This is a genomic window from Variovorax sp. Soil_C_17 (assembly GCF_057657265.1).
On sequence record NZ_JBDGIT010000003.1, the window covers coordinates 498,477 to 937,470 of the forward strand.

420 protein-coding genes, 6 tRNA genes, 1 other RNA gene, 4 pseudogenes and 1 riboswitch are annotated in these 438,994 nt (G+C 68.4%); of the genes and pseudogenes, 184 read left to right on the forward strand and 247 right to left on the reverse strand.

All coding sequences use genetic code 11. The features are described 5' to 3' along the window. Positions 1–259 precede the first annotated feature (259 nt). From AC3A6Y_RS17475 to AC3A6Y_RS17485, 3 genes are read left to right on the forward strand one after another with little or no spacing between them, the layout of a single operon-like run. Positions 260–1,291 carry a chorismate transformation FkbO/Hyg5 family protein gene (locus tag AC3A6Y_RS17475; protein WP_487869490.1) on the forward strand — a complete coding sequence of 344 codons (1,032 nt, stop codon included), beginning with the start codon at positions 260–262 and terminating at the stop codon, positions 1,289–1,291. A gap of 15 nt (positions 1,292–1,306) precedes the next feature. Beyond that, positions 1,307–2,104 carry a lysophospholipid acyltransferase family protein gene (locus tag AC3A6Y_RS17480; RefSeq protein WP_487869491.1) on the forward strand — a complete coding sequence of 266 codons (798 nt, stop codon included), beginning with the start codon at positions 1,307–1,309 and terminating at the stop codon, positions 2,102–2,104. Beyond that, positions 2,071–2,847: a glycosyltransferase family 2 protein gene (locus AC3A6Y_RS17485; protein ID WP_487869492.1), complete on the forward strand. Its 777-nt coding sequence runs from the start codon at positions 2,071–2,073 to the stop codon at positions 2,845–2,847. The genes AC3A6Y_RS17480 and AC3A6Y_RS17485 overlap by 34 nt, the downstream gene beginning before the upstream one ends. Positions 2,848–2,910: 63 nt before the next feature. Here the strand turns inward: AC3A6Y_RS17485 and fabG are convergent, their stop codons facing one another. From fabG to AC3A6Y_RS17540, 11 genes are all read right to left on the reverse strand, one after another. Continuing rightward, positions 2,911–3,642, reverse strand: coding sequence for a 3-oxoacyl-ACP reductase FabG (fabG, locus tag AC3A6Y_RS17490; RefSeq protein WP_487869493.1), 732 nt, complete (start codon positions 3,640–3,642; stop codon positions 2,911–2,913). Positions 3,643–3,647: 5 nt separating this feature from the next. Beyond that, positions 3,648–4,109, reverse strand: a complete 462-nt coding sequence (locus AC3A6Y_RS17495; protein ID WP_487869494.1) for a hotdog family protein — start codon at positions 4,107–4,109, stop codon at positions 3,648–3,650. A gap of 62 nt (positions 4,110–4,171) precedes the next feature. Further along, the gene (locus AC3A6Y_RS17500) at positions 4,172–4,933 is read right to left on the reverse strand and encodes a class I SAM-dependent methyltransferase (protein ID WP_487869495.1); all 762 of its coding nucleotides are present in this window, start codon (positions 4,931–4,933) and stop codon (positions 4,172–4,174) included. Beyond that, complete coding sequence (locus AC3A6Y_RS17505) at positions 4,930–5,775, reverse strand: polysaccharide deacetylase family protein (RefSeq protein ID WP_487869958.1); 846 nt, start codon at positions 5,773–5,775, stop codon at positions 4,930–4,932. Before AC3A6Y_RS17505 ends, AC3A6Y_RS17500 begins: the two co-directional genes overlap by 4 nt. Positions 5,776–5,932: 157 nt before the next feature. Continuing rightward, a complete protein-coding gene (locus AC3A6Y_RS17510; RefSeq protein ID WP_487869496.1) occupies positions 5,933–7,468 on the reverse strand; it encodes an RNA/DNA-binding domain-containing protein in 1,536 nt (511 codons plus the stop codon). Next, entirely contained in the window at positions 7,465–9,891 is a 2,427-nt protein-coding gene (locus tag AC3A6Y_RS17515) for an MMPL family transporter (protein ID WP_487869497.1), read from the reverse strand. Before AC3A6Y_RS17515 ends, AC3A6Y_RS17510 begins: the two co-directional genes overlap by 4 nt. After that, positions 9,888–10,484, reverse strand: a complete 597-nt coding sequence (locus AC3A6Y_RS17520) for a LolA-related protein (protein ID WP_487869498.1) — start codon at positions 10,482–10,484, stop codon at positions 9,888–9,890. The genes AC3A6Y_RS17515 and AC3A6Y_RS17520 overlap by 4 nt, the downstream gene beginning before the upstream one ends. Next, positions 10,456–11,439 (reverse strand): lysophospholipid acyltransferase family protein, encoded by a 984-nt coding sequence (locus AC3A6Y_RS17525; protein ID WP_487869499.1) that lies wholly within the window; start codon positions 11,437–11,439, stop codon positions 10,456–10,458. Before AC3A6Y_RS17525 ends, AC3A6Y_RS17520 begins: the two co-directional genes overlap by 29 nt. Continuing rightward, positions 11,436–13,130: an ApeI family dehydratase gene (locus AC3A6Y_RS17530; protein WP_487869500.1), complete on the reverse strand. Its 1,695-nt coding sequence runs from the start codon at positions 13,128–13,130 to the stop codon at positions 11,436–11,438. The genes AC3A6Y_RS17525 and AC3A6Y_RS17530 overlap by 4 nt, the downstream gene beginning before the upstream one ends. Positions 13,131–13,143: 13 nt before the next feature. Further along, entirely contained in the window at positions 13,144–13,782 is a 639-nt protein-coding gene (locus AC3A6Y_RS17535) for a COG4648 family protein (RefSeq protein WP_487869501.1), read from the reverse strand. Positions 13,783–13,937: 155 nt separating this feature from the next. Continuing rightward, entirely contained in the window at positions 13,938–14,255 is a 318-nt protein-coding gene (locus AC3A6Y_RS17540; RefSeq protein ID WP_309961784.1) for a phosphopantetheine-binding protein, read from the reverse strand. Between the two features lie 112 nt (positions 14,256–14,367). On the opposite strand from AC3A6Y_RS17540, the gene AC3A6Y_RS17545 reads away from it, so the two are divergent. Further along, entirely contained in the window at positions 14,368–15,885 is a 1,518-nt protein-coding gene (locus tag AC3A6Y_RS17545) for a helicase HerA-like domain-containing protein (protein WP_487869502.1), read from the forward strand. Between the two features lie 124 nt (positions 15,886–16,009). Here AC3A6Y_RS17545 and AC3A6Y_RS17550 read toward each other — a convergent pair whose 3' ends face one another. Both AC3A6Y_RS17550 and AC3A6Y_RS17555 read right to left on the reverse strand, forming a co-directional pair. Further along, complete coding sequence (locus AC3A6Y_RS17550) at positions 16,010–16,651, reverse strand: NrsF family protein (RefSeq protein WP_487869503.1); 642 nt, start codon at positions 16,649–16,651, stop codon at positions 16,010–16,012. Then, positions 16,648–17,220, reverse strand: a complete 573-nt coding sequence (locus AC3A6Y_RS17555) for a sigma-70 family RNA polymerase sigma factor (RefSeq protein WP_487869504.1) — start codon at positions 17,218–17,220, stop codon at positions 16,648–16,650. The genes AC3A6Y_RS17550 and AC3A6Y_RS17555 overlap by 4 nt, the downstream gene beginning before the upstream one ends. 156 nt (positions 17,221–17,376) lie before the next feature. On the opposite strand from AC3A6Y_RS17555, the gene AC3A6Y_RS17560 reads away from it, so the two are divergent. The 12 genes from AC3A6Y_RS17560 (at position 17,377) to AC3A6Y_RS17615 (ending at position 29,263) form a co-directional block, all read left to right on the forward strand. Continuing rightward, positions 17,377–17,667 (forward strand): BufA1 family periplasmic bufferin-type metallophore, encoded by a 291-nt coding sequence (locus tag AC3A6Y_RS17560; protein WP_487869505.1) that lies wholly within the window; start codon positions 17,377–17,379, stop codon positions 17,665–17,667. Between the two features lie 26 nt (positions 17,668–17,693). Further along, positions 17,694–18,545 carry an MNIO family bufferin maturase gene (gene bufB / locus AC3A6Y_RS17565; RefSeq protein ID WP_487869506.1) on the forward strand — a complete coding sequence of 284 codons (852 nt, stop codon included), beginning with the start codon at positions 17,694–17,696 and terminating at the stop codon, positions 18,543–18,545. Continuing rightward, entirely contained in the window at positions 18,542–19,318 is a 777-nt protein-coding gene (locus AC3A6Y_RS17570; protein WP_487869507.1) for an HvfC/BufC family peptide modification chaperone, read from the forward strand. The genes bufB and AC3A6Y_RS17570 overlap by 4 nt, the downstream gene beginning before the upstream one ends. After that, entirely contained in the window at positions 19,315–19,800 is a 486-nt protein-coding gene (locus AC3A6Y_RS17575) for a DoxX family protein (RefSeq protein ID WP_487869508.1), read from the forward strand. The genes AC3A6Y_RS17570 and AC3A6Y_RS17575 overlap by 4 nt, the downstream gene beginning before the upstream one ends. 67 nt (positions 19,801–19,867) lie before the next feature. Then, positions 19,868–21,220, forward strand: coding sequence for a GTP cyclohydrolase II (locus AC3A6Y_RS17580; protein WP_487869509.1), 1,353 nt, complete (start codon positions 19,868–19,870; stop codon positions 21,218–21,220). After that, complete coding sequence (locus tag AC3A6Y_RS17585) at positions 21,217–22,626, forward strand: URC4/urg3 family protein (protein ID WP_487869510.1); 1,410 nt, start codon at positions 21,217–21,219, stop codon at positions 22,624–22,626. The genes AC3A6Y_RS17580 and AC3A6Y_RS17585 overlap by 4 nt, the downstream gene beginning before the upstream one ends. 39 nt (positions 22,627–22,665) lie before the next feature. Then, the gene (gene upp / locus AC3A6Y_RS17590; RefSeq protein ID WP_487869511.1) at positions 22,666–23,295 is read left to right on the forward strand and encodes a uracil phosphoribosyltransferase; all 630 of its coding nucleotides are present in this window, start codon (positions 22,666–22,668) and stop codon (positions 23,293–23,295) included. A gap of 49 nt (positions 23,296–23,344) precedes the next feature. Beyond that, positions 23,345–24,346, forward strand: coding sequence for a BMP family protein (locus AC3A6Y_RS17595; protein WP_487869512.1), 1,002 nt, complete (start codon positions 23,345–23,347; stop codon positions 24,344–24,346). Positions 24,347–24,351: 5 nt separating this feature from the next. Continuing rightward, entirely contained in the window at positions 24,352–25,917 is a 1,566-nt protein-coding gene (locus tag AC3A6Y_RS17600; RefSeq protein ID WP_487869513.1) for an ABC transporter ATP-binding protein, read from the forward strand. 88 nt (positions 25,918–26,005) lie between these two features. Then, a complete protein-coding gene (locus AC3A6Y_RS17605) occupies positions 26,006–27,067 on the forward strand; it encodes an ABC transporter permease (RefSeq protein WP_487869514.1) in 1,062 nt (353 codons plus the stop codon). After that, positions 27,058–27,978 carry an ABC transporter permease gene (locus AC3A6Y_RS17610; RefSeq protein ID WP_487869515.1) on the forward strand — a complete coding sequence of 307 codons (921 nt, stop codon included), beginning with the start codon at positions 27,058–27,060 and terminating at the stop codon, positions 27,976–27,978. The genes AC3A6Y_RS17605 and AC3A6Y_RS17610 overlap by 10 nt, the downstream gene beginning before the upstream one ends. Positions 27,979–27,982: 4 nt before the next feature. Further along, positions 27,983–29,263: an amidohydrolase family protein gene (locus AC3A6Y_RS17615; protein WP_487869516.1), complete on the forward strand. Its 1,281-nt coding sequence runs from the start codon at positions 27,983–27,985 to the stop codon at positions 29,261–29,263. A gap of 14 nt (positions 29,264–29,277) precedes the next feature. Here the strand turns inward: AC3A6Y_RS17615 and AC3A6Y_RS17620 are convergent, their stop codons facing one another. From AC3A6Y_RS17620 to icd, 6 genes are all read right to left on the reverse strand, one after another. Then, a complete protein-coding gene (locus AC3A6Y_RS17620; protein ID WP_487869517.1) occupies positions 29,278–29,796 on the reverse strand; it encodes an N-acetyltransferase family protein in 519 nt (172 codons plus the stop codon). Positions 29,797–29,863: 67 nt separating this feature from the next. Next, positions 29,864–31,306: an exodeoxyribonuclease I gene (gene sbcB, locus AC3A6Y_RS17625; protein WP_487869518.1), complete on the reverse strand. Its 1,443-nt coding sequence runs from the start codon at positions 31,304–31,306 to the stop codon at positions 29,864–29,866. Positions 31,307–31,378: 72 nt separating this feature from the next. Next, positions 31,379–32,836 carry a cardiolipin synthase gene (gene cls, locus AC3A6Y_RS17630; protein WP_487869519.1) on the reverse strand — a complete coding sequence of 486 codons (1,458 nt, stop codon included), beginning with the start codon at positions 32,834–32,836 and terminating at the stop codon, positions 31,379–31,381. An 83-nt stretch (positions 32,837–32,919) separates the two neighbouring features. Continuing rightward, on the reverse strand, positions 32,920–35,238 hold the full coding sequence (gene clpA, locus AC3A6Y_RS17635; RefSeq protein ID WP_487869520.1) for an ATP-dependent Clp protease ATP-binding subunit ClpA: 2,319 nt from the start codon (positions 35,236–35,238) through the stop codon (positions 32,920–32,922). 54 nt (positions 35,239–35,292) lie between these two features. Next, positions 35,293–35,652: an ATP-dependent Clp protease adapter ClpS gene (gene clpS, locus AC3A6Y_RS17640; protein WP_487869521.1), complete on the reverse strand. Its 360-nt coding sequence runs from the start codon at positions 35,650–35,652 to the stop codon at positions 35,293–35,295. 229 nt (positions 35,653–35,881) lie between these two features. Continuing rightward, positions 35,882–37,141, reverse strand: coding sequence for an NADP-dependent isocitrate dehydrogenase (gene icd / locus AC3A6Y_RS17645; protein ID WP_487869522.1), 1,260 nt, complete (start codon positions 37,139–37,141; stop codon positions 35,882–35,884). A 132-nt stretch (positions 37,142–37,273) separates the two neighbouring features. On the opposite strand from icd, the gene AC3A6Y_RS17650 reads away from it, so the two are divergent. The 3 genes from AC3A6Y_RS17650 (at position 37,274) to AC3A6Y_RS17660 (ending at position 38,526) form a co-directional block, all read left to right on the forward strand. After that, the gene (locus tag AC3A6Y_RS17650; RefSeq protein WP_487869523.1) at positions 37,274–37,651 is read left to right on the forward strand and encodes a cell envelope biogenesis protein TolA; all 378 of its coding nucleotides are present in this window, start codon (positions 37,274–37,276) and stop codon (positions 37,649–37,651) included. 157 nt (positions 37,652–37,808) lie between these two features. Further along, on the forward strand, positions 37,809–37,994 hold the full coding sequence (locus AC3A6Y_RS17655; RefSeq protein ID WP_487869524.1) for a hypothetical protein: 186 nt from the start codon (positions 37,809–37,811) through the stop codon (positions 37,992–37,994). Positions 37,995–38,073: 79 nt separating this feature from the next. Beyond that, the gene (locus AC3A6Y_RS17660) at positions 38,074–38,526 is read left to right on the forward strand and encodes a DUF192 domain-containing protein (RefSeq protein WP_487869959.1); all 453 of its coding nucleotides are present in this window, start codon (positions 38,074–38,076) and stop codon (positions 38,524–38,526) included. Between the two features lie 68 nt (positions 38,527–38,594). On the opposite strand, the gene AC3A6Y_RS17665 is transcribed toward AC3A6Y_RS17660, so the two are convergent. Together AC3A6Y_RS17665 and xseA are read right to left on the reverse strand one after the other, a co-directional pair. Continuing rightward, positions 38,595–39,176, reverse strand: a complete 582-nt coding sequence (locus AC3A6Y_RS17665) for a superoxide dismutase (protein WP_487869525.1) — start codon at positions 39,174–39,176, stop codon at positions 38,595–38,597. Between the two features lie 47 nt (positions 39,177–39,223). Further along, complete coding sequence (xseA, locus tag AC3A6Y_RS17670; protein WP_487869526.1) at positions 39,224–40,537, reverse strand: exodeoxyribonuclease VII large subunit; 1,314 nt, start codon at positions 40,535–40,537, stop codon at positions 39,224–39,226. A 315-nt stretch (positions 40,538–40,852) separates the two neighbouring features. Between xseA and AC3A6Y_RS17675 the strand changes: the two genes are divergently transcribed. The 6 genes from AC3A6Y_RS17675 (at position 40,853) to adk (ending at position 44,698) form a co-directional block, all read left to right on the forward strand. Beyond that, positions 40,853–41,485, forward strand: a complete 633-nt coding sequence (locus tag AC3A6Y_RS17675; RefSeq protein ID WP_487869960.1) for a MotA/TolQ/ExbB proton channel family protein — start codon at positions 40,853–40,855, stop codon at positions 41,483–41,485. Between the two features lie 94 nt (positions 41,486–41,579). Then, positions 41,580–42,005 (forward strand): ExbD/TolR family protein, encoded by a 426-nt coding sequence (locus AC3A6Y_RS17680; protein WP_487869527.1) that lies wholly within the window; start codon positions 41,580–41,582, stop codon positions 42,003–42,005. A gap of 2 nt (positions 42,006–42,007) precedes the next feature. Next, positions 42,008–42,988, forward strand: coding sequence for a tetraacyldisaccharide 4'-kinase (lpxK, locus tag AC3A6Y_RS17685; protein ID WP_487869528.1), 981 nt, complete (start codon positions 42,008–42,010; stop codon positions 42,986–42,988). Continuing rightward, a complete protein-coding gene (locus tag AC3A6Y_RS17690; protein ID WP_487869529.1) occupies positions 42,969–43,151 on the forward strand; it encodes a Trm112 family protein in 183 nt (60 codons plus the stop codon). Before lpxK ends, AC3A6Y_RS17690 begins: the two co-directional genes overlap by 20 nt. Before the next feature lie 2 nt (positions 43,152–43,153). Further along, entirely contained in the window at positions 43,154–43,918 is a 765-nt protein-coding gene (kdsB, locus tag AC3A6Y_RS17695; RefSeq protein ID WP_487869530.1) for a 3-deoxy-manno-octulosonate cytidylyltransferase, read from the forward strand. Positions 43,919–44,041: 123 nt separating this feature from the next. Continuing rightward, positions 44,042–44,698 carry an adenylate kinase gene (gene adk, locus AC3A6Y_RS17700; protein WP_487869531.1) on the forward strand — a complete coding sequence of 219 codons (657 nt, stop codon included), beginning with the start codon at positions 44,042–44,044 and terminating at the stop codon, positions 44,696–44,698. A gap of 7 nt (positions 44,699–44,705) precedes the next feature. Here the strand turns inward: adk and AC3A6Y_RS17705 are convergent, their stop codons facing one another. From AC3A6Y_RS17705 to AC3A6Y_RS17715, 3 genes are read right to left on the reverse strand one after another with little or no spacing between them, the layout of a single operon-like run. Continuing rightward, positions 44,706–45,179, reverse strand: a complete 474-nt coding sequence (locus AC3A6Y_RS17705) for a DUF6152 family protein (RefSeq protein WP_487869532.1) — start codon at positions 45,177–45,179, stop codon at positions 44,706–44,708. A gap of 16 nt (positions 45,180–45,195) precedes the next feature. Next, entirely contained in the window at positions 45,196–45,612 is a 417-nt protein-coding gene (locus AC3A6Y_RS17710) for a hypothetical protein (protein WP_487869533.1), read from the reverse strand. Positions 45,613–45,616: 4 nt separating this feature from the next. Further along, on the reverse strand, positions 45,617–46,609 hold the full coding sequence (locus tag AC3A6Y_RS17715) for an asparaginase (protein WP_487869534.1): 993 nt from the start codon (positions 46,607–46,609) through the stop codon (positions 45,617–45,619). Between the two features lie 74 nt (positions 46,610–46,683). On the opposite strand from AC3A6Y_RS17715, the gene lexA reads away from it, so the two are divergent. The 4 genes from lexA (at position 46,684) to AC3A6Y_RS17735 (ending at position 50,235) form a co-directional block, all read left to right on the forward strand. Further along, the gene (lexA, locus tag AC3A6Y_RS17720) at positions 46,684–47,358 is read left to right on the forward strand and encodes a transcriptional repressor LexA (protein ID WP_068679551.1); all 675 of its coding nucleotides are present in this window, start codon (positions 46,684–46,686) and stop codon (positions 47,356–47,358) included. A gap of 148 nt (positions 47,359–47,506) precedes the next feature. Continuing rightward, positions 47,507–47,857 carry a hypothetical protein gene (locus AC3A6Y_RS17725; RefSeq protein WP_487869535.1) on the forward strand — a complete coding sequence of 117 codons (351 nt, stop codon included), beginning with the start codon at positions 47,507–47,509 and terminating at the stop codon, positions 47,855–47,857. A gap of 201 nt (positions 47,858–48,058) precedes the next feature. Further along, positions 48,059–49,066 carry a D-2-hydroxyacid dehydrogenase family protein gene (locus AC3A6Y_RS17730; protein ID WP_106559527.1) on the forward strand — a complete coding sequence of 336 codons (1,008 nt, stop codon included), beginning with the start codon at positions 48,059–48,061 and terminating at the stop codon, positions 49,064–49,066. Further along, on the forward strand, positions 49,063–50,235 hold the full coding sequence (locus tag AC3A6Y_RS17735) for an MFS transporter (protein ID WP_487869536.1): 1,173 nt from the start codon (positions 49,063–49,065) through the stop codon (positions 50,233–50,235). The genes AC3A6Y_RS17730 and AC3A6Y_RS17735 overlap by 4 nt, the downstream gene beginning before the upstream one ends. On the opposite strand, the gene AC3A6Y_RS17740 is transcribed toward AC3A6Y_RS17735, so the two are convergent. Then, complete coding sequence (locus AC3A6Y_RS17740; RefSeq protein WP_487869537.1) at positions 50,225–52,369, reverse strand: hypothetical protein; 2,145 nt, start codon at positions 52,367–52,369, stop codon at positions 50,225–50,227. The two genes, AC3A6Y_RS17735 and AC3A6Y_RS17740, sit on opposite strands and share 11 nt — an antisense overlap. A gap of 151 nt (positions 52,370–52,520) precedes the next feature. Between AC3A6Y_RS17740 and AC3A6Y_RS17745 the strand changes: the two genes are divergently transcribed. The 5 genes from AC3A6Y_RS17745 to AC3A6Y_RS17765 are packed head-to-tail and all read left to right on the forward strand — an operon-like array spanning position 52,521 to position 58,018. Next, the gene (locus AC3A6Y_RS17745) at positions 52,521–54,041 is read left to right on the forward strand and encodes a 3-hydroxyacyl-CoA dehydrogenase (protein ID WP_487869538.1); all 1,521 of its coding nucleotides are present in this window, start codon (positions 52,521–52,523) and stop codon (positions 54,039–54,041) included. A gap of 12 nt (positions 54,042–54,053) precedes the next feature. Continuing rightward, the gene (locus AC3A6Y_RS17750) at positions 54,054–54,833 is read left to right on the forward strand and encodes an oxepin-CoA hydrolase, alternative type (RefSeq protein ID WP_487869539.1); all 780 of its coding nucleotides are present in this window, start codon (positions 54,054–54,056) and stop codon (positions 54,831–54,833) included. Positions 54,834–54,886: 53 nt separating this feature from the next. After that, positions 54,887–55,609, forward strand: coding sequence for a Crp/Fnr family transcriptional regulator (locus tag AC3A6Y_RS17755; RefSeq protein WP_487869540.1), 723 nt, complete (start codon positions 54,887–54,889; stop codon positions 55,607–55,609). 17 nt (positions 55,610–55,626) lie between these two features. Further along, positions 55,627–56,715 carry a phosphotransferase gene (locus AC3A6Y_RS17760; RefSeq protein WP_487869541.1) on the forward strand — a complete coding sequence of 363 codons (1,089 nt, stop codon included), beginning with the start codon at positions 55,627–55,629 and terminating at the stop codon, positions 56,713–56,715. Positions 56,716–56,746: 31 nt separating this feature from the next. Continuing rightward, positions 56,747–58,018, forward strand: a complete 1,272-nt coding sequence (locus tag AC3A6Y_RS17765; RefSeq protein WP_487869542.1) for an acyl-CoA dehydrogenase family protein — start codon at positions 56,747–56,749, stop codon at positions 58,016–58,018. A gap of 103 nt (positions 58,019–58,121) precedes the next feature. On the opposite strand, the gene AC3A6Y_RS17770 is transcribed toward AC3A6Y_RS17765, so the two are convergent. From AC3A6Y_RS17770 to AC3A6Y_RS17790, 5 genes are all read right to left on the reverse strand, one after another. Beyond that, complete coding sequence (locus tag AC3A6Y_RS17770) at positions 58,122–58,601, reverse strand: GNAT family N-acetyltransferase (RefSeq protein WP_487869543.1); 480 nt, start codon at positions 58,599–58,601, stop codon at positions 58,122–58,124. Then, on the reverse strand, positions 58,598–59,941 hold the full coding sequence (glmM, locus tag AC3A6Y_RS17775; RefSeq protein ID WP_487869544.1) for a phosphoglucosamine mutase: 1,344 nt from the start codon (positions 59,939–59,941) through the stop codon (positions 58,598–58,600). The genes AC3A6Y_RS17770 and glmM overlap by 4 nt, the downstream gene beginning before the upstream one ends. Further along, entirely contained in the window at positions 59,938–60,798 is an 861-nt protein-coding gene (gene folP, locus AC3A6Y_RS17780) for a dihydropteroate synthase (protein ID WP_487869545.1), read from the reverse strand. Before folP ends, glmM begins: the two co-directional genes overlap by 4 nt. Positions 60,799–60,859: 61 nt before the next feature. Further along, complete coding sequence (gene ftsH / locus AC3A6Y_RS17785) at positions 60,860–62,776, reverse strand: ATP-dependent zinc metalloprotease FtsH (protein ID WP_487869546.1); 1,917 nt, start codon at positions 62,774–62,776, stop codon at positions 60,860–60,862. Positions 62,777–62,942: 166 nt separating this feature from the next. Continuing rightward, a complete protein-coding gene (locus tag AC3A6Y_RS17790; protein ID WP_487869547.1) occupies positions 62,943–63,611 on the reverse strand; it encodes an RlmE family RNA methyltransferase in 669 nt (222 codons plus the stop codon). 20 nt (positions 63,612–63,631) lie between these two features. On the opposite strand from AC3A6Y_RS17790, the gene AC3A6Y_RS17795 reads away from it, so the two are divergent. Beyond that, the gene (locus tag AC3A6Y_RS17795) at positions 63,632–64,111 is read left to right on the forward strand and encodes a YhbY family RNA-binding protein (protein ID WP_487869548.1); all 480 of its coding nucleotides are present in this window, start codon (positions 63,632–63,634) and stop codon (positions 64,109–64,111) included. A 3-nt stretch (positions 64,112–64,114) separates the two neighbouring features. After that, positions 64,115–64,882, forward strand: a complete 768-nt coding sequence (locus tag AC3A6Y_RS17800; RefSeq protein ID WP_487869549.1) for a glycosyltransferase — start codon at positions 64,115–64,117, stop codon at positions 64,880–64,882. Here AC3A6Y_RS17800 and AC3A6Y_RS17805 read toward each other — a convergent pair whose 3' ends face one another. From AC3A6Y_RS17805 to rpsB, 21 genes are all read right to left on the reverse strand, one after another. Further along, entirely contained in the window at positions 64,883–65,296 is a 414-nt protein-coding gene (locus tag AC3A6Y_RS17805; RefSeq protein WP_487869550.1) for a DUF4149 domain-containing protein, read from the reverse strand. An 8-nt stretch (positions 65,297–65,304) separates the two neighbouring features. Continuing rightward, positions 65,305–65,787, reverse strand: coding sequence for a transcription elongation factor GreA (gene greA / locus AC3A6Y_RS17810; RefSeq protein ID WP_487869551.1), 483 nt, complete (start codon positions 65,785–65,787; stop codon positions 65,305–65,307). A gap of 67 nt (positions 65,788–65,854) precedes the next feature. Then, a complete protein-coding gene (gene kdoO / locus AC3A6Y_RS17815) occupies positions 65,855–66,724 on the reverse strand; it encodes a Kdo hydroxylase KdoO (protein ID WP_487869552.1) in 870 nt (289 codons plus the stop codon). Between the two features lie 13 nt (positions 66,725–66,737). Continuing rightward, positions 66,738–69,965, reverse strand: coding sequence for a carbamoyl-phosphate synthase large subunit (gene carB, locus AC3A6Y_RS17820; protein WP_487869553.1), 3,228 nt, complete (start codon positions 69,963–69,965; stop codon positions 66,738–66,740). Further along, positions 69,958–71,157, reverse strand: coding sequence for a glutamine-hydrolyzing carbamoyl-phosphate synthase small subunit (gene carA, locus AC3A6Y_RS17825; RefSeq protein WP_487869554.1), 1,200 nt, complete (start codon positions 71,155–71,157; stop codon positions 69,958–69,960). Before carA ends, carB begins: the two co-directional genes overlap by 8 nt. A gap of 136 nt (positions 71,158–71,293) precedes the next feature. Further along, positions 71,294–72,073 carry a TrmH family RNA methyltransferase gene (locus AC3A6Y_RS17830; protein WP_487869555.1) on the reverse strand — a complete coding sequence of 260 codons (780 nt, stop codon included), beginning with the start codon at positions 72,071–72,073 and terminating at the stop codon, positions 71,294–71,296. Further along, a complete protein-coding gene (rnhB, locus tag AC3A6Y_RS17835; protein ID WP_487869556.1) occupies positions 72,070–72,804 on the reverse strand; it encodes a ribonuclease HII in 735 nt (244 codons plus the stop codon). Before rnhB ends, AC3A6Y_RS17830 begins: the two co-directional genes overlap by 4 nt. Then, positions 72,776–73,927: a lipid-A-disaccharide synthase gene (gene lpxB / locus AC3A6Y_RS17840; RefSeq protein ID WP_487869557.1), complete on the reverse strand. Its 1,152-nt coding sequence runs from the start codon at positions 73,925–73,927 to the stop codon at positions 72,776–72,778. Before lpxB ends, rnhB begins: the two co-directional genes overlap by 29 nt. 8 nt (positions 73,928–73,935) lie before the next feature. Continuing rightward, positions 73,936–74,724 (reverse strand): acyl-ACP--UDP-N-acetylglucosamine O-acyltransferase, encoded by a 789-nt coding sequence (gene lpxA, locus AC3A6Y_RS17845; protein WP_487869558.1) that lies wholly within the window; start codon positions 74,722–74,724, stop codon positions 73,936–73,938. A gap of 16 nt (positions 74,725–74,740) precedes the next feature. Next, a complete protein-coding gene (fabZ, locus tag AC3A6Y_RS17850; RefSeq protein WP_487869559.1) occupies positions 74,741–75,184 on the reverse strand; it encodes a 3-hydroxyacyl-ACP dehydratase FabZ in 444 nt (147 codons plus the stop codon). Then, the gene (gene lpxD, locus AC3A6Y_RS17855) at positions 75,181–76,167 is read right to left on the reverse strand and encodes a UDP-3-O-(3-hydroxymyristoyl)glucosamine N-acyltransferase (RefSeq protein ID WP_487869560.1); all 987 of its coding nucleotides are present in this window, start codon (positions 76,165–76,167) and stop codon (positions 75,181–75,183) included. Before lpxD ends, fabZ begins: the two co-directional genes overlap by 4 nt. Positions 76,168–76,182: 15 nt before the next feature. Further along, positions 76,183–76,710 carry an OmpH/Skp family outer membrane protein gene (locus tag AC3A6Y_RS17860; protein ID WP_487869561.1) on the reverse strand — a complete coding sequence of 176 codons (528 nt, stop codon included), beginning with the start codon at positions 76,708–76,710 and terminating at the stop codon, positions 76,183–76,185. Beyond that, on the reverse strand, positions 76,710–79,127 hold the full coding sequence (bamA, locus tag AC3A6Y_RS17865; protein ID WP_487869562.1) for an outer membrane protein assembly factor BamA: 2,418 nt from the start codon (positions 79,125–79,127) through the stop codon (positions 76,710–76,712). Before bamA ends, AC3A6Y_RS17860 begins: the two co-directional genes overlap by 1 nt. Positions 79,128–79,165: 38 nt before the next feature. Continuing rightward, positions 79,166–80,536: an RIP metalloprotease RseP gene (gene rseP / locus AC3A6Y_RS17870; protein ID WP_487869563.1), complete on the reverse strand. Its 1,371-nt coding sequence runs from the start codon at positions 80,534–80,536 to the stop codon at positions 79,166–79,168. Positions 80,537–80,562: 26 nt separating this feature from the next. Further along, entirely contained in the window at positions 80,563–81,744 is a 1,182-nt protein-coding gene (gene ispC, locus AC3A6Y_RS17875) for a 1-deoxy-D-xylulose-5-phosphate reductoisomerase (protein ID WP_487869564.1), read from the reverse strand. Positions 81,745–81,749: 5 nt separating this feature from the next. After that, positions 81,750–82,595 (reverse strand): phosphatidate cytidylyltransferase, encoded by an 846-nt coding sequence (locus AC3A6Y_RS17880; RefSeq protein ID WP_487869565.1) that lies wholly within the window; start codon positions 82,593–82,595, stop codon positions 81,750–81,752. Between the two features lie 5 nt (positions 82,596–82,600). Next, positions 82,601–83,338, reverse strand: a complete 738-nt coding sequence (gene uppS / locus AC3A6Y_RS17885; protein WP_487869566.1) for a polyprenyl diphosphate synthase — start codon at positions 83,336–83,338, stop codon at positions 82,601–82,603. Position 83,339: 1 nt separating this feature from the next. Further along, a complete protein-coding gene (gene frr / locus AC3A6Y_RS17890; RefSeq protein ID WP_487869567.1) occupies positions 83,340–83,900 on the reverse strand; it encodes a ribosome recycling factor in 561 nt (186 codons plus the stop codon). Between the two features lie 12 nt (positions 83,901–83,912). Then, positions 83,913–84,635: a UMP kinase gene (gene pyrH / locus AC3A6Y_RS17895; protein WP_487869568.1), complete on the reverse strand. Its 723-nt coding sequence runs from the start codon at positions 84,633–84,635 to the stop codon at positions 83,913–83,915. Positions 84,636–84,730: 95 nt separating this feature from the next. Continuing rightward, positions 84,731–85,657, reverse strand: coding sequence for a translation elongation factor Ts (tsf, locus tag AC3A6Y_RS17900; RefSeq protein ID WP_309961658.1), 927 nt, complete (start codon positions 85,655–85,657; stop codon positions 84,731–84,733). Between the two features lie 112 nt (positions 85,658–85,769). After that, the gene (rpsB, locus tag AC3A6Y_RS17905) at positions 85,770–86,525 is read right to left on the reverse strand and encodes a 30S ribosomal protein S2 (RefSeq protein ID WP_487869569.1); all 756 of its coding nucleotides are present in this window, start codon (positions 86,523–86,525) and stop codon (positions 85,770–85,772) included. Between the two features lie 179 nt (positions 86,526–86,704). Between rpsB and AC3A6Y_RS17910 the strand changes: the two genes are divergently transcribed. The 3 genes from AC3A6Y_RS17910 to AC3A6Y_RS17920 are packed head-to-tail and all read left to right on the forward strand — an operon-like array spanning position 86,705 to position 90,832. Then, positions 86,705–88,036, forward strand: a complete 1,332-nt coding sequence (locus AC3A6Y_RS17910; RefSeq protein WP_487869570.1) for an amidase — start codon at positions 86,705–86,707, stop codon at positions 88,034–88,036. 44 nt (positions 88,037–88,080) lie between these two features. After that, on the forward strand, positions 88,081–89,337 hold the full coding sequence (locus AC3A6Y_RS17915; protein ID WP_487869571.1) for a D-amino acid dehydrogenase: 1,257 nt from the start codon (positions 88,081–88,083) through the stop codon (positions 89,335–89,337). A 34-nt stretch (positions 89,338–89,371) separates the two neighbouring features. Then, positions 89,372–90,832, forward strand: a complete 1,461-nt coding sequence (locus AC3A6Y_RS17920) for an NAD(P)H-hydrate dehydratase (protein ID WP_487869572.1) — start codon at positions 89,372–89,374, stop codon at positions 90,830–90,832. 12 nt (positions 90,833–90,844) lie between these two features. Here AC3A6Y_RS17920 and AC3A6Y_RS17925 read toward each other — a convergent pair whose 3' ends face one another. Both AC3A6Y_RS17925 and rnr read right to left on the reverse strand, forming a co-directional pair. After that, complete coding sequence (locus tag AC3A6Y_RS17925; RefSeq protein ID WP_487869573.1) at positions 90,845–91,606, reverse strand: SDR family oxidoreductase; 762 nt, start codon at positions 91,604–91,606, stop codon at positions 90,845–90,847. A gap of 13 nt (positions 91,607–91,619) precedes the next feature. Continuing rightward, positions 91,620–93,893: a ribonuclease R gene (gene rnr / locus AC3A6Y_RS17930; protein WP_487869574.1), complete on the reverse strand. Its 2,274-nt coding sequence runs from the start codon at positions 93,891–93,893 to the stop codon at positions 91,620–91,622. Positions 93,894–93,969: 76 nt separating this feature from the next. Between rnr and AC3A6Y_RS17935 the strand changes: the two genes are divergently transcribed. Continuing rightward, positions 93,970–94,054 (forward strand) — tRNA-Leu (locus AC3A6Y_RS17935). Between the two features lie 87 nt (positions 94,055–94,141). Here the strand turns inward: AC3A6Y_RS17935 and rimO are convergent. From rimO to AC3A6Y_RS17960, 5 genes are all read right to left on the reverse strand, one after another. Continuing rightward, positions 94,142–95,548, reverse strand: a complete 1,407-nt coding sequence (gene rimO / locus AC3A6Y_RS17940; RefSeq protein WP_487869575.1) for a 30S ribosomal protein S12 methylthiotransferase RimO — start codon at positions 95,546–95,548, stop codon at positions 94,142–94,144. 18 nt (positions 95,549–95,566) lie between these two features. Further along, positions 95,567–96,124, reverse strand: a complete 558-nt coding sequence (gene phaR, locus AC3A6Y_RS17945) for a polyhydroxyalkanoate synthesis repressor PhaR (protein ID WP_487869576.1) — start codon at positions 96,122–96,124, stop codon at positions 95,567–95,569. Between the two features lie 96 nt (positions 96,125–96,220). After that, positions 96,221–96,589: a hypothetical protein gene (locus tag AC3A6Y_RS17950; RefSeq protein ID WP_487869577.1), complete on the reverse strand. Its 369-nt coding sequence runs from the start codon at positions 96,587–96,589 to the stop codon at positions 96,221–96,223. A gap of 197 nt (positions 96,590–96,786) precedes the next feature. After that, positions 96,787–96,863: transfer RNA gene (locus AC3A6Y_RS17955), tRNA-Val, on the reverse strand. A gap of 59 nt (positions 96,864–96,922) precedes the next feature. After that, positions 96,923–99,127, reverse strand: coding sequence for a RelA/SpoT family protein (locus tag AC3A6Y_RS17960; RefSeq protein WP_487869961.1), 2,205 nt, complete (start codon positions 99,125–99,127; stop codon positions 96,923–96,925). Between the two features lie 141 nt (positions 99,128–99,268). On the opposite strand from AC3A6Y_RS17960, the gene AC3A6Y_RS17965 reads away from it, so the two are divergent. Then, complete coding sequence (locus AC3A6Y_RS17965; RefSeq protein WP_487869578.1) at positions 99,269–100,039, forward strand: 3-hydroxybutyrate dehydrogenase; 771 nt, start codon at positions 99,269–99,271, stop codon at positions 100,037–100,039. Positions 100,040–100,052: 13 nt separating this feature from the next. On the opposite strand, the gene AC3A6Y_RS17970 is transcribed toward AC3A6Y_RS17965, so the two are convergent. Next, positions 100,053–100,760, reverse strand: a complete 708-nt coding sequence (locus AC3A6Y_RS17970) for an SIMPL domain-containing protein (RefSeq protein ID WP_487869579.1) — start codon at positions 100,758–100,760, stop codon at positions 100,053–100,055. Between the two features lie 50 nt (positions 100,761–100,810). Next, a complete protein-coding gene (locus AC3A6Y_RS17975) occupies positions 100,811–101,191 on the reverse strand; it encodes a hypothetical protein (RefSeq protein WP_487869580.1) in 381 nt (126 codons plus the stop codon). Positions 101,192–101,361: 170 nt separating this feature from the next. Here AC3A6Y_RS17975 and ompR point away from each other — a divergent pair, with 170 nt between their 5' ends. Together ompR and AC3A6Y_RS17985 are read left to right on the forward strand one after the other, a co-directional pair. Then, complete coding sequence (gene ompR / locus AC3A6Y_RS17980) at positions 101,362–102,093, forward strand: osmolarity response regulator transcription factor OmpR (protein WP_028250078.1); 732 nt, start codon at positions 101,362–101,364, stop codon at positions 102,091–102,093. Positions 102,094–102,176: 83 nt separating this feature from the next. Then, on the forward strand, positions 102,177–103,598 hold the full coding sequence (locus AC3A6Y_RS17985) for a sensor histidine kinase (protein ID WP_487869962.1): 1,422 nt from the start codon (positions 102,177–102,179) through the stop codon (positions 103,596–103,598). A gap of 6 nt (positions 103,599–103,604) precedes the next feature. On the opposite strand, the gene ispF is transcribed toward AC3A6Y_RS17985, so the two are convergent. Together ispF and ispD are read right to left on the reverse strand one after the other, a co-directional pair. Beyond that, positions 103,605–104,090, reverse strand: coding sequence for a 2-C-methyl-D-erythritol 2,4-cyclodiphosphate synthase (gene ispF, locus AC3A6Y_RS17990; RefSeq protein WP_487869581.1), 486 nt, complete (start codon positions 104,088–104,090; stop codon positions 103,605–103,607). Further along, positions 104,087–104,803: a 2-C-methyl-D-erythritol 4-phosphate cytidylyltransferase gene (gene ispD, locus AC3A6Y_RS17995; protein WP_487869582.1), complete on the reverse strand. Its 717-nt coding sequence runs from the start codon at positions 104,801–104,803 to the stop codon at positions 104,087–104,089. The genes ispF and ispD overlap by 4 nt, the downstream gene beginning before the upstream one ends. Before the next feature lie 105 nt (positions 104,804–104,908). Between ispD and mfd the strand changes: the two genes are divergently transcribed. The 8 genes from mfd (at position 104,909) to AC3A6Y_RS18035 (ending at position 114,020) form a co-directional block, all read left to right on the forward strand. Further along, positions 104,909–108,448 carry a transcription-repair coupling factor gene (gene mfd, locus AC3A6Y_RS18000; protein ID WP_487869583.1) on the forward strand — a complete coding sequence of 1,180 codons (3,540 nt, stop codon included), beginning with the start codon at positions 104,909–104,911 and terminating at the stop codon, positions 108,446–108,448. A gap of 49 nt (positions 108,449–108,497) precedes the next feature. Beyond that, positions 108,498–108,746, forward strand: coding sequence for a hypothetical protein (locus AC3A6Y_RS18005; RefSeq protein WP_487869584.1), 249 nt, complete (start codon positions 108,498–108,500; stop codon positions 108,744–108,746). Beyond that, positions 108,746–109,144, forward strand: a complete 399-nt coding sequence (locus AC3A6Y_RS18010; RefSeq protein WP_487869585.1) for a PIN domain-containing protein — start codon at positions 108,746–108,748, stop codon at positions 109,142–109,144. Before AC3A6Y_RS18005 ends, AC3A6Y_RS18010 begins: the two co-directional genes overlap by 1 nt. Then, positions 109,141–109,854: a phosphoserine phosphatase SerB gene (gene serB / locus AC3A6Y_RS18015; RefSeq protein ID WP_487869586.1), complete on the forward strand. Its 714-nt coding sequence runs from the start codon at positions 109,141–109,143 to the stop codon at positions 109,852–109,854. The genes AC3A6Y_RS18010 and serB overlap by 4 nt, the downstream gene beginning before the upstream one ends. A 124-nt stretch (positions 109,855–109,978) precedes the next feature. After that, positions 109,979–110,950, forward strand: coding sequence for a tripartite tricarboxylate transporter substrate binding protein (locus AC3A6Y_RS18020; protein ID WP_487869587.1), 972 nt, complete (start codon positions 109,979–109,981; stop codon positions 110,948–110,950). Positions 110,951–110,969: 19 nt separating this feature from the next. Next, positions 110,970–111,437, forward strand: a complete 468-nt coding sequence (locus tag AC3A6Y_RS18025) for a tripartite tricarboxylate transporter TctB family protein (RefSeq protein WP_487869588.1) — start codon at positions 110,970–110,972, stop codon at positions 111,435–111,437. 10 nt (positions 111,438–111,447) lie between these two features. Beyond that, a complete protein-coding gene (locus AC3A6Y_RS18030) occupies positions 111,448–112,950 on the forward strand; it encodes a tripartite tricarboxylate transporter permease (RefSeq protein WP_487869589.1) in 1,503 nt (500 codons plus the stop codon). Positions 112,951–112,955: 5 nt separating this feature from the next. Beyond that, the gene (locus AC3A6Y_RS18035) at positions 112,956–114,020 is read left to right on the forward strand and encodes an Ldh family oxidoreductase (protein WP_487869590.1); all 1,065 of its coding nucleotides are present in this window, start codon (positions 112,956–112,958) and stop codon (positions 114,018–114,020) included. Positions 114,021–114,033: 13 nt separating this feature from the next. Here the strand turns inward: AC3A6Y_RS18035 and AC3A6Y_RS18040 are convergent, their stop codons facing one another. Further along, the gene (locus AC3A6Y_RS18040) at positions 114,034–115,221 is read right to left on the reverse strand and encodes an aminotransferase-like domain-containing protein (RefSeq protein ID WP_487869591.1); all 1,188 of its coding nucleotides are present in this window, start codon (positions 115,219–115,221) and stop codon (positions 114,034–114,036) included. A gap of 153 nt (positions 115,222–115,374) precedes the next feature. Between AC3A6Y_RS18040 and nth the strand changes: the two genes are divergently transcribed. Both nth and AC3A6Y_RS18050 read left to right on the forward strand, forming a co-directional pair. Beyond that, positions 115,375–116,013: an endonuclease III gene (gene nth, locus AC3A6Y_RS18045; RefSeq protein ID WP_487869592.1), complete on the forward strand. Its 639-nt coding sequence runs from the start codon at positions 115,375–115,377 to the stop codon at positions 116,011–116,013. Between the two features lie 102 nt (positions 116,014–116,115). Continuing rightward, complete coding sequence (locus AC3A6Y_RS18050) at positions 116,116–116,940, forward strand: Ivy family c-type lysozyme inhibitor (RefSeq protein ID WP_487869963.1); 825 nt, start codon at positions 116,116–116,118, stop codon at positions 116,938–116,940. A 27-nt stretch (positions 116,941–116,967) separates the two neighbouring features. Here the strand turns inward: AC3A6Y_RS18050 and AC3A6Y_RS18055 are convergent, their stop codons facing one another. Further along, positions 116,968–119,010 carry an FAD-dependent oxidoreductase gene (locus tag AC3A6Y_RS18055; protein ID WP_487869593.1) on the reverse strand — a complete coding sequence of 681 codons (2,043 nt, stop codon included), beginning with the start codon at positions 119,008–119,010 and terminating at the stop codon, positions 116,968–116,970. Positions 119,011–119,151: 141 nt separating this feature from the next. Here AC3A6Y_RS18055 and AC3A6Y_RS18060 point away from each other — a divergent pair, with 141 nt between their 5' ends. Next, positions 119,152–120,045, forward strand: a complete 894-nt coding sequence (locus AC3A6Y_RS18060; RefSeq protein ID WP_487869594.1) for a LysR substrate-binding domain-containing protein — start codon at positions 119,152–119,154, stop codon at positions 120,043–120,045. Between the two features lie 58 nt (positions 120,046–120,103). Here the strand turns inward: AC3A6Y_RS18060 and AC3A6Y_RS18065 are convergent, their stop codons facing one another. From AC3A6Y_RS18065 to AC3A6Y_RS18110, 10 genes are all read right to left on the reverse strand, one after another. After that, positions 120,104–120,652: a histidine phosphatase family protein gene (locus AC3A6Y_RS18065; RefSeq protein WP_487869595.1), complete on the reverse strand. Its 549-nt coding sequence runs from the start codon at positions 120,650–120,652 to the stop codon at positions 120,104–120,106. Further along, complete coding sequence (locus AC3A6Y_RS18070) at positions 120,649–121,446, reverse strand: adenosylcobinamide-GDP ribazoletransferase (RefSeq protein WP_487869964.1); 798 nt, start codon at positions 121,444–121,446, stop codon at positions 120,649–120,651. The genes AC3A6Y_RS18065 and AC3A6Y_RS18070 overlap by 4 nt, the downstream gene beginning before the upstream one ends. 22 nt (positions 121,447–121,468) lie before the next feature. Then, positions 121,469–121,624, reverse strand: a complete 156-nt coding sequence (locus AC3A6Y_RS18075) for a HepT-like ribonuclease domain-containing protein (RefSeq protein WP_487869596.1) — start codon at positions 121,622–121,624, stop codon at positions 121,469–121,471. 78 nt (positions 121,625–121,702) lie between these two features. After that, a complete protein-coding gene (locus AC3A6Y_RS18080; protein WP_487869597.1) occupies positions 121,703–121,993 on the reverse strand; it encodes a nucleotidyltransferase family protein in 291 nt (96 codons plus the stop codon). A 55-nt stretch (positions 121,994–122,048) separates the two neighbouring features. Continuing rightward, positions 122,049–123,161: a nicotinate-nucleotide--dimethylbenzimidazole phosphoribosyltransferase gene (cobT, locus tag AC3A6Y_RS18085; RefSeq protein WP_487869598.1), complete on the reverse strand. Its 1,113-nt coding sequence runs from the start codon at positions 123,159–123,161 to the stop codon at positions 122,049–122,051. Then, positions 123,158–124,627 (reverse strand): cobyric acid synthase, encoded by a 1,470-nt coding sequence (locus AC3A6Y_RS18090; RefSeq protein WP_487869599.1) that lies wholly within the window; start codon positions 124,625–124,627, stop codon positions 123,158–123,160. The genes cobT and AC3A6Y_RS18090 overlap by 4 nt, the downstream gene beginning before the upstream one ends. 54 nt (positions 124,628–124,681) lie before the next feature. Continuing rightward, on the reverse strand, positions 124,682–126,172 hold the full coding sequence (locus AC3A6Y_RS18095; RefSeq protein WP_487869600.1) for an efflux transporter outer membrane subunit: 1,491 nt from the start codon (positions 126,170–126,172) through the stop codon (positions 124,682–124,684). Between the two features lie 31 nt (positions 126,173–126,203). Continuing rightward, the gene (locus AC3A6Y_RS18100) at positions 126,204–129,494 is read right to left on the reverse strand and encodes an efflux RND transporter permease subunit (RefSeq protein ID WP_487869601.1); all 3,291 of its coding nucleotides are present in this window, start codon (positions 129,492–129,494) and stop codon (positions 126,204–126,206) included. Between the two features lie 40 nt (positions 129,495–129,534). After that, positions 129,535–130,782 carry an efflux RND transporter periplasmic adaptor subunit gene (locus tag AC3A6Y_RS18105; protein ID WP_487869602.1) on the reverse strand — a complete coding sequence of 416 codons (1,248 nt, stop codon included), beginning with the start codon at positions 130,780–130,782 and terminating at the stop codon, positions 129,535–129,537. Positions 130,783–130,928: 146 nt separating this feature from the next. Then, complete coding sequence (locus tag AC3A6Y_RS18110; RefSeq protein WP_487869603.1) at positions 130,929–131,801, reverse strand: alpha/beta hydrolase; 873 nt, start codon at positions 131,799–131,801, stop codon at positions 130,929–130,931. Positions 131,802–131,970: 169 nt separating this feature from the next. Between AC3A6Y_RS18110 and AC3A6Y_RS18115 the strand changes: the two genes are divergently transcribed. After that, positions 131,971–132,885: a LysR family transcriptional regulator gene (locus AC3A6Y_RS18115; protein ID WP_487869604.1), complete on the forward strand. Its 915-nt coding sequence runs from the start codon at positions 131,971–131,973 to the stop codon at positions 132,883–132,885. Positions 132,886–132,890: 5 nt separating this feature from the next. Here the strand turns inward: AC3A6Y_RS18115 and AC3A6Y_RS18120 are convergent, their stop codons facing one another. From AC3A6Y_RS18120 to AC3A6Y_RS18155, 8 genes are read right to left on the reverse strand one after another with little or no spacing between them, the layout of a single operon-like run. Beyond that, positions 132,891–133,907, reverse strand: coding sequence for an aminotransferase class I/II-fold pyridoxal phosphate-dependent enzyme (locus AC3A6Y_RS18120; protein WP_487869605.1), 1,017 nt, complete (start codon positions 133,905–133,907; stop codon positions 132,891–132,893). Then, positions 133,904–134,932, reverse strand: a complete 1,029-nt coding sequence (gene cbiB / locus AC3A6Y_RS18125) for an adenosylcobinamide-phosphate synthase CbiB (protein WP_487869606.1) — start codon at positions 134,930–134,932, stop codon at positions 133,904–133,906. The genes AC3A6Y_RS18120 and cbiB overlap by 4 nt, the downstream gene beginning before the upstream one ends. Positions 134,933–134,937: 5 nt before the next feature. Beyond that, complete coding sequence (cobO, locus tag AC3A6Y_RS18130; RefSeq protein WP_487869607.1) at positions 134,938–135,507, reverse strand: cob(I)yrinic acid a,c-diamide adenosyltransferase; 570 nt, start codon at positions 135,505–135,507, stop codon at positions 134,938–134,940. Between the two features lie 20 nt (positions 135,508–135,527). Beyond that, complete coding sequence (locus AC3A6Y_RS18135; RefSeq protein ID WP_487869608.1) at positions 135,528–136,301, reverse strand: ABC transporter ATP-binding protein; 774 nt, start codon at positions 136,299–136,301, stop codon at positions 135,528–135,530. Next, a complete protein-coding gene (locus AC3A6Y_RS18140) occupies positions 136,301–137,305 on the reverse strand; it encodes a FecCD family ABC transporter permease (RefSeq protein WP_487869609.1) in 1,005 nt (334 codons plus the stop codon). Before AC3A6Y_RS18140 ends, AC3A6Y_RS18135 begins: the two co-directional genes overlap by 1 nt. Next, a complete protein-coding gene (locus tag AC3A6Y_RS18145; RefSeq protein WP_487869610.1) occupies positions 137,302–138,180 on the reverse strand; it encodes an ABC transporter substrate-binding protein in 879 nt (292 codons plus the stop codon). The genes AC3A6Y_RS18140 and AC3A6Y_RS18145 overlap by 4 nt, the downstream gene beginning before the upstream one ends. Next, the gene (cobU, locus tag AC3A6Y_RS18150) at positions 138,177–138,761 is read right to left on the reverse strand and encodes a bifunctional adenosylcobinamide kinase/adenosylcobinamide-phosphate guanylyltransferase (protein ID WP_487869611.1); all 585 of its coding nucleotides are present in this window, start codon (positions 138,759–138,761) and stop codon (positions 138,177–138,179) included. The genes AC3A6Y_RS18145 and cobU overlap by 4 nt, the downstream gene beginning before the upstream one ends. After that, a complete protein-coding gene (locus AC3A6Y_RS18155; protein ID WP_487869612.1) occupies positions 138,743–140,563 on the reverse strand; it encodes a TonB-dependent receptor domain-containing protein in 1,821 nt (606 codons plus the stop codon). Before AC3A6Y_RS18155 ends, cobU begins: the two co-directional genes overlap by 19 nt. 155 nt (positions 140,564–140,718) lie before the next feature. Further along, positions 140,719–140,958, reverse strand: a riboswitch (cobalamin riboswitch). Between the two features lie 40 nt (positions 140,959–140,998). Between AC3A6Y_RS18155 and AC3A6Y_RS18160 the strand changes: the two genes are divergently transcribed. The 4 genes from AC3A6Y_RS18160 to AC3A6Y_RS18175 all read left to right on the forward strand — a co-directional run bounded on the left by AC3A6Y_RS18160 (position 140,999) and on the right by AC3A6Y_RS18175 (position 143,194). Next, positions 140,999–141,226, forward strand: a complete 228-nt coding sequence (locus AC3A6Y_RS18160) for a DUF904 domain-containing protein (RefSeq protein ID WP_487869613.1) — start codon at positions 140,999–141,001, stop codon at positions 141,224–141,226. Then, entirely contained in the window at positions 141,223–141,570 is a 348-nt protein-coding gene (locus tag AC3A6Y_RS18165; protein ID WP_487869614.1) for a cell division protein ZapA, read from the forward strand. Before AC3A6Y_RS18160 ends, AC3A6Y_RS18165 begins: the two co-directional genes overlap by 4 nt. 280 nt (positions 141,571–141,850) lie before the next feature. Beyond that, positions 141,851–142,666, forward strand: coding sequence for a sulfite exporter TauE/SafE family protein (locus AC3A6Y_RS18170; protein WP_487869615.1), 816 nt, complete (start codon positions 141,851–141,853; stop codon positions 142,664–142,666). 102 nt (positions 142,667–142,768) lie between these two features. Then, positions 142,769–143,194, forward strand: coding sequence for a universal stress protein (locus AC3A6Y_RS18175; protein WP_487869616.1), 426 nt, complete (start codon positions 142,769–142,771; stop codon positions 143,192–143,194). Between the two features lie 18 nt (positions 143,195–143,212). Here the strand turns inward: AC3A6Y_RS18175 and AC3A6Y_RS18180 are convergent, their stop codons facing one another. Further along, a complete protein-coding gene (locus tag AC3A6Y_RS18180; RefSeq protein WP_487869617.1) occupies positions 143,213–144,169 on the reverse strand; it encodes an AraC-like ligand-binding domain-containing protein in 957 nt (318 codons plus the stop codon). Positions 144,170–144,338: 169 nt separating this feature from the next. Between AC3A6Y_RS18180 and AC3A6Y_RS18185 the strand changes: the two genes are divergently transcribed. Both AC3A6Y_RS18185 and AC3A6Y_RS18190 read left to right on the forward strand, forming a co-directional pair. Continuing rightward, the gene (locus tag AC3A6Y_RS18185) at positions 144,339–145,388 is read left to right on the forward strand and encodes a carbon-nitrogen hydrolase family protein (RefSeq protein WP_487869618.1); all 1,050 of its coding nucleotides are present in this window, start codon (positions 144,339–144,341) and stop codon (positions 145,386–145,388) included. A gap of 16 nt (positions 145,389–145,404) precedes the next feature. Then, complete coding sequence (locus AC3A6Y_RS18190; protein ID WP_487869619.1) at positions 145,405–146,460, forward strand: phenylacetaldoxime dehydratase family protein; 1,056 nt, start codon at positions 145,405–145,407, stop codon at positions 146,458–146,460. Between the two features lie 160 nt (positions 146,461–146,620). Here the strand turns inward: AC3A6Y_RS18190 and AC3A6Y_RS18195 are convergent, their stop codons facing one another. From AC3A6Y_RS18195 to AC3A6Y_RS18215, 5 genes are all read right to left on the reverse strand, one after another. After that, entirely contained in the window at positions 146,621–148,171 is a 1,551-nt protein-coding gene (locus tag AC3A6Y_RS18195; protein ID WP_487869620.1) for a malonate--CoA ligase, read from the reverse strand. Between the two features lie 15 nt (positions 148,172–148,186). Further along, the gene (locus tag AC3A6Y_RS18200) at positions 148,187–148,945 is read right to left on the reverse strand and encodes an enoyl-CoA hydratase/isomerase family protein (protein ID WP_487869621.1); all 759 of its coding nucleotides are present in this window, start codon (positions 148,943–148,945) and stop codon (positions 148,187–148,189) included. Continuing rightward, positions 148,942–149,934, reverse strand: coding sequence for a Bug family tripartite tricarboxylate transporter substrate binding protein (locus tag AC3A6Y_RS18205; protein WP_487869622.1), 993 nt, complete (start codon positions 149,932–149,934; stop codon positions 148,942–148,944). Before AC3A6Y_RS18205 ends, AC3A6Y_RS18200 begins: the two co-directional genes overlap by 4 nt. Positions 149,935–150,009: 75 nt before the next feature. Next, positions 150,010–151,482, reverse strand: a complete 1,473-nt coding sequence (locus AC3A6Y_RS18210; RefSeq protein ID WP_487869623.1) for a malonyl-CoA decarboxylase — start codon at positions 151,480–151,482, stop codon at positions 150,010–150,012. After that, positions 151,479–152,147, reverse strand: coding sequence for a GntR family transcriptional regulator (locus tag AC3A6Y_RS18215; RefSeq protein ID WP_487869624.1), 669 nt, complete (start codon positions 152,145–152,147; stop codon positions 151,479–151,481). Before AC3A6Y_RS18215 ends, AC3A6Y_RS18210 begins: the two co-directional genes overlap by 4 nt. 186 nt (positions 152,148–152,333) lie before the next feature. Between AC3A6Y_RS18215 and AC3A6Y_RS18220 the strand changes: the two genes are divergently transcribed. Then, the gene (locus AC3A6Y_RS18220; protein ID WP_487869625.1) at positions 152,334–153,887 is read left to right on the forward strand and encodes a leucine-rich repeat domain-containing protein; all 1,554 of its coding nucleotides are present in this window, start codon (positions 152,334–152,336) and stop codon (positions 153,885–153,887) included. A gap of 24 nt (positions 153,888–153,911) precedes the next feature. On the opposite strand, the gene lgt is transcribed toward AC3A6Y_RS18220, so the two are convergent. Continuing rightward, positions 153,912–154,763: a prolipoprotein diacylglyceryl transferase gene (lgt, locus tag AC3A6Y_RS18225; protein ID WP_487869626.1), complete on the reverse strand. Its 852-nt coding sequence runs from the start codon at positions 154,761–154,763 to the stop codon at positions 153,912–153,914. 60 nt (positions 154,764–154,823) lie between these two features. Continuing rightward, the gene (locus tag AC3A6Y_RS18230; protein ID WP_487869627.1) at positions 154,824–155,765 is read right to left on the reverse strand and encodes a LysR family transcriptional regulator; all 942 of its coding nucleotides are present in this window, start codon (positions 155,763–155,765) and stop codon (positions 154,824–154,826) included. A gap of 97 nt (positions 155,766–155,862) precedes the next feature. Here AC3A6Y_RS18230 and ilvD point away from each other — a divergent pair, with 97 nt between their 5' ends. Next, positions 155,863–157,557 carry a dihydroxy-acid dehydratase gene (gene ilvD / locus AC3A6Y_RS18235; protein ID WP_487869628.1) on the forward strand — a complete coding sequence of 565 codons (1,695 nt, stop codon included), beginning with the start codon at positions 155,863–155,865 and terminating at the stop codon, positions 157,555–157,557. 249 nt (positions 157,558–157,806) lie between these two features. Then, positions 157,807–159,126 (forward strand): purine-cytosine permease family protein, encoded by a 1,320-nt coding sequence (locus AC3A6Y_RS18240; RefSeq protein WP_487869629.1) that lies wholly within the window; start codon positions 157,807–157,809, stop codon positions 159,124–159,126. On the opposite strand, the gene thiD is transcribed toward AC3A6Y_RS18240, so the two are convergent. Further along, positions 159,071–159,916, reverse strand: a complete 846-nt coding sequence (gene thiD, locus AC3A6Y_RS18245; RefSeq protein ID WP_487869630.1) for a bifunctional hydroxymethylpyrimidine kinase/phosphomethylpyrimidine kinase — start codon at positions 159,914–159,916, stop codon at positions 159,071–159,073. The genes AC3A6Y_RS18240 and thiD overlap by 56 nt on opposite strands. 50 nt (positions 159,917–159,966) lie before the next feature. Here thiD and AC3A6Y_RS18250 point away from each other — a divergent pair, with 50 nt between their 5' ends. The 8 genes from AC3A6Y_RS18250 to AC3A6Y_RS18285 all read left to right on the forward strand — a co-directional run bounded on the left by AC3A6Y_RS18250 (position 159,967) and on the right by AC3A6Y_RS18285 (position 168,758). Then, positions 159,967–161,073: an FAD-dependent oxidoreductase gene (locus AC3A6Y_RS18250; protein WP_487869631.1), complete on the forward strand. Its 1,107-nt coding sequence runs from the start codon at positions 159,967–159,969 to the stop codon at positions 161,071–161,073. Beyond that, on the forward strand, positions 161,070–161,267 hold the full coding sequence (gene thiS / locus AC3A6Y_RS18255) for a sulfur carrier protein ThiS (RefSeq protein ID WP_487869632.1): 198 nt from the start codon (positions 161,070–161,072) through the stop codon (positions 161,265–161,267). The genes AC3A6Y_RS18250 and thiS overlap by 4 nt, the downstream gene beginning before the upstream one ends. 18 nt (positions 161,268–161,285) lie before the next feature. Beyond that, complete coding sequence (locus tag AC3A6Y_RS18260) at positions 161,286–162,104, forward strand: thiazole synthase (protein ID WP_487869633.1); 819 nt, start codon at positions 161,286–161,288, stop codon at positions 162,102–162,104. Then, the gene (locus AC3A6Y_RS18265; protein WP_487869634.1) at positions 162,101–163,018 is read left to right on the forward strand and encodes a thiamine phosphate synthase; all 918 of its coding nucleotides are present in this window, start codon (positions 162,101–162,103) and stop codon (positions 163,016–163,018) included. The genes AC3A6Y_RS18260 and AC3A6Y_RS18265 overlap by 4 nt, the downstream gene beginning before the upstream one ends. Before the next feature lie 79 nt (positions 163,019–163,097). Beyond that, positions 163,098–163,173 (forward strand) — tRNA-Asn (locus tag AC3A6Y_RS18270). Positions 163,174–163,813: 640 nt separating this feature from the next. Beyond that, positions 163,814–165,121, forward strand: coding sequence for an ESPR-type extended signal peptide-containing protein (locus tag AC3A6Y_RS18275; protein ID WP_487869635.1), 1,308 nt, complete (start codon positions 163,814–163,816; stop codon positions 165,119–165,121). Between the two features lie 18 nt (positions 165,122–165,139). After that, on the forward strand, positions 165,140–168,271 hold the full coding sequence (locus AC3A6Y_RS18280) for a YadA-like family protein (RefSeq protein WP_487869636.1): 3,132 nt from the start codon (positions 165,140–165,142) through the stop codon (positions 168,269–168,271). Positions 168,272–168,305: 34 nt separating this feature from the next. Beyond that, complete coding sequence (locus AC3A6Y_RS18285; RefSeq protein ID WP_487869637.1) at positions 168,306–168,758, forward strand: outer membrane protein assembly factor BamE; 453 nt, start codon at positions 168,306–168,308, stop codon at positions 168,756–168,758. On the opposite strand, the gene AC3A6Y_RS18290 is transcribed toward AC3A6Y_RS18285, so the two are convergent. The 3 genes from AC3A6Y_RS18290 to AC3A6Y_RS18300 are packed head-to-tail and all read right to left on the reverse strand — an operon-like array spanning position 168,741 to position 169,826. Then, entirely contained in the window at positions 168,741–169,379 is a 639-nt protein-coding gene (locus AC3A6Y_RS18290) for an ATP-dependent DNA ligase (RefSeq protein WP_487869638.1), read from the reverse strand. The genes AC3A6Y_RS18285 and AC3A6Y_RS18290 overlap by 18 nt on opposite strands. A gap of 26 nt (positions 169,380–169,405) precedes the next feature. Continuing rightward, positions 169,406–169,603, reverse strand: coding sequence for an aminoglycoside phosphotransferase (locus AC3A6Y_RS18295; protein ID WP_487869639.1), 198 nt, complete (start codon positions 169,601–169,603; stop codon positions 169,406–169,408). A 16-nt stretch (positions 169,604–169,619) separates the two neighbouring features. Then, entirely contained in the window at positions 169,620–169,826 is a 207-nt protein-coding gene (locus AC3A6Y_RS18300) for a hypothetical protein (RefSeq protein ID WP_487869640.1), read from the reverse strand. Positions 169,827–170,108: 282 nt separating this feature from the next. Between AC3A6Y_RS18300 and AC3A6Y_RS18305 the strand changes: the two genes are divergently transcribed. The 13 genes from AC3A6Y_RS18305 (at position 170,109) to AC3A6Y_RS18365 (ending at position 181,516) form a co-directional block, all read left to right on the forward strand. Continuing rightward, positions 170,109–170,459: a PRC-barrel domain-containing protein gene (locus AC3A6Y_RS18305; RefSeq protein ID WP_487869641.1), complete on the forward strand. Its 351-nt coding sequence runs from the start codon at positions 170,109–170,111 to the stop codon at positions 170,457–170,459. Positions 170,460–170,648: 189 nt separating this feature from the next. Further along, positions 170,649–170,825 (forward strand): DUF3606 domain-containing protein, encoded by a 177-nt coding sequence (locus tag AC3A6Y_RS18310; RefSeq protein ID WP_106554007.1) that lies wholly within the window; start codon positions 170,649–170,651, stop codon positions 170,823–170,825. A 31-nt stretch (positions 170,826–170,856) separates the two neighbouring features. Next, on the forward strand, positions 170,857–171,093 hold the full coding sequence (locus AC3A6Y_RS18315; protein WP_487869642.1) for a hypothetical protein: 237 nt from the start codon (positions 170,857–170,859) through the stop codon (positions 171,091–171,093). A gap of 118 nt (positions 171,094–171,211) precedes the next feature. After that, complete coding sequence (locus AC3A6Y_RS18320) at positions 171,212–171,490, forward strand: hypothetical protein (RefSeq protein WP_487869643.1); 279 nt, start codon at positions 171,212–171,214, stop codon at positions 171,488–171,490. 127 nt (positions 171,491–171,617) lie between these two features. Then, entirely contained in the window at positions 171,618–172,928 is a 1,311-nt protein-coding gene (locus AC3A6Y_RS18325; RefSeq protein ID WP_487869644.1) for an ABC transporter substrate-binding protein, read from the forward strand. A 134-nt stretch (positions 172,929–173,062) separates the two neighbouring features. After that, complete coding sequence (locus AC3A6Y_RS18330; protein ID WP_487841101.1) at positions 173,063–173,893, forward strand: carbohydrate ABC transporter permease; 831 nt, start codon at positions 173,063–173,065, stop codon at positions 173,891–173,893. A 159-nt stretch (positions 173,894–174,052) separates the two neighbouring features. Beyond that, on the forward strand, positions 174,053–174,877 hold the full coding sequence (locus tag AC3A6Y_RS18335) for a carbohydrate ABC transporter permease (RefSeq protein WP_487869645.1): 825 nt from the start codon (positions 174,053–174,055) through the stop codon (positions 174,875–174,877). A 10-nt stretch (positions 174,878–174,887) separates the two neighbouring features. Further along, positions 174,888–175,919 carry an ABC transporter ATP-binding protein gene (locus tag AC3A6Y_RS18340; RefSeq protein WP_487869646.1) on the forward strand — a complete coding sequence of 344 codons (1,032 nt, stop codon included), beginning with the start codon at positions 174,888–174,890 and terminating at the stop codon, positions 175,917–175,919. A gap of 13 nt (positions 175,920–175,932) precedes the next feature. Continuing rightward, positions 175,933–177,354, forward strand: a complete 1,422-nt coding sequence (gene dalD, locus AC3A6Y_RS18345; protein WP_487869647.1) for a D-arabinitol 4-dehydrogenase — start codon at positions 175,933–175,935, stop codon at positions 177,352–177,354. Continuing rightward, positions 177,351–178,139, forward strand: coding sequence for an L-iditol 2-dehydrogenase (locus tag AC3A6Y_RS18350; protein WP_487869648.1), 789 nt, complete (start codon positions 177,351–177,353; stop codon positions 178,137–178,139). The genes dalD and AC3A6Y_RS18350 overlap by 4 nt, the downstream gene beginning before the upstream one ends. A 21-nt stretch (positions 178,140–178,160) precedes the next feature. Beyond that, positions 178,161–179,099: an AraC family transcriptional regulator gene (locus AC3A6Y_RS18355; RefSeq protein WP_487869649.1), complete on the forward strand. Its 939-nt coding sequence runs from the start codon at positions 178,161–178,163 to the stop codon at positions 179,097–179,099. 16 nt (positions 179,100–179,115) lie between these two features. Beyond that, complete coding sequence (xylB, locus tag AC3A6Y_RS18360) at positions 179,116–180,582, forward strand: xylulokinase (protein WP_487869650.1); 1,467 nt, start codon at positions 179,116–179,118, stop codon at positions 180,580–180,582. A gap of 1 nt (position 180,583) precedes the next feature. Continuing rightward, positions 180,584–181,516, forward strand: coding sequence for a carbohydrate kinase family protein (locus tag AC3A6Y_RS18365; RefSeq protein ID WP_487869651.1), 933 nt, complete (start codon positions 180,584–180,586; stop codon positions 181,514–181,516). A gap of 21 nt (positions 181,517–181,537) precedes the next feature. Here AC3A6Y_RS18365 and AC3A6Y_RS18370 read toward each other — a convergent pair whose 3' ends face one another. The 5 genes from AC3A6Y_RS18370 to AC3A6Y_RS18390 all read right to left on the reverse strand — a co-directional run bounded on the left by AC3A6Y_RS18370 (position 181,538) and on the right by AC3A6Y_RS18390 (position 186,343). Then, the gene (locus tag AC3A6Y_RS18370) at positions 181,538–181,882 is read right to left on the reverse strand and encodes a hypothetical protein (RefSeq protein WP_487869652.1); all 345 of its coding nucleotides are present in this window, start codon (positions 181,880–181,882) and stop codon (positions 181,538–181,540) included. A gap of 142 nt (positions 181,883–182,024) precedes the next feature. Continuing rightward, positions 182,025–183,482: a DegQ family serine endoprotease gene (locus AC3A6Y_RS18375; protein ID WP_487869653.1), complete on the reverse strand. Its 1,458-nt coding sequence runs from the start codon at positions 183,480–183,482 to the stop codon at positions 182,025–182,027. A 70-nt stretch (positions 183,483–183,552) separates the two neighbouring features. Continuing rightward, positions 183,553–184,866, reverse strand: a complete 1,314-nt coding sequence (locus AC3A6Y_RS18380) for an ATP-binding protein (protein ID WP_487869654.1) — start codon at positions 184,864–184,866, stop codon at positions 183,553–183,555. Next, entirely contained in the window at positions 184,863–185,522 is a 660-nt protein-coding gene (locus tag AC3A6Y_RS18385; protein WP_487869655.1) for a response regulator, read from the reverse strand. Before AC3A6Y_RS18385 ends, AC3A6Y_RS18380 begins: the two co-directional genes overlap by 4 nt. 50 nt (positions 185,523–185,572) lie before the next feature. Beyond that, positions 185,573–186,343, reverse strand: coding sequence for an IclR family transcriptional regulator domain-containing protein (locus AC3A6Y_RS18390; protein WP_487869965.1), 771 nt, complete (start codon positions 186,341–186,343; stop codon positions 185,573–185,575). A gap of 133 nt (positions 186,344–186,476) precedes the next feature. Here AC3A6Y_RS18390 and pobA point away from each other — a divergent pair, with 133 nt between their 5' ends. Continuing rightward, on the forward strand, positions 186,477–187,658 hold the full coding sequence (gene pobA, locus AC3A6Y_RS18395; protein WP_487869656.1) for a 4-hydroxybenzoate 3-monooxygenase: 1,182 nt from the start codon (positions 186,477–186,479) through the stop codon (positions 187,656–187,658). Positions 187,659–187,727: 69 nt separating this feature from the next. Here the strand turns inward: pobA and AC3A6Y_RS18400 are convergent, their stop codons facing one another. Continuing rightward, a complete protein-coding gene (locus tag AC3A6Y_RS18400) occupies positions 187,728–190,061 on the reverse strand; it encodes a xanthine dehydrogenase family protein molybdopterin-binding subunit (RefSeq protein WP_487869657.1) in 2,334 nt (777 codons plus the stop codon). Positions 190,062–190,186: 125 nt separating this feature from the next. On the opposite strand from AC3A6Y_RS18400, the gene aat reads away from it, so the two are divergent. Genes aat through AC3A6Y_RS18415 form a run of 3 tightly spaced genes read left to right on the forward strand, consistent with a single transcriptional unit; the run spans position 190,187 to position 192,515 of the window. After that, complete coding sequence (aat, locus tag AC3A6Y_RS18405; protein ID WP_487869658.1) at positions 190,187–190,939, forward strand: leucyl/phenylalanyl-tRNA--protein transferase; 753 nt, start codon at positions 190,187–190,189, stop codon at positions 190,937–190,939. Next, a complete protein-coding gene (locus AC3A6Y_RS18410; protein ID WP_487869659.1) occupies positions 190,936–191,685 on the forward strand; it encodes an arginyltransferase in 750 nt (249 codons plus the stop codon). The genes aat and AC3A6Y_RS18410 overlap by 4 nt, the downstream gene beginning before the upstream one ends. Before the next feature lie 32 nt (positions 191,686–191,717). After that, complete coding sequence (locus AC3A6Y_RS18415) at positions 191,718–192,515, forward strand: IclR family transcriptional regulator (protein ID WP_106553990.1); 798 nt, start codon at positions 191,718–191,720, stop codon at positions 192,513–192,515. A gap of 46 nt (positions 192,516–192,561) precedes the next feature. Here the strand turns inward: AC3A6Y_RS18415 and AC3A6Y_RS18420 are convergent, their stop codons facing one another. From AC3A6Y_RS18420 to AC3A6Y_RS18450, 7 genes are all read right to left on the reverse strand, one after another. Beyond that, positions 192,562–193,728, reverse strand: a complete 1,167-nt coding sequence (locus AC3A6Y_RS18420; RefSeq protein ID WP_487869660.1) for a serine hydrolase — start codon at positions 193,726–193,728, stop codon at positions 192,562–192,564. Between the two features lie 114 nt (positions 193,729–193,842). After that, complete coding sequence (locus tag AC3A6Y_RS18425) at positions 193,843–195,381, reverse strand: 2-isopropylmalate synthase (RefSeq protein ID WP_487869661.1); 1,539 nt, start codon at positions 195,379–195,381, stop codon at positions 193,843–193,845. A 23-nt stretch (positions 195,382–195,404) separates the two neighbouring features. Then, complete coding sequence (leuA, locus tag AC3A6Y_RS18430) at positions 195,405–197,108, reverse strand: 2-isopropylmalate synthase (RefSeq protein ID WP_487869662.1); 1,704 nt, start codon at positions 197,106–197,108, stop codon at positions 195,405–195,407. Positions 197,109–197,289: 181 nt separating this feature from the next. Beyond that, a complete protein-coding gene (gene pssA / locus AC3A6Y_RS18435; protein ID WP_487869663.1) occupies positions 197,290–198,114 on the reverse strand; it encodes a CDP-diacylglycerol--serine O-phosphatidyltransferase in 825 nt (274 codons plus the stop codon). Between the two features lie 88 nt (positions 198,115–198,202). Then, positions 198,203–199,219, reverse strand: a complete 1,017-nt coding sequence (ilvC, locus tag AC3A6Y_RS18440) for a ketol-acid reductoisomerase (protein ID WP_487869664.1) — start codon at positions 199,217–199,219, stop codon at positions 198,203–198,205. 45 nt (positions 199,220–199,264) lie between these two features. Further along, positions 199,265–199,756 (reverse strand): acetolactate synthase small subunit, encoded by a 492-nt coding sequence (gene ilvN / locus AC3A6Y_RS18445; protein WP_068683703.1) that lies wholly within the window; start codon positions 199,754–199,756, stop codon positions 199,265–199,267. Positions 199,757–199,886: 130 nt separating this feature from the next. Beyond that, positions 199,887–201,662: an acetolactate synthase 3 catalytic subunit gene (locus tag AC3A6Y_RS18450; RefSeq protein ID WP_487869665.1), complete on the reverse strand. Its 1,776-nt coding sequence runs from the start codon at positions 201,660–201,662 to the stop codon at positions 199,887–199,889. Positions 201,663–201,946: 284 nt separating this feature from the next. Between AC3A6Y_RS18450 and AC3A6Y_RS18455 the strand changes: the two genes are divergently transcribed. From AC3A6Y_RS18455 to AC3A6Y_RS18480, 6 genes are read left to right on the forward strand one after another with little or no spacing between them, the layout of a single operon-like run. After that, complete coding sequence (locus AC3A6Y_RS18455; protein WP_487869666.1) at positions 201,947–202,513, forward strand: RNA polymerase sigma factor; 567 nt, start codon at positions 201,947–201,949, stop codon at positions 202,511–202,513. Then, positions 202,510–202,935 (forward strand): DUF3619 family protein, encoded by a 426-nt coding sequence (locus AC3A6Y_RS18460; protein WP_487869667.1) that lies wholly within the window; start codon positions 202,510–202,512, stop codon positions 202,933–202,935. Before AC3A6Y_RS18455 ends, AC3A6Y_RS18460 begins: the two co-directional genes overlap by 4 nt. A 24-nt stretch (positions 202,936–202,959) precedes the next feature. Further along, positions 202,960–203,763 (forward strand): DUF3106 domain-containing protein, encoded by an 804-nt coding sequence (locus tag AC3A6Y_RS18465; protein ID WP_487869668.1) that lies wholly within the window; start codon positions 202,960–202,962, stop codon positions 203,761–203,763. A 12-nt stretch (positions 203,764–203,775) separates the two neighbouring features. Continuing rightward, positions 203,776–204,405 carry an RDD family protein gene (locus AC3A6Y_RS18470; RefSeq protein WP_487869669.1) on the forward strand — a complete coding sequence of 210 codons (630 nt, stop codon included), beginning with the start codon at positions 203,776–203,778 and terminating at the stop codon, positions 204,403–204,405. After that, positions 204,402–204,797: a diacylglycerol kinase gene (locus AC3A6Y_RS18475; RefSeq protein ID WP_487869670.1), complete on the forward strand. Its 396-nt coding sequence runs from the start codon at positions 204,402–204,404 to the stop codon at positions 204,795–204,797. Before AC3A6Y_RS18470 ends, AC3A6Y_RS18475 begins: the two co-directional genes overlap by 4 nt. Positions 204,798–204,855: 58 nt before the next feature. Beyond that, positions 204,856–205,449, forward strand: coding sequence for an LOG family protein (locus AC3A6Y_RS18480; protein WP_487869671.1), 594 nt, complete (start codon positions 204,856–204,858; stop codon positions 205,447–205,449). A 4-nt stretch (positions 205,450–205,453) separates the two neighbouring features. Here AC3A6Y_RS18480 and AC3A6Y_RS18485 read toward each other — a convergent pair whose 3' ends face one another. After that, complete coding sequence (locus AC3A6Y_RS18485) at positions 205,454–205,792, reverse strand: P-II family nitrogen regulator (RefSeq protein ID WP_487869672.1); 339 nt, start codon at positions 205,790–205,792, stop codon at positions 205,454–205,456. Positions 205,793–206,012: 220 nt separating this feature from the next. Between AC3A6Y_RS18485 and AC3A6Y_RS18490 the strand changes: the two genes are divergently transcribed. The 6 genes from AC3A6Y_RS18490 to AC3A6Y_RS18515 all read left to right on the forward strand — a co-directional run bounded on the left by AC3A6Y_RS18490 (position 206,013) and on the right by AC3A6Y_RS18515 (position 214,308). Next, entirely contained in the window at positions 206,013–206,951 is a 939-nt protein-coding gene (locus AC3A6Y_RS18490; RefSeq protein WP_487869673.1) for a DMT family transporter, read from the forward strand. 14 nt (positions 206,952–206,965) lie between these two features. Further along, positions 206,966–208,114, forward strand: coding sequence for a GNAT family N-acetyltransferase (locus tag AC3A6Y_RS18495; protein ID WP_487869674.1), 1,149 nt, complete (start codon positions 206,966–206,968; stop codon positions 208,112–208,114). Positions 208,115–208,139: 25 nt separating this feature from the next. After that, on the forward strand, positions 208,140–208,493 hold the full coding sequence (gene czcI, locus AC3A6Y_RS18500) for a cation efflux protein, CzcI family (protein WP_487869675.1): 354 nt from the start codon (positions 208,140–208,142) through the stop codon (positions 208,491–208,493). Between the two features lie 71 nt (positions 208,494–208,564). Then, complete coding sequence (locus AC3A6Y_RS18505) at positions 208,565–209,842, forward strand: TolC family protein (protein WP_487869676.1); 1,278 nt, start codon at positions 208,565–208,567, stop codon at positions 209,840–209,842. Then, on the forward strand, positions 209,839–211,119 hold the full coding sequence (locus AC3A6Y_RS18510; protein ID WP_487869677.1) for an efflux RND transporter periplasmic adaptor subunit: 1,281 nt from the start codon (positions 209,839–209,841) through the stop codon (positions 211,117–211,119). Before AC3A6Y_RS18505 ends, AC3A6Y_RS18510 begins: the two co-directional genes overlap by 4 nt. A gap of 12 nt (positions 211,120–211,131) precedes the next feature. After that, positions 211,132–214,308, forward strand: a complete 3,177-nt coding sequence (locus AC3A6Y_RS18515; RefSeq protein ID WP_487869678.1) for a CusA/CzcA family heavy metal efflux RND transporter — start codon at positions 211,132–211,134, stop codon at positions 214,306–214,308. A gap of 15 nt (positions 214,309–214,323) precedes the next feature. On the opposite strand, the gene AC3A6Y_RS18520 is transcribed toward AC3A6Y_RS18515, so the two are convergent. After that, positions 214,324–215,265 carry a LysR family transcriptional regulator gene (locus AC3A6Y_RS18520; protein WP_487869679.1) on the reverse strand — a complete coding sequence of 314 codons (942 nt, stop codon included), beginning with the start codon at positions 215,263–215,265 and terminating at the stop codon, positions 214,324–214,326. A gap of 115 nt (positions 215,266–215,380) precedes the next feature. Between AC3A6Y_RS18520 and AC3A6Y_RS18525 the strand changes: the two genes are divergently transcribed. Together AC3A6Y_RS18525 and AC3A6Y_RS18530 are read left to right on the forward strand one after the other, a co-directional pair. Then, positions 215,381–216,811: a M20 family metallopeptidase gene (locus AC3A6Y_RS18525; protein ID WP_487869680.1), complete on the forward strand. Its 1,431-nt coding sequence runs from the start codon at positions 215,381–215,383 to the stop codon at positions 216,809–216,811. Positions 216,812–216,825: 14 nt separating this feature from the next. Continuing rightward, positions 216,826–217,797, forward strand: coding sequence for a Bug family tripartite tricarboxylate transporter substrate binding protein (locus AC3A6Y_RS18530; RefSeq protein ID WP_487869681.1), 972 nt, complete (start codon positions 216,826–216,828; stop codon positions 217,795–217,797). Between the two features lie 804 nt (positions 217,798–218,601). Here the strand turns inward: AC3A6Y_RS18530 and AC3A6Y_RS18535 are convergent. From AC3A6Y_RS18535 to nac, 12 genes are all read right to left on the reverse strand, one after another. Beyond that, on the reverse strand, positions 218,602–219,444 hold the full coding sequence (locus AC3A6Y_RS18535; protein WP_487869682.1) for an ABC transporter substrate-binding protein: 843 nt from the start codon (positions 219,442–219,444) through the stop codon (positions 218,602–218,604). Between the two features lie 44 nt (positions 219,445–219,488). Further along, positions 219,489–220,223 (reverse strand): amino acid ABC transporter ATP-binding protein, encoded by a 735-nt coding sequence (locus AC3A6Y_RS18540; protein WP_487869966.1) that lies wholly within the window; start codon positions 220,221–220,223, stop codon positions 219,489–219,491. An 81-nt stretch (positions 220,224–220,304) separates the two neighbouring features. Further along, positions 220,305–221,063 (reverse strand): amino acid ABC transporter permease, encoded by a 759-nt coding sequence (locus AC3A6Y_RS18545; protein WP_487869683.1) that lies wholly within the window; start codon positions 221,061–221,063, stop codon positions 220,305–220,307. Positions 221,064–221,068: 5 nt separating this feature from the next. Beyond that, complete coding sequence (locus AC3A6Y_RS18550) at positions 221,069–221,770, reverse strand: amino acid ABC transporter permease (protein WP_487869684.1); 702 nt, start codon at positions 221,768–221,770, stop codon at positions 221,069–221,071. Between the two features lie 35 nt (positions 221,771–221,805). Continuing rightward, positions 221,806–222,558, reverse strand: coding sequence for an SDR family oxidoreductase (locus AC3A6Y_RS18555; RefSeq protein ID WP_487869685.1), 753 nt, complete (start codon positions 222,556–222,558; stop codon positions 221,806–221,808). 112 nt (positions 222,559–222,670) lie between these two features. Then, entirely contained in the window at positions 222,671–223,438 is a 768-nt protein-coding gene (locus AC3A6Y_RS18560) for a LamB/YcsF family protein (RefSeq protein ID WP_487869686.1), read from the reverse strand. Between the two features lie 13 nt (positions 223,439–223,451). Then, positions 223,452–223,862, reverse strand: a complete 411-nt coding sequence (locus tag AC3A6Y_RS18565) for an acetyl-CoA carboxylase biotin carboxyl carrier protein (protein ID WP_487869687.1) — start codon at positions 223,860–223,862, stop codon at positions 223,452–223,454. Position 223,863: 1 nt separating this feature from the next. Further along, positions 223,864–224,850: a 5-oxoprolinase subunit C family protein gene (locus tag AC3A6Y_RS18570; RefSeq protein WP_487869688.1), complete on the reverse strand. Its 987-nt coding sequence runs from the start codon at positions 224,848–224,850 to the stop codon at positions 223,864–223,866. Beyond that, the gene (gene pxpB, locus AC3A6Y_RS18575) at positions 224,847–225,578 is read right to left on the reverse strand and encodes a 5-oxoprolinase subunit PxpB (protein WP_487869689.1); all 732 of its coding nucleotides are present in this window, start codon (positions 225,576–225,578) and stop codon (positions 224,847–224,849) included. The genes AC3A6Y_RS18570 and pxpB overlap by 4 nt, the downstream gene beginning before the upstream one ends. After that, entirely contained in the window at positions 225,575–226,927 is a 1,353-nt protein-coding gene (gene accC, locus AC3A6Y_RS18580; protein WP_487869690.1) for an acetyl-CoA carboxylase biotin carboxylase subunit, read from the reverse strand. The genes pxpB and accC overlap by 4 nt, the downstream gene beginning before the upstream one ends. A 9-nt stretch (positions 226,928–226,936) precedes the next feature. Then, a complete protein-coding gene (locus AC3A6Y_RS18585) occupies positions 226,937–227,392 on the reverse strand; it encodes an acetyl-CoA carboxylase biotin carboxyl carrier protein (protein ID WP_487869691.1) in 456 nt (151 codons plus the stop codon). Positions 227,393–227,463: 71 nt separating this feature from the next. Continuing rightward, complete coding sequence (gene nac / locus AC3A6Y_RS18590; protein WP_487869692.1) at positions 227,464–228,402, reverse strand: nitrogen assimilation transcriptional regulator NAC; 939 nt, start codon at positions 228,400–228,402, stop codon at positions 227,464–227,466. A 166-nt stretch (positions 228,403–228,568) separates the two neighbouring features. Here nac and AC3A6Y_RS18595 point away from each other — a divergent pair, with 166 nt between their 5' ends. From AC3A6Y_RS18595 to AC3A6Y_RS18610, 4 genes are all read left to right on the forward strand, one after another. Continuing rightward, positions 228,569–229,777 (forward strand): aspartate transaminase, encoded by a 1,209-nt coding sequence (locus AC3A6Y_RS18595; protein WP_487869693.1) that lies wholly within the window; start codon positions 228,569–228,571, stop codon positions 229,775–229,777. Between the two features lie 38 nt (positions 229,778–229,815). Beyond that, positions 229,816–230,487, forward strand: coding sequence for an RraA family protein (locus AC3A6Y_RS18600; RefSeq protein ID WP_487869694.1), 672 nt, complete (start codon positions 229,816–229,818; stop codon positions 230,485–230,487). Between the two features lie 197 nt (positions 230,488–230,684). After that, complete coding sequence (locus AC3A6Y_RS18605) at positions 230,685–231,491, forward strand: glucose 1-dehydrogenase (RefSeq protein WP_487869695.1); 807 nt, start codon at positions 230,685–230,687, stop codon at positions 231,489–231,491. Between the two features lie 22 nt (positions 231,492–231,513). Further along, a complete protein-coding gene (locus AC3A6Y_RS18610) occupies positions 231,514–232,548 on the forward strand; it encodes an L-idonate 5-dehydrogenase (protein ID WP_487869696.1) in 1,035 nt (344 codons plus the stop codon). 27 nt (positions 232,549–232,575) lie between these two features. Here AC3A6Y_RS18610 and ppa read toward each other — a convergent pair whose 3' ends face one another. Then, positions 232,576–233,106, reverse strand: coding sequence for an inorganic diphosphatase (gene ppa, locus AC3A6Y_RS18615; protein ID WP_487869697.1), 531 nt, complete (start codon positions 233,104–233,106; stop codon positions 232,576–232,578). Between the two features lie 252 nt (positions 233,107–233,358). Here ppa and AC3A6Y_RS18620 point away from each other — a divergent pair, with 252 nt between their 5' ends. Continuing rightward, positions 233,359–235,863 carry a sodium-translocating pyrophosphatase gene (locus tag AC3A6Y_RS18620; RefSeq protein ID WP_487869698.1) on the forward strand — a complete coding sequence of 835 codons (2,505 nt, stop codon included), beginning with the start codon at positions 233,359–233,361 and terminating at the stop codon, positions 235,861–235,863. 37 nt (positions 235,864–235,900) lie between these two features. Here the strand turns inward: AC3A6Y_RS18620 and AC3A6Y_RS18625 are convergent, their stop codons facing one another. The 6 genes from AC3A6Y_RS18625 to AC3A6Y_RS18650 all read right to left on the reverse strand — a co-directional run bounded on the left by AC3A6Y_RS18625 (position 235,901) and on the right by AC3A6Y_RS18650 (position 242,423). Then, complete coding sequence (locus tag AC3A6Y_RS18625; RefSeq protein WP_487869699.1) at positions 235,901–236,470, reverse strand: hypothetical protein; 570 nt, start codon at positions 236,468–236,470, stop codon at positions 235,901–235,903. Positions 236,471–236,725: 255 nt separating this feature from the next. Continuing rightward, on the reverse strand, positions 236,726–236,974 hold the full coding sequence (locus tag AC3A6Y_RS18630; protein ID WP_487869700.1) for a hypothetical protein: 249 nt from the start codon (positions 236,972–236,974) through the stop codon (positions 236,726–236,728). A gap of 98 nt (positions 236,975–237,072) precedes the next feature. Beyond that, positions 237,073–237,966 (reverse strand): DUF6999 family protein, encoded by an 894-nt coding sequence (locus AC3A6Y_RS18635; RefSeq protein ID WP_487869701.1) that lies wholly within the window; start codon positions 237,964–237,966, stop codon positions 237,073–237,075. Then, positions 237,963–239,909 (reverse strand): 3-oxoacyl-[acyl-carrier-protein] synthase III C-terminal domain-containing protein, encoded by a 1,947-nt coding sequence (locus AC3A6Y_RS18640; RefSeq protein ID WP_487869702.1) that lies wholly within the window; start codon positions 239,907–239,909, stop codon positions 237,963–237,965. The genes AC3A6Y_RS18635 and AC3A6Y_RS18640 overlap by 4 nt, the downstream gene beginning before the upstream one ends. A gap of 3 nt (positions 239,910–239,912) precedes the next feature. Next, positions 239,913–240,830 carry a fatty acid desaturase gene (locus AC3A6Y_RS18645; protein WP_487869703.1) on the reverse strand — a complete coding sequence of 306 codons (918 nt, stop codon included), beginning with the start codon at positions 240,828–240,830 and terminating at the stop codon, positions 239,913–239,915. 18 nt (positions 240,831–240,848) lie between these two features. Next, positions 240,849–242,423: a phospholipase D-like domain-containing protein gene (locus AC3A6Y_RS18650; protein WP_487869704.1), complete on the reverse strand. Its 1,575-nt coding sequence runs from the start codon at positions 242,421–242,423 to the stop codon at positions 240,849–240,851. 118 nt (positions 242,424–242,541) lie between these two features. Between AC3A6Y_RS18650 and AC3A6Y_RS18655 the strand changes: the two genes are divergently transcribed. Then, a complete protein-coding gene (locus AC3A6Y_RS18655) occupies positions 242,542–243,096 on the forward strand; it encodes a peroxiredoxin (protein WP_487869705.1) in 555 nt (184 codons plus the stop codon). A 21-nt stretch (positions 243,097–243,117) separates the two neighbouring features. On the opposite strand, the gene AC3A6Y_RS18660 is transcribed toward AC3A6Y_RS18655, so the two are convergent. From AC3A6Y_RS18660 to AC3A6Y_RS18670, 3 genes are read right to left on the reverse strand one after another with little or no spacing between them, the layout of a single operon-like run. Next, on the reverse strand, positions 243,118–244,545 hold the full coding sequence (locus AC3A6Y_RS18660; RefSeq protein ID WP_487869706.1) for an HlyD family type I secretion periplasmic adaptor subunit: 1,428 nt from the start codon (positions 244,543–244,545) through the stop codon (positions 243,118–243,120). Then, positions 244,542–246,881, reverse strand: coding sequence for a peptidase domain-containing ABC transporter (locus tag AC3A6Y_RS18665; protein ID WP_487869707.1), 2,340 nt, complete (start codon positions 246,879–246,881; stop codon positions 244,542–244,544). The genes AC3A6Y_RS18660 and AC3A6Y_RS18665 overlap by 4 nt, the downstream gene beginning before the upstream one ends. Positions 246,882–246,935: 54 nt before the next feature. Beyond that, the gene (locus AC3A6Y_RS18670) at positions 246,936–248,510 is read right to left on the reverse strand and encodes a DUF4214 domain-containing protein (protein ID WP_487869708.1); all 1,575 of its coding nucleotides are present in this window, start codon (positions 248,508–248,510) and stop codon (positions 246,936–246,938) included. 199 nt (positions 248,511–248,709) lie between these two features. On the opposite strand from AC3A6Y_RS18670, the gene AC3A6Y_RS18675 reads away from it, so the two are divergent. Then, positions 248,710–250,143 carry an aldehyde dehydrogenase family protein gene (locus AC3A6Y_RS18675; RefSeq protein ID WP_487869709.1) on the forward strand — a complete coding sequence of 478 codons (1,434 nt, stop codon included), beginning with the start codon at positions 248,710–248,712 and terminating at the stop codon, positions 250,141–250,143. A 3-nt stretch (positions 250,144–250,146) separates the two neighbouring features. Here AC3A6Y_RS18675 and AC3A6Y_RS18680 read toward each other — a convergent pair whose 3' ends face one another. Next, positions 250,147–251,052 carry a ZIP family metal transporter gene (locus AC3A6Y_RS18680; RefSeq protein ID WP_487869710.1) on the reverse strand — a complete coding sequence of 302 codons (906 nt, stop codon included), beginning with the start codon at positions 251,050–251,052 and terminating at the stop codon, positions 250,147–250,149. Positions 251,053–251,134: 82 nt separating this feature from the next. Then, positions 251,135–251,743 (reverse strand): exopolysaccharide biosynthesis protein, encoded by a 609-nt coding sequence (locus AC3A6Y_RS18685; RefSeq protein ID WP_487869711.1) that lies wholly within the window; start codon positions 251,741–251,743, stop codon positions 251,135–251,137. 149 nt (positions 251,744–251,892) lie between these two features. On the opposite strand from AC3A6Y_RS18685, the gene AC3A6Y_RS18690 reads away from it, so the two are divergent. The 5 genes from AC3A6Y_RS18690 (at position 251,893) to AC3A6Y_RS18710 (ending at position 256,464) form a co-directional block, all read left to right on the forward strand. Further along, on the forward strand, positions 251,893–252,654 hold the full coding sequence (locus AC3A6Y_RS18690; protein ID WP_487869712.1) for an SDR family oxidoreductase: 762 nt from the start codon (positions 251,893–251,895) through the stop codon (positions 252,652–252,654). Positions 252,655–252,823: 169 nt separating this feature from the next. Continuing rightward, positions 252,824–253,954, forward strand: coding sequence for a GTP 3',8-cyclase MoaA (gene moaA, locus AC3A6Y_RS18695; protein WP_487869967.1), 1,131 nt, complete (start codon positions 252,824–252,826; stop codon positions 253,952–253,954). Beyond that, positions 253,951–254,601 carry a molybdenum cofactor guanylyltransferase MobA gene (mobA, locus tag AC3A6Y_RS18700; RefSeq protein ID WP_487869713.1) on the forward strand — a complete coding sequence of 217 codons (651 nt, stop codon included), beginning with the start codon at positions 253,951–253,953 and terminating at the stop codon, positions 254,599–254,601. The genes moaA and mobA overlap by 4 nt, the downstream gene beginning before the upstream one ends. 13 nt (positions 254,602–254,614) lie before the next feature. Continuing rightward, positions 254,615–255,928, forward strand: a complete 1,314-nt coding sequence (gene moeA / locus AC3A6Y_RS18705) for a molybdopterin molybdotransferase MoeA (RefSeq protein WP_487869714.1) — start codon at positions 254,615–254,617, stop codon at positions 255,926–255,928. A 32-nt stretch (positions 255,929–255,960) separates the two neighbouring features. After that, positions 255,961–256,464: a Crp/Fnr family transcriptional regulator gene (locus tag AC3A6Y_RS18710; RefSeq protein WP_487869715.1), complete on the forward strand. Its 504-nt coding sequence runs from the start codon at positions 255,961–255,963 to the stop codon at positions 256,462–256,464. Between the two features lie 47 nt (positions 256,465–256,511). On the opposite strand, the gene rnhA is transcribed toward AC3A6Y_RS18710, so the two are convergent. After that, positions 256,512–256,961, reverse strand: coding sequence for a ribonuclease HI (rnhA, locus tag AC3A6Y_RS18715; RefSeq protein ID WP_487869716.1), 450 nt, complete (start codon positions 256,959–256,961; stop codon positions 256,512–256,514). Further along, positions 256,958–257,734 (reverse strand): class I SAM-dependent methyltransferase, encoded by a 777-nt coding sequence (locus AC3A6Y_RS18720; protein WP_487869968.1) that lies wholly within the window; start codon positions 257,732–257,734, stop codon positions 256,958–256,960. The genes rnhA and AC3A6Y_RS18720 overlap by 4 nt, the downstream gene beginning before the upstream one ends. A gap of 19 nt (positions 257,735–257,753) precedes the next feature. On the opposite strand from AC3A6Y_RS18720, the pseudogene AC3A6Y_RS18725 reads away from it, so the two are divergent. Further along, a pseudogene (locus AC3A6Y_RS18725) lies at positions 257,754–257,933 on the forward strand (hydroxyacylglutathione hydrolase); the annotation flags it as partial. Between the two features lie 35 nt (positions 257,934–257,968). Then, positions 257,969–259,573, forward strand: coding sequence for a transglycosylase SLT domain-containing protein (locus tag AC3A6Y_RS18730; RefSeq protein WP_487869717.1), 1,605 nt, complete (start codon positions 257,969–257,971; stop codon positions 259,571–259,573). 45 nt (positions 259,574–259,618) lie between these two features. On the opposite strand, the gene AC3A6Y_RS18735 is transcribed toward AC3A6Y_RS18730, so the two are convergent. The 9 genes from AC3A6Y_RS18735 to dnaX form a co-directional block, all read right to left on the reverse strand. Then, a complete protein-coding gene (locus AC3A6Y_RS18735) occupies positions 259,619–259,855 on the reverse strand; it encodes a BrnA antitoxin family protein (protein ID WP_487869718.1) in 237 nt (78 codons plus the stop codon). A 10-nt stretch (positions 259,856–259,865) separates the two neighbouring features. After that, complete coding sequence (locus AC3A6Y_RS18740) at positions 259,866–260,147, reverse strand: BrnT family toxin (RefSeq protein WP_487869719.1); 282 nt, start codon at positions 260,145–260,147, stop codon at positions 259,866–259,868. 88 nt (positions 260,148–260,235) lie between these two features. After that, positions 260,236–261,069, reverse strand: coding sequence for an ABC transporter permease (locus AC3A6Y_RS18745; RefSeq protein ID WP_487869720.1), 834 nt, complete (start codon positions 261,067–261,069; stop codon positions 260,236–260,238). Next, positions 261,069–261,953: an ABC transporter ATP-binding protein gene (locus AC3A6Y_RS18750; RefSeq protein WP_487869721.1), complete on the reverse strand. Its 885-nt coding sequence runs from the start codon at positions 261,951–261,953 to the stop codon at positions 261,069–261,071. The genes AC3A6Y_RS18745 and AC3A6Y_RS18750 overlap by 1 nt, the downstream gene beginning before the upstream one ends. Before the next feature lie 50 nt (positions 261,954–262,003). Next, positions 262,004–263,044: an ABC transporter substrate-binding protein gene (locus AC3A6Y_RS18755; protein ID WP_487869722.1), complete on the reverse strand. Its 1,041-nt coding sequence runs from the start codon at positions 263,042–263,044 to the stop codon at positions 262,004–262,006. Between the two features lie 116 nt (positions 263,045–263,160). Continuing rightward, positions 263,161–263,553, reverse strand: a complete 393-nt coding sequence (locus AC3A6Y_RS18760; protein ID WP_487869723.1) for an MAPEG family protein — start codon at positions 263,551–263,553, stop codon at positions 263,161–263,163. 1 nt (position 263,554) lies between these two features. Then, complete coding sequence (gene recR / locus AC3A6Y_RS18765; protein ID WP_487869724.1) at positions 263,555–264,145, reverse strand: recombination mediator RecR; 591 nt, start codon at positions 264,143–264,145, stop codon at positions 263,555–263,557. An 8-nt stretch (positions 264,146–264,153) separates the two neighbouring features. Next, on the reverse strand, positions 264,154–264,486 hold the full coding sequence (locus AC3A6Y_RS18770; protein ID WP_012747441.1) for a YbaB/EbfC family nucleoid-associated protein: 333 nt from the start codon (positions 264,484–264,486) through the stop codon (positions 264,154–264,156). Positions 264,487–264,532: 46 nt separating this feature from the next. After that, positions 264,533–266,350 carry a DNA polymerase III subunit gamma/tau gene (dnaX, locus tag AC3A6Y_RS18775; protein ID WP_487869725.1) on the reverse strand — a complete coding sequence of 606 codons (1,818 nt, stop codon included), beginning with the start codon at positions 266,348–266,350 and terminating at the stop codon, positions 264,533–264,535. A 125-nt stretch (positions 266,351–266,475) separates the two neighbouring features. Between dnaX and AC3A6Y_RS18780 the strand changes: the two genes are divergently transcribed. Both AC3A6Y_RS18780 and ffs read left to right on the forward strand, forming a co-directional pair. Continuing rightward, positions 266,476–267,597 (forward strand): M12 family metallopeptidase, encoded by a 1,122-nt coding sequence (locus AC3A6Y_RS18780; protein WP_487869726.1) that lies wholly within the window; start codon positions 266,476–266,478, stop codon positions 267,595–267,597. Between the two features lie 37 nt (positions 267,598–267,634). After that, an RNA gene (ffs, locus tag AC3A6Y_RS18785) (signal recognition particle sRNA small type) lies at positions 267,635–267,731 on the forward strand. A gap of 63 nt (positions 267,732–267,794) precedes the next feature. On the opposite strand, the gene AC3A6Y_RS18790 is transcribed toward ffs, so the two are convergent. From AC3A6Y_RS18790 to AC3A6Y_RS18805, 4 genes and pseudogenes are all read right to left on the reverse strand, one after another. Then, positions 267,795–268,076: a hypothetical protein gene (locus AC3A6Y_RS18790; RefSeq protein WP_487869727.1), complete on the reverse strand. Its 282-nt coding sequence runs from the start codon at positions 268,074–268,076 to the stop codon at positions 267,795–267,797. Positions 268,077–268,153: 77 nt separating this feature from the next. Further along, positions 268,154–269,404 carry a TIGR03862 family flavoprotein gene (locus AC3A6Y_RS18795; protein WP_487869728.1) on the reverse strand — a complete coding sequence of 417 codons (1,251 nt, stop codon included), beginning with the start codon at positions 269,402–269,404 and terminating at the stop codon, positions 268,154–268,156. A gap of 62 nt (positions 269,405–269,466) precedes the next feature. Then, complete coding sequence (locus AC3A6Y_RS18800; protein WP_487869969.1) at positions 269,467–272,733, reverse strand: UvrD-helicase domain-containing protein; 3,267 nt, start codon at positions 272,731–272,733, stop codon at positions 269,467–269,469. 96 nt (positions 272,734–272,829) lie between these two features. Beyond that, positions 272,830–275,376: pseudogene (locus AC3A6Y_RS18805) on the reverse strand (PD-(D/E)XK nuclease family protein); the annotation flags it as partial. 91 nt (positions 275,377–275,467) lie between these two features. On the opposite strand from AC3A6Y_RS18805, the gene trxA reads away from it, so the two are divergent. Both trxA and rho read left to right on the forward strand, forming a co-directional pair. Then, complete coding sequence (trxA, locus tag AC3A6Y_RS18810) at positions 275,468–275,800, forward strand: thioredoxin TrxA (RefSeq protein WP_068686060.1); 333 nt, start codon at positions 275,468–275,470, stop codon at positions 275,798–275,800. A 193-nt stretch (positions 275,801–275,993) separates the two neighbouring features. Beyond that, positions 275,994–277,259, forward strand: a complete 1,266-nt coding sequence (gene rho / locus AC3A6Y_RS18815) for a transcription termination factor Rho (protein ID WP_487869729.1) — start codon at positions 275,994–275,996, stop codon at positions 277,257–277,259. A gap of 6 nt (positions 277,260–277,265) precedes the next feature. On the opposite strand, the gene AC3A6Y_RS18820 is transcribed toward rho, so the two are convergent. Beyond that, complete coding sequence (locus AC3A6Y_RS18820) at positions 277,266–278,327, reverse strand: oxidoreductase (RefSeq protein WP_487869730.1); 1,062 nt, start codon at positions 278,325–278,327, stop codon at positions 277,266–277,268. A 160-nt stretch (positions 278,328–278,487) separates the two neighbouring features. Between AC3A6Y_RS18820 and AC3A6Y_RS18825 the strand changes: the two genes are divergently transcribed. The 3 genes from AC3A6Y_RS18825 to AC3A6Y_RS18835 all read left to right on the forward strand — a co-directional run bounded on the left by AC3A6Y_RS18825 (position 278,488) and on the right by AC3A6Y_RS18835 (position 281,906). Next, on the forward strand, positions 278,488–278,754 hold the full coding sequence (locus AC3A6Y_RS18825) for a type B 50S ribosomal protein L31 (RefSeq protein ID WP_309961271.1): 267 nt from the start codon (positions 278,488–278,490) through the stop codon (positions 278,752–278,754). 84 nt (positions 278,755–278,838) lie between these two features. Then, positions 278,839–280,569 (forward strand): hypothetical protein, encoded by a 1,731-nt coding sequence (locus tag AC3A6Y_RS18830; RefSeq protein WP_487869731.1) that lies wholly within the window; start codon positions 278,839–278,841, stop codon positions 280,567–280,569. Beyond that, positions 280,566–281,906, forward strand: a complete 1,341-nt coding sequence (locus tag AC3A6Y_RS18835; RefSeq protein ID WP_487869732.1) for an MATE family efflux transporter — start codon at positions 280,566–280,568, stop codon at positions 281,904–281,906. The genes AC3A6Y_RS18830 and AC3A6Y_RS18835 overlap by 4 nt, the downstream gene beginning before the upstream one ends. Positions 281,907–281,936: 30 nt before the next feature. On the opposite strand, the gene phoR is transcribed toward AC3A6Y_RS18835, so the two are convergent. The 7 genes from phoR to pstS are packed head-to-tail and all read right to left on the reverse strand — an operon-like array spanning position 281,937 to position 288,592. Continuing rightward, the gene (gene phoR, locus AC3A6Y_RS18840; RefSeq protein WP_487869733.1) at positions 281,937–283,277 is read right to left on the reverse strand and encodes a phosphate regulon sensor histidine kinase PhoR; all 1,341 of its coding nucleotides are present in this window, start codon (positions 283,275–283,277) and stop codon (positions 281,937–281,939) included. Between the two features lie 40 nt (positions 283,278–283,317). Beyond that, positions 283,318–284,010 (reverse strand): phosphate regulon transcriptional regulator PhoB, encoded by a 693-nt coding sequence (phoB, locus tag AC3A6Y_RS18845; RefSeq protein ID WP_487869734.1) that lies wholly within the window; start codon positions 284,008–284,010, stop codon positions 283,318–283,320. Between the two features lie 14 nt (positions 284,011–284,024). Further along, a complete protein-coding gene (gene phoU / locus AC3A6Y_RS18850) occupies positions 284,025–284,726 on the reverse strand; it encodes a phosphate signaling complex protein PhoU (RefSeq protein WP_487869735.1) in 702 nt (233 codons plus the stop codon). 10 nt (positions 284,727–284,736) lie between these two features. After that, positions 284,737–285,519: a phosphate ABC transporter ATP-binding protein PstB gene (pstB, locus tag AC3A6Y_RS18855; RefSeq protein WP_487869736.1), complete on the reverse strand. Its 783-nt coding sequence runs from the start codon at positions 285,517–285,519 to the stop codon at positions 284,737–284,739. 5 nt (positions 285,520–285,524) lie between these two features. Continuing rightward, positions 285,525–286,409 carry a phosphate ABC transporter permease PstA gene (gene pstA, locus AC3A6Y_RS18860; protein ID WP_487869737.1) on the reverse strand — a complete coding sequence of 295 codons (885 nt, stop codon included), beginning with the start codon at positions 286,407–286,409 and terminating at the stop codon, positions 285,525–285,527. A gap of 55 nt (positions 286,410–286,464) precedes the next feature. Next, the gene (gene pstC / locus AC3A6Y_RS18865) at positions 286,465–287,538 is read right to left on the reverse strand and encodes a phosphate ABC transporter permease subunit PstC (RefSeq protein ID WP_487869738.1); all 1,074 of its coding nucleotides are present in this window, start codon (positions 287,536–287,538) and stop codon (positions 286,465–286,467) included. Between the two features lie 16 nt (positions 287,539–287,554). After that, positions 287,555–288,592, reverse strand: a complete 1,038-nt coding sequence (gene pstS / locus AC3A6Y_RS18870) for a phosphate ABC transporter substrate-binding protein PstS (protein ID WP_487869739.1) — start codon at positions 288,590–288,592, stop codon at positions 287,555–287,557. 247 nt (positions 288,593–288,839) lie between these two features. On the opposite strand from pstS, the gene AC3A6Y_RS18875 reads away from it, so the two are divergent. Next, positions 288,840–290,357 (forward strand): Ppx/GppA phosphatase family protein, encoded by a 1,518-nt coding sequence (locus tag AC3A6Y_RS18875; RefSeq protein WP_487869740.1) that lies wholly within the window; start codon positions 288,840–288,842, stop codon positions 290,355–290,357. A 31-nt stretch (positions 290,358–290,388) separates the two neighbouring features. Here AC3A6Y_RS18875 and AC3A6Y_RS18880 read toward each other — a convergent pair whose 3' ends face one another. The 3 genes from AC3A6Y_RS18880 to AC3A6Y_RS18890 form a co-directional block, all read right to left on the reverse strand. Further along, positions 290,389–290,850 carry a SixA phosphatase family protein gene (locus tag AC3A6Y_RS18880; RefSeq protein ID WP_487869741.1) on the reverse strand — a complete coding sequence of 154 codons (462 nt, stop codon included), beginning with the start codon at positions 290,848–290,850 and terminating at the stop codon, positions 290,389–290,391. Between the two features lie 7 nt (positions 290,851–290,857). After that, the gene (ppk1, locus tag AC3A6Y_RS18885) at positions 290,858–293,047 is read right to left on the reverse strand and encodes a polyphosphate kinase 1 (protein WP_487869742.1); all 2,190 of its coding nucleotides are present in this window, start codon (positions 293,045–293,047) and stop codon (positions 290,858–290,860) included. A gap of 61 nt (positions 293,048–293,108) precedes the next feature. Beyond that, positions 293,109–293,978, reverse strand: coding sequence for a GNAT family N-acetyltransferase (locus tag AC3A6Y_RS18890; RefSeq protein ID WP_487869743.1), 870 nt, complete (start codon positions 293,976–293,978; stop codon positions 293,109–293,111). 152 nt (positions 293,979–294,130) lie between these two features. Here AC3A6Y_RS18890 and AC3A6Y_RS18895 point away from each other — a divergent pair, with 152 nt between their 5' ends. The 3 genes from AC3A6Y_RS18895 (at position 294,131) to AC3A6Y_RS18905 (ending at position 296,746) form a co-directional block, all read left to right on the forward strand. Beyond that, a complete protein-coding gene (locus tag AC3A6Y_RS18895; protein ID WP_487869744.1) occupies positions 294,131–295,825 on the forward strand; it encodes an FAD-dependent oxidoreductase in 1,695 nt (564 codons plus the stop codon). A 99-nt stretch (positions 295,826–295,924) separates the two neighbouring features. After that, positions 295,925–296,629: a glutathione binding-like protein gene (locus AC3A6Y_RS18900; protein WP_487869745.1), complete on the forward strand. Its 705-nt coding sequence runs from the start codon at positions 295,925–295,927 to the stop codon at positions 296,627–296,629. Positions 296,630–296,669: 40 nt separating this feature from the next. After that, a tRNA-Pro gene (locus tag AC3A6Y_RS18905) sits at positions 296,670–296,746 on the forward strand. A gap of 68 nt (positions 296,747–296,814) precedes the next feature. Here AC3A6Y_RS18905 and AC3A6Y_RS18910 read toward each other — a convergent pair. After that, complete coding sequence (locus AC3A6Y_RS18910; RefSeq protein WP_487869746.1) at positions 296,815–297,015, reverse strand: hypothetical protein; 201 nt, start codon at positions 297,013–297,015, stop codon at positions 296,815–296,817. Between the two features lie 43 nt (positions 297,016–297,058). Continuing rightward, on the reverse strand, positions 297,059–297,247 hold the full coding sequence (locus tag AC3A6Y_RS18915; RefSeq protein WP_487869747.1) for a hypothetical protein: 189 nt from the start codon (positions 297,245–297,247) through the stop codon (positions 297,059–297,061). A gap of 127 nt (positions 297,248–297,374) precedes the next feature. Here AC3A6Y_RS18915 and AC3A6Y_RS18920 point away from each other — a divergent pair. Then, a tRNA-Arg gene (locus AC3A6Y_RS18920) sits at positions 297,375–297,451 on the forward strand. Positions 297,452–297,462: 11 nt separating this feature from the next. Here AC3A6Y_RS18920 and AC3A6Y_RS18925 read toward each other — a convergent pair. Next, a complete protein-coding gene (locus AC3A6Y_RS18925; RefSeq protein WP_487869748.1) occupies positions 297,463–297,891 on the reverse strand; it encodes a hypothetical protein in 429 nt (142 codons plus the stop codon). 231 nt (positions 297,892–298,122) lie between these two features. Between AC3A6Y_RS18925 and AC3A6Y_RS18930 the strand changes: the two genes are divergently transcribed. After that, the gene (locus AC3A6Y_RS18930; RefSeq protein ID WP_487869749.1) at positions 298,123–299,487 is read left to right on the forward strand and encodes a class II 3-deoxy-7-phosphoheptulonate synthase; all 1,365 of its coding nucleotides are present in this window, start codon (positions 298,123–298,125) and stop codon (positions 299,485–299,487) included. Between the two features lie 101 nt (positions 299,488–299,588). Continuing rightward, a complete protein-coding gene (locus AC3A6Y_RS18935; protein WP_487869750.1) occupies positions 299,589–300,194 on the forward strand; it encodes a glutathione S-transferase family protein in 606 nt (201 codons plus the stop codon). 57 nt (positions 300,195–300,251) lie between these two features. Here the strand turns inward: AC3A6Y_RS18935 and AC3A6Y_RS18940 are convergent, their stop codons facing one another. Together AC3A6Y_RS18940 and AC3A6Y_RS18945 are read right to left on the reverse strand one after the other, a co-directional pair. After that, complete coding sequence (locus AC3A6Y_RS18940; protein WP_487869751.1) at positions 300,252–301,202, reverse strand: ring-cleaving dioxygenase; 951 nt, start codon at positions 301,200–301,202, stop codon at positions 300,252–300,254. Between the two features lie 44 nt (positions 301,203–301,246). Further along, positions 301,247–301,924 carry a nitroreductase gene (locus AC3A6Y_RS18945; protein ID WP_487869752.1) on the reverse strand — a complete coding sequence of 226 codons (678 nt, stop codon included), beginning with the start codon at positions 301,922–301,924 and terminating at the stop codon, positions 301,247–301,249. A gap of 195 nt (positions 301,925–302,119) precedes the next feature. Between AC3A6Y_RS18945 and AC3A6Y_RS18950 the strand changes: the two genes are divergently transcribed. The 5 genes from AC3A6Y_RS18950 to AC3A6Y_RS18970 all read left to right on the forward strand — a co-directional run bounded on the left by AC3A6Y_RS18950 (position 302,120) and on the right by AC3A6Y_RS18970 (position 307,690). Beyond that, positions 302,120–303,031, forward strand: coding sequence for a LysR substrate-binding domain-containing protein (locus tag AC3A6Y_RS18950; RefSeq protein WP_487869753.1), 912 nt, complete (start codon positions 302,120–302,122; stop codon positions 303,029–303,031). Positions 303,032–303,142: 111 nt separating this feature from the next. Beyond that, positions 303,143–304,255 (forward strand): iron-containing alcohol dehydrogenase, encoded by a 1,113-nt coding sequence (locus AC3A6Y_RS18955; RefSeq protein ID WP_487869754.1) that lies wholly within the window; start codon positions 303,143–303,145, stop codon positions 304,253–304,255. Further along, entirely contained in the window at positions 304,249–305,679 is a 1,431-nt protein-coding gene (locus AC3A6Y_RS18960) for an amidase (RefSeq protein WP_487869755.1), read from the forward strand. The genes AC3A6Y_RS18955 and AC3A6Y_RS18960 overlap by 7 nt, the downstream gene beginning before the upstream one ends. Positions 305,680–305,721: 42 nt before the next feature. Then, positions 305,722–306,771, forward strand: coding sequence for a glutathione S-transferase family protein (locus tag AC3A6Y_RS18965; protein WP_487869756.1), 1,050 nt, complete (start codon positions 305,722–305,724; stop codon positions 306,769–306,771). A gap of 28 nt (positions 306,772–306,799) precedes the next feature. Continuing rightward, complete coding sequence (locus tag AC3A6Y_RS18970) at positions 306,800–307,690, forward strand: tryptophan 2,3-dioxygenase (RefSeq protein WP_487869757.1); 891 nt, start codon at positions 306,800–306,802, stop codon at positions 307,688–307,690. Positions 307,691–307,725: 35 nt separating this feature from the next. Here the strand turns inward: AC3A6Y_RS18970 and AC3A6Y_RS18975 are convergent, their stop codons facing one another. Beyond that, on the reverse strand, positions 307,726–309,102 hold the full coding sequence (locus tag AC3A6Y_RS18975; RefSeq protein WP_487869758.1) for an MFS transporter: 1,377 nt from the start codon (positions 309,100–309,102) through the stop codon (positions 307,726–307,728). 275 nt (positions 309,103–309,377) lie between these two features. On the opposite strand from AC3A6Y_RS18975, the gene AC3A6Y_RS18980 reads away from it, so the two are divergent. Next, a complete protein-coding gene (locus AC3A6Y_RS18980; protein ID WP_487869759.1) occupies positions 309,378–310,361 on the forward strand; it encodes an amidohydrolase family protein in 984 nt (327 codons plus the stop codon). On the opposite strand, the gene AC3A6Y_RS18985 is transcribed toward AC3A6Y_RS18980, so the two are convergent. Together AC3A6Y_RS18985 and AC3A6Y_RS18990 are read right to left on the reverse strand one after the other, a co-directional pair. Next, on the reverse strand, positions 310,342–311,328 hold the full coding sequence (locus AC3A6Y_RS18985) for a LysR family transcriptional regulator (RefSeq protein WP_487869760.1): 987 nt from the start codon (positions 311,326–311,328) through the stop codon (positions 310,342–310,344). The genes AC3A6Y_RS18980 and AC3A6Y_RS18985 overlap by 20 nt on opposite strands. A gap of 57 nt (positions 311,329–311,385) precedes the next feature. Beyond that, positions 311,386–311,793: a MarR family winged helix-turn-helix transcriptional regulator gene (locus AC3A6Y_RS18990; protein WP_487869761.1), complete on the reverse strand. Its 408-nt coding sequence runs from the start codon at positions 311,791–311,793 to the stop codon at positions 311,386–311,388. 253 nt (positions 311,794–312,046) lie between these two features. On the opposite strand from AC3A6Y_RS18990, the gene AC3A6Y_RS18995 reads away from it, so the two are divergent. The 3 genes from AC3A6Y_RS18995 (at position 312,047) to AC3A6Y_RS19005 (ending at position 314,536) form a co-directional block, all read left to right on the forward strand. Beyond that, the gene (locus AC3A6Y_RS18995) at positions 312,047–313,312 is read left to right on the forward strand and encodes an acyl-CoA dehydrogenase family protein (RefSeq protein WP_487869762.1); all 1,266 of its coding nucleotides are present in this window, start codon (positions 312,047–312,049) and stop codon (positions 313,310–313,312) included. A 14-nt stretch (positions 313,313–313,326) separates the two neighbouring features. Next, positions 313,327–313,872 carry a flavin reductase family protein gene (locus AC3A6Y_RS19000; protein WP_487869763.1) on the forward strand — a complete coding sequence of 182 codons (546 nt, stop codon included), beginning with the start codon at positions 313,327–313,329 and terminating at the stop codon, positions 313,870–313,872. A gap of 115 nt (positions 313,873–313,987) precedes the next feature. Further along, positions 313,988–314,536 carry a DUF421 domain-containing protein gene (locus AC3A6Y_RS19005; protein ID WP_487869764.1) on the forward strand — a complete coding sequence of 183 codons (549 nt, stop codon included), beginning with the start codon at positions 313,988–313,990 and terminating at the stop codon, positions 314,534–314,536. Between the two features lie 6 nt (positions 314,537–314,542). Here AC3A6Y_RS19005 and AC3A6Y_RS19010 read toward each other — a convergent pair whose 3' ends face one another. Together AC3A6Y_RS19010 and AC3A6Y_RS19015 are read right to left on the reverse strand one after the other, a co-directional pair. After that, positions 314,543–314,791 carry a hypothetical protein gene (locus AC3A6Y_RS19010; RefSeq protein ID WP_487869765.1) on the reverse strand — a complete coding sequence of 83 codons (249 nt, stop codon included), beginning with the start codon at positions 314,789–314,791 and terminating at the stop codon, positions 314,543–314,545. Positions 314,792–314,846: 55 nt separating this feature from the next. Further along, positions 314,847–315,671: a crotonase/enoyl-CoA hydratase family protein gene (locus tag AC3A6Y_RS19015; protein WP_487869766.1), complete on the reverse strand. Its 825-nt coding sequence runs from the start codon at positions 315,669–315,671 to the stop codon at positions 314,847–314,849. Between the two features lie 113 nt (positions 315,672–315,784). Here AC3A6Y_RS19015 and AC3A6Y_RS19020 point away from each other — a divergent pair, with 113 nt between their 5' ends. Beyond that, positions 315,785–316,174 carry a DUF488 domain-containing protein gene (locus tag AC3A6Y_RS19020; RefSeq protein WP_487869767.1) on the forward strand — a complete coding sequence of 130 codons (390 nt, stop codon included), beginning with the start codon at positions 315,785–315,787 and terminating at the stop codon, positions 316,172–316,174. Between the two features lie 13 nt (positions 316,175–316,187). On the opposite strand, the gene AC3A6Y_RS19025 is transcribed toward AC3A6Y_RS19020, so the two are convergent. After that, complete coding sequence (locus AC3A6Y_RS19025) at positions 316,188–317,252, reverse strand: glycosyltransferase family 4 protein (protein WP_487869768.1); 1,065 nt, start codon at positions 317,250–317,252, stop codon at positions 316,188–316,190. 502 nt (positions 317,253–317,754) lie between these two features. Between AC3A6Y_RS19025 and AC3A6Y_RS19030 the strand changes: the two genes are divergently transcribed. The 4 genes and pseudogenes from AC3A6Y_RS19030 to AC3A6Y_RS19045 all read left to right on the forward strand — a co-directional run bounded on the left by AC3A6Y_RS19030 (position 317,755) and on the right by AC3A6Y_RS19045 (position 320,963). Then, complete coding sequence (locus AC3A6Y_RS19030; RefSeq protein ID WP_487869769.1) at positions 317,755–318,885, forward strand: sensor histidine kinase; 1,131 nt, start codon at positions 317,755–317,757, stop codon at positions 318,883–318,885. 93 nt (positions 318,886–318,978) lie between these two features. Next, positions 318,979–319,284, forward strand: coding sequence for a hypothetical protein (locus tag AC3A6Y_RS19035; RefSeq protein ID WP_487869770.1), 306 nt, complete (start codon positions 318,979–318,981; stop codon positions 319,282–319,284). A gap of 145 nt (positions 319,285–319,429) precedes the next feature. Further along, positions 319,430–320,148: pseudogene (locus AC3A6Y_RS19040) on the forward strand (Crp/Fnr family transcriptional regulator). A gap of 143 nt (positions 320,149–320,291) precedes the next feature. Continuing rightward, entirely contained in the window at positions 320,292–320,963 is a 672-nt protein-coding gene (locus AC3A6Y_RS19045; protein WP_487869771.1) for a Crp/Fnr family transcriptional regulator, read from the forward strand. Positions 320,964–321,050: 87 nt separating this feature from the next. On the opposite strand, the gene AC3A6Y_RS19050 is transcribed toward AC3A6Y_RS19045, so the two are convergent. Then, positions 321,051–321,953, reverse strand: a complete 903-nt coding sequence (locus tag AC3A6Y_RS19050) for an SDR family oxidoreductase (protein WP_487869772.1) — start codon at positions 321,951–321,953, stop codon at positions 321,051–321,053. Positions 321,954–322,058: 105 nt separating this feature from the next. Here AC3A6Y_RS19050 and AC3A6Y_RS19055 point away from each other — a divergent pair, with 105 nt between their 5' ends. Beyond that, positions 322,059–322,934 (forward strand): CoA transferase, encoded by an 876-nt coding sequence (locus AC3A6Y_RS19055; protein ID WP_487869773.1) that lies wholly within the window; start codon positions 322,059–322,061, stop codon positions 322,932–322,934. A 6-nt stretch (positions 322,935–322,940) separates the two neighbouring features. On the opposite strand, the gene AC3A6Y_RS19060 is transcribed toward AC3A6Y_RS19055, so the two are convergent. After that, positions 322,941–323,918: a Bug family tripartite tricarboxylate transporter substrate binding protein gene (locus AC3A6Y_RS19060; RefSeq protein WP_487869774.1), complete on the reverse strand. Its 978-nt coding sequence runs from the start codon at positions 323,916–323,918 to the stop codon at positions 322,941–322,943. A gap of 414 nt (positions 323,919–324,332) precedes the next feature. Between AC3A6Y_RS19060 and AC3A6Y_RS19065 the strand changes: the two genes are divergently transcribed. After that, positions 324,333–324,806 (forward strand): nucleoside deaminase, encoded by a 474-nt coding sequence (locus tag AC3A6Y_RS19065; protein ID WP_487869775.1) that lies wholly within the window; start codon positions 324,333–324,335, stop codon positions 324,804–324,806. Between the two features lie 97 nt (positions 324,807–324,903). After that, positions 324,904–325,350, forward strand: coding sequence for a universal stress protein (locus tag AC3A6Y_RS19070; RefSeq protein WP_487840351.1), 447 nt, complete (start codon positions 324,904–324,906; stop codon positions 325,348–325,350). A gap of 14 nt (positions 325,351–325,364) precedes the next feature. On the opposite strand, the gene AC3A6Y_RS19075 is transcribed toward AC3A6Y_RS19070, so the two are convergent. Together AC3A6Y_RS19075 and AC3A6Y_RS19080 are read right to left on the reverse strand one after the other, a co-directional pair. Further along, positions 325,365–326,276: a hypothetical protein gene (locus tag AC3A6Y_RS19075; RefSeq protein ID WP_487869776.1), complete on the reverse strand. Its 912-nt coding sequence runs from the start codon at positions 326,274–326,276 to the stop codon at positions 325,365–325,367. 118 nt (positions 326,277–326,394) lie between these two features. Continuing rightward, the gene (locus AC3A6Y_RS19080; protein ID WP_487869777.1) at positions 326,395–328,806 is read right to left on the reverse strand and encodes a YgiQ family radical SAM protein; all 2,412 of its coding nucleotides are present in this window, start codon (positions 328,804–328,806) and stop codon (positions 326,395–326,397) included. A gap of 158 nt (positions 328,807–328,964) precedes the next feature. Between AC3A6Y_RS19080 and AC3A6Y_RS19085 the strand changes: the two genes are divergently transcribed. Continuing rightward, the gene (locus AC3A6Y_RS19085) at positions 328,965–329,912 is read left to right on the forward strand and encodes a bifunctional helix-turn-helix transcriptional regulator/GNAT family N-acetyltransferase (protein WP_487869778.1); all 948 of its coding nucleotides are present in this window, start codon (positions 328,965–328,967) and stop codon (positions 329,910–329,912) included. 53 nt (positions 329,913–329,965) lie between these two features. Here the strand turns inward: AC3A6Y_RS19085 and AC3A6Y_RS19090 are convergent, their stop codons facing one another. After that, on the reverse strand, positions 329,966–331,186 hold the full coding sequence (locus AC3A6Y_RS19090; protein ID WP_487869779.1) for a patatin-like phospholipase family protein: 1,221 nt from the start codon (positions 331,184–331,186) through the stop codon (positions 329,966–329,968). A 48-nt stretch (positions 331,187–331,234) separates the two neighbouring features. Next, positions 331,235–331,684: a CHRD domain-containing protein gene (locus AC3A6Y_RS19095; protein ID WP_487869780.1), complete on the reverse strand. Its 450-nt coding sequence runs from the start codon at positions 331,682–331,684 to the stop codon at positions 331,235–331,237. A 108-nt stretch (positions 331,685–331,792) separates the two neighbouring features. Between AC3A6Y_RS19095 and AC3A6Y_RS19100 the strand changes: the two genes are divergently transcribed. After that, positions 331,793–332,344 (forward strand): DUF924 family protein, encoded by a 552-nt coding sequence (locus AC3A6Y_RS19100; protein WP_487869781.1) that lies wholly within the window; start codon positions 331,793–331,795, stop codon positions 332,342–332,344. Positions 332,345–332,354: 10 nt separating this feature from the next. Here the strand turns inward: AC3A6Y_RS19100 and AC3A6Y_RS19105 are convergent, their stop codons facing one another. Continuing rightward, on the reverse strand, positions 332,355–333,242 hold the full coding sequence (locus AC3A6Y_RS19105) for a YihY/virulence factor BrkB family protein (protein ID WP_487869782.1): 888 nt from the start codon (positions 333,240–333,242) through the stop codon (positions 332,355–332,357). Between the two features lie 89 nt (positions 333,243–333,331). Here AC3A6Y_RS19105 and AC3A6Y_RS19110 point away from each other — a divergent pair, with 89 nt between their 5' ends. The 5 genes from AC3A6Y_RS19110 to AC3A6Y_RS19130 all read left to right on the forward strand — a co-directional run bounded on the left by AC3A6Y_RS19110 (position 333,332) and on the right by AC3A6Y_RS19130 (position 336,294). Then, positions 333,332–333,919 carry a chromate transporter gene (locus tag AC3A6Y_RS19110; RefSeq protein WP_487869783.1) on the forward strand — a complete coding sequence of 196 codons (588 nt, stop codon included), beginning with the start codon at positions 333,332–333,334 and terminating at the stop codon, positions 333,917–333,919. Positions 333,920–333,998: 79 nt separating this feature from the next. Beyond that, positions 333,999–334,598: a chromate transporter gene (locus AC3A6Y_RS19115; protein ID WP_487869784.1), complete on the forward strand. Its 600-nt coding sequence runs from the start codon at positions 333,999–334,001 to the stop codon at positions 334,596–334,598. A 20-nt stretch (positions 334,599–334,618) separates the two neighbouring features. After that, the gene (locus AC3A6Y_RS19120) at positions 334,619–335,587 is read left to right on the forward strand and encodes an aldo/keto reductase (RefSeq protein WP_487869785.1); all 969 of its coding nucleotides are present in this window, start codon (positions 334,619–334,621) and stop codon (positions 335,585–335,587) included. Positions 335,588–335,679: 92 nt separating this feature from the next. Continuing rightward, positions 335,680–335,850, forward strand: a complete 171-nt coding sequence (locus tag AC3A6Y_RS19125) for a hypothetical protein (RefSeq protein WP_487869786.1) — start codon at positions 335,680–335,682, stop codon at positions 335,848–335,850. 258 nt (positions 335,851–336,108) lie between these two features. Then, positions 336,109–336,294, forward strand: coding sequence for a CsbD family protein (locus tag AC3A6Y_RS19130; RefSeq protein WP_487869787.1), 186 nt, complete (start codon positions 336,109–336,111; stop codon positions 336,292–336,294). Positions 336,295–336,348: 54 nt separating this feature from the next. On the opposite strand, the gene AC3A6Y_RS19135 is transcribed toward AC3A6Y_RS19130, so the two are convergent. Both AC3A6Y_RS19135 and AC3A6Y_RS19140 read right to left on the reverse strand, forming a co-directional pair. Beyond that, positions 336,349–336,741 carry a response regulator gene (locus AC3A6Y_RS19135; protein ID WP_487869788.1) on the reverse strand — a complete coding sequence of 131 codons (393 nt, stop codon included), beginning with the start codon at positions 336,739–336,741 and terminating at the stop codon, positions 336,349–336,351. Between the two features lie 166 nt (positions 336,742–336,907). Then, positions 336,908–337,993, reverse strand: coding sequence for an ATP-dependent DNA ligase (locus tag AC3A6Y_RS19140; RefSeq protein ID WP_487869789.1), 1,086 nt, complete (start codon positions 337,991–337,993; stop codon positions 336,908–336,910). 87 nt (positions 337,994–338,080) lie between these two features. On the opposite strand from AC3A6Y_RS19140, the gene AC3A6Y_RS19145 reads away from it, so the two are divergent. From AC3A6Y_RS19145 to AC3A6Y_RS19160, 4 genes are all read left to right on the forward strand, one after another. Next, on the forward strand, positions 338,081–338,878 hold the full coding sequence (locus AC3A6Y_RS19145; RefSeq protein ID WP_487869790.1) for an exodeoxyribonuclease III: 798 nt from the start codon (positions 338,081–338,083) through the stop codon (positions 338,876–338,878). 170 nt (positions 338,879–339,048) lie between these two features. After that, the gene (locus AC3A6Y_RS19150) at positions 339,049–339,489 is read left to right on the forward strand and encodes an Hsp20/alpha crystallin family protein (protein WP_487869791.1); all 441 of its coding nucleotides are present in this window, start codon (positions 339,049–339,051) and stop codon (positions 339,487–339,489) included. 13 nt (positions 339,490–339,502) lie between these two features. After that, a complete protein-coding gene (locus AC3A6Y_RS19155; RefSeq protein WP_487869792.1) occupies positions 339,503–339,907 on the forward strand; it encodes an Hsp20/alpha crystallin family protein in 405 nt (134 codons plus the stop codon). A 118-nt stretch (positions 339,908–340,025) separates the two neighbouring features. Then, a complete protein-coding gene (locus tag AC3A6Y_RS19160) occupies positions 340,026–340,292 on the forward strand; it encodes a hypothetical protein (RefSeq protein ID WP_487869793.1) in 267 nt (88 codons plus the stop codon). Here the strand turns inward: AC3A6Y_RS19160 and rlmB are convergent. Beyond that, positions 340,289–341,041: a 23S rRNA (guanosine(2251)-2'-O)-methyltransferase RlmB gene (rlmB, locus tag AC3A6Y_RS19165; RefSeq protein ID WP_487869794.1), complete on the reverse strand. Its 753-nt coding sequence runs from the start codon at positions 341,039–341,041 to the stop codon at positions 340,289–340,291. The two genes, AC3A6Y_RS19160 and rlmB, sit on opposite strands and share 4 nt — an antisense overlap. Positions 341,042–341,078: 37 nt before the next feature. Next, positions 341,079–341,777: an ABC transporter ATP-binding protein gene (locus AC3A6Y_RS19170; protein WP_309960970.1), complete on the reverse strand. Its 699-nt coding sequence runs from the start codon at positions 341,775–341,777 to the stop codon at positions 341,079–341,081. A gap of 18 nt (positions 341,778–341,795) precedes the next feature. Here AC3A6Y_RS19170 and AC3A6Y_RS19175 point away from each other — a divergent pair, with 18 nt between their 5' ends. Beyond that, positions 341,796–342,455: an arylesterase gene (locus tag AC3A6Y_RS19175; protein WP_487869795.1), complete on the forward strand. Its 660-nt coding sequence runs from the start codon at positions 341,796–341,798 to the stop codon at positions 342,453–342,455. Positions 342,456–342,545: 90 nt separating this feature from the next. Here AC3A6Y_RS19175 and AC3A6Y_RS19180 read toward each other — a convergent pair whose 3' ends face one another. Next, positions 342,546–342,749 (reverse strand): hypothetical protein, encoded by a 204-nt coding sequence (locus AC3A6Y_RS19180; RefSeq protein ID WP_106558249.1) that lies wholly within the window; start codon positions 342,747–342,749, stop codon positions 342,546–342,548. A 69-nt stretch (positions 342,750–342,818) separates the two neighbouring features. Continuing rightward, the gene (locus tag AC3A6Y_RS19185) at positions 342,819–344,012 is read right to left on the reverse strand and encodes a cystathionine beta-lyase (RefSeq protein ID WP_487869796.1); all 1,194 of its coding nucleotides are present in this window, start codon (positions 344,010–344,012) and stop codon (positions 342,819–342,821) included. Positions 344,013–344,059: 47 nt separating this feature from the next. Between AC3A6Y_RS19185 and AC3A6Y_RS19190 the strand changes: the two genes are divergently transcribed. After that, the gene (locus AC3A6Y_RS19190) at positions 344,060–344,974 is read left to right on the forward strand and encodes a helix-turn-helix domain-containing protein (RefSeq protein WP_487869797.1); all 915 of its coding nucleotides are present in this window, start codon (positions 344,060–344,062) and stop codon (positions 344,972–344,974) included. Next, the gene (locus AC3A6Y_RS19195) at positions 344,961–345,404 is read left to right on the forward strand and encodes a VOC family protein (protein WP_487869798.1); all 444 of its coding nucleotides are present in this window, start codon (positions 344,961–344,963) and stop codon (positions 345,402–345,404) included. The genes AC3A6Y_RS19190 and AC3A6Y_RS19195 overlap by 14 nt, the downstream gene beginning before the upstream one ends. 21 nt (positions 345,405–345,425) lie before the next feature. On the opposite strand, the gene AC3A6Y_RS19200 is transcribed toward AC3A6Y_RS19195, so the two are convergent. From AC3A6Y_RS19200 to AC3A6Y_RS19295, 20 genes are all read right to left on the reverse strand, one after another. Continuing rightward, positions 345,426–345,950, reverse strand: coding sequence for a phosphoribosyltransferase (locus AC3A6Y_RS19200; protein ID WP_487869799.1), 525 nt, complete (start codon positions 345,948–345,950; stop codon positions 345,426–345,428). A 36-nt stretch (positions 345,951–345,986) separates the two neighbouring features. Next, positions 345,987–347,318 carry an adenylosuccinate synthase gene (locus AC3A6Y_RS19205; protein WP_487869800.1) on the reverse strand — a complete coding sequence of 444 codons (1,332 nt, stop codon included), beginning with the start codon at positions 347,316–347,318 and terminating at the stop codon, positions 345,987–345,989. A gap of 20 nt (positions 347,319–347,338) precedes the next feature. Next, the gene (locus tag AC3A6Y_RS19210; RefSeq protein ID WP_487869801.1) at positions 347,339–348,490 is read right to left on the reverse strand and encodes an ATP phosphoribosyltransferase regulatory subunit; all 1,152 of its coding nucleotides are present in this window, start codon (positions 348,488–348,490) and stop codon (positions 347,339–347,341) included. An 81-nt stretch (positions 348,491–348,571) separates the two neighbouring features. After that, positions 348,572–348,760 carry a DUF2065 domain-containing protein gene (locus tag AC3A6Y_RS19215; protein ID WP_487869802.1) on the reverse strand — a complete coding sequence of 63 codons (189 nt, stop codon included), beginning with the start codon at positions 348,758–348,760 and terminating at the stop codon, positions 348,572–348,574. 15 nt (positions 348,761–348,775) lie between these two features. Then, positions 348,776–349,675, reverse strand: a complete 900-nt coding sequence (hflC, locus tag AC3A6Y_RS19220) for a protease modulator HflC (protein WP_487840372.1) — start codon at positions 349,673–349,675, stop codon at positions 348,776–348,778. 14 nt (positions 349,676–349,689) lie between these two features. Continuing rightward, positions 349,690–351,012 (reverse strand): FtsH protease activity modulator HflK, encoded by a 1,323-nt coding sequence (hflK, locus tag AC3A6Y_RS19225; RefSeq protein WP_487869803.1) that lies wholly within the window; start codon positions 351,010–351,012, stop codon positions 349,690–349,692. Between the two features lie 52 nt (positions 351,013–351,064). Beyond that, positions 351,065–352,255 (reverse strand): GTPase HflX, encoded by a 1,191-nt coding sequence (gene hflX / locus AC3A6Y_RS19230; RefSeq protein ID WP_487869804.1) that lies wholly within the window; start codon positions 352,253–352,255, stop codon positions 351,065–351,067. A gap of 50 nt (positions 352,256–352,305) precedes the next feature. Next, positions 352,306–352,551, reverse strand: a complete 246-nt coding sequence (gene hfq, locus AC3A6Y_RS19235) for an RNA chaperone Hfq (protein ID WP_093378535.1) — start codon at positions 352,549–352,551, stop codon at positions 352,306–352,308. Between the two features lie 180 nt (positions 352,552–352,731). After that, positions 352,732–354,078, reverse strand: coding sequence for a ribosome biogenesis GTPase Der (gene der / locus AC3A6Y_RS19240; protein ID WP_487869805.1), 1,347 nt, complete (start codon positions 354,076–354,078; stop codon positions 352,732–352,734). Positions 354,079–354,096: 18 nt separating this feature from the next. Beyond that, positions 354,097–355,242, reverse strand: a complete 1,146-nt coding sequence (gene bamB / locus AC3A6Y_RS19245) for an outer membrane protein assembly factor BamB (protein ID WP_487869806.1) — start codon at positions 355,240–355,242, stop codon at positions 354,097–354,099. Continuing rightward, positions 355,239–355,928 (reverse strand): YfgM family protein, encoded by a 690-nt coding sequence (locus tag AC3A6Y_RS19250; RefSeq protein WP_487869807.1) that lies wholly within the window; start codon positions 355,926–355,928, stop codon positions 355,239–355,241. Before AC3A6Y_RS19250 ends, bamB begins: the two co-directional genes overlap by 4 nt. 6 nt (positions 355,929–355,934) lie before the next feature. Next, complete coding sequence (gene hisS / locus AC3A6Y_RS19255; protein ID WP_487869808.1) at positions 355,935–357,245, reverse strand: histidine--tRNA ligase; 1,311 nt, start codon at positions 357,243–357,245, stop codon at positions 355,935–355,937. A 12-nt stretch (positions 357,246–357,257) separates the two neighbouring features. Continuing rightward, the gene (ispG, locus tag AC3A6Y_RS19260) at positions 357,258–358,553 is read right to left on the reverse strand and encodes a flavodoxin-dependent (E)-4-hydroxy-3-methylbut-2-enyl-diphosphate synthase (protein ID WP_487869809.1); all 1,296 of its coding nucleotides are present in this window, start codon (positions 358,551–358,553) and stop codon (positions 357,258–357,260) included. After that, positions 358,550–359,431: a helix-turn-helix domain-containing protein gene (locus tag AC3A6Y_RS19265; RefSeq protein WP_487869810.1), complete on the reverse strand. Its 882-nt coding sequence runs from the start codon at positions 359,429–359,431 to the stop codon at positions 358,550–358,552. Before AC3A6Y_RS19265 ends, ispG begins: the two co-directional genes overlap by 4 nt. A 40-nt stretch (positions 359,432–359,471) precedes the next feature. Next, complete coding sequence (gene pilW / locus AC3A6Y_RS19270; protein WP_487869811.1) at positions 359,472–360,302, reverse strand: type IV pilus biogenesis/stability protein PilW; 831 nt, start codon at positions 360,300–360,302, stop codon at positions 359,472–359,474. Between the two features lie 4 nt (positions 360,303–360,306). Continuing rightward, entirely contained in the window at positions 360,307–361,446 is a 1,140-nt protein-coding gene (gene rlmN / locus AC3A6Y_RS19275) for a dual-specificity RNA methyltransferase RlmN (protein ID WP_487869812.1), read from the reverse strand. Positions 361,447–361,466: 20 nt separating this feature from the next. Next, positions 361,467–361,886 carry a nucleoside-diphosphate kinase gene (gene ndk / locus AC3A6Y_RS19280; RefSeq protein WP_487869813.1) on the reverse strand — a complete coding sequence of 140 codons (420 nt, stop codon included), beginning with the start codon at positions 361,884–361,886 and terminating at the stop codon, positions 361,467–361,469. A gap of 149 nt (positions 361,887–362,035) precedes the next feature. Beyond that, positions 362,036–363,793 carry a pseudouridine synthase gene (locus AC3A6Y_RS19285; protein ID WP_487869814.1) on the reverse strand — a complete coding sequence of 586 codons (1,758 nt, stop codon included), beginning with the start codon at positions 363,791–363,793 and terminating at the stop codon, positions 362,036–362,038. After that, positions 363,790–364,668: an SMC-Scp complex subunit ScpB gene (gene scpB / locus AC3A6Y_RS19290; RefSeq protein WP_487869815.1), complete on the reverse strand. Its 879-nt coding sequence runs from the start codon at positions 364,666–364,668 to the stop codon at positions 363,790–363,792. The genes AC3A6Y_RS19285 and scpB overlap by 4 nt, the downstream gene beginning before the upstream one ends. A gap of 130 nt (positions 364,669–364,798) precedes the next feature. Further along, complete coding sequence (locus AC3A6Y_RS19295; protein WP_487869816.1) at positions 364,799–365,824, reverse strand: RluA family pseudouridine synthase; 1,026 nt, start codon at positions 365,822–365,824, stop codon at positions 364,799–364,801. A 14-nt stretch (positions 365,825–365,838) separates the two neighbouring features. Here AC3A6Y_RS19295 and AC3A6Y_RS19300 point away from each other — a divergent pair, with 14 nt between their 5' ends. Then, the gene (locus AC3A6Y_RS19300; protein WP_487869817.1) at positions 365,839–366,648 is read left to right on the forward strand and encodes an outer membrane protein assembly factor BamD; all 810 of its coding nucleotides are present in this window, start codon (positions 365,839–365,841) and stop codon (positions 366,646–366,648) included. A gap of 36 nt (positions 366,649–366,684) precedes the next feature. Here the strand turns inward: AC3A6Y_RS19300 and yoaA are convergent, their stop codons facing one another. Further along, positions 366,685–368,763, reverse strand: coding sequence for a DNA repair helicase YoaA (yoaA, locus tag AC3A6Y_RS19305; protein WP_487869818.1), 2,079 nt, complete (start codon positions 368,761–368,763; stop codon positions 366,685–366,687). Beyond that, entirely contained in the window at positions 368,763–368,969 is a 207-nt protein-coding gene (locus AC3A6Y_RS19310) for a DUF465 domain-containing protein (RefSeq protein WP_106558201.1), read from the reverse strand. Before AC3A6Y_RS19310 ends, yoaA begins: the two co-directional genes overlap by 1 nt. A gap of 88 nt (positions 368,970–369,057) precedes the next feature. Here AC3A6Y_RS19310 and AC3A6Y_RS19315 point away from each other — a divergent pair, with 88 nt between their 5' ends. Next, complete coding sequence (locus AC3A6Y_RS19315; RefSeq protein ID WP_487869819.1) at positions 369,058–369,864, forward strand: PP2C family protein-serine/threonine phosphatase; 807 nt, start codon at positions 369,058–369,060, stop codon at positions 369,862–369,864. Between the two features lie 31 nt (positions 369,865–369,895). Here the strand turns inward: AC3A6Y_RS19315 and AC3A6Y_RS19320 are convergent, their stop codons facing one another. The 6 genes from AC3A6Y_RS19320 to AC3A6Y_RS19345 form a co-directional block, all read right to left on the reverse strand. Beyond that, positions 369,896–370,540 (reverse strand): hypothetical protein, encoded by a 645-nt coding sequence (locus AC3A6Y_RS19320; RefSeq protein WP_487869820.1) that lies wholly within the window; start codon positions 370,538–370,540, stop codon positions 369,896–369,898. Then, the gene (gene zapE / locus AC3A6Y_RS19325) at positions 370,537–371,634 is read right to left on the reverse strand and encodes a cell division protein ZapE (protein WP_487869821.1); all 1,098 of its coding nucleotides are present in this window, start codon (positions 371,632–371,634) and stop codon (positions 370,537–370,539) included. Before zapE ends, AC3A6Y_RS19320 begins: the two co-directional genes overlap by 4 nt. A gap of 4 nt (positions 371,635–371,638) precedes the next feature. Continuing rightward, positions 371,639–373,069 carry a dihydrolipoyl dehydrogenase gene (gene lpdA / locus AC3A6Y_RS19330; RefSeq protein ID WP_487869822.1) on the reverse strand — a complete coding sequence of 477 codons (1,431 nt, stop codon included), beginning with the start codon at positions 373,067–373,069 and terminating at the stop codon, positions 371,639–371,641. A gap of 166 nt (positions 373,070–373,235) precedes the next feature. Next, positions 373,236–374,507, reverse strand: a complete 1,272-nt coding sequence (odhB, locus tag AC3A6Y_RS19335; protein WP_487869823.1) for a 2-oxoglutarate dehydrogenase complex dihydrolipoyllysine-residue succinyltransferase — start codon at positions 374,505–374,507, stop codon at positions 373,236–373,238. 36 nt (positions 374,508–374,543) lie between these two features. Continuing rightward, positions 374,544–377,423, reverse strand: coding sequence for a 2-oxoglutarate dehydrogenase E1 component (locus AC3A6Y_RS19340; RefSeq protein WP_487869824.1), 2,880 nt, complete (start codon positions 377,421–377,423; stop codon positions 374,544–374,546). 185 nt (positions 377,424–377,608) lie between these two features. Next, positions 377,609–379,522: a propionate--CoA ligase gene (locus tag AC3A6Y_RS19345; protein ID WP_487869825.1), complete on the reverse strand. Its 1,914-nt coding sequence runs from the start codon at positions 379,520–379,522 to the stop codon at positions 377,609–377,611. Between the two features lie 457 nt (positions 379,523–379,979). Between AC3A6Y_RS19345 and AC3A6Y_RS19350 the strand changes: the two genes are divergently transcribed. After that, the gene (locus AC3A6Y_RS19350) at positions 379,980–380,735 is read left to right on the forward strand and encodes an SDR family oxidoreductase (protein WP_487869826.1); all 756 of its coding nucleotides are present in this window, start codon (positions 379,980–379,982) and stop codon (positions 380,733–380,735) included. A 75-nt stretch (positions 380,736–380,810) separates the two neighbouring features. Here the strand turns inward: AC3A6Y_RS19350 and AC3A6Y_RS19355 are convergent, their stop codons facing one another. From AC3A6Y_RS19355 to AC3A6Y_RS19380, 6 genes are all read right to left on the reverse strand, one after another. Next, entirely contained in the window at positions 380,811–380,993 is a 183-nt protein-coding gene (locus AC3A6Y_RS19355; protein WP_487869827.1) for a DUF3606 domain-containing protein, read from the reverse strand. 107 nt (positions 380,994–381,100) lie between these two features. Beyond that, entirely contained in the window at positions 381,101–381,745 is a 645-nt protein-coding gene (locus AC3A6Y_RS19360) for a DUF2894 domain-containing protein (protein WP_487869828.1), read from the reverse strand. Between the two features lie 28 nt (positions 381,746–381,773). Beyond that, entirely contained in the window at positions 381,774–382,424 is a 651-nt protein-coding gene (locus AC3A6Y_RS19365) for an OmpA family protein (protein WP_487869829.1), read from the reverse strand. Continuing rightward, entirely contained in the window at positions 382,424–384,514 is a 2,091-nt protein-coding gene (locus AC3A6Y_RS19370) for a DUF802 domain-containing protein (RefSeq protein WP_487869830.1), read from the reverse strand. The genes AC3A6Y_RS19365 and AC3A6Y_RS19370 overlap by 1 nt, the downstream gene beginning before the upstream one ends. Further along, positions 384,511–385,209 carry a DUF3348 domain-containing protein gene (locus AC3A6Y_RS19375; protein WP_487869831.1) on the reverse strand — a complete coding sequence of 233 codons (699 nt, stop codon included), beginning with the start codon at positions 385,207–385,209 and terminating at the stop codon, positions 384,511–384,513. The genes AC3A6Y_RS19370 and AC3A6Y_RS19375 overlap by 4 nt, the downstream gene beginning before the upstream one ends. Positions 385,210–385,233: 24 nt before the next feature. Then, a complete protein-coding gene (locus tag AC3A6Y_RS19380) occupies positions 385,234–385,503 on the reverse strand; it encodes a hypothetical protein (RefSeq protein ID WP_487869832.1) in 270 nt (89 codons plus the stop codon). Between the two features lie 106 nt (positions 385,504–385,609). On the opposite strand from AC3A6Y_RS19380, the gene AC3A6Y_RS19385 reads away from it, so the two are divergent. Continuing rightward, positions 385,610–386,221 (forward strand): aspartyl protease family protein, encoded by a 612-nt coding sequence (locus AC3A6Y_RS19385; protein WP_487869833.1) that lies wholly within the window; start codon positions 385,610–385,612, stop codon positions 386,219–386,221. Positions 386,222–386,242: 21 nt separating this feature from the next. On the opposite strand, the gene AC3A6Y_RS19390 is transcribed toward AC3A6Y_RS19385, so the two are convergent. Further along, complete coding sequence (locus AC3A6Y_RS19390) at positions 386,243–387,274, reverse strand: isocitrate/isopropylmalate dehydrogenase family protein (protein ID WP_487869834.1); 1,032 nt, start codon at positions 387,272–387,274, stop codon at positions 386,243–386,245. A 109-nt stretch (positions 387,275–387,383) separates the two neighbouring features. Between AC3A6Y_RS19390 and AC3A6Y_RS19395 the strand changes: the two genes are divergently transcribed. Continuing rightward, positions 387,384–388,499, forward strand: a complete 1,116-nt coding sequence (locus tag AC3A6Y_RS19395) for a 3-deoxy-7-phosphoheptulonate synthase (RefSeq protein WP_487869835.1) — start codon at positions 387,384–387,386, stop codon at positions 388,497–388,499. A gap of 16 nt (positions 388,500–388,515) precedes the next feature. Here AC3A6Y_RS19395 and AC3A6Y_RS19400 read toward each other — a convergent pair whose 3' ends face one another. Continuing rightward, positions 388,516–389,118 carry an isochorismatase family protein gene (locus AC3A6Y_RS19400; RefSeq protein WP_487869836.1) on the reverse strand — a complete coding sequence of 201 codons (603 nt, stop codon included), beginning with the start codon at positions 389,116–389,118 and terminating at the stop codon, positions 388,516–388,518. A gap of 82 nt (positions 389,119–389,200) precedes the next feature. After that, complete coding sequence (locus AC3A6Y_RS19405) at positions 389,201–390,316, reverse strand: PQQ-dependent sugar dehydrogenase (protein ID WP_487869837.1); 1,116 nt, start codon at positions 390,314–390,316, stop codon at positions 389,201–389,203. Positions 390,317–390,541: 225 nt separating this feature from the next. Between AC3A6Y_RS19405 and AC3A6Y_RS19410 the strand changes: the two genes are divergently transcribed. After that, on the forward strand, positions 390,542–391,099 hold the full coding sequence (locus tag AC3A6Y_RS19410) for a C40 family peptidase (RefSeq protein ID WP_487869838.1): 558 nt from the start codon (positions 390,542–390,544) through the stop codon (positions 391,097–391,099). A 65-nt stretch (positions 391,100–391,164) separates the two neighbouring features. On the opposite strand, the gene lpdA (AC3A6Y_RS19415) is transcribed toward AC3A6Y_RS19410, so the two are convergent. From lpdA (AC3A6Y_RS19415) to aceE, 3 genes are read right to left on the reverse strand one after another with little or no spacing between them, the layout of a single operon-like run. Beyond that, positions 391,165–393,003 (reverse strand): dihydrolipoyl dehydrogenase, encoded by a 1,839-nt coding sequence (gene lpdA, locus AC3A6Y_RS19415; protein WP_487869839.1) that lies wholly within the window; start codon positions 393,001–393,003, stop codon positions 391,165–391,167. Positions 393,004–393,013: 10 nt separating this feature from the next. Beyond that, positions 393,014–394,708, reverse strand: a complete 1,695-nt coding sequence (gene aceF, locus AC3A6Y_RS19420; RefSeq protein WP_487869840.1) for a dihydrolipoyllysine-residue acetyltransferase — start codon at positions 394,706–394,708, stop codon at positions 393,014–393,016. Positions 394,709–394,760: 52 nt separating this feature from the next. Then, positions 394,761–397,487: a pyruvate dehydrogenase (acetyl-transferring), homodimeric type gene (gene aceE / locus AC3A6Y_RS19425; protein WP_487869841.1), complete on the reverse strand. Its 2,727-nt coding sequence runs from the start codon at positions 397,485–397,487 to the stop codon at positions 394,761–394,763. A gap of 227 nt (positions 397,488–397,714) precedes the next feature. Between aceE and AC3A6Y_RS19430 the strand changes: the two genes are divergently transcribed. The 5 genes from AC3A6Y_RS19430 (at position 397,715) to AC3A6Y_RS19450 (ending at position 404,597) form a co-directional block, all read left to right on the forward strand. Beyond that, the gene (locus tag AC3A6Y_RS19430; protein ID WP_487869842.1) at positions 397,715–400,258 is read left to right on the forward strand and encodes a PAS domain-containing sensor histidine kinase; all 2,544 of its coding nucleotides are present in this window, start codon (positions 397,715–397,717) and stop codon (positions 400,256–400,258) included. Further along, entirely contained in the window at positions 400,255–400,884 is a 630-nt protein-coding gene (locus tag AC3A6Y_RS19435; protein ID WP_028253580.1) for a response regulator transcription factor, read from the forward strand. The genes AC3A6Y_RS19430 and AC3A6Y_RS19435 overlap by 4 nt, the downstream gene beginning before the upstream one ends. A gap of 76 nt (positions 400,885–400,960) precedes the next feature. Next, positions 400,961–401,806: a bifunctional methylenetetrahydrofolate dehydrogenase/methenyltetrahydrofolate cyclohydrolase FolD gene (folD, locus tag AC3A6Y_RS19440; protein WP_487869843.1), complete on the forward strand. Its 846-nt coding sequence runs from the start codon at positions 400,961–400,963 to the stop codon at positions 401,804–401,806. 34 nt (positions 401,807–401,840) lie between these two features. Next, a complete protein-coding gene (locus AC3A6Y_RS19445) occupies positions 401,841–403,901 on the forward strand; it encodes a M3 family metallopeptidase (protein ID WP_487869844.1) in 2,061 nt (686 codons plus the stop codon). 60 nt (positions 403,902–403,961) lie between these two features. After that, a complete protein-coding gene (locus AC3A6Y_RS19450; RefSeq protein ID WP_487869845.1) occupies positions 403,962–404,597 on the forward strand; it encodes a glutaredoxin family protein in 636 nt (211 codons plus the stop codon). 36 nt (positions 404,598–404,633) lie between these two features. Here AC3A6Y_RS19450 and rpiA read toward each other — a convergent pair whose 3' ends face one another. Continuing rightward, positions 404,634–405,335 carry a ribose-5-phosphate isomerase RpiA gene (gene rpiA / locus AC3A6Y_RS19455; protein WP_487869846.1) on the reverse strand — a complete coding sequence of 234 codons (702 nt, stop codon included), beginning with the start codon at positions 405,333–405,335 and terminating at the stop codon, positions 404,634–404,636. Positions 405,336–405,372: 37 nt separating this feature from the next. On the opposite strand from rpiA, the gene AC3A6Y_RS19460 reads away from it, so the two are divergent. Beyond that, the gene (locus AC3A6Y_RS19460) at positions 405,373–406,440 is read left to right on the forward strand and encodes a quinone-dependent dihydroorotate dehydrogenase (protein WP_487869847.1); all 1,068 of its coding nucleotides are present in this window, start codon (positions 405,373–405,375) and stop codon (positions 406,438–406,440) included. Between the two features lie 16 nt (positions 406,441–406,456). Here the strand turns inward: AC3A6Y_RS19460 and AC3A6Y_RS19465 are convergent, their stop codons facing one another. From AC3A6Y_RS19465 to uvrB, 14 genes are all read right to left on the reverse strand, one after another. Continuing rightward, positions 406,457–407,149 (reverse strand): phage holin family protein, encoded by a 693-nt coding sequence (locus AC3A6Y_RS19465; protein WP_487869848.1) that lies wholly within the window; start codon positions 407,147–407,149, stop codon positions 406,457–406,459. Positions 407,150–407,185: 36 nt separating this feature from the next. Then, a complete protein-coding gene (locus AC3A6Y_RS19470; protein ID WP_487869849.1) occupies positions 407,186–407,497 on the reverse strand; it encodes a glycine zipper domain-containing protein in 312 nt (103 codons plus the stop codon). Between the two features lie 93 nt (positions 407,498–407,590). After that, entirely contained in the window at positions 407,591–408,688 is a 1,098-nt protein-coding gene (locus tag AC3A6Y_RS19475) for an NAD(P)/FAD-dependent oxidoreductase (protein WP_487869850.1), read from the reverse strand. A gap of 26 nt (positions 408,689–408,714) precedes the next feature. Then, the gene (locus tag AC3A6Y_RS19480) at positions 408,715–408,858 is read right to left on the reverse strand and encodes a stereocilin (RefSeq protein WP_106557788.1); all 144 of its coding nucleotides are present in this window, start codon (positions 408,856–408,858) and stop codon (positions 408,715–408,717) included. 116 nt (positions 408,859–408,974) lie between these two features. Continuing rightward, positions 408,975–409,049, reverse strand: a tRNA-Val gene (locus tag AC3A6Y_RS19485). 76 nt (positions 409,050–409,125) lie between these two features. Continuing rightward, on the reverse strand, positions 409,126–409,848 hold the full coding sequence (gene dnaQ, locus AC3A6Y_RS19490) for a DNA polymerase III subunit epsilon (protein ID WP_487869851.1): 723 nt from the start codon (positions 409,846–409,848) through the stop codon (positions 409,126–409,128). Further along, entirely contained in the window at positions 409,848–410,186 is a 339-nt protein-coding gene (fdx, locus tag AC3A6Y_RS19495) for an ISC system 2Fe-2S type ferredoxin (RefSeq protein ID WP_106557790.1), read from the reverse strand. Before fdx ends, dnaQ begins: the two co-directional genes overlap by 1 nt. Positions 410,187–410,194: 8 nt before the next feature. Continuing rightward, on the reverse strand, positions 410,195–412,051 hold the full coding sequence (gene hscA / locus AC3A6Y_RS19500; RefSeq protein ID WP_487869852.1) for a Fe-S protein assembly chaperone HscA: 1,857 nt from the start codon (positions 412,049–412,051) through the stop codon (positions 410,195–410,197). Between the two features lie 93 nt (positions 412,052–412,144). After that, on the reverse strand, positions 412,145–412,663 hold the full coding sequence (gene hscB / locus AC3A6Y_RS19505; protein ID WP_487869853.1) for a Fe-S protein assembly co-chaperone HscB: 519 nt from the start codon (positions 412,661–412,663) through the stop codon (positions 412,145–412,147). A gap of 64 nt (positions 412,664–412,727) precedes the next feature. Beyond that, a complete protein-coding gene (gene iscA, locus AC3A6Y_RS19510) occupies positions 412,728–413,051 on the reverse strand; it encodes an iron-sulfur cluster assembly protein IscA (protein WP_086923481.1) in 324 nt (107 codons plus the stop codon). Between the two features lie 84 nt (positions 413,052–413,135). Further along, positions 413,136–413,549, reverse strand: coding sequence for a Fe-S cluster assembly scaffold IscU (iscU, locus tag AC3A6Y_RS19515; RefSeq protein ID WP_487869854.1), 414 nt, complete (start codon positions 413,547–413,549; stop codon positions 413,136–413,138). A 21-nt stretch (positions 413,550–413,570) separates the two neighbouring features. Then, positions 413,571–414,791, reverse strand: a complete 1,221-nt coding sequence (locus AC3A6Y_RS19520) for an IscS subfamily cysteine desulfurase (protein ID WP_487869855.1) — start codon at positions 414,789–414,791, stop codon at positions 413,571–413,573. Positions 414,792–414,863: 72 nt separating this feature from the next. Next, positions 414,864–415,400 carry a Fe-S cluster assembly transcriptional regulator IscR gene (gene iscR, locus AC3A6Y_RS19525; RefSeq protein WP_086923478.1) on the reverse strand — a complete coding sequence of 179 codons (537 nt, stop codon included), beginning with the start codon at positions 415,398–415,400 and terminating at the stop codon, positions 414,864–414,866. Positions 415,401–415,640: 240 nt separating this feature from the next. Further along, the gene (uvrB, locus tag AC3A6Y_RS19530; RefSeq protein WP_487869856.1) at positions 415,641–417,752 is read right to left on the reverse strand and encodes an excinuclease ABC subunit UvrB; all 2,112 of its coding nucleotides are present in this window, start codon (positions 417,750–417,752) and stop codon (positions 415,641–415,643) included. Between the two features lie 131 nt (positions 417,753–417,883). Here uvrB and AC3A6Y_RS19535 point away from each other — a divergent pair, with 131 nt between their 5' ends. From AC3A6Y_RS19535 to AC3A6Y_RS19550, 4 genes are all read left to right on the forward strand, one after another. Next, entirely contained in the window at positions 417,884–419,080 is a 1,197-nt protein-coding gene (locus AC3A6Y_RS19535) for an amino acid aminotransferase (RefSeq protein WP_487869857.1), read from the forward strand. A 107-nt stretch (positions 419,081–419,187) separates the two neighbouring features. Beyond that, on the forward strand, positions 419,188–420,576 hold the full coding sequence (locus AC3A6Y_RS19540) for a polyhydroxyalkanoate depolymerase (protein ID WP_487869858.1): 1,389 nt from the start codon (positions 419,188–419,190) through the stop codon (positions 420,574–420,576). 15 nt (positions 420,577–420,591) lie between these two features. Then, positions 420,592–421,215, forward strand: coding sequence for an RnfABCDGE type electron transport complex subunit B (locus tag AC3A6Y_RS19545; RefSeq protein ID WP_487869859.1), 624 nt, complete (start codon positions 420,592–420,594; stop codon positions 421,213–421,215). After that, on the forward strand, positions 421,212–421,847 hold the full coding sequence (locus tag AC3A6Y_RS19550; RefSeq protein ID WP_487869860.1) for a LysE family translocator: 636 nt from the start codon (positions 421,212–421,214) through the stop codon (positions 421,845–421,847). The genes AC3A6Y_RS19545 and AC3A6Y_RS19550 overlap by 4 nt, the downstream gene beginning before the upstream one ends. Before the next feature lie 6 nt (positions 421,848–421,853). Here the strand turns inward: AC3A6Y_RS19550 and AC3A6Y_RS19555 are convergent, their stop codons facing one another. From AC3A6Y_RS19555 to meaB, 4 genes are all read right to left on the reverse strand, one after another. Beyond that, a complete protein-coding gene (locus AC3A6Y_RS19555; RefSeq protein WP_487869861.1) occupies positions 421,854–422,342 on the reverse strand; it encodes a VOC family protein in 489 nt (162 codons plus the stop codon). A 13-nt stretch (positions 422,343–422,355) separates the two neighbouring features. Then, entirely contained in the window at positions 422,356–424,404 is a 2,049-nt protein-coding gene (locus AC3A6Y_RS19560) for an acetyl-CoA carboxylase biotin carboxylase subunit (RefSeq protein WP_487869862.1), read from the reverse strand. A 135-nt stretch (positions 424,405–424,539) separates the two neighbouring features. Continuing rightward, entirely contained in the window at positions 424,540–426,072 is a 1,533-nt protein-coding gene (locus tag AC3A6Y_RS19565) for an acyl-CoA carboxylase subunit beta (protein WP_487869863.1), read from the reverse strand. Between the two features lie 40 nt (positions 426,073–426,112). Next, on the reverse strand, positions 426,113–427,081 hold the full coding sequence (gene meaB, locus AC3A6Y_RS19570; protein WP_487869970.1) for a methylmalonyl Co-A mutase-associated GTPase MeaB: 969 nt from the start codon (positions 427,079–427,081) through the stop codon (positions 426,113–426,115). Between meaB and AC3A6Y_RS19575 the strand changes: the two genes are divergently transcribed. Further along, positions 426,986–427,300, forward strand: a complete 315-nt coding sequence (locus AC3A6Y_RS19575; protein WP_487869974.1) for a hypothetical protein — start codon at positions 426,986–426,988, stop codon at positions 427,298–427,300. The genes meaB and AC3A6Y_RS19575 overlap by 96 nt on opposite strands. A 342-nt stretch (positions 427,301–427,642) precedes the next feature. On the opposite strand, the pseudogene AC3A6Y_RS19580 reads toward AC3A6Y_RS19575, so the two are convergent. Both AC3A6Y_RS19580 and scpA read right to left on the reverse strand, forming a co-directional pair. Next, positions 427,643–427,735 (reverse strand): annotated as a pseudogene (locus AC3A6Y_RS19580) (hypothetical protein); the annotation flags it as partial. A gap of 136 nt (positions 427,736–427,871) precedes the next feature. Beyond that, positions 427,872–430,034 carry a methylmalonyl-CoA mutase gene (scpA, locus tag AC3A6Y_RS19585; protein ID WP_487869864.1) on the reverse strand — a complete coding sequence of 721 codons (2,163 nt, stop codon included), beginning with the start codon at positions 430,032–430,034 and terminating at the stop codon, positions 427,872–427,874. Between the two features lie 116 nt (positions 430,035–430,150). Here scpA and AC3A6Y_RS19590 point away from each other — a divergent pair, with 116 nt between their 5' ends. Then, positions 430,151–430,798 (forward strand): GntR family transcriptional regulator, encoded by a 648-nt coding sequence (locus AC3A6Y_RS19590; RefSeq protein WP_487869865.1) that lies wholly within the window; start codon positions 430,151–430,153, stop codon positions 430,796–430,798. Positions 430,799–430,906: 108 nt separating this feature from the next. On the opposite strand, the gene dusA is transcribed toward AC3A6Y_RS19590, so the two are convergent. Then, on the reverse strand, positions 430,907–431,890 hold the full coding sequence (gene dusA / locus AC3A6Y_RS19595; protein WP_487869866.1) for a tRNA dihydrouridine(20/20a) synthase DusA: 984 nt from the start codon (positions 431,888–431,890) through the stop codon (positions 430,907–430,909). A gap of 375 nt (positions 431,891–432,265) precedes the next feature. Between dusA and AC3A6Y_RS19600 the strand changes: the two genes are divergently transcribed. Both AC3A6Y_RS19600 and AC3A6Y_RS19605 read left to right on the forward strand, forming a co-directional pair. Continuing rightward, positions 432,266–436,615, forward strand: a complete 4,350-nt coding sequence (locus tag AC3A6Y_RS19600; RefSeq protein WP_487869867.1) for a DEAD/DEAH box helicase — start codon at positions 432,266–432,268, stop codon at positions 436,613–436,615. A 132-nt stretch (positions 436,616–436,747) separates the two neighbouring features. Next, positions 436,748–437,209 (forward strand): response regulator transcription factor, encoded by a 462-nt coding sequence (locus AC3A6Y_RS19605; RefSeq protein WP_487869868.1) that lies wholly within the window; start codon positions 436,748–436,750, stop codon positions 437,207–437,209. Here the strand turns inward: AC3A6Y_RS19605 and AC3A6Y_RS19610 are convergent. Further along, a complete protein-coding gene (locus AC3A6Y_RS19610; protein WP_487869869.1) occupies positions 437,185–437,550 on the reverse strand; it encodes a hypothetical protein in 366 nt (121 codons plus the stop codon). The two genes, AC3A6Y_RS19605 and AC3A6Y_RS19610, sit on opposite strands and share 25 nt — an antisense overlap. Further along, complete coding sequence (locus AC3A6Y_RS19615) at positions 437,547–437,726, reverse strand: hypothetical protein (protein ID WP_487869870.1); 180 nt, start codon at positions 437,724–437,726, stop codon at positions 437,547–437,549. Before AC3A6Y_RS19615 ends, AC3A6Y_RS19610 begins: the two co-directional genes overlap by 4 nt. Positions 437,727–438,107: 381 nt before the next feature. Here AC3A6Y_RS19615 and AC3A6Y_RS19620 point away from each other — a divergent pair, with 381 nt between their 5' ends. Then, on the forward strand, positions 438,108–438,311 hold the full coding sequence (locus AC3A6Y_RS19620) for a hypothetical protein (protein ID WP_487869871.1): 204 nt from the start codon (positions 438,108–438,110) through the stop codon (positions 438,309–438,311). Positions 438,312–438,602: 291 nt separating this feature from the next. Next, a complete protein-coding gene (locus AC3A6Y_RS19625; RefSeq protein ID WP_487869872.1) occupies positions 438,603–438,980 on the forward strand; it encodes a helicase SNF2 in 378 nt (125 codons plus the stop codon). The last annotated feature ends 14 nt before the right edge of the window (positions 438,981–438,994 follow it).

The following is a 438,994-nucleotide window of genomic DNA, read 5'->3' on the forward strand; positions in this document are numbered from 1 at the left end:
AGGTGAGCGCCGCCCGGCCGCCCGAAGGCGCGAAGGCCCCCTCGGGGGGCAGCGCAGTACACGAAGTGACAAGCGTGGGGGCACTATCGAGCGCCGCCCGGCCGCCCGAAGGCGCGAAGGCCCCCTTGGGGGGCAGCGCAGTACACGAAGTGACAAGCGTGGGGGCACTATTGAGCGCCGCCCGGCCGCCCGAAGGCGCGAAGGCCCCCTCGGGGGGCAGCGCAGTACACGAAGTGACAAGCGTGGGGGAGGTTGTCTTATGAGCGCGCGCGACTTCAACGGCGTACCGCCCTTGCGCGTCGAGCGGCTGTCGCTGTCCCAAAGCCTGGAGCTGTCCTCCGGGGGCCAGGCGCCCTTCGGCGCGCTGGGCTACGGCACCCCCGCACACCTGTCCTGGATGCCCACCGTCGACGCGCGCGTGCTGTCCGATGCCGGCGCCATGGCCGATGTGTGGCACGCCAGCGAGCACATCGAGTCCGGCACCACCGGCGTGGTGCGCTGGCGCTGCGACGGCCACTGGATGCTGGGCGCCATCGATCTCGACGAGGCGAGCGAAGGGGCCGACCTCGCCGCGCCGGCCCACCGCGCCTACCGCGATCTCTTCGAGTCGCTCGCGCAGACCGGATGCGCCCACCTGCTGCGCGTCTGGAACTACCTGCCGCGCATCAACGCCGACGGCGGCGGACTCGAGCGCTACCGCCAGTTCAACCTGGGCCGCCAGCAGGCCTTCGTCGAGGCCGGCCAAGCCGCTTTCGAGGGCGCACCGGCCGCCTGCGCCCTGGGCATCCACCGGGGCGCCCTGAGCATCCGCTTCCTGGCCGGGCGCGTCGCACCGCTGCCGGTGGAGAACCCGCGGCAGGTTTCGGCCTACCACTACCCGCCGGCCTACGGTCCACGCTCGCCCACCTTCTCGCGCGCGGCGCTGGCCGAGATCGGCGGCGGCGACGTGGCGCTGTTCATCTCGGGCACGGCCAGCATCGTCGGACACGAGACGGTGCACCTCGGCGATGTGCGGGCCCAGACCGGGGAGACGCTGCGCAACCTCGAGGCCGTGATCGCCGCCGCCAACGAGCGCACGTCCGCGCGTTTCGGCCTGGCGTCGATCGATGCCGTGGTCTACGTGCGCCATGTTGCCGACACGCCCATCGTGCGCCAGGTGCTCGAACAGCGGCTCGGCGCCCACTCCCACATGCTGCGCCACGCGGTCTACCTGGAGGCGGACATCTGCCGCCAGGACCTGCTGGTGGAGATCGAAGCCCATGCCGTCGCCGCCGGCTCGCTGGGCGACTGACGGTACGGGCTCGCCATGAAGCGCCTCTTGCGCTGGATCGTCTCCATCCCGCTCGCCCTGCTGCTCTACGCCCTGCTGGCGCTGCTGGGCGGCATTTCGCTGGCCTGGAACCTGGTCGCGATGCTGCTCTACCCCATGCTGCCGGCGCGCACCGGCCGTGCGCTCGGTCGCCGCGTGATCGCGCTGGCCTATCGCGCCTTCTGGGCCACTGCCTCGGCCGTCGGCATGATGCGCATCGATGCCGGCTGCCTGGACGCGCTGCGCGACGAGCGCAGCGTGATCTTCGTCGCCAACCACCCGACCATGCTCGACGCCCTGCTGCTCGTGGCGCGCCTGCCGCGCAGCGCCTGCATCATGAAGGCCGACCTGATGCGCAACATCTTTCTCGGCGCGGGCGCGCGGATGGCGCGCTACATCCGCAACGACTCGGCGCGCACCATGGTGAAGCTCGCGGTCGAGGACCTCAAGGCCGGCGGCCAGCTGGTGATCTTTCCCGAGGGCACGCGCACCGTGACGCCGCCGCTCAACGCCTTCCGGCCGGGCGTCACGCTCATCGCCAAGCTGGCGCAGGCGCCGATCCAGACCGTGTTCATCGACACCGCCTCGCCCTATCTCGCCAAGGGCTGGCCGCTGTGGCGGGTGCCGCCGCTGCCCATCGTCTTCACGCTGCGGCTGGGCCGGCGCTTCGCACCCCAGCCGGACAGCAACGCGCTGCTGCACGAGATCGAACAATATTTCCGACACCCCATGGAACAGCGCGCCACCGACGCGCAGCCCGCATGCCAGCAGTCTCGCGCACCCACCTTGTCCTGATCCCCAGCTACAACACGGGCGAGCGCCTGTTCTCCACCGTCAGCGCGGCGCGCGCGCAATGGAATCCGGTGTGGGTCGTGGTCGACGGCAGCACCGACGGCACCGGCGAGCGGCTGCAGCAGATGGCCGCCGCCGATCCCGGCCTGCGCGTCTGGCTGCTGCCGCACAACCAGGGCAAGGGCGCGGCCGTGCTGCACGGCCTGCGCGCAGCGCAGGAGGCCGGCTACACGCATGCGCTCACCATGGATTCGGACGGCCAGCATCCGGCCGACCTGATCCCCGCCTTCATGCAGGCCTCGCAGGCCCGACCCGAAACCATGGTGCTGGGGCGCCCGGTTTTCGATGCCTCGGCACCGCTCTTGCGGGTGCGCGGCCGCAAGGTCTCCAATGGCTGGACCCAGCTCGAAACGCTGTTCGCCGGCGTCGGCGACTCGCTCTACGGCTTCCGCGTCTACCCGGTGGCGCCGCTCATCGCGACCATGGAACGCCAGCCGTGGATGCGCCGCTTCGACTTCGACACCGAGGCCGTCGTGCGCCTGGCGTGGCGCGGCGTCAAGCCGGTCAACATCGACGCGCCGGTCAAGTACCTCACGGCCGAGGAAGGCGGGGTCTCGCACTTCAACTACCTGCGCGACAACGCCTTGCTGACGTGGATGCACACGCGGCTGATGGTCGAGTTCGTGCTGCGCTTGCCGAGTCTGCTGCTGCGCCGGGTGCGGCGGGCGCCGCCGTTCCAGCGCTGACACCCTCGCCCCGGCCCCTCTCCCACCAGCCGGAGACGAAAGAGAGCCGGGGCCTGTTGACCACTAGATCATCCCGCCGTTGATCGAGATGATCTGCCCCGTGATGTAGGCCGCCTCTTCGCTCGCCAGGAAGCCCGCCAGCGCCGCGACCTCCTCCGGCCTGCCGGCCCGCTTCGCCGGCACCAGCTGGTCGATCATCGCCTTGTCGAAGGCGCCGTCGGCCATGGGCGACGCGATGATGCCCGGGGCGATCGCGTTGACCGTCACGCCGCGCGCCGCGACTTCGAGCGACAGCGCCTTGGTCGCGCTGTTGAGCGCGCCCTTCGCCGCCGCGTAGTTGACCTGGCCGCGGTTGCCGGTGAGGGAGGCCACGGACGACATGTTGATGATCCGCCCCCAGCGCGTGCGCAGCATGGGCAGCAGCAAGGGCTGCGTGACGCGGAAGAAGCCGTTGAGCGAGACGTCGATCACCTTGTGCCACTGCGCTGCGCTCATGCCGGGCAGCACTGCGTCGTCGTGCACGCCGGCGTTGTTGACCACGATCTGCACCGGCCCGCCGGCCAGCATGCGCTCGCAGGCAGCGCGCGAGGCTTCGTCGCCGGCGAGGTCGAAGACATGGCACTCGGCCTGGCCGCCGGCAGCCGTGATGGCGGCGGCGAGCGCTTCGACGGCCTGCGGCCTGGAGTTGGCGTGCAACAGCACCGTGGCGCCGTCGCGTGCCAGGCGCTGGGCGACGGCCGCGCCGAGGGCGCCGCTGGCGCCGGTGATCAGTGCGCGTTTTCCGTTGAGGCTCATGAGGATCAGGCTTCCAGGGCGAGCGGCGTGTTGAGCACGACCACCGCGCGGCCTTCGGCCAGCGCGCGCCCTGCTTCGTCCTTCACCGCGAATTCGTAGAGGATCTGGCTCGCATCGCCCGAGACGCGCTGCGCATGCACATGCAGCACGCCCTCGATGTCGTCGAGCCGCGGGACGGCCATCCGCACATTGCGTGCACTGGCCAGGAAGCCGGCCGAGGGCTCGCTGCCCTCCGGTGCGATCAGGCCGCCGTGCAGCGCCATCGCCTGCGCCGCGTACTCGATCGCATTGGGGGCCAGCAGGCCGCCGGCCGTGCGCAGCGGGTTGTCCGCGCGTCGGTGCGTGCCGGTCGTGCAATGGATGGCGTGTGCATTCCAGGACTCCAGCCGCTCCAGCAGGCACATGTTGCCGCTGTGGGGAATCAGGCGTGCGATGCCGGCCTGGTCGAGCTGTTGCGTGGCGTTCATCGGAGTACCTTCGCCTTCGCCTTCGGCTGGGGCGCGAGCGCCTTCGGGCGGCCGGGCGGCGCTCATGGTGTCGAAAGCTCCTGGCCGCGATCGGCCACCAGCAGCACGTTGGCGAAGGGCGTGCCCGCGCTCATCGGAATGCTCTCCACCCTGGAAAAGCCCAGGCGCTGCAGCAGCGAGGTCCATTCGGACAGCGTGCGTCCCCAGGTCGGCGAGACGCGGTGCCCGCGGATGCGCGTGACGGTGCGGTCCACCCACTGGCTGATCGCGAAGCCGCGCCGGCTGGCCGCGTCGCCCACGCGCAGCAGCAGACGGCCGCCCGGCTGCAGCGCGCCATGCACGCGGCGCAGCACGCCTTCCTGCGCGGCGTGGTCCACGTAGTGCAGCACGTCGAGGATCACGACCAGGTCGCAGGCCGGCATCGCGGCCTGGCACATGTCTTCGCAGACGAAGCGCGGCGCCGGCTTCAGGTGGCCGATGGAGGCCTCGGCGCGCGCCACGTCCTTGGGCATCAGCTCGATGCCGGTGTACTCGGCCGCGGCCGGCGTGGCAGCCCAGGCAGCGGGCCAGCGCCCGGGCTGCGCCTGCATGCCGGCCATGGCCGCGAGCAGGCTGGCGAACAGGCCTTGTCCGCAGCCGATGTCCACCACGCGGCGGCGGCTCTCGCCGATCAGGCCGCGCTCGATCAGGCCACGGAACACCGGGTCGCGCCCCAGCTTGCCGCGCGCGAAACGCCAGGCGAAGTTGCCGGCCTTCTGGTAGGGCCGGGTGGCGGCTTCATGCAATTGACGCCAGGCGGCGTCGATGGAGGGACGTTCGTTCATGCAGGAGTGGTCAGGGCTTGCGGCAGCGTGACTGCGTGCAGGCCGTCGGTGCGAAGGCGTTCCAGCAAAGGCGGCAGGACCTCGAGCAGCACCGGGCGGCCTGCCGCCGTGCGCGCGGCATGCCCGTCGTGCAGCAGCAGGATGTCGCCGGCCTTCAGGTTCTTGGTGAGGCGCGCCAGCACGACTGCCGCATCGCGCTCGCGCGTGTCGAAGCCGCGGCGCGTCCAGCTCACCAGCACCAGGCCCAGGCGATGCAGCACCGGCGCGAGAAAAGGGTTGCGCAGCCCGGCCGGCGCGCGAAAGCAGCTGGCACGCTGGCCCGTCACTTCCTGCAGCAGCTGCTGTGCGCGCTCGATTTCGGCATGGAAGCCGCGCGGCCCGAGCAAGGAGAAGTTGTGGCGATGCCGTGCCGTGTGGTTCTGGATGCTGTGGCCGCGCGCGACGATTTCGCGGGCCAGGGCCGGATGCTCGCGCACGCGCTCCGCGATGCAGAAGAAGGTGGCCCGCTGGCCATGCGCGTCGAGCAGGTCCAGCACCTGCGGCGTGACCTCGGGGTCGGGCCCGTCGTCGATGGTGATCGCGACCTCGCCGCGCGCCGCCGAGGCCGCCGGCAGCCGGGTGACGTTCGGCCCCAGCAGGCTGCTGCGCGGCGTCAGGCCGGCGGCGGTGATCAGCACATGGTTCAGCACCACCGCCCCGATGGCCCAGGGCAGCGCCCCCGGCACGAAGAGCGCCGCAGCCAGCGCCAGCAGATGCCAGCCGACGCTGGCGCGCACGACGGGCGGCCAGGGCCACGATCCGGGGGAAGGCAGGGCTTGGGACATCGGCGCCGATTCTCCCATCATCCTCTCAGAGGCTGTGACTGAATCCAGCGGGTCGGAGCAGACCGGCCAGGCGATGCCCATCAAGGCGCAAAGCGCAGCCGTAGCCTGGGCTTCGGCGAGCATTTGCAACGCAGTGTGGCGCTGCCTGCGGGATGAGCGGGCCTGGCGGATTTATTCACAGCCTCTTAGAACCGCCGCTTGAATGTGCATCGAGCCACCGCTGCCCAGTCGCGGTCAACCGGTAGCGCTGGAGGCGACTGCGAGGCTTATCGGGCAAAGTCATCTCGATCAGGCCAGCGGCGATAGCCGCCTGTTGGTACCGGACTCGGAAGTGCTTCTCGTCCCTGAGTCTGAGCAGAGCCATGATCTGCTCCCGGCTCATCTCGCCTTGCAGCACCGCCAGCAGTCGCTTGACTTCGGGGGTGACTTCGGGGGTGACTTCGGGGGCGACTTCGGGGGCGACGGTGCGTGGTCGTGCAATCACGACCTTGAACTGATTCCCCTCCACGTCGTCTTCGAACCGGATGTTCGACCATTCGCCCAAGGCGCGGGGAATGCCAGAGCCCAAGCCGCGATAGGGCAGGATGTGCGTGGCATGTTCGGTGAGAGTCGGGTTGCGCCGGTTGGTGATGCCGTGGCGGATGGCCTCGATGTTCAGACTGTCGGGCAAGTGGCCGGGGCTCATCATCTCGATTCGGTCGGCGAACACCATGATGCGGATGGATGCGCTGGTGAAGTAGTCGCGGTGAATGAAGGCGTTGACCAGTAATTCCACGATGGCTGCTTCCGGCACTTCCAACTGGCCGAGGGTATTGAAGTCCCGCCCAGCCTGAACGTGATGCAGGTTGCGTTTGATGAAGGCGAGGCTGCGCTGATACTGCTCCAGCAACGTACCGTCGATGTCCTCGCTGTCGAGGTAGCGGGTGTCGTGCAGCACGGTGCCGGGAAAAGCGACGGCTTTCACCATGAACGCAGGCCGGAAACGCTGCGGGCGTCTGCCGAATAGAAGCAGCCCCGCGAGGTTCAACTCCAGGCCGTCGGCCAAGCCGATGTTCTGCAAGACCTGCGACAAGGGCTGCCCAGAGGATTGGGGCAGTTTGCCGTAGCGTCGATTGAAATAGTCGTCGAACGCCTTCTCGTCGATGTCTGCGGCGGAGGTTCGCTCCACAGGGATGACGTCGGCGTAGATCAAGCCGGAACGCTGGAACAACCGCTGGATTTCCTCGCGCGCCGTGACATGTCGCTTGTCTGAACCTACCTTGACCCAGATGCGGCCCTGGTTGTCCAAGTAGGGCTTGCTCAACCCGTCGGGTACGGTGACAACGATCACCATACCGTTCGCCGCCTGCACGTTCTCGGTGGTCGGATGAATGGGCGGACGGATGTTCTGTGAGGCGGCATTGGAAATCAACTGGTTCAAGCGCCGCACACTGGCCGCATCCAGTCCAGCCACGCGGCCCTTGTCCTCGACGCCAAGAAGAAGCATGCCGCCGCCGGTGTTGGCAAACGCGGCCAGTTCCGCTGCGATGCTGTCGGCATTGGTTTCATCGCGCTTGAACTGGTGGCGGCTGTCTTCGCCGCGCGCGAGGATTTGCAGGAGTTTGGCCTTGTTCATATTCCAAATTTCCTCGCCTTGAGGGTAGTGCGTCGGCGATGGGCTCACATCAAAGCGACAGCTGTCGCCGTGGCTCGCACCAATGACTGTCGTCATCTCGCCTCATCCGATGGCCGTGTAGCTCCTATGTCGGTCTTTTCTTTCAGGACACCTGGCCCGCGCGCGAAGGCCGCCGAGAGCAGCAATGCCAGCAGCGCACCCGGCGCGACCACCCGGCCGATGGCCGACAGCGCCGGGATGTCGGAGATCGCGATCAGCGTGAAGGACACGACCGTCGTCAGGTTGGCCAGCATCAGCGAGGCCAGCGTGTCCTCGTCGGCACGGCCGGTCTCGCGCAGCTGGTCGAAGAAGAGTGCGTAGTTCGATCCCACCGCCACCACCAGCAGCAACCCCACCAGGTGCAGGATGCCCAGCGGCACCTGCAGCAAGGCGAGCCCGCCCAGCGTCAGCAGCACGGCCACCAGGAGCGGCTCGCACACCGCCAGCAGCCGGCGTCCCGAGCGCAGCCAGGCGCCCAGCAGCAGGACCACGGCGAGCGCACCCAGCATCACCTGCACGAAAGCCTCGTGCAGGTAGCGCCGGTAGAGGCTGCGCAGCTCGTCGCCCACGTTGACCACCTGCACCTCGGGCACATCGGCCAGCGCGGCTTCCAGCCGCTTCGCATCGAAGCGCTCGCCGGGATGCAGCGCGATCAGGGTCGACCAGCCGCCGCCCGGGCGCTCGAACATCAGCGCGCTGACCACGGCGCCCAGCGGCCCGCCGGCCAGGTCCAAGCGGCGGACCATGGCCTGTGAGCGCGCCGTCTCCACATCGGCCAGGAAGGGGCCGAGCCGGCTGGCCGGCAAGGGCAGGCCCTGGGTGGCTTCGGCGAGGCGCGTCTTCAGGGTCGCGGCATCGGGCAGGCTGGCGATGCGCGCGGCCTGCGCGGCCTCGCTGGGCAGCACGCGGGTCACGCTCTCGAAGCCGGCGAGATCGCCCTGGTCGATCAGTGCCTCGAGCTTCGCCCCGGCGGCTTCGGTGTTGCGCAAGGCCGCCTGCTCGTCGGCGCCGTGCACCACCACCAGGGTGCCGCCGTCGCTCGCGCCGATGTCGGCGCGCAATTCCTCGTCGAGCTGCTGTGCCGACTTGGGCACCGGGCTCATCGCACTCAGGTCGGCGCGCCACAGATGGCCGCCCTGCCAGAGCACCAGCGCCAGCGCGGCAATGCCGAGGCCGGCGAAGCCCAGGCGCAGCCGCGGCAGCGCCCGCACGACCAGGCCCGCGATGTGCGCCATCTGCCGCCGCATGCCCATGCCGGTCGCGCCGTCGGGCGCCAGCACCGGCAGGACGAAGCGCGCGACCAGCGCGGCGGCGATCAGCCCGGCCAGCGAGAACACGCCCAGCTGCGCCAGCCCGGGGAAGCCCGAGAACACCAGCGCCGCGAAGCCGCAGACGGAAGTCAGCAGGCCCAGGCGCACCGTCGGCCAATGGATCTCGCGCCAGCGCATCCAGCCCGTGCCGGGCACGGCGGCGCCGCGCGCCTGGATCAGGTAGTAGATGGCGTAGTCCACGGTCTCGCCGATCAGCGTGCTGCCGAAGCCCATCGTGAGCCCGTGTACCTCGCCGAAGGCCAGGCTCACCGCCGCGGTGCCGCCGACCACGCCGGTCGCGACCGGCAGCAGCGCCACCACCAGCGCGCGCGGCGAGGCGAAGGCCAGCAGCAGCAAGACGCCCATCACGATGCCGCCGACGGTGGCGAGCTGGATGGCCTCGTGCTTGATGCGATCGCGGCTCTCGACCGAGAACACCGGCGCGCCGGTCAGCTGCAGCCGCGGGCCGGCGCCCTTCATATCGCGCGTGGCGGCGCCGAAGGCCTGGTGGATGCGCGCGATCGCCTGCGCCTGCGCGTCCAGGTCGCTGCCGGCCGCATGGGTGGTGGCGAGGATCAGCGCCCGCGGTGCGCTGCGCGAGACCCACACGCCCTGCTCGCTGCGCGGCGAGCTCGCGGGGATCAGGCTCTCGGCGATGCGCTGGGTCTCGCCGGTGGGATCGCGCTCCAGCAGCGGCCTGGTGATGTTGCCGGCCGGCGTGCCCAGCTGCGAGAGCGTGTCGCCCAGGGCGTCGCGCAGGCCCGCGGCGGTGAAGCGCTCCGGGCCGACGTCGGGCGACAGCTGGTAGCGGTGCTCGAAGAGCCAGGTGCCGGCCTCCTTCCAGTCGCCGGTCTCGCCGTTCTGCACCTGGTCGAAGCGCTTGCTCTCGCGCATCGATGCCGCCATCGCGCGCGACACCGCCGCGCGCTGCCCGGCATCCTTGCCGCCCTCGATACCGATGAAGAGCGTGCGCGAGGCAATGCCGCTTTGCAGCTGCTCGATCAGCACGCGCTGCCGCTCGTCGGGGCTCGCGGGCAGAAAGGCCGAGAGGTCGGCGCTGAAATGCGTGCGCGCGATGAGCGCGATGCCGGCCGCGAGCGCCAGCAGCCAGACGACGATGGCCAGCGCGTGGCGTCCCCGGCCTGGCGCTGCTGCCTCGGGCCGGCTCACGATGCGCCGCGCACCGGCGTGATGACCATGACCGAGCGGTCGCCGCCGATGAATTCCATCTCGATGCCGAGCACTTCGCCGGCCTTGCCCGTCAACCGCAGCGAGCGCACCTGGGCGGCGAGCTTCTCGTCGATGGGCGCCAGGTCCAGCGTCCACTTGTCGGGCGTGCCGGTGAGCGTGCTGCGGAAGTAGCGCTGCAGGGTCTGCACGTTGCCGTTGAGGGTGCTGCGCATGGCTTCGACCATGCCCAGCAGCTCGGGCATGCTGTCCAGCGTCAGCGTGCGGGTGCGGCCGCCGCGCGAAAGGGTCAGGGTGTTGCCGTCGACCGCCATGGTCTCGGGCCGCGGCGCGAGCGTGCGCCGCGTCAGCCGGTCGGGCGCCTGGAAGCTCAACGTGCCGCTCGCGTCCAGCGGGCCTTCGATGCCGCGCACGTAGCGCTGCTCGGTGAAGCGCGCCTCGCCGTTCTTCTGCCGGGCGAGCAGGCCCATCAGCTCGGGCAGGTCGAAGGCCCAGGCGGAGGATGCAGTGAAAGCCAGCGCGGCCACCAGCCAGCGGCACCAGCGCTCAATCCGAATCTTCGAGCCAGAAGTCATGGAAGTTGAACCAGTTGTAGGGGTAGGCGCGGCACAGGGCTTCGAGCCGCTCGACATAGCTTTCGAGCGCCGCGCGGATGCGGCGTTCGCGCTCGGCCGGGTCGGACACGCGTTCGCTGAAGTCGGCCAGCGGCTCGAAATGGACATCGTAGCGCGCGCCCCCCACATAGAGGCCGGCCATGAAGAACACCTTGCGGCGCAGCAGCGCAGCCAGGCGGAAGGGGCCGTCATTGATCACCGCCGGATGGCCGAGAAAAGGCAGCTCGATGCTGTTGCCGCGCTGCTGGCCTGATTCTTCGGACCCCGGCAGCGTGCGGTCGGCCAAGAGGCCCGCGAGGCCGCCGCCGTCCAGCCAGTCGCGCAGATCCAGCATGGAATGCGGCCGGCCCAGCGCAATGATGTGCGGCCGCAGGCCGGGCTTGGCGATGGCCTCGAGCACCGCGGTGATCTGCTGCGCGTTGTCCTGGTACATCAGCATCGCGAGGCGCAGATCCTTGGGGCGGCCGCTCTGGTGCTTGCAGGCGCCCATGGCCTCGAAGCTGCCGATGTGCGCACCGAGCAGGAAGGCGCCCCGCCCCGCGATCACCTCGGCCTCGACCGGCGCGTTGCCATGCACGCGCACGTCGAACAGGTCCATGCGCCCGCGCAGGAAGTAGATGCGGTCGAGCACGGTGGAGGCAAAGGCATGCAGCAGCCGGTAGCCGTCGGCCCAGCCCGCGCGCGGGCCGATGGCGCGGAACAGGTAGCGCTTGATGTGGCGGCGCGGCGTGGGCGAGAACAGCAGGAAATACAGGCTGATCGGATGCAGCACGAGCCGCGCCAGCGGACGTCCGCAGCGAATCGCGATCCAGCAGATCACGCGCAGCGCCAGCATGTTGCTGCGCTCCGGCATGCGCGACCAGTCGGCCTGGCGCGATCGGGCGTTGCCGGCCTCGGGAGGCTGCGCGAGGCTCATGGTGTGCTGCCCGGCGTCCAGCGGCCGCTGGCCGCGACCACCTGCGCCACCCGCACCTCGAAGCGCAGGCCGCGCGAGGCGCCGCTCTCGGGATTGAGATCGATGCGCAGCGTGCTGCCCGGGCGCACCGGCGCCAGGAACTTGGCGGCCGCGAGCACGGGCCGCGGGCCCAGCCGGGCCGCCAGCGCGGGCACGCCCTGCGCGGCCTCCAGCACCTCGGCCAGCAGCAGGGCACCGGGCAGCAGCGGCTGGCCCGGGAAATGCCCCGCAAAGGCCGGATGGTCCGCCGGCACCTCGTGCGTGAGCTGCACCGGCGTGCCGTCGGACGCGAGCTGCGCCAGGGCGAACTCGCGCAGGGCGCGCGCCGTCAGCTTGCCGGTGCCCTCGCGCGGGAAGGCGCTCACATGCACCACCCGGCGCGGCACGAAGACGGCTTCGAGCCGCTCGCGCAGCGCGGCAATGATGGCGTGGGCGTCGAGCGTGGGCGCCACCACGAAGGCGACCGGGCGCACCACGCCGTCGGTCACGTCGTCGGGCAGCCAGAAGGCGCCGTCCTCCACGCCGGGGATGCTGTTGAGATGGTGGTTGAGGTAGCCCAGCGAGCTGCGCCGGCCGGCCACGTGGATCAGGTCGTTGGCACGCCCGAGCAGGCGGAAGCGCCGGTCGTCGACGAGCTCCAGCACATCGGCCATCGGCGTCGGCTCGGGCACGAAGTCGCCCGCGAAGACGAAGCGCTCGGCGCCCTCGGCGTCGTGCTCGGCATGCACGCGGATCTCGCCGAAGGTCTCCCAGACCTCGCTGCGGGTCGGGCGCCGGGCCGCGACCTGGCCCGACTCGGTGCTGCCGTAGATCTCGATCATCTGGCCGCCCATGGCCTGCTCGGCCTGGGCCGCGAGCTGCGGCGAGAGCGGCGCGGTGGCCGAGAGGATGAGCTCCACCTGCGGCAGCGCGATGCCCGAGAGCAGCAGCGTCTTGAGGTGGAAGGGCGTGGTCACCAGCGCGCGCGGCTGCGGCACCGAGGCCAGTGCCTGCGCGACGTCGGCCGGGAAGAAGGGCCGGCCGCTGTCGAAGGCAGCCCCGCCCAGCATCGCGAGCAGCGCCGAGGATTCGAGGCCGTAGCTGTGCTGTACCGGCACCGTCGCCACCAGGGTGAGGCCGGTCAGCGAGGGGCGCCCGAGCAGCTCGCACAGGCGGCCCACGGCAGCGGCCACGTCGCCCACCAGCGTGCTCCAGGACTTGGCGTGCGGCTGCGGCGCGCCGGTGGAGCCGGAGGTCAGCAGGCTCACCGCATGCAGGCTGCCGGCGATCGCAGGCACGGCCTGCCCCGCAGCGCCGGCGGGAGGCGGCCGGTGCTCGATCAGGACCCGCGGCATGCCGGGCGTCTCGATGCCGGTGTCGTCCAGCAGCGCATAGGTGCGGGAGCCCGGTTCGACCAGGCGCGCCAGGGTGTCGGGGCGCGCGTCGGGGGGCAGCAGGCTGGGCTGGCCGCGCACCAGGGCCGCCGCCAGGCCCAGCGCAAAGGCGTAACGGTCGGCGCAGAGGTTGACCACCGGGCCGCCATCCGGCAGCTGCGGGGCCAGGCGCGCCACGTCCGCCAGGAACTCGCGCGCACTCACCGGCACGCCGGCACGCCAGGCGAGCGGCGCGTCCGGATCGCGGTCGGCCAGGAGCGGAAGAAGTTCGGGGCTCAAGCGGGGATCACATTCATTGCCGCGGCGCCGGATCGGCCGGCGCACTGTAGAAGGCACGCACCGTGTCGATCAGGCGGGTGCGCTCGAATTCGGGATGCAGCCGGTAACGCAGCAGATACTCGCCCACGAAGAGGACGCCCACCATCAGGGGCGTCAGCAGGTTGGCCAGCACCGACCAGGCGGCGAAGGACATCGTGGCGTACACCACGATCGAGGCCAGCACCAGCAGCGCGAAGTACACGGTCCAGACCCAAGTCACGCGCCAGGTGTAGGCGCGCATCGCGGGCGACAGCGGGTGGATGCGCTGCGCGAACTGGCCGATCAGCGAGAGCCGGTCGCGCCGCAGCGTGCCGCCGAACCACCCGCCCAGCAGCGCGTTGATGCCCACGTGCTGCAGCATGTAGAGCCGGTTGGGATCGCCCGCTTCGCCGCGCAGCACGAGCGCAAAGCCCAGCACGCCGGCCAGCCCGGCGACCACCAGGCCCCATTTGCCGAAGCGACTACCCGCGAGGCCCAGCCCCGTCAGCCACAGCGGGCCGAGCAGCACCCCCACCGCCCAGGGCTCGGCGGGGTGGAAGAGCATCATCCAATGGGAAACCCCGGCATAGGCCACCCCCGCGAGCAGCAGGAGCGCCATGCGCCATCGAGACATGGGTCAGAAGGCGTGAATGAATCCGGCGTGCCCGAGCAGCCTGTCCAGGCGTGCCCAATTGACGCGCAAAGCGCAGCCGTAGCCCGTGCTACGGCGAGCATTTGCAACGCAGAGTGGACGCGTCTGGGCAGGATGAGCGGGCATGACGGCTTCGTTCATGCCTTCTCCAAATCGCCGCGATTCTGGGCGACGTGCGCTGCAAGGCTGCGCAGCGACTGGAAGATCTGCTGGTTGCGCTCGTCGTCCGAACGCAGCTGGAAACCGTACTTGCGCGAGACCTCCAGTGCGACTTCGAGGATGTCGATCGAATCGAGCCCCAGCCCTTCGCCGTACAGCGGCGCCGACGGCACGATCTCGGAGGGTGCGATCTCCAGGTTCAGCGACTCCACCAGAAGCACGGCCAGCTCGGTCTCCAGAGCAGTCTGTTCGGGCGCATCGCCAAGGGCGGAAATGGGGGGCTGGGTCGATGACAAATGAGGGCTCCGGAAACTTTTGAATGAACTATCGCACGGGGTCGGAATTATAGGAGGCGGCCCCGGGCGGCTTGGATAGACTGCGCCCAGTACCGAAACACCCGGAGCACCCATGGCCGACCCTCTCCTGATCGCCCGCCACGACAGCATCGAATGCAGCCTCCTGCCGGGGCTCGCCAACCGCCACGGCCTGATCACCGGCGCCACCGGCACCGGCAAGACCGTCACCCTGCAAACCATCGCCGAGAAGCTCTCGGCCATCGGCGTGCCGGTCTTCATGGCCGACGTCAAGGGCGACCTGACCGGCGCCAGCCAGCCGGGCACCATCGGCGAGAAGATGGCCGCCGTCCTGAAGGAGCGGGGCCTCGAGCAGCCCCCGACGCTGGCCTGCCCCGTCACCCTGTGGGACGTGTTCGGCGAGCAGGGCCACCCGGTGCGCGCCACCGTTTCCGACATGGGGCCGTTGCTGCTGGGCCGCATGCTCAACCTCAACGAGACCCAGGCCGGTGTGCTCAATCTGGTGTTCAAGATCGCCGACGACAACGGCCTGCTGCTGCTCGACCTCAAGGACCTGCGCGCAATGCTCCAGCACGTGGGCGAGAACGCGAGCCAGTTCACCACCGAGTACGGCAACATCAGCGCCGCCAGCGTGGGTGCGATCCAGCGCGGGCTGCTTTCGATCGAGAGCCAGGGCGGCGACAGGTTCTTCGGTGAGCCGATGCTCGACATCTCGGACTTCATGCAGACCGAGGGCGGCAAGGGCGTGGTCAACATCCTCGCTGCCGACAAGCTGATGAACTCGCCCCGGCTCTACGCCACCTTCCTGTTGTGGCTGCTGTCGGAGCTGTTCGAGCAGTTGCCCGAGATCGGCGACCCGGAGCAGCCCAAGCTGGTGTTCTTTTTCGACGAGGCGCATCTGCTCTTCAACGAGGCGCCCAAGGCGCTGGTCGAGCGCATCGAGCTGGTGGTGCGGCTTGTGCGCTCCAAGGGCGTGGGCGTGTTCTTCGTGACGCAGAACCCGCTGGACATTCCCGACACCGTGCTGGCCCAGCTGGGCAACCGCGTGCAGCACGCCCTTCGCGCCTTCACGCCGCGCGACCAGAAGGCGGTGAAGGCCACGGCCACCACCATGCGCCAGAAGCCCGGGCTGGACATCGAGACCGCCATCACCGAGCTGGCGGTGGGCGAGGCGCTGGTGAGCTTCCTCGACGCCAAGGGGCGGCCCAGCATCACCGAGCGCGTCTACGTGCTGCCGCCGGGCAGCCAGATCGGGCCCATCACGACCGCCCAAAGGCAAGCCTTGATCGCCAATTCGCTGGTGGCCGGCGTGTACGAGAAGGCGGTGGACCGGGAATCGGCCTACGAGAAGCTCAAGGGCCGGGCGGAGTCGGCGCCGGGTGCGCCCGCATCTGCCGGGAAACCGGGTGCCGCAGCGCCAGCCGAATCGGGCGGCGTCATGGGCAGCCTGAATGAAATCCTGTTCGGCTCGACCGGGCCGCGCGGCGGCAAGCGCGATGGGCTGGCGCAGACCATGGCGAAGTCGGCGGTGCGGACGATGGGGACGCAGGTGGGCAAGGAAATCCTGCGGGGCGTGCTGGGCGGGATTTTTGGGGCCAAGTCGCGGCGGTAAGCGCCGATCGTGACGCCTGATCGACAACGTCCAGCTCGTCACCCCCGGCAGCGATCATCCGCATCATGCGACCGCCGGCGCGGATGACCGTGCTCGGTTGGGGCACGGAATCGCCTGCCCGCCATCACCACCTCAGCACCCGGTGACCGATCAGCGCCCCCGCCACCACCGGCAGCGCCATCCCGATCACATACCAGATCGCCAGGAACGGCGCGGCCAGTTCCGGGCAGTGCAAGGCATAGACCGCCGCTCCCGCCCCCGCCGACATGGCCCCGGCCGCGGCGCCGGCCAGCGCAGGCTGGGTCGGTGCAAGGCTCTTCAGCGCCACCAGCGAAGCCACGAACACCGGCAGCGCGATCAGCGCGATGTTGAAGACGCAGGTCCGCCAGGTCTGCCCCCACACCATTGCCGAGCGCTCGTCGACCGGCGCCATCAGCCAGGTCACGAGGCCCATCGCCCATACCAGCAGCACCGGCACCGCCAGGCCGAGCCATGCGGCTCGCACGCGCACCCCCGGCCGCGCCAGGCGTTGCACGACCACGAAGCCGGCGACGGCGATGCAGGCCGGGAACAGCAGCTTGATCCAGAACATCGGCCAGAACATGGTCTGCACCAGGTCGCGCCGCACGCCGTACTCGAGGGCCATCACGGCAATCGACAGCGGCAGGCTGGCCGCGAGCGCGAACGCAAAGCGCCGTGCGGCGGCGTGCCGCGGCACCGGCTCCGCGCGGGCCGCCAGCAAGGCCACGAGTTCGTCTGTTTTCATGAGGAGGACTTTCCGATCTTCAACGCCAGCGCCTTGAGCCCCCGATGGATGCCCACCTTCACCGCCGACTCCGACATGCCGGTCAGGCGTGCGGTCTCGGCCACCGACAGCCCCTGGAGCTTGACGTGCACGATCGGCAGACGATGTCGATCGGGCAGGCTTTCGAGCAGCCCCGCGAGGTCGCGGCGTGCATCGCTGGCCTCGGTGGCCGATTCGGCGAAAACGGCCACGTCGTCATCCAGCGGATCGTTGAGCGCTTCACGGCCGGCTTTGCTGCGCAGCAGGTCGATCATCTTGTAGCGCGCGATCGCATGCACCCAGGCCGTCAGCGGCTGGTCGCTCTGGTAGGTGTGGCGCTGGTTGTGCATGGCGAGCAGGCATTCCTGGACAAGGTCTTCCACTTCGTCGGGCCAGCCGAACAGGCGCCTGGCCAGAAAGGCGCGCAGGTGCGCGCTGAGCTTCTGCAGGAAGTCGCGGTAGGCCACGGCATCGCCGTCCAGGCCGCGCACGAACAGATCGTGCAGCACCGTCTCCGCATCGCTCTTCGACATCGGACTCTCACGGTTCATTCGTGCGCTGGCCCGCCGCGGTTACAGCGACGGGCAAAAAAAGAAATCCGGCGGATTGTGCCGTGCGTTGTAACCCCGCAGCCGCGAACGGCGAAGTAGAAGCGACCGCGCCGAAAGCGCGGTTGCCAACTTCACTCAACCACTGGAGCACTGTCCATGATCACCCGTCCTCTCGCCATCACCGCCCTCGCCCTCGGCGCCCTCGCCGCCGGTTCCGCCATGGCCCAAGACAGCAAGCCGATGGCCGACAAGATGCCTGCGATGGAAAAATGCTACGGCGTCTCGATGGCCGGCAAGAACGACTGCGCCGCCGGCCCGGGCACCACCTGCGCCGGCACTTCGAAGGTGGACTACCAGGGCAACGCCTGGAAGAACGTGCCGGCCGGCACCTGCGCCACGATCAAGACGCCCAAGGGCATGGGCTCGCTGACGCCGATCAAGTCCTGATCGATCCCCCGGGCCCCTGCGCCGCCATGGCCTCCCCCGCCCTCACCGCCGGCCTCGGCCTCAAGGCCGAACACTACGACGCCGCTCTGTCGGCGCGGGCCTGCGGCCTGTGGTTCGAGGTGCATCCGGAGAACTACATGGTGGCGGGCGGGCCGCGGCTCGGCTGGCTCGAGGCGGTGCGCGAGCAGCACCCCGTCTCGCTGCATGGCGTGTCGCTCTCGCTCGCGGGCGAGAGCGCGCCCGATGCCGCGCACCTGCAGCGGCTGGCAGCGCTCGCCAGGCGCATCCGGCCCGCACTGATTTCCGAACACCTGGCGTGGTCGGCCTGGAACGGCCACTACTTTCCCGACCTGCTGCCCTTTGCCCGCACCACCGAGGCCCTGCACCGCATCGCGGCCAACATCGGCCGCGCGCAGGACGCGCTGGCCACCGCGATCGCCATCGAGAACCCCTCCCACTACCTGCGCTTCGGCGGCCACGCCTGGGACGAGATCGACTTCCTCGCCGAGCTGGCGCGCCGCACGGGCTGCACGCTGCTGCTGGACATCAACAACGTCCATGTGTCGGCGCGCAACCTCGGCTACTCGGCCGAAGCCTGGCTGGACCGCTTTCCGCAAGCGCTGGTGAGCGAAATCCATCTGGCCGGCCATTCGCAGGACCCGGCGCTGGGCGAGGCCCTGCTGATCGACTCGCACGATGCACCGGTCGCGCCGGAAGTCTGGGCGCTCTATCGCCGCTTCATCGAGCGCGCCGGCGCCCGGCCCACGCTGATCGAGCGCGATGGCAACGTGCCGGCCTTCGACGCGCTGATGCATGAGCGCAGCATTGCCGAGGCCGCGCTGCGCGAGCGCACGCCCCCACCGGAGATCCCGGCATGAGCTTTCAGGACGCCTTCGCCCAGGCCCTCTTCGCACCCGACGCGGCGACAGACCCGGCCGTGCGGCAGATCGCCGCGCAACCCGCCTTCGCGGTCTACCGCAACACGGTGATGAAGGCATGCATCGACGCGCTCGAAGCCAACTTCCCCGCCGTGGCGCGACTGGTGGGCAGCGAATGGTTCCGCGCGGCCGCCGCGCTGCATGTGGCCGCCAGCCCGCCGCGCGATGGGCGGCTGCTGCGCTACGGCGAAGGCTTTGCCGATTTCCTGCAAGCGTTCGAGCCCGCCGCGGAGTTGCCCTACCTGCCCGGCGTCGCACGCCTGGACGCGTTGTGGCGCGAAGCCCATGCGGCCGAAGACGCGCCGCTGCTCGACACGGCATGGCTGTCGCGCCAGGCGCCCGAGCGGCTCGCGGCCCTTGTGCTGCCTCCGCATCCGGCGGCGCGCTGGGCCTGGTTCGACGCGCAGCCGATCTACAGCATCTGGGCGCGCAACCGTGGCGCCGGCAGCGACGAGGAAGAGCTCGTCTGGCGCGGCGAAGGCGCACTGCTCACGCGCCCCGCCGACGCCGTGACGTGGCGGCCCATCAGCCGCGCGGCCTGCGCCTTCCTGGATGCCTGCACCAAGGGCTTGCCGCTGGTCGGTGCCGCCGAGCAGGCCTTGGCCCTCGATGCCGATTGCGAACTCGCGGCGCTGCTCGAAGCCCTGCTGCGCGCCGGCGCCTTTGCCGACCCCACCGACCCCACCGCTCCCTTCACCGAAAGCACCCCATGAGCTCGAACTCCGCCACCTCAGCCCCTTTCGCAGCCGATGATGCGCACGGCCTTCGCGCACGCTGGAACCGGCTGGCCGGGCTGCTCACGCGCATCGTCCCGCACGATCTGCTGGCGCTGGCCACGCGCGTGGGCATCGCCGCGATCTTCTTTCTCTCGGGGCGTACCAAGGTCGAAGGCTTCCTCACGCTGACGCCGAGCGCCTACGAGCTGTTCCGCACCGAGTACAAGCTGCCGCTGTTGCCGCCGGAGCTCGCGGCCCATCTCGCGGCCTACGCCGAGCACCTGTTCCCGGTGCTGCTGGTGCTGGGCCTGTTCACCCGTCTGTCGGCCCTGGCGCTGCTGGGCATGACGCTGGTGATCCAGCTCTTCGTGTACCCCGACGCATGGCCAACGCACCTGTCGTGGGCGGCGTTGCTGCTCTACCTCGCCGGGCGCGGCGGGGGCATCCTTTCGCTGGACCGGGTGTTGCGCATCGCCTGATCGCCCGGCGTGCGCGGCTTGCCAGCCGCAGAAGCCCTCGCTACATTGTGTTTTTTGAGGGCCTGCAATGTCCGTTGACGCCGTTCCGACTCCTTCCACGCCGACGCTTTCCCCGAATCCTTCCGAGCCCTCCTCCAACGTGCCGGCCTCCACGCCGGCCTCCACAGCGGCCTCTTCCTCCCCCCAGCGGCCGCACATCCGCCTGACCTCGCATGCCGGCGGCATGGGCGCGCTGCCCATCCAATGGGGCGCCGCCAGCGCTGCCGAGCGCGGGCCGGTGGTGGGCACCACCACCAAGCGCGCGCACCGCAACGTGATCGGCACGCACAGCGGTTCCTACAGCGTCTACCGCGCACTGGCCGTGGCAGCCGGCGCGCTCAAGCGCGAGCACAAGGCCGACCTGACCAACACCGCGCCCACCGACGTGGTCGGGCCTTATCCGCAATGGAGCGAGCCGGGCCGCATCGTCTCGCTCGACCCCTGGGGTGCGGTGGTGGCCGACGTCTTCGCGGCCGAGCTGGCGGCCGGCTACGACATCCGCCCGACCATCGCGATCACCAAGGCGCATGTGATCCTGCCCGAGGTCATCGAGGGGCTGCAGAAGGGCCGGCTGGTGGCCGACGGCAAGTTCCTCACGCCCGGCGGCGCGGCCATCGTCACCAAGGCGGCGATCGAGCCGGTCTGGTATCTGCCCGAGGTGGCGCGCCGCTTCGGCTGCTCCGAGACCGACCTGCGCCGCGTGCTGTTCGAGGAAACCGGCGGCATGTACCCCGAGCTCGTGACCCGTTCCGACCTCGAAGTGTTCCTGCCGCCCATCGGCGGCCAGACGCTCTACATCTTCGGCAACCCGCGCGACCTTGCCAACCCCGAGGTCGAGCTCACCGCGCGCATCCACGACGAGTGCAACGGCTCGGACGTCTTCGGCTCCGACATCTGCACCTGCCGGCCCTATCTCACGCATGCGATCGAGGAGTGCATCCGCGGCGCGCAGCGCGGCGGAGTGGGCCTCATCGCCTACTCGCGCAAGGAAGGCCGGGCGCTCGGCGAGGTGACCAAGTTCCTGGTCTACAACGCACGCAAGCGCCAGGTGGGCGGCGACACGGCCGACCAGTACTTCGCCCGCACCGAATGCGTGGCCGGCGTGCAGGACATGCGCTTCCAGGAGCTGATGCCCGACGTCTTCCACTGGCTCGGCATCCGCAAGATCCATCGCCTGGTGTCGATGAGCAACATGAAGTTCGACGCCATCGCCGGCTCGGGCATCGAGATCGGCGAGCGGGTGAACATCCCCGACGAGCTGATTCCCGCCGACGCGCGGGTCGAGATGGACGCCAAGATGGCGGCCGGCTATTTCACGCCCGGCGTCGTGCCCGACGCCGAGGAACTCAAGAAGGCCAAGGGAAGGACCCTGGATCCATGACCAGCACCCTCTACGGGCTCGACCCCGATCGCCCCACCTCGAACGCTGCCGTGCGTCATGCCGACGCGGACGGCCATGTCGACCCCGCACTCGAATTCGTGGAAGACACCACCCGGCCCGCCGGCGCCGTGGCCTTCCTGCGCACCACGCGTGCCATCCGCATCCGCGCCGACGCGCTGCTGGCGCGTGCGCGGCGCGGCGAATCGGAGTGGTTCACCATCGGCGACGAGGCGGCGCTCGAAGAGACCGCGCGCACCGTGGCGGGGGTGACGCACGAACGCTACCCTTCCGGCCCCATCCCCTTTCACAGCCGCTGGCGCCACTTCGAGGCCGGCGACGTGAACCGGATGGAAGAGCTCGACCGCCTGCTGGGCCATCTGAACCCGACGGAGCGCGCCCGCGCCCATATCGACCTGGTGCTGGTGAGCGTGCTGCTCGATGCCGGCGCCGGCCCCTACTGGCACTACACCGAGCCTGCGACCGGCAAGCGCTTCACGCGCTCCGAAGGGCTGGGCGTCGCGAGCTTCCATGCCTTCACCGGCGGCCTGTTCTCCTCCGACCCCGATCGCCCGCTGCAGGCCGACGCCGCCGGGCTGCGCGGCCTGGTGACCGACCGGCTGGGCGATGCCTTCCAGGTCAGCGACATGAACCAGCTGGTGGGGCTCTCCGGCCGCGCCACCCTGCTGCGCCGGCTGGGCGAGGCCATGAGCGAGCAGCCCGAGACCTTCGGCGACGACGGCCGACCGGGTGGCATCTTCAATGCGCTGGTCAGCCCTTTGGGCCCCACCGCGCCGCCGACGGCCGAGATCTCGGCGCACGACATCCTTTCGCTGCTGCTCGAATCGCTGTCGGGCATCTGGCCCGCCGCCAACTTCATCGACAGCCTCGCAGCCGACGGCAGCGATGCAGCGGGCGGCATCCCTTCGGGCGATCCCGCGCTGGCCCTGGGCGACTGCTGGCGCCACCACGCGGTGCGCGGGCCGGGGCTCACCAACGGCTGGATGCCCTTCCACAAGCTCTCGCAGTGGCTCACCTATTCGCTGATCGAGCCCTTCGAATGGGCCGGCGTCAGGGTGCGCCACCTCGAGGCGCTCACGGCCCTGCCGGAATACCGCAACGGCGGGCTGCTGCTCGACAGCGGCGTCATCGTGCCGCGCGACCCGGCCCTGCTGGAGCGCACCTGGAAGACCGGCGACGAGTTCATCGTCGAATGGCGCGCGCTCACCATCGCGCTGCTCGACGAACTGGCGCCGCGCGTGCGCAAGTCGCTCGGCCGCAGCGAGGAAGAGTTGCCGCTGGCCCGCGTGCTGGAAGGCGGCACCTGGGCCGCGGGCCGCGTGCTGGCACAGCGCTTGCGTGGCGGCACCCCGCCTCTGCGCATCGAAAGCGACGGCACGGTCTTCTAGACTCCTCCTTTCGAAAAAATTGCCGGAAAGCCTTTTCTCATGAGCAACGTCCACCTCGTCGACCATCCCCTCGTCCAGCACAAGCTCACGCTGATGCGCCGCAAGGAGGCCAGCACCAACAGCTTCCGGCGCCTCCTCAACGAGATCAGCATGCTGATGGCCTACGAGGTCACGCGCGACATGGCGATGCAGGACATCGAGATCGAGACCCCGCTCGAGACCATGAACGCCAAGGTGATCGACGGCAAGAAGGTGGTGCTGGTGTCCATCCTGCGCGCCGGCACCGGCATCCTCGACGGCATGCTCGGCGTGGTGCCCGGCGCGCGCGTGGGCCACATCGGCCTGTACCGCGACCCGAAGACGCTGACGGCGGTCGAGTACTACTTCAAGATGCCCGGCGAGATGGGCGAGCGCGACTGCATCGTGGTCGACCCGATGCTGGCCACGGGCAACTCGGCGGTCGCGGCGGTGGAGCGGCTCAAGGAGCTGAACCCGAAGTCGATCAAGTTCGTGTGCCTGCTGACCTGCCCCGAGGGCATCCGCAACATGCAGACGGCGCATCCGGACGTGCCGATCTACACCGCCGCGATCGACCGCGAGCTCAACAGCCACGGCTACATCCTGCCCGGGCTGGGCGACGCGGGCGACCGCATCTTCGGGACGAAATGAAGGCCGGTTCCGCGGTGTTCCGAACGATTGCCAACCTGAGGAGAAGCCTGTGCCACTACGCCGCCACCTGATCGTCCGTTCAGTCGCCATCGCCGCAGCGCTCGCGGCCGGCGCGCCCGGCCTTGCGCTCGCGCAGGCCAAGCTCAAGGTGGCGGCGGTGTACACGGTGCCCTTCGAGCAGCAGTGGGTGGGCCGCATCCACAAGGCCTTGAAGGCCGCCGAAGCGCGCGGCGAGATCGAGTACAAGGCCACCGAGAACGTCTCCAACGCCGACTACGAGCGCGTGATGCGCGAGTACGCGCAGGCCGGCAACCAGCTGATCCTGGGGGAGGTCTTCGGCGTCGAGGCCGCCGCGCGCAAGGTCGCGAAAGACTTCCCCAAGACCGCCTTCCTGATGGGTTCCTCGCTGAAGCCGCAGGCGCCCAACTTCTCGGTCTTCGACAACTACATCCAGGAGCCGGCCTATCTTTCCGGCATGGTGGCCGGTGGCATGACGAAGACCCACAAGATCGGCATGGTGGGCGGCTTCCCGATTCCCGAGGTCAACCGGCTGATGAACGCCTTCATGGCCGGCGCGAAGGAAACCAACCCCAAGGTGGAGTTCAGCGTGAGCTTCATCAACAGCTGGTTCGACCCGCCCAAGGCCAAGGAGGCTGCCTTCGCGATGATCGACAAGGGCGCCGACGTGATGTATGCGGAGCGCTTCGGCGTCAGTGACGCGGCCAAGGAAAGGGGCAAGCTCGCCATCGGCAACGTCATCGACACGCAGGACAAGTACCCCGACACCGTGGTGGCCTCGGCGCTGTGGAACTTCGAGCCCTCGGCCGACCGCGCGATCAAGCTGGTGAAGGAAGGCAAGTTCATCGCCGAGGACTACGGCCCCTACTCGATGATGAAGCACAAGGGCTCCGAGCTGGCGCCGCTGGGCACGTTCGAGAAGAAGGTGCCGCCGGAGATCGTGGCCAAGGTCAAGGCGCGAGAGGCCGAGATCCTCGCCGGCAAATTCATCGTCAAGGTCGACGACAGCCAACCCAAATCGACCGCCAAGTAAGCGCGATGGATGGTTCCTGCCCCCCCTCCCTCGCCCGCGAGCGGCAGAGGGAGCCGGAGAGCGTCCTCTCGCTGCGCGGCATCACCAAGCGCTTCGGCGCCCTGGTCGCCAACGACGCGATCTCGCTCGAACTGAAGGCCGGCGAGGTGCTCGCGCTGCTGGGCGAGAACGGCGCCGGCAAGTCCACCCTGATGTCGATCCTCTTCGGCCACTACACCGCCGACGAAGGCGAGATCGAGGTCTTCGGCCGGCCGCTGGCGCCCGGCCTGCCCAGGGCGGCGCTCGCCGCCGGCATCGGCATGGTGCACCAGCACTTCACGCTGGCCGACAACCTGGGCGTGCTCGACAACGTGATGATGGGCACCGAGCCCTGGTGGCAACCCTTCTCGCGGCGTGCCGCGGCGCGCGCCAGGCTGCTCGAGGTGTCGCAGCGATTCGGCCTGCCGGTGCAGCCGGAGGCGCGGGTCGGCAGCCTGTCGGTGGGCGAGCGGCAGCGGGTGGAGATCCTCAAGGCGCTGTACCGCGGTGCGCGCATCCTGATCCTCGACGAGCCCACCGCCGTGCTCACCCCGCAGGAAAGCGAGGCGCTGTTCCGCACGCTCGCGCAGATGGTGGCGGGCGGGCTCTCGATCATCTTCATCAGCCACAAGCTGGACGAGGTGCTGCGCGTCTCGCACCGCGTCGCCGTGCTGCGCGGCGGCAGGCTGGTGGCCGAGGCGCCCACGCGCGAGGCCACGCAGGCGCAACTGGCGCTGTGGATGGTCGGCCATGCGGTCGAGGGCGTGAAGCGGACGCCGGCGCGGCAGGTGGGCGATGCGGTGTGCGTGCTCGACCACGTGCGCACCGGCGGCGAAGGGCGCGACCGGCTGCTCGACGTCTCGCTCGGCCTGCGCGCCGGCGAGATCACGGCCGTGGCGGGCGTCTCCGGCAACGGCCAGGTCGCGCTGGCGGAGCTCCTTTGCGGCACGAGACGCGCGACCGGCGGCAGCGTGCAGCTGATGGGGCGGGCCCTGCCCGCCTCGCCCGCGCGCCTGGTTCGGCGCGGCGTGGCCCGCATCCCGGAAGACCGGCACGCGGTCGGCGTGGTGGGCGACCTGCCGGTGTGGGAGAACGCGGTGTCGGAGCGGCTTCGCAACGCCGCCTTCTCGCGCTGGCTCTGGGTGCGGCGCGCGGCGGCGCGCGCCCATGCGCGCCGCGTCGAACAGGCCTTCGACGTGCGCGGCGCCGGGCTGGACGCGCCGGCGCGCGCGCTCTCGGGCGGCAACATGCAGAAGCTCATCCTCGGCCGTGCGCTGCTGGCGCCGGATGCGGCGAACAACAAGACGGCGCGCCTGATCGTCGCGCACCAGCCCACCTGGGGCCTGGACATCGGTGCCGTCGCCTACGTGCAGCAGCAGCTGATCGCGGCACGCGATGCCGGCGCCGCGGTGCTGCTGATTTCCGACGACCTCGACGAGGTGCTGGCGCTAGGCGACCGGGTCGCGGTGATGCATGGCGGCCGGCTCGGCGAGCCGCGCCCCGCCTCGGCCTGGACGCGCGAAGCCATCGGGATGGCGATGGCGGGCTCATGAGCGCAGCGCCGGGCCGCCCCACGCAAGCTCACGCCCCCCGGGGGGGCAGCGAGGACACGAAGTGCCGGGCGTTTGGGCCACACCCATGATGAGACTGGAGCGCCGCCACGAGGCCTCGCGCACCGCGCTGCTGCTGGCGCCGGTCGGCGCGATCGGCTTCACCCTGCTGGTCAGCGCCCTGCTGGTGATGTGGGCCGGCGCGCCGGTGGGCCGCACCTATGCGCTGCTGCTGCAGGGCGGCTTCGGCTCGGTCTTCGCCTGGAGCGAGACGCTCACGCGCGCCACGCCGCTGATCCTCACCGGCCTGGCCGCCACGGTGGCCTTCAAGGCCCGGCTCTTCAACATCGGCGCCGAGGGGCAGTTCTACGGCGGGGCGCTGGCGGCCGTGGCGGTGGGCGGCATGCATGGCGGCACCGGCTTCGCGCTGCCCATCTGGCTGCTCTTCCCGCTGATGATGGCTGCCGCTGCTTGCGTCGGCGCCCTGCTGCTGCTGGGCCCCGCGCTGATGAAGAACAAGCTGGGCGTGGACGAGGTGGTGACCACGCTGCTGATCAATTTCATCGTGCTGCTCGGCGTCTCGGCCCTGCTCGACGGGCCGATGAAGGACCCGGCGGCGATGGGCTGGCCCCAGAGCGTGTCGCTGCAGTCCGATCTGGAGCTGGGCCGCCTGATTGCCCAGACCCGCGTCCACACCGGCCTGCTGTGGGCCGGAGCACTGGCCCTGCTGGCCTGGGTGCTCTTCAAGTACACGGTGATCGGCTTCGACATCCGCGCGCTGGGCGCCAATGCGCGGGCCGCGGCCTTCGCCGGCGTGCCGGTCACGCGCACCGTGGTGCTGGTGGCCTTGATCTCGGGCGCGCTGGCCGGGCTGGCCGGCGCCATCGAGGTGGCGGGCCGCACCAGCTACGTCACGCTCGACATGTCGCCCGGCTACGGCTACAGCGGCATCGTGATCGCCATGCTGGCCGGCCTTCATCCGCTGGGCGTGCTGGCCGCGGGCGTGTTCGTGGCCGGCGTGCAGGTGGGCGCGGACACCATGAGCCGGGCCATCGGCGTGCCCACCTACATCGCGGACGTGATCGTGGCCGCCTCGCTGATCGCGGTGCTGGTCGCCACGCTGCTCACGCAATACAGGGTGCGATGGAGATAGCCGACATCCTCTCCAACCAGGCTTTCTGGGTGGCGGTGCTGCGCATTGCCACGCCGCTGATCTTCGGCACGCTGGGCGTGCTGCTGTGCGAGCGCGCGGGTGTGTTGAACCTCGGCATCGAGGGCATCATGGTCGCGGGCGCCTTCGCGGGCTGGCTCGCCGTGTATGCCGGTGCGCCCTTGTGGGCGGGCGTGGCGGTGGCCGCGCTCACGGGGGCGATCTTCGGTCTGCTGCATGCCTTGCTCACCGTGGGCCTCGCGCTGTCGCAGCACGTGTCGGGCCTGGGCATCACGCTGCTGGCGACGGCGCTCAGCTACTACGGCTACCGCGTGAGCTTCCCGAAGGTCAACACGCCGCCGACGGTCACGCCCTTCGCGCCCATGGAGTGGCTGCCCATCCCGGTGCTCGACGCGCAGACGCCGCTCACGCTGCTGGCGCTGCTGCTGGTGCCGCTGCTGGCGTACCTGCTCTACCGCACGCCGCTGGGCCTGGCCCTGCGCATGGTGGGCGAGAACCCGCAGGCGGCCGAAGGCCAGGGGGTGTCGGTTGCGGCCACGCGCACCGGCGCCATCGTGGCCGGCTCGGCGCTGATGGGCGTGGCGGGCTCCTTCCTCACGCTCTCGGCCTTCAACGCCTTCTTCTTCAACATGGTCAACGGCCGCGGCTGGATCTGCGTGGCGCTGGTGGTGTTCGCCTCCTGGCGGCCGGGCAAGGCCCTGCTGGGCGCCTTGCTCTTCGCCTTCTTCGACGCGCTGCAGCTGCGGCTGCAACAATCGGGCGACGCGCTGCTGCCCTACCAGCTGTACCTGATGCTGCCCTATGTGCTGTCGATCGTGGCGCTGGTGCTGGTGGCGCGCAAGGCCGGCTATCCGCAGGCCCTCATGAAGCCTTATCGCAAGGGAGAACGCTGAAACCATGCTCGATCTACTGGTTCACAACGCCGCGCTTCCGGATGGCCGCACGGACATGTCGATCGCCGTGCAGGACGGCCGCATCGCCGAAGTCACGGCCGGCCTCGATGCCCCGGCGCACGAGAAGCTCGATGCCCAGGGCCTGCTGGTCGCGCCGCATTTCGTCGATCCGCATTTCCACATGGACGCCACGCTGAGCTACGGCCTGCCGCGAGTCAACCAGAGCGGCACGCTGCTCGAAGGCATCGCGCTGTGGGGCGAGCTCAAGCCGCTGCTGACCGCCGAGGCACTGATCGAGCGCGCGATGGCCTACTGCGACTGGGCGGTGGCCAAGGGGCTGCTGGCGATTCGCAGCCATGTCGACACCAGCGACCCCAGCCTGCTCGCCGTCGATGCGCTGCTCGAGGTCAAAAAACGGGTCGCGCCCTACCTCCGCCTGCAGTTGGTCGCCTTCCCGCAGGATGGCGTCTTGCGCACGCCCGGCGGCGTCGACAACCTGAAGCGTGCGCTGGACAAGGGCGTGGACGTGGTCGGCGGCATTCCGCACTTCGAGCGCACCATGGCGGACGGCGCCGCCAGCGTGAAGCTGCTGTGCGAGCTGGCCGCCGAGCGCGGGCTGCCGGTGGACATGCACTGCGACGAATCGGACGACCCGCTCTCGCGCCACATCGAGACCCTGGCCTTCGAGACGCAGCGGCTCGGGCTGCAGGGACGCGTGACCGGCTCGCACTGCACCTCCATGCATTCGATGGACAACTACTACGCGAGCAAGCTGCTGCCGCTGATTGCGGAAGCCGGCGTCGCGGTGGTGGCCAATCCGCTGATCAACATCACGCTGCAGGGCCGGCACGACAGCTACCCCAAGCGCCGCGGCATGACGCGCGTGCCCGAGCTGATGGCGCACGGCGTGAACGTCGCCTTCGGCCACGACTGCGTGATGGACCCGTGGTACGGCATGGGCTCGGGCGACATGCTGGAAGTCGCGCACATGGGCCTGCATGTGGCGCAGATGACCAGCCAGCACGGCATCGGGCAGTGCTTCGACGCGGTGACGGCGAATGCCGCGAAGGTCTTCGGGCTCGAAGGCCATGGCCTGGAGGCGGGCTGCGATGCGAGCTTCGTGCTGCTGCAGGCGCGCGATCCCGTCGAGGCGATCCGGTTGCGCGCGACGCGGCTCAAGGTGTATGGCAAGGGTCGGCTCCTGGCCGAGACGGCTCCTGCGACCGCGGCCCTGCATCTTCCCGGCCGCGCTGCCACGACGGGCTGGATGATTCCCAGGCCCTGATCGGTTGCGGCGCTTCAACCCGGCGGATACAGCGAGCGCCACATGTGGATCTTGCCAAGGTAGACGCCGCCGACCGCGACGGCAAAGGGCTCGACACCGAAGGATGCGAAGCCGCACCGTTCATAGAGCGCCTGCGCCGCCGCATTCCCTTGCGTCACGGTCAGCTGGACCAGCTTGACCCCGTCGCGCGCCGCGGCCTGCGCCAACGCGGCCTGCACCAGCTGCCGGCCGAAGCCGGCGTGCCGCGACGACGGCGCGACATACATGCCGAACAGGCTCGCCTTGTGCCGCGACTTCTCGCGCGTCTCGAACAGGAGGCCGGCAGCGCCGGCGAGCCGGTCGCCGGCGAAGGCGCCCAGCACGATCTGATGGGCCCCCGGCGAGGCATCGAGCCGCGCCTCCCACCAGGACAGCGGCAGCGCCGCGCGCTCCGTGGCGGTGGAGGTGAAGGCATCGGGGTGACGCTCGTAGGCTTCGAGCATCAGCGCCCGGTAGGCCTGCGCATCATCGGGAACGAGGCGGCGGATCGGCATCCGTTCAGAGCGTGCCGGTTTGGGCGACGATATCGCCGGTCACGAGAATCATCCAGTCTCCTGTTCTTCAAGCCGAGGGCGCGATGGCCTCGGCATATTCGTAAAGCGCGCCGAGGATCTCCTCGCCGCGCTCGTCGGCCGTTTCGGCCAGCACGTCGATCTCGGCGAAGAGCTGGTCGACATTGCGCGCTCCGCCCTCGCCTTCGAGCAGGCGCGCCACGCGATGCGCCTCCCAGCGCTCGGCCTGCTCGGCATCGAGGGTATCGGGAAAGTTGCGCGCGCGGTAGCGAAACACCAGCTCCTCCAGCCGAGGGTCGTCGAAGCCGGTGCGCGAACGCGCCAGCTCGGCAGGCGACAGGCCGCGCAGTTGCGTGAGCCGGCGGCGGTCGCCGTTGCCGACGAAGCCGCCATAGAGGTCCTCGTCGACATCGAGCGTCTCTGCGGGCGGCCGCTCGTAGACCTGCGGCCAGATGGCGCTCATGTCGGGCAGCGCCGCGGCCAGTGCCGCATGGCGCATCGCCGTGTCGAGGTCGATGCCCCAGCGCAGCGCCATGGCCGGGGACAGGGTCTTGAGGTTGCCGACCACCATCGGCGACTTGTTGAGGTGCACGCCCTTCAGCGGCAGGCGCAGCACGCCTTCGGGCAGGTCGGCGCTGCGGGTGAAGAGGCGCAGGCGCAGGGTGGCCACGTCGAGGTCGCGCAGCTCGCTGGGGTCGTGCGCGAGGTCCCAGGCGAGCAGCTCGTTCTTGTTGCTCGGATGGCTCGCCAGCGGCCACATCACGGCCAGGCAGCCGCGTTCGGCCGGGAACATGCCCGAGACGTGCAGGAAGGGCCGCGCCGTCTCGCGCGTGGCCGGCAAGCCCAGCTCGCCGGCGACGCGGTCCTTCTTGTGCAGCGCCAGCGCAAAGTCGAAGAGCCTGGGCTGGCGGCTGCGGATGAGTCGCGCCAGCGCAATGGTGGCGCGCACGTCCGAGAGCGCATCGTGGGCGGCCTCGTGCAGCAGCCCGTTGGCGCGCGCCAGGTCTTCCAGCTTGAAGCTCGGCGAGCCGTCTTCCTTCTTCGGCCACTCGATGCCCTCGGGGCGCAGCGCATGGCACAGGCGCACGACATCGAGCAGGTCCCATCGGCCGCAGTCGTTCTGCCACTCGCGCGCGTAGGGGTCGATGAGGTTGCGCCAGAACAGGTAGCGCGTCACCTCGTCGTCGAAGCGGATGGTGTTGTAGCCCACGCCGATGGTGCCGGGCTGCGAGAACGCGGCCTCGATCTGCGCGGCGAACGCATGCTCGGGCAGACCACGCTCGAGGCACAGCTGCGGCGTGATGCCGGTGATCAGGCAGGACTCCGGGCTCGGCAGGTAATCGGGCGCGGGCTTGCAGTAGATCATCAAGGGCTCGCCGATCTCGTTGAGCTCGGCGTCGGTGCGAACGCCCGCGAACTGCGCGGGCCGGTCGCGCCGCGGCACGACGCCGAAGGTCTCGTAGTCGTGCCAAAGAAAAGTCTGCGTCGTCATCAAAAGTGATCTCTCCCTCTTTATTACTTTGCGCCATTCGCGAAAGCCTCGCGTCCGGCAAACCGACCCGTTTCAGAGAAGCGGTGAAAACAGCCGCGCCGTCGCATCGCCCAGGCGCTGCGCGAACGCCTGGCGCCGCTGCCCACGAATCGGCGAGGCGCTGTGCAGGTCGGTCTCGAACTGCGCCGCGAGCGGCTTGGCGAGCGCCGGGCCGTAGATCACGGCGCACACCTCGAAATTGAGGCGAAAGCTGCGATTGTCGAAGTTGGCGGTGCCGATCATCGCGCAATGGTCGTCCACCACCAGAGTCTTGGAATGCAGCATCCGCGCCTTGTACTCCCAGATCTTGACGCCGGCGGCGATCAGCTCGTCGTAGTAGGAGCGCGCCGCGGCGCTCACGACCAGCGAATCGCTGCGCCGCGGCACCAGCAGGCGCACGTCCACACCGCGCAGCGCCGCGCTGGTCAGCGCCATCAGCGCCGGCTCGCCGGGCACGAAGTAGGGCGTGGTGAGCCAGGCGCGGTGCGAAGCCGAGTGGATGGCGGCGACATGGATGCGGTGGATGGCTTCGAGGGCGCTGTCGGGCCCGCTGGTGACGATCTGCACCGGGATGTCGCCCGCGCCTTCGTTGCCGGGCAGGCGCGGCAGCAGCACGTCGAGCGTCTTGTTGATACGGCGCGGGTCCTCGCCGGTCGCATAGGTCCAGTCCTCGAGGAAGGTGGTCTGCAGCCAGCGCACCGCGCTGCCCTCGATGCGCAGGTGCGCGTCGTGGTAGGCATCGGGCCGGATGCGGCGGTCTTCCTGGTCGGTGATGTTGACGCCGCCGGTGAAGCCGACGCGACCGTCGCACACCACGATCTTGCGGTGGGTGCGGTAGTTGGTCACGGGCCGCAGCCGCCGGCCGATGCGGGTGTCGTGGAACAGCGCGACTTCGATGCCCGCCTCGAGCATCGGGGCCATGAAGCGGCGTCCGATGCGCTTGGAGCCCAGCGCGTCCAGCAGCAGGCGCACGGTGATGCCCTCGCGCGCCCGTTCGATCAGCAGGTCGCGCAGCGCCGTGCCGGTCCTGTCGGGCTCGAAGATGTAGTACTCGAGATGGACGTGATCGCGCGCCTCTCGGATCGCCTCGAAGATGGCGTCGAAGGTGCGGGCGCCGCCCGACAGCAGCTCGGTGGCCGTGGCGCTCGAGACCGGCAGCCCGCAGGCCGCCGTGCCGAGCGCAGCCATCTGGCGCAGTGCCGGCGGCGCCCGCTCGGCCGCCGCGCGCAGGCTGGCAATGTCGGCCGGCGCCTGGGCGATGGCCCGGCTGCGCAGCCGCTTGAGGCGCTGCTTCTTCAGCCGCTGCGGCCCCAGGAAGTAGTAGATGAGGAATCCCGCGAACGGCAGCAGCGCCAGCGAGAGGATCCAGCTCATCGTCGAGACCGGGGCGCGCTTCTGCATCACGATCCAGACGGAAAGCACCGCGATGTAGCCGCTCCACGCGAGGGAGAGGCCGGTCTTCCATTCCTGGCTGAGCTCGGGGAGGATCAAAGGGCGAAGAAAGTTCGTGCAAGAAAAAGGCCGGTAGCACGAATGCTACCGGCCTCGGGACTCGCGTCGCCCAGGATCGCGGATCAGCCCGCCGCGGCCTCTTCGGCCTCGGGCTTGGCGCGGCCTTCCTTCTTCGGCAGGGGTTGGATGTCCAGCTGCACCTCTTCCTTGTCGTCGAGATCCACCGTGAGGCGTCCGCCTTCCTGCAGGCGTCCGAACAGCAGCTCGTCGGCCAGGGCGCGGCGGATCGTGTCCTGGATCAGGCGCTGCATCGGGCGCGCGCCCATCAGCGGGTCGAAGCCCTTCTTGGCCAGATGCTTGCGCAGCGTGTCGGTGAAGGTGACGTCGACCTTCTTCTCGGCCAGCTGGGTTTCGAGCTGCAGCAGGAACTTGTCGACCACCCGCAGGATGATCTGCTCGTCCAGCGACTTGAAGCTCACGATCGCGTCCAGGCGATTGCGGAATTCCGGCGTGAACAGGCGCTTGATGTCGCCCATCTCGTCGCCCGCCTGGCGCGGGTTGGTGAAGCCGATGGTCGCCTTGTTCATGGTCTCGGCGCCCGCGTTGGTGGTCATCACGATGATCACGTTGCGGAAGTCGGCCTTGCGCCCGTTGTTGTCCGTCAGCGTGCCGTGGTCCATGACCTGCAGCAGCACGTTGAAGATGTCCGGGTGCGCCTTCTCGATTTCGTCGAGCAGCAGCACCGCGTGCGGCTTCTTCGTGATCGCCTCCGTCAGGAGACCGCCCTGGTCGAAGCCGACGTAGCCCGGAGGCGCGCCGATCAGCCGGCTCACGGCATGGCGCTCCATGTATTCCGACATGTCGAAGCGGATCAGCTCGATGCCCATGATGTAGGCCAGCTGCTTCGCCGCCTCGGTCTTGCCGACGCCGGTGGGGCCGCTGAACAGGAAGGAGCCGATCGGCTTGTCGTCGCGGCCGAGGCCTGAACGTGCCATCTTGACGGACGAGGCGAGCACCTCGAGCGCCTTGTCCTGGCCGAACACCACGCTCTTGAGGTCGCGCTCGATGTTCTGCAGCTTGCCGCGGTCGTCGTTCGAGACGTTGGCCGGGGGAATGCGCGCGATCTTGGCGACGATCTCCTCGACCTCGGTCTTGCCGATGGTCTTCTTGCGCTTGTTCGCCGGCAGGATTCGCTGCGAAGCGCCGGCCTCGTCGATCACGTCGATGGCCTTGTCGGGCAGGTGGCGGTCGTTGATGTACTTGGCGCTCAGTTCCGCCGCAGCCTGCAGCGCGGCCACGCCGTACTTGACGCCGTGGTGTTCTTCGAAGCGGGACTTCAGGCCCTTCAGGATGTCGACCGTTTCCTGCACGGTCGGCTCGACCACGTCGACCTTCTGGAAGCGGCGCGACAGGGCCGCGTCCTTCTCGAAGATGCCGCGGTACTCGGTGAAGGTGGTCGCACCGATGCACTTGAGCGCGCCGCTCGACAGCGCGGGCTTCAGCAGGTTCGACGCATCCAGCGTTCCGCCCGAGGCGGCGCCGGCGCCGATCAGCGTGTGGATCTCGTCGATGAAGAGGATCGCGTTGGGCTTGTCCTTGAGGGACTTGAGCACGCCCTTCAGGCGCTGCTCGAAGTCGCCGCGGTACTTGGTGCCGGCCAGCAGCGCGCCCATGTCGAGCGAGTACACGTGGGATTCGCTCAGGATCTCCGGCACGTCGCCCTGCGTGATGCGCCAAGCCAGGCCCTCGGCGATGGCGGTCTTGCCGACGCCGGCTTCACCCACCAGCAGCGGGTTGTTCTTGCGGCGGCGGCAGAGGATCTGAATCACGCGCTCGACCTCGTACTCGCGGCCGATCAGCGGGTCGATCTTGCCGTCCTTGGCCATCTGGTTGAGGTTCTGCGTGAACTGCTCCAGCGGGGACGACTTCTCGTTCTTCTCGCCGCCGCCCTCCTCGCCCTCGGAGGACGATTCGCCGCTGCTCTTGGTGGCCTCCGGCGGGTCGCTCTTCTTGATGCCGTGGGCGATGAAGTTCACCACGTCCAGGCGCGTCACGCCCTGCTGGTGCAGGTAGTAGACGGCATGCGAGTCCTTCTCGCCGAAGATGGCGACCAGCACGTTGGCACCGGTGACTTCCTTCTTGCCGTTGCCGGTGGACTGCACATGCATGATGGCGCGCTGGATCACGCGCTGGAACCCCAGCGTGGGCTGGGTGTCCACATCGTCGGTGCCTGCGACCTGCGGGGTGTTGTCCTTGATGAAATTGGTGAGCGACGCGCGAAGGTCGTCCACGTTGGCCGAGCAGGCGCGCAGAACTTCGGCGGCGCTCGGGTTGTCCAGCAAAGCGAGCAGCAAATGCTCCACCGTGATGAACTCATGTCGTTGCTGCCTGGCTTCCACAAAAGCCATGTGCAAGCTGACTTCCAGTTCCTGGGCAATCATGTTATTTCCTTTGGCTTTGCTGTAAATGAATTCGCAGATGGGTTGGAGCGCGATTTATTCAACCGGTTCACTGACGCACTGCAACGGATGCCCGGCCTGGTGCGCCGCCTCCATCACCTGATTGACCTTGGTGGCTGCCATGTCGCGGGAATAGACGCCGCAGATGCCGCGGCCGTCGAGATGGATCTTGAGCATGATCTGGGTGGCGGTTTCCCGGTCCTTGTTGAAGAACTCCTGGATCACGACGATCACGAACTCCATCGGCGTGTAGTCGTCGTTGAGCATCACTACCTGATACATCTGCGGCGGCGCAGTCTTCTGCGGACGCCGCTCGATCACGACCGCATCGCCGTCGTCCCGCCCCGGCGTCACGGCCGGCGGCGTGGGGGGGGTCGAGGGGATTTTGGTTGCCATGAAAATCATTTTATCGAGCCGACCGGCGCTTGCAGCGCCCGTGATGACACAACTGGTGGCAGCTTTGTGACATTCAAGGCGCGGGCGGCGGGATTGCCACGGAAAGCGTATGCAAGCGGCGTGCCCTCCCCCGTGCACGCCGGCGCGCTGCGGCGCAAAAAAAAAGCCCCGGGCCTTGCGGAACCAGGGCTTGTCGGAAAGACATCCGTCGACGCTTCCCAGACCTCTTTTACATGTTGTCAATCATGACCTGGCCGAAGCCCGAGCAGCTCACCTGGGTGGCGCCTTCCATCAGGCGGGCGAAGTCGTAGGTCACCTTCTTGCTGGCAATGGACTTTTCCATCGAGCGGATGATCAGGTCGGCGGCCTCGGTCCAGCCCATGTGGCGCAGCATCATTTCTGCAGAAAGGATCTCGGAGCCGGGGTTCACGTAGTCCTTGCCGGCGTACTTGGGCGCCGTGCCATGGGTGGCTTCGAACATGGCGACCGTGTCGCTCAGGTTGGCGCCCGGCGCAATGCCGATGCCGCCGACCTGGGCGGCCAGCGCGTCGGACACGTAGTCGCCGTTCAGGTTGAGGGTGGCGATCACGCTGTACTCTGCCGGACGCAACAGGATCTGTTGCAGGAAGGCGTCGGCGATCGAATCCTTGATCGTGATTTCCTTGCCGGACCTGGGGTTCTTGAACTTCATCCAGGGGCCGCCATCGATCAGCTCGGCGCCGAATTCCTTGGCCGCCAGGGCATAGGCCCAGTCACGGAAGCCACCCTCGGTGAACTTCATGATGTTGCCCTTGTGCACGATGGTCACGCTGGGCTTGTCGTTGTCGATCGCGTACTGGATCGCCTTGCGCACCAGGCGCTCGGTCCCCTCGCGCGACACGGGCTTGATGCCCAGGCCGGAGGTATTGGGGAAGCGGATCTTCTTGACGCCGAAGTCGTCCTGCAGGATCTTGATGAGCTTCTTGGCTTTTTCGCTCTCGGCTTCGAACTCGATGCCGGCGTAGATGTCCTCCGAGTTCTCGCGAAAGATCACCATGTTGGTCTTGTGCGGCTCCTTGACCGGGCTGGGCACGCCCTCGAAATACTGGATGGGCCGGAGGCAGACGTACAGGTCGAGTTCCTGGCGCAGCGCAACATTCAGCGAGCGGATGCCGCCGCCGACCGGCGTCGTCAGCGGGCCCTTGATCGACACCACGTAGTCGCGCACCGCGTGCAGGGTTTCCTCGGGGAGCCAGACGTCGGGGCCGTAGACCTTGGTCGACTTCTCGCCGGCATACACCTCCATCCACTGGATCTTCTTCTTGCCGCCGTAGGTCTTGGCGACCGCCGCGTCGACCACCTTGATCATCACCGGCGTAATGTCGACGCCGGTACCGTCACCCTCGATGAAGGGAATGATGGGTTGATCGGGCACATTGAGGGAATTGTCTGGATTGACCGTGATCTTCTGGCCGTCGGCCGGGACTTTGATGTGCTGATAGCTGGTCATGACAGCGGGGCTCCGGGGGTGAATTGAAGGCAGGAAGACACTATGTTTCCGGCCGGCTGAATAGCCGTAGAATTTTAGACGCAACCGGAAGAGCGGAAGGCTCTGTCAACCGCGGTCTTATAGCCTTCGTTGTTGACGGACCTTCTGCTGGCCGGGAGGCATTTTCAAACCATTTCCACAGAGGATCCTGTAATGAGCAAAGTTCTCGCAGTCATGATGGCCGGCTTGTTCGCCACTGCCGCATTCGCGCAGACCCAACCCGCCGAGATCAACCCCCAGGGTCAGGGCAAGGCCGCTGAACGGGCTGAAGCCAGGAAGGCCGCCAAGCCTGCCGGGCAAGTCAAGGCTCCCGGTGGAGATCAGTCCAAGGTGGCAGAAGGCAGCGGCGGCGTGACCGCCACCGGCGCCGACAAGGCCGCTCAGGCCCGCCGCGATTCGCGCGATGCGCGCCGTCCCGCCAAGGGCGGCGGCAAGAAGCCGGTTCCCGCTCAAGGCGGCACGCCTCAGTAAGCCAACCGGCACTGATGCAAGAGAAAGGCGTTCTTCGGAACGCTTTTTTTTTTGCCCGCACTCAGCAGCCGTGTCAACTGACCCTCTGCCAAGTCGTTGAACGCGGGCGCCCTCGACGAGGAACGCAATCCATATTTACGATTTCAAAGGATTTTTCATGAATAAGCTGCTCGCCGCGCTGGTTGCCGGTTTCTTTGCCGCCGGCGCTTTTGCCGCCCAGGACGCTTCCGCGCCCGTGCCCGTCCCCAGCGCCTCCGTCCATGCGGTGAAGACCACCCACAAAGCCGCCAAGAAGAAGGTCCGCCACGTCGTCCACAAGGCGCACGCAGCGAAGAAGGTGTAAGCTCCCCTACCGATCACCCATGCCCGCCTGCGCGGGCATTTTTGTTTGCGCCGCCCCTGCCCCCTTTATCGAGCGTCCCATGTTCAAGCGTCCTGTCGTCCTGCTCGCACTGTTCGCCTCCTTGGTGGCGTCAGCGTTCGCCCAGCAAGCCCAAACCGATCTCCAGCGCGTCAAGCTGTCCGTGGGCATGTACCAGATCGATGCCCAGGTCGCCCAGACCGCGCAGCAGCGGGAGATCGGTCTCATGTTCCGCAAGGAGATGCCCCAGACCGAGGGCATGATCTTCGTCTTCGATCAGCCCGCCACCCAGTGCTTCTGGATGCGCAACACCCTGCTGCCGCTGACTGCCGCCTTCGTCGCCGACGACGGACGCATCGTCAACCTGGCGGACATGAAGCCGCAGACCGACGACTCCCATTGCTCGGAGGAGCCGGTTCGCTTCGTGCTCGAAATGAACCAGGGCTGGTTCGCCCGAAAGAACATCAAGAAGGGCGCGAAGCTCGGCGGCGAGTTGTTCGCGAACAGACGCTGAGGCACATCGGCGCGCCCAAGAAAAAGCCGACCCGCGGGTCGGCTTTTTCTTTGCGACAGCAGTTCGGCTCAGCCGAAGTTCTTCGCGGCGAAGTCCCAGTTCACGAGCTTGGCCAGGAAGGTCTCCACATACTTGGGACGCAGGTTGCGGTAGTCGATGTAGTACGCGTGCTCCCAGACGTCCACCGTCAGCAGTGGCTTGTCGCCCGTGGTCAGCGGCGTGCCCGCGGCACCCATGTTGACGATGTCCACCGTGCCGTCGGCCTTCTTCACCAGCCAGGTCCAGCCCGAACCGAAGTTGCCCACCGCCGACTTCACGAAGGCTTCCTTGAAGGCCGCGTAGTTGCCCCACTTGGCGTCGATCGCCTTGGCCAGCGCCCCCGTGGGCTCGCCGCCGCCGGCGGGCTTCATGCAGTTCCAGAAGAAGGTGTGGTTCCAGATCTGCGCGGCGTTGTTGTAGATGCCGCCGCTGGACTTCTTGACGATCTCCTCGAGTTCCATGCTCTCGAACTCGGTGCCCTTCTGCAGGTTGTTCAGGTTCACCACATAGGCGTTGTGGTGCTTGCCGTAGTGGTACTCCAGCGTCTCCTTGGAGTACTCGGGCGCCAGTGCGTCCAGCGGATATGGCAGGGGTGGAAGGACGTGTTCCATGTCTTTTCTCGCAGGTTGGTTGTGGGACGAAGCATTCTAGAAAGGAATCAAGGCACTCGCGTCGGACGCGGTCTCGACGTGCCCGTTCCGACGACCGTCATGTCGGCCGTGCCGTCGGCCAGCCTCGCCTGAACGGCGTCGCCCGGCGCCAGATGCTGCGCACGGGTGATCGCCTTGCCGTCCGCGCCGGTGAGCCACGCGTAACCACGCTCGAGCACCAGCGCCGGGTCGAGCAGCTGCAATCGCAGCGCCGCCCGCTCGAGCCGCTCCCTGCGCTGCGCCAGCGCGCGGGCGAACTGGAGCGGAAGCTCGGCCTGCAAGGCTTGCTGCGTCTGGACGAGCCGCTGGGTTCGCGACAGCGCGCCATGGCGCAGCCGCTGCGCATGCTGCGCCAGCCGCAGTTGCTGGCGCAGCACCAGCGTGGAGGGGCGCGCAAGCCGGGAAGCTGCATCGTCGAGGCGCTGTTCCGTGGCATCGAGGCGCGCCGAGAACGCTCGACGCAGCCGCTCATCGAGCAAGGCCAGCGCGGCCAGCCACAACTCGCGCGGCGCGGCAACGAGCTCGGCCGCGGCAGTGGGCGTCGGCGCACGGAGATCGGCGCAGAAGTCGGCGATGGTGAAGTCGGTTTCATGGCCGACGCCGCTGACGACCGGCACCGGGCTTTGCACGATCGTGCGGGCCAGCGCCTCGTCGTTGAAGGCCCAGAGATCCTCGATCGAGCCGCCGCCGCGCACCAGCAGGACCACGTCGACTTGCGGCCGCAGCGCGTAGAGCGAGCGCAGCGAGCGCACCAGTTCCCCTGGCGCCCCGGGCCCCTGCACGGCGGCCGGTGCCAGCACGACCGGAATGTGCGGCACGCGCCGCCGCAGGCACGTGACCACGTCGTGCAGCGCGGCAGCGCCCAGCGAGGTCACGATGCCGATCGCCCTCGGCATGGCGGGCAGCGCCCGCTTGCGAGCGGCGTCGAACAGGCCTTCCGCCTCGAGGCGCGCCTTGCGCTGCAGGAACTGCTCGAACAGCGCGCCCTGCCCGGCCCGGCGCAGGCTCTCCACCACCATCTGCAGATCGCCGCGCGGCTCGTACACCGCCAGGCGACCGCGGACCTCCACCTGGTCGCCATCGCGTGGCGAGAAATCGAGCAGGCCCGCGGCGCGCCTGAACATTGCGCAGCGCAGCTGACCGTCTTCGTCCTTGAGCGCAAAGTAGCAGTGGCCGCTGGCTGCGCGCGAGAACCCGCTGATCTCGCCGCGAACCGCGACGGGGTTGAAGCGCGCCTCGAGCGCATCCGCGATAGCGTGGCACAGAGCGCCCACGGCCCACACGCGGGGACCGGCGGCCCGCGGCGCGTCGAATTCATTCATAGGGCGAAAGCATCACAAATAGACAGTCGTCCACAAGCGGGGAGATGGCCCCCAGGGCCTGCGGGGCATTGGCCCGGCATGCACGAGTTCCCGTACAAGGCATTGATTTGATTGGAGAAAGTGCTGCTCAAAATTCGCTCGATCCAGCGCGAGCCCCATGAAATGCAGCTGATGGCAGGTTGCTCGGTGGGTTAGCCACAAAGTTATCCACAGAGATTGTGGGCCGCGGCTGACAGGCGAAACAAATCGGAACATCTGCCGCCGACGGTGGATAATCGCCGCGCATTTGCAGTCCACGGGCCGGAGGATTTCTTCTTGTTTTCGATCATAGTTGCTGCGGGCTGGCCGATCTGGCCGCTGCTCGCCTGTTCAGTGGTGGGGCTCGCACTGGTCATCGAACGATTTTCCAGCCTGAAGACCTCCAGGATCCTGCCCCCCAAGCTGCTCGACGAGGCCATCACGGTTTCGCGCAACGCCATTCCGGGGCCGGACGTGGTGACCAAGCTGGAAAAGAATTCGGGGCTGGGCGAGGTGCTGGCGGCCGGCTTCCGCCACCTGAATACCAATCCCCAGTCGACCGAAGACGACCTGCGCGCCTCGATGGAAGCAGCCGGACGCATCGTCGCCCACCGTCTCGAACGCTACCTGCCGGCATTGGCGACGATCGCATCGGCGGCGCCGCTGCTCGGTCTGCTGGGCACGGTGATTGGCATGATCGAGATCTTCGGCTCGCAGTCGCCCAGCACCGGCGCGGTCGGCTCCGGCAATCCCGCGCAGATGGCGCACGGCATTTCCATTGCGCTCTACAACACGGCCTTCGGCTTGATGGTCGCGATTCCGGCGCTGATCTTCTGGCGCTACTTCCGCACCCGGGTCGACGAATACCTGCTCAATCTCGAGCTCGCCGGCGAACGCTTCGCGCGCCATCTGAACACGCTCCGGTCATGAACGCCCCCACGCTTGCCACTCTGTGTGCTGCGCTGCCCCCCGAGGGGGCTCCAGCCTCCTTGGGCCGGCCCGCCGGAGGCTGGACATGAGGCGAATGCATTTCACACATGGCTCGAAGGAAGAGCCCGAGATCAACCTGATCCCGTTCATCGACGTGCTGCTGGTGGTCCTCATCTTCCTGATGCTGTCGACCACCTACAGCAAGTTCACCGAGATGCAGCTGCGCCTGCCGGTGGCCGATGTGGAGGCCCAGCGGGACTACCCCAAGGAGGTGATCGTCGGCGTCTCCGCCGACGGGCGCTACTCCATCAACAAGACCGTGCTGCCCGAGCGCAGCGTGGAAGCGGTGACCGAGGCCCTCGGTGCGGCGGCGAACGGCGGCAAGGACAGCATCGTGATCATCAGTGCCGATGCAAGCACCGCCCATCAGTCGGTCATCACGGTGATGGAGGCCGCACGCCGGGCCGGCCTCATGCAGATCACCTTTGCCACCCAGTCGGCCGCCCGGGCGGGCCGCTAGTCTTGGATCTGCAGCGGGCCTGGCTGCAACGCGGCGTGCTCGCGGGGCTGCTGTGGCCCTTCTCCCTTCTCTACGGTGCACTGGCGGCAGTCCGCCGCGCGCTCTACGGCCTCGGCATCCTCGCGACAGAGCGCGTCGGCGTCCCGGTGATCGTGGTCGGCAACGTGATCGCCGGCGGCTCGGGCAAGACCCCGGTCGTGATGGCGATCGTGCGCCATCTCCAGGCACGCGGGCTGAGGGTGGGCGTGGTGTCGCGGGGCTACGGCCGGGCGACCGACGACTGCCGCGAAGTGCACGAGGACAGCGACCCGCGCGAGGTCGGCGACGAGCCGGCCCTGATCCGCCACTCGACCGGAACGCCCGTCTTCGTCGCGCGCCGCCGCATCGAGGCCGCGCGCGCGCTGCTGGCGCGCCACCCGGGCACGCAGTGCATCGTGAGCGACGACGGCCTGCAGCACCTGGCACTGGCCCGCGATGTCGAGATCTGCGTCTTCGATGACCGCGGCACGGGCAACGGCCGGCTGCTGCCCGCCGGTCCGCTGCGCGAGCGCTGGCCGCGCCGCTGCGACCTCGTGCTCCACACCGGCATGCGGCCCGCCTTCGCCGGCTTCACTGCGCGGCGCTCGCTGGCCGAGCAGGCCTTGCGGCTGGACGGCACGCCGGTCCCGCTCGCATCGCTCGCCGAGCGCCCGCTGGTGGCGGTCGCCGCCATCGCGAAGCCCGAGGCCTTCTTCCAGATGCTGCGCGATCGGGGGCTTCAGCCGCAGCAATGCATCGCGCTGCCCGACCACCACGATTTCGGCGATTGGCAGCCGCCGCCAGGCACGGGCTACACGCTGTTGTGCACCGAGAAGGACGCGCTCAAGCTTTGGCGCCGCGCGCCCGATGCGCTGGCGCTGCCGCTGGTGTTCGACCCCGAGCCGGCCTTCTTCCGCGCACTTGACGCAAAGCTATCATCGCTCGATGGACACCAAGCTGCTTGAACTGCTCGTCTGCCCCGTGACGAAGGGACCGCTGACCTGGCACCCCGAAAAGCAGGAGCTGTGGTCGCGCAGCGCCCGCCTCGCCTACCCGGTGCGCGACGGCATCCCGGTGCTGCTCGAGACCGATGCCCGCACGCTGTCCGACGAAGAACTGGGGCTCTGAGCTTGCGTTTCTCCGTCCTGATCCCGGCGCGGCTCGCCTCTACGCGACTGCCCGACAAGCCCCTGGCGGACATCGCCGGCGTGCCGATGGTGGTGCGTGTCGCGCAGCGTGCGCGGCAGTCCGGTGCCGAGCGCGTCGTGGTGGCCGCCGACGACGCTCGCATCGTCAGCGCCTGCGGGGCGCACGGCGTCGAGGTCCTGCTGACCCGCACCGACCACCCGAGCGGCAGCGACCGGCTCGCCGAGGCCTGCGTCCAGCTCGGCCTGCCGGACGACGAGATCGTCGTCAACGTCCAGGGCGACGAGCCGCTGATCGATCCGGCGCTCATCGATGCCGTGGCCGAGACCCTCGCCTCCCACCCCGATGCCGCGATGAGCACGGCCGCGCACGCGATCGACTCGCTCGAGGACTTCCTCAACCCCAACGTCGTCAAGACCGTGCTCGACGCCCGGGGCAATGCGCTCTACTTCAGCCGGGCACCGATCCCGTGGTGGCGTGACGGCTTCGCGAAGAACGGGCCGACGGCCTTGCCGACCTCACCTGCGCCGCTGCGCCACATCGGCATCTACGGGTACCGCGCGGCCTTCGTGCGGCAGTTCCCGAGTCTCCCGCCGGCACCGGTCGAGGCCACCGAGGCGCTCGAGCAGTTGCGTGCACAGTGGCACGGGCACCGCATCGCGGTGCACGTGAGCGCGCATGCGCCTGGCCCCGGCATCGATACGCCCGAAGATCTGGCGCGCGTCCGCGCCCTGTTCGGCACCGCCTGATCCGTCCGCAATCGCGCGGGTTCGCCCGAGAGCGCGTGCTATCCTCGAAGCAACTCCGCCCATGCAACGCCTTTGCCGGCATGCGGGACGCGACAGAAGATCGAAGAACCGTCCGAGGACACCATGAGACTGATTTTGTTGGGCGCCCCCGGTGCGGGCAAGGGCACGCAGGCTGCCTTCATCTGCCAGAAATACGGCATTCCTCAAATCTCGACCGGCGACATGCTGCGCGCCGCCGTCAAGGCCGGCACGCCGCTGGGCCTGCAGGCCAAGGCGGTGATGGCCTCCGGTGCGCTGGTGAGCGACGACCTGATCATCAACCTGGTCAAGGAGCGCCTCGCGCTGCCGGACTGCGCCAACGGCTTTCTCTTCGACGGCTTCCCGCGCACCATTCCGCAGGCCGACGCCATGCGCGCGGCCAACGTCAAGCTCGACTACGTGCTCGAGATCGACGTGCCCTTCGCCGACATCATCGAGCGCATGAGCGGCCGCCGCTCGCACCCGGCGTCCGGGCGCACCTACCACGTCAAGTTCAATCCGCCGAAGGTCGAGGGCAAGGACGACGTCACGGGCGAAGACCTGATCCAGCGCGACGACGACAAGGAAGAGACCGTGCGCCACCGGCTCGACGTCTACAGCCAGCAAACCCGGCCGCTGGTCGACTACTACGCGGCTTGGGAGAAGGCCGAGCCCGCAGCCGCGCCGAAGTACCGCGCGATCAGCGGCGTCGGCACGGTCGAAGAAATCACCCAGCGTGCCCTGACTGCCCTGACGAGCTGATCGACCCTCAGGCCGGGCTGGAGCGCAGCCCGTAGACCTTGCCGTCGACGAACAGGTACTCGACGCGCATCACCGCCTCGCCCTTTTCCTCCTTGAAGGTGAAGCCCACCGCCGAGACGGTGGTGCCGGGCTTGATCTCCGCGACCTTCCAGGCTTCCAAGCGCGTCAGTGGCGCGAGCTCGAGCTCCCACTGGCGATCCAGGCGGCGAGGCACCGTGGCCCGTGCGAGCAGGCCCGGCCCATCGACCGGTGCGCTCTGCGGCGGCAACGTCCGCTTCGCCAGGTCGACCGGCACCTTCAGCCCGGGCGGGATATCGATCAACAGTTCCGCATGCGGGTTCTGCCAGCGCGCGCTCGCCACCCGCCCCTCGAGGTAGATCGGACGGTCCTGATCGAAGCTGCTCCAGCCATGGTGCGCAAAAACGAGCGGGGTGGCCAGCGGCAAGGATGCAGCGGCGAAGACGATGCGGCGACGTTTCATCGGACAAGCTCCTTCTTCAGTACGCGATCCATCGGCCGCAGAACACGACGGCCAGCCAGATCGCAGTAGACATCAGCATTTGTACCCGCGCCAGCGCATCGAGTTTGCGCAGCGACCCGCGCGCATGGAACCACCCGGCGTTCAGGCCGGCGGCCAGCAGCAGGCCCATCTTGACCAGGAAGGCGCGGTTGGCCAGCAGCTCCGCCGGCTGGGTGGCGAACATCAGCGAACCGCTGGCGGCCGCGAGCCCGAAGCCGCCGATGGCGATCGAGAGCGACAGCCTCGCCATGGCTTGCACCGGCAAGGCGACAGCGCGCCCGAACACTCTCATTTCGAGGGCCACCAGGTTGCCGAGCAGCAGCGCGATGCCCACGATGTGCACCACCTCCAGCGCCGGGTAGACCCAGGCATGCGAGCGCAGGGCCTCGAACATGCCTTCAGCCGCCGGGCTGGGTCGCCAGCAGTTCCAACGCCAGCGCGATGCGCGCCTTCACCGGGGTCAGCGCGCCCGCATCGCGCAGCACAGCGCCAGGCGTGGGAAGAATGCGCCCCTGCATGCAGCGGGTGGCACGGACCACCGCAATGCCCGCCGCCTGTGCCCGCAGCGCGGCTGCTTCGAGCGATTCGTGCAGGGTGCCGTTGCCGGTGGCCGCCAGCACCAGGCCCTGCACCGGCTCCGCAGCACCTGGCTGTTGCTCCCGGATCAACACATCGACGATGCTGCCGCGCGCCTCTGCGTGGCTGAGCACGATCTCCACGCGGGGCCAGCGCTCGGCCTGCCGCATCAGCTCGAAGCAACGGCGGGCCGGCTCGGACGGCGAGGTCGGCCAGCTCCTGAGCTCGCGCAAGGCGCCCTCCTCCACATAAGCCACGGGTCCCGCATCGCCGGAATCGAAGGCGTCGATGCGGTAGGTATGCACCTTCTGCACATCGAAGGCGCTGTGTACCGTGCCCGCGCAGACCGCCACGACGCCCCGCGCACCCGGGCTCGCGGCAACGGCGACGGCATCGCGAACGTTCTGCGGGCCATCGGGCGTCAGCGCCGTGGCCGGCCGCATCGCGCAGGTGAGCACGACCGGCTTGGAAGGCGCCAGCACCGACTGAAGGAAGAAGGCGGTTTCCTCCAGCGTGTCGGTGCCGTGGGTGACGACCAGACCGGCGACATCGGGCTCGGCCAGCCAATGGGCGCAGCGTTCGGCCAGCCGGCGCCAGATCGAGAAGCTCATGTCCTTGCTGTCGACCTGCGCCACCTGCTCGGTCTGCAGCACGATGCCGGCGGGCGCGGCGATGCCCTCCAGCAGCTCGGTCACGCCCACCTGACCGGCGGTGTAGCCCACGTTGTCGCCCGCGCTGCCAGCGCGGCCCGCGATCGTGCCGCCCGTGCCCAGCACGATCACGCGTCGCCTGATTTCGCTGTCGTTGTCGGCCATGGCTTGCCAAAGCTCCCGAAACTGGTTAAAAATACAGGTACTGGATATGCAGCCAGTGCCGCAAGGAGTCGTCAATGCAGTTCGCCGCCAAGCTTACCGCCCGCCAGCAACAGATTCTGGACTTGATCCAAAGCGCCATCGCGCGCACCGGCGCGCCGCCCACGCGCGCCGAGATCGCCGCCGAACTGGGCTTCAAATCCGCCAATGCGGCCGAGGAACACCTCCAGGCCCTGGCGCGCAAGGGCGTCATCGAACTCGTGAGCGGCACGTCGCGCGGCATCCGCCTCAAGGGCGACGCACTGCGCTCGCTGAACGAATCGCGCAACAACCAGTTCTCGTTGTCGCTGCCCGGCATGGCACAGCTCGCCCTGCCGCTGATCGGCCGCGTGGCCGCGGGCTCGCCCATCCTGGCGCAGGAGCACGTGGACCAGACCTACTACGTCGAGAACACCCTGTTCCAGCGCCAGCCCGACTACCTGCTCAAGGTGCGCGGCATGTCCATGCGCGACGCCGGCATCATGGACGGCGACCTGCTTGCGGTGCAGGCCACCAAGGAAGCCCGCAACGGCCAGATCGTCGTGGCACGGCTGGGCGACGAGGTCACGGTCAAGCGCCTCAAGCGCAACAAGCAGGTTATCGAGCTGCACGCCGAGAACCCCGACTACCCCACCATCATCGTGCAGCCCGGCGAGCCTTTCGAGATCGAAGGCCTGGCTGTCGGCCTCATCCGCAACACGATGCTGATGTAGATCCGCACAAGGCGGCATGGGCGAAATCGGCCCTTGCCGTCCCACCGGCTACGACAGGTGGCGGGCGTATGGCCAAGGGCCATCACCCTGTCGCGGCCGATGACAGCAATCCTGCCTGTGTTCAATCTCTGACCTTCATGGAGTTCACATGGGAATCGCTCTGCTCAGCCTCGTCGACCTGTTCACACCCCTTCAATCGCTGGCCAGCCGCTGGATGCCGTCGCGCCGCCGCAGCGCCTCCGGCCTGCGCTACGTCGGCATCCGGCCCAGTTGCGCCGCGCGGCCTGCCGCGCCAACGTCTCACTTGTCCCACTTGTCCCACTTTTCAGCGCCGGCTCGGCCGCTGCGCGTGGTGCGCATGGTCGATGCGCAACCCAACGGCCCGGGCACGGGCCGGGTCGTGATCTCCGGCCGCATGGCCGATGTCTGCGCCGAGCTCGATCGGCTGGCCGCATTGGAGGCAGCCGGCGCAACGCCGTCGTCGGGCCGCCTGCATTGAGTACAGCGACCCACTGCCAGGCGCGCTGAGCGCCCGAGGCGCGGGCAGATCCGCGCAAACTTGCGCGGGCGCTCCGCGGGCAATTCCGCCGGCATTCCACACGGATTTCGCGAGCATGCCGCGGCCATATCCCAGAAGCGCCCTGCGCTTCTGGCGCACGGCACGCAGCCCCGCGGATGGTGCGAGGCACAATGGCACGCCATGAACATCGTGATCCTCGACGACTACCAGGACGCAGTGCGCAAGCTGCGCTGCGCCTCCAAGCTCGACGCGTATGCCGCCAAGGTCTACACCAACACCGTCAAGGGCATCGGGCAACTCTCGGTGCGGCTCAAGGACGCCGACGTGATCGTGCTGATCCGCGAACGCACCCAGATCTCGCGCCAGCTGATCGAAAAGCTTCCCAAGCTCAAGCTCATCTCGCAGACCGGGCGCGCCGGCCAGCACATCGACGTCAATGCCTGCACGGAGCACGGCGTGGCGGTCGCCGAGGGCTCGGGTTCGCCGCTTGCGCCGGCCGAACTCACCTGGGCGCTGATCATGGCGGCAATGCGCCGGCTGCCGCAGTACATCAGCAACCTCAAGCATGGCGCCTGGCAGCAGTCGGGCCTCAAATCCGCTTCCATGCCGGCCAACTTCGGGCTGGGTTCCGTGCTCAAGGGCAAGACGCTCTGCATCTGGGGCTATGGCCGCATCGGCCAACTGGTGGCGCGTTACGGGCAGGCCTTCGGCATGCAGGTCGTGATCTGGGGCCGCGAAGAAAGCTGTGCGCGCGCGCGCTCCGACGGCTTCCAGGTGGCGCCCAACCGCGAAGCCTTCTTCGCCGCAGCCGACGTGCTGTCCATCCACCTGCGGCTCACCGAGGAGACCCGCGGTCTGGTCACGCTCGAGGACCTCTCGCGCATGAAGCCCACCGCCCTCTTCGTCAACACCTCGCGCGCCGAGCTGATGGAGCAGGACGCGCTGCTCGCCGCGCTCAACCGCGGCCGGCCCGGACTGGCGGCCATCGACGTCTTCGAGAGCGAGCCGCCCCTGCAGGGCCACGCCCTGCTGCGGCTGGAAAACTGCATCTGCACGCCGCACATCGGCTACGTCGAACAGGACAGCTACGAGATGTACTTCGGCCAAGCCTTCGACAACGTCGTGAGCTTCATCAAGGGCAACCCCACCAACATCGTCAATCCGGGCGCGCTGCAGGTGCGACGTTGAAGCGCCCCGGCCTGCCGGCGTCCCTCTGGGCGCTGCTGGCAGGCAACTTCGTGATCGGCACCGGGATCATGGTGGTGCCCGGCACGCTCAACGAGCTCAGCACTTCGCTGCAGGTCAGCGCGGCCACGGCCGGCCAGTTGATCACTGCCGCGGCGGCGGTGGTGTGCTTCGGCGCACCCCTGCTGGCCGCCGTGGTCGCGGGCTGGGACCGGCGGGTGCTGTTGGCCTGCACCATGCTCTGGTACGCATCCGGCCACGTGGCCGCGACCTTGATGCCGAGCTTCGGCGGACTGCTGGCGGTTCGCATGCTGACCGTCATCTCGCCGGCCATCTTCACGCCCCAGGCCGCGGCCTGCGCCTCCCTGCTGGTCCCGCTGGAGCAGCGCGGCCGTGCCGTGACCTTCGTCTTTCTTGGCTGGTCCATGGCCTCGGTGCTCGGCCTGCCGCTGGGCACCTGGGTCGGGGGCCATTTCGGCTGGCGCACGGCCTTCATCGCGATCGCCGTGTTGTCGGTGCTGAGTGCGGTCTGGATCTGGCGCCAGTTGCCGACCGGCATCCGCCCGCCGGCACTGACGCGCGCCGCTTGGGCGCAGGTGCTCAGGAGTCCGCTGCTGATGGGCGTGGTGGCCGTCACCGCGCTGCAGGGCTCGGGCCAGTTCGTGCTGCTCAGCTATTTCGCTCCCGTGTTGCGCAACACCGTCGGCGCCGATGCCACCTCTCTCGGCCTCGTGTGGGCCTGGTTCGGCGTCTGCGGCCTGCTGGGCAACATGCTCGTGAGCAGAACCATCGACCGCGTGGGCGCGCCGCGCATGGTGCTCGTCACCACCTGCTTGATCGCGCTGAGCCTGTTGCTGTGGCCGCTCGGCGTCACGCTCGCCGGGCTGGCGCTGATCCTGGTGCCGTGGGGCCTGGGCTGCTTCGCCACCAACTCGGCGCAGCAGGCGCGTCTGGTGTCGATGGCGCCGGCGCTCGCGCCGGGCTCGGTCGCGCTCAACAGCTCCGGGATCTACGTGGGGCAGGCCGTGGGCGCCGCCGCCGGCGGCTGGCTGCTCGCCCACGACGCGATCGCCTGGATGAGCTGGGCCGGCTTCGCGATGCTGGTCTGCGCGCTGCTGCTGAGCCTGGCCGTCGACCGGTTCCAGGCCCGCAGCGCCGCCGTCAGCGCTTGACCGGCTTGGGCGCGATCTCGGCCTCGGTGTCCGGATCGAAGAGCTCGAAATCGATCACATTCGGATCGGACGAAGGCGCCGGCTTGGGCGTGTCGATGGGCGCGCGCATGGTCTCGAAGGCCGTCCGGTCGAAATCGGCCAGGTCCAGGCTGGCGCCGGGTTGGACACGCGCCGACTCGCGGCTCGGGACCGCCGGCGCCGGCGCGGGGCCGTCCGGAGCCAGCACGGTCTCGTGCCCCAGCGAGTCGTCGATCGCGCCGTAGATCGAGGCCGGCAGCATCGGCCCGTCCTCGAGCGGCTCGGGCGGACGCTCCGCTGCGAGGGGTGCGGGCGTGGTGGCCAGTGGCTCATGGCCGAAGGTGTCGACGAAGGAATGCGGCGTGACCGGCGCAGGGGGCGCGCTGTCCGGGTCGATCACCTCCTTGGCAACCGAATAGAGCAGCAGCAGTTCCTGGTAGGCGGCGAGGTCGAAAGCCTCGTCTTCTTCATTCACCCCGGGCTTGCGGAAGATCAGTTCCTCGATCAGTGCCAGGGTGCCGGGCGCAGGCCATTGCGATTCGATGCGCGCGAGCGCGCTGCGGTAGTGCTCCAGGCCCTTGCCCGTTTGATCGAACTGCTCGAACTTGGGCACGTAGGCATTGAAGGCACGCTCGAATTCGTCGGCCAGACGCGCATAGTCTTCCTTGCGTTCGAGCGAGTGGTAGATGCGCAGCAAGTCGAGGTAAGCCAGGGCGCTGGTGCCCGGACTGGTGGCGATGTGCTCGCGCAGTACCGCGATCGCCTGGTCGTGCTGGCCCAGCGAGAGGAAGAAGTCGGACTGCTGCTGGACATCGAACAGCTCTTCGGTGTTGACCGGCCGCAAGGGATGACCATCGGACGTGCGCGCGGAATGGGGCGGATGGGACTGGCCGAAGCCGCTGTCCTCCTCGGGCTCCAACCCCGCAAAGGTGGCTGCACCGAAGCTGGTGGCGTTCGCGCTGCGCCGCCGGGCGGGAGGCTCGACCTCTTCGTCGTCGAGCAACTTGCCCAAGGTGCCCGGACGGGTCGGCCCCTCGTCGCCCCTGGGCGCCGGCTCGCGCCACCAGGCGGACTCGGCCCGGCGCGCAGCAAGTCGCCAAAGAAGCAGGACGCCGATCAGCGCGAGCAGCAGCAGGCCGAGCAGGGCATAGACCAGCGGGTTGCGGTAACGCTCCTCACGCGCCTGCACGAGTTCGGTCCGCAGTTCGAGCAGCGCGCGCTGGTTCTGCGCCGTTTGCTCACGCAGCGCAGTCAACGTGGCCTCCAGCGACTGCATGCGCTGCGCTTCGCGCTGCGCCGCCTCGGGCTCGGTGTTGAGGGCTCGCCATTCTGCAGCGGCAGCGCTGCGGCGGGCCGGGTCCTCGGCAGCGGGGAGCGTCAGCTCGCGCGTGGCCTTGAGGCCGGGCTGCGCGACCGAGGCCGGCTCCATGGCCTCGAGTTGCAGGCGCGATCCGCTGGGCACGGCGGCCGCACGTGCCGGTGCCGGTGCCGGTGCCGGTGCCGGTGCCGGTGCCGGTGCCGGTGCTGGTGCTGGTGCCGGAGCGGCAGCAGCAGGCGCGCGCGGCGCAGCAGCACGCGGAGCTGCAGCCGGCGGCCGCACCGCCGGGGGCCGTTGTGCCGGTGCGCTTCGGCGCGGCGGCGGCGCCTCGGCAACTTGCGTGCCTGCACCGGACGCGGCAGCACCATCGCGCCGTGCGGATGCCCCGCCCTCGAAGCCGGCAGCGGAGCCCGCACCCGTCGCGCGCGAGGACGCGCGCTGAGGCTCGGCGGCAGGGCGCGGCATGGCGACGCTCGGCAAGGAGGCGGCCGTCGGAACATCGGCGAGCAGCACATAGCTGCGCGTGGAGCGCATTTCGCAACCGGCACGCACGTTGACGTTGACCACCGGCTCATCGATGGTGGTGCTGGAGCGGATGCGCATGCGCGAGTTGGCGGGGCTGGATCCAGGCTCGAGCGATATCGACAAGCTCCGATCCGGGATGCGCAGGTCGCCCTGCACCACCTCGGCTTCCAGGCACAGTGCGCCTGCGGTTTCGGCCTCGTCCAGCGAAAGCGGAACCACCAGGTCCAGGGGCTTGCCGATCCAGACAGCGCCCTGTGGCCGCCCGATCGTCAAGGCAGACGATTCAAGTGCTAACCCGAGTAGAAACAGGGCCGCAGCCAAACGTGGTGGTTGCAAAATGGGTAGAGCTAAAGAAGCAATCGAAAGTAGACACATTCTGGCACGCTCATAAGCGACGCCATTTTCACCGAGAGACAATTATCAAATGACTGTGCAGTTTTCCAATGTAGGGATCATCGGGGCTGGCGCGATGGGCCGCGGCATTGCCCAGATTGCCGCCCAGGCCGGCAGCCAGGTGCTGCTGCTCGACAGCTTCGAAGGTGCCGCCCATCGCGGTCGTGACGCCATCGTGGCCCAGTGGCAGAAGCTGCGAGAGAAAGGCAAGATCGACGAAGCACAGCACCACGCCTTGTCGGCACGCATCCATGCGGTCGACTCGACGCAGGCGCTCGCCGGCTGCGACCTCGTGATCGAGGCCGTGGTCGAGGACCTGGCGATCAAGCGCAAGCTGTTTCAAGAGCTCGAAGCGGTGGTCGCGCCCTCGGCCACGCTGGCGACCAACACCTCCTCGCTCTCGGTCACGGCGATCGCCGCCGCCATGGCGCAGCCTCAGCGCATGGCAGGCTTCCACTTCTTCAACCCGGTGCCCCTGATGAAGGTGGTCGAGGTCGTGGCCGGCTTCAAGACCGATGCCGAGGTGTGCCGCCGACTCGCTGCCTACGCCACGCAGATGGGCCACGCCGCCGTGCAGGCCAAGGACACCCCCGGCTTCATCGTCAACCATGCGGGACGGGGCTACGGTACCGAGGCGCTGCGCATCGCCGGCGAGGGGGTCGCGGACTTCGCCACCATCGACCGCATCCTCAAGGACCAGGCGGGCTTCCGCCTCGGGCCCTTCGAGCTGCTGGACCTGACGGCGCTCGATGTCTCCCATCCGGTGATGGAGTCGATCTACCGCCAGTACTACGAGGAGCCGCGCTATCGGCCCAGCGTGATCACGGCGCAGCGTCTCGCGGCCGGCGCGCTCGGGCGCAAGACCGGCGAAGGCTTCTACCGCTACGTCGACGGGGTCGCCCAGCAGGCGCCCGAGCCACCCACACCGGCGTTCGAGGGCAACCCGGCGGTCTGGGTCTCGCCGCGCGCGGCACGCCGGCCGGAGCTGCTGAAGCTGGTGCACACGCTGGGCGCGCAGCTCGAAAGCGGAGCGACGCCCTCCTCCGCCGCGCTGATCCTGGTTGCGCCGCTGGGCTTCGATGTCACCACCGTCGCCGCAGTCGAGCGGCTCGATGCTACGCGCACGGTCGGCATCGACCTGATGGTGGACGACGCCGCCACCAAACGCCGCGTGCTCGCCACCAATCCCGCAACGCGCAACGACGTGCGCGATGCCGCCCATGCCCTGTTCGCGCGCGACGGCAAGGCAGTGAGCGTGATCCGCGACAGCGGCGGCTTCGTCACGCAGCGCGTGATCGGCACCATCGTGAACATCGCGGCGGACATGTGCCAGCAGCAGGTCTGCTCGCCCGCCGACCTCGACCTGGCCGTGAAGCTGGGCCTGGGTTATCCGCAGGGCCCGCTCGCGATGGGCGACCTCTACGGCCCCACCAATGTGCTGGAAGTGCTGTTCAATCTGCAGACGGTGTATGGCGACCCGCGCTACCGCCCGAGTCCCTGGCTGCGCCGCCGCGGCGCGCTGGGCCTGAGCCTCACCCATCCCGAAGCGTAGGAGGGCATTCGAATGACAGCAGAATTGAAGAGCACGACCGAGGACGGCACCATGGTGCTCACGCTCTCGAACCCTTCGCAGCGCAACGCGCTGGGCCCCGAGATGTACGCCGCAGGCATCGAGGCGCTCAACGGCGCCGAGAACAGCGACGAAGTGCGCAGCGTGGTGCTCGTGGGCGAAGGCGCATGGTTCTGCGCCGGCGGCTCGCTGCAGCGCCTGTCGGCCAACCGCGAGCGCGAGCCCGCGGTGCAGGCCGAGAGCATCGAGGCGCTGCACAACTGGATCGACTCGATCCGCACTTTTCCCAAGCCGGTGATCGCCGCCGTCGAAGGCGCCGCGGCCGGTGCCGGCTTCTCGCTCGCAGCGGCCTGCGACTTCATCGTCGCGGCGCGCGACGCGGTGTTCGCCGCCTCCTACAGCACGGTCGCGCTCTCGCCGGACGGCGGGCTGAGCTGGCACCTTGGACGGTCCCTGCCGCGCCAGATCGCCAGCGAATGGCTGATGCTGGGCGGGCGCATCGACGCGGCTCGCCTGCACGCACTCGGCATGGTCAACGAGTTGAGCGAGAGCGGCCAGGCCCTGTCGGCGGCGCTCGCGCTCGCCAACCGCCTCAATGCGCGTGCGCCCAACTCGCTGGCCAGCATCAAGGAACTGCTCAGCGAGGCACCCGGCGCCACGCTCGCCTCGCAGCTGTCGCAGGAGCGCGATCATTTCGTGCGCAACCTGCACCACCCCAACGCCGGCATCGGCATCGCCGCCTTTCTCGCCAAGCAGACGCCGCGCTACGAATAGCCGCGTCGCTCGGGCGACAAGCCCGGGCCATTCAGTCACACACAGGACAGTTCATGGACGAGCCCATTCTTACCATCGAAGAACGAGAGGCGATCAATGGTGGTCGCTGGTTCTCTTCTCTTTCCCCATCCCTGCGTCACGACATTCTTCGATGCACCTTCGTCAAGCGCTACAAGGACGGCGACCTGATCTGCGCGCGCGGCGATCCGCCCGAGCAGTGGATCGCCTGCGCCAAGGGCGCGGTGCGCGTGAGTTCGACCGCGGTGTCGGGCAAGCAGGTGACGCTGACCTACGTGGAGCCGGGCATCTGGTTCGGCGATGTCGCGATGTTCGACGGGGACCGGCGCACGCACGATGCCTATGCGCATGGCGAAACGACGATCGTCTGCGTGGCGCGCGCCGATTTCCAGAAGATCCTCGCCAGCCACGTCGAGCTCTACGAGGCGCTGATGCGGCTGCAGGCGCGGCGCATCCGGCAACTGTTCGGCCTGGTCGAGGACCTCAATACCCTGCCGCTGCGGGCCCGGCTCGCCAAGCAGCTGATCCACCTGGTGCGCAGCTACGGAGTGCCCAACCTCGCGGACGGCAGCCAGATGCGCATCGGCCTGCACCTGGCCCAGGAAGAACTGGCGCAGCTGCTGGGGGCATCGCGCCAGCGCGTGAACCAGGAACTCAAGGCGATGGAGCGCGAGGAGGTGATCCGCATCGAGCCCGGCGGGCTGGTGGTGCTGGATCGCGCCGCGCTGATGCGCATCTCGGAAGCCGACGACCAATAACCGCAGACCCCAGAGACATGACCCAGGACTTCGACAACTTCGTCGGCACCCGCGCCGTTTCCAAGCAGCACCTCTTCGACGTCGACGCGCTGACCGCCTGGCTCGAGAAGAACCTGGACGGCTTCAAGGGTCCGCTCACGGTCGAGATGTTCAAGGGCGGGCAGTCCAATCCGACGTACAAGCTGGTCACGCCGGCGCAGAGCTACGTGATGCGCGCCAAGCCGGGTCCGGTCGCCAAGCTGCTGCCCTCGGCGCACGCGGTCGAGCGCGAGTTCAAGGTCATGAGCGGGCTGGCCGGCACCGATGTGCCGGTGCCGCGCATGCATTGCCTGTGCGAGGACGAGAGCATCATCGGCCGGGCCTTCTACGTCATGGAGTTCATGCAAGGCCGGGTGCTGTGGGATCAGTCCCTGCCCGCCATGGGGAACGCGGAGCGCGCTGCGATCTACGACGAAATGAACCGCGTCATCGCCGCGCTGCACACCGTGAAGTTCGCAGAGCGCGGCCTGGCCGACTACGGCAAGCCCGGCAATTACTTCGAGCGCCAGATCGGGCGCTGGAGCAAGCAGTACGTGGCTTCGATCACCCAGCCCATTCCCGAGATGGACCGGCTGATGGAATGGCTGCCGGCCCACATGCCCCAAAGCGCGCGCGACGAGAAGATGACGTCCATCGTGCATGGCGACTACCGCCTGGACAACCTGATGTTCCACGCCACCGAGCCGCGCGCCATCGCCGTGCTCGACTGGGAGCTCTCCACGCTGGGCCATCCGCTGGCCGACTTCAGCTATCACTGCATGTCCTGGCACATCGCGCCGGGCGCCTTCCGCGGCATCGGCGGCCTGGACCTGAAGAGCCTGGGCATCCCGACCGAGAGCGAGTACATCCGCAAGTACTGCGAGCGCACCGGCCTCACCACGCCCGAGGCGCTGGCGCCCGACTGGAACTTCTACCAGGCCTACAACCTGTTCCGCATGGCGGCGATCCTGCAAGGCATCGCCAAGCGGGTCGAGGCCGGCACCGCCTCGAGCGAGCAGGCCGTCGCCTCGGGCCGCGGTGCGCGGCCGATGGCCGAGATGGCCTGGCAGTTCGCGCAGCGCGCCTGAAGCGCACGCCCCTTACCTCACAGGAGACTCCATGGATTTCGAATACTCGGCCAAGACCAAAGACCTCCAGAAGCGCGTCGCCGCCTTCATGGAAGACCACATCTACCCCGCCGAGGCCGAGTACACGGCCGAGCTGGCCGCCAACACCGCGGCAGGCAAGCGCTGGACCGCGCTCCAGACGGTCGAGAAGCTCAAGCAGAAGGCCAAGGCGCAAGGCCTGTGGAACCTGTTCCTGCCGGTCGACAGCGCCCAGGTCTCCGGCTACGAGGGCGCGGGCCTCACCAACCAGGAATACGCGCCCCTGGCCGAGATCATGGGCCGCGTGCCCTGGGCCAGCGAGGCCTTCAACTGCTCGGCGCCGGACACCGGCAACATGGAGACGATTGCACGCTACGGCTCCGACGAGATCAAGGCGCGCTGGCTGAAGCCCCTGCTGGAAGGCGAGATCCGCTCGGCCTTCGCCATGACCGAGCCCGAGGTGGCCTCGAGCGACGCCACCAACATCGCCACCCGCATCGAGCGCCAGGGCGACGAGTACGTGATCAACGGCCACAAGTGGTGGATCTCCGGCGCCGCCGATCCGCGCTGCAAGGTCTACATCACGATGGGCAAGACCGATCCGGATGCGCCGCGCCACTCGCAGCAGAGCATGGTGGTGGTGCCTGCCGATGCCAAGGGCATCCGCATCGTGCGTCCGCTCAACGTGATGGGCTACGACGACGCGCCGCACGGCCACGTCGAGATGTATTTCGAGAACGTTCGCGTGCCGGTGGACAACATCCTCCTGGGCGAAGGCCGCGGCTTCGAGATCGCCCAGGGCCGCCTGGGCCCGGGACGCATCCACCACTGCATGCGCCTGATCGGCCTGGCCGAGCGCGCGCTCGAGCTGATGTGCAAACGCGCCTCCTCGCGCGTGGCCTTCGGCAAGTCCGTGGCTTCGCAGACGGTGACCCAGGAGCGCATCGCCGAGGCGCGCTGCAAGATCGACATGGCGCGCCTGCTCACCCTCAAGGCGGCCTGGCTGATGGACGTGGCGGGCAACAAGGTGGCCAAGACCGAGATCGCGATGATCAAGGTGGTGGCGCCCAACATGGCCTGCCAGGTGATCGACTGGGCCATGCAGGTGCACGGCGGCGGCGGCATGAGCGACGACTTCCCGCTGGCCTATGCCTACGCGGGCGCGCGCACGCTGCGTTTCGCCGACGGCCCGGACGAGGTGCACCGCAATGCGATCGCCAAGTGGGAGCTGGGCAAGTACGCCGCCGACAAGGGCGATGACGAAATGCCCGTGACCCGCTTCTGATACGGACCAAGAGCCGTTCGGGCTGAGCTTGTCGAAGCCTCGCGCGGCGCTCCCCCTTCGCCAAGCTCAAGCGTGAACGGCTACTTGATGGCCGTTTGTCTGCCTACAGCTTCTTCTGCAGGAACATCGCCTGGCCGAAGGCCGGGTCGAGCTGGAAGTTGGCGAAGCCTTCGCGCACATAGGCACGCAGCGCGCTGTGGTTGGCCGACAAGACCTCCAGCGTGAGCTTGCACGCGCCCCGTGCGCGGGCCTCCTGCTCCACGCACGCGAACATGTGCTGCGTGATGCGCTGCCCGCGATGGCTTGGCAGCACGACCACGTCATGCACGTTCACCAGCGGCTTGCAGGCGAAGGTCGAGAAGCCTTCGATGCAGTTGACCAGGCCGACGGCCTGCGCGCCATCGTAGGCCAGCACGCTGAAGGCCTGGGGCCGCCCGGCCAACGCCTCGGGCAACCCGGCCAGCACCTCCGGGGCGAGCGCCGTGCCGCCGCCGGCCGGATCGCGCGCGTAGCTGTCCAGCAGATCGACCACTGCACGCGCGTGCACCGGATTGCGGTAGTCGGCGAGCAGGACTTCGATCATGCGGCCGCACCCGCTTCCACCGCCGCCACCAGGCGGCGCGCGCAGGCCTCGGCCTGCGCTGCGTCGCGCGCTTCCACCATGACACGCAGCAGCGGCTCGGTGCCGCTGGGGCGGATCAGCACGCGGCCCGCGTCACCCAGCTCCGCTTCGCTGCGCCTGATCTCGGCGGCGAGCGCCTGGTTGGCCTTCCAGTCCTGATCGCCGCTCACGCGCACATTGATGAGCGTCTGCGGGAACAGCGTGAGATCGGCCAGCAGTTCGCCCACCTTCTTGCCGCTGCGCTGACAGGCCTGCAGCACCTGCAGCGCGCTCACGATGCCGTCGCCGGTGGTGTGGCGGTCGAGCGCCAGCAGATGGCCGGAGCCTTCGCCCCCGAGCAGCCAATGGCGCTTCTCGAGCTCTTCGAGCACATAGCGGTCGCCCACGCGCGCGCGCACCAGCTCGATGCCTTGGGCACGCAGCGCCATCTCGACCGCCTTGTTGGTCATGAGCGTACCGACCACGCCGGCCAGCTTCTCGCCGCGCGCGACGCGCTCCATCGCCATCAGGTACAGCAGCTCGTCGCCGTTGAACAGGCGGCCGCTCGCATCGACCAGCTGCAGCCGGTCGGCGTCGCCATCGAGCGCGATGCCGTAGTGCGCGCCGTGGGCCCGCACCGCGTCGATGAGCGCCTGGGGGTGCGTGGCGCCCACGTCCTTGTTGATGTTGAGTCCGTCGGGCGCGCAGCCGATGCTGATCACGTCCGCACCGAGCTCATGGAAGACGTTCGGCGCCACCTGGTAGGCCGCGCCGTGCGCGCCGTCGACCACCAGCTTCAGGCCGCGCAGCGTGAGGTCGTTGGCAAAGGTGCTCTTGCAGAACTCGATGTAGCGGCCGGGCGCGTCGTTGAGGCGGCGCGCCTTGCCGAGCTGCGCCGAATCGGCCCACACCGGCGCCTCCTCGAGCGCCGCCTCGACCGCCAGCTCCCATTCGTCGCTGAGCTTGGTGCCATGGGCGCTGAAGAACTTGATGCCGTTGTCCGGGTAGGCGTTGTGGCTGGCACTGATCACCACGCCGAGGCTGGCGCGCTGGGCGCGCGTGAGGTAGGCCACGCCGGGGGTCGGGAGCGGCCCCAGCAGCACCACGTCGACACCGGCGGAATTGAAGCCCGATTCGAGCGCGGATTCGAGCATGTAGCCCGAGATGCGAGTGTCCTTGCCGATCAGCACGGAGGGGCGTGCCTCGGTCTTCTTGAGCACGCGCCCGACCGCATGGGCGAGGCGCAGCACGAAGTCGGGCGTGATCGGTGCCTGGCCGACCGTGCCGCGAATGCCGTCGGTGCCGAAATACTGTCTTGTCATGCTTGCTTCTCCTGTCCCCGTTGTTCCGAGCGCATCGCCCGCCAGACGGCCAGCGCCGCGACGGTTTCGCGCACATCATGCACGCGCACGATCGCCGCGCCGCGCTCGACTGCCAGCACCGCGGCCGCAATGCTGGGCACCAGGCGCCCGGCCGCCGCTTCGATGCCGCTGACCGCGCCGAGCGAGGACTTGCGCGACCAGCCGACCAGCAACGGCCAGCCGCCGGCGAGCAATTCCTGCTGCCGCGCCAGCAAGGCGAAATTCTGCGCCACGGTCTTGCCGAAGCCGATGCCCGGGTCGAGGGCAATGCGCTCCGGCGCGACCTTCAGCGCCAGCAGCGCCTGCGCCTGTTCTTCGAGGAATGCGCGCACGGCCGGGACGACATCGCCTTCCATCGGCGACGCCTGCATGGTCTGAGGATCGCGATGCATGTGCATCAGGCAAATGCCGCAAGCCGGGTGTGCCGCCACCGCCTCGCGCGCGCCCGGCCGGCGCAACGCCCAGATGTCGTTGACGATGTCGGCGCCGAGCTCGAGCACCGCACGCATGACCTCGGGCTTGTAGGTGTCGACCGAGACCGGCACCTGCAGCTTGACCGCCTCTCGCACCACCGGCAGCACGCGCGCGAGCTCCTGGTCCAGCGGCACGGCCGGGCTGCCGGGCCGCGTGGACTCGCCGCCGATGTCGAGGATGTCGGCCCCCTCTTCCACCAGCTCGGCGCAATGGTGCAGCGCGGCCTCGGTCGAGGCATGCGCGCCGCCGTCGGAGAAGGAATCGGGCGTGACGTTGACGATGCCCATCACACGCGGCTGTGCGAGATCGATCTCGAAGCGCGTGGTGCGCCAGGTTCTCGTCATGCGAGCCTTCCGGAAATGGAAAACGGGGCCAAAGGCCCCGTCGATCGCCCGAGCACCTCGCTCAGGCCGCGGTGGGCGCCGGATCGGGATTCACCGCCGGCGTGCCGCCGCTGCCGCCGCTGCCCGAAGACGGCGTGCGCGGCGTCCAGTCCTTGGGCGGACGCGGCTCGCGGCCGGCCATGATGTCGTCGATCTGCTCCGTGTCGATGGTTTCCCATTCGAGCAGGGCCTTGGCCATCGCGTGCATCTTGTCGCTGTTCTCCTCGATCAGGCGGCGCGCCAGGGCGTACTGCTCGTCGATGATGCGGCGAACCTCGGCATCGACCTTCTGCATGGTCGACTCGCTCATGTTCGTGGTCTTGGTGACCGAGCGGCCCAGGAAGACCTCGCCCTCGTTCTCGGCATAGACCATCGGGCCCAGCGACTCGGTCATGCCATAGCGCATCACCATGTCGCGCGCGATCTGGGTGGCGCGCTCGAAGTCGTTGCTGGCGCCGGTGGTCATCTGGTGCATGAACACCTCTTCGGCGATGCGGCCGCCGAACAGCATGCTGATCTGGTTCAGCATGTACTCCCGGTCGTAGCTGTAGCGGTCCTGCGCCGGCAGGCTCATGGTCACGCCCAGCGCGCGGCCGCGCGGGATGATGGTGACCTTGTGAACCGGGTCGCACTTGGGCAGCAGCTTGCCGATCAGCGCATGGCCGGACTCGTGGTAGGCCGTGTTGCGGCGCTCTTCCTCGGGCATGACCATGCTCTTGCGCTCGGGGCCCATGAAGATCTTGTCCTTGGCCTTCTCGAAGTCCTGCATCTCGACGACGCGCGCGTTGCGGCGCGCGGCCATCAGCGCGGCCTCGTTGCACAGGTTGGCCAGGTCGGCGCCCGACATGCCCGGCGTTCCGCGCGCGATGATGCTCGGGTTCACGTCCTGGCCCAGCGGGACCTTGCGCATGTGCACGTTGAGGATCTGCTCGCGGCCGCGGATGTCGGGCAGCGTCACATAGACCTGGCGGTCGAAGCGGCCCGGGCGCAGCAGCGCGGCGTCCAGGATGTCGGGGCGGTTGGTGGCCGCGACCACGATCACGCCGAGGTTGGTCTCGAAGCCGTCCATCTCGACCAGCATCTGGTTCAAGGTCTGCTCGCGCTCGTCGTTGCCGCCGCCCAGCCCGGCACCGCGCTGGCGGCCGACCGCATCGATTTCGTCGATGAAGATGATGCAGGGAGCGTTCTTCTTGGCGTTCTCGAACATGTCGCGTACGCGGGCCGCGCCCACGCCGACGAACATCTCGACGAAGTCGGAGCCGGAGATCGAGAAGAAGGGGACCTTGGCTTCGCCGGCGATGCCCTTGGCGAGCAAGGTCTTGCCGGTGCCCGGGGGGCCCACCAGGAGCAGGCCGCGCGGAATGCGGCCGCCGAGCTTCTGGAACTTGGCCGGGTCCTTCAGGAAGTCGACGACCTCCTTGACTTCCTCCTTGGCCTCGTCGCAGCCGGCGACGTCGGCGAAGGTGACCTGGTTGTTGTTCTCGTCGAGCATGCGGGCCTTGCTCTTGCCGAAGCTGAAGGCGCCGCCTTTGCCGCCCCCCTGCATCTGCCGCATGAAGTAGACCCAGACACCGATCAGCAGGAGCATCGGGCCCCAGCTCACGAGCAGCGTCATGAGGAGCGAGCCTTCTTCGCGGGGCTTGACGTCGAACTTGACGTTGTTGGCGATCAGATCGCCGACGAGGCCACGGTCGAGGTAGGTGGCGGTCGTGCGGATCTTGCGATCGTCGTTGGTGATCGCGACGATCTCGCTGCCGCCCTGCCCTTCCTGGATGGTGGCGCTCTTGATGCGGTTGTTCCGGACTTCCTCGAGGAAGTCGGAGTAACCCACACTGCCGGCGCCGGCGACGCCGCGGGTGTCGAACTGCTTGAACACAGTGAACAACACCATCGCGATGACCAGCCAGACGGCGACCTTGGAAAACCACTGATTGTTCAAACGAAGCTCCAGTCGAAAGCGCGTGGGGGACAAAAAACAAAAACCGCGCTAGGGCACGCAATTGGCGCCCATTTTAGGCTTTTCAACCTGCGAAATGCCGGAATTTCCCTATAGCAGCCATAGGACGCGCACGGTTTTGGGCCTAAATGCCGGCCGGCGCGCGGTATCAATTCGTATCGACCGCCTTGAGGCCGATGCCGACCATGAAGGTCTCCGCCGACTTGTCGCGCGAAGCCTTCGGCTTGATCGGTTTCACGACTCGAAAATTCGTCTTGAACAGCTGAGTCAGTTCCGCATAGCCGCCGCCATGGAACAGCTTGGCGACCAGCGCGCCTTCCGGCTTCATGTGGTGGCGGGCGAAGTCGATCGCAAGCTCGATCAGGTGGCTGATGCGTGCCGCGTCGGCCGAGGCGATGCCCGACAGGTTGGGCGCCATGTCCGACACCACCACGTCGGCCAGCCGGCCTGCCATGGCTTCCTCCAGTCGCGCCAGCACCTCGTCCTCGCGGAAATCGCCCTGCAGGAAGGTCACGCCTTCGATCGGCTCCATCGGCAGGATGTCGAGCGCGATGATGCGGCCCTCCAACTGCCCGGCCGCGGCGCCGCCCGGCGACAGCTTGCGGCGCACGTACTGGCTCCAGGCACCGGGCGTCGAGCCCAGGTCGACCACCAGCTGGCCGGGACGGATCAGGCCCAGCGCCTCGTCGATCTCCTTGAGCTTGTAGGCGGCGCGCGCCCGATAGCCCTCGCGGGTGGCCAGTTTGACGTAGGGGTCGTTCACGTGGTCGTGCAGCCATGCACGATTGACCTTGCTGCTCTTGGGTTTGGGGTTCATCGACACTCGATAATACGGGGATGCCCGCCATTCAACTGACCCCTGCCCAGCGCAAGGTACATCGCGCAGAAGCGCACCATCTGGACCCGATCGTCATGGTCGGCGGCGACGGGCTGACACCGGCCGTCAAGAAGGAGGCCGACGCCGCCCTCAAGGCCCACGGCCTGATCAAGATCCGCGTCTTTTCCGACGACCGCACGGCGCGCGAGGCCATGCTCCAGTCGCTGGCCGAGGAGCTGGGCGCCGCGCCGATCCAGCACATCGGCAAGCTGCTGGTGCTCTGGCGCCCCATTCCCGAGAAGGAGCGCGCGACCGACGAGGACCGCATGCCCGGCCCGCGCGACGTCAAGGTCATCAAGTACAGCAAGCGCGGCGGCCAGCGGCCGGAGATCAAGACGCTGCGCGTGCTCGGCAACCAGCGGCTCACCCCCGGCGGCAACATCAAGCGTGCCAAGGCAAAGAAGAGCCTGTCGGTCAAGAAGCGCCATCAGGCGGACTGAAGGATGCCGAGCCAAGAACAGCCTGCGCTCCCGCAGCGCCACATCCTGTGCATGAAATGGGGCACGAAGTACGGCCCCGAGTACGTCAACCGCCTTTATGCGATGGTGCGCCGGCACTTGTCGGGCGACTTCAACTTCGTCTGCCTGACCGACGACACGAAGGGCATCCGCAGCGAGGTGCAGTGCTTCCCCATTCCCCCGCTGGCCCTGGAGCTGGCGCCGGGCCAGGTGGACCGGGCCTGGAAAAAGCTGACCACCTTCGAGGAGAACCTCTACGGCCTGCGCGGCCGGGCGCTGTTCATCGACCTCGACGTGGTCATTGTCGGCAGCCTCGATGCCTTCTTCGAGTATCCGGGCGAGTTCCTCATCATCCATGACTACGCCCGCCCCTGGCGGCGCCGTCGCATCACCGGCAACTCCTCGGTCTACCGTTTCGAGATCGGCGCCCATCCGGACGTGCTGGCGCATTTCCGCCAGAACATGGACGCGGTGCAGGCCAAGTACCGCAACGAGCAGACCTACCTGTCGGCCTTCATGCACCGCAAGGGCACGCTGGCCTACTGGCCGGCCGAGTGGTGCCCGAGTTTCAAGTACCACGGCATCCCGGCCTGGCCCACCAACTACTGGCGCGAGCCCTTCGTGCCGGAGGGGGCGCGCATCATGGTCTTTCACGGGGAATGCAACCCGCCCGACGCGCTGGCCGGCCGGCGCAACCGGCGCTTTCGCTTCATCCGGCCGGCGCGCTGGATCACGCAGTTCTGGAACGCCTGATCAGGGCCCGCGCCGTCCCAGGCGCCACAGCAGCACGCCGGCGCTGAGCCATTGGCCGATGTACATGGCACTGCCGAGCGAGTGCCAGAGCCGGAGGTTGTCGCGCGCCAGGATGCGCGGCGCGACGGCGTATTCCTGCAGCAGCGCCAGCAGCAGGGCGGCCAGGACCCATGCGATCGACATGCGGGTCGGCGCGTCCACGCGGTCCAGGACCTTCGACCTGAAATAGGTCAGCAGCACCAGCCCGCAGGCCAGGGCCACCCAGCTCTGGGCCGAGAACAGGCGGCCGGCGAAGTTGCCGGCCATGGCGGGGTTGCCGAGGTGGGCGAAGAGCATCGGCACGACCAGGAACCCGATGGTCGTCAGGCTGCCCCACCAGAGGGCGGCCACCAGCAGCGCGAGGCGGTCCTTCACCCGGACGTTCAGAGGTAGCTGACGCCCACGATCTCGTAGCGCTTCACGCCACCCGGCGCCTGCACCTCGGCGGTGTCGCCCTCCTCCTTGCCGATCAGCGCGCGCGCGATCGGGCTGGAGACGTTGATCAGGCCCAGCTTCAGGTCGGCCTCGTCCTCGCCCACGATCTGGTACTTGAGCGCCTCGCCGGTGTGCTCGTCCTCGAGCTCCACCGTCGAGCCGAACACGACCTTGCCCTCCGCGTCGAGCTCGGACGGATCGATCACCTGCGCGTTCGACAGCATGCCTTCGATCTGCTTGATGCGGCCTTCGATCCAGCCCTGGCGCTCCTTGGCGGCGTCGTAGTCGGCGTTCTCGCTGAGGTCGCCTTGGGCGCGCGCCTCGGCGATCGCGGTGATGATTGCGGGCCGGTCGACGGACTTCAGGCGCTGCAGTTCGTCGCGCAGCTTCTCGGCGCCGCGCTTGGTGATCGGAATCGTGGTGTTGGCCATGTTTTGCGTCTCCAGAAAGCGAAACCGCCGAACGCTGCCGTTCGGCGGTTCATGGAAGAAAAAATGCTCAGACGAGCGTGCGTCCGGTCAGCCGGCTCAGGATGGCGAGCGGGCTCGAATCGGGATTGTATTGCCTAGCGGCGGGCAGGTGCAGCGTCTGCTCCAGCATGTACTGGCCGGACATGACCGCATGCGAGGTCTGGTCCGAAAAGCACACCCACACCGACCCGGCCGGGAAGGGCACGGTTTGCTGCTGGGCGCTCTTCTGGTAGTCCAGGTCCGATTTCATGCCGTCGTGCAACTGCAGCATCAGGTGGTCGTATTCGCTGCGGAAAGACTTGGTCACGTGCAGGGTCTGCAGCAGCCGTGCCTGCCAGCGCGAATACGGCTTGGCGCGTGGCAGGAAGCGCCTCGCCACCGTCTCGAAGGGCTCGCCCACCCGCCAGACGCGCGGCGCGCCCGCCGGGTTGACGTTGGTGAAGACGCGCAGGATGCGTTCGCCGTAATTGGGCCGTGAAGGGAAGGCATCGATGTGCAGCCGGCGGTCGTCGGCCCGCCAGGACTGCACGCGCGTCTCCACCTGCGCAGGCCGATAGCTGGTCGGCGCCAGCCGCAGCGCCGGCGTGTAGTGCGGCAGCAGGCCGTGGATGAGCTGCGTGGCCTGGGCGCGGAAACGCCCCACCATTGCGCTCACGGCCTGTTGCCTGGCCTCGTCGCCGGCCACGCCCTTGATGCGACCGTTGGCGTCCAGGCTGATGTTGCGCACGTCGGGTGACAGCACCGAAGGCGTCAGCAGCTCGCCCTCCCCCGGCAGCAGCTCGAAGCCCAGCCGCGGGAAGTACAGCACCTTGCCGGCCTCGAGGGCGGCAATCCACGCCTCGTTGGGCGTGGCGCCGGCCCAGTCGGCCAGGTCGAGTTCGACGAGCTGCGTGTCCACTGCCTTGGGCTCTTCAGGCCAGCGCGAGCTGCGCGTGCATCTCCTGCACCGAGATCACGTCGAGGTCCTTCATGTGGCGCATGCCTTCCACTGCCGCCTCGGCACCGAAGATGGTGGTGAAGGTGGTCACACGCGCCAGCAGGGCCGAGGTTCGGATCTGGCGCGAATCGGTGATCGCGTTGCGGCGCTCTTCCACCGTGTTGATGACCAGGGCGATCTCGTTGTTCTTGATCATGTCCACGATGTGCGGGCGGCCTTCGGTCACCTTGTTGACCACGGCGCAGGCAATGCCCGCCGCGTTGATGGCGGCGGCCGTGCCCTTGGTCGCGATCAGCTCGAAGCCCAGCGCGGCCAGTCCGCGCGCGACCTCGACGGCCCGTGGCTTGTCGTTGTTCTTGACCGAGACGAAGACGCGGCCCGACTTGGGCAGGTGCGTGCCGGCGCCCAGCTGCGACTTCACGAAGGCCTCGCCGAAGGTCTTGCCCACGCCCATCACCTCCCCGGTGGACTTCATCTCGGGGCCGAGGATGGTGTCCACGCCCGGGAACTTGACAAAGGGGAACACCGCTTCCTTGACGCTGAAGTAAGGCGGCGTGACTTCCTTCGTCACGCCCTGCGCCGCCAGCGACTGGCCCGCCATGCAGCGTGCCGCCACCTTGGCGAGCTGGATGCCGGTGGCCTTGCTCACGTAGGGCACGGTGCGCGAGGCGCGCGGATTCACTTCCAGCACGTAGATCACGTCCTGGCCGTCCTTTTCCTGGATCGCGAACTGCACGTTCATCAGGCCGACCACGTTGAGCGCCTTGGCCATCGCCGCGCTCTGGCGCTTCAGCTCGGCAATCGTCTCGGCCTTGAGGCTGTAGGGCGGCAAAGAGCAGGCGGAGTCGCCCGAATGCACGCCGGCCTGTTCGATGTGCTCCATCACGCCGCCGATCAAAGTGGCGCCGTCGGCATCGCGCAGGCAGTCGACGTCGCATTCGACGGCGTCGTTCAGGAACCGGTCCAGCAGCACCGGCGAATCGTTGCTGACCTTGACCGCCTCGCGCATGTAGCGCTCGAGGTCGCGCTGCTCGTGCACGATCTCCATCGCGCGCCCGCCGAGCACGTAGCTCGGGCGCACCACCAGGGGATAGCCCAGCTGCGCGGCCTTCTCCAGCGCCTCGGCCTCGGTGCGCGCCGTGGCGTTCGGCGGCTGGCGCAGCTTCAGCTCGTTGAGCAGCTTCTGGAAGCGCTCGCGGTCCTCGGCCGCATCGATCATGTCGGGGCTGGTGCCGATGATCGGCACGCCATTGGCCTCGAGGTCGAGTGCAAGCTTCAGCGGGGTCTGGCCGCCGTACTGCACGATCACGCCGGTGGGTTTTTCCTTGTCGACGATCTCGAGCACATCCTCCAGCGTGAGCGGCTCGAAGTAGAGGCGATCGCTGGTGTCGTAGTCGGTCGAGACCGTCTCGGGGTTGCAGTTGACCATGATGGTCTCGTAGCCATCCTCGCGCATCGCGAGCGCCGCATGCACGCAGCAGTAATCGAACTCGATGCCCTGGCCGATGCGGTTCGGGCCGCCGCCGAGCACCATGATCTTCTTCTTGCTGCTCGGGTCGGCCTCGCACTCGTCCTCGTAGGTCGAGTACATGTAGGCGGTGTTGGTCGCGAACTCGGCCGCGCAGGTGTCGACCCGCTTGTAGACCGGGCGCACGCCGAGCTCGCGGCGCTTCTCGCGGACCGCGGTGTCGGTGGTCTTCAGCTGGCGCGCCAGGCGGCGGTCGGAGAAGCCCTTCTTCTTGAGCGCGAGCAGCGTGTCGCGGTCGATGTCGTCGAGCGACTTGGTTTCCAGCTCGAGCTCGATCTTCACGATCTCCTCGATCTGCACCAGGAACCAGGGGTCGATCTTGGTCAGCGCATGCACTTCGTCGACCGTCAGGCCCATGGCGAAGGCATCGCCCACGTACCAGATGCGGTCGGGGCCGGGCTCGCCCAGCTCCTTCTCGAGCACTTCGCGGTCCTGCGTCTTCTCGTTGAGGCCGTCCACGCCGACCTCGAGGCCGCGCAGAGCCTTCTGGAACGATTCCTGGAAGGTGCGGCCCATGGCCATCACCTCGCCCACCGACTTCATCTGGGTGGTCAGGCGCGAGTCGGCCTGCGGGAATTTCTCGAAGGCGAAGCGTGGAATCTTGGTGACCACATAGTCGATGCTGGGCTCGAAGCTCGCCGGCGTGGCGCCGCCGGTGATCTCGTTGCGCAGCTCGTCGAGCGTGTAGCCGACGGCCAGCTTGGCCGCCACCTTGGCGATCGGGAAGCCCGTGGCCTTGGAGGCCAGCGCCGAGGAGCGAGAGACGCGCGGGTTCATCTCGATCACGACCATGCGCCCGTCCTTCGGGTTGATCGAGAACTGCACGTTCGAGCCGCCGGTGTCGACGCCGATCTCGCGCAGCACGGCCAGCGAGGCGTTGCGCAGGATCTGGTATTCCTTGTCCGAGAGCGTTTGAGCCGGGGCCACGGTGATCGAGTCGCCGGTGTGCACGCCCATCGGGTCGAGGTTTTCGATCGAGCAGACGATGATGCAGTTGTCCGCCTTGTCGCGCACCACTTCCATCTCGTATTCCTTCCAGCCGAGCAGCGATTCCTCGATCAGCAGCTCGTTGGTCGGCGAGGCTTCCAGGCCGCGCTTGCAGATGGTCTCGAACTCTTCCGGGTTGTAGGCGACGCCCCCGCCGGTGCCGCCGAGCGTGAAGCTCGGGCGGATCACCACCGGAAAGCCCACGGTCTTCTGGACCGCCCAGGCTTCGTCCAGCGAATGGGCGATGCCCGAGCGCGCCGAGCCCAGGCCGATCTTGGTCATCGCGTCCTTGAACTTCAGGCGGTCCTCGGCCTTGTCGATGGCCTCGGGCGTGGCGCCGATCAGCTCGACCTTGTACTTGTCGAGCACGCCGTTGCGCCACAGGTCCAGCGCGCAGTTCAGCGCGGTCTGGCCGCCCATGGTCGGCAGGATGGCGTCGGGCCGCTCCTTGGCGATGATCTTCTCGACCGTGGGCCAGGTGATGGGCTCGATGTAGGTCACGTCGGCCGTGGCCGGGTCGGTCATGATCGTCGCGGGATTGCTGTTGATCAGGATGACCTTGTAGCCCTCCTCGCGCAGCGCCTTGCAGGCCTGCACCCCCGAATAGTCGAACTCGCAGGCCTGACCGATGATGATCGGGCCGGCGCCGATGATGAGGATGCTCTTGAGGTCGTTGCGCTTAGGCATTCTTCTGCCCTTCTTTGTGACTTTGCATGAGCGCGGTGAAGCGATCGAACAGGTAGCCGATGTCGTGCGGGCCCGGCGAGGCTTCCGGGTGGCCCTGGAAGCAGAAGGCGGGTTTGTCGGTGCGCGCCAGGCCCTGCAGCGTGCCGTCGAACAGGCTGACGTGGGTGGGCCGCAGATTGGCGGGCAGCGTCTTCTCGTCGACCGCGAAGCCGTGGTTCTGGCTGGTGATGCTCACGCGCTTGTTGTCCAGGTCCTTCACGGGATGGTTGGCGCCGTGGTGGCCGAACTTCATCTTGAATGTCTTCGCGCCGGAGGCCAGCGCCATGATCTGGTGGCCCAGGCAGATGCCGAAGACCGGAATGCCGGTCTCGATCAGCTCGCGCGTGGCCGCGATCGCGTAGTCGCAGGGCTCGGGGTCGCCGGGGCCGTTGGCCAGGAAGATGCCGTCGGGGCGCAGCTTCAGCACGTCGGCCGCGGGCGTCTGGGCCGGCACGACGGTGATGCGCGCGCCGCGCTGCGCAATCATGCGCAGGATGTTTTTCTTGACGCCGTAGTCGTAGGCCACGACGTGGAACTTGGGCGTGATCTGCACGCCGTAGCCCGGCTTGCCGTCGACGTGCACGAGCTTCCACTCGGTCTGCGTCCACTCGTAGGTCTCCTTGACCGACACCACCTTCGCGAGGTCGAGGCCGGACATGCTGGGCGCGGCCTTGGCGGCCGCGACGGCCTTGTCGATCAGCGCCTGCGTGACGCTCTCGCCCGGCGCCAGGCCCAGGATGCACCCGTTCTGCGCGCCATGCGTGCGCAGGTGGCGTGTGAGCTTGCGGGTATCGATGTTCGCGATGGCGACCGTCTTGCCGCGCACCAGGTACTCGGTGAGCGTGGCGGTCTTGCGGAAGTTGGATGCCAGGAGCGGCAGGTCCTTGACGATCAGGCCGGCGGCATGGATCTTGTCGGCCTCGATGTCTTCCTCGTTGACGCCGTAGTTGCCGATGTGCGGATACGTGAGCGTCACGATCTGCTGGCAATAGCTGGGGTCGGTCAGGATTTCCTGGTAACCGGTCATGGCGGTGTTGAACACCACTTCGCCGGTGGTGGCGCCTTGGGCGCCGATCGAGTTGCCGAGAAAGACCGTGCCGTCTGCAAGCGCCAGGATGGCGGGCGGGAAATTTCCCTTGAGAGACAAAAGCACTGGGATCTCCGAATGGATGACGCCCACGGCGGACCCAAGATGTGGCTCTTGGTCGCGACTTTCGTCGAGGAGTTGGCTTGCGTGCGCTATGGGCGAGGTGTGAGCGGGAAAGCCCTTGATTATAGCCCGGGCCGCCTTATCCCTCGGCCGCTGCCGCGCTTGCGTGCAGGCAGATCGCGGCCGCGGCGGCCACGTTGAGCGACTCCTCGCCGCCCGGCTGCGCGATGCGCACCTGAAGGCTCGCGCGGGCTTCCAGAGCGGCCGAAAGGCCCTGCCCTTCGTGGCCCATCAGCCAGGCGCAGGGATGGGGCAGCCGGGCCCGGTGCAGCCATTCGCCGCGGTGCGAGCTGGTCGCGACGCAGGGCACGGCCAGCGCCTCGAGCGCCTCGGGCTCGGCACCTTCGACCAGCCGCAATCCGAAGTGCGCGCCCATGCCGGCGCGCAGCACCTTGGGCGACCACAGCGCCGCCGTGCCCTTGAGCGCGATCACCTGGGCGAAGCCGAAGGCCGCCGCGCTGCGCAGGATGGAGCCGACGTTGCCGGCGTCCTGCAGGCGGTCGAGCACCACCGTGGCCGCACCGGGGGCGATCGGCGGCGGCGCCGGCAGGTCGAGCACGAAGCCCATCGCCGCGGGCGATTCCAGGCCGCTCACGCCCGCCAGCAGCGCGTCGGCGACCACCACGATCTTGTCCGACGCGCCGGCCCACGCGTGGCGTGCCGTCGGCCAGGCCGATTCGGTGAAAACGGCGATGGCGGCATGCACGCCGCGGTCGCGCGCCGACCGGCACAGGTGATCGCCTTCCAGCCAGACGCGGCCCGCCCTGCGGTAGGCGCCCGGGTCGTGCGCCAGCTTGCGCAGTTCCTTGAGAAGCGGGTTGTCCCGGGAGCTGATGTGGCTGGGTTCGGCCGCAGTCATGGCGCGGGCCGCAGCTCGACCTGCACCGTCTCGACCTGCACCGTCTCGACCTGCAGCGTTTCGACGAGCAGTTCGCCCGCCACGGCAGCGAGCGGGATCTCCGCGCCGGCCGCGCGCGCCAGCGCGGCGGCCACCGGGCTGAAGGTGCGGCGATGATGCACGCAGGCGCCGTGGCGCAGCAGCGCCTCCAGATGCTCGGGCGTGCTGTAGCCCTTGTGCGCCGCGAAGCCGTAATGCGGGAATTCGGCGTGCAGCTGCTCGCACAACCGGTCGCGATGCACCTTGGCCAGGATCGAGGCGGCCGAGATCGATTTGACGATGGCATCGCCGCCGATGACCGCCTCGGCCAGCACCTCCAGCCGGGGCAGCCGGTTGCCGTCGACCAGCACCTTGGCCGGCTTCAGCCGCAGGCCTTCGACCGCCCGCTTCATCGCCAGCATGGTGGCGCCCAGGATGTTGTGCTCGTCGATCTCCTCGACGCTGGCCTGGGCCACCGAGCAGCACAGAGCCTTGGCCAGGATCTGGTCGTTGAGCCGCTCGCGCTGCAGGGGCGTGAGCACCTTCGAATCGGCCAGGCCGCGGATCGGCCGCTGGTCGTCCAGGATCACGGCCGCGGCCACCACCGGCCCGGCCAGCGGGCCGCGCCCGGCCTCGTCGACGCCGGCCACCAGGCCCGGCGCATCCCATGCGAGCTTGGCCTGTTCAGCCTTCAAGAACTTTCTGGATCGCATCGGCGCACAGTGTCGGCGTATCTCGCTGCAATTCGGCGTGCAGCGCGGAAAAACGTTGTTGCAAGGCGTGAACCTTGTCCGGCGCGGCGAGCCAGGCCAGCGTCGCTTCGGCCAGGCCCTGGGGCGTGGCCGCCTCCTGGATGAGCTCCGGCACGACGAATTCGCCGCACAGGATGTTGGGCAGTCCGACCCAAGGCTGCAGCTGCTTGCGCCGCATCAGGGCCCAGGACATCGGGTTCATGTTGTAGGCGATCACCATCGGCCGCTTGAAGAGCGCAGCCTCGAGGGTGGCGGTGCCGCTGGCGATCAGCGTGACGTCGCAGGCGGCGAGCGCGGCATGAGAGCGGCCGTCGATCAGCTGCACCCGGCCCTTCATCGCGCTCCCCGCGATCAGTTGCTCGACCTCGCCGCGCAGGCTCGGCAGCGCGGGCAGGACGAAGCGCAACTCGGGCCGGGCCTGCTGCATCAGCGCCGCGGCGGCGAGGAAGCGGTCGCCCAGGTAGCGCAGCTCGGAACGCCGGCTGCCCGGCAGCAGGGCCACCACCGGGGCCTCGGCGTCGAGGCCGAGCGCCGTGCGCGCGGCAGCCCGGTCCGGCGCCATCGGGATCACATTGGCGAGCGGATGGCCGACGTAACTGGCAGCGATCCCCTGCTTCGCCAGGAGGGCGGGCTCGAAGGGGAAGATGCACAGCACGTGGTCGACGGCTGCGCGCAGCTTCTGCACGCGCTCCGGCCGCCAGGCCCAGATCGAAGGGCAGACGAAATGGGCCGTCTTCATGCCGCGTTCGCGCAAGCCTGCTTCGAGATCGAGGTTGAAGTCCGGCGCATCGACACCGATGAAGAGCTCGGCCCCTTCACGCAGCAGCCGAGCCTTGAGCTGGCGCCGGATGCCGGCGATCTCGGCGTAGTGGCGCAGCACCTCGACATAGCCGCGCACGGCCAGCTTTTCCTGCGGCCACCAGCTCTCGAAGCCGCGCCTCAGCATCTGCGGGCCGCCGATGCCGACGGCCTGCATCTGCGGCCAGCGGGTCTTCAAGCCATCCAGCAGCAGGCCGGCGAGCAGATCGCCCGAGGCCTCGCCCGCAACCAGCGCAAAGCGCTGCCGTGTCTCCTCCTGCGCCATCCGGCTCCTCAGCGCACGATGCCGCGCGTGGCGCTGGCCAAAAAGGCTTTCATCAGGTCGACGTCGGCCGCCGCTTCGGGTATTTCCACGGCCAGTGCCTCGATGGCAGCGCGGGCTTCCTCCAGGGTCTTGCCCTGACGGTAGAGCAGCCGGTGCATCTGCTTGACGGCCGCGATGCGCGCCGCCGAGAAATCGCGCCTGCGAAGGCCGACGACATTGAAGCCGCGCACCGCGAGCGGATTGCCGTCGACCAGCATGAAGGGCGGCACGTCCTGCGCCACCGCGCTGGCGAAACCGATCATGGCGTGGGCGCCGACCGAGACGAACTGGTGGATGCCGGTCAGCCCCCCCACCGTGACCCAGTCAGCCAGGTGCACGTGCCCGGCCAGCGTGGTGTTGTTGGCCAGCGTGGTGTGGTTGTCGACCCGGCAATCGTGCGCGATGTGCGTGTAGGCCATGATCCAGTTGTCGCTGCCCACGCGCGTGACGCCGCCTGCTCCCGGCACCCCGATGTTGAAGGTGCAAAACTCGCGGATGGTGTTGCGGTCGCCGATGACCAGCTCGGTGGGCTCGCCCGCGTACTTCTTGTCCTGCGGAATTGCGCCGAGCGAAGCGAACTGGAAGATCCTGTTGTCGCTGCCGATGGTGGTGCGGCCCTCGATCACGCAATGCGATCCGATCGTGGTGCCGGCGCCGACCCGCACATGCGGGCCGATCACGGAATACGGGCCGATGCTGACCGTCGGGTCGAGCTGGGCCTGGGGGTCGACGATGGCCGTCGAATGAACCTGGGTCATGCCTGTTCGAGCAGCATCAGCTGATCTGGCGCATGGCGCACATCAGGCTGGCCTCGCAGGCCAGCTCCCTGCCGACCAGGGCCCGACCCTTGAACTTGGAGATGCCGGCCTTCATGCGCTCGATCTCGACCTCCAGCGTGAGCTGGTCGCCCGGCTCCACCGGACGCTTGAAGCGCGCGCCGTCGATGGCCGCAAAGTAGTACACGGTGTTGTCGTCCGGGACGATGTCCAGCGAATGGAAGGACAGCAGCGCCGCGGCCTGCGCCATCGCCTCCAGCATCAGCACGCCCGGCATCACCGGGCGGTGCGGGAAGTGGCCATTGAAGAAGGGCTCGTTCATGGTCACGTTCTTGAGCGCCTTGATGCGTTTGCCCTTTTCCATCTCGAGCACGCGGTCCACCAGAAGGAAGGGGTAGCGGTGGGGCAGTAGTTTGAGGATCTGATGGATGTCGAGCTTCATGATGGCTTGTCCTGCATCGCCGATTTTTCCAGCGCCTTGAGGCGCTCCCGCAGGGCGTGCAGTTGTTTGAGGGTCGCGGCGTTTCTCTCCCACGCGGCATTGTCGTCGATGGGAAACATGCCGGTGTACTGGCCCGGCTTGAGTATGGAGCGCGTGACCACCGTCGCGGCCGAGATGTGCACCCCGTCCGCCATCTTCAGGTGACCCAGCACGATCGCGCCGCCGCCGATGGTGCAATTCGCGCCGATGTCGGCGCTGCCCGCCACGCCGACGCAGCCGGCCATGGCGGTGTTCTTGCCGACCCGCACGTTGTGCCCGATCTGGATCAGGTTGTCGAGCTTGACGCCGTCCTCGATCACCGTGTCTTCGAGCGCACCGCGGTCGATGCAGGTGTTGGCGCCGATCTCGACGTCGTCGCCGATGCGCACCGCGCCGAGCTGCTCGATCTTGATCCAGGTGCCCTGGTGCGGTGCGAGCCCGAAGCCATCGGCCCCGATCACCACGCCGGGGTGCAGCAGGCAGCGCGCGCCGACGATGCAATCCTCGCTCACGGTCACCCTGGACTTGAGCACGGTCTGCGCGCCGATGCGCGCGCCGCGCTCCACCACGCACAGCGCACCGATGTGGGCCGTCGGGTCGATCTGTGCGTCGGGGTCGATCACCGCGCTTGGATGGATGCGCGCACGCTCCGGCTTCGCGTGGGACCGCTTCCAGAGCTGGGTCAGCCGGGCAAAGTACAGATAGGGATCGGGCGTCACGATGAACGCGCCGCGCTGCGCCGCCGCGGCGCGCATTGCCGGCGACACGATGACGCAGCCGGCCTTCGAGGCCGCGAGCTGTTTCTGGTACTTGGAGTGGCTCAGGAAGCTGAGCGCATCGGCCTGCGCGGTCGCCAGCGGCGCCAGGCGCTCGATCGACAGCGCAGGATCGCCCTGCAGCTCGCCCCCGAGGGCTTCAACGATTGCGCCTAGCCGAAGTGCCACACGAGTTCACTGGCCTCACTTGCCGCCGGCAACGGACGCGTTCAGTGCCTTGATCACCTTCTCGGTGATGTCGTGCTTGGGATTGATGTAGATCGCCTCCTGCAGGATCGCGTCGTACTTCTCGGCCTCGGCCACCTGCTTGACCACGCGGTTGGCGCGCTCGTAGACCTGCTGCAGCTCTTCGTTCTTGCGGGCGTTGAGGTCTTCCTGAAACTCGCGGCGGCGGCGCTGGAAGTCGCGGTCCTGGTCGACGAGGGAGCGCTGGCGCGTGGTGCGCTGGCTCTCGGACAGGGTCGGCGCCTCGCGCTCGAACTTCTCGGAGGCCACCTTGAGCGCTTCGCCCTGCGTCTGAAGGTCTTTCTCGCGCTTCAGGAATTCCGACTCGAGTTTCGCTTGTGCGGCCTTGGCAGGCTGCGCCTCGCGCAGCACGCGATCGGGATTGACGAAACCGATGCGGAAGGATTCCTGCGCCAGCGCGGGCGCACCCGCGAACGCAAGAACGGAGATGAGCAGCGCACCGGCGGCACGAAGCAAAGGAGTCATTAGAAGGAGGTTCCGATCTGGAATTGCAGGCGTTGAATTCTATCCTTCGGGATCGGATTCAAGGGGTCGCTCAGGTCTTCCTTCTGCTGCTTCACCGGGATGGCGTACGCCAGGCGCAGGGGCCCCAGCGGCGAGATCCAGCTGATGCCCAGGCCGACCGAGGCGCGCAGCTTCTTCTGCGCCTTCCATTGCGCGTCCGTGAGGTTCGCGGCGCGGGATTGGGCGAACACGTTGCCGACGTCGAAGAAGCCATAGAGGCGCAGCGTGCGGTCGTTGCCGGCGCCCGGAAAGGGCGTGCTGAGCTCCATGTTGAAGATCGCCTTCTTGGTGCCCCCGAGCGCAGCGCCCTCGGTCTGCCCGAACAGCGGCACGTCGCGCGGGCCGAGCGAGTTCTGCTCGAAGCCGCGCACCGAACCCAGGCCGCCGGCGTAGAAGTTCTTGAAGATCGGGTAAGGCTTGCCGCCATAGGGCCTGGCGTAACCGACTTCGCCGTTGATCGCGAAGGTGTACTGCTTGCTGATCGGGAAAAACTGCTGGTACGAGTAGCTGGACTTCCAGTACTTCATGTCGCCGCCGGCGCCGATCTCGAGATTGGCGCGCTGCAGCTTGCCGCGGGTCGGCACCAGCGCGCTGTCGCGATCGTCGCGCGACCAGCCCACGGACAGCGGCACGCCCCAGACGCTGTCGTTGGAGCATTCGGTGACGAAGCCCTGCGGGTTAGTGGTACAGCCGAAATAGGTGCGGTACGACTGCGGGGTCAGGTAGGCGACGTTGCCGCCCGGATCGAAGCGGTAGCGTTCCAGGCCGATGCCGAAGAAGACCGTGTCGACCTCGCTGAAGGGCACGCCGAAGCGCACGGTGCCGCCTTCGTTCACCAGCTTGTAGTCGCCGTCCACGCTGTAGTAGGGGCGCGTCGTGTTGTGGAACACGGCGAAGGTTCGGGAGATGCCGTCCTTGGTGAAGTACGGATCGGTGGTCGTGAGCGAGAGCGTGCGGGCGTACTTGCTGGTGTTGACCTGCAAGCCCAGGTAGTTGCCGGAGCCGAACACGTTTTCCTGCGCAATGCCGAAGGTGAGGGACACCTTCTCGGCGCTCGAGAAGCCGGCACCCAGCTGCAGCGTACCGGTGGGCTTCTCGGCCACATTGACCGTCAGGTCCACCTGGTCCGGCGAGCCCGGCACCTCCTGGGTCTCCACGTTCACTTCGGTGAAGAAGCCCAGCCGGTCCACCCGGTCGCGCGACAGCTTGATCTTGTCGCCGTCGTACCACGAAGCCTCGTACTGGCGGAACTCGCGCCGGATCACCTCGTCGCGCGTCTTGTTGTTGCCCCCGACCGCCACCCGCCGCACGTACACCCGCCGCGCGGGCTCCGCCTTCAGGGTCAGCGCGACGCGGTTGTTCACCCGGTCGATCTCAGGCTCGGCCTGCACCCGCGCGAAGGCATAGCCGAAGGTGCCGAAGTAGTCGGTGAAGGCCTTGGTGGTCTCGGTGACCTGCTCGCCGTTGTAGGGCTCTCCGGGTTGGATGGTCACCAGCGACTTGAACTCGTCGTCGCGGCCCAGGTAGTTGCCCTCCAGCTTGACGCCGGACACGACGAACTTCTCGCCCTCGGTGATGTTCACCGTGATGCTCAGGTCCTGGCGGTCCGGGGAGATCGCCACCTGGGTGGAGTCGATGCGGAACTCCAGGTAGCCGCGGGTGATGTAGTAGGAGCGCAGAGTCTCGAGGTCGGCGTTGAGCTTGGCGCGCGAGTATTGGTTGCTCTTGGTGTACCAGCTCATCCAGCCGCCCGAGTCCTGGTCGAAGAGATCGAGCAGGGTGCCCTCGCTGAAGGCCTTGTTGCCCACGATGTGGACCTCGCGGATGCGCGCGGGCTCGCCCTCGGTGACGGTGAAGGTGAGATTGACGCGGTTGCGCTCGATGGGGGTGACGGTGGTCACCACCTGGGCGTTGTAGAGGCTGCGGCTGATGTACTGGCGCTTGAGCTCCTGCTCGGCGCGGTCGGCCAGGGCCTTGTCGTAGGGACGGCCGTCGGCCAGCCCGACTTCGCGCAGCGCCTTCTGCAGCGCGGCCTTGTCGAATTCCTTGGTGCCGACGAAGTCGACGTCGGCGATGGTGGGACGCTCTTCCACGATGACCACGAGGACATCGCCGCTGACGTCGATGCGCACGTCCTTGAACAAGCCCAGGTCGAACAGGGCGCGGATGGCGGCGGAGCCGCGCTCGTCGTTGTAGGTGTCGCCCACGCGAAGGGGCAGCGAAGCGAAGATGGTGCCGGGTTCGACGCGCTGCAGGCCTTCGACCCGGATGTCACGCACCGTGAAGGGATCGATGGCCCAGGCGGCGGTGGCAGAGAGCGCGCTGGCGACCAGCATGGCAACGCTGCGCAGGCGAAAGCGACTGTATTTCTTGTTCATCAGTGAATTGCGCCGGCGCGGAAAGGGCCGACAGATAGTTAACCAAAGAGTCGAGTCACATCGTTGAAGATGGCGATCGACATCATGACCAGCAGCAACGCGACACCGCCGCGCTGGAGCCGTTCCATCCAAGCGTCGGAGACGCTCCTGCCGGTCAGGCCCTCCCAAAGATAATACATCAGGTGTCCTCCATCGAGGACCGGCAGCGGCATGAGGTTCAGCACCCCGAGGCTCACGCTGATGAGGGCCAGAAACACGAGGTATTGCGTGAATCCGAGGCTGGCGGACTTGCCCGCGTAGTCGGCGATGGTCAGCGGTCCGCTGAGGTTCTTGATCGAGGCTTCGCCGATCAGCATCTTGCCCATCATGCGCACGGTCAGCGCCGACACTTCCCAGGTGCGCACAACACCGCGCCAAATGCCGTCCACCACGCCCTGCCGCACCGTCACCATTTCCGGCGGCGAGCCCACGTAGGCGCCGACGCGGCCGAACTTGCTGCCGCCCTCCTCGCGCACCTCGGGCGTGACCTCGATGCGCTCCTGCCGGCCGCCGCGCTCGATCTGCCACACCTGCGTGCGCGGCTGGCCGTCGTCGACCGAAGCACGGATCACCTCGCGCAGCTGCTGGCCGTCGACGATGGCGATGGGCCCCACCGCTCGCACCAGATCGCCGTTGCGCAGGCCCGCGCGCTCGGCCGCGCCGCCCGCCACCACTTCGCCGATCTCGGGCCGGGTCAGCGGCGCGACCACGCCGATCTTGCGGAACATCTGCGCGTCGGCATCCTTGGCAGCGATCCGGCTGAGCGGCAGCACGATGTCGCGCGACGGCCGTCCACCCTCGCCCGCGATTTCGAGCGTGAGGTCGCGGCCGTCGAGCGCACCGCGCGTGATGCGCCAACGCAGGTCCTCGAAGGACTGCACCGGCTCGAGCTCGCCGTCGAAGCCGGCGCGCGCGACATGCTCGCCGCCGCGCAGCCCGGCCTGCTCGGCCAGCGACGCAGCCACAGGGCGCGCGAGCTTGGCCACGGGCTCCTCGACGCCGATCCAGTTGACCGCCGTGTAGAGCACCACGGCCAGAAGCAGATTGGCGATGGGCCCCGCGGCCACGATGGCGGTGCGGAAGCGCAGCGGCTGGGTGTTGAAGGCGCGGTGCCGCTCCTCAGGCGCCACAGGCCCCTCGCGCTCGTCGAGCATCTTCACGTAGCCGCCGAGGGGAAAGGCCGCGATCACGAACTCCGTGTCCTGCCCGGGATGCTGGCGCCTGGGCTTCCAGCTGAAGAGCGTGTGGCCGAAGCCGATGGAGAAGCGCAGCACCTTGACGCCGCACGCCACCGCCACGCGGTAGTGGCCGTACTCATGCACGGCAATCAGCAGGGCCAGGGCGACGATGAAGGCGACGACGGTGAGCATGGAAGTCCCCTGGTTCTGGGAAAGCGTCAGGCCGCGAAGCGCAACGCCGCCGCATCGGCAGCGGCTCTCGCGCAGGCGTCCAGCGCCAGCAGGTCGGCCAGCGATGCCGGATTGGAGGGCAGCACCGCTTCCAAAGTTTCCATGTTCACGGCATGGATGCGATCGAAGCGCAGGCGATGGTGCAGGAAGGCGTCGACCGCGACCTCGTTGGCTGCATTGAGCACCGCGGTCGTGCCCGGCGCCGCGCGCAGCGCATGCCAGGCGAGGCCCAGGCCAGGGAAGAGCTGGGCGTCCGGGGTGTCGAAGGTCAGCGCGGCCAGTTGACGGAAGTCGAGAGGCGCCGCGCCGCTCTCGATGCGCTCTGGCCACGCCAGCCCGACGGCAATGGGCACCCGCATGTCGGGCGTGCCGAGTTGTGCGATGACCGAAGCGTCGGTGAACTGGACCATCGAATGCACCACGCTCTGCGGATGGATCACGACCTCGATCTGCTCCGGCGCCACGCCGAAGAGATGGCGCGCCTCGATCACCTCGAGCGCCTTGTTCATCATCGTGGCCGAATCCACCGAGATCTTGCGGCCCATGACCCAGTTCGGATGGGCGCAGGCCTGCTCCGGCGTGACGGCCGCGAGCGTTTCCGGCGCGCGCGTGCGGAACGGGCCGCCGGAGGCAGTCAGGATGATCTTGTCGATGCGCCGCGGCCAAGTGGCCGGGTCCTCCGGCAGCGACTGGAAGATGGCGGAATGCTCGCTGTCGATGGGCAGCAAGGTCGCCTTGCCCTCGCGCACCGTGCGCATGAAGAGCTCACCCCCGACCACCAGGGCCTCCTTGTTGGCCAGCAGAAGCCGCTTGCCGGCGCGGGCTGCGGCCAGGCAGGGGCCCAGGCCGGCGGCGCCGACGATGGCGGCCATGACGGCATCGCAGTCCTCGTGCGAGGCGATGCTTTCGATGGCGCCCGCGCCCTGCAGCACCTCCGTGCGCAGCCCGCTGTGCCGCAGCTTGTCGACCAGCAGCCGGGCATGCGGCGCGCTGGCCATGACCGCGAATCTCGGCGTGAAGCGCTGGCACTGGGCCAGCAGTTCGTCGACCTTGGTGGATGCCGACAGCGCGAAGACTTCGAAGCGCTCGGGATGCCGCGCGATCACGTCGAGCGTGCTGACGCCGACCGAGCCGGTCGAACCCAGCACGGTGATGCGTTGTCGTTTCATGCCGTTCATAGGAAGGCCAGCATCATCGCGATGGGCAGCGTGGGCAGCAGCGCATCGACCCGGTCGAGCACGCCGCCATGGCCCGGCAGCAGCGCGCTGCTGTCCTTGGCGCCGGCACTGCGTTTGACCAGCGATTCGACCAGGTCGCCGACCACGCTCATCGCCGCCAGGAACAGAACGCCGATCAGCAGCAGCCACCAGCCGCGCTCGGCCAGCCGCGTGTAGAGGCTGGCCACGCCCGCGCGCGCTGCCGCGTCCGCCCAGACCCAGGCCAGCGCCAGCACGACGACACCGAGCATGCCGCCCCAGACCCCCTCCCAGCTCTTGCCGGGACTGATGCTGGGCGCGAGCTTGCCGCGGGTGAATCGAAGGCCGAACGCCCGGCCGGCGAAATAGGCGAACACATCGGCCACCCACACCAGCACGAGGATCGACAGCAGGAAATTGATGCCCTCCATGCGGGCCTTCACCACCGCGAGCCAAGCCACCCAGAGCACCAGCATGCCACCCACCAGGCGCAGGCCGCGAGGCACACGCGGCCAGCCCGGCACGGCGGCGCGCAGCAAGGCCGCGCCGCCGAGCACCCAGGCCGCGCTGGCGATGATCCAGACGATCAGCAGCGGCCGCTCGAGCAGGCCGAGCCACCAGGACAGCACGCACAGCAACGCCATCTCGACACCGAAGAAGAGCGACATGCGCGAGGAGTAGCCGTTGAGCCGCCCCCACTCCCACGTCGCAGCCGCGATCAGCGCCAGCATCACGCAGCCGAAGGGCAGAGGCGAGGGATAGAAGAGCGCAGGCAGCAGGATCGCCAGGAGGACGACCGCAGTGATGATGCGTTGTTTGAGCATTGCGCTCAGGCGGCCTGGGGATCGTGCCGCGCGCCGCCCACCAACTGCGCGGAGGTCTGGCCGAAACGGCGCTCGCGGCGCCGGTAGGCGTCGATGGCCTCGTCCAGCGCGGCCTCGTCGAACTCGGGCCAGAGGCGATCGCTGAAGAAGAGCTCGGCGTAGGCGCTCTGCCACAGCAGGAAGTTCGACAGCCGCTGCTCGCCGCCGGTGCGGATGACGAGGTCAGGGTCGGGAACGTGCGACAGCGCCATCGCCGCGTCGAGGTTGGCCTCGGTCAGCGGCTCACCGCGCGCGGCGAGCTGGGCCGCGGCGCGCGCGATGTCCCAGCGCCCGCCGTAGTTGAAGCAGACATTGAGCACCAGCCGCGTGTTATGGGCGGTGGCGGCTTCCGCCTGCACCAGGCCTGCGGCAATCTTCTCGGACAGGCCGCCGCGCTCGCCGACGAAGTGCAGGCGCACGCCGTCCTGGCAGAGCTTGGGTACTTCGCGGCCGAGCGCGATGACCATGAGGTCCATGAGGCCCGACACCTCCTCGACCGGACGGTTCCAGTTCTCGGAAGAGAAGGCGAACACCGTCAGCACGCCCACGCCGCGATCGGCGCAGGCCTTGACGCAACGGCGCAGCGATTCCACGCCCTGCTTGTGGCCGGCCACCCGCGGCAGGAAGCGGCGCGTGGCCCAGCGTCCATTGCCGTCCATGACGATGGCGATGTGGTGGGGCACGGCGGCGCTTGGATTGCTCATCTCAGACGGCCATGATCTCCGCCTCTTTGGCCGCCACCAGGCGATCGATCTCCGTGATATGGCGATCGGTCACCTTCTGGATCTCGGCCTCGGCGCGCTTCTGGTCGTCTTCCGACGCCAGCTTCTCCTTGACCAGCTTCTTGATCGCATCGTTGGCATCGCGGCGCAGGTTGCGCGTCGCGATCTTGGCGTTCTCGCCCTCGGTGCGAACCAGCTTGGTCATCTCCTTGCGGCGCTCCTCGCTCATCGGAGGCATCGGCACGCGGATCAGGTCGCCCATCGAAGCCGGGTTCAGGCCCAGGTCGCTCTCGCGGATGGCCTTCTCTATCTTGGCGCCCATGCCCTTTTCCCAGGGCTGCACGCTGATGGTCCGCGAGTCGATCAGCGCCACGTTCGCCACCTGCGACAGCGGCACCGAGGAGCCGTAGTACTCGACATGGATCGAATCCAGCAGCGCAGGATTTGCGCGGCCGGTGCGGATCTTCGTGAGGTTGTTCTGGAATGCGGCGATCGACTGGTTCATCTTGGCGTCGGTCGCGCTGCGGATATCGGCAATGGTCATCTTCTCTTGCTCCTAGGCATGCACCAGCGTGCCCTCGTCCTCGCCCATCACGACGCGCTTGAGCGCGCCGTGCTTGAAGATCGAGAACACCTTGATCGGCAGGTTCTGGTCGCGGCACAGCGCGAAGGCCGTGGCGTCCATGATGCCGAGATTCTGCGCAATGGCCTCGTCGAAGCTCAGGCGCGTGTAGCGCTTCGCGTCGAGGTCCTTTTTCGGGTCGGAGGTATAGACGCCGTCCACCTTGGTGGCCTTGAGCACCAGCTCCGCGCCGATTTCCGCGCCGCGCAGTGCGGCGGCGGTGTCGGTCGTGAAGAAGGGGTTGCCGGTGCCGGCCGCGAAGATCACGACCTTGCCCTCCTCGAGGTATTGCAGGGCCTTGGGGCGCACGTAGGGCTCCACCACCTGCTCGATGGCGATGGCCGACATCACGCGGGCGATCAGCCCCTGCTTGTTCATGGCGTCGGCAAGGGCCAGCGCGTTCATCACGGTGGCCAGCATGCCCATGTAGTCGGCCGTCGCGCGGTCCATCCCCACCGAGCCGCCGGCGACGCCGCGGAAGATGTTGCCGCCGCCGATCACGACTGCGACTTCGACCCCCATGTTCACCACCTCGGCCACCTCTTCGACCATCCGAACGATGGTCGCGCGGTTGATGCCGAAGGCATCGTCACCCATCAAGGCCTCGCCCGACAGCTTCAACAAGATTCGCTTGTGGGCCGGGCGGGTTTCGAGCATGGAGGTTTTCCTTTTTTGAGGTGGCGTGGCGAGTGTAAAACGTGTGTGTGAAGAAGCGGCAGCACGCAGCGCGCGCCGCCGCCCGGTGGCGCCGATCAGGCAGCCGCCGCCTTGGCAGCAGCGACCTGGGCCGCCACTTCGGCCGCGAAGTCGTCGACCTTCTTCTCGATGCCTTCGCCGACGACATAGAGCGTGAAGCTCTTGATCGAGGTGTTGGCGGCCTTGAGCATCTGCTCGACCGTCTGCTTGTCGTTTTTCACGAAGGGCTGGTTGTGCAGCGAAACCTCCTTGAGGTACTTCTGCACGCCGCCCTCGATGCGCTTGGCGACGATGTCCGCCGGCTGCGGCTGCTTGCCCGCCGCCTCGGCCGCCTTGCGGTCTTCCTCGGCTTTGCCGGCGGCCACGGCGCGCTCTTTCTCGATCAGCTCGGCCGGTACGTCAGAGCTCGCGATCGAGACGGGCTTCATGGCGGCGACGTGCATCGCCACGTCCTTGGCTGCCGTGTCGTCGCCCTCGAACTCGACCATCACGCCGATGCGCGTGCCGTGCAGGTAGGAGGCGAGCTTGCCATTGCCGGCGAAGCGCTTGAAGCGGCGGAAGCTCATGTTCTCGCCGATCTTGCCGATCAGGCCCTTGCGCACGTCTTCCAGCGTGGGGCCGAAGCTGTCCTGTTCGTAGGGCAGCGCGGCCAGTGCCGCCAGGTCGGCCGGGTTGTGCTTGGCGACCAGCATCGCCGCCGCGTTGGCCAACGCGAGGAAGCTGTCGTTCTTGGAGACGAAGTCGGTCTCGCAATTGATCTCGACCATGGCGCCGACGCCGCCTTCGGCATAGGCGGCCACCACGCCCTCGGCCGTGATGCGGCTCGATGCCTTGCCGGCCTTGTTGCCCAGCTTGATGCGCAGCAGCTCTTCGGCCTTTTCCATGTTGCCGTCGGCCTCGGTCAGCGCCTTCTTGCATTCCATCATCGGGGCGTCGGTCTTTGCGCGCAGTTCGCCGACCATGCTTGCGGTGATTGTTGCCATCTTGTTTCTCCGTTCGGTTTAGCAGCTGCGGCGGCCCGTACCGGGCGCCGCGAAAATCAGGTTAAAAAAAAGGGGCATCGAAGCCCCTTCTTCAGGCGCTCGCGAGCGCGGATCAGGCCGAGGCACCCTCTTCGACCTCGACGAACTCATCGGAATTGCCTTCGGTCACGGCCTTGACCACGTCGCTGGCGGCGCTGGAACGGCCTTCGATGATCGCATCGGCGATGCCGCGGGCGTACAGCGTGACGGCCTTGGACGAGTCGTCGTTGCCGGGGATCACGTAGTCGATGCCTTCGGGCGAGTGGTTGGAGTCCACCACGCCGATCAGCGGGATGCCCAGCTTCTTGGCCTCGGCCACGGCGATCTTGTGGAAGCCCACGTCGATCACGAAGATGGCGTCGGGCAGCGCGCTCATGTCCTGGATGCCGCCGATGTCCTTCTCGAGCTTCTCGATCTCGCGGGTGAAGGTCAGCTGCTCTTTCTTGCTGAGGTTGTCGAGGCCGGCTTCCTGCTGGGCCTTCATGTCCTTCAGGCGCTTGATGGAGGTCTTGACGGTCTTGAAATTGGTCAACATGCCGCCGAGCCAGCGGGTGTCGACGAAGGGGACGCCGGCGCGGCGCGCCTCGGTCGCCACGATCTCGCGGGCCTGGCGCTTGGTGCCCACCATCAGGATGGTGCCGCGGTTGGCGGTGAGCTGCTTGGCGTACTTCATCGCTTCCTGGAACATCGGAAGCGTTTTTTCCAGGTTGATGATGTGGATCTTGTTGCGATGGCCGAAGATGTACGGGGCCATCTTGGGGTTCCAGAAGCGCGTTTGGTGGCCGAAATGGACACCGGCTTCCAGCATTTCGCGCATGGTCGTCGACATAGGAATAACTCCAAAGGTTGGGTCTAAAATCCAGCCCGTTTTGCGGTCCTCTCGCGAGGGCCGCAACACCTCGAATGGGCTGGTTTGCGGATATGTTTTGCGCTGGGAAAAGACCCAGGGTGAAACCCGCAGAGTATAGCACCACCACCCTTCCGCCTTGCCCGCAGCCACCCCACACCATGCGCCCTGACCTGCACGCCACCCGCCTGTCCCTGCTGGCCGGCGCCTCCGACGCGCGCACCGAGATGGAGCATTCCATCGCCGCAGCCAGTTCCCTGGCTTGCGAGCACGCTTTCATCCGCCCGATGTTCGAAGAGGCGCGCCAGGCGGCCGTGCTGGCGCAGCCCGCGCAGCGCCTGGCCGGACTCGCCTTTTCGGCCAAGGACCTGTTCGATCTGGCCGGCCAGCCGACGCCAGCCGGCTCGGTGGTGCTGGCCCATGCGCCCTCGGCCCGCGCTGACGCGCCCGCCGTGGCCCGGCTGCGCGCCGCAGGCGGCAGCCTGCTGGGCCGCACCAACATGACCGAGTTCGCCTTCTCGGGAGTCGGGGTCAATCCGCATTACGGCACGCCCGTGAACCTGTGCGATACGGGCACGCCGCGCATCCCGGGCGGCTCGTCCTCGGGCGCTGCGATCTCGGTGGCCAGCGGTGCAGCCTTCGTCGGACTGGGTTCCGACACCGGCGGCTCGATCCGCATCCCGGCGGCGCTGAACGGGCTCGTCGGCTTCAAGAATACGGCGCGGCTGGTGCCGGCGGAGGGTGCCCTGCCGCTGTCGACCACGCTGGACACGGTCTGCGCCATGACGCGTTCGGTGCGCGACGCCATCACCGCCCACGAGATCCTGGCCGCACGCCGAGTCACCGCCGGCATCGCACCGCTGTCCGCCTACCGCCTGGCTGTGGTCAAGGATCTGTTCTTCGACGAGATCGAGCCGGCCGTGGCCCGCGCCTTCGAGCGCACCATGCGCGTACTGCGGGCGGCCGGCGTCCGCATCGACGAGATCGCGCTGCCCGAGCTGGCCGACCTGCGCTCGATCAATGCCACCGGCGGCTTCTCCGCCGCCGAGGCCTATGCCTGGCACCGCCTGCTGCTGGAGCGCAGCGGCGCCGGCTACGACCCGCGGGTGGCGCAGCGCATCCTCAAGGGCGCGACGATGAAGGCGCACGAATACATCGACCTCGTGCACGCGCGCAGCGACTGGATCGGCCGCATGGAACGCGCGATCGCCCCTTTCGATGCTCTCTTGTCGCCAACAGTGCCGATGGTGGCGCCAGCCCTCGCCGAGGTGGCACCGGGTGCAGAGCGCGACGAGGCCTTTTTCCGCATCAACGCGCTGCTGCTGCGCAACCCGTCGGTGGTGAACATGCTCGACGGCTGCGCCATCTCTCTGCCCTGCCACGCCGAGGGCGAACTGCCTGTGGGCCTCATGCTCTGGCATGCCGCGCTGCACGACGATGCAGTGCTGGCGATCGCACTGCAGGTGGAACGCGCATTGCAAGCGTGGCACTAGCATCGCCCGCAGGCCGCGCCTCCTATCTCACCCCAAAGAACCGAATGAAAATTGCGATCGTGGGCGCCGGCATCATCGGCGTCACCACCGCCTGGGAATTGGCCTCGGACGGCCACGAAGTCATGGTATTCGAGCGCCGCGGCGCCGCCGCCGAGGAATCCAGCTTCGCCAATGCCGGCGTCGTCGCGCCCGGCTATGTCACGCCCTGGGCCGCACCCGGCATGCGCGCCAAGGTGCTGCGCTCGCTGCTCTCCACCCACGGCGCGGTCAAGCTGCGCTGGCCCCTGAGCCGCCGCGACCTGGGCTGGATGGCGCACTGGCAGCGCGCCTGCCAGCTCGAGAGCTACCTGGCCAACCGCGCGCGCATGCAGCGTCTGGCCTTCTACAGCCGGACCCGGCTGCACGAGATCACCGAGGCGCGGGAGCTCAGCTACGAACGCAGCGACGGCTACCTGGTGCTGCTGCGGTCCAAGCGCGAGAAAAAGCTGGTGCAGGCCGGCCTCGAGGTGCTGCGCCAGGCCGGCAGCAGCTTTCGCGAGGTGGACGCCGACGAGGCGCGCCGGATCGAGCCCGCGCTCAATGCCGACACCGCACTGGCCGGCGCCATCCATCTGCCGGACGACGAGGTCGCCAACTGCCGCCAGTTCGCCTTGCTGCTCAAGTGGGAGGCCGAGGCGCTGGGCGCGCAGTTCCACTTCAACTGCGACCTGGCGCCGCTCAGCCGCGCAGCGCCCACCGAAGTGCGGCTGGCCAGCGGCTCCGAAGGCCACCGCTTCGACGCCGTGGTGGTGTGCGCCGGCGTGGACTCGGCGAAGCTGCTGCGCCCGCTCGGCTTGCGGATTCCGCTCGCCCCGGTCTACGGGCACTCGATCAGCGCCAACATCCGCGAGCCCCTCAACGCACCACGCAGCGCGGTGATGGACGAGCGCTACAAGGTCGCGATCTCGCGCCTCGGCCTGCGCGTGCGCGTGGCGGGCGGCGCCGAACTCGGCGGCTCGCTGGACAGCTTTCATCCCGACGCACTGGGGACGCTCTACAAGGTGCTGCAGGACTGGTTTCCGGGCGCCGTGACCCTTCAGGCCGGCGTCCAGCAATGGAAGGGCGCGCGGCCGATGCTTCCGGACGGGCCGCCCATCATCGGTCCGAGCGGCGTCCCGGGTGTCTGGCTCAACCTGGGCCACGGCTCCAGCGGCTGGGCGCTGTCCTGCGGCAGCGCGCGCGTGCTGGCGGACATGATGGGTGGCCGCGACCCGGGCATCGATCTCGAAGGACTGGGCATCGAGCGTTTGCTGCAACACTAGGACTTGCGCCGACGTCAGGATGAAAGGGCCCGCCATGCAACGCATCACTGCCGCCACCACTGCCCCGCTGTTCGGCGTCGCGGCCTCGCGCCGGATCGAGCAGGCGGCTGCGGCCACCCTGCCGCCGCACACGCTGATGCAGCGCGCCGGGCTGGCGGTCGCACGGCTTGCCATGGCGACCGCGCCGCACGCGCGCACGATCTGGATCGCCTGCGGCCCCGGCAACAACGGGGGCGATGGCTTCGAGGCGGCAGCGCGATTGCAGCAGCGCGGCTTTGCGCCGGTCGTCACCCGCATCGACAGCAACACCCCCCTGCCGGCCGACGCCGCCGCCTCGCTGCAACGCGCTCGCGCTGCCGGCGTGCGCTTTGCGGACACGCCGCCTACGCATGCCGATCTCGCCATCGACGCCCTGCTCGGCCTGGGTGCCGCCCGAGCGCCGCAGGGCCCCATGGCCGACTGGTTGCGGCGAATGCATGCGGGCCCTGCGCCGGTGCTCAGCGTGGACACGCCTTCCGGTTTGAATGCAGACACCGGCGTGCTGTCGCTGGACTTCCTGGCATCTGCCGCCGGGCCGGCCCGCGGCGTCCATCGGCTATGCCTCAGCTTGCTGACGCTCAAGCCCGGCCTCTTCACGGCCCAGGGGCGCGACGCGGCCGGCGATCTGTGGTTCGATGACCTGGATTCAGTGCCCGGGGCCGAGCCGCCCACGGCCCGGTTGCCCGGCGAGCCGCCCGCCGCGACGCGGCCGCATGCCTCCCACAAGGGCAGCTATGGCGATGTCGTCGTCATCGGCGGCGCGCCGGGGATGGCAGGCGCCGCCCTGCTCGCGGCCACCGCGGCGCTGCACGCCGGCGCAGGCCGCGTCTATGTCGCGCCGCTCGATGCCGGGCTTGCGCCGCTCGACACGATGCAACCCGAGCTGATGTTCCGGCGTCCGGAGGCGATCGACCTGGCGGCCATGACCGTGGTCTGCGGCTGCGGGGGCGGCCCCGCGGTCCGCGATGTACTGCCGCGCGTGCTCGAGGAAGCCCGGACGCTGGTGCTCGATGCAGACGCGCTCAACGCCATCGCCGGCGACGGCGCCCTGCAGGCGCAGCTCGGCGCACGCGCGTGCACGGAGCGCGCCACGGTGCTCACGCCGCATCCCCTCGAAGCGGCGCGCCTGCTGGGTTGCGGCACGGCCGAGGTGCAGGCCGACCGGCTGCGCGCGGCCCAACGGCTGGCGGAGCGCTTCGGCGCCACGATCGTCCTCAAGGGCTCGGGCACCATCGTGGCCGCGGTGGGAGAGACGCCGGTGATCAACCCCACCGGCAATGCGCGGCTCGCAACAGCGGGCACCGGCGACGTGCTGGCCGGCATGATCGGCGCCGCGCTGGCAACCGGCCGGCCCGCGATGGATGCCAGCCGCGAAGCGGTGTGGCTGCACGGCGACCGCGCCGACCGTTGGCCCGAACGCCTGCCGCTCACCGCCGGCGCGCTGGCGCGCGGCTGAAGAAGAACGCGTCTAGCCTCGCCCGACGAAGGGCATCTTGGTCGCCATCACCGTGTGGAACAGCACGTTGGCTTCCAGCGGCAGGTTGGCCATGTAGAGCACTGACTGGCCGACGATGGACACATCCATCACCGGCTCGATCGCGATCTCGCCATTGGCCTGCGGCACGCCCTTGGTCATGCGCGCAGCCAACTCGGTCATCGCATTGCCCACGTCGATCTGGCCCACCGCGATGTCGTGCTTGCGCCCGTCGAGCGAGGCAGTCTTGGTGAGTCCTTCGACCGCATGCTTGGTCGCCGTGTAGGCCATCGAATTGGGCCGCGGCGCGGTGGCCGAGATCGATCCGTTGTTGATGATGCGGCCGCCGCGGGGCGTTTGCGCCTGCATCGTGCGGAAAGCCTGCTGGATGCAATAGAACATCCCGTTCAGGTTGATGTCGACCACGCCGCGCCATTGCTCCGGGGTCCATTGCTCGAAAGGCCCGGGCGGATTGCCGACGCCGGCATTGTTGAACAGCAGATCGACCCGGCCGAAGCGCTCCACCGCAGCCGCGAACAGGGCCTGCACCGAGTCGGGATTGGCCACGTCGGTCGGCACCGCGAAGGCACGTGCGCCCGCACCCGATTCGTCGGCCACCTGCTCCAGCGGCTCCAGCCGCCGGCCCGCCAGCACCACGCTCCAGCCGTCGCCCAGCAGCGCCAGCGCGGCGGATCGGCCGATGCCGCTGCCTGCGCCCGTGACGATCGCGATGCGGCTCTTCTTCTCTGCACTCATCTTCGCTTCTCCTTCAGCGGCGCGGCTTGCGCCCTTTCATCTTGTTGGCGGCCTTCTTCACGGCCGAACGGAAAGCCTGCATGGCCGACTGCGGCGCGGCGCCCGGGGCGTGTTCGCTGCGCTCGCCCGAGGAAGGTTCGGGCTTCTTGCGTGCGCTGCGCTTGGTCGAGGCCTTGGCGGGCACGCCGCCGGTCGCGATGCCTTTGTCCTTCAAGGCGCGTGCACCGAGTTCCTCGCCCTCGCGTACCAGGCGGAAATCGATCTTGCGGCCATCGAGATCGACGCGGCTCACCTGCACCCGCACGCGGGTGCCGATGGCGTAGCGAATGCCCGTGCGCTCGCCGCGCAACTCCTGCCGCTGCTCGTCGAACTTGAAGTATTCGCCGCCGAGTTCGGTGATGTGCACCAGGCCCTCGACGTACATCGCATCGAGCGTGACGAAGATGCCGAAGGTGGTGGCCGCCGTGACCACGCCGCCGTACTCCTCGCCCAGGTGCTCGCGCATGTACTTGCACTTGAGCCAGGCCTCGACGTCGCGGCTCGCCTCGTCGGCGCGCCGTTCGTTGGCACTGCAATGCAAGCCGGCGGCTTCCCAGGCGAGTACCTCCTTGCTGGGCGCGACGGTGGCTTTTTGCGGCTTGGCGGTCGGCGCCTTCACGCGCGACGCCAGCCGCTTCGCGAGCTTGGCATGCGCCTCGCCCGGCGTCGGAAGCATCGGCAGCTGGTACTTGGTCTTGCCAAGGATGGCCTTGATCACCCGATGCACCAGCAGGTCGGGATAGCGCCGGATCGGGCTGGTGAAGTGCGTGTAGGCCTCGTAGGCCAGGCCGAAATGGCCGCTGTTGATTGGCGTGTAGATCGCCTGCTGCATCGATCGCAGCAGCATGGTGTGGATCTGCTGCGCGTCGGGCCGCTCCTTGGTCGCCTGTGCGATGGCCTGGAACTCGCCGGGCTTCGGGTCGTCGGTGATCGACAGGCCCACGCCCATCGCCTTGAGGTAGCCGCGCAGGATCTCCTTCTTCTCGGGCGTGGGGCCTTCGTGCACGCGGTACAGGCCGGGATGCTTGCCCTCGGCGATGAAGTCCGCGCTGCAGACATTGGCCGCGAGCATCGCCTCTTCGATCAAGCGGTGCGCATCGTTGCGGGTGCGCGGCACGATCTTCTCGATGCGGCCGGCCTCGTCGCAGACGATCTGCGTCTCGGTGGTCTCGAAGTCGACGGCGCCGCGCTTGCTGCGCTGCGAGAGCAGTGCGCGATAGACGTCGTGCAGGTTCAGCAGGTCCTTCACCCGCTCCTTGCGCTTGGCCGCCTCGGGGCCGCGCGTGTTGCCGAGGATCGCGGCCACCTCGGTGTAGGTGAAGCGCGCATGGCTCCACATCACGGCCGGATAGAACTGATAGGCATAGATCTCGCCATCGGCCGCCACGAGCATGTCGCACACCATGCACAGGCGCTCGACTTCGGGGTTGAGCGAGCACAGGCCGTTGGACAGCTTCTCCGGCAGCATCGGGATCACGCGACGCGGGAAGTAGACGCTGGTGGCGCGGTCGTAGGCATCGATGTCGATGGCGGAGCCGGTGTGCACATAGGCGCTGACATCGGCGATCGCAACCAGCACGCGCCAGCCCTTGCCGCGGCCTACCTTGGCGGGCTCGCAGTAGACGGCGTCGTCGAAGTCGCGCGCATCCTCGCCGTCGATGGTGACGAGCGGGATGTCGGTCAGGTCGACGCGGCCCTTCTTGTCGGCCGCGCGCACCTTGTCGGGCAGCGCCTTGGCCTCGGCCAGGCAGGCCTCGGAGAACTCGTGCGGCACGCCGTACTTGCGCACGGCGATCTCGATCTCCATGCCCGGGTCGTCGATCTCGCCCAGCACTTCCTTGACGCGGCCGACCGGCTGGCCGAACAACGCAGGCGGCTCGGTGAGTTGCACGACCACCACCTGGCCGACCTTGGCGGTGCCGGTCGCGCCCTTGGGGATCATCACATCCTGGCCGTAGCGCTTGTCCTCGGGCGCAACCAGCCAGATGCCGCCTTCGTGCAGCAGGCGGCCGATGATCGGCTGCTCGGGCCGCTCGATGATCTCGACCACGCGGCCCTCGGGGCGGCCGCGGCGGTCCTGGCGCACGACGCGCGCCTTGACGCGGTCCTTGTGCAGCACCGCGCGCATCTCGTTGGGGGGCAGATAGATGTCGGCTTCGCCATCGTCACGCTGCACGAACCCGTGCCCGTCGCGATGACCTTGCACCGTTCCTTCGACTTCGTCCAGCAGTCCGCCGGAGTGGCTCAAATTTTTGATATATACTCTCTTTCTTTCCTGAAATTCAATACCTGTTGCGAGGGGCTAGTTTCCAAGCAGCAAGTTGGCCCAGATGGCGGAATTGGTAGACGCACTAGTTTCAGGTACTAGCGAGTAACATCGTGGAGGTTCGAGTCCTCTTCTGGGCACCAAGTTTAGATAAACCCTCTGGGTCATCTTCGATTCAAGCCACCGGCCTCCGGTGGCTTTTTTCTTGCCTGTCGTCAACTTCAACTGCATCAGACAGGCAGCGCGACCAGGTCGTGCCCCTCGGCTCCGACAATGCGCGCGCGCGTGAATTCGCCGACCTTCAGTGTCTTGCTGATCTTCTCGGGCGGCAGCAGCCGCACGGTGCCGTCGATCTCGGGCGCATCGGCATAGGTCCGACCGACACCCCCCTTGCGCCCCAGTGCCGGCGCTGAATCGACCAGCACCTGCATGGTGGCGCCGATGCGCCGGCGCAGCTTGGCGATCGACACCGCCTCGGCCACTTCCATGAAGCGCGCGCGCCGGGCTTCGCGTTCCGACTCCGGCAGCATGCCCGGGATCTCGTTGGCGGCTGCGCCCTGGACCGGGCTGTAGGCGAAGCAACCGGCACGGTCGATCTCCGCCTCGCGGATGAAGTCGAGCAGGTGCTCGAACTCCTCTTCCGTCTCGCCGGGAAAACCGGCGATGAAGGTGCTGCGGATCACCAGCTCCGGGCACACCTCGCGCCAGCGCGCGAGGCGCTCCAGGTTCTTCTCGCCGCTGGCCGGCCGCTTCATGCGCCGGAGGACTTCGGGATGGCTGTGCTGCAAGGGCACGTCGAGGTACGGCAGCACCCGGCCGCTCGCCATCAGCGGGATGATCTCGTCGACGCTGGGATAGGGGTACACGTAGTGCAGCCGCACCCAGGCGCCGTAGGGCTCGGCGATCTCGCCCAGCGTGCGCACCAGCTCCAGCATGCGCGTCTTGACCGGCTTGCCGTCCCAGAAGCCGGTGCGGTACTTGACGTCGACGCCGTAGGCAGAGGTGTCCTGGCTGATCACCAGCAGTTCCTTGACCCCGCCCTCGAACAGGGCCTTCGCCTCGGCGAGCACATCGCCCACAGGCCGCGAGACCAGGTCGCCGCGCATCGAGGGGATGATGCAGAAGGTGCAGCGATGGTTGCAGCCTTCGCTGATCTTCAGATAGGCATAGTGCCGCGGCGTCAGCTTCAGGCCGGCGACGCCGAAGGCTTGCGGCACCAGGTCGATGAAGGGGTCGTGCGGCTTGGGGAGATTCGCATGCACCGCATCCATGACCTCCTGCGTTGCATGCGGACCGGTGACGGCCAGCACGCTGGGATGCATCTGGCGCACCAGGTTGCCGCCGCCTTCGCCGGCCTTCGCCCCCAGGCAGCCGGTCACGATCACGCGGCCGTTCTCGGCCAGCGCCTCGCCGATGGTGTCCAGGCTCTCCTTGACCGCATCGTCGATGAAGCCGCAGGTGTTGACGATCACCAGGTCGGCGCCCTCGAAGGTCTTGGAAGTCTGATAGCCCTCGGCGCTCAACCGGGTCAGGATCAATTCGGAATCCGTGAGTGCCTTGGGACAGCCAAGGCTCACGAAACCGACCTTGGGGATGGTCGGTGCGGCAATACGTTCAGGGGAGGCAACTTCGCTCATAGCCCCCTATTGTCCCCGCTAACGGTCCGTCTGGCCGCCCGGGGGTCGCTTGAGGCCGAAGGCCCCCAGCACCTGCTCGGTGTTTTTCTGCATCTGCTCCTGCATCTGCAGGAACACGTTCTTGGACTGCTCGACATAGTTGCCCATCAGTCCTTGGAGCATCGGCGATTGCAGGGTCATGAAGCGCGCCCACATCTCGGGCGTCAGCGCCTGCGCCTTCTCGGCGAGCTGTGCCTGCACCTCGGCCATGGCCTGGATGTTCTTCTCGAGATAAGGGCCCATGTAGCCCTGCATGGCATGACCGTAGAAGCGGATGATGTTGGCCAGCACCTCCTCGGTGAACATCGGCGCGCCGCCGGCCTCCTCCTCGAGAATGATCTGCAGCAGGATGCTGCGCGTCAGATCGTCGCCGCTCTTGGCGTCGCGCACCACGAAGGGCGACTTGTCCATGACCAGCTGCTTGACCTCGGTGAGCGTGATGTAGGCGGAGGTTTCCGTGTCGTAGAGCCTGCGGTTGGGATATTTCTTGATCACCCGCTGCGTCGGCTTGTCGCCGGCGGACTTCTTGCTCTGCACTAAGGACTCCTTGAGGTTTCGCGCCTTGAGGCGCAAACCATTCTAGGGAGCGGTTTTGCTGCACCGCGCCAAGGTTTACCCTGACCGAAATCGACGTCAATCCAGCACGGTCGCGTACTCGGCGCCGCAGACCTTGCAGACCGCCGACTCGGGGCGTTCCTCGGTGGCATCACGGAAGTGCAAGGGCGTCTTGACGCCGTTGAAGACCCAGCAGCGCGGGCAATGCTCGTGACCCGCCAGCGGCAGATAGCCGCGCGCACGCTGCTCCGCGCGCTCCCTCGTGACGGGGGACCCTTGGCGCACCGTTCGCGCGACGTCCTCGGCGGCCATCGTGCCGGCGCGTCCATTGGCGCGGTCGTTGAGTCCATAGACCACGCGCGCGAACTCCAGTGGAGCCTGCCGCAGCAAGGCGGCGAGGCGGAGCTCCTCGAGTGCCGGACCGGTCTCAGCCTCTGGCGTGGTCATCGTTTCCCTGGGTCGGTGAAGTGGTAATGGGGGACGGCCAAGTTACCACAACTGTCGGCGAATCTGCCAGTCGACGAAGGGACTAGACCATGCGGGGGTACATGCTTTCCGAACGGCGCGGCAGCGTACGGCGAAGGGCCGGAGCCGCGAGGCAGCCGCTTGGTTGGTGCGGCTGCTGCGATCGGGAAAAGGAAGATTGGTAGGCGCGATTGGACTCGAACCAACGACCCCCACCATGTCAAGGTGGTGCTCTAACCAGCTGAGCTACGCGCCTGTGAGTTTGTCCGAGAGGCCGGAGTATAGCAGCCTGCCAGAGCGCTTTTTCCGAGCATCTCAGCGACGTCGCGCGGAACGCACGCCGGCCACCGCGCGGACCACGCCGAGCACTTGCGTCAGCCGCGCCGCATCGGCGATCTCGATGGTGAAGGTCATCCAGGCCGTGCCCTTGACGGACTGCGTCTGCACGCCGATGACGTTCATCTTCTCGCGCGCGAACACGTCGGAGATGTCGCGCAGGAGGCCCTGCCGATCGGCCGCCTCCACGGCCACGTCGACGGCATAGACCGAGCCATCGCCGCCGCGCCGTTCGCCCCATTCCACATCGATCACGCGCTCGGCATCGCGCCCCGCCATCATGCGGAAATTGCTGCAGTCGGCGCGATGGATGCTGACGCCATGGCCGCGCGTCACGAAGCCGCGGATCGCGTCGGGCGGAGCCGGCTTGCAGCACTTGGCGAGCTGCGTCATCAGCGAGGAGACGCCGACCACCAGCACGCCGCCCTTGCCCGAGCTTTCGCCGGCCCGTGCCTTCTTGATGATGACGCCGTCGTCCGGTCCCGGCGCGGGCTCGGGCGGGCGCAGCAGCATCTCGATGTTGCGCAGCGAGAACTCGTCCTTGCCCACCACTTCGAACAAATGGTCGGCCGACTTGAAGCCAAGCTGCGACGCCAGGTCGTCGAGCTTCAGCGCGGTCTTGCCCTCGCGCTGCAGCACCTTCTCGACCGCCTCCCGGCCGCGCGCCACGGTCTCGTGCGTGATCTGCGCATTGAACCAGGCGCGCACCTTGGCGCGCGCGCGGTGGCTGGCCAGGTAGCCCAGCTCGGCGTTGAGCCAGTCGCGCGAAGGACCGCCCTCTTTCGCCGCGATGATCTCGACCGTCTGCCCGTTCTGCAGCGGCGTGTTCAGCGGCACCATCGCGCCATCGACGCGCGCGCCGCGGCAGCGATGGCCCAGGCTGGTGTGTACCGAGTAGGCGAAATCGACCGCCGTCGCGCCCTGCGGCAGCTCGACGATCGCGGCATCGGGCGTCAACACATAGATGCGGTCGTCGAACAGGCCCTGTCCCTGCGAGCCGCCCGACAGGTCGCGCTCCCACGCCAGCAGCTGGCGCAGCACCGCGATCTTGGCGTCGTACTCGCCGCTCGCCCACACGCCGGCGTAGCCCTTGTGGCCCGCTTCCTTGTACGCCCAGTGCGCAGCCACGCCGTGCTCGGCATGGTCGTGCATCTCCTCGGTGCGGATCTGGATCTCGATCGGCTTGCCGGCCTGTCCGTTCACCACTTCGCGCACCACGGTGTGCAGCGACTGGTAGCCGTTGGGCTTGGGGCGCGCGATGTAGTCGTCGAACTCCTCGTCGATCGGCTGGAAATGCGAATGCACCCAGGCGAGCGCCGCATAGCAGTCCTTGACGTCGGCCACCACCACCCGCAGCGCCAGGATGTCGAAGACCTGCGCGAAGTCCAGCGACTTGCCCCGCATCTTCTTGACGATGCTGTAGATATTCTTGGGGCGCCCTTGCACCGTGGCCTTGACGCCCTCCCCGGCCAGCTCGCGCTCGAGCCGCGAGCGCAACTGCTCCACGTAGCCCTCGCGCTCCACGCGCTTCTCGTCGAGCAGGCGCGCGATGAGCTTGTAGGTCTCCGGCTCGAGGAAGCGGAAGGACAGGTCCTCGATCTCCCACTTGACCTGCCAGATGCCGAGCCGGTTCGCCAGCGGCGCGAACACCTGCAGGGATTCGCGCGCCACGCTCTCGGGCACCGGCTTCTTGGAAGCCGCTGCGTAGCGCAGCGTCTGCAGTCGGGACGCGAGGCGCAGCATCACCACGCGCAAATCGCGCGAGAACGCGAGCAGCATCTTGCGCACGTATTCGGTCTGCGTGCCGGCGCCGTCGCCGATGTGCGCGCTGGCCGTGACCGAGCGTGCCTGCTTCTGCACATGCACGAGCTTGGTGGTCTCGACGGCGAGCAACGCGAAGTTGTCGCCGAAAACCTTGGCGATCACCTCCAGCGGCCGATTCAGGTGCTGGCACGAATAGACCAGATAGCTGGCCGCCTGCATCGCCTCGGACCCGCCCATCGCCGCCACGATCGCGGCCACGGCGTCGGCGTGCGAGAGCGTGTTCTCGCCGGTGTCCAGCGTCTCGTCGGCGATCAGGGGCTCGGCGAAGGCTCGCGCCCGCGCGAGCATGTTCTCCTGCACCGGCGTGCGCTCCGCGGTCGCGGCCGAGAGCGGATAGTCGACCACGGAAGCACCGGACATGGAGAGGCCGGGTTGGTCACGCTTCACTCGAGCATCCCCTCCCAGGTGGTGCGATGGACGACAGACTCGATCATGGAAGACGGGCGCTACGGTGAAGATAATGGGCTCGTTGCATCCTAATTCATCCGGAGATCCATCATCATGCTCAAAGGCAAAACCGCGCTTGTCACGGGGTCCACCAGTGGTATCGGGCTCGGCATCGCGAAGGCATTGGCGCAACAAGGCGCCAGCATCGTGCTCAACGGCTTCGGCGACGCGGACAAGCCGCGCGCCGAGATCGAATCACTGGGCGTGAAGGCCGACTACCACGGCGCCGACATGAGCAAGCCGTCGGACATCGAAGACATGATGAAGTTCGCAGCCGCGAGGTTCGGCCGCATCGACATCCTGGTCAACAACGCCGGCATCCAGCATGTCGCGAAGGTCGAGGACTTCCCCGTCGAGCGCTGGGACGCGGTGATCGCCATCAACCTCACCAGCGCCTTCCACACCACGCGCCTCGCGGTGCCCGCGATGCGCGAGGCCAACTGGGGCCGCATCGTCAACATCGCATCGGCGCACGGACTCGTGGCCTCCGCGCAGAAGTCGGCCTATGTTGCGGCCAAGCACGGCATCGTCGGTCTCACCAAGGCGGTGGCACTCGAGACCGCCACCACCGGCGTCACCTGCAATGCAATCTGCCCGGGCTGGGTGCTGACGCCGCTGGTGCAGAAGCAGATCGACGACCGATCGGCGCGCGAAGGCATCTCGATCACACAGGCCCAGAACGACCTGCTCGGCGAGAAGCAGCCTTCGCTGCAGTTCACCACGGTCGAGCAGCTGGGCGGGCTCGCGGTCTTCCTGTGCTCGCCGGCCGCCGACCAGGTGCGCGGCGTGGCCTGGCAAGTCGACGGCGGCTGGACGGCGCAGTAGCAGCGCCGCAGCCCTACTTGAGCTGCACCGATCCCGAGACATTGACGACCACGCTCGTCTTGCCGGCCTCGACCGGCACGGCGGCGTCATACGACATCTTCGAGGAGGCCTCTGCAGCCATCATGCGCGGCCGGATCGGCGGGCCCTGGTTGGCGTTGACCGACACTTCGCGCAGCGTGTAGCCGCCGAAGCCGAAGCCCTTGGCCAGCTCGGCCGCCTTCTGCTTGAAGTTTTCGATCGCGAGGGTCTGGGCCTCGGCCTCGACCTTGGCACGCTGCTCGCGGCTCAGCCCGAAGCCGATGCCGCCGACGGTGAGTGTCGAGATGCGGCCGGCCGTCTGCGTGATGCGCAGAAAGTCCTTGCCCTCCAGCACCAGCTCCGTCGTGCCCTGCCAGCCGGAGATCTTGCCGTCACGCGTGTAGCGCGGCACCAGGCTGAAGTTGCCGGTGCGCACGTCGAGCAGCCCGGGCTGGGCGTTCTTGCGCGCCTCGGCCAGCGCGGCGTCCAGCGCGGTCTTGAGCTGGGTCTGCACCGTGGCCGCATCGGCCGCATCGCGGCTGGTGCTGAGGGTCATGGACAACAGATCCTGCTGCGTCTCGACCGTGCCGGTCGCCGACAGCTGCAGCACGTTCTGCGGCGGGGTCCATGGCGCGCTCTGGGCCATGGCGGCCCCGGTCCACATCAATGCGGCACAGGCCGCGAGCTTCTTGATTTTTTTCAAGGCGAGTCCATCGAGAAAGAAAAGCGCCATCATGCCCCGCGGGGCCGCGCTCACTGACGCTGGCTTCGCGGCGCCGTCAGCAGGTTGCCTTTCGGCGCGGGTCCGGGCACCAGGCGCTCGGCCGGTTGCGACTCTGCCGAATGGATCAGCTCCGTGCGCAGTTCCGGTCCGGGATCGGGCCGCGGGACCCACTGCTGGCGCACCTGCTGCCGGAGCTCGGCCAGCTCCGCCGGGGTGAGCCGGCGGCCGGCCGCCGCCTCGTGGCGCCGCACCTCCTCGCGCTTGGCAGCCCGGTGCGCGTCGACGGCATCGCGCACTTCGTTGCGCCTCTGGTCGCCCACCCGCACGAAGCCCCAGGACGGCTCCGCGGCTGCCGGCAACGAGCCGCACAGCGACAGCACAAGGGACGAGGCGAAAAGAAAGAGTTTCATGGCGAGGAGTCGAGCTTGGAACGACTGTGCCACCGCTACCCAAGGCGCAGACGTCTGGACGGCTAGCGCCCGCAAGTTTTGTAACTTAGTGTCAAACCAATGTGAAAAGCGCCTCAATGGGCCTGCAACACCCTCAAAATTGGCGTTGTTACAAATTCGGCGTTGTAGAAATGAATCAAGCACCAGCCCGCACAGACAAGATCGTGATCGTCGACGACGATGCGCGCATCCGCGACCTGCTGCGCCGCTACCTGACCCAGGAAGGCTTCGAGGTCATCGTGGCGGAAGACGGCAAGGCCCTCAATCGCATCCTGTTGCGCGACACGGTCGACCTGATCGTGCTCGACCTGATGATGCCCGGTGAGGACGGCCTCTCGGTCTGCCGACGACTTCGCGCCGCCAACGATCGCACGCCGATCATCATGCTGACCGCCAAGGGCGAGGACGTCGACCGCATCGTCGGCCTGGAGGTCGGCGCCGACGACTACCTGGGCAAGCCCTTCAACCCCCGCGAGCTGCTGGCGCGCGTGCATGCGGTGCTGCGCCGCCGCCCGCCGCTCGAAGCGCCAGGCGCCCCCTCCACCGACAACGAGACGGTGAACTTCGGCCCCTTCAGCTTCGACCTGGGCTCGCGCACCCTCAAGAAGGACGGCGAGGAGCTCTCGCTCACCACCGGCGAGTTCGCGATGCTCAAGGCCCTGGTGCGGCATCCGCGCCAGCCGCTGTCGCGCGAGAAGCTGGCCCAGCTGGCGCGCGGCCGCGAGTTCGAGCCCTTCGACCGCAGCCTGGACGTGCAGATCTCGCGCCTGCGCAAGCTGGTCGAGTCCGATGCCGCGGCGCCGCGCTACATCCAGACGGTCTGGGGCGTCGGCTACGTGTTCGTGCCGGACGGCACTACGTGAGGCACTGAACTTTCGTGGCCGCCACTTTCGGCCCCAAGACCACGACACCCAGCCCCTTGGGCGAAGACGGCCCCCAGGTCACCTTGCCGAGCCCGCTGGAGGGCCTCGGCCAGTCTCGGCGAAAGCCGCGGCTGCAGCTCGGCCTGAGCCTGTTCTGGCGCACCTTCTTCCTGCTGGTGCTGCTGCTGGTCGGCTGCACGGTCGCCTGGCTGCAGACCTTCCGCGCCCTCGAGTACGAACCGCGCGCCATCCAGACGGCGCACCAGATCGCCTCGCTGGTCAATCTCACGCGTGCGGCGCTGGTCTATTCCGACGCCATCACCCGCGTCTCCCTGATCAAGACCCTGGCCGACCAGGAGGGCGTGCGCATCCTGCCGCGCGAGCCCAACGACCGCTTCCTGCCCTACACCACCGGCGCCCTCGACGCGCGCGTGACCGAGGAGCTGATCGACCGCCTCGGCGAAGGCACCACCGTGGCCAGCCGCGTCAACGACGAACCGGGCCTCTGGATCGGTTTCTCCATCGAGAGCGATGCCTATTGGCTGCTGCTCGACCCGACGCGCTTCACCCGCTTCGGCGGCCGCACCTGGCTGATCTGGCTGGTGACGACCATGGGCCTTTCGCTGGCCGGCGCGGCGCTGATCACGCGCCTGATCAACCTGCCGCTCAAGCAGTTGTCGCGCGCCACCATGCAGGTGCGAGAGGGCGAGTACGAGGCGCACCGCCTGGACGAGCGCGCCCGCACCAACGAGATCCGCGCCGTGAACGTGGGCTTCAACCGCATGGCCGACCAGCTCGCCAAGATCGAGCAGGACCGCGCCGTGATGCTGGCCGGCATCTCGCACGACCTGCGCACGCCGCTGGCACGCCTGCGCCTCGAAACCGAGATGAGCGTGACCGACGAGGACGCGCGCGAGCACATGGCGGCCGACATCGCGCAGCTCGACGCCATCATCGACAAGTTCCTCGACTACGCGCGGCCCGACCACGTGGACTTCAAGCCGGTGCTCCTGCGCGACGTGATCGACGCCTGCACCTACGCCGTGCAGGACCACGAGGACATCAAGATCACGGTCGACGTACCCTCCGACCTGCGCGTGATGGCCGACGAGGTCGAACTGCAGCGCGTGATTTCCAACCTGGTCGAGAACGCGCGGCGCTACGGCAAGACGCCCTCCACCGGCGTGGCCGACATCACGATCCAGGCGCAGGCCCACAACGACGCCGTGCTGATCAAGGTGCGCGACCACGGCGCGGGCGTGGCGCCGGCTCTGCTGTCGCAGCTGAGCAAGCCCTTCTTCCGCGGCGACGTGGCGCGCACCTCGGCGGCCGGCGCGGGCCTGGGCCTGTCGATCGTCACGAAGAACATCGAGCGCATGGGCGGCACCTTCGCCCTCACCAGCACGCCGGGCCGCGGCCTCGCGGCGCATATCCGCATGCCGCGCGCCGCGTCGATCAAGCCCGAGGCGCCCCCGGCAGGCAAGACCCCGCAGGCGAGCAAATAAGCCGTCTCAGCGGTGCAGCAGCGCTACCGCGCGTGCTTCCATCGCCCGGCCCTCGCCCACCGGGCCGAGCTTCTCCGCCGTCTTGGCCTTGACGTTCACGCGGTCCGGCGCGAGCTCGAGCGCGGCCGCGATGCGCGCGCACATGGCCGGGATGTGCGGTGCCAGCCTGGGTGCCTGCGCGATGACGGTGCTGTCGATGTTGCCGATCTGCCAGCCGGCCGCGCGCACGCGCCGTGCCGCCTCGGCCAGCAGCACGGCCGAATCGGCGCCGCGGAACTGCGCATCGGTGTCCGGGAAATGGCGGCCGATGTCGCCCAGCCCGGCCGCGCCCAGCAGCGCATCGGTGATGGCATGCAACAGCACGTCGGCATCGGAGTGGCCGAGCAGGCCCGTGCTGTGCGGGACCTCGACGCCGCCGAGGATCAGCTTGCGGCCGGCGACCAGCTGGTGCACATCCCAGCCTTCGCCGACGCGGATGTCGAATGCGTTCATGTCTTTGCGCCGTGCCGGCTGGCCAGGAGCGCTTCGGCCAGCGCGAAGTCCTCGGGATAGGTGAGCTTGAAATTCTGCGCGCTGCCCGGCACCAGCAGGGGCGCGAGGCCGATGGCTTCGATCGCGCTCGCCTCGTCGGTCACCGAATCGCCGGCACGCTCCAGCGCATCGAGCAGCATGCCGATGCGGAACATCTGCGGCGTCTGGGCCAGCCATTTGTCGGCACGGGTCAGCGTGCTCGCGACGCGGCCCTCTGGCGAGGCGACCTTCAGCGTGTCCGGCAGGCGGTGGGCCAGCAGGCCGCCGACCGGATCGTGCTCGCAGGCCGCGATCAGGGCCTCGATCTGCGTGGGCGTCACCAGGCAACGCGCGGCGTCGTGCACCAGCACGAAGTCGTGCGGGCCGGCGCCGGCCGATTGCCGCAGCGCCAGCAGCCCGTTGCGCACGGTGGCCGCGCGCGTCGCGCCGCCGACCTGCAGCAGGTGTTCGCCCTGCGCCGGAAAACGCGGCAGCGCAGCCGCCACCTCGCGGTCCTGCGGCGACACCACCAGCGCAATGCCGGCGAAGCGGCCCGCCAGGGCGCGGAAGGCTTCCAGGGTGTGGCGCACCATCGGCCGGCCGGCCAGGCGCTGGTACTGCTTGGGGCCCGTTCCGCCGGCGCGGCTGCCGGAGCCCCCGCAGGGAATCAGGACGAAAAGACGGGAAGGGGTCATGGGGTCCGGCCGGAGCCAACGGCGAAGGGGCAGCCATTCTAGAATCGGCACGCCCTCACACCCCTCGCCGACCGGCGCGGGGTGTTCTGCATTTCCTGGCACTTCATGCACCTCCCCGCCCTCACCGCAGGCAAGCGCTTCACGCTGCCGCGCCCTCCTCTCTCCGCCGACGCACTGCTGCTGGCGCAGCTGGCCGAACGCGAGAAATCGGCCGGTCGCGCAAGCGCCGTGTTCACCGCCGACGCCAACGATGCGCAGCGGCTCATCGACGAGCTCGCCTTCTTCGCGCCCGAGCTGCGCTGCGCCCTCTTCCCCGACTGGGAGACGCTGCCCTACGACAGCTTCTCGCCGCACCAGGACCTCATCAGCGAGCGCCTCGCCACGCTGTGGCGCATCAGCCAGAAAGATGCCGACGTGGTGCTGGTGCCGGCCACCACCGCCCTCTGCAGGCTGGCGCCGCCGGCTTTCCTGGCTGGCTACACCTTCCACTTCAAGGCCAGGCAGAAGCTGGAGGAATCCAAGCTCAAGGCCCAGCTCACGCTGGCCGGCTACAGCCATGTGACCCAGGTCGTGAGCCCCGGCGAGTACGCGGTGCGGGGCGGACTGATCGACCTGTTCCCGATGGGCTCGCAGGTGCCCTTCCGGGTCGACCTGTTCGACGACGAGATCGACTCCATCCGCACCTTCGACCCCGACACCCAGCGCAGCCTCTACCCCGTGCCCGAGGTGCGCCTGCTGCCCGGCCGCGAGTTCCCGATGGACGACGAGGCCCGTGCGCGCTTCCGCAGCCGCTGGCGCGAGCTGCTGGAGGGCGACCCCACGCGCAGCCGGCTCTACAAGGACATGGGCAACGGCGTCGCGACCGCCGGCATCGAGTACTACCTGCCGCTCTTCTTCGAGGAGACGGCCACGGTGTTCGACTACCTCGGAGCGGACACGACCGTCGTGCTGCATGGCGAGCTCGAACCGGCGTTCCAGCATTTCTGGCAGGACACAAACGAACGCTACCGGCTGGTGCGGGGCGATCCGGAGCGCCCGGCGCTGCCGCCGGAGGCCTTGTTCCTGAGCGCGGAGCAGTTCTATCAGCGGGCGAAGCCGCACGCGCAGTTGGCGATTCGAGGCGGCGGCAGCCCTCAGCCCAGCCCGCTCCCGCAGGGAGAGGGACCAAAGCCGGAAGGCGCGGGCGAAGGCAGCCCCTACGCCGAATTCGAGGCGCTCCCCCCCTTCGCCGTGGTGCGCGGCGCCGACGATCCGCTGGTCAAGCTCAAGGCCCACATCGACGCCACCCCGCACCGCGTGCTCGTGCTCGCCGAAAGCGACGGCCGCCGGGAGAGCCTGCTCGACTTCCTGCGCGCCAGCGGCGTGAGCCCGCCCGCCTTCGACTCGCTGGCCGAGTTCGAGGCCTCGCCGGACGAAAAGATCGGCATCGCCACAGCGGCGCTGGTGGCCGGCTTCGCCTGGACCGAACAGGGCATCGACTTCGTCACCGAGACCGAGCTCTTCGCGACCGCGCCCTCGGCCCGCCGGCGCAACCGCAAGCAGGAGCAGGTCAGCGACGTCGACGCGCTGATCAAGGACCTGAGCGAGCTGGCCGTCGGCGACCCGGTGGTGCATTCGGCGCACGGCATCGGGCGCTACCGCGGCCTGGTCCACATGGACCTGGGCCAGGGCACCGATGCGCAGGGCAAGCCGATGCTGCAGGAGATGCTGCACCTGGAATATGCCGACAAGGCCACGCTCTACGTGCCGGTCGCGCAGCTGCACCTGATCAGCCGCTACACCGGCGTCAGCGCCGACGAGGCGCCGCTGCACAAGCTCGGCTCGGGCCAATGGGAGAAAGCCAAGCGCAAGGCCGCCGAGCAGGTGCGCGACTCGGCCGCCGAGCTGCTCAACATCTATGCCCGGCGTGCCGCGCGCGAGGGCCATGCCTTCCGCTTCTCGGCCGCCGACTACGAGGTCTTCGCCAACGACTTCGGCTTCGACGAAACGGCCGACCAGAAGGCCGCGATCCACGCTGTCATCCAGGACATGATCTCGCCCCGGCCGATGGACCGACTGGTCTGCGGCGACGTGGGATTCGGCAAGACCGAAGTGGCCCTGCGCGCCGCCTTCGTCGCGGTGACCGGCGGCAAGCAGGTGGCCTTTCTCGCGCCCACCACGCTGCTCGCCGAGCAGCACCACCAGACGCTGATGGACCGCTTCGGCAAGTGGCCCGTCAAGGTCGCCGAGATGAGCCGCTTCCGCTCGACCAAGGAGATCAATGCGGCCGCCAAGGGCCTGGCCGACGGCAGCGTCGACATCGTGGTCGGCACGCACAAGCTGCTCTCCGGCACCGTGAAGTTCAAGAACCTCGGCCTGCTCATCATCGACGAAGAGCATCGCTTCGGCGTGCGCCACAAGGAGGCGATGAAGGCCCTGCGCGCCGAGGTGGACGTGCTCACGCTCACCGCCACGCCGATCCCGCGCACGCTGGGCATGGCGCTGGAGGGTCTGCGCGACCTCAGCGTGATCGCCACCGCGCCGCAGCGCCGCCTGGCGATCAAGACCTTCGTGCGCAACGAAGGCACCGGCGTGATCCGCGAGGCCGTGCTGCGCGAGCTCAAGCGCGGCGGGCAGGTCTACTTCCTGCACAACGAGGTCGAGACCATCGAGAACCGGCGCCAGAAGCTGGAGCAGATCCTGCCCGAGGCGCGCATCGCGGTCGCCCACGGCCAGATGCCCGAGCGCGAGCTGGAGCGCGTGATGCGCGACTTCGTGGCCCAGCGCTACAACCTGCTCCTGTGCTCGACCATCATCGAGACCGGCATCGACGTGCCGAGCGCCAACACCATCGTGATGAGCCGCGCCGACAAGTTCGGCCTGGCGCAGCTGCACCAGCTGCGCGGCCGCGTGGGCCGCAGCCACCACCAGGCCTACGCCTACCTGATGGTCCCCGACATCGAGGGTCTGACCAAGCAGGCCGCCCAGCGCCTCGACGCCATCCAGCAGATGGAGGAGCTGGGCTCCGGCTTCTACCTGGCGATGCACGACCTGGAGATCCGCGGCGCCGGCGAGGTGCTGGGCGAGAACCAGAGCGGCAACATGATGGAGATCGGCTTCCAGCTCTACAACGAAATGCTGGCCGAGGCGGTGCGCTCCCTCAAGGCCGGCCAGGAGCCCGACCTGCTCGCACCGCTGTCGGTCACCACCGAGATCAACCTGCATGCACCCGCCCTGCTGCCCGAGGACTACTGCGGCGACGTTCACCTGCGCCTGTCCTTCTACAAGAAGCTCGCGACCGCGAAGACCTCCGACCAGATCGACACCCTGCTCGAGGAAATCGTCGACCGTTTCGGCAAGCTGCCGCCGCAGGCGCAGACGCTGATCGACGTACACCGGCTGCGCGTGCTCGCGCGGCCCTACGGCGTGGTCAAGGTCGACGCCGCGCCGGGCGCGATCCACATCAGCTTCAAGAAGGACCCGCCGGTCGATTCGATGGCCATCATCCAGCTGATCCAGAAGAACAAGCACATCAAGCTGGCCGGCAACGAAAAGCTGCGCATCGAGCGGGAGCTGAAGGAGCCGAAGGAGCGGGCGCAGATGGTGCGGGATGTGCTCAGGAGCCTGGGGCAGCCGAAGGCCGCAGAGGCGGGCGTTGCCGTATAAGTGCCCGCACTTATATAATTCTCGGCACTGTGGGAAAAGGAGGTCCGGTATGTCTCAAGTCACGATCTACCTCGAAGGAGACGCTCTGGCCGCCGCCAAGGAAGCAGCAGCGCGCGCCCACATGTCGCTCAGCAAATGGTTCGCCCAGTTCGCCGAGGCGGAGAAGCGCAAGCCCAAGCAGAGCTGGGACGAGTTCTTTGCCGAGGTCGACAAGCGGCCCGAACTGTGGGCCGATTTCCCACTGACCGAGGAAATGAACAAGGATCTGCCGCCGGACACGCCGCGCGAGACCTGGTGATGTACCTGCTCGACACCAACACCCTGATCTACGCCTTCCGCCGCGCCGGCGGAATCCGCGGACGGATGGCCACGGTGCCGGACGAACTCATGGCCTTGAGCGCGGTGAACCTGTTCGAACTGGAGTTCGGATTTTCCAGATCCATCGATCCCACCACCCAGCGCAACCAACTGGCGGAATTGACCCTGCGGTTCGCCGTCCTCGACTTCGATACGGACAGCGCGCGCAGGGCGGGGCAGATCAAGGGGTACCTGCAGAACAAGGGCACGCCCATCAGACCCTACGACCTCTTGATGGCCGGCATCGCTCTGGCCCACAACCGAATTGTCGTTACGCGCAACGTGCGCGAGTTCTCCCGGGTCCCGGGATTGCGCGTCGACAACTGGTACTCTGAATGAAGGCAACACAAGACATTTCGCCTGGCCTTGCGGTCCAGCGCTTCACCCCACCCCTCGAGCTCGCCGACTTCAAGCTGATCGCCTTCGACATGGACTCGACGCTGATCAACATCGAGTGCATCGACGAGATCGCCGACGCGGTCGGCAAGAAGGCCGAGGTCGCCGCCATCACCGAGGCGACGATGCGCGGCGAGATCAAGGACTTCAAGGAAAGCCTGCGCCGCCGCGTGGCCCTGCTGCAGGGCGTGCCCGTCTCGGCGCTGCAGGAGGTCTACGACCAGCGCCTGCGCCTCAACCCCGGCGCCGAGACGCTGGTGGCGGCCTGCAAGGCGGCAGGGCTCAAGGTGCTGCTGGTCTCCGGGGGCTTCACCTTCTTCGCCAACCGGGTGAAGGAGCGCCTGGGCATCGACTTCGCGCGCTCCAACCTGCTCGACGAGGCGGACGGCAAGCTCACCGGCCGCGTGGTGATGCAGTCGTGGGGCGACATCTGCGACGGCGCGGAGAAGCGCCGCACCCTGCTCGAAGTCGCCTCGCTGCTCGGCATCTCGCCCGCCGAATGCATTGCCGTCGGCGATGGCGCCAACGACCTCCCCATGATGGGCGAGGCCGGCTTGTCGGTGGCTTACCACGCCAAGCCCAAGGTGCGCGAAGAGGCCATGGTGGCGATCGACGACGGCGGCCTCGACCGGCTGCTGGAGGTCCTGCGCTGAGCCCGACGGACGAAACCGGTTTCTTCCTAAGGCAAAAGGGACCGGCGCGGTCCTAGGGTTATCTTCAGTTTCGCTTGCGGCGCCCCGGGTGCTTGAATGCCCGGGCAACAACGTAGGAGACGAAATGAAGCGCCGTCAGTCTCTGGCCGCACTCGGTGCCGCCGCCACCGCCCTGGTTCTTCCGGGGCTCGCCCATGCCGCCTACCCGGAGCGCCCGATCACGATGATCGTGCCGTGGGGCGCCGGCGGAGGCACCGATGCCGTGGCTCGCATCATCGCGGCCGAGCTCGAGAAAGAGCTCAAGCAGCCCGTCAACGTGGTCAACCGCACGGGCGGCAGCGGCGTGGTCGGGCACCAGGCCATCGCCTCGGCCGCGCCCGACGGCTACACGCTGGGCATCATCACGGTCGAGATCGGCATGATGCGCCATGCGGGCCTCACGCAGCTCTCGGGCGCCGACTACACGCCGCTCGCGCTCATGAACTTCGACGCCAATGCGATCTTCGTGCGCGAGGACTCGCCCATCAAGAGCGCCAAGGAACTGCTCGACGCCGCCAAGGCCAGCCCCGGCAAGCTCAAGGCCAGCGGCACCGGCCAGGGCGGCATCTGGCACCTGGGCCTCGCGCAATGGCTGGTCGACAACAAGCTGCCCGGCAACGCGATCGCCTGGGTGCCGAGCCAGGGCGCTGCCCCGGGCCTGCAGGACCTCATGGCCGGCGGTGTCGACGTGGTGTCCTGCTCGTTGCCCGAGGCGCGTTCGCTGATCGACGCCGGCAAGGTCCGCCCCCTGCTCCTGCTGGGCTCCAAGCCCGACGCCATCTTCCCCAAGGTGCCGCTCTATACCGACGCCGCGGGAAAGATGTGGAATGCCGGCGCCTGGCGCGGCATCGCCGCGCCCAAGGGCCTGCCGAAGGAGCAGACCGACCAGCTCGCCGCCACGCTCAAGAAGATCTTCGACGGCAAGGGCTACCAGGACTTCCTGGCATCGCGCGGCTTCGGCGCCCTCTATGCCGACCGCGCGGACTTCGGCAAGTTCATGGCCGAGAAGGACGCGAGCTTCGCCGTCGCGATGAAGGCCGTCGGCATCGCCAAGTAGAGCCCGGCACGCCCTGTCGATGCGCATCCATGACGGCCTGATCGGCGCCGCGCTGCTGCTGCTTTCGCTGGCAGTGCTCTGGCACGTCCAGGGCTTTCCGCCGGCGGCCGGCCAGAACTTCGGGCCGGCGCTGTTCCCGGGCCTCGCCGCCGGGGGCCTCGCGCTGTGCTCGCTGGCCCTGATGTGGCAGGGCGTGCGCAGCGGCCAGCCCCTGCTCGCGCTCGGCGACGGCCTGCGCTCCCCGCGTCGCGTTGCCGCCTTCGCGATCGTCATCGCCAGCATGGTCTTCTACATCCTGCTGGCCGACCGGCTCGGCTTCGTGCTGTGCAGCCTGCTGATACTGACGTTGCTGCAATGGGCCTGCGGCGTGCGCCTGCCGGTCGCGCTGGCCGTGGCGGTGGCAGCCACGCTGGTGATCCACACCTGCTTCTACAAGCTGCTCAAGGTGCCGCTGCCCTGGGGCGTGCTGCAGCGCTTCGCGTGGTGAGGCAAAGCTGATGGATGCGGTACTCCTCGCCCTGCAGACCGTCGCCACGCCGACCGTGCTGCTCGTGATGCTACTGTCGGGCCTCTTCGGCATGTTCGTGGGCGCGGTGCCCGGGCTCACGGCCACCATGGCGACCGCGCTGCTGGTGCCCATCACCTTCTTCCTGCCGCCGGTGCCCGCGGTCGCGGCGATCGTCACGGCCACCGCCATGGCGATCTTCGCGGGCGACATTCCGGGCGCCCTGCTGCGCATTCCGGGCACCCCGGCTTCCGCCGCCTACACGGACGAGTCCTATGCGATGACGCGCAAGGGCCACGGCGAGATGGCGCTGGGCATCGGCCTGGTGTTCTCCTGCATCGGCGGCCTGTTCGGCACGGCCGTGCTGATCGTGGCCGCGCCGGCGCTGGCCGAGGTGGCGATCAAGTTCAGCTCCTTCGAGTACTTCTGGCTGGTGCTGCTCGGCCTGACCTGCGCGGTCTTCATCACCAGCGACACGCCGCTCAAGGGCCTCATCACGCTGTTCCTGGGCCTGCTGATGGGCTGCGTGGGCCTGGAGAACCCGGCCGGCCATCCGCGCTTCACCTTCGGCAACGCGGACCTGCTGGGCGGGCTCACCCTCATCCCCGCGATGATCGGCATGTTCGCCATCTCCGAGATCCTGCGCTTCACGGTCACGGCCGAGGAACTCGGGCGCTTCAAGAAACAGATCGGCTCCGTCTTTGCCGGCATGGGCGGCCTGATCCGCAAGTACCCGGTGCAGACGCTGCGCGGCAGCGTGCTGGGCACCGCGGTGGGCATCCTGCCCGGGGCGGGCGCCGACATCGCCGCCTGGATGTCCTATGCGATGAGCAAGAAGCTCTCCAAGGAGCCGCAGAAGTTCGGCACCGGCCACCCGGAAGGCCTGGTCGAAGCGGGCGCCGCCAACAACAGCGCGCTCGCCGGTGCCTGGGTGCCGGCGCTGGTGTTCGGCATTCCGGGCGACTCCATCACGGCCATCGTGATCGGCGTGCTCTACATGAAGAACATGAACCCGGGCCCGATGATCTTCATGAACAACCCGCACAACGTCTATGCGGTGTTCATCGTCTTCATCCTCGCCAACCTGCTGATGCTGCCGCTCGGGTGGGCCTGCATCAAGGCCTCGGCGCGCATCCTGCGCATGCCGCGCAACGTGCTGATGCCGATCATCCTGGTCTTCTGCCTGGTCGGCGCCTTCGCCATCAACAACTCGTTGTTCGACCTTTGGATCCTCCTCGCCTTCGGCGTCGCGGCCTGGCTGCTGGAGGAGAACGGATTTCCGGTCGCGCCGGCCATCCTCGGCCTGCTGCTGGGCAAGATGCTCGAGGAAAACTTCATCACCTCGATGATCAAGTCCGACGGCCGCTGGCTGGCCTTCGTCGAACGCCCCATCGCCGCAGGACTGGCGCTGGCCACGCTGCTGGTCTGGGCCGGCTCTGCCGCCCTGGCCTGGCGGCGCCGGCATCGACGCCTGCAGCCCGCCGCGGCACACTGAGTCCCATGAACGACACCTCCCCTCGCTACGACGCCGCCGCCCTCGCCCGCTACGCGGCGCAACTCCTGCAGCACGCAGGCCTGGCCGAAGCCATGGCCGGCACGGTGGCCGACACGCTGGTGCAAGGCGACCTGCTGGGCCACGACACGCACGGCCTCGCGCTCCTGGCCGGCTACGTGAAGGAACTGGAGGCCGGCCGGATGCGGCGCGAGGGCGCGCCGATCGTCGTGTCCGACCGCCCGGCTGCCGTGCTGTGGGACGGCCAGCGCCTGCCCGGCCCCTGGCTCGTCCACCAGGGCCTGAACCTGCTGCTGCCGCGCGCGCGCGAGCTGGGCACCGCCTCGCTGGTGATCCGCCGCAGCCACCACATCGCCTGCCTCGCGGCCTACCTGCTGCGGGCGCTGGAAGAAGACATGCTGCTGGTGCTGGCCTGCTCCGACCCCAACACGGCCAGCGTCGCGCCCTTCGGCGGCACGCAGGCGGTTTTCACGCCCAACCCGCTGGCGCTGGGCTTTCCGCTCGGCAATGGCGGCGCGATGGTCGACATCTCGGCCTCCATCACCACCAACGGCATGAGCAACCGCAAGCACCAGGCCGGCGAGCGCTTCGAGCACGAGGTGCTCATCGACGCGAAGGGCCGGCCCTCCAAAGACCCGGCGGTGCTCTTCGAGCAACCGCCCGGCACGTTGCTGCCGGTGGGCGGCCTGTCCCATGGCCACAAGGGCTACGGCCTGGCGCTGCTGGTGGAATCGCTGACCGGCGGGCTCGCCGGCCATGGCCGGGCCGATCCGCCCGAGGGCTGGGGCGCGACGGTCTACCTCACGCTGCACGACCTGAATGCCTTCGGCGGCAAGACGGCCTTCCTGCGCCAGATGGACCATGTGGCGGCGCAGTGCCGGACCAACGTGCCCGCCGATGCCGCGAAGCCGGTGCGGCTGCCGGGCGAGCGCGGCCTGCAGCGGCGCGCCGAACAGCTCTCGGGCGGCGTGCGCCTGGCGCCTTCGATCGCGCCCTCGCTGCAGGCTGCCGAAGCGCGCTACGGCCTGAAGCTGGCCGACGCGCTGCGCTGAGACCAGGCAGGGCTCAGAGCGCGGCGCCCAGGCGCGCGATGCCTTCCTCGATCTTCTCGACGTTGGCGGTCGCGAAGCTCAGCCGCAAAGTCGCCAGGTCGGGCTTCTCGGCGAAGAAGGGCGCGCCCGGCACGAAGGCCACGCCCTTCTCGATCGCCCGCTTGGCCAGCACGTTGGCATCGGCCAGCTTGCCGTTCGCGCCCGTCAGCCGCGCCCAGAAGAACAGCCCGCCGCCCGGCTGCGTGAAGGCGATCGCATCGCCCAGCTCGCGCTTCAGCGCCGCGCCCATGGCGGCCGCGCGCTCCGCATAGACCTTGCGCACATGCGCCAGCGTGCCGGGCATGCGCCCGCTCTTGAGGTACTGCGCGGCGGTGGCCTGCGCGAAGGTGCTGGTGTGCGCATCGCTGAACTGCTTGCACATGGTGGCCTTGGCCAGCAGTTCCGGCGGCGCGATCATCCAGCCGATGCGCAGGCCGGGGCTCAGCACCTTGCTCAGGCTGCCGCAATGCACCACCAGCTCGCGGCTGCCCGGGACCTCCTTCGAGAGCGACAGGATCGAGGGCGGCGGCGCCTTGCCGAAGTAGAGGTCGCCGTAGGGATCGTCTTCCACGATCACGGTCCCGTGCTTCACCGCCAGCTCCAGCACCTTCCTGCGGCGCTCCAGGTTCAGCATCGCGCCGCTCGGGTTGCCGAAGGTGGGGATGAGGTAGACGAACTTCGGCTTGTGCTCGGCGATCAGCTGCTCGAGCCGGTCGACCTGCACGCCCTCGGCATCGATGGGCGCGCTGATCAGCTCGGCGCCGTAGAGACGAAAGCACTGGATGGTCGCGAGGAAGGTCGGTCCCTCGACGATCACCTTGTCGCCGGGCGAGATGAGCGTCTTGCCCAGCAGGTCCAGGGCCTGCTGGCTGCCGGTGGTCACGATCAGCCCGTCGGGAGCGACCTCCACGCCCTTGCCGTTCATGAAGGCCGAGAGCTGCGCGCGCAGCGGGTCGTAGCCTTCGGTGGCGCCGTACTGCAGGGCACCGCCGGGCTCTTCGGCCAGCGCCTTCGCGCTCGCCTCCTTCAGGCCCTCGACGTCGAACATCGCGCTGTCCGGGAAGCCGCCCGCGAAGCTGATGATGCCGGGCTTGCCCAGCAGCTTGAAGAGTTCGCGGATGGCGGAGGTTTCGACGTTGTCGAGACGGGTGGCGAATTGCATGGGAACCTGCTGCGAATGACGGAAGGGGGGCCATTGTCGCAAGTTCGGGCAGGCCGCCGCCGGGCCGCCCAAGGCGGCCTGCGCCCCCTGGGGGGCAGCGAGTACACGAGGTGGCGGAGCGTGGGGGCAACATGCATACACTCTGCGCCCACGATGAAAAAAGCTGCGATCGAGCCCTTCTTCGCCACCCTGCAGGCGGCCAATCCGGAACCCGAAACCGAGCTGGAATACAGCACCCCCTTCGAGCTGCTGGCCGCCGTGCTGCTGTCCGCGCAGGCCACCGATGTCGGCGTGAACAAGGCCACGCGCAAGCTGTTCCCGGTGGCGAACACGCCGCAGGCCATCCTCGACCTGGGAGTCGAAGGGCTGGAGAGCTACATCAAGACCATCGGCCTGTATCGCAGCAAGGCAAAGCACCTGATGGAGGCCTGCCGCATGCTGATCGAGCGCCATGGCGGCGAGGTGCCGCGCACGCGCGCCGAGCTCGAGGCACTGCCGGGGGTCGGCCGCAAGACCGCGAACGTGGTGCTGAACGTGGCCTTCGGCGAGGCCACGATGGCGGTCGACACGCACATCTTCCGGGTCAGCAATCGCACCGGGCTGGCCCCCGGCAAAACGCCGCTGGAAGTCGAGCTCAAGCTGGAGAAGCGCGTGCCGCCGGCGTACCGCCTGCATGCCCACCACTGGCTGATCCTGCACGGCCGCTATGTGTGCGTGGCGCGCAAGCCGATGTGCTGGAAGTGCGCGGTGGCGCCCTGGTGCGACTACAAGCCGAAGACGCCGGCGCCCTGAACGCCACTGCGCCGCACGACGCAGGTTCGCACCGCAGTCCCTGCGCGGCCCGGGACCGTACTCTTGCGGTGCCCGCTGCGCAGGATGATCATCGTGATTGCCATGCGATGCCGCTTTCGCCTTTTCCTGGTGTGTGCTTTGGCTGCGTCGGCCGTGCCGGGCTGGGCGCGCGACCAACTCGACGGGGACACGCTCGCCCGCTTCGGCGGCAGCTACGCCACGGAGTGCGGCAACCCTTCGGCGCCGCGCCTGCGCGTGCAGGCCGACGCGCTGGTGGTCGAGCGCGGCAACCAGCGCCTGGTGGGGAGCGATCCGCGGGCGGCCTACCGCTATCTGGGCGCATCCGCACCGCGCAGCTTCCAGGTCGCGCTGCTGAGCCAGGTGCGCGGCCGCTCGGAGCTGGCGTTCATGGTGCATCGCGATCGCGGCGGCAACTACGTCGAGCTCGAGGCGGACGCGGACGTGCAGGCCGAACTGGGGCCGGGCTTCACGGGGAAGCGCTACCGCCAGTGCGGGCGCCCGCCGGTGGTGGCGGGCGCCGGGCCCGCCACATCCCCGGTGCCACCGTCACCCTCCGAGGCCAGGGACAGCCCCGCCAGGCTGCTTGCCGATGCGCGCTTCCGCAGAACCTGGCGCGGCCTGCTCGGCGCCCATGCGCGCGAACCCTGGCTCGCCCGGATGGACGGCCCCGCTCCCGAGCCGCGCTGGGTGTACGTGGGCAGCAGCCGCTACGTGCTGCATGCCTTCTGCAAGCCGCACGACTGCCACGACAACAACGCGGTGATGCTCTACAGCCCCACCGACCTGCGCATCCATGCATGGGTGCATCGCGGCCAAGGTGCCATGCTGATCGGCAATCCGTCGCCTGCCATGGCCGCCGAGCTGCAGCGGCTGTGGCGCAGCGAATGGCGTGCGCCGCCGCGTTGAGGAAGGTCTTTTGGAGCGAGCCGCGATTCAGAGAACGCGGCACAGACGCAGGGCCTCGAAGATCGAGGCATGGATGTCGCGCGATGCATTCGCATCGCCGATGCGATAGAGCTCGAACCGCTGTTCACCCGACGCCCCGGGCCATGGCTGCGCCAGGCCGGCGACAAATCGCTCGAGATCCAGCTCTCCGTCGTTCACCGAGCGCGGCTTCAGCTCGTCGTACAAGTCGCACACCGGCTGCATGCCTCGCTCCACGACGAGGTGGTCGGCATGGATCACGACCTCTTGGCCGGTCAGCTCGTGCACGAACACGGCGGCGCGCCTGCCCTGGTCGGCAACGACACGCGTGAGTTGCAGGTCGTGGCGGAAAGCAAGGCCGAGCTCGAGCATCCGCCGTCGCCACACCAGTTCGTCCCCGCGGCCGCCGAGCTCGAGCCCAGCTTCAGCGTCCAGGGTCACCAGCGTCACCGGCAGGCCTGCCATGGCGTAGCGCTCAGCGCACAGGTAGGCGTTGTGGCGGCCGGTGCCGTCGTAGACAACCACGTCACCGGTGACAGGCGGCGATTCAGTCAAGGCATCCAGGACCGAGCGGCAATGCTGCCGGCCCTCCAGGTCCTCGAACGCGGGAATGCCGCCTGTCGCGACGATCACCACGTCCGGGTCGAGCGCCTCGACATCTTCGGCAGTCGCGTAGGTGTTCAACCGCAGCTCGACACCCAGGCGCGCGATGGCATCCACGCGCCAGTCGATGATGCCGATCAGGTCCTTGCGCCACGAGCCCAGCGCCGCCAGCAGGACCTGCCCGCCGGGCCGGGAGCCAGCCTCCAGCACGGTGACGCGGTGACCGCGCAATGCGGCGACGCGCGCGGCCTCCAGGCCGGCAGGGCCGGCGCCGACGACCACCACCTGGCGGCCCGGCGACGGCACGCGCTCCACCTCGTGCGACACGATGGTTTCGCGCGCCGTCGCGGGGTTGTGGATGCAGGTGGCGTTGTGGCTGCGGCAGAACGAGGCGCCGACGCAGGGACGCACTTCGTCCTCCTTGCCCGCCTCCAGCTTGCGCACCAGGTGAGGCTCTGCGATGTGCGCGCGCGTCATGCCCACGAGGTCGATCAGTCCTTCGCTGATGGCGTAGCGCGCTGTCGCCAGATCGGCAATCTTGCCCGCGTGCATCACCGGGAGCTTGACGCGCGAACGGAAGGCAGCCACCTTCTTCAGCCACGGCGCCGACGGCATGGACATCGTCGGCATATTGGAAGTGATCAGCGCAAATGCCGTGTCCATCCGGCCGTAAACCACGTTGAAGAAGTCGAACAACCCGGAGGCCTCGAGGATCGCCGCCGCGCGCATGCTGTCCTCGAAGTCGGTGCCGTCCTCGATCGCGTAGCGGATGCCCACGATGTAGCCGTCGCCGACCTGCATGCGGATCTCCTCGTGCACCTCCAGCACGAAGCGGCAGCGGTTTTCCACGCTGCCGCCGTAGCGGTCGGACCGGACGTTCACCGCCGGGCTCAGGAACTGACCGAGCAGGTGGCCGCCGGCCAGCGTTTCCAGGCCGTCGAGGCCGCCTTCCTTGCAGCGCCGCGCCGCCTGCCCGAAGTAGCGAACCACGCGCCGGATGTCGTGATCCGTCATTTCGCGCGGGATACCGCGGTGCAGCGTCTCGCGCCGCGCCGACGGGGCGATGGTCGGCAGCCAGGCGCCCTCGTAGGGACTGCCGCGGCGGCCCATGTGCGTGAGCTGGCACATCAGCGCCGACCCGTGCGCGTGCATCCGGGCCGAGAACTGCTGCAGATGCGGGATCACCTCGTCCACGCCCATGTTGATCTGGCTGAACACGTTGGGGCTGTCGATGCCGACGTTGGACGAGCCGCCGAACATGCTCAGCGCGATGCCGCCGATGGCCTTCTCCTCGTGATAGCGCCGGTAGCGCTCCTTGGGGAAATCGTCCTCGGTGAGCCCGCTGGCATGGCTGGTGCTGACGATCCGGTTCTTCAGCACGAGACGGCCGATCCGAAACGGCGTGAGCAAGGGGTCGTTCGAACGAGGTGTGTTCGTGATGGCGGTCATTGCGCGTCCTGCGTGGGATTGCGCGGATTATTCGAAGCAGGGGGCGCTGCGTCGATCTACATTTGCGGCCGGCATCACTAACATGGTGTTATGGAAGACAAGCTTGATCGAGAGCGGATCCGCTCTGCCAAGGCGCTCCTGGTGTTTGAATCCGCCGCGCGCTGCCTGAGCTTCACCAAGGCCGCCGAAGACCTGCACGTCACGCAGGTGGCCGTCAGCCGCATGGTCGCGCGGCTGGAGGACGCAATGGGCGTGCAGCTCTTTACGCGTTCGCGGCAAGGGCTGCGGCTGACCGAGGATGGCGCCCTGCTGCAAGCGGCCGTGTCGTCCGGCTTCTCGCAGATGGAAGGCGCGTTGCGGGAGATCAGGCGCCGGCGCGCGGGCCGCGGCACGGTCACGCTCTCGCTCACCAGCGGCTTCGTGTCCCACTGGCTGATGCCGCGTTATGCCCGCTTCCAGCAAGCCGTTCCGAACATCAACCTGCGCTTCGAGGTTTTCAGCCGTGTGCTGCAAGGCGGCGTCGAGGACGTCGACCTTGGCTTGCGCATGGACGACCCGGAGCGCCGCTGGCAGGCCTGGCCCTTCTGCCCGGAGGTCGTGATGCCGCTGTGCAGCCCTGGCTACCTGCGGCGTCACGGTGCGCTGGGCAAGGTCAAGGACCTGCAGGGGCACACCCTGATCCACCTGAGCGGATCGCCTTTCGACTGGGAGCACTACGGGGCACAAACGGGGCTGGAGTGGCGCGGGACCGGTCACTCGGTGGCATTTTCGGACGGAGCGCTGGCGCTTCAGGCTGCGCTCATCGGCGAGGGAGTCGCGCTGGGTTGGCTGTCGGCCACCTCCGGGGCGCTGCGCGAACGCCTGCTGGTGCCGGCCTCGAACCGGCCGCTGCGCACCGGCCGCCATTACAGCCTGGTGGCCCAACCAGGCCCGGTGCGCGAAGAAGTCACCCGCGTGCGCGAATGGCTGGTGGCGCAGATGCAGGACGATCTTGCCGTGCTCGCCGGGCGCTACAAGTTCCTGGCGAAGGGCTGATCGGATCGGCCCAGGAACCTCGCGAACCGGCTTTGTTCGGACCTTCCCTCGCCCTTCTTCAGCCCTCGACCACCACCCACTCGCCGAAAGCGATCGGCCGCGAGGGCCATTGGTCGGCGCGCTCCGCGCAGCGCAGGCCATCGCGCAGCAGCCACACGGCGCGGATCACCCCGGCATGCGTGATCCACAGCGCATCGCGCCCGGCGGCGCGCCATTCGTCGAAGGCTTCGCCCACCCGACCCATGAACCGGCGCGTGCTCTCGCCATGGCCGCCCGGGCGTGCATCGGCGAAAGCGCCGGTCCAGGCATCGAGCTCGGCGCGTTCGATGCTGCGCCAGTCGCAGCCTTCCCAGGCGCCGAAATCCATCTCGGCGATGCGCGGGTCGACGCGCAGCGGCAGCTCGGGCCGCAGCGCGGCGATGGCCTGCGCCAGCAGCGCGCAGCGCTGCAGGGGCGAGCTGACGAGCTCGGTCCGCGCGGCGAGCGCCGGCGCGATCCGCTCGGCGATGGCGCGCGTCGCGTCGGGCGTCACGCCCACGTCGGTACGGCCATAGCAGGAGCCGGGCACCGCGGTGGTCTGGGCGTGGCGCACGAGTCCCAGCTTCATGCCTGCCAGGCGAGCGCGAGGTAGAGGGCCAGTTCGCACAGCTGCTGGGTGGCGCCCAGCCCATCGCCGGTGAAGCCCTGCAGCCGGCGCGCGAGCAGCCGGGCCATGTACGACGCCGCGAGCGCACAGGCAACCAGGGCGGCCACGGCCTGCGCGAGCGGATGCGTGAACAGCAGCAGCAGGACGGCCGGCAGCGCGTACAGCACGCCCACCAGCAGGGCTCCGCCGCCGATCGCATCGGCCAGCGGCTTGGACTTGCTCGTGCTGCCGTCGTCGCCCACGTAGGGCAGCCATCGAATCAGGAACAGCGGCGCCAGCCGCGACAGCACATGCGCCGCCAGCAAGGCGGTCGCGACGTTCATTGCGCCCTGCCCTGCCAGCGTGGCCAGCAGCGCGACCTTCAGGCCCAGCGCCAGCGCCAGCGCCAGCGCGCCGAAGGCCCCGATGCGCGAGTCCTTCATGATCTGCAGCGCACGCGTGCGATCCGCCGAGCCGCCCAGGCCGTCGGCCACGTCGGCCAGCCCGTCCTCGTGGAAGGCCCCGGTCAGCAGCACGGTTGCGATCGTCGACAGCAGCGCCGCCGCCACCGCACCGCCCATGCCGGGCAGGCCCGCTTGCGCCAGCAGGAACACGCCTGCCCCGACCGCGCCCACCAGCCACCCGACGCCGGGAAAATGCGCCGCGCTCGCACGCAGCATTACAGGGCTGAAGCCCACCCAGGCCGCCAGCCGCCCGGTGACCGGAACGCGCGTGAAGAACTGGAGCGCCAGCAGGAAGTGGCGCAGGCCGTGCATCATGAGGCGAGCTGGATGTTCTTCATGGCTTCATCCCATCGTCGCTGTGGTCTTCATGCCCAATATCCTGTCGCACGGCGTGCAATTGCTTGAGCAACTCCGCCAGCGGCGTTTGCACGGTGTCCCATACCACATCAAGGTTGATGTCGAAGTAGCGGTGGGCGATGCGGTTGCGCATACCGCGCATGCACGAAGCCGCACGCATCCGCCGCCGCCTGCTGCATGTGGTCGATGTAGTCGGCCAGACGGTTCTCGCTCATACCGGCTTCGCTTCCGCGAGCACCTTGGCCCGGAACTTTGCGGGCAGGTCGGCCGGAGTCAGCACATCGACGTGGACGCCGAGCAGCGATTCCAGCTCATCTTGCAGACCTCCCAGGTCGAAGAGCGTCGCGCCGGGCAACGCATCGACCAGCAGGTCGAGGTCGCTGCCATCCCCGTCGGTCCCGTGCAGCACCGATCCGAAAATGCGCGGGTTCACCGCACGGAAGCGGCTTGCCGCTTCACGCACTGCACTTCGTTTCATGTCGAGGACAACAGACGGTCGCATAGGCATCCATTCTTATCGAAACTCGTTGGGACGATAGGCAGGCGCGCAATCACCATCACACCTCCCGCTGCGACACACCAGCCGCCTCGAAGCTCGCCATCTCGCGCAGGATGCGGCAAGCCGATTCGAGCAAGGGCCAGGCCAGCGCGGCGCCGGAGCCCTCGCCCAGGCGCAGGTCCAGCTTCAGCAAGGGGTCGAGCCCGAGCGCCTCCAGCATGAGCCGGTGCCCGGGCTCGGCCGACTCGTGCGCGGCGACGCAGCGCTGCACCACGTGCGGCCGCAGGGCTTGCGCCACCAGCACGGCCGCGCTGGCGATGAAGCCATCGACCACGATCACGCGCCGCTCCTCGGCCGCCTGCAGCACGGCACCGGCCAGCGTGGCGATCTCGAAGCCGCCGAAGGCCGCGAGCGCTGACAGCGGCGTGCCCGCATCGGCATGCAGCGCCAGCACCTCCCGCAGCAACCCGCGCTTGCGCGCCACGCCCGCGGCATCGAGGCCGGTGCCGCTGCCGGTGCAGGCATCGATGTCCTGCCCCGTCAGCCGCGCCAGCAGCAGCGAGGCCGCCGAGGAATTGCCGATGCCCATCTCGCCCAGCAGCAGCGCGTTGCCCGGCAGCCCGCGCACCAGCGCCATGCCGTTGGCGATCGCGGCCTCGCATTGCGCGGTGCTCATGGCAGGACCGCTCGCTGCATCGGCAGTGCCCGGCGCCACCTTGAGGATGCGCAAGCCTTCGCGCGGCGCAGCACTGCGGACGCCAACGCTTTGCTGCTCCCCGACAGGGGCGTCGCCGTCCCGGGACGGCCCGGCAACGGCGAAGTCATGCCGCACCCCGCAGTCCACCACCGTGAGCGCGAGCCCATGTTGCCGCGCCAGCACACTGACGGCTGCGCCGCCGGCCAGGAAGTTCTCCACCATCTGCCAGGTCACGTCGCTCGGATAGGCCGAGACGCCGCGCGCCGCGAGGCCATGATCGCCCGCGCACACCAGCATCTGCGGCGCGGTGAAGACAGGCGTTTCGCTGCCGAGGATCAGGCCCAGCCGCAGGCCCAAGGCCTCGAGCCGGCCCAGCGCGCCGAGCGGCTTGGTCTTGTGGTCCAGGAGGTGCTGCAGCCGCGCGGCGAGCGCGGCGTCGTCGATGGACTCGACGGCGGGAAATTCAAGCTTCATTCGATCAGGGAGCGCAGCGCGCCCGCTTCAAAGTGGGAATCGATGTGGTCGGCCAGGCCGTCGAACACGGCCTCCAGCGTGCGCGCACGCGCGCCGAAAAGCGCCTGCAGCGCGGCAGGGTCCTCGAACAGGCCATGCAGATAAAGGCCCAGCACATTGCCCCGTGCGTTCTGCCAGGCCAGGTCCTGCGGCATCACCGCCTGCGCGCGATCGCCGGCGGCGGCCATCGCGGGATGCGGCGCGGTCTGGCCGTGATGGATCTCGTAGCCGCGCACCGGCACCTCCGACAGCGCGGCCCAGGGCCCTTTCAACGCGCCGAAGCGCGCCTCGCGCAGGCGCACGGTCTTGTCCTCCTCGAACACGGTGACCAACGGCAGCAGGCCGAGCCCGGGCCCGTTGCCATCCACGCCATGCGGATCGATCAAGGCCTCGCCCAGCATCTGCAGCCCGCCGCAAATCCCCAGCACCGCGCCGCCGCGCGCCGCATGGGCCGCCACCGCACGGTCCAGCCCCTGCGCACGCAGCCAGGCGAGGTCGCCGCTGGTGTTCTTGGAGCCGGGCAGCACGACCCAGTGCGCATCGGCCAGTTCGGCCGGGCTGCGCGCCCAGCGCAGCCGCACACCCGCCACGTTCTTGAGCGGCTGGAACTCGTCCAGATTGCTGATGCGCGGATAGGCCACGACGGCGACCGTCAACCGGACCTCGCCGCCGGCCGTGCTGCGCTCGTCGAAGACGCCGTCCTCCTCGGGGAGCCCGTGCTGCCACCACATCGGCAGGGTCGCAACCGTCGGCACCCCGGTCAGCTCACGCAGGCGCTCGGGCGCAGGTGCGAGCAGAGCGGCATCGCCGCGGAACTTGTTGAGCACGAAGCCGGCCAGCCGCGCACGGTCCGCCTCGGGCATCAGGGCCCAGGTGCCGTAGAGGTGCGCGAAGGCACCGCCGCGATCGATGTCGGTCACCAGCAGGCAGCGCGCATCGGCATGCCGCGCCACGCGCAGGTTGACGATGTCGCTGTCCATCAGGTTGATCTCGGCCGGCGAGCCGGCGCCTTCGATCACGACGATGTCGTGGTCGGCCCGCAGCGCGTCGAGGGCTTGCGCGATCTGCGGCCAGACCCGTTCGCTGCGCCCGCGCCAGGGCAAGGCCGTGAGCTCGGCGCTCACCTGCCCCATCAGGATCACCTGGCTGTGCGTGTCGCGCTCGGGCTTGAGCAGGAGCGGATTCATCCGCACGTCGGGCAGCGCGCGCGCCGCCAGCGCCTGGAAGTACTGGGCGCTGCCGATCTCGCCGCCCGCCACCACGCGCGCGTTGTTGCTCATGTTCTGCGCCTTGAAGGGCGCCACCCGGAAGCCCTGGCGCGCATACCAGCGGCACAGCGCGGTGGCCAGCCAGCTCTTGCCGGCACCGCTGGTGGTGCCCAGCACCATGACGCAACGGGCCTTGTCGCGCCCGACCTTCTGATTCATCCGCGGATTGTCGTCGACGCCCGATCGACGCAACCCGCAACCGGCGCCGAAGGCTCAGCGCGCCGCCAGCTGCGCGTCGGCGCCCGCCGCGGGTGCAGCATCGGCCGTGGCCTGTTCGCTCCAGCCTCCGCCCAGTGCGCGGATCAACCCGACGGTCGACTGGTACTGCGCCGACCTCACCTGCAGCGCCTGGCGCCGGTTGCGCAGTTCGCTGCGGCGTGCGTCGAGCAGGTCGAGCTGGCTGATGTAGCCGTTGCGATAGCGCGCATCGGACAGCTGCGTGGCGCGGCTGGCCGAGGCGACCGCCTTGGCCTGCACCCCCGATTGCGAGTCGAGGATGCGCAGCGCGGACAGCTGGTCCTCCACGTCCTTGAAGGCCGTGAGCACCTGGTCGCGGTAACTCGCGAGCGCGCCGTCGAGCTGGGCGCTGGCGCCTTGCACGCCGGCTTCGCGCCGGCCGCCATCGAGCAGCGGCAGCGACAGCAGCGCGCCGATGCCCCAGGAACGCGCCGACCACTTGAAGAGGTCGCCGAGGTCCGAAGAGGCATAGCCCGCGCCGCCGGTCAGTGCGATGTTCGGGAACCACGCGGCCTGCGCCACGCCCACGCGGGCCTGCGCCGCCAGCACGCTGCGCTGCGCGGCCGAGACATCGGGCCGGCGCGTCAGCACGGTGGCCGGCACGCCGGCGGGAATCGCGGGCAAGGCGGTGGCCCACTTCTCGGGCTTCATCTCGAAGCTGGAGGCGGGCTCGCCGGTCAGCACCGCGAGCGCATGCTCGAGCTCGGCGCGGCGCCGGTCCAGCGTCAGCGCCTCGGACTCGGTGGAGGCCATCTCGGTCTCCACACGCGCCACGTCGAGCTCGGCGATGTCGCCGGCCTGAAAGCGCTGCTGCGTGAGCCGCAGCGTGTCCCGATAGGCCTCGACGGTCTCGCGCACCAGCTGTCGCTCGTCGTCGAGCGCGCGCAGCGAGAGGTAGGTCTGTGCCGTCTCGGCCTGCACCAGCAGGCGCGTGCTCTGCAGCAGGCCGGCGCGCGATTCGGCATCGAGCCGGGCCGCATCGCTGGCCTTCGAGAGCCGCCCGAACAGGTCGAGCTCGTACGAGAAATCGAGGCCGGCCGAGATCAGCGTGGAAGGCGTCGTGCTCTGGTTGCGGTCCAGCCCGCGCTGCCGGCTGGCGCCTGCGCCCAGGCCGAGTTGCGGCGAGCGGTCGGCGTCGGTGCTGCGCGCCAGGGCGCGCGCCTCGGCCAGCCGCGCGGCCGCGGCCTGGATGCTGTTGTTGCCGGCGTCCGCCCGCGCCACCAATGCGTCGAGCACCGGGTCGTTGAAGGCGCGCCACCACTCGCCGCGCGGCTGCGCCTCGGCGGGCTTGGCCTGCGTCCACCGGCCTTCCGCAGGCGCCGCGGCCTGTTCCTTGAACTGGGCCGGTGCCTGGAAGCTCGGCGCTTCGGGCGTCGTGGTCGCGCAGCCGGCCAGCACCAGGGCCGCCAGCAGCGGCGCCAGCGCTGCCCGCAAAGGCCTGGCGAAAGTGCTTCGATCGAGTTTCATGATCTTCTTTCTTGCAAAGAGGCTTGCGCCATCAGTCGTGCGTGCCAAGCGGTGCAGCGGGCTGGGGCCGCAGGCCGCCGCCGCCACCGGAACTGCCGTCGTGCGCAGCGCCGTGCGGCGCCGCCGGATGCTGGGCCGAGACGAAGCTGTCGTCGTCCGCCACGTGCGGCACTGCGCCGTGCAGCTTGAGCGGCCGGTTGCCCGTGAGCTTGCGCAGCGTGACGTAGAACACCGGCGTCAGGAACAGGCCGAAGGCCGTCACGCCGATCATCCCGGCGAACACCGCCACGCCCATGGCCGAGCGCATCTCGGAGCCCGCGCCCGTGGCCAGCACCAGCGGCAGCACACCCATCACGAAAGCCAGCGAGGTCATCAGGATCGGACGCAGCCGCAGGCGGCTGGCCTCGATCGCGGCCTGTATCGGCGTTCGCCCGGCGAACTCGAGCTCGCGTGCGAACTCCACGATCAGGATCGCGTTCTTCGCGCTCAATCCGACCAGCACGATCAGCCCGATCTGCGTGAAGACGTTGTTGTCCCCGCCGGAAATCCATACCCCCGTCATCGCGGCCAGCAGGCCCATGGGCACGATCAGGATGATCGACAGCGGCAACGTCAGGCTCTCGTACTGCGCCGCCAGCACCAGGAACACCAGCAGGATGGCGAGCGGGAACACCAGCACCGCCGAATTGCCGGCCAGGATCTCCTGGTAGGTCAGCTCGGTCCACTCGTAGCTCACGCCCTTGGGCAGGGTCTCGGCGGCGATGCGCTCGATCGCGTCCTGCGCCTGGCCCGAGGAGAAGCCGGGCGCGGGACCGCCGTTGATGTCGGCGGCGAGGTAGCCGTTGTAGCGCATCGCGCGCTCGGGGCCGAAGCTCGAATTGACCTTCATCAGCGCAGAGAGCGGCACCATCTCGCCCGTGTTCGAGCGCACCTTGAGCAGGCCGACGTCCTCGGCGCGCGCGCGGTACGGCGCATCCGCCTGCACGCGCACGGTGTAGGTGCGGCCGAACTTGTTGAAGTCGTTCGCATACAGGCTGCCGAGGTAGATCTGCATGGTGTCGAAGATGTCCTGCACCGGCACACCGAGCTGGCGCGCCTTGGTGCGGTCGATGTCGGCATAGAGCTGCGGCACGTTGACCTGCCAGCTGGTGAACATGCCGGCCAGCTCCGGCGCCTGGCGGGCCTTGGTCATGAAGGCCTTGACCGCCGCGTCCATCTGCTCGTAGCCGACCGAGCCGCGGTCTTCCAGCTGCAGCTTGAAGCCGCCCGTGGTGCCCAGGCCCGCCACCGGCGGCGGCGGGAACATCACGATGAAGGCGTCCTGGATGCCGGCGAACTGCTGGTTGAGCTGGCCCGCCACCGCGCCGCCGCTCTGGTCGGCGCGCTGGCGCTCGGCAAAGGGCTTCAAGGTCGCGAACACGATGCCCGAGTTCGAGCTGTTGGTGAAGCCGTTGATCGACAGGCCCGGGAAGGCCACCGCATCCTCGACGTTCGGGTTCTTCTTCGTGATCTCGCCCATGCGCTGGATCACCTCTTCCGTGCGGTCCAGCGTGGCGCCGTCGGGCAACTGCGCGAAGCCGATCAGGTACTGCTTGTCCTGCGCCGGCACGAAGCCGCTGGGCACGGCCTTGAAGAGGCCGAAGGTCACGCCGATCAGCGCCAGGTAGATCACCAGCATCAGCGTCTTGCGCGAGATCACGCCCTTGACGCCGCCGCTGTAGGCCTCGGCACCGCGGTGGAAGAACTTGTTGAAGCCGCGGAACAGCCAGCCGAACATGCGGTCCATGCCGCGCGTCAGCGCGTCCTTGGGCTCGTCGTGGCCCTTGAGCAGCAGCGCAGCGAGCGCGGGCGACAAGGTCAGCGAGTTGATCGCCGAGATCACGGTCGAGATGGCGATCGTCACCGCGAACTGCCGATAGAACTGCCCGGTCAGGCCGCTGATGAAGGCCAGCGGCACGAACACCGCCACGAGCACCAGCGCGATCGCGATGATCGGGCCCGAGACCTCGCGCATGGCGCGGTAGGTCGCCTCGCGCGGCGTCAGCCCGGCCTCGATGTTGCGTTCGACGTTCTCGACCACCACGATGGCGTCGTCCACCACGATGCCGATCGCCAGCACCAGGCCGAAGAGCGACAGCGCGTTGATCGAGAAGCCCAGCACATGCAGCACGGCGAAGGTGCCGATCACCGACACCGGCACCGCCAGCAGCGGGATGATGGAGGCGCGCCAGGTCTGCAGGAACAGGATCACGACCAGCACCACCAGCAGGATGGCCTCGAGCAGCGTGTGCACCACCGATTCGATGGAGGCGCGCACGAATTGCGTCGGGTCGTAGGCGATGCGGTATTCCACGCCCTCGGGCATGTTCTTGTTGATCTCCGCCATCGTCTTGCGCACGTTGGCCGAGATGTCGAGCGCGTTGGAGTTCGGTGCCTGGAAGACGCCGATGCCGACCGCGGCGTCGTTGTTGAGCAGCGAGCGCAGGGAGTAGTCCGCCGAGCCGAGCTCGAGGCGGCCGATGTCGCGCAGCCGCGTCACCTCGCCGTTGGCGCCCGTCTTGACGATGATGTCGCCGAACTCCTCTTCGCTCTGCAGCCGGCCCTGGGCGTTGATGGACAACTGCATGTCCACGCCCGGCAGGCCCGGCGAGGCGCCGACCACGCCGGCGGCCGCCTGCACGTTCTGGCCGCGGATCGCCGCCACCACGTCGCTGGCCGAGAGGCCGCGCTGCGCCACCTTCTGCGGGTCGAGCCAAACGCGCATGGAGTAGTCGCCGCCGCCGAAGATCTGCACCTGGCCCACGCCCTCGATGCGTGCGAGGCGATCCTTGACGTTGAGCACCGCGTAGTTGCGCAGGTAGGTCATGTCGTAGCGGTCGTTGGGCGACACGAGGTGCACGACCATCGTGAGGTCCGGCGCGCTCTTGACCGTGGTCACGCCCAGCCGCCGCACTTCCTCGGGCAGCCGCGGCTCGGCTTGCGAGACGCGGTTCTGCACCAGCTGCTGCGCCTTGTCGGGGTCGGTGCCGAGCTTGAAGGTGACGGTCAGCGTCATGACGCCGTCGGTGGTCGCCTGGCTGCCCATGTAGAGCATGCCCTCGACCCCGTTGATCTGCTCCTCGATCGGCGTGGCTACCGTCTCGGCGATCACCTTCGGATTGGCGCCCGGGTACTGGGCGCGCACCACCACCGAGGGCGGTGCGACTTCGGGGTATTCCGAGATCGGCAGGCCGCGCAAGGCGATCAGGCCGGCGATCAGCATCAACAGCGAGAGCACGCCCGCGAAGATCGGCCGATCGATGAAGAACTTGGATAGATTCATGGTGTTGTTTCCCTCGGGGATGGCGCCTTCACTCGGGTGCTCAGGACTTGGCGGCGCTCGCCACGCGCTGCGGTCCCCGCGCGTCGGCCTTGGCGTCCATGGTCACCTCCTGCGGCGCCACCAGGGCGCCCGGACGGATGTGCTGCAGGCCGTTGACGACCACGCGCTCGCCGGCCTTCAGGCCCTTGGTCACGACGCGCAGGCCATTGACCGGCGCACCCAGCGTGACCTCGCGCCACTCGGCCTTGTTGTCTTGCCCGACCACCATCACGAACTTCTTGTTCTGGTCGGTGCCGACGGCGCGCTCGCTCACCAGCAGCGCGGTGTCGGCGCGGGCCTGGCCCATGCGGATGCGGGCGAACTGGCCGGGGATCAGCGTGCCGTCCTTGTTGTCGAAGGCGGCGCGCACGCGCACCGTGCCGCTCTTGGCATCGACCTGGTTGTCGATCAGCTGCAGGCGGCCTTCGTAGGGCGTGCCTTCGAGGCCGGCGGTGCCCATCTGCACCGGAATGCCGTCGAGCTTGCCCCGGGCGCCGGCGCCGGGCGGCAGCTCCTTCAGGGCCTTGACCACCACCTGCTCGTCGGCGTCGAAGCTGGCGTAGATCGGGCTGACCGACACCAGCGTCGTCAGCACCGGCGCGCCGGGGCCCGCAGCGACCAGGTTGCCCACGGTCATTTCGAGCTTGCCGACGCGGCCCGACACCGGCGCCTTCACCTGCGTGTAGCCCAGGTTCAGGCGCGCGCTCTGCAGCTGGGCCTGCGCGGCGCGCAGGCTGGCCTCGGCCTCGCGGCCGGCATTGACGCGCTCGTCCAGCTCGCGCTGGGCGATGGCCTTGTCGTCCCACAGGCGGCGGGCGCGCTCCTGCTCGCTGCGCGTGAAGGCCGCGCGGGCCTGGGCCGAGGCCACCTGCGCCTCGGCGCGCTCGACCTCGGCCGCATAGGGCGCCGGGTCGATGGTGATCAGCAGATCGCCCTGCTTGACCAGCGCGCCTTCGCGGAAATGCGCCGCCAGGACCGCGCCGGCCACCCGCGAGCGAACATCGACCCGCTCGACCGCTTCGAGCCGGCCCGAGAACTCGTCCCAGGTGTTGACCTGCGTCGCGGCCACCACGGCCACTGACACGGGCGTGGCCCGCGGCTCGGCGACCGCGGGCGCATTGTTGGCCTCGGCCTTGAAGCTGGGCAGCCCGAGCAGGACGGCCGAGGCGATCGCCACCAGGGCGGTGATGCCGGTCACGGCGGGCCAGATGCGGCGGCTGACATTCGACTGCTTGTTGTTCGTTTGCATGATGAAGGTCCTCGTTGATAACTTTGAAAAGCAACAGGCCGGCCCGCGGCCCCAGGGCAGCAGGAAGGCGAAATCCGGCGCCACCGGTCAGTCCGGCGGACCCAGGAAGGTTTTAGAAAAGTTCGACCGGCGAAGCCGGCTGGCGCCTAGGCCGGGGGTGGCACCGGCGGCACCGTGGCAGCGAAAAATGCGCGCAGATGCCCACCCACTGTCTCCGAGCACGCGCAATCCCCTGAGTTGGGGTCGTACAAATCGTCCGGACACTTCGCGGCCGAAGGCAGCAGCGCCTTGGTGACCGGAATGCCCGCCTCATGCAGCCGTCGCGCGAAGCTCAGGGCCTCGTCGCGCATGGCGTCGTCTTCGCCGACCAGCACCAGCGCCGGTGCCAGCTCGGCCAGCCTGAGCGATGCACCCGGCACCGCGTAGGGGTGCGTGGCGTTCATCGGGCTGCTGAGGTATTCCTGCCAGCCCGAGGCCCAGCGGCAGCGGGCGACGTCGCCCGAGGCCTGGCGCAGCGACAGCGTGCCGGCGCAGGGGTCGAGCATCGGCGACAGCAGGATCTGGCCGGCCAGCGGCGGATGGGCGCGGTCGCGCGCCATCAGCGCCACCGCGGCCGCGAGGTTGCCGCCCGCCTCTTCGCCGGCGAGGTACACGCGGGCCCCCTTGCCGGCCAGCTTGACGCGCTGCTTGTAGAGCCACTCCAGCGCCGCGAAACCCACTTCGATGGGCTCTGGAAAGGGCTTCAGCGGATAGGCCACCGACAGCACCACCGCGCCGGCGGCCGTCAAAAGCCGCGCCACGTTGCGGCCATCGTCCAGGTTGCCGCTGGTGAAGGTGCCGCCATGGAAGTGCAGCACCAGGGGCACCGCTGTCCCCTTGGCCCGCTGGCCATAGAGGCGCGCCTGGACCGGCTCGCGCTCCGGCAGCGGAACGCTGATGTCGGTCTCCGTACCCGGCGCAGCGGCGCCGGCCGGGGCCTGGGCGGCTTCAGCAGGACGCGGAGTGGGACGGGATGACATGGGAACAACCTCGATGGGTGACGATGGGTTGAATATTAAGGGCCTCATTGGCGACTACAACAAGTTCGTCTACCTCACTCTGTTTCCAATCGGCTAACAATCGCCTAAGACGGCACATGTCAGAATCCGCCCCCCGCCCCTTCACGCGGGTTTATCCCTAGGAGCATCGATGGACCAGATCCAAGGCATGCGGATCTTTGTCCGCGTCGTGGAAGCCGGCACTTTCACCCGTGCCGCCGATTCGCTGGGCCTGCCCAAAGGCACGGTCACCAAGCAGATCCAGGCGCTGGAGTCTCGTCTGCATGTGAAGCTGCTGAACCGCACCACGCGGCGCGTGACCGTCACGCCCGACGGCGCCGCCTACTACGAGCGCACGGCGCGGCTGCTGAACGACTTCGACGAAATCGAAGCGAGCATGACCAACGCGCAAGCCAGCCCGACGGGGCGGCTGCGCATCGACGTGGGCTCGTCGACGGCGCGCATGATCATCCTGCCGGCGCTGGCCGGCTTCTGCGACCGCTACCCCGACATCCAGGTCGACCTCGGGGTGAGCGACCGGCCCGTCGACCTGATCAGCGACAACGTGGACTGCGTGATCCGCGCCGGCGACCTGACCGACCAGTCGCTGGTGGCGCGGCGCATCGGCACCCTCGCCTTCGTCACCGTGGCCTCGCCGGCCTACGTCAAGCGCTACGGCATCCCGCAGCATCCGAGCGACATCGAGAAGCGGCACCATGTGGTGAGCTATTTCGCGGCCGGCTCGCGCCGCATCTATCCGCACGAGTTCCAGAAGGGCGACGAGCACATCGAGATCGCCGGGCCCTACCGCGTCTCGGTCAACGAGGCCAATGCGCACCTGGCCGCCGTGCTGGGCGGCTTCGGGCTTTCGCAGTGCGTCACGTTCATGGCCGACCCGCACATCGAGCGCGGCGAGTTGATCGAATTGCTGCCGGAATGGACGCGGCCGCCGCTGCCGGTGCATGTGGTGTATCCGCCCAACCGGCACCTGAGCGCCAAGGTGCGGGTGTTCGTGGACTGGGCGGCAGATCTGTTCGCGAAGAATCCGAAGCTGCAGCGGCGCTGAAGCCGCTAGGGCTTTGCGGCGTGCCAGGCGCTGGCCAGTGCCGCCTGGCTGGCCGGTGGGAGCACGGAGAGGCGCACATGGTCCGGCAGGCCGAAGGACCGGGCATCGCGCAGTTGGACGCCGGCCTCGCGCAAGGCCGCCGAGCGCGGTGCATGCGGCACGTCGGGTCGGGCGCAGAAGTAGTTGGCCACGCTGGGCAGGACCGACCAGCCCATCGCGGCGCACAGGGCCTCCTGCTCGCGCTTCCAGTGGCGCAGCCGGTCGCGGCTGCTCGAAAGCCAATCCTGCGTCTCGGGCAGCGTCCAGGCCGCGAGCAGCGCCACGCCATGTGCGCCCAAGGGCCAGGAGGGCACGAGGCGCGCCAGACGCTGAACCATCCCGGTCGCTGCCAGCGGGGCGATCGCATAGGCCGCGCGCACGCCGGTCAGGCCCAGGGCCTTGTTCGGCGTCCAGAGTTGCCAGACGCGGTCCTTCTGCGCGGCGCTCAAGTCCAGCCGGCCCTCGAGGCGCAGGGGTTCATAGGCCAGGTCGAGCACGCAGGGGGTCGTGATCGCCAGCGCATCGACCAGCGTCCCCAAGCCCGGCTGGACCTGACCCAGCGGACTCGACGGATCGCAGCACCAGGCCAGCGCGCAGCCGGCCGGCGACTCGGGTTCGCGCCGAAGGTCGAGACCCCAGGCTGCTGCGGCGCTCCCATAGTCGCCATAGCTGTGCCGCGGCAGCCAGACCTCGCGCCCGCCCTGCTGCGCGACTGCGGCCGTGATGCGCGCGATGAATTCGCTGGCGCTCGCGGCGATCACGATGCGTTCGGGGTCGACGGCGTGGAAGCGGCCCAGCGACTCGCGCAGCGCGGTATGACGGGGGTCGGGGTAGCGGCTCGCATCGGCTTGCGCCAGCGCCCGCAGGGCCGTCGGGCAGGGGCCGCAGGCATTGGCATTGGTCGAGAAGTCGTGCCGCGCCGCGCCGCGGGCGTCGGGGCCGCCGTGCAAGACTTCTTCGTCGAAATCCGGTGCAGGGATCATGCGCCGGGCCATGTTGCCTGAAGGACCAAGGCGAGCGCCGCGAGGGCGCCCATCATCCAGACCACCCGGCCGGCCCGTGCTGCCGCGCACCGGGTATCGGCGGCCGTGGGCTCGCGGCCTGCGGGGTTCAGCACATAGACGCCAGGTTTGGCGAGACGCACGCCGAGGCGCAAAGCCATGGCGGCCATGGGCCAGCCGCTGTTGGGCGATGGCGTGAGGCCGGCTTGCCGGATGAGGGCGCGCGCCCCCACCCCAACCCTCCCCCGGAAGGCGAGGGAGCAAGGCAGGGTAAGGAGCAGCGCAGTCAGGCGCGCGGGCAGCCAGGAGAGCACATCGTCGGCGCGCGCCGCCCATTTGCCGGCCCACTCCCAGACAAGACCGTGCCGCTCGCCGCGGTAGCCCCACATCGCATCGGCGGTGTTGGCGAAGCGGTAGAGCGCGGCGCCGGGCAGGCCCAGCAGCAGGAACCAGAACAGCGGCGCGACCACCGAGTCGTTGAGGTTCTCGGCCAGCGACTCGATGGCGCTCTCGCGCACCGCGCCTTCGTCCAGCGTGCGGACATCGCGGCTCACGAGGTGCGTGAGGCGCGCGCGGCCTTCGGCGAGCGAGCAGGCCAGTGCGGCTTCGACCGCCAGCACCTCGTCGCGCAGCATGCGCCAGGCGAGCAGGGGCTTGAGGGCAAGGCCGAGCAGCAGCGCGGCAACCCAGGGCGGCAGGCGAGTGGCGGCGGCGCTCAGGGCCACGGCGGCCAGCACGACCGCTGCGCCGCCGGCGCACCAGGCCAGCGCGCCGGCGGCAAATGGCCCGGATCGGGCGGGCGGCGCGACCTCGTTGCGGGGCGCGATCCAAGGGCCGGCCCGGCCGAGGTAGCGGCCCATCCAGACGACGGGATGCCAGCGCGCCGGAGGTTCGCCGAGCACGCGATCGATCAAGAGGGCGAGGACGAGTGCTGCCGCGTGGATCAGCGGGGCGGTGCCCCCGCCCCAGCCCTCCCCCGGAGCGGGAAGGAGCGGGAGCCAGGGCATCTCGATCAATCCTCGATGCCGCGTTGTGCGGGGATGCCGGCCTTGAAGGCGTGCTTGATCATCTGCATCTCGGTCACGGTGTCGGCCAGCTCGACGATCTCGGGCGGGCAGCGCCGGCCCGTCAGCACCACATGCACGTCGCGCGGGCGCGTGCGCAGCGTCTCGAGCACGCCCTCGAGCGGCAGCCAGCCGTAGATCAGCGGATAAGTGATCTCGTCCAGCACGACCAGGAAGTGCTCGCCCGACAGGATCGCCGCCCTCGCCTTCTCCCAGCCTTCGCGCGCGAGTTGCGCAGAGCGCTCGAGGTCCTGGCTCTTCCAGCTGAAGCCGTCGCCCAGGCCCTCGATGGGAATGCCGATCTGCTCGAACATGCGGTGCTCGCCGAAGCGTGCGCTCGGCACCTTCATGAACTGGAAGATCTTCACCGCCTTGCCGCGGCCGTGCGCGCGCAGCGCCAGGCCGAAGGCTGCCGTGCTCTTGCCCTTGCCGTCGCCGGTGTTGACGATCACCAAGCCGCGGCGCTCGCCCTCGGGCTTTTCGTAGGGCTTGTCGCTGGGCGGGGTTTCGATTTGCATGGAATGTCCTTGTCGATGTGTCAGTGCGGTATTGCGATCCATTGGTCCGCCACGCGGTGCACGACGACGCGGCCGTCGAACACCGACTCCAGGGCCTGGTGGGTGGCCGGGTCATGGCAGCCGCCCTGGTGCAGCACGCGCCCGCCGGCCATCACCACCATCGCATCGGCGGCCAGAGCGACGTTGAGCTCGTGCAGCACGCTGATGACGGTGCGGCCCTCGGCCACCAGGCCGCGTGCGACCGCCATCCAGTCGGCCTGGTGCGGCGGGTCGAGGTTGGCCAGGGGCTCGTCCATCAGCAGCAGCTCGGCCTCGACGGCGAGCGCCCGCGCCAGCAGCACGCGTTGCCGCTCGCCGCCCGAGAGCTGCCCCAGCGGACGCTCCCGCCACGCCCACGCCTGGGTGCTGCGCAGCGCCCGCTCGACCGCCGCGCGATCGGCCTCGCTGGGCGCCGCCAGCCAGCGCTGGTGCGGCAGGCGGCCGAGCATGGCGACGTCGTAGACCATCAGGTCGTCCGCACTGCCCTCGCCCGGTCCGCCCTGGCCCAGCCAGGACAGCCGCCGCGCACGCACACGGCCCGGCAGGGACGAGAGCGGCTCGCCCCCCAGCCGCACCTCGCCGCGATGCGCCAGCAGCCCGGCCAACGCTTTCAGCAGCGTGGACTTGCCCGCGCCGTTGGGTCCGACGACGCTGGTCCAGCGCCCGGCCGCCAGCGCGAGATCGACCGCATGCAGCACCTCCACGCCGCCCAGCGTGGCGCTCAGCTGTCGGGCTTCCAGCGCCGCCGCCTGCATCAGAAGCCTCCGCGCGCGCTGCGCCGGTGCATGAGCCACAGCAGGTAGCTGCCGCCGAGCACGGCCGTCAGCACGCCGACCGGCAGTTCCTGCGGCGCGATCAGCCAGCGCGCGAGCAGGTCCGCCGCCATCAGCAGCAGGCCGCCCATGGCGGTGGACAGCACGAGCAGCCGCGCGTGCGTGGTCTTGACGGCCGAGCGCACCAGGTGCGGCGAGGCCAGGCCGACGAAGGCGATCAGCCCGGTCTGCGCCACCGCGGCGCCGGTGGCCAGCGCCAGCACCACGACCAGGGCCGCGCGCATCGCGGCGAGCGGCAGGCCCAGGCTGGCCGCGGTGGATTCGCCGAGCGCGAGGCCGTCGAGCAGCGGCGCCAGCATCCAGCCCAGCAGCAGGCAGGCCGCGCCCAGCGCACCCATCACGGCGCAGGCGCTCCACCCGACCAGGCCGGTGCTGCCGAGCATGAAGCCCACGATCGCCTGCAGGATGTCGGCCGAGGCGATGGTGATCAGGTCCTTGGCGGCCCCGAGCACCACGCCGACGATCACGCCCGCCAGCAGCAGCCGCAGCGTCTGCTGCACGCCGCGCGCCAGCATCAGCGTCAGCAGCACCGCCAGCACCGCGCCCAGGAAGGCCGCGCCGGTCAGGCCCAGGCGCACCACCCATTCGGTGCTGGTCGGCGAGACGCCGAACATCGCCAGCGCGATGGCCACGCCCAGCGAGGCGCCCGAGGCGCTGCCGAGCAGATACGGGTCGGCCAGCGGATTGCGGAACAGGCCCTGCGCCACCGCGCCCGCAAGGCCGAGCAGCGCTCCGGCCAGCCAGGCGCCGAGCGTGCGCGGCAGGCGGATGTCCCACACGATCTGCAGCGCGACGGGGTCGTGGCGCGCATCGAGCACGCTCTCGAAGCCGGTGCTGCCGATGCCCGCGCCCAGCACCAGCAGCGCCGCCCCGAGCGCCAGCAGCACGATGCCCAGCGCCAGCGCGCGGCGGTGCTGGCTCCTCACCCGGCGGCGCCTCCGCGCGCCTTCTGCCGGAGGCAGTCCGCCATCAGCCGCGCGGCCTCGCCCATGCGCGGGCCCGGGCGCACCAGCACGTCGGACTCCTCGGCGGTGAAGCGGCAGACGCGGCCCTCGCGCACGGCGCGCATGCCGCCCCAGCCCGGCCGCTGCTCCAGCCCCTGCGCGCTGCGCGCGCCGACCATGATCAGGTCGGGATCGGCGCGCACCACGTATTCCGGATTGAGCTTGGGAAAGGGCCCCAGCGAGGGCGGCACGATGTTCTTCACGCCCAGCCGGGCGAGCGTCTCCCCGATGAAGGAGCTCTCGCCCGCCGCATAGGGCGCGTTGTTGACCTCGAAGTACACGCGCGTGCGCGCGGCGCCGGCGGGCAGCGACTGCGCCGCCGCCGACACGCTGGCATCGATGTCGCGCCACACCTGCTGCGCATCGCCGCTGCCCAGCACCTGCGCCACCGCCTCGAGCACGCGCCGCACGTCGACATGGCTCTTGGGCTCGAGCGCCAGCACCTTGAGGCCCAGCGCCTCCAGCCGCCCGCTGACGCGCGAGGACTTGGCGAGCAGCACCACGTCGGGCTTGAGCGCGACGATGGCCTCGACGTTGGGGTCGATGCCGCCGCCGAGCTGCGGCAGCGCCCGGACCGGCGCGGGCCAGTTGGAATAGCGGTCGACGCCGACCAGCCGCTCGCAGCCGCCCAGCGCGCAGACCGACTCGGTCAGCGAGGGCAGCAGCGTCACGATGCGCTGCGGCGGCCGCGGCAGCTCCACGCGCACGCCGCGCTCGTCGGTCACGACGACGGCGGTGGCCGCGAGCGCCCACAGGCCCAGCAAGCCGGCGAACAGGCGCCTGGCGAAGGAATTCATGAAGGATCTTTCAGGCTGAGCGGCAGGCCGGCCGCCATCAGCGTCACGCGATCGCAAACCGCCGCCACCGCCTGGTTGAGCCGGCCCAGCGCATCGACGAAGGCGCGCGTCTCGCGTCCCATCGGGATCACGCCCAGTCCGATCTCGTTGCTCACCAGCAGCACCGGGCCGCGGGCCTCGTGCAGCGCGTGCAGCAAGACGGTCTGCGCCGTGTCGGCGAGCGACGGCGCTGCGCTGCCCGATCCGGCGGGCATCAGAAGATTGGTGAGCCACAGCGTCAGGCAGTCGACCAGCACCAGCGTGCCGGGCTCGCTGTGCCGGACCAGGGCGGGGCCGAGCTGGACCGGCTCTTCCACCGTGACGAGCCCGGGCACGCGCTGCGCCCGGTCGGCGCGATGGCGCGCGATGCGCTCGCGCATTTCCGCATCGTGCGCGGTCGCCGTCGCGATCAGCACCGCACGATGCGCCGGGTCGCGCGCCAGCCAGCCGGCCGCGCGCTGCTCGGCGCGGCGCGACTTGCCGCTGCGCTGACCGCCGAGGATCAGCGCGCGCTCATGGGGCTTCAGGTCTTCGGTTGCCACCGCAGGGTCAGGTAGACGGCGCGTCCGCGCTGGTTGTAGCCGAAGGCGGTCTCGTAGTTCACGTCGTTGAGGTTCGTGATGCGGCCTTGCACGGCCCAATCCTTCGACACCTTGTATTCGCCATAGAGGTCCACGGTGGTGAAGTTGCCAAGCCGCATGGTATTGCCGCTGTCGTCGAAGCGCCGGCCCACGTGCAGCGCCGAGGCGCCGAACTTCCAGGGGCCGACCGCATAGTCGACGCCGACCGAGGCCTGGTTCTTCGCGCGGCGCGGCAGTTGCCGGCCGTTGAGCTCGTTGCGCGGGTCGAGCGAGTCGACGCTGGCGCGCAGGGTCCACGGCCCGAACTGGCCGTCGTAGCCCAGCGTCCAGCCCTCGATGCGCGCACGAGGGATGTTCTCCGGGCGCGTGGTGCTGGTGATGAAGCCGCGGATCTTGTTGTCGTAGCGCACCAGCTTCACGCTGTGGCCGTCCTGGCTCCAGGTGATGCCCACGTCGGTGTTCTTGCCCTCTTCCGGCTGCAGCGCGGGGTTGCCGAAGTTCGGGTAGTAGAGCTGGTTGAACGAGGGCGCGACGAAGCTGGTGCCGTGCGACGCATGCACGCGCCAGTTCGGCGAGATCCGATAGCCGTAGCCCGCGAACCAGGTGTTGTTGTCGCCGAACTGCGAGTTCTGGTCGTGCCGCGTGTTGAGCTGCCAGCTGTGATTGCCGGCGCTGCCGTTGAGGCCGACGAAGGCCGAGTCGATGTCGCGCCGGGTCACGGTATAGGCCGTGTCGCTGTTCACCTCCTGCACGCGGCGCTCCAGGCCGGCGACCACGGTGCCGATCGGCGTCGCGATGTCGTTCTGCCAGAGGTACTCCTTCTGCGTGGTCTCGAACAGGCCCGGCAGGTTGAACGGCTCCGCCACGATGTTGCGCGTGTAGTCGCGGCTCTGCGCATAGCGCAGCTGCGTCTTCCAGCCCGAGGTCACGGCGCCGCTCACGCCGAGGTAGGCGGTCTGCGTGCGCGCCCGGTTGCGCGTGTTCCAGTCCGGGCCGTCGTCGTAGTGGTTGATGCCCTCGGAATACAGCAGGCCGCTGTCGACCTTCCAGTCGGGGTTGATCTGGAAGCCCAGCGAGGCATTGAGCGCGCTCTGCAGGAAAGGATCGCGATCCGGATTGAAGTTGCCGAAGGGCACCCGGCGGTTGGTCGAGGAGAAGCCCTTGTCGATGGTGCGTTGCGCATCGAGCGAATAGGTGAAGGGGCCCGATGCGCCGCTGAAGCCGCCCGTGATCTGCTTGTAGCCCTCGCTGCCGAGGGTGGTCGAGGCGCGCGGATTGAAGGAATCTTCGCCCGGCTTGCCTTTGCGCGTGAAGATCTGCACCACGCCGCCGACGCCGTCGCTGCCGTACAGCGCCGAGGCAGGGCCCTTGACCACCTCGATGCGCTCGATCATCTCGACCGGGATGTTCTCCCACGCCGGCGCGCCGGCCGTGGCCGAGCCGTAGCGCACGCCGTCGATCAGGAGGAGGGTGTGGCGCGCCTCGGCGCCGCGGATGAATACGCCGCTGGCCTTGCCGGCGCCGCCGTTGGACGTGATCTGCACGCCCGCGACCCGCTGCAGGATCTCGGGCAGCGTGCGGCTGGCCTGCTGCTCGATCTGCGCGCGGTCGATGACCACCGTGTCCGACACCAGCTCATCGGCGCGGGTGGGCGTGCGGGTGGCGGTCACCAGCGTTTCGGGCAGCGCCGGGGAGGATTGCGCGAGGGCGGGCGCCGGGGCACAGGCGAGGCCGCCGAGCATGGATGCGATGGCGAAGGACAAGAGGCTGGGCGCCGTGCGGGGGCGCGGCAGGCCGCGACCATCGGCATGCGCGGAAGTAACGCAGGAAGTCATCATGGAACACAAGAGATCATCAATGCCCGCCACCGGCTTCCCCGCCGGTGCTTGGACGTCATGGCCACCGCCTGCTCGCGCATGCGGCAGCCGCCTCGTTGGCCGGTATCCGGGCTGACAACGCGGCCCCCGCCGCCTTCCCAGGCACCTGTTTCAGGGCGCCCAGTGGCTTTTCGACGAGGGTGGCACCGAGGGCGTGCCGGCTGTTTGACCGTTGCGGGGGCAGCGCAGGCTGGCTGGGCCCTGAAGGGCTTCGACTCCTGCTTCCCGTTGAACTGCGCCGCGTGAACCACGGCGCGAAGCACCAACGCGCGGGATTTTATGTGTAAACGCAGGCTTAGCCGGAAACTACAATCGCCCCCCATGCCTGCACCGAGCCGAATTGATCAGATCGCCGAGCGCGTCGAACGTTTGCTCGTGCGCCACGAAGAAGTGCAGCGCACCAATGCGTTGCTGCAAGACCAGGTGAATGCGCTCACGCGCGAGCGCGACGCGCTCAAGTCCCGCCTGGCCGCGGCACGCACCCGGCTCGACGCGCTGCTCGAGCAGCTGCCGGCCGATCCCTCCGAAGACGCCTCCACGCCCCGATGAAGCAAATAGAAGTCCAGATCATGGGCCAGAGCTACCTGCTCGGCTGCCCCGAAGGCGGCGAGCCGCAGCTGCGCGAAGCGGTCGAGCGCGTCGATGCCGCCATGTGCAAGATCCGCGATGCGGGCAAGGTCAAGGCGCGCGACCGCATCGCGGTCCTGGCCTCGCTGAACCTGGCCTTCGACCTGGCCCAGCGCGAGGCCTCGCTCGCCGCAGCAACAGCGCCGGCATCACCGGCGCCGGCGCCCTCCGCGGTTTCCGGCACCGACGACCTCGACGAGGCGCGTGCAGCGCAGTTGATCCAGCGCCTCGACCAGGCCCTGGCCGGCGACGGTCATTTGCTCTGAGGGGTGCCGCCCGGCGCCGGGCGGGCGTAAAATCCGCTTCGTCTGCGGTGTGCGTCGGGCTCTATATGTCCTTGTTCCAATGCTCTACGGAGCAGGGCTTGGTATATCGCTCGGTGGGTGTGATCATCTCGCGTCAGATGAACCCGAAGCCTTGCTGCCCTCGCCCACCTGAACCCCGGTTCAGGATGCGAGTCCGGCCCCACTCGCAGACACCTTTTATCGACGGCCACGGCCCCGTTATCGGGGCCGTGGTTTTTTTAAGAACACCAAGACCTCTCCGATGACGATCGCTCCCCTGCTGGTTGCCGAACTCGCCGCGCTCGGCGTCGGCACCGGCTTCCTCGCCGGCCTGCTGGGGATCGGCGGCGGCATGCTGATGGTGCCCTTCATCACCATCATCCTCGGCCACCGGGGGGTACCGGCCGACCTGGCGGTCAAGATGGCGATCGCGACCTCGATGGCCACCATCATCTTCACCTCGATCTCGAGCGTGCGCGCGCACCACAAGCGCGGCGCCGTGCGCTGGGACATCGCCCGGCGGCTCGCGCCGGGCATCGTGATCGGCAGCCTGGTGGGCAGCCTGGGGGTGTTCGCGCTGCTCAAGGGCCAGGCGCTGGCGGTCTTCTTCGCGCTCTTCGTCGGCTTCTCGGCCACGCAGATGTTCCTCGACAAGAAGCCCAAGCCCACGCGCCAGATGCCGGGCACCGGCGGCCAGCTCGCGGCCGGCGGCGTCATCGGCTTCATCTCGGGCCTGGTGGGCGCGGGCGGCGGCTTCATCAGCGTGCCCTTCATGACCTGGTGCAACATCGCCATCCACAACGCCGTGGCAACCAGCGCCGCCCTGGGCTTTCCGATCGCGGTGGCCAACGTGGCCGGCTACGTGGCGAGCGGCCAGGCGGTGCAGGGCCTGCCGGAGGGCTCGGTGGGCTACATCTGGCTGCCGGCGCTGGTCGTGATCGCGGTGTGCAGCTTCTTCATCGCACCCCTCGGCGCCAAGGCCGCGCACAGCCTGCCCGTGTCGAAGCTCAAGCGCGTGTTCGCGAGCATCCTGTACGTGCTGGCAGCCTACATGCTGTGGAAGGGCCTGCGGGGCTGAAATCCCTGCATCCGCTCGGCTTCTCTGTACGCACGCGGCGCCGCGCCGTATAACCCTGTCATGCGGCGCCTGGCCGCAGGCCAAGCAAACGAGAGGCAGTGCATGAAGATCCTGGTCGCCGTCGACGGCAGTCCCCACACCCAGAAGGCGCTCGACTACCTGGTTGCCCATCGCGCCATGTTCGTCGAAGGCAATGAGCTGGTCATGGTGCACGTGTGCACCGGCGTGCCCGGCCACGTGGCGCGCCACCTGAGCCGCGAGGTGGTGACGGACTACTACAGCGAAGAGAACGCCAAGGTTCTCGAGCCCGTCAAGGCCTTCTTCGAGAAGCAGGGCATCACGGCCTTCAGCACGCAGGGCCGCCACGGCCACGCCGCCGAGGAGATCCTGAAGGCCGCCGCCGAGTCCGGCGCCAAGCTGATCGTGATGGGCACCCATGGCCACGGCATCCTCGGCCGCGCGCTCATGGGTTCGGTGGCGACCAAGGTCGTCTCGGAGACGGACATCTCGGTGCTTCTGGTGCAGTAGCCGCCCGCCCGGGCGGGGCTAGTGCCGCAGCCGCCATTCGCGCGGCGAACATCCGAAGCGCTCGCGAAAGACGCGGCTGAAATGCGCCGCGTCGTTGAAGCCGCGGCCGAAGGCGATCTCGCTGACCGTGCGGCCGGCCAGGCGCGGCTCGCGCAGGTCGCGGCTGCAGGCCTCCAGCCGGCGCTCCCAGATGTACTGCGCGGGCGTCATCGGCTCGCTCCCGAACACGCGATGAATCTGGCTCGCCGACAGGCCGAGCTGCGCCGCCAGGCTGCTGACCGACAGCGCCGGGTCGGCCAATTGCTCGTCGATGCAGCGCTTGATGCGTGCGAGGTGGAAGGCCGCGAGCTGGCTCAGCCCCGGCGAGCGGGCCGCGGGCAGCGTCTGCAGCCCGGCCACGAGGATGTTGAGCACGCCATTGGCGACGGCCAGCGCCGACGCGGGCTGCAGCGCATCGATGTCCTCGCGCAGCGTGCGGATCATGCTGATCAGCAGATGGCCCGCGCCCTCGCGCCCCGACACGGTGGTGGCCGTCAGCGCCTCGGTGTCGCGCAGTTCGCTGCGCAGGCGCTCGCCCGGCAGCTTGAGCACGATCTGCTCGAAGGCATCGTCGAACAGCAGCTGGTAGGGCCGCGTGCTGTCGTAGAGCGCGAAGTCGCCGACCGAGAGCACGGCGTCGCGCCCGTCCTGGCGCACCACGCCCCGGCCTGCGGTCTGGATGCCGACCAGGAAGTAGGCGTCGGTCGAGCGCGCAATGTGGCCGGGCGTGCGCATCACGCTCTGCGCACCCGAATTCACCACCGACACGTCGAGGCTGGGCAGCGTGTGGCGGCGGATGCTGCCGGTGAAGTCGCCCGGCGGGCCCGCGCGCACCGGATCGCATCCGAGCTGCACGTAGACGTTGCAGATCATGTCTGTCCAGTAGGCGAGCCGCTGGTCGCGGGGAACGGCATCGGTGCTGAGCAGCTGTGTCATGGAGGTCCTCCCGAAGGCGGCGCGCAACGCAGGGACAAGAACGCCGCGAGACCGGGACAAGATGAATGGCGGGGTCGAACTTACGCTTCAAGCAACCCGCATGCCACAGCGCTAACCCGATGCGCGCGCTGCCGGCGGGGCCTCTTCCTTCCACCCTTTGGAGCCCACCATGGCCAGCAAGACCCATCCCCGCCTCCGCGTCGCCGCCGTTCAGGCCGCGCCCGTGTTCCTCGACCTCGACGGCACCCTCGACAAGACCGTCGACCTGATCGCCCAGGCGGCGGCCCAGGGGGTGCAACTGCTCGCCTTTCCCGAGACCTGGGCGCCGGGCTATCCGTGGTGGATCTGGCTCGATTCGCCGGCCTGGGGCATGCAGTTCGTGCAGCGCTACCACGACAACTCGCTGATCGTCGGCTCGCCCGAGTTCGACCGCGTGCGCGAGGCCGCACGCAAGCACAAGGTCTGGGTCTCGCTCGGCTACAGCGAGAAGGCAGCAGGCAGCCTCTACATCGCGCAGGCGCTGATCGACGACCAGGGCAAGACCGTGCAGACGCGCCGCAAGCTCAAGCCCACGCACGTGGAGCGCACGGTCTTCGGCGAAGGCGACGGCTCGGACCTCACGGTGTGCGAGACGGCGATCGGCAACATCGGCTCGCTCTCGTGCTGGGAACACCTGCAGCCGCTCAGCAAGTACGCCATGTACGCACAGAACGAGCAGATCCACTGTGCCGCCTGGCCCAGCTTCTCGCTGTACCGCGGCGCGGCCTACGCGCTCGGCGCCGAGGTCAACAACGCGGCCAGCCAGGTGTATGCAGCCGAAGGCCAGTGCTTCGTGATCGCGCCCTGCGCCACCGTCTCTGCGGCCATGAGCGAGATGCTGTGCACCGATGCGGGCAAGCAGCAGATGCTGCGCGTGGGCGGCGGCTTCGCGCGCATCTACGGCCCCGACGGCGCGCCGCTCGGCACGCCGCTGGCCGAGGACCAGGAAGGACTGGTCGTGGCCGACATCGACCTCGGCATGATCTCGCTGGCCAAGGCCGCCGGCGATCCGAGCGGCCACTATGCGCGGCCCGACGTCACGCGGCTGCTGCTCAACAAGACGCGCCGGGAGCCGGTCGTGTTCCAGCGGCAGACCGACGCGGAGGCCGGCGCCTTCGAGGCGGTGGTGGCCAAGCCCGAGCCCGCGGCCGCCGGCGCGCAGCTGCCGCTGGCCGCCTGAGCCGGGAGACCGCGCCATGGAATCCGCCATCGCCGAGCACCTGAAATGCCCGCGCACGCGGCATCGCCGCATCGAGGACGACTACGTGCCGCCCTACCCCGCATGGTCGTCGCGCGCTGCCGGCGCGGTGTCGCAGGTGGTCATGGGCTATTTCGGCGTGCAGTCGCGCGGCGCCGAGATGCAGGGCCGGGCCTGCGCCGCGCTGGCGCGCATCGCGCGCAGCTTCGGCCTGGCCGACGGGCCCGGGCACCATGACCTCGCGCACTTCGTCGACGCGGACGGCTTCGACAACATGATCGCCATCGCCTACTGGAACGATCCCGCACCGTTCGCGCGCTGGTGCGCCACGCCCGAGGTCGACGCGTGGTGGCGATCCGACCAGCGGCTGGACGAGGGCCTGGGCTACTTCCGCGAAATCGTCTCGCCGCGGCTCGCGCACTACGAGACGCTGTTCAACACGCCCGATCGGCCCGAGGGCGTCGGCGTCGTGATGGGCGGCGTGAGCGGCGACATCCAGGAGCATGCCTACTGGGGGTCGATGCGCGACCGCATCCCGCTTTCGCAGACCGACGCGATGGCGCCTTCGGGCGCGCGCACCCTGGTTGCGCAGGCCGCGCAGCCGGGCCGGCGCGTGCACGTGGCCGGGCACGAGCATCTCGCGATGATCCGCTCCGGCCAGGAATGGGCCGACACGCGCGGCCAGGAGCGCACGCTCTATGTCGACGAGATGGAGCCGGTGCTGCGCGAGGGCATGGATTTCCTGCGTGACCAGGGCCTGAGCATCGGCTGCTACAGCAACCGCTACATGCGTCACCTCGATGCGGCCGGCGCACCGCTCGAGAAGTCCTTCGGCCTGAGCTTCTGGCGCTCGCTCGCCGACATGGAGCGCTGGGCCGAGTCGCATCCGACGCACGTGGCGATCTTCGGCGGCTTCATGCGCTATGTGCAAGCGCTGAACTTCCAGCTGCAACTGCGCGTGTACCACGAGGTGTCGGTGCTGAAGACGGACGAGCAGCGTTACGAATACATCAACTGCCATCCGCGCACGGGACTGCTGAACGGCCTCGCCTAGTCCACTGAATCATTGAAATGGGCGGTGAGGGCCGCCCGAGACGGGATGCGATGCAAGGCGCAAAGCGCAGCGATACCCGCAGGTATCGCGCGCATTTGCAACGCCGCAGCGCGCCCGTATCGGGTGGACAGCACCGATCCGATTTCAGTGATTCAGTGGACTAGGCCTTCGCGCTCTTGAACAGCCCCTTGTGCTGCTCCCGCAGCAGCGCCTTCTGCACCTTGCCCATGGTGTTGCGCGGCAGCTCGGGCACGACGAAGCAGCGCTTGGGAATCTTGAAGTTGGCCAGCTTGGCCTTGAGCTCGGCGATGACGGCTTCGCCGTCCACCGACGCTCCCGGCTTGGGCGTGACGATCGCGACGCCGACCTCGCCGAAGTCGGGGTGCGGCACGCCGATCAGCGCGCTCTCGGCCACGCCGGCCATCTCGTTGATGTAGCCCTCGATCTCTGCCGGGTAGACGTTGTAGCCGCCGCTGATGATCAGGTCCTTGCTGCGGCCCACGATGGTGACGTAGCCCAGCCCGTCGACCTTGCCCACGTCGCCGGTCTTGAAGTAGCCGTCGGGCGTGAACTCTTCCTTGGTTTTTTGGGGCATGCGCCAGTAGCCCGCGAACACATTGGGGCCCGCCACCTGGATGTGGCCGATCTCGCCGGTGGGGCACGGCTCGCCGGCATCGTTGCGCACGCGCAGCTGCACGCCCGGCAGCGGAAAGCCCACCGTTCCGCCGCGCCGCTCGCCCTGCACCGCGCTGTACGGATTGGAGGTGAGCATCACGGTCTCGCTCATGCCGTAGCGCTCCAGGATGGTGTGGCCGGTGCGCTCGCGCCAGGCCTCGAAGGTCTCCAGCAGCAGCGGCGCCGAGCCGGAGATGAAGAGGCGCATGCCGTTGCAGGCCTCGCGCGTGAGCGTGGGCTCGGCCAGCATGCGCACATAGAGCGTGGGGACGCCCATGAACACCGTCGCATCGGGCAGCCGGGCCACCACGCGCTTCGGATCGAAGCGGTTGAACCAGATCATCTGGCTGCCGCTGATGAGCGCGCCGTGGATGGCGACGAAGAGGCCATGCACATGGAAGATGGGCAGCGCATGGATCAGCACGTCGGCCCGCGGCCGCCAGCCCCAGTAGTCCTTCAGCACCTCGGCGTTGGACTGCAGGTTGCGGTGCGTGAGCATCGCGCCCTTGCTGCGGCCGGTGGTGCCGCTGGTGTAGAGGATGGCGGCCAGGTCGTCCGGCTTCTTCTGCGCCACCTTGTGCTGGTCGCTGCATTGCGCTGCGGCCTCGAGCAGCGTGCCCTTGCGGTCGTCGTCGAGCGTGAACACGCGCCGCGTGCCGGCCGCGGTGGCCAGGGGCGCGACCCAGTCCGCGTTGGCGCTGCTGCACACCACGACGGCAGGCTCGGCGTTGCCGATGAAATACTCGATCTCGGCCTCGCGGTAGGCGGTGTTGAGCGGCAGGAACACATAGCCGGCGCGCAGGGTCGCGAGGTAGAGCATCATGGCCTCGACCGACTTCTCGACCTGCACCGCGATGCGGTCGCCCGCCTCCAGCCCCAGGGCAGCGAAGAGGTTGGCGATCATTGCGCTGGCGCGGTCCAGGTCGCGCCAGGAGTAGTACAGGCCGTCGTCGGTCTCGACCGCGATGGCGTCCAGATCCGAGGGGAAGGCGGCACGCAGGGCGGCGAAGAGATTGGCGTTGGTCGGATCGATCATGGCGTCGGAACAGGTTCAGAAGGCGGGCGGGCGCTTGGCGAGGAAGGCGGCGATGCCCTCGCGGTGCTCGGGCGAGTCGGCGTAATCGTAGGCGGTGGCGAGCAGGCTTTCGGCGGGCGCCGCCAGGGTACGCTTGTTGGCGCGCGCGGCCCCGGGCGCCAGTTCGGCGATGCGTGCGGCGTGGGCCAAGGCTCGCGCAGCGACCTCGGCATCGGGCAGCACGGCCAGCAGGAAGCCGGCTTCGTAAAGGCGTTGCGCGCCATGCACGCTCGCGGCCAGCAGCATGTCGCGCGCCAGCGTGTCGCCGACGGCGCCGCGCACCAGGGCCGCCTCCCTCGGCGCCATCGGGAAGCCCAGCTTCGCGATCGGCGCGCCGAACTTCGCGCTCTGGCCGGCCAGGCGGATGTCGCAGCAGCTCGCGATCTCCAGGCCCGCGCCCATGCAGGCGCCCTCGATCTGGGCGACGAGCGGCAGCTCGCAGGCCTGCATCGCCGCCAGCGCGGCCCAGACCTCGTTCTCGTGGAATTCGCGCAGCAAGGCTTCGTCGAAGCGGAACGAAGGGTACTCGGAGATGTCGCCGCCGGCGCAGAACTGGCCCGCTTCCCCGCGCACGATCACGCAGCGCAGGGAGGCGTCGCGCGCCAGCTCGTCGTCGAACACGGCGCGCAGCGCGCGCCACATCGCGCGCGACATCGCATTGAGCCGGCCCGGACTGGCGAGCGTGACGAAGGCGACAGCGCCCGTGCGCTCCAGCCTGACGGCCCCCTGCCTCATTCGATCTTCGCGCCCGAGGCCTTGACCACGCTGGCCCAGCGCTTGATCTCGGAGCTCACGAAGCCGCCGTAGGCCGTGGTGGCGAGGTTGGGGATCTCGGCGCCGTTGTTGGCCCAGATCGCCTTCAGCTCCTCGGTGGCCAGCGCCTTCTTCATGTCCTCCACGATCCTGGCCTGCACGTCGGCCGGCGTGCCCTTGGGCGCCCACAGGCCATACCAGGTGGTGACGGTGTACTCCGGCAGGCCGACCTCGGACGCGCTCGGCACATCGGGGAAGGCAGGGTTGCGCTTGCCGCCCGACATCATCAGCGCCTTGATGCGGCCGGCCTTGATGTGCTGGGCGGAGGAGCCCAGGCCGTCGAACATGCAGTCGACGTTGCCGGCGATCAGGTCCTGCAGGGCCGGCCCGGCGCCGCGGTAGGGAATGTGGGTGATGAAGGTGTTGGTCTGCAGCTTGAAGAGCTCGCCGGCCAGGTGGTGCGAGGTGCCGGCGCCGGCCGAGGCGTAGTTGAGCTTGCCCGGGTTTTTCTTCGCCTCTGCGACGAAGTCCTTCAGCGTCGTGGCCGACACGCGCTTGGAATTGATCACCACCACCTGCGGCACGCTGGCCAGCAGCATCAGCGGCACGAAGTCCTTCTCGATGTCGTAGTCCAGCTTGGGATAGACCGAGGGCGCGATGGCATGGTGTACGGCGCCCATGAAGAGGGTGTAGCCGTCGGGCTGCGCCTTGGCCGCGATGCTCGCGCCCAGCGTGCCGCCGGCGCCGCCGCGGTTGTCGATCACCAGCGTCTGCCCGGTGACCTTCGAGAACTGGGCCGACAGCGGCCGAGCGAAGGCATCGGTGCCGCCGCCGGCCGGGAACGGCACCACCAGCGTCACCGGCTTGGCCGGCCAGGCCGATTGCGCGTACGCGGCCCCGCCGAGCGTGGCGGCGGCGGCACCGGCCGCGGCCAGGCGCAGGACATCGCGCCGCTGAAAGCTTGAGCTCATTGCTGTGTCTCCAGGTTGTAAGTGTTTGCCAATGCGCCGGGGCCCACGGCGCGTCACACATGGCCCCTCCAGGGATCAACCCTTGAGAAAGAGATCGTCCACGTCGCCGGAAACCGCCACCTTGCCCTGCGCGAGCAGGGCGCGGTGCTTGTCGAGCCGCTTGAGATCGTAGAGGTAGTTGACCATGAGTCCGTAGGACTGCTTCAGGCCCTTGGGCGAGGGATCGCCGGCCCAGTTGAGGCGCTCCACGCGGGCACCGTTGCCCAGGTGGAAGCGCGCCACCGGATCGACCGGCTTGCCCTCGGCAGTGGCGCGCCCGAGGTACTCGGCGGCCGCACTCATCAGCAACTGGCGCACCGGCGACTTCGCGTCGAGCGCGCCCGGCGACTCCGCCGCGGCGAGCACGCGCTCGACCGTGGGCGGCAGCGAGCCGACCACGCGGCCCAGCTCGGTCTGGCGCTTCTCGTCCAGGCGCGAGAGCAGCGAGCCGGCGTTCCTTGCGAACCAGCCGCGAAAGCCCGGGATCGGCGACAGCGTGGCAAAGGTCTTGAGGCGCGGCAGCTCCTGCTGCAGCGTCTCCACCACGCGCTTGATCAGCGAATCGCCGAAGCTCACGCCGCGCAGTCCCTCCTGGGTGTTGCTGATCGAATAGAAGACGGCCGTGGTGGCGCGGTCGGCCTTGACCGGCGCCGCCGCCTCGTCGAGCAGCGGGACGATGCCTTCGCTGATGCGGTCCACCAGCGCCACCTCGACGAAGATCAGCGGCGTGTTGGGCAGCCGCGGGTGGAAGAAGCCGTAGCAGCGGCGGTCGCTGTCGAGCCGGTTCTTGACGTCGGCCCAGCTCTTGATGTCGTGCACCGCCTCGTACTGGATCAGCTTCTCGATCAGCGAGGCCGGCGAGTCCCAGCTGATGCGGCGCAGGTCCAGGAAGGCGACGTCGAACCAGGTGGAGAACAGGTGCTCGAGCTCGGCATCGAGCGGCAGCAGGCGGCGGTCGGCCTTGAGGTGCGGCAGCAGCTGGGCGCGCAGGTCGACCAGGAAGCGCATGCCCTCCGGCTCGATGGCGAAGCGCTGGAGCAGGCGCAGCCGCGGCGAGTGCAGCGCGCGGCGCAGGTGAACTTCGGCCTGGGCCTCCTCGGCCGTGCCCATGGCAGCCTGGTGGCGGTCGCGCGCCGTGCTGACCTTCTTCACGTCGGGCGCGAAACGCTCGCTCATCAGCAGCCACACGTCGCGTCGCTCGTCGAGCTCGCGCCCGGCGTACCACTGCACCACCGCATGGGCGCGGCGGCCGGCCTCGACCTCGCTGATGCGCGGATCGGTCACCGCTTCCAGCTCGGCCAGCGCGCGGCGCAGCGCGCGCGGTGCCAGCGCCTCGCCGTTGCGGCGCAGCGTGGCCTCCAGCCGCTCGGCCAGCGGGCGCGGCCCCATGCCCCTGCTCTTGGGCTCCGCGGGCGCCTGGGCTGCGGCGGCCTTCTTGCCCTCGGCGTCGGCGCCGGGGCGCAGCCGGGAAACGTTGCGGGTGATCCAGTCGGAGGCATTGGTGATCATGAAATCAACTTCGCTTTCTGTTGCGCGGCGACGGCCCGCAGGGCCTCGCGCTGGCGGTTCAGGTGGGTGCGCATCGCGGCCTCGGCGCCGTCGCTGTCGCGCGCCTTCAGCGCGGCAAACACGGCCAGGTGTTCCGAGAGGCTTTGCTCGAGCCTACCCGGTGCGTGCAATTGCTGCAGGCGTGCGAGTTTGAGGATCTTGCGCAGATCGCCGATCACCTGCGCGAGCCAGCGGTTGTCGGCCAGCATGATGATCGCCTCGTGGATGGCGTAGTTGGTGGCGTAGTACTCGTTGATGCGCTTGGCCCGTGCGTGGCGGGCCAGCTTGTCGTGCAGGGCTTCCAGCGCGGCCAGCTCGGCATCGCTGGCATTGCGCGCCGCCTCCCACGCGCAACGGCCTTCGAGCAGCGCGATTACCGGGAAGATCTCGTCCAGGTCCTTCTGCGTGACCTCGGCCACGAAGCAGCCGCGGCGCGGCTCGTGGCGCATCAGGCCTTCGGCCGTCAGCACCTTGAGGGCCTCGCGCAACGGCGTGCGGGAGATCGAGAGGCGCTCGCACAGCGCGGCTTCGTCGACGAAGCTGCCGGGCGCCAGGGTGCCTGAGAAGATCTCCTCGCGCAGGGTGGCGGCGACCTCGTCGTGCAGGGAGTTGTGGACGATGCGCATGGTGCCGTTGTAGCAGGCCGGGGCGCTTGTGATTATTGGTAATTACGCGAAATTATGGTTGGGCGGTCGGTCTGGAAATCGCGTCGGAACTTGTGCTTGGAACCATGCGCAGCCAACTGCCACTCACTGAGTCTCCTGCATTTGCAGAGGACGTCTACGCTCACAACTTGCAGCAGAAAAACCGTCATGAATCCATTTGCATTTGGCGTTTCGCCGTTCTCTCCCCCTCCTCGGGGACTGCCGCCCTCAATAGGGAACGGCACCTGGAAGGACAACCTTCTCCTGATGCTTAAAACCTCCCACACCAAGAGGGGCAAGACCTTCAATTCGCTGATCGACAAGGTCGTCGACAAGCCACAAGCCTCCCTGGACCTGCCCGATATGAATCGACTTATTTGCGCATGCATGTTTCATGAAGAGGTCGTAGCGCTGAGCGAGATCCTGCGGCAGGAGCACTTGCAGTCACTCCATGTCGAACCGAACGAGGATGAGATCGCGGACTGGAATTCGGAAGACCTGACAGTTGCGTTGCAGACATTGCTCAAAGCCATGCCGGACCACTGGAGGGCCAGCCGGTTGACCCTGTCCAGGCAGTGCTTCGCCCCCCAGAGCTGCTCGCTCTTGTTTGAGCTCCTGGCTCGAATGCCAGAACTGAATTCGCTTCGCCTGATCTCATGCAACGTGGCACGCGCGAACTCGCCGCTTGGGCTGCCGGGTTGCCCTCGGCTGCCGAAGTTGGAGAACCTGCGCCTCAGTCATATGCACGAAGCCTTTCCACTCTTGAAGATGATCCTCGCGGCCTCACCGCACTTGCGCAAGCTCTACCTACGCTCAAACACGGGTTTCACGCGCGAACAGCATGACAGCCTCGCCCTGGCGCTCAAGGGGCACGCCAAGCTCAACAAGCTGGCACTCAGAAATTTGCACCCTTCCCCCGGCGGCGAAGCCTTGCCTTCCTATGCCAATGAATTCCTGGCGCAGCACAACACGCTCACACACCTGGATGTTTCCGATAACGTGCTAACCCCGAATGCCTGCAAGAGTCTGACGGACGCGCTGGAGGACAAAGGCACGCTGACCAGCCTATCGCTGGCAGGCTGTTGGCCGGACGGCGACTCCACTGTCCGTGCGACCGACCTGGCAATGCTTGTCAGTCTGAAAAGCCTCGTCAGCCTCGACCTCTCGCGCAACCAGTTCCCCGCGTCGATGGCGCCGGTGCTGATGGCGCTGGTCAACCACCCCAAACTACAGCACCTCAGCCTCGATCGGGCCGCCATGGACGGTGAGTTCGCCCGCGTACTGGCCATCGTGCTGGAGTCCAACAAGACACTGACTTCCCTGCAGCTTCAGACCATGGACGACCGTCTTTGCGCTCCCTTGGCCGAAGCCATGCTGAACAACCAGTCGCTACGATCCCTGTCGATTCGCCACGTGGAGACACAGCGCCACACGATGAACGCAGAGGACTTCAGTCGCAGGTATCCCAACTATGAGGCCCTCATGAAGCGTATCGCGCGCAATCAGGAGCACTGGACGAAGCGCATGCTCGCGCTCACGGAAGGCGGCATGCAGGCATTCCTAGGCCACTTGGGGAACGTCAATCCAAACCATGTTCCCGTCGACGTCGCTCGCTATGCCGCTCAAATAGCTCTTGAAATGAATGGCAAGGACGCCAGGGTCTTGGCGCTTCTTGACAAGAGTGCTCAGAAGAAAGCCTTGGAAGCCCTTGAACGCCAGTAAAGGTGCGTCCACTTTGCGGCCGGTTCACTTCGCTCGCGCGCGGTCGGCCTGCCCGGCCGAGCGATAAGCCGACCGCGCCGCCCCGGGCCGCACGTAAAGCCAGATACCGAACAGCACCATCGGCACGCACAGCCACTGCCCCATGCTCATGTTGAGCGCCAGCAAGCCCAGGAAGTCGTCCGGCTCGCGGAAAAACTCCGCGGTGAAGCGCATCACCCCGTACCCGATCAGGAACACCGCGGAGACGCGGCGCTCGCGCCGCTCCTTGCGCGCATACAGCCAGAGGATCACGAACAGCAGCAGCCCTTCGAGCAGGAACTGGTAGACCTGCGAGGGATGGCGCGGCAGCATCGAGCCGCTCTGCGGAAACACCATGCCCCAGGGCAGGTCGGGGCTGCTGAAGCGGCCCCACAGCTCACCGTTGATGAAGTTGCCCACCCGCCCCGCCGCCAGTCCGGTGGGCACGCAGGGCGCGACGAAATCCATCACCTGCCAGAACGGCCGCGAACGCGTGCGCGCGAACCAGCCCATCGCGGCGATCACGCCGATCAGCCCGCCGTGAAAGCTCATGCCGCCCTGCCAGACGAAGAAGATCTCCAGCGGGTGCGTGAGGTAGTAGCCGGGCTTGTAGAAGAGGCAGTAGCCAAGCCGCCCGCCGACGATCACGCCCATGACGCCGAGGAAGAGGATGTCCTCGAGATCCTTGCGCGTCCAGGCGCCCGGCCCGGTGATGGAGCGGAAGGGCTCGTGCCGCAGCCGGCGCGTGCCGAGAAAGTAGAACAGCGCGAAGGCGGCCAGGTAGGTCAGGCCATACCAGTGGATGGCGATCGGCCCGAGCTGCAAGGCCACGGGGTTGATCTGGGGGTACATGAGCATCGGCCTATTGTGCCGCGCGGTCCTTGCACGCCGGCGGCAGCGGCGGGGGCATCCATGGGGTCATTGACGTGCCGAGCCATTCGCGGCGATGAACTGCACGAATCTCGCCAACGCAGGGTTGGCACCGGCGGCGGGCCAGACCAGGCTGGTCTCGCAGGCCGGCAGCACGAGTGCCCGGCGCCGCCCGGCCGGTGCGAACTCTGCAGCCGCGCGGTAGACCACGCCGGCACGCCGGAACTGCGTCACGCTCTCCGGCACCCAGGCCACGCCCAGTCCGCCCCAGACCAGGTTGACGATGGTCTGCATCTGTATCGCCTCCTGCGCCACCTGCGGCGCGCGCCCGGCCGCGTGGTAGAGCCCGAAGATCGCGTCGTGCAGCGAGGGCACGATGCGGCGCGGAAAGATCACGAGCGGCTCGGCGAGCGCCTCTGCCAGCGGCAGCTTCGGGCGGCGAGCGAGCGGGTGCCGCGCCGGCAGGGCCAGCACCAGCGGCTCTTCCGTCACGGCCATCCGCTCGAGCCCCGGCGGCGCGAAGCCGGGCGAATGAAGCATCAGGCCGGCATCGATGTCGCCGCGCGCCAAGGCTTCGAGCTGCACGTCGCCGGTGGCCTCGACCAGCTCCAGCGCGACCTCCGGGCACTGCAGCCGGAACTCGCGCACCCAGGCCGGCAAGCGCTCGAAGCCGATGGTCGAGACGAAGGCGAGCCGCACCCGCCCCAGCTCGCCCGCTGCCGCCGCGCGGGCACGGCCGGGCAGCGCCTGCGCGCGGGCCAGCAGTTCGCGCACTTCGGGCAACAGCGCCTCGCCGGCCGGCGTGAGCGCCACCCGGCGGCGCGTGCGGTCGAAGAGCACGACGCCCAGCGTCTTCTCCAGCTGCGCGATGGCCTGGGTGACCGGCGGCTGCGTCATGTGCAGGCGCTGCGCCGCGCGCCCGAAGTGCAGCTCCTCGGCAACGGCGAGGAACTGGCGCCAGGCGCGCAGCTCGATGGAGGCTTCTCTCATACGCCGAGCATATCAATCGGCCTCAGAAAACGGATTGGAAGCAATCAGTCAATCGTCCGATACTTGCATTCCCCGATTCCCCACGAGCAGAGACACGATGGACACCAAAGCTATCCAGATCAACCGCCGCAGCGCCAACATCGTCGAAGGCAAGTCGCGCGCCCCCAACCGCTCCATGTTCTACGCGATGGGCTACCAGGAAGACGACTTCAAGAAGCCGATGGTCGGCGTGGCCAACGGCCACAGCACCATCACGCCTTGCAACTCGGGCCTGCAGAAGCTGGCCGACGCCGCCATCGCCGGCATCGAGGAAGCGGGCGGCAACGCCCAAGTCTTCGGCACGCCCACCATCTCCGACGGCATGGCGATGGGCACCGAGGGCATGAAGTACTCGCTGGTGAGCCGCGAGGTGATCTCCGACTGCATCGAGACCTGCGTCGGCGGCCAGTGGATGGACGGCGTGCTGGTCGTCGGCGGTTGCGACAAGAACATGCCCGGCGGGCTGATGGGCATGCTGCGCGCCAACGTGCCGGCCATCTACGTCTACGGCGGCACCATCCTGCCGGGCAGGTACAAGGGCCAGGACCTCAACATCGTGAGCGTGTTCGAGGCCGTGGGCCAGAACGCCGCCGGCAACCTGAGCGACGAGGACCTGAAGGAGATCGAGCAGCGCGCCATCCCGGGCACCGGCTCCTGCGGCGGCATGTACACCGCCAACACGATGAGCTCGGCCTTCGAGGCGCTGGGCATCTCCCTGCCCTACTCCTCCACCATGGCCAACCCGCACGACGAGAAGGCCAACTCGGCCAAGGAATCGGCCAAGGTGCTGATCGAGGCGATCAAGAAGGACCTCAAGCCGCGCGACATCGTGACCCGGAAGGCGATCGAGAACGCGGTGGCGGTGATCATGGCCACCGGCGGCTCGACCAATGCGGTGCTGCACTTCCTGGCGATTGCCCACGCGGCCGGCGTGGAATGGACCATCGACGACTTCGAGCGCATCCGCAAGAAGGTGCCGGTGATCTGCGACCTGAAGCCCAGCGGCAAGTACCTGGCGGTGGACCTGCACCGGGCCGGCGGCATCCCGCAGGTGATGAAGATCCTGCTGAACGCGGGCCTGCTGCACGGCGACTGCATCACCATCAGCGGCCAGACCATCGCCGAGGTGCTGAAGGACGTGCCGGACCAGCCGCGCGCAGATCAGGACGTGATCCGCCCGATCTCGAACCCGATGTATGCCGAGGGCCACCTGGCCATCCTCAAGGGCAACCTGTCGCCGGAGGGCGCGGTGGCGAAGATCACGGGGCTGAAGAACCCGGTCATCACCGGCCCGGCGCGGGTGTTCGACGACGAGCAGTCGGCCCTGCAGGCCATCCTCGACGGCAAGATCGTGGCCGGGGACGTGATGGTGCTGCGCTACCTCGGCCCCAAGGGCGGCCCCGGCATGCCGGAGATGCTGGCCCCCACCGGCGCGCTGATCGGCGCCGGCCTGGGCGAGAGCGTGGGCCTGATCACCGACGGCCGCTTCTCGGGCGGTACCTGGGGCATGGTGGTCGGCCACGTGGCGCCCGAGGCCGCGGCCGGCGGCACCATCGCCTTCGTCAAAGAGGGGGACTCGATCACCATCGACGCGCACCAGCTCAAGCTGGAGCTCAACGTGCCCGAGGCCGAGATCGCCAAGCGGCGCGAGGGCTGGAAGGCGCCGGCGCCGCGCTACACGCGCGGCGTGCAGGCCAAGTTCGCCTTCAATGCCTCGAGCGCGAGCTCGGGCGCGGTGCTCGACAAGTACTGATCCGGTCTCGCCGACCGCAGGCCTACAATGGCCCCTGCTTCGCCAGACCGACTGAAGCAAACGCTAGGGGTGCCAGCCCGCGGCCCGAGGGTCGCAGGCCGGCTGAGAGAGTCCCTTTGAACCTGACTGAGGTAATCCTCGCGCAGGGAAGCTGGTCCGGCGGCCGCCGCGTCTTTGTCTCCTCTCGCGCGGTGGTCCTGCCGCCGTGGCCTCGCCCACCTGCCAAACACTTTGCAATGGAGCAAATGGATGGCAATCGAAACTCAAGGCAATGAAGCGCTGACGCCGCTCGCCGCAGGCAGCCGCGTGTTCCGCTGGCACGACCACCTGTCGCTGTGGTTCAGCCTCGGCGTCGGCCTGCTGGTGATGCAGATCGGCGCCTATCTGGTGCCGGCGGTCGGCACGCGCGATGCGGCGGTCGCGATCGTTCTGGGCTCTTGCATCGGCGCCGGGCTGCTGGCCTGGACCGCACGCCTGGGCTGCCAAAGCGGCCTGGCCAGCGCCGGGCTCATGCATGCCACCTACGGCAGCGCCTTCGCACGGCTGCCGGTGGTGCTCAACATCGTGCAGCTGATCGGCTGGACCACTTTCGAGCTCGTGATCATGCGCGAGGGCACGCAGGCCATCGGCAAGCAGGCCTTCGGCTGGTCGCTGGACGGCAGCCTGGGCAGCCTGCTGACCACGCTGCTCTGGGGCGCGGTGCTGCTGGCGCTGCTGGCCGGCTCCATGGTCAAGCTGGTGCGGCGCTTCGTCAGCCGCTTCGGGCTGCCGCTGGTGCTGCTGTCGCTGCTGTGGCTCAGCTGGCAGTTCGCGATCCAGCTGCAGGCCAAGGGGCTGGACGCCTTCTGGTCGCGCCCGGGCAACGGCAGCATGGGCCTGTTCAGCGCGCTCGACCTGGTGATCGCGATGCCCGTCTCCTGGCTGCCGCTGGTGGCCGACTACGCACGCCACGGCCGGCGCAGCACCGGCGGGCTGGGCGGCGCGTTCTCGGGCACCTGGCTGGGCTACGCGCTCGCCAACATCTGGTGCTATGGCCTCGGCGTGATGGTGGCGAGTTCGGCCGAGCCGGGCAGCAACCTGGTGACGGCCCTGCTGCTGGCACAGGGCGGCCTGGTGGCACTGGGCCTGATCCTGATCGACGAACTCGACAACGCCTACGGCGACGTGTACTCGGGCTCGGTCTCTGCCCACAGCCTGAAGCCGCGCTGGAGCGTGAAGCGCTGGGGCCTCGTGCTCGCGGTGCTGTGCATCGGCTTCGCGCTGGTGCTGCCGATGCACACGCTGGAGCCCTTCCTGCTGCTGCTGAGCTCGGTCTTCGTGCCGCTCTACGGCGTGATCCTCGGGCGCCTGGGCACCGGAGAAGCGCCGGCGTCGGCAGGCACGCGCCGCGTCGACCTGGGCGCCGCGTTGATCTGGATCGCGGGCATCGCCGTCTACCACGGCTGCGCCAGGTGGGCGCCTCAGCTCGGTTCGGCCCTGCCCACGTTGGCCTTCACCTTCGTGCTGGCCTGGTTCACGCGCCAGGCAGCGGCAGGCGGACCGTCGGCACTGGCGCAAAGCCGTGGTTGAGGGGGCCATGACCCGCACCGACCTTCACCTCCGCACCGGCGGCCATTGCGGCCACCACGTAGCCGCGCGCGCGTTCGACCGCCTCCGGCAGCGCGTAGCCGAGCGCCAGGTGCGCCGCGATCGCCGAGGACAGGGTGCAGCCCGTGCCGTGCAGGTTGCGGCTGGCGATGCGCTCGGACGAAAGGCGCAGCCGCTCGCCATCGGCCTCGGCCAGCAGATCCACCACGTCGTTGCCCGGCAGATGGCCGCCCTTGAGCAGCACGGCGCGCGCGCCCAGCGCGAGCAGCTCGCTGGCCGCATCGTCGAGCGCGTCGACGCCGTCGATGGCATGGCCGATCAGCAGCGCCGCCTCGTCCAGGTTGGGCGTGACCACGCTCGCGCGCGGGAACAGCTCGCGCACCAGCACCTGCACGGTCTCGGCGGCGATCAGCCGGTCGCCGCTGGTGGCGACCATCACCGGGTCGAGCACCACCTTGTCGAGCTGGTAGTGGTCGATGGCCCACGCCACCACCTCCACCACTTCGGGCGCATGCAGCATGCCGAGCTTGACCGCGTCGACGCCGATGTCTTCCACCACCGCCCGGATCTGGGCCTTGAGGAATTCCGGCGGCACGCCGTGGATGCCGGAGACGCCCAGCGTGTTCTGCGCGGTCAGCGCGGTGATGGCCGTCATGCCGTAGCAGCCCAGGGCCGAGAAGGTCTTGAGGTCGGCCTGGATGCCGGCGCCGCCGCCGCTGTCGGAACCGGCGATCGAGAGCACGCGCGCATAGCGGGAGGTTGCTTGGGTCATGCCGAAAATTATCGGCCACGCCATCGCGGGCCCTTCAGGAGTACATGCCGATGACCGCGCGCAGCGCACTTCCTTTCGCTTCGGCCGCCATCCTCGGCGCCGGGCTGATGGGCCGCCTGCTGGCCGTGGCGCTGGCCCGCGCCGGTTGCCGCGTCGAGCTCTTCGATGCCGGTGGACCGCAGGCCGATGGCTCGGCCGCCCGCGTTGCGGCCGCGATGCTGGCGCCGCTGGCGGAGTCGGCCGTGGCGCCGCCCTCGATCGTGCGCATGGGGCACTACGGCCTCACTCGCTGGCCCGAGTTGCTGGGCGAGCTGGCGCAGCCCGTGTTCTTCCAGCGCGAAGGCACGCTGGTCCTGTGGCACCGGCAGGATGCGGCCGAGGCCGCGCGGCTGACGCGCATGCTGGCGCGGACCGGTGAATGGGTGCCCGAAGTGGCCGTGATGAAGACGGTCGACGCCGCCGGCATCGCCGCGCTGGAGCCGGCGCTGGGCCGCCGTTTCGCGCAGGGCCTGTTCCTGCCGCAGGAAGGCCAGCTCGACAACCGCGAGCTGCTCGCGTCCCTGCTCGCCACGCTGGAGGCCCTGCCGAATGTCAAGCTGCATTGGCACGCACCGCGCAGCCTGGACGAATTCGAGCCCGGCGAGGGCGAACGTGTGATCGACTGCCGCGGCCTCGGTGCCCGGCCGCAGTGGAGCACGCTGCGCGGTGTGCGCGGCGAAGTGATCCGCGTGCATGCGCCCGAGGTGGCGCTGACGCGGCCCATGCGCGTCGTGCATCCGCGCTATCCGCTGTATGTCGTGCCCAAGCCGAAGCAGGTGTTCGTGATCGGCGCCACCGAGATCGAGTCCGAGGACATGTCGCCGGCCAGCGTGCGCTCCACGCTGGAGCTGCTGAGCGCGGCCTACGCGGTGCACAGCGGCTTCGCCGAGGCGCGCATCCTCGAGATCGCGACCCACTGCCGCCCCGCCCTGCCCGACAACCTGCCGGCCTTCGGCCAGCCGCGCGCCCGCGTGATGCAGATCAACGGCCTCTACCGCCACGGCTTCATGATTGCGCCGGTCATGCTCGACGTCGCGCTGGAGCTGCTGCGCGAAGGTCGCTCGACGCTCGCGGAGCGCTTCGCGCTGGCGCCCAGCCTGGAGGAGACCGCCCCATGAACGTCCTGATCAACGACGACCCGAAGACCCTGCCCGACGGCGCCACGCTGGCCGACGCCATCGCCCTGATCGAGGCGAAGCCGCCCTATGCCGCAGCCGTGAATCGCCAGTTCGTGCCGCGCTCGAGCCACGCCTCGCACATCCTGCATCCCGACGACTGCATCGAAGTGATCCGCCCCGTGACGGGCGGCTGAACCGGAGACACACCCATCATGATGAACACGAACGCCGACGATCCCCTGGTGCTCTACGGCCAGGCCTTCCAGAGCCGCATGCTGCTCGGCACCTCGCGCTACCCTTCGCCCGACGTCCTCGAAGCAGCGGTGCGGCGTGCCCGGCCCGCGATGCTCACGGCCTCGCTGCGCCGCCAGACCGGAACGCCCGGCAACGGCAGCGATGGCAACGGCTTCTGGGAACTGCTGCGGCGCCTCGATGTGCCGGTGCTGCCCAACACCGCCGGCTGCCACAGCGTGCAGGAGGCCATCGCCACCGCGCAGATGGCGCGCGAAGTATTCGAAACGCCGTGGATCAAGCTCGAGCTGATCGGCGACGACTACACGCTGCAGCCCGACACGCTCAGCCTGGTCGAAACGGCCTCGCAGCTGATTCGCGACGGCTTCCATGTGCTGCCCTACTGCACCGAGGACCTGGTGGTCTGCCAGCGCCTGGTGGACGTGGGCTGCCAGGCCGTGATGCCCTGGGCTGCGCCCATCGGCACCGGTCGCGGGCCGGTCAATCCCTATGCCATGCAGGTGCTGCGCGAGCGGCTCTCGGTGCCGCTGCTGGTCGATGCCGGGCTGGGGCTGCCCTCGCATGCCTGCCAGGTCATGGAGTGGGGCTACGACGGCGTTCTGCTCAACACCGCCGTGGCGCTGGCGCAGGACCCGGTCGCGATGGCCGGCGCCTTTGCCGATGCGGTGCAGGCTGGCCGCAGCGCGCGCCTCGCCGGCGCGATGACCGCACAGGATTCCGCGCAGCCCAGCACGCCGGTGCTGGGCACGCCCTTCTGGCATCACGCGAATTCGCAATGACGGCCATGAACGACCAGCACGACATCGCGCGCGCCATCGTGGCGGCCCACGCGGCTCGCTTCGGCCAGACGGGTGACCGTCCCGCCTCCTTTGCTTCCGACGACGCGGTGTACCGCGGCGCCAAGACCGCCTGCGCGGCGCTCGGCTTCATCGAGGTCGATGCCGAATGCCTGGCTCGCGCCTGGCAGGCACAGACGCAACGCACCGGCGCCTTCGATGCGCAGGCCTGGCCCGAACATCCGGCAGATTTCGGCATGCGCTCCTTCCCGCCGTCGGCGCGCGCCGACGCCTTCCCGCCCTGCCCCGAGAAGCTCGGCCTCTATGCCGTGCTGCCCGATGCCGCCTGGGTCGGCCGCATGGCGCGCGCGGGCGTGCCGACGGTGCAGTTGCGCTTCAAGTCCGTCGATCCGGACGCAGTGAGGCGCGAAGTGCATGCAGCCGTGGAGGCCGTGCGCGGCACCGATGCGCTGCTTTTCATCAACGACCACTGGCAAGCCGCCATCGAGGCCCGGGCCTACGGACTGCACCTGGGCCAGGAAGACCTCGACGCCCTCGATGCGCAGGAACTGCAGGCCATCCGCGCCTCCGGCCTCCGCCTGGGCGTCAGCACCCACGGCTACGCCGAAATGGTGCGCGCCGATGCCGTGAGCCCGAGCTATCTGGCGATGGGCGCGGTGTACCCGACCACGCTGAAGCAGATGGCTACCGCGCCGCAAGGCGTGGCACGGCTGGCCGCTTACGCGCGGCTCATGCGCGGCTATCCGCAAGTGGGCATCGGCGGCGTCGATGCAGCACGCCTGCCCGAGGTGCTGGCCACCGGCGTGGGCTCGGTGGCGGTGGTGCGGGCGCTGGTGGCCGAGGCCGACCCCGAGGCGGCGGCGGCTCGCCTGATGGACGCCATGACGGCCGCTTGAAGAAGTTTTCCGCGGACCGGCCGTGGCGATGCGAAGCGGCCGGGAGGGGCCGAAAACCACGCTATAATTTGAGGCTTGTTCCTCGATAGCTCAGTCGGTAGAGCGCCGGACTGTTAATCCGTAGGTCCCTGGTTCGAGCCCAGGTCGAGGAGCCACCTACAAGCCGCACAGGCAATGAAGGCCTCGCTACCAAACCGGTAGCGAGGCCTTCTTCTTTTGGGCCTTTCGATATCTGGACAGCCTTGAATCTGTCCGATACGCCGCATCAGCGGCCACCCTCTTGATCGCTGCCTGGCCTGGCTGCGCCCTGCGGGCGCGCAATTCAGCGCTGCCTTGTTCCCTTATCCATTTGATCCATGTCCTGGCGAGGACGACCCGTTCCTTAAGCGCTGGCGAGTTCGCACAAGGAATTAAAGCTTTGGCCGCGGGTTCATCACGGTTGCGAGCGCCCGGCGCAGCAAATAAGCCCCTCTGCGAGAGGGGAAAACCTGCGCCAGAAAAGCCTTTTCACGCCCTTCTCGATGTGGGAAATAAAACACATCTGAAGGCGCAGCTCAGTCGCGCCCAATAACGCTTTCCGATTAAAAGTAACTAAATTGGATTAACTATTTAATACCATCGAACCCACCAAAGTTCGCACAGTGCGGCCAACGTCCTGCACCAATATGACAGGACAAATGTCAAAGATTCTTAAATCTGAAATCGGCACCACGCCCCCGACAAGAATTCTCATAGGATCGGCCAACAGATGTTTCTTTTGTAATAACTAATAACATTGTTGTACTACTTTAGGCCATGAACCGAATCTACTTGTCTGTCTGGAATGAATCCATTGGCGCTTGGATCGCCGCGTCCGAAAGCACGCGCGTCCGTGGCAAGCGCAGTGGCAGCCGCGTGGTGGCCGGCGCCGGCTGCGGCGTGGCTGCAACGCTCCACACGAGCCGCCTGCGCCTCCGGATCGTCAGCGCGCTGCTGGCGATGTGCGGGATGGGATGGGCCTCGTTGGCGCAGGCGCAGGCAACCTGCGATACGGCGCCCTATACCGAGTACAGCGGCACCGCCTCATGCATGGGCAATGGGGCCAGTGCCACGGGGACGGGATCCACCGCGCTGGGCGCCAATGCGACTGTCAGCGCCAACGGTGGGGTCGCAGCAGGGTCTGGCGCTCAAAGCTCCCAGGTGAATGCCGTCGCGGTTGGTGCCGGGGCCATTTCCGCAGGCGTCAACTCCATCTATCTGGGCGCCCGTACCGTCCCCGGAACGGGGGCACTGGCCGGGAATGCCATCGCCATCGGCACGGATGTGACGGCGTCTCAGGGCAGGGCCATTGCGATCGGAATCCTAAGCCAGGCGACTGGGGCCAACACGGTGGCGCTAGGCCAAAGTTCGGAGGCCTCAAGTACCGCCGCGGTGGCGTTGGGGTCGTTGGCAGCGGCAACCAACCTCGCAGCCACCGCCCTCGGGAACGCCGCTCGGGCAGAAGGAAATAGTTCGCTTGCGCTCGGGGCGCAAGCGCTCGCCATGGGTGCCAGCACCGTAGCGGTCGGTCAGGGTGCCGGCGCGGGCTCGTCGGCCACCAATACCGGTTCGATCGCACTGGGTATCGCCACCGGCGCGCTGGTCACCGGCGCGCAGAACACCGCCATCGGCGGCGGCATTGCCAGCGTGATGCGCGGCGCAGGCTCCGGCGTCACCGGAACGCGCAACGTTGCCTTCGGTGTAGGCGATGGCACGGTCACCTACGACGGCACCTTGAGCGCTGCGGCCGGAAGCCTGGTCAGCGGCGACGACAATATTGCCATCGGCACCAACGCCGGCATCGGCGTCACGAGCGATGCAACGACGTCGATCGGTTTCAGCGCGAATGCGAGCGTGGGCAACGCGATCGCCATCGGTACCCGGGCAAGCGCGTCCGCACTGGATGCCGTCGCACAAGGCAGCAGCGCCAATGCAGGCGGCCGGAACGCCATCGCCATCGGCTTCCAGTCGATCGCTTCCGAGATCAATTCCATCAATCTCGGTGCGCGCACGCTCGCGGGATCGGGCGCCACTGCGGCAGGCGCTATCGCCATCGGCACGGACGTGACGGCATCGCAGGATTAAGCGATCGCACTGGGCATCGTGAGCCGGGCCGCCGGCGTCAATGCGGTAGCGGTCGGGTCCCGGGCCAACGCGGCTGCCGACAATGCCACCGCACTCGGCTCGGGCGGGACGAACACCGCGACCGCCGTGCGCGCCTCGGGCACCGGTTCCGTGGCGCTGGGCGGCAACACGACCGCGGGCGCCAACGCGGCGGGCACCAATGCCATCGCCATCGGCGGAGAGTCGTCTGCGACCCAAACCGAGGCAATCGCCATGGGCCGCCTGGCCAGCGCCTCGGCCCTGAACACCATCGCGGTCGGCAGCAATGCGCGGGCCGATGCGGCCGAAGCGGTGGCGATCGGCACCAACGCCACGGCCACGGGCGGCCGCGCCGTCTCAATCGGTTCGGGCAACGTCGCCAGCGGCAACGGCGCGGTGGCGATCGGCGACCCAAACACCGCCACCGGCGACGGCGCGATCGCGAGCGGTCTGGACAACACCGCCACCGGCAACGGCTCGGTGGCGATGGGCAACACCAACATGGTCGGCGGCGGCGGCCAGGCGGTGAGCGTGGCGGGCATGGCAGCACAGGGCGCAGTGGGCATCGGCTACCAGAACACGGTGGTCGGCCAGGGCAGCGTCGCGATCGGCAGCACCAGCAAGGCACTGGCTGCCGGCGCAGTCGCCTTCGGCGACACGGCAGTGGCGAACAACGCCCGCGACGTGGCGCTGGGCTCCGGCTCCACGACGTCGGCCGCGGTCCCCACGGCCAGCACGGTGATCGGCACCACCACCTACAACTTTGCCGGAATCGCGCCCACCAGCACCGTCAGTGTCGGAGCCGTCGGTGCGGAGCGCACCATCACCAACGTGGCCGCCGGCAGGATTTCCGGCACCTCGACCGATGCCATCAACGGCTCGCAGCTGTTCGGCACGAACCAGCAGGTGACGGCGAACACGACCTCGATCACCAATCTCAACGACACGATCGACGACATCAACAACGGCGCGGGCATCAAGTACTTCCACGCCAACTCGACCCTCCCCGACTCGCAGGCCCTCGGGACGGATTCCGTTGCCATCGGCCCGAACGCGGTGGCGAACAACGCCAATGCCGTGGCGCTGGGCTCCGGCTCCACGACGGCAGCGGCGGTCGGCACGGCCAGCGTCGTGATCGGCACCACCTCTTACAACTTCGCCGGCGCCACGCCCACCAGCACGGTCAGCGTCGGGGCGCCGGGCGCGGAGCGCACCATCACGAACGTGGCGGCAGGCCGGCTCGACGGCGGCTCCACCGATGCGGTGAACGGCTCGCAGCTGTTCGCCACGAACCAGCAGGTGACGGCAAACACGACCCAAATCACCAATCTCAGCAACACGATCGGCGACATCAACACCGGCGCGGGCATCAAGTACTTCCACGCCAACTCGACCCTGCCGGACTCGCAGGCCCTCGGGACGAATGCGGTGGCCATCGGGCCGAATGCGGTGGCGAACAACACGGGCGACGTGGCACTGGGCTTCGGGTCCACGACCGCAGTGGCGGTCGGCACGGCCAGCACCGTGATCGGCACCACCACCTACAACTTCGCCGGCGCCGCGCCCACCAGCACGGTCAGCGTCGGCGCGCCGGGCGCGGAGCGCACCCTCACGAACGTGGCGGCAGGCCGGCTCGACGGCGGCTCCACCGATGCGGTGAACGGCTCGCAGCTGTTCGCCACGAACCAGCAGGTGACGGCGAACACGACCTCGATCACCAATCTCAGCAATACGATCGGCGACATCAACGCCGGCGCAGGCATCAAGTACTTCCACGCGAATTCGACACTGCCCGACTCGCAGGCGCTGGGGACGGATTCGATCGCGGTCGGTCCGAATGCCGTCGCGAGCGGGGTCGGCAGCATTGCGCAGGGCCTCGGCGCCAGCGCAACCGTCGATGGTTCCATTGCACTCGGTTCAGGCTCGGTCTCCGATCGCGCCGTCGCAGGCAGCACCGGCGACATTCCCGCGGGCAGCTCGCTGATCCCGTTCAACACGACCGACCGGACGCTGCTGGGCGCCGTCTCGGTCGGCAGCGCGACCACCTACCGCCAGATCACCAACGTGGCCGACGGCACCCAGGCGCAGGACGCCGTCACGGTGCGCCAGCTCAGCGGTGCGCTGCAATCCTTCGCCGTGACGCCGACCCTGTACTTCCACGCCAACTCCACCGGGATGGACTCGCTGGCCATCGGCGCCGAATCGGTGGCGGTCGGCCCTCGCACGGTGGTCAACGGCAACAGCGGCGTCGGCATCGGCGATGGCGCAGTGGTGCAGCAGACCGCCCCCGGCGGCGTGGCCATCGGCCAGGGCGCGACCTCGCACCGGGCGGACTCCGTGGCGATCGGCACGCAGTCTTCAGCGGCAGCGGTACAGGGGGTTGCGATCGGCGCGGGCAGCAGCGTCACCCAGGCCGGCGGCGTGGCATTGGGCGCAGGCTCGGTCGCCTCGACGGCGGCCGGCGCGGCGGGCTATGTGCCCACGGGTGCGTCCACCTCGCAGACCGCGGCCGTCAACGCCACCACCAGCACGCTGTCGGCGGTGTCCGTCGGCGATGCCGCCAACGGCCAGTTCCGGCAGATCACCGGGGTGGCAGCGGGTTCGCTGGACAGCGACGCGGTCAACGTGTCGCAGCTCAAGGCCGTGCAGAACACGGTGGCGAGCGTCGATCAATCCGCGGTCAAGTACGAGACCAACGCGGACGGCACGACCAACTACAACAGCGTGAAGCTCGGCGGCACGAACACCGACGCGCCGGTGACTCTCCACAACGTCGCCGACGGCGTGGCCGGCAACGATGCGGTCAACGTGAATCAGCTGAATGCGGGCCTCGCGGCCGCCAACCAGTACACCGATGCCAAGCTCGGCCAGGTCCAGGCCAACGTCGACAGGGTGAGCAAGGAAGCCAATGCCGGTGCAGCCGGCGCCATGGCGATGGCCAACCTGCCGCAGGCGGCCATCCCCGGCAAGAGCATGGTGTCCGCGGGTGTCGCGGCCTTCGACGGACAGGCGGCCATTGCGCTCGGTGTTTCCAAGCTGGCTGACAACGGCCGATGGATCGTCAAGTTCAGCGGCACGGCCAACTCGCGCGGCAAGGTCGGCGTCGCCGCCGGCATGGGCTTCCACTGGTGAGCACCTCGCACGCAACCACTTTCCAAGGCGATTCATGAACAAGCAAATCAATGGGGCCGGACTTGCGCTGGCGGTCGCAGCACTGCTGTCGCTGGCAGGCTGCGGGACATCGACGCTCAGCAGGAACATTTCGGACGATGGCCGCGCGGGCGAAGTCGTCTTTCCCGACATCGGGAACCACGCCTGGCTGAAGGAAGGCACCTTCCCCAACCCTGACAACCTGCGCCGCATCGCGCCCGGCGTCAGCAAGGACCAGCTCTACGAACTGGTGGGGCGGCCCCACTTCAGCGAAGGCCTGTTCGGGGTTCGCGAGTGGGACTACGTCTTCAACTTCCGCATCCCTGGCGGCGTGAAGACCTGCCAGTACAAGGTGATCTACGACACCGCGCTGCGGGCCCAGAGCTTCCACTGGCTGCCGGCCGATTGCCCCGAGCTGTTGAAGGAGCGCTCGGCGCTGCCGAACTCACGCTCATCGTCGGCCGGATGAAGCGGGGCCTTTTTCCTTGGGCTTGCACTTGATCCGGACCCAGTCGGTGGTCCGCACATCCGGCAGGTAAATGCTCGAGCGGCGCTTCGCGATCAGTTCCTGGACCAGGCTTCCCGCCGCTTGCCTGAGCAAGGGCGCATCCCCCTTTTCAAAGTAGGGCACCACGAGGATGCCCCAGGGAGGCTCCCGAAACAATCGCCCGAGCGCGGCCTTGCGCAACATCAGCGGCTCGGCCGTGATGTCCACACCGTGATCGACGAGAAGATCGAATACGCAATAGTCGACCGGCTTGGCGCCGATGTACCAGCAGCGATGGCGGGCACGCTCCTGAAGCGCCTGGAAATCGCTGCGGCCCTCATCGTCCAGGACGCACACTTCGCCGTCGGCGATGCACGAATCGCCGGCCATGCCGGCCATGCCGGCCAGGGCGTCGCTGATCTCGGGAAACCAGTGGGTCGCGTTGGCTCCGTGGCGCGTCCTCAGCTGAACGGCGCGGCCACCACCGAATGCGGCGGTCACGCGATAGCCGTCGTATTTCAGCTCGTAGATCCACCCGGGCTCATGAAGACCCAATGCGCGCTCCGACAGCAGCATGGGCTTGAAGTCCTCGAGGCGGACCATGGGAACGCTGCGACCGTCCCGATCGCTCAGCGGCTCTCGACCTTGCCCCTGGCTTCCAGCTTGCCCTCGGCCTGCAAGTCGGCAACGGCCATTGCGAAGGCCAGGAGTTCTTCGGACAGCGGAGCGCCGGGGGCCAGCACGCCCGTGCGCTCGGCCAGCGCCTGAAAAAGAGCCCGCGGGGACTCGGGGGAAGACGGAACCGGAATGTTGGGATCCTCGGGCATCTGATCTCCTTGTCGCCTACTGAGGCGGCGCGGCCGGCTTCTGCGGCGCCTGCTGGGTGGTGGGCTCCTGCATGACCGGGGAGCGCTCTCTGGACTCCGAAAGGAGGTAGTACGCCAGGACTGCGAGAACCACCAGGACGGCCACCGCGGCGGCGCCCCACCGGAAGACACGCTTGTCGTCGCGGTCGTCGCTCCTGGCTTGTGCTTGTCGATGAGTGGCCATGGTCGATCCTTCCATCCAATCGATGAACGCTACCCACAGCGCGCCGCGTCGCGTCGTCGGACAGGGGCGCAGACCCCTGTACCCCAAAACCAGAAGAACTTGCCTGACGATCGCCTTTCACATCGCCCACCGGCAACGGGAGCCTGCGAGCGGGTGCCTACAGGATGACGGCTCGCCGCCCGATCGGTTGGACACCCGGCTCGCGAGATACATGGAGCGCTGGGCTTTCGAAGATGTGGCCGGCACCCCCAGCCGTGCCGGTCGATGCATGGAGAAATTGGAATGACCACGACAACTTCCACTCACGACGTCATCTCGTCCGATCGCGTCGAAGGAACCACGGTCTACAACACGGCAGGTGAAAAGCTCGGCTCCATCGACGATCTCATGATCGACAAGATCTCGGGCCAGGTCCGCTACGCCGTCATGGAATTCGGCGGCTTCCTCGGCATGGGTACCGACCGCTACCCGATCCCCTGGAACATGCTGAAGTACGACACCTCGCAGGATGGTTATGTGGTGCCGCTGGACAAGGCGAAGCTGGAAGGCGCGCCGAGCTACGCGGGCGATCGCGTGCCCGACTACGACGAGACCTACCGCAGCACCGTCGACAAGTACTACGGACTCTATTGATTTGAGGCCAAGGGCGCGGTCGGCCGTGCCCGCGCACGGCCCCCGGCCCGCCCGATGCCGACGCTGCGGGCACCTTCGGGCTGTCCCCCGTGTCAGCCCCCTTCCCGCAAGGCCTTGGGTCCGCGTCCGTCGCCAGCACTTTTGCCCCGCGCCAACACTCCAAATACAGAAACGCACAGGAGACACAGCATGCCGGACGACTTGAGCAACCGCGGCCCGCAGGATCGGTCGCGCATCAACGTCAGCGAGACGCACGAACTTCGCTACTGGACGAAGGAGCTGGGCGTCAGCGAGGCGCAATTGAGGGCGGCCGTGGCCGCCGCAGGCACTTCGGTCGAGGCGGTCCGCCAATACCTCGGGAAGTAAGGTGCAAGGATTGGCGGCATGGGAGCCGATGATGTCCAGGACCGTCGTGTTCGTGTACCGGGGCTATCACTTCCTCTGCAGCGCCGAGAAGGAGCGCCCGGGCCGGTTTCGGCCCGTGGTGATCCGGCAACTCGGATTTCCAAGTGAGAAGCAGGTGCCGCTCATGAATGACGCCGACCTCTGCCGAACCGAGGCGGAGGCGCTTCGGCATGCAGAGCAGCAGGCCATCCATTGGGCGGACAGCCGGGTCGAAGTACACGAAGTCTGAAGAAGCCCCGCAGCGTGGCTTTCGCTGCACCGCAACACGGGCAGGCCGTGCAGCCATCGGTTGCGCCATGCCGGCGATTGCGCAGAATGACTCGCCCTTTCCTCGAAAGGAGGTTCCCATGCCGATGGAACTTCTTCGGCAGATCGCGCAGCAGCCGCTGCCCTATACGGTCTACGCGCCCGCCGAGATCGACAAGCTGCGCGTGCTGCGTGCCGCGGAGCTGGTGAACGCCTTCATCCCGCCCGCCGAGTTGCTCCCCAGCGGCTGCGAAAGCCACAGGCCGGCCCAGGTGCTGGCCATCACCCCCAAGGGACAACAGGCCCTCGACGGCCAGTTGCACGACGTGCTCGGCCCCTTGAGCGCAGACCGACCGCCCATCTCTGCTTGCTCGAATTAGGGAAGTCACTGATCAATCAGTGCATCCGAGTATAGAAACCGGCATTTCGCGTACCAATTCCGCAAGCCGAGGTCTCCAAAATCGGTTGAAGCGACTGCCTCGTCGCCAACCACAAGGAGACATCGAGATGAAGCGTTTTCTGAAGGCGGGACTGGTGCTCGCGCTCACAGCCGCAGGCCTGGCCGCCCATGCCGCGACCGACCTGGTCATTGCCACGGTGAACAACGGGCACATGATCGAGATGCAGAAGCTCACGCCGGCTTTCGAAAAGGCGCACCCCGACATCAAGCTCAAGTGGGTCACCCTCGAGGAAGGCACGCTGCGCCAGCGCGTCACCACCGACATCGCCACCAAGGGCGGCCAGTTCGACGTGATGACCATCGGCATGTACGAGACGCCGATCTGGGCCAAGAAGGGTTGGCTCAACCCCATCGCCACCGACGCCGCCTACGACGTCGACGACCTCCTGCCGGCGATGCGCACCGGCCTGTCGGCCGACGGCAAGCTCTACGCCGCGCCCTTCTACGGCGAGAGCTCGATGCTGATGTACCGCAAGGACCTCGCCGACAAGGTGGGCTTCAAGATGCCCGACCAGCCGACCTGGGCCCAGGTGAAGGAGCTCGCGGGCAAGGTGCACGACCCCAAGGGCGGCGTCTACGGCATGTGCCTGCGCGGCAAGCCGGGCTGGGGCGACAACATGGCCCTGCTCACCACCATGGTCAACACCAACGGCGGCCAGTGGTTCGACATGAGCTGGAAGCCGCAGATCGACTCCAAGCCCTGGAAGGACGCGATCACCTTCTACGTCGACCTCATGAAGGCCTACGGCCCGCCGGGCGCCTCGGCCAACAGCTTCAACGAGAACCTCGCCCTGTTCAACGAAGGCAAGTGCGCCATGTGGGTGGATGCGACCATCGCGGCCTCCTTCGTGAGCGATCCCAAGCAGTCGAAGGTGGCCGACAAGGTGGCCTTCGCGCAGGCGCCCACCGCCGTCACGCCGAAGGGCGCCAACTGGCTATGGGCCTGGGCGCTGGCGGTCCCCGCCGGTTCGCAGAAGGTGGACGCGGCGCAGACCTTCATCAAGTGGGCGACCTCCAAGGACTACATCAAGCTGGTCGCCAAGGAACATGGCTGGGGCGCCGTGCCGACCGGCACCCGCAAGTCGACCTATGCCACGCCCGAGTTCATGAAGGCGGCACGCTTCGCGGAAGCCGAGAAGAAGGCGATCGACACCGCCAACCCGAACGACAGCACGCTGCCCAAGTCGCCCTACGTCGGCGTGCAGTACGCCGCCATCCCCGAGTTCCAGGCCATCGGCGTCGCGGTCGGCCAGCAGATGAGCGCAGCCCTCTCGGGCAAGACCACGGTCGACCAGGCGCTCAAGACCTCGCAGACGGCGGCCGAGCGCGAAATGAAGAAAGCCGGGTACTACAAGTGAGCACCCTCACGCCCTCCCCCGCCGGGGAGGGCCGGGTGCCGGGCGCGGACACTTCCGCCCCGCTCCCCGGCTTCTCCCAGAGCGGGAAGAAGAACAAGAAGACCGCCAGCGAACGACTCCTGCCCCGGCTGCTGATGGCGCCGGCGGTGCTCACGCTCTTCCTCTGGATGATCGTGCCGTTGGCGATGACGATCTATTTTTCGTTCGTCAACTACAACCTCATGCAGCCGGGCGACCATCCCTTCGCCCGCTTCGAGAACTTCGAGTACTTCATCACCGACCCGGACTTCTGGCCCGCGGTGTGGAACACCCTGCTCCTGATCGGCAGCGTGATCGTGTCGACCGTGGTGCTGGGCGTGCTGCTGGCGCTGCTGGTCAACGAGCCCTTCCCCGGGCGCGGCATCGTGCGCGTGCTGCTGATCTCGCCCTTCTTCGTCATGCCCACGGTCAACGCGCTGCTGTGGAAGCACATGATGATGAACCCGATCTACGGCGTGCTCGCGGACCTCTGGCGCTTCTTCGGTGCCGAGCCGGTGGACTGGCTGACCGACGTGCCGCTGCTCTCCGTGATCATCATGGTGGCCTGGCAGTGGCTGCCCTTCGCCTGCCTGATCTTCATCACCTCGCTGCAGTCGCTGGACCGCGAGCAGATGGAGGCCGCGCGCATGGACGGCGCGAGCGCGGTGCAGCGCTTCGGCTATCTCACCATCCCGCACCTTGCGCGGCCGATGGCGGTGGTGATCATGATCGAGATGATCTTTCTGCTCTCGGTCTTCGCCGAGATCGCGGTCACGACCAACGGCGGGCCGGGCAACGAGAGCACCAACCTCACCTACATGATTTTCAAGCAGTCGCTGATGAACTTCGACGTGGGCGTGGCGTCGGCCGGCGCGCTCTTCGCGGTGATCCTGGCCAACATCGTGGCGGCCTTCCTGATCCGCATCATCGGCAAGAGCTTGGACTAAAAATGACGCTCTCCCCCAGGCTCCCCCACTTCGTGTGGTCCGCCAACCCCCTCACCGGGGGCAACACCAGCGGCCCGGCAAAGCCGGTTCCGCGGTGTTCCCCGACTGGCGTGCGTCCTTTCGTGCGCGGCGCGTCGCGCAAAGCGCAGTGGAGTTCATATGCAAAATGACAGCGTCGTCCCCCTCGTCCTGCGCACCGCCGGTGCCTGGGCCATCTCGCTGCTGCTCTTCTTTCCGCTGGGCTGGCTGGTGCTGACCTCCTTCAAGACCGAGCTGCAGGCGATCCACGTGCCGCCGCTCTTCGTCTTCGAGCCCACGCTGGACAACTTCTCCGAGGTGCAGCGCCGCAGCGACTACCTGCTGTTCGCAAAGAACTCGCTGATCACCAGCATCGGCTCCACCATCCTGGGCCTGCTGATCGCGGCGCCGGCCGCCTATTCGTTTGCCTTCTTCCGCACCAAGCGCACGCGCGACATCCTGATGTGGATGCTCTCCACCAAGATGATGCCGGCCGTGGGCGCGCTGGTGCCGATCTACGTGCTCGCGCAGACCGCCGGCCTGCTGGACTCGCGCACCGCGCTCGTCATCGTCTTCACGCTGTCGAACCTGCCGATCATGGTGTGGATGCTCTACACCAGCTTCAAGGACATCCCCGCGGAAATCCTCGAAGCCGCGCGCATGGACGGTGCCAACCTGTGGACGGAGTTCCGCAACGTCGTCATGCCGCTGTCGGTCGGCGGACTCGCCTCCACCGGCCTCCTGTGCCTGGTGCTGAGCTGGAACGAGGCCTTCTGGGCACTCAACCTCAGCTCGGCCAAGGCGGGCACGCTGGCAGTGCTGATCGCTTCCTACTCCAGCCCCGAAGGCCTGTTCTGGGCCAAGCTCTCGGCCGCTTCGCTCCTGGCCATCGCGCCGATCGTGGTGTTCGGCTGGTTCAGCCAGAAGCAGCTCGTGCAGGGCCTCACCTTCGGTGCCGTCAAGTAAAGGACTTCCCATGGCCTACCTCCAACTCGACAACATCAAGAAAAGCTTCGGCGACACCCACGTCATCAAGGGCGTGGACCTGCAGATCGAAAAGGGCGAGTTCATCGTCTTCGTCGGTCCCTCGGGCTGCGGCAAGTCGACGCTGCTGCGCCTGATCGCCGGGCTCGAGCCCATCACCAGCGGGACGCTCTCGCTGGACGGCAGGGACATCACGCGCACGCCTTCGGGCAAGCGCGACCTGGCGATGGTGTTCCAGAGCTATGCGCTCTACCCGCACATGAGCGTGTTCGACAACATGTCCTTCGCGCTCAAGCTGGCGAAGGTGCCCAAGGACGTGATCAAGACCAAGGTCGACCATGCGGCCAAGACCCTGAACCTCACGCAGTACCTGCAGCGCACGCCGAAGGAGCTCTCGGGCGGGCAGCGGCAGCGCGTGGCGATCGGCCGCGCCATCGTGCGCGCACCCAAGGTCTTCCTCTTCGACGAGCCGCTGTCCAACCTGGACGCGGCGCTGCGCGGCAACACGCGCGTGGAGATCAGCAAGCTGCACCGCGCGCTCGGCGCCACCAGCATCTACGTGACGCACGACCAGGTCGAGGCCATGACGCTGGCCGACCGCGTGGTGGTGCTGCGCGACGGCCTGATCGAGCAGGTCGGCACGCCGATGGAGCTCTACGACCGGCCCGCCAACCAGTTCGTGGCCCAGTTCATCGGCATGCCTTCGATGAACATGGTGCAGGCGCGCGCGATCCCGAGCTTCACGGCACAGGTCGATGGCCGCCTGCCCACCGACGGCTTCCTGGGCGTGCGGCCCGAGGGCCTGCGCGTGCATCCGGGCAGCGCGCAGGGCGCGCCGGCGCGGGTCGAGCTGATCGAGGCGCTCGGCGCCGACACGCTGATCCACGTGGACGTGGGCGGCGTGCCGCTGGTGGCGCGCCAGAACGAGCGCACGCCGCTGCACCCGGGCGACCCGGTGAGCGTCGAGCTCGACCCTTCCGTGCTGCATTTCTTCAACCGGGAAGGCCGTGCCGTCGCCGCCTGAATCGCTCCGCCCCATGTCCGTTCCGCTCCTCTCGGAGTTCGTGATCCTGCATCTCGGACTCGGCTCCTTCCATCGCGCCCACCAGGCGGTCTACCTGCAGCAGCTGATCGAGGCCGGCGACGCGCGCTGGTCGCTCTCGGGCGCCAACCTGCGGCCCGACATGGCCGAGCTGCTGGCCACCCTGCGGGCGCAGGACGGCTGCTACACGGTCGAAACCGTCTCGCCGGCCGGCGACTACCGCTACCAGCGCATCGGCGCCATCCGCGAGGTGCTGCCCTGGGAGCCGTCGCTGGCGGCGGCGGTCGCCCGCGGGGCCGACCCGCGCACGCGCATCGTGTCCTTCACCGTGACCGAGGCCGGCTACTACCTCGACCCGCAGGACCGCCTCGACACGGGCGCCGCCGAGCTGGCCGAGGACCTCGCGCGCGCCCGGCGCGGCGAGGCCGGCCAGACCATCTACGGCGCGGTCTGCGCCATCCTGCGCGCCCGCAGCGCTGCCGCCGATGCCGGCGCGGTGACGCTGCTCAACTGCGACAACCTGCGCCACAACGGCGAGCGCTTCCGGCGTGGCCTGCTCGAATTCATCGAGCAGGCCGGCCTGCCCGCGCTGGCGGCCTGGGTGCGCGAGAACACCACCTGCCCGAACGCGATGGTCGACCGCATCACGCCGCGCCCGCCGCCCGAGCTGCGCCGGCGCGTGCGCGAGGCGACCGGCTGGGACGATGCCGCACCGGTCACGGCCGAGCGCTTCACCCAGTGGGTGATCGAGGACGACTTCATCCACGGCCGCCCGGACTGGGCCCGCGTCGGCGTGGAGCTGGTCGATTCGGTGGCGCCCTACGAGGAGGCGAAGATCCGCATCCTCAACGCCAGCCACAGCTGCATCGCCTGGGCCGGCACGCTGGCCGGCCTGCAGTACATCCACGAGGGCACGCACACGCCGGCGATCCGGCAGATGGCCTTCGACTACGTGACCGAGGACGTGATTCCCTGCCTGGATGCGCCCGGCCGCCCGAGCCCGGTGGACCTGCCGGCCTACCGCGACGTGGTGCTGGAGCGCTTCGGCAATCCCGCGATCCGCGACACCAACCAGCGCGTGGCGATGGACGGCTTCTCGAAGATTCCGGGCTTCATCGCGCCCACCGTGCGCGAGCGCCTGGCGCGCGGCGAAGGCATCGCCGGCGTGGCGGTGCTGCCCGCCCTCTTCCTGTTCTTCCTGCGTCGCTGGCATGCCGGCACCCTGCCCTACGTCTACCAGGACCAGGGCATGGACGAGGCGGGCGCGCATGCGATCTGCGAGGCGCCCGACCCTATCGAGGCGCTGTGCAGCGACGCGGGTCTCTGGGGCGACATCGCAGGCGATCTGCGCCTGATCGAAGCGGTGCGCACGGCATCGGCGCGCGTGCGCGCCTTCATCGAGGAGAGAAGTTCATGAGCAGCCGTCTCGCACAACGCCATGTGCTCGTGACCGGTGCCGGCGGCGGGATCGGACTCGCCATCGCCGAAGCCTGTCTGCAACAGGGCGCGCGCTGCACGCTGGTCGATCGCGCGCCCGCACCCTCGGACGGCGTGTCGCTGCTGCAGCGCAGCCATCCCGGCCGCGTGGCCTACCTGCCGGGCGACGTGACCGACGCCGCCGCCGTCGCGCACCTGCTCGAAGCGGCCCAGGCCGCAGCCGGACCGATCCATACGCTCGTCAACAACGCCGCGGTGTTCGACATGGCACCGTTGCTGGAGAGCGACGAGGCCTCCTTCGATCGCCTCTTCGCGGTCAACGTGAAGGCCCTGTTCTTCGTCATGCAGCGCGTGCTGCAGCACATGGTGGCCCACGGCGAGGCGGGCTGCTCGGTCATCAACATGGCCTCGCAGGCCGGCCGCCGCGGCGAGGCGCTGGTGTCGCACTACTGCGCGACCAAGGCCGCCGTCATCAGCTATACGCAAAGCGCGGCGCTGGCGATGGCGCCGCAGGGCATCCGCGTCAATGCCATCGCGCCGGGGGTGGTCGACACGCCGATGTGGGCGCATGTCGATGCGCTGTTCGCCCGCTACGAAGGCCTTCCGGCCGGCGAGAAGAAGCGCCGGGTCGGACTCGAGGTGCCGCTGGGCCGCATGGGCACGCCGGACGAGATCGCCGGCGCCGCCGTCTTTCTCGCGAGCGACGAGGCCCGCTACATCACGGCGCAGACGCTCAATGTCGACGGTGGTAACGTCATGAGCTGACAAGGCGTGAAGGAACCGGCCATGACATCGGCGCGCCAACGCCACCTGCCCCGCCACCGCGAGCCCGAGCTGGAGCGCGACATCACGCGCTCGCCCTCGCTCGGCTACGAGGCGCCCGAGGAAACCGGCCTGGTGCGCTGCCTGGCGCACGGCTTCCCCAGCCCGCTCGTTCGCTGGCACTTCCACGACGAGTACGAGCTGCACCTGATCACCGAGACCTCCGGCAAAGCCTTCATCGGCGACTGGATCGGCCCCTTCCAGCCCGGCCACCTGGTGCTGTGCGGCCCGCGCCTGCCGCACAACTGGATCTCGCTCGATGTGCCCGAGGGCGGCGCGGCCGGGCGCGACCGCGTGATCCAGTTCAGGCACGACCCGCTCGAGCGGGCGGCGGAGGAGATCCCGGAACTGCGCGAGGTGATGCAGCTGCTCGAGCGCTCCCGCCACGGCATCGAGTTCTTCGGCCTCGCGGAACGCGCGCTGGCGCACTGGGATGCGGTCAAGGGCGCGCGCGGGCTGCGCCGCTTCGCGCTCTTCTGCGAGTACCTGGCCGACCTCGCGCAGTGGACCGACTACCGGCTGCTCTCGAACGTGCAGATGCAGGGCGTGGAAGGCGAGGCCGGCGTGGACCAGATCAACGTCATCGTCGACCGCATCACCTCCAACCTGGCCGAGCCGATCGTCATGGCCGACATCGCCACCGAGCTGGGCATGAGCGAGAGCCGCTTCAGCCGCTTCTTCAAGCGCTCGACCGGCAACAGCTTCACCGACTTCGTGAACCGCGTGCGCATCAACAGCGCCTGCCATCTGCTGATGCAGACCGATCACTACGTGACGGACATCTGCTACCAGGTCGGCTTCAACAACGTCGCCAACTTCAACCGCCGTTTCCTGGAGATCAAGGGCATGACGCCGACCGAGTTCCGGCGCCAGAGCGACCACCGCTTCGGCAGCGGCGGCTGAGGAAAGGCGAACGCCCGTGTACCTCGGACTCGATCTCGGCACCTCGGAACTGAAGGCACTGCTGCTCGCGCCGGACCACCGCATCGTCGCGCTGGCCCGCGCGCCGCTCGCGGTCGAGCGGCCGGCGCCGCTGTGGTCGCAGCAGGCACCCTCGCAATGGTGGGAGGCGCTGGAAGCCGTCATGGCCCGGTTGCGTCGCACGCACGCTCCGGCGCTCTCGGACGTGCGCGCCATCGGGCTCTCGGGCCAGATGCACGGCGCCGTGGCCATGGATGCGCAGGACCGGGTGCTGCGTCCCGCCATTCTCTGGAACGACGGCCGCAGCGCGGCCCAGTGCCGCACCCTCGCCGCGCGCCTGCCGCGGCTGGGCGAGATCGCCGGCAACCTGGCGATGCCGGGCTTCACCGCGCCCAAGCTGCTGTGGATGCGCGAACACGAGCCCGAGCTGTTCGCGCAGATCGCGCATGTGCTGCTGCCCAAGGACTGGTTGCGCTTCATGTTGAGCGGCGAGTTCGCGAGCGACATGTCGGATGCCTCGGGCACGCTGTGGCTGGACGTGGGGGCGCGCGACTGGTCCGACGAACTGCTGGCCGCCTGCGGCCTGTCGCGCGCGCAGATGCCGCGGCTGGTGGAAGGCAGCGCGCCCGCCGGCCGGCTCAAGCCGGAGCTGGCGCAGCGCTGGGGCATGGAGGCCGGCGTGAGCATCGCCGGCGGCGGCGGCGACAACGCCGCCAGCGCCGTGGGCATGGGGCTGGTGGAAGCAGGACAGGGCTTCGTCTCCCTGGGCACCTCCGGCGTGATCTTCATCGGCGGCGAACGTTTCGAGCCCCGCCCCGAGGCGGCAGTGCATGCCTTCTGCCATGCGCTGCCGGGCCGCTGGCATCAGATGTCGGTGATGCTGTCGGCCTCCAGTGCGGTGAGCTGGGCCGCGCGCAGCTTCGGCCTCGGCAACGAGGCGGCGCTGCTGGCCGCAGCCGCCTCGCTCGGGGACGAGGCGCGGCAGCACGCGCCGCTGTTCCTGCCCTACCTGTCGGGCGAGCGCTCGCCGCACAACGATGCCGACGCCCAGGGCGTGCTGTTCGGCCTCACGCATGCGCACGGGCCGGCCGACATCGCCTTCGCGGTGGTCGAAGGCGTGAGCTTCGGGCTGCGCGATGGCCTCGACACGCTCGCCCGGCCGGCCGGCGACCTGGTGCTGGTCGGCGGCGGCGCACGCAGCACGTGGTGGGCGCAGCTGCTGGCCGACGTGCTCGAGACGCCGCTGGCGATCTGCGAAGGCAGCGAGGCCGGCGGGGCGCTGGGCGCGGCGCGGCTCGCCTGGTTGTCGGACGGCGGTGCCCTGGCCGAGGTCTGCCGCCGCCCCGGGCTGCGGCAGCGCTTCGCGCCGGACGGCTCCCCGGCCGAGCCGCTTCGCGCCCGGCATGCACGCTTCAAGGCGCTTTACGCCGCGCTTCGCCCGCTCTTTGCGCCACGAGGTGAATGACATGTTCGTGGTCTGCGGCGAAGCCCTGATGGATGTGTACGCGCTGGGGACGACGCCCACCGGCCTGCACCTGGACGCGCGCATCGGCGGCTCGCCCTTCAATGTGGCGGTGGGGCTGGCGCGGCTGGGACGCCGCTCGGCGCTGCTCACCGGCCTCTCGCGCGACGCGGCGGGCGAACGGCTGATGCAGGCGCTGGCCGCGGAAGGCGTCGACACGCGGCTGGTGCTGCGCAGCGATGCGCCGAGCACCCTGAGCGTGGTGAGCGTCGACGCGGCCGGCGTGCCGCACTACGCCTTCTACGGCCACGGCGCGGCAGACCGGCAGATCGACGAAGCCAGCCTGCCCGCGTTGCCGCCGGAGGTCCGCGTGCTCCAGTTCGGTTCCTATGCGCTGCTGGTGGAGCCGGTCGGGAGCGCCCTGCGTGCGCTGGCCGCACGCGAGCGCGGCCGCTGCCTGGTGGCCTACGACCCCAACGTGCGGCTCAACGTCGAGCCCGATCTCGCGCGCTGGCGCACCACGGTCGAAGCCATGGCGGCGCTCTCGCACATCGTGAAGGTGAGCGACGAGGACCTGGGTCTGCTGTACCCGGAAACGGCCGCTGCCGAGGTGGCCCGGCGCTGGCTCTCGCGCGGCGCGCGCCTGGTGGTGCTCACGCGCGGCGCGCGGGGCAGCGAGGCGTGGACGCCGGGCGCCCACGCCACCGAGGCCGCAGTCCCGGTCGAGGTGGTGGACGCGGTGGGTGCGGGCGACACCTTCCAGGCCGCGCTCCTCACCTGGCTGGACGAACAGCAGGCACTGAACCTCCGGGGCCTCGAGGCGCTCGATGCGCTGCGCCTTTCGGCCCTGCTGCGCTTCGCCGCCCACGCCGCCGCGATCACCTGCTCGCGGCGCGGCGCCGACATGCCACGCCGCCGCGAACTGCCGGCCGGCTGACCGCGCTGCGGCGCAGGCCGCCTACAGGATCGAGTGATCGGTGGTGAACAGGCAGGAGTCCTCGTCCGACCCTGGCTCCTGCGTGTCGCGCAGGGCAGCGCTTCGCGTGACCGGCGGCGCCTCCCCCTCGCCGATACCCACCGGTTTCGGAGGCTTGCCGAAGGGCGCCAGGCCCTGCACCACGCGCAATGCCGATGCGCCCTGGATCAGCGCCTCGGAATAATCGGGGACGCCCCGGGTCGAGGAATCCACCGGCCGGTAGACCAGGCACTCGTCGGAATCCGCCTGCACCGCTTCCATCAACACCCAATGAAATTCATGGGGTTCGAGTTCGAGAACCGTCAGGGCAAGATCACGTAGCGGCATAGGGAATCCTCTTGTTTGATGTCGCGAATTGTTACAGCCCGTTGAATATCGGCCAAGGCACTTTTGCACGATGCCTCCTCCAGCGGAGGTAGGCCGGGTGGCCATAGCGTGAAGGGCGCCGCAGTTGCGCGGCGCCCGCTTTTCAGCCCAGGCGAACCGGCACGAAGATCCGGTCGCCGTCGCGCTGGATGAGGAGCGCGACCGACTTGTCGGCCTTCGCCGCCACCTCGCGCACCTGCTCCACGCTCCTGGCGGGCGTGCCGTTGATGGCCAGCAGCACGTCGCCGGCCTGGACGCCGGCCAGGGCCGCCGGGCCGCCTGCATCCTCGATCAGCAGGCCGGCGTCCACATGGGCCTCGCGCCGCTCCTGCGGCTGCAAGGGGCGCAGCGCGAGGCCGAGCTTGCCGTGGCCCGCGCCGGCGTCACTGCTGGCCACGGTGGCGATCTTCTCGCTCGCATCGCCGAGCCGGGCGCTGATCTCGTGGCGCTCGCCCTGGCGCCACACGTCCAGCGTGATGCGGCTGCCGGGCTTCTTCTGGCCGATGAGCGCCGGCAGGTCGCCCGAGGCGACGATGGGCGCGCCGTCGACCTTGCGGATCACGTCGCCCGAGCGCAACCCGGCCTGGTCGGCCGGGCCGCCCTTCTCCACGTTCGACACCAGCGCACCTTCGGGCTTGTCGAGCTTGAAGGAATCGGCAAAGGCCTGGTTGACCTCCTGCACCGCCACGCCCAGCCGCGCATGGCTGGCCTTGCCGGTGGCGACGATCTGGTCCTTCACCTGGACTGCGACGTCGATCGGGATCGCGAAGGACACGCCTTGGTAGCCGCCGCTGCGGCTGTAGATCTGCGAGTTGATGCCCACCACCTCGCCGCGCGTATTCAGGAGCGGCCCGCCAGAATTGCCGGGGTTCACCGCCACGTCGGTCTGGATGAAGGGCACATAGCTGTCGTCGGGCAGCGAGCGGCCCTTGGCGCTCACCACGCCGGCGGTCACCGTGTTCTCGAAGCCGAAGGGCGAGCCGATGGCGAGCACCCATTCGCCGACCTTGAGGTCCTTGGTGTTGCCCAGCGTCAGCGTCGGCAGGTTCCTGGCGTCGATCTTGAGAACGGCGATGTCGGTCTTGGCGTCCGAGCCCAGCACCTTGGCGCGGAATTCGCGGCGGTCGGTAAGCTTGACGGTGACCTCGTTGGCATCCTTCACCACGTGGGCGTTGGTCAAGATGATGCCGTCGGGGCTCACGATGAAACCCGAGCCCTGGCCGCGCACAGGCACGTCGCGCTGCGGGCCGCGCTGGCCGAACTGGCCTCCGAAGCGGCGGAAGAACTCGAACATCGGATCGTCCGGATCGATGCCGGCCATGCCCCCCATCGAGGTCTTGGTGGTGCCGGTCACGCTGATGTTGACCACGGCCGGACCGTCGCGCGAGGTGATGGTCGAGAAGTCGGGCATGGTGACCAGCGGCGCCGCCGCGGCAGGCGCCGCGGCCGGCGTGCCCACGGCAGTGGCACTGGTGTAGGCGCCCGCGCCGACGGCGCCGATCACCCCGGCGCCCACCAGGGCAGCGGCGAGGGCACGGGGCGAGTTCAGACGGACATTCATGGAAATTCCTTTCGAGGTGTCGGTGGAAAACACGATGAAGGGAATGTCGATGCGTTCGCTTAGGCCCGCCTTAAACGATGGAAGGGAAGCGCAGCCTCACCCGCAGGCCGCCCAGGCTCTCCGAGCGTCCGATGTCCAGCGTCGCGCCATGCTGGTCGGCGATGGACTTCACGATGGCCAGCCCCAGGCCGCTGCCCGGCGCCTGCGACTCGCCCGAGCGATAGAAGCGGTCGAGCACGCGCTCGCGCTCCTCGGGCGGCAGGCCCGGGCCGCTGTCTTCCACGGCCAGTTCGGCCCCGCCCGCCTGCTGCGCGATCCGGATGTCGACGCGACCGCCTTCGGGCGTGTACTTGACGGCGTTGTCGAGCAGGTTGCGCAGCAGGGTGCGCAGGGCCTCCGGTCGGCCGCGCACCCGAGACGCATCGGCGCCGGCGATGCCGATGTCGATGCGCCGCGCCTGCGCCGCCGCGATGGCATCGGAGAGTGCGAGCCGCGCGACCTCCTGCAGTTCCACCGGCTCGGGCGGCATCTGGACGCCGGCGCTGGCCTCTTGCCGCGCCAGCGCCAGCATCTGCTCGACCAGCCGCGTCGCGCGTTCGATGCCCGCGGCCAGGCGGTTGACGGCCAGCTCGCGCGTGGCCTCGTCGGGCGCGCGCTTCAGGCTCTGCACCTGCAGCTTGAGCGCGGCGAGCGGCGAGCGCAGCTCGTGCGCGGCATCGGCCACGAAGTGCTTCTGCGCCTCGAAGGCGTGGCGCACGCGCTCGAACAGCAGGTTGAGCTCGTGCACCAGCGGGCGCACCTCCTCGGGCAGGCCGCTCTCGCTCACCGGCGACAGGTCGTCGGCCTGCCGCGCAGCGACCTGGCCGCGCACCCGCGCCACCGGAGCCAGCGATCGGCTCACCACCCACCACACCACCAGCATCAGGAGCGGCGCGGCCAGCGCGATCGGCCCGACGGTGCGCAGCGCCAGCGTGCCGGCCATGTGGCGGCGTGCCGCCATGTCCTGCGCCACCTGGATCACCAGCGTGCGGCTTTGCAGCGAGAACACGCGGTAGGTGGTGCCGCGCGCCCGGACGTTCGAAAAGCCCAGCACCGCGCGCTGCGGCAAGGCGGCCTGCGCGGCCGATTCGAAGATGCGCTGGCCGTCGATCGTCCATACCTGCACCACGAACTCGAAGTTCTCGTCGCCGTCGCCGAGCCCGCTGACGGCTGCGCTGGGCGGCAGGCCGGCGCGCAGCGAGAGCGCCATCTGCTGCATGTGGTAGTCGAAGATCTGGTCGGCTTCGTTCAGCACCGTGCGGTAGGCGACGAAGGCCTGGGAGCCGGCGGCGAGCACGATAGCCGCGAGCAGAAACCAGAGGAGCCGGGCACGTAGAGACTTCATTCCCTGGGCACCATGTACCCCACCCCCCGGACATTGCGGATCAAGTCCGCGCCGAGCTTCTTGCGCAGCCCGTGCACGTAGACCTCGACGGCGTTGCTGCTGATCTCGTCTTTCCAGCCGTAGAGCTTTTCCTCGAGCTGCGCGCGCGAGAGCACCATGCCGGGCCGCGCGATGAGCGGCTCGAGCACCGCCCATTCGCGCGCCGACAGCACCACCGGCTGGCCGTTGACCGTGACCTCGCGGGTCGTCGGGTGGATGCTCACGCCCATGTGTTCGTAGACCGGCTCGGCGCGGCCGGAGGCACGGCGCAGCAAGGCGCGGATGCGCGCCAGCAGCTCGTCGAGGTCGTAGGGCTTGAGCACGTAGTCGTCGGCGCCGGCATCCAGGCCCTCGATGCGCTGCTGAACGGAGTCGCGCGCGGTCGCGATCAGCACCGGCATGCGCTGCTTGCGCGCACGCAGGGCCCGCAGCACGTCGAGGCCGTCGCGGCGCGGCACGCCGAGGTCGAGCAGGACCAGGTCGTACTGCTGGGTGCGCAGCGCGGTGTCGGCAGCCTCGCCGTCCTTGACCCAGTCGACCGCGTAGTTCTCGGCCCGCAGCAGGTCCAGCACGGCCTCGCCGATCATCACGTCGTCTTCGAGCAGCAGCAGTCGCATGGTGGAATCATCCGGCAAAGGATCGTTCGAGATCGTAGCCCGGGCGAAGTTCAGAGCAGCGAGCGCAGCTCGCGCGCCGCCTCGAACAGCAGCGGCAGCATGTCGCGGCGCAGGGCTTCCTCCGGGTAGCGGCCGCCGGACAGCACCACGTTGAGCGCAGCCACGGTGTGCCCCTGCATGTCGCGCAGCGGCACCGCCAGTGCCTGCACCCCCAGCTCGTGCTCCTCGCTGGCGAAGCAGAAGTCGTCCTTGCGGACCTGGGCGATGCGCTGGCGCAGCACGCGTGCCTGCGTGATGGTGTGCGGCGTGATGCGCGGCAGCACGCGGCCCTTGAGCCAATGCGCGAGCTGCGCCGTGCTCATGGACGCCAGCATGACGCAGCCGGTCGAGGTCGCGTGCGCGGGCAGGCGCGCGCCGAGGTGCAGGCCGTAGGCCAGCACGCGGGTCGGCGTGACGTAGGCCCCGCTGCGCGCGATGATCACCACCGCCTCGCCGTCGAGCACCACGGCCGAGAAGGACTCCCCTGTCTGCGCCGCGAGCCGGTTCAGCGTGGGCTGCAGGGCGCGCGGCAGCCGCGAGGAAGCCAGGTAGCTGCCGGAGAAGCGCAGCACCTTCGGCGACATCCAGAAGTAGCTGCCGTCGGTCTCGAGGTAGCCGAGGTGGGCGAGCGTGAGCAGGTGGCGCCGCGCGGCGGCACGCGTCAGGCCGGCACGCTCGGCCGCCAGAGTGGCATTGAGGCGCTGGCGCTCGGTGTCGAAGCTCTCGAGCACGGCCATTCCCTTGGCAATGCCCTCGATGAAGTCCGGCTTGGCGATGGTCATGGAGGCGGCGGGATTCAGGTGTTGCGCGATCATCGCGCAGGCGGCCTCATCATCGCACAGAGGATGGTCTGCAGGTGATGCCATGGCGGCCGCTTCGCCCTACGCTTGGCTCAATATTCCAGGAGACACCCCCATGCGTACCCAGGTCGCCATCATCGGCGCAGGCCCCGCCGGCCTGTTGCTCGGACAACTGCTGTTCAAGGCCGGCATCGACAACATCATCGTCGAGCGCCAGACCGGCGCCTACGTGCTGGGCCGCATCCGCGCCGGCGTGCTGGAGCAGGTCACGATGGACCTGCTGGCGCAAGCGGGCGTCGACACCCGCGCCAAGGCCGAGGGCCTGCCGCACGAGGGCATCGAGCTGCTGTTCAAGGGCGCGCGCCACCGCATCGATCTGCATGGGCTGACCGGCGGCAAGCAGGTCACGGTCTACGGCCAGACCGAGGTCACGCACGACCTGATGAACGCCCGCGAGGCCGAGGGGCTTACCACGATCTACGGCGCCTCGCCAGTCAGCCTGCACGGCTTCGACGGCGAGCGCCCGACGGTGCGCTACGAGAAGGACGGCGCCACGCACGAGATCGAATGCGACTTCATCGCCGGCTGCGACGGCTACCACGGCGTGAGCCGCGCCAGCGTGCCGGCCGGGGCCATCCACACCTACGAGAAGGTCTACCCCTTCGGCTGGCTCGGCGTGCTGGCCGACGTGCCGCCGGTGTCGCACGAGCTGATCTACGCCAACACGCCGCGCGGCTTTGCGCTGTGCAGCATGCGCAGCCCCACGCGCAGCCGCTACTACGTGCAGGTGCCGGTGGAGGAGCGCGTGGAGAACTGGAGCGACGAGGCCTTCTGGAACGAGCTGCGCCTGCGCCTGGACCCCGAGGCCCGAGAGCATCTGGTGACCGGACCCTCGCTGGAAAAGAGCATCGCGCCGCTGCGCAGCTTCGTGGCCGAGCCGATGCGCTTCGGGCGCCTGCTCCTGGCGGGCGATGCGGCCCACATCGTGCCGCCCACGGGGGCCAAGGGCCTGAACCTGGCCACCGCCGATGTCGGCTATCTGTCGCGCGCCCTCCAGGTCTTCTACCGCGAGCACAGCGCATCGGCGCTCGACCACTACTCCGAGCTGTGCCTGCGCCGGATCTGGAAGGCCGAGCGCTTCTCGTGGTGGCTCACCTCGCTGATGCACCGCTTTCCGGACACCGGCGAGTTCGGGCAGAAGATCCAGGAAGCCGAGCTCGACTACCTGGTGCACTCGCGCGCGGCATCGACCTCGCTGGCCGAGAACTACGTCGGGCTGCCGCTCGAGGACTTCTGAGCCTCACGGCCGCCGCCGGGCGGCCCCAGGGCGGCCGAGGCTCCCCCTTGGGGGGTAGCGAAGGGGGCCTCAGGGCCCTGGCTGCATGAGCTGCCAGACGCGCGCGGGCGTCAGCGGCATGTCCAGGCGCGGCGTGAGCCCCGCCATGCCGTTGCGCGCGAAGGCGTCGGCAACCGCGTTGACCACGGCCGGCGTGGCGCCGATGGTGCCGAGCTCGCCGACGCCCTTCACGCCCAGCGGGTTGTTCAGGCAGGGCGTGCTCTGGTCCATCTCGGTCTTGAACATCGCGGTCATGATGTCGGCGCGCGGCGCCGCGTAGTCCATCAGGCTGCCGGTCAGCGGCTGGCCCGTTTCGGCGTCGTAGACCACGCGCTCGCACAGCGCCTGGCCGATGCCCTGCACGGCACCGCCCTCGAGCTGGCCGCGCACGATCATCGGGTTGATGACCCGGCCGACGTCGTTGACCGACGCATAGGCCGCAACGCCGATCTCGCCCGTCTCCGGATCGATCTCCACCTCGCAGATGTGGCAGCCGTTGGGCCAGGTCGGCCCGGCGACGGTGCTGGTGGAGTCGACGAAGATCTGCCCCTCGGGCTGGCGGCCGGCAAGCGCGAACAGGTCCAGCGCCAGGTCGGTGCCGGCGACCTTGAAGGCGCCGGCCTCGTAGCGGACGTCCTCCGGTGCCACCTCCAGCTCCTGCGCCGCCAGCGCGCGGGCCTTGTCGATGGTGCGCTCGGCACCCACGCGCACGGCCGAACCGCCGGTGAAGATGGAGCGCGAGCCGGCGCTGCCGAAGCCGTCGCCGCGATCGGTGTCGCCCAGCACGATGCGCACCTTCTCGATCGGTACGCCGAAGGCATCGACCACCAGCTGCGCCAGGGTGGTCGCGATGCCCTGCCCCATGGCGTTGACGGCCGAGAACACTTCGATGACGCCGTCGGCCTGCACCGCGACGGTCACGCGCTCCTCGAACACGTTGCCGCCGGTCCACTCGAGGAAGGTGGCGATGCCGAGGCCGCGCAGACGGCCGTGCCGCTTCGACTCGGCGGCCCGCGCGTCGAAGCCCTGCCAGTCGGCCAGGGCCAGGGCCTGGTCCATGACCGACTCGAAGCGGCCGGTGTCGTAGGTCTGCTGCATCGGGTTGGTGTAGGGCATCTGGGCCGGCTGGATGAAGTTGCGCCGGCGCAGCTCGATGCGGTCGATGCCGATCTGGCGCGCGGCCTCGTCCATCAGCCGCTCGATGGTGTAGATCGCCTCGGGACGGCCGGCGCCGCGGTAGGCGCCGGTCGGCGCGGTGTTGGTGAGCACCGCCAGGAAATCGAAGTCGATGGTCTGGATGTCGTAGACGCTGGTCTGCACCCACGGGCCGATCAGCAGCTGGATCACGACGCCGGTGGCGGTGGCGTAGGCGCCCACGTTGGCCAGCGTGCGGATGCGCAGCGCGAGACTCTTGCCATTGGCATCCAGCGCGAGTTCGGCGCGCGCCTCGATGTCGCGCCCGTGGGAGGTGGAGAGGAATTCCTCGCTGCGGTCGGCCACCCATTTCACCGGGCGTTTCAGCGTGTGCGCCGCGAAGGCCACCACGATGTCTTCCGGGTAGGCGCCGGTCTTCATGCCGAAGCCCCCGCCCACGTCGCCCACCACCACGCGCACCTGCTCGTTCGGCAAGCCGATGGCCTCGCAGACCGAATTGCGCACGCCCGAGGGCATCTGGGTGCTCATCCGGATCGTGAGGCGCCCGGAGGCCGGATCGACATCGACGAGCACGGAGCGCGGCTCGATCGTGAGTGCAACCACGCGCTGGTTGACGACGTCCAGCGCCACCACGTGGTCGGCGCGGGCGAAGGCCTCGCTGGCCGCCTCGGCGCTGCCGTGGCGCATTTCGGCGGCGATGTTCCCGGTGGCTTCGGCCCAGACCAGCGGCGCGCCCTCCGCGGCGGCGGCCTGCGTGTCCGCCACCATCGGGAGTTCCTCGTAGTCGACCACCACCGCCTCGCCCGCGTCACGCGCCTGGGCCGCCGTTTCGGCGATCACCGCGGCCACCGGCTCGCCGACGAATCGCACCGTGTCGATCGCCAGCACATGCCGCGGCGGGGAGGCGCAATCGGAGCCGTCGGCGCGCTTGAAAGCGACGGCTCCCGGCATCGGCTTGACGCCGGCCTGCTGCAGATCGGCGCCGGTCAGCACGCGCAAGACGCCGGGCATCGCGGCCGCGGCGGCGGCATCGATCGCTGCCACGCGCGCATGCGGATAAGGGGAACGCACGAAGTACAGATGAGTCTGATGCGCTAGCACGACGTCGTCGGTGTAGCGCCCGGCGCCGGCCAGGAGGCTCTCGTCCTCGAGCCGCCGGACGGCCTGGCCGCTGCCGAAGCGCGCGGGATTCGTTGTTTCTGCTGTCACCTTGGTCCTCTTTCCGTTTGTGTTGGCCGCCACTCAGCTTCTCAGGGAGGGACACTATATGGGCATCTCGCGCATTCGGCTTCCGACGACATCGCGCCCCGCCGAAGCCGTGTATACCTCCGACCATGCAACTGCCCTGGCTCGCACCCGGTGACCCGTTGCCCGACGCCGCATCGGCGTGGGGCGAGTCCGATCCCGTTCCCGGCTTGCTGGCCGCGGGCGGCGGCCTCGACGTTCCGAGCCTGCTGCAGGCCTATGCGCACGGCATCTTCCCCTGGTTCAGCGAGGGCCAGCCGATCCTCTGGTGGAGCCCGGACCCGCGCATGGTCCTGCAGGTGGAACGCTTCAGGCTGCACCGCTCGCTGCGCAAGACGCTGGAGCGCTTGCTCGCCACTCCCGGCTTCGAAATCCGCATCGACCACGGCTTCGAGTCGGTGATCCAGGCCTGCTCGCAGGCCCCGCGCATCGGCCAGACCGGCACCTGGATCCTGCCCGAGATGGTGCGCGCCTATACGGCCCTGCACCGGGCCGGACACGCCCACAGCGTCGAGACCTGGATCGACGGCGAGCTCGCCGGCGGGCTCTACTGCGTGGGGATCGGGCGCGCCGTGTTCGGCGAATCGATGTTCGCGCGCCGGCCCGACGCCTCCAAAATCGCGCTGGCCGCGCTGGTCAGCTTCTGCCGCCGGCACGGCATCGCGATGATCGACTGCCAGCAGAACACCAGCCACCTGGCGAGCCTGGGCGCCTCTGAAATGCCGCGCGCGCGCTTTCTCTCACACGTGGCAAGGGCACGTCATCTGGCGGGGCCGCAGTGGCGTTTCGAGCCCGTATACTGGTCTGAACTCCTGCCTGCGCGAACCTCTCTTTCGACGTGACGCACCTCAAGGATCTTCCGCTCCACACGCTGCAGTTCTACGCGACGGCGCCCTATCCGTGCAGCTACCTGCCGGACCGGCAGGCCCGCTCGCAGGTCGCGACGCCCAGCCACCTGATCCACAACGACGCCTACTCGGACCTGGTGCTCAGCGGCTTCCGCCGCAGCGGCATGTTCACCTACCGCCCCCATTGCGACGGCTGCAGCGCGTGCGTGCCGCTGCGCGTGCTGGCCGACGCATTCAAGCCCAACCGCAGCCAGCGGCGCGCCCTGGCGCGCCATGCCGACCTGCAGGCGCGCGTGCTCAAGCTCTGCTTCGTGCCCGAGCACTACCAGCTCTACCTGCGCTACCAGAACGGCCGCCATGCCGGCGGCGGCATGGACCACGACAGCATCGACCAGTACACCCAGTTCCTGCTGCAGAGCCGGGTCAACTCGAGGCTGGTGGAGTTTCGCGAGACCCGGCCGGACGGCAGCGCCGGCGCACTGAAGATGGTGTCGATCCTCGACGTGCTGAACGACGGACTGTCGGCCGTCTACACCTTCTACGAGCCCGAGCCGGGCGCCGGCTACGGCAACTACAGCGTGCTGTGGCAGATCGAACAGGCGCGCAAGCTGGGCCTGGCGCACGTGTATCTGGGCTACTGGATCAAGGGCAGCGCCAAGATGAACTACAAGGCGCGCTTCACGCCCCATGAAGTGCTGGTCGGCGGCCACTGGCGAGCGCCGGCCGATTTCACCAAGTAAAATCGCAACCGGTTCCCCCCACCGCGTTGCCCATGAGAAAACCCCAATCAGATATTCCGGCCACGCCTGTCATCCAGGTGATCGAGCGCATGTTCTCGCTGATCGACGTGCTGGCCTCCCGCGAGGAAGCCATCTCGCTGAAGGAGATCAGCGAGAAGACGGGCCTCCATCCCTCCACGGCCCACCGCATCCTGAACGACCTGGCGGTCGGCCGCTTCGTCGATCGGCCTGAAGCCGGCAGCTACCGGCTGGGCATGCGCCTGCTGGAACTGGGCAACCTGGTGAAGGGCCGGCTGAACGTGCGCGACGCCGCGATGGTGCCGATGCGCGAGCTGCACAAGCTCACGCAGCAGCCGGTCAATCTCAGCATGCGCCAGGGGGATGAGATCGTCTACATCGAGCGCGCCTACAGCGAGCGCTCCGGCATGCAGGTGGTGCGCGCCATCGGCGGGCGCGCCCCGCTTCACCTGACCTCCACCGGCAAGCTGTTCCTGGCGGTGGACGAGCCCCAGCGCGTGCGCAGCTACGCCACCCGCACCGGCCTTGCCGGCCACACGCGCAACAGCATCACGCAGTTGCCGGCGCTGGAGCGGGAGCTGTCCAAGGCGCGGCAGTACGGCATCGCCCGGGACAACGAGGAGCTGGAGCTCGGCGTGCGCTGCATGGCCGCCGGCATCTACGACGATCAGGGGAAGCTGGTGGCAGGCCTGTCGATCTCGGCCCCGGCCGACCGGCTCGACGACGGCTGGCTGCCGAAGCTGCAGGCCACCGCGAACGAGATCTCCAGCGCGCTCGGCTACAACGCCGCCGGTGCGCCGCCGGCCGCCTGAGGCGCCGCCGGGCCGGCGCCACGGCCGGCTCTGGACATCGGGGAGATCAGCTCGCGACGTGGGCCGCGGCGAGGGAGGGCTGCCGCGTCGCCGCTGCAGGGTTGATCATGTGGGGGTTGGCTTCGACCCAGCGCCGCACGCGCTCGGCGTCGCCGATGCGGCCGAACTTGCCGGCGGAATCGAGGAACACCATGATCAGCTTGCGACCGGCGATCCGGGCCTGCATGACCAGACATTGGCCGGCCTCGGAGATATAGCCGGTCTTCTGAAGGCCGATGTCCCAGTCGGGGCTCTTCACGAGACGGTTGGTGGTGTTGTACTGCAGCACGCGGTTGCCCACTTCGACCTGGTACTCGGGCGAGGTCGAAAGCTCGCGCACGGTGGCGTCGGCATAGGCGGCGTTGACGAGCAGGGCCAGGTCCTGCGCGCTCGACTGGTTGCGGCTCGAAAGGCCGGTGGGTTCGACGTAGCGCGTGTCCTTCATGCCGAGCATCTTGGCCTTGGCATTCATGACGCTCACGAAGGTCGCCAGGCCGCCAGGATAGGTGCGGCCGAGGGCATGCGCGGCGCGGTTCTCGCTGGACATCAGCGCCAGGTGCAGCAATTCGCCGCGGGGCAGCGTACTGCCGACGGTCAGCCGCGAGCGGCTGCCTTTTTCGGTATCGACGTCGTCCTGCGTGATGGTGATCAGTTCGTCGGAAGGCAGGTGGGCTTCGCTGATGAGCAGCCCGGTCATGAGCTTGGTGAGCGAGGCGATGGGCAGCACGACGCTGTCGTTCTTGCTGAAGAGCACCTCGCGCGTGTCCTGATCGATCACCAGGGCCACGCTGGACTTCAGGTCCAGCGCATCTTCGGTGCCATGCAGGCCGGCGAGCTGGCCGAAGGACTGACGCGCCGCGACCTCGGGCACGCGCACCACGGAGCGCCGCTGCACCGCCACGACCGTCTTGCCGCCCCGCTTGCGGATCGAAGCCACCACGTTGCGCCCGCCGCTCACCACCTTGTCTGCCTGCTCGCTTCTGGCGCTGCGCTTGGAGGCCGTGCTGCGCTTCTTGCTCTCGCTGGCGACCTCGGCCTTCTTGCCGGCCGGCGCCTTCTTGGCGGCCTGGGCTGCGGGCAACAAAAACGCCGTGGCGCAAAGCGCAACGGCGACGAGGCGAAGAGCGGGAAGGAACCGCTGGCTGGACACTCGGCAGGAAGGGGCATCGGGCATCAAAAAACTCCAGCGGCGATTAGCAGGACCGCAGTGTATCGAAATCAAAAAAGACACGCAATATCAGTTACTTGCATCCTTTTCTTCATTCGAAACAAAGGATCCCCCAAACAACTAACCTTGTGCTGCCACTCTCTCAGCTTGACTCTGCAACTTGTTGAGCGCACTCAAATAAGCCTTGGCTGAGGCCACCACGATGTCCGGATCGGCACCGACGCCATTGACGACCCGGCCCGCGTTCTGCAGGCGGACCGTGACCTCGCCCTGGCTCTCCGTCGACCCGCTGATGGCGTTCACCGAATAGAGCACCATCTCCGCCCCGCTCTTCACCCGGGCCTCGATGGCCTTCAGCGAAGCATCGACCGGGCCATTGCCTTCCGACTCGCTCGTGACTTCCTTGCCATGCACCGTGAAAACGATGCGCGCCTGGGGGCGCTCGCCGGTTTCGCTGTGCTGTGACAAGGATACAAAGCCAAACTGCTCCGCAACGTGCGAATGCTCCTCGTCGCTTACAAGTGCAAGGATGTCTTCGTCAAATATTTCGCTTTTTCGATCAGCAAGTTCTTTGAAGCGAGCGAAGGCGGCGTTGATGTCGGCCTCGCTCTCCATCGCCACGCCCAGTTCCTGCAGGCGCTGCTTGAAAGCGTTGCGGCCGCTGAGCTTGCCCAGCACGATCTTGTTGGCGGTCCAGCCGACGTCCTCGGCGCGCATGATTTCGTAGGTGTCGCGCGCCTTGAGCACGCCGTCCTGGTGAATGCCGGAGGCATGGGCAAAGGCGTTGGCGCCCACCACTGCCTTGTTGGGCTGCACCACGAAGCCGGTGGTCTGGCTGACCATGCGGCTCGCCGCCACGATGTGCCGGGTGTCGATGCCGAGGTCCAGCCCGAAGTAATCCCTTCGTGTCTTCACCGCCATCACGATCTCTTCCAGCGAGCAGTTGCCGGCGCGCTCGCCCAGGCCGTTGATGGTGCATTCCACCTGCCGCGCCCCGCCGATCTTCACGCCGGCCAGCGAGTTGGCGACCGCCATGCCGAGGTCGTTGTGGCAATGCACGGACCAGACTGCCTTGTCGCTGTTCGGGATGCGCTCGCGCAGCGTCCTGATGAAGTTGCCGTAGAGCTCCGGGACCGCATAGCCGACGGTGTCGGGCACGTTGATGGTGGTCGCGCCCTCGTGGATCACGGCCTCGAGCACCCGGCACAGGAAGTCGACGTCGCTGCGATAGCCGTCCTCCGGGCTGAACTCGACGTCGCCGACCAGGTTGCGGGCGAAGCGCACCGCGAGCTTGGCCTGCTCGAACACCTCATCGGGCGTCATGCGCAGCTTTTTTTCCATGTGCAGCGGCGAGGTCGCGATGAAGGTGTGGATGCGGCTGCTGGCCGCGCCCTTCAAGGCCTCTGCGGCACGGGAGATGTCGCGGTCGTTGGCCCGCGAGAGGCCGCAGATCGTGGACTCCTTGATGGCCCCGGCGATCGCCGCGACGGCGTCGAAATCACCGTTCGAGCTGGCCGGAAAGCCGGCCTCGATGACGTCGACCCGCAGGCGCTCCAACTGGCGCGCGATGCGCAGCTTCTCGTCCTTGGTCATCGAGGCCCCGGGCGACTGTTCGCCGTCGCGCAGGGTGGTGTCGAAGATGATGAGTTTGTCGGCCATCGCGGGTCTCCTTGGTCCTTGAATTAGGCGGCTTCAACCGCCGATTGTGCGCTGCGGGCGCCCTGCGCTCGCGCCCGCTCGAGGCCCGACACGATGGCCTTGAGCGAGGCCGAGACGATGTCAGCGTCCTTGCCGACGCCGAACAGCGTGCGGGTCTCGTCGACCCGCAGCTCGAGATAAGCCACGGCCTGCGCATCGGCGCCGGCACCGATCGCATGCTGGTGGTAGTCGATCACGCGGATCGCATGCCCGGTGGCGTCGGCCAGCGCGTGGATGAAGGCGTCGATCGGCCCATTGCCCCGGCCCTCGATGCGGCGCACCTCGCCGGCCCAGGGCAGGTCGGCGCGCAGCACTACCGAAGCGTCGGCCCCCTCGCCCCGCTCCTCGAGCACGCGGTGCTGGGGCCCAATTTCATTGCCGATGCGGTACTCGCGTTCGAAAAGCTGCCAGAGATCGGCCGCCGTGAGTTCCTTGCCTGCGACGTCCATCACGCGCTGCACCACCTGGCTGAACTCCATCTGCAGGCGGCGCGGCAGCTCGAGCCCGAACTCGCTTTCGAGCAGGTAGGCGATGCCGCCCTTGCCCGACTGGCTGTTGACGCGGATCACGGCTTCGTAGCTGCGGCCCACGTCCTTGGGGTCGATCGGCAGGTAGGGCATGTCCCAGATGTCGCCTTCCTTGCGGGCCGCGAAGGCCTTCTTGATCGCGTCCTGATGCGAGCCCGAGAAAGAGGTGTAGACCAGGTCGCCCACGTAGGGATGACGCGGGTGTACCGGCAACTGGTTGCAGTGCTCGACCGTGGCGCGAATCTCGTCGATGTTCGAGAAGTCCAGGCCGGGCGAAACGCCCTGCGTGTACAGATTGAGCGCGACGTTCACCACGTCGAGATTGCCGGTGCGCTCGCCATTGCCGAACAAGCAGCCCTCGATGCGTTCGGCCCCTGCCATCAGCGCGAACTCGCCGGCGGCCGTCCCCGTGCCGCGGTCGTTGTGCGGATGCACGCACAGCACGATCGAGTCGCGTCGTGCCAGGTTGCGGTGCATCCATTCGATCATGTCCGCGAAGATGTTGGGCGTGGCGTGCTCGACCGTCGAGGGCAGGTTGACGATGCACTTGCGCTGCGGCGTCGGGGCCCACACTTCGGTGACTGCATCCACCACCCGCTTCGAGAAGGCCAGGTCCGTGCCGGAGAACATCTCGGGCGAATACTGGAAGGTCCACTGCGTGGACGGCTGCCTGGCCGCGAGCACGTTGAACATGCGCGCGTGGGAGGTCGCCAGTTCGACGATCTGCTCCTCGTCCATGCCCAGCACCACGCGGCGCATCACGGGCGCGACCGCGTTGTACAGGTGCACGATGGCGCGCGGCGCGCCCTGCAGCGATTCGAAGGTGCGCTCGATCAGATGGTCGCGCGCCTGCGTCAGCACCTGGATCGTCACGTCGTCGGGAATGCGGTCTTCTTCGATGAGCTTGCGCACGAAGTCGAACTCGACCTGCGACGCCGAGGGGAAGCCGACCTCGATCTCCTTGAAGCCGATGGCCACCAAGGTTTCGAACATGCGCATCTTGCGCTCGATGTCCATCGGCTCCACCAGCGCCTGGTTGCCGTCGCGCAGGTCGGTCGACAGCCAGATCGGGGCCTGGGTCAGCACGGCATCGGGCCAGCTGCGGTCCTTGAGGCCGATGGGTGCAAAGGCGCGGTACTTGCGGTCGGGTTGCTTCAACATCTGTATTTCTCGCTGTGGTTGGATGGACAACCAGCAACCCCAAGTGAAACGGCCCGTTGCTGGTGCGAACGGGCCGTGTGATGGAATCGCTTGCGCGCGCTACCTTCTCCGCCCGTGCGGGATCAGTAGTAGGGCCAGCGAAATCTTGTTCATGGGAGTGGCGAATGTAGCACAGGCCCAATCACTTGTGCAGGCCGCGCTCGTCGGGTTCCTCGGTCGAGGTGCTGATGACGCTCACGTGCTGACCCTTGGCCTTGCGCCAGCCGTAGACCACGTAGCCGCTCAGGCCGTAGGCCACGAACACGCCGAACAGCACCGTCGGCGGATGGATGTTGATCACTGCGATGGCCAGCGCGATCAGCACGATCACGGCGAAGGGCACGCTCCTCTTCACCTGAACGTCCTTGAAGCTGTAGAAAGGTACGTTGGTCACCATCGTGAGGCCGGCATAGAGCGTGAAGCCGAAGGTGATCCATGTGATCTGCTGCCAGGACAGATACAGCACCTCGCCGCCGCGCTTGCCCCATTCGGTCATCAGCCAGATGAAACCGGCCACCAGCGCCGCGGCCGCCGGCGAAGGCAGGCCCTGAAACCAGCGCTTGTCGACCACGCCGGTGTTGACGTTGAAGCGCGCCAGCCGCAACGCCGCGCAAGCGCAGTAGACGAAAGCCGCGATCCAGCCCCAGCGCCCCAGGCCCTTGAGCGACCATTCGTAGGCGATCAGCGCCGGTGCGGCGCCGAAGGACACCATGTCGGAGAGCGAATCCATCTGCTCGCCGAAGGCGCTCTGCGTGTTGGTCATGCGCGCCACGCGGCCGTCCAGGCTGTCGAGGATCATCGCGGCGAACACGCCGAGCGCGGCCAGGTCGAAGCGGCCGTTCATGGCCATCACGACCGAGTAAAAGCCCCCGAACAGCGCCGCCAGCGTGAACAGGTTGGGCAGGATATAGATGCCCTTGCGACGCTTGCGCGGCGCTAGATCTTCGGGGAGCGTGTCGTCATGCATGGATCGGCGCAGTGTAGTTCAGCCGCTCGCGCGGCATCAAAGAAAAGGGCCACCCAGCGGGTGGCCCTTGTCGCGTAGGAAAGTCCGATCAGTTGCGGGTCTGGTCGACCAGCTTGTTCTTCTTGATCCAGGGCATCATGGCGCGCAGCTTCTCGCCCACCACCTCGATCTGGTGCTCGGCGTTCAGGCGGCGGCGGCTTATCAGCGTGGGTGCGCCTCCTGCGTTCTCCAGCACGAAGCTCTTGGCGTATTCGCCGGTCTGGATGTCGCGCAGGACCTGCTTCATGACCTTCTTGGTTTCCTCGGTCACGATGCGCGGGCCCGTCACGTACTCGCCATACTCGGCGTTGTTCGAGATCGAGTAGTTCATGTTGGCGATGCCGCCTTCATAGATCAGGTCGACGATCAGCTTGAGTTCGTGCAGGCACTCGAAGTAGGCCATCTCGGGCGCATACCCGGCTTCCACCAGCGTCTCGAAGCCGGCCTTGATGAGCTCGACGGTGCCGCCGCACAGCACGGCCTGCTCGCCGAACAGATCGGTCTCGGTCTCCTCGCGGAAGTTGGTCTCGATGATGCCGGCCTTGCCGCCGCCGTTGGCCGTCGCATACGAAAGAGCGAGGTCGCGCGCCTTGCCGCTCCTGTCGGCATGCACCGCGATCAGGTGCGGCACGCCGCCACCCTGGGTGTAGGTGCTGCGCACGGTGTGGCCGGGGGCCTTGGGCGCCACCATCCACACGTCGAGATCGGCGCGCGGCTGCACGAAGCCATAGTGCACGTTGAAGCCGTGCGCGAACGCCAGCGAAGCGCCTTCCTTGATGTGGGGAGCGACGTCGTTCTTGTAGACGTTGGCGATCTGCTCGTCGGGCAGCAGGATCATGACCACGTCGGCCGACTTCACGGCGTCCGCCACTTCGGCGACCTTCAGGCCAGCCTTCTCGACCTTGGGCCAGGAGGCGCCGCCCTTGCGCAGGCCGACGACGACCTTCACGCCGCTGTCGTTGAGGTTCTGCGCGTGCGCATGGCCCTGGCTGCCGTAGCCGATGATCGCCACGGTCTTGCCCTTGATCAGGCTGAGATCGGCGTCCTTGTCGTAATAGACCTTCATGGTGTTGCTCCTTCGTAGATTCGGTGGATGTGTGGGTGGGGTTTTTTAAACGCGCAGGATGCGCTCGCCACGGCCGATGCCGCTGGCGCCGGTACGGACGGTCTCGAGGATGGCGCCGCGGTCGATGGCCTCGAGGAAGGCATCGTTCTTGCCGTGGTCGCCGGTGAGCTCGATGGTGTAGCTCTTGTCGGTCACGTCGATGATGCGGCCGCGGAAGATTTCCGCCATGCGCATCATCTCCTCGCGTTCCTTGCCGACTGCGCGCACCTTCACCATCATGAGCTCGCGCTCGGTGTAGGCGCCCTCGGTCAAGTCAACGACCTTGACGACCTCGATCAGGCGGTTGAGATGCTTGGTGATCTGCTCGATCACGTCGTCGGAGCCGGCCGTCACGATGGTCATGCGCGACAGGCTCGCGTCCTCTGTGGGCGCGACGGTGAGCGATTCGATGTTGTAGCCGCGGGCGGAAAAAAGGCCGACGACGCGGGAGAGTGCGCCGGGCTCGTTCTCGAGCAGCACGGCAATGATGTGTTTCATGTCAGAAAGGGATTCCTCTTTTCGCCGCCCTCCCCCGTGCACGGTAATGCGCGGGCTCGACGGACAATAGATTCATCCGCAAAAAAGTTAATGAAGGAGCCGGCCCGCCTGCGGACCGGCCTGTCGTCCGTTACAAATCCTCGGAGCCCAGCAGCATCTCGGTGATGCCCATGCCCGCCTTGACCATCGGGAACACGTTCTCGGTGGGGTCGGTGCGGAAATCCATGAACACGGTCCGATCCTTGAGCTTGCGCGCCTCGCGCAGCGCCGGCTCGACGTCCTGCGGGCGCTCGATCAGCATGCCCACATGGCCATAGGCCTCCGCCAGCTTCACGAAATTGGGCAGCGCGTCCATGTAACTGTGGCTGTAGCGGCCCGAGTACTCGATCTCCTGCCACTGGCGCACCATGCCCAGATACCGGTTGTTGAGCGAGCAGATCTTGATGGGCGTGTTGTACTGCAGGCAGGTCGACAGTTCCTGGATGCACATCTGCACCGAGCCCTCGCCCGTGATGCAGAACACCTCCGCCTGCGGCTTTGCCAGCTTGATGCCCATCGCATAGGGAATCCCCACGCCCATGGTGCCCAGCCCGCCGGAGTTGATCCACCGGCGCGGCTCGTCGAAGCGGTAGTACTGCGCCGCCCACATCTGGTGCTGGCCGACGTCCGAGGTGATGTAGGTGTCGGTGCCCTTGGTCATGTTCCACAGGGTCTCGACCACGTGCTGCGGCTTGATCACGTCCTTGTTGCCGCGGTCGTACTTGAGGCAATCCTTGCTGCGCCAGCCCTCGATGGTGTCCCACCAGCCGGCCAGCGCGCCCGCGTCGGGCCTGGTGCTGCTTTCCTTGATCATCGAGATCAGCTCGGTCAGCACTTCCTTCACGTCGCCGACGATCGGGATGTCGACCTTCACCCGCTTCGAGATGCTCGAGGGGTCGATGTCGACATGGATGATCTTTCGCTCGTTCTGCGCGAAATGCTTCGGGTTGCCGATCACGCGGTCGTCGAAGCGCGCGCCAACGGCCAGCAGCACGTCGCAGTTCTGCATCGCATTGTTGGCCTCGATGGTGCCGTGCATGCCCAGCATGCCGAGGAACTTGCGGTCGGAAGCGGGATAGGCGCCCAGACCCATCAGCGTGTTGGTGACCGGATAGCCCAGCATGTCGACCAGGGCGCGCAGCTCGTTGGTCGCGTTGCCGAGCAGCACGCCGCCGCCGGTATAGATATAGGGGCGCTTGGCCGAGAGCAGCAGCTGCAGCGCCTTGCGGATCTGGCCGCCATGGCCCTTGCGCACGGGGTTGTACGAACGCATCTCGACCTTGTCGGGATAGCCGCTGTAGCTGACCTTCTTGAAGGAGACGTCCTTCGGCACGTCCACCACCACTGGCCCCGGACGCCCGCTGCGCGCGACGTGGAAGGCCTTCTTCATCGTCATGGCGAGGTCCCTGGGGTCCTTGACGAGGAAGTTGTGCTTGACGATCGGGCGGGTGATGCCGACGGTGTCGCATTCCTGGAACGCATCCAGGCCGATGGCCGCGGTCGGCACCTGGCCCGAGATGATCACCATCGGGATGCTGTCCATGTAAGCAGTCGCAATACCGGTGACAGCATTGGTCAGGCCCGGGCCCGAGGTGACGAGCGCTACGCCGACCTCGCCGGTGGCACGCGCATAACCGTCCGCCGCATGCACCGCCGCCTGTTCGTGGCGCACCAGCACATGCTGGATGGTGTCCTGCTTGTAGAACGCGTCGTAGATATAGAGAACCGCGCCGCCGGGATAGCCCCAGACGTACTGGACGCCCTCGGCCTGCAGTGCCTTGACCAGCACTTCGGCGCCCATGAGTTCTTGCGTTTGACTGCCGGTGACGGCTGCTGCGGAAGCGAGTTCCGCTTTTGAGATTTCCATGATCAACCTTTGTGTTTTTTCGGGAACGAAAAACCTTGGGTGCCTCTTCGCAAGCTCTTGTGAAGCCGCGTCGAAACTTGAGGCCAAAGCCATGAGCGGACTTGTCGTACCGCCGGACCGTGACCCGTTTGCCTTTTGACTTGCAGCGCGGATTATGACATCGGAAAACCAGCCAAGACCCGAGGCACGGCTGTAACAGGCGCACAGGCATAATCCGCGGCGACAAAAAACAGCATCTCGTCCCCGAGACACCTCCCACGCGGCGCGCCCTGTGCCGGACTCGCTTGGCAACTGAACAAGAACTCTCCGATTTCCTGAAAGGCGTCGAACGGCGTGCTTTCAAGCGCACGATCTACCACGTGCGGGACGAGGAAGCCGCCCTCGACATCGTGCAGGACAGCATGATGAAACTGGCTGAGCACTATGGCGACAAGCCGCCCAACGAGATCCCGCTGCTGTTCCAGCGCATCCTCTCGAACTGCACGCTGGACTGGTTCCGGCGCCAGAAGACCCGGCGGGCGCTTTTCTCCAACATGAGCGACTTCGAGTCCTCGAACGAGGACGGCGAATTCGACCTGCTCGAGCATTTCACGGCCGGCACCGACACCCGTGAGAGCGAAAGCGCCGAGGACAGCACCCGGCGCGCCCAGATTTTTCATCAGATCGAGGAACAAATCGCTGCCTTGCCGGGTCGTCAACGCGAGGCCTTTTTAATGCGTTACTGGGAAGAAATGGACGTCGCCGAGACTGCCGCTGCGATGGGCTGCTCCGAAGGCAGCGTCAAGACCCACTGTTCGCGCGCCGTTCACGCCCTGAGCAAGGCGCTCAAGGCCAAGGGAATTTCGCTATGAATACAACGCTTTCCACCATCTCTGCAGAGGCCGAGGCGCAATTCGGCCGCCAGGTGGCCGCACGGCTTTCGGCCGGCACCCAGGATTTGCCGCACGAGATCAGCGAGCGCCTGCGCGCCGCGCGCATGCAGGCCGTGGCTCGCCGCAAGGTGGTGCAGGTGCTGCAAACGGCCCCTGCCGTGGTGCCGAACGGCGGCAGCGCGGCCCTCGGCGGTGGCTGGTGGACGCGGATCGGCTCCGTCATTCCGCTGATCGCACTGGTGGCCGGGCTCATCGTCATCACCACCCTGCAGGAGGACAACCGGACCGACGAACTGGCCGAAGTCGATGCCGCCCTGCTGACCGACGACCTGCCGCCTGCCGCCTATACAGACCCCGGTTTCGCCCAGTTCCTGAAGACCGAAGGCACCGCCCAGCGTTAAGCCCACTTCCTTTTGCCCGCTCGCATGCCGCAACGCCTTCATTCCAACGCGCCATTTCCGCTGCGCCGGCCATTGCCGCGGGCAGCCGGGGCCGCGTGCGTGCTGCTGGTGTTCGCGCTCGCCGGAGCGGCCATGGTGCCCGCCGGCGCACAGGTTCGGGCCCATGGCACGACCTCGGCGGCCTCCGCGAGCACGGCGAAGCCGGCTGCCGTCTCCAAGCCCTTGTGGCGCGACCTGAGCACCCGGCAGCAGCGCGCCCTGGAGCCGCTCGCGCTGCAGTGGGACAGCCTGACGGAACCCCACAAGCGCAAGTGGCTGGCCCTCTCGCGCAACTACGCCAAGCTTTCGCCGGCCGAGCAGGAGGTCCTGCACAGCCGGATGACCGAGTGGGCCACGCTGAGCAACCAGCAGCGCTCGCAGGCTCGGCTCAACTTCGCCGAGGTCAAGCAGGTCCCTGTCGACGAACGCAAGGCCAAGTGGGAGGCCTACCAGGCCCTGAGCGAGGAAGAAAAACGCGAGCTGGCCGCGCGCGCCAAGCCCCGCCCCGGCGCCGCGGTGGCGATCCGGCCGGTGCCGGCCCAGAAGCTGGTCCAGTTGCCAGCCGCGACGCCCGACGCTGCACACACGCCGCGGATCCAGCTGTCGCCGCCAGCGCCCATGCCGCAGCCGTCTCTCGCACGCCTGCCTGCGGCGAGCCCGGCAGCCGGGCAGCCTGTCACTGCCGAGGCGCAAGTGCCGCCGCCTCCCGCCACGATTGCTCCGGCGGATACCTCGGTCTCCGCCACGCCTCAGACACGCACCAGCGATCAGCCCTCCGCCGCGCCGTGATACAAGCTGCCGATGGCTTCCAGTCCCTCCGACAGCGCCGGCGCCCCCGCCGCGCCCCTTCCTGATCCCTCCGTCCCCTCCGCTCCTGCCGGCCTGAGCGCGCCCGGCCTGTGGCGGCGCATGGCCTGCTGGCTCTACGAGGGCATGCTGCTGTTCGCCGTGGTGTTCGTCGCCGGTTGGCTGTTCAGCACGCTGGGCCAGATGCGCGACGCCATGGACTCGCGCCGGCACCTGCTGCAGGCCTTCCTGTTCGTCGTGTTCGGCGTCTATTTCGTCTGGTTCTGGTCCAAGGGCCAGACCCTGGCCATGAAGACCTGGGGCATCCGCGTGGTCGACCGGCTCGGCCGCCCGGTCACCCAAGGGCGCGCGCTGCTGCGCTACCTGCTCTCCTGGATCTGGTTCCTGCCGCCGCTGGCCGCCATCGCGCCCTTCAAGCTGGGCGGCGGCGAGTCGGCGGTGTTGATCTTCGGCTGGGTGATCGTCTGGGCGCTACTCTCGCGCTTTCATCCCGAACGCCAGTTCTGGCACGACGCCTGGTCAGGCACCCGCCTGATCCCTTCCACACCCATGAGCGCCGCCCGGCCGCCCGACGGCGCTCGCACCGCAACCGAAGGCGAAGGTCTTCCAATGAACCGCCGATGAGCACCGTCGACAATCCCGTCAATCCGCAGAAGTCGCGACGCGGCCTGGAACGCATCTGGCACGCCGCCCTGATCTCGCTCGATGGCTTCCGCGCCGGCTGGGGCGAAGCTGCCTTCCGCCAGGAGGTCCTGTGCGCCATCGTCATGCTGCCGGCCGCCTTCTGGATCGGCCGGACCTGGGTCGAGACTGCCCTGCTCGCGGCGGTGGTCGTCCTGGTGATGATCGTCGAGCTGCTCAACACCGGCATCGAGGCAACCGTCGACCGCGTGGGCCCGGAATGGCATTCCTTTTCCAAGAACGCCAAGGACGTGGGCAGCGCCGCGGTGCTGCTGTCCATCATCCTGTGCTGCGGCGTGTGGTTTGCCGCACTGTGGCACCGCTTCGCGGGATAGGCCCTGACACGCACCTTCGTGCAAGCCGCACGTCATGCGATGGCGGCATGATCCGGGCATGACTCCTACTACTTTTTCGATGTGCGTCTATTGCGGCTCGCGCCCCGGCGAGCGGCAGGAATTCTTGGCGGTGGCCAAGGCGGTCGGCCGCTGGATCGGCGAGCGCCGCGGCCAGTTGGTCTACGGCGGCGGCCGCACCGGCCTCATGGGCACGGTGGCGGAGGCGACCCGCAACGCCGGGGGCCGCGTGGTCGGCATCATCCCGAAGGCCCTGGTCGACAAGGAGCTCGCGAATCCGTTGTGCGACGAGCTGCACGTGGTCGACACCATGCACGAGCGCAAGGCCATGATGGGCGAGCGCGCCGACGCCTTCGTCGCCCTGCCCGGCGGCATCGGCACTTTCGAGGAGCTGTTCGAGATCTGGACCTGGCGCCAGCTCGGCTACCACGACAAGCCGATCGGCATCCTCGATGTGGCGGGCTACTACGCCGGCCTGCTCGACTTCCTGGCGCACAGCGTGCGCGAGGGCTTCATGGGCGAATGGCAGATGGGCCTGATCCGGTCGGGGAACGAAGCGCCGGCCCTGCTCGAGGCGCTGATCGAGGAAGCCGGCCGCCACCCCCGCAGCGACAAGCTCGCCGCAGTGCTCTGAAAGCCTACACGGCCTGCTCGTCTTCCTCGCCGGTGCGGATGCGCACCACGCGCTCGACATTGGTCACGAAGATCTTGCCGTCGCCGATCTTGCCGGTGCGCGCGGCGGTGACGATGGCGTCGACGCAGCGGTCCAGGTCCGCCTCGTTGACCACGACCTCGACCTTCATCTTCGGCAGGAAGTCGACCACATACTCGGCGCCGCGATAGAGCTCGGTGTGCCCCTTCTGCCGGCCGAAGCCCTTGACCTCGGTGACGGTGAGCCCGGTGACGCCGACTTCGGCCAGCGCCTCGCGCACGTCGTCGAGCTTGAAGGGTTTGACGATGGCGGTGATTTGCTTCATAGGTCTCTTTCTTCCGGCGGTTTCGATGAATTGCTCGCGATAGGGTAGCGCCAATCGACGCCGACGCGGCGATGGCCTACCCGGATGCCCGCGATGGCTTCGTCGCCGAGCATGTTGCGTGCCAGGGAGTCGAAAAGATTATGTCATTCGCCCCCGCGCGCCGATGGCTTGGAAGATGCGCCGCACGCCCGATCGCAGGGGCTGCTACGCTCGGCGGGCCATGCGCCCAGGTTCTTCCTCCCCCGGCTTTTTTTCGTCCTTCTTCCCCTGGCTCCACAACCAAGCCTACGTGCTGCTGGTGTTCACCACGCTGATCTGGGGCGCCAACGCCGTGGCCGCCCGGCTCGCGGTGGGCGAGGTCTCGCCGATGATGCTGACCTTCTCGCGCTGGATCGTCTGCTGCCTGGCCCTCGGCCTGTGCGCGCGCCAGCAGATCGCCCAGCACTGGCGCGCCCTGCTGCCCTCGTGGCGCTTCATTGCGCTCATGGGCACGCTGGGCTTCACCGGCTTCAACGCGCTGTTCTACGCCGCGGCCCATCACACGACGGCCATCAACATCGCGATCATCCAGGGCACCATCCCGGTGCTGGTGCTGCTCGGCAGCCTGCTGTTCTTCCGCACGCGCATCGGCGGACTGCAGTCGCTGGGCGTGGCGATCACGCTCGCGGGCATCGTGGTGGTGGCTTCGGGCGGGCATCCGGCGCAGCTGGCCGCGCTGGGCTTCAACATCGGCGACGTCTGGATGATCTTGGCCAGCCTGCTCTATGCCGCCTATGCGCTGGGCCTGCGCCGCCGGCCGGACGTGCCGGCCATCGTCTTCTTCGCGGCGACTGCGGCGGTGGCCTGCCTGGTGTCCGTGCCGCTGCTCGTGGCGGAAATCGCCACGGGCGGATTCTTCGTCCCCACGTCCAAAGGCTGGGCGCTGATCCTCTTCGTCGGGCTGCTGCCCTCCTTCATCTCGCAGGTCACCTTCATCCACGCGGTCGGCCTGATCGGCCCGGCCCGGGCGGGCGTCTTCCTCAACCTGGTGCCGATCTTCGGGCCGCTGCTGGCGGTGCTCGTGCTCGGCGAGCCGCTGTCGGCCTACCACGCAGTGGCGCTGGCCCTGGTGCTGGGCGGCATCTACATCGCCGAGACCACCGGCCCTCGGGGCCGCTGACGGAACGCACGCCCTTGACCGACCCCGTCGTCCGCATCCACGGCGCCGCCTCCGAGATCGACGCCGCCGCCTGGGACGGCCTGCTGGCCGCGCAGGCCGCGCCCTCCCCCTTCATGCGTCATGCCTACCTGGACGCCATGGAACAGAGCGACAGCGCCTCGCCCCAGAGCGGCTGGGCGCCGCGCTTCCTCACGCTGTGGCGCGGCCGCGAGCTGATGGCGGCCTGCCCGATGTACCTCAAGGGCCACTCCTACGGCGAGTACGTGTTCGACTGGGCCTGGGCCAACGCCTACCAGCAGCACGGGCTGGCCTACTACCCGAAAGCGGTGGTGGCGGTGCCCTTCACCCCGGTACCGGGGACGCGCCTGCTGGCGCGCGACGCCGCCAGCCGCGCCCTTCTGGTGCAGGCGCTGCTCGCCTGGTGCAGGGAAGAAGAGCTGTCGTCGCTGCACCTGCTCTTCGGCGCCGACGAGGACATCGAGGCCTGCGCCGATGCCGGCCTGATGCTTCGACACACGGTGCAATTCCATTGGAAGAACGTCGGTTGGAAGGACTTCGACGCCTTCCTCGCCAGCCTCTCCCACGACAAGCGCAAGAAGATCCGCCAGGAACGGCGCAAGGTGCACGACGCCGGCGTGCGCTTCCGCTGGTCCCGCGGCGCCGACATCCGCGAAGCCGACTGGGACTTCTTCTACCGCTGCTATGCCCGCACCTACCGCGAGCACGGCAACCCGCCCTACCTGAAGCCCGAATTCTTCGGCCGCATGGCCGAGGACATGCCCGAGGCCTGGCTGCTGTTCATCGCGGAGCGCGGCGGCAAGCCCATCGCCAGCAGCCTGATCGCGCTGTCCGACGATGCCTCCGTCGCCTACGGCCGCTACTGGGGCGCACTCGAGCGGGTGGACTGCCTGCACTTCGAGGCCTGCTACTACCAGCCGCTCGCCTGGTGCATCGATCATGGCGTGCAGCGCTTCGAGGGCGGCGCACAGGGCGAGCACAAGATGGCGCGCGCCCTGATGCCGGCGAAGACCACCAGCGCGCACTGGCTGGCCCACCCTGCCTTCGCCGACGCGGTGGAGCGCTTTCTCGAACGCGAGGACGAAGGCATCGCGAACTACCTCGACCACCTCGGCGAACGCAGCCCCTTCCGTCACGCCGAGTAAAAAGCCGCACCTATACTCGCTGCCCATGCGCCGATTCCGACCCTTCTGGCTCCTGCTGGCACTGCTGCTGCCGCTGCAGTTGAGCTGGTCCGTCGCCAGCGCGTACTGCGCGCACGAGAGCAATCCGGGCCACGCCGCGCACATCGGGCACCACGAGCATGTCCACAAGGCAGAACCGACGAAGACCGCCAAGAGCCAGGCCGCCTTCGACGCCGATTGCGGCAGCTGCCACGCTTCCTGCGTGCCCTTGCTGCTGTCGCCTGCCCATCCCCTCCCCGCGGCGGACCTCAAGCACTTGCACGGGCCGCCGCCACGGCACACCTACCTCTCCGCGCAACCGCGCGCTCCCGACCGGCCCCAGTGGCCGCGTCTCGCTTGACCGGCGAGACGCGCAACACCTTCCCCTCGTTCCCGTCTCGCCGAATCCCTGGATCAACCCTATGAGATTCGATGCGAAGACTTCTTCTATGGCCGCTCGGACTGGCGGCCGCCCTGTCCAGTCCATTCGCCGTCCAGGCCCAGCCTGAGACTTCCACACCCACAATTTCGGCCGGCGCAGCGGCTCCGCTGTCGCTGGCCACCGCCACCGCGCTCGCCGAGGCGTACAGCCCGAGCGTGTCGGCCGCCCGTCGCGAGCTCGAGGCCAGCGAGGCAGAGGTGCGCCAGGCCGACCTGCCGCCCAACCCGGAGCTGGCCGTGCTGCTCGAGGACGAGCGCCGAGCCACGCGCAGCACCACCGCGCAGCTGAACATCCCGCTCGAGCTCGGCGGCAAGCGCGCCGCACGCGTGGCCGAGGCCCGGCGCGCGAGCGAGCTGGCGCAAGCCGGCCTGCTGGGCGCACGGGCCGAGCTGCGGGCCCAGTTGCTGGCCGCCTTCTTCCGCGTGCTGGTGGCTCAGGAGCGCGTGAAGCTCGCCGGCGCTTCGGCCGAGCTCTCGACACGCGGCGCCGACGCGACCGCGCGGCGCGTGGCGGCCGGCAAGATCTCGCCGGTCGACGAAACGCGGGCCCGGGTCGAGCAGGCCAACGCCGGGCTGGAGCTGGCCGATGCCCGGGCCGAGCTGCAGAGCGCGCGCCAGGCCCTGGCTGCGTTCTGGGGCAGCCCCGAACTCGGTCATGCGCAGGTCGAGGGCGACCTCGACGCGCTGCCCGTGCGCGCCGACGCGCAGCAGCTGCTCGCCGCGCTCGACGCCGCGCCCGAACTGGAAGCCAGCCGCCTCGAGTGGGAGCGCCGCAAGGCCGCCATCGAGGTGGAGCGCAGCAAACAGGTTCCCGACCTGACGCTGAACGTCGGCGCCAAGCGCTCCAACGACACGCAGATCACCCAGGCCGTGGTCGGCGTGACCGTGCCGCTGCCCCTGTTCGACCGCAACGAGGGCCGGCTGGAGGCGGCCCTCCGCCGTGCCGACAAGGCCGAAGACGACTACCGCGCGGCACGCATCCGCCTCGCCAACGAAGCCCGGCACGCCGCCTCGCAGCTGGCCCTTGCGAGCGCTTCGGCCCGGACGCTGAAGGTCACCATCCTGCCCGCGGCGCAGCAGGCCCACGACGCGGCCACCCGCGGCTTCGAGGCCGGCAAGTTCGGCTTCCTCGACGTCCTGGACGCGCAGCGCAGCCTGCTGCAGGCACGCGTGCGCTACCTCGACGTCGTCGCCGGCGCCCACCAGGCGGCAGCCACCCTCGACCGCCTGCTCGGTCGCCACCCTCACGCACAGGCAGCAACACCATGACCTCCCCGCTCAAGAAGAAGGCAGCGATCGCTGCCATCCTGATCCTCGGCCTGCTCGCAGCCGCCGCCATCCTGACGACCGGGCGCTCGCCGGGCAGCGCGGAGCATGCTCACGAAGAAACAGAGGCCGCCCACGCGGACCACGACCCGCACACCGAGCCATCGGCCGGCGCCCACAAGGAGCCCGAAGAGGCCCACGCCCATGGCGAAGCGAAAAAGGAAAAACCCTCCGCTTCCGCGCACAAGGACGAGACCAAGGTCGCACTGACCGAGGCGCAGATCCAGGCCGCCGGCATCACCCAGGAAAGCGCCGGCAGCGCCCGCGTCCAGGCCACGCTCCAGCTGCCGGGCGAGATTCGCTTCAACGACGACCGCACCGCCCACGTCGTGCCGCGCCTCGCCGGCGTGGTCGAGCGCGTGCCGGCCAGCCTGGGCCAGCAGGTGCGCCGGGGACAGCTTCTGGCGGTGATCGCCAGCACCGCGCTGTCGGAGCAGCGCAGCGAACTGCTCACCGCCGAGCGCCGGCTCGCGCTGGCGCGCGCCACCCATGCCCGCGAAGAGCGCCTCTGGAAGGACAGGATCTCCGCCGAGCAGGACGTCCTGCAGGCCCGCGCCGCACTGCAGGAGGCGCAGATCGCAGTACGCAACGCGCAGCAGAAGCTCCGGGCGGTGGGCGCCAGCGCAACGGCCGGCGCGCTGAACCAGTTCGAGCTGCGCGCCCCCTTCGACGGCACCCTCGTCGAGAAGCACATCTCGCTCGGCGAGGCGGTGCGCGAGGACGCCAACGTCTTCACCCTCTCCGACCTCTCGACGGTCTGGGCCGAGATGGCCGTACCCGCGCAGGAAATCGGCCGCATGCGCGTCGGCGCGAAGGTGGTCGTGAGTTCCACCGCCTCGCAGGAGAAGGCCGAGGGCACGATCTCCTACGTCGGCGCCTCGATCGGCGAGCAGACGCGCACCGCCAAGGCGCGCGTGACGCTGGCCAACCCGCAACTCGTCTGGCGTCCGGGCCTTTTCGTCACCATCACCGTGCTTGCCGAGGAGGCCGAAGTGCCCGTGGCCGTGCGCACCGAAGCGGTTCAGACGATGGGCGACACAAGCGTGGTCTTCCTCGCCGTGCCGGGCGGCTTCGTCGCCCAGCCCGTGAAGCTGGGCCGCGCGGGCGGCCGCTTCGTCGAGATCGTCGAAGGCCTGCAGCCCGGCGCGCGCTACGCCGCCGGCAACAGCTACGTGCTCAAGTCCGAGCAGGGCAAGGCCGGCGCGAGCCACACCCACTGAGGCGAGCGATCCATGTTCGAACGACTCATCCGCTTCGCCATCGAACAGCGATGGCTGGTCCTCCTGGCCGTGCTCGGCATGAGCGCCCTGGGCATCTACAACTACGGCCGGCTGCCCATCGACGCCATCCCCGACATCACCAACGTCCAGGTGCAGATCAACACCCCGGCGCCGGGCTATTCGCCGCTGGAGACCGAGCAGCGCGTCAGCTATCCCATCGAGGCCGTGATGGCCGGCCTGCCCGGCCTGGAGCAGACCCGCTCGCTCTCGCGCTACGGCCTCTCGCAGGTGACGGTGGTCTTCGAGGACGGTACCGACATCCACTTCGCGCGGCAGCTGGTCAACCAGCGCATCCAGGAGGCGCGCGACCGGCTGCCCCAGGGGCTGACGCCCGCCATGGGCCCGATCTCCAGCGGCCTGGGCGAGATCTACCTGTGGACCGTCGAGGCCGAGGAAGGCGCGCGCCAGCCCGATGGCACGCCCTACACCCCCACCGACCTGCGCGAGATCCAGGACTGGATCATCAAGCCGCAACTGCGCAACGTGCCGGGCGTGACGGAGATCAATTCCATCGGCGGCTTCGACCGCCAGTACCAGGTCGCGCCCGACCTGGAGCGCCTGGCCGCGCGCGGACTCGGCCTGCAGGACGTGGTGGCCGCGCTGGAGCGCAACAACGCCAACGTCGGCGCCGGCTACATCGAGCGCCGCGGCGAGCAGTACCTCGTGCGCGCGCCGGGCCAGGTGCAGTCCATCGAGGACATCCGCGCCATCCTCCTGGGCAGCGCGCAGGGCGAGCCGGTGCGCATCGGCGACGTGGCGCAGGTCTCGCTCGGCCAGGAGCTGCGCACCGGCGCGGCGACCGAGAACGGCCGCGAGGTGGTGCTCGGCACGGTCTTCATGCTGCTGGGCGAGAACAGCCGCACGGTCTCGCAGGCGGTCGACCGGCAGATGGCGCAGATCAACCGCAGCCTGCCGCCCGGCGTGAAAGCGGTGACGGTGTACGACCGCACGGTGCTGGTCGACAAGGCCATCGCCACGGTCAAGAAGAACCTGCTGGAAGGCGCGGCGCTGGTGATCGCGGTGCTCTTCCTGTTCCTCGGCAACATCCGCGCAGCCATCATCACCGCGCTGGTGATTCCACTCTCGATGCTCTTCACCTTTACCGGGATGGTGGGCGGACGCATCAGCGCCAACCTGCTGAGCCTCGGCGCCCTGGACTTCGGCATCATCGTCGACGGCGCCGTGGTGATCGTGGAGAACTGCGTGCGGCGGCTCGCCCATGCGCAGGCGCACCACCGGCGGCCGCTCACGCGCGCCGAGCGCTTCCACGAGGTCTTCGCCGCCTCGCGGGAGGCGCGCCGGCCGCTGATCTACGGTCAGCTGATCATCATGATCGTCTACCTGCCGATCTTTGCGCTCGGCGGTGTCGAGGGGAAGATGTTCCAGCCCATGGCCTTCACGGTGGTGCTGGCGCTGCTCGGCGCGATGATCCTGTCGGTCACCTTCGTTCCGGCCGCGGTCGCGCTCTTCATCGGCCGGCGCGTTGCAGAGAAGGAGAACCGGCTGATGGAATGGGCACGCCGCCGGTACGCGCCGGCGCTGCGCGGCTCGCTGGCCAATGCCTCGGTGGTGCTGACGGCCGTGGTCGTGCTGGTGCTGCTTTCGCTGCTGGCTGCCAGCCGGCTGGGCCGCGAGTTCGTGCCCAACCTCGACGAAGGCGACTTCTCGGTCCAGGCGCTGCGCATCCCGGGCACCAGCCTCTCGCAGTCGGTGGAGATGCAGCAGCGCATCGAGGCGCGGCTCATGCAGAAGTTTCCGGAGATCGCTCGCGTCTTCGCGCGCACCGGCACGGCCGAGATCGCCTCCGACCCGATGCCGCCCAACATTTCGGACGGCTACATCATGCTCAAGCCCGAATCCGAATGGCCCGCACCGCGCCGCACGCGCGACGAACTGCTGGCCGCCGTGCGCGAGGAGGTGGGCACGCTCCCGGGCAACAACTACGAGTTCTCGCAACCGATCCAGCTGCGCTTCAACGAGCTGATCTCGGGCGTGCGTTCCGACGTGGCGGTCAAGGTCTTCGGCGACGACAACGAGGTGTTGAAGACCACCGCCGACCGCATCGCCTCGGTGCTCCAGTCCGTGCCCGGCGCCACCGAGGTCAAGGTCGAGCAGACCACCGGCCTGCCGATGCTCACACTGCAGGTCGACCGCACCCGGGCCGCGCGCCACGGCCTCGGCATGAACGAGGTGCAGGAGGCGATCGCCATCGCGATCGGCGGCAAGGCCGCGGGCACCTTCTTCCAGGGCGACCGCCGATTCGCCATCGTCGTGCGCCTGCCGGAAGCGGTACGCGGCGACCTGGAGGCGCTGCGCCGCCTGCCCATCGCGCTGCCACGGGACTCGGCGGGCCGAACCGCCTTCGTGCCCCTGTCGGAGATCGCCACGCTGGCCATCGCGCCCGGCCCGAACCAGGTCTCGCGCGAAAACGGCAAGCGGCGCATCGTGGTCAGCGCCAATGTGCAGGGCCGCAGCATCGGCAGCTTCGTGCCCGAGGCCGAGGCCGCCCTGCAGGCCCGCGTGAAGGTGCCGGCCGGCTACTGGACCACCTGGGGCGGCACCTTCGAGCAACTGGAGTCGGCGGCCGCACGGCTGAAGCTGGTGATTCCGCTCGCGCTGCTGCTGGTCTTCGTGCTGCTGTTCGCGATGTTCGGCAATCTCAAGGACGGGCTGCTAGTCTTCACCGGCATCCCCTTCGCGCTCACGGGCGGCATCCTCGCGCTGTGGCTGCGCGGCATCCCGCTGTCCATTTCCGCGGCAGTGGGCCTGATCGCGCTGTCGGGCGTGGCAGTGCTCAACGGGCTGGTGATGCTGTCCTTCATTCGCAACCTGCGCGAGGCCGGCCGTTCGCTCGACCAGGCCATCCACGAAGGCGCGCTGACCCGGCTGCGTCCGGTGCTGATGACGGCCCTGGTCGCTTCTCTCGGATTCGTGCCGATGGCGCTGGCCACCGGCACCGGGGCCGAGGTGCAGCGGCCGCTGGCCACGGTGGTGATCGGCGGCATCCTCTCGTCCACGGCGCTGACGCTGCTGGTGCTGCCGCTGCTGTACCGCCTGGCGCATCGGCGCGACGAGGACGAGCCGGCGGTCGCCGGCGCCGCGGTTCCAACGACGACAGGCGCGACCTGAAGGCGCACGAATGGCTCAGGTGCGGGACGCGCGAGCACGCCCCAGCTTGCGCCTGCCCCCGCTGCCGATGGCGTCGACCAGTTGCTGCACCAGCGCACGCGACAGCGGCGAGAGCGTGCGCCCCTCCAGCGACAGCACCTGCAGGCGGCGCTGCTGCATCTGCGCCTCCACGAAGGGCCGCGCCACCAGCGTGCCGTTCTCGATCAGGTGCACGGCCGTCAGCAGCCCGGCCAGCACGATCTCGGGCGTGCGCACCAGCGGCAGCAGTACCGAGGAAAAGTTGCTGACGAAGGCGGGCTCGTAGCCGAGCCCCTGCACGCTGCAGCTCAGGTCGAAGAGCTGGCGCGCCGTGACGCCGCGGCTGCCCACCGCCAGCGGATAGCCCACCACCGCCGCCACGTTGACCGCGCGCTGCCTCGCCAGCGGATGGTCGGGCGCCATCAGCGCGTACACCGGCGCCGGCGCCGAGTGCTCGATGCGGCAGCCCGGCTCGGGCGCGACCGCGTACTTGAGCGCGATGTCCGCATCGCCGCGCGCCAGCAGCGCGCTGACCTCGTCCGGCGCGCCGACGTGCAGCTGCATCCGGCTTTGCGCATGCGCCGAGCGCAAGTTGCGCATCACCTCCGGCATGAAGCCCACGGCAAAGCCCTCGGTGCAGGCCACGCGCACGCGGCCCGCCTCGCGGCCGCCGATGCCGCGCACTTGCTCGATCACCTGCTCGGTGTCCGCCTGCGTCGTGCGCAGATGCGCGGCCAGGCGTTCGCCGGCCTGCGTCAACGTCATGCCTCGCGCCCTGCGCTCGAACAGCGGGGTCTGGAGCGAATCCTCCAGCTTGGCGATCTGCCTGCTGACCGCCGAGGGAGCGACATAGAGCCGCGCCGCCGCCTGGCTGACCGAACCGCGGGTCGCCACTTCCATGAAGTAGCGCATCGGGATGCTGAGGATGGAGGTGGCCATGGGGTCGATGCCAGCGTTGCCTTGAAGGCAATGGTAGCTTGCGAAATCGGTTATTCCCGCAACGGCCATCCGGCCTTTTACTTGCAACCCTGTCATCACCCGAACACGAGACCGCATGCAACGCCACGACTGCCTCTGCGCGGCTGCCGCCTATTTCGACGACGGCCGCTTCCTCGCCGACCTGCAGCGGCGCATTGCCTTCCGGACCGAGAGCGACACCGGCACCGCACCGCCCGCGCTCGGCGCCTATCTGCGCGAGGAAATGACGCCGGCGCTCACGCCGCTCGGCTTCGAGTGCGAGGTGATCGACAACCCGGTGCCCGGCGGCGGCCCTTTCCTGATCGCGCGCCGCGTCGAAGGCGACGGGCTTCCCACGGTGCTGAGCTATGGCCACGGCGACGTGGTGAGCGGCCAGGATGCGCAATGGCGCGAGGGCCTGGCGCCCTGGACGCTCACGGTCGAAGGCGAGCGCTGGTACGGCCGCGGCACCGCCGACAACAAGGGACAGCACAGCATCAGCCTCGGCGCGCTGGCGGAAGTGATCCGCGCCCGCGGCGGCCGGCTGGGCTACAACGTGACGCTGCTGCTCGAGATGGGCGAGGAAGCGGCATCGCCCGGCCTGCACGAGCTCTGCGCGCAACAGGCCGGCAAGCTGCGCGCCGACCTGCTGATCGCCTGCGACGGGCCGCGTGTGAGTGCGCAGCGGCCCACCCTCTTCCTCGGCTCGCGCGGCGCGGTCAACTTCAGCCTGCGGCTGCGCGCACGGCCGCGCGGCTATCACTCGGGCAACTGGGGAGGCGTGCTCGCGAACCCGGCGACGGTGCTGAGCCATGCGGTGGCTTCGCTGGTGGATGCGAAGGGCCGCGTCCTGGTGGAAGCGCTTCGGCCACAGGGCATCCCGGCTTCGGTGCGCGAGGCCCTGGCCGACATCGCGATCGGCGGCGGCGCCGACGATCCGGCGCTGGACGAAAACTGGGGCGAGCCCGGTTTGAGTCCCGCCGAGCGCCTGATGGCCTGGAACACGATCGAGGTGCTCGCCCTCGGCGCGGGCTCGCCGCAGCGTCCGGTGAATGCGATACCGGGCGAAGCGGCGGCGCATTGCCAGCTGCGCTTCGTGGTGGGCACGCCGTGGCGAGAACTCGCGGCGATCGTCAGAGCCCATCTCGACGCGCGCGGTTTCGAGCAGGTCGAGGTCCAGGTCACGCTCGAAGGCGCGGCGACGCGCCTGGACCTGGCCAATCCCTGGGTGAGCTGGGCTCGACGCTCCATCGAGGCCAGCGCCGGCCAGCGTCCCGACCTGCTGCCGAACCTGGCCGGCTCGCTGCCGAACGACGTCTTCGCCGACCTGCTGGGCCTGCCCACGCTGTGGGTGCCGCACTCGTACCCGGCCTGCGCGCAGCATGCGCCCACCGAACACCTGCTGGCGCCTTTGGCGCGCGAGGGTCTGCAGATCATGGCCGGCCTCTACTGGGACCTCGGCGAAGCGACGGCGCATACGCCGTGGCATGCCGCTTCCTCCACCGCACCCACCTCTTCCCGTTCCTGAAAGCCACTCACCGCATGAAGCCCTTCGCCCACGCCCTTGCCGCCGTCGCCCTCCTCTCGGCCACCTGCCTCGTACAGGCCGACGATGCCTGGCCCGCCAAGGCCGTCAAGCTGGTCGTCCCTTTTCCGCCCGGCGGCGGCACCGACATCGTGGCGCGTGGCCTGGGCCAGAAGCTGGCCGAGCGGCTGGCCCAGCCGGTGGTGATCGACAACAAGCCCGGCGCTGCCACCCTCATCGGCGCCGACGCGGTAGCCAAGGCACTGCCGGACGGCTACACGCTGCTGGTCTCGGGCTCTTCCACCTACAGCGTGAACGCGGCGCTGCGCGCCCGTCTGCCCTACGACCCGCTGAAGGACCTGTCGCCCGTGGCGATCGTCGCCAAGGCGCCGCTGGCGCTGGTGGTCAACGCCAGCTCGCCTTGGCGCAGCGTGGCCGAGCTGGCCGCGGCAGCCAAGGCCAAGCCGCAGGGCATCCGCTACGTCACCTTCGGCAGCGGCTCGGGCCCGCACCTGGCGGGCGAGCTGTTCGCGATGGCGGCCGGCGTGAAGCTCCAGGACGTGCCCTACAAGGGCAGCAGCCAGGGCACGGTCGCCCTGATCGGCGGCGAGATCGAGATGGGCATCGATACCGTGGCCGCGGTCGCGCCCCACGTGCGCGCCGGCAAGCTGCGCGCCCTGGCCATCGTGGGCACGACGCGCTCCAGCATGCTGCCGGAGGTGCCGACAATGACCGAGCTGAAGCTCCCGGACGCCACCTTCGATGCCTGGTACGGGCTGGCTGCGCCTGCGGGCACGCCGGCGCCGGTGCTGCAGAAGCTCACGGCTGCAGTCGGTGCTGCAATGGCAGACAAGGCACTGCAGGACCAGTTCCGCGCACAGGGCATGGAGCCGGTGATGATCGGTGCGGCGCCGTTTCGCAGCGTGATGGAAGCGGAGATCTCGCGCTACCGGGCGCTGGCTCATCGTGCGGGTATTGCGGCTGAGTGACTGGTACCAACGCTCGATCAGAAAGATCTAGGAGCGCTCAGGGGCGTGCGCGCAGCAAAGGCGCCCGCGGGTCCGCTGCGGCGCGCCACTGTGGCGGTCGTCGCTTCGCGCCGACTCCCCTGCGGTGCTCGCGTCGCCGGCCTGCCGCAGAACTCGCGACGTTCACTTCGTTCACTCTGCTCAAACAGCTGCGGCAAGTCAGTCCACGAAGCACGCCTGTCCTTCGGCAGGCGTGCGGCCGGCGACGCTCCGCTCCTCGGCGCCACAGAGGCGCGCCGCAGCGCACCCGCGGGCACCTTTGCTGGACACGTTGTGCCGGTATCTCGAAGCCCCAAAGCCGACCCGACCGCCGGATAAGTCATGCCGCTATCCCATGCTTCGCAACACTCGATGCGTAGAGCCGAAGGCGGTGTGGTGTCGGTCTCGTGTCGGGGTTGGGGTTGGGGTTGGGGTTGGTTTCAGATCACCCCCAACGTGTCCTCCGCGGAAGGTGGTCTGCGGGCCGGGCGATTTCTGGGGCGGCGAGGAGCGCAGTCTGGGGGCGGGCGCGCCTGCCGAAGGACAGGCGCGCTTCGTTGTCTAGCTCGCCGCGGCTGTTTGAGCAGAGTGAACGCAGTGAACGTCGCGAGTTCCGCGGCGCCGCCCCCAGACGAGCACCGCAGCGGAGTCGGCGCGAAGCGACGACCGCCCCAGTATGAGCCCGGACCGCAGACCGCCTTCCGCGGCGCGCACAGCCCCTACCGCCCCGCGCCCCCGCGCCCCCCACGAGATTGCCGAAAAAGAACAAAGGGGCAATCCGCAACATCAAGGCAGCAACTCGAACTTCAGCTCCGACAACGGCATCACCTTCTCGTCGCGCGTCATCTTGTATTCGGTATTCGGCCCCAGCCACTTGGCCCAGATGCGGTCGAGTTCCCCTGACTTCTCCAGGGCGTAGAGGGCCGAATTCACCTTGGCCAACAGCACGGGCTCGTCCTTCTTCATGCCCACGCCGACAGGCTGGAACACCATCGGCTCCTTGATCATCTTGAGCTCGACGCCCGACGTCTTCGACTGGTTGACCAGCTTGGTGATGGTCATCGTGTTGGCCACCATTCCCACCGACTTGTTCTGCTGCACCGCCATGAAGGCGGAGCCGGTGTCTTGGAACGTCACGGGCTCGGACCCGTTCATCTTGATCGACAGTTCCGAGGTCGAGCCCTTGGTGGAGCTCAAGCGCTTGCCCTTGAAGTCTGCCTTCGAGTTGCCGGGATCGGACGCCTTGACGGCCAGCATCTCCTTGGCCACGTAGTAGGGATCGCTGAACTGGATCTGCTCGCCACGGCTCTTGGTGTAGGCCAGGTTCGCCACCGTCACGTCCACACGGCCGAGCTTGACTTCGGGCACGCGTGCTTCGACCGACAGCGGCGTGACCTTGGCCGCGAGGCCCAGCTGCCTGGCCAGCGCGTTGCACAGATCGATGTCGTGGCCCACCATCTCGCGCGTCTTGGGATCGGGCGCCGCGAAGGGCGGCACGTCGGCGAAGGTGCCGCACTTGAGCTCCTTGCGCTGCTGGATCTCGTCCCACTGGTCCGCATGGGCCAGCAGGGACAGGGCGGCAAGGCCGCCACCGATGGCGGCGAGACGGAACACGGTCTTCTTCGACATGATGAACTCCTGGTGAGGTGCTGTTGGAAAAGGGGTGGCCGGCTTCAATGCGCGCGCAGGTCGGACAGGAAGCGCTGCGCCCGGGGATGCTGCGGGCTGCTGAAGAAGGCGGCCGGCTCGGCCTTCTCGAGGATGCGGCCCGCGTCCATGAACCAGACGCGGTCTGCGACCTCGCGGGCGAAATTCATCTCGTGCGTGACGCACATCATGGTCATGCCGTCGTTGGCCAGGCCCCGCATCACCTGCAGGACCTCGCCCACCATCTCGGGGTCGAGCGCGCTGGTCGGCTCGTCGAACAACATGGCCGGCGGCTCCATGGCCAGGGCCCGAGCGATCGCCACCCGCTGCTGCTGCCCGCCCGAGAGCTGCGCCGGATACGCGCCGGCCTTGGCGGCCAGGCCCACGCGCTCCAGCAACTGCATCGCCTTCGTCTTCGCGGCGGCGCGCTTGACGCCCAGCACCCGCATCGGCGAGAGCATGATGTTCTCCAGCACCGACAGATGCGGGAACAGGTTGAAGCTCTGGAACACGAAGCCGATGCGGCTGCGCAGCTTGTTGAGCGCCGCGCTGCTCATCGGCGCGTGGATGTCGTGGCCGTCGAAGAGCAGCTGGCCCGACTTGACTTCCTCGAGGCGGTTGACGGTGCGGATCAGCGTCGACTTGCCCGAGCCCGAAGGCCCGCAGACCACGACCACCTCGCCCTTGCGCACTTCGGCGTTGACGTCGGCCAGCGCCTGGTAGTCGCCGTACCACTTGTTGATGTTGGCAAACAGGATCATGGGAACGTCCTCGGCGTTCGTCGTCGGGGTGGGCATGGTCTTGTCTCCTTGTGATGTCGTCGGCCGTCGTGCGCGGCTTCTTCAGGGATTGGCCGCCACCGGCGGCGGCAGCGATCCGCCGCCTTCGGCGACCGCGGCCGGCGCGACGCCGAGCCGCTTGCAGGCAATGCGCCGCTCCAGCCATTGCGCCAGCTGCGTGAGACTGAAGCACACCACGTAGTAGGTCATCGCCAGGATGAAGAACACCTGGAAGGGCTTGGTCAGCAGCTGGTTGTTGATCTGGTTGGCCGCGAAGGTGAGCTCGTTGACGTTGATCACGTAGCCCAGCGTCGTCTCCTTGATCGTGGAGATGAACTGGCTCAGCATGCTCGGCAGCATGTTGTAGAGCGCCTGCGGCAGGATCACGTACCACATGGTCCCGAGGTGGCTGTGGCCGAGCGCACGCGCCGCCTCGGTCTGCCCCTTGGGCAACGCGAGGATGCCGGCGCGCACCACCTCCGACAGGTAGGCACCCTCGTAGATCACCAGCGTGCACAGCATGGTCGTGAAGCCCGAGATCTCGCGGCCGATCAGGAGCGGCACCAGGAAGTAGACCCACAAGATGACCATCAGCAGCGGCACGCCGCGCACCACGTAGACCAGCACCGTCGCCGGCCAGCGCAGCACCTTCCACGGCGACAGCCTGGCCAGCGCCATCAGCACCGACAGCGGGAAGGCCAGCACGATACCCAGCACCGACAGGATGAGCGTGGCGACGATGCCGCCCATGGGCCCGTTGGGGTACTGGCCGATGAGCAGCAGCAGCCAGTTGTCGCGGAGGATCTCGAAGACGCCGAACATCGCGCTCACCTCGCCCCGGCGATGCGGTAGTGCCGCGCCACCCAGCCGCCCGCGGCCATGATGAACAGCGAGAAGCCGAGGTAGAGCACCGTCGCGACGCTGTAGGCCTCGAAGGCGCGGAAGCTCTGGCTCTCCACTTCCTTGACGGCGTGCGTCAGCTCGGCCACGCCGATGGCCATGGCCAGGCTGCTGTTCTTGAAGAGCGACACGCTGTGGTTGACCAGCGCGGGGATGGCGTTGCGGATGGCCTGTGGCAGCATGACATGCCGCATCGAGCCGATGTAGCTGTGACCCAGCGCCCGCGCGGCCTCGGCCTGGCCGGCCGGGATGGAGCGCAGGCCCGAGCGCATGTCCTCGCTGAAGTAGGCGGCCTGGCACAGGCCGAGCGCGACGATCGAGAGGATGGCCTCCGCGTTGTGCTCGGACAGCCAGCCCTGCAGGAACTGCGGCAGCAGGCTGAAGATGCCGAAGTACCAAAGCATCAGCTGCACCAGCGTCGGCACGTTGCGGTGGTAGGAGACGTAGGCCGCGACCGCGCGCTCGGCGATGCGGCTCGGCGTGAGGCGCACGGTGAGCAGCACGAGGGCCAGGCTCATCGCGAGCAACCAGGAGCCGGCCGCGATCTTCAGCGTCATCTCCACGCCGTGCAGCAGCATGGCTGCGAATTCCGGCTTCAGCAGGACGGCCAGCAGGTCGAAGTCCTTCATGCCAGTTCCTTTGCGCGTCGCGTGGCGGAGGCCGCTCAGCCGCGGGGCGTTTCCGGCCGGGTGGTGGAGAGACCGCCGGGCACCTGCAGCGTCGGCGTGATCTCCATGTGCCCCACGTTCACCGCGATCGGCGCGGCGATGGCGAAGGCGATGGCGTCGGCGATGTCCTCGGCCCGGGGCAGCTCGAAGCCCTCGATGAAGCGCTTGTGCATTTCCTCCGCGTTGCCATGCACGTGCGCGAAGATGTCGGTGGCCACCCGCCCCGGGCAGATCTCGGTGACGCGCACGCGCCGGCCGAAGACATCGATGCGCAGCTGGCGCGACAGCATGCTCACCGCCGCCTTGGTCGCGTGGTAGGTGCTGTTGCCGCCGAAGTTGTAGGCCGCGGCGATCGAGCTGATGTTGACCACGTGGCCGCGGTCGCGCTCGGCCATGCCCGGCACGACCAGCCGGCACAGGTGCAGCACGGCGCGCAGGTTCACGTCGACCAGCAGGTCGATGCCTTCGGCGTCGGCCTTCAGGATCGAGCCGGGCCGGTCGACGCCGGCGTTGTTGACCAGCACGTCGAAGGGGATCTCCCGCGCGAGGCGGGTGACGCTTTCGAGATCGCTCACGTCGATCGCGTGCGGGACGCAGCCCGTGCGCGCGGACAGCTCGGCCAGCTTGTCGGCACTGCGTGCGAGCGCGTGGACCTGCAGGCCCTCCTTGCAGAGGCGCTCGACGACCGCGGCGCCGATGCCCGAGGAGGCTCCCGTCACCAGCGCGGTCTTGTAGTCGGAGAAAGGCATCTTTGGCTTCTTTCGTTGGGACGAATTCACTGTATAGAGCGGGGCCGTGCGGCGCCAAGACGGAATGGCTGTGTAGAGATAAGCCGTCCTTATGTCGCCCGGCCGCGCGGCTTCAGGGCGCCATCTGCCGCGAGATCGGCAGCACGCGCCCTGCGGCCTCGACCACGCCGCGGACGGCCCGCGCCAGCTCCACGGCCCCCGGCGTATCGCCGTGCACGAGGATGGAGCGGACGCTCATCGGGACCGGGCGGCCGCCGTGGCTGGTGACCGTGCCCTCTTCCAGCAGCTGGCGCACGCGCGCCAGCACGGCCTCGGGCTCGTGGATGACGGCGCCGGGCAGCTTGCGTGGCACCAGCAGGCCCTCGTCGTCGCAGGCGCGGTCGGCCAGGAAGGTGCGCGCCACGCGCAGCCCGCAGCGCTCGGCTGCGCCTTCGATGGCGCGGCTGGCGGAGGAGCTGATGATGAGGCCGGGGTCGAAGTCAGCCACCGCGCGCACCAGCGGGCCTGCGAGCGCCGCATCGGCGGCCGCCATGTTGCCCAGCGCGCCATGGAAGCTCATGTGCGTCATGCGGTGGCCGGCCGAGCGCGCCATGCCCGCCAGCGCGCCGAGCTGGTAGGTCACGTAGGTGGCGAGCTCCGCGACGTCGATCTGCATCGGGCGGCGCCCGAAGCCCAGCAGGTCGGGAAAACCCACATGCGCCCCCACGTCCACGCCGCGCTCGCGGGCCCTGCGCACCGTGCGGTCCATGATGACCGGATCGCCGGCATGGAAGCCGCAGGCCACGTTGGCGGAGGACACGATGTCCAGGAGCGCCTCGTCCTCGCCCATGCGCCAGGGGCCGAAGCCCTCGCCCAGGTCGGCGTTCAGATCGATGTCCATCGCGATGTGCTCCTCATTCGTCGGCTTGCAGTTCGACCAGCGGCGTGCCCCAGCCCACCGCCCGGCCTTCGGGCACCAGGAAGGCGATCGGCACGCCGGCCCGCGGTGCCTGCACCGGCAGCAGCAGCGGGCCGACCTGCATCAGGCCCACGGGCTGCCCCGCGGACACGCGCTCGCCCAGGCACGCCGGCGGCGCGCCACGCAGCGGATGCGCGTGCAGGAAGACGCCCACGCCGGGCGCAACGGCGACGAGGGCCGCAGGTGCCTGCGGCGCGCCCTCGTCCTGCGCATCGAGCGTCTCGATCCCGCCCGCCGGCCCGCGCCCCAGGCGCAATACCCCATCGGGCGTGCGCAGCTCCAGCAGGCCGATGTCGGTGGCAGCCAGCCATGCGGCGAGCTCCTGGACTTGTGCGGGGCTTTTCATTTCAGTTCATCCGCGGCGCGCTGCGGTGGAGGTCCACCATGCGCCGCACCCTGTCGAGCCAGGCCTGGACCTCGTCCTGCGCGGCCACGGCCTCGTCCCAGCTGCATTCGATGAAGCGGATGCGGCTGCCGATCGGCGCCTGGCCCAGGCGCCAGAGGTCGGCCTCGATCACGGTGCCGAACTTGGGGTAGCCGCCCGAGGGCTGGGCATCGCGCATCTGGAGGATGGGCTGCCCGCTGTGCGGCACCTGGATCACGCCGGGCACGATGCCGTGCGAGCGAATTTCCATCGGCGCGATCGGCCGCAGCGCCTCGCCGTCGAGGCGATAGCCGTAGCGGTCGCTCTGCGCCGTGATCTTCCATTCGCCGGCCCAGAAGGCGGCGCGCGAAGCTTCCTCGAAGCCCAGGTACTCGGCGGCGGGCAGCACCCGCACCGCGGGCAGGCCGTCCACCTGCAGCGGCAGGCTCAATGCCGGTGGCACCAGGCCGAAGCCGGTCCGGCATGACTGCCCCTCGCCCACTGCGCGAAGCACATCGCCGCGGCGCAGCGCGCGGCCCTCGTGGCCGCCGAAGGCGCCGCGCAGCTGCGTGCTGCGCGAGCCCAGCACCTCGGGCACGTCCACGCCGCCGGCCAGGCACAGCACGGCGCGGCTGCCGCGGTGCCGGCCGCCCTGCGGCAGGCCCAGCGTGAGCGTCTGCCCGGCGCGCGCCTGGTGCGCCCACCAGGGCAGCAGCGGCGCGTCGTCCAGCCGCGCCGCACAGTCGGCACCGGTCAGCGCGAAGGCGCAGTCCTGATCGAAGCGCAGCCTGAAGGGAAACACCGGCACCTCGATCGCCGCCGCATCGGCGTCGTTGCCCAGCAGCAGGTTGCCGGCCGCCAGCGCCAGGTTGTCCATGGCACCGGCGGTGCCCACGCCCCAGCGCAGGCTGCCGGTGCGCCCCCTGTCCTGCACGGTGGCCAGCGCGGCGGAAGAGAGCACTTCGATCATCGGATCACCCCCTGGACCCGGAAGCGGATCATGTCGCCCGGCTGCAGCCTCGCCGGCGGGTCCTGCGACGGATCGAAGAAAGACATGGCGGTGCTGCCGATCGTGTTCCAGCCGCTCGGGCCGGCCGAGGCCGACACGCCGGTTTGCGCCCCGCCGATCGACACCGCGCCGCCCGGAATGCTCAGCACCGGCACCTTGCGCCGCGGCGTGGCGATGCGCGGGTCCATGCCGCCCAGGTAGCAGTAGCCCGGATGGCTGCCGAGCGCATACACCGGATAGACCGGCGTGCTGTGCAACTCGACGATCTCGTCCACGCTGAGCCCGGTGTGCGCCACCACGTCGGCCATGTGCGGGCCGCCCTCGCCGCCGTAGACCACCGGCAGCTCGACCACGCGGCCTTCCAGCGGCAGCGGCGCCGCAGCCTCCCAGGCCGCCTGGAGCCGGGCCTCCAGCGCATCGAGCGCCGCGGCGCTGCGCGGCAGCCGCTCGAAGGTGAGCATGAGGTTGTTCATGCCCGGCACCGCCTCGCGCACTTCCGGCCAGGCCTGCGCCTCGCGCGCCAGGGCCCAGATGCGCTGCTGCGAGGACAGCGCGAGCTCGCCCGGCGCCTCGAAGAGCAGCGCCGTGGTGCCGAGCAGGCTGACGGATGCGGTCGGCACGATCGGGGAAGTACCTTCGCCTGCGGCTGCGGTACCAGCCACCTTCGGAGCGGCCGGGCGGAAGCTCATGAGCCCCTCCTTTGCCGCAGCCAGCGCTCGAGGTGGTGGATGTCCACGCCGCCGGCGGCGAAGCCCGCATCGCGCAGGATCTCGCGGTGCAGCGGCACGTTGGTCGAGATGCCCTCGACGCGCATCTCGGCGAGCGCCAGGCGCATGCGGTCCAGCGCGTCCTCGCGCGTGCGCCCCTGCACGATCAGCTTGGCGATCATCGAGTCGTAGTACGGCGGCACGCGGTAGCCGGCGCTCGCGTGCGAGTCCACCCGCACGCCGAAGCCGCCCGGCAGCTGCCAGCCGCCGATGCGCCCCGGCGAGGGCACGAAGGTGTCGGGGTCCTCCGCGTTGATGCGGCACTCGATCGCATGGCCCTCGCAGCGCACGTCGGGCTGCGTCAAGCCCAGGCGCTCGCCACGCGCCACGCGCAGCTGCTGCTGCACGATGTCGATGCCGGAGGTCATCTCGGTCACGGGATGCTCCACCTGCAGGCGGGTGTTCATCTCGATGAAGTAGAAGGCGCCCTGCTCGTACAGGAACTCGAAGGTGCCGACGCCGCAGTAGCCGATCTGCCGGCAGGCCGCGGCGCAGCGCTCGCCGACTTCGGCCAGCAGTGCCTCGTCGATGCCGATGGCCGGCGCCTCCTCGATCACCTTCTGGTGGCGGCGCTGCAGCGAGCAGTCGCGGCTGCCGAGCCAGATCGCGTGGCCATGGCTGTCGGCCAGCACCTGGATCTCGACATGGCGCGGATGCAGCAGGAACTTCTCGATGTAGACCTCGGGGTTGCCGAAGGCGCGGCGCGCCTCCTCGCGGGTGAGCGACATGACCTCCGGCAGCGCGGCCTCGTCGTGTACCACGCGCATGCCGCGGCCGCCGCCGCCGCCCGCGGCCTTGACGATCACCGGGAAGCCGATCTCGCGCGCCAGGGCGAGAATCTCGGCCGGGTCCTCCGGCAGGCTGCCGTCGGGGCCGGGCACGCAGGGCACGCCGGCCCGGCGCATCGCGCGCTTGGCCGCCACCTTGTCGCCCATGGTACGGATGCAGGCGGCACTCGGACCAATGAAGACCAGGCCGGCCTGCTCGACGCGCTCGGCAAAGCCCGCGTTCTCCGACAGGAAGCCGTAGCCCGGATGGATGGCCTGCGCGCCGCTGACTTCGGCGGCGAACAGGACTGCGGACTGGTTCAGGTAGCTGTGCCCCGGCGCGGCCGGGCCGATGCACAGGGCCTGGTCGGCCTGCGCGACGTAGCTCGCCTCGCGGTCGGCCTCGGAGTACACCACCACGGTCCGGAGCCCGAGCCCGCGGCAGGCGCGCTGGATGCGCAGCGCGATCTCTCCCCGGTTGGCGATGAGTACGCTGTCGAACATGTCGCGCTCCTATTCGGCATCGAAGCGGAACAGGGGCTGGCCGGCTTCGACCTCCTGCCCCGAACGCACCAGCACCGCCTGCAAGGTGGCGTCGCGTTCGGCGCGCACCTCGTTGAAGACCTTCATGGCCTCGATCACGCACAGGACCTGGCCGGCCCGGATCGCTTGCCCGGCCTGCACGAAGGCCGGCTCGTCGGGCGTCGGCTGCAGATGCACCACGCCGTACAGTGGCGCCGGGCATTCGGTGGCGGCGGGCGCGGGCGCTTGCGCCGGTTGCGGCGCGAGCCGCTCCGCCGCCGGCACGCGCGCCTGCTGCAGCCCCACGACGCCGGCGCGCCGCGACCCCGCCGCCAGCGCCGCCTGCTTCACCAGCCGCAGCGTGGAGCCGTTCTCGCTGAACTCCAGTTCGGCAAGCTCCGATGCAGCCAGTGCGTCGATGAGCGTCTTGATCTGTTCCTGATTCATGCTGGCATGAACAGTAGCGGCGCGCGGCCGCAAAGCCCAAGACGGTTTGGCTGTGCCGCGATAAGGGCGGCTTATGACAAGGCGCTGAGCTCGGGTTCGGGCGTCGCGGCGACGTGGGCGGCGAGGTCGGTCACCAGCTCGAGCAGGATGTCCTTCACCGCCTGCGCGGGCTCGGACAGCGGCAGGTGGTCCGACTGGCACAGCGCCAGCGGCGCCTCGATCACCGGATCGACGATCTGGAACTGCCAGGCGCCGCAGGAGGCCGCCACCTCGCGCGCCATCGAGGCCGGCAGGACGGTCGCGCCCAGACCATCGGCGACGGCGGCCGTCAGCGTGAAGGCCGATTCGATCTCGGCCGCCACGCGCGGCACCATGCCGGCACGCTGAAAGGCGGCATCGACCAGCTTGCGCACCACGTTGTAGGGCCGCGGAAGAAAGAGCTCGATCTCGCGCAGGTCGGCGAGCTTCAAGGGCTGGGCGGGCGCGGGCATCGAGGCCGGCCCCACCAGGAACAGCGCCTCCTTGAGCAGGGGCAGGAAGGTCAGGCCATGGATGGCCTTGTCGCCGTACAGCACGGCCAGGTCCATGCGGCCGTTCATGATCAGCTCGCTCAGCGTCGTGCCGTAGTTCTCGTTGAGGTAGAGCAGGATGCCCGGATGGCGGGCGCGCACGGTGCGCAAGAGCGGCAGCGACAGCGCCGAGGCCGCCGTGCCGGGCGCGAGGCCCACCGACACCTGGCCGGAGAGGCCGGCACCGGCCGCTTCCATGTCGACCCGGGCCTGCTCGCACTGGCGCAGGATGATCTGCGCATGGCGGTACAGCACCTTGCCGGCTTCTGTGGGCGTGACGCCGCGCTTGGTGCGCACCAGCAGTTGCTGGCGCACCTCGCCTTCGAGCGTGGCGAGCTGCTGGCTCAGTGCGGGCTGGGCAATGAAGAGCACTTCGGCCGCCTGCGTCAGGCTGCCGATGTCCACGATCTTCACGAAGTATTTGAGGCGCCGGAGGTTCACGCCTTGTCTCCAAGCAAAAGCTGAGCCTAGCACCGCACCTCGCGCGAGCGTACCCGGGCTCACCATAAGCTGCGCCTATAGAACCAGAGCGATCTCGTCTTGGCCTCGGGCCAGCGATGTGCGTACCGTTGCGTCCATCCATCCTCGCCATCCAAGGAAGAGACTCGTGACCACCTCCCGCATCGCCGCCCGCGTCCGGCGCATCAAGCCTTCGCCCAGCACCTCTGCCGCAGACCGCGCCAACGAACTGCGCCGCCAGGGCAAGTCGATCGTCAACCTGGTGGTGGGCGAGCCCGACTTCGACACCCCTGCGCACATCCGCCGCGCCGCCGCCGAGGCCATGGACCGGGGCGCGACGCGCTACACGCTGATGGCCGGCACGGTGGAGCTGCGGCAGGCCATCGTCGCCAAGCTGGAGCGCGAGAACGGCCTGCGCTATGCAATGAACGAGATCATCGTCACCAGCGGCGCCAAGAGCGCGATCTACAACGCCCTGGCCATCACGCTGGAGCCGGGCGACGAGGTCATCATTCCTGCCCCCTACTGGGTCTCCTATCCCGACATGGTGCTGGCCTGCGAAGGCACGCCGGTCACCGTCGCCTGCCCCGAGGCCGACGGCTTCAAGCTCACGCCGGCTCGACTGGAAGCGGCCATCACGCCGCGCACGCGCTGGCTGCTGATCAACTCGCCGAGCAATCCCACGGGCGCGAGCTATACGGCCGACGAGTACCGCGCGCTGGCCGAGGTGCTCGCGCGGCATCCGCACGTGTTGGTGATGACGGACGACATCTACGAGCACATCCGCTTCGACGGCCGGCCGACGCCGCATCTGCTGGCCGTCGCACCGGCGCTGCGCGATCGCACGCTGGCGATCAACGGCGTCTCCAAGACCTATGCGATGACCGGCTGGCGCATCGGCTGGGCCGCCGGGCCGGCCGACCTGGTCGCGGCCATGGACACGCTGCTGTCGCAGTCCGCCGGCAACTGCTGCTCGATCAGCCAGGCCGGCGCGGCCGCCGCGCTCAACGGCGACCAGGGCTTCGTGGCCGAGAGCGTGGCCGTCTACAAGAAACGGCGCGACCGCACGCTGGCGCTCGTCAACGCGATCCCCGGCCTGAGCTGCGTCACGCCGCCCGGCGCCTTCTATCTGTACATCCGTTGCGCCGGGCTGATCGGCAAGACCACGCCCGCGGGCAAGACCTTGAACGAGGACGGCGACGTGGTGATGTACCTGCTGGAGAGCGCCGGCGTCGCAACGGTGGCCGGCACGGCCTACGGGCTGTCGCCCTACTTCCGCCTGTCCATCGCCACTTCCGTCGAGACGCTGGAAGAAGGCTGCGCGCGCATCGCCCGCGCCGTGGCCGAGCTGCGCTGAGCGCCACCCTTCACCGCCCCAACCAAGGACCGCACGACATGCCCTACAAAGCCCTCCGAAAGAACCCTTCGGCGCCCCAGGTCGACGCCAGGATCCTCGCCGCGCTTCGCGACATCCCGGTCGCGGCGTTGAGCGACAACATGCACCGCAACATCGGCACGACGGGGCTGCTGCCCTACCACCGCCCCGTCGCCGGGACCCTGGCGGGCACCGCCGTCACGGCGCGCTCGCGCGGCGGCGACAACCTCACTTACCTGCGGGCCCTCGAGTTCTGCCGCCCCGGCGACGTGCTGGTGGTCGATGCCGGCGGCGACCTCGCCAACGCGGTGGTTGGCGGCATCCTGTCCTTCTATGCGGCGCACATCGGCGTCGCGGGCGTGGTGATCGACGGCGCGGTCCGCGACGTGGCCGAGATCCGGGCGCGCGAGTTCCCGGTGTATGCGCGCGGCGTGACGCATCGCGGCCCCTACAAGGACGGCCCGGGCGAGATCAACGTGCCGGTGTCGGTCGGCGGCATGGTCGTCAACCCCGGCGACATCGTGGTCGGCGACCAGGACGGCCTGATGGCCTTCGCGCGCGACGAGGCCGAGCTGCTGATCGAGAAGGCGCGCGCCCACCTGGCGACGGAGGCGGAGACGATCCGGGCGATGAAGGAAGGCCGCTGGGACCGCGCCTTCATCGACGCGCTCGAGGCGCGCTGCGCCAACTGAGGCGGACCTGCGCGCCGGTCGCGTCGAGCCGGAGCGATCTCGTCTCGGTCGCCGGCGACACCGGCATCGACCATCGAGAACCTGATCGCCACGCTCGGCTTCCGCCCGCGGGCCGGCAGGCCGCCGACACCAGTCCATCCCGAGTGCCGGCGCCGGCCCGCCGATGCACGGCGAAGCGATACTTCGATGGCTCGGCCATGCCGCGCTCAACCCTTGATGGAGACTCCCTCTTGAACCCCGTCCTGAAAAGCTTCGACCTCAGCGGGCGCACCGCGCTCATCACCGGCTCCAGCGCCGGCATCGGCTATGCGCTGGCGCGCGGACTCGCCGGCGCCGGTGCGCGCGTGGTCCTCAACGCGCGCAGCACCGACAAGCTCGAGCAGGCCGCCGCACGGCTGCGCGAGGAAGGCGCCACCGTCTTCACCGCCGCCTTCGACGTGACCTCGGGCGAGGCCGTGAACCCGGCCATCGAGCGCATCGAGGCGGAGATCGGGCCCATCGACATCCTGGTCAACAACGCCGGCATGCAGCGGCGCGCGCCGCTCGACCAGTTCGAGGAAGCGCAGTGGCACGAGCTGATGAAGACCAACCTCGACAGCGTGTTCCTGGTCGGCAAGGCCGTGGCGAAGCACATGATCGCGCGCAAGCGCGGCAAGATCGTCAACATCTGCTCGGTGCAGAGCGAGCTGGGGCGCCCCGGCATCGCGCCCTACACCGCCAGCAAGGGCGCGGTGAAGATGCTGACCAAGGGCATGGCGATCGACTGGGGCCCGCACGGCATCCAGGTCAACGGGCTGGGCCCGGGCTACTTCAAGACCGAGCTGACCGATGCACTCGTGAACAACCCCGAGTTCACCGCCTGGCTGGTCGGGCGCACGCCGTCGCGGCGCTGGGGCGACGTGGAGGACCTGGTGGGCGCGGCGGTGTTCCTCGCGAGCGAGGCCTCCAATTTCGTCAACGGCCACATCCTCTACGTCGACGGCGGCGTGACGGCAACGCTCTGAAACTCGATCGAAGGAACGACTCATGGAAGCCCTCGTCATCCACGCCCCCGGCGACTTGCGCGTCGAAGAAGTCCCCACGCCCGAGCTCGGGCCCGGCCAGCTGCGCGTGCGCGTGCGCTGCGGCGGCATCTGCGGCTCGGACCTGCACTACTACCAGCACGGCGGCTTCGGCACCGTGCGCATCAAGGAACCGATGGTGCTGGGCCACGAGGTGGCCGGCATGATCGAGGCCGTGGGTGCCGGCGCGGGCGGCTTCGCGGCCGGCGACCGCGTCGCCATCAGCCCCAGCCGGCCCTGCGGCCTGTGCCGCTACTGCCAGCAAGGCCTGCAGAACCACTGCCTGGACATGCGCTACTACGGCAGCGCGATGCGCACGCCGCACGTGCAGGGCGCCTTCCGCCAGGAAATCGTGGTGGAGCACTGGCAGGCGCATCGCCTGGCCGACAGCGTGAGCGACGGCGAGGGCTCGATGGCCGAGCCGCTGTCGGTGGCGCTGCATGCGGTGCGCCGCGCGGGGCCACTGCTGGGCAAGCGCGTGCTGGTCACCGGTTGCGGGCCGATCGGTGCGCTGGCGATCATCGCAGCGCGGCGTGCAGGGGCCACGCACATCGTGGCCACCGACGTCGGCTCGCACACGCTGGGCAAGGCGCTCAAGGTGGGTGCCGACGAGGTCGTGAACGTGGCGGAGGAGCCCGAGGGCCTGGCTCGCTTCTCGGCCGACAAGGGCAGCTTCGACGTGCTGTTCGAAGCCAGCGGCAATCAGCGCGCGCTGGTCGGCGCCTTCGATGCGCTGCGCCCACGCGGCATCATCGTGCAACTGGGGCTGGGCGGCGAGATGACGCTGCCCATCAACACCATCGTGGCCAAGGAGTTCGACCTGCGCGGCGCCTTCCGCTTCCACGAGGAGTTCGCGGTCGCGGTGGAGCTGCTCAACAAGGGGCTGGTCGACGTGAAGCCGCTGATCTCGGCCACGCTGTCCTACCGCGATTCGGCGCGCGCCTTCGCGCTGGCGGCGGATCGCTCGCAGGCGATGAAGGTCATACTGAACTTCGATTGAGCGCGGGCGCGAAGGTCCGGTGCCCCGTCACCGCTTCTTGTAGTTCGCGATGCCGTCCATGATTTCCTTCTTGGCGGCATCGATGCCTTCCCAGCCCAGGACCTTGACCCACTTGCCCTGCTCCAGGTCCTTGTAGTGCTCGAAGAAGTGCGTGATGGCCTTCAGGCGCATCGGGTTCACGTCCTCGACCTTCTTCCAGTGGCTGTAGATGGGCAGCACCTTGTCGGTGGGCACGGCCAGCACCTTGCCGTCGATGCCGGCCTCGTCTTCCATCATCAGGATGCCGATCGGCCGGCAGGGCACGACCACGCCCGGCACCAGCGCCCAGGGGGTGATCACCAGCACGTCCACCGGATCGCCGTCGCCCGAGAGCGTCTGCGGCACGTAGCCGTAGTTGGTCGGGTAGTGCATCGCCGTGGTCATGAAGCGGTCGACGAAGATCGCGCCGGACTCCTTGTCGACCTCGTACTTGATCGGATCGGCGTTCATCGGGATCTCGATGACGACGTTGAAGGCTTCGGGGGCGTCTTTACCGGGGGAAACAAGGCCGAGGGACATAAGGCGGTCTGTAGTGGATAGGTGTTAGAGGGATTCGGACAAACCCGCAGTTTACTTTCCGTGTCACGGCCCGGTCGCACCAAACCAGACTTTTGCCTGTAAATTGGCTCCGTTGGCCAATCGGCTCCGCCTTTTCCAGGGAACGGAGCTTCGAGGAAGCAACGCGGCGGAAGCACAGACCCGTACGCGTTGCGCGCAGGGTCGAGTGCTTTCGTCTCCACAAGTCACAACGTACGAATGGAGAAGCAAGGCATGATCGGCAACACCCCACTCGTCCTCGCCATTGTCTGCGGCCTCGTGGCCGTGGGTTATGGCTTCTGGGCACGCAGCTGGATTCTTTCGAAGGACCCGGGCAACGCCCGAATGCAGGAGATCGCGGCCGCGATCCAGACCGGCGCGGCGGCGTACCTGGCCAAGCAGTACCGCACCATCGCGGTCGTGGGTCTCGTGCTCGCGATCCTGATCGGCATCTTCCTCGACGTCACCACCGCGGTCGGCTTCGTGATCGGCGCGGTGCTCTCGGGCGCCTGCGGCTTCATCGGCATGAACGTCTCGGTGCGCGCCAACGTGCGCACCGCGCAGGCCGCGACCCAGGGCATCGGCCCGGCACTCGACGTCGCCTTCCGCGGCGGCGCCATCACGGGCATGCTGGTGGTCGGGCTGGGGCTGCTGGGCGTCACCGCCTTCTTCTGGTTCCTGGCAGGCAACGGGCAGCTGACACCCGACACCAAGCTGGCCACCCTGCTCAATCCGCTGATCGGCTTCGCCTTCGGCTCCTCGCTGATCTCGATCTTCGCGCGGCTGGGCGGCGGCATCTTCACCAAGGGCGCCGACGTCGGCGCCGACCTGGTGGGCAAGGTCGAGGCCGGCATCCCCGAGGACGATCCGCGCAACCCGGCCGTGATCGCCGACAACGTGGGCGACAACGTCGGCGACTGCGCCGGCATGGCGGCCGACCTGTTCGAGACCTATGCGGTGACCTTGATCGCCACGATGGTGCTGGGCGCCCTGATGGTCGCGGCGGCGCCGGTCAACGCGGTGCTGTATCCGCTGGCGCTGGGGGCCGTGTCGATCATCGCCTCGATCATCGGCTGCTTCTTCGTGCGCGCCTCGCCCGGCATGGTCAACGTGATGCCGGCGCTCTACAAGGGGCTGGCGGTGTCCGGCATCCTGTCGCTGATCGCCTTCTGGTTCGTCACGCAGTGGCTCATTCCCGACAACGCGATCGCGGCCTCGGGCAGCCAGCTCAAGCTCTTCGGCGCCTGCTTCGTCGGCCTGGCGCTGACGGCCGCGCTGGTGTGGATCACCGAGTTCTACACCGGCACGCAGTATTCCCCGGTGCGCCACATCGCGCAGGCCTCGACCACCGGGCACGGCACCAACATCATCGCGGGCCTGGGCGTGTCGATGCGTTCCACCGCCTGGCCGGTGATCTGCGTCTGCATCGCGATCCTGGCCTCCTACATGCTCGGCGGCCTCTACGGCATCGCGGTGGCGGCCACGGCGATGCTGAGCATGGCCGGCATCGTGGTGGCGCTGGACGCCTACGGCCCGATCACCGACAACGCCGGCGGCATCGCCGAGATGTCGGAACTGCCGGCCAGCGTGCGCGACATCACCGACCCGTTGGACGCGGTGGGCAACACGACCAAGGCCGTGACCAAGGGCTACGCCATCGGCTCGGCCGGCCTGGCTTCGCTGGTGCTGTTCGCCGACTACACGCACAAGCTCGAGAGCTACGGCCAGGCCATCAGCTTCAACCTGAGCGAGCCGATGGTGATCGTGGGCCTCTTCATCGGCGGCCTGATTCCCTACCTCTTCGGCGCCATGGCGATGGAGGCCGTGGGCCGCGCGGCCGGCTCGGTGGTGGAGGAGGTGCGCCGCCAGTTCCGCGAGATCCCCGGCATCATGGAAGGCACCGGCAAGCCCGAGTACGGCCGCGCGGTGAGCATGCTGACCGGCGCCGCGATCAAGGAAATGATGATCCCCAGCCTGCTGCCGGTGGTGGTGCCGATCCTCGTCGGCCTGCTGCTGGGACCGAAGGCGCTGGGCGGGCTGCTGATGGGCACCATCGTCACCGGCCTGTTCGTGGCGATCTCGATGTGTACCGGCGGCGGCGCCTGGGACAACGCCAAGAAGTACATCGAGGACGGCCACCACGGCGGCAAGGGCTCCGAGGCGCACAAGGCCGCCGTCACCGGCGACACGGTGGGCGACCCCTACAAGGACACGGCCGGCCCGGCGGTGAACCCGCTGATCAAGATCATCAACATCGTGGCGCTGCTCATCGTGCCGCTGGTGGTGAAGTTCCATGCCGGCGATGCCGGCGCGATGACCGCGCCGGCGGCCTCGCCTGCCCCGGCGGTCGCTCCGGCGCCGGCGCCGGCTCCGGCACCCGCTGCGGCGCCGGCGGCGGCCGGCGACACCGGCGCCTCGATCAAGACCGATGGCGGCGTGGTCAAGTTCTACTTCGCCTCTGCCAGCGCCGAAGTGCCGGCCGGCTCCAGCGCCGCGCTGGCCGACATCGTGAAGTCCGTGCAGCAGAGCGGCGGGCGCGTGCTGGTCAGCGGCTACCACGATGCCACCGGCGACGCCGAGAAGAACGCAGAGCTCGCCAAGCAGCGCGCCATGGCGGTCGGCGCCGCGCTCCGGATGGCAGGCGTGCCGGACGACAAGGTGGAGCTCGCCAAGCCGTCCCAGGCGCAAGCCGGTGGGCCGCCGGCCGAGGCGCGGCGGGTCGAGGTGAAGCTTCAGTGAGTGTGGAGGCGCGGCGGCGAACGTGCCGCCGCCGGACTCAGTTCAGGCTGGCGCCGTGGGTCGGCAGCGCACCCTGCTCGGTGCTCAGCGGCACGCCCTGCAGTGTGTCGAAGTCGGACGGCGACTCCGGGGGGCGCATCTCTTCTATTTCATGCAGCGAGGCGACCCAGCGGCCGGCTGCGGAGTTGGCAGGCTCGTCGTTGGTGAAGATGCCGTCGCGGATGTAGAAGGTTTCGCCGGCCGGCCGCTCGGTGTGCAGCTCGATGAGGCGCGCGATCGGGAAGGTGTAGGTGACCAGCTTTTCCTTGGTCTTGCGGTCCTTGCCCCCGCAATTGAAGAAGCCCTCGGCAGCAATCACGATGCAGGAGCCGTCGACCTGCGCGGCCTCCTCGCCGCCGAGGCGCCAGACGGCGGTGGGCAAGCGCACGCGCACCTTGTCGATCACGAGATCGCGCTGCTTGTTCAGGGCGGTGAGCGGCGGCACCAGCGAGCGCAATTGGCGCAGGCGCTCGGCGAAGTTGTCGTCCATGGTGAACTCGACGTGGTGCATGGCACCACCCGAGCGCTTGACGACCTGCATGACGACATGACGGGGAGGCCGGCTCATTGCAAACCGTCCTTTTCGATGTCGCGGACGCGCCTCAACCAATAGCAGTGAATGGTTTTAAGCGGAAACATTTATTCGACCGTGAATTAGAACTTAGGTATTGAAGCAAATATTTGCATCAATTGTTTCCAACTGTAGATCGAATTTCGCGCTTTTGGTAGCCGGTCTGCAGCGCCAGATTGGCGTGCAGGGTCTTGAAAATGTCACGAAATGGCCGCGCGCCTGCGCGCGCGTTGCCGGGCCGCCGCGGAAGATTTACTCCGAAGCCGCCTCGGCTGCCTCGGCTTCTTCCAGCGCCTTGCAGGAGGGTGCGCAGACCGTCTGCGACTTCCCCAGGAACTGGCGCGTGCGCATCTGGGAGCGCACGCGGTGCTTGCCGCACAGGAAGCAGGACATGGTCGCGCCGCTGAAGGAGGCCGATGCGCGGAAGGGAGACCCCGAGGCCTTGGCCTTGTAGCGCAGGCCATCGGCGACGATGGCAGTCTTGATTTCAGCCTTGGACATAAGCGGCATCCGGCTCGACAGGGCGCATGACGCGCCCGATCTGGGGCGCCGGAGAGGGGGTAGCGTTCATGAGGGGCATGTGGGGGAATGGCGCGGGATTACAAGTGACCGCCGGCAGCGCCAGCCTCCCGGGCAGCACGGAACTTTACCAGCAGGCTGTGCAGCATCTCGGTCGAAAGGCCATGAATCACCAGCCGGTGCCCGGCCCGCAGGGTGGACAGCGGCACCAGCGGATGCTTGTTGTTCACCAGGATCAGGTGCTCGGGCGCGTCCAGCAGCGTGGCGGCGTAGATGCCGATCGTCTCGTCCAGCTGCAGCGAATTGGCGGCGCGCCAGAAGTCGTTGTCGGTGAGCATCAGTTGGTAGAGCGGGGTGAACAGCTCGATCGCGCTTTGCAGGTCCAGAAAGTTGAGCCGCCCCTTCGGCATGTCCTCCAGCCGCACCCGGGGCTCGCGGATCATCGAGAAATCGACCTCCTGCGCCTTGGTCAGCTCCAGGCCCTGGGCACGCAGCCCCTGATTGAGGCGGATCACAAAATTGAAGAGGTTCAGGTCGTGCTTCAGGAACATGTCGTCCTTCAACGCGTCGAGGTCCTCCGGCTCCAGCGGCGAAGTCTCCACCGGCACCGGCGAGTTGGCGGCGATGAAAGCCAGCACCTGCGAGCCCAGGTGGAAATGGCGCAGGATCAGCCAGTTCGCCTCCGGCGAGACGAAGCGCTTCAAGCCCCAGGCCAGCAGACGGTGCAGAAGCCGCGAATGCGACCAGTTGCGCGGCACGAAGACCTTGCACACCTGGAACAGCACGATGGCCATGCGCGCCAGCGGTCGCAGGAAAGGCAGCAGGTATTGCCGCGAGCCCGAGCTCGAGTCGGCCAGCCAGGCCGCCTTGACCGGATCGGGCAGCGGCGTGCTCTGGTCGAGGTAGAGCGCGAGCCAGGGGCTGGGGTCGCGCGGGTCGTGCGCCTGCGCGAGGAAATCGGGCATCGGCTTCATGCGTGCTTTCGCTGTTGCTGCGTGACGTGCTCGAACTGCATCAGGTAGAGCGCGGCGGTGTGGCGAGCGGTGTCGATGATGCGGCGCGCCGCCCCGCCCTCCTCGTCCAGCGCCATCGCCATCTCGACGGCGGCCAGCCAGCGGTTCAGGTGGTTCTCGTCGTTGTGGCCGTGGTATTCGAGGAAGCGCAAGGCCTCCGGCCGCAGTCTCACGCCTGCCTTGATCAGCGGCAGCAGCGCCGGCACGATGCGCTGGCCCGTGCCTTCGATGATGTAGATCGCGCCCAGCAGGCCGATCGGGTTCGGCGTCGCGGCCAGGCCATGCAGGTAGGCATTGAGCGCCTCGCCGCCGGGGTTGCGGCGCAGCGCGTCGATATCGGCCACGCTGCCGCCGGCCTTGCGGTAGTCCTTGAACAGAATCATGAAGTCGTCCTGCTCCTCGCGGGCATGCACGCCGATCAGGGAAGCCAGGGCCTCGTAGGGCTGGCCCAGCGAGGCGGCGCCTTCGCGCATCCACTTGCTGCCTTCGCGCACCTGGGGAATCCAGTTTTCCATCCAGTTCAGGTAGTCCGGCAGCGCGAAGCGGCGCTCGCGGATCTGCCGCACCAGCGGCGTGCGCCAGACGCGCGAGCGGTAGTCGTGCCAGATCGAGGCCAGTTCGGCAAGCAGTCCGCCCAGCGGCCCGGGCGCGCTCGCCGGGTCGTGCGGCGGGGCGATGGACTCGGGCTCTGCATCGGCATCGGCATCGGCATCGGCCGGCGCCGGCGCTGCCGTGCGCACCGGTGCGCCCGCAGCCGCGGCGTCCGCCGCTTCGAGCTCGAACAGCATGAACGCCGCCATGAAGCGCCCCGATTCCGGCACATAGCAGAAGATCTGCTCGCCCGGCCGCAGGCGGCGGGTCTGCAGGAATTCGGCCAGCATGATCATGATCGAGGCGGCACCCGTGTTGCCGCGCCAGGCCAGGTTGCTGTACCAGCGCTCGCGCGGGATCGCGAGGCCGGCCTTTTGCATCAGCTCGTCGACCACGGGGATGAACTTCGCCGACGAGTAGTGGCACAGGAAATGGTCGACCCGCGCAGGGTCGAGCCAGCCCTCGCGCACCAGCCCCGCGTACTCGTGGATGCCGATGTCGAACAGGTGCGGCAGCAGCCGGATGTCCTGCCGCAGCGATAGCGCGCCCGCGGCCTCGGCCTCGCCCCAGGAGGCGAAATCCAGGTGCCCACGCGCGCGATCCTCGGTCAGGCCCAGCTGCATGCACACCGGATAGTCGCCCGAGAAGGCGCGCTGGTGGATCCACTTGAGGCGCAGCCGAACGCCGGGTGCGCCAGGCGTGCCGGCCAGCGCCGGCGCCCCGTCCGACAGCAGCAAGGCGCCGGCGCCATCGGACAGCATCCAGCGCAGGAAGTGCGAGTCGAAATCGCAGTCGTAGCCCCGGGCCGCGAAGCGCGAGCGCTTGAAGAGGCGCGAGGGCATTTCGCTCGCCACCGCGAGTGCCGAGCGGTGCGCCCCCATCTCCACGCCCTGCGCCGCTGCCTGGATGGCCGACACGCCGGCCGCGCAGATGCCATGCACCGACAGCGTCTCCATGGGCGGCGCCGCCAGCTCGCCCTGGATCATGTTGGCGAAGCCGGGCATCAGCGTATCGCCGCCCGAAGAGCCGCTGGCCAGCAGCGAAACGCGCGATAGCGCCGCCGCGCCCTGCCCGAGGCAGTGGCGGACGGCGCCCGCCGCCAGCTGGGCATTGCCGTACAGGGTGCGGCCTTCGGCGTCGATCGCGTAGTAGCGTTCGCGGATGCCGTTCTCGGCCAGGATGCGCCGCTTGATGCGTTCGGACATCCGGTTGAGCGGCGCGATGTAGGCATCCATGCCTTCGTTGGACACGGGTTCGCCGGGCATGAAGTAGCCGGCGCTTTCGAGGTAGACGCGTTGGAACGGGACGGGCATGGGTCAGGGCGGTGGAAGAGAACTCGCAGGCATCAGCGAACGGCTGCGAAAGCGCGGCACCAGCGCCCCCAGCAGGAACACGCGCCCCATGTAGGGCAGGAGGCCACGCTCGTTGAGCGCCGGGTGGACGCGGTCGCGGTAGCGTTCGCGGTGCAGCCGCGCGAGCTCCGACCAGTGGGCCTGCGAATGCTCGTGGTGCGCCGTGTGCAGGCCGATGTTGAAGAGCAGCGGATTGACCAGCCCCTCGAAGTTGCGGGCGTAGTCGAGGGACGGGCCCTTCGCCCCCGGCCGCGCGTCCGCATGCGCATGCTGCAGGTAGTTGGTGGCCAGCAGCCAATGCAGGCCGTGCAGCTGCGGCAGGATCACGAACAGCAGCGCGCGGCGCCAGTCGAGCGTCAGCAGCGCCGCCCAGCTGCCCAGCCACAGGAGGTACTGCGCCATGCAGTAGCGCCATGCGCCGGGCCGGTGGCGGCGCAGGGTGGCGAGCCAGGCGATGAACATCGGGTAGAGCACGGTCGCCGCCTGCAACGGATGCACCAGATAGCCAAAGAGGTGATTGGTGTCCCCGCCGAAGCGATAGGTGCGCGCCGCGTCCTGCGGTCCGTGCCGGAAGCGGTGGTGATTGGCCACATGCGCCGGCCAGAACACGAAGGTCGGATGGCCCTGCAGAAGGGTCAGCCAGAAATCGGTGAAGCGGTTCGCACGGCGGCCGTGCCACAGCCGCAGGTGCGCATGGTTGTGATGGATCACGCTGACGCCGAGCGTGAGAAAGAGCACCAGCCCGTAGAGCAGCCAGTGGAAGCCGTGAACCCATTGCCACGCCGCAAGCGCCGGCAGTGCCGCCAGATAGGCGAGGCTTTGCCAATCACGCCAGTGGCGCAGCCGCGGCCGGCGAAGCCGGCGCGCGGGCGGAGATGGCAAGTTGGCTGCCACGCCCGGCTACAACAGCATTTCCGGCACGATCGGCGCGATCAGCCTGTTGTAGAAGCGCTGGAAGAAGGTCGCCTCCGGCTCGGACGTGAGCACGACTTCCTTCTCGCCATCGGTGGTCAGCCATTCGAGCCGGCCGGTGTCCTTGGCCAGCCGCAGGCGGTAGGAGTTCTGGACCCGGCTCACGCTGATCACCCGCAGCATCTCGCGTGCCAGCTGCGGGCTGTCGATCAGCATGCCCATCTCGGTGTTCTGCGTGGCCGAGCGCGGATCGAGGTTGGCCGAGCCGATCATGATGCGCGAGCGGTCGATGGCTGCGGTCTTCGCGTGCAGCCGCCCCAGCGAGCTGCCGAAGGAGCCGAAGCGCTTGCTCGCGGTGGTGCGCTCGGGACTCAGCTCGTAGAGGTCGGCGCCGGCTCTCAGCAGGCGCTCGCGATAGCGCATGTAGCCCGTGTGGACCAGCGGCTCGTCGTTGGCCGCCAGCGAGTTGGTCAGCAGCACGAGCTTGACCTTGCGCTTGCCCAGCGCCTCGAAGGCGGCCATGCCCTTCTCGCCCGGCACCAGGTAGGGCGAGGTCATCTGCACCTCCTGCCTGGCCTCGAGCAGGTTGCTCCAGATCCGCATCGTCACGCTGGTGGCCAGGGCCTCGTCGGCGGTCATGGTCGTGGGCTTGGTGGGCGGGTCCGCCACGGCATGGGCCACGCCCCACAGCAGGCCCATGCGCCCCTCGTCGAGCTCCTCGGAGATCGGCCCGTAGCCCAGGATGTCGTTGGGCGGCAGCACGATCTTGGGCGCCGGCGCGGCCATGTCCACCCAGGCATCGAACTCGGCGGTGCCGGGCGTCGCGCCGCCCTGGCCGCGCACGATGTCGGCAATCGGCCAGACCTGCTCGCTGTTCCAGTAGGTGTCGAAGATGGCTTCGAGCTGCGGCAGCACCCTGCCCACCACCACCGCGTCCATGTCGATGAAGTTCTGCGCCTCGCTCAGCACGAAATACTCGTCGGCGATGTTGCGCCCGCCGACCACCGCCATCACGCCGTCGGCGATGAACAGCTTGTTGTGCATGCGATGGTTGAGCCGGTAGATCTCGGCCGGCGAAGCGACGAAGCGCGACAGGAAGCCGTCGCGCCCGCAGCAGAAGGGGTTGAAGAGCCGCACCTCGACATTGGGCGTGCGCGAAAGCGCCAGCAGCAGGTACTGGCTCTTTTCGGTGTAGAGATCGTCCACCAGGATGCGCACCTTGACGCCGCGGGCCGCAGCCTCGCGCAGCGAGCGCATCAGCAGGCGGCCGACGCCGTCGTTCTCGAGCTGGTAGTACTGCACCACCAGCGAGTGCTCGGCACGCTTGGCGAGCTGGATGCGGGCGTCCAGCGAATACACGCCCAGCGGCATCAGGCGGAAGCCGGAATGCTCGCCGGGCGGCGTGGACGCCGCCACCACCTTGGCCAGGGTGGTCGACGGATCGGGAGGCGCCGCGAACGCCATGGGCCGCTCCTTCGCCGGCGGCAGCGAGCCGCAGGCCGCGAGCCCGGCGGCGAGGACACACAGCAACGCAGCGCGCAGCAGATGGACCCATGCGTTCATGATCGTTCCTCTCTCTGATCGTTGTCCGTATACGGCGCCGGTCGCTTGCCGGTTTCACCCTGCCGCACAATCCGTTCGGGTTCTAGAATTTCGCGATGCCTCTTCCCGGAGTTACACCATGACCCGACGGATTCTCGCGCGTCTCGCCGCCTTCGCAGTCGCAGGCTCCACGCTTGGCCCGGCCTTCGCGGCCCTGGACATCGGCGATCCGGTGCCGAAGTTCACGGCCACCGCCGCGCTGGGCGGCAAGACCTTCAACTATTCGCTGGCCGACGCGCTGGCCAAGGGCCCGGTGGTGGTGTATTTCTTCCCGGCCGCCGGCACCACCGACTGCAACATCGAGGCGCATGCCTTCGCCGAGGCCATGGGCCAGTTCGAGGCGGAGGGCGCCTCGGTGATCGGCGTCTCGGCCGACGACATCGACACGCTGAAGGATTTCTCGGTCAAGCAGTGCCAGAGCAAGTTCCCGGTGGCGGCCGACCGCTCGAAGGTCGTGATCGAGGGTTTCGACGCCGTGATGCAGACGCGCCCCGATTTCGCCAACCGGCTGTCTTACGTGGTGGCGCCCAACGGCACGGTCGCCTACTACTACCAGAACCTCAACCCGGACAAGCATGTGGAGCGCATGCTCAATGCGCTGAAGGCGCTGCCGAAGCCGACGGCGTCGAAGTGACGCAATGGGTGCGTTGCGCATTCAGCGAACGCTGACGCCCTCGGTCCAGCCCTTTTCCAACGGGTTCAGCAGCAGCTGGATCAGCCTGCGCCGGTCCGTCTGGATATCGGCCTGAAGACTCATCCCGGACTGCAATGCCTGCGGGCGGCCCTTCACGAGGATGCTCGCCTCGCCCGAGGCCAGCGCGATCTGGGCCCGGTAGGTCAGGCCACCGGCCCGCGGGTCCGGAACGTCGTTGCCCAAGGGCTGGCTCGCCGGGCCCGGTCGCCCCGGCCCGCTCTGCCGGTCGAGCGCCTGCGGGTTCTGGAATTCCGCATCGGCGCTGATCCACTTGACCGTGCCCGCCACCGCCCCGTACTGGGTGAACGGAAAGCTGTCCATCTTGAGTTCGACGGCCTGTCCGACCCTGACATAGCCGATGTCGTTGTTGCTCAGGAAGACCTCGGCGATCAAGGGCGTGTTCTCGGGCACGATGGTCAGCAAGGGCTGGTTGGCTGCGACCGCGCTGCCCAGCGTGGTGATGCCGATGCTCTGGACCACCCCGGCCACGGGCGCGCGCAGGGTCTTCAGCGCATTCAGCTGCTGCGCCTTGGCGAACTCGGCCTGGAGCGCCATGCCCTCCTTGCTGGCCTGCTCGACCTCGGCCAGGATCTGCACCTTGCGCTCCTGCTCCACCACCGCCTGGCGATGGCGCGCCTCCTGCAGGCCGGCGCGCAGCTGGGCGAGCGTCTGGGTCTGCGCGGCCAGGTCATGCTCCAGGCTGACCACCTCCTGCTGCTGCTTCAGCCGCTCGGCTTCGCTGAAGAAGCCTTCCTTGACCAGGGCGAGGCTCTGCTGGTAGCGCTTGCCGGCCAGCTCGAAATTGATCCGCAGCTTGGTGTGCGTCGCCTCTGCCGAGGTGATGGCCTTCGTCTTCTCTTCGACAGCGGCCCTCGCCTCGGCCAGCTTGGCCTCGTAGGCGGCCTCGCGTGCCTGGATGGTGGCCAGCTGACCGGGCGTCAGCGTCGCGGACGGGGCCTTGGCCTGCGCTTCGGCGCCCAGGCCCTGGGGCAGGTGCTGGCCCCTCAGCTCCAGGCTCAGGCGGGCCATCTGCTGCTGGTTCTGCTGCAGGCGCTGCTGGCTGCTGGAGAGATCGGCCTGCGACAGGGTGGGGTCGAGCTCGATCAGCAGATCGCCCTCCTTCACCCGTTGCCCTTCCCGCACGTGGACCGCGCGCACGAGTGCCGGCTCGATGGTCTGCAGCACCTTCACGCGGCCGTCTGGAATCAGGCGGCCCGGCGCCGTGGCCACGATCTCGACCTCGCCGATGCAGGCCCAGGCGATCGCACCCAGGAGCAGTGCCGCCAGGGCCCACATCAGGCCGGAGGCCAGCGGCGCCGCCGGGGTCTCGACGATCGCCAGCGCCGGGGAATGAAAGGTCCGCTCCTTCGCGGAGAGCAGCATCGTCATGCCGCGGCCTCCTGCTGCGGCATGGCACGCGCCGGCAGCGGGCGCAGATGGGGCGCCCGGTGCGCCACGTCCTGCTGCTGCATCGTCCACATCCTGGCGAAAGGCCCGTCCTGTTCCAGCAGATCGCTCATGGCGCCCTGCTCCACGATGCCGCCGCCGTCGAGCACCACGATCCGGTGGCAGTCGCGCAAGGTGGAGAGGCGGTGCGCGACCATGATCACCGTGCGCCCGCGGCAGATCTGCGCCATGTTGGCGTGGATCGCCATCTCGCTCTCCACATCCAGCGCGCTGGTCGCCTCGTCGAGCAGCAGGATGCGCGGATCGCCGATCAGGGCACGTGCGATGGCGATGCGCTGGCGCTGGCCGCCGGACAGCAGCGCACCGCGCTCGCCGACCGGCGTGTCGTAGCCCTGCGGCAGGCCGGCGATGAAGTCATGGGCGCCGGCCTGGCGGGCGGCATGGACGATGCGCTCCAGCGGCGTGCCGGGCTGCGCGATCGCGATGTTCTCCGCCACCGTGCCGCTGAAGAGAAAGCTGTCCTGCAGCACCACGCCGATCTGGCGCCGCAGGCTTTGCGCGTCGCCATGGGCGATGTCCTGGCCGTCGATCAGCACGCGGCCGGACTCCACGCCGTACAGCCGCTGGATCAGGCGCGTGAGCGTGGACTTGCCGCAACCCGAGCGCCCGACGATGCCCACCACCTCGCCGGGCTCGATGACGAGGCTCAGGTCCCGCAGGACGAGCGGCGCCTCCGGCTGATACCGGAAATGCAGCGACTGCAGCTCGATGCGGCCGCGCAGCATCGGCATGGCCTGGGTTTCGATGCCCACGGACTCGGGCCGCGCGTTCATCAGGTCGCCCAGCCGGTCGACCGAGAGCTTGACCTGCTGAAAGTTCTGCCACAGGCCGACCAGCCGGGCAACCGGCTGCAGCACCTGGCCGGCGAGCATCTGGAACGCGATCAGGCCGCCGACCGACAGCTGGTTCTCCATGACCAGGGTCGTTCCGACCCAGAGGACGGCCAGCGTCATGGCGCGCTGCACGGCCTGCGAAACGCTCTGGGCTGCATTGCCGAACTTCTGCACGTCGAAGCCGGCCGTGACCTGACGGGCCGCCAGCAGGTCCCACTTGCGCTGCCAGATCGCGCCGAGCGCGAGGCTCTTGACGGTGTGCACGCCCTGGATGCTCTCGACCAGGAAATTGCCCGCCTCGGCGCTTCGGTCGAACCTGGCTTTCAGGGCGCGCTCGAAGAGAGGCTGCGCGACCAGGCTGATCATCGCGAGCAGCGGCAGGCCGATCAGCGCAACCAGGGTCAGCTTGAGGCTGTAGAGCAGCATCACCGCGATGAAGATGCCGATGAACAGGCCGTCCAGCAGCGTCGTGAGGGCGCTGCCGGTGAAGAAGCCGCGGATGTTCTCGAGCTCGCGCGTGCGTGCCAGCGTGTCGCCGGCCTGGCGCTGCTCAAAATAGCGCAGCGGCAGGCTCAGGAGATGCCTGAACAGCTCGCTGGACAGCCCGGCATCCAGCCGCGCCGAGGTGTGCGCCAGCATGTAGCCCCGCAGCACGCTGGTCACCGCCTCGAACACGATGAGCCCGGCCATGCCGATGCCGAGCACGTGCAGCGTCGAGAGGCTCTTGTGCATCAGCACCTTGTCGATGATGACCTGGCTGAACAGGGGCGTCGTCAATGCGACGAGCTGAAGCAGGAAGGCGCCGAGCAGCACCTGGCCGAGCGGCTTGCGGTAGCGCCACAGCAGCGGCACGAACCAGGCGAGGCCGAAGCGCGGCGGCGCCTCGCCCGGCGGAGTCGCCAGGCGCAGCGGCTGGTGGAACACGAGCGCCGTGAGCGAGCCTTGCTGCCCGTACTCGTCGGTGAGCGCATCCAGGCCGACCCAGCGGAATCGCGCCTTGCCCGGCTCCCACAGCAGAAACTCTTCGGCGGCCCCGGGCGACGGCGGCGACTGCGCATCGGCAGGGCCGGTTCCCTGGCCGCCCGGCGGATGGGGAGCGGGGGTCGAGCGCCGCGCAACCAGGGTGGCGATCTTCTCGTCGGGCCCGAGCAGCAGGCCGGGAACCGGTACGGTGACGGGTCCGCCCGCCTTCCTGCGCCCGAAGCGCCGGCCGGTCGCGCGGCGCCGGACATCGACCGGCCTGGCCTTGAGGCCCAGCGCCTGGGCGGCCCACCGGATGTCCTCGAGCGTGACCCTCGTCGCCGGTTGCCAGCCCAGAGATTGGCCGATGGCGCGCGGCGTCAGCCCCAGCGAAAAATGCGCCGCGATGGGTTCCAGCGCGGACAGGGCCAGGCGCGCTGGGGCGGAGGCGGCAGGATCGTTCACTCTGGAGTCGACGTGCTTCGAGGCGTGGTGCGAAAGGAACGCCGCGTGGGTGCGCTACGCCGTGGTGGTCAGGTAGATGTCGGACTGCGCGACCTGCGCCAGGGTGATGTTGTGGAAGGTGATGCTCTGCCCCGCATCGGAGAACACGACGTTCTGCCCGTTCTGGCTCATGTGCGACAGCACGTCCGACGCGCTGTTGTAGCCGTAGCCGTGGAACCAGAGCCGGTCGATGTTCTCCAGGCCGTAGACATCGTTGGCGCCTCCGGCGTCCGACAGGCGGAACGAGAAGTCGTCCGCGCCGCGGCCGCCGATCAGCACGTCGTTGCCGGCGCCGCCCTCGATCCAGTCGTCCCAGCTGCCGAAGCTGTTGGACATGTAGTTGTCGAACCAGTAGGCACTCGCCCCGCGGAACTCGGCGGAGTCCGAGAAGCCGACCACGACATCGGCCCGGCTCATGCCGTTGTTCAGTGCGTTCACCCAGTTCGACAGGCCGCCCGCGTCGGGCGTGCGCCCCAGCACGTTCCTGTAGAGCAGCGTGACGAACTGCGTGTTGTTCAACGATCCGTAGTTCTGCTGGAATTCCGTCGAGCCCACGAAGCCGGCGGCCACCGTCTTCAACGATTGGCTGCCGGTGTCCAGCGCGTTCATCCAGTTCAGGAAGCCGCCGGCATCCGGCTCGCGACCGAGCGTGGCCAGGTAGAGCCGATAGACCTGGCCTTGGTGCTCGTTGCTCACCTTCGAAGTTGCAAAGGCGTCCACTTCCAGCGAGGTGTTGTTCTTGAATTCGGTCGAATCGGAAAATCCCGCAACCACGCTCGCCCGCGAAGCGCCCGCATTGAGGGACCCGACCCACCCCGACAAGCCGCCGGCATCGGGCGCGCGCCCCAGCACGTTCCTGTAGAGAAGGGTGACGAACTGCGTGTTGTCCAGCGCACCGTAGACCGCCTGGAACTCGGGCGAGGTCAGGAACTGCGAGGCCGCGGTTTCCACGGACATGCCATGGTTGAGCGCATGGACCCAGTCCTCGAAGCCCTTCACGTCGGGCTCCCGGGCGAGCGTCGCCCGGTAGAGCCGATAGGCCGAGCCCACGGCGCCTTCGCGCAGACCCGAAGCCCCGTCGCCGCCATCGATCGTGTCGTTGCCTTCGGAGCCGAACAGCACGTCGCCGGCCCATCCCCCCGTCATCCTGTCGTCGCCGCCGCCGCCGATCAAGCCGATCATCGAGGTCGTGCCCTTGGCGTCGAGCGTGTCGTTGTAGCTGGACCCGGCGACCGAATAGATCTGCGACAGCGTGTCGATCCCGCCCCAGCCGTCGACCACCGTGCCCATCTGCATGTTCGCGTTGATCGGGCCCGGATCGAAATCGTGGCGAGCCCAAACGCTCCAGCTGCCGTTCCCGACGATGAAATCGGAACCTGCGCCGCCCCAGATCATGTCCTGGCCGGCATCGCTGAAGATGGTGTCGCTCCCGCCATCGCCGAACAGATAGTCGTCGCCTGCACCGCCGCGGATGGTGTCATTCCCCTCGAAGCCCGAGATCGAGTCGTTGCCTCCCTGGCCATCGATGCTGTCGATGCTCGCCGTTCCGCTCAGCAAGTCGTTGCCTGCGGTGCCGTTGACAATCGCCATCCGTCCGTCCTCGAAAGTAGGTTGTTGATCTCTTGGCGCTCGAGCATTGGATCGACCGCTCGGGGGGCCCTTCCAGGGCCCGGGCAGTGTAACGTTTTGTATGCCATCAATTGCACGACGCGGTAGTTTTGCGTAGTAATTTTTCTCGCCTTTCTGAGCAAAACTGCGCGGCGCGTCCCCCCGCGCCACAATTCACGCCATGCAGCTCCACTACATCGCCAACGAAAGCGTCCCCTCCTCCACGGGCCGCACCCTCCCCGTCCTGGACCCGTCGGACGGCCAGCCCTTCGACGAACTGCAGCGCGGCAATGCCGCCGACATCGACGCGGCGGTGCGCGCCGCGCGCGACTGCTTCGAAGGCGGCTGGCAGAAGCAGAGCGCGGCCGAGCGCGGCCGGCTGCTCTACAAGCTGTCGCAGAAGATCGCCGAGCACACGGACGAGCTCGCGCTGCTGGAGCAGCGCGACTGCGGCAAGCCCGTCAAGCAGGCGCGTGCCGATGCGCTGGCGCTGGTGCGCTATTTCGAGTTCTATGCCGGCGCCTGCGACAAGCTGCATGGCGAGACCATCCCCTACCAGGACGGCTACAGCGTCTTCACCTGGCGCGAGCCGCACGGCGTCACCGGCCACATCATTCCGTGGAACTACCCCATGCAGATCTTCGGCCGCAGCGTGGGCGGGGCCCTGGCCGCGGGCAATGTCTGCGTCGTCAAGCCCTCGGAAGACGCCTGCCTGTCGCTGATCCGGGTCGCGCAACTGGCGGCGGAGGTCGGGTTCCCGCCGGGGGCCATCAACATCGTGACCGGCTATGGCCACGAGGTGGGCGATGCGCTGGCGCGTCATCCGGGCATCGACCACATCAGCTTCACCGGCAGCCCCAAGGTGGGCACGCTGATCCAGCAGGTGGCGGCGGAGCGCCATTGCCCCGTCACGCTGGAGCTAGGCGGCAAGAGCCCGCAGATCATCTTTGCCGACGCCGACCTGGGCGCCGCCATCCCGGTGCTGATCAACGCCATCGTGCAGAACGCCGGCCAGACCTGCTCGGCCGGCTCGCGGGTGCTGGTCGAGCGCGAGATCTACGAGCTGCTGCTGGAACGCCTGGGCCAGGCCTTCGAGGCGCTGCGCGTGGGGCCGGCCGCCATGGACCTGGACGTCGGGCCGCTGATCCGCCAGACGCAGCAGCAGCGCGTCTGGGACTTCCTGTCCGACGCCCAGCATGCCGGCATCCCGATGGTGGCCCAGGGCGTGGTGGTCGACGAGGCGCCGCAGACCGGCTTCTACCAGGCGCCCACCCTGCTGCGCGACGTGCCGGTGACGCATCGGCTGGCGCAGGAGGAAGTCTTCGGCCCGGTGCTCGCGGCCATGTCCTTCCGCGACGAGGACGAAGCCGTCGCACAGGCCAACGCCACCCAGTTCGGCCTGGTCGCCGGCATCTGGACGAAGGACGGCGCGCGCCAGTTCCGCATGGCCAGGCGGGTGAAGAGCGGCCAGGTCTTCGTCAACAACTACGGCGCCGGCGGCGGCGTCGAGCTGCCCTTCGGCGGCGTCAAGTCCTCGGGCTACGGGCGCGAGAAGGGGTTCGAGGCGCTCTACGGCTTTACCACGCTCAAGACCGTGGCGGTGCGCCACGGCTGAGCATCAGGCGAGGGCCGTGTCGAGCAACATCATCAACACGAACCCCACCATCAGCCCACCCGTCGCGAAGGCCTCGTGGCCTTTGCGGTGGGACTCGGGGATGATCTCGTGGCTGATCACGAAGAGCATCGCGCCGGCGGCAAAGCCCAGGCCCCAGGGCAGCAGCAGGGCCGAGTGGCTGACGATCGCCGCACCCAACACCGCCCCCAGCGGCTCGACCAGGCCGGAGGCCATGCCGATCGCCACCGCGAACGTCCGGCGGTAGCCGGCGGCCAGCAGCGCCGCGGCGACGACCAGGCCTTCGGGCACGTCCTGGATCGCAATGCCGGTTGCCAGCGCGCTGCCGCGCAGGGCGTCCCCGCCGGCAAAGCCGACCCCGATCGCCAGGCCCTCTGGCAGGTTGTGCAGTGCGACCGCGAACACGAAGAGCCAGGTGCGCCAGAGTGCGCGCGCGTCCCGCCCTTCCACGCCCTTGATGAAATGCTCGTGCGGCAGCACCCGGTCCAGCACCAGCAGCGCGAGGCCGCCCAGCAGGATCGCGGTGGCCACGATGCCTCCGGCGCCCCAGGCATCCGCGCCCCAGGCGCGCGCCGCGGCAATGCCCGGAATGATCAGCGAGAAAGCGCTCGCCGCGAGCATCACGCCGGCGCCGAAGCCGAACAGCGTGTCCTGCGTGCGCTCCGACAGCCGCTGCGAGAACACGATGGGCAGGGTGCCCAGCGCAGTCGCGAGCGCGGCGATCGAGCCGCCGGTCAGCGCCTGCAGCACCACCGGATGGTTGGCGGCGTACTGCCAGAACTGCGCGCCCAGCACCAGCACGCCCGCCAGCACGATGGCGATTCCGAGGGCCTGCCGCAAGGGCAAGGAGGGGCGCCCGGCGGCGCTGGCGAGGGACGGGCTTTGCTGCATGCCTCAGATGATAGTAATTCTCATCTGAGCCATGGTTCGGGAATTTCAATCCTGCCGATAGGCTTGTGAGCGTCCGGGCCCGCTAGAGCGCGCCACTCAAGAACCTGGGCAGGAGAACGAAGATCAGGACAACGGTTGCGAACGACGCAACCGAGGCTGCGATCATCAGCGCGCCGTCGTGCACCAGCAGCGCAAGGCCGAACAGGGCAATGGCCGCCATGGGGGCCGTGCTCGCGAACGGCACCAGTTCGAACAGCGGCACCGCCATCGCCAGAAGGATGCAGGCGATCGCCCCCGTCCGAACGAATGGACGCCGCGTCAGCGAACGCAGGCGTCCGTGAAACCATTTGTCCAGCCATCTGCCCAGCGGTCTCATCTTGGCGATCGCCTTGGTCAGCTTGTCGGAATGAATGGACCGCTTGGCCATGAATTCGGGAAGCCAGCAGCACCGCTTGCCTCGCAACAGTTGAGTCGCCACCAGGACCACCAGCAACGCCATCGCGCTCGCAACCCCCGGCAGTCCGCCCAGCGGAGAGAGTTCGAGCAGCGCGGGAAGGATCAGGAAGGGTCCATAGCTTCGGCCGCCGAATGCCTGGACGATCTCTCCCCCGCTCACTTCGGAGGAACGAGCTGCCGAGCGCTCGAGCGTATCGAGGATGTCCGAGACGCTGTGTACCTCGCCATGTTCCATGCTTGTCCTGAATCGCGGTGGATATCAATGTGCAAGGGGTCGAAGCCCCCACCTGTAGGACACCGATCCGAATGGCCGCAAGGCTGCTCCGTCCCGTCTTCGAGGTGCCTACACTTGCCCGTTTCTTCCCCCATCCCTGGAGACTCAGAATGCGCGTCAAGGACAAATCCATCATCGTGACCGGCGCCGGCGGCGGCATCGGCGAAGGCATTGCCAAACGCCTGGCGGCCGAGGGCGCGCAGGTCATCGTGAACGACATCAACGCCGCGCTCGGCGAGCAGGTGGTCGAGGCCATCCTGCGTGCCGGCGGCAGGGCCTCTTTCTTCGCGGCCGATGTCACGAAGTCGGCCGAGGTGCAGGCGCTGGTCGCCGCCGCGGTGCAGCGCCACGGCAAGCTCGACGTGATGGTGAACAACGCCGGCTGGACCCACCGCAACCGCCCGGCCCTCGAAGTGAGCGAGGAGGAGTTCGACCGCTGCTTTGCAGTCAACGTGAAGAGCATCTATCTCTCCACGATCCACGCGGTGCCGGCCTTCCGCGCCAATGGCGGCGGTGCGTTCATCAACATCGCCTCTACCGCCGGCGTGCGTCCCCGGCCCGGCCTCACCTGGTACAACGGCTCGAAGGGCGCGGTGATCACCACCAGCAAGTCGCTGGCCGCCGAGTTCGGCCCGGACAACATCCGCGTCAACTGCATCAACCCCGTTTTCAACCCGGACACCGGCCTGGCGGCCGAGTTCGCCGGCGGTCCGATCACCGAGGAGCGCAAGGCCAAGTTCCTCGCCACCATCCCGCTCGGCCGCTTCTCCACCGCGCTCGACGTGGCGAACGCGGCGCTCTACCTGGCAAGCGACGAGGCGGCCTTCATCAGCGGCGTCTGCATCGAGGTCGACGGCGCCCGCTGCGTCTAGTGGGCCGGGACAGCCCAGTCCACCGATGCGGCAGTGCAACATGAACGATGCCGCCGTGGTCAAGTCGTCATCAAGGGGCGCCGGGCCCGGCAATGGGTTAAATTGCCCTTTCCCCATGAGCCGCGCGGCCGTTCCGAAGGCTCATCGCACCGCAGCCGAAGGCGAAGGTATTCCAGTGAGCAGCAAGCACATCGTTCCCGTTTCCCAGATCGGCCACGCCCGCCGTGCCGCGCCGTTGCCGGCGCACGCAGTACCGGCCACCGGCGTGCTGCTCGACCGGCTCGCGCGCCCGCTCACCGACCTGCGCATCAGCGTCACCGACCGCTGCAACTTCCGGTGCAGCTACTGCATGCCCAAGGAAGTCTTCGACAAGGACTACCGGTACCTGCCGCACAGCGCACTGCTGAGCTTCGAGGAGATCACCCGGCTCGCGCGCATCTTCGCCGCGCATGGCGTGCACAAGATCCGGCTCACCGGCGGCGAGCCGCTGCTGCGCAAGAACCTCGAGCTCCTCGTCGAACAGCTGGCGGCGATTCGCACGCCCGAAGGCAAGCCGCTGGACCTCACGCTGACGACCAACGGATCGTTGCTCGCGCGCAAGGCCGCTGCGCTCAAGGCCGCGGGCCTGCAGCGCGTCACCGTCAGCCTCGACGGCCTGGAGGATGCCGTGTTCCGCCGCATGAACGACGTCGACTTCCCGGTGGCGGAGGTGCTCACCGGCATCGATGCGGCACACGCTGCCGGGCTCGGCCCGATCAAGGTCAACATGGTGGTCAAGCGCGGCACCAACGAGCAGGAAATCCTGCCGATGGCGCGGCGCTTCCGCGGCACCGGCGTGGTGCTGCGCTTCATCGAGTACATGGACGTCGGCGCCACCAACGGCTGGCGGATGGACGAGGTGATGCCCTCGGCCGAAGTGCTGCAACGCATCGCCGAGGAGTTTCCGCTCGATCCGCTCGAAGCCACGGCCCCGGGCGAGACTGCGCAGCGCTGGGCCTACCGCGACGGCGGCGGCGAGATCGGCGTGATCAGCAGCGTGACCCAGGCCTTCTGCCACGACTGCACGCGCGCGCGGCTGTCGACCGAAGGCAAGCTCTACCTCTGCCTGTTCGCGACGAGCGGCCATGACCTGCGGCCGTTGCTGCGCGGCGATGCCGACGATGCGCAGATCGCCTCCGCGATCGGCCACATCTGGCAGGGCCGAGCCGACCGCTACTCCGAGCTGCGCGCGCTGCGCGGCCCCGACACGGAGGCCGCCGGCGGCGCGCGCCGCGTCGAAATGAGCTACATCGGCGGATGACAGCGCCCGACGCCATCGCTGCCGGCGAGATCACCGGCCTGGTCCTCGCAGGCGGTCGCGGCTCGCGCATGGGCGGCATCGACAAGGGCCTGCAGAACTTCAACGGCACGCCGCTCGCGCTGCATGCGCTGATGCGGCTTTCGCCGCAGGTCGGCGAGCTGATGATCAATGCCAACCGCAATCTCGCGGCCTACGAATCCTTCGGCGTGCCGGTCTGGCCGGACGGCCTGGCCGACTATGCCGGGCCGCTGGCCGGCTTCCTGACCGGGCTGGAGCGCTGCGAGACGCCCTACCTGCTCACCGTCCCCTGCGACACGCCGCTGTTCCCCCTCGACCTGGCGCAGCGCCTGGGCGAAGCGCTGCTGGCGCAGGACGCCGAGATCGCCATGGTCAACGCCCCCGAGGCCGCGGCCGAAGCGGACGGCGCCTCGGCCCTGCGCCCCCAGCCGGTGTTCTGCCTGCTGCGCGCCACCCTGCTCGAAAGCCTGGTGCGCTTCACGCAGGAGGGCGGCCGCAAGATCGACCGCTGGACCGCCCAGCACCGCACCGCGCTGGCACCCTTCGACCGCCCCGGCGATGCGCCCGACGCCTTCTTCAACGCCAACACGCTGGCCGAGCTGCACGCGCTCGAAGGCCAGCGACGCTGACCCTGCTTCCCTCATGAGCCGCATTGCCGAGATCGCCGCCGAATTGGCCGGCTACGACCCCAAGGCCCTCGGCGTCGAAGCCGTGCAGGACTTTCTGGCGCGCCTTGCACGGTCCGCCGTCGTCCCGCAGACCGAGCGCATCGCGCTGCGCGACGCGCTGGGCCGCGTGCTGGCCGAGGACATCGTCTCGCCCGTGAGCGTGCCGCCGCACGACAACTCGGCCATGGACGGCTTCGCCTTCGACGGCGCCCTGCTGCCCGCCGACGCCGCCAGCGACGCGTCGGTGAGCCTGCGCGTGGCCGGCACCGCGCTCGCCGGCGCGGCCTGGCGCGGCACGCTGGCGCCGGGCGACGCGGTGAAGATCATGACCGGCGCCGTGATGCCGGCCGGCCTCGACACCGTGGTTCCGCAGGAGTTCTGCTTCGTGGAGGGCGAGCAGGTGCGCTTTCCGGCCAAGGCGCTGCGGCGCGGCGACAACCGCCGCCTGGCCGGCGAGGACCTGCAGCAGGGCCAGCCTGCCCTGCTGCGGGGCGAGCGCCTCTCGCCCGCCGCGCTGGGCATGGTGGCCAGCCTCGGCCTGCCCGTGGTGCCGGTGCTGCGCCGGCTGCGCGTGGCCTACTTTTCCACCGGCGACGAGATCCTGAGCCTGGGCGAGCTGCCGCGCGAAGGCGCGGTCTACGACAGCAACCGCTACACCGTGTTCGGCCTGCTCACCCGCCTCGGCTGCGAGGTGATCGACCTGGGCCTGGTGCGCGACGACCCGGCGGCGCTGGCCGACACGCTGCGCCGCGCCGCCACCGAGGCCGACGCCATCATCACCAGCGGCGGCGTCAGCGTGGGCGAAGCCGACCACACCCGCGCCGTGATGCAGCAGCAGGGCGACATGGCCTTCTGGCGGGTGGCGATGCGCCCCGGCCGGCCGATGGCGGTGGGCCTCATCCCCAAGCCGCGCGAGGCCGGCGGCAACGCCGTGCTCTTCGGCCTGCCCGGCAACCCGGTGGCGGTGATGGTCACCTTCCTCGCCTTCGTGCGGCCGGCACTGCTGCGCATGATGGGCTGCCACGAACAGGGCTGCACGCCGCCGCCACTGCTGCGGGCCAGGAGCGTCGATGCGATCCGCAAGAAGCCGGGCCGCACCGAATACCAGCGCGGCCGCGTCGAGCCTGTGCCGGGCGCGCTGCCCGATGTGCGCATCGCCGGCAACCAGGGCTCCGGCGTGCTCAGCTCGATGGTGGAAGCCAATGGCCTGGTCGTGCTGCACCACGCCCAGGGCAACGTGGCGGCGGGCGACCTGGTCGACGTGATGATGTTCGATGGCGTGATCTAGGATCGCGACCTCGGCCGGCGCAGGAGACGCGCATGCTCGCAGCCAGAATCGAGTTGATGCAGCAGATGCCGATCTTCGGCGCGATCGATGCCGCGACCATCGAGTTCCTGCTCGAGCCCGCGCCGGTGATCGAGGTCGCCGCCGGCGACTACTTCTGCCGCGAGGGCGACATGGCCGACGGCATGTACGTGCTCGAACGCGGCTGCGTGACCGTGTCGAAGAGCTGGGAAGACCAGCGCCTGCTGCTGCGCCGGCTCGGGCCGGGCGACTGCTTCGGCGAGATGTCGCTGCTGGACCTCTTTCCGCGCAGCGCTTCGATTCGCGCCGAAGAGGACTGCCGCGCCATCAGGATCACGTCCGACAACCTGCTGCGCCTGTTCGAGCGCGATCCCGCGCAGTTCGCGCTGATCCAGATGAACATCGGCCGCGAGATCAGCCGCCGCCTGCGCCACACCGACGAGCTGCTGTTCCGCGCCCGCATGGGTGAGGCGCTGGAGGCGCCGGAGCGCCTCGTCACCCGGCCGGCCGCACTCTAGGCGCCTGCGCGGCGGAAAAAAACGTCGGGTTTCCGCCGCGCAGACGCCTAGAGCCGCCCCAGCGCCCGCTCCACGCCCTTGTTGGCCAGCATGTCGGCGCGCTCGTTGCCCACGTCGCCCGAGTGGCCCCTGACCCAGCGCCATTCGATCTGGTGGCCGCCTTCGGACACCAGCTTGTCCAGTTCCTTCCACAGCTCCACGTTCTTCACCGGCTGCTTGGTCGAGGTCAGCCAGCCCTTGGCCTTCCAGCCGCGGATCCATTCGGTGATGCCCATGCGCACGTACTGGCTGTCCAGGTAGAGGATCACCTTGCAGGGCCGCTTGAGCGCAGCCAGGCCCTCGATCACCGCCTTCAGCTCCATGCGGTTGTTGGTGGTGTTGAGCTCGCCGCCGAAAATCTCCTTCTCGGTAGCGCCCGACTTGAGCCAGGCACCCCAGCCGCCCGGGCCCGGGTTGCCTTTGCAGGCACCGTCGGTGTAGATCTGTACTTCGTTCAAGAACCGTTTCCTTGTCGCTGTCGTGGTCGGTGATGGTGGTGGCCGCGGTGCACCCGGCCGGCGATCGGCACCGGCGCGCTCGCGCGCTGCGCCGCCCGGCGCCAATCGGCCGACAGCAGCCGCATGCCGCGCACGCGCTTGACCGCGACCAGGAAGTAGACCGCGCCGAAGATCGGCCACCAGCGCTCCCCCAGGGTGTCGAACCAGCGGCAGCGCTCGAGCCAGGCTTCGCTGCGCACCGCCGGCCGGTAGATGCCGAAGTCGCCCGACTCGACCTCGAAGCTCAGGAGCCGCAGCCAGTCGCGCATGCGCCGGTAGCCGATGAAGTCGCCGGAGTCGGGCAGGAAGAGCTCGCCGAAGCCGAGCCGTTGATAAAGATGCGCACGCCACTGTCGCATGCCCCACAGGCTGGTCGGATTGAGCCCGCAGATGACCACGCGGCCCTCCGGCACCAGCACGCGCTCGACCTCGCGCAGCGTGCCGTGCGGGTCGTGGCTGAGTTCCAGCGCATGAGGCAGTACCACCAGGTCGAGGCTGTTGGCCGAAAAAGGCAGCGCGGTGAAGTCGGTGACCAGTGCGCTCCTCGCGGCCAGGTCGGGATCGTTCACCGCCAGCCAGCGGTGCGGCATGCGGTTGGCGCGCAGCCCCTCCACCTCGGCCAGGCCGAGTTGCAATGCGTGATAACCGAAGACGTCCGCCACCGCCTGGTCGAAGCGTGACTGCTCCCAGGCCAGCAGGTAGCGGCCGGGAGGGGTCTGGAACCACTCGTGCAAACCTATAATTTGACCGCTCATGAAGCTCGTCCCCCTGCCCGCCTTCGCCGACAACTACATCTGGATGCTGCAGGATGGACGCAACGCGTTCGTGGTCGATCCCGGAGATGCCGCGCCGGTCTTCGATGCACCCGCTTGCGGCAATCTGCAGTTCGCCGCGATTCTAGGGTCTGTCCCTCCGCACCATGATGCCGATCACGGCGCTGCACCGCGCCAATGGAAAAACAACTTCCGATGAAATTCATCCTTGCTGCCTGCCTTGCCGGCTCGCTGCTGCTCGCCGGCTGCGCGAGCACCACCGGCACGGGCTCCTCTTCATCCTCTTCGACCGCCCCCGACGCCGCTTCCACCGCATCGAGCAGCGCCGCGGCACCGGTCTATCCCGGCGGCGCGCTGACCCCGATCACCTCCGGCACCACCCGCTCGCGCTCCGTCGTGACGCTCGCCCCGCCGGTCGACATGTGGGACCGCATCCGCCGCGGCTTCAAGATGCCAAACCTCGACACCGAGCTGGTGCGCGACCGCGAGCAGTGGTATGCGAGCCGGCCCGACTACATGCAGCGCATGACCGAGCGCTCGAGCCGCTACATCTTTCATATCGTCGAAGAGCTCGAGCGCCGCGACATGCCCACCGAGCTGGCGCTGCTGCCTTACATCGAAAGCGCCTTCAACCCGCAGGCCGTCTCCAGCGCCAAGGCCGCGGGCATGTGGCAGTTCATGCCCGCCACCGGCACCGATTTCGACCTCAAGCAGAACATCTTTCGCGATGACCGCCGCGACGTCGTCGCCTCGACCCGCGCCGCGCTCGACTACCTGCAGAAGCTCTACGGCATGTTCGGCGACTGGCACCTGGCGCTGGCCGCCTACAACTGGGGCGAAGGCAGCGTGAGCCGCGCCATCGCCCGGAACCAGCGCGCCGGACTGCCCACCGGCTACACCGACCTCAACATGCCGGCCGAGACCCGCTACTACGTGCCCAAGCTGCAGGCGGTGAAGAACATCGTCGCCAACCCGGAGCGCTTCAACGCCGACCTGCCGGTCATCGCCAACCACCCCTACTTCCAGACCGTCACGCTCAAGCGCGACCTCGACGTCGCCCTGGCAGCCAAGCTGGCGGATGTGAAGATCGAGGACTTCCGCGCCCTCAACCCCTCGGCCCACAAGCCGGTGCTGCTGGCCGCGGGCACGCCCGAGATCCTGCTGCCCTGGGACAACGCTGCCGTGTTCCAGCGCAACTTCGAGGCCTACAGCCAGGGCCAGTACGCGAGCTGGACCGCCTGGACCGTGCCCCACACCATGACCGTGGCCGACGCCGCCCAGCGCTCGGGCATGAGCGAGTCCGACCTGCGCGCCATCAACAGCGTGCCCCCGCGCATGATGATCAAGGCCGGCTCGACGCTGATCGTGCCGCGCGGCGCGCGCGTGCAGGAGGACGTGCAGGCCACCGTCGCCGACACCGGCCACTTGAGCTTCCAGCCCGAGATCGTCACCCGCCGCACCGTGGTCAAAGCGGGTCGCAACGACAACGTGGCGAGCATCGCGCGCCGCTACAGGCTCAGCCCCGCCAGCGTCGCCGAGTGGAACGACGTGAAGACCGGCCATGTGTTCCAGCGCGGCGGGCAGGTGGTGGTCTACCTGCCGGTGCGGGCCGCAGGCGCCGAGCGCGTCGGCCGCGGCTCGCGCGGACGTCTCGACAGCACGGTCGTCGTGACCAGCAAGCGCGGCGGCGGCGTCGTCAAGACCAGCACCGCCAGGAACACGCCGGTCGCCAGGTCGGGTTCCTCGGGCAAGATCGCGCGTGAAAAGCGCGGCGGCACGCCGTCCAAGAAGAAGCGCTGAGACCCCGAAGCAGCTCGCTTGTGAAACATCAGCTCGATGTGAGGGTTAGCCACCCGCCCCGCTTGCAGCTGCCCTTTTCCAGGTCAAACTGAGCTTCCTGTGCGACGCCGCGCAGTCGCGCAGGTAGAGATTGATGAGGCTCTGGTAGGGGATGCCTACCTCCTCGGATATGCCCTTGAAGTACGCAATTGCGTCTTCGTCCAGCCGGATGGTGATTTGCTTCTTCAGCTGGGAAGCGTACGGATTCTTTCGGGACTTGGAGAAGTCGTATTCCTTGCGCATGCTGCACCTGTTACGGGTAAGACTTCGACTCACGGGTTGTTGCCCTGCGTGCCGAGATGATTCGAATGAGGTTGCCGTCGCTTCGATAGCAGTGGCAGACCACAAGCAGCCGAAGCGTGCTGCTCAGGCCCAGGAGGATGAAACGTTCTTCGTCCTCGGAGTGGTCCGGATCATCGATCAACAGCGCACGTTCATCAAAGAAGACAGTGCGAGCCTCTTCGAATGAAACATTGTGCTTCTTCTCGTTGGCTGCTGCCTTCCGATCATCCCACTCGAACCGAAGTGCGCTCATCCGGTGAGTGTAACTACGTTGTAGTTGCGCCGCACCGAACGCGGAGATGTCACACGGCCCTCATGGCGGCGAAGAAGGCACGAACCGCTCAGAGCTTCTCCGTCTCGCCGCTCTTCGGCTGCCATTTCATGAGCCGCCGCTCGATGAGGCCCACCAGTCCGTCCAGCACCAGCGCGAAGGCGGTGAGCACCGCGATGCCGGCGAACACGGTGTTGACGTCGAAAGTGCCTTCGGCCTGCAGGATCAGGTAGCCCACGCCGCGCGCCGAGCCCAGGTACTCGCCGACCACGGCGCCGACGAAGGCCAGCCCCACCGAGGTGTGAAGGCTGGAGAACACCCAGCTCGTCGCGCTCGGCAGGTAGACCGTGCGCAGCAATTGCCGCCGGCTGGCGCCGAGCATGCGCGCATTGGCCAGGACCACCGGGCTCACCTCGCGCACGCCCTGGTAGACGTTGAAGAACACGATGAAGAACACCAGCGTGACCGCCAGCGCCACCTTGCTCCAGATGCCCAGGCCGAACCACAGCGCGAAGATGGGCGCCAGGATCACGCGCGGCATCGAGTTCGCGGCCTTGATGTAGGGATCGAGGATCAGGCTGGCAGTCGGAGCCAGCGCCAGCCAGAGCCCGCAGGCCAGGCCCAGCAGGGTGCCGATGCCGAACGCCAGCACGGTCTCGAGCAGGGTGACGCCCAGGTGCAGATAGATGTCGGCTCGGCCCGCCAGGCCATCGGGAAAGAGCACGCTGGGCCCGATGGCGATGGGCAGGAACCAGCTCCAGATCCGGCCCGCCACCTTGATCGGCTCGCCCAGGAAGAAGGCAACCTGCGAGTCGCGCGACACCAAGTGCCACAGCACCAGCAGCACGACCAGGAGCGCGAGCTGCCAGCCGCGGGCGTTGCCCTCGTTCGGCCGCAGCGTCATCAGGCGGCCTTCTTCAGCTGCTGCGCATAGCCCTTCAGCACCTCGTCGCGCAGCACGTTCCAGATTTGCGAATGCAGCTCGACGAAGCGCGGATGCGTGCGCACCTCGGCCACGTCGCGCGGACGCGCAAGGTCGATGGCGAACTCGCCGATCGGATGCGTGCCCGGGCCGGCCGAGAGCACCACCACGCGGTCGCTCATCGCGATGGCCTCGTCGAGGTCATGCGTGATGAACAGCACCGCTTTTCGTCCCTGTTGGCCCCCGGGCGCGTTGCGCACCGGCCCTGCGGCGGCCCGGCGCCCGGTGCTCGGGGCGGCCCACAGTTCCAGCACTTCGTTCTCCATCAGCTGCCGCGTCTGCACATCGAGCGCGCTGAAGGGCTCGTCCATGAGGATGATGTCCGGGTCCAGCGCCAGCACCTGGGCCAGCGCGGTGCGCTTGCGCATGCCGCCCGAGAGCTCGTGCGGGTAGCGGTCGCCGAAGCCCGCCAGCCCCACGCGCGCCAGCCATTGTTCCGCCAGCACCCTCGCCTCCTCGTCGGGCGTGCCGCGGTACTGCAGCCCCAGCATCACGTTGGCGAGCGCGCTGCGCCAGGGCATCAGCGCCTCGGTCTGGAACATGTAGCCTGCGCGCGTGTTGATCCCCGAAAGCGGCTGGCCGAAGACTTTCACCGTGCCCGAGGAAGGCTCCAGCAGGCCGGCGCCGACGTTGAGCAGGGTCGACTTGCCGCAGCCCGTGGGCCCGACCACCGAGACGAACTCGCCAGCGCGCACCCGCAGCGAGGTACCGGCCACGGCGGTGTAGCGCTGGCCGCGCTCGTCCTTGGAGCGGAAGGTGCAGCTGATGTCGAGCAGTTCGAGCGCGTGGTCGGGTTCGGCGGGCATGGACGAAAGAAAAAAAACCCGGCCGGAGCCGGGTCGCGAAAACGGGCAACTCAAGCTTTGAAGCGCTCCTTCGCACGGCGCGCGAAGTCGTTCGTATAGGTCTTGGCCAGGTCGATCTTGTCGGCCTTCACCGTCGGGTCGAAGCTCGCGATGGCGGCCAGCGCGGTTTTCGGGCCCTCGGGCGGCACGATGCCGTCGGTCGCGATCGCCTCGCGCACCTTGTCGAAGGAGGCCAGGTACAGCGCGCGGTCGCCGAGCAGGTAGGTCTCGGGCACGGTCTTGATGATGTCGCCCGGACCGGCGGTCTGCAGCCACTTGAGGGCATGCACGATCGCGTTGGCCAGTGCCTGGCAGGTGTTGGGATGCTTCTGGACGAATTCCGCCGGCGCATAGAGGCAGGCCGCCGGCATCGGGCCGCCGAACACCTCCTGCGTTCCTTTCAGCGTGCGCGTGTCGCTGATGATCTTCACGTCGCCCTTCTGCTCGAGCATGGTCATCACCGGGTCGGTGTTGCTGATGGCGTCGATCTGGCCGGAGCGCAGCGCCGTCAGCGCGCCGGCGGCCACGCCCACGCCGATGAAGCTCACGTCGCTGGCCTTGAGGCCGCCGCGCGAGAGCACCAGGTTGGCCACCATGTTGGTCGACGAGCCCGGCGCCGACACACCGATCTTCTTGCCCTTGAGATCGGCGATTCCGGTGTAGCCCGCCATGTTCTTGGTCGACACCCCGATGGCGATCTGCGGTGCGCGGCCCTGCAGCACGAACGCCTGGAAGACCTGGTTCTTGGCCTGCAGGTTGATGGTGTGCTCGTAGGCGCCCGAGCACACGTCGGCCGAGCCGCCCACCACGGCCTGCAGCGCACGCGCGCCGCCGGCGAAGTCGGAGATCTCGACATCCAGCCCCTCGGCCTTGAAGTAGCCCAGCTGCTCGGAGATGGTGAGCGGCAGGTAGTAGAAGGCCGCCTTGCCGCCGACCGCGATGGAGATCTTCGGCTTTTCGAGCTTGGCCTGCGCACGCACCCACAGCGGCGCCGCGATGGAAGCGGCTGCACCCAGGGTCGCGGCGACGGTGAAGCTACGGCGGTGGAGCATGCTTGGTGGCCCTGGGGCTCTCTCTGGGATCGTTGTTCGAATCGAGCTTAGGGGCGCGCACCATCTGCCTGCATCGGGAACATCCCGTGCGGGTTTCCACGTAAACATGAAGGCCTCTAGCGGCCGGCGAAAAGGATCGCGATGTTGACTGCGAACGCGAGCGCCCAGACCGTGCTGCGCGCGCTGCCGAAGCCGCGAATGTAGAGCGCGATGTAGACGATGCGCAGCAGCACGTAGGCCGCGGCCAGCATGTCGAGCCGCGCCTGTGCCGCGCCGAGCTGATGCGCGATGACCACCGCGCCGATGAAGAAGGGAAGGCCCTCGAAGCTGTTGTTCTGTGCGGCGAGCGCTCGCGCGCGCCAGCCGGCCTGGCGCCCCATCCAGTCGCGCGGCGCCTGGTTGTCGCGCAGCCTGAAGTTGCCGATCTTCGCGATGTACGCCGCGAGGTAAGGCAGGAGCGCCGCGGCCAGCACGCACCAGTAGGCCAGCGTCAACGAGGGCAGGCGCATCTCAGCGTCGATCGACCAGCGCGTGCGCGATGGTGCCGAGGTCCACGTACTCGAGCTCGCTGCCGGCCGGCACGCCGCGCGCGAGCCGCGTCACGGTGAGCCCGCGCTGCCGCAGCGCCTCGCCGATCACGTGCGCCGTGGCCTCGCCCTCGGCGGTGAAGTTCGTGGCGAGGATCACCTCGCTCACCGTGCCGTCGAGCGCGCGATCGAACAGCTTCGCGAGCCCGATGTCCTTGGGGCCGATACCGTCGAGCGGGCTCAGCTTGCCCATCAGCACGAAGTAGTAGCCGCGGAAGGCGGCGGTGCGCTCCAGGGCCGCCTGGTCGGCCGGGGTCTCGACCACGCACAGCTTGGTGGCGTCGCGGCGTGCATCGAGGCACACGCTGCACACCGGCGCCTCGGTGAAGGTGTTGCAGCGCTCGCAATGCCGCACCTGCGCGGCGGCTTCCTGCAATGCGCGCGCCATCCGCTGCATGGCCTCGCGGTCGTGCTGCAGCAGGTGGAAGGCCATGCGCGAGGCCGACTTGACGCCGACGCCGGGCAAGCGGCGCAAGGCCTCGATCAAGCCCTCGAGCGCGCTGGAATCCGCCATGCGGACGCTTAGAAGGGGAGCTTCATGCCGGGCGGCAGGCCGGGCATGCCGGCGGTCAGCTTGCCCATCTTCTGCTCGCTGGTTTCCTCGGCCTTGCGCACCGCGGCGTTGAAGGCGGCGGCCACCAGGTCTTCCAGCATGTCCTTGTCGTCGGCCAGGAGGCTGGGGTCGATGGTGATGCGCTTGACGTCGTGCTTGCAGGTCATCACCACCTTCACCAGGCCGGCGCCCGACTCGCCCTCGACCTCGATGGTGGCCAGCTCTTCCTGCGCCTTCTTGAGGTTGTCCTGCATTGCCTGCGCCTGTTTCATGAGGCCGGCCAGTTGTCCTTTGTTGAACATCGTTGGTCCTGTGGTCGTTGAATGGATGAAAGAAGGATAAGCCGGATCAGGCGGGCCGCAGCGTGCCCGGCACGATCCGGGCGTCCCAGTCGCGCATCATGGACTGCACTTCGGGGTCGTTGCGGATCGCTTCCTCGGCCTCGCGCTGCCGCGCATCGGCCGCCTGCTTGTTGCGGCGCGCCGGGCTGTCGGCCACGGTGCCGATCTCGATGGCGAGCTTCACGTCATGGCCCAGCGTCGCCAAGGCCCCCTGCAGCTTGTCGCGGCTGCCCGCCTGGTTGAGCGACTCGCGCTCGACGCGCAGCAGCCACTGGTCCACGTCGCGCGCCACCAGCTGCGATTGGAGCGCCAGCTCGCGCGCCAGGGCGGCGATCGCCTCGGCCGCCACCAGCTGCGTGACGGTGGCATACCAGAAGTCGCCCTCCTCGCTGGGCTCGATCGGACCCGGGACGTTTTCGCGCGCGAGGTCGCGGGCGCCGGGCGGGGGCTGCACGCGCACCTGCATGGCCAGCACCTGGGCTGCCGCCGGGGCGGCTTCGGGCGCGGGCGGCGCGTCGGCGAAGCGGCCCTCCTCGCGCACCGGCAGGCGGTGGCCGGGGGGCGCGGCGCTTGCTGCGCCAGGTGGCGACGGGATGGGCGTTGTCTCTGCAACGCCGGCAGGTCGTGGGGCGGCAACCGGGGCCCGGGCGGCCTGCGGGCGCTCGGGCGCGCCCGCGGAGGCTTCATTCAGAGTTTTTTTTTCCGCGCCGGCCGCAGCCGCAGGCTTGAAGGCCAGCAGGCGCAACAGCACCATGGTGAGCGCGGCGTACTCGTCCGGCGCCAGGCCCAGCTCGCCGCGGCCGTGCAGGCACAGGCTGTAGAGCAGCTGCGTCTCGTCGGCCGGCATCGCGGCAGCGAGGCGCGCGGTCTCGGCCGCATCGGGGTCGCCCGCATCGGCGGCCTCGGCGCGCGAAGGCACGGCCTGCAGCACGGCCATGGCTTGCAGCACGGCCGTCATTTCCTCGAGCGTGGAGGCAGCCGACAGGCCGTCGCGGCGCAGGCCCTCGGCGGTCTCGACCACCGTCCGGCCGTCGCCCTGCGCCAGCGCCTCGATCAGGCGGAACACATGGCCGCGGTCGACGCTCCCCAGCATCTGGCGCACGCCGCCTTCGGTCAGCTCGCCGTTGCCGAAGGCGATGGCCTGGTCGGTCAGCGACAACGCATCGCGCATGGAGCCGCGGGCGGCGCGCGCGATCAGGCGCAGCGCATGCGGCTCGGCCGGCACGGTTTCGGTCTGCAGCACGCGCGTGAGGTGCTCCAGCACGGTCTCGGGCGCCATCGGCCGCAGGTTGAACTGCAGGCAGCGCGACAGCACCGTGACGGGCACCTTCTGCGGATCGGTGGTGGCCAGCACGAACTTGAGGTATTCCGGCGGCTCCTCCAGCGTCTTCAGCATCGCGTTGAAGGCATGCCCGGTGAGCATGTGCACCTCGTCGATCATGAAGACCTTGAAGCGGCCCTGCACCGGCTTGTAGACCGCCTGCTCCAGCAGCGCCTGCACCTCGTCGACGCCGCGGTTCGAGGCCGCGTCCAGTTCGGTGTAGTCGACGAAGCGGCCCGAGTCGATGTCCTTGCAGGCCTGGCAGACGCCGCAGGGCGCGGCGGTAATGCCGCCCTGCCCGTCGGGCCCCTGGCAATTGAGCGACTTGGCCAGGATGCGCGAGACGGTGGTCTTGCCGACGCCGCGGGTGCCGGTGAAGAGGTAGGCGTGGTGCAGCCGCTGGGAGGTCAGCGCGTTTTCGAGCGCCTGCACGACGTGTTCCTGGCCGACCATCTCGCTGAAAGTCCTGGGGCGGTGTTTGCGAGCGAGAACGAGATAGGCCATCGGCGCATTTTAGGTTGTCGTCAAAGTTGTCCTTGAGGGCCGGCCAAGGGACGGCATAGGCCTTTTTACTTATGGATTTTCATTGTTTCGCCCCTAGCATGGCATGGTCTTCCAAGGAGACGGACATGCCCACTGCGCATCCCAGGGCGGCGGCGCGCGCGCCCGCGGCCAAGGCCAAGTCCCAGCAGTCGACTGGCGCGCGCCGCTACTGCATGCAGCCCGTGCAGGCGCCGCGCCAGTTCGACAACAGCGTCTCGGCCGGCCGCGCCTCTGCCATCCTTGCCGCGAGCAAGAAATGGGTGAACGGCACGCAGCTCAGCTACTACTGCTACAAGCGCGGCGACGGGGTGCCGGCCGCCTGGCAGGGCAACAGCGCCGACACGGGGGTGGTCGACGAGGCGTTCGAGGCCTGGGCCAAGCTGGGCATCGGCATCAGCTTTCGCCGTGTCGAGGCGCCCGAGGATGCGATCGTGCGCATCGGCTTCGACCCGCAGGACGGATCCTGGTCCTACGTGGGCCGCGACGTGCTCGGCGTGCGCGACCCGCTGCAGCGGACGATGAATTTCGGCTGGCCGCTCAACACCGACTACGGCAACGACACCGCGCTGCACGAGATCGGCCACACGCTGGGCCTGGAGCACGAGCACCAGAACCCGCATGCCGGCATCACCTGGAACCGCCAGGCGGTGCTCGACTACTTCTCGGGCCCGCCCAACAACTGGCCGGAGCCGCAGATCGAGTGGAACATCCTGCGCAAGATCCCGGCCGCGGAGGTCAAGGGCACCACGTGGGACCCCGACTCGGTGATGGAGTACCACTTCGAACCCGGCCTCATCGATGCGCCCGCGCAGTACCGCGAGGGGTTGGTGCCCAAGGGCGGGCTTTCGTATGCCGACAAGGCCTGGGTGGTGGAGTCCTACCCCGGCGTGCGGGCACCGGCGGTGGGTACGCTGAAGGTCGGGCTGTCGCAGCTGCTCAAGCTCAAGGCCGGCGAGACCCGCAACTTCGAGTTCGTGCCGCCGCGCACGCGCACCTACCAGCTCGGCACCTTCGGCACGTCCGACACGGTGCTGGTGCTGTTCGAGGTCACGCCCGCGGGCAACGTGCAGATCGCGGGCAACGACGACAGCGGCACCGACCTCAACGCGCGCGTCAGCATGCGCCTGCAAAAGGGCCGGCATTACCTGGTGGGCGTGCGCCTCTACTACGCCGATGCGGCCCTCGAGACCTCGCTGATGGCCTGGTGAGCCGGGGGGCATGGGGGCGTCGCCTACAATCGCCGCTGACGGGCCTCCCCGCATGGTGAAGTGGCCAACCGGGTCAGGTGGGGAACCAAGCAGCCCTAACTGCGTAGCCAGTGCCGGGGGTAAGGCTCGTCAACCTCACATCAGCAAAAAAGCCGCGTGGACCCACGCGGCTTTTTTGCTGGCCTGCAAGACCTGCCTCAGGTCGCCGCCTCGAAGCGCTCCAGCTTGGCCAGCAGCGTTTGCGCCAGCGCCACCGTCTTGTGCTCCATGCTCGCCACCCGATAGCAGCCCAGCGCCCGCCCTTCGTAGCTGATCGCCGCCACCGGGAAATGGTGGCCGAGCGCCGTGGCCGCATCGTGCAGGCATTCCGCGATCGATCGCAGGCCCTGGCGCACGTAACGCTCGTCGGCAGTGCCGATGCTGACGCTGTAGTTGAAGTACCTCTCCCGGATCTTCTTGATGTCGACGTTCGGATGCATGGATGGTGGGCGGCCTCAGGGCCGGCGATTGTCTGCCGATCTGCAAACAAATGCACTTCAGCCGGAAGTATGCAATTTCATGGCTCGGCACCGCTCCGGCCCAGCCACCGCAGCACGCCGCGTGCCGCCACCACGCCGCTCGCCATCGAGGCGGTCAGCAGGTAGCCGCCCGTGGGCGCCTCCCAATCGAGCATCTCGCCGGCGCAGAACACACCGGGCAGGGCCGTGCTCATGAGGTGTGCATCGAGCGCCTCGAAGCGCACGCCGCCGGCACTGCTGATCGCCTCGTCGATGGGCCGCGGCGCGACCAGCCGCAGGGGCAGCGCCTTGATCGTCTCGGCCAGCTTCTCCGGCACATGCATTTCGTCGCGCGTGAGCACCTCGTGCAGCACCGCGGCCTTGATGCCCTCGAGGCCGAGCCGGCTCTTCAGGTGGCTGGCCACGGAGCGCGCCCCGCGCGGATGCAGCACGGCCGCACGCACCTGCTCGGGCGTGCGGTCGGGCAACAGGTCGAGCCACAAGGTGGCGCTTCCCTGCGAGGCGATCTCGTCGCGCAGCAAGCCCGAGGCCGCGTAGACCAGGCTGCCTTCGATGCCTGTCGCGGTCGCGACGAACTCGCCCTTGCGCGCGAAGCGGCGGCCCTGCGCATCGCTGCAGAAGACCGCGACCGACTTGAAGGGCTTGCCGGCGAAGCGCTCGGCGAAGTAAGGCGTCCAGCCGATGTCGAAGCCGCAGTTGGCCGGCGCCAGCGGCGCCACCTCCACGCCGCGTGCGACCAGCCAGGGCACCCAGGCGCCATCGGACCCCAGGCGCGACCAGCTGGCGCCGCCCAGTGCCAGCACGGTGGCCTCGGGCGTCACCTCCAGCTCGCCTGCCGGCGTGGCGAAGCGCAGCGCACCCGCCTCCGACCAGCCCAGCCACCGATGCCGCATGTGGAATTGCACCCCGGCCTCGCGCAGCCGATGCAGCCAGGCGCGCAGCAGCGGCGCTGCCTTCATGTCGGCGGGAAACACGCGGCCCGAGCTGCCGACGAAAGTCTGGATGCCGAGCCCATGCACCCATTCGCGCAGGGCCTCGGGCCCGAAGGCGCGCAGCAGCGGCTCGACTTGCGCGCGGCGCGCGCCGAAGCGTCCGGCGAAGTGCTCGAAGGGCTCGGAATGCGTGAGGTTCAGACCGCCGCGACCCGCCAGCAGGAACTTGCGTCCGACCGAGGGCATGGCATCGTAGAGATGCACGGCCAGGCCCTGCGTGCTCAGAACCTCGGCCGACATCAGCCCGGCCGGGCCGCCGCCGACGATGGCGACCGTCTTGATGTTTCCATTGCTCATCGGAATGCCTTCGCCTTCGCCTTCGGCTGCGGTGCCATTCGCCTTGGGAGCGGCCCGGCGGCTCATTCGACGCTCACCAGTTCGCCCTTGCCTGTCAGGAAGGCCGCCCGCACCGTCTCGCCGGGGCAGGCCTCCTGCACGGCTTCGCGATAGCGCCTCAGCTGCGCGATCAGCGCCTCGTCGCGCTCGGGACGAGCCGCCGACTTGTAGTCGAGCACCCACCAGACGCCGCTCGCGCGGTGCCGCACCAGGCGATCGATGCGCAGCACCTCGCCGCCGTGGACCAGCGTGACTTCGTTGCCGTGCCAGGCCAGCGCGCCGGCATCCCAGGCCCAGGCGCCCTCGCCCGCACGGATGCGCTGGGCCATTGCGGCGGCGACTCGGGCGGTGTCGGCGTCCAGCCCGAACTCGCGGCCCGCGGCCCGCACATGGGCCGATGCCGGCGGCACGCCGGGCTGCGCCCACTCGAGCAGGCGGTGCATGGCCTGGCCCAGGGCCGAGGCGCGTGAATCGGCGCTCCTTGCCCCGACGCGCGCAGCCGTGCGCGCCAGGTCGGCCGGCACCGGCAGCTGGAGCATGCCGAAGATGTCCTGCGCCTGAGACGTGCCGCCCGCGGAGGCGCCAGCGGCGGACACAGTGTCGATGGGCTCGCAGAGCGCTTCCAGGCGCGCCCACCAGCTGCGGCCGTCGGGCCGCGCGGCCGGCACCGCCGACAGCACCAGCTCGCCCCGCGCACGCGTGGTCGCCACGTAGAGTCCATTGATCTCCTCGCGGTGCCGCGCGGCCTGCTCCTCGGCCATGTCGCCGGTGGTGCAGGCCGGCGGGCTCTTCTCGCTCGCGACGAACACGAAGCGCTCGGGCGCCGGCGCCTGGCCGGGCCACTTGACGAGCACGCCCATGGTCTGCGCTCGCTGCGCCGAGGCGTCGGTGTCCAGCATCAGCACCAGGTCGGCCTCCAGGCCCTTGGCGCCATGCACGGTGAGCAGCTGCACCGCATCGGCCGCGGCAACCGTGGGCGCGCGGGTGCCGCCGCGGCGCAGCGCGCGCACGAAGGCATAGGGCGTGGCAAAGCGCGCACCGTCGAGCTCGAGCGACGCGGCCATCAGCCCGCGCAGGTTGCCGAGCACGCTGGCGCGCAGCGCCGACGGCGCAGCGGCGGCGAAGCGGCCGAGCACATCGGCGTCGTGATAGATCGCGCTGAGCGCGTCGTGCGGCGGCCAGTCGGCCAGCCAGCGCTGCCATTGGCGCAGGCGCGGCCCGATGCCCGCGAGCGGCGGCGCCAGGTCCGGCGCCTGCAGCAGCTCGAACCAGCTCGCGCCGCGCTCGCGCCGGCGCAGTGCCAGGCGGACCAGCGCATCGTCGTCGAGGCCGAAGAGCGGCGAGCGCAGCGCGCGCGCCAGCGAGAGGTCGTGGTCCGGCGAGACCAGCGCATCGATCAGCGCCACCATGTCCTGCACCTCGGGCGCGTCGTGCAGCTCGTTCTTTTCGGGCTGCTGGACCGCGATGTGCAGCTTGCGCAGTTCGTCCTGCAGCGCCGCAAGCCGGCTGCGGCGGCGTGCCAGCACCATGATGCGGCTGGGCGCGAGGCCCTGCGCGATGCGCCCGGCGATCCAGCGCGCAGCCTGCTCGCATTCCTTCTGCAGCAGCTTTTCCTCGGGCAGCACGCGCGGCGTGACGAGGCTGTCGCGCCACGGCAGCAAGCCTTGCTCGTCGGTCCCACCGCCCTGCTCCTTCGATGCGATGGCGTCTCGCGGAATCGGCGGCAGCTTGCGCACCCGGCCCGCTGCGCGCGATTCGGTGGTGTGGTTGCGGAATCCGCTGAACTCGCCGGCGCGCTGCGCATCGCCCATGGCCGCATTGACCAGGCCGACCACGGCCTGTGCGTTGCGGTGGGTGTGGTCGCAGTTGAGCAGGTCTCCGTCCAGGCCTTCCTTGACGAACTGCTTGGCCGCGATGAACACCTGCGGCTCGGCGCGCCGGAAGCGGTAGATGCTCTGCTTGGGATCGCCGACGATGAACACGCCCGGCCGCCGCCCGCCGGCCCCCGCATAGCTGCCCAGCCAGCCGTGCAGCGCCTGCCATTGCAGCGGATTGGTGTCCTGGAACTCGTCGATCAGCAGATGCCGCACGCGCGCATCGAGGCGCTCCTGCACCCATCCCCACAGCTCGGCGTTGCCCAGCAGCAGGTGCGCTGCCTGTTCGACGTCGTTCATGTCGACCCACCCATGCGCCGCCTTGACCTCGGCGAAGCAGCGGATCAGCAGGCGGGTCAGCCGCGCCATGCGCTGCTGGTAGAGCCAGGCGGCATGCTGGGCCTGCGCCTCGCAGTACTGCTGCAGGTACTGCTGCGCGGCGCGCACGTCTTCGATGCCGGCGAGCTTGTCGCTGAACTTGCGAGGCTCGCCCTTCAGCGTGAGCAGCGCGTCGAGCACCCCGGCGATGCGGCCCTTGGCCACGGCGTGCTCCAGCTTCACGCCCTTCTGCGAGAAGGTCGGCGCACCGGCGCGGCCCAGCGCGCGCGCCGCGGCGAGCAAGGCGGCGCGGCAGGCCGGGTCGTGCAGCAGCCAATCCTCGGGCGTCTCGGCGCCCGCGAAGGCGGGATAGAACTCGCCCATGGGCACCACGGCATCGTCGACGGCGCCATGGGCATCGGCCAGCGCGAACTCGACACGCCGCGTCAGCGCCTCGTCCAGCGCCTTGGCGGTCTGCGAGCGGCCGTAGTGCGCGACCAGCGCGCGGTAGTCGGCTGCGGCCTCGGGGTCGTCCGTCACGGCCGCGAAGAAGGGGCGCCAGACATGCGCGCGCGCCTCGGCGTCGTCCTCGAGCAGCTGGTAGTTGGCCGGCAGCCGCAGCCGCTCGAGCACCGCGACCGGCGCACTGCGCAGCAGGCCGGCGAACCAGGCGTGGAAGGTGCGGAACTGGACCGGCCGGCCGCCCGCCAGCAGCTCGCGGTAGAGGCCCTGCAGCCGCGGCGCGCGGGCCTCGGCGGACGCGCGGTCCATGCCGCGCATCACGAGCTCCGGCACCAGCGCCTCGATGGGCTGCGCCGCGAAGACTTCCAGCCACTGGTCGAGCCGCTCGCGCATCTCGCCGGCGGCTTTCTTGGTGAAGGTGATGGCCAGGATCTCGTGCGGCGCGCAGGCGCTTTCGCCCTCCTCCAGCAGGGCGCGCAGGATGCGCGAGACCAGCATCCAGGTCTTGCCCGCGCCGGCGCAGGCCTCCACCGCCACCGAGCGGCGCGGATCGCAGGCGACGGCGTAGAAGCGCTCGCGCGAGACGCCGGCGCCGTTGTGCTCGTAGGCCGCGGCCTTCGGCGGCACTGCGGGCATCGGCGGGGGCGGCGCTTCGACTGGCGCCACCGCGGGGACGTCAGCTGTGGGGGGGTGTGAGGGTGCGCCGTCCCAGAAGTCCTTGCGGCACAGGCCGCGCGCGGAACAGTGCTCGCACACGGCGCCTTCGCCCAGCGCGGGCAGCGCCGCGCCGCGCCCGATGCGGGCGAGATCGTCCATCACGCCGGCCACCAGGGCATCGCGCGCGGCGATCACATCGGTCTGCTCGACGGTGCGTGTGCCGGACGCCTTCTCTCCGACATTGACGTAGGCCGCGCGCAGGCCGTCGTCGGGAAACAGGGCGGCGTAGAAAGCAAGCTGGGTGTCCTCGGTCGGGTCCTTCACGCGGTCACGGGTCTTGTCGACCGACTCGGTCTTGTAGTCGATCACGAAGGCGCGTCCGTCGGCGGTCGCATCGACGCGGTCCAGCCGGCCGACCAGCTTCACGCTGCCCAGCGCCAGCTCTTTCCAGGGCTCTGATTCGACGAACACGGCGTGCTCGTCCTGCTCGTGGGTGGCGAGCCAGGCGAGGTAGCCGTCGCGCACGGCGGGCCAGGCCGCGGCGAAGGGAAGGAACTCGGCTTGCGACAGGCCGAACTCGCGCGTCGCCTCTTGCTCGGCGATGGCCATGAGGGCGAGCCGCGCATCGAGATCCGCGGTGGGCTGCTGCTTCAGTGCCTCGTGGAAGTGCCCGAGCACCGCATGCAGCCAGTTGCCGAAATCGCGCTTGTCGACCTCCGCGTCGAGCTCGTCGCTGCTGCGCAGGCCGAGCTGGCGCATTGCGAAGAAGCGGTACGGGCAGCGGCGCAGGTCTTCGTAGGCGGTGGAGGACAGCGTCGTGGGCAGCAACGCATCGCCATGCGGCTGCGGCCGTGGCGTCGGCCGCGCGGCCACCTGCACCGGGATGCGCGGGTCGGCGGCCTCGGCCGTGGCGTGATCCAGCTGCAGCATCTGCAGCAAGGCGCTGGGACGCACGGGCTCGCCGCTGGCATCGAAGCGGCGCCACAGCAGGTCGCAATGCGGTGCGCGCAAGGCCATGGCCCAGGCGGCGCGCTGGGCCTGCTCCAGCGCCTCGCGCGCAGGCAGCGCGAGCGCGAGGCGCTGCGCCGGTGTCCAGTCGCCGGGCGGCTCAGGCGATGCGGGCAGGCGCTGGTCGTCGCAGCCCGGCAGCACCACGGCGCCGAAGGCACGGCCCAGCAGTTGGTGCAGCGGAAGCACCACCACCCGCGGCAGTTCCTCGCCGGAGGGCAGGCGCACGCTCGCGGCCTCGAGCACGTCGCGGACCCAGGCCGTGAATTCCGAGAGGGTGCAGCGCGTGCCGCGGATTTCGCTGTCCCCGGCATCCAGGTAGAGCGCGCCGATCACCTCGGCACCCACGACGTCCTGATGGAGCGAGGGCCACTGCCCGCCGGTCTCGAGCAATGCACGCGTCGCGTCGAGCCACTCGGAGAGCGGCCTGGCGCGGGCCAGCGTGGCGCGCAGCGTCTCGACGTGGTTGGTGAAGGCCAGCAGGTCCTGGTCGCGCGGATGGTCGCTGGTCGCGGCGAAGAGGCACCAGCTGCGCCAGTCGCGCATGCCACGCTCGCGCAGGCGTGCCTCCAGCGCGCGGATCGCACGTCCGTCGAGGGCTGCGGCGCTCTTGAGCCAGTCCAGCATCTGGTCGCTGGAGGCATCGTGGGCGCAGGCGCGCAAGGCACTCATCAGCGTGGCGGCCGCGCGCGTGGTCGAGAGCTTCCAGCCGGTCTCGTCCTGCGGCTGCACGCCGTGGGCCATCAGCTGGGCGCTGATACGGCGCGTCAGCGCGCGGTCGGTGGCCACCAGCGCCACCGGCGCGCGGCCCTCGGCCAGGTGACGCAGCACGCAGGCGGCGGCGCGCTGGGCCTCGTCCTCCGGGTCGTCGCAGGGGTGCAGGTCCGCCAGGCAGGCCGGGGCGGCCTGCGTTGCCAGCGGCAGGCGCAGCGCACGTTCGCCGAACAGGGCCGCGAGCTTGTTGGCCAGCGGATCGCTCTGCAGGCCTTCGAGAACGATCAGTCGATCGACCCGGTCGAGCGCCGCGCCGACGAGCAGCACGTCGGTCGCATAGCCGGAGCTGGCGGCCCAGGCCAGTGCGATGCCGTTGAGCGCGCTCTCGGTGTCGAACCATTCCGAACCGCGGCCTGCCACGAGGGCTTCGCGCACCCGCTGGGCCCAGGCGGCGCGCTCGTCAGGATGCTCGGCCGCTGCCAGGGGCGCGAGCTGCAGGGCAATCTCGACCACCCGGCCCGCCAGCGCACCGCGGGCCGCGGCGAAGCCGGCGCGGGCCAGCAGCGACTGCGCGGTGAGCAGGTCGCGCGCCATGTCGAAGGCGATGTCGTCCACGCCGGGGACGAAGCCGCCCACGCTGCGAGCCCAGTTGCGCGTGGTCTCGAATCGCGGCGCGAAGCCCGGCGCGCCGCAGCCGGCCCACATGGCGCGCGCTGTCTGCATCAGCTGCGCGTAGGGCACCAGCACCACGGTGCGCGCGGGGTGCAGTTCGCGCTCGGCGAGCAAGCGCGAGATGCGGGCGACCAGGCCCTCGGCCGGGTCGCACCAAAGGGCATGCGCGGGATGGCGCTCGGAAGAGTTCATCAGGGGTATTTGTAGGGCTTTGGCTATCGGGGCCATAGCGTGGGCGCCGACCACGCCATCACTTGGTTTCTGTCACAATGGCCCGCACTTTAGCTGCACCATCATCCAGCGCAGAAGGACCCATCCCATGGCCAGCGAACTCATCAAACACATCTCCGATTCTTCTTTCGAGGCCGACGTGCTCAAGTCCGGCAAGCCCGTGCTCGTGGACTACTGGGCCGAGTGGTGCGGTCCCTGCAAGATGATCGCCCCCATCCTGGACGAAGTCTCCAGCACCTACGAAGGCAAGCTGCAGGTCGCCAAGATGAACGTCGACGAGAACCGCGACATCCCCGCCAAGTTCGGCATCCGCGGCATCCCGACGCTGATGCTGTTCAAGGACGGCCAGCTGGCGGCGACCAAGGTCGGTGCGATGAGCAAGGCGCAGCTCACGGCCTTCATCGACCAGCAACTCGCCTGAGTCTTCGTCTTCGGGGCTGCCGGCGTGCAACGCGCTGGCAGCCCTTGTCGTTTTTCCTGTCATAATCTTCGCAGTTCACCGGCTCTTTCTTTCTGGCAGCCGGTTCGAGTTCCCCGGTTTGTGAGGCCTCCTCGCCTCTCCTCAAACCTCCCCCCTGGTTCTTTCCGACAATTTCCCCGCACGGGGTTGTTCCATGCACTTAAACGAACTCAAGGCACTCCACGTGTCTGAAGTCTTCAAGCAGGCTGAAGCACTGGAGATCGAAAACACCGGCCGCATGCGCAAGCAGGAGCTGATGTTCGCGATCATCAAGAAGCGCGCGAAGGCCGGAGAGCAGGTCTTTGCCGACGGCGTGCTCGAGATCCTGCCGGACGGCTTCGGCTTCCTGCGCAGCCCGGACACCAGCTTCACCGCCAGCACCGACGACATCTACATCAGCCCCAGCCAGGTGCGGCGATTCAACCTGCACACCGGCGACCTGATCGAGGGCGAGGTGCGCATCCCCAAGGACGGCGAGCGCTACTTCGCGCTGACCAAGCTGGACAAGGTCAATGGCGGCGCGCCCGAGGCGAACAAGCACAAGGTGATGTTCGAGAACCTCACGCCGCTTTTCCCCAAGGAGCTGATGCGCCTGGAGCGCGACAACTTCAAGGGCGACGAGAACATCACCGGGCGCATCATCGACATCATCGCGCCCATCGGCAAGGGCCAGCGCGCACTGCTGGTGGCGCCGCCCAAGAGCGGCAAGACGGTGATGATGCAGCACATCGCGCACGCGATCAGCGCCAACTACCCCGAGGTCCACATGATGGTGCTGCTCGTCGACGAGCGGCCCGAGGAAGTGACCGAGATGCAGCGCACGGTGAAGGGCGAGGTCATTGCCTCCACCTTCGACGAGCCTGCGGCGCGCCACGTGCACGTGGCCGAGATGGTGATCGAGCGCGCGAAGCGCCTGGTGGAGCTCAAGAAGGACGTGGTGATCCTGCTCGACTCCATCACGCGCCTGGCCCGCGCCTACAACAACGTCGTGCCCTCCTCCGGCAAGGTGCTGACCGGCGGCGTCGACTCCAATGCGCTGCAGCGCCCCAAGCGTTTCCTGGGCGCGGCGCGCAACGTCGAGGAAGGCGGCTCGCTGACCATCATCGGCACCGCGCTGATCGACACCGGCAGCCGCATGGACGAAGTGATCTTCGAGGAGTTCAAGGGCACCGGCAACTCCGAAATCCACCTGGACCGCCGCCTCTACGAGAAGCGCGTGTTCCCCTCGCTCCAGCTCAACCGCAGCGGCACCCGCCGCGAAGAATTGCTGCTGCCGCCCGAGATCCTGCAGAAGACCCGCATCCTGCGCCAGCTCATGTACAACATGGACGAGATCGAGGCGATGGAGCTCATGCTGAAGAACATGAAGGCGACGAAGACCAACGTTGAGTTCTTCGACATGATGCGCCGCGGGGGCTGAAGAGCTTCAGCGTGCCGGCAGGGCGCGGCCTTCGGCGGCGCTTTGACGGCCGAGGTCGAGGAGTTCCATGAGTTCGACCGCCTGTTCCGGCGTCACCGGGTTGGTGCCCCGGCCGAGAATCGCATCGCGCACCGCGGCGTAGTAGGCCATGTAGTCGCCGGCCAGCGTCGGCACTTTTCTCACCTGGGCATGGCCGTCGTCGGACGGCAGGGTCAGCTCGCCGTCCAGGTCGTCTGCGCCCCACCCTTGGCCGCCGGGCTTTGCGCCGGCTCGCAATGCATCTTCCTGCGGATCGACACCGCGCTTGACGTAGCTGCCACTCGTGCCGTGCACGATGTAGCGCGGCGCGGCGCGGGCGGCCAGCGTGGTGGCGTGCAGCACCACGCGCAGCGGCGCATGCGCGCCGCTCTCGTAGCGCAGCACGGCATGGAAGTAGTCTTCGACCAGCGCCCCGTCGCGCAGAGCGGCGATGTCGAGCTGCAGCGTATCGGGCCGGCCGAAGAGCTGCACGGCCTGGTCGAGCAGGTGCGAGCCCAGGTCCACCCAGAGGCCCGCCCCCGGCACCGGCTGCTCGCGCCAGCGCTCGCGCACCTGGGGCCGAAAGCGGTCGAAGTGCGACTCGAAGTACACCGGCCGCCCCAGTTCGCCCCCGGCGAGCAGTTCCTTCAGCGTCAGGAAATCCGAATCGAAGCGGCGATTCTGGTAGACCGACAAGAGCCGGCCCTCGCGCTGCGCCAATGCCGCGAGCTCGCGGGCCTGGACCGCATCGAGCGTGAAAGGCTTGTCGACCACCACATGCTTCCCCGCGGCCAGTGCGGCCTTGGCCACAGGATGGTGCTGTGCATTGGGCGTGGCGACCACCACCAGGTCGATGTCGGCCCTGCGCAGCAGCGCGTCCACATCGGGCACGACGTCGACGCCCGGCCATTCCGCGTGGACTTTGCGGGGCTGAGAGCTGGCCACCGCCCCCAATTGCAGGCCCGGAACGGCCGAGAGCACGGGCGCATGGAAGGTCTGCCCGGCGAAGCCGAAGCCGACCAGGCCGGCGCGCAAGAGGCTTGAATTCATGGCTGAAATGGCGCTGGCGCCCAAAACACCCAGTATGCGATAATTGAGGGCTTCGCGAAAAGTGCAGCCCGGCGCCGTGCCGGATGAGCTGGGGATGACTGAATAGGCAGGACATCACCCCGTTCAAGCTAGTGGCTCTCGCATCGACCAAGGAAATACCATGAAAGAAGGCATTCACCCGAACTACCGCGAGGTCCTGTTCGTCGACCTGTCGAACGGCTTCAAGTTCGTCACCCGTTCCTGCGTGAACACCAAGGAAATGGGCAAGACCGACGACGGCCGCGACCTGCCGCTGTTCAAGCTCGACACCTCCAGCGAATCGCACCCCTTCTACACCGGCACCCAGAAGTCGGTGGACAACATGGGCGGTCGCGTCGAGAAGTTCCGCAACCGTTTCGGCAAGACCGGCGGTGCCGCCTCCAAGTAAGGCAGGCGCTTCCGAGTCGAGGGCAGCCCGGTTTACCGCGCTGCCCTTTTTCTTTTTGATCTCCTCCACCCAGCCCTCATCCCGTTGAACCAGCCGACGCCAGCGATCGTTGCCCAGAGTGCCGTGCGGCGCCTGCCGCGCATCGCCCTCATCCTGCTGTGCGCGGCCTACCTGATGCCCGGCCTGGTGGGGCGCGGCCCCTGGAAGAGCGCGGACATCGTCTCCTTCGGCTACATGGCCGAACTCGCGCGCAGCACCGAGGGCCTGGCGCGCTGGCTCGATCCAATGCTGCTGGGCCTTCGGCCCGAAACGCCGGCCCTGATTCCCTACTGGATCGGTGCCTGGGCGATCAAGATCGCGCCAGCCTGGGTGCACCCGGACCTCGCGGTCCGCATCGCCTTCGCGCTGCTGCTGTGGGGCACCTTCGCAGCCACCTGGTACGCGGCGTACTACCTTGCGCGCACCACCCAGGCGCAACCCGTGGCCTTTGCGTTCGGCGGCGAGGCGCGCCCCACCGACTACGCCCGCGCCATCGCCGACGGTGCGCTGCTGGCGTTGATCGCCAGTCTGGGCCTCGCCCAGCTGGGGCATGAAACCACGCCGGCGCTCGCCCAGCTCTTCTTCACCTCGCAACTGTTCTACGGGATCGTGGCCCTGCCCTACCACCGCGTCAGCCCGATCACCGCCCTGGTGATCGGCGCGGCCGGCATGACGCTCAGCGGCGGCCCCACCGTCGGCCTGGCTCTGGGGATCGGCTGCGTGATCTTCCTGGCCGTGGAGCGCCGGCGCCGCGCCCGGGAGGAGACGTCCGACGAAGAACCCGACTACTCCGCAGCCGCCATCGGCACGATCTTCGGCGCCACCCTGCTGGCCGGGCTGCTGGCCGCCTGGCTCGGCCTGCTGCAATGGAAGATCGAACTGCCGGGCAGCCAGCCCGGCACCCGCGTCTGGAGCGAGCTGCGCAGCCAGGCCAGGCTCCTGCTGTGGTTCACCTGGCCGGCCTGGCCGCTCGCGCTGTGGACCCTCTGGCGCTGGCGCCGGCAGCTGACGGCGCGCCACGTCGCGCTGCCGCTGTGGTTTGCGCTGGTGCCGCTGGCCGCTACCTGGACCACGAGTTTTTCCGAGCGCTCGCTGCTGCTCGCCCTCCCGGCCTTCGCGACGCTCGCGGCCTTCGCCCTGCCGACCTTCAGGCGCAGTGTCGCCGCGCTGATCGACTGGTTCACGCTGCTCTTCTTCAGCGTCTGGGCCATCGTCTTCTGGGTGATCTGGGTCGCGATGCAGACCGGCTTTCCGGCCAAGACGGCCGCCAACGTGGCAAAGCTGGCCCCTGGCTTCGTCCCCCACTTCTCGGCCACCGCGCTGGTCTTCGCCATCGCCGCCACGCTGGCCTGGGCCTGGTTGGTGCGCTGGCGCACCGGCCGGCACCGCGCAGCCTTGTGGAAGACGCTGGTGCTGCCGGCCGGCGGCGCGGCCTTGTGCTGGATGCTGGTGATGACGCTGTGGCTGCCGTTGCTGGACTACGCACGCAGCTACGCGCCGCAGGTGCGCGCCATCACCGAACGGATCGGCCAGCCGAGCTGCGTGTCCCAGCTGGCGCTCGGCCGGCCCCATATCGCGGCCCTGCGCCACCATGGCCAGATCAACCTGCAGCCGCTGATGGGCGGCCCGAGCTGCCCCTGGCTGGTCGTGAGCCCGGAGGCCATCGGGCGCCTGCACACGCTGGTCAACCTCGAGGGCTGGCGTCTCATCGGCACGCTGCGCCGTCCCACCAGTCCGAGCGACGACCTGCTGCTCTACCAGCGCACCACGCCTTGACGAGCGAGCGGCGCGTCATCGCACGGCACGCGGCCACGGTGCTCGCCGGCCAGTTGGCCGTGATGGCCTTCGGCGTGACCGACACCATCGTGGCCGGCCGCTACGCCGAGGGTGCCCTGGCGGCGCTGTCGGTGGGCTCGGCCATCTTCATCAGCGTCTACGTCTCGTTGCTGGGAGTGCTGCAGGCACTGCTGCCGGTCTGGGCCGAGCTGCACGGCGCGCAGCGCACGGACGAGGTCGGCCGCTCCGTGCGCCAGGCGCTCTACCTGTGCGGCTTCGCGATCGCCCTCGGCATGGCGGTCCTGCTCTTCCCTGCGCCACTGCTGCGCTGGGCCGAGGTGCCGCAGGCCATGCGTGCCGACGTCGAAGCCTATCTGCAGGTGCTGGCCTTCGCGCTGCCGCCGGCGCTGTTGTTCCGCCTGTTCAGCACGCTCAACCAGAGCCTGGGCAAGCCGCAGCTGGTCACCTGGCTGCAACTGGCCTCGCTGGCGCCGAAGCTGGTGCTGTCGATCTGGTTCACCTTCGGCGGCGCGGGCTTGCCGGCGCTCGGCCTGGTGGGCTGCGGCTGGGCCACGCTGGCCGTGAACTGGGCGATGCTCGCCTGCGCGGCCTGGCTGCTGCGCAGCCGGTCCCTCTACGGCGACTACCGCATCTGGCGCCGCATCGAGGCGCCCGACTGGCATCAGCTCCGCCAGTTCGCCCGGCTCGGCGTTCCCGCCGGGCTCGCCGTGCTGGTCGAGGTCACCTCTTTCACGCTGATGGCGCTGTTCATCGCGCGTCTGGGCACCGCTGCCACTGCGGCCCACCAGATCGCGTCCAACCTCACGGCCGTCGCCTACATGGTGCCGCTGTCGCTTTCCATCGCCACCAGCGCGCGCGTCAGCTTCTGGCTCGGCGCCGGCAACCCCACGCTGGCGCGGCGCGCCTGTGCCCGCGGCTTCGAGCTGGCCGTGCTCGGCGCCTTGCTGTTCGCCGCCGCCATGGCGCTGCTGCGCTGGCGGCTGGCGGCCATCTACTCCGCCAATCCGGCCGTGGTGGCACTCGGCGCCACACTGCTGCTGGCCACTGCCGCCTACCACCTGGCCGACGCGGTGCAGACGCTGTGCGTCTTCGTGCTGCGCTGCTACCGCGTGACGGTGATGCCGCTGGTGCTGTACTGCACGCTGCTCTGGGGCGTGGGACTGGGCGGCAGCTACATGCTGGCCTATCGGGGCATCGGGCCCTGGCCGGCGATGCAGTCGCCGCTGGCCTTCTGGCTGATGAGCGCGCTGGCCCTCTTGCTGGCGGCCGCGCTGCTGCTGGCGGTGCTGTGGTCGACGCTCAGAAGGCGCAAATGAATCCCGCGGGGCGCGTTCGTTCACGCCTTCTCATGCGACGGCGCTGAGCACCGCAGCTTGCCGCAGCCGCGTGACCGGGAAGATCAACGCGAAGCGCGAGCCCTTGCCGACCGTGCTCTCGATGCGCAGCTCGGCCCCGTGGCGCTGCGCCACATGCTTCACGATCGCCAGCCCCAGGCCGGTGCCGCCGGTCTCGCGCGACCGGCTGCGATCGATGCGGTAGAAGCGCTCGGTGAGACGCGGGATGTGCTCGGCCGCAATGCCCGGCCCGCTGTCGCGCACCGCGTACTCGCCGCGGCCATCGGGCAGGAGGCGCCAGCTCACGGCCACCTCGCCACCGCCGGGCGTGTAGCGGATCGCATTGCTCAGCAAGTTGGACATCGCGCTTTGCAGCTCCGTGGCCGCGCCGGCGATTTCGGAATCGGCATCCATCTCGAAGCTCAGCCTGTGCCCCTGCGAGGTCAGACGGTTCGACAGCCCGCGGCCTTCGTCTTCGCACTGGGCCATCAGCGCACGCATGCGGGTCCAGCGATTGGCGGGCGGCGCGGCGCTGCCCTCCAGACGCGACAGGGTGAGCAGATCGTTGACCAGCGTCTCCATGCGATGCGACTGCTGCGCCATGAGCGCCAGATAGCGGGAACGCTCCTCCGCATCGAGCGGCAGGTTCTGCAGCGTCTCGACAAAACCGGCGAGCACCGTGAGCGGCGTGCGGATCTCGTGCGAGACGTTGGCGACGAAGTCGCGCCGCATCGCCTCGGCCTGCTCGACGGCGGTGATGTCGCGCGTCAGCAGCATGCGGCGGTTGCCGGCATATGGATGCACCTGCACCGACAGCCTCACGGGGTGGCCGCGATGGGCCTGGATCTGCGAGGGGGCATCGATCACCACGTCGCGGCTGTAGTTCCAGGAGGCCAGGTAGGCCACGAAGGCGGGGTCGCGCACCAGATTCGACAGATGCTGCAGCAAGTCGCGCTCGGGATCGATGCCGAATTGCCCGGCCGCCGTCTGGTTGCACCACTCGATGCGACCCTGCTCGTCGAGCAGCACCACGCCGTTGGGCGAGGCCTGGATGGCGGCCAGGAACTCCTGCAGCCGGTCTTCGGCCTGCCGGGCCTGCTGCTCGCGCGTGCGCAACAGTTTGCGGATGCGCTCGGCCAGCTCGCCCCACACGCCCGAACCGCGCGACGGCAGGCCCTTGCCATCGTTGCGCAACACGTGCAGCAGCCGCTGGGCGCGCCAGGCATCGAGCCCGAGCCACAGCACCGCGCCCAGCCAGGCGCCCAGCCACAGGTAGTGGAGCCCGGCCACCACCGCGACCGCGGCGCCCCCGAGAATCGAGGCGGCCAGGAAAGTTGCTATACGAAACGGCATGCCCGCCCATTGTGCCGCGGGGGCCCCGCCGGCGAGCCCTTCACACCGTGACCTGGGACGTCAGCCTGTAGCCCGCGCCGCGCACGGTCTCGATCATCGGCGCCGCGGCGCCGAGCGATTCGCGCAGGCGCTTGACGTGCACGTCGACCGTGCGCTCCTCGATGTAGACGTGATCGCCCCAGACCTTGTCCAGCAGTTGGGCGCGGCTGTGCACGCGCTCGGCATGCTGCATCAGGTAGCCCAGCAGCTTGAACTCGGTCGGCCCCACCTTCAACGGCATGCCTTGCCAGGTCACGCGGTGCGTCGCGGTGTCGAGGGCCAGCTCGCCGATCTCGACGCGCTCGGCCGCCACTTCCGGCGCGCGGCGCCGCAGCACGGCGCGGATGCGGGCCAGCATCTCCTGCGTGGAGAAGGGCTTGGTGATGTAGTCGTCAGCGCCGGCGTCCAGTCCGGCGACCTTGTCGGGCTCGTCGCCGCGCGCCGTCAGCATGAGGATCGGCATGCTCTTGGTGCGCGGGTCCTTGCGCCACTGGCGTGCCAGCTGCAGGCCGCTCTGGCCGGGCAGCATCCAGTCGAGCAGCACGAGGTCGGGCAAGTAGGCATCGATCTCGCGTTGCGCCGCCTCCCCGTCCTCGGCCCAAATGGGCTCGAAGCCGTTGTGACGCAGGTTGACGGCAATCAGCTCGGCAATCGAGGACTCGTCTTCGACGATCAGGACGCGCGGTTTCTTCATTGATCGAGTGGGGCCTATTGGAGTGCGGACTCGATGTCCTGCATCGAAGTGTGCCGCACGTCGGCGCCCTTGACGATGTAGATGATGAACTCGGCGATGTTCTTCGCGTGGTCGCCGATACGCTCGATGGCCTTGGCCAGGAACAGCAGGTCGAGACTGGCCGAGATGGTGCGCGGGTCTTCCATCATGTAGGTGACCAGCTTGCGCACGAAGCCGTCGAACTCCTTGTCGATCAGGTCGTCGTCCTTCAGGATCGACAGCGCTGCCGCGGTGTCCAGCCGCGCGAAGGCGTCGAGCGCCTTGCGCAGCAGCCCGGAAGCCAGGTCGGAAGCGATGCGCAGCTCGGTGGAAGGCAGCGCGCGCGCCGAGCCGCTCTCGATGATCGACTTGACCATGCGCGCGATCTTGTTGGCCTCGTCGCCCACGCGCTCGAGGTTGGCGGTGGTCTTGGAGATGGCGATCAGGAGACGCAGGTCGCGCGCCGTCGGCTGGCGCCGCGCGATGATCGACGACAGCTCGCGGTCGATCTCGATCTCCATCGCATTGACGCGAGCCTCGGTCTCGATCACCCGGTCGGCCGACTCCGTGTCGAACTGCGCCAGCGCGTACACGGCCTGGCTGATCTGGGATTCGACCATCCCGCCGAGCTCCATCACCCGCGAGGAGACCGCATTCAGTTCGCTGTCGAACTGGCTGGAAAGATGTTTTTCGGTCATGAGGTCCCTTTCAGCCGAAACGGCCGGTGATGTAATCCTCGGTTTCCTTGCGCTTCGGCTTGAAGAACAGCTCTTCGGTCGCGCCGAACTCGATCAGGTCGCCCAGATACATGTAGGCGGTGTAGTCGCTGCAGCGCGCCGCCTGCTGCATGTTATGCGTCACGATGACCACTGTGTATTCGTTCTTCAGCTCGGCAATCAGTTCCTCGATCTTGGCGGTGGAGATCGGGTCCAGGGCCGAGCAGGGCTCGTCCAGAAGCAGAACCTCGGGCTTGATCGCGATGCCGCGTGCGATGCACAGGCGCTGCTGCTGGCCGCCCGAGAGGCCCGAGCCGCTCTGCTGCAGCTTGTCGCGTACCTCGGTCCAGAGCGCGGCCTTCTTGAGCGCCCACTCGACGCGGTCGTCCATCTCGGAGGCGCTCAGGTTCTCGAACAGCTTCACGCCGAAGGCGATGTTGTCGTAGATCGACATCGGGAATGGCGTCGGCTTCTGGAACACCATGCCGATCTTGGCGCGGATCAGCGCCACGTCCTGCTTGGACGTCAGCAGGTTCTCGCCGTCCAGCGAGATCACGCCCTCGGCGCGCTGCTCGGGGTAGAGCTCGAACATGCGGTTGAAGGTGCGCAGCAAGGTCGACTTGCCGCAACCCGAAGGGCCGATGAAGGCGGTGACCCTGTTCTCGGGAATCTCGAGGTTGATCCCCTTGAGCGCGTGGAACTTGCCGTAGTAGAAATTCAGGTCCTTGACCGAGATCTTCGCGCGAGACGGCTGTGCAGCGAGGGTGGAGGGCATGATGTTCAGAGTTTGTTGCGCGTCAGGACGCGAGCGAGGATGTTGAGCGCCAGCACCGCGACGGTGATCAGGAACACGCCGGCCCAGGCCAGCTGCTGCCAGTTCTCGTACGGGCTCATCGCGAACTTGAAGATGGTCACCGGCAGGCTGGCCATCGGCTGCGTCATGTCGGCGGTCCAGAACTGGTTGTTCAGCGCGGTGAAGAGCAGCGGCGCGGTTTCGCCCGCGATGCGCGCCACCGCCAGCAGGATGCCGGTGACCACGCCGGCGCGCGCCGCGCGCAGCGTGATGCTCATGATCACCTTCCACTTCGGCGTGCCGAGTGCGTAGGCGGCCTCGCGCAAGCCGGGCGGGACCAGCTGCAGCATGTTCTCGGTCGTGCGGATCACCACCGGAATCACGATCAGTGCCAGCGCCATCGCGCCGGCCAGGCCCGAGAAGGACTTGAAGTAGGCCACTGCGATCGCATAGACGAACAGGCCGATCACGATCGAAGGCGCCGACAGCAGGATGTCGTTGACGAAGCGCGTGACGCTCGCGAGCCAGCCCTTGGGGTTGTACTCCGCCAGGTAGATGCCCGCCATGATGCCGATCGGCGTGCCGACGAAGGTCGCCAGCGCCACCATGGCCAGCGAACCGAAGATCGCGTTGGCGATGCCGCCCGCCTCGTTGGGCGGCGGCGTCATTTCGGTGAAGGTGGCGATCGCCAGGCCGCCGACGCCGAGGCGCAGCGTTTCCCAGAGGATCCAGATCAGCCAGAACACGCCGAAGGCCATCGCGGCGAGCGACAGCGACAGCGCGATGACATTGACCCGCTTGCGGCTGGCGAACCTGGCCGCGCGCGTTTCGTTGAGCGCCTGGGCGCTGAGGAGCTTCTCCGCCGTGCTCATATGAAAACCTCCGCGCTGCGCGCTGCAGTATTCGCCTTGGGAGCGGCCCTGCGGCTCATGACTTCTTGCCCTCGCTCTTCTGCATCTGCTGCAGCAGCAGCTTCGACAGCGACAGCACCACGAAGGTGATGAAGAACAGCACCAGCCCCAGGTACATCAGCGAGGCCTGGTGCAGGCCGGCGCCGGCCTCGGCGAACTCGTTGGCCAGCACCGAAGTGATGCTGTTGGCCGCCTCGAACACCGAGAGCGAGTTCAGCTGGTTGGTATTGCCGATCACGAAGGTGACGGCCATCGTCTCGCCGAGGGCGCGCCCGAGGCCGAGCATGATGCCGCCGATGACGCCGGCCTTGGTATAGGGAAGAACCACCTTGGACACCACTTCCCAGGTCGTGGAGCCGAGGCCGTAGGCCGACTCCTTGAGCAGCGGCGGCGTGACCTCGAACACGTCGCGCATCACCGAGGCGATGAACGGAATGATCATGATCGCGAGGATGATGCCGGCCGACAGAATGCCGATGCCCACCGGCGGGCCGGACACCAGTGCGCCCAGGTAGGGCACCCCGTCGAACAGCTTCTGCAGCGGCTGCTGCACATAGGTCGAGAGGATCGGCCCGAACACGAGCAGGCCCCACATGCCGTAGACGATCGAGGGCACGGCCGCCAGCAGCTCGATCGCGGTGCCGAGCGGCCGCTTGAGCCATGCCGGCGACATCTCGGTCAGGAACAAGGCGATGCCGAAGCTCACCGGCACCGCGATGATCAGCGCGATCAGCGAGGTGGCGAGCGTGCCGTAGATCATCACCAGGCCGCCGTACTCGTTCTGGACCGGGTCCCACACGCTGCTGGTGAGGAAGCCGAGGCCGAACTTGGCGATCGCGGGCCAGGCACCTGCCAGGAGCGACAGCAGGATGCCGATGAGCATCGCCAGGGTCAGCAGCGCGGCGCCCTTGGCCGCCAGGCCGAACAGGCGGTCGGCGGTGGCGCCGGTGCGCGGCTTCCGGACAGGGGGCGGGCTGGTGGACGTGCGCGCACCCTCGGCCGGCAGGTCGAGGGCGTTGGCGGCAGCGGGGAAAGTCGATGACACGGGTCGCTCCGAAATCGGCGCGTGCTCGAGCGGGGGGCTGCTCATGACGCGCCGGCTCGCTTTACTTGGCGACGACGGGCTTGCCCGACGCGTCCTTGATCTCGCCCCAGGCGGTGGCGATGGCGCCCTTCACCTTCTCGGGCATCGGCACGTAGTCCAGGTCGCCGGCGGTCTTGTCGCCGTTCTTGTAGGCCCAGTCGAAGAACTTGAGCGTGGTGATGGCCTGGGTCGGCTTGTCCTGCGTCTTGTGCATCAGGATGAAGGTCGCGCCGGTGATCGGCCACGACTGGTCGCCCGACTGGTTGGTCAGCACCTGGTAGAAGGTCTTGGACCAGTCGGCACCGGCAGCAGCCGCCTTGAAGGCGTCATCGTCCGGCGAAACGAACTTGCCGGCAGCGTTCTGCATCTGCGCATAGTTCATCTTGTTCTGCTTGACGTAGGCGTACTCGACATAGCCGATCGAATTGGGCAGCTTGCTGACGAACTGGGCAACGCCTTCGTTGCCCTTGCCGCCCGCGCCGGTGGGCCAGTTGACGGCAGTGCCGTCGCCGACCTTGGCCTTCCACTCGGCATTGGCCTTGCTCAGGTAGTTGGTGAACAGGAAGGTGGTGCCGGAACCGTCGGCGCGGCGCACCGGGGCGATGGCGGCGTCGGGCAGCGCGAGGGAGCCGTTCAGCGCCTTGATCGCCGGGTCGCTCCACTTGGTGATCTTGCCCAGGTAGATGTCGCCGAGCACCTGGCCGCTGAGCTTCAGCTCGCCGGCCTTGATGCCCTGGATGTTGACCACGGGGACCACGCCGCCGATGACGGTCGGGAACTGCAGCAGACCCTTGGCCTTGAGCTCGTCGTCGGTCAGCGGCATGTCGGAAGCGCCGAAATCGACCGTCTTGGCGTCGATCTGCTTGATGCCCGCGCCGGAGCCGACCGACTGGTAGTTGATCTTGGCGCCGGTGGCCTTGTGGAAATCGGAAGCCCACTTGGAATACAGGGGGGCCGGGAAGCTTGCGCCTGCGCCCGTGGCTTCCTGGGCAAAGGCGGGGACATGGGCCAGGGCCGCGGCGATGAGGCCGGCGGCTGCAAACTTGAACGTCGTTTTCATGAAGCTTCCTTCTGAGTGCAAAGAACCCCCTTGCCGGGGACTTGGCAGCCACTCTAGGAAGCTTGTGTGACATCAATGTGACACCCCCTCCAGAGGGAAAACGGCCGTGCCGCGCCCCCGATTCCATGACGATGTCACACGACCGTCATCGACCAAACCTAGCCTCGGGAGCGTGCCGCGGCGCCTGCCTACGCGTCCCAGGCCGGCCGCGACGTTACGATCGGGCCCCGGCTTCTCCCATCTCGACATGCAAAACGGAACCCGCCTCGCCGCGGTCGATCTCGGTTCGAACAGCTTCAGGCTGGAAATCGGCCGTGTCGACCACGGCCAGATCCACCGCGCCGAATACCTGAAGGAAACCGTCCGCCAGGGGAACGGCCTGGACGCGGCCCGCAATCTCACGCCCGAGGCCATGCAGCGCGGCTGGGACGCCCTGGCGCGCTTCGGCGAACGGCTGGCGGGCTTCAAGCGCTCGCAGGTCCGCGCGGTGGCCACCCAGACCCTGCGCGAAGCCCGCAACCGCGACGAGTTCCTGCTGCGCGCGCGCACCATCCTGGGCTTCGGCATCGACGTCATCACCGGCCGCGAAGAGGCCCGCCTCATCTATCAGGGCGTGGCGCACCTGCTGCCCCATACCGATGCTTCGAGCCGCGAACGCCGGCTGGTGGTGGACATCGGCGGCCGCTCGACCGAGATGATCATCGGCCAGGGTTTGACGGCCGAGGTGATGGAGTCCTACCGGGTCGGCAGCGTCGCCTGGTCGATGAAGCATTTTCCCGAAGGCCAGTTCACCACTGCCGCTTTCCGGGCCGCCGAGGTCGCGGCCAAGGCGGTGCTCGACGACGCGCTCGGCACCTACGTGCCCGACCGGTGGGACGTGGTTTATGGCGCCTCGGGCACCATCGGCGCGGTCGGCGACGTCCTGGCCGCGGCCGGCGGTGAGCCGGGCCTGATCACGCGCGAAGGGCTGGACTGGCTGGTCGAGCGCCTGCTCAAGGCCGGCAGCGCCGACCGCCTTCGCATCGAGGGCATGCGGGAAGACCGCAAGGCGGTGATCGGCGGCGGCGTGAGCGTGCTGCGGGCCGTCTTCGACCTGCTCGAGATCGAGGAGATGCGGGTGGCGCAGGGCGCCCTGCGCCACGGCGTGCTTTACGAACTGCTGCAGCGCGATGAGAGCGTCGCCGACCTGCGCGCCAGCACGGTGGCGCGCCTGGCCAGCCGCTTCGCCGCCGATACCGCCCAGGTCCGGCGCGTCGGCGAGACGGCCGCGGCGCTGTTCCTGCAACTGGAGCCGGCCTCGCGCGGCGCCAGCACCACCAGCCGCGCCGGCCGCGCGCTGCGCAAGATCGGCTGGGCCGCCCAGTTGCACGAGATCGGCACCCACATCTCCCACAGCGACTATCACAAGCACGGCGCCTACATCCTGGACAACTGCGACGCCCCGGGCTTTGCCGTCAACGAGATGCATTGGCTCAGCCAGCTGGTGCTGGGCCACCGGGGCAAGCTGCGCAAGCTCGAAGGGTCGCTGGACGACGAGACCTTCGTGCCCCAGCTGCTGGCGCTGCGGCTGGCGGTGATCCTGTGCCATGCGCGGCGCGATCCGGACCTGGACGACCTGCGCCTCGTGCGGGCGGACAGTCGCTTCTTCGTGATCGGCTGCCGCAGCGGCTGGGCCGATAGCTATCCGCAATCGGCGCACCTGCTCCGCGAGGAAGTGCTGGCCTGGCAGAAGACCCCCTGGCGGGTCCAGCTGGAAGGCTGCTGAAGGGCGAGGGCCGCCGGAGCCGCCCGCCTGCCTAGAGCAGCTCGGGCGACTGAACCGTCACCACCACGGTCTGGACGTCGCCATCGCGCTCGCGCGTGCGGATCCACCAGACGGCGCCCTTGCGCACCGGGCAGCTGTCCTGCTTCAGCCCGAGCAAGATCGAGATCGCCTGGCCGAGCGAGGGCTGGTGCCCGACCAGCAGCACCACCGACTTGCCGTTGGGCCAGCCGGCCGCACCCAGCAGCGCATCGGGCGTGGTGTCGGGCGCGAGCTCGCTGCGCAGCTTGTACTTGCGCCCCAGCGCCAGCACGGTCTGCTCGCAGCGCCGCGCGGGGCTGCAGACGACGCGCGTGCCTTCGGGCAGCTGCCGGTCCAGCCAGGCCGCCATGCGCTTGGCCTGCTTCTCGCCGCGCTGGGTCAGCGAACGCTGCAGGTCGTCGCACCCTTCGGTCCAGTCCTCGGCCTCGGCGTGGCGCCAGAAGATCAGATCCATGCGCGCCTCATCCTCGCGTGGCGGCGCGGGCGCGGCCACGCGACGAGTAGCGGACCATCAGCGCGGTCTGCGCACCATGCGCCTGCACGGCGCGCGGCGCGCCCTCCTCGCCCTGGTGCGTGTCGTGGTGCACGCGGCGGTAGGCCCCATCGGCGCCGAGGTCCCAGGCATCGCGCCCGTCGTGCAAATAGGCGACCAGGCATTCGTCGATCAGGCGCTGGCGCAGCACGGGGTCGGTGACCGGCCAGGCCAGTTCGATGCGCCGCATCATGTTGCGGTTCATCCAGTCGGCACTCGACAGGTAGAGCGCCTCGACGTCGCCCTCGCGGAAATAGAAGACCCGCGAATGCTCGAGGAAGCGGCCGATCACCGAGCGCACGCGGATGTTGTCGGTCAGGCCCGGCACCAGGGCCGGCAGCGTGCAGGCGCCGCGCACGATCAGGTCGATCTTCACGCCCTTGCGGCCCGCGCTGACCAGCGAGGCGATCAGGGCCTCGTCGGTCAGCGCATTCATCTTGGCGACGATGCGCGTGGGCACGCCGCGCGCGGCGGCCGCGCCCAGCGCGTCGATGCGCGCGCCCAGGTTGCGGTGCAGATCGAAGGGCGCCACCCACATGCGGTTGAGCTTCGGCAGCCGGCTCTGGCTGGCCATGTGCACGAACACGGCCTCCATGTCGGCCGTCAGCGCCGGATCGGCCGTCAGGTGGCTGATGTCGGTATAGAGCCTGGCGGTGCGCGGGTTGTAGTTGCCGGTGGAGAGGTGGCCGTAGCGGCGCATCTGCTTGCCCTCGCGCCGCGTCACCAGCAGCATCTTGGCGTGGGTCTTGAGGCCGACCACGCCATAGACCACCTGGGCGCCGATCGACTCCAGCATCTCGGCCCAGTTGATGTTGGCTTCCTCGTCGAAGCGCGCCTTGAGCTCCACGATCACCGTGACTTCCTTGCCGCGGCGCACCGCCTCCCGCAGCAGTTCCATCAGCTCGGAATCGGCGCCGGTGCGATAGATGGTCTGCTTGATCGCGAGCACCTGCGGGTCGTGCACTGCCTCGCGCAGGAAGGCGAGCACGCCCTCGAAGCTCTCGAAGGGCTGGTGGATGAGCGCGTCGCCGGCCTGCAGCCGCTCGAAGAAGGACTGCCCCGGCGACAGCGAAACCGGGTAGGAGGCCTGGTAAGGCGCGAAGCGAAGCTGCGGCTCCTCCAGCAGGTCGATCAGCTGCGTCAGCCGCGCCAGGTTGACCGGCCCGTGCACCCGGTAGAGCGCCTCCGGCGGCAGATCGAACTGCGCGAGCAGGAAGCTCGCCAGCGACTCGGCACAGCTGGCCGACACCTCCAGCCGCACTGCCTGCCCGAAGTGCCGGTGCTGCAGCCCCTGCCGCAGGGCGGTGCGCAGGTTCTTGACGTCTTCCTCGTCGACCGCCAGATCGGAATGGCGCGTGACGCGGAACTGGGAGAAATCGCCCACCTCGCGCCCCGGGAACATGCTCTGCAGATGCGCCCGCACGATGCTCGAGAGCGCGACGAAGAGCTTCTTGCCGCCGGACACGCGGCCCGGCATCGCGATCATGCGCGGCAGCACCCGCGGCACCTTGACGATGGCGATCGGGTTCTCGCGGCCGAAGGCGTCCTTGCCGCCCAGGCGCACGATGAAATTGAGCGACTTGTTGGCGACCTGCGGGAAGGGATGGGCCGGGTCCAGCCCGACCGGGATCAGCAGCGGCCGGACCTCGCGCTCGTAATAGTCGCTCACCCATTTGCGCTGCGCCGTATTGCGCTCGCCGTGCGAGATGACGTGGATGCCTTCCTTCGCAAAGGTGGGCATCAGCTCGTCGTTGTAGAGCGCGTACTGCCGGCCCACCAGGGTGTGCGCGGCCTCGGCCAGGCGAGCGAAGGAGTCGACCGTGTAGCTGCCCTTGCGGTCGCCGGCCGTATTGGCGGCCAGGTGAGGCGCCATCCGCACCTCGAAGAACTCGTCGAGGTTGGACGAGACGATGCACAGGTAGCGCAGCCGCTCGATCAGCGGGACCTCGGGCCTGTAGGCCCAGTCGAGTACGCGCTCGTTGAAGGCCAGGATGCTGTGGTCGCGATCGAGCAGCGTCAGCGAGGGTGCCGCGACGGCAGGCGGACTGTCGGCGAGGACGGGGGCAGAAGCGAAATTGTCTGGAACAACGGGCACAGTATGGGTCGCATGCGGGAACACGACAGTGTCGAACGCCTTCGTGACACTTCCATGACAACTGTGTGACGCTCTTTCCCGGCTGTCAATCGCCCAGGAAATGCTTGCGGTAGCGGGCCGGCAGGTCGTCGATGCGCATCAGCATGGGCAGGTCTGCCGTGTTGAAGTCCGGGTCCCAGGCCGGCGGGCCCAGCACCTTGGCACCCAGCCGGAGGTAGCCCTTGATCAGGGCCGGGGGCTCGATGTCCAGGTCGCCGTCGAGGCGATGCACCGGCAGCGGCAGCCGCGGCTGGACCTGGTACTGGATCGGGGCCATGTGCGTGGCCGACAGCTGGCGCCAGATGCTGGCGGCGGCATCGCCGCTGGTCACGCCGTTGTGCCACATCGGGATGCTGGCGCAGCCGATCATGGTGTCGAGCTTGTTGCGGTTCATGAAGGCCGCGAGCGCGCCCCACAGCGCGAGGATCACGCCGCCCTGCCGGTGGTCGGCATGCACGCAGCTGCGGCCCAGCTCCACCATGCGCTCGCGCAGGTCGCGCAGGCGTGTCAGGTCGAACTCGGTGTCGCTGTAGGTGCTGCCCACGCGCCGGGCCTGGGCCGGCGTCAGCACGCGGTAGGTGCCGATGACCTGGCGCGTGGCTTCGTCGCGCACCAGCAGGTGCTCGCAGAAATCATCGAACAGGTCGACGTCGTGGCCTTCGAGCGAGGTGTTCAGGCGCGCGCCCATCTCGCCGGCGAACACTTCATGGCGAAGGCGCTGCGCGGCGCGCACGTCGTCCAGGTGGCGCGCCCAGCTCACGCTGATGCCGCCGCGGCCGGGCTCGATCGCCTCCGGCAGCGCGACGGGCGCGACAGGCACGGGAACCGTTGCCGGCGTGCGAACCCCAGCGGGCCACAGGGCGGCGCGCAATCCCAGTTGCGAGAACGGAAACGTCGGCGTGGGCAGTTCTTTCATGCGGGGACCCTTTCTGCCGACGAAGTCTGTGAGCGCGCAATGAAACACGCGTGTCACTCCGATGGCAGTTGCATGACGCGCCGCTCAAGGGCCAGACTTTGGGCGTCTAATGCCGAACGGCCGAACCTTGCAAGCGATGGAGTTCCACTCATATGTCCGTTGAAATGACTGCCGACGCTCCCGTCGGCATCGCCGAGACCCGGCGCGACCAGATGTTCCCGACGCTGACCGCCTGCGACATCGCGCGCGCCCGGCGCTTCGGCAGCGTGCAGCACTACGCGCGCGGCGACTGCCTGTTCTCTGCCGGCGAGCCGGGCCCCGGCATGTTCGTGGTGCTCGAGGGCCTCGTGGCCATCACGCAACGCGACGGGCTGGGGCGCGTGGTGCCGATCCGGCACCAGGGCCGGGGCCAGTTCCTCGCCGAGATCGCGCAACTCTCCGGCCGCCCTTCCCTGGTCGACGGCCACGCGGAAGAGGAGGTCACGACCCTGCTGGTGCCGCCCGAGCAGTTGCGGGCGCTGATCATCGCCGAGGCCGACCTCGGCGAGCGGCTGGTGCGCGCGATGATCCTGCGCCGCGTGGCGCTGATCGAATCGGGCAGCAGCGGGCCGGTGCTGATCGGCCGGCCGCAATCCACCGCCCTGCTGAGCCTGCAGAACTTCCTGACGCGCAACGGCCATCCCTACCAGGTCGTCGACGCCACCCAGGACAGCGACGCCCGCGCCCTGCTGGAACAGTATCCCGACGCGGAACTGCTGGTCACCTGCCCCAACGGCTCGGTGCTGACCGATCCGAGCGAAAGCGCCCTGGCGCGCTGCCTCGGCATGATCGATTCCGTCGAGCACGACGAGCTGTTCGACGTGCTGGTGGTGGGCGCCGGGCCGGCCGGCCTCGCGACCGCCGTCTATGCGGCCTCCGAGGGGCTGCGCGTGATCGTCCTCGACTGCCGCTCCTTCGGCGGCCAGGCCGGCGCCAGTGCGCGCATCGAGAACTACCTGGGCTTTCCGACCGGCATCTCCGGCGGGGCGCTGGCGGGGCGCGCCTTCGTGCAGGCCCAGAAATTCGGCGTCGAGATGATGATCCCGGCCCAGGCTGCGTCCATGGATTGCAGCCAGGCCGACAGCAAGGGCGAGCTGATCGTCCGCCTCTCGGACGGGCGCCGCCTGCGCGCGCGCACGGTGGTCATCGCCAGCGGCGCGCGCTACCGTCGGCCCGAGGTGCCGCGCCTGAGCGAATTCGAAGGCCGCGGCATCTGGTACTGGGCCTCGGCGCTGGAGGCCAAGCTGTGCGCCCGGCAAGAGATCGCCCTGGTCGGCGGCGGCAACTCGGCCGGCCAGGCTGCGGTCTTCCTCTCGCAGCACGTGGACAAGCTCAACCTGCTGGTGCGCGGCCCTTCTCTTGCGGCCACCATGTCGCGCTACCTGATCGACCGTATCGAGGCCACGCCGAACATCGAGCTGCATCCCCACACCGAGCTCATCAACCTGCATGGCGAGCCTGATTCGGGCCTCAACGGCGCGAGCTGGCGCTGCAGAACCAGCGGCGAAGAGTTCACCTGCCCGGCCCGCAACATCTTCCTGTTCATCGGCGCGGTGCCGGAAACCGACTGGCTGGAAGGCTGCGGCGTCTCCGTCGACAAGCATGGCTTCGTGCTCACGGGCGAGGCCGCGAGCCGCGGCTTTCCTGCGCGCCCTTCAACTGCGCTGGAGACCAGCGTGCCGGGCGTGTACGCGGTGGGCGACGTGCGCTCGGGCTCGGTCAAGCGCGTGGGCGGTGCCATCGGCGAAGGCGCGCAGGTGGTCGCGCTGATCCACAAGCACCTGGCCCCCAGCGCCGTGGCCGCCTGAAAGCCGGCACGGCAGCCGCCGGCATCCGGCGAGCGCCCTGCACGAAAGACCACCGGCCGCTATGCTGGCCGGCCGTCTTTCATCCGTGGAACCCTACGCATGCCCCAAGCGCCCATCGACGTCTACTCCTGGCCCACCCCCAACGGCCACAAGATTCACATCATGCTGGAGGAGTGCGGACTGCCCTACCGCGCGCACCCGGTCAACATCGGCAAGGGCGACCAGTTCGAGCCCGGCTTCCTGAAGATCAGCCCCAACAACAAGATCCCGGCCATCACCGATCCCGAAGGGCCGGACGGCAAGCCGATATCGCTTTTCGAGTCCGGCGCCATCCTGGTCTACCTGGCGGGCAAGACCGGCCGCTTCATGCCTGCCGACGACCGCGGCCGCTACGAGGTGCTGCAGTGGCTGATGTTCCAGATGGGCGGCGTCGGCCCGATGCTCGGCCAGACCCATCACTTCCGGCTCTACGCGCCCGAGAAGATCGCCTACGCGATCGACCGCTACAGCAACGAGGCGCGGCGCCTCTACGGCGTGATCGACAGGCAACTCGCCAGCCACCCCTTCATCGCCGGCGACAGCTACTCCATCGCGGACATCGCCATCTTCCCCTGGCTGCGCAATTGGGAGGGCCAGGGCATCGTGCTCGCGGACTTTCCGCACCTGAAGAAGTGGTTCGAGGGCATTGCGGCGCGACCGGCGGTGCAGCGCGGCGTGAAGGTGCTGGCGGACCTGCGCCAGCCCATCACGGGCGACAAGGAGCGCGAGGTGTTGTTCGGCAAGACGCAATACGAGCGGCGCTGAGGGCCTGCGCCCGCCGCCCAGGCTAGAATCGCAGGCTCGTCGGGGTGTAGCGCAGCCTGGTAGCGCATCTGCTTTGGGAGCAGAGGGTCGAAGGTTCGAATCCTTTCGCCCCGACCATCACAAGTGAACGCCGGCATGGACGCAAGTCCGTGCCGGCGTTTTGCTTTGCGCAGAACCTCTCGCTCTCACGCCTTCCTTGCGCGTTCGACCACGCGCGCGGCGCGAGGGGCGCGCCGCGCCGCCTTTCGGGGCCCGAAGAGGCGCTCTGCAGCGGGCGACGGTGCCGACTGGAGCACCCGGTCCATCCCGCGGGAGAATTCCTGGCAAGCCAGGTTGAACTCTGCAACAGCCTGAAGGTACTCGCGACGCGCAGCCTTGGTGCTCATGGGCGCAAGGTACTCCAAATGCCGAGCCGCCACCACAGCCCGCTCAACTGACGGGCAACTGCTCCGGCATCGGCTCCGGCGGCGGCGACGACGGCTCCTTCTGGGCCGGCTCGCGGCCACCCAGTTCCTCGATCATCTTCTCGCCGACGGGATCGGGGCCATCCAGGGGGATCGATTCCTCGAAGCCGATCTCCGGCTCCTCGCTTTGGGTTCGGGTGGTGTTGGTGTTCATGGGCGAAACTCCATCGAAACCGCCACCTTGGCGCCCGGCGATGCGCCGAGGTCTCGGGCAAACGCCCCACCCGATGTCGGCCGCCGCCGACGCCGCGGCCACACCGTAAAATCGCGCACCTTCCTCACTGCCCGTAGCTCAGTTGGATAGAGCATCGGCCTTCTAAGCCGAATGTCGGGGGTTCGATCCCCTCCGGGCAGGCCAATTGCTCCTCTTCAGACATGCCGAAACTCGATCTGAAGCGAGATCCGCGGCACCTCGCAGTCCTTCGGCGCGTAGCAACTGCAGACCACGGCTCTGTCGACCTGCAATGACCCGTCGTCGAGTCTTGCGGCCCATCGGTCCTTGTGGTTGGCCTTGACGTACCCGATCCTTCGCCAGCGAGGCAACAGCCCGAACAGCGCTGGGCAGCGCAACCACGCTGCGATGGCCTCCCCGTCGTGTGGGTGCTCCCGTTCCCGTCGAAGGGCGACCGGCGAGCCGACCCGGCAGTGCCGCTGGATCCATTGCGAGCGGTCTTCGTAGCCGGTTGCCGCCAGCAAGACCCAAACAGTGTGAGGCGTGCCGGTTGAAACGGGCTCCGCGCAAGCCCATGAAGACGCCTCTTCCGATGGCGCCCGGAAGGCTTTGGCTTTGCGTTTCAACTCGCCTCCTCCGCGATGTTGCACTGCGGCAGATTGTAGGTGCAAAGTATTATTCAAGCCGGGGTTACTTGCGCGCAGTTCGGCTCGGAGCAGACGCTGCTCCGTGTCCCGGCTGCCGGCCGCTACCATGCGGCAACGCAGAAGGAGTGCCGGAATGAGCGCGCAGACCCAGACGATGGCGAACACCCCTGTGGCCGGCCGCTTCGGCCGGGGCGCGGCGGAGAACATGCCATGACGGCCGGAGCCCGGGTGAACTGGCACCCCGCCGGCTGGCGCGATCGCCCCGCTCTGCAGATGCCGGCCTACGGCGACCCTCGCGCACTGGCGCAGGTCGAGCAACGCCTGGCATCGCTGCCGGCCCTGATCTTCCCCGGCGAGATCTCGCAGCTGCGCGAGCGCCTCGCTGCCGTGGCGCGCGGAGAAGCCTTCCTGCTGCAGGGCGGCGACTGCGCCGAGAGCTTCGATGAGTTCGGGCACGAGCCGGTGGAGTCCACCTTCCGCGTGATCCTGCAGATGGCCGTCGTGCTGACCTATGCCGCCGCATGCCCCGTGGTCAAGGTGGGACGCATCGCGGGCCAGTTCGCCAAGCCGCGCTCGTCCGAGGTCGAGACCATCGACGACGTGACCCTGCCCTCCTATCGCGGGGACATCATCAACGCCAGCGAGTTCAGCCCTGCAGCCCGGCGTCCCGATCCTGCCCGGCTGCTCACCGCGTACTCGCATTCCGCGGCCACGCTCAATCTCCTGCGTGCGTTGGCCCAGGGCGGCTTCGCCGATCTTCACGAAGTGCACCGCTGGACTGCGGACTTCGTGCGCTCCAGCCCCCAGGGCGAGCGCTTCGAGGAGCTCGCCGAGCGGATCACCCAGTGCCTTGCCTTCATGGAAGCCTGCGGGTTCGACGCCACGCGCACGCCGCAGCTGCACGCCGTCGAGTTCTACACATCGCACGAGGCGCTGCACCTCCACTACGAAGAAGCCCTGACGCGCCTCGACGCGCGCCAGCAGCGCTGGTATGGCGGATCGGCCCACATGCTGTGGCTCGGGGAGCGCACGCGCAAGCTCTCGGGCGCCCACGTCGAGTACCTGCGCGGCGTGCAGAACCCCATCGGCATCAAGCTGGGTCCCTCCGCCACGGGCGATGACGTGCTGCGCCTGCTCGACGTGCTGGACCCGGACCAGGAACCCGGCCGCATGGTGCTCATCACCCGCATGGGCAGCGACAAGGTGGCCGAAAGGCTCCCGCCGCTGCTGCAGGCGGTCAGCCGCGCCGGACGCACGCCGGTCTGGTGCTGCGACCCGATGCACGGCAACACCGTCAGCGCCTCCAACGGCTACAAGACGCGCGACTTCGACCGCATCCTCGGCGAGGTGCGCGGCTTCTTCGCCGCGCACGCGCAGCAGGGCACGCATCCGGGCGGGCTCCATTTCGAGATGACCGGACAGGACGTGACGGAGTGCCGCGGCGGCGCACAGGCGCTCACCGACGAGGGCCTGTCCAGCCGCTACCGCACCGCTTGCGATCCACGCCTGAACGGCTCGCAAAGCCTGGAGCTGGCCTTCCTCATCGCCGACGTCCTCAAGCGCTCTCGCGCCTAGCGAGGGGCAGGCAGTTTTCGGCGATTGGGCCCATACGCTTGCCAGCATCGGGCCCGATACGTGATCATCCGTATCCGGCCTTCTGCCTCCTGCAACCACACATGCTGCGCCTCTACGACAGCCGCTACTCCGGCAACTGCTGGAAAGTCCGCATTCTCCTGAGCCAGCTCGAGCTTCCGTTCGAGCGCGTGACGCTCGATCTCGCCAAGGGCGAAGCCGCCGAGCCGGCTTTCCGCCAGAAGAGCCGCTTCGCACGCGTGCCGGCGCTGGAACTCGAGGACGGCCGCACCCTGGTCGAATCCGGGGCCATCCTGCTCTACCTGGCCGAGGGCACCCGCTTCATTCCCGAAGACCCGTTCCTGCGCGCGGAAATGCTGGGCTGGATGTTCTTCGAGCAGGCCGACATTCAAAAGCCCATCGCGGTGCCGCGCGTGCATCACCTGCGCGGAACGGCTGCCGCCATGACGGACGAGATCGCCCGGTGCCACAAGGAGGGCAATGCCGTTCTCGAAAAGCTCGAGCAATGGATCGCCCCGCGGGCCTGGCTGGTCGGCGAAGGCTACACGCTCGCCGACCTCGCCGCTTCATGCTATGTGTCGCTCGCCGGCCAGGGCGGCTACGACATGGCGCGCTATCCGGCCATCCGCGCCTGGCTGGGGCGCGTTGCCGCGCAGCCCGGCTGGGTGCCGCTGCTGCCCGGCGAGTAGGCCACGCCGCTCAGGCGGCAGCGTCGCCCGAGGCGCTCGCGCGCTCCAAAACCGCGCTCATACCGAGATCGCCTCCAGGCGGCCCAGCAATTCCTCCTTGCGGTCCCGCAGCCACGGGGGCAACTGGAACTCCTCGCCGAAGTGACCGGGCTCCTCGTCGATGGCAAAGCCGATGTCGGTGGTCGCAGCCTCGAAGATCACGCCGCCCGGCATCTTGAAGTACATCGAGCGGAAGTAGTTGCGGTTGACCGATTCGGAGGCGTCGATGTAGCCCATGCTCATCAACTTGTCCTTGATCTGCATCTGCTGCTCCTGGCCGTCGACCGCGAAGGCGACGTGGTGGATCGTGCCTTCGCCGTAGATGGACGAGCCCTGCAGGCGATCCGGCTCATGGAGGAACTCGACGATGGTCCCGGGTGCGCCGTCGCCGGTCTCGAAGCGGTGGTACGGGCCCGATTCGCCCGCGTAGCGGAAGTCGATCGCTTCCTGCATGAAGGTGATCGACTCGGCCACCTCCCGCAGCGACAGCGTGATGCTGTGCACGCCACGAATGGCGAAGGCCTCGGGAATGTCGTCGGCCAGGCACGGCACCCGCGGGTCGCGGTCCGAGGCGACCAGGTCGAACTCGATGCCGCAGGGATGATGGAAGCGCTGGCGCTCTTCGCCGAAGCGCTCCACCACCTCCTTGTCGAAGGCGATGCCGTTCGCGGCGAAGCGCGCGCGCCAGAAGTCCAGCGAACCCTTCGGCACGGAATAGTTGATGACCCGGATCTGGCCCGAGCCGCGCCGCCCCTGCACGCCCTTCTGCTTGAAGGGAAAGGAGGTGACGAGCGTGCCGGCATCGCCCTGCGGGTTGCCGTAGTAGAGGTGATAGATCGGGTCCTCGCCGTCCAGCAGCACGGTCTTCTTGACCAGGCTCTGGCCGAGCAGCTTGACGTAGAAGTCCACGTCCTCCTGCGCACCGCTGACGCAGGCGGTCAGGTGATGAAAGCCTTTGATGATCGACATTCGGGTTCCTTGTGGTGGGGGGGTCTTGACGGGCGGCCTGCCATTCAGGCGCCGACGAAAGTGGTGAACTCATCCACCTCGAGCTTGTGCAGCGCCATGCGGTTCTCCGGCATGCTGTTGTCCGCATAGCCGAGCGACATGCCGGCGATCACCATCTCGCCCTCGGGAATCTGGAGCTCGGCGCGAAGCACGGGGTGTTGCAGCGACCAGATCTGCTGCGGGCAGGTGTCGAGGTCCCGCCCCTTGGCGGCCAGCATGATGTTCTGCAGGAAGCAGCCATAGCAGATGAAGCTGGCCCATTCCAGGCGGCGGTCCATCGTGAAGATGATCCCGACCGGCGCATCGAAGAAGAGAAACTGCCGCTCCACGTCGCGCATGCGGCCCGCCTTGTCGCTTCGATGCACGCCCTGCGCATCGCCGAGCTGGCCGCGGAAGGTGTTGAAGCGCGACGAGTACGGGTCGTGCAGCGGCTGGGGGAAGAAGGGGTACTCGGGCGCGAGCTTCTCGGGCCCGGCGCGGAAGGCCTCGACGGCCGCCGTGGTCACGCGCTCGCGCGCCTCGCCCGTGACCACGTAGCAGCGCCAGGGCTGCGTGTTGCTCGAGCTGGGGGCGTACTTCGCGACCGAGAGGATGTCCCTCACGGTTTCGAGCGATACGGGGCGGTCGAGAAAGCCGCGCTTCGTGCGGCGCTCGCAGATCAGTTCGTCGATGAGCGAATTCATTGCAGTGTCTCCATCCGTGGTGGTGGGGGTGGCGGTCGTTGGCGGGGTGCGTCGACCTGGCGAGGCAATCGTAGGAATGGCGACTGCGCTTGAGAAGCCGCCTCGCCTTGCACGCAAGGTTGCGGATTCATGGACGATGGGCGAGACGGGCAGGCCACGGCGTATGCTCGGCGCGATCCCCCTGACACGCACCGAATGCTCGACCTCAAGGACGTCTACTACTTCGTGCAGGTCGTCGACCGCGGCGGCTTCACCTCGGCCGGCCAGGCCTTGCGCCTGCCCAAGTCCACGCTGAGCCACCGCGTGCAGGAACTCGAGGCCTCGCTTGGCGTGCGGCTGCTCAACCGCACCTCGCGCCAGTTCGGCATGACCGACATCGGCAAGGAGTTCTACCAGTACGCCATCGCGATGCTGCGCAGCTCCGACATCGCCGAGGAAGCGATCCGCCAGCGCCTGGCCGAACCGAGCGGCGTCATCCGCATCACGACCGCCATCGAGATCGCGCAGTTCGCATTGCGCGACCTGCTGCCGGTGTTCCTCGCCCGCTACCCCAAGGTCCAGATCGTCGAGATCGCCACCGACAGGCTCGTGGACATCGTCGGCGAAGGCTTCGACCTGGCCATTCGAGGGCATACGACGCCGCTGCAGAACTCCACGCTGGTCCAGCGTGCCATCGCCGGCGTGCCATGGTTCCTGTTCGCCAGCCCGGCCTACCTGGCGAAGAAGAAGGAGCCCCAGCATCCGGACGACCTCCTGCACCACGCGAGCATCTCGATCGTGCGAAACGGTCCGGTGCAGTGGCAGCTCAAGGGCCCCGGCGGCAAGGAGTTCGTGGTGCCGATGGCGCCGCGCTTCCAGAGCAACAACCTGGTGTCCCTCAAGGAAGCCGCCTGCGCCGGCCTCGGCATCGCGGCGCTGCCGGGCTACATCTGCCGCAGCGAGCTCGCGGCGGGCTCGCTGCGGCAAATCCTGCCGGGGTGGATCGCGGCCGACGCCCGCCTGTCGGCGCTCATTCCCTATCGCACCGGACTGCTGCCCGCAGTGAGATCGCTGGTGGACTTCCTGGCTGTCGAGATCCCGAAGGTCACGGACTTCGGCGGGCACTGAAGACATCGTCCAAGACGCTGGACGCTGAGTCCCTGCCGGGGTAGCCCCAGCCAGGCCGGATCGGTCTTATCGTCGCGCTCCTCCGACTCCACCGGATTCAGGACCGCTGACATGAACCATCTGAACTGCCTGCCGCAAGACGCGGTGTTCTGGGGCGAGAACACCTTGACCGCTGCCCTCCCCCGCCTCGAAAGCCACGACATCGAGCGGCCGATCGTCTTCACCGCCCCGCCCCTCGAAGCGCTGGCTCACACCCTGGTCGAACCGCACCTGAAGGACGCCGCCGGCTGCTTCACGGGGCTGCCCGCGCATGTGCCCGATGTCGCGGTGCATGCGGCGCTCGAGGCCTGCCTGCGCTCGGATGCGCGTGCCATCGTGGGACTCGGCGGCGGCTCGGTGCTCGACGCGGCCAAGGCGGTCTCTCATCTTCATCACGGGCGCACCGGCAGGCACCTGCCCATCGTGGCATTGCCGACGACGCTCTCGGGCTCGGAGTTCTCGCACTACTTCGGCATCACCGAGACCGGCGGACCGCAGAAGTTCAAGCGCAGCTACGCCGTGCGCGAGACCACGCCGAAGCTCGTGCTCATCGATCCGCTGCTGGTGCGCGACACCCCGCGGGCGCTGCTGCTGTCCTCCGCCATCAAGGGCATCGACCATGCGGTCGAGGGCATGCGCAAGGTGGGGACCAGCCATCCCCACGCCATCATGGCGGCCAGCGGCGTGGATCGCTTCCTCCGGGTGCTCGAGAAATGGCCCGCGACGCTCGAGACGCGGCAGGCCCTCGAGGCGGGGCGGGTCAGCCACGACGACCTGCTGCAGCTGCAGCTCGGCGCCTGGCAGTGCTACTTCTCGCCGGCTTCCGTCATCTACGGGTTGAGCCACCGCATCGGCCACATCCTGGGCGGCAGCTACGGCCTGCCGCACAGCGCGACCTCGTGCATCACGCTCGCGCCGGTCATCCGGGCATGCGCAGCCTTCTACGGAGACAAGCTCGAAGCCCTGTCGCCGGGCGGACCCGGAGCCGCGGCGCGGCTGGCCGAGCGCATCGCCGCCTTGGTCGCGAAGCTCGGCCTGCCGAGCCGAATCGGCGCCTTCGACCTCGACCGGGCGAAGCTGCCCGAGGTTGCCGCGCTGCTCGAGGCCAACTACCCCGAAGAAGTCGCGGACCTCGGCGAGGACGCGCCCGCGCGCCTGGCTGCGCTGCTGGAGCGCCTGTGGTAGCCCTCGCGCCACGGCGCGCAACGCCGCTGCGCCAGTCGCTGGCCGATCTTGCCGGCGGCCGCATCCGCGCGAGCGAGCTCGTGCGGCGCACGCTCGACCAAGCCGACGATACCCAGCGCCGGCTCAACGCCTTCGCCACCATCGCGCGCGAGCAGGCCATGGCGGCCGCGGCCGCCAGCGAGCGCCGCTATGCCGAAGGCACGCAGCGCCCGCTCGAAGGCCTGCCCATCGGCGTCAAGGACCTCATCGACACCCGGGGCATGGAAACGCGCTACGGATCGCCCGCCTTCATCGGCCACATTCCTTCCGCCGATGCCCGCGTCGTGCGCACGCTCGTGGAACAGGGCGCGATCGTGGTCGGCAAGACGACCACGCACGAGTTCGCCTGGGGCGTCACCACGGCGAGCGCCGCCTTCGGCGACACCCTCCATCCGCAGGACCCGCAGCGCATCCCCGGCGGCTCGAGCGGCGGCGCCGCCGTGGCCATCGCCGACGGCGTGATGGCCGCGGGGCTCGGCACCGACACCGGCGGATCGGTGCGCATTCCCGCCGCGCTCTGCGGCGTCACCGGCTTCAAGCCGAGCTTCGGTGCGCTGCCGACGCAGGGCATCTTTCCGCTGGCTGCCAGCCTGGACCATCCGGGTCTGCTGGGGGCGGGCGTGGACGACGTGCGCGTGCTGGCCGATGCGCTGGGCATCGGCGCCGGGCCGGGCGCGGCGGAGGAACTCGGTGAAGCGCGCGTCGGCGTCATCTGCGCGATCGACCCGGTGCCCGCTGCGTGTGAAATCGCAAGCGCCTTCGCGGTGGCTGCGGATTCGCTCGCATCGGCCTTCCATCTCGAAGAGCTGGACACGGCGGACCTCTTCAGCGACAGCTTCGACGCCTTCGCGCGCATCGTGCTGGCCGAAGGCGCGCTGGTCCATTTCGCGCGCAACGACCCGGACTGGATCGCGACGCACTACGGTGCCGAAACCGTCGAGCGGCTCGCGCGCGCCAGGTCGATGCGGATGGAGGACTACGCACTGGCCCAACAAGCCCGGCGAAAGTTCGCCGCGGGCCTGGCCCGCCTCATGGACAGGCACCGCTTCATCGTGCTGCCCACCACGCCATGCACCGCGCCGCCCACCGGCGAGGCGGAGCTGACGATCGGCACCTGGACCGGCAGCGTGCGGCAGGCCCTGATGGCCTACACGGCGCCCTTCAACCTCGCGGGCTGCCCGGCGATTTCGATTCCACTGCCGCGCAGCGCCGGCGCGCTTCCGGCCGGCATCCAGCTCGTCGGCCGCCCCGGCGACGATGGTGCGCTGCTGCGGATGGCCAGCCGAATGGAGCAACTGCTGAGCCCCCGAATCGCGCGAACGGATGGACGCGAGATCCCTTTCACCACCTTGCCGGTTCCGGTTTCAACGCCGAGCACTCATTGATTCCCGGCGCACCAGTCCATCAAGTCAACAAGAGGAAGTCCCATGACGAACCATGCCCCCCTGAAGGAAATGGCCGCCGCCGCCCGCGCCGCCATCCTGGACCCGAGCCGCATCACCCTCGCGGGTGAGCAGGCGAATCCCCGCTTCGAGCTGTTCCACGCAGCGAGCTCCTTGTGCTCGCAGAAGGTGCGCACGGTGCTGTTCGAAAAGCGGCTGTCCTGGCGCTCCAACGACATGCGCATCCTGGGCTCGATGGGGCGCGACGGCGTGATCCCGGCCGAACACTACAGTCCCGCCTACATCCGCCTGCGACTGATCGCGGCGCGCGAGTCGGGCCGGGAATACGTCAATGGCTACAGCGGACGGACTTCGGTCGAGACCGAAGGCTTCGATCCCTGCGTGGTGCCCTTGCTGCTCGACCACGAGACAGGCCGGGTGGTCGCGGATTCGCGCCGGATCTGCGTCTATCTCGACGCCGTGTCGCGCCAGCCGGTCCAGCTGGTCCCGGACGATCCCGACGCGCGCAGCGAGGTGATGCGCCAGGTCGGCATCGTCGACCGCGTACCGAACGGCGCGCTGCTGTACGGCTTTCATCCCGATGCCGACCTGCGGCCCGGTCCCCTCAAGCTGTCGATGGAAACGGCCTACGACATCAAGATCATGGCCCTCGAGCAGCTGATCGCCGCCAACGCCGGCGAGCCCGAGCTGGTGGCGGCCTATCGCGCCAAGATCGTGAAGGAAAGCGCCGGCAGGAAGCTGCGCCATGACCCCGCGTTCCAGCGTGCCGCCCGCGATCGGCTGGGCGAGCTCCTGCAAGATCTCGAGCGCGACCTGGCTGCGAAGTCCTTCTCCTGCCTGAGCGGAAACCCCTTTTCGCTCGCCGATGCGTTCTGGGGCGTCAACCTCGTTCGCCTGAACTATCTCGGCCTGGCCTCGATGTGGAGCGCGCTTGCGCATGTGCAGCGCTACTTCGAGGCGCTCGCCAGGCGCCCCTCGCTGTGCAAGGAAGCGATCCGGGCATCGGTGAACTCGATGCCGCCCTCGACCTACATGAATGCCCTCTCGGAATGCCCCGCCGGGCTTCCCGCGTAACGAACGCCCACCACCCAGGAGACACGACATGAGCGAAACCCTTCAGGCCCACGAGAGCACGGCAACCGGGCAGACCCCCTACAGCGCATGGATCCAGACCGACGTGCTGCACTCGCTGCAGCGCACCGTGAGCGACCACCCCGGCGAGCATGCCTGGATCGTTCACGTGCAGGTGTCGGAGCTCTACTGGATGCTCATCATCAAGGAGATCCAGACGGCGCAGCGCTGCCTTCGCGCCGACGACCTGCCCCAGGCCCGGCGGACCTTGCTGCGCGTCGTCGCCCACCAGGAGCCCCTCGATGCGATCTGGCGCTCCATCGCATGGATGACCCCCAACGACCTGCTGGCCATTCTTTCGCGAGCGGCTGCCACGCACGGCAAGGACACGGCCCTGCAGGGATGGACCTACAGGCACATGGCCTACCTGCTGGGCATCAAGCAGGCGGAGCATCTGCAGCATTTCGTCCCGCAGCCGCAGCGCTGGGCGCAGCTCAACAAGGCGCTGTCCGAGCCGAGCCTCTATGACGACGTCCTCGCCCATCTCGGCCGCATCGGCATGGCCGTTCCGAGTGCCGTGCTCGAGCGCGACCTCGGCGCACCCTACATCGCCAGCAAGGAAATCGAGCAGGTCTGGCGCGACATCTACGCGGACCCGGACGCCAACATCGAGCTCCAGCAGCTCGGCGAGACGCTGGCCGACATCGCGGAAGGATTCGCCCACTGGAAGTACCGCCACCTGATGGCCACGCGCCGCACCTTCGGCGCCAGGCCGGCCTACTTCGGCACCGAAGGCGTCGCGTGGCTGCTGCCCACGATGGACGAGATTCCGTTTCCCGAACTCTGGTCGGCCCGCACCTTCATCGGCAATCCGGCATCGCCTTCGCCGCCGCCGGTTTGCCCGCACATGCACAAGGGCTGACCGCCGAATGCCGCGCGCTGCGCGGTTGGTCCCGATCAGCCTCCCGGCGCCACCGAGACGCTCGCCGCGGCCTGGGGCCGCTCGGCGCTCGCGCCTTCGGAATGCGCCGACGCCGAGCGATCATGGTTGACGAACAGCACCGCCACCATGCCGATGACGGCGGGGATCGCGATGGCCATGAAGTTCTGCTGCAGCGGCAGGTTCATGCCCACCAGCGTGCCGATCAGGATCGGCGCCAGGATTGCGCCGCTGCGGCCGACCCCCAGCGCCCATCCGAGTCCGGTGGAGCGCACCGCCATCGGATAGAACTGGCCGGTGTACGCGTTGGCCACGATCTGCGTGCCGATCGTCGATGCGCCGGCCAGGCCCACGAGGACGAACAGCACCGGCGTCGGCATCTTGTAGCCGAGCAGCGTCAGCGAGACCGCGGCCAAGGCATACATCGCCGCCAGCACGTACTTGATGTGGAACCTGTCGGCGAGCCAGCCGCCGAGAATCGCGCCGGCCATCGCGCCGACATTCAGCACCAGCACGAAGGTCAACGCCGAACCCAGGCTGTAGCCGGCGCTGGCCATCAGCTTCGTCAGCCAGGAACTCAGCGCGAACACCATGAAGAGACACATGAAGAACGCGATCCAGAACATCACCGTGCTGAAACCGCGGCCTTCGCTGAAGAGATGGTGGATGGGTGCGCTGTCCGCCTTGTCTTCGGCGGGCACCACGAAGCGGTCGGTCGCGAGCGGCTGGTAGCTCGGATCGAGCTTCGAGGCGATCGTCTTCAGCGCATCGCTTCGGCCCTTGGCCAGCAGGAAGGGCATCGACTCCGGAAGCGACTTCAGGATCACCGGAATCAGGAGCACGGGCAGGGCCGCCGCGAAGAACACCGATTGCCACCCGTAGGCCTCGATGAGGCTCTTGCCCAGGATCGCCGCGATGATCCCCCCGACGGCATAGCCGCTGAACATCAGCGTCACCAGCGTCGCGCGGATCTTCCTGGGCGAGTACTCGGTCATGTGCGCGACCACGTTCGGCATCACGCCGCCGATGCCGAGCCCGGCCAGGAAGCGCATCGCCCCGAAGGTCAAGGGGTCCTTGGCCAGGCCGGCGGCGGCCGTGAAGATGCTGAACAGGGCCACGCAGATGACGATGGCCCAGCGGCGGCCGATCCGGTCGGCGATGGTGCCCAGGAAGATGGCGCCGAACATCATGCCGAACAGCGCCGAGCTCACCATGAAGCCCGCATGGGTCGCATCGACCCCCATGTTCTTCATGATCGACGGCAGCGCGATGCCGACCACGGACAGGTCATAGCCGTCGAACACGATGATCAGTGCGCACCAGAACAGCACGAGCCCGTGGAAGCGGTTGAAGCGGGCATCGTCGGCCAGCTTGTGAAGGTCGATTTGGCGCATGGCTCTCTTGTCTCCGGTCGTAGGGGGAAAGAACGCCTTCGATGATGAGAAGCTTGGCCCGCCGGGTCCAACGCATTTTTCGGATATGGCCTATGAGGCCTGTGAATGTTGGGGAGGGTCTTCCACCACGCCTGCCGTGACGGCCCGCTCCTCCATGCGCTTTTCGAATGCGCGACATCACCGATCTTCGTTGGACCGTGCCTCCTGGCCCCCCGTAAATTCACCGGCGATGCAAGCGCCGATGTGGCACTGCCATGAAGACAAAGGAAATGGACATGCAAGGAAAGATCGGCCTCGAGGAGCACTTCGCGATTCCCGAAACGTTGCAGGACTCGGCGGGATTCGTGCCCGGCGACTACTGGCGGGAGCTCAGCAGCCGCCTGCTCGACATCCATGAAGGCCGGCTGCGCCAGATGGACGCGCACGGCATGGAGATGATGATCCTTTCGCTGAATGCGCCTGCCGTCCAGGCGGTCCCCGATCCGAGAAAAGCGTGCGAACTCGCCGTCCGCGCCAACGATTTCCTGGCCGAGCAGGTGGCGAGGCGGCCCGACCGCTTCCAGGCCTTTGCGGCCTTGCCCATGCAGGACCCCGACCAGGCGACGCGCGAACTGGAGCGCTGCATGACCGAGCTGGGCTTCCGCGGCGCCCTGGTCAACGGGTTCTCGCAGGTGGGCACGCCCGACAACGCCGTCTATTACGACGCACCGCAGTACGCCTCTTTCTGGAGCGCGGTGGAGCGGCTCGATGCGCCCTTCTACCTGCATCCGCGCAATCCCCTGGCGAGCTGGGCGCAGATCTACGAAGGCCACCCGTGGCTGCTCGGCCCCACGTGGGCCTTTGGGCAGGAGACCGCCGTCCACGCCCTGCGGCTCATGGCAAGCGGCCTCTTCGATCGCCATCCGGGTCTCAAGATCATCCTGGGCCACCTGGGCGAAGGCCTGCCCTACAACATGTGGCGCGTCGATCACCGCAATGCGTGGGTCCAGGCGCCCAAGGGCTATCCGGCCAAGCGCAAGCTCTGCGACTACTTCCACGAAAACTTCTACCTCACCACCTCCGGCAACTTCCGCACCCAGACGCTGATCGACGCGATGCTCGAAGTCGGCGCGGACCGGATTCTCTTCTCGACCGACTGGCCCTTCGAGAACGTCGACCACGCATCGGACTGGTTCAACGACGCGAGCATCAGCGAAGCCGACCGGCGGAAGATCGGCCGGACGAACGCGCTGTCGCTGTTCAAGCTCGATCGGTCCTGAGAGCTTCCGAGCGCTCGCCTTCGGCGCCCTGCGCCTCGGGCGTGCGTCGCGATCGCTCGTGGAACAGACCGAAGATGAGTTCCCGCAGCCAGCGATTGCCGCTGTCCTGATGGAATCGCTCGTGCCACTGCTGGCGAATCTCGAAGGGCGCGACCTCGAAGGGCGCATCCACGGCATGCAGGTCCACGCGAGAGGCCACCATGGCCCTGGCGAGCCGTGCCGGCACGGTCAGCAGCAGTCCCGACGCGGCGACGATCGCCGACAGGCCCAGCGAGTGGGCCGCCGTCAGGACCACCCGGCGCCGATCGAGCGCGCCCGCTCGATCCAAGGTCTGCTGGAGCTGCGTATCGGTCGTTCCGTGAGGCCGGTACGCGATGTGTTCCGCCGCGAGGTAGTCGTCCAGCGCGATGCGCTCGCGGGAGCCCAGGCGGGAGGCCTTGGACATCAGCACGACGAAGCTCTCGTCGAACAGCCGCTGCTGGTAGAACGCGGGGCCCATCGGCTCCCAGCTGCCGAGCGCGATGTCGATCTGTCCGTGGAGCATGCGTGGCCGGGCATCGGCCACGGAGACATCCACCGTCTCGAAGCGAACGCCGGGCGCGATGCCGCGTGCGACCGAAAGCAGCTGCGGCATCATGACCAGTTGCCCGATGTCGTTGACGGCAATGCGGAAGACGCGGTTGGTCGTCTCCGGCTCGAAGCTGCGGCCCTGGTCGACCGCCTGCATCAGGCAGGCGATGCCTTCCTCGATGGGCGCGATCAGGCGCTCCGCCACGGGCGTGGGGACCATCCCGTCCGCCGAGCGCACGAACAGCGCATCGTTGAAGCGTTCGCGCATGCGCTTGAGAGCGTTGCTCACCGCCGACTGTGTCATGCCGAGGCGGTCGCCGGCGAGCGTGACGCTGCGCGTGGCGTAGATCGCCTGGAACACCAGAAATAGATTGAGGTCGATCGAGTTGATGTTCACCGCGCCGTCTCCGTTCTTCACTTTCGCCGACCCGATACCGATCGGCGCCGCGCGCGCTCACTCGCGGTCCAGCACTGCCAGGTTGTCGTAGACCAGCCGAAGCATGTCGCGCAGCGATTCGGCCTGCGCAGGGCTCAGGCCCGAGAGCGATACGCGCTCGTACAACTGCGCCAGGGGGATGATGCGCAGTGTCAGGTCGCGACCTGCTTCCGTCAGGCTCAGGGCGAGCGCGCGGGCATCCGCGTCCGATCGGTCGCGCACCAGCACGCCGCGCTGCAGCAGCCCTTCGACCACGCGCGACAGCGTGGAGGCCTCGGTCGATGTGTGCAGCGCCAGCTCGGAGAGGCGCTGATGCGCCTGGTGGTGCAGGGCGACGCAGACCCGCCACTCGGTGAGCGAGAGGCCGAACTGCTTGAGCTCCCTGCTGAAGGACTGCCCCATGCGCGTGCCCGCACGTGCAAGCAAGTACGGGATGGCCCGTTCGAGGTCGTGTTTTGCAATTTTGTCTGCAGTTGCAGTCGATTCAGGGGGCTCCTGGGCGCGTGCCCTGCGCTGCTCGAGGGACACCACCTCAGATTGTTTTCGCTTGGCCATGCCGGATCTTACAAGCGAACGACCTGACCAGGATGGCGTAAACCCTAGGCATTTTTTAATTGCATTTGCAAATGTATTGCGCTCCAATCTGGGCTTCACAGCCCGCCCCACCCTTGGAGACCTCATGACCGATGCCGCGAATCCGTTTGCCCGACTCCACCACGTCGACCTTCCCGCCCCGGGGCGGAAGTCCCCGGTGAAGGACGCCCCGTCGATCGACAAAATAGTTGCATGCGCAACCGAATTGGTGCCGATGCTTCGTGCCCGGGCGCAACGCACCGAGCAGGAACGCCGGGTCTCCGAAGAGACGACGCGCGCCTTCCACGACGCGGGCTTCTTCAAGCTGATGCAGCCGGCGCGCTATGGCGGCTACGAGTACGGGTTCACCGCCTTCATCGACGTCGTGAGCGAGCTCGCGCGCGGCTGCACGTCGTCGTCCTGGGGCTGCTCGCTGGGCGCCATCCACCAGTGGCTGGTGGGGACCTTCCCCGAGGAGGCGCAGGACGACGTGTGGCGCAAGGACCCCGGCGCGATCGTGTGCGGCTCCTATGCGCCGGCCACGATGGCCGAGAAGGTCGACGGCGGCTACCTCGTGCAGGGCAAGTGGCTCTTTGCCTCCAACGTGGACAACTCGCAATGGGCGCTGCTGGGCGTTCAATTCCCTGCGGAGGAAAAGGGCGCGCCGCCCGGCGCGGGCTTTCTGCTCGCACCGCGGTCGGACTGGGCGATCGAGGACAACTGGCATGTGGCCGGCCAGGCGGGGACCGGGTCCAAGGCCGTCGTCATCGACAAGCCGACCTTCATTCCGCAGCATCGCAAGCTGAGCTTCGCGGAGGCTTCCTCGAACAGCCCGCCCGGCGCCCGGGTCAACACGAATCCGATCTACCGCATTCCTTTCCTTTCCGCGGTCCCCGTGTGCCTGGTGTCGCCCATCATCGGAACGGCACAGGGCGCGGTCGACGAGCTGATCGCGCTGGCCGGTACGCGCGTCACCCGCGGCGCCGTTGCCGGCGGGGGCAACCGGCTGAGCGAGTTCTTCCCGGTGCAGTCCCGCCTGGCCGAAGCATCGGCGAGCGTCGATGCGGCGCGCCTGCTGCTCTACCGCGACACGGCGCAGGTGGAGCAGATGGCGGCCGAGGGCCGGATCATCAGCGTGGAGCAACGCATTCGAAATCGCCGCGACCATGCCTTCGCCGCGCGCCTGTCGCGCGATGCGGTCGAGGCGGTGTTCGCCAGCGTGGGCGGCGCGGGCCTGGCCCTCGACCAGCCGATCCAGCGTATGTGGCGCGATGCGAACGCCATCTCGCGCCACATCAGCCTGAACTGGGACGCCGTCTCTTCGATGGTCGGACAGTACCTCCTCGGCCTCGAGCCCAAGGGCCAGTACTGATCGAGGGATCGGCGATGTACTCCTGGGCTCTGATCACGGGCGACGCCGCCGACACGGTGGATGCGCGCCAGCTGCGGCAGGCGCTGGGCGCCTTCCCGACAGGCGTGTGCCTCGTCACCACGACGACGCCCGACGGCAAGCGCGAGGGCATGACGATCAACTCCTTCGCTTCGGTGTCGCTGGATCCGCCGCTGATCTTGTGGAGCATCCGCGACGACACCCGCAGCGCCGACGCATTTCTGGCGTCGCGCGCGTTCAATCTCAGCGTGCTGAACGCCGGGCAGCGCGAGCTGGCCTGGCATTTCGCGAAGCCTGCCGCGGACAAGTTCGAGCGCTTCGCCGCAGCCTTCGACGCCGGCTCCAACGAATGCCCCCGGCTCGTCGACAGCGTGGCGACCTTCGAATGCTCGACCTACTCGCGTCACCAGGAGGGCGACCACACGATCATCCTCGGGCGCGTGGATCGTTTCTCGCGAACCGAGACGCCGCCCTTGCTCTTTCATTCAGGGCAGATGGGATCGCTGTGGGAGCTCGCGGCCACACTGGCGCAGCCCCGGTGAGTCCTCGGCCGGCTTCCATGGCATGCGCGTGTCCGGCAAGCACGGGCTTTGTGCCTGCATGCGAACGAGCGCGCCGCCGACCGACAAGGGCGCAAGGGCCGCGAATGATCGGCCCATGGCCGATCTCATCACCCTCTTCTCCCTGGAATACCCGGTCTGGCAGATGGTGCTGCGGGGCACGGTGATCTATTGGTTCCTGCTCGTCATCTTCCGCTTCCTCTTGCGGCGAGACGTCGGATCGATGGGCGTGGCCGACCTGCTCTTCGTGGTGCTGGTGGCCGACGCCGCCAGCAATGCGATGCAGGGCGACTACAAGACCATCGGCGATGGCCTGGTGCTGCTCTCGACGCTTGTCGGATGGAACTTCCTGCTCGACCGGCTGAGCTATCGCTTCGAAGTGGTCTCGCGCATGCTCGAGCCGCCCGCCGAAGTCGTGGTCAGGCACGGCAAGCCGGTGCACAAGGTGCTGCGGCGCGAGATGATCACGCTCGACGAACTGGCCGGCAAGCTGCGCGAGCAGGGCGTGGAGCACATGGCCGACGTCCGCGTGGCGCGGCTCGAAAGCGACGGGCAGCTCAGCGTGATCCGCTATTCGCAGCGTGGCAACGAGGCAGCGCGGCCCCCACCCCACAGGACTTCCCGGCCCGGCGACAGGGCGGGCTGACGCGGCTCACGGCCTGGCCGCGGAGGCCATCAGGTCTCTCGGAAATCGCTTCATCATGCTGCGGCCCAGCGAGGTGATGGCGGTGACGGTGGCCGGTGGCTGGCCGAAGCCGTCGATGGTCCGCACGGGTTTGGGGATCGTCGCTCTCACGTGGCCGGCGAGGCTCAGCACGCGCAAGGCGTCGACGTCTGCGCCGTCGTGAACGGCGATGGGCAGATCGTGCTCTGCCAGGCGGTGAAGCAATGAGATGGGCACCCCGCGAGTATGCCGGGTCCGGTTTGGACGACTGCCCAGCGTGCTTTCGAATCGATCAGGGCTGCGGCTCGAAGCGCGGTGCGCGCCGCTCGACGTTGGCGCGCACGGCCTCGGTCTGATTGGCGCTGCCGATCAACGCCTTCTGCTCGACCGACTCCGCCAGCAGCAGGTCGGCCGCGCTGTGCGCCATCGCGGCGTTCAGCAGCCGCTTGCCGGCGCGGATGGCGTCGGGGCTCTTCTGCGCGATGTCGTGCGCCATTTGCAGGGCATCGGCCAGCGGGTCGGCCGACACCTGCGTCGCGAAGCCCAGCGCCACCGCCTCCTGGCCCGAGAAGATGCGGCCGGTGAACGTGAGCTCGCGCACCACGTCGGTCCGCGCCAGCTCGCGCATCAGCACCAGGCCGCCCATGTCGGGCACCAGGCCCCACTTGATCTCCATCACCGACAGTCGGGTGTCGGGTGCGACCAGCCGGATGTCGGCGCCCAGCGCCACCTGCAGGCCGCCGCCGAAGGCGACGCCGTGCACCGCGGCGATCACCGGCACCGGCACCTCGCGCCAGACCATGGCGACCTGCTGCGCCGCATTGGCGATGCCGTGGGTGCGCACGAGCAGGTCGGCGGCCGCGTGCCGGCCGATGACCCCGCTGCCGGCGCCCTGCTCCATGCGCCGGAAGGACTGCATGTCCAGCCCCGCGCAGAAGGCCTTGCCGCGGCCTGCAAGCACCACCGCGCGCACGCGCGCGTCGTCGCGCAGCTGCTCGCCGGCATCGATCAGCGCGTCGAACATCGCGGGGTCCAGCGCGTTCATCTTGTCGGCGCGCGCCAGCTGCAGCTCGACCACGCCGTCGGCGTGGCGGATCGATTCGATGCGGTCGTTCATGGCATGCCTTTCGGTTTCTTCGATGCGAGCGAGTATCGAGGCTGGGCGATGATCGCGCGTGTCGCCCAGCCAACAGGTCATCGACAGTACATTCCGTCCACGAGGAGATATCCATGGCCATCCGCATCGTCCGTCTCGGGACCGAGCGCGCCGCCGGCGAAGGCTTGCGCATCGGCACCGTGCGCCGCCCGCCGCGCGGCGTGCCCAAGACCGAATTCGCATCGCAGAACTGGTACGACGTCTGGTACCCCAATCTCGCGCCTTCGGTCGAGACCATGAAGACCGCGCAGGCGGCCGAGACGCCGGCGCAATGGGCCGCCTTCGGGCGCAAGTTCAAGGCCGAGATGGCCGAGCCCGACGCCAGCCGCAGCCTGGACCTGCTGGCTGCGCTGTCGCACCAGAGCGCCTTCTCGATCGGCTGCTACTGCGAGGACGAGTCGCATTGCCACCGGTCTTTCCTGCGCGAGCTGCTGAAGGCGCGCGGGGCAGCGATCGTCGACTAAGGGCTTGCCACGTTCATGCGGCTTCGACTTCCAGGTGCGCGCCGCGACTGGCTCGCGCGAGCTGCCAATACAGCTGCGAGTAACGCGTTGCCATGGCGTGCGCCGTGAACCGCTGTTCGAACGCAGCGCGAATGCGCGCCCGTGGCAAATGGCGCACTGCATCGACTGCCGCAACCGCCTGCCGGATATCGTCGACGATCCAGCCGGTGACGCCGTGCTCCACGATTTCGGGCACCGAGCCGCAGCGCCAGGCGATGACAGGGGTGCCGCAGGCCATGGCCTCGATCATCACCAGCCCGAATGGCTCTGGCCAGTCTATCGGGAACAGAAGCGCGCGGGCCTGGCCGAGAAAGTCACTCTTGAGCTCATCGCCGATCTCCCCGATGTAAGTCACCAGCGGATGGTCCAGCAGCGGCCGAATGCGCTGCTCGAAATAAGCTCGGTCGACCTCGTCCACCTTGGCGGCGATTCGAATCGGCACGCCGGCAGCCTTGGCAATTTCGATCGCGCGGTCGGGCCGCTTTTCGGGCGAGATGCGCCCCAGGAACGCAAGATACCCGCCCGAGCCTTGCGCGCTGTATTTGTAGCCGCGAGGGCTCATTCCGTGGTAGACGGTTGCATGCCAGTTCGCGCCTGGCAAATGGGTGCGCTGATGGTCGGAAATGGACACGAGGCGGTAGGCGGGCCAGCGCTCATACACCTGCTGCAGGTCCGCAATGTCGAGTCGACCGTGCAGCGTCGTCAGCGTGCGCTCGGGCATATGCTCGAACAGCGCAAAGTGCAGCAAGTCGATATGGAAATGCAGCACATCGAACTCGTCGGCCCGTCTGCGCACCTCGTGCAGCAGGGTCAGGTGGCTCGCCAGGTCGGACTTCAGCGACGCGGGATCGAGCCGGAGCGGCAGAGCCCGCGTGGCGACCAGTTTGGCCGAAGTCACCGCATCGCCCGATGCAAAGAGCGTGACCTCGTGTCCCTGCTCCACCAGGGCCTCGGTGAGATGGGCCACGACCCGCTCCGTACCCCCATACAGGCGTGGTGGTACCGCTTCGCAAAGGGGCGCGATCTGAGCAACCCTCATGTTCCATCCGTCCGACAGGGGCTGAGCGTCAGCATCGCGGGCACGAAGGCGTCGGAAATCAGGCTGCTGCGAACCTCCCATCCGTGATAAGAAAGACGAACGAAATCGGGGTCATGGTTCATGTATTGCTCGCGCGGAAGATTCAAAGACCACTTGTAGAACGCGCTGCACCTGCCGTCTGTGCGGTGGCGCACAGACCGTCCGTACGGCTCGCCGCCGTATGGGCATCGGAGCAACTGCCTGCTTTAGCCGGGCAAGGGCTATAAACAAGAAGCGCCGAGTCGTCGGTGTCGCAGCGCGGCCGAACTTCGAACACGCACGGCCCAGCCCCATGGCGCCAGGCCAGCCTCTGTGCGATAGTGCACAGACATTGGGCGAATGCCCATGGTCGCCCTGACAATGCTCCACAAGGTTTGGAGTGTGTCCGGCCGCGTGCTCCGGCTTTGAGTTCTCTCCGCTGAGCGGTTCGGCGTCCGATCAAGCTGGGCCGACGGAGCACCACATGCACAATTTCCTATCCCACAATCGCGAGGAGCTGATTGCGCGCTGCAAGGCGAAGGTTGCACAGCGCCCCAGACGCGACGCAACCGAAGCGCAGCTTGCCAACGGAGTTCCTCTGTTCCTCGAACAGTTGATGAGAACGCTGGAAGCCCAAAAAGACGGAGATCTCGGCGAGAGCTTGCGGATTTCGGGCGCCGCTGGCGGAGACGCAACCGCCCTGTCCGAGATGGGCCTGAGCGCCGCAGCGCATGGCAAAAAGCTCTTGGAACTCGGCTTTTCCGTAGACCAGGTGGTTCACGACTATGGCGACCTTTGCCAAGCCATCACGGATCTTGCGGTCGAGCGCGACGCACCGTTCTCCGTCGATGAATTCCGCACGTTGAATCGTTGTCTCGACAACGCGATCGCCGATGCAGTGACCGAGTTCGGTATCTCGCGTGACGCGAACGTCGCTCTGCAGCAGACGGCCGAGGAGAACGAGCGTCTGGGCGTGCTGGTCCATGAGCTGCGAAATTACCTGAACACCGCAACGCTTGCGTTCTTGGCACTGGAATCAGGAAAGTTTCCGATCGGTGGGGCAACCGGTGCCGTGTTGAAAAGGAGCCTGGCATCTCTGGCTGCCCTGCTCAACCTGTCTTTGTCGCATGTCAGAGTCACGGCCGAAGCGCCTCAGGCCGAGGCCTTTTCGTTGGCATCGTTCATTGCGGAGGCGAAGAATGCGGCTTCGCTGGAGGCGAACAGTAAAGGATGCACGTTTTCGGTGCGGGAAGTTGATGCCGATCTGGGCATCTCTGGCAATCGTGAACGTCTCTTGGGGGCCTTGGTGAACCTGCTTCAAAACGCGATCAAATTCACCCACCCTCATACAGAAGTCACTCTGAGTGCCTATGCCCAGGGAGACCACGTACTTGTCGAAGTCACGGACCACTGCGGAGGGCTTCCTTCAGGCGATACCGCAACCATCTTTCGCCCTTTCATGCAGATCGGCTCCGACAAGAGCGGGTTGGGGCTTGGTCTTTCCATCGCGCGGCGGAATGTCGAGGCCGATGGCGGGGTGTTGAGCGTGCGGGATCTACCTGGCGTTGGATGCGTGTTCACCATCAAGCTGGCGCGCAGGACGCTTCAACAGTAGATCTTTTATGGGGCGACTCGACGGGGCCCAGTCCGACAGCGGGAAGTCCGATCGGCTGCCAATATAAAACCTCCTCTCGCTGGAGGACTTTCCATGAAGATCTATTCCATCAACAAAGATGGCACAAACAGCGTGCACGATGTGTTGTTCAATGTGGATAGCGCGATTGATCACGAAGCATTGCTTTCGTTGAATGTCGAGGGTTTCAGTGTGAGGGCGGATGGACAGCGTCTTCGTGTCAAGTCGCTCGGCGAGCAGGTGGTCAACGAAGATACAGTGCGCGCGGTAAATGAAGCACTTGAAGCTGCGGTAGCCAGCAAGGAGCACAAGGATGCGCAGATCGCGGTGGATCGTGAGCGCATGCTGGCCTCGGTTCAGGCAAATACGGGTCTCAAGTGAAAGTAGGTGGTTTTGGTGAAGCGTCATACGCTGCGAACTCATTCGGTTTTCGGGGATGGCGTTGGCCGCCTCCTGTCAATAATTGAGTCGTCGTAGTGGCATCCTCTTCGTGATTCCCGGCGTCCGGCATGGTGTGGAGTCCGAGATGGTCACAATCCTCGATCCCGGAGCAAATCGTCTGCTTGCGGCGCTTCCCGACGCTGAACTGCAGCGGTGGCTGCCCCAACTCGAACGTGTGGACCTGCCGCTCGGCCATGTCTTGTACGAGTCCGGTGTGACGCTCAGTCATGTGTACTTCCCGACCACCGCCATCGTTTCGCTGCTGTACGTCCTGGAGAACGGCGCGTCGGCCGAAATTGCCGTCGTTGGCAAGGAGGGGATCGTCGGCATCTCGCTTTTCATGGGCGGCGAATCCACCCCAAATCGCGCAGTGGTGCAAAGCGCCGGCAGCGGGTTCCGGCTCAGCGCAGATGCGCTTAAAGCCGAGTTCAACCGAGCCGGCGCTGTGCTGCACCTTTTGCTGAGGTACACCCAGGCGCTGATCACCCAGATGTCGCAAACGGCGGTGTGCAATCGCCATCATTCTCTGGACCAGCAATTGTGCCGCTGGCTTCTGCTCAGTTTGGATCGCCTTTCTGGGGACGAGCTTGTGATGACCCAGGAACTGATCTCCAACATGTTGGGTGTGCGCCGCGAAGGAGTGACAGAGGCAGCGCAGCAGTTGCAAGCTGCTGGTCTCATTCGCTACGCCCGTGGGCCATCAGAGTGCTCGATCGTGATCGCCTGGAGCAACGCTCCTGCGAATGCTATGCGGTAGTGAAGAAAGAGTACGACCGCCTGCTTCCCGACGAGCGGGCGAAATAAGCCGCGGAGTGGCGCGCTGTGGCGCATACTCTCTCCATCCACTCGAAACGGTATCCGGCCCCAGCGTTCTGCTCCTGTTCGCCTCCCGTCGTTCGCCGGTGCGAGCAACATGGGAGGCCGATATGGCCGCTGTACACAATCACTTGATCAAGCTGTTGCCGCGCAGCGATCGTCTGAAGTTTCTTTCGAGCTGCGAAGAAGTGCAGCTCGTCCTCGCGGACGTGCTGTGTGTGCGCGGCGATTCGACGCCCTACGTCTACTTCCCCGTCGGCGCCTTCATCTCACTCGTCGCGACGACCGACGGCAGTCCCTCCCTGGAAGTCGGAATGGTCGGCAGGGAAGGCATGGTTGGTGCGCATGTCGCGCTGGGTGTGATGACCGCGCCGCTGCGGGTTGTGGTGCAAGGGCCAGGTTCGTCATGGCGCATCAGCAGCAAGGCCTTTCAGGCGGAACTGGCAAGCAGCGAAGCGCTTCAGCGCGTGCTCGACCGCTACGTGTGCGTCCTGATGGCCCAGCTGACCACCTCTGCGGCATGCCTTCGCTTCCATGAGATCGGTCCGCGGCTCGCGCGCTGGCTGCTCATGAGCCAGGACCGCGCGCATTCCGACAACTTCCGGATGACGCATGAATTCCTTGCCTACATGCTGGGCGTGCGCCGCGTCGGCATCACTGCAGCAGCCGGCATGCTGCAGCAAAAAGGCCTGATCGAATACACGCGGGGTGATCTCACGGTGCTCGACCGCGCCGGGCTCGAGGCAGCGGCATGCGGCTGCTACGCCGCTGACCGCAAAAGCTACGCGGATCTGCTCGAGTAGATTGCGGCCGACGCTTTCGCAAGCAAACTATTGCCAAGTCTTCTTGACGCTCTGTGCGCCGCCGCACAGCGTCCCGGAGCGATAAGCCTACCTCTGCGCCTTGTCCTTCTGGTTCTGCGCCTCGATGCGCTCGCGCGCTTCCTGCCACTGCGCATCGCTCCATTCGCGCAGCTCGTAGAAGTTGCCGCCGGTGGCCAGGGCGTGGCCGCCGTCCATCATGATGCTCTGGCCGGTCAGCCAGTCGCATTGGCCGGGTGCCATCAGGAAGGCGGCCAGGTTCTGCAGCTCGCTCATCTGGCCGGTGCGCGCCATCGGATTGCGCAGCTTGCTGCGGGCGCCGGGCTCCTCGCCGGGGTTGAGGCGCTTGCTCATGCCCTCGGTCGGGATTTCGCCCGGCCCCACGGCGTTGAGCCGGATGCCGTAGCGGGCCCATTCGGTGGCCAGCGACTTGGTCATCACCTCCACGCCGGCCTTGCTCATCGCCGAGGGCACGACGTAGGGGCCGCCGTTGTCGACCCAGGTCACGATGATGCTCATCACGCTGCGGTACGGATCGCCCGCCTTCCACTGCCCGGCCTTCGCCTCCCCGACCCAGCGCTTGCCCACTGCCTGGGTCACGTAGAAGCTGCCGTGGAAGACGATGTTGGCGACGGCGTCGAAGGCGCGCGAGGACAGGCTCTCGGTCGGCGCGACGAAGTTGCCGGCGGCGTTGTTGACCAGGCCTGTCAGCCCGCCGCTCTGCCAGAGCGACTCCACCATCTCCTCCACGCTCTGCGCGTTGCGGATGTCGACCCCGAAGGCATCGACCTTGCGGCCGGGGAACTGCGCGCGCCACTGCGCTGCCGTTTCCTCGACCACCGACTGGCGCCGGCCGCAGATCGCGACATCCGCGCCCAGGCCGAGGAAGCGCTCGGCCATCGCCTTGCCGAGCCCGGTGCCGCCGCCGGTGACGAGGATGCGCCGGCCGGCCATGAGATCGCTCTGGTACATAGGGTCTCCTTGGTTCTGGTGGATGAGCTTGCGCAGCCACATCGTAGAGCGAGGCGGCCGAGCCGGTAAGCTCCAAAGGTGACAGCAGCGCTCGAGGAATCCGCCATGCCAGCATCTTCCACCCCCGCCTTCGCGCCCCTTGCGGGCGTGCGCGTGCTGAGCCTCGCGCTCAACCTGCCCGGCCCCGCAGCGCTGATGCGCTGCCGCGCCATGGGCGCCACCTGCCTGAAGTTCGAGCCGCCGGCGGGCGACCCGATGGCCCACTACAACCAGGCTGCCTACGCGGCGCTGCACGAAGGCGTGCGGGTGGCGACGGCCGATCTGAAGACCGAGGCCGGCCTGGACCGGCTCCACCAGGCCCTGGACCAGACCGAGGTCCTGCTGACCTCCTTCCGCCCTTCCGCGCTGGCCAAGCTGGGCCTGGGCTGGGAGGCGCTGCAGGCACGCCACCCTGCCCTCTCGCAGGTGGCGATCGTCGGCGCCCCCGGCGAGCGGGCCGAGGAGCCGGGCCACGACCTCACCTACCTGGCCGAGAGCGGCCTGGTAACCGGCACCGAGCTGCCGCCCACGCTCTACGCGGACATGGGCGGCGCGCTGCTGGCGAGCGAGGCGGTGCTCCAGGCCATGCTCCACGCGCGCAGCAGGCCGGGAAGCGGCCTCTACCTCGAGGTCGCCCTCAATGCCGCCGCCGACTGGCTGGCGCTGCCGCGCAGCTGGGGCCTGACCCGGCCCACGGGCGCGGTGGGCGGCGCGCATGCGGGCTACCGCGTCTATGCCTGCGCCGACGGGCGCGTGGCCATCGCCGCGCTGGAGCCGCACTTCGCGGCCCGCCTGTGCGAGGCGGCGGGCCTCGGCGCCCGGGACATGATGGCGCCGGCCACGCGCGAAGCACTGGCCGCCTGGCTGCAAACCCGCACGCGCGCCGAGCTCGAAGCCCTTGCGCGCGAGCGCGACGTGCCGCTGCTCACGCTGGAAGGCTGAAACGGCTCAGAGCTTGATGCCCGCGCCCTTCACCGTGGGCCCGAGCACGCCGACCTGGTCCTTCACGAAACTCTCGAAGCGCGCGGTGCTCTCGGGCTTGCCGACGATGCCCAGCTCGAGCATCTTCTTCTGCACCTCGGGCAGCACCATCACCTCGTTGCACGCGCCGTTGAGCCGGGTGACGATCGCCGCCGGCAGCTTCGCCGGCCCGCTCAGGCCGAAGAAGTTCTCCAGCACCAGCTTGGGCTGGCCGATCTCCACCACCGTCGGCACCTCCGGCGTGAGCGGCGAGCGCGCCTGGCTCGTCACCGCGATCGGCACGAGCTGGCCGCTCTTGAAGAAGGGCACGAAGGCCGTGAGCACGTCGATGCCCACCGGGATCACGTTGGCGATCAGGTCGGTGGTCATCGGCGCACCGCCGCGGTAGGGCACGTGCACCATGTTGACGCCCGCGATCTTCCGGATCAGCTCGCCGTGGATGTGGCCGACCGAACCCGGCCCGCCGGAGCCGAAGTCCAGCCGGCCCTCCTTGCGCGCGCGGGCTTCCATATCGGCAAAGGTCTTGATGCCCGACTCCTTGCTCGCCATCACCACCAGCGGTGCCGAGCCCAGGTAGGCGATGTGCGTGAACGCCGCGACCGGATCGTAGGGCTGCTTCTCGAGCGCGAAGGGGCCGAGCGCAATGGGCGTCGTGTTCGAGAGCATGAGCGTGTAGCCATCGGGCGCCGCCGCCGCGACCTGCGCGCCTCCGATGGTGCCGCCCGCGCCGGGCTTGTTGTCCACCACCACGGGCTGGCCCAGCTTCTTGCCGAGCTGCTCGGCCATCACGCGGGCCAGGATGTCGCTGGCGCCGCCGGCCGGAAAGGTGACGACGATCTTGATCGGCTTGTCGGGCCACTGGGCGAGGGCCGGCAGCGCGAGCGACGCGGCGCCGGCGGCGAACAGCTGGAGCGCGCCGCGGCGCGTGGGGCGGGTGAAGGTCATGGCCGTCTCCAATGCAAGAGCGATGCCCGTTGCCTCGCATCATGCGAGCGGCGACCTCGAACCACAAGCCCCGCTCGCACGGGCGTCCCCAGCCCCGGCGTCTGCTGCACGAGAGTTGCTCGCCGCGGTCCTCGTCATCGCGTTCATCGCTCGCAAATCTCGACGCAAGGAGATCTGAACGAAAGCCATCCAGCAACCCGCACGCCGGCGCTTCGCGCTCTCCGGCCTGCGCATCGGCCGATCCAGTTCGGGCCCTGGGCCTACACCTATTCCCGCGGCAGCTGAGCCGCACGCACACTCACGACAAGGGGCCCCTCTCATGGCAGGCATCACCACCCATGTGCTCGACGTCCGCACCGGCCGGCCGATCGGCGGCATGCAGGTCGAGGCTCATCCTCACGAAGAACCCAGCGAATGACCCAAGACAAAGACACCGAGAAGTACCTGCTCGATTCGATCCGCCTGGCCATGGAGAACGTGCGCGAGCGCAAGACCTGGCCCTTCGGCGCGGTGCTGGTGCGCAACGGCCAGGTGCTGGCGCGCGCCGTCAACGAGGTCGAGGCACTGTGCGACCCCTCGGCCCATGCCGAGATGCAGGCGGTGCGCGCCGCCAGCCGCGCGCAGAACAGCACCGACCTGAGCGGCAGCACCGTCTACGCCAGCGGCTATCCCTGCCCGATGTGCCTCACCGCCATGTACCTGGCGGGGGTGAAGTCGGTCTACTACGCCTACTCGAACGAGGACGGCGCGCCCTACGACCTGTCCGCCGAGCGCGGCTACGCAGAGATCGCCCGGCCGATCGAGCAGCGCGAGATGAAGCTCGCCGGCCTGCGGGTGCGGCCCGAAGGCCAGGACCTGTACGAAGCCTGGCGCGAGGTGCAGGGCTAGGGCGCGTCGCCTAGAACCGCGCCGCGCGCCTTGTTGCGCCTGCGGCACGGCGCTAATCTGGCACCGGGGACGGGCGTTCCCGTCCCGGGAGAGCGCCATGTATGAACGCATACTCGTCGCCACCGATGGTTCCGAGCTCTCGGAACTGGCCGTGACCGCCTCGATCGACCTGGCCCTGCTGATGAACGCGGAGCTGGTCGCCGTCAAGGTGGTCCACCACTACCCCACCGGCTACTTCGAAGGCTCCCTGCTCCTGAGCCAGATGGAAGTCCAGCGCATGCAGGAGCAGGCCGACGCCGAAGCACAGCGCGTGGTCGACGCGGTGAAGGCCAAGGCCGATGGCCGGGGCGTCAAGAGCACGCGCGCCGTGGTCATGAAGTCGGAGCTGGTGTCCGAGGCCATCATCGAAGCAGCCCGCGTCCACAAGAGCGACCTGATCGTGATGGCCTCGCACGGCCGGCGCGGCATCTCGCGTCTGCTGATGGGCAGCGAGACGCTGCATGTGCTGACGCATTCGCACACGCCGGTGCTGGTGCTGCGCTGAGCCGGCCAGGTGGGCTACGGCTTCACCGCGTCCCGCCGCCGGTCGCTGCGCTTGTGCTCGAGGTAGGTCGCCAGATCGATCTCGTGGAGTTGCGCGGGGTAGCGCTCGACTTCCTCGAACCACCGGCGCATGCGCTTCTCGGCCCGCTCCGGCGGCGGGGCGTCGAGCCCGGCCAGGTAGGCATCGAGGGTCAGGAAGTAGCGCATGGCATTGCGCTCCATCAGGCCGCGCAGCCCGCGGATGTATTCGGGCTCGCCGTTCGGCGTCCTGCCGATGACGGTGAACCCCATCTTGTGGCTGCCGAAAGTCGCAAGGTACGCCATGGTGGCAAGCCGCGCGATCATGTGGTGGTCGTAGGCGTAGCCGAAATGCAGGAAGGTCTGGCGCTCGCCCAGCGGCACGGCCTCGAGCGTCACGCGGTAGTTGCTAGTCCCCATCGGCCCGCTCTCGGCCGACAGCTTGACCGCCAGGTAGTCCTTGGCGTCGCTCGTTGTCCGATGCCGGAAGGGCAGCTCGAAGGCCTGGTCCACCGGTTTGTCGTATCGCTGCACCACGCTGAGTGTGAGGGTCTCGCCCTCGGGCTGCCGGCTCACGCGGCAACGGCGGTTGTTGACGTGCAGCAGCAGCATCTCGCACCACTGCGTGCCGTCGGCGAGCGCGGCGCGCACCTGCTCCAGCGGATGGTCGATCACGGCGTAGACGTCGCCCTGGAGCCCGCCCTCCGTCTCGACCGATTCCAGGTGGAGCGGCCGGCGCAGCGGACTGCGGGCGAGCTGGCCGGCCAGCTTCTGGTGCTGCTCGCGCAAGGCCGGGGCCGAGCCGGCATCGGCCGGGGCAGCCTCGCCGACGATGGCGCAGGTGACGAGGAAGAGCCCCAGCCCCATGCGGAACGCAAGGTGCAGGGAAGGGGCCGGGAGCCAGTTCATCCACGACACCATACAGCCACCGGACGAACGGCGCCTGAACGAAGCCGTCGCGCCGGCAGCGCCCTCGCCACGCCGGGCAGCCCGCCGGCGACCCGCCAGCGCCGGCGCACGGGTCTGCTCAGCGGCCCTTGCGCGCCGGCTTGGCACGGCCGGTGCCGGTCTCGCGCGGCGGCAGCCCGGTGTGCTGCGTGAGGATGCGGCCCTTGACGGGCTGCACCGGCTTCAAGACGACCGGGGTCGAGTTCTTGCGCCGCGCGCTCTGGTAGCTGCCGTCGGTCAGCGGCTGGTACGTCGGGATGAGATGCTGCTTGCCGTTGCCGATCAGGTCGGCACGGCCCATCTTCTTCAGGGCCTCGCGCAAGAGCGGCCAGTTGTTGGCGTCGTGGTAGCGCAGGAAGGCCTTGTGCAGGCGACGGCGCTTGTCGCCGCGCACGATGTCCACCGTCTCGCTCTCTCGCGTGATCTTTCGAAGAGGATTCTTGTTGGTGTGGTACATCGCGGTGGCCGTGGCCATGGGCGAGGGATAGAAGGTCTGCACCTGGTCGGCGCGGAAGCCGTTGCGCTTGAGCCAGAGCGCGAGGTTCATCATGTCCTCGTCGCTGGTGCCCGGATGCGCGGCGATGAAGTACGGAATCAGGTACTGCTTCTTGCCCGCTTCGGCGCTGAACTTCTCGAACATCTGCTTGAAGCGGTCGTAGCTGCCGATACCGGGCTTCATCATCTTGGTGAGCGGGCCCTGCTCGGTGTGCTCGGGCGCGATCTTCAGGTAGCCGCCCACATGGTGCTGCACCAGTTCCTTCACGTACTCGGGCGACTGCACCGCCAGGTCGTAGCGCAGGCCGGAGCCGATCAGGATCTTCTTGATGCCCTTGAGCGCACGCGCACGCCGGTAGATCTTGATCAGCGGGTCGTGGCTGGTGTTGAGGTTCGGGCAGATGCCCGGGTACACGCAGCTGGGCTTGCGGCAGGCGGCCTCGATCTCGGGCGACTTGCAGCCGATGCGGTACATGTTGGCGGTCGGGCCGCCGAGGTCGGAGATGGTGCCGGTGAAGCCCTTGACGCTGTCGCGGATGGCCTCGACCTCCTTGATGATCGAGTCCTCCGAGCGGCTCTGGATGATGCGCCCCTCGTGCTCGGTGATGGAGCAGAAGGTGCAGCCGCCGAAGCAGCCGCGCATGATGTTCACGCTGAAGCGGATCATCTCCCAGGCAGGGATCTTGGTGGCGCCGTCGTGGCTGCCGTGCTCGTCGGCGTAGCGCGGATGCGGGCTGCGGGCGTAGGGCAGATCGAACACGTAGTCCATCTCGGCCGTGGTCAGGGGGATGGGCGGCGGGTTGATCCAGACGTCGCGCGCTGTCGCGCCCTCGCCGTGGGCCTGCACCAGTGCGCGGGCGTTGCCGGGGTTGGTCTCGAGATGCAGCACGCGGTTGGCGTGGGCGTAGAGCACCGGGTCGGCGCGCACCTGCTCGTATGAGGGCAGCCGGATCACCGAGCGGTCGCGCGGCGGCGGCTTCACACGCGGACCCGCTCCCTCTCCCGCTTGCGGGAGCGGGCTGGGGTGAGGGTTCTCCGCTTTCCGAAGGCTCGGATTCGGGACGAAGCGGAGCGGCTTCGCCGCGCCCTCGCCCCGCCCCTCTCCCGCGCGCGGGAGAGGGAGTGAAGACCGGGCCTCGGCTGCCGCAGCGACGGCCTGCGCTTCCTCTTCCTTCGCACAGCTCGCCCCATTCGCCTTCGCCTGCTCGGACACCATGAGGTACGGATTCACATGCGCCTCGACCCGGCCCGGCAAGTCCACGCTGGTGGAGTCGATCTCGAACCAGCCCTGCGGCGTCTCGCGACGCACGAAGGCCGTGCCGCGCACGTCGGTGATCTGCTGCACCGGCTCGCGGGCGGCCAGGCGGTGCGCGATCTCGACGATGGCGCGCTCGGCATTGCCGTAGAGCAGCAGGTCGCACTTGGCATCCACCACAATCGAGCGGCGCACCTTGTCCTGCCAGTAGTCGTAGTGGGCGATGCGGCGCAGCGAGCCCTCGATGCCGCCGAGCACGATCGGCACGTCGGTCCAGGCTTCCTTGCAGCGCTGCGAGTACACGATGGCCGCACGGTCGGGACGCCGGCCGCCGACGTCGCCGGGCGTGTAGGCGTCGTCGCTGCGGATCTTCCGGTCCGCCGTGTAGCGGTTGATCATCGAATCCATGTTGCCGGCGGTCACGCCGAAGAACAGGTTCGGCTTGCCCAGCGCCTTGAAGGGATCGGCGCTGTGCCAGTCCGGCTGCGCGATGATGCCCACCCGGAAGCCCTGCGCCTCCAGCATGCGGCCGATGACCGCCATGCCGAAGCTCGGGTGGTCGACGTAGGCGTCGCCGGTGACGATCACGATGTCGCAGCTGTCCCAGCCCAGCGCCTCCATCTCCGCGCGCGAGGTGGGCAGGAACCTGGCGGTGCCGAAGCGGGCCGCCCAGTACTTGCGGTAGCTGGTCAGCGGCTTGGCGGCGCGCGTGAAAAAGGAGACGTCGACGGGGGCGTTCATGTGGGAGGTGGCGGCAGGCAGGCCGCGGTGGCCCGGTTTCGGGCAACCCGCGATTTTACGGGCTAAGACCCCGGCCGTCGCCTCCAAAGGCCATGCCGCCCGAGCGGTGAGCATGTAATTGATTGCTCAAGTCAATCAATCCATTGACAATGGCAAGCATGTCCGCCGAATCCGTCACCGCGCCCGACGTCGCCGCAGTCCGGGCCGTGCGCCAGTTCAACCGCTTCTACACCCGCCGCATCGGGGCCCTCGACCCCTACCTGGGCAGCGACATGTCGCTGACCGACGTGCGGGTGCTCTACGAACTGGCGCACCGCGAGCAGGCGGTGGCCAGCGAGATCGCGAAGGACCTGGGCCTGGACGGCGGCTATCTCAGCCGCATCCTGCGCCGCTTCGAAGGCGCGGGCTGGCTCGTGCGCGAGACGCATCCGCGCGATGCGCGACAGAGCCTGCTGCGCCTGACCGAGGCGGGCCATGCCGCTTTCGCGCCGCTGCAGCAGAAATCGCGCGACGAGGCGAGCGCCTTGCTTGCCCCGCTCTCGGCGCCGCAACGGCGCCGGCTGATCGATGCGATGCAGACGGTGCAGGCGCTGATCGAGCCCGACGCCCACGCGCCGCCAAGGCCGGGCACCGCGGTCCTGCGCGACCCGCAGCCGGGCGACATCGGCTGGGTGGTGCAGCAGCACGGCGAGCTCTACGCCCGCGAGTACGGCTGGAACAGCGAGTTCGAGGCCCTGGTGGCCGAGATTGCCGGCGAGTTCCTGCGCAAGTTTCAGCCCGAGTGGGAGCATTGCTGGATGGCCGAGCTCAACGGCGAGCGCGTGGGCGCCGTGTTCCTGGTGCGCAAGTCGGCCACGGTGGCGCAGCTGCGCCTCTTGATCCTGACGCCGCAAGCTCGGGGCCTGGGGCTGGGGGCGCGGCTCACCGACGAATGCATCGCCTTCGCCCGCCGCAAGGGCTACAGGAAGATGGTGCTGTGGACCAACAGCTGCCTGCTGGCCGCGCGCGGCATCTACGCGGCGCGTGGCTTCGAGCTCGTGAAGTCCGAACCCTACGAGGGCTTCGGCCAGCAGCTGGTGGGCGAGACCTGGGAGCTCAAGCTCTAAGCCCTATTGTTGTGGCATGAACCAGGCCGACCCTCTTCGGCCTCGGATGCCGCTCATTGCGTCGCCGACTGCATGGCCGGCACCCGCATCGGGTGCCGGACGCGCGGCTCGTGGGTTTCGGTCAGGTCGAAGGTGGTGACGCCGTTGACCTGCGCGGCAGCGCGCAGCAACTCCGGATGCTCCAGCGTGTTGCGGATATCGCGCAGCCCCGCATCCCAATGCTCGTCGACCGAGGTGCGCGAGAACTCGTAGTCCTTGGAGTCGAGCTCGTAGGGCTTGTCGCGGTAGATCAGGTGCACGATCTCGACCGGCTGGTGCGTCAGCTGCGCGCACACGGCGGCCACGCTGGCATCGTTGCGCAGCGAGGCCGGCAGCTTGGCGATGAGGTCGGCCACCGCCTGCTGCAGGTTCATGTTCGAGGCCAGCGCGTCGGTGTTCATGCGGGTGCGGCTGGAGTAGGTGATGTCCTTCTGCCGCTCCAGGGTCTCGGCCAGCGTGCGCGGCATGTTGCCGCGGGCGCTGAACAGGTCGACCTGCAGCACCAGCAGCGACTCGGTGCGCGGATGGGTGTCGAGCACGTACTGCAGCGGCGTGTTGGAGACGATGCCGCCGTCCCAGTAGTCCTCGCCATCGATGTGCACGGGCGCGAAGCCGGGCGGCAGCGCGCCGCTGGCCATGATGTGCTCGGGACCGATGCGCTGCTTCGTGTTGTCGAAGTAGATCGAGTTGCCGCTGCGCACGTTGACCGCGCCCACGCTGAAGCGGATGTCGCAGTCGTTGATGCGGTCGAAGTCCACCAGGCGTTCGAGCGTGGACTTCAGCGGCGAGGTGTCGTAGTAGCTCAGCAGCGGCGCCGCGCCGCCGAGCAGCAGCGCGGGGTCGCGACGCGGCGTAAAGAAGCCAGGCACGCCGAACAGTGCGGCCGAGTTCGCGCTCCACTGATTGAAGAACGCGCGGTCGCCCCAGCCGGGCGGCAGCCGCTGCGCGGGGCCCGAGGAGACGAGGTCCCAGAACTCGCGCAGGCGCGCGACGCGCAGCTCGGGCGGGTTGCCCGCGATCAGGGCGGCGTTGATCGCGCCGATCGACACGCCGGCCACCCAGTCGAGCGCCTTGTGCTTCTCGTACACGCCGGCATAGACGCCCGCCTGGTAGGCGCCGAGAGCGCCGCCGCCTTGCAGCACCAGGGCCTTCGCGGCAGCCGTGATGTCGATGCGATGGGAGGCGCGAGGAAAGGTGGAACCGTTGAGCTTTTTTCTTGGGGTGGTGGTACGCATGGACGGATTGGACACCATGCACCCACCCCGCAGTTCCAGGCCGAAGCCTTACATCTTGGGCAGCAGTTGCCCCCGGATCTCGCCGTTCGGATTGGCCGCGGTGTGGATGTTGGCGTACCAGCGTCCGGCCATCAGGTCGGCCGCCTGCGCCGGTGTCAGGGTGGCCTGGCCCTCGATCGGGCTCGCGGGGTTCGCGAAGGGAAGCACGATGCCCGCATTGGCGCCCGCGGACGCAGGACCGTGGAAATGGGCGGCCGTGGCCGGGCCGCTCAGGCCGGTGTAGACGATCTTGTACTTGAGGACATTGGTGTCCTTGTTGAGCCAGGCCTCGGCCAGGCCGCTGCCGCGCGTCATGTTGGGCGGCACCTGGCTGGCTGCGTTCATGCTGCCGCTGAAGCTCGCCGTGTTGGACCTGGACATCATGCCGCAGCCCGCGAGGGCGGCGGCCGCCACGCCGGTCACGAGGGCGGCGCGCAAGAGGGTGGCAGTTCGGTTCATGAGCGGATCTCCATAGTTGCAACAGCGAACAGCATAGACAGCACGGGATGCCCCGCGTGTCGGCCACGAGCCCGTTTTACCGGGCCTTGCGATGGCATCATCCGGCGCATGACGACTGTTCCCCTGCCCTCCTCCCACGAGATCGCCGCCTTCTGGCGCGACGCCGGTCCCGCCCGCTGGTTCGCGAAGGACGAGGCCTTCGACGCCGAGTTCAAGTCGCGCTTCGAGGCTGCGCATCACGCTGCCGCGAGCGGCATGCTCGATGCCTGGGCCGACGAGGCCGACGGCGCGCTGGCCCTGCTGGTGCTGCTGGACCAGTTTCCGCGCAACGCGTGGCGCGGCAGCGCCCACATGTTCGCCACCGACGGCAAGGCGCGTGCCCTCGCGCGCGCTGCGATCGCCGCCGGCCTCGACCAGCAGGTGGAGAGCACCGTGCGCCCCTTCTTCTACCTGCCCTTCATGCACTCGGAGTCGCTGGCCGACCAGGAGCGCTCGGTCGAGCTCAATGCCGTGCTCGATGCCAACACGCAGCGCTATGCGGTCCTGCATCGCGACATCATTGCGCGCTTCGGGCGCTTCCCGCATCGCAACCCGATGCTCGGGCGCGAGACGACGGCGGAGGAACAGGCCTTCCTGGACCAGGGTGGTTTCGCGGGCTAGTGGCCCGTCTTCAGCGCGTCGGCGAAGACGGCGCATCCGGCCGCTCGACATGCCGCAGCGACCCGTACTTGTGCGCATACACCCACGTGAACTCCGCCCCCAGCAGGAAGATCTGCGCCGAGTAATAGACCCACACCAGCACCACCACCAGCGAGCCCGCGGCGCCGTAGCCCGAGGCCACGCTGCTCTTGCCGATGTAGAGCCCGATCAGGTGCTTGCCGATGGCGAACAGCAGCGCCGTCACGGCGGCACCCACCCACACGTCGCGCCACTGCACCCGCACGCGCGGCATGATCTTGTAGATCATGGCGAAGCCCACGGTGACCATGACGAAGCTGAAGAGGAAGTTGACGCCCTGCGCCAGCGCGGCCCAGCCGCCGAAGACCGGCGCCCACCACTTGCTCAGCGCCGCCAGCGCGGCGCTGGCCACCAGCGACACCATCAGCAGGAAGCCGAGGCCCATGATCATGCTGAAGGACAGCAGCCGCACGCGCAGCAGCTTGAGCCAGCTCTTGCCTTCGTCGCGCGCCGGCGCGCGCCAGATGCGGTCCAGCGCGTCCTGCAGTTCGCCGAACACGGTGGTCGCACCGACCACCAGCAGCGCGACGCCGATCACGGTCGCGACGATGCCCTCCTTCGGCTTGTTGACCGCCTCCAGCATGCCCTGCACCGCGCGCGCACCCTGCTCGCCCATCAGCCCGGAGAGCTGGATCATGATCTCGCCGCGCGCCGCCTCCTGGCCGAAGACCAGGCCCGCGACGGAGATCACGATCAAAAGCAGGGGCGCCACCGAGAACACCGTGTAGTAGGCCAGTGCGGCGCCCATGCTCGGGGCGTAATCGGCCTTCCAGGACAGGACGGCCTGCTTGAAGAGATCGAAGAGTGCACGCGGCTGCATGCCCGCGAGTGTCGCAGCATGGACGCGGCCGCGCGTCGGCGCCTGCCCCGACCAGCGGCCGGACCGCGCTGCGAACATAATCGCGGGCGATGCATCCGGCCTCCTCCATGGCGGCGCCCTCCGAGCGCCCGCAACCCCGCTCCGTTCGCGACCTGTTCTTTTCCTTCACCTGGCTGGCGCTGCAGGGCTTCGGCGGCGTGCTCGCGATCGTGCAGCGCGAGATGGTCGAGAAGAAGCGCTGGCTGACGGCCGACGAGTTCCTCGAGGACTGGGCGGTGGCCCAGGTGCTGCCGGGGCCGAACGTGATCAACCTCGCCCTGATGATCGGCGACCGCTACTTCGGCCTGCGCGGCGCGATCGCCGCCGTGGCCGGCATGCTGACCGTGCCGCTGGGCGTGATCCTGGTGCTGGCGCTGCTCTACGCGCACTTCGCCGGCAACCCGCAGGTCGCCGGCGCGCTGCGCGGCATGGGCGCGGTGGCCGGCGGGCTGATCGCGGCGACCGGCATCAAGCTGATCCCGGCGCTGCGCCGGCATCCGCTGGGCTTCGGCGCCTGCCTCGGCATCGTGGCACTCGTCTTCGGCGCCATCGCTTTCGCGCGCATTCCGCTGGGGTGGGTGCTGCTGGCGGTCGGCGGCGTGGCCTGCGTGTGGACCTGGAGGAGGCTGCAGGCATGAGCATCGCCAGGCCGCCCCAGGATGCGAAAGCCCGTCGGCGAGCAGCAAGAACACCCCCAGTGCCGGGCGTGAGGGCCTCATGACCATCGCAATGCACTGGCACGACTGGCTGGCGCTCTTCGCCCAGTACCTGATGCTCTCGATGCTGTCGATCAGCGGCGCCATCACGACGGTGCCCGACATGCACCGTTACCTTGTCGACCAGAACGGCTGGCTGACCGACGCGCAGTTCAGCTCCTCGGTCGCGATCGCCCAGGCGGCGCCGGGCCCCAACGTGCTCTTCGTCGCGCTCATGGGATGGAACGTCGGCATCAACGCAGGCGGCGGCATCGGCGCCGGGCCGCAGGCCTGGGCGCTGGGCCTCCTCGGGCTGACGGTCACCATGGTCGGCATCATGCTGCCGAGCACCACCCTGACCTATTTCGCGACGCGCTGGGGCCATCGCAACCGCGAGCGGCGCGAGGTGCGCGCCTTCAAGCAGGGCATGGCGCCGGTGGTGGTGGGCCTGCTGATCGCCACCGGCTGGGTGCTGGCCGCCGGTAACCATGCCGGCAACGCGCCTGCCTGGCACCTTTGGCTGCTGACCGGCGTGGCGGCGTTTATCGTCTGGCGCACCCGCCTCCACCTGCTGTGGCTGCTGGGTGCCGGCGCCCTGCTGGGCGCCTTCGGCTTCGTCTGAAATTTCCCGGAAAGACATCCATGCAACTGCGCCCCCTCGGCCGTTCCGGCCTTCAAGTGTCGCCGCTGGCCTTCGGCGGCAACGTGTTCGGCTGGACCGTGGACGAGAAGCTCTCGTTCCGCCTGCTCGACGCCTGGCTCGACGCCGGCTTCAACTTCGTCGACACCGCCGACGTCTACTCCAGCTGGGTGCCGGGCCACAGCGGCGGCGAATCGGAAACCATCATCGGCAAGTGGCTGCGGCAGAGCGGCAAACGCAACCGCGTGGTGCTCGCGACCAAGGTCGGCAAGCCGATGGGCGACAAGAAGAAGGGCCTGTCGCCGGCCTACATCCGCCAGGCCGTGGATGCCTCGCTCAAGCGCCTGCAGACCGAGCACATCGACCTGTACCAGTCGCACGACGACGACGCCGACACGCCGCTGGCCGACACGCTCGGCGCCTTCGCCGAGCTGATTCAGGCCGGCAAGGTGCGCGCCATCGGCGCCTCCAACTACAGCGCGCCACGGCTGGCCGAGGCGCTGGACGTCGCCGAGCGCCAGGGCCTGCCGCGCTACGAGAGCCTGCAGCCCCTCTACAACCTCTACGACCGCGCGGTGTTCGAGGAGGCGCTGGAGCCGCTGTGCCTCGAGCGCGGCGTGGGCGTGATCAACTTCTACGCGCTGGCGGCCGGCTTCCTGACGGGCAAGTACCGCAGCGAGGCCGATGCCGCCAAGAGCCCGCGCGGCGCCAGCACGACGAAGAAGTACCTCAACCCGCGCGGGCTGCGCATCCTGGCCGCGCTCGACGAGGTCGCGAAGACACGGGGCGCGACGCCGGGCCAGGTGGCCCTCGCCTGGCAAATCGCCCGCCCCGCGATCACCGCGCCGATCGCCAGCGCCACCTCGGCCGTGCAGCTGGACGAGCTGGTGGCCGCGGCCCGGCTCACGCTCGACGCAGAGGCGATTGCCCTGCTCGACGAGGCGAGCGCCGAGGGCGCACAGCAACGGTAGGTGTCGGCCGACACGCCTTGGCGGCCGCCGCCGCATCGAAGCGCGGCATGGCATGAAGAGACTGGCTCGATCCTCACGTCGGAGAGAAAACCATGTCTTTCGCGCTCTACATGATCGGCTTCCTGCTTTTCCTCGGCGGTCTGGCCTGGGGGGCCTCGGTCATCGGCATTCCGACGCTCTACATCGGCATCGGCGCCTTGATCCTGCTGGGCATCGGCATCTTCAGCGCCGTGGGCCGCACGCGCAGCAAGGATCCTTCGTAGCGCACGTGGCAGCCCGGCGGCGGGGTCCTGCCGCGGGCTCGGATTCGCGTGCCAAGTCCGGCGAAACAGGCTGGCGCAGCGTGCCCGGCGTACTCCGAGAACGGCACCCGCCATAGGGCGACGTACTACGCGAGGACGCGGCGAAATAGCTCCCTCTTCATTGGCCGAGTATTTGAGTCTTCCGTCGCTGCCAGCCTTGGCAGTCGATGCAGCGAGCGGCACCCCGCCGCTCGGCACGTCACTCGAAGGGAAGCTGACATGAACAAGGATCAAGTCAAAGGCGGCCTGGGAAAGGCCAAGGGCAACGTGAAGGAAGCCGTCGGAAAGGCCGTCGGCAATGAGCGGTTGCAAGCAGAGGGCGCAGCCGACAAGACAGCTGGCGCCGTGCAGAAGAAGGTTGGCGACGTCAAGGAAGCGGTCAAGACCGTCACCAAAAAGCCGTGACGCCGGGCGGCCGACCGGGTTGCCGATCGTTGTCGGCCGGCACGAAACGCCTGCTCACTCCTTGATCGGCGGGGGCCGATGCACATTCAGGCAGTAAGCGAAGAACTCCTCGAGTTCCGTGGACTTGTCGAAGATGGCGTCGGCGCCGGCCTGCTTGGAGGCGGTCCGCATCGCCTCGGTGGCGGAGTTTGTCAACACGACGACGCGTTGGCGCGGCTCCCGTCCCAGGGCCCATTCCAGGACGCCAAGGCCATGCCCTTCCTTCAGGAAGAGATCCACCACCGCCAGATCCCATTCGCCCTTGTGCTTGGCAAGCCAGTCGATGGCCTGCGCTTCCGTCTCGGCCGTCGCCATGACGCTCGCGGAACCGAGATCCGCCAAGGCGGGCACCAGATGCGCACGGATCCTCGGGTTGTCCTCGACGAGGAATACTGAAAGCGCAGCCATAGAGGGGGTTCCTTCGCTTTGGCAAATTACCGTAGCGATGCCGACTCCGACGCAGGTGAGCACTCATGACATTGCCGAGTAGGAAGGCTTCCTTAGCGGCCCGCCGTACCGGGGCCCCGACACTGCTCGCGTCGATGAACGGGAAAAAGCCGGTCCGGGCCGATTCCTAGCCCCGCGACGAGAACACGCGTGCCAGCTCGTAGGGCGGCGTGACTTCCAACTGGTCGTATCGGCAAGCCTCGGGTGACTTGTCCCACCGCCACCGCAGGAACACGGCCGCATGACGAAAGCGCATGCCCTGCAGGTGGTCGTATCGCACCTCGCACACGCGCTCGATGCGCAAGGGCTCCCACGACAGGTCCTTGCCCCCGCTCCAACGGCTTCGCGCCCCCGGCATGCGCTGCTGCAGCCCGCCGGCGGCAGCGCCCGCCCATCCGGCCCAAGGGTGCCCCGGCAGCGCGTTCTCCCGCAAGGGCTGCAGTTCTGCGGCCAGGCTCCTGCGCATTTCCATGCCGAAGGACGAGGTCACGCCCACGTGCTGCAGAACCTTTTTTTCGTCATAGAGGCCCAGGAGCAGCGAGCCCACGGCCGCAGGCCCGCTCTTGTGCCAGCGGAAACCCGCCACGACGCAGTCCGCGGTACGCTGGTGCTTCACCTTCAGCATGGCTCGCTTGCCGGGAAGGTAGGGCTGGTCCGCCCACTTGGCGATCACGCCATCCAGGCCGGCACCTTCGAAATGCCGCAGCCATCGCAATGCCAGCGCGTGGTCGGTCGTCATGGGCGTGAGATGGATCGGGTGAGCCGGCTGCGCCAGCAGCGCCTCGAGCAGAAGGCGGCGCTCGTCTTGCGGCCTGCCCATCAGGTCCTCGTCACCCAGCCCCAGCAGATCGAAGGCGACGAAGGACGCGGGCGTCTCGGCGGCCAGTCGCGCCACCCGCGAAGCGGCGGGATGCACGCGTTGCTGCAACGCGTCGAAATCGAGGCCGCGCGGCGTCGCGACGACGATCTCGCCGTCGAGCACGCAGCCCTCGGGCAGGCAGGCCGCGAACGCTTCGTGCAGGTCGGGGAAGTAGCGGTCGAGCGGCTTGCCCTCGCGGCTCTGGATCAGGACTTCGCCGTCCTTGTGAAAGACGATCGCGCGGAAACCGTCCCACTTCGGCTCGAACAGGAAATCATCGCCTTGCGGCAGGCTCGCGGCCGTCTTCGCGAGCATCGGGAGCACGGGCGCAAGCGCTGCGGTTCCGGAAATCATCGACGCAATGGATCACCGGGCCTACGTGCTTCGTGAAGGAACTGCGACCATGATGGCGACATCCTTCTTCCCCTGATTGCAAGCGCCATGAAGATCGCGAGCTTCAACGTCAACGGTATCAACGGCCGGCTGCCGCGGCTGCTGGAGTGGCTCCACGAGTCCAGGCCCGACGTGGCCTGCCTGCAGGAACTGAAGTGCCCGGATCAGAGCTTTCCGGCGGCCCCGCTGCGTGAGGCCGGCTACGGCGCAGTCTTCCATGGCCAGCGCGCCTGGAACGGCGTGGCCATCCTGGCGCGCGGCCGAGATCCGATCGAGACCGGGCGCGGCCTGGACGGCAACAGCCTGGACGACCAGAGCCGGTACATCGAAGCCGTGGTCGACGGCGTCGTCATCGGCTGCCTCTATCTGCCCAACGGCAACCCGTGCCCCGGCCCCAAGTTCGATTACAAGCTGGAATGGTTCGAGCGGCTCGGCGCCCACGCGCGCAAGCTCTTCGGCTGCGGCCTGCCCGTGGTGCTGGCGGGCGATTTCAACGTGGTGCCCACCGACGCGGACATCTACAACCCGGCATCGTGGCGGGACGACGCCCTGCTGCAGCCCGAGAGCCGCGCCGCCTTCGCGGGCCTGCTGCGGCAGGGCTGGATCGATGCGATCCGCGCCTTGCATCCCCACGAGCCGATCTACACCTATTGGGACTACTGGCGCAATCGCTGGCCACGCAACGCCGGCCTGCGCATCGACCACCTGCTGCTCAACGGCGAGCTTGCGCCATGGCTGACCGACGCCCAGGTGGACCGTGAGGTGCGCGGGCGTCCTGGCGCCAGTGATCATGCCCCCGTCTGGGTGGAGACCGCGTGGCCTCCCAGTGTCGGCATTCCGGAATAGGTGGACGCGAGCGCAGACGCTGCGCCCCCAGCGGGACCGGAGTGCCGGCCGGCCGGGCAGCAGAGCACGCGCCCCTCTTGAAATCTTCGGGACCCGCTCCTAATTCCCCCTCGGAAGCGCCGGAGGCGTTCCGGCGCTCCGTCTGGTTCAACCTTATGGAGGTTTTCGCCATGTATCGATCCTTGTTTCCGCGCGACCTGTTCGCCGAGATGGATCGCCTGCAACGCGAAATGCAGCAGGCCTTCGATCTGTCTCCAAGCATCCGGGGTCTGGGCCGCGGCGGCTTCCCCGCCCTGAACGTCGGCGGCACACCGCAGACGGTGGAGATCTACGCCTTCGCCCCCGGCCTCGATCCGGCCACGATCGACATCCAGCTCGACCGCGGCCTGCTGACCATGGCCGGCGAGCGCACCTCGAAGCTGCCGTCGCAGGAGGATTCCAAGTCCACCGTCCACATCAACGAGCGCTTCGCAGGCAGCTTCCGCCGCATGCTGTCGCTGCCCGACGACGCCGACCCGGATGCGATCGCGGCCGACTACCGCGACGGCATCCTGCACATCACCGTCCAGCGGCGCGCATCGGCCCAGCCCCGCCGCATCACGATCCAATGAAAGGAGCAGCGAAATGAACGACGTTGACACTGTCCGTTCGACTTCTCCCTCCACCGTTGCCCAGAAGGACAAGGCGGGCTACGGCGAGGCGGCGCTGACGCCGCCCGTCGACGTGGTGGAGGACGGCACCGGCATCACGCTGTATGCCGACCTTCCCGGGGTTTCGAAGGACAAGCTTCACCTCCAGGTGGAGTCCGACACGCTCACCATCGATGCCGAGTCGAACCTGAGCGTGCCCGAAGGGCTGCAGTCCAGCCACACGGAAGTCGGCCTCGCCCGCTTCCACCGCGTCTTCACCTTGAGCAAGGAGCTCGACACCGAGAAGGTCTCGGCCGAGCTGGCACAGGGCGTGCTGACATTGCGCATCCCGAAGGTGGCGCAGGCGCAACCGCGGCGCATCGACGTCAAGGTAAGCTGAAGCCGGCTTGACCCTCCGGCCGGCGCGGTCGGGCCGGGGGGCGCCCCACGCGAAAGGCGTAGGCTTTCGCGTGGATCGAAGCGGCTTCTGAATAAATGAACCGAGCGAGGAAAAAGCGATGAACGATGACGGCGAAGTCAAGCGCTTCGTCTACGAGGCGTGGGAGATCCGCGTGTGCCTCGACGGGGCAGCCATCGAAGGGCAGGCCTCCGGCCATGCGGACCTGTGGCGCGCCGGCGAGCACAAGTGCCGGGTTGCCCTCACCGGGCGGTTCGAGGATTCGGAGAGCGCTTGCGATGCGCTGGAGCGCAAGGCCAAGGCCTGGGTCGACGACTGGAAGGCCCGCGAACGCTCGGGCGAGACCGGCTTCGTCGACTTGCCCTAGGCCGCGCTGCTGCGCTGCCGCAGCGCCTCGTAAAGGCACACCCCGCTTGCGACGGAGACATTGAGGCTCTCGACTGCACCAGCCATGGGAATGCGCACCAGTTCGTCGCAGGTCTTGCGCGTGAGCTGGCGCATGCCCTCGCCTTCCGCCCCCAGCACCATCGCGAGAGGCCGCCGCAGGTCGCTCTGGTAGAGCGTGCCGGGGGCATCGTCGCTGGTGCCCACGCACCAGATGTTGCGCTCCTTCAGCTCGTTGAGCGTGCGCGCAAGATTGGTCACCATGAAGTAGGGCACCGTCTCGGCGGCGCCGCTGGCGACCTTGGCGACGGTCGCATTGATGCCCGCGGCATGGTCCTTGGGCGCGACCACCGCATGCGCCCCCGCTCCATCGGCCACCCGCAGGCAGGCACCGAGGTTGTGCGGGTCGGTGACCCCGTCGAGCACCAGCAGCAGCGGCACCGTGCCGGCCGCCTCGAGGCCTTCGAGCAGTTCGTCGAGCGAGTGGGTCTGGGCGATCGGCTGCACCCGCGCGGCCACGCCCTGGTGGCCGTGGCTGCCGGCCAGCTTGGAAAGGCGCAGGCCGTCGGCCTCGATCAGGCGCACGCCGGCCTCCTGGGCGCGGGTGACGAACTGGCGCATGCGGGCATCGCGCCGGCTGGCGTCGAAGAGCACCTCGATCACCGATTGGGGCGCGGTCTTGATGCGCACGCCCACGGCATGGAAGCCGAAGATCACTTTGGGGGAAGACATGGCGGGATTATCGAGCCCGCTTCGCAGCCCCCCAGGGTCAGACGCCCTGGTCGTCGAAGCCCACGCGTCCGGCCTCGATGGTGATGCGGCGCTCGCATTGCGCGGCGATGCCGCGGTCGTGCGTGACCAGCACGAGGGTGGTGCCGAGCTCGCGGTTGAGGTCGAACATCAGGCGCATCACCTGCTCGCCGGTGGCGAAGTCCAGGCTGCCCGTGGGCTCGTCGGCCAGCAACAGGGCGGGCTGGACCACGAAGGCGCGGGCCAGCGCCACCCGCTGCTGCTCGCCCCCGGACAGCACCTTGGGATAGTGGTTCAGGCGCTGGCCGAGGCCGACGCGGCCCAGCATTTCGGTCGCGGCCTTGCGTGCATCGCGGCGGTCGGCCAGCTCGAGCGGGAGCATCACGTTCTCGAGGGCGCTCAGGTTGCCCAGCAGCTGGAAGCTCTGGAACACGAAGCCGACCTTGCGCGCCCTGAGCGCGGCGCGCTCGTCCTCGTCGATGGCGAAGAGGTCCTCGCCGGCCAGCTTGACGGTGCCGCGGGTGGGCGTGTCCAGCCCGGCGACGATCGACAGCAGCGTGCTCTTGCCCGAGCCGGACGCCCCGACGATGGCGGCGGTCTCGCGCTCGCCCAGCGTGAAGTCGATGTCCTGCAGAATGTCCAGCGTGCCGGCGGAGTCGGTGACCGACTTGAAGACATGTTCGACGGCGACAATGGCGGCGGGTGGGATCGAGGACATTGAAAGGTTATGCGCGTGGTGAATCGACGTCACTTTATCTTGGCCGGCGCACTGGCCGGTTCCTCGGGGTATTGGACCGCGGTCCAGGCCCGGGCCGCGGCCGGCGGCAAGCCGGTGATCCTGGTCGTCGGCGACTCGCTGTCCGCCGAGTACGGCCTCAAGCGCGGCGAGGGCTGGGTGCCGCTGCTGGAGAAGCGCCTGGCCGAGCAGAAGATCGCCGCCACGGTGATCAACGCCAGCATCAGCGGGGACACGACGGCAGGCGGCCGCGCGCGGCTGGCGGGCCTGCTGTCGCAGCACAAGCCGACGCACGTGGTGCTCGAGCTGGGCGGCAACGACGCCCTGCGCGGGCTCTCGCTCGCGGGCACCGAGGACAACCTCATGCAGATGACCAAGGCCGCCCAGGCGGCCGGCGCGCAGGTGCTGATCGTCGGCATCCAGGTGCCGCCCAACTACGGCAGCGACTACACGCAGCGCTTCGAGGCCTTGTTCGGCAAGGTGGCCGGCGCCACCAAGGCGGCGCTGGTGCCCTTCCTGCTCAAGGGCGTGGCGGACAGCCCCGAGGCAGCGGCGCTGTTCCAGGCCGACCGCATCCACCCGACAGCCGCCGCCCAGGCGCGCATGCTGGACAACGTGTGGCCGACGCTGCGCAAGCTGCTTCCGGCCCAGAGCGGCTGAACGAAAAGGCGCAAAAAAAGCCGCTGCAGGCCTCGCCCGCGGCGGCTTTCTTCTTGCACTGATCGGTGTATGGAGCCGTCTGGCAGCGGCTCAGCCGTCCTTGGTCGGCAACTCCGGCACGGTGGGCGGATCGCGTTCCAGCGAGGCGACATCGGTTTCAGGATCGCCTGGCGCGAGGCCTTCGCTGCTGGGGCTCAGCTTGCGAGCGGCTTTTTCTCGTGCCTTCTCTTCCTTTTTCTTCTTCTTGGCCAACTCCTTCTGACGTTTCTCGTAGCCGTAGTTCGGTGTTGCCACGTTCACTCCTTCCTGAAAGGCAGTCCCGGTGACTGCGCGTGCCTCACTGTACGCGATAACCGGGCCGGTTCAGAGCGCGGCGAGGGCTTGTTCGAGGTCGGCGCGCAGGTCCTGCGCATCCTCCAGTCCGATCGAGAAGCGCACCAGCGTGCCCTTGTGCGGCCAGTGCGAGACGGCCGGGTCGCGCATCAGGCCGATGTCGTAGGGCACGACCAGGCTGATCGGACCACCCCAGGAGTAGCCGAGGCGGAACAGCTCGAGGCTGTCGCAGAAGCGGTCGACCTGCGCGGCGCTGTAGCGGGCGTCGAACACCACCGAGAAGAGGCCGGCCGCCCGGTCGGTGGCGCCGCACAGCCGCAGCCAGCTCGCGTGGCCGGGCGAGCCTTCCAGCGCGGGATGCAGCACCTGCGCGATCTCGGCCCGATCGGCCAGCCAGCGGGCCAGCTCGCGGGCGCTGCGATCGTGCGCCTCGTAGCGCAGCGCGATGCTGGGCAGCGAGCGCAGCAGCGCTTCCACGTCGCCGACGCCGGTGCCGAAGCCCATGCGCATGTGGCTGAGCTTGAGGGCGCGGTGCAGCCGCTCGTCGCGCGTGATGACGCTGCCCATCAACACGTCGCCGCCGCCGCTCGGGTACTTGGTGAGCGCCTGGATCGAGATGTCGACGCCCTGCCCGCTGCCGTTGAAATCGAAGGGGGCGAAGGCGAGGCCGGCGCCCCAGGTGTTGTCCAGCGCCGCGAGCACGCCCCGGGCGCGGCAGGCCGCCACCAGCGCGGGCAGGTCCGGGAACTCCATCGTGACCGAGCCGGCTGCTTCCAGCCACACCAGCTTCGTGCGCTCGGAGAGCTTGGCCGCGAGATCGGCCGGGTTCATGGGGTCGTAGAGCCGGTGCGTGATGCCGAAGTTGGCCAGCTCGCCGTTGCACAGCGCCTTGTTCGGGCCGTAGGCGTTGTCGGGGAGCAGCACCTCGTCGCCGGTCTTGAGGAAGGCGAAGGCCACCAGCGCGATCGCCGCCAGGCCGCTGGGCGCGAGCAGGCATTCGGTGCCGCCTTCCAGCGTTGCCAGCCGCTCCTCGAGCGTGAAGGTGGTGGGCGTGCCGTGCAGGCCGTAGGTGTAGCCGGCCTTGGTCTTCCAGTCGCGCGCGCGCATGGCCGCGACGTCGGCGAAGAACACGGTGGATGCCTTGTAGACGCCCGGCTGGGGCGCGGCGAAGTTCGCGGGGGGCTTGTACGGGTGGTGGATCAGTTCGGTGATGGGCTTGGGCATGCCGCCATGCTAGTCGACGTGCCGGAGCGCGCGTCCGACAATGGGTCATGCTGCTGACTTGTTCACCCGGTCCCCGGCTGCGGCCCTACGTCCGCTCCCTGTGGGTGTCGGCGCCTGGCCGCGGCACCAGCAGCCTCGCCACATCGCCGCGCGAGCATGTGCTGCCGACCGGCGACATGCACCTGGTGCTGCGCCTCTCCGGCCCGCCGCTGCGGCTGTTCGCCGGGGCGGAGGACACGGCGGGCTACACCGTGGGTTGGGCGATCGTCGGCGGCGCCCGCTCGGCCTTCTATGCGCGCGACGTCTCGGTCGCGACCGGCTCGGTGGGCGCGCAGTTGCGGCCCGGCGCGGCACGGGCGCTTTTCGGCCTGCCTGCCGGCGAGCTGGCGGAACGCCACACGCCGCTGGAAGCGCTTTGGGGCGACGGCGCCGTGCAGGAGGCGCTGGAGCGGGTTCATGCAGCCGGCAACCCCGAGGCCCGGCTCGCCGTCTTCGAGGCCCTGCTGGCCGAGCGCCTCGCGCCACAGCCCCAAGCCATGCACCCGGCGGTGGCGCGCGCTCTGGCGGGGCTGGGCGGCGGGCTGCCGATTCGGGCGCTGGTGCAGGCCAGCGGCTACAGCCACCGGCGCTTCATCACGCTCGTGCGCGACGCGGCGGGCCTCGCGCCCAAGCAGCTGCAGCGGGTGCAACGGCTGCAGCGTGTGATGGCGGCCGGGCCGGGCCTGCGCGCCCTGCCCTGGGTGGCACTCGCGCTGGAAGCTGGCTACAGCGACCAGTCGCACTTCAACCGCGACTTCCTGGAGATCGCGGGCATGACGCCGCAGGCCTACCGCCGCGCAGCGCCGGCCTCGCCGAACCATGTGCCGGCCGGCTTCAATTTCGTCCAAGACGGCGGGGCCGGACGCTCGCAGAATCGCGGCCAGACCCACGCTTGCACAGGAGTCCTCGATGGCCATCCATGAACTGTTTGCCTACCTTTGCGTGAACGACACCGCCAAGGCGATCGCCTGGTATGGCGAGGTGTTCGGCGCGACCGAAAAATTCAGGCTGACGGAGCCCAGCGGTCGCATCGGCCATGCCGAGCTCGACTTCGGCGGCACCACGCTGATGCTGTGCGACGAGTTTCCCGAGTACGGCATCCGCGGGCCCTCGAGCACCGGAGCAAGCTCGGTCACGATCCACCTGCACGTGGACGATGCCGATGCGATCGTCGCGCAGGCGCAGAAGGCCGGCGCCACGCTGGAGATCGCGGTGCAGGACCAGTTCTACGGCGAGCGCTCCGGGTCTTTTCGCGATCCCTTCGGTCACCGCTGGAACATCGGCCACAGCATCGAGCAGTTGTCGACCGAGGAGATGCAGCGGCGCTACACCGAGATGATGCAGCCCAAGTGAGGCTTCGGACGCCTCAGCGCTTCAGACCGACCACTTCTCGATCAGCTTCTCGGCGCCCATCGAGTCGTAGCTTTCGAAGGGCTGGTGGATCCAGGGATTGGTCGCCAGGTACTCGACCGAGTAGTCGGGCGTGAAGGTCGAGATTGCCTTGGTCCAGATCACGGCGCTGCGCAGCTCGGTGATCGGCTGGTAATTGCTCTTGAGCATCTCCACCACCGCGTGCAGCGTGTGGCCCGAGTCGGCCAGGTCGTCGACCAGCAGCACCCGGCCGGCGATCTCGCCCTTGGGCGTGGTGATGTAGCGGGCGATGTCCAGGTGCCCCTGGATCGTGCCGGCATCGGCGCGGTAGGAGCTGGTGGACATGATGGCCAGGGGCTTGTCGAAGATGCGCGACAGCACGTCGCCCGGCCGCATGCCGCCGCGGGCGAGGCACAGGATGGTGTCGAACTGCCAGCCCGACTGGTGCACCTTGATCGCGAGCTTTTCGATCAGGTTGTGGTACTCGTCATAGCTCACGTACAGGTGTTTGCCGTCTTCGGTCAGCATGGGAAGCCTTCTTCTGGGGGGTGGTCGTTCGTTCGGTCAGTCTGCCAGATAGGGGTGCCGCATCATGATCGTGTGATCGCGGTCCGGGCTGGTCGACACCATGTGGATCGGCACGCCCGTGACCTGCTCGATGCGCTGCAGGTAGAGCCGCGCATTGACCGGCAGCTTGTCGTACTGGGTGATGCCGACGGTGCTCTCGCTCCAGCCTTCCAGGGTCTCGTAGACCGGCTTGCAGCGCGCGATCTCGTCGGCGCCCAGCGGCAGGATGTCGGTGTGCTCGCCGTCGAGTTCGTAGCCGGTGCACAGCAGCAGTTCCTTCAAGCCATCGAGCACGTCCAGCTTGGTGATGCACAGGCCGGAGAGCCCGTTGACCTGCGCCGAGCGCTTGAGGAGCGCGGCGTCGAACCAGCCGCAGCGGCGGCTGCGGCCGGTGGTCACGCCCTTCTCGGCGCCCACCGTGCTCAGGTGCCAGCCGACGGTGCCGGGCTTGTCCCATTCGAGCTCGGTCGGAAAAGGACCGCCGCCGACGCGCGTGCAATAGGCCTTGGTGATGCCCAGGATGTAGTGCAGCATGCCCGGCCCCACGCCCGCACCGGCCGCGGCGTTGCCGGCCACGCAATTGCTGGAGGTCACATAGGGGTAGGTGCCGTGGTCGACGTCCAGCAGCGTGCCCTGCGCGCCCTCGAACAACAGGTTGGCGCCTGCACGATGGGCGTCGTTCAGCTCGCGCGAAACGTCGGCCATCATGGGCTTGAGCAGTTCCGCGTGGCGCATCGCCTCGTCGTAGACCGCATCGAAATCGATCGCCGGCGCACTCAGCACCTGGGTGAGCACATGGTTGTGCAGCTCGAGCAGCACCCGCAGCTTGTCGGCGAAGCGTTCGGGGTGCTTGAGATCCTGCACACGCAATGCGCGGCGCGCGATCTTGTCCTCGTAGGCCGGGCCGATGCCGCGGCCGGTGGTGCCGATCTTCTCGATGCCGCCCTTCTCGCGGTAGGCCTCGCGCGCGATGTCCAGCGCGGCGTGGAAAGGCAGGATCAGCGGACAGGCTTCGCTGATGCGCAGGCGCGAGCGGACCTCGACGCCGGCCTTCTCCAGTCCCTCGATCTCCTCGAAGAGCTTGGCTGCCGACAGCACCACGCCGTTGCCGATGTAGCACTTGACGCCGGGCCGCATGATGCCGCTGGGGATCAGGTGCAGGGCCGTCTTCACGCCATTGATGACCAGCGTGTGGCCCGCGTTGTGGCCGCCCTGGAAGCGGACCACGCCCTGCGCGCTCTCGGTCAGCCAATCGACCAGTTTGCCCTTGCCTTCGTCGCCCCATTGGGTGCCGACGACGACCACGTTTCGTCCGGTGGTAACGCTCATGATGTTTCGCTTTTGAAGATTCAGATGGCTTGGACTTTCCACTGGCCACCCTGCTCGATCAGCTCGCGGTCGCAGTGGAATTCGTCGATCTCGCTCTCGTGGCCGGGCAATGCGCAGACGACGGTCTCGCCCTGCTTGCGCAGCGCGGCGATGGTCTGGGCCAGGCCCAGGGCGTCGCTCCAGGGCGCGCGGATCGCGGCCCGAAGAGGCCGCGCCGGCAGCACGCCCACCAGCTCGCGCACGTCGAGGCTGAAGCCGACGGCCGGGCGGTTGCGCCCGAAGACCGCGCCCACCTCGTCGTAGCGCCCGCCGCGCACCAGCGCGTCGCTGGCACCCTCCGTGTAGATGCCGAAGCGCATGCCGCTGTAATAGGCATAGCCGCGCAGGTCGGCCAGGTCGAAGCTGACGCTGGCGCCGTCGAGCCGCTGGGCGAGTTGCTTGAGGTCCGCAAGCGCCTGGCGCATGCCGGCCGAATCGGGCAGGGCCTTGGCCGCCTCGTCGAGCACCGCGGCGTCGCCATAGAGATGCAGCAGCGCGAGCAGGCCCTCGCGCGCCGCTGCGGGAAAGTCCGCCGTGATCTCGCGCAGGCCGCTCGGGTCCTTGGCGGCCAATGCCGCATGCACGCGCGCGATGCTCGCCGCATCGACAGGCACGCCGGCGAACAGCGCACGCACGATGCGCGCATCGGCCAGGTCGACGATGACAGGGTGGCGCACGCCGGCCGCTCGCAGGCAGTCGAGCGCGAGGCGCAGCACTTCGGTGTCGGCCTCCAGGCCGGCATGGCCGTAGATCTCGGCGCCGAACTGCAGCGGCTCGCGCGTCGCGTGCGGGCGGTCGGGCCGGGTGTGCAGCACCGGGCCGCAATAGCAGAGGCGCGCCACGCCGCGGCGGTTGAGCAGGTGGGCGTCGATCCGGGCGACCTGGGGCGTGGTGTCGGCGCGCAGCCCCATGCTGCGCCCCGAGAGCTGGTCGACCAGCTTGAAAGTCTGCAGGTCCAGCGCCTCGCCGGTGCCGGAGAGAAGGGACTCCAGGTGCTCCAGCAGCGGCGGCATCACCAGCTCGCAGCCATAGCCACGGGCGGTGTCGAGCAACTGGCGTCGAAGTTCTTCGATGTGACGCGCCTCGGAGGGCAGCACATCGGCAATGTGATCCGGGAGGACCCAGGCGGACATGGGGATCGGGGGCGTGGTTAAACCCGGATTCTACCGGGGCATCGCGGCCCGCTTTTGCGTGCCGCGACCGGCCTCACGGCCTCAGGCCAGGACCCAGAGCAGAAAGAGGCCGAGCAGAATGCTGCACAGGCCGAAGAAGCGCAGCTGGCCGTCGCGCAGCTGCATGAGCTGGCCGAAGCCGCGCCGCCAGCCGCCCGGCGAGACGAAGGGCAGGATGCCTTCGATCACCAGCACGAGCGCCAGCGCGCTCCAGAAGATTTCTGCGCTCACGACTGAACGCTGCGGCTAGCGGCGCCCGGCCGCCGCCGCCCCACCCGAGCTCTGCATCGCACGGAAGAAGTCCGACGAGGGGTCCAGCACCATCACGTCGCTCTTCTTGTTGAAGCTCTGCTTGTAGGCATCGAGGCTGCGGTAGAACTGCGCGAACTGAGGGTCGCGGCCGAAGGCCTCGGCATAGGCCGACGCGGCGCGCGCATCGCCCTCACCCTTGATCTTCTGGGCGTCGCGGTAGGCATTGGCCACGATCACCTCGCGCTGGCGGTCGGCGTCGGCGCGGATCTTCTCGCCCTCGGCGAAGCCGGTGGAGCGCAGCTCGTTGGCCACGCGCTTGCGCTCGGCCTCCATGCGGCGGTAGACCGACTCGGTGATCGCCTCCACGTAGTCGACGCGCGTGACCCGCACGTCGATGATGTCGATGCCCCAGGGCTTGGTGCCCTTCACCACCGCCAGCATCTCGCGCTGCACGTCGTTCATGAGCGCCTCGCGGCGCGTCGAGATCAGCTCGCGCACGGTACGCTTGTTGACGTTCTCCTGGAAGGCATTGCGCACCACGCGGTTGAGCTGCACGGCGCCTGCGTTCTCGTCGAGGCCGACGTTGCGGATGTATTCCGAAGGGTTGGTGATGCGCCAGCGCACGTACCAGTCGACCACCACGCGCTGCTTCTCGGCCGTCAGCATGGGCTCGGGATCGAGGCTGGACAGCGTGAGCAGGCGCTTGTCGATGTACGACACGTTCTGGAAGGGCGGCGGCAGCTTGAAGTTCAAGCCCGGCTCGGTGATCACTTCCTTGATCTGGCCGAGGGCGTAGACCACGCCGAACTGGCGCTGGTCCACCACGAAAAGCGTGGAGCTCAGCAGCGCGAGCGCCACCAGGACCGACGAAACGATGAAGCCAAGTCTGTTCATTGTTGTGTTGCTCCTCAGCGCACGTCGCGGTCACGCGAGCGGCCGTCGCGCGCACGAGAGTCGTTGGGCGGGACGACCGGGATCACCGACGATTGCGGCGGCGCGGTGCCGGCCACGTTCGGGCTGGCGCCGTCGGCCGGCGCGGCGGCCGAGCTCTGGGTAATCAGCTTGTCGAGCGGCAGGTACAGCAGTTGCGAGCCCTGCTTGGAATCGACCAGCACCTTGGTGGTGTTGGTGTAGATCTGCTGCATGGCATCGGTGTACATGCGGTCGCGCGTGACCTGCGGCGCCCGCTGGTACTCGGTCAGCACCGCGCCGAAGCGCTGCGCATCGCCCTGTGCCTGGGCGACGATCCGCGCCTTGTAGGCCTCGGACTCTTCCTTCAGGCGCGAAGCGGTACCGGTGGCGCGCGGCACCACGTCGTTGGCATAGGCCTGAGCCTCGTTCTTGGCGCGCTCGCGCTCCTGGCCCGCCTTGAGCACGTCGTCGAAGGCGGCCTGCACCTGCTCCGGCGGACGCAGCCCGCCCTGCTGCAGGTTGATGCCCACCACCTCGACGCCGACCTTGTAGCGGTCGAGGATGGTCTGCATCAGGGCGCGCACGCGCGGCGCGATCTGGTCGCGCTCCTCGGCCAGCGCTGCGTCCATCTTCATCTTGCCGACCACCTCGCGCACCGCCGTCTCGGCCACCTGCACCACCGCGTCGGTCGGGCTCTTGCTCTCGTAGAGGTAGGCGCGGGCGTCGCTCAGGCGGTACTGCACGGCGAACTTGATCTCGACGATGTTCTCGTCCTCGGTGAGCATGGCCGACTCGCGCAGGCCGGTCGAGCGCACGATGGAGTCGCGGCCGACGTCGATGGAGCGGATCTGCGTCACGACCACGACCTCGTGGCGCTGGATCGGGTACGGCAGGCGCCAGTTGAAGCCCGCCCCCACGGTGGCCTTGTAGCGGCCGAACTGCGTGATCACGGCCTGCTGGCCTTCATTGACGATGAAGAAACCGGTGCCCAGCCAGATCAGCACGGCGACTGCCGCGACCAGGCCCAGGCCGACGCCTGCGTTCTTCATGTCGGGCTTCATGCCGTTGCCGCCATTGCCGCCGTTCGGGCGGCCGCCGTTGCCGCCGCCGCGCCCTCCGAACAGGCCGCCGAGCTTGCGATTGAAGTCGCGCCAGAGCTCGTCGAGGTCCGGCGGGCCCTGGTTCGGCCCCTGTCCGCGGGGGCGGTTGTTGTTGCCGGAAGACCCGGAATCGTCGTCGGGACGGTTGGCGTTGGGACGGTCGTCTTTCGAGGACGGCTCGTCGCCGCGGCCCCAACGCCCGTCATTCAGGTTGAACATGCCCTGAAACCGTCTCCACACTGGCTTTGCATTCATTCGATCTCTTCTCTGGTCAGTGAGGGGATTGTGCCAATCCGCCGGCAGGGTCGTGCAATTCGGCGTCCGGCTCTGGGGTCATGGGCCCGGCGATCGACGGTGCGCGGCGCGCGAGCTCGGCCCGCAGCGCCGGCACGCCCTCGCCCGTGTGGGCGCTCAGGAAGATGCGCGACACCTGCGTGCCGTCGAGCTCGATCTCGTCGGCGAGCGCGAGCGGCCGCTGCGCGGGCTCGAGCGCATCCAGCTTGTTGAAGACCAGAAGCTGCGGCACGGTGTCGGCGCCGATCTCGCGAAGCACCGACTGCACCTCGGCCATCTGCTCGGGATGGTGCGGATTGGAGGCGTCCACCACGTGCAGCAGCAGGTCGGCGTCGACCGCTTCCTGCAGGGTGGCCTTGAAGGCGTCGATCAGGCCGTGCGGCAGGTCGCGGATGAAGCCCACGGTGTCGGAGATCGACACCTTGCGGGCCGCGTCGCCCAGGTACAGGTGGCGCGTGGTGGTGTCCAGCGTGGCGAAGAGCTGGTCGGCCGCATACGCGCGCGCCTTCACCAGCGCATTGAACAGCGAGGACTTGCCGGCATTGGTATAGCCGACCAGCGAGATGTTGAAGGTGTCGCGCCGCTCGCGCTGGCGCCGCTGGGTGCCGCGCTGGCGCTGCACCTTGGCGAGCCGCTCGCGCGTGCGCCGGATGGCGTCGCCGATCATGCGGCGATCGAGTTCGATCTGCGTCTCGCCCGGGCCGCCGCGCGTGCCGATGCCGCCGCGCTGGCGCTCCAGGTGGGACCAGCGGCGCACCAGGTGCGTGCTGAGGTATTGCAACCGCGCCAGCTCGACCTGCAGCTTGCCCTCGTGGGAGCGCGCGCGCTGGGCGAAGATCTCGAGGATCAGGAAGGTGCGGTCGTACACCGCGACCCCGAGCTGGCGCTCGAGGTTGCGTTGCTGCGCCGGACTCAGGGCCTGGTCGAAGATCACCTCGCCGGCGCCGTGCAGGTCGGCCAGCTCGCGGATCTCATCGGCCTTGCCGCTGCCGACGAACAGTGCCGCATCGGGCGCCCGCCGCTTGGCGATCAGGCGCGCAACCGGCGCGAGGCCCGCGGTCTGCGCCAGCAGGCCGAGTTCCTCGAGTTCGCCGTCGAAATGCGGCAGCCCGAAATCGACGCCGACGAGAACGACGGCACCGTCTTTCCGGGAATTCAGTTCAGACAAGCGGAATCAATGGGGAAAAAGCGCGGCGGGGGCCGCCGCGCTCCGTGCACTCAGGCAGCAGCGTCGTCGCTCTCGTTTGCCGAGAAGTTGACGGCCCGTCCCGGCACGATGGTGGAGATGGCGTGCTTGTAGACCATCTGGGTCACCGTATTGCGAAGCAACACGACGTACTGATCGAAAGACTCGATCTGCCCTTGCAGCTTGATGCCGTTGACCAAATAAATGGAAACCGGCACGTGCTCTCGACGCAAGGTGTTCAGAAAGGGGTCTTGTAGAAGTTGCCCTTTATTGCTCACGATATTCTCCGTGTTCAAGAGTAGTTGTTGGACCGGTCACCTTAACACAGCACTTCCGCACTGCAGCACGAAACGCTCATACCCCCCTAAAAATAACGGCACTTCAGAGGCGGAACTTCGGGCGCCGACACTGCTCGCGCCCACCGGGCCGCCCCGAAATGCGGCACGCGTAGCACCCGCTCAGCCTTCCTTGTCCGCGTACGGATTGTGAGAAGTCTTGAACTCGATGCGCAGGGGCGTGCCGACCAGGTCGAACTCCTTGCGGAAGCGCCCCTCGAGAAAGCGCCTGTAGGCCTCGGTGACATGCTCCAGCGAGTTGCCGTGGATGACGATCACCGGCGGGTTCATGCCGCCCTGGTGCGCATAGCGCATCTTGGGACGGAACATGCCGGACTTCTTGGGCGTCTGGAACTGCACGGCCTCCAGCAGCAGGCGCGTGAGCACCGGCGTCGACATCTTGCGGGTGGCGGACTTGTGGGCCTGCGCGATGGCCTGCCACAGCGGGCCCAGGCCCTGGCGCCGGGTGGCCGAGATGAAGTGCAGCGAGGCGAACTTCAGGAAGGCCAGCCGGGTCTCGATCTGCCGCTGGACCTGCTCGCGCTGATAGCTGTCGACCGCGTCCCACTTGTTGATCGCGATCACCACCGCGCGGCCGCTCTCCAGGATGTAGCCGGCGATGTGGGCGTCCTGGTCGGTCACGCCCTGCGTGGCGTCGATGAGCAGCAGCACCACGTTGGCCGACTCGATGGCCTGCAGTGTCTTGACCACCGAGAACTTCTCGATCGCCTCGAACACCTTCCCTTTGCGCCGTAGACCTGCGGTGTCGATCAGCTCGAAGCGCTGGCCGTTGCGCTCGAAAGGCACGGAGATCGCATCGCGGGTGGTGCCGGGCAGGTCGAAGGCGACCAGCCGCTCCTCGCCGAGCCAGGTGTTGATGAGGGTGGACTTGCCCGCGTTGGGCCGGCCCGCGACGGCCAGCTTGATGGGCTTGTTGACGTCGTCGACGTCCTCGTCCTCGTCGCCCGGCTCGGGCAGCGCCAGCGGCTCGAGCGCGAGCTCGACCAGGCCGCGGATGCCCTGCCCGTGCGCGGCCGAGACGCCGTGCACCTCGCCGAAACCCAGCTCGTAGAACTCGGCGAGCCGCGCGTTGTCCTTCATGCCCTCGGCCTTGTTGGCCGCCAGCACGCAGGGCTTGCCGAGGCGGCGCAGCTCGTTGGCAATGTCGTGGTCCTGTGCCGAGACGCCCTCGCGCGCATCGACCACGAAGATCACGACATCGGCTTCGGCCACGGCCTGGCGGGTCTGCTTGGCCATCTCCTTGAAGATGCCGCTGCCCGCGTCCGGCTCGAAGCCGCCGGTGTCGATGACGATGAACTCGTGCGGGCCCTGCCGGCCGTTGCCGTAGTGGCGGTCGCGCGTGAGGCCGGCGAAGTCGGCGACGATGGCGTCGCGGGTCTGGGTCAGGCGGTTGAACAGCGTCGACTTGCCGACGTTGGGGCGCCCGACCAGCGCAATGACGGGTTTCATGGTCGAGCGCTCGCTGGGTTATTCAGGCCGATAGCCGAAGACGCCGCCATTGCGCGTGACGACCACGACGGTGTTGCCCGACAGCACGGGCGCTGCAGCGATGGCCGAGCCGTCGGGCGTCAGCCGGTTGAGCGGCGCGCCGTCCTCGCGCGAGATCACGTGCACGAGGCCCGTGCTGTCGCCGATGACGAGCGAGCGTCCGACCGCCAGCGGCGCGGTCAGCGTGCGGTACCTGAAGCGGTCGATCTGCCAGGCGCGTTCGCCGTCGTTGCGGCGCCAGGCCACCACGTTGCCGTTCTCCTCGGTGCCGTAGATGAAGCGGTCGTCGCCCGAGATGCCGTCGGCGCCGTTGGCCGGCTTGCTCCACAGCAGCGTGCCGCGCGAGGTGTCGACGCAGCCGACGCTGGCGTAGTAGGCGCGCGCGCAGACGGAATCGCCGACGCGGCTCACGCTGCCGGTCAGGTCGACCAGGCGTTCCACGTCATTGGTGCCGCGCGGTGCGGCGATCGGCGATTCCCAGCGCGAGGTGCCGTTGGCCGGGTTGATGCCGACCAGCCTGCCGCCGACGCCGGCCACCAGCGTGTCGCCGACGGCGATCAGCACGCCGGAGCGCTTCAGCACCAGGTTCTCGGCGGTGCGCGTCTGCGACCACAGGCGGCGGCCGGTCTGGCCGTCCCATGCGCTGGTGGTGCGGTCGGCGGTCTGCACGAAGACGCGGCGTCCGGCCACCAGCGGCGCGGTGAACGACTGGGCCGGGAGCCGCTGGCGCCACAGCACCTTGCCGCCTTGCAGCGCCACGAGCTCGTTGCTCGTGGTGATGACGGCCACCAGCGAGCCGTCGCTGCCCACGCCGGCCGACAGCGGTGCGCCCACGCTGGCACGCCAGGACTCCTGGCCCGAGCGGGCGTCGATCATGACCACCGTGCCGTCGCTGCCGGCCACCGTCACCATGTCGCCGCTCACGTCGGTGGTGAGCGGGAATTCCACCTTCGGAATGCGGATGCTCCAGGCCTGCCGCACGCCGAGCACCGCCTCGTTGGGCGCCAGCTCGGCCGGCTTGGGCTTGGGCGTGCCGGAGCAGGCCGCGAGCGCGGCGACGACGAGCGCGGCAGCCCCGGCGCGCAGGAGGGTGGCAGGAAGCATCGAACGCTGGCTGAAATTCATGGTGTGGTCTTGGCGGGAGATGCGGTGCCGGCCGGAGCCAGGCTCTTGGGATCGACGCCCACCGCGTTGAGCTTGATCTCGACCAGGCGGCGGTACTCGTTGCCCGGTGGGAAGGCGGTCCAGGCCTTGCGGTACTCGGTCTTGGCCTCTTCGCGCTTGCCCTGTGTCATGTAGATGTCGCCCCGGCGGTCGGCCGCGAGGGCCTCGAATTCCTTGGGCATGCTGCCCGAGAGCTGCTTGAGCGCCTCGTCGTAGGACTTGGCCTCCAGCAGCACGCTGGCGAGGCGCAGCCGGGCGACGGCCTGGTAGCCGGCGTCTTCGCCGTGCTCCGCGACCCAGGCAAGCGCCGCGCGCGAGGCCTCGGCATTGCCCTTCTCGTGCAGCACGCGAGCGGCCAGCAGGCCGCCTTGCTGGGCATAGGCGGTGCCGGCGAACTTGCTCTTCATGTCGGCGAGCGCGCGCTCGACACGCGCCGTGTCGCCGGCCTGCGCCCCGCGCTCGAGCTCGTCGTAAAGCGCCGATGCGCGCGCCGACTGCTCGCGCTGCCAGTACTGCCAGCCGGTCCAGGCCAGGAAGGCGCCGGCCGCCAGCACCACGACCCAGGTGATCAGCGTGCCGTAGGTGTTCCAGAAATGCTTGAGCTGGTCGAGCTGTTCCTGTTCTTCGAGATCGAGATGGGTGGCCATGTGCGGTCAGTTCTTGGGAGCCGGGGATTGTAGGGTGGCGGCCCAGGCGGCCGGATCGGCCAGCGGGCGGGCGACCTGGGCCCCGGTGCCGTCGCGCAGCGCCTTCACCGTGAGCTCGCCACGCGCGAGTTCGTCGGCGCCGAAGATCAGCGCATAGGTCGCGCCGCTGCTGTCGGCCTTCTTGAACTGCGACTTGAAGCTGCCCATGCCGTCGGTCGTGGCGGCATGCATCTGCACCCGCACGCCAGCCTCGCGCAGTTGCTGAAGCGTGCGCAGCGCGACCGGCATCGCGGCTGCGTCGGGCACCACCGCATAGGCGTCGGGCGGCGGCGCAGGGACTGCGGTGCCCTGCTCCTTCACCAGCTCGAGCACGCGCTCCACGCCGATGGCCCAGCCCACCGCGGGCGCGGGCTTGCCGCCGAGCTGCTCGAACAGGCCGTCGTAGCGCCCGCCGGCGCACACCGTGCCCTGCGAGCCGAGCCGGTCGGTCACGAACTCGAAGACGCTGAGGTTGTAGTAGTCGAGACCGCGCACCAGGCGCGGATTGACCGTGTAGGCGATGCCGTTGGCATCGAGGATGGCCTTCAGCCCGTCGAAGTGCGCCAGCGACTCGGCGCCGAGAAAGTCGATCAGCTTCGGCGCCGCCTCCACCATCGCCTTCATCGCCGGATTCTTGGTGTCGAGGATGCGCAGCGGATTGCTGTGCAGGCGGCGCCTGGCGTCCTCGTCGAGCTGGTCGGCGTGCGCCTCGAAATGCGCGATGAGCTGGGCCCGGTGCTGCGCGCGCTCGGCCGGCTGGCCCAGGCTGTTGATCTCCAGGCGCACGTCGGTCAGCCCGATCGCCTTCCACAGCGCGCTCGCCAGCAGCACCAGCTCGGCATCGACGTCCGGACCGGCGAAGCCCAGTGCCTCGACGTCGATCTGGTGGAACTGGCGGAAGCGCCCGCGCTGCGGCTTCTCGCGCCGGAACATCGGACCGATGGCCCACAGGCGCTTGCCGCCGTCGTAGAGCATGTTGTGCTCGATCGCGGCGCGCACGATGCCGGCGGTGTTCTCGGGTCGCAGCGTCAGGTGGTCGTTGTCGCCGTACTTGTCGGAGCGGTCGTGGAAGGAATACATCTCCTTCTCGACGATGTCCGTGACCTCGCCGATGCCGCGCACGAACAGCGCCGTGTGCTCCAGGATCGGCGTGCGGACATTGCGGTAGGCGTAGCGCGACATCAGCTCGCGCACGATGCCTTCGAGCCATTCCCAGCGCGCCGATTCCGGCGGCAAGGTGTCGTTCATGCCTTTGACGGCATTCAGTTTGTCAGCCATGGGTGTGATCGCTCAGGCGGGTTGCGCAGCAGGGGCGCCGCCGAAGCGTTTCTCGACGTAGTTTTCGACCAGTTGGTGGAACTCGGCGGCGATGTTCTCGCCGCGCAGCGTGAGCGCCTTCTCGCCATCGATGAAGACGGGCGCGGCCGGCGCCTCGCCGGTGCCGGGCAGGCTGATGCCGATGTCGGCATGCTTGCTCTCGCCGGGGCCGTTGACGATGCAGCCCATCACGGCCACCTTCATCGTCTCGACCCCCGGATACTTGGTGCGCCAGACCGGCATCTGCATGCGCAGGTAGTCGTCGATCTGCTTGGCCAGTTCCTGGAAAGTGGTGCTGGTGGTGCGCCCGCAGCCGGGGCACGCGGTGACGCTGGGCACGAACACGCGCAGGCCGAGCGCCTGCAGGATTTCATTGGAAATCACCACTTCCTGCGTGCGCGATTCGCCGGGCTGCGGCGTGAGCGAGACGCGGATGGTGTCGCCGATGCCTTCCTGCAGCAGGATCGACAGGGCGGTCGCCGAAGCCACCGTGCCCTTGGTGCCCATGCCGGCCTCGGTGAGGCCGAGGTGCAGCGCGTAGTCGCAGCGCCTGGCCAGCTCGCGGTAGACCGAGATCAGGTCCTGCACGCCGCTCACCTTGCAGCTCAGGATGATCTGGCTGCCCGCCATGCCCATCGATTCGGCGAGCCCGGCCGAACCGATGGCCGAGCTGATCAGCGCTTCGTACATCACCTGCTTGGCATCCCAGGGCTCGGCACGGCGGCTGTTCACGTCCATCAGGCTGGCCAGGAGCTCCTGGTCGAGACTGCCCCAGTTCACGCCGATGCGCACCGGCTTGTTCCAGCGCATGGCCGCTTCGATCATCTGACCGAACTGGCGGTCGCGCTTGTCGCCCTTGCCCACGTTGCCGGGATTGATGCGGTACTTGCTGAGTGCCTCGGCACAGGCCGGGAAGTCGGTCAGCAGGCGGTGGCCGTTGTAGTGGAAGTCGCCGATCAGCGGCACGTCGACGCCCATGCGGTCGAGCTGCTCGCGGATGTAGGGCACCTGCGCCGCGGCCTCGGGCGTGTTGACGGTGATGCGCACCATCTCCGAGCCGGCGAGCGCGAGCTCCTTGACCTGGATCGCGGTGCCGATGGCATCCACCGTGTCGGTGTTGGTCATCGACTGCACCCGCACCGGCGCGTCGCCGCCGACGGTGACGGTGCGGGGGCCCCAGACCACGCGGGCCTGCCGGGAGCGGCGCGCGCGCGGCGCGGCCGATTCGATCGGGAGGCAGTTCTGCGGATTCATCGGATCATCGTTCATGACTTCACCTCGAATCGGGCCACCCCGCCGCCGCGCGTCACCGGCTTCAGGTCGAAAGCCTTGCCGCGCACCTGCACGTCCACGCCGGAGGCGCGGCCGACGACCACCGACAGCGGCAAGGCGCCGCTCAGGCCGACGGTCTCGCCGGCCTGCACCGTGCGGCGCAGCAGGGATTTGCCGGTGGAATCGTTCACCGTGATCCACGAGTCCTCGCGCGCGACGAAGACGATCAGGTCGGTGCCGGCGCTCGCCGGGGCCTGCACCGCCGGTGCTGCCGCAGCGGGCGCCGGCACCGCCGGCGCTGCCGCGGAAGGGGCGGCCGCAAGCGGAACCGCAGGCTGGACCGCCTCGACGACGCTGCCGGCCTGGCCGGGCGTTCCGGGTGCCTGTGACGCGGGCGCGGGCGCGGAAGCCTCGCTCTTCTCGACACGGCTCGTGATCTGCGAGATCGCCTCGCCGACGCGGTCGAGGATCGATTGCGGCAGCCAGAACAGCACCGCCGCGCCGACCAGCAGGAGCACCACGACGGTCAGCAGCGCACGCGAAGGCAGGCCACCCGAGGCGCTGCCGGTGCGCACCTGCGAAGGCAAGGCCTTGCTCATGGTGCGATCGGCTTGCGCCAGGCCCGCGGGCTGTGCGCCGGGCAACTTGGCCAGCACCGGCGCCGGGTCGATGCGCAGCGCACGGCACACGCTGGCGGCGAGCGCGCGTGCGAACACCGGATCGGGCAAGGCCTCGATGTCGTCGGACTCCAGCGCGGCCAGCTTCTGCGGCGTGACCTTGAGCGCGGCGGCGACCATGTCGAGGTGCAGGCCGTGCGCCTCGCGCGCCTGTCGCAGCATGTCCCCGGCGCTCATGTGGGTGCTGTCGCCGGACATCAGGGGTACCGCTGCGGAAGCCCCGAACTCGCTCGCCTTCTCAATCATTGAAGTTGCCGCGCTCATAGGCCACGGCCTCGCGCGATTGCGGGAAGCGCCGCTGCAGCTGGCCGGCGAGCTGGGTGACCGCATCGCGGTTGTTCAGCCGGCGCTCGACCTTGATGCCCAGCCACAGCGTCTCGGCGCTGGCCGAGGGGCCGTTGTTGATGCGGCGGATATAGAACTGCGCACGCGACCAGTCCTCGCGCTGCGCCAGCAGCGAAGCCAGGTTGTAGCCGATGACCGGGTTGCCGGCGTCGAGCTCGTAGGCCTGCGTCAGGCTGCGCTCGGCCTCGGTACGCTGGCCGGCGCGCACCTGGCACACGCCCTGCGTCATCAGCGTCTTGGCGCGGTCGCCGTAGTTGGGAATGGCCAGGGCCGCCGAGAACTGCTGCTGCGAATCGCCGAAGCGGTTCTGCTGGCACAGCAGCCAGCCGTAGTTGTGCAGCGTGTTGGGATCGCGGGGGTTCAGTGCGATCGCGCGGCGGAAGCTGTCCTCGGCCAGGCCGGCGTCGTCGAGGCGCATGTAGACCAGGCCGCGCAGGTTGTAGGCGTCGGCGAAGGTCGGATCGGCGGCCAGTGCCTGCTTGATCTCGTCCAGCGCGACCGTGGGCTGCCCCTGCTCGAAGTAGCCGACGGCCAGCTCGATGCGCAGGCGGGCGCGCTTGCGGGCATTGCCTTCGTCCGAGTCCGTGACGATGCCAGCGGCATTGCCGGCCGTGCTGGGCACGCCGGCATCCTTGGTGGCGCAGGCGGCGAGCAGGACTGCCGCAGCAACGCCGAAGAGCGCTTGCATCATCCGCTGCTGCGCGGTCGAAGGGGCCTTGATCATCGGTTCATCGCTCCGAGGGGACGGTTTTCTTGCGTGCCGGGTGCAGCACCACGGTGCGCCGCTGCGCCATGCGCTGGGCGGCGTTGGTGCGGTCCTTCACGTCGCCGGCCAGCTGGCCGCAAGCCGCGTCGATGTCGTCGCCACGGGTCTTGCGCACCGTGGTCACGATGCCGGCTTCGCCGAGGAGCTTGGCGAAGGCGAGCACGCGCGGCTGCGGGGAGCGCAGCAGGCCGGAGGCCGGGAAGGGGTTGAAGGGAATCAGGTTGAACTTGCAGGAGATGCCCTGCGAGCGCACCAGCTCGACCAGTTGGCGTGCATGTTCGGGCTGGTCGTTCACGCCGTCGAGCATGCAGTACTCGAAGGTGATGAAGTCGCGCGGCGCATGCGCCAGGTAGCGCTGGCAGGCGTCCAGCAGCTCGGCAAGAGGGTATTTGCGATTGAGCGGAACCAGGTCGTCGCGCAGCGCATCGTTGGGCGCATGCAGCGACACGGCCAGCGCCACCGCGCAATCGGCACCGAGCCGGTCGATCATGGGCACCACGCCGGAGGTCGACACCGTCACCCTCCGCCGCGACAGCCCGTAGGCGTTGTCGTCGAGCATGGTGCGAAGGGCCGGCACCAGCGCCGCATAGTTCTGCAGCGGCTCGCCCATGCCCATCATCACGACGTTGGAGATCACGCGTTCGTCGCGCTTCAGGTGCTTGCGCAGAAAGTGCTCGGCGAACCACAACTGGGCCACGATCTCGCCGGTGCTCAGGTTGCGGCTGAAGCCCTGATGGCCGGTGGAGCAGAAGCGGCAGCCCACCGCGCAACCGGCCTGCGAGGACACGCACAGCGTGCCGCGGTCGTCCTCGGGGATGAAGACGGCCTCGACCGCGTTGCCGTCGCCGACGTCGAACAGCCACTTGATGGTGCCGTCGGCCGACTCCTGCTGCGTGAGGACCGGCAGGGCCTCGACGCGTGCGCTGCCCGCGAGCTTCTCGCGCAGCGACTTCGCGAGGTCGGTCATCTGCGCGAAATCGCTCGCGCCGCGCTGGTGGATCCAGCGGAACAGCTGGGTGGCGCGGAAGCGCTTCTCGCCGAGCTTTTCGCAGAACGCGGCCAGCCCCTCGAGATCGAAGTCGAGCAGGTTGGCCGTGGTCATTGCGCGGGGGAAGGCTCCGCTCAGCGGGCCTTGAGCTCGGGGAAGAAGAAGGCGATTTCGACCTTCGCGGTTTCGGCTGCGTCCGAACCGTGGACGGCGTTGGCGTCGATGCTGTCCGCGAAGTCGGCGCGGATGGTGCCGGGAGCGGCCTTCTTCGGGTCGGTGGCGCCCATCAGGTCGCGGTTCTTGGTGATGGCGTCCTCGCCCTCGAGGGCCTGCACGAACACGGGGCCCGAGATCATGAAGCTGACCAGGTCCTTGAAGAAGGGGCGCTCCTTGTGAACGGCGTAGAACTGCTCGGCGTCGGCCTGCGACAGTTGGACCAGCTTGGCGGCGACGATCTTGAGGCCGGCGGCCTCGAAGCGGGAGACGATCTTGCCGATGACGTTCTTCGCCACGGCGTCGGGCTTGATGATGGAGAGGGTGCGTTCGATGGCCATTGAAGTGCTTTCTTGAGTGCTTGGATTTCGATGAGTTCCGTCAAGCCGCAGCGACACGCTGCGCTCCCTTGACAAAGCCTCTAATTTTAACCGGCGCGGCCATCACCACCCGCGACGGACGGGCGAACGGGCCGCGGCCGGTCGTGCGATCAGCGGCCGCGGCGGCGACCGCCGCCTTGCCCGCCGCCCTGCCCGCCGAAGCTGCCGCCGGAGGGACCTCCCCCGCCGCCGCGCCGCGGGCCGGAGCGCTGCTCCTTGCGCTGGCGCGAGAAGCTGTCGGCACCGATGTAGCCCAGCGAGGTCTTCATCGGATCGGGCTGGTTGCCACCGCCCGGCGCGCGATCGTCGCGCTTGCCGCCCTGGCGGTTGCCACGCCCCTGGCCCTGCGCCTGTCCGCGTTGCCCCTGCGGCATGCCGCCGTTGCCGCCGCGGCCACGAGCACCGGGCCCGCTGGTCAGCGGATTCGGAATCGGCGGCTCGCGGTTCTCGGCCTGCGCGCCGCCGCCGTTGCGGTTGCCTCGGCGCTTGCGGTTGCGGTTGTTGCGCCCGCCGCCTTCCTGGCCAGCGTTCTTCGGACCAGGTCCGCGCGCGGGACGCTCGGCGCCCGCCGCCTGGAACAGGGCGCGGATGTCGCGCTCGTCCAGTTCCATCCAGGCGCCGCGCTTGAGGCCGCGCGGCAGCACCATGGCGCCGTAGCGGATGCGGATCAGCCGGCTGACCGCATGCCCCACCGATTCGAAGAGGCGGCGCACCTCGCGGTTGCGGCCTTCGGAGATGGTGACGCGGTACCAGCAATTCGAGCCTTCGCCACCGCCGTCCTCGATGGTGCCGAAATGCGCCATGCCGTCGTCGAGGCGCACGCCTTCGAGCAGGCGCTGCTTCTCGTCGTTGCTCAGCGCGCCCAGCACCCTGACCGCGTACTCGCGTTCCAGGCCGAAGCGCGGATGCATCAGCTGGTTGGCCAGCTCGCCCGAGCTGGTGAAGAGCAGCAGGCCCTCGGTGTTGAGGTCGAGGCGCCCGACCGACTGCCACTTGCCTTGCGGCAGGCGCGGCAGCTTGCGGAACACGGTGGGCCGGTTCTGCGGATCGTCGTGCGTGACGACCTCGCCGACCGGCTTGTGGTAGGCGATCACGCGCGCCGGCGGCGGCGCGATGCGGTAGCGGATCGGCTTGCCGTTGAGCTTGACCTGGTCGCCGAACTGGATGCGCTGGCCGATGTGGGCTGGTTCGTTGTTGACCGAGATGCGGCCCTGGAGGATGAGCTGCTCCATCTCCAGCCGCGAGCCCAGCCCGGCCTGCGCCAGCACCTTGTGCAGCTTGGGCGAGTCGGCTTCGGGCAGCAGCACGCGCTTGAGCGGCGGCACTTCCGGGCTGTCCTCGTCGGCGTCGAACTGGCCGGAGACGACATCGACGAAGCGGATCGGCTCGGGCGGCGGCGCGTTGCGCTGCTCGCGCTCGGCGGCACGGCGCGCGCGATCGAGGTCGTCTTCTTCCTCGTCCGGCTCCTCTTCTTCGTCCTCGTTCTCTTCGTGCTCTTCGTCGTCCGATCGAACGACCACCGGCGCCTGGACCTCGGCCGGCTCCATCGGCGCGACCGCCGCGGCCGGTTCCATCGGCGCCGGTGCAACGGGCGCTGCCGGCACCTCGGCCGTCTCGACCACTGCCTCGGGCGCCGCGGCCTCATCGCCCACGGCCGCAGGCGTCGCAGCCTGCTCGGCCACCGCCTCCGGTGCCGGGTCGGCCGGCTTGCGGCGGCGCGGCCGGCGCTTGCGCGGCGCCTCGCCCGCTGCTTCGACCGCGGGCTGCGCGCTGTCTTCGGTCGGCTGCGCGGGCAAGGGCGCCGCCTCTTCTTCGGACACGGGTGCGGCCGGCAGCATCGCTGCGTCTTCAGGATCGGATGGGCTCATGGTCGGGTTCCGGAACGAACGGCGGGGGTGTCTTCCTCGTCGACCTCGACGTCGGGTGTGGGGGTGAACGAGGATTGGAGCTCGGGCTCGGGCTCGGGACCGACGGCCTCGGCTTGCGCGGCGTCGTCGAGCGCGGGTTCGGGCAGCGCTTCGGGGAGATGGGGATCGGCCTGGACTTCGGGCTCTGCAAGGGCTTCGACTTCCGCCTGCGGCGCAGGCTCGTCAGACGGCTCGGCGACCGGCTCCGGCGAGGCCTCGGGCTCATGCCCTGCATCATCGACCGCAGGCGCGGGCTCGTCGATCGGCAGGCCGGGCTGCAGGTCGGCGGCCTCCGCCAGGGCGTTGACCAGTCCGGCCTGCTGGGCCGGCGTCTCGATCACCGGCAACTGGTCGAGCGACTCCAGGCCCAGATCGTCGAGGAACTGGCGGGTGGTCGCGTAGAGCGCCGGGCGGCCGACGGTCTCGCGGTGACCGATCACCTCGACCCAGTTGCGGTCTTCGAGCTGCTTCAGGATCAAGGAGTTGATGGTGACGCCGCGGATGTCTTCCATGTCGCCGCGGGTGACCGGCTGACGGTAGGCGATGATGGCCAGCGTCTCGAGCGCGGCGCGCGTGTAGCGCGGCGGCTTTTCCGGGTGCAGGCGATCGAGGTGGTCGCGCAGTTCCGGTCGGCTCTGGAAGCGCCAGCCGTTGGCCACGCTCACGAGCTCCAGGCCGCGCTGCGACCAGTCTTCCTGCAGTTCGTGCAACAGCGTCTTGATCGTGTCGGCGCCCAGCTCGTCGTCGAACAGCACGCGCAGTTCGCGCACCGGCAGGGGCTGGGTCGAACAGATCAAGGCGGTTTCGAGAATGCGCTTGGCATCCGCCGTATTCATGGTTCGCGGTATCCGGGAAAAGGCGCCTTGCAGACGCTTGTTTTTCAGAAGGATGGAAGAAGGCGCTGCCGGCACTCAGGCGATGGACAGCGAAGCCGGCATCGGGTCGCCGGCGCGGCCCTCGGGGCCGTCAGGCGCGATTGTAATCCAGCCCCCAGGCCTGCATAGCCTGGACCAGATCGGGCGGCGGGGCGGCCAGGAACTCCATGGGCGCGCCCGTGGCGGGGTGCATGAAGGCGAGCCTGAAGGCATGCAGCGCCTGCCGCTGCAGGCCTGCCGCGGCGGCCCCCCCATAGAGCGTGTCACCCACCAGCGGATGGCCGATGGAGGCCATGTGCACGCGGATCTGGTGGGTGCGCCCGGTCTCCAGCGTGCAGCGCACGGCGCAGCCCTGCTCGTTGCTGTCCAGCGCCTCGATCAGCGTGCGCGCGGGCTTGCCCGGGTGCCGCTCGAGGTCGACCACGGCCATGCGCAGCCGGTTGCGGGGGTCGCGCCCGATCGCGGCATCGACGTGGCGCGCGGCGGCACCCTGCCAGCCGCGATGCGCGAGCGCGAGGTACTGGCGCTTGACCTCGCGCGCAGCGATCAGCGCGACCAGCGCATCCATCGCTGCGCGGCTGCGCGCCACCACCATCAGCCCGCTGGTGTCGCGGTCCAGCCGGTGCACGATGCCCGCGCGGGGCAGCAGCGCGGCGCGCGGGTCCAGCGCCAGCAGGCCGTTGAGCAGCGTGCCGCTCCAGTGGCCCGGTGCAGGGTGGACCACCAGGCCCGCCGGCTTGTCGATGATGCGCAGGTGCTCGTCCTCGTGCACCACCGTGATCGGCATGCGCTCGGGCTTGAAGGCTTGGCTCTGCGGCGTGGGCCGCAGCTCGATGCTGCCGATCTCGCCGGCATGGACCGTGGCGGCCGCCTTGGTCACGACGCGGCGCTGGATTTCGACTGCGCCGGCTTCGATCAGCTGCTGCAGGTAGTTGCGCGAGAACTCGGGCACCAGCGCGGCGAGCGCGCGGTCCAGCCGCTGCCCGTGCTGCGCCTCGTGAATGAGGAAGCTGCGGGTCTCGCTGGGCTCATGGGGCTCGGCGCCCTCGTCGTGCTCGGCTCCGTCCGGAAGTTCGCCCAGGGGGGTGGCCGATATAATTGAAGGCACTGTTTTCACGAAAGCCTGATGTAATGCGTCGCGCCAAATTATCGGTTGTCCCCGCCTGGCTGGCCTTGTGCTCGGCCGCATGGCTGATGGCCGGCTGCTCGTCGACCTCGGTCGACAAGACCGCGAACTGGAGTCCCAATCGCATCTACTCCGAAGCCAAGGAAGAAGCGAGCTCCGGCGCCTACGACAAGGCCGTGCCCCTGTTCGAGAAGCTCGAGGGCCGCGCCGCCGGCACCCCCCTCGCCCAGCAGGCGCAGCTGGACAAGGCCTTTGCCCAATACAAGTCCGGCGAGAAGCCGGCCGCCATCGCAACCCTCGACCGGTTCATCAAGCTGCACCCGGCCAGCCCGGCGATGGACTACGCGATCTACCTCAAGGGCGTGATCAATTTCAACGACGACCTCGGCATGTTCGGCTGGCTGACGCGCCAGGACCTGTCCGAGCGCGACCAGAAGGCGGCCAAGGAATCCTTCGAGTCCTTCAAGGAACTGGTCACCCGCTTCCCGGAGTCGCGTTACACGCCCGATGCGCGCCAGCGCATGAACTACATCGTGAACTCCCTGGCCCAGTACGAGGTGCATGTGGCGCGCTACTACTACACGCGCGGCGCCTACCTGGCGGCCATCAACCGCGCGCAGCTGGCGCTGGCGGACTACCGCGAGGTGCCGGCGCTCGAAGAGGCGCTCTACATCATGGTCCAGTCCTACGATGCGCTCGGCATGACGGACCTGCGCGACGACGCGAAGCGCGTGCTGACCACCAACTATCCAAAGAGCGAGTACCTGTCGCGCGGCTTCCGCGCCAAGGACGACCCCTGGTGGAAGCTCTGGTAACGCAAAAAAAAGGCCCCATGCGGGCCTTTTTCTTTTTCAGCGCGTGAGTTCGAGCAGCGCTGCCTCGAAAGCCTTCTCGTCTTCCAGCCGCCGCATCGGCGGCAAGGCGGCCAGCAGCCGGCGCCCGTAGCCCATGGTCGCAAGCCGCGTGTCGCAGATCGCCAGCACGCCGCGGTCGGTCTCGCGCCGGATCAGCCGGCCGGCACCCTGCTTGAGCGACACCGCCGCCTCCGGCAGGGAGTAATCGCCGAAGGCGCTGCGGCCCTGCGATTCGAGGCGCTGCGAGCGCGCCTCGACCAGCGGATCGTTGGGCGGCGGAAAGGGCAGCTTGTCGATCACCACCAGCTGCAGGGCATCGCCGGGCGCATCGAAGCCCTCCCAGAACGAGGCCGAGGCCACCAGCACGCAGCCCGCGCGCCCGGGGGTCGCCCCCTCGCGGAAGCGCTCCATCAGAACCCGCTTGGGCAGCTCGCCCTGAACCAGCACCTCGGGCCTGCGCGCGGCGTCCAGGGGCTCGAAGTGCTGGCGGACGGCGTCGCCGATGGTGCGCAGGGCGCGCAGCGTGGTCGTCAGCACCAGCGTGCGTCCACCCAGCACGGCCGCGCCCTGCGCGGCGAGCCGGGCGACCTGCGCGCTGTGCGCCGGGTCGTTGGGCTTGGGAAAGGCACGCGGGACGTAGAGCGCCGCCTGGCGCGCGTAGTCGAAGGGGCTGTGCACGCGCAGCACCTCGGCGTCCTCGAGGCCGCAGGGCTCGGTGAACCAGCGAAGCTTCGGGTCGTCGCCCAGCGTGGCCGAGGTGAAGACCCAGGCGCGGCCCTGTTCCTGCGCGTCGCCTCGCCCGGTCTTGAGGACCCGCGTGCGCACCGCCTCGGCGATGTCGAGCGGCGACTCGACCAGCCGCAACTGCGTGCCCACGTCGACCCAGCGCACCGACTCCGGCGCGCAGGGCCTGGCGAAGCGCGCCGCACGCTCGGCGAACTGTTCGGCGCGCTCGTGCAGCCGAACGAAATCGGGTGAGAGCTCGCTCACCGTGTCCAGCCCGCGGGCCGCCTCGGCGAAGGCGTGCTTCAGCGCGTCGAGCGCCTCCTGCCAGGCATCGTCCGGCACGCCTTCCGGTGCCGGGCCGGCCCAGCGCAGCTTGGCCCCCGGCCATTGCTTGCCGACCGCCAGCCGCAGTTCCCGGGCGCCGCGCTCGGTCGCCGCAACGAGCTGCTGCCAGTCGACCAGGCCGCGCGCGTGCTGCAGGCCTGCCGCCAGCATGTCGCGCGCGAAGTCCAGCGCCTGTCCGCTGCCCAGCTGCACGCCGAGGAACTGCACGCCGGTCTCGTTGAGCTGGTGGGCCTCGTCGAACACGACCACGCGCACGCTCGGCAGCAGCTCCGCCATGCCCGATTCGCGCACCGCCAGGTCGGCGAAGAACAGGTGGTGGTTGATGACCACCACGTCGGCCGCCATGGCCTCTCGGCGGGCCAGGTTCACATGGCAGGCTTTGAACTGCGGGCACTGGGCGCCGAGGCAGTTCTCGCGGGTGGAGGTGACCAGCGGGATCAGCGGCGAGCGCTCGTCCAGGCCCGGCAGCTCGGCGAGGTCGCCGGTGCGCGTGGCCTTGGACCACTGCTCGATCTTCGCCAGCGTGCGCAGGCTGCTGCGCTCGGGCAGGGAGGCGTCGTGGCGCGCCTGGTCGAGCCGGTGCAGGCACAGGTAGCTGGCCCGGCCCTTGAGCAGGGCGGTGCGCAGCGGCAGGCCCAGCGCCTCGACCAGCCGCGGCAGATCGCGGCCGAAGAGCTGGTCCTGCAGGGTCTTGGTGGCGGTAGACAGCAGCACCCGCTCCCCGCTCAGCAGCGCCGGCACCAGGTACGAGAAGGTCTTGCCGACGCCGGTGCCGGCCTCCACCACCAGCACGCCGCCGTGGTCGATGGCGCGGGCCACGGCCAGCGCCATCTGGGTCTGGCCCTCGCGTTCGCGGAATTGCTCGGCGGCCTGCGAGAGCACGCCGTCCTGGGCGAACGCGGCCTGGACCTCGACCGCCAGGTGGCCGCTTTCCCGCGGCGCGCGGCGGGGCTCGACGAATGCCGCATCCGCCTCGAAGTCTTCGGGCCAATCCACCGTTGTCATCAGGCAGGCTCTTGGGGATCGAGCAAGCACTCCAGCCGCACGATGCGGTCGCGCAGGGCCAGGCGCTTCTTCTTCAGCCTGCGCAGCAGCAGCTCGTCGCGCGGCTCGATGACCTCGGCCAGCCGGTCGATGGTGGCATCCAGGTCGGCATGCTCGATGCGCAGTTCGATCAGCTGGCGGGAGAAGGAATGGAGATTGGAGTCCAAGGGATGACGCAAAGACGTGACGGAGTGCTCTCCGGCTTCGCTCGGGTTGACTCGATAATGTAAGTCCTCGTTCCACTCGCCAGAACCCATGCAGGACTTCGCCGACGCAGCCGCGCCCCAGACCCGAGGCTTTCGACTCGCAGCAGCGACCGGCCTTCACAAGGGGGACCGCCCCTACCAGCAGGATCAGGTCCTCGTCATCAACCACCCGCGCGCGGCGGGTTGCGTGCTCGGCGTGGTGGCCGACGGCATGGGCGGGCGCAGCGGCGGACGCAAGGCCTCGGACCAGGTGCTGATGACGGCCCGCCAGCTGTTCGCGCGCTACAAGCCGGGGCGGGACGAGGCGGTGCATGTGCTGCGGCAGCTGGTCGAGGACGCCAACACGGTCATCAAGCTGACTGCGCTGTCCAGCGAACAGGAGCCGCACAGCACCCTGGCTGCCTTCCTGATGAACCCCGAGGGCGACTGCGCCTGGATCCACGCAGGCGACTCGCGCATCTACCACTTCAGACGCGGCCAGCTGGTCAAGCGCACCAAGGACCACTCCTACGTCCAGGCGCTGGTGGACCGCGGCGAGATCAGCGAGGAGGAGGCCAACTTCCACCCGCAGAGCAACATCCTGCTCGGCTGCCTGGGCATGAAGGCCACTCCGCCGCCGGTCGACGTCCATTTCGTCCCCAAGCTCGAGCCCGACGATCTGCTGATGGCCTGCAGCGACGGGCTGTGGCACTACTTCAAGCCCGAGGAAATGGGCCGGGTGCTGGCCGAGCAGCCGCCGCGCGTCGCTGCGGAGCTGCTCGTCTCGGAGGCGCGCCGACGGGCGCGCGGGACCGGCGACAACATCTCGCTCGCCATCCTCAAGCTTCAAGCCCTGCCCGAGCCGCAAGAGATCTGAGCGACGGACGCGCCCTGAGCCAGGCCCCGCTTCAGGGCGGCGTCGGCAGCGGCGCCGAGCGCGGCTTGGTGTTCTCGGCGTTGCGCCGCTCGCGTTCGGCGCGATGCTTTTGCGCCTTCTCCAGCTTGCGCTCGTGGGCCTCGCGATTGGCGGGCGCCTCGGCGCGCCGGTTTGCAGCCTTGGCCTGCTCGTCCGCATGGGCCTGCTGCTTCCGTTCGAACTGGCGTTGTTTCTCGGCGGCTTCGGCGGCCATGCGGGCGCGATCCTGGGCATGGTCGGCGGAGCGCTGCTCGCGTTCCTGCTGCGCCTTCTGCGCCTTTTCCTGCTCCGCCGGAGTGTCCTGCGGGCGCGTCCCCTCCTTCTTCTGCTCGAGCCTGTCGAGCTGGGCCGCGCCGCGGCGCTTGCGCTCGATGTCGTTCATCGCCACCTCCTGGCGCTTGACGTTCTCGATGCCGGCGCGGCGGCGCCGGCGGCTTTCTTCCAGGCAGCCCTCCACCGCAAACTTCTGGTAGCAAGCCGCCTGCTCGGTGGCGAAGCGCTCCTCGATCGCCGTGCGCTCCTGCGCCAGGCGCGCGCGCTCGGCCTCGAAATCCAGGGCGCCGGTGGTGGCAGTGCTCTGCGCCCACAGCGGCGCCGCGCCAAGGCCGATCAACAGGCAGACAAGCAGTTTCTTCATGTAAGACGGGTGTCGACGACGCGACGCTCCAGGGCGAGGAACTCGGCCGACTGCATCTCGTTGAGCCTGGACACGGTGCGCGGGAATTCGTGGGCCAGAGGCCCTTCGGTGTACAGGGCCTCGGGGGGAACCTCGGCCGACATGATGAGTTTCACGCGCCGATCGTAGAACACGTCGACCAGCCATGTGAAACGGCGTGCTTCGGAGGCCATGCGCACGGGCATGTAGGGCACGTCGGACAGCAGCACGGTGTGGAACTGGCTCGCGATCTCGAGGTAGTCGTTCTGCGAGCGCGGGCCGCCGCACAAGGTCTTGAAATCGAACCAGACCACGCCTCCGGCCTTGCGTCGCGCATGGATCTCGCGCGCCTCGATGTGCAGCACCGGGTTCTCGTCGGCGCTCTCGGCGAGCCGCTCGAAGGCGTGGCGCATCTCCTTGTCGGCCGCTGCGCCGTTGGGCGTGAGGTAGAGCTTGACCTGCTCCAGCGTGCGGCGGCGGTAGTCCGTTCCGTTGTCGACGTTGACCACCTCCAGCCGCTGCTTGAGCAGCTCGATGGCCGGCAGGATGCGATCGCGGTGCAACCCGCCCGGATAGAGGTCGTCGGGCCTGAAGTTCGAGGTGGTGATGAATCCCACGTCGTTGTCGAACAGCGCCGTCAGCAGCCGGTGCAGGATCATCGCGTCGGTGATGTCGGCGACGTGGAACTCGTCGAAGCAGATCAGCTTGTAGCGCCTGGCGATGCGGCGCCCGAGCTCCTCCAGCGGGTTGACGGTGCCCTGCAGCTCGGCCAGCTCGCGATGCACCTCGCGCATGAACTCGTGGAAGTGCAACCGGGTCTTGCGCCGCAGCGGCACGGCGTTGAAGAAGCAATCCATCAGGAAGCTCTTGCCGCGCCCCACCCCGCCGTACATGTAGACGCCGCGCGGGATCTCCGGCCGGTTGATCAGCTTCTTGAGGGCGTTCGAGCGCAGCGCCTTGTACTCCGCCCATTCGCGGGCGCAGCGGTCGAGCGCTTCGACGGCGCGCAGCTGCGCGGGGTCGCTCTGGAACCCCCGCGCAGCCAGCTCCGCCTCGTAGGCCTGTTTGACGCTCAAGGGGTCAGAAGTTGAGCGTGCGCTTGTCGACGGCAAGCGCCGCTTCCTTCGTTGCTTCCGAGAGCGAAGGATGCGCGTGGCAGATGCGTGCGATGTCCTCGGCGCTGGCCTTGAACTCCATCGCCACCACGGCCTCGGAGATCAGCTCGCTGGCCATCGGCCCGACGATGTGCACGCCGAGGATCTCGTCCGTGGCCGCATCGGCCAGGAACTTGACCATGCCCGTCGTGTCGCCCAGCGCGCGGGCGCGCCCGTTGGCCAGGAAGGGGAAGGTGCCGGCCTTGTAGGCGCGGCCCTCGGCCTTGAGCTGCTGCTCGGTCTGGCCCACCCAGGCGATCTCGGGCGAGGTGTAGATCACCCACGGGATGGTGTTGAAGTTCACGTGGCCGTGCTGGCCCGCGATGCGCTCGGCCACCGCCACGCCCTCTTCCTCGGCCTTGTGCGCCAGCATCGGGCCGCGCACCACGTCGCCGATGGCCCACACATTGGGCAAGCTGGTGCGGCATTCGTCGTCGACCACGATGGCGCCGCGCTCGTCGAGCTTCAGGCCCACCGCCTCGGGGGCGAGGCCGACGGTGTTGGGCACGCGGCCGATCGACACGATCAGCTTGTCGACCTCGAGCGTCTGCGCCTCGCCCTTGGCGTTGGTCCAGGCGACGGAAACGCCCTTCTTGCCGGCCTTGACCTCGCCGACCTTGACGCCGAGCTCGATCTTCAGGCCCTGCTTGACGAAAGCCTTCTGCGCCTCCTTGGCGATCTGCTCGTCCACCGCCCCGAGGAAGGTCGGCAGCGCTTCGAGCACCGTGACTTCCGAGCCGAGGCGGCGCCAGACCGAGCCCATCTCGAGGCCGATCACGCCCGAGCCGATCAGGCCCAGCTTCTTCGGCACGCCGGGGATGCGCAGCGCACCGTCGTTCGAGAGGATGTTCTCCTCGTCGAAGTCGGCGCCAGGCAGGGCGCGCGGGTTGGAGCCGGTCGCGACGATGATGTGCTTGCCTTCGATCGACTCCTCGGCCGCGCCCGTCACCTTGAGCTCGTAGCCCGCGTCCGATGCCTTCACGAAGGCGCCGCGGCCATGGAAGAAGGTGATCTTGTTCTTCTTGAACAGGTAGGTGATGCCGTCGTTGTTCTGCTTCACCACCGCGTCCTTGCGGCCCAGCATCTTGTCGATGTCGAGCCCCAGGCCTTCGACCCGGATGCCGTGGTCGGCGAAGTGCTTGCCGGCATGCTCGAAATGCTCGGAGGACTGCAGCAGCGCCTTCGAGGGAATGCAGCCGATGTTGGTGCAGGTGCCGCCCAGCGCGGGGCCGCCCTTGGCGTTCTTCCACTCGTCGATGCAGGCGACGTTGAAGCCGAGCTGCGCCGCGCGGATGGCCGCGATGTAGCCGCCGGGGCCGCCGCCGATGACGACGACGTCGAATTGCTTGTTGGACATTGGATTCTTTCAGAGGTTGTTCGCCGCCCCACGCCGATCATGACTCCGCGGCAAGCGCAGCGAAGCCCGTTCGGAAGACCCCGCGGAACCGGCCTTGCCGGGTCCGCCGGGGTCGCCCCCTCGAGGGGGAGGCGGCTACACGAAGTGAGCAAGCAACGGGGGTGGGTCAAATATCGAACAAGAGGCGAGCCGGATCTTCCAGCGCTTCCTTCATCGCCACCAGGCCCAGCACAGCCTCGCGGCCGTCGATGATGCGGTGGTCATAGGACATCGCGAGGTAGTTCATCGGCCGCACCACGACTTGGCCGTTCTCGACGACGGCACGGTCCTTGGTCGCATGCACGCCGAGGATGGCCGACTGAGGCGGGTTGATGATGGGCGTCGACAGCATCGAGCCGAACACGCCGCCGTTGGAGATGGAGAAGGTGCCGCCGGTCATCTCCTCGATGCCCAGCTTGCCGTCGCGCGCCTTGGCGCCGTACTCGGCGATCTTCTTCTCGATGTCGGCGAAGCTCATCTGGTCGGCATTGCGCAGGATCGGCACCACCAGGCCGCGCGGCGAGCCGACGGCAATGCCGATGTCGAAGTAGCCGTGGTAGACGATGTCGTTGCCGTCCACAGAGGCGTTGAGCACCGGGTACTTCTTGAGCGCATGCACCGCGGCCTTCACGAAGAAGCTCATGAAGCCGATCTTGACGCCGTGCTCCTTCTCGAACTTCTCCTGGAAGCGCTTGCGCATCTCCATGACGGGCGCCATGTTGACCTCGTTGAAGGTGGTCAGGATGGCATTGGTCGACTGCGACTGCAGCAGGCGCTCGGCGATGCGGGCGCGCAGGCGGCTCATCGGCACCCGTTCTTCCGGGCGATCGCCGAGGTCCGGCGCGGCGGGCGAGGGCACTCGGGGCAGTGCCGTCTTGGGCGCGCCCGTAGGAATGGCCGCCGGTGCGGCGACCTTGGCGGTGGTGCCGCCCGCGACCGCGGCCAGCACGTCGCCCTTGGTGACGCGGCCGTCCTTGCCGGAGCCGCTCACATCGCCCGTCGTCAGCTTGTTGTCGGCCAGGAGCTTGGCCGCGGCCGGCATGGCGACGTCGGATTTGGAACCGCCCGCGCCAGAGGCTGCGGCAGCCGCCGCGGGTGCAGGCGCGGCAGCGGCAGGTGCTGCCGGTGCCGCGGCGGGCGCAGCCGCGCTCGCCTTGGCATCGGTGTCGATCTTGGCGATCAGCTGGTCGGCCACGACCGTGGCGCCGTCGCCGGCGACGATCTCGGACAGCACGCCGGCGGAAGGTGCCGGCACCTCCAGCACGACCTTGTCGGTCTCGATCTCGATCAGGATCTCATCGACGGCGACTGCTTCGCCGGGCTTCTTCTTCCATTGCAGCATCGTGGCCTCGGCCACGGACTCGGACAACTGGGGGACTTTGACTTCAACGATGGACATTTTTGAGCCGCTTCGTGTTTTTGGAGTGGGATTGTTTTACTTGGTGAGCACGAAGCCCTTGAGCTTGGCGAAGGCGCCGTCGACCAGTGCCTTCTGCTGCTCCTGGTGCAGGTGCGAGTAGCCGACCGCGGGCGACGCCGAGGCGGCGCGGCCCGAGTAGCCGAGCTTCTGGCCTTCCTGCAGGTTCTCGTGGATGTTGTGCTGCACGAAGAACCAGGCGCCCTGGTTCTGCGGCTCGTCCTGCGCCCACACCACGTCGACGAGATTCGGATACTTCTTGAGCTCGGTGGCAAATGCCTTGTGCGGGAAGGGATAGAGCTGCTCGACGCGGATGATCGCCACGTCCTCGCTGCCCTTCTCTTCGCGCTTCTTCGCCAGGTCGTAATAGACCTTGCCCGAGCAGGCGATCACGCGCTTGACCTTGTCGGCCTTGAGCTCCTTGTTGTCGGGAATGACGGTCTGGAAGCTGCCCTTGGTGAACTCCGACAGCGGCGAGGTCGCGTCCTTGTTCCGCAGCAGCGACTTGGGCGTCATGATGATCAGCGGCTTGCGCAGGTTGCGCACCATCTGGCGACGCAGCACGTGGAAGATCTGGCTTGCCGTGGTGGGCTGCACGACCTGCATGTTGGTGTCGGCCGACAGCTGCATGAAGCGCTCCAGGCGCGCCGAGCTGTGCTCGGGGCCCTGCCCTTCGTAGCCGTGCGGCAGCATCAGCGTGATGCCGTTGACGCGGCCCCACTTCACCTCGCCCGAGGCGATGAACTGGTCGATCACGACTTGCGCGCCGTTGGCGAAGTCGCCGAACTGCGCTTCCCAGATCACCAGCGTGTTGGGATCGTTGGAGGCGTAGCCGTATTCGAAGGCCAGCACCGCTTCTTCCGACAGGATGGAGTCGATGACGACGAAGGGCGCCTGGTTGTCGGCCACGTTCTGCAGCGGCACGTAGATGCCTTCGTCGAACTTCTCGCGGTTCTGGTCGTGCAGCACGGCATGGCGGTGCGTGAAGGTGCCGCGGCCGCTGTCCTCGCCGGAGAGGCGCACCGGATAGCCGCTCGCCACCAGCGAGGCGAAGGCCATGTGCTCGCCCATGCCCCAGTCGACGTTGATCTCGCCGCGGCCCATGGCGGCGCGGTCGTCGAGCACCTTCTTGACCAGCGGATGCACCGTGAAGTTGTCGGGCGCCTTGGTGATGCGCTCGGCCAGACGCTTCCATTCGGCGGTCGGGATGGCCGTGTCGCCGGCGTCGGTCCACTTCTTGTTGAGGAAGGGGCTCCAGTCGACCGCGTACTTGCTCTTGAAGTTGGTGAGCACCGGGTTGGTGGTGTTCTTGCCCGCGTCGAAGGCCGCGCGCTGCGCCTTCACGAGGTCGTCGCCGAGCGTGTCGCCCAGGCCCTGGGCGGCAAGGCGATCGGCGTAGAGCCTGCGCGTGCCGGGGTGGGCCGCGATCTTCTTGTACATCAGCGGCTGGGTCAGCGAGGGGGTGTCCTGCTCGTTGTGGCCGAGCTTCCGGAAGCAGACGATGTCGACCACCACGTCCTTCTGGAATTCCATCCGGAACTCGAGGGCCAGCTGGGTGGCGAGCACCACGGCCTCGGGGTCGTCGCCGTTCACGTGCAGCACCGGCGCTTCGTTCATCTTGACGATATCGGTGCAGTACAGCGTGGAGCGGCTGTCGCGCGGGTCGCTGGTGGTGAAGCCGATCTGGTTGTTGATCACGATGTGCACCGTGCCGCCGGTGGAGTAGCCGCGGGTCTCGGCCAGCGCCAGCGTTTCCATCACCACGCCCTGCCCTGCGAAAGCGGCGTCGCCATGCACGATCACCGGCAGCACCTGCTTGCCGAGCGGGTCGGCGCGGCGATCCATGCGGGCGCGCACGGAGCCTTCGACCACGGGGTTCACGATCTCGAGGTGCGAGGGGTTGAAGGCCAGGCTCAGGTGCACCGGCCCGCCGGGCGTCGACACGTCGGAGCTGAAGCCCTGGTGGTACTTGACGTCGCCGCTGGGCAGCTCCTCGGGCGCCGTGTGGTCGAACTCGGCGAACAGGTCGGCTGGCATCTTGCCCAGCGAATTGACCAGCACGTTGAGGCGGCCCCGGTGGGCCATGCCGATCACGATCTCCTGCACGCCCTTGGTGCCGGCCTGGCTGATCAGCTCGTCCATCGAGACGATGAAGCTTTCGCCGCCTTCGAGCGAGAAGCGCTTCTGGCCGACGTACTTGGTGTGGAGGAAGCGCTCCAGGCCTTCGGCGGCCGTCAGGCGCTCCAGGATGCGCTTCTTCTGCTCGGTGCTCAGCTTGGGGTTGGTCCGGGCGCTCTCGAGCTTTTGCTGCCACCAGCGCTTCTGCGCCTGGTCGGTCATGTACATGTACTCGGCACCGATGGTGGTGCAGTAGGTCTCGCGCAGCGCGTTGAGCAGGTCGCGCAGCGACATCGTGTCCTTGCCGAAGAAGGTGTTGCTCGTGTTGAACACCGTTTCGAGGTCGGCATCGGTGAAGCCGTAGAACGAAGGCTCCAGCTCGGGAATCGGGGGGCGCTCGGCGCGCTTGAGCGGATCGAGGTCGGCCCAGCGGGCGCCGACGTTGCGGTAGGCGGCGATCAGCTGCTGGACTGCCGTGCGCTGGCGGCCGAGCTCGGAATCGGCACCGCTCGCCTGAACCACCCGGGTCGTGCCCTGCTTCGCGCGCTCGGCGAAGGCATTGATGACCGGCTGGTGCGGGACGTCGCGCGTGGTGCTGCCATCGGTGGCCGGCACGTTCTGCAGCGCGTCGAAATAGGAGCGCCAGTTGTCGGGCACGCTGCCCGGATTGGCGAGGTAGTTTTCGTACATCTCTTCGACATAGGGGGCATTGCCGCCGAAGAGGTAGGTGTTGCCTTGGTAGGCGTGATAGATGGACGCGGAGGACGTCGAATCGCTCATGTTGCGCTGACCTTCGCTTCCCTTGGGGAAGCATTAGCTGGTTTAGGAAACCTTCCGCGACACGGCTGAACCGATTGGCGGATGCGACTGTGGCTGGGGAAGGGCCGGAGTACGGGGCGGATTGTGCCACGGCAGCGATGTGACGCCGGAAACCGGCCCCACAAGCCCTTCCGAAGCAGGCGGCCCTACCCCTGCTGAGCGAGCCGTTGCCTGATCTGCTGAAGTGCGCCGGGGTCCTCGATGGTGGTCAGGTCGCCGGGATCGCGCCCCTCGCACACGGCCTGGATCGCGCGGCGCAGCAGCTTGCCGCTGCGCGTCTTGGGCAGCGCGCCCACGAAGTACACGCGCGCCGGCCGGGCCAGCGCACCGAGCTGGTCGGCCACCTGCTTCATGACCTCTCCTTCCAGCGACAGGGCGGCCTGCGCATCGCCGAGCACGGCTGCGTCCTTCGGCACGACGAAGGCCGTGGCCACCTGTCCCTTGAGCGCATCGGCCACGCCGACCACCGCCACCTCGGCGACCTTGGCATGGCCGGAGATGCTTTCCTCGATCTCGCGCGTGCCGAGGCGATGCCCGGCCACGTTGATCACGTCGTCGGTGCGCCCCAGGATGTAGTAGTAGCCCTCCTCGTCGCGGATGCCCCAGTCGAAGGTGGAATACACCAGCTTGCCCGGCACGGTCTTCCAGTAGGTGTTGACGAAGCGATCGTCGTCGCGCCACACCGTCTGCATGAAGCCGGGTGGCGTCGGCCCTTCGATCACGACCACCCCTTTTTCGTTGGGAGCCGTCAACTCCTCGCCGGTGGACTCGTGCAGGATCTTGACCTTGTAGCCATACATCGGCACGCCCGGGCTGCCGAACTTGCTCGGCGTAGTCTCCACGCCGTTGGCCACCGTGAGGATGGGCCAGCCCGACTCCGTCTGCCAGTAGTTGTCGACGATCGGAACGCCCAGGCCCTCGCTGATCCAGCGCGCCGTGGGCTCGTCCAGCGGCTCGCCCGCGAGGAACAGCGCACGCAGGCTCGACAGGTCGTACTTCTTCAACAGCGCCGGGTCCTGCTTCTTCAATACGCGTACGGCGGTCGGCGCGCTGAACATCACGGTGACCTTGTATTTCTCCACGAGCCGCCACCAGATGCCGCCGTCGGGCTGCCGGTCCAGCCCCTGCGTGGGCAGGCCCTCGTACATGAGCGTCGCCATGCCCGCGATCAGCGGCCCGTAGACGATGTAGCTGTGCCCCACCACCCAGCCGATGTCGCTGGTCGAGAAGTAAGTCTCGCCGGCGCGCCCGTCGAAGATGTGCTTCATGCTCGCGGCCAGCGCCACCGCGTAGCCGCCGGTGTCGCGCTGCACGCCCTTGGGCCGGCCGGTGGTGCCGCTGGTGTAGATGATGTAGCTGATGTCGGTGGCGTCCAGCCAGGTGCAGGGCACCTGCGCGTCGCGGTGCTTCTCGACCAGGGGAGCGGCGAGATGGTCGCGGCCCTCGTCCAGATCCATGGGCGCCAGGCCGCGGTCGAACAGCAGCACCGAATCGGGCTTGTGCTTCGAGAGGCGGATCGCCTCGTCCAGCAGCGGCTTGTACGCGATCACCTTGCCGCCCCGCGATCCCGCATCGGCGCTGACGACGACCTTGGGCGTCGCGTCCTCGATCCGCGAAGCCAGCGACGAGCTCGCGAAGCCGCCGAACACCACGCAGTGGATCGCGCCCAGCCGCGCGCAGGCCAGCATGGTGAAGGCGGCCTCGGCAATCATCGGCATGTAGATCAGCACGCGATCGCCCTTCCCCACCCCGAGCTCGATGAGGGACGCGGCGACGCGCTGCACCTGCGCGTGCAGTTCCTTGAAGCTGTAGCTCTTTTCGGTGCCTGTCTCGGTGGAGACGGCGATCAGCGCCGCCTGATCGCCGCGGCTCGCCACATGCCGATCGACCGCGTTGTGGCAGAGATTGGTGGTGCCGCCGGCGAACCAATGCACGAATGGGGCCCGTGTCGTGTCGAGGATCTGGCCGGGCGGGGTTTTCCAGTCGATCAGCTCGGCCTGCTCGGCCCAGAAGACCTCCGGCATTTCGATGGAACGGCGATAGAACTCTGCGTAGCTCATGGGTGTTGTCTCCACTGGTGGGGTCAGCCGGGGCGGGTCAAAACTGAATTCATAATTATTGGGCTTCGGCTTGCTTCAAGCTGACACGCGATGCGGCGGCTGCATCCGTTCGACGCGGCCCGTTCAGGAGGATGCCTTCTCCAGCAGGCCGGTCAAGAGCCGGATACCGGCGTCTGCAGCGCGGACCCGAGGCGCCTAAGGCGGGGCCGCCCACGAGACCCGCGTCAATGTCAGCCCGATCGTTCCGGCTCGCCCCGACCTTGCCCTGAGCTCGCTCGGTGCACGCTGAAACAGGAGCGCCTCTGCGGGTCAGGCCCCTTTCATCCGAGCCAGCGATCGACGATATTTCCGCCGCAGCCGTCACAAACGCCTGCACCAGCACGTCTTATAGGCATGGACAGCCGCACAGACGAGCGTCCAGCAATCAGCAACCCCAACTGGACCAAAGGAAACTCATATGAAGATCGTCGTCATCGGCGGCAGCGGGCTCATCGGATCGAAGCTGGTGCCCAAGCTTCGCCAAAAAGGACACGAGGTCGTCGCGGCCTCGCCGTCGACGGGCGTCAATGCCCTGACCGGCGAAGGATTGGCCGAGGCCATGAAGGGCGCGCAGGTGGTCGTGGATGTCTCCAACGCACCCTCGTGGGAGGACAGCGCGGTGCTGAACTTCTTCGAAACCTCGCAACGCAATCTCTCGGCCGCCGAGCAGGTGGCGGGCGTCAAGCACCACGTCGCGCTGTCGGTCGTCGGCACCGAACGGCTTCTCGCCAGCGGCTACTTCCGCGCCAAGATGGCGCAAGAGAAGCTGATCGAGGCGTCGCCCACCCCCTACACCATCGTGCGCGCGACGCAGTTCTTCGAATTCGTCGCCGGCATCGCGCAGTCGGGCGTGGAAGGCGACACGGTCCGGATGTCCACCTCGCTGATCCAGCCCATCGCGGCTGAAGACGTCGCGCAGGCGCTGTCGGACATCGCGGTGGCGGAGCCGGTCAACGGAATGGTGGAGGTCGCCGGTCCCGTGGCGCTGGGCATGGACAAGCTGGTCGAGCAGTACCTGCGCGGCACCGGCGACGCTCGCCGGGTCGTCCCCGACCCCGAAGCGACCTACTTCGGGACGCCGGTCAACGATCAGTCGCTCACGCCGGGCAAGAATCCGCGCCTCGGCACGATGCGCTTCGCGCAGTGGCTCGAGGCCTCGGCCAAGAAGCCATAGGAACTGGGCGGAGTCGGCAGGCGGCGCAGCCCGGCAAGGCTTGCGCGTGGCGCACGCGCCCCTGCCGAAGGCTCCTCACTCGCGCGACGCGAGTTCGTCGCGCACCGCGGTGACGTGATCGCCGACCTTGGCCATCGCATCCCGCAGCGTCGCCTCGTTGCATCGAAGCTGCATGCACCAATACTGCGCCTCCACCGGATCGTCGACGTGAATGCGGCCGGGATCGATCGGCTTGAAATGGCTCAGGTCTTCGGGCATGCGGCCTCCTTGGTCTGTCTGGGCGAACCTTTATAGACCTCGGCGCGCCGCTCTGCAAGGCTGCACGATGCCGCCGGAGGCAGGTTGCGCTCGCACTCCGATGCCGGTCAGCCGGCTTTGCCGCGGGCAGATTTCCGCTTCGCCTCGGCGCGCTGTGTCTCCGCGCCCGCCGAGGCACTGCCGGCATTCGCACGGTCGAGCCACAGCAATGCCTCGACGTGCGACATGAAGCGGTGGAGGTACTCCGGCGAGAGCTCACGCATCAGCACGAGTGCGCGATGCACCAGCTGGTGCGAGTTGAGCGGGCCCGCATTCTCCGGCACGGCTGCGAGGGTCTGGGTCAGCCGCCGATCGGCACTGAGCCTGGACCAGGTGCTGCGGAAATAGCTGAGCGTCTTCAATTCGTGAGAGGAAGAAGAAGACAAGCCGGGTACGCCAGCGCCTGCCGAAGCGCCCTCCCCCCGTGGCGGCGCCGGCGGGGCGATGGCGTCGACGAGTTCCGCCAGCGGCCCGCGCGCGGCTTTGGCTTTCTGCCCCGCGCCGGCCGTGCCTTCCGCGGCGGGGATCTCGGCCGAATGCTCGTCGGCATACGCGGCCAGCAGTTCACGCAGCCTGGCGTCCAGGATGCGCCGCGTTTCGCCGTGGTGCGTGGCGGCCCGCCTCGCCAGCGCTTCGATGAAGCGGAAGCGGACGGGGTCGCGGCGGTGATCGCCGCGCGCGCGGCACGCGTCGATCATCGCGCTGGCGTCCATGGCCGAGCCGCCGTCCGAGTCCGGTGCACTACTCACGAGACTTCGCGTCGGCATGGGACTGCCTCGGCGCCGGCGCCATCTCCACACGCCGGTTCTTCGACCGCCCCTCGGCATCGGCGTTCGACGCCACGGCCTGCTCGGAACCGAAGGCGGCGGCGAAGACCGAGGACGATGGAATGCCCTCCTCGATCAAGGCCCGGGTCACCGTCAGCGCCCGTTGGGCAGACAGCTCCCAGTTGTCGGCGAAGCGGCGGTTGCCGTCCCTCAGCTGCCGGTCGTCGGTGAAGCCGCTCACCATCAGCACCTCGTCGCGGGCCTGGAGATAGGTGCCCAGCGGCGAGCTGAGACTCTTCAGCAGTTGCCGGCCTTCGGGCTGCAACTCCGCGGAGCTGGAGGCGAACAGCACGCTGCCGCTGATACCGATGCGCCCATTGCTGAGCGTCACTCGGCCCGCGGCCAGGGGCACCGCCAGCGCCTTCTCGAGGGCCTGCAGCCGCTGCGCCTGCGCCTCGCGCTTCTTGATCTCGGCCTGCAGCTGGGTCGTGAGCTCCAGTTGCATGCCGATCGCAAACACGAGGATCAGCACGAAGGCGCCCAGCAGCCCCGACATCAGGTCGCCGAAGACCGCCCAGACCGGCACGCTCGGCTCCAGGCCGGCGTCGTCGACGTCGTCCCGCATCACGCCTCGCTGCCCGCCGAGGCCCGCTCGCCGGCGAGCCGCTGCAGATCCTCGACGATCTGCTTCTGCGACATGATGCTCAGGTCGATGACCTCCCTCGCCTGCGCCACGTAGTAGGCCAGCTGCTCGTCGCTGCGCGCGATCGACTTGCCGAGCGCGCCTTCGATGCGCTGCAGGTGGGCCACCATCTTGTCGTTCGATTGGCTGAATAGCTGCACGGCGAAGCCGAAGGCCTCGCCCAGGCTCGCCACCTCCACGGCACTGCCGGTGAGCTGGGCGGCGACCTCGGCCATCTTGCCGGCTTCCGCATCGACCTTCTCGGTGAAGCGCGTGCCCACGCGGTCCAGCAGCTCGCCCGATGCGGCGACCAGCGCATCGATCGCCGAGCGCTGCTCGGCCGAGGCATGATTCACCGCGTCGAGCAAAGTACCCAGGGTTTCGAGGATGCGGCTGCGTTCCTCCAGCATGGCGTTGTCGCGCGCCATGCCTTCGGAGACCTTCTGGCGCAGCTCGGCGATCGCTTCGGCTGCGGCGCGCGGGGCTTCGGCGGCGGCCTGCACGAGCTGGGCAATCTCGGCGATGGTGTGGCTCGCCTGCGCCTCGGTGCGTGCGGAGATGTCGCGGGCGGTTTCTGCGAGCGTGTTGCAGATGTCCTGCTGCTGGCGCTCGGCGCGGGCGCCGGCCTGCTGCCATTCCTGCCGGAGCGAACCGGCCATCGATTCCAGCGCCTGGGTCCAGGCCGCCAGGCGCTGCTCGTCGCGCGAGGCCATCTCCGTCTGCAGGTCCGCATGCGCCTGGTCCACGGTGCGCAGCAGCGAAGCCGCGTGCTGCTCGAAGGTGGCGGCGGCCGAGCTCAAGGCTTGGTGCGTATCGCCCGAAAGCTTCTCGCTGGCGCGCTCATGCTGCGCGAGCGCGCCGCGCCAGCTGTCCGAGACGCTGCCGACCGCGCTTTCCAGGCGGGCGGAAACGCCCTCCACCAGGAAGGCGGAACGCTGCTCGAAGGTCTGGGCGAACTGGTCGAGCGCGCTGCGCAGGTCCTGCGACAGCGCCTCGCTCTCACGGCGGTGCCCGGCGAGTGCGCTCTGCCAGAGCTCCGCCACGGTGGCGGTGGAGGACTCGAAGCGGCTCGACAGCCCGTCCAGCTGCCGCTGCACGCTGTGCTCGATGGTGTCGTTCAAGGACGCCGCCTCGCGCGCGATCCCGGCCATCGCGGCTTCGACGACGGGCTGGAAGGTCGCGCCGGCGATGCGGGCGCTTTCGGTGAGGCTCTCGTTCAGCGACCGGCCGACGGAGGAAGCCAGGTTCGCATACGCGGCCTCGGCCTGGCTGTGGAAGCGGTCCTGGCCGGAGACCAGGCGCTCGTTCAACGCCTGGCTCTGCCGTTCCATCATCGCCATCATGGCTTGCAGCCGATCGACGACGGCGGGCATGCCCTCGACCTGCTGCTGCAGCAGCCTGAAGGACTCCTCGCGCTGGTGGGCCCGCGACCAGGGGCGCAAGGTGGTGGCGATGCGCGTGTCGAGCATCTGCCCGGCTTGCAGCCGCTCGCGCCGGCACAGGGCGGAGGCGAGGCCCAGCATCGCGGACGCGGCCACGCCCGCCACCGAGGTGCCGAAGGCCAGGCCCAGGCCCCTCACCGGTGCGGACAAGGAGGCGCGGATGGCCTGCAGGTCGCTCGCGTTTTCCAGCGCCATTCCGGTGCCGTTCAGCGTGACCACCATGCCGACGAAGGTGCCCAGCATGCCCAGCAGCACCAGGAGCCCCGCGAGGTAGGGCGTCAGGGCCGGGCCGGGCAGGCCGACGCGCTCGCCCTCGATGCGCAGGCGCACCGCGTTGCGCAAGGTGGGATGCAGCTGGTCGAGCCACTGGCCCAGGCTGGCCGGGGCATTGGGCAGGTCCGTCACGGCCCGTTCCAGCGTCGTCGTGGCCTGGTGGAAACGGTGCAGTTCAAGCGCCCCCATGAGATAGAACGCACCGACGAGCACGGTGATCGCCAGCGCCAGCGGGTTCGAGCCGATGTAGCCGGCGCCGACCCAGCACACGGCGGCCAGGCCCACGAAGAAAACGAAGTAGTGAAGTGATCTGTTCATGAGCTCTTGCGAAGGGCTTCGAGCAGCCCCTCGACAGGTTCAAATCGAAGTTCCAGTTCGGCGAGCAGCACGGCCCGCATGTCCTTGCAGAACACGTCCTGCCACGCCACGGGCGGCGCCCCGCCCTCGGGCTCTTCCGGCAGCGCCGGGTGGGCCTGCCGCAAGCGCACGAAATGCTTTTCCAGCAGCCCGGGCACGGTCGACAGCAGGTCGTGCTCCTGCGCGCCCAGGGCCTGCTCCATCACGGCGTCGACGGCGGCGAGCTGCGCCATGGCCGGCGATCGGGCCGCCAGACTCGCCCGCAGACGCTCGCGCAGGGGGCCGATGGCCACCTCCATCGTCTGCTGCCGGGCGAGATAGTGCCGACGGTAGGGAGAGAAGTTGGCAGCCGTTTCCGGTCGTTCCTTCTCGGTGGCCAGCGCGCCATCTTCGGCGATGGCCTTCGTGAGCACGCCGCGCAGGCGGATGCATTCGCCTTCCTCGCCGCCCCGCCCTGCTCGAAGGCCCGCCGGCGCCGCCGCCGGGCTGCCGTTCAGCACCGAGGAGAGCGAGATCGCATCGGCCCAGCCGAGCCATTGGCTCAGCCGATCTGCGAAGGCATGCCTGGGCTCGGAAACGTCGATGTCGGCCAGCCGGGCGAGCAAGCGAGTGAGCGCCGAGCCGGTGAAAGCTGTGCGCCTTGAAACTTGCGCCATACGCGGGGTGAAAAACCCGGCAGTCTACACGGCCCGCCCACCCGGACCGGCGGGCGCGCCCAGCGTCACCGCATCCCGGAAGCGCTCTGCCGCCCTGGGCGGCTTGCCCGGCGTGCGGAACAGGCGGATTTCGAGCGCCGCATTCCATCGGCCCTCGCCGACCGCCGGCAGCGTGCCTTCCGCCAGCCCGGCCTGGATCAGGCTGGCCGGCAGCCGGGCGATGCCGCGGGCTTCGAACGCCATGGTCTCGAGCACCGTGGCGAGGTGCGCGGTGAGGACCACCTGGGTCGCCATCGATCGGCTGCCGCAGACCGTTCAGCCGACGTCGGATTTGGATGACACCATGCCGACGCCGGCGGGCGCATCGTCGAGGCCCCGTTTACTCGCGCGAGGTGATGCCATGCCTGAGCACCCTGGATCCGGAAGAGCGCTGCGCCGCATCGGCGCACCCGTGGCGATGGCGCTCGGCATCATGGCCGTGCAGCCGGCCTCGGCAGAACCCATCTTCAAGTGCGGCAAGGCCTACACCAACGTGCCGGCCGATGCCGGGCCCGGAAAGGCCCGCGCCCGCGACTGCGTGCTGGTCGAGACCAGCGGCCGGCCGAAGGGCAAGAGCGAGAACATCTCGGTCGACGGCTCGACGCAGATCACGGTGCCGGTCGGGCAGGACGGCCGGTTCTGGATTCGCGGGACGGTCAACGGATTCCCGGTGCAGTTCGCGATCGACCGCACTGCGACGGTCAACGCCGGCGTCGCCGTGACCGAGGACTTCGCCGCCCGGGCCAACCTGATCGGCGGTACGCCGACCTACATCCAGACCGCCGCAACCGGCACGGATGCGCGCCGCATCGAGCGCGTGCCCATGACCTTCGGCCCCTTCCGGGTGCCGCAGGCGACGGTGGTGATCGGCCCGCTCGGCGGCAAGTCGACGGATGCCGTGCTCGGCCCGGAACTGCTGTCGCTCTTCGACGTGACGGCCAACGACCGCGAATTGACGATCGTCGGCAAGTAGCCGACCAAGCGGCGCGCCCGCTCAGCCGTTGGCGATACGGCTCACCAGCGCCTGGGTGAAGGCCGCGGTCCCGGCGCTGCCGCCCAGGTCGCCGGTGCGCACCTTGTCGATGTTGAGCGTGTCGTGGATGGCCTTGCGCAGGCGCGTCGCCAGCGCGGGCAATTGGACGTGGTCGAGCATCAAGGCTGCGGCCAGCAGCAGCGCGGTGGGATTCGCGATGCCCTTGCCGGCGATATCGGGCGCGGAGCCGTGCACCGCCTCGAAGATGGCGGCGCCGGCGCCGATGTTGGCGCCGGGCGCCATGCCGAGGCCGCCGACCAGCCCGGCGACCAGGTCGGAAAGGATGTCGCCGAAGAGGTTGGTCGTGACCAGCATGTCGAACTGCCACGGATTGAGCACCAGCTTCATCGCGCAGGCGTCGATGATGACCGTGTCGAGCTCGAACTTGCCCTTGTACTTGCGCTCGTAGAGCTCGAGGCCGGTCTCCAGGAAGATGCCGGTCAGCGCCTTCATGATGTTGGCCTTGTGCACCAGCGTGACCTTCTTGCGGCCGGTGGCGACGGCGGTCTCGAAGGCGAACTCGAGGAGGCGCCGGCTGCCCTGGCGCGTGTTGATGCCGGTGGCCATCGCCACCGCGTGCGGATCGCCGTCGATGGGCACATAGTGCTCGTGGCCGATGTACAGGCCCTCGAGGTTCTCGCGGACCACCACCAGGTCGATGTTGTCGAAGCGACCGCCGGGAATGATGGTGCGCGCCGGGCGCAGGTTGGCATAGAGCTGGAACTCCTCGCGCAGGCGGACGTTCGAGGAGCGGTAGCCACCGCCCGAGGGCGTTTCCAACGGCCCCTTCAGCGCGAGGCGGGTGCGGCGGATGCTCTCCAGCGTGGCGGCCGGCAGCGGGTCGCCCGCCTGCTGCACGCCGGCGAGGCCGGCGACCTGGCGCTCCCATTCGAAGGGGGCGCCCAAAGCGTCGAGAGCGGCGAGCGTGGCGTCGACGATCTCGGGGCCGATGCCGTCCCCGGCGATCAGGGTTGCGGGAATGACAGCGGACATGGGGTGGCTCCAGGGGGGTGAAAAAGGCGCTCGACTTGGTGGCGCGGACCGGGCGATTATCGGCGGACAATCCAGGCCCTCTTCCCTCGAACGCGCCGTTGAAAACGCCATGACCAGACTTGACGACCCTCTCCATGATGCCGAGATCGGCTCCCGCGACAGCACGCTCGACACGACCCGCATCGACGACGTGCGGATCGGCGCCGTTCGCCCCCTGATCACACCGGCGCTGCTGCAGGAGCGGGTGCCGGTGCGCGACGACACGCTCGCGCTGGTCGAGGCCAGCCGCGCCGCGATCGCCGACGTGCTGCATGCCCGCGACGACCGGCTCGTGGTGGTGGTCGGGCCTTGCTCGATCCACGACCATGACCAGGCGCTCGAGTACGGCCACCAGCTCAAGGCCGTGGCCGACGAGCTGCACGACGACCTGCTGATCGTGATGCGCACCTACTTCGAGAAGCCGCGCACCACGGTGGGATGGAAGGGCTACATCAACGACCCGCACCTGGACGGCAGCTTCGCGATCAACGAAGGCCTGGAACGGGCGCGGCGCCTGCTGCTGGAACTGACGACGATGGGCCTGCCGACCGGCACCGAGTTCCTCGACCTGCTGAGCCCGCAGTTCATCGCCGACCTGATCGCCTGGGGCGCCATCGGCGCGCGGACGACGGAGAGCCAGAGCCACAGGCAGCTGGCCTCCGGACTGAGCTGCCCGGTGGGTTTCAAGAACGGCACCGACGGCAGCATCAAGGTCGCGGCCGACGCGATCCTCGCCGCGCGGGCGCCGCATGCCTTCATGGGCATGACGAAGATGGGCATGGCGGCCATCTTCGAGACCCGAGGCAACGACGACTGCCACGTCATCCTGCGCGGCGGCAAGACGCCCAACTACGCGGCCGCGGACGTGGCGGCGACCTGCGAGGCGCTGCGTGCGCTCGGCCTGCGCGAGCAGGTGATGATCGACGTCTCCCACGGCAACAGCAGCAAGCAGCACCGGCGGCAGGTCGAGGTCGCGCAGGACGTGGCCGGGCAGATCGCCGCCGGCGAGCGGCGCATTGCCGGTCTGATGATCGAGAGCCACCTGGAGGAGGGCCGCCAGGACCTGGTGCCCGGCGTGCCGCTGAAGCATGGGATCTCGGTCACCGACGCGTGCATCGGCTTCGCGCAGACGGTGCCGGTGCTGCAGGGGCTGGCCGCGGCCGTGCGTGCGCGGCGGCGGGTCTGAGCAACCGGTCGATTCGCTAGCGGATCAGCGCCAGCACATCCTTGAAGCGCGGGTGCTCGGCGCTGCGCACCCACTCGAAGCCGACCATCTCGGTGGTCACCAGCTCGGCGCCGGCGCCGGCCAGGCGGTCGAAGGCTGCATCCCGGTTGCGCTCGGTGCGCGAGCCGCAGGCATCGGTCACCACCCAGACCTCGAACTCGTCGTCAAGCAGGTCCAGCGCCGTCTGAAGCAGGCAAACATGGGCCTCGCAGCCGGCGATCACGACCGTGTTGCGCTCCTCGGCGGGCTTCTGTGCCTTCTGCAGGTGCTTGGGCAGGCTGCGCGCATTGCCTTGAGGGGCCTTCACCGGCGCGCGCAGCCAGTCGGCCAGGCCTTCTTCCACGGCGCTGAAGTGCATCTTGGGCAAGGTGCGCTGGCACAGGGCGCGCAGCTCGGCCACGTTCTCTCCCAGCTTCGAAGGGTTCTCCTCCGTGCCCCAGACGGGGACCTCCAGCAGACCCGCCATGCGGCCCAGCCGCACCGCATTCGCGAGCACCGCCTGCGACTCGAAGATGGCCGGCATGAGGCGCTGCTGGTAGTCGACCAGGACCAGTTGGGATTGCGAAGCGTCGAGCAGCATGGGGAGCAGGTCTTTCGGGAAAGCAGAGATCGGAAACTCCTGGACCGTACCACCGAACGGGCCGGGCCGATAAGGGGCCGGCTCAGTCCGGCAGCAGGCGGATGAGCTTTCCGTCGGATTGGTCGGTCAGCAAATAGAGAAGCCCATCCGGCCCCTGCTTGACGTCGCGGATGCGGGCCCGGCCCTCGTCCAGCAAGCGATGCTCCGCCACGACCTTGCCACCGCGCAGTTCGATGCGGTCGAGGTAGCCGAACTTCAGCGAGCCCACGAAGAGGTTGCCCTTCCAGCCCGCGCCGTAGCGATTGCTGGTGAGGAAGGCCATGCCGGAGGGTGCGATCGACGGCACCCAGTAATGCAGCGGCTGCTCCATGCCCTCTCGTCGCGTGAGGCCATCGCCGATCTTGCCGCCGCCGTAGTTCTCGCCGTAGGTGATCACCGGCCAGCCGTAGTTGCGGCCTGGCTGGGGGATGTTGATCTCGTCGCCGCCTTGCGGGCCGTGCTCGTGCATCCACAGCTTGCCATCGGGCGCCAGCGTCGCGCCCTGGCCGTTGCGGTGCCCGTAGCTCCAGATCTCGGGCAGTGCGCCGGGGCGGCCGACGAAGGGGTTGTCTGCCGGCGCCGTGCCGTCCTTGGCGATGCGCACCAGCTTGCCCACGTGGTTGTCGAGCTTCTGGGCGTCCTCCTTGCGGCTGAAGCGGTCGCCCAGGGTCAGGAACAGGGTGCCGTCCCCTGCCTCGACGATGCGGCAGCCGAAGTGATGGCGGCTGGCAACCTTGGGGCGCTGGCTGAAGATGATGCGCAGATTGTCGAGGCGGCTGCCATCGGACGAGAGCTGCGCGCGCGCCAGGGCCGTGCCGTTGGCCGAGCCACCCTCCTCGGGCTCGGAGAAACAGAAATAGAAGGTCCGGTTCTTCTCGAAGTCGGAATCCGCGAGCACGTCCAGCAAGCCGCCCTGCCCGCCGGCCGCCACGGGGGGCACACCGGCCAGCGGCCTGCCCAGCTTGCCGTCGGCGCCCACCACCCGCATCCGGCCCGCCTTCTCGGTCACGAGGAAGCGGCCCTCGGGGAGAAAGGCGAGGCCCCAGGGATTTTCAAGGCCGGAGGCGACCACCTCGGGCCGTGGTGCCGCGGCGGCGAGGCCGGACGCAGCCAGAACGCCCAAAACCAGCAGCGTGGTCCGCAAAGACGATGTATTCATGGGAAACCTTTAGTTCAAGGTATTAGAAAAATTTCGTACTGCGCGCCTGAATCAATTCAAAACTTTTGGATTACACAATTGCAGAAACTTATTGCTCATAACTTCAACTTTACAATTCAAGCAATTGGCCTTCTGCGAAACCTCAAAGATGACAATGAGTTACATGCATAATCGCGACTTCGCATGAAATTGACACCGCTTTTTGTCATCCATATCCTACGCGCCATGCGATTTTTCCTACTCCCCGCCTGCCTCCTGCTCGCCTTCGCCGCTCACGCCGCTCCGCAGCTGGATCGCCATGAAGAGATGGACGCCCAGCCCCCCGAAAAGGGCTTGATCAACCAACTCCACCAGGTCCGCCAGACGGTGGTGGCTCGCACCTCCGACCTCGTCGTCACCGCCATCGGCTTCCTGGGCGTGCCTTACAAGCGCGGCGGCAATACGGTGGAAACCGGCTTCGACTGCAGCGGCTTCGTGCGCGCGATGTACAACCAGACGGTGGGCCACCTGCTCCCGCGCCGTGCCGAGGAGCAAGCTGCCGCCACCCAAAAGATCGACCGCAGCGAGCTCAAGCCCGGCGATCTGGTCTTCTTCAACACCATGCGCCGCGCCTTCAGCCACGTTGGGATTTATGTGGGCGACGGCAAGTTCATCCATGCACCGCGAACCGGCGCCGAGGTGCGCGTCGAGAACATGAACGGCAGCTACTGGCAGCGCCGTTTCAACGGTGCCCGCCGCGTGCTGTCGGCGCAGGACGAGGCCAAGACCGTCTCCGGCGAATAAGCCTTCTCGCGCTTCCAACAAAAAACCCGCCTCGGCGGGTTTTTTGTTGTGCTCGCGGCCCTGGGCTAACTGCGCTTGACCGGCGGCAAGTCCGTGCAGTGACCATGCACCGCTTCCGCTGCCAGGCCGATGCTCTCGCCCAGCGTCGGGTGCGGATGGATGGTCTTGCCGATGTCGTAGGCGTCGGCACCCATCTCGATGGCCAGGGCGATCTCCCCGATCATGTCGCCCGCATGCGTGCCGACGATGCCGCCACCGACGATGCGGTGCGACTCCTTGTCGAACAGCAGCTTGGTGAAGCCTTCGTCGCGGCCGTTGGCGATCGCCCGGCCGGAGGCGGTCCAGGGGAACAAGCCCTTCTCGATGTTCACGCCTTCGGCCTTGGCCTGGTCCTCGGTGAGGCCCACCCAGGCCACTTCGGGGTCGGTGTAGGCCACGCTGGGGATCACGCGGGCGTTGAAGGCCGCGCTCGCGAGCTCCTTGTCGCCCTTCTGCTCGCCGGCAATCACCTCGGCCGCCACGTGCGCCTCATGCACCGCCTTGTGCTCCAGCATGGGCTGGCCCACGATGTCGCCCACGGCAAAGATGTGCGGCACGTTGGTGCGCATCTGGATGTCGACCGGAATGAAGCCGCGGTCGCTGACGGCCACGCCGGCCTTCTCGGCGCCGATCTTCTTGCCGTTGGGGCTGCGGCCCACGGCCTGCAGCACCAGGTCGTACAGCTGCGGCTCTTTCGGCGCCTGCTCGCCTTCGAACATCACCCGGATGCCGTCCTTGGTGGCCTCGGCGCCGACCGTCTTGGTCTTGAGCATGATGTTGTCGAAGCGCGGCGCGTTGAGCTTCTGCCAGACCTTGACCAGGTCGCGGTCGGCGCCGGTCATCAGCCCGTCCAGCATCTCGACCACGTCGAGCCGTGCGCCCAGCGTCGAGTACACCGAGCCCATCTCGAGGCCGATGATGCCGCCGCCCAGGATCAGCATGCGCTTGGGCTCGATGCCCAGCTCCAGCGCGCCGGTGGAGTCGACCACGCGCGGGTCCTTGGGCATGAAGGGCAGGTGCACCGCCTGCGAGCCGGCTGCGATGATGCAGTGGCGGAACTTGACGGTCTTCACGCTGCCGCTCGCGTCCTTGCCGTCGCCGGAGGTTTCCTGCACCTTGACGTGGTAAGGGTCGACGAACTCCCCGATGCCGCGCACGGTGGTCACCTTGCGCATCTTGGCCATCGCGGCCAGGCCGCCGGTGAGCTTGCCCACCACCTTGTTCTTGCGCGCCAGCAGCTTGCTGCGATCGATGACCGGCTCGTTGTAGGCGACGCCGAAGTCGGCGAAATGCCTGACCTCGTCCATCACCGCCGCGACGTGCAGCAGCGCCTTGGAAGGAATGCAGCCGACGTTGAGGCACACCCCGCCCAGGGTGGCATAGCGCTCGACCAGCACCACCTTGAGGCCCAGGTCGGCCGCACGGAAGGCGCCGGAATAGCCGCCGGGGCCGGCGCCGAGCACCAGCAGGTCGCATTCGAGGTCGACCGCGCCGGTGTAGCTGCCGGCAGGCGCCGGGGCCTGCGCGGGCGCCGCGGCCGGGGGGGCCGATGCAGCCGGCGCAGGGGGCGGCGGGGAGGCCGGTGCGGACGCTGCGGGCGCGGGTGCCGGCGCAGCGGCGCCGGCTTCGGCCGCATCCAACGTCAGCACGACCGAGCCTTCGCTCACCTTGTCGCCGACCTTCACCGCCACCGACTTCACGACGCCGGCATGCGAGGACGGGATCTCCATCGAGGCCTTGTCGGACTCCACGGTGATCAGCGACTGCTCGACCTTGATGGTGTCGCCCGGCTTGACCAGCACCTCGATGACCGCGACCTCCGCGAAATCGCCGATGTCCGGAACCTTGACTTGCACTTCGCTCATGGTCGGCACCTCAGAGAAGGACACGGCGGAAGTCCGCGAGGACCTGACCGAGGTAGGCGTTGAAACGCGCGGCGGCGGCGCCGTCGATCACGCGGTGGTCGTAGGACAGCGACAGCGGCAGGGTCAGCCGCGGCACGAACTGCTTGCCGTCCCATACCGGCTTCATCGCGCTCTTCGAGAGGCCGAGGATCGCGACCTCCGGCGCGTTGATGATCGGCGTGAAATGCGTGCCGCCGATGCCGCCCAGCGAGCTGATCGAAAAGCAGCCGCCCGTCATGTCGGCCGTGCCGAGCTTGCCGTCGCGCGCCTTTTTCGCGAGCTCGCCCATCTCCTGGCTGATCTGCAGCACGCCCTTCTTGTCGGCGTCGCGCAGCACCGGCACCACCAGGCCGTTGGGCGTGTCGGCGGCGAAGCCGACGTGGTAGTACTGCTTGTAGACGAGCTGGTCGCCGTCCATGCTGGTGTTGAACTCGGGGAACTTCTTCAGCGCCGAGACCACGGCCTTGATCACGAAGGCCAGCATGGTCACCTTGACGCCGGACTTCTCGTTCTCCTTGTTGGTGGAGACGCGGAAGGCCTCGAGCTCGGTGATGTCCGCCTCGTCGTTGTTGGTGACGTGCGGGATCATCACCCAGTTGCGATGCAGGTTGGCGCCGCTGATCTTCTTGATGCGCGACAGGTCCTTGCGCTCGACCGGGCCGAACTTGGTGAAGTCGACCTTGGGCCAGGGCAGCAAGCCCAGCGCTTCGCCGCCGCCGCCCGCGGGCGCCTTGGCGGCGCCGGCTTTCGTGCTGGCCGCGCCGCTCATCACCGCACGGGTGAAGCTCTGCACGTCCTCCTGCGTGATGCGGCCCTTGAGGCCGGTGCCTTTGACCTCCTCGAGCGGCACGCCGAGTTCGCGGGCGAACTTGCGCACCGAGGGCGAGGCATGGGGGAGCTTGCCCGAGGGCGCGACGGTCGGGTCGTGCGCGGGTGCAGCGGCCGGCGCGGGCGCCGAGGCCTGCGCCGCGGAAGGTGCTGCAGCCGGCGCGCTCGCCGGGGCCGCTGCCGGTGCCGCTGCAGGTGCAGGCGCTGCAGCCGCGGCGCCGCCCCCGGAACCTTCGAGAACCGCGACCAGATCACCGATGTTGACCTTGTCGCCGACCTTGACCTTGAGCTCCTTGAGCACGCCGGCCGCCGAGGACGGGATCTCCATCGAGGCCTTGTCCGACTCGACCGTGATGAGCGACTGCTCTTCCTTGATCGTGTCACCCGGTTTCACCAGGACTTCGATGACGGCGACGTCCTTGAAGTCGCCGATGTCGGGCACCTTGACCTCGACCGGTCCGACCGCGCCCGTTCGCCCTGAGCCTGTCGAAGGGCCGGCCTGTGCAGGGGCTTCGACAGGCTCAGCCCGAACGGTACTGGCGGCAGGCGCCGGTGCCGCGGCAGCCGGCGCAGAGGCCGGAGCCGGGGCAGCAGCTGCGCCCTCGCCTTCCAGCACCAGCACGACCGAGCCTTCCTTGACCTTGCTGCCGACGCCGACCTTGAGTTCCTTCACCACGCCGGCCGCGCTCGACGGAATTTCCATCGAGGCCTTGTCCGACTCCACCGTGATCAGCGATTGCTCGGGCTTCACCGCGTCGCCGACCTTCACCAGCACTTCGATCACCGCAACTTCGTCGAAATCGCCGATGTCCGGCACCTTCACTTCCACTGTAGCCATGTCGTCTCTCCCGCCCTAGAGGCGCAGTTGATTGTTGGTTGTTGCTTGTTGGTTACGCGTAGAGCGGGTTGACCTTGTCGACGTTGATGCCGTACTTCTTGATCGCTTCCGCCACCTTCGCGGCCGGCATCGCGCCGTCGTCGGCCAGCGCCTTCAGCGCAGCGACCACGATGTAGTGGCGGTTGACTTCGAAGTGCTCGCGAAGCTTGCTGCGGAAGTCGCTGCGGCCGAAGCCGTCGGTGCCCAGCACGCGGTAGCTGCGGTCCTTCGGGATGAAGGGGCGGATCTGCTCGGCGTAGGCCTTCATGTAGTCGGTCGACGCGACCACCGGGCCGGTCGTCTTGGACAGCTGCTCGGCCACGAAGGGCACGCGCGGCGCCTCCGTGGGGTGCAGCAGGTTCCAGCGGTCGGCGTCCTGGCCGTCGCGCGTCAACTCGTTGAAGCTCGGGCAGCTCCACACCGAGGCGGCGACGCCCCAATCCTGCTCGAGCAGTTCCTGCGCGGCGAAGCTCTCGCGCAGGATGGTGCCGCTGCCCAGCAGCTGCACGGCCGGCGCCTCCTTGCCCTTGGCAGCCTTGATCGCCGGCGCCTGCTTGCACAGGTACATGCCCTTGATGATCTGCTCCTCGGTGCCGGGCTGCAGGCCGGGCATCGCGTAGTTCTCGTTGAGCAGCGTCAGGTAGTAGTAGACGTTGTCCTGCTTCTCGACCATGCGCTTGAGGCCGTGGTGCAGGATCACGCCGACTTCGTGCGCGAAGGTCGGGTCGTAGCTCACGCAGTTCGGGATGGTGTTGGCGAGGATGTGGCTGTGGCCGTCCTCGTGCTGCAGGCCCTCGCCGTTGAGCGTGGTGCGCCCGGAAGTGCCGCCCAGCAGGAAGCCGCGCGCCTGCATGTCGCCGGCGGCCCAGGCCAGGTCGCCGATGCGCTGGAAGCCGAACATCGAGTAGTACACATAGAAGGGCACCATGATGCGGTTGTTGGTGCTGTACGAGGTGGCCGCGGCGATCCAGCTCGCCATGCCGCCCGCCTCGTTGATGCCTTCCTGCAGGATCTGGCCGGCCTTGTCTTCCTTGTAGTACATGACCTGGTCCTTGTCGACCGGGGTGTACTGCTGCCCATCGGGGTTGTAGATGCCGACCTGGCGGAACAAGCCTTCCATGCCGAAGGTGCGCGCCTCGTCGACCAGGATCGGCACCACGCGCGGGCCCAGCGCCTTGTCGCGCAGCAGCTGCGTGAGGAAGCGCACGTAGGCCTGGGTGGTGGAGATCTCGCGGCCCTCGGCGGTGGGCTCGAGCACCGCCTTGAAGGTGTCCAGCGCCGGCACGGTGAAGCTCTCCTCGGCCTTGGCGCGGCGCGACGGCAGGTAGCCGCCCAGCGCCTTGCGGCGCTCGTGCAGGTACTTCATTTCCGGCGTGTCGTCGGCCGGCTTGTAGAAAGGCAGGTCGGCGAGCTGGCCGTCGGGGATCGGGATGTTGAAGCGGTCGCGGAAGGCCTTGATGTCTTCTTCGCCGAGCTTCTTGGTCTGGTGGACCGTGTTCTTGCCTTCGCCGATCTTGCCCATGCCGAAGCCCTTGACGGTCTTGATCAGGAGCACCGTCGGCTGGCCCGTGTGCTTGACGGCCGCGGCGAAGGCCGCATACACCTTCTGCGAATCGTGGCCGCCGCGGCGCAGGGCCCAGATGTCCTCGTCGCTCATCTTGGAGACCAGCTCCAGCGTGCGCGGATCGCGGCCGAAGAAGTGCTTGCGCACATAGGCGCCGTCGTTGGCCTTGAACGACTGGTAGTCGCCGTCGTTCGTCTCCATCATGATCTTGCGCAGCGCGCCGTCCTTGTCGCGCGCCAGCAGCGGATCCCAGCTGCTGCCCCACAGCAGCTTGATCACGTTCCAGCCCGAGCCGCGGAACTCGCCTTCCAGCTCCTGGATGATCTTGCCGTTGCCCCGCACCGGGCCGTCGAGTCGCTGCAGGTTGCAGTTGATGACGAAGACCAGGTTGTCCAGACGCTCGCGCGCCGCCAGGCCGATCGCGCCCAGCGACTCGACTTCGTCCATTTCGCCGTCGCCGCAGAAGACCCACACCTTGCGATTGGCGGTGTCGGCGATGCCGCGCGCATGCAGGTACTTGAGGAAGCGCGCCTGGTAGATCGCCATGAGCGGGCCCAGGCCCATCGAGACGGTGGGGAACTGCCAGAACGCGGGCATCAGCTTCGGATGCGGATAGCTCGACAGGCCCTTGCCGTCGACCTCCTGGCGGAAGTTGAGCAGCTGCTCCTCGCTCAGGCGGCCTTCGAGGTAGGCACGCGCATAGATGCCGGGCGAGACGTGGCCCTGGATGTAGAGGCAGTCGCCGCCGTGGTTCTCGCTCTCGGCATGCCAGAAGTGGTTGAAGCCGGCGCCGAACATGTTGGCCAGCGAGGCGAAGGAGCCGATGTGGCCGCCCAGGTCACCCCCCTCGGGCGGGTGGTGGCGGTTGGCCTTCACCACCATGGCCATGGCGTTCCAGCGCATGTAGGCCCGCAGGCGCTCTTCGATTTCGAGGTTGCCGGGGCAGCGCTCTTCCTGGTCCGGCTCGATGGTGTTGACGTAGGCGGTGTTGGCCGAGAAGGGCTTGTCGATGCTGTTCTGGCGCGCGTGCTCCAGCAGCTGTTCGAGCAGGAAGTGAGCGCGGTCGGCTCCCTCGCTCTGGATCACGGCGGACAGGGCGTCCATCCACTCTCGGGTTTCTTGGGCGTCCGTGTCGTTCGCAGCGGAACCGAACCGGTTCTCGGGAATTGCCGACATGCTTGTCTCCTTTTTGAGGGGGGTGTGGCTGGGTAATTTAGTGCCGGAACCGGCAGCGCGCGGAGTTTCTCACAGAATTTTCGTAATTTCAAATAGTGCGTGACGATTTCTTAATATGAAATCCATTCGATTTCACAAGTGAAGAAATGAACCTCATCGCCTCTTTCGCAGTCATGTCACTGCCTCCGCTCACATGTCCGTGAAAGGCCTTCCCCTACACTCGCGCGATGCCCTTCTCCTCCCCGATCGCGGCGGCGCGCAGCGCCGTCAGCGCGTCGCCGCTTTCCTGGTGGCGGCGCTGGTGGCGCCGGCAAACGCCGATGCTGCAGGACGCGGTGGCGATGCTGGCTCCGCTGGCGGCGGTGCTGCTGTTCCTGGCTGCCATCGTCGCCGCCTTCTGGTATCTGCGCGCGGAGGAGGTGGAGCGCGAGCAGGAATCGGTGAGGCGCGATGTCGAGTACGCCCAGCAACGCGTGCGCCTGCGCTTGCTGGAGCGCCAGGAGCAGCTGATGCGCCTGGCGCGCGACGCCTCCAACCGCGAGATCGACGCGACCGAGTTCTCGAGCCGGGCGGAGTCGCTGGTGAGCCAGTTCCCCGAACTGCAGGCCATCAGCTGGATCGACGACCGGCGCCGCTTCAAGGCCGGCTACGCCGCCCCCAGCGTGCACCCGTCCCAGCAGCACGCGGTCGGCGACGTGCTGCGGCCGGGCGACATCGAAAGCAACTACGCGCTGGCGCGCGAGCTGCGCCAGCCGGTGTTCTCGCAGCCGGTGGCAGGGGGCGATCCGACGGCGATGCTGCAGCTGCACGTTCCCTTCTTCGACCAGGGCCTGTTTGCCGGCGAGGTGCTGGGCGAGTTCTCGATCGACGGCATCCTGCGCTACGGCATGCCCTCGGAAGTGTCGGCGCGCTATGCGGTGTCGCTGCTCGACGCCAAGGGGGGCCTGATCGCCGGCAACACGGTCGCCAGCCCGCGCGAGGCCGAGACCCGCCTGCTGCCCTGGAGCGAGCAGACCAACGAGTACGAAGTCCCGGTGTCGCCGGTGGGCAATGCACTGGTGCTGCGTGCGCAGGCCTACCGCACCTCGCAGGGCGTGGTCGGCAACGGGCTGTTCTGGCTGGTCGGCGCGCTCAGCGTGCTCACGAGCTGGATGCTGATCGGCACCTGGCGCCACACGCGGCGGCGGTTGCAGGCCCAGCAGGCGCTGGTGGCCGAGACCAACTTCCGGCGCGCGATGGAGAACTCCATGCTCACCGGCATGCGCGTGCTCGACCTCGAAGGCCGCATCACCTACGTCAATGCCGCCTTCTGCGCCATGACCGGCTGGGACGAGAGCGAGCTGGTCGGGCAGACGCCGCCCTTTCCCTACTGGCTGGAATCCGACCGCGAGATCATGAACGAGCGGCTTGAAGAAGAACTGCACGGCCGCGCCCTGCCGGGCGGCTTCCAGGTGCGGGTCAAGCGCAAGAACGGCAGCGTGTTCAACGCCCGCCTCTACGTCTCGCCGCTGATCGACGCGCGCGGCCACCAGACCGGCTGGATGACCTCGATGACCGACATCACCGAGCCGACCCGCATCCGCGAGCAGCTCTCGGCCTCCTACGAGCGCTTCACCACCGTGCTGGAAGCGCTCGATGCCTCGGTGTCGGTCGCGCCGCTCGGCAGCGAGGAACTGCTCTTCGCCAACAAGCTGTACCGGCTCTGGTTCGGCTCCGACACGGTGGGCCACCTGGGCATGGTGGCGCAGGCCGGCGTGCCGGCCTCGCATGCGCACGACGATGCGCTGGACGACGTCGACCCCTTCGCCGGCCTGCCGATCGACCAGCTGACCGCGGCGCAGCCGGCCAACAACGAGATCTTCGTGCCCGAGTTGGGCAAGTGGCTGGAAGTGCGCTCGCGCTACCTGACCTGGGTCGACGGGCGCCTGGCGCAGCTGGTGATCGCGACCGACATCACGCCGCGCCGCATGGCCGAGGACCTGTCGGCCGCGCAGGCCGACCGCGCCCAGGCCGCCAGCCGGCTCATCACCATGGGCGAGATGGCCTCCAGCGTGGCGCACGAGCTGAACCAACCGCTGACCGCGATCACCAACTACTGCAACGGGATGATGTCGCGCATCCGCGGCCAGCAGATCGATTCGGACGCCCTGCTCGCGGCCCTGGACAAGACCTCCAAGCAGGCGCAGCGGGCGGGCCAGATCATCCAGCGCATCCGCTCCTTCGTGAAGCGCAGCGAGCCCAACCGCACGCCGGCCGAGGTCTCGACCATGGTGAGCGAAGCGGTCGAGCTCGCGGGCATCGAGCTCAGGCGCCGCAACGTGCGGCTCAACCACTACGTGGCGGCGCGGCTGCCGGTGGTGCGGGTCGATCCGATCCTCATCGAGCAGGTGATGGTCAACCTGCTGAAGAACGCGGCCGAGTCCATCGACCTGGCCGACCGGCCGCTGGCGCGCCGCAGCGTCGAGCTGCGCGTGCTGCCCAAGGTCATCGACGGCCAGAACGCCATCGAGTTCTCGGTGCAGGACACCGGCATGGGCCTGGCGCCGGAGGTCATGGACCGGCTCTACGAAGCCTTCTTCTCGACGAAGCCCGAGGGCATGGGCATCGGGCTCAACCTCTGCCGCACCATCGTCGAGTCGCACCGCGGCCGCATGCGGGCGGAGAACATCTACAATGGCCCGGACGTGGTCGGATGCCGTTTTTCCTTCTGGATTCCGGTGTTCGACGCTATTGATTCCGTAGCAAGCAACGAGGCGAAAGTACCCGCATGAGTTTGATTCCGAAGAAGGGCACGGTCTATGTCGTCGACGACGACGAAGCAGTCCGCGATTCGTTGCAATGGCTGCTGGAAGGCAAGGACTACCGGGTCCGCTGCTTCGATTCGGCCGAGTCCTTTCTCTCGCGCTACGACCCGCGCGAAGTCGCCTGCCTGATCGTCGACATCCGCATGGGCGGCATGTCGGGCATCGAGTTGCAAGACCGCCTGATCGAGCGCCGCTCGCCGCTCCCCATCGTCGTCATCACCGGGCACGGCGACGTCCCCATGGCGGTCGACAGCATGAAGAAGGGCGCCATGGACTTCATCCAGAAGCCCTTCAACGACGAAGCGCTGGTGGCCCTGGTCGAGCGCATGCTCGAACACGCGCGCGGCGCCTTTGCGCAGCACCAGCAATCGGCCAGCCGCGATGCGCTGCTGTCCAAGCTGACCGGCCGCGAGGCTCAGGTGCTCGAGCGCATCGTTGCCGGCCGGCTCAACAAGCAGATTGCCGACGACCTCGGCATCAGCATCAAGACGGTGGAGGCGCACCGCGCCAACATCATGGAAAAGCTCAACGCCAACACGGTGGCCGACCTGCTCAAGATCGCACTCGGGCAGGCTGCCCCCGCCAAAGCCTGACGGCCATCGCGGCCATAGCCACAATCAAATCCGACGCCTGCGCAAGCGGGCGTTTTTACTTGGAAAATCGAAAACGATGACAGCTCAACTGATCGACGGCAATGCACTCGCGGCGCGCACCCGGGCCGATGTCTCGCGCCGGGTCCAGGCGCTCAAGACGCGCGGCATCACACCGGGTCTCGCCGTCCTCCTGGTGGGCGAAGACCCGGCCAGCCAGGTGTACGTGCGGCACAAGGTCAAGGACAGCGAGGAGGCCGGCCTGCATTCCGTGCTGGAGCGCCACCCGGCCACGCTGTCCGAGGCCGAATTGCTGGCACGCATCGACGCGCTCAACAAGGACCCGGCCATCCACGGCATCCTGGTGCAGTTGCCGCTGCCCAGGCACATCGACGCGGCCCGTGTCATCGAGTCGATCTCCCCCGCCAAGGACGTCGACGGCTTCCATGTCGCCAGCGCCGGCGCGCTGCTGACCGGCCAACCCGGCTTCTGGCCCTGCACGCCCTACGGCTGCATGAAGATGCTGGAGTCCATCGGCTACGAGCTGCGCGGCAAGCATGCGGTGGTCATCGGCCGCAGCAACATCGTGGGCAAGCCGATGGCCATGATGCTGCTGGCCAAGAGCGCCACCGTGACCATCTGCCACAGCGCCACGCAGGATCTCGCCGCCTTCACGCGCCAGGCCGACGTGGTCGTTGCCGCGGTCGGCAAGCGCAATGTGCTCACCGCCGACATGGTCAAACCCGGCGCGGTGATCATCGACGTGGGCATGAACCGCAACGACGAGGGCAAGCTCTGCGGCGACGTCGACTTCGAGGCCGTGCGCGAGGTGGCGGGCTGGATCACGCCGGTCCCCGGCGGCGTCGGCCCCATGACCCGCGCGATGCTGCTCGTCAATACGCTGGAAGCGGCCGAGCGCTCTTGAACTCCTCCGACCCGATCGCCAACTGCCTCAGACCATGACCAATCCGCTCCTCGACTTCAACGACCTCCCGCTGTTCGATCAGATCAGGCCCGAGCATGTCGCCCCTGCGGTCGACGTGCTGCTGGCCGATGCCGAGGCGGCCCTTCAGACGGTCACGGCGCCCGAGTTTCCTGCCGACTGGAACGCGATCGCCAAGGTGCTGGACGTCGCCTCGGAGCGCTTCAGCCGCGCGTGGGGAGCGGTGGGCCATCTCAACGCCGTGGCCGATACGCCCGAGCTTCGTGCGGCCTACAACGAGGCCATGCCGCGCGTCACGGCCTTCTGGACGCGCCTGGGCTCCGATGAACGCCTCTACGCCAAGTACAAGGCCATCGATCCCGCAACGCTGAACTCCGAGCAGCGGCAGGCGCATCGCTATGCCGTGCGCAATTTCGTGCTCGGCGGCGCCGAGCTGCAGGGCGAGGCCAAGAAGCGCTTCGCGGAGATCCAGGAGCGCCAGGCCGAGCTGAGCCAGAAGTTCAGCGAGAACGCGCTCGACGCCACCGACGCCTTCGCCTACTACGCGCAGTTCGGCGAGCTCGAAGGCCTGCCCGATGACGTGATCAGCGCCGCGCGCGCGGCAGCCGAGGCCGAGGGCAAGCAAGGCTTCAAGCTGACGCTGAAGATGCCCTCCTACCTGCCGGTCATGCAGTTCGCGAAGAGCAGCGCGCTGCGCGAGAAGCTCTACCGCGCCTACGTCACGCGCGCCAGCGAGTTCGGCGACCCGGCACTCGACAACACCGAGCTCATCCGCGAGATCCTCGCGCTGCGCCAGGAAGAAGCGAAGCTCCTGGGCTATCCCAACTTCGGCGAGCTCTCGATCGTTCCCAAGATGGCCGAGTCGGCCGGCGAGGTCATCCGCTTCCTGCGCGACCTCGCCGCCAAGGCCCGCCCCTTCGGTGAGCGCGACCTGGCCGACCTGCGCGCCTTCGCCTCGCAGCAGTTGTCCATCGGCGATCCCCAGCCCTGGGACTGGAGCTACATCGGCGAGAAGCTCAAGGAAGCCCGCTACGCCTTCAGCGAGCAGGAGGTCAAGCAGTACTTCACCGCGCCGAAGGTGATGGCGGGCCTGTTCAAGATCGTCGAGACGCTGTTCGAGGTGTCGATCCGCCGCGACAGCGCGCCGGTGTGGCACCCCAGCGTCGAGTTCTACCGCATCGAGCGTCAAACCCCCGAAGGGCGCCAGAAGGTCGGCCAGTTCTACCTCGACCCGTCGGCCCGCGCGGCCAAGCGCGGCGGCGCCTGGATGGACGACGTGCGGGCCCGCTGGCTGCGGCCCGACAACGGGACGCTGCAAACGCCGGTCGCGCAGCTCGTCTGCAACTTCGCAGAGGGCGTGGACGGCAAGCCGCCGCTGCTCACGCATGACGACGTGACCACGCTGTTCCACGAGTTCGGCCACGGGCTGCACCACATGCTCACCCAGGTGAACGAGCGCGACGTCTCCGGCATCAGCGGCGTCGAATGGGATGCCGTCGAACTGCCCAGCCAGTTCATGGAGAACTTCTGCTGGGAATGGGAGGTGCTCGCGCACATGACGGCACACGTCGACACCGGCGAGCCGCTGCCGCGCGCGCTCTTCGACAAGATGATCGCGGCCAAGAACTTCCAGAGCGGGCTGCAGACGCTGCGCCAGATCGAGTTCTCGCTCTTCGACATGCTGCTGCACACCGACTACGACGCCGCCACCGCCAAGCCCGGCGACGTGATGGCGCTGCTCGACAAGGTGCGCGCCGAAGTCGCGGTGATGCCCGCACCGCCCTTCAGCCGCACGCCCAACACCTTCAGCCACATCTTCTCTGGCGGCTACGCGGCCGGCTACTACAGCTACAAATGGGCCGAGGTGCTGAGCGCAGATGCCTACGCGGCCTTCGAGGAAACCGTCGGCGCCAATGGCGAGCCCAGCATCGAGACCGGCCGCCGCTACCGCCAGGCCATCCTCGAGGCCGGCGGCAGCCGCAGCGCGATGGAATCCTTCAAGGCCTTCCGCGGCCGCGAGCCGCAGCTCGACGCCCTGCTGCGCCACCAGGGAATGACCGAAGCGCAGCCGGCCTGACCTGGCCTTCTGCCCGTCGGGCCTGAGATACTTCGCGGCATCGGATCACGAAAGCCATCGATGAAGATTCACTCGCGTTTCTCGGGCCCTGCCCTCTTGTTGCTGCTCGCCGCCGGAGCCGCCCTGGCGCAGCCGATCTATCGCCATGTCGACAAGAACGGCAAGGTGACCTTCTCCGATCAGCCGCCGGCGGCGGGTGCCCAGGCGGCGGCGCCGCGCGGCGGCGCTGCAGGCGGTGCCGGTCCCGCCCTCCCCTACGAATTGCGGCAGGTAGCGCAGCGCTACCCCGTCACGATCTACACCGGCGACGAGTGCGGCCCTTGCGGTGCCGGCCGTTCGCTGCTGGTGACGCGGGGCATTCCTTTCGAGGAGCGCACCATCAAGAGCAACGAGGACATCGAGGCGCTGCAGCGCCTCAGCGGCCAGAGCTCGCTGCCGCTGCTGTCCATCGGCTCGCAGCAACTCAAGGGTTTCTCGGACGCGGAATGGTCGCAGTACCTGGACGCGGCCGGCTACCCCAAGAGCGCCCAGTTGCCGGCGGGCTATCGCAATCCGCCGGCGCAGCCGCTGGTCGCGATCCAGGCGGCGCCCGCGGCGCCTGCCAGGCCCGTGGCCGCACCCGCACCCGCGCCCGCACCTGCCCCGCCCGCGGCCAGTGGGCCGACACCGAGCAACCCCGCGGGCATCACGTTCTGAAGTACTGAAGTTCCTCGACCGGCGCGGCCGCTGCGCTCAGTCGAAGCGCAGCGTCTGAACGCCCGAGGGCGTGCCCAACAGGCAAAGATTGGCACGCTGGTGGGCGAAGACGCCGACGGTCACCACGCCGGGCCATTGGTTCACTTCCGACTCGAAGCCCAGCGGGTCGGTGATGCGCAAGCCGGTCACGTCGATGATGTGCTGGCCGTTGTCGGTGACCAGGGCCACGCCGTCCTTCTCGCGTACCTGGGCCATGCCGCCGAGGCGGGCGAACTGCCGGATCACGCGCTGCGCTGCCATCGGGATCACCTCCACCGGCAGCGGGAAGCCCCCGAGGGTGTTCACGCGCTTGGAGGCGTCGGCGATGCAGATGAAGCGCCGGGACTGCGCCGCGACGATCTTCTCGCGCGTCAGCGCCGCGCCGCCGCCCTTGATCATGTAGCCGCGGCCATCGATCTCGTCGGCGCCGTCGATGTAGACGGCGAGTTCCTCCACTTCGTTGCTGTCGAAGACCGGAATGCCAAGGGCCCGCAGGCGCTCGGTCGAGGCCACCGAGCTCGACACGGCGCCCTTGATGTCGTCCTTGATGGTGGCCAGGGCATCGATGAACTTGTTGACGGTCGAGCCGGTACCGACGCCGACGATGTCTCCCTTAGCGACATAAGCGAGCGCGGCGCGGCCGACCTGCGCCTTCTGCTCATCCTGGGACAGCGTCGGAACGGAAGGGGGGGAATTCATCGGGGACAATCCTTATGACGAAGCCCGCAATTATCCAATGTCCCTGCTGCTGCCCTCCTCGCTTTACACGCTGGCCCGACCGTTCCTCTTCGGCTTCGACCCCGAGCATGCCCACGAGCTGACGCTCGACGCGCTGGCGCGCACACAGAACACGCCGCTGGCGTGCGCGTACGCCGCGCCCCGGGTCGACGACCGGCTGACGCTGGCGGGCCTGCGCTTTCCGAACCGGATCGGGCTCGCCGCCGGGCTGGACAAGAACGCCCGCTGCATCGACGCCTTTGCCGCCATGGGCTTCGGCTTCGTCGAGGTCGGCACGGTGACGCCCAAGGCGCAGCCGGGCAATCCCAAGCCGCGCATGTTCAGGCTGCCGCAGCGCAACGCACTCATCAATCGGCTGGGCTTCAACAACGAAGGGTTGGAGGCTTTCCTGGCCAACGTGCAGCGCGCGCGCTTCAGGCGCGATGCCGGCAAGGCGCCGATGCTGCTGGGCCTCAACATCGGCAAGAACGCCGCAACGCCGATCGAGCGGGCCGTCGACGATTACCTCGTGTGCCTGGATGGCGTGTATGCACACGCCGACTATGTGACGATCAACATCTCCAGCCCCAACACCGCGAACCTGCGTTCGCTGCAGAGCGACGAGGCGCTGGACGCGCTGCTCGGCGCGGTGGCGGACAAGCGCGAGGCCCTTGCACAGCGCCATGGCAAGCGGGTGCCGCTGTTCGTGAAGATCGCGCCGGATCTGGAAGAAGCGCAGGTCCAGGTGATTGCCGCCACGCTGCGCCGACACGGCATGGACGGCGTGATCGCCACCAACACGACGCTGGCACGCGACGCTGTCGCAGGCCTGCCCCACGCGAACGAAACCGGCGGCCTCTCGGGCACGCCGGTGCGGGAGGCGAGCAACCGGGTGATCGCCCAGCTGCGAGCGGCCCTCGGCGCCGACTTCCCGATCATCGGGGTCGGCGGCGTGCTGAGCGGGGCCGACGCAGAGGCCAAGGTCGATGCCGGGGCCGACCTGGTGCAGATCTACACCGGGCTCATCTACAAGGGACCGGCGCTGGTGCGCGAAGCCGCGCAAGCGCTGCTTCGGCACGGACGCTGAGCAGCAGGCGCGCCGCTCAGCGCATTCGCCACAGCACCGGAACGATCACCGCCGCCCAGCGCAGCACGCGGCGCGGACCGATCACAGCGACGGCAGCAGCCGCCACAGCGCCGGTCGCCACCGGATGCTCGCGTGCAATCCGCAGCGCGGCGGCACTGGCGGTCTCGTCGGCAGGCGCCGGCCCCGCGGCCTTCGATGGCGCGGCCTGGAGGGTCGCGATGCGCTCACGCTGACGCGCGATGCGTGCCAGCAGTTCCTCGCGGCTGCGTGGCCGGGGCTCGCGCGAGGAGCCCTCGTCCTCGTCACCCAGATCGAAGCGAGCCTGTACCCATTCCCAGTCGCGCTCGAACTCGCGGCGAGCCGGCTCGAAGGCGTCCGAAGCGCCCCGCAGCGTGCTGATGAGGGCCGCCACCGAGACCATCCAGAGCACGACCCACGCGACGGCCACCGACCAGGCCGCTGTAACGCGGCTGGGCGTCTCCCAGAAGTGCACGACGACCGCGACGGACAGCAGCGCCACGGTGACGGTGGTGAGCCCGATCACCGCGACCACCAGGGCCAGCACCAGCCGCAGCCGCTGCCGCTCCTCTTCCCAGGCCAGCTTCAGCAGTTGGACGCGGTCCTCGGCCGCCAGGGCACCCTCGCCGGCCGCGATGCGCAGCCGGCGCAGGCGCGCATCCAGCCCGAGCAGGGACAGCAGCCTTTTCATGCGTGCCGTCTCCGGCACGCGTCGGACCGCTCGCGCTCAGCGGCGGCCAAGCAGCAGACCCACCAGAACGCCCACCGCCAGGGCAGCACCGGCGATCTGCCATGGCTCGTCATGGGCGTAGGCGTTGGCCGTGCTCGCCGCCTCGCGCGCCTTCTTGGCCGCGAGCTTGCTCTTCTCGGCGGCGAGTTCGCGCGCGATCGCCAGCTTGCTGTCGATGCGCTGGCGCAAGGCCTTGATGTGAGGCAAGGTGTCGAGTTCCTTGCTGGCAAGGACGCCGCGGACGTCGCTGGCGATATCTTCCGCAACGGCATTGGCCGCCGCTTCGAGGTTTGATGAGGATGCAGTCATTGAAATCTTCCCTCCGGGATTCCCACCGGCACCGCGCCGGCGACTTCACGCCGGAGTGCGGCGTGGCATCCCATGGTACATGGCCGAATGGGCCTAAGGCAGCAAAGCCGCCACATGATGGCCGATGGCGAGGCTGCTGGTGAGCCCGGGCGACTCGATGCCGAACAGGTTGACCAGCCCCGCGACGCCGTGCGCCGCGGGCCCTTCGATCAGGAAATCGCGGGCCGTCTCTCCCGGGCCGGAGATCTTCGGCCGGATGCCGGCATAGCCCGGAACGAGTGCGTTATCGGGCAGTGCAGGCCAGTACTTGCGCACCTCGGCGTAGAAGGATTCGCCGCGCCGCGGATCGACCACCAGATCGTCGGGCGAATCGACCCACTGGACGTCGGGACCGAACTTGGCTTGGCCGCCGAGGTCGAGCGTCAGATGCACGCCCAGTCCGGCGGCTTCGGGCACCGGATAGATCAGCCGGCTGAAAGGCGCACGGCCTGCCAGCGTGAAGTAGTTGCCCTTGGCGAAATGAGCCGTGGGGACCGCGCTCGCTGGCAAGCCCTCGAAGCGTCGAGCGAGCGCTGGTGCGCCCAGGCCCGCGGCGTTGACGACGCTGCGACATCGCAGTGCAGTGCCGTCCTCGGCGATGAGAACGATGGCTGCGTCCATGCACTGCGCACGCGCCACCGGCGACTTCAGCGCCAGCATGCCGCCTGCGCCTTCCAGGTCGCCTTGCAGGCTCAGCATCAGCCCATGGCTGTCGACGATGCCGGTGCTCGGCGAATGCAGGGCAGCCACGCACTCCAGTTGGGGTTCCATCGCCCTTGCCTGCTCGCGCGTGAGCAGGACCAGATCGTGCACGCCGTTTGCCCGGGCCTTGGCGGCGATCACATCGAGCTCCGGCACCTGCGCCGGCGTCGTGGCCACGATCAATTTTCCGCAGCGGCGATGTGGGAGGCCGCGTTGCTCGAGATACTCGTAGAGCAGCTGCTTGCCATCGACGCACAGGCGAGCCTTCAGTGAGCCCTCGGGGTAGTAGATGCCGGCATGAATCACCTCGCTGTTGCGAGAGCTGGTGCCGGTACCGATGGCGCCCTCGGCCTCCAGCACGATGACCTCGCGTCCCGCGAGCGCAAGCGCCCGGGCGACGGCCAGGCCGACCACACCGGCGCCGATGACAGCGCAATCGAATTCGTCCATGCCGCGAGCTTAGCGGGCTCGCGCGCCTACTTCGGCTGGGACGAGAAGGGCTTCTCCGGATCGGTCGGTTCTGGCGGCGCGGAGGGGCCTTCGTCGGGCTCCACCGGCAGCTCCGGCACGTCGGGCGGGTCGGAGGTGATGGGCGTCGGAAGATCGGGGCTGGTGGCCATGACCGTTTTCTCCTTTCAGCGCCGTTCTACAAGATCGGGAGCGTGCAACAACCGGCGCAAGACCGCAGTTTGCGTCGGCACGGGCCGACAACGCCAGCAGGAAGGAAAAAGGAAGTTGGTGGGCGGTGGAGGTTTCGAACCTCCGACCCCAGCAGTGTGAATGCTGTGCTCTACCCCTGAGCTAACCGCCCCTCCCGACACGACGACGGCGATTTGCGCATCGCATCGGTTGGAATCTTTCAGCGCCGCTTGGCGCGAAGCCTGCGATTATGCCACAGCATTTTCGGCCACCTGCCGAAAAATCGTCCGGCCGTTGCTGGCCTTGTCGAGCTGCAGCAGCAGCTCTTCGTGAGCGGCGAGTTCGTAGTCGGCCGCGGTCAGCACGGGCAGGACGAAGCTGCGCAAATCGACCGCCACCACTGCGCTCCCCTGTGCCGGCTCGTTGGCCGCGATGTCGATCAGCAGCGCGTCCTGGCCGCGCGTCAGGTTGATGTAGACATCGGCCAGCAGCTGCGCGTCCAGCTTGGCGCCGTGGAAAGTGCGGTTGGAACGATCGACGCCGAAGCGATCGCACAGTGCATCGAGCGAATTTCGCTTGCCCGGGTACACCGTTTTCGCGAGCGCCAGGGTATCGGTGACATCGCCCACGAAACTGCGCAGCGGGGGCAGGCCGGCGAGCTCGAGCTCCTTGTTGAGGAAGCCGACGTCGAAGGCCGCGTTGTGGATGATCAGCTCGGCGTCGCGCAGGTACTCGACGATGTCCTTCGCCAGCGTGGCGAACTTCGGCTTGTCGCGCAGGAAGTCGCTCGTCAGCCCGTGCACCTTGAGCGCATCCTCGTGGCTCTCACGCTCCGGATTGAAATAGATGTGCAGGTCGTTGCCGGTGAGCTTGCGGCTGAACAGCTCCACGCATCCCAGCTCGATGATGCGGTCGCCGTTCTCGGCCGAAAGGCCCGTGGTTTCGGTGTCGAGAACGATTTGGCGCGTCATCAGTGATTTTCTTTGGCGTGATTGATGGAGTACTTGGGGATTTCGACCGTGAGGTCGGTCTGGGCGAGTATCGCCTGGCAGCTGAGGCGCGATTGCGGCTCCAGGCCCCAGGCGCGGTCGAGCAGGTCTTCTTCGCCCTCCTCTGCCTCGTTGAGCGATTCGATGCCCTTGCGCACGATCACGTGGCAGGTGGTGCAGGCGCAGCTCATCTCGCAGGCATGCTCGATGTCGATGTGGTTCTCGAGCATCGCCTCGCAGATCGAGGTGCCGGCAGGCGCGCTGATCTCGGCGCCTTCGGGGCAGTACTCGGCGTGGGGAAGGATCTTGATCGTGGGCATTGGGGCTTCTAGAGGGATTCGATCTGCCGGCCGGCGAGCGCGCGTGCAATGCCCGCGTTCATGCGCTGTGCGGCGAAGGCTTCGGTGCCGTCGGCCAGGGCCTTGGTCGCGGCTTCGATGGCGGCGGCATCGTCGGCCAGTCGGGCAGCGCTCAGCGCACGCATCAGCACCTCGATGGCCTCGCGCTCTTCGGCGTCGAGAAGGTCGCCATCGGCATCGAGCGCGCTGCGGGTGGCCAGCAGCATGCGGTCGGCGTCCACACGCGCCTCGACCAGCGCGCGCGCCTGCATGTCCTGCTGCGCGGTGGAGAAGCTGTCCTGCAGCATCTTCGCGATCTGGTCGTCGGACAGGCCATAGGAGGGCTTGACCGTCACGCTCGCCTCCACGCCGCTGCCCTGCTCCCTGGCGCTCACGCTGAGCAGGCCGTCGGCGTCGACGGTGAACGTGACGCGGATGCGCGCCGCGCCGGCCGCCATCGGCGGGATGCCGCGCAGCTCGAAACGTGCGAGGCTGCGGCAATCGGCGACCAGGTCGCGTTCGCCCTGAACCACGTGCAGCGCCAGCGCGGTCTGGCCGTCCTGGTAGGTCGTGAAGTCCTGCGCCATCGCGGTCGGAATGGTCTGGTTGCGCGGCACGATGCGCTCGACCAGGCCGCCCATGGTCTCGATGCCGAGCGAAAGCGGGATCACATCGAGCAGCAGCAGGTCGCCCGTGCCGCCATTGCCGGCCAGCTGGTTCGCCTGGATCGCGGCGCCCAGCGCGACGACTTCATCGGGATTCAGGTTGATCAGCGGGTCGCGGCCGAAGAACTCGGCCACGGCGTGCCGGATCTGCGGCATGCGGGTCGCACCGCCGACCAGCACGATGCCCTGCAGGTCGGCCGGCTGAAGTCGGGCGTCGCGCAGGGCTTTGCGCACCGCAGCGATGGTGCGCGCGGTCAGGGCTGCGGTGGCGGCTTCGAACTGTGCGCGCGAGATGTCCAATTGCAACGATCCGCCGGCCAGGGCCGCCTCGAAACTGGCCGTGTCCGCGGCCGACAAGGCTTCCTTGGTGGCGCGTGCGGCGACGAGCAGCGCGGCCTTGTCCGCATCGCCGCGGGCCTCGAAGCCGGTCTGCGCCAGCGCGAAGGCGGCCAGCGCATGGTCGTAGTCGTCCCCGCCCAGCGCGGAGTCACCGCCGGTGGCGATGACCTCGAACACCCCCTGCGTCAGGCGCAGGATCGAGATGTCGAAAGTGCCGCCGCCGAGGTCGTAGACCGCATAGACGCCCTCGCTGGCGTTGTCCAGCCCATAGGCGATCGCGGCGGCCGTCGGTTCGCTGATCAGGCGCAGCACGTTGAGCCCAGCGAGCTGGGCCGCATCCTTGGTCGCCTGGCGCTGGCCCTCGTCGAAGTAGGCGGGCACCGTGATCACGGCACCGTAGAGCTCGTCGTCGAAGGTGTCCTCGGCGCGGTAGCGCAGCGTCGCGAGGATCTCGGCGCTCACTTCGACCGGCGACTTGGCCCCGGCGGCGGTCTGCACCTGGACCATGCCCGCATCGCCAGTCAGGCGATAGGCCATGGCCTCGCGGTTGGCGACGTCTTGCACGCCGCGCCCCATCAAGCGCTTGACGGAGGTGATGACGTTGGACGGATCGGCCGCACGTGCGCCCAGGGCGTCGAAGCCGATCTGCCGGCGATCCGCGTCGAGGTAGCGCACGGCAGAGGGCAGGAGGACGCGGCCCTCGGCATCGGACAGGCACTCGGCCACGCCGTTGCGCACAGCCGCCACCAGCGAATGCGTCGTGCCGAGGTCGATGCCGACCGCGATGCGGCGCTGGTGCGGGTCGGGCGCCTGGCCGGGTTCTGAAATCTGCAGCAATGCCATCAGGCCTCCCGCCGGGCCGCCCCAAGGGCGGCCTGCGCCCCCTCCGGGGGCAGCGAATACACGAAGTGATGAGCGTGGGGGCTATTCATCTCGCTATTGTCCCAACGCTTCGGATTTGGCCTCGATGTCCTCGGCAAAGCGCTCGATGAACATGAGGGCTCTCACCTGCCTGGCGGCGCCGGCGTAGTCGCTCTTTTCGTCGATCAGCCGTTCGAGCGAAGACAGCGCGCGGGCACGCCCCGCCTCGACCTCCGCGCGCAACTTGCCGAAGGCGGCGGCATCCCGCGCTTCGTCGAGCTCTTCCCGCCATTCCATCTGCTGCATCAGGAAATCGGACGGCATCGCGGTGTTCTTCTCCGCGTCGATGGGATGGCCGTTCAGTGCGCACAGGTAGCTCGCGCGCTTGATCGGGTCCTTCAGCCGCTGGTACGCCTCGTTGATGCGCACCGACCACTGCATGGCCACCCGCTGCGCCGCGGCGCCCTGGGCCGCAAAGCGGTCGGGGTGCGCTTCGCGCTGCAGTTCCTTCCAGCGCGCATCGAGTGCGACGCGGTCTTGTGCAAAGCTCGCCGGCACGGCGAAGAGCTCGAAATCGGTGTCGTTCAGGTTCATGGCGTCAAAAAGCCGCCAGCCCACGACCGGGTGGTGGCGGCTTGGACGGGAAGCCGGTGAAAGGTCAGATGCGGAAGCTTTCGCCGCAGCCGCAGCGGTCCCGCTCGTTCGGGTTGTTGAATTTGAAACCCTCGTTCAGCCCCTCGCGAACGAAGTCCAGCTGCGTGCCGTCGATGTAGGCAAGGCTCTTCGGGTCGACCAGCACCTTTACACCGTGGTCCTCGAAGACCACGTCCTCGGGCGCCATCTCGTCCACGTACTCAAGCTTGTAAGCCAGGCCCGAGCAGCCGGTGGTCTTGACGCCCAGCCGCACACCCACCCCCTTGCCTCGCTTGCCGAGGTAGCGGGTGACGTGGCGCGCGGCCGCTTCGGTCAGGGTCACAGCCATGTCAGGGCCCGCCCGGCCGCCCGAAGGGCACTGAGTGCCCCCTCGGGGGGCAGCGATACAGGAAGTGATGAGCGTGGGGGCATATCAGTGAGCGGCTTCCGTCGTGGCCACGGCCGCGCCGTGCTTGGCCTTGTAATCGCTGACGGCCGCCTTGATCGCGTCTTCCGCAAGGATCGAGCAGTGGATCTTGACGGGGGGGAGCGCCAGTTCCTCGGCGATCTGCGCATTCTTCAGCGCAGCCGCCTCGTCGAGCGTCTTGCCCTTGACCCACTCGGTGACCAGCGAGGAGGAAGCGATTGCCGAGCCGCAGCCGTAGGTCTTGAAGCGCGCGTCCTCGATCACGCCCGTTTCCGGGTTGACCTTGATCTGCAGCTTCATGACATCGCCGCAGGCCGGCGCGCCGACCATGCCGGTGCCCACCGAGTCGTCGCCCTTCTCGAAGGAGCCGACGTTGCGGGGATTTTCATAGTGGTCGATGACCTTGGATGAATAAGCCATGGGGTACCTCTCAGTCTGTGTTCAATGCGCCGACCATTGGATCGTGCTGATGTCGATGCCGTCCTTGAACATCTCCCAAAGGGGGCTCAGTTCGCGGAGCTTGGCAACGTTGTGCCTGATGGTCGCGACCGCGTAGTCGATCTCTTCCTCGGTCGTGAAGCGGCCGATGGTCATGCGCAGGCTGCTGTGTGCGAGCTCGTCGCTGCGGCCGAGCGCGCGCAGTACATAGCTGGGCTCCAAGCTGGCCGAGGTGCAGGCCGAGCCGCTGGACACCGCGATGCCCTTGATGCCCATGATGAGCGACTCGCCCTCGACGTAGTTGAAGCTCATGTTCAGGTTGTGCGGGACGCGATGCTCGAGGTCGCCGTTGATGAAGACCTGTTCGACATCCTTGAGGCCCTCGAGCAGGCGCTGCTGCAGGGCGCGTGCCTTGGCGATGTCCTGCTTCATCTCGAGCCTCGCGATGCGAAAGGCCTCGCCCATGCCGACGATCTGGTGCGTGGGCAAGGTGCCGGAGCGCATGCCGCGCTCGTGGCCGCCGCCGTGCATCTGGGCTTCCAGCCGCACGCGCGGCTTGCGGCGCACGTACAGGGCGCCGATACCCTTGGGGCCGTAGGTCTTGTGCGAGGCCAGGCTCATGAGGTCGATCGGGAGCGTCTTGACGTCGATCTCGACCTTGCCGGTGGCCTGCGCCGCATCGACGTGGAAGACCACGCCCTTCTCGCGGCAGATGTTGCCGAGCGCCACGACGTCCTGGATCACGCCGATCTCGTTGTTCACGAACATCACGCTGGCGAGGATGGTGTCGGGCCGGATCGCAGCCTTGAAGGCCTCCAGGTCGAGCAGGCCGTTCTCCTGTACGTCCATGTAAGTCACCTCGAAGCCCTGGCGTTCGAGCTCGCGCATGGTGTCGAGCACCGCCTTGTGCTCGGTCTTGACCGTGATCAGGTGCTTGCCCTTGCCCTTGTAGAACTGGGCCGCGCCCTTGAGCGCCAGGTTGTTCGACTCGGTGGCGCCGGAGGTCCAGACGATCTCGCGCGGGTCGGCGCCGATCAGGTCGGCCACCTCCGTGCGCGCCTTCTCCACCGCCTCTTCCGCTTCCCAGCCCCAGGCATGGCTGCGAGACGCCGGATTGCCGAAATGCTCCCGCAACCAGGGAATCATCGCGTCGACCACGCGCGGGTCGACCGGCGTCGTGGCACCGTAGTCGAGATAGATCGGGAAATGGGGAGTGACATCCATGGCTGGCTCGGGCTGGCGTGGGGTTGACGTTCTCTGGGAATATTCGATGCGGCGCCAAAGGCGCCGCCGGGATCAGGACTTGGCGAAGGCGTTGCCGAGGGCGAACACCGAATTGGGCGCGTTGACCCGAATCGGCTTCACCACGGGCTGGCTGGAGATCGCCCGCTTCACAGCCGGCTTGTTCTCGATCTGCACGCCCTTGGCGATCTGGTCGTCCACCAGCTTCTGCAAGGTGACGGAATCCAGGAATTCGACCATGCGCTGGTTCAGCGAAGCCCACAGCTCGTGCGTCATGCAACGGCCGGCCTCGCCCAGGCAGTTTTCCTTGCCACCGCATTGCGTCGCGTCGATGGGCTCATCGACGGAAACAATGATGTCGGCCACGGTGATCTCCGATGCCTTGCGGCCCAGCGAATAACCGCCGCCGGGGCCGCGTGTCGATTCGACCAGCTCGTGGCGGCGAAGCTTGCCGAACAGCTGCTCGAGGTACGACAGGGAAATCTGCTGCCGCTGGCTGATTGCGGCCAGCGTGACCGGACCGGAGTTCTGGCGCAGGGCCAGATCGATCATGGCTGTGACCGCAAAACGGCCTTTGGTAGTGAGACGCATCGCAAGCTCCTTTGAGTGCTTACCGTTGAAAAGACACCTCGGCGTTGTGGGCTTTGGTGACGCCGTCTCCGCCCTTCCCGGCCCGCTTCCGCTGGTGATCCCATTGGTAGGAGCCGGTCCTTCATCGCGAAGTTCGTTTTTCCTGACTATTTCTGTCAAGTATAGCAGAAGGCCCTCCGGCCTGCTCGGGTAAACCCGATTGCAAGCCGAGAGGGCCGCCGGCGGTGCGCGATTCGCCGCTCAGAGAGGTGCGATGTTGTCCTTGCCCGGGGCGCCGAAGGCCTGCTCGCGCAGCTGCGCCAGCTGGTCGCGAACGCGGGCCGCCTTCTCGAACTCCAGGTTGCGTGCGTGCTCCAGCATGAGCTTTTCCAGCCGCTTGATCTCGCGCGCCATGTCTTTTTCGGACATGTCCTCGACCTTGGCCCGCTCGAGCTCGCGCTTGGCAGCTTCCTTGCCGCTCTTCTCGCTGTAGACGCCGTCGATCAGGTCACGCACCTGCTTGACGATGCTCCGCGGCGTGATCCCGTGAGCCTGGTTGTAGGCGATCTGCCGTGCCCGGCGCCGCTCCGTCTCGCCGATGGCCTTTTTCATCGACTCGGTCATGCGGTCGGCATAAAGGATGGCCTTGCCGTTCATGTTGCGGGCCGCGCGGCCGATAGTCTGAATCAGCGAGCGCTCGGCGCGCAGGAAGCCCTCCTTGTCGGCGTCGAGGATCGCGACCAGCGAGACCTCGGGAATGTCCAGGCCCTCCCGCAGCAGATTGATGCCGACCAGCACATCGAAGGCGCCCAGGCGCAGGTCACGCAGGATCTCCACCCGCTCGACGGTGTCGATGTCACTGTGCAGGTAGCGCACCTTGACGCCGTTGTCGCCCAGGTAGTCGGTCAGTTGCTCGGCCATGCGCTTGGTCAGCGTGGTGATCAGCACGCGTTCGTTCTTCTCGACGCGCAGGCGAATCTCCTGCAGCACATCGTCCACCTGGTGGGTTGCGGGGCGGACCTCGACTTCGGGGTCGATCAGCCCGGTCGGGCGCACCAGCTGCTCGACCACGTTGCCCGCATGATCCCGCTCGTACTGCGCCGGCGTGGCCGACACGAAGATGCATTGCCGCATGCGGGTCTCGAACTCTTCGAACTTGAGCGGACGGTTGTCCAGCGCCGACGGCAGGCGAAAGCCGTACTCGACCAGCGTGGTCTTGCGCGCGCGGTCGCCGTTGTACATGGCGCCGAGCTGGCCGATCATCTGATGACTCTCGTCGAGGAACATGATCGCGTCCTTCGGCAGATAGTCGGTCAGCGTGGCCGGCGGGTCGCCCGGCGCGGCGCCCGACAGGTGCCGCGTGTAGTTCTCGATGCCCTTGCAATGCCCGATCTCCGCCAGCATCTCGAGGTCGAAGCGGGTGCGCTGCTCGAGGCGCTGGGCCTCCACCAGCTTGCCATCGCCCACCAGTTCCTTGAGCCGCTGGTCAAGCTCGATCTTGATGGTCTCGACGGCGGTCAACACCTTGTCGCGCGGGGTGACGTAGTGGCTGGACGGATAAACCGTGAAGCGCGGGATCTTCTGCCGGATGCGCCCGGTCAGCGGGTCGAAGAGTTGCAGGGTCTCGATCTCGTCGTCGAACAGCTCGATGCGAATCGCGAGCTCGCTGTGTTCGGCCGGGAACACGTCGATGGTGTCCCCCCGCACACGGAAGGTACCGCGCGCGAAATCCTGCTCGTTGCGCGTGTACTGCATGCGGATCAGGCGCGAGATCACGTCGCGCTGGCCGATCTTGTCGCCCGTGCGCATGATGAAGCGCATCTGCGTGTAGTCCTCGGGCGTTCCGATGCCGTAGATTGCGCTCACGGTGGCGACGATCACCGTGTCGCGCCGCTCCAGCACGCTCTTGGTGGCCGACAGGCGCATCTGCTCGATATGCTCGTTGATCGAGCTGTCCTTCTCGATGAAAAGGTCGCGCTGCGGCACGTAGGCCTCGGGCTGGTAGTAGTCGTAGTAGCTCACGAAGTACTCGACCGCATTCTTCGGGAAGAACTCGCGGAATTCGCTGTAGAGCTGCGCCGCCAGCGTCTTGTTGGGGGCGAAGACGATCGCCGGCCGGCCCAGCCGGGCGATCACGTTGGCCATGGTGAAGGTCTTGCCGGAGCCGGTCACGCCCAGCAGGGTCTGGTAGACCTCGCCGTCGCGCAGGCCCTCGACCAGGCCCTCGATCGCGCCGGGCTGGTCGCCGGCCGGCGGATAGGGCTGGTAGAGCTCGAAGGGCGAGTCCGGAAAGTGGATGAATTCGCCCTGCTTGACGGGGCCTACGGGTTCGGCTCCTGGCCGATCCGGAATGACTTCGGTGATTTCAGGCATGGCGTCCAGGGGCAGGTGCGGCTCGGCCGGTAAAATTCAAGCGAACTCGTGAGGCTAACCGACCCGCGAGCCATGGCGCAAACCCGGATGCAGCCGGGGGCGAAACGCATCACCCCAAAGGACTTTTCTCCATGTCAATGTTCACCGCCGTCGAGATGGCGCCGCGCGACCCGATCCTGGGCCTCAACGAGCAGTTCGCCGCCGACAGCAACCCCAACAAGGTCAACCTCGGCGTCGGCGTCTACTACGACGACAACGGCAAGCTCCCCCTCCTGCGCTGCGTGCAGGCGGTCGAAGAAGACATGATCAAGGCGCCCAAGGCGCGCGGCTATCTCCCCATCGACGGCATTGCGGCTTATGACGAAGCCGTGAAGGGCCTGGTCTTCGGCGCCGCCAGCGAGCCCGTGAAGTCCGGCCGCGTCGCGACCATCCAGGGCATCGGCGGCACCGGCGGCCTCAAGGTCGGCGCCGACTTCCTCAAGAAGCTCAATCCGAAGGCCAAGGTGCTGATCAGCAACCCGAGCTGGGAAAACCACCGCGCCCTGTTCACCAACGCCGGCTTCGTCGTCGAGGAATACCCCTATTACGATGCCGCCAAGCGCGGCATCGACTTCGACGGCATGCTGAGCGCGCTGAACGCCGCTCCCGCCGGCACCATCGTCGTGCTGCACGCCTGCTGCCACAACCCCACGGGCTACGACATCCGCGCCGACCAGTGGGACCAGGTGGTCGCAGCCGTCAAGGACAAGCAGCTGGTCGCCTTCCTCGACATGGCCTACCAGGGTTTCGGCTACGGCATCCAGGAAGACGGCGCCGCCATCGGCAAGTTCGTCGCCGCCGGCCTGAGCTTCTTCGTCTCGACCTCCTTCTCCAAGAGCTTCAGCCTTTACGGCGAACGCGTCGGCGCTCTTTCGGTGCTGTGCGAGGACAAGGAGGAAGCCGCCCGCGTGCTGAGCCAGCTCAAAATTGCGATCCGCACCAACTACAGCAACCCGCCGACGCACGGCGGCGCCGTGGTCGCGACCGTTCTGGGCACGCCCGAGCTGCGCACGCTGTGGGAGAAGGAACTCGGCGAGATGCGCGACCGCATCAAGCTGATGCGCCACAAGCTGGTCGACGGCCTGGCCGCCGCCGGCGTGAAGCAGGACATGCACTTCATTACCGATCAGATCGGCATGTTCAGCTATTCCGGCCTGAGCAAGGACCAGATGGTGCGCCTGCGCCAGGAGTTCGGCGTTTACGGCACCGACACCGGCCGCATGTGCGTGGCCGCCCTCAACAGCAAGAACATCGACTACGTCTGCCAGAGCATCGCGAAGGTGCTTTGACCCGCTGACATGGAGGCGGCGGCGTTCATTCAATTTGAGCGTTTCGCCTACATTCAACCCGACGCTGCTGATATATTGCATCGCAACAACACCACCCGCGGAATCCGATGCTTTATCAACTCTACGAAGCGCAGCGCTCCCTGATGGAGCCCTTTGCCGATTTCGCGCAAGCTGCTTCCAAGCTCTATGGCCAGGGCGGCGTCTTCGGCCGGACCCCGTTGGCGCAGCGCATGGCGGCCGGCTATGACCTGCTCTACCGGCTCGGCAAGGATTACGAGAAGCCCGAGTTCGATATCAAGACGGTGAGCGTCGACAACGACGACGTGGTCATCCAGGAGGTCGTCGAGATCGACAAGCCCTTCTGCCAACTGCGCCGCTTCAAGCGTTTCACCGACGACCCGCGCACCCTGCAGACCCTCAAGGCCCAGCCGGTGGTTCTGCTCGTGGCGCCCCTGTCGGGCCACTACGCCACGCTGCTGCGCGACACGGTGCGCACCATGCTGCAGGACCACAAGGTCTACATCACCGACTGGGTCAACGCCCGCCTCGTGCCGCTGTCCGAAGGCGAATTCCGCCTCGACGACTACGCCAACTACATCCAGGAATTCATCCGCCATCTGCAGGCCGAGTACGGCAACTGCCACGTGATCAGCGTCTGCCAGCCCACCGTGCCGGTGCTGGCGGCCGTGTCGCTGATGGCCAGCCGCGGCGAGAAGGTGCCGCTGTCGCTGACCATGATGGGCGGGCCCATCGACGCCCGCCGATCGCCCACCGCCGTCAACAACCTGGCCATGAACAAGAGCTACGAGTGGTTCGAGAACAACGTGATCTACCGCGTTCCGCAGGGCTTCCCGGGCGTTGGCCGGCGCGTCTACCCGGGCTTCCTGCAACACACCGGCTTCGTCGCGATGAACCCGGACCGCCATGCGAGCAGCCACTACGATTATTTCAAGGACCTGATCAAGGGCGACGATGCCAGCGCCGAGGCGCACCGCAAGTTTTATGACGAGTACAACGCCGTGCTCGACATGGATGCCGACTACTACCTGGACACCATCCGCACCGTGTTCCAGGACTTCGACCTCGTCAACGGCACCTGGAAAGTGAAGAGCCCCGACGGCACGCTGGAGCTGGTTCGCCCGCAGGACATCCATTCGACCGGCGTGCTCACCGTCGAGGGCGAACTGGACGACATCTCCGGCGCCGGCCAGACGCGTGCCGCCCACGAGCTGTGCACCGGCGTCCCGGCGGCCCACCAGCGGCACTACGAGGTCAAGGGTGCCGGTCACTACGGGATCTTCAGCGGGCGCCGCTGGCGCGAGAAGGTGTATCCCGAGGTGAAGGCCTTCATCGCCGCGCACGACAAGCCGCAGAAGCGCGCAGGCCGGCCCACCGTGACGGCGGAGGACACGATCAAGGCCGCCGCCGCCACCAAGACGACCGCCGTCGCGCGCAGATCCGCGCCTGCGCGCCGCAAGCGCGGCGCCTCGCGCTAAAGCGAGGGTTCTTTCGTGAACGCGCTGGCCGGGCGCATCCTCGACGCACTGCCGCAAACGCAGTGCACGCGCTGCGGCTATCCCGATTGCGCGGGTTACGCGCAGGCAGTCGCCGCCGGTGATGCCGGCATCCACCAATGCCCGCCGGGCGGCGCCGAGGGCGTGGCGCGACTGTCGCGACTCACCGGCCAACCGGCGGGGGCGATCGACCCGCAGTTCGGCACCGAGGGCCCGCGTGCGATGGCGGTGATCGACGAGGCCTGGTGCATCGGCTGCACGCTGTGCCTCGATGCCTGTCCGACCGACGCGATCCTGGGCATCCACAAGCGCATGCACACCGTGATCGAGGCCCACTGCACCGGCTGCGAGCTCTGCATCCCGGTTTGCCCGGTCGACTGCATCTCGCTCGAAGTGGCCACCCCGGGAAAAAGCGGCTGGCAGGCCTGGTCACAAGCGCAGGCCGACGCGGCGCGCAGCCGCTACGAGGCGCATCGCCGCCGCCACGACAGGGACGAGCCGGCCGCGCCCGAGCCGCCCGAGGCGGCCGCGCCCGATCGCAAGCGCGCTATCGTCGAAGCGGCGCTGGCGCGCGCGCGTGCTGCCGCCGCGTCGCACAACGATCCCAAGGTACGCCCATGACCCTCGACACCCTGCTGCTCTTCACGATCGCCTCGGTCGCCCTGGCGATCACCCCGGGCCCCACCATGCTGCTGGCCATGTCCAACGGCATCGCCGGCGGCATGCGGGCCGCGGTCTGGGGCATTGCGGGCGCTTCACTGGGGGCCGCCGTCCTGATCGCGGTGGTGGCGCTGGGGCTGGGCTCCCTGCTCGCGGCTTCGGAAGGGCTCTTCAACGCCATCCGCGTGGCGGGCGTCGCCTACCTGGTCTGGCTCGGAGTCAAGATGTGGCGCAACCAGCCGGTCGACATCCACGCGGCGCTTGCCGCATCGCCGGCCGACGTCCTCCGCGGCCGCACCGCTTTCCTGCGCAGCCTGACGGTGGCACTGTCCAACCCGAAGACCCTGCTCTTCTTCGCGGCCTTCCTGCCGCAGTTCGTCGTCACCACGAGCCCGCAGGTTCAACAGTACGTGGTGCTGGGCACCATCTTCATCGGCATCGACACCTGCGTCATGCTCGGCTACGCCGCCGCCGGCACGCAGGCCGTGCGCTGGCTTTCGCGGCGCAGCCTGCGCATGGTCAACCGCGGCTGCGCTGCGGGCATGTGGCTTCTGGCCGCAACCCTGGCCGTCTGGCGCCGCCCCGGCGCCTGAAAGCCCTCACCCCGCGGCCAGCGCCGCAAAGGCCTTCACCACGTCCGGCGGCGCCTGCACCAGCTCGATCAGCACCCCTTCGCCGGCAATCGGGAACTCCTCGTTGCCCTTGGGATGCAGGAAGCAGATGTCGAAGCCGGCCGCGCCCGTGCGGATGCCGCCCGGCGCGAAACGCACCCCCTGCGCCGTGAGCCAGCCGACTGCGGCGGGCAGGTCGTCGATCCACAGCCCCACGTGATTGAGCGGCGTGGCGTGCACGGCCGGCTTCTTGTCCGCATCCAACGGCTGCATCAGGTCGACCTCGACCTTGAAGGGGCCGCTGCCGAGCGCGCAGATGTCCTCGTCGACGTTCTCGCGTTCGCTGCTGAAGGTACCTGTCACCTCGAGGCCCAGCATGTCGACCCACAGCTTGCGAAGCCGGGTCTTGTCCGGCCCGCCAATCGCGATCTGCTGGATGCCGAGCACCTTGAAGGGGCGCTGTTGCGGCGTGTTCATGCGGCGGTTTCCTTCAGGCAAATTCCATGATGACCTGATCCACCGCGAGCGACTCGCCCTTGGCAGCCGAGATGTTGCCCACCACGCCGTCCTGCGTGGCAAAGAGCACGTTCTCCATCTTCATCGCCTCGATCACGGCGAGTTTCTCGCCGGCCTGCACCTGCTGGCCAGGCTGCACCGAGATCTCGACCAGCAGCCCCGGCATCGGCGACATCAGGTACTTGCTGAGATCCGGCGGCGCCTTGTACGGCATGAGCTTGAGCAGCCGCGAGCCCCGCGGCGACAGCACCATCGCTTCGATCTGCTTGCCGTTGTGCGCGATGCGCAGCGCCAGGGGCTTCTTGTCGCCGCCGCGCTCGACCTGGGCAACGAAGCTGCGGCCGTTGACGCGGCCCTCGACCCGCGCGCTGCCCAGCGGCGCCTGGCTCTCGATCTTGTAGGTATTGGCGCCCACCGTCACGGCACTCGAACCCATGGGGCCTTGGTAGTCGGTGACCGTCACCGGCTGGTGCACGTGCTGCCCGTTCGCGTCGAGCACGACCACCACGAACTGCTCGCCCACCTTCACGCCGTGCCCTTCCAGCTGCCCGCTGATGCCCGAGGCTCGCGCGCGGTAGCGCCGATGCATGTAGGCCGCCAGCGCGACCAGGAAGTCGGGATCGTCGTGCGGCACGTCCTCCGCATGGAAGCCCTTGCCGTAGTGCTCGGCGATGAAGCCGGTGTTGAAAGCCCCGCTCACGAAACTGGGGTGCGCCAGCAGCGCGGCCTGGAACGGGATGTTGCTGCTGATGCCGCGGATCACGAAGCCGTTGAGCGCCTCTCGCATCATGGCGATGGCATGCGCGCGGTCGCGCCCATGCACGATCAGCTTGGCGATCATCGAGTCGTAGAACATCGGGATCTCGCCGCCGTCGTAGACGCCGGTGTCCACCCGCACGCCGAAGAGATGCTCCGTATCGGCCGAGAACATCGTCTCCTTCGGCGGCTGGAACCGAACCAGTCGTCCCGTCGAAGGCAGGAAGCTGCGGAAGGGATCTTCCGCATTGATACGGCACTCGATGGCCCAGCCATCGCGCTTCACATCCTTCTGCGCGAGCGGCAGCTTCTCGCCGGCGGCGACGCGGATCATGAGCTCGACCAGGTCCAGTCCCGTGATCGCCTCCGTGACCGGGTGCTCCACCTGCAGCCGCGTGTTCATCTCCAGAAAGTAGAAGCTCTGGTCCTTGCCGACCACGAACTCCACGGTGCCTGCGCTCTGGTAGTCGACCGCCTTGGCGAGCGCCACGGCCTGCTCGCCCATGGCCTTGCGCGTGGCTTCGCTGATGAAGGGCGAGGGCGCCTCCTCGATCACCTTCTGATGGCGGCGCTGGATCGAGCATTCGCGCTCGTTGAGGTAGACCACGTTGCCGTGTGCGTCGCCCAGCACCTGGATTTCGATGTGGCGCGGCTCCTCGACGAACTTCTCGATGAACACGCGGTCGTCGCCGAAGCTGTTGCGGGCCTCGTTGCGGCAGGAGGTGAAGCCGTCGAAGGCGTCCTTGTCGTTGTAGGCCACCCGCAGACCCTTGCCGCCGCCGCCGGCCGAGGCCTTGATCATCACGGGGTAGCCCACGTCGCGCGCGATCTCGACCGCCCGCTCGGCGGTCTCGATGGCATCGTTCCAGCCCGGAATGGTGTTGACCTTGGCTTCGTTGGCCAGCTTCTTCGAGGCGATCTTGTCGCCCATGGCCGCGATCGAATAGTGCCTGGGGCCAATGAAGACGATGCCTTCCTCCTCGACCTTTTTCGCGAAACCCTCGTTCTCGGACAGGAAGCCGTAACCCGGGTGAACCGCCTCGGCGCCGGTCGCCTTGCAGGCCGCGATGATGCGATCGGCCTTCAGATAGCTCTCGCGGCTGGGCGAAGCGCCGATGTGGACGGCCTCGTCGGCCAGCTCGACGTGGCGGGCATCCTTGTCGGCGTCGGAATACACGGCGACCGTTTTGATGCCCATCTTCTTCGCCGTCTTGATGACGCGGCAGGCGATTTCTCCGCGGTTGGCAATCAGGATCTTCTTAAACATAGTCACCTCGCGGAGAAATCGCCTTCGCGTGCTTCGCACGCATGCAATTTGGCTTTGCCGAGACAGCCGCTGCGCGGCTGTTTTCTCCGCGGTTGGCGATCAGGATTTTCTTGGGCATGTTGTCGACTCCCCTCCTCAAAGCGGAATGTTCCCGTGCTTGCGCCACGGGTTGTCCAGTTTCTTCCCGCTCAGCATTACCAGGCTGCGGCAGATGCGCTTGCGCGTTTCGCTGGGCAGGATCACGTCGTCGATGTAGCCGCGCGTGCCGGCGACATAGGGATTGGCGAAGCGGGCCTTGTACTCGGCCTCGCGCGCCGCCAGCTTCTCGGGGTCGTTCTTGTCCTCGCGGAAGATGATCTCCACTGCGCCCTTGGCGCCCATCACCGCGATCTCGGCGCGCGGCCAGGCCAGGTTGACGTCGCCGCGCAGGTGCTTGGAGGCCATCACGTCGTAGGCGCCGCCATAGGCCTTGCGCGTGATCACCGTGATCTTCGGCACAGTGCACTCGGCGTAGGCGTACAGCAGCTTGGCGCCGTGCTTGATGATGCCGCCGTACTCCTGGCTCGTGCCGGGCATGAAGCCGGGCACGTCGACGAAGGTGACGACCGGGATGTTGAAGGCATCGCAGAAGCGCACGAAGCGCGCCGCCTTGATCGAGGACTTGATGTCCAGGCAGCCCGCCAGCACCAGCGGCTGGTTGGCGACGATGCCCACGCTCTGCCCATCGAAGCGGGCAAAGCCGATCACGATGTTCTTCGCGTAGTCCGGCTGCAGTTCGAAGAACTCGCCGTCGTCGACGACCTTCGCGATCGCCTCCTTGATGTCATAAGGCTTGTTCGGGTTGTCGGGGACCAGCGTGTCGAGCGAGAGGTCGGCACGGTCGGCCGGATCACCGCTGGGCCGCACGGGCGCCTTCTCGCGGTTGTTGAGCGGCAGGTAGTTGTAGAGGCGGCGCAGCATCATCAGCGCCTCCACGTCGTTCTCGAAGGCCATGTCGGCTACGCCGCTCTTGGTGGTGTGCGTGGTGGCGCCGCCCAGTTCCTCGGCCGTCACGTCCTCGTGCGTCACCGTCTTCACCACTTCGGGGCCGGTGACGAACATGTAGGAGCTGTCGCGCACCATGAAGATGAAGTCGGTCATGGCCGGCGAGTAGACGGCGCCGCCGGCACAGGGCCCCATGATCATGCTGATCTGCGGCACCACGCCGGAGGCCATCACGTTGCGCTGGAACACCTCGGCATAGCCGCCGAGCGAGGCCACGCCTTCCTGGATGCGCGCACCGCCGGAATCGTTGAGGCCGATGACGGGCGCACCCACCTTCATCGCCTGGTCCATCACCTTGCAGATCTTCTCGGCATGGGCTTCGCTGAGCGCGCCGCCGAAAACGGTGAAGTCCTGGCTGAAGACGAACACGAGGCGGCCGTTGATCATGCCGTAGCCGGTCACCACGCCGTCCCCCGGGATCTTCGTGTCGGCCATGCCGAAGTCGCTGGATCGGTGCTCGACGAACATGTCCCATTCTTCGAAGGTGTTGTCGTCGAGCAGGAGCTCGATGCGCTCGCGCGCCGTCAGCTTGCCCTTGGCGTGCTGCGCATCGATGCGCTTCTGGCCGCCGCCCAGCCGCGCCTGGGCGCGCCGATTTTCGAGCTGTTCGAGGATCTCTTTCATGGGTCCTGTTCCGGAAGTTGTGAGGGTGTTCTTTAAAGCGCTAGGGGTGTCCGGCCTGCGCGGAGAGCAGGTTGCGTGCCGCCGTCGAAGCCGGCAGCGTACCGGCCGCGACCTGGGCCAGGGCCTGCGGCAGCAGTTCGCGCACTTTTGGATGTTGGCGGAACGCCTGCTTGAGGCCCGCGTCGATGCGCTCCCACATCCACGCGAGCGCCTGTTTCTCCCGGCGCGCAGCAAGCTTGCCGCTGGCGGTTTGAATGGCTTTGAATTGCATGACGGCCTCCCAGAAGGCGTCGACGCCGGTGCCCTGCAGGGCGCTGGACTGCATCACTCGGGGCTGCCACTGGCGCTGTGCCGCTTCGGCGCCGTGCACTGCATGCGCATGCACCGGATTGCCGTGGTGGCCGAAGAGCCGCAGCGCCGAGGTGATCTGGGCCTGCGCGCGCGTCGCGGCATCGGGGTCGATATCGGCCTTGTTGATGACGACCAGGTCGGCCAGCTCCATGACGCCCTTCTTGATCGCCTGCAGGTCGTCGCCTGCATTGGGCAGTTGCAGCAGCACGAACATGTCGGTCATGCCCGAGACCGCGGTCTCGCTCTGGCCGACGCCCACCGTCTCGACGATCACGATGTCGTAGCCGGCGGCCTCGCACACCAGCATGGCCTCGCGCGTCTTCTCGGCCACGCCTCCCAGCGTGCCGCTCGAGGGGCTGGGGCGGATGTAGGCACGCTCGTGGACCGAGAGCTTCTCCATGCGCGTCTTGTCGCCGAGGATGGAGCCGCCGGAGACGGTCGACGAAGGGTCGATGGTGAGCACCGCCACCCGGTGGCCGCGGTCGATCAGGTACAGGCCCAGCGTCTCGATGAAGGTGGACTTGCCGACGCCGGGCACGCCCGAGATGCCGAGGCGAAACGATTGGCCGGTGTGCGGCAGCAGTGCCGTGAGCAGCTCATCGGCCTGCGCTCGATGGTCGGCCCGCGTGGATTCGAGCAGCGTGATGGCCTTGGCGATGACGCGGCGCTGGGATTGAAATTGGGACCGAGAGAGGGACTGGGGCTGGGACTGCGATGGGGATTGGGATTGGGATTGGGATTGGGATTGGGATTGGGATTGGGATTGGGATTGGGATTGGGATTGGGATTGGGATTGGGGTTGGGATTGGGGTTGGGATTGGGGTTGGGATTGGTACTGTGGGCTGCTGCCCAGGATGCCGGCAACCCATTCTCTTGAGGAACTCGCGCTCTTCCCTGTCCGTTCGGGCTGAGCTTGTCGAAGCTGCTCCGGCCCTTCGACAAGCTCAGGGCGAACGGCATTAGGAGCGCGAACGGCGTCAGGAGCGCCCTTGGAGCCATGAGCGCCATCGGACCCATAAGAGCCAACGGAACCATCGGAGCGCGTGGGAATGCTCGAACGAACACCTGAGCCAGCGTGGTCGCGGCCCTCCGAAACAACCGGCGCGCCGGATCGCGCAAGCTGCCTGATGGCATCCCAATCGCCGCGGATCAATGCTTCCTTCTTGGCTCGCGACCAACCCTTGACCTGCTGCTCGAATGCGATCGCGCTCTCTCGTGTTTCGAACTCGCCTTGCCACACGAGCTCGACCGGCTTGCGCGTCGATGTGTATCCGATCCGCCCGTCGCTGTGCTGCTGCATGCGATGAGCCATGTCGTCAGTCTGGCCCGCGTAGTAGGAACCGTCCGAGCAGCGCAGCAGGTAGGCGTAAAAGGGTTTCACTTGAGCACGAAAGGGGAAGGCTTCGACAAGCTCAGGGAGAAGGAACGGGGATGAAGCTCAGGCCACATCAGGCTGCGACCGCCGCACGAATCTGTTCAAGCACATCCTTCGCGCTGGCCGGAATCGGCGTGCCCGGCCCGTAGATGCCCTTGACCCCGGCTTCGTACAGGAACTCGTAGTCCTGCCGCGGAATCACGCCGCCGACGAAAACGATGATGTCGTCCGCGCCCTGCTTCTTCAGCTCCTCGATGATGGCCGGCACCAGCGTCTTGTGGCCTGCCGCCAGGGTGCTGACGCCGACGGCATGCACGTCGTTCTCGATCGCCTGGCGCGCGCATTCCTCGGGGGTCTGGAACAGCGGGCCCATGTCGACGTCGAAGCCCAGGTCGGCGAACGCGGTGGCAACCACCTTCGCGCCGCGGTCGTGCCCGTCCTGTCCCAGCTTGGAAATCATCACGCGAGGGCGGCGGCCCTGCTCCTCGGCAAATGCGGCGATCTCGCTCTGCAGCGCCTCCCAGCCCTCGGCCGAGTCGTAGGCGGCGGCGTAGACGCCGGTCACCTTCTGCGTGTCGGCGCGATGGCGGCCGTAGATCTTTTCCAGTGCGTCGCTGATCTCGCCCACCGTCGCGCGCAGCCGGACCGCCTCGACGCTCAGTGCCAGCAAGTTGCCTTCGCCGCTTTCGGCGGCGGCTGTCAGCGCATCGAGCGCGGCCTGCACCTTGGCGCCATCGCGCTTCTCGCGCACCGACTTGAGCCGCGCGATCTGGCTGTCGCGCACCTTGACGTTGTCGATCTGCAGGATGTCGTGCGTGTCTTCGTCCTGCAGCTTGTACTTGTTGACGCCCACGATCACGTCCCGCCCCGAATCGATGCGCGCCTGCTTGTCGGCGGCTGCCGCCTCGATCTTGAGCTTGGCCCAGCCGCTGTCCACCGCCCTGGTCATGCCGCCCATGGCCTCGACCTCCTCGATGATGGTCCAGGCCGCATCCGCCATGTCCTGCGTGAGCTTCTCCATCATGTAGCTCCCGGCCCAGGGATCGATCACGTTCGTGATGTGGGTCTCTTCCTGGATGATGAGCTGCGTGTTGCGCGCGATCCGCGCGCTGAACTCGGTGGGCAGGGCGATCGCCTCGTCCAGCGCGTTGGTGTGCAGGCTCTGCGTGCCGCCGAAGACCGCAGCCATGGCCTCGATGGTGGTGCGCACCACGTTGTTGTACGGGTCCTGCTCGGTCAGGCTCCAGCCGGAGGTCTGGCAGTGGGTGCGCAGCATCAGGCTCTTGGGGTTCTTGGGGTTGAACTCCTTCATGATCCGGCACCACAGCAGGCGCGCCGCGCGCATCTTGGCGACCTCCAGGTAGAAGTTCATGCCGATGGCCCAGAAGAAGCTCAGCCGCCCGGCGAAGCCATCGACGTCCAGCCCCTTCGCCAGCGCCGTCTTCACGTACTCCTTGCCGTCCGCCAGCGTGAAAGCCAGCTCGAGCGCCTGGTTGGCGCCGGCTTCCTGCATGTGGTAGCCGCTGATGGAGATCGAATTGAACTTCGGCATCTTCTCCGCGGTGTACGCAATGATGTCGCCGATGATCCGCATCGAAGGCTCGGGCGGAAAGATGTAGGTGTTGCGGACCATGAACTCCTTGAGGATGTCGTTCTGGATGGTCCCCGAGAGCTGGTCTTGCGCCACGCCCTGTTCCTCGGCCGCGACGATGTAGCCGGCGAGCACCGGCAGCACCGCGCCGTTCATCGTCATGGAGACGCTGACCTTGTCCAGCGGAATCTGGTCGAACAGGATCTTCATGTCTTCCACGCTGTCGATGGCGACGCCGGCCTTGCCGACATCGCCGGTCACGCGCGGATGGTCGCTGTCGTAGCCGCGGTGCGTGGCCAGGTCGAAGGCCACGCTCACGCCCTGCCCGCCGGCGGCCAGCGCCTTGCGGTAGAACGCGTTCGATTCCTCGGCGGTGGAGAAGCCCGCGTACTGCCGGATCGTCCACGGGCGCACTGCGTACATCGTGGCCTGCGGGCCGCGCAGGTAGGGCTCGAAGCCGGGCAGCGTGTCGGTGTACTTCAGGCCCTTGAGGTCGGCCGCGGTGTAGAGCGGCTTGACCGCGATGCCGTCGGGCGTGATCCAGTTCAGCGCCTGCAGGTCGCCGCCGGGGGCGGACTTGGCCGCAGCCTGGGTCCAGGCTTCGAGGGTCGCGGTTTGGAAGGTCGGTTCGGGTTTGCTGCTCATGGCGCCGGCTCGTGCGAGTGGAGGGAGTGTCCGCGCAGGCGCGTGACAGTTCAATGCGAGTCTAACCCATCTGTAATTATTAATTCAAATACTTTGGCTTGAGGTACATTTCGGGCATGTCCGCCCTCACCCTCACCCCGCGCGCCCTCTACGAAGAGGTGGCGGAGCTGCTGCGCCAGCGCATCTTCAACCGCGAGCTCGAGCCCGGCAGCTGGATCGACGAGCTCAAGCTGGCGGAGGAATACGGCATCAGCCGCACGCCGCTGCGCGAAGCGCTCAAGGTCCTGGCGGCCGAAGGCCTGGTGACCATGAAGGTGCGGCGCGGCGCCTACGTGACGGAGGTTTCGGAGAAGGACCTGGCGGACGTCTACCACCTGCTGAGCCTGCTCGAGAGCGACGCGGTCGCCGTGGTGGCCGAACGGGCCTCCGACGCCCAGCGGGCCGAGCTCGAAGCCCTGCACGCCGAGCTCGAAGCCGCCGCCGCGCCGGGCAAGGTGGACCGTGCGCATTTTTTCGCCGTCAACGAGCGCTTCCACATGCGCATCCTGGCGATGGCCGACAACCGCTGGCGCGACCAGATGGTGGCCGACCTGCGCAAGGTGATGAAGCTCAATCGGCACAACTCGCTGCTCAAGGCCGGCCGCATCGCCGAGTCGCTGGCGGAGCACGCCGCGATCATGGCCGCGATCAAGGCGCGAGACGCAGCCGCTGCCATGGCACGCATGCAGGAGCACTTCCGCAGCGGCCTGGAGGCGGCGAACTGATCATGGCCGTGCAGGGCGCCGCGGATCGGTGATCAGCGGGTCCGGTTTGTCGCGCCCGCCACCCGTCGACACGCGCCCGAGGCGCGGCTGATGGCGGCCTGAGCCCGGTCAGGCGGACAGCGCCGCCGGCTCGTGCGCGAGCGCCATCACCTCGTGCGGTGGCAGCGTCTTGAGCCTGTGATCGCTCCAGACCTGGCGCCAGCGGCGCGCGCCCGCCAGCCCGTTGCGCAGCCCCAGCATGTGGCGCGCGATGTTCGACCACGGCGTGCCGTGCTCGGCGGCCTCGCGGGCCATGTAGTCGCACATCCTGCGCTCGACTTCCTCGCGCGTCAGCGTCGAGGGCGCCTGCCGGTAGAAGACCTCGTCCCATTGCGTCAGCCACCATGGGTTGTGGTACGCCTCGCGTCCGATCATCACGCCGTCCAGCAGCCGCAGATGTGCCTGCATCTGGGCGTTGTCGCTGAAGCCGCCGTTGATCGAAATGTCGAGCTCGGGAAAATCGTGCTTGAGCCGATGCACCAGCTCGTAGCGCAGCGGCGGCACCTCCCGGTTCTGCTTGGGCGACAGGCCCTTCAGCCAGGCATTGCGCGCGTGGACGATGAAGCCACCGCACCCGGCCTCGCTCACCTTGCCGACGAAGTCACGCACGAACTCGTAGGACTCGCTCTTGTCGATGCCGATGCGATGCTTGACCGTGACCGGCACGCTCACCACGTCGACCATGGCCTTCACGCAGTCGGCCACCAGCTGCGGCTCGTTCATCAGGCAGGCACCGAAGGCGCCGCGCTGCACGCGCTCGCTGGGGCAGCCGCAGTTGAGGTTGATCTCGTCGTAGCCCCAATCCACTCCCAGCTTCGCGCAATGGGCCAGCTCGGCGACCTCGCTGCCCCCCAACTGAAGAGCGACCGGATGCTCCTCGGCGGCAAAGCGCAGGTGGCGCGGCACGTCGCCGTGGATCAGCGCGCCCGTGGTCACCATCTCGGTGTAGAGCAGGGCGCGGCGGGTCAGCAGCCGGTGAAAGTAGCGGCAGTGGCGGTCCGTCCAATCCATCATGGGCGCGACCGAGATGATCTTTTCTTTGTCGTTCAGCAAACCAGCGTCACCGTCGTGCTTTGGCAGCCCCGTAGTTTCTCACGCAGGTCGAGGGACAAAAAAAAGAGCTCGCCGAAGCGAGCTCAATGATTGCCTTTGCAGCAATCCCCCAGAGAAACCATGGACGTAGTTTGCGCCGATTTCGCCGGGAAGCGCGTGAAGAAATAGACGGAACGCTGACCAGAAGCTGATGCTTTGTCACAGCGGTGCCAGATCGCGTGTTTTTTGCGCGGCAGCGGGCAAGACCCATGCTCGCGCTGGTGGTCGAGATCCGCGCCGCAGACCCGATTTCTCAGGAATCGCAGACTTCGCCGCAGCCGCGTAACATGCTTCGGCAGCGGCCGCGGTGCGGCCGCCCTCACCTGCTCTCAGCCCGTGCCTCTCGCCGATTTCCACCCTGCCGTCAGCGGCTGGTTCAGCCGCAGCTTTCCCGCTCCCACCGAGGCGCAGAAAGCCGCCTGGCCGCCCATCCGTGCCGGGCGCCACACGCTGGTCGCGGCTCCGACCGGATCGGGCAAGACCCTGACCGCTTTCCTTGCCGCGCTCGACGGGCTGGTGCGCCAGGGCCTGGCACCCGGCGGCCTGCCCGACGAGACCACGGTGGTGTACGTCTCGCCGCTCAAGGCGCTGTCCAACGACATCCGCCTGAACCTCGAGGCGCCGCTGGCGGGCATCCGTGCCGAGCTGGCGATGCTGGGCTTGCCGGACGTGCACATCCGCAGCGCCGTGCGCACCGGCGACACCCCCTCCAGGGACCGCCAGCAGAACCTGCGCCAGCCGCCGCACATCCTCGTGACCACGCCCGAGTCGCTCTACGTGCTGCTCGGCTCGGCCTCGGGCCGGGGCATGCTGTCGACGGTGCGCACGGTGATCGTCGACGAGATCCATGCCATCGCCGCCGGCAAGCGCGGCAGCCACCTCTCGCTCTCGCTGGAGCGCTTGCAGTCGCTGTGCGGCCGGCCGCTCACGCGCATCGGCCTGTCGGCCACGCAGAAGCCCGTCGAAGAGGTCGCGCGCTTCCTCGTGGGCGCGGGGCACGTGCATGGCGGCGTGGCCGACTGCGAGATCGTCGACATCGGCTATGCCAAGGAACGCGACCTCGCCCTCGAGCTGCCGCCGCAGCCGCTGGGCGCGGTGATGACCCACGAGCAATGGGACCAGGTCTATGCGCGCGTGGCCGAGCTGGTGCTGCTGCATCGCACCACGCTGGTCTTCGTCAACACGCGCCGCATGGCCGAGCGCGCCGCGCGTCACCTCGGCGAGCGCCTCGGCAAGGACGCGGTGGCCGCGCACCACGGCAGCCTCGCGAAGGAGGCGCGCCTCGATGCCGAGCAGCGCCTCAAGCGCGGCGAGCTGCAGGTGCTGGTGGCGACCGCCTCGCTGGAGCTGGGCCTGGACATCGGCGACGTCGACCTGGTGTGCCAGCTGGGCTCGCCGCGCTCCATCGCCACCTTTCTGCAGCGCGCCGGGCGCTCGGGCCATGCGGTGGGCGGCACGCCCAAGGCGCGCCTCTTCCCGCAGTCGCGCGACGAGCTGGTCGAATGCGCGGCCCTGCTGGACTGCATCCGCCGCGGCGAGCTCGATGCCCTGCGCGTGCCGGCCGCCCCGCTGGACGTGCTCGCGCAGCAGATCGTGGCCGAAACCGCCTGCCGCGAGTGGGACGAGGACGCGCTGTTCGCCCTCGTGCGCCGCGCCTGGCCCTACGCGCATCTCGCACGCGAGCGGTACGACGCCATCGTGCGCATGCTGGTCGAGGGCTTCGCCACCCGCAACGGTCCGCGCGCCGGCTATGTGCACAAGGACGCGGTGCACCACCGCCTGCGCGAGCGCCGCGGCGCCCGCCTCACGGCCCTGACCTCCGGCGGCACCATCCCCGAGACCGGCGACTACAGCGTGGTTCTGGAGCCGCAAGCCCACCAGATCGGCACGGTGAACGAGGACTTCGCGGTCGAAAGCCTGGCCGGCGACGTGTTCCAGCTGGGCAACACCAGCTACCGCATCCTGCGCATCGAGCCCGGCCGCGTGCGCGTGGAGGACGCGCAGGGCGCCGCGCCCAACATCCCCTTCTGGCTGGGCGAGGCGCCGGGGCGCAGCGAGGAGCTGTCCTTCGGCGTTTCGCGGCTGCGCGAGGCGCTCGGCGAACGCATGGCCGCGCACGGCGCCGACGAGGCAGTGCGCTGGCTGCAGGCGGCCATCGCGCTGTCCGAAGACGCCGCGCGCCAGCTGGTCGACCACCTCGCGCGCACGCTCGCCGTGCTGGGTGTGCTGCCGAGCCAGCGCCACATCGTCATCGAGCGATTCTTCGACGAATCGGGCGGCATGCAGCTGGTCATCCATTCGCCCTTCGGCAGCCGGCTCAACCGGGCCTGGGGCCTGGCGCTGCGCAAGCGCTTCTGCCGCAAGTTCAACTTCGAGCTCCAGGCCGCGGCGACCGAGGACGCGATCGTGCTGTCGCTGTCGACCAGCCACAGCTTCGCGCTCGACGAGGTTGCGCGCTACCTGCATTCGGCCACCGCACAGGGCGTGCTGGTGCAGGCTCTGCTGGACGCGCCGCTCTTCGGCGTGCGCTGGCGCTGGAACGCGACCACCGCGCTGGCGCTGCCGCGCTTCGTCGGCGGCCGCAAGGTGCCGCCACAGCTGCAGCGCATGAAGTCCGAGGACCTGCTGGCCAGCGTCTTCCCGGACCAGGTGGCCTGCGCCGAGAACCTGGCCGGCGAGCGCGAGATCCCGGACCATCCGCTGGTCGCGCAGACGCTGGACGACTGCCTGCACGAGGCGATGGACGCCGAAGGCTGGCTGCGCCTGCTGCGCCGCATGGAGGCGGGCGAAGTGCAGGTGACGACGCGCGACCTGCCCGCGCCCTCGCCGCTCGCGGCCGAGGTGCTGAACGCGCGGCCCTATGCCTTCCTCGACGACGCGCCGCTGGAAGAGCGGCGCACGCAGGCCGTGCAGAGCCGGCGCTACACCGATCCGGAAAGCGCGGACGACCTGGGCCGCCTCGACGCGGAGGCGATCGAGAGCGTGCGGGAAGAAGCCTGGCCCCGCCCTCGCCACGCGGACGAGATGCACGAAGCGCTGAACGGCCTGGCCGCCATCACCGACGAAGAGGTCGCACGCGATGCGGGCTGGAAGCCCTGGCTCGCAGCGCTGGCCGACGCCGGCCGCGCGGCCCGCCTCCTGCCGGCGGACGGCACGGGCGCGGGCCTGTGGGTGGCGGCCGAACGCTTGTCGCTTGCCCGTGTGCTCTACCCCGCTGCCATCCTCCAGCCCGCCATCGAGCCGCCCGCGGAATACGCGCAAGGCCCGTCGACGCGCGACGAGGCGCTGCGCGAGCTGTTGCAGTCGCGGCTGGGCGGGCTGGGGCCGGTGTCCACGCGCGTGCTCGCGCAACAGCTGCAACTGCCCGGATCGGAGCTGGAAGCCGCGCTGCTCGGCCTGCAAGGCGAAGGGCTGCTGTTGCAGGGCCGCTTCACGCCCGGTGCCGCGGAACCCGAATGGTGCGAGCGCCATCTGCTGGCCCGCATCCACCGCTACACGCTCAAGCGCCTGCGGCGCGAGATCGAGCCGGTGGAGCCGCGCGACTTCGCGCGCTTCCTCTTCGAATGGCAGCACGTGAGCGCCGCCTCCAAGGTCAGCGGCCCCGACGCGCTGGCCGGCGTGCTGGCGCAGCTGGAAGGCTACGAGGCGCCGGCCGCGCTGTGGGAAGCCGAGCTGCTGCCGGCCCGTGTCAACGACTACGCGAGCGCCTGGCTCGACGACCTCTGCACTGCGGGCCGCGTGATGTGGACGCGCCTGCGCCCGAACGCGCCCGAGAGCCGGACCGGCCGCGCCGGCAGCTCGCTGCGTGCCACCCCGATCCTGCTGCTGCCGCGCCGCAGCGCCGCGCTGTGGACCCAGCTCGCGCCGGTGCCGGCCGACGATGCGACGCTCGGCTCTCGTGCGCAGCGCGTGGCGGCCTGGCTGGGCGAGCATGGCGCCTCCTTCTTCGACGAGATCGCGGACGGCGCCCGCCTGCTGGGCACCGAGCTCGAGGACGCGCTGTCCGAGCTGGTGGCGCGCGGCCGCGTGCGCTGCGACAGCTATGCGGGACTGCGGGCTCTGCTCGTACCCGCGTCGAAGCGCTCGCCCTCCCACGCGTCCCATCGGCGCCGGCGCGGCGCCCTGTTCGGCATCGAGGACGCCGGGCGCTGGGCGCTGGCGCGGCCGCCCTCGGCGGGCAGCGAGAACGCCGCATCAGGTGGCATCGAGCAGGTCGCGCGCGTGCTGCTGCGGCGCTATGGCGTGATGTGCTGGCACCTGATCGAGCGCGAGGCCGCGTGGCTGCCGCCCTGGCGCGAGCTGGTGCGCACCTACCGGCGGCTGGAGGCCCGCGGCGAGATCCGCGGCGGCCGCTTCATCGCCGGTCTGTCGGGCGAACAGTTCGCGCTGCCGGAAGCCATCGGCCTCATGCGCAACGTGCGCCGCCAACCACCGGATGCAAACCTGGTCTGCCTCTCGGCTGCCGATCCCGCCAACCTGCTGGGCAGCGTGCTGCCGGGCAGCCGGGTGCCGCGCGTGCCGGGCTCGCGCGTGCTCTACCAGGGCGGCGTGCCGATCGGGACCAGCATCGCCGGCGAGATCCAGCTCCTCGCGCAGCTCGACGCGGCATTGGAGAAGGAAGCGCGCAAGGCGCTGACGCTCGATCCGGCTTGGCGCTCGATGCCGGTCGCTACGGCCGTGGGCTGAGGAAGCGCGCTGCGGATCGGCGCCATGAAAACCGACAGCGGCCACGCTCAGCGGTTTGCGGCCCGCTCCTACACGGCTTTCGTCGGCCGGCGCCATGCTTGCGAGTCTGTGCAGACTCGGAGAATCCCTCACATGAGCAGCGACGCCGCATGTTCGCCCAACGCATGCTGCAGTCTGCGCGTGCTGGTTGTCGAAGACGACCCCGAGGTCCTCGAGGCGACGCTCGAAGCACTCGAGTTGCTGGGTCACTGGGCCACTGGCGTGCGCAGCGCCGAAGGCGCACTCGATCGCTTCCTCGAAGGCGCCTTCGATGTGCTGATGGCCGACATCGGGCTGCCGGCCCTCTCCGGTCTGGAGCTCGCCGACAAGCTGCAGGCTCGCTGCGCACTGCCGATCATCTTCGCGACGGCGAGCGAGGAGCCGAAGAGGCCGATCGCCGGCACCGTCTGGCTGTGCAAACCCTTCGGCCTCGATCAGCTGGCCGAGGCCTTGCGGCAGGTTGCCCAGCGCACGGCCGCACCGGCATTGGCGTCCGTGCAGGTGCCTGTGGCCCCATCGGCTCAGCAGGCTCAGCCCACCTGGCAGCGCGCGTAGGCCAGCGACAGATAGTCGGCGTGCCTGCGAAGGCTCTCGAGCTGTTGCAGCGTGTTGCCGCGAATCGGGTCCTTCGGATCGAGGCGCAGCTCGCCGTCGGGCATGAGAATGAAATGCGTCTTGCCTGTGGGACCGCCGCGCGGGTCCGACGCGCTGACGTAGCCGCAGGCCGTGCCGGTCTTCTTGTTGTAGACGACGCCGGAGAAGCTCGCGGCCGCCGGTTCGGGCAGGCGGCTCTTCACCCGGGCCTCCACCTGCCAGACCGGCCAGTAGAACCACCAGCCGCCGAGGCAGGCGGCGAAGACCGTGACACTGGCCAGCAGGCAAAGGAAGACTCTCATGGCATCTCCTTGTCGTCGGGTTGCACGAACTGCATCGCGAACCGGCCCAGCGGGGTCAGTTCCGTCACCGTCGCCGTTCCCTTGCGTCCCGGAGGGGCCGAGAACGCGGCCTTGACCCAGCCGCCATCCTTCAGGATCCGCAGCGCCTCGATGTCCTCCATCGCGGTGAAGATCATCGGCAGCGGTCCCTTGGCCACGCGCTGGAGCACCCTATAGGACAAGGAGGCCTCCGTAGCGGGCCCGGCAGGACGGCGGGTTCGGCTTCGTCGCGGGACGTGAATGCATGTAGCCAATTGTAATTACATGTAGTACTTACAGGCTACTATTCTGTGTGCCGCATCTCACAAAAAAAGCACGGGACACCCACGGGGGCCGGGTGGCGTCCGGGGCTGTCGGCCCGGCGCTCGACAGTCGCCAAAACCGCGAAGAAGTTGCACAAAGCAGCCCGCATTTACCCACCCCTGCCATCCCCATGCGCTGCCGCTTTGTGTAGCCTTTGGCTTCGCAGCTTCGCGAGTCGATGCCACGGCTCGCAGAGTTGCGAACTGGAGGCCACCATGCAGGACTCGCTCACGCCGATCGACACTTCGTTCGAACGATGGACAAAGCTGTCGGACGCTTTCGAGCAACATCTCGCGCGCATGAGACAGGGCGACCCGGAAGCACGCGCTGAAGCCCTGCGCCTGGCACGCGAACTCGATGAACTCACGCGCCTGATCGGCCGCGACCTGAACGCCGAGCGACAGCGCAACGGCGACTGAGCCCGGTCGCACCTTCGTCATTCATTCGGCAAACCGGCCGCCTCGTTCCCGAGGACAGCAGGCGCCGCGCTCGGCGCGGCCCGTAGCGCGATTGTTTCCGTGACGAAAACGCCGCGATTCCGAATGGCTAGGGTTTCCACCTAGTTTTGAAGGCAAACTTCATCCCACAGAGCAGCCATTCACTGTTCTGAGTGAACAGGGCACCGAGCGAGGTGGCCGCCCCTTCCAGGGCGACGCCCCCACCCAAGACCGGTTCGAAATCAATCCAAGTCACTGCAAGGAATTACTGCCATGAAGACCTCGAAGATCATCGCTGCCGCCGCTCTTTCGCTTCTCGCCGCGGTCGGCGCCCAAGCCGAAACCTACGAAGGCGTGCATGCGCCGGTGTCGGCCAACAGCCGCTCCGACGTGCGTGCCCAGGCCGTCGTGGCCGCGCGCAGCGAGAATCCTTATGCCGAAGCCGTTTCGTCGCACGTCACGCCTGTGCTGACTGCCTCGACCGACCGCGCCGGCGTGCGCAACGAGGCCGTCGCGGCCGCACACAGCGCCGATCCCTACGCCGAGGGCTACGGCCAAGGCGTCGCTCCCGTGCTGGCCAGCACGGTCGACCGCGCCACGGTGCGTGCCGAAGCCCGCGCCGCCGCTCGCGGCCAGCAACTCGCGCTGTAAGCACCACCGCTCGA

What these genes read in the sequence shown, in the direction of transcription:
- AC3A6Y_RS18020 (WP_487869587.1), top strand. Translation starts at nt 109,979, where the DNA reads ATGAAGCGCCGTCAGTCTCTGGCCGCACTCGGTGCCGCCGCCACCGCC.
- AC3A6Y_RS19170 (WP_309960970.1), bottom strand. Translation starts at nt 341,777, where the DNA reads ATGTCCTCGATCCCACCCGCCGCCATTGTCGCCGTCGAACATGTCTTC.
- AC3A6Y_RS18425 (WP_487869661.1), bottom strand. Translation starts at nt 195,381, where the DNA reads ATGGCCGACAAACTCATCATCTTCGACACCACCCTGCGCGACGGCGAA.
- AC3A6Y_RS19385 (WP_487869833.1), top strand. Translation starts at nt 385,610, where the DNA reads ATGCCTGAGCACCCTGGATCCGGAAGAGCGCTGCGCCGCATCGGCGCA.
- scpA (WP_487869864.1), bottom strand. Translation starts at nt 430,034, where the DNA reads ATGAGCAGCAAACCCGAACCGACCTTCCAAACCGCGACCCTCGAAGCC.
- lpxB (WP_487869557.1), bottom strand. Translation starts at nt 73,927, where the DNA reads ATGGCGCAGGAGGAGACACGGCAGCGCTTTGCGCTGGTTGCGGGCGAG.
- hflK (WP_487869803.1), bottom strand. Translation starts at nt 351,012, where the DNA reads ATGTTCAACCTGAATGACGGGCGTTGGGGCCGCGGCGACGAGCCGTCC.
- AC3A6Y_RS19470 (WP_487869849.1), bottom strand. Translation starts at nt 407,497, where the DNA reads ATGACTGCATCCTCATCAAACCTCGAAGCGGCGGCCAATGCCGTTGCG.
- AC3A6Y_RS18260 (WP_487869633.1), top strand. Translation starts at nt 161,286, where the DNA reads ATGATGAACACGAACGCCGACGATCCCCTGGTGCTCTACGGCCAGGCC.
- lpdA (WP_487869839.1), bottom strand. Translation starts at nt 393,003, where the DNA reads ATGAGCGAAGTGCAAGTCAAGGTTCCGGACATCGGCGATTTCGCGGAG.
- AC3A6Y_RS18490 (WP_487869673.1), top strand. Translation starts at nt 206,013, where the DNA reads ATGCGCCCAGGTTCTTCCTCCCCCGGCTTTTTTTCGTCCTTCTTCCCC.
- AC3A6Y_RS19395 (WP_487869835.1), top strand. Translation starts at nt 387,384, where the DNA reads ATGACCAGACTTGACGACCCTCTCCATGATGCCGAGATCGGCTCCCGC.
- AC3A6Y_RS19430 (WP_487869842.1), top strand. Translation starts at nt 397,715, where the DNA reads ATGCCCTTCTCCTCCCCGATCGCGGCGGCGCGCAGCGCCGTCAGCGCG.
- ndk (WP_487869813.1), bottom strand. Translation starts at nt 361,886, where the DNA reads ATGGCCATCGAACGCACCCTCTCCATCATCAAGCCCGACGCCGTGGCG.
- AC3A6Y_RS18325 (WP_487869644.1), top strand. Translation starts at nt 171,618, where the DNA reads ATGAAGCGTTTTCTGAAGGCGGGACTGGTGCTCGCGCTCACAGCCGCA.
- pobA (WP_487869656.1), top strand. Translation starts at nt 186,477, where the DNA reads ATGCGTACCCAGGTCGCCATCATCGGCGCAGGCCCCGCCGGCCTGTTG.
- AC3A6Y_RS18545 (WP_487869683.1), bottom strand. Translation starts at nt 221,063, where the DNA reads ATGTTCGGCGTCTTCGAGATCCTCCGCGACAACTGGCTGCTGCTGCTC.
- lpxA (WP_487869558.1), bottom strand. Translation starts at nt 74,724, where the DNA reads ATGACCCAGGTTCATTCGACGGCCATCGTCGACCCCCAGGCCCAGCTC.
- odhB (WP_487869823.1), bottom strand. Translation starts at nt 374,507, where the DNA reads ATGTCCATCGTTGAAGTCAAAGTCCCCCAGTTGTCCGAGTCCGTGGCC.
- AC3A6Y_RS17600 (WP_487869513.1), top strand. Translation starts at nt 24,352, where the DNA reads ATGGATGGTTCCTGCCCCCCCTCCCTCGCCCGCGAGCGGCAGAGGGAG.
- AC3A6Y_RS18335 (WP_487869645.1), top strand. Translation starts at nt 174,053, where the DNA reads ATGCAAAATGACAGCGTCGTCCCCCTCGTCCTGCGCACCGCCGGTGCC.
- AC3A6Y_RS17505 (WP_487869958.1), bottom strand. Translation starts at nt 5,775, where the DNA reads ATGGGAGAATCGGCGCCGATGTCCCAAGCCCTGCCTTCCCCCGGATCG.
- AC3A6Y_RS19155 (WP_487869792.1), top strand. Translation starts at nt 339,503, where the DNA reads ATGAACGACGTTGACACTGTCCGTTCGACTTCTCCCTCCACCGTTGCC.
- AC3A6Y_RS18685 (WP_487869711.1), bottom strand. Translation starts at nt 251,743, where the DNA reads ATGGAACATGGCGAGGTACACAGCGTCTCGGACATCCTCGATACGCTC.
- lgt (WP_487869626.1), bottom strand. Translation starts at nt 154,763, where the DNA reads ATGCTCATGTACCCCCAGATCAACCCCGTGGCCTTGCAGCTCGGGCCG.
- AC3A6Y_RS18290 (WP_487869638.1), bottom strand. Translation starts at nt 169,379, where the DNA reads ATGGTCCGCCTCGAGGACTTCAAGCCCATGCTGCTGTCGGAGCGCGCA.
- AC3A6Y_RS19055 (WP_487869773.1), top strand. Translation starts at nt 322,059, where the DNA reads ATGCCAGCATCTTCCACCCCCGCCTTCGCGCCCCTTGCGGGCGTGCGC.
- AC3A6Y_RS19005 (WP_487869764.1), top strand. Translation starts at nt 313,988, where the DNA reads ATGGCCGATCTCATCACCCTCTTCTCCCTGGAATACCCGGTCTGGCAG.
- cobO (WP_487869607.1), bottom strand. Translation starts at nt 135,507, where the DNA reads ATGCAAATCGAAACCCCGCCCAGCGACAAGCCCTACGAAAAGCCCGAG.
- AC3A6Y_RS19185 (WP_487869796.1), bottom strand. Translation starts at nt 344,012, where the DNA reads ATGCCCAAGCCCATCACCGAACTGATCCACCACCCGTACAAGCCCCCC.
- AC3A6Y_RS18570 (WP_487869688.1), bottom strand. Translation starts at nt 224,850, where the DNA reads ATGATCGAAGTGCTCTCTTCCGCCGCGCTGGCCACCGTGCAGGACAGG.
- AC3A6Y_RS18630 (WP_487869700.1), bottom strand. Translation starts at nt 236,974, where the DNA reads ATGTCCAAGGCTGAAATCAAGACTGCCATCGTCGCCGATGGCCTGCGC.
- AC3A6Y_RS18660 (WP_487869706.1), bottom strand. Translation starts at nt 244,545, where the DNA reads ATGACGATGCTGCTCTCCGCGAAGGAGCGGACCTTTCATTCCCCGGCG.
- AC3A6Y_RS17545 (WP_487869502.1), top strand. Translation starts at nt 14,368, where the DNA reads ATGGCCGACCCTCTCCTGATCGCCCGCCACGACAGCATCGAATGCAGC.
- moeA (WP_487869714.1), top strand. Translation starts at nt 254,615, where the DNA reads ATGAGCCGCATTGCCGAGATCGCCGCCGAATTGGCCGGCTACGACCCC.
- thiD (WP_487869630.1), bottom strand. Translation starts at nt 159,916, where the DNA reads ATGACCCAAGCAACCTCCCGCTATGCGCGCGTGCTCTCGATCGCCGGT.
- pyrH (WP_487869568.1), bottom strand. Translation starts at nt 84,635, where the DNA reads ATGCTCGAAACCCGCCCGGCCCACAAGCGAATCTTGTTGAAGCTGTCG.
- AC3A6Y_RS18340 (WP_487869646.1), top strand. Translation starts at nt 174,888, where the DNA reads ATGGCCTACCTCCAACTCGACAACATCAAGAAAAGCTTCGGCGACACC.
- AC3A6Y_RS18675 (WP_487869709.1), top strand. Translation starts at nt 248,710, where the DNA reads ATGCAGCTCCACTACATCGCCAACGAAAGCGTCCCCTCCTCCACGGGC.
- rimO (WP_487869575.1), bottom strand. Translation starts at nt 95,548, where the DNA reads ATGAGCGAAGTTGCCTCCCCTGAACGTATTGCCGCACCGACCATCCCC.
- sbcB (WP_487869518.1), bottom strand. Translation starts at nt 31,306, where the DNA reads ATGACGACGCAGACTTTTCTTTGGCACGACTACGAGACCTTCGGCGTC.
- AC3A6Y_RS19400 (WP_487869836.1), bottom strand. Translation starts at nt 389,118, where the DNA reads ATGCTGCTCGACGCTTCGCAATCCCAACTGGTCCTGGTCGACTACCAG.
- AC3A6Y_RS17580 (WP_487869509.1), top strand. Translation starts at nt 19,868, where the DNA reads ATGTCCGTTGACGCCGTTCCGACTCCTTCCACGCCGACGCTTTCCCCG.
- upp (WP_487869511.1), top strand. Translation starts at nt 22,666, where the DNA reads ATGAGCAACGTCCACCTCGTCGACCATCCCCTCGTCCAGCACAAGCTC.
- AC3A6Y_RS17615 (WP_487869516.1), top strand. Translation starts at nt 27,983, where the DNA reads ATGCTCGATCTACTGGTTCACAACGCCGCGCTTCCGGATGGCCGCACG.
- pstA (WP_487869737.1), bottom strand. Translation starts at nt 286,409, where the DNA reads ATGAGCACGGCGGAGAAGCTCCTCAGCGCCCAGGCGCTCAACGAAACG.
- mobA (WP_487869713.1), top strand. Translation starts at nt 253,951, where the DNA reads ATGACAGCGCCCGACGCCATCGCTGCCGGCGAGATCACCGGCCTGGTC.
- AC3A6Y_RS18585 (WP_487869691.1), bottom strand. Translation starts at nt 227,392, where the DNA reads ATGAATCAGGAACAGATCAAGACGCTCATCGACGCACTGGCTGCATCG.
- AC3A6Y_RS19560 (WP_487869862.1), bottom strand. Translation starts at nt 424,404, where the DNA reads ATGTTTAAGAAGATCCTGATTGCCAACCGCGGAGAAATCGCCTGCCGC.
- AC3A6Y_RS18730 (WP_487869717.1), top strand. Translation starts at nt 257,969, where the DNA reads ATGAAATTCATCCTTGCTGCCTGCCTTGCCGGCTCGCTGCTGCTCGCC.
- AC3A6Y_RS17760 (WP_487869541.1), top strand. Translation starts at nt 55,627, where the DNA reads ATGACCCAGGACTTCGACAACTTCGTCGGCACCCGCGCCGTTTCCAAG.
- AC3A6Y_RS18170 (WP_487869615.1), top strand. Translation starts at nt 141,851, where the DNA reads ATGACGATCGCTCCCCTGCTGGTTGCCGAACTCGCCGCGCTCGGCGTC.
- AC3A6Y_RS18980 (WP_487869759.1), top strand. Translation starts at nt 309,378, where the DNA reads ATGCAAGGAAAGATCGGCCTCGAGGAGCACTTCGCGATTCCCGAAACG.
- rseP (WP_487869563.1), bottom strand. Translation starts at nt 80,536, where the DNA reads ATGCTCACCGTCGTCGCCTTCATCGTCGCCCTGGCCCTGCTGATTGCC.
- AC3A6Y_RS17510 (WP_487869496.1), bottom strand. Translation starts at nt 7,468, where the DNA reads ATGACGACAGTCATTGGTGCGAGCCACGGCGACAGCTGTCGCTTTGAT.
- AC3A6Y_RS17725 (WP_487869535.1), top strand. Translation starts at nt 47,507, where the DNA reads ATGGGAATCGCTCTGCTCAGCCTCGTCGACCTGTTCACACCCCTTCAA.
- AC3A6Y_RS18120 (WP_487869605.1), bottom strand. Translation starts at nt 133,907, where the DNA reads ATGATCCCTGCACCGGATTTCGACGAAGAAGTCTTGCACGGCGGCCCC.
- AC3A6Y_RS18135 (WP_487869608.1), bottom strand. Translation starts at nt 136,301, where the DNA reads ATGCAGGCGGCGGCGCTGGAAGCCCGACAGCTGAGCGCCACGCTGGGC.
- AC3A6Y_RS18070 (WP_487869964.1), bottom strand. Translation starts at nt 121,446, where the DNA reads ATGCACGGCCTGCGCCACTTCCTGCTGGCGCTCCAGTTCTTCACGCGC.
- AC3A6Y_RS19565 (WP_487869863.1), bottom strand. Translation starts at nt 426,072, where the DNA reads ATGAAAGAGATCCTCGAACAGCTCGAAAATCGGCGCGCCCAGGCGCGG.
- rlmN (WP_487869812.1), bottom strand. Translation starts at nt 361,446, where the DNA reads ATGACCACGGCCAACCTGCTCGACTTCGATCTCGAGGGGCTGGCCGCG.
- AC3A6Y_RS18970 (WP_487869757.1), top strand. Translation starts at nt 306,800, where the DNA reads ATGAGCGAAACCCTTCAGGCCCACGAGAGCACGGCAACCGGGCAGACC.
- AC3A6Y_RS17950 (WP_487869577.1), bottom strand. Translation starts at nt 96,589, where the DNA reads ATGACCACGCCAGAGGCTGAGACCGGTCCGGCACTCGAGGAGCTCCGC.
- AC3A6Y_RS19625 (WP_487869872.1), top strand. Translation starts at nt 438,603, where the DNA reads ATGAAGACCTCGAAGATCATCGCTGCCGCCGCTCTTTCGCTTCTCGCC.
- phoU (WP_487869735.1), bottom strand. Translation starts at nt 284,726, where the DNA reads ATGACCGAAAAACATCTTTCCAGCCAGTTCGACAGCGAACTGAATGCG.
- AC3A6Y_RS19590 (WP_487869865.1), top strand. Translation starts at nt 430,151, where the DNA reads ATGTCCGCCCTCACCCTCACCCCGCGCGCCCTCTACGAAGAGGTGGCG.
- AC3A6Y_RS17705 (WP_487869532.1), bottom strand. Translation starts at nt 45,179, where the DNA reads ATGAAACGTCGCCGCATCGTCTTCGCCGCTGCATCCTTGCCGCTGGCC.
- AC3A6Y_RS18780 (WP_487869726.1), top strand. Translation starts at nt 266,476, where the DNA reads ATGCCCACTGCGCATCCCAGGGCGGCGGCGCGCGCGCCCGCGGCCAAG.
- AC3A6Y_RS18300 (WP_487869640.1), bottom strand. Translation starts at nt 169,826, where the DNA reads ATGGCCACTCATCGACAAGCACAAGCCAGGAGCGACGACCGCGACGAC.
- iscU (WP_487869854.1), bottom strand. Translation starts at nt 413,549, where the DNA reads ATGGCTTATTCATCCAAGGTCATCGACCACTATGAAAATCCCCGCAAC.
- AC3A6Y_RS18035 (WP_487869590.1), top strand. Translation starts at nt 112,956, where the DNA reads ATGAACGACACCTCCCCTCGCTACGACGCCGCCGCCCTCGCCCGCTAC.
- AC3A6Y_RS19370 (WP_487869830.1), bottom strand. Translation starts at nt 384,514, where the DNA reads ATGAACAGATCACTTCACTACTTCGTTTTCTTCGTGGGCCTGGCCGCC.
- AC3A6Y_RS19390 (WP_487869834.1), bottom strand. Translation starts at nt 387,274, where the DNA reads ATGTCCGCTGTCATTCCCGCAACCCTGATCGCCGGGGACGGCATCGGC.
- AC3A6Y_RS18635 (WP_487869701.1), bottom strand. Translation starts at nt 237,966, where the DNA reads ATGAAGCCGATGCCCGATTTCCTCGCGCAGGCGCACGACCCGCGCGAC.
- AC3A6Y_RS17960 (WP_487869961.1), bottom strand. Translation starts at nt 99,127, where the DNA reads ATGTCCGGTGCTTCCGTGGTCGACTATCCGCTCTCGGCCGCGACCGCG.
- ompR (WP_028250078.1), top strand. Translation starts at nt 101,362, where the DNA reads ATGAATCAAGCACCAGCCCGCACAGACAAGATCGTGATCGTCGACGAC.
- aceE (WP_487869841.1), bottom strand. Translation starts at nt 397,487, where the DNA reads ATGTCGGCAATTCCCGAGAACCGGTTCGGTTCCGCTGCGAACGACACG.
- AC3A6Y_RS18050 (WP_487869963.1), top strand. Translation starts at nt 116,116, where the DNA reads ATGCGATGCCGCTTTCGCCTTTTCCTGGTGTGTGCTTTGGCTGCGTCG.
- AC3A6Y_RS17475 (WP_487869490.1), top strand. Translation starts at nt 260, where the DNA reads ATGAGCGCGCGCGACTTCAACGGCGTACCGCCCTTGCGCGTCGAGCGG.
- bamA (WP_487869562.1), bottom strand. Translation starts at nt 79,127, where the DNA reads ATGAACAAGAAATACAGTCGCTTTCGCCTGCGCAGCGTTGCCATGCTG.
- czcI (WP_487869675.1), top strand. Translation starts at nt 208,140, where the DNA reads ATGCGCCGATTCCGACCCTTCTGGCTCCTGCTGGCACTGCTGCTGCCG.
- AC3A6Y_RS19100 (WP_487869781.1), top strand. Translation starts at nt 331,793, where the DNA reads ATGACGACTGTTCCCCTGCCCTCCTCCCACGAGATCGCCGCCTTCTGG.
- folP (WP_487869545.1), bottom strand. Translation starts at nt 60,798, where the DNA reads ATGACGAGAACCTGGCGCACCACGCGCTTCGAGATCGATCTCGCACAG.
- AC3A6Y_RS18200 (WP_487869621.1), bottom strand. Translation starts at nt 148,945, where the DNA reads ATGAGGCAGGGGGCCGTCAGGCTGGAGCGCACGGGCGCTGTCGCCTTC.
- AC3A6Y_RS19620 (WP_487869871.1), top strand. Translation starts at nt 438,108, where the DNA reads ATGCAGGACTCGCTCACGCCGATCGACACTTCGTTCGAACGATGGACA.
- AC3A6Y_RS18380 (WP_487869654.1), bottom strand. Translation starts at nt 184,866, where the DNA reads ATGAAGTCTCTACGTGCCCGGCTCCTCTGGTTTCTGCTCGCGGCTATC.
- AC3A6Y_RS18040 (WP_487869591.1), bottom strand. Translation starts at nt 115,221, where the DNA reads ATGCAATTCGCCACCCGTCTCGACAACGTCGAAACCTCCGCCATCCGC.
- uppS (WP_487869566.1), bottom strand. Translation starts at nt 83,338, where the DNA reads ATGAGCAATCCAAGCGCCGCCGTGCCCCACCACATCGCCATCGTCATG.
- AC3A6Y_RS19520 (WP_487869855.1), bottom strand. Translation starts at nt 414,791, where the DNA reads ATGGATGTCACTCCCCATTTCCCGATCTATCTCGACTACGGTGCCACG.
- AC3A6Y_RS18355 (WP_487869649.1), top strand. Translation starts at nt 178,161, where the DNA reads ATGACATCGGCGCGCCAACGCCACCTGCCCCGCCACCGCGAGCCCGAG.
- AC3A6Y_RS18625 (WP_487869699.1), bottom strand. Translation starts at nt 236,470, where the DNA reads ATGAGCCGGCCTCCCCGTCATGTCGTCATGCAGGTCGTCAAGCGCTCG.
- aat (WP_487869658.1), top strand. Translation starts at nt 190,187, where the DNA reads ATGCAACTGCCCTGGCTCGCACCCGGTGACCCGTTGCCCGACGCCGCA.
- AC3A6Y_RS19480 (WP_106557788.1), bottom strand. Translation starts at nt 408,858, where the DNA reads ATGGCCACCAGCCCCGATCTTCCGACGCCCATCACCTCCGACCCGCCC.
- AC3A6Y_RS18310 (WP_106554007.1), top strand. Translation starts at nt 170,649, where the DNA reads ATGCCGGACGACTTGAGCAACCGCGGCCCGCAGGATCGGTCGCGCATC.
- rpiA (WP_487869846.1), bottom strand. Translation starts at nt 405,335, where the DNA reads ATGAATTCCCCCCCTTCCGTTCCGACGCTGTCCCAGGATGAGCAGAAG.
- phoR (WP_487869733.1), bottom strand. Translation starts at nt 283,277, where the DNA reads ATGCCGTTTCGTATAGCAACTTTCCTGGCCGCCTCGATTCTCGGGGGC.
- AC3A6Y_RS18480 (WP_487869671.1), top strand. Translation starts at nt 204,856, where the DNA reads ATGACTCCTACTACTTTTTCGATGTGCGTCTATTGCGGCTCGCGCCCC.
- AC3A6Y_RS18190 (WP_487869619.1), top strand. Translation starts at nt 145,405, where the DNA reads ATGGAATCCGCCATCGCCGAGCACCTGAAATGCCCGCGCACGCGGCAT.
- AC3A6Y_RS17560 (WP_487869505.1), top strand. Translation starts at nt 17,377, where the DNA reads ATGATCACCCGTCCTCTCGCCATCACCGCCCTCGCCCTCGGCGCCCTC.
- AC3A6Y_RS18505 (WP_487869676.1), top strand. Translation starts at nt 208,565, where the DNA reads ATGCGAAGACTTCTTCTATGGCCGCTCGGACTGGCGGCCGCCCTGTCC.
- AC3A6Y_RS19015 (WP_487869766.1), bottom strand. Translation starts at nt 315,671, where the DNA reads ATGAACGACCGCATCGAATCGATCCGCCACGCCGACGGCGTGGTCGAG.
- scpB (WP_487869815.1), bottom strand. Translation starts at nt 364,668, where the DNA reads ATGAATACGGCGGATGCCAAGCGCATTCTCGAAACCGCCTTGATCTGT.
- carB (WP_487869553.1), bottom strand. Translation starts at nt 69,965, where the DNA reads ATGCCTAAGCGCAACGACCTCAAGAGCATCCTCATCATCGGCGCCGGC.
- AC3A6Y_RS18165 (WP_487869614.1), top strand. Translation starts at nt 141,223, where the DNA reads ATGAAGCAAATAGAAGTCCAGATCATGGGCCAGAGCTACCTGCTCGGC.
- AC3A6Y_RS18365 (WP_487869651.1), top strand. Translation starts at nt 180,584, where the DNA reads ATGTTCGTGGTCTGCGGCGAAGCCCTGATGGATGTGTACGCGCTGGGG.
- AC3A6Y_RS17920 (WP_487869572.1), top strand. Translation starts at nt 89,372, where the DNA reads ATGCAACGCATCACTGCCGCCACCACTGCCCCGCTGTTCGGCGTCGCG.
- AC3A6Y_RS18065 (WP_487869595.1), bottom strand. Translation starts at nt 120,652, where the DNA reads ATGAAGCTGGGACTCGTGCGCCACGCCCAGACCACCGCGGTGCCCGGC.
- AC3A6Y_RS18755 (WP_487869722.1), bottom strand. Translation starts at nt 263,044, where the DNA reads ATGCTCCACCGCCGTAGCTTCACCGTCGCCGCGACCCTGGGTGCAGCC.
- ilvN (WP_068683703.1), bottom strand. Translation starts at nt 199,756, where the DNA reads ATGAAACACATCATTGCCGTGCTGCTCGAGAACGAGCCCGGCGCACTC.
- AC3A6Y_RS18875 (WP_487869740.1), top strand. Translation starts at nt 288,840, where the DNA reads ATGCAAAACGGAACCCGCCTCGCCGCGGTCGATCTCGGTTCGAACAGC.
- AC3A6Y_RS17770 (WP_487869543.1), bottom strand. Translation starts at nt 58,601, where the DNA reads ATGATCGAAGTCCTGCTCGCCGACTACCGCAATCCGGTGCACGCGCGT.
- AC3A6Y_RS17585 (WP_487869510.1), top strand. Translation starts at nt 21,217, where the DNA reads ATGACCAGCACCCTCTACGGGCTCGACCCCGATCGCCCCACCTCGAAC.
- rho (WP_487869729.1), top strand. Translation starts at nt 275,994, where the DNA reads ATGCACTTAAACGAACTCAAGGCACTCCACGTGTCTGAAGTCTTCAAG.
- AC3A6Y_RS18680 (WP_487869710.1), bottom strand. Translation starts at nt 251,052, where the DNA reads ATGCAGCAAAGCCCGTCCCTCGCCAGCGCCGCCGGGCGCCCCTCCTTG.
- AC3A6Y_RS19125 (WP_487869786.1), top strand. Translation starts at nt 335,680, where the DNA reads ATGTCTTTCGCGCTCTACATGATCGGCTTCCTGCTTTTCCTCGGCGGT.
- phoB (WP_487869734.1), bottom strand. Translation starts at nt 284,010, where the DNA reads ATGAAGAAACCGCGCGTCCTGATCGTCGAAGACGAGTCCTCGATTGCC.
- AC3A6Y_RS18890 (WP_487869743.1), bottom strand. Translation starts at nt 293,978, where the DNA reads ATGAAAGAACTGCCCACGCCGACGTTTCCGTTCTCGCAACTGGGATTG.
- AC3A6Y_RS18650 (WP_487869704.1), bottom strand. Translation starts at nt 242,423, where the DNA reads ATGAACGCATGGGTCCATCTGCTGCGCGCTGCGTTGCTGTGTGTCCTC.
- nth (WP_487869592.1), top strand. Translation starts at nt 115,375, where the DNA reads ATGAAAAAAGCTGCGATCGAGCCCTTCTTCGCCACCCTGCAGGCGGCC.
- AC3A6Y_RS18205 (WP_487869622.1), bottom strand. Translation starts at nt 149,934, where the DNA reads ATGAGCTCAAGCTTTCAGCGGCGCGATGTCCTGCGCCTGGCCGCGGCC.
- trxA (WP_068686060.1), top strand. Translation starts at nt 275,468, where the DNA reads ATGGCCAGCGAACTCATCAAACACATCTCCGATTCTTCTTTCGAGGCC.
- AC3A6Y_RS18460 (WP_487869667.1), top strand. Translation starts at nt 202,510, where the DNA reads ATGAATACAACGCTTTCCACCATCTCTGCAGAGGCCGAGGCGCAATTC.
- folD (WP_487869843.1), top strand. Translation starts at nt 400,961, where the DNA reads ATGACAGCTCAACTGATCGACGGCAATGCACTCGCGGCGCGCACCCGG.
- mfd (WP_487869583.1), top strand. Translation starts at nt 104,909, where the DNA reads ATGCACCTCCCCGCCCTCACCGCAGGCAAGCGCTTCACGCTGCCGCGC.
- AC3A6Y_RS18105 (WP_487869602.1), bottom strand. Translation starts at nt 130,782, where the DNA reads ATGCAAACGAACAACAAGCAGTCGAATGTCAGCCGCCGCATCTGGCCC.
- pstC (WP_487869738.1), bottom strand. Translation starts at nt 287,538, where the DNA reads ATGAGCAGCCCCCCGCTCGAGCACGCGCCGATTTCGGAGCGACCCGTG.
- AC3A6Y_RS19340 (WP_487869824.1), bottom strand. Translation starts at nt 377,423, where the DNA reads ATGAGCGATTCGACGTCCTCCGCGTCCATCTATCACGCCTACCAAGGC.
- AC3A6Y_RS17660 (WP_487869959.1), top strand. Translation starts at nt 38,074, where the DNA reads ATGTTCAAGCGTCCTGTCGTCCTGCTCGCACTGTTCGCCTCCTTGGTG.
- AC3A6Y_RS19360 (WP_487869828.1), bottom strand. Translation starts at nt 381,745, where the DNA reads ATGGACGCCAGCGCGATGATCGACGCGTGCCGCGCGCGCGGCGATCAC.
- AC3A6Y_RS18250 (WP_487869631.1), top strand. Translation starts at nt 159,967, where the DNA reads ATGACCGCGCGCAGCGCACTTCCTTTCGCTTCGGCCGCCATCCTCGGC.
- AC3A6Y_RS18465 (WP_487869668.1), top strand. Translation starts at nt 202,960, where the DNA reads ATGCCGCAACGCCTTCATTCCAACGCGCCATTTCCGCTGCGCCGGCCA.
- AC3A6Y_RS17655 (WP_487869524.1), top strand. Translation starts at nt 37,809, where the DNA reads ATGAATAAGCTGCTCGCCGCGCTGGTTGCCGGTTTCTTTGCCGCCGGC.
- AC3A6Y_RS17880 (WP_487869565.1), bottom strand. Translation starts at nt 82,595, where the DNA reads ATGCTCAAACAACGCATCATCACTGCGGTCGTCCTCCTGGCGATCCTG.
- AC3A6Y_RS18910 (WP_487869746.1), bottom strand. Translation starts at nt 297,015, where the DNA reads ATGAGCACCAAGGCTGCGCGTCGCGAGTACCTTCAGGCTGTTGCAGAG.
- AC3A6Y_RS17690 (WP_487869529.1), top strand. Translation starts at nt 42,969, where the DNA reads ATGGACACCAAGCTGCTTGAACTGCTCGTCTGCCCCGTGACGAAGGGA.
- AC3A6Y_RS17500 (WP_487869495.1), bottom strand. Translation starts at nt 4,933, where the DNA reads ATGAACGAACGTCCCTCCATCGACGCCGCCTGGCGTCAATTGCATGAA.
- AC3A6Y_RS18995 (WP_487869762.1), top strand. Translation starts at nt 312,047, where the DNA reads ATGACCGATGCCGCGAATCCGTTTGCCCGACTCCACCACGTCGACCTT.
- hscB (WP_487869853.1), bottom strand. Translation starts at nt 412,663, where the DNA reads ATGAACCTGAACGACACCGATTTCGAGCTCTTCGCCGTGCCGGCGAGC.
- AC3A6Y_RS19035 (WP_487869770.1), top strand. Translation starts at nt 318,979, where the DNA reads ATGAAGATCTATTCCATCAACAAAGATGGCACAAACAGCGTGCACGAT.
- AC3A6Y_RS18520 (WP_487869679.1), bottom strand. Translation starts at nt 215,265, where the DNA reads ATGGCCACCTCCATCCTCAGCATCCCGATGCGCTACTTCATGGAAGTG.
- AC3A6Y_RS17790 (WP_487869547.1), bottom strand. Translation starts at nt 63,611, where the DNA reads ATGAACCCCAAACCCAAGAGCAGCAAGGTCAATCGTGCATGGCTGCAC.
- AC3A6Y_RS17830 (WP_487869555.1), bottom strand. Translation starts at nt 72,073, where the DNA reads ATGACTGCGGCCGAACCCAGCCACATCAGCTCCCGGGACAACCCGCTT.
- AC3A6Y_RS18195 (WP_487869620.1), bottom strand. Translation starts at nt 148,171, where the DNA reads ATGATCGATCCGACCAACGCCAATCTCTTCGCCGCCCTGCGTGCCGCC.
- AC3A6Y_RS18110 (WP_487869603.1), bottom strand. Translation starts at nt 131,801, where the DNA reads ATGTCATCCCGTCCCACTCCGCGTCCTGCTGAAGCCGCCCAGGCCCCG.
- yoaA (WP_487869818.1), bottom strand. Translation starts at nt 368,763, where the DNA reads ATGACAACGGTGGATTGGCCCGAAGACTTCGAGGCGGATGCGGCATTC.
- AC3A6Y_RS19460 (WP_487869847.1), top strand. Translation starts at nt 405,373, where the DNA reads ATGTCCCTGCTGCTGCCCTCCTCGCTTTACACGCTGGCCCGACCGTTC.
- AC3A6Y_RS18350 (WP_487869648.1), top strand. Translation starts at nt 177,351, where the DNA reads ATGAGCAGCCGTCTCGCACAACGCCATGTGCTCGTGACCGGTGCCGGC.
- AC3A6Y_RS17800 (WP_487869549.1), top strand. Translation starts at nt 64,115, where the DNA reads ATGCCGAGCCAAGAACAGCCTGCGCTCCCGCAGCGCCACATCCTGTGC.
- AC3A6Y_RS18880 (WP_487869741.1), bottom strand. Translation starts at nt 290,850, where the DNA reads ATGGATCTGATCTTCTGGCGCCACGCCGAGGCCGAGGACTGGACCGAA.
- ispD (WP_487869582.1), bottom strand. Translation starts at nt 104,803, where the DNA reads ATGACCCCTTCCCGTCTTTTCGTCCTGATTCCCTGCGGGGGCTCCGGC.
- ilvC (WP_487869664.1), bottom strand. Translation starts at nt 199,219, where the DNA reads ATGAAGGTCTATTACGACAAGGACGCCGATCTCAGCCTGATCAAGGGC.
- lexA (WP_068679551.1), top strand. Translation starts at nt 46,684, where the DNA reads ATGCAGTTCGCCGCCAAGCTTACCGCCCGCCAGCAACAGATTCTGGAC.
- AC3A6Y_RS19130 (WP_487869787.1), top strand. Translation starts at nt 336,109, where the DNA reads ATGAACAAGGATCAAGTCAAAGGCGGCCTGGGAAAGGCCAAGGGCAAC.
- adk (WP_487869531.1), top strand. Translation starts at nt 44,042, where the DNA reads ATGAGACTGATTTTGTTGGGCGCCCCCGGTGCGGGCAAGGGCACGCAG.
- serB (WP_487869586.1), top strand. Translation starts at nt 109,141, where the DNA reads ATGAAGGCAACACAAGACATTTCGCCTGGCCTTGCGGTCCAGCGCTTC.
- glmM (WP_487869544.1), bottom strand. Translation starts at nt 59,941, where the DNA reads ATGACAAGACAGTATTTCGGCACCGACGGCATTCGCGGCACGGTCGGC.
- AC3A6Y_RS18915 (WP_487869747.1), bottom strand. Translation starts at nt 297,247, where the DNA reads ATGAACACCAACACCACCCGAACCCAAAGCGAGGAGCCGGAGATCGGC.
- AC3A6Y_RS18750 (WP_487869721.1), bottom strand. Translation starts at nt 261,953, where the DNA reads ATGCCCGCCGAACCCGACCACGCGCTCGAACTGCTCGACATCAGCTGC.
- AC3A6Y_RS18305 (WP_487869641.1), top strand. Translation starts at nt 170,109, where the DNA reads ATGACCACGACAACTTCCACTCACGACGTCATCTCGTCCGATCGCGTC.
- AC3A6Y_RS17485 (WP_487869492.1), top strand. Translation starts at nt 2,071, where the DNA reads ATGCCAGCAGTCTCGCGCACCCACCTTGTCCTGATCCCCAGCTACAAC.
- AC3A6Y_RS19450 (WP_487869845.1), top strand. Translation starts at nt 403,962, where the DNA reads ATGAAGATTCACTCGCGTTTCTCGGGCCCTGCCCTCTTGTTGCTGCTC.
- AC3A6Y_RS17570 (WP_487869507.1), top strand. Translation starts at nt 18,542, where the DNA reads ATGAGCTTTCAGGACGCCTTCGCCCAGGCCCTCTTCGCACCCGACGCG.
- AC3A6Y_RS17575 (WP_487869508.1), top strand. Translation starts at nt 19,315, where the DNA reads ATGAGCTCGAACTCCGCCACCTCAGCCCCTTTCGCAGCCGATGATGCG.
- AC3A6Y_RS19000 (WP_487869763.1), top strand. Translation starts at nt 313,327, where the DNA reads ATGTACTCCTGGGCTCTGATCACGGGCGACGCCGCCGACACGGTGGAT.
- AC3A6Y_RS17975 (WP_487869580.1), bottom strand. Translation starts at nt 101,191, where the DNA reads ATGAAACTCTTTCTTTTCGCCTCGTCCCTTGTGCTGTCGCTGTGCGGC.
- fabG (WP_487869493.1), bottom strand. Translation starts at nt 3,642, where the DNA reads ATGAGCCTCAACGGAAAACGCGCACTGATCACCGGCGCCAGCGGCGCC.
- AC3A6Y_RS18275 (WP_487869635.1), top strand. Translation starts at nt 163,814, where the DNA reads ATGAACCGAATCTACTTGTCTGTCTGGAATGAATCCATTGGCGCTTGG.
- AC3A6Y_RS18510 (WP_487869677.1), top strand. Translation starts at nt 209,839, where the DNA reads ATGACCTCCCCGCTCAAGAAGAAGGCAGCGATCGCTGCCATCCTGATC.
- AC3A6Y_RS19105 (WP_487869782.1), bottom strand. Translation starts at nt 333,242, where the DNA reads ATGCAGCCGCGTGCACTCTTCGATCTCTTCAAGCAGGCCGTCCTGTCC.
- AC3A6Y_RS18710 (WP_487869715.1), top strand. Translation starts at nt 255,961, where the DNA reads ATGCTCGCAGCCAGAATCGAGTTGATGCAGCAGATGCCGATCTTCGGC.
- AC3A6Y_RS17610 (WP_487869515.1), top strand. Translation starts at nt 27,058, where the DNA reads ATGGAGATAGCCGACATCCTCTCCAACCAGGCTTTCTGGGTGGCGGTG.
- AC3A6Y_RS18560 (WP_487869686.1), bottom strand. Translation starts at nt 223,438, where the DNA reads ATGGACATCGATCTGAACGCCGACCTGGGCGAGGGCTTCGGCCCCTGG.
- ispC (WP_487869564.1), bottom strand. Translation starts at nt 81,744, where the DNA reads ATGAAACGACAACGCATCACCGTGCTGGGTTCGACCGGCTCGGTCGGC.
- AC3A6Y_RS17520 (WP_487869498.1), bottom strand. Translation starts at nt 10,484, where the DNA reads ATGACTTCTGGCTCGAAGATTCGGATTGAGCGCTGGTGCCGCTGGCTG.
- AC3A6Y_RS18930 (WP_487869749.1), top strand. Translation starts at nt 298,123, where the DNA reads ATGACGGCCGGAGCCCGGGTGAACTGGCACCCCGCCGGCTGGCGCGAT.
- ppa (WP_487869697.1), bottom strand. Translation starts at nt 233,106, where the DNA reads ATGTCCCTCGGCCTTGTTTCCCCCGGTAAAGACGCCCCCGAAGCCTTC.
- AC3A6Y_RS18215 (WP_487869624.1), bottom strand. Translation starts at nt 152,147, where the DNA reads ATGCGCATCGTCCACAACTCCCTGCACGACGAGGTCGCCGCCACCCTG.
- AC3A6Y_RS19605 (WP_487869868.1), top strand. Translation starts at nt 436,748, where the DNA reads ATGAGCAGCGACGCCGCATGTTCGCCCAACGCATGCTGCAGTCTGCGC.
- AC3A6Y_RS19030 (WP_487869769.1), top strand. Translation starts at nt 317,755, where the DNA reads ATGCACAATTTCCTATCCCACAATCGCGAGGAGCTGATTGCGCGCTGC.
- AC3A6Y_RS17910 (WP_487869570.1), top strand. Translation starts at nt 86,705, where the DNA reads ATGCGCCCTGACCTGCACGCCACCCGCCTGTCCCTGCTGGCCGGCGCC.
- AC3A6Y_RS18515 (WP_487869678.1), top strand. Translation starts at nt 211,132, where the DNA reads ATGTTCGAACGACTCATCCGCTTCGCCATCGAACAGCGATGGCTGGTC.
- AC3A6Y_RS17730 (WP_106559527.1), top strand. Translation starts at nt 48,059, where the DNA reads ATGAACATCGTGATCCTCGACGACTACCAGGACGCAGTGCGCAAGCTG.
- AC3A6Y_RS19205 (WP_487869800.1), bottom strand. Translation starts at nt 347,318, where the DNA reads ATGAGCGTTACCACCGGACGAAACGTGGTCGTCGTCGGCACCCAATGG.
- AC3A6Y_RS17535 (WP_487869501.1), bottom strand. Translation starts at nt 13,782, where the DNA reads ATGTCTCGATGGCGCATGGCGCTCCTGCTGCTCGCGGGGGTGGCCTAT.
- AC3A6Y_RS19135 (WP_487869788.1), bottom strand. Translation starts at nt 336,741, where the DNA reads ATGGCTGCGCTTTCAGTATTCCTCGTCGAGGACAACCCGAGGATCCGT.
- AC3A6Y_RS19315 (WP_487869819.1), top strand. Translation starts at nt 369,058, where the DNA reads ATGCAGGACTTCGCCGACGCAGCCGCGCCCCAGACCCGAGGCTTTCGA.
- AC3A6Y_RS18740 (WP_487869719.1), bottom strand. Translation starts at nt 260,147, where the DNA reads ATGAGCGCACTTCGGTTCGAGTGGGATGATCGGAAGGCAGCAGCCAAC.
- AC3A6Y_RS19380 (WP_487869832.1), bottom strand. Translation starts at nt 385,503, where the DNA reads ATGGCGACCCAGGTGGTCCTCACCGCGCACCTCGCCACGGTGCTCGAG.
- AC3A6Y_RS18940 (WP_487869751.1), bottom strand. Translation starts at nt 301,202, where the DNA reads ATGTCGATCATCAAAGGCTTTCATCACCTGACCGCCTGCGTCAGCGGT.
- AC3A6Y_RS18330 (WP_487841101.1), top strand. Translation starts at nt 173,063, where the DNA reads ATGGCGCCGGCGGTGCTCACGCTCTTCCTCTGGATGATCGTGCCGTTG.
- pstS (WP_487869739.1), bottom strand. Translation starts at nt 288,592, where the DNA reads ATGAAAACGACGTTCAAGTTTGCAGCCGCCGGCCTCATCGCCGCGGCC.
- AC3A6Y_RS17915 (WP_487869571.1), top strand. Translation starts at nt 88,081, where the DNA reads ATGAAAATTGCGATCGTGGGCGCCGGCATCATCGGCGTCACCACCGCC.
- AC3A6Y_RS18540 (WP_487869966.1), bottom strand. Translation starts at nt 220,223, where the DNA reads ATGATCCTGTTTGCCAACATCAACAAGTGGTACGGCGACTACCAGGCG.
- AC3A6Y_RS17620 (WP_487869517.1), bottom strand. Translation starts at nt 29,796, where the DNA reads ATGCCGATCCGCCGCCTCGTTCCCGATGATGCGCAGGCCTACCGGGCG.
- AC3A6Y_RS19080 (WP_487869777.1), bottom strand. Translation starts at nt 328,806, where the DNA reads ATGAACGCCCCCGTCGACGTCTCCTTTTTCACGCGCGCCGCCAAGCCG.
- lpdA (WP_487869822.1), bottom strand. Translation starts at nt 373,069, where the DNA reads ATGTCCAACAAGCAATTCGACGTCGTCGTCATCGGCGGCGGCCCCGGC.
- AC3A6Y_RS18315 (WP_487869642.1), top strand. Translation starts at nt 170,857, where the DNA reads ATGTCCAGGACCGTCGTGTTCGTGTACCGGGGCTATCACTTCCTCTGC.
- AC3A6Y_RS17555 (WP_487869504.1), bottom strand. Translation starts at nt 17,220, where the DNA reads ATGAACCGTGAGAGTCCGATGTCGAAGAGCGATGCGGAGACGGTGCTG.
- AC3A6Y_RS19050 (WP_487869772.1), bottom strand. Translation starts at nt 321,953, where the DNA reads ATGTACCAGAGCGATCTCATGGCCGGCCGGCGCATCCTCGTCACCGGC.
- cbiB (WP_487869606.1), bottom strand. Translation starts at nt 134,932, where the DNA reads ATGCCCTGGCTCCCGCTCCTTCCCGCTCCGGGGGAGGGCTGGGGCGGG.
- AC3A6Y_RS18975 (WP_487869758.1), bottom strand. Translation starts at nt 309,102, where the DNA reads ATGCGCCAAATCGACCTTCACAAGCTGGCCGACGATGCCCGCTTCAAC.
- AC3A6Y_RS18180 (WP_487869617.1), bottom strand. Translation starts at nt 144,169, where the DNA reads ATGACACAGCTGCTCAGCACCGATGCCGTTCCCCGCGACCAGCGGCTC.
- AC3A6Y_RS19120 (WP_487869785.1), top strand. Translation starts at nt 334,619, where the DNA reads ATGCAACTGCGCCCCCTCGGCCGTTCCGGCCTTCAAGTGTCGCCGCTG.
- AC3A6Y_RS19110 (WP_487869783.1), top strand. Translation starts at nt 333,332, where the DNA reads ATGCATCCGGCCTCCTCCATGGCGGCGCCCTCCGAGCGCCCGCAACCC.
- AC3A6Y_RS19095 (WP_487869780.1), bottom strand. Translation starts at nt 331,684, where the DNA reads ATGAACCGAACTGCCACCCTCTTGCGCGCCGCCCTCGTGACCGGCGTG.
- AC3A6Y_RS17965 (WP_487869578.1), top strand. Translation starts at nt 99,269, where the DNA reads ATGCTCAAAGGCAAAACCGCGCTTGTCACGGGGTCCACCAGTGGTATC.
- icd (WP_487869522.1), bottom strand. Translation starts at nt 37,141, where the DNA reads ATGACCAGCTATCAGCACATCAAAGTCCCGGCCGACGGCCAGAAGATC.
- clpS (WP_487869521.1), bottom strand. Translation starts at nt 35,652, where the DNA reads ATGGCAACCAAAATCCCCTCGACCCCCCCCACGCCGCCGGCCGTGACG.
- AC3A6Y_RS18295 (WP_487869639.1), bottom strand. Translation starts at nt 169,603, where the DNA reads ATGCCCGAGGATCCCAACATTCCGGTTCCGTCTTCCCCCGAGTCCCCG.
- AC3A6Y_RS18010 (WP_487869585.1), top strand. Translation starts at nt 108,746, where the DNA reads ATGTACCTGCTCGACACCAACACCCTGATCTACGCCTTCCGCCGCGCC.
- rlmB (WP_487869794.1), bottom strand. Translation starts at nt 341,041, where the DNA reads ATGTCTTCCCCCAAAGTGATCTTCGGCTTCCATGCCGTGGGCGTGCGC.
- AC3A6Y_RS18095 (WP_487869600.1), bottom strand. Translation starts at nt 126,172, where the DNA reads ATGAAACTCGATCGAAGCACTTTCGCCAGGCCTTTGCGGGCAGCGCTG.
- AC3A6Y_RS18795 (WP_487869728.1), bottom strand. Translation starts at nt 269,404, where the DNA reads ATGAGCAATGGAAACATCAAGACGGTCGCCATCGTCGGCGGCGGCCCG.
- AC3A6Y_RS18955 (WP_487869754.1), top strand. Translation starts at nt 303,143, where the DNA reads ATGAACCATCTGAACTGCCTGCCGCAAGACGCGGTGTTCTGGGGCGAG.
- AC3A6Y_RS17750 (WP_487869539.1), top strand. Translation starts at nt 54,054, where the DNA reads ATGACAGCAGAATTGAAGAGCACGACCGAGGACGGCACCATGGTGCTC.
- AC3A6Y_RS19350 (WP_487869826.1), top strand. Translation starts at nt 379,980, where the DNA reads ATGAAGATCGTCGTCATCGGCGGCAGCGGGCTCATCGGATCGAAGCTG.
- AC3A6Y_RS18160 (WP_487869613.1), top strand. Translation starts at nt 140,999, where the DNA reads ATGCCTGCACCGAGCCGAATTGATCAGATCGCCGAGCGCGTCGAACGT.
- AC3A6Y_RS18565 (WP_487869687.1), bottom strand. Translation starts at nt 223,862, where the DNA reads ATGAAAAGCCCCGCACAAGTCCAGGAGCTCGCCGCATGGCTGGCTGCC.
- AC3A6Y_RS18090 (WP_487869599.1), bottom strand. Translation starts at nt 124,627, where the DNA reads ATGAATCAGAAGGTCGGGCGCGACAAGGCCCGTTGCGTCATGGTGCTG.
- AC3A6Y_RS19465 (WP_487869848.1), bottom strand. Translation starts at nt 407,149, where the DNA reads ATGAAAAGGCTGCTGTCCCTGCTCGGGCTGGATGCGCGCCTGCGCCGG.
- AC3A6Y_RS18210 (WP_487869623.1), bottom strand. Translation starts at nt 151,482, where the DNA reads ATGATCACCAATGCCTCCGACTGGATCACCCGCAACGTTTCCCGGCTG.
- AC3A6Y_RS19210 (WP_487869801.1), bottom strand. Translation starts at nt 348,490, where the DNA reads ATGTCCGCCTGGGTCCTCCCGGATCACATTGCCGATGTGCTGCCCTCC.
- AC3A6Y_RS18760 (WP_487869723.1), bottom strand. Translation starts at nt 263,553, where the DNA reads ATGCGCCTGCCCTCGTTGACGCTGGCCTACTGGTGCGTGCTGGCCGCG.
- AC3A6Y_RS18790 (WP_487869727.1), bottom strand. Translation starts at nt 268,076, where the DNA reads ATGCATCCGAACGTCGACATCAAGAAGATCCGGGAGAGGTACTTCAAC.
- AC3A6Y_RS18525 (WP_487869680.1), top strand. Translation starts at nt 215,381, where the DNA reads ATGCAACGCCACGACTGCCTCTGCGCGGCTGCCGCCTATTTCGACGAC.
- hisS (WP_487869808.1), bottom strand. Translation starts at nt 357,245, where the DNA reads ATGGCTGACAAACTGAATGCCGTCAAAGGCATGAACGACACCTTGCCG.
- ispG (WP_487869809.1), bottom strand. Translation starts at nt 358,553, where the DNA reads ATGAACGATGATCCGATGAATCCGCAGAACTGCCTCCCGATCGAATCG.
- AC3A6Y_RS19435 (WP_028253580.1), top strand. Translation starts at nt 400,255, where the DNA reads ATGAGTTTGATTCCGAAGAAGGGCACGGTCTATGTCGTCGACGACGAC.
- AC3A6Y_RS17925 (WP_487869573.1), bottom strand. Translation starts at nt 91,606, where the DNA reads ATGAGTGCAGAGAAGAAGAGCCGCATCGCGATCGTCACGGGCGCAGGC.
- dnaQ (WP_487869851.1), bottom strand. Translation starts at nt 409,848, where the DNA reads ATGACGCGCCAAATCGTTCTCGACACCGAAACCACGGGCCTTTCGGCC.
- iscA (WP_086923481.1), bottom strand. Translation starts at nt 413,051, where the DNA reads ATGGCTGTGACCCTGACCGAAGCGGCCGCGCGCCACGTCACCCGCTAC.
- AC3A6Y_RS18420 (WP_487869660.1), bottom strand. Translation starts at nt 193,728, where the DNA reads ATGCCCGATGCCCCTTCCTGCCGAGTGTCCAGCCAGCGGTTCCTTCCC.
- AC3A6Y_RS18555 (WP_487869685.1), bottom strand. Translation starts at nt 222,558, where the DNA reads ATGCCTTTCTCCGACTACAAGACCGCGCTGGTGACGGGAGCCTCCTCG.
- xseA (WP_487869526.1), bottom strand. Translation starts at nt 40,537, where the DNA reads ATGAATGAATTCGACGCGCCGCGGGCCGCCGGTCCCCGCGTGTGGGCC.
- AC3A6Y_RS19115 (WP_487869784.1), top strand. Translation starts at nt 333,999, where the DNA reads ATGACCATCGCAATGCACTGGCACGACTGGCTGGCGCTCTTCGCCCAG.
- AC3A6Y_RS18935 (WP_487869750.1), top strand. Translation starts at nt 299,589, where the DNA reads ATGCTGCGCCTCTACGACAGCCGCTACTCCGGCAACTGCTGGAAAGTC.
- AC3A6Y_RS18115 (WP_487869604.1), top strand. Translation starts at nt 131,971, where the DNA reads ATGGACCAGATCCAAGGCATGCGGATCTTTGTCCGCGTCGTGGAAGCC.
- AC3A6Y_RS18220 (WP_487869625.1), top strand. Translation starts at nt 152,334, where the DNA reads ATGAATCCATTTGCATTTGGCGTTTCGCCGTTCTCTCCCCCTCCTCGG.
- rpsB (WP_487869569.1), bottom strand. Translation starts at nt 86,525, where the DNA reads ATGTCGACGACCATGCGCGAAATGCTGGAAGCCGGTGTCCATTTCGGC.
- AC3A6Y_RS17860 (WP_487869561.1), bottom strand. Translation starts at nt 76,710, where the DNA reads ATGACTCCTTTGCTTCGTGCCGCCGGTGCGCTGCTCATCTCCGTTCTT.
- AC3A6Y_RS18030 (WP_487869589.1), top strand. Translation starts at nt 111,448, where the DNA reads ATGGATGCGGTACTCCTCGCCCTGCAGACCGTCGCCACGCCGACCGTG.
- AC3A6Y_RS17525 (WP_487869499.1), bottom strand. Translation starts at nt 11,439, where the DNA reads ATGAGCCTCGCGCAGCCTCCCGAGGCCGGCAACGCCCGATCGCGCCAG.
- AC3A6Y_RS19140 (WP_487869789.1), bottom strand. Translation starts at nt 337,993, where the DNA reads ATGATTTCCGGAACCGCAGCGCTTGCGCCCGTGCTCCCGATGCTCGCG.
- AC3A6Y_RS19200 (WP_487869799.1), bottom strand. Translation starts at nt 345,950, where the DNA reads ATGCTGACCGAAGACGGCAAACACCTGTACGTGAGCTATGACGAGTAC.
- AC3A6Y_RS18900 (WP_487869745.1), top strand. Translation starts at nt 295,925, where the DNA reads ATGCCCCAAGCGCCCATCGACGTCTACTCCTGGCCCACCCCCAACGGC.
- AC3A6Y_RS18320 (WP_487869643.1), top strand. Translation starts at nt 171,212, where the DNA reads ATGCCGATGGAACTTCTTCGGCAGATCGCGCAGCAGCCGCTGCCCTAT.
- AC3A6Y_RS18370 (WP_487869652.1), bottom strand. Translation starts at nt 181,882, where the DNA reads ATGCCGCTACGTGATCTTGCCCTGACGGTTCTCGAACTCGAACCCCAT.
- AC3A6Y_RS18025 (WP_487869588.1), top strand. Translation starts at nt 110,970, where the DNA reads ATGCGCATCCATGACGGCCTGATCGGCGCCGCGCTGCTGCTGCTTTCG.
- AC3A6Y_RS19060 (WP_487869774.1), bottom strand. Translation starts at nt 323,918, where the DNA reads ATGACCTTCACCCGCCCCACGCGCCGCGGCGCGCTCCAGCTGTTCGCC.
- AC3A6Y_RS18535 (WP_487869682.1), bottom strand. Translation starts at nt 219,444, where the DNA reads ATGTCGAAGAAGACCGTGTTCCGTCTCGCCGCCATCGGTGGCGGCCTT.
- AC3A6Y_RS17715 (WP_487869534.1), bottom strand. Translation starts at nt 46,609, where the DNA reads ATGGCCGACAACGACAGCGAAATCAGGCGACGCGTGATCGTGCTGGGC.
- AC3A6Y_RS19555 (WP_487869861.1), bottom strand. Translation starts at nt 422,342, where the DNA reads ATGAACACGCCGCAACAGCGCCCCTTCAAGGTGCTCGGCATCCAGCAG.
- AC3A6Y_RS17680 (WP_487869527.1), top strand. Translation starts at nt 41,580, where the DNA reads ATGCATTTCACACATGGCTCGAAGGAAGAGCCCGAGATCAACCTGATC.
- AC3A6Y_RS19195 (WP_487869798.1), top strand. Translation starts at nt 344,961, where the DNA reads ATGGCCATCCATGAACTGTTTGCCTACCTTTGCGTGAACGACACCGCC.
- AC3A6Y_RS18825 (WP_309961271.1), top strand. Translation starts at nt 278,488, where the DNA reads ATGAAAGAAGGCATTCACCCGAACTACCGCGAGGTCCTGTTCGTCGAC.
- AC3A6Y_RS17550 (WP_487869503.1), bottom strand. Translation starts at nt 16,651, where the DNA reads ATGAAAACAGACGAACTCGTGGCCTTGCTGGCGGCCCGCGCGGAGCCG.
- AC3A6Y_RS19535 (WP_487869857.1), top strand. Translation starts at nt 417,884, where the DNA reads ATGTCAATGTTCACCGCCGTCGAGATGGCGCCGCGCGACCCGATCCTG.
- AC3A6Y_RS19345 (WP_487869825.1), bottom strand. Translation starts at nt 379,522, where the DNA reads ATGAGCTACGCAGAGTTCTATCGCCGTTCCATCGAAATGCCGGAGGTC.
- accC (WP_487869690.1), bottom strand. Translation starts at nt 226,927, where the DNA reads ATGTTCGACAGCGTACTCATCGCCAACCGGGGAGAGATCGCGCTGCGC.
- AC3A6Y_RS19550 (WP_487869860.1), top strand. Translation starts at nt 421,212, where the DNA reads ATGACCCTCGACACCCTGCTGCTCTTCACGATCGCCTCGGTCGCCCTG.
- AC3A6Y_RS17605 (WP_487869514.1), top strand. Translation starts at nt 26,006, where the DNA reads ATGAGACTGGAGCGCCGCCACGAGGCCTCGCGCACCGCGCTGCTGCTG.
- AC3A6Y_RS17745 (WP_487869538.1), top strand. Translation starts at nt 52,521, where the DNA reads ATGACTGTGCAGTTTTCCAATGTAGGGATCATCGGGGCTGGCGCGATG.
- hscA (WP_487869852.1), bottom strand. Translation starts at nt 412,051, where the DNA reads ATGGCATTGCTGCAGATTTCAGAACCCGGCCAGGCGCCCGACCCGCAC.
- AC3A6Y_RS19150 (WP_487869791.1), top strand. Translation starts at nt 339,049, where the DNA reads ATGTATCGATCCTTGTTTCCGCGCGACCTGTTCGCCGAGATGGATCGC.
- AC3A6Y_RS19410 (WP_487869838.1), top strand. Translation starts at nt 390,542, where the DNA reads ATGCGATTTTTCCTACTCCCCGCCTGCCTCCTGCTCGCCTTCGCCGCT.
- AC3A6Y_RS18620 (WP_487869698.1), top strand. Translation starts at nt 233,359, where the DNA reads ATGATCGGCAACACCCCACTCGTCCTCGCCATTGTCTGCGGCCTCGTG.
- AC3A6Y_RS17480 (WP_487869491.1), top strand. Translation starts at nt 1,307, where the DNA reads ATGAAGCGCCTCTTGCGCTGGATCGTCTCCATCCCGCTCGCCCTGCTG.
- bufB (WP_487869506.1), top strand. Translation starts at nt 17,694, where the DNA reads ATGGCCTCCCCCGCCCTCACCGCCGGCCTCGGCCTCAAGGCCGAACAC.
- AC3A6Y_RS19610 (WP_487869869.1), bottom strand. Translation starts at nt 437,550, where the DNA reads ATGAGAGTCTTCCTTTGCCTGCTGGCCAGTGTCACGGTCTTCGCCGCC.
- AC3A6Y_RS19285 (WP_487869814.1), bottom strand. Translation starts at nt 363,793, where the DNA reads ATGAGCCCATCCGATCCTGAAGACGCAGCGATGCTGCCGGCCGCACCC.
- clpA (WP_487869520.1), bottom strand. Translation starts at nt 35,238, where the DNA reads ATGATTGCCCAGGAACTGGAAGTCAGCTTGCACATGGCTTTTGTGGAA.
- AC3A6Y_RS18800 (WP_487869969.1), bottom strand. Translation starts at nt 272,733, where the DNA reads ATGCCCGCAGTGCCGCCGAAGGCCGCGGCCTACGAGCACAACGGCGCC.
- AC3A6Y_RS19020 (WP_487869767.1), top strand. Translation starts at nt 315,785, where the DNA reads ATGGCCATCCGCATCGTCCGTCTCGGGACCGAGCGCGCCGCCGGCGAA.
- pxpB (WP_487869689.1), bottom strand. Translation starts at nt 225,578, where the DNA reads ATGAGCTTCCGCCCGGCCGCTCCGAAGGTGGCTGGTACCGCAGCCGCA.
- AC3A6Y_RS19365 (WP_487869829.1), bottom strand. Translation starts at nt 382,424, where the DNA reads ATGCGGGACGACGTCGACGACGCCGGCCTGGAGCCGAGCGTGCCGGTC.
- AC3A6Y_RS18655 (WP_487869705.1), top strand. Translation starts at nt 242,542, where the DNA reads ATGACCCGACGGATTCTCGCGCGTCTCGCCGCCTTCGCAGTCGCAGGC.
- AC3A6Y_RS18690 (WP_487869712.1), top strand. Translation starts at nt 251,893, where the DNA reads ATGCGCGTCAAGGACAAATCCATCATCGTGACCGGCGCCGGCGGCGGC.
- pstB (WP_487869736.1), bottom strand. Translation starts at nt 285,519, where the DNA reads ATGCCCTCCACCCTCGCTGCACAGCCGTCTCGCGCGAAGATCTCGGTC.
- recR (WP_487869724.1), bottom strand. Translation starts at nt 264,145, where the DNA reads ATGGCGGATTCCAGCGCGCTCGAGGGCTTGATCGAGGCCTTGCGCCGC.
- AC3A6Y_RS19065 (WP_487869775.1), top strand. Translation starts at nt 324,333, where the DNA reads ATGACCCAAGACAAAGACACCGAGAAGTACCTGCTCGATTCGATCCGC.
- AC3A6Y_RS18950 (WP_487869753.1), top strand. Translation starts at nt 302,120, where the DNA reads ATGCTCGACCTCAAGGACGTCTACTACTTCGTGCAGGTCGTCGACCGC.
- AC3A6Y_RS18385 (WP_487869655.1), bottom strand. Translation starts at nt 185,522, where the DNA reads ATGCGACTGCTGCTGCTCGAAGACGACGTGATGATCGGCGAGGCCGTG.
- AC3A6Y_RS19615 (WP_487869870.1), bottom strand. Translation starts at nt 437,726, where the DNA reads ATGATCTTCACCGCGATGGAGGACATCGAGGCGCTGCGGATCCTGAAG.
- AC3A6Y_RS18185 (WP_487869618.1), top strand. Translation starts at nt 144,339, where the DNA reads ATGGCCAGCAAGACCCATCCCCGCCTCCGCGTCGCCGCCGTTCAGGCC.
- AC3A6Y_RS18230 (WP_487869627.1), bottom strand. Translation starts at nt 155,765, where the DNA reads ATGAGAGAAGCCTCCATCGAGCTGCGCGCCTGGCGCCAGTTCCTCGCC.
- der (WP_487869805.1), bottom strand. Translation starts at nt 354,078, where the DNA reads ATGAAACCCGTCATTGCGCTGGTCGGGCGCCCCAACGTCGGCAAGTCG.
- AC3A6Y_RS18390 (WP_487869965.1), bottom strand. Translation starts at nt 186,343, where the DNA reads ATGACCATCGCCAAGCCGGACTTCATCGAGGGCATTGCCAAGGGAATG.
- AC3A6Y_RS18080 (WP_487869597.1), bottom strand. Translation starts at nt 121,993, where the DNA reads ATGCGACCGTCTGTTGTCCTCGACATGAAACGAAGTGCAGTGCGTGAA.
- AC3A6Y_RS18265 (WP_487869634.1), top strand. Translation starts at nt 162,101, where the DNA reads ATGACGGCCATGAACGACCAGCACGACATCGCGCGCGCCATCGTGGCG.
- AC3A6Y_RS18485 (WP_487869672.1), bottom strand. Translation starts at nt 205,792, where the DNA reads ATGAAGCAAATCACCGCCATCGTCAAACCCTTCAAGCTCGACGACGTG.
- AC3A6Y_RS18415 (WP_106553990.1), top strand. Translation starts at nt 191,718, where the DNA reads ATGAGAAAACCCCAATCAGATATTCCGGCCACGCCTGTCATCCAGGTG.
- AC3A6Y_RS18895 (WP_487869744.1), top strand. Translation starts at nt 294,131, where the DNA reads ATGTCCGTTGAAATGACTGCCGACGCTCCCGTCGGCATCGCCGAGACC.
- AC3A6Y_RS18475 (WP_487869670.1), top strand. Translation starts at nt 204,402, where the DNA reads ATGAGCACCGTCGACAATCCCGTCAATCCGCAGAAGTCGCGACGCGGC.
- AC3A6Y_RS19070 (WP_487840351.1), top strand. Translation starts at nt 324,904, where the DNA reads ATGTATGAACGCATACTCGTCGCCACCGATGGTTCCGAGCTCTCGGAA.
- AC3A6Y_RS19145 (WP_487869790.1), top strand. Translation starts at nt 338,081, where the DNA reads ATGAAGATCGCGAGCTTCAACGTCAACGGTATCAACGGCCGGCTGCCG.
- leuA (WP_487869662.1), bottom strand. Translation starts at nt 197,108, where the DNA reads ATGTTGAAGCAACCCGACCGCAAGTACCGCGCCTTTGCACCCATCGGC.
- AC3A6Y_RS18005 (WP_487869584.1), top strand. Translation starts at nt 108,498, where the DNA reads ATGTCTCAAGTCACGATCTACCTCGAAGGAGACGCTCTGGCCGCCGCC.
- iscR (WP_086923478.1), bottom strand. Translation starts at nt 415,400, where the DNA reads ATGCGTCTCACTACCAAAGGCCGTTTTGCGGTCACAGCCATGATCGAT.
- ispF (WP_487869581.1), bottom strand. Translation starts at nt 104,090, where the DNA reads ATGAACGCATTCGACATCCGCGTCGGCGAAGGCTGGGATGTGCACCAG.
- AC3A6Y_RS18100 (WP_487869601.1), bottom strand. Translation starts at nt 129,494, where the DNA reads ATGAATCTATCCAAGTTCTTCATCGATCGGCCGATCTTCGCGGGCGTG.
- dalD (WP_487869647.1), top strand. Translation starts at nt 175,933, where the DNA reads ATGTCCGTTCCGCTCCTCTCGGAGTTCGTGATCCTGCATCTCGGACTC.
- AC3A6Y_RS18375 (WP_487869653.1), bottom strand. Translation starts at nt 183,482, where the DNA reads ATGAATGTCCGTCTGAACTCGCCCCGTGCCCTCGCCGCTGCCCTGGTG.
- AC3A6Y_RS19190 (WP_487869797.1), top strand. Translation starts at nt 344,060, where the DNA reads ATGCTGCTGACTTGTTCACCCGGTCCCCGGCTGCGGCCCTACGTCCGC.
- AC3A6Y_RS19300 (WP_487869817.1), top strand. Translation starts at nt 365,839, where the DNA reads ATGCGTCGCGCCAAATTATCGGTTGTCCCCGCCTGGCTGGCCTTGTGC.
- AC3A6Y_RS18640 (WP_487869702.1), bottom strand. Translation starts at nt 239,909, where the DNA reads ATGCCCGTCCCGTTCCAACGCGTCTACCTCGAAAGCGCCGGCTACTTC.
- AC3A6Y_RS19090 (WP_487869779.1), bottom strand. Translation starts at nt 331,186, where the DNA reads ATGCGTACCACCACCCCAAGAAAAAAGCTCAACGGTTCCACCTTTCCT.
- AC3A6Y_RS19375 (WP_487869831.1), bottom strand. Translation starts at nt 385,209, where the DNA reads ATGGCGCAAGTTTCAAGGCGCACAGCTTTCACCGGCTCGGCGCTCACT.
- AC3A6Y_RS18735 (WP_487869718.1), bottom strand. Translation starts at nt 259,855, where the DNA reads ATGCGCAAGGAATACGACTTCTCCAAGTCCCGAAAGAATCCGTACGCT.
- hflC (WP_487840372.1), bottom strand. Translation starts at nt 349,675, where the DNA reads ATGAACAGACTTGGCTTCATCGTTTCGTCGGTCCTGGTGGCGCTCGCG.
- AC3A6Y_RS18600 (WP_487869694.1), top strand. Translation starts at nt 229,816, where the DNA reads ATGCCCTACAAAGCCCTCCGAAAGAACCCTTCGGCGCCCCAGGTCGAC.
- fabZ (WP_487869559.1), bottom strand. Translation starts at nt 75,184, where the DNA reads ATGAAGCTCGACATCCATCAGATCCTCAAACTACTGCCCCACCGCTAC.
- AC3A6Y_RS18145 (WP_487869610.1), bottom strand. Translation starts at nt 138,180, where the DNA reads ATGAATTCCTTCGCCAGGCGCCTGTTCGCCGGCTTGCTGGGCCTGTGG.
- AC3A6Y_RS18530 (WP_487869681.1), top strand. Translation starts at nt 216,826, where the DNA reads ATGAAGCCCTTCGCCCACGCCCTTGCCGCCGTCGCCCTCCTCTCGGCC.
- AC3A6Y_RS18175 (WP_487869616.1), top strand. Translation starts at nt 142,769, where the DNA reads ATGAAGATCCTGGTCGCCGTCGACGGCAGTCCCCACACCCAGAAGGCG.
- AC3A6Y_RS18610 (WP_487869696.1), top strand. Translation starts at nt 231,514, where the DNA reads ATGGAAGCCCTCGTCATCCACGCCCCCGGCGACTTGCGCGTCGAAGAA.
- AC3A6Y_RS19445 (WP_487869844.1), top strand. Translation starts at nt 401,841, where the DNA reads ATGACCAATCCGCTCCTCGACTTCAACGACCTCCCGCTGTTCGATCAG.
- AC3A6Y_RS19355 (WP_487869827.1), bottom strand. Translation starts at nt 380,993, where the DNA reads ATGCCCGAAGACCTGAGCCATTTCAAGCCGATCGATCCCGGCCGCATT.
- thiS (WP_487869632.1), top strand. Translation starts at nt 161,070, where the DNA reads ATGAACGTCCTGATCAACGACGACCCGAAGACCCTGCCCGACGGCGCC.
- bamB (WP_487869806.1), bottom strand. Translation starts at nt 355,242, where the DNA reads ATGAATTTCAGCCAGCGTTCGATGCTTCCTGCCACCCTCCTGCGCGCC.
- AC3A6Y_RS19265 (WP_487869810.1), bottom strand. Translation starts at nt 359,431, where the DNA reads ATGTCCGGCGACAGCACCCACATGAGCGCCGGGGACATGCTGCGACAG.
- AC3A6Y_RS19320 (WP_487869820.1), bottom strand. Translation starts at nt 370,540, where the DNA reads ATGAAGAAACTGCTTGTCTGCCTGTTGATCGGCCTTGGCGCGGCGCCG.
- frr (WP_487869567.1), bottom strand. Translation starts at nt 83,900, where the DNA reads ATGACCATTGCCGATATCCGCAGCGCGACCGACGCCAAGATGAACCAG.
- AC3A6Y_RS18055 (WP_487869593.1), bottom strand. Translation starts at nt 119,010, where the DNA reads ATGACCGCCATCACGAACACACCTCGTTCGAACGACCCCTTGCTCACG.
- AC3A6Y_RS18240 (WP_487869629.1), top strand. Translation starts at nt 157,807, where the DNA reads ATGGCAATCGAAACTCAAGGCAATGAAGCGCTGACGCCGCTCGCCGCA.
- dnaX (WP_487869725.1), bottom strand. Translation starts at nt 266,350, where the DNA reads ATGGCCTATCTCGTTCTCGCTCGCAAACACCGCCCCAGGACTTTCAGC.
- rnhB (WP_487869556.1), bottom strand. Translation starts at nt 72,804, where the DNA reads ATGCGATCCAGAAAGTTCTTGAAGGCTGAACAGGCCAAGCTCGCATGG.
- AC3A6Y_RS17765 (WP_487869542.1), top strand. Translation starts at nt 56,747, where the DNA reads ATGGATTTCGAATACTCGGCCAAGACCAAAGACCTCCAGAAGCGCGTC.
- AC3A6Y_RS18965 (WP_487869756.1), top strand. Translation starts at nt 305,722, where the DNA reads ATGACGAACCATGCCCCCCTGAAGGAAATGGCCGCCGCCGCCCGCGCC.
- AC3A6Y_RS18075 (WP_487869596.1), bottom strand. Translation starts at nt 121,624, where the DNA reads ATGCGCAACCGCATCGCCCACCGCTACTTCGACATCAACCTTGATGTG.
- greA (WP_487869551.1), bottom strand. Translation starts at nt 65,787, where the DNA reads ATGGCCAACACCACGATTCCGATCACCAAGCGCGGCGCCGAGAAGCTG.
- pssA (WP_487869663.1), bottom strand. Translation starts at nt 198,114, where the DNA reads ATGCATGACGACACGCTCCCCGAAGATCTAGCGCCGCGCAAGCGTCGC.
- AC3A6Y_RS19250 (WP_487869807.1), bottom strand. Translation starts at nt 355,928, where the DNA reads ATGGCCACCCATCTCGATCTCGAAGAACAGGAACAGCTCGACCAGCTC.
- AC3A6Y_RS18770 (WP_012747441.1), bottom strand. Translation starts at nt 264,486, where the DNA reads ATGTTCAACAAAGGACAACTGGCCGGCCTCATGAAACAGGCGCAGGCA.
- AC3A6Y_RS18450 (WP_487869665.1), bottom strand. Translation starts at nt 201,662, where the DNA reads ATGGAAATCTCAAAAGCGGAACTCGCTTCCGCAGCAGCCGTCACCGGC.
- AC3A6Y_RS17495 (WP_487869494.1), bottom strand. Translation starts at nt 4,109, where the DNA reads ATGAACGCCACGCAACAGCTCGACCAGGCCGGCATCGCACGCCTGATT.
- AC3A6Y_RS19540 (WP_487869858.1), top strand. Translation starts at nt 419,188, where the DNA reads ATGCTTTATCAACTCTACGAAGCGCAGCGCTCCCTGATGGAGCCCTTT.
- AC3A6Y_RS19405 (WP_487869837.1), bottom strand. Translation starts at nt 390,316, where the DNA reads ATGAATACATCGTCTTTGCGGACCACGCTGCTGGTTTTGGGCGTTCTG.
- AC3A6Y_RS18745 (WP_487869720.1), bottom strand. Translation starts at nt 261,069, where the DNA reads ATGACGCTGCGGCCGAACGAGGGCAACGCCCGCGGCTGGCAGCTCGCG.
- AC3A6Y_RS17665 (WP_487869525.1), bottom strand. Translation starts at nt 39,176, where the DNA reads ATGGAACACGTCCTTCCACCCCTGCCATATCCGCTGGACGCACTGGCG.
- tsf (WP_309961658.1), bottom strand. Translation starts at nt 85,657, where the DNA reads ATGGCAACAATCACCGCAAGCATGGTCGGCGAACTGCGCGCAAAGACC.
- AC3A6Y_RS18550 (WP_487869684.1), bottom strand. Translation starts at nt 221,770, where the DNA reads ATGAAGGACTTCGACCTGCTGGCCGTCCTGCTGAAGCCGGAATTCGCA.
- AC3A6Y_RS17710 (WP_487869533.1), bottom strand. Translation starts at nt 45,612, where the DNA reads ATGTTCGAGGCCCTGCGCTCGCATGCCTGGGTCTACCCGGCGCTGGAG.
- pilW (WP_487869811.1), bottom strand. Translation starts at nt 360,302, where the DNA reads ATGATCAAGGCCCCTTCGACCGCGCAGCAGCGGATGATGCAAGCGCTC.
- AC3A6Y_RS18820 (WP_487869730.1), bottom strand. Translation starts at nt 278,327, where the DNA reads ATGAATTCAAGCCTCTTGCGCGCCGGCCTGGTCGGCTTCGGCTTCGCC.
- AC3A6Y_RS19160 (WP_487869793.1), top strand. Translation starts at nt 340,026, where the DNA reads ATGAACGATGACGGCGAAGTCAAGCGCTTCGTCTACGAGGCGTGGGAG.
- AC3A6Y_RS18285 (WP_487869637.1), top strand. Translation starts at nt 168,306, where the DNA reads ATGAACAAGCAAATCAATGGGGCCGGACTTGCGCTGGCGGTCGCAGCA.
- AC3A6Y_RS17795 (WP_487869548.1), top strand. Translation starts at nt 63,632, where the DNA reads ATGCCCGCCATTCAACTGACCCCTGCCCAGCGCAAGGTACATCGCGCA.
- AC3A6Y_RS17755 (WP_487869540.1), top strand. Translation starts at nt 54,887, where the DNA reads ATGGACGAGCCCATTCTTACCATCGAAGAACGAGAGGCGATCAATGGT.
- AC3A6Y_RS19475 (WP_487869850.1), bottom strand. Translation starts at nt 408,688, where the DNA reads ATGGACGAATTCGATTGCGCTGTCATCGGCGCCGGTGTGGTCGGCCTG.
- AC3A6Y_RS19025 (WP_487869768.1), bottom strand. Translation starts at nt 317,252, where the DNA reads ATGAGGGTTGCTCAGATCGCGCCCCTTTGCGAAGCGGTACCACCACGC.
- AC3A6Y_RS18670 (WP_487869708.1), bottom strand. Translation starts at nt 248,510, where the DNA reads ATGGCGATTGTCAACGGCACCGCAGGCAACGACTTGCTGAGCGGAACG.
- aceF (WP_487869840.1), bottom strand. Translation starts at nt 394,708, where the DNA reads ATGGCTACAGTGGAAGTGAAGGTGCCGGACATCGGCGATTTCGACGAA.
- ilvD (WP_487869628.1), top strand. Translation starts at nt 155,863, where the DNA reads ATGGACACCAAAGCTATCCAGATCAACCGCCGCAGCGCCAACATCGTC.
- cobT (WP_487869598.1), bottom strand. Translation starts at nt 123,161, where the DNA reads ATGAAGCTTGAATTTCCCGCCGTCGAGTCCATCGACGACGCCGCGCTC.
- AC3A6Y_RS18945 (WP_487869752.1), bottom strand. Translation starts at nt 301,924, where the DNA reads ATGAATTCGCTCATCGACGAACTGATCTGCGAGCGCCGCACGAAGCGC.
- uvrB (WP_487869856.1), bottom strand. Translation starts at nt 417,752, where the DNA reads ATGCCTGAAATCACCGAAGTCATTCCGGATCGGCCAGGAGCCGAACCC.
- AC3A6Y_RS18605 (WP_487869695.1), top strand. Translation starts at nt 230,685, where the DNA reads ATGCCGCGCTCAACCCTTGATGGAGACTCCCTCTTGAACCCCGTCCTG.
- AC3A6Y_RS19075 (WP_487869776.1), bottom strand. Translation starts at nt 326,276, where the DNA reads ATGAACTGGCTCCCGGCCCCTTCCCTGCACCTTGCGTTCCGCATGGGG.
- fdx (WP_106557790.1), bottom strand. Translation starts at nt 410,186, where the DNA reads ATGCCCACGATCAAGATCCTTCCCCACGCCGAGTACTGCCCCGAAGGC.
- AC3A6Y_RS18470 (WP_487869669.1), top strand. Translation starts at nt 203,776, where the DNA reads ATGGCTTCCAGTCCCTCCGACAGCGCCGGCGCCCCCGCCGCGCCCCTT.
- AC3A6Y_RS19085 (WP_487869778.1), top strand. Translation starts at nt 328,965, where the DNA reads ATGTCCGCCGAATCCGTCACCGCGCCCGACGTCGCCGCAGTCCGGGCC.